Source organism: Mycobacterium sp. NPDC050441 (assembly GCF_040655355.1).
In the GTDB taxonomy this organism is placed as follows: domain Bacteria; phylum Actinomycetota; class Actinomycetes; order Mycobacteriales; family Mycobacteriaceae; genus Mycobacterium.
This window is the reverse complement of the sequence record NZ_JBFAJS010000005.1, coordinates 57672-514130: the sequence shown is the minus strand read 5'-3', so window position 1 is coordinate 514130 and position 456459 is coordinate 57672. Positions and strand designations below refer to the sequence as shown.

420 protein-coding genes, 5 tRNA genes, 1 other RNA gene and 4 pseudogenes (2 of these 430 running past the window's edge) are annotated in these 456459 nt (G+C 67.3%); 247 read left to right on the top strand and 183 right to left on the bottom strand.

All coding sequences use genetic code 11. The features are described from left to right. Window positions 1-313 carry the final stretch of an acyl-CoA dehydrogenase family protein gene (locus AB0I14_RS18060; RefSeq protein WP_358024121.1) on the top strand. 923 nt of this gene lie to the left of the window's left edge, so the window shows 313 of its 1236 coding nt (coding positions 924-1236); its start codon lies off the left edge, out of view; it ends in the stop codon at window positions 311-313. A 10-nt stretch (window positions 314-323) separates the two neighbouring features. On the opposite strand, the gene AB0I14_RS18055 is transcribed toward AB0I14_RS18060, so the two are convergent. Then, complete coding sequence (locus tag AB0I14_RS18055; RefSeq protein ID WP_358024118.1) at window positions 324-1238, bottom strand: zinc-binding dehydrogenase; 915 nt, start codon at window positions 1236-1238, stop codon at window positions 324-326. Window positions 1239-1292: 54 nt separating this feature from the next. Here AB0I14_RS18055 and AB0I14_RS18050 point away from each other — a divergent pair, with 54 nt between their 5' ends. Then, window positions 1293-1847: a class I SAM-dependent methyltransferase gene (locus AB0I14_RS18050; RefSeq protein WP_358024115.1), complete on the top strand. Its 555-nt coding sequence runs from the start codon at window positions 1293-1295 to the stop codon at window positions 1845-1847. Here AB0I14_RS18050 and AB0I14_RS18045 read toward each other — a convergent pair. Then, entirely contained in the window at window positions 1834-2112 is a 279-nt protein-coding gene (locus AB0I14_RS18045) for an ANTAR domain-containing protein (protein WP_358024112.1), read from the bottom strand. The genes AB0I14_RS18050 and AB0I14_RS18045 overlap by 14 nt on opposite strands. A gap of 94 nt (window positions 2113-2206) precedes the next feature. Here AB0I14_RS18045 and AB0I14_RS18040 point away from each other — a divergent pair, with 94 nt between their 5' ends. Further along, window positions 2207-2908, top strand: a complete 702-nt coding sequence (locus tag AB0I14_RS18040; protein WP_358024109.1) for a sensor domain-containing protein — start codon at window positions 2207-2209, stop codon at window positions 2906-2908. 14 nt (window positions 2909-2922) lie between these two features. Here the strand turns inward: AB0I14_RS18040 and AB0I14_RS18035 are convergent, their stop codons facing one another. Both AB0I14_RS18035 and AB0I14_RS18030 read right to left on the bottom strand, forming a co-directional pair. Continuing rightward, a complete protein-coding gene (locus AB0I14_RS18035; protein WP_358024107.1) occupies window positions 2923-4746 on the bottom strand; it encodes a family 2A encapsulin nanocompartment cargo protein cysteine desulfurase in 1824 nt (607 codons plus the stop codon). Further along, window positions 4733-5656: a family 2A encapsulin nanocompartment shell protein gene (locus tag AB0I14_RS18030; RefSeq protein ID WP_358024104.1), complete on the bottom strand. Its 924-nt coding sequence runs from the start codon at window positions 5654-5656 to the stop codon at window positions 4733-4735. The genes AB0I14_RS18035 and AB0I14_RS18030 overlap by 14 nt, the downstream gene beginning before the upstream one ends. 305 nt (window positions 5657-5961) lie before the next feature. On the opposite strand from AB0I14_RS18030, the gene AB0I14_RS18025 reads away from it, so the two are divergent. Continuing rightward, on the top strand, window positions 5962-7266 hold the full coding sequence (locus AB0I14_RS18025; protein ID WP_358024101.1) for a thioester domain-containing protein: 1305 nt from the start codon (window positions 5962-5964) through the stop codon (window positions 7264-7266). A 10-nt stretch (window positions 7267-7276) separates the two neighbouring features. Here the strand turns inward: AB0I14_RS18025 and AB0I14_RS18020 are convergent, their stop codons facing one another. Further along, the gene (locus AB0I14_RS18020) at window positions 7277-9307 is read right to left on the bottom strand and encodes a glycoside hydrolase family 15 protein (protein WP_358024097.1); all 2031 of its coding nucleotides are present in this window, start codon (window positions 9305-9307) and stop codon (window positions 7277-7279) included. 115 nt (window positions 9308-9422) lie between these two features. On the opposite strand from AB0I14_RS18020, the gene AB0I14_RS18015 reads away from it, so the two are divergent. The 6 genes from AB0I14_RS18015 (at window position 9423) to AB0I14_RS17990 (ending at window position 13814) form a co-directional block, all read left to right on the top strand. Further along, the gene (locus AB0I14_RS18015; protein WP_358024094.1) at window positions 9423-9626 is read left to right on the top strand and encodes a hypothetical protein; all 204 of its coding nucleotides are present in this window, start codon (window positions 9423-9425) and stop codon (window positions 9624-9626) included. A gap of 140 nt (window positions 9627-9766) precedes the next feature. Continuing rightward, complete coding sequence (locus AB0I14_RS18010) at window positions 9767-9859, top strand: Ms4533A family Cys-rich leader peptide (protein WP_358024091.1); 93 nt, start codon at window positions 9767-9769, stop codon at window positions 9857-9859. Window positions 9860-9996: 137 nt separating this feature from the next. Continuing rightward, a complete protein-coding gene (locus AB0I14_RS18005) occupies window positions 9997-11028 on the top strand; it encodes a sulfate ABC transporter substrate-binding protein (RefSeq protein WP_358024409.1) in 1032 nt (343 codons plus the stop codon). Beyond that, window positions 11025-11888 (top strand): sulfate ABC transporter permease subunit CysT, encoded by an 864-nt coding sequence (gene cysT / locus AB0I14_RS18000; protein ID WP_358024087.1) that lies wholly within the window; start codon window positions 11025-11027, stop codon window positions 11886-11888. The genes AB0I14_RS18005 and cysT overlap by 4 nt, the downstream gene beginning before the upstream one ends. After that, window positions 11885-12706, top strand: a complete 822-nt coding sequence (gene cysW / locus AB0I14_RS17995; RefSeq protein ID WP_358024084.1) for a sulfate ABC transporter permease subunit CysW — start codon at window positions 11885-11887, stop codon at window positions 12704-12706. The genes cysT and cysW overlap by 4 nt, the downstream gene beginning before the upstream one ends. A gap of 22 nt (window positions 12707-12728) precedes the next feature. Continuing rightward, window positions 12729-13814 (top strand): TOBE-like domain-containing protein, encoded by a 1086-nt coding sequence (locus tag AB0I14_RS17990; RefSeq protein ID WP_358024081.1) that lies wholly within the window; start codon window positions 12729-12731, stop codon window positions 13812-13814. Window positions 13815-13832: 18 nt separating this feature from the next. Here the strand turns inward: AB0I14_RS17990 and AB0I14_RS17985 are convergent, their stop codons facing one another. The 9 genes from AB0I14_RS17985 to AB0I14_RS17945 all read right to left on the bottom strand — a co-directional run bounded on the left by AB0I14_RS17985 (window position 13833) and on the right by AB0I14_RS17945 (window position 21742). Continuing rightward, a complete protein-coding gene (locus AB0I14_RS17985; RefSeq protein ID WP_358024078.1) occupies window positions 13833-14093 on the bottom strand; it encodes a metal-sensitive transcriptional regulator in 261 nt (86 codons plus the stop codon). Window positions 14094-14169: 76 nt separating this feature from the next. Continuing rightward, window positions 14170-15030: a sulfite exporter TauE/SafE family protein gene (locus tag AB0I14_RS17980; RefSeq protein WP_358024074.1), complete on the bottom strand. Its 861-nt coding sequence runs from the start codon at window positions 15028-15030 to the stop codon at window positions 14170-14172. Further along, entirely contained in the window at window positions 15027-15623 is a 597-nt protein-coding gene (locus AB0I14_RS17975) for a rhodanese-like domain-containing protein (protein WP_358024071.1), read from the bottom strand. Before AB0I14_RS17975 ends, AB0I14_RS17980 begins: the two co-directional genes overlap by 4 nt. Then, complete coding sequence (locus AB0I14_RS17970; protein ID WP_358024069.1) at window positions 15623-16834, bottom strand: FAD/NAD(P)-binding oxidoreductase; 1212 nt, start codon at window positions 16832-16834, stop codon at window positions 15623-15625. Before AB0I14_RS17970 ends, AB0I14_RS17975 begins: the two co-directional genes overlap by 1 nt. Before the next feature lie 47 nt (window positions 16835-16881). Next, window positions 16882-18261: an MBL fold metallo-hydrolase gene (locus AB0I14_RS17965; RefSeq protein ID WP_358024066.1), complete on the bottom strand. Its 1380-nt coding sequence runs from the start codon at window positions 18259-18261 to the stop codon at window positions 16882-16884. Between the two features lie 144 nt (window positions 18262-18405). Then, window positions 18406-19119, bottom strand: a complete 714-nt coding sequence (locus AB0I14_RS17960; RefSeq protein WP_358024062.1) for a sirohydrochlorin chelatase — start codon at window positions 19117-19119, stop codon at window positions 18406-18408. Window positions 19120-19126: 7 nt separating this feature from the next. Then, window positions 19127-19828 carry a phosphoadenylyl-sulfate reductase gene (locus AB0I14_RS17955; RefSeq protein WP_358024060.1) on the bottom strand — a complete coding sequence of 234 codons (702 nt, stop codon included), beginning with the start codon at window positions 19826-19828 and terminating at the stop codon, window positions 19127-19129. Beyond that, entirely contained in the window at window positions 19825-21513 is a 1689-nt protein-coding gene (locus AB0I14_RS17950) for a nitrite/sulfite reductase (protein ID WP_358024057.1), read from the bottom strand. The genes AB0I14_RS17955 and AB0I14_RS17950 overlap by 4 nt, the downstream gene beginning before the upstream one ends. Before the next feature lie 124 nt (window positions 21514-21637). Then, the gene (locus AB0I14_RS17945) at window positions 21638-21742 is read right to left on the bottom strand and encodes an Ms4527A family Cys-rich leader peptide (protein ID WP_358024054.1); all 105 of its coding nucleotides are present in this window, start codon (window positions 21740-21742) and stop codon (window positions 21638-21640) included. Between the two features lie 93 nt (window positions 21743-21835). Between AB0I14_RS17945 and hemW the strand changes: the two genes are divergently transcribed. Then, the gene (hemW, locus tag AB0I14_RS17940) at window positions 21836-23008 is read left to right on the top strand and encodes a radical SAM family heme chaperone HemW (protein ID WP_358024051.1); all 1173 of its coding nucleotides are present in this window, start codon (window positions 21836-21838) and stop codon (window positions 23006-23008) included. Window positions 23009-23179: 171 nt separating this feature from the next. After that, on the top strand, window positions 23180-28429 hold the full coding sequence (locus AB0I14_RS17935) for a type I polyketide synthase (RefSeq protein ID WP_358024048.1): 5250 nt from the start codon (window positions 23180-23182) through the stop codon (window positions 28427-28429). Here AB0I14_RS17935 and AB0I14_RS17930 read toward each other — a convergent pair whose 3' ends face one another. The 4 genes from AB0I14_RS17930 to AB0I14_RS17915 form a co-directional block, all read right to left on the bottom strand. Further along, window positions 28430-29116 (bottom strand): maleylpyruvate isomerase family mycothiol-dependent enzyme, encoded by a 687-nt coding sequence (locus AB0I14_RS17930; RefSeq protein ID WP_358024045.1) that lies wholly within the window; start codon window positions 29114-29116, stop codon window positions 28430-28432. Beyond that, window positions 29109-30473, bottom strand: coding sequence for an FAD-dependent oxidoreductase (locus AB0I14_RS17925; RefSeq protein WP_358024042.1), 1365 nt, complete (start codon window positions 30471-30473; stop codon window positions 29109-29111). Before AB0I14_RS17925 ends, AB0I14_RS17930 begins: the two co-directional genes overlap by 8 nt. Window positions 30474-30644: 171 nt before the next feature. Further along, the gene (locus tag AB0I14_RS17920) at window positions 30645-31178 is read right to left on the bottom strand and encodes an ATPase (protein ID WP_358024039.1); all 534 of its coding nucleotides are present in this window, start codon (window positions 31176-31178) and stop codon (window positions 30645-30647) included. Between the two features lie 101 nt (window positions 31179-31279). Then, window positions 31280-32929, bottom strand: coding sequence for an AMP-binding protein (locus AB0I14_RS17915; RefSeq protein WP_358024036.1), 1650 nt, complete (start codon window positions 32927-32929; stop codon window positions 31280-31282). A gap of 94 nt (window positions 32930-33023) precedes the next feature. Here AB0I14_RS17915 and AB0I14_RS17910 point away from each other — a divergent pair, with 94 nt between their 5' ends. From AB0I14_RS17910 to AB0I14_RS17870, 9 genes are read left to right on the top strand one after another with little or no spacing between them, the layout of a single operon-like run. Further along, complete coding sequence (locus tag AB0I14_RS17910) at window positions 33024-36557, top strand: amino acid adenylation domain-containing protein (RefSeq protein WP_358024033.1); 3534 nt, start codon at window positions 33024-33026, stop codon at window positions 36555-36557. A 52-nt stretch (window positions 36558-36609) separates the two neighbouring features. Then, window positions 36610-37377, top strand: a complete 768-nt coding sequence (locus AB0I14_RS17905) for an AMP-binding protein (protein ID WP_358024030.1) — start codon at window positions 36610-36612, stop codon at window positions 37375-37377. Further along, complete coding sequence (locus tag AB0I14_RS17900; protein WP_358024027.1) at window positions 37374-38120, top strand: alpha/beta fold hydrolase; 747 nt, start codon at window positions 37374-37376, stop codon at window positions 38118-38120. Before AB0I14_RS17905 ends, AB0I14_RS17900 begins: the two co-directional genes overlap by 4 nt. Then, window positions 38110-39450, top strand: coding sequence for a polyketide synthase (locus tag AB0I14_RS17895; protein WP_358024023.1), 1341 nt, complete (start codon window positions 38110-38112; stop codon window positions 39448-39450). The genes AB0I14_RS17900 and AB0I14_RS17895 overlap by 11 nt, the downstream gene beginning before the upstream one ends. Further along, window positions 39447-42452 carry a mycobactin polyketide synthase MbtD gene (gene mbtD, locus AB0I14_RS17890; RefSeq protein ID WP_358024020.1) on the top strand — a complete coding sequence of 1002 codons (3006 nt, stop codon included), beginning with the start codon at window positions 39447-39449 and terminating at the stop codon, window positions 42450-42452. Before AB0I14_RS17895 ends, mbtD begins: the two co-directional genes overlap by 4 nt. 1 nt (window position 42453) lies before the next feature. Then, complete coding sequence (locus tag AB0I14_RS17885) at window positions 42454-47928, top strand: amino acid adenylation domain-containing protein (protein ID WP_358024407.1); 5475 nt, start codon at window positions 42454-42456, stop codon at window positions 47926-47928. Continuing rightward, a complete protein-coding gene (locus AB0I14_RS17880; RefSeq protein ID WP_358024017.1) occupies window positions 47925-52334 on the top strand; it encodes an amino acid adenylation domain-containing protein in 4410 nt (1469 codons plus the stop codon). Before AB0I14_RS17885 ends, AB0I14_RS17880 begins: the two co-directional genes overlap by 4 nt. Then, window positions 52331-53650, top strand: coding sequence for an NADPH-dependent L-lysine N(6)-monooxygenase MbtG (gene mbtG / locus AB0I14_RS17875; protein ID WP_358024015.1), 1320 nt, complete (start codon window positions 52331-52333; stop codon window positions 53648-53650). Before AB0I14_RS17880 ends, mbtG begins: the two co-directional genes overlap by 4 nt. Beyond that, entirely contained in the window at window positions 53628-53840 is a 213-nt protein-coding gene (locus tag AB0I14_RS17870) for an MbtH family protein (protein WP_358024012.1), read from the top strand. Before mbtG ends, AB0I14_RS17870 begins: the two co-directional genes overlap by 23 nt. A 21-nt stretch (window positions 53841-53861) precedes the next feature. Here AB0I14_RS17870 and AB0I14_RS17865 read toward each other — a convergent pair whose 3' ends face one another. Beyond that, window positions 53862-54176, bottom strand: coding sequence for a type II toxin-antitoxin system VapB family antitoxin (locus AB0I14_RS17865; RefSeq protein ID WP_358024009.1), 315 nt, complete (start codon window positions 54174-54176; stop codon window positions 53862-53864). A gap of 205 nt (window positions 54177-54381) precedes the next feature. Between AB0I14_RS17865 and hrcA the strand changes: the two genes are divergently transcribed. The 9 genes from hrcA to era all read left to right on the top strand — a co-directional run bounded on the left by hrcA (window position 54382) and on the right by era (window position 62517). After that, the gene (hrcA, locus tag AB0I14_RS17860; protein ID WP_358024005.1) at window positions 54382-55413 is read left to right on the top strand and encodes a heat-inducible transcriptional repressor HrcA; all 1032 of its coding nucleotides are present in this window, start codon (window positions 54382-54384) and stop codon (window positions 55411-55413) included. Between the two features lie 43 nt (window positions 55414-55456). Then, window positions 55457-56599: a molecular chaperone DnaJ gene (gene dnaJ, locus AB0I14_RS17855; protein ID WP_358024002.1), complete on the top strand. Its 1143-nt coding sequence runs from the start codon at window positions 55457-55459 to the stop codon at window positions 56597-56599. 17 nt (window positions 56600-56616) lie between these two features. After that, the gene (locus AB0I14_RS17850; RefSeq protein ID WP_358023999.1) at window positions 56617-57366 is read left to right on the top strand and encodes a 16S rRNA (uracil(1498)-N(3))-methyltransferase; all 750 of its coding nucleotides are present in this window, start codon (window positions 56617-56619) and stop codon (window positions 57364-57366) included. Window positions 57367-57404: 38 nt separating this feature from the next. Then, window positions 57405-58163 (top strand): hypothetical protein, encoded by a 759-nt coding sequence (locus AB0I14_RS17845; protein WP_358023996.1) that lies wholly within the window; start codon window positions 57405-57407, stop codon window positions 58161-58163. Window positions 58164-58343: 180 nt separating this feature from the next. Continuing rightward, a complete protein-coding gene (locus AB0I14_RS17840) occupies window positions 58344-59390 on the top strand; it encodes a PhoH family protein (RefSeq protein WP_358023993.1) in 1047 nt (348 codons plus the stop codon). Then, on the top strand, window positions 59387-59923 hold the full coding sequence (ybeY, locus tag AB0I14_RS17835) for an rRNA maturation RNase YbeY (RefSeq protein WP_166905365.1): 537 nt from the start codon (window positions 59387-59389) through the stop codon (window positions 59921-59923). The genes AB0I14_RS17840 and ybeY overlap by 4 nt, the downstream gene beginning before the upstream one ends. Next, on the top strand, window positions 59920-61221 hold the full coding sequence (locus AB0I14_RS17830) for a hemolysin family protein (protein WP_358023990.1): 1302 nt from the start codon (window positions 59920-59922) through the stop codon (window positions 61219-61221). The genes ybeY and AB0I14_RS17830 overlap by 4 nt, the downstream gene beginning before the upstream one ends. Further along, the gene (locus AB0I14_RS17825) at window positions 61214-61531 is read left to right on the top strand and encodes a cytidine deaminase (RefSeq protein ID WP_358023987.1); all 318 of its coding nucleotides are present in this window, start codon (window positions 61214-61216) and stop codon (window positions 61529-61531) included. The genes AB0I14_RS17830 and AB0I14_RS17825 overlap by 8 nt, the downstream gene beginning before the upstream one ends. 77 nt (window positions 61532-61608) lie before the next feature. Further along, on the top strand, window positions 61609-62517 hold the full coding sequence (gene era, locus AB0I14_RS17820) for a GTPase Era (protein ID WP_358023983.1): 909 nt from the start codon (window positions 61609-61611) through the stop codon (window positions 62515-62517). A 442-nt stretch (window positions 62518-62959) separates the two neighbouring features. On the opposite strand, the gene AB0I14_RS17815 is transcribed toward era, so the two are convergent. Continuing rightward, window positions 62960-64447 carry an amidase gene (locus AB0I14_RS17815; protein WP_358023980.1) on the bottom strand — a complete coding sequence of 496 codons (1488 nt, stop codon included), beginning with the start codon at window positions 64445-64447 and terminating at the stop codon, window positions 62960-62962. Window positions 64448-64510: 63 nt separating this feature from the next. Here AB0I14_RS17815 and recO point away from each other — a divergent pair, with 63 nt between their 5' ends. From recO to AB0I14_RS17790, 5 genes are all read left to right on the top strand, one after another. Then, a complete protein-coding gene (gene recO, locus AB0I14_RS17810) occupies window positions 64511-65362 on the top strand; it encodes a DNA repair protein RecO (RefSeq protein WP_358023977.1) in 852 nt (283 codons plus the stop codon). Further along, complete coding sequence (locus tag AB0I14_RS17805) at window positions 65301-66191, top strand: decaprenyl diphosphate synthase (RefSeq protein ID WP_358023974.1); 891 nt, start codon at window positions 65301-65303, stop codon at window positions 66189-66191. Before recO ends, AB0I14_RS17805 begins: the two co-directional genes overlap by 62 nt. Window position 66192: 1 nt before the next feature. Continuing rightward, window positions 66193-66639 carry a hypothetical protein gene (locus AB0I14_RS17800; protein WP_358023970.1) on the top strand — a complete coding sequence of 149 codons (447 nt, stop codon included), beginning with the start codon at window positions 66193-66195 and terminating at the stop codon, window positions 66637-66639. Then, the gene (locus tag AB0I14_RS17795; RefSeq protein ID WP_358023967.1) at window positions 66636-67034 is read left to right on the top strand and encodes an NUDIX domain-containing protein; all 399 of its coding nucleotides are present in this window, start codon (window positions 66636-66638) and stop codon (window positions 67032-67034) included. The genes AB0I14_RS17800 and AB0I14_RS17795 overlap by 4 nt, the downstream gene beginning before the upstream one ends. A gap of 76 nt (window positions 67035-67110) precedes the next feature. Continuing rightward, a complete protein-coding gene (locus AB0I14_RS17790) occupies window positions 67111-67443 on the top strand; it encodes a hypothetical protein (protein WP_358023964.1) in 333 nt (110 codons plus the stop codon). 95 nt (window positions 67444-67538) lie between these two features. On the opposite strand, the gene AB0I14_RS17785 is transcribed toward AB0I14_RS17790, so the two are convergent. Both AB0I14_RS17785 and AB0I14_RS17780 read right to left on the bottom strand, forming a co-directional pair. Then, on the bottom strand, window positions 67539-67937 hold the full coding sequence (locus AB0I14_RS17785; RefSeq protein ID WP_358023961.1) for a Fur family transcriptional regulator: 399 nt from the start codon (window positions 67935-67937) through the stop codon (window positions 67539-67541). Next, entirely contained in the window at window positions 67934-68302 is a 369-nt protein-coding gene (locus AB0I14_RS17780; RefSeq protein ID WP_358023958.1) for a metalloregulator ArsR/SmtB family transcription factor, read from the bottom strand. Before AB0I14_RS17780 ends, AB0I14_RS17785 begins: the two co-directional genes overlap by 4 nt. 97 nt (window positions 68303-68399) lie before the next feature. Between AB0I14_RS17780 and AB0I14_RS17775 the strand changes: the two genes are divergently transcribed. Next, window positions 68400-69785: a glycine--tRNA ligase gene (locus AB0I14_RS17775; RefSeq protein WP_358023956.1), complete on the top strand. Its 1386-nt coding sequence runs from the start codon at window positions 68400-68402 to the stop codon at window positions 69783-69785. 67 nt (window positions 69786-69852) lie between these two features. Here the strand turns inward: AB0I14_RS17775 and AB0I14_RS17770 are convergent, their stop codons facing one another. From AB0I14_RS17770 to AB0I14_RS17760, 3 genes are read right to left on the bottom strand one after another with little or no spacing between them, the layout of a single operon-like run. After that, window positions 69853-70362: a DUF302 domain-containing protein gene (locus tag AB0I14_RS17770; protein ID WP_358023953.1), complete on the bottom strand. Its 510-nt coding sequence runs from the start codon at window positions 70360-70362 to the stop codon at window positions 69853-69855. Beyond that, the gene (locus tag AB0I14_RS17765; protein ID WP_358023951.1) at window positions 70359-71384 is read right to left on the bottom strand and encodes an alcohol dehydrogenase catalytic domain-containing protein; all 1026 of its coding nucleotides are present in this window, start codon (window positions 71382-71384) and stop codon (window positions 70359-70361) included. Before AB0I14_RS17765 ends, AB0I14_RS17770 begins: the two co-directional genes overlap by 4 nt. A gap of 18 nt (window positions 71385-71402) precedes the next feature. Continuing rightward, window positions 71403-72065 carry an SDR family oxidoreductase gene (locus tag AB0I14_RS17760; protein ID WP_358023948.1) on the bottom strand — a complete coding sequence of 221 codons (663 nt, stop codon included), beginning with the start codon at window positions 72063-72065 and terminating at the stop codon, window positions 71403-71405. Between the two features lie 94 nt (window positions 72066-72159). On the opposite strand from AB0I14_RS17760, the gene AB0I14_RS17755 reads away from it, so the two are divergent. Further along, window positions 72160-72612: a helix-turn-helix domain-containing protein gene (locus AB0I14_RS17755; protein WP_358023945.1), complete on the top strand. Its 453-nt coding sequence runs from the start codon at window positions 72160-72162 to the stop codon at window positions 72610-72612. Between the two features lie 7 nt (window positions 72613-72619). Here the strand turns inward: AB0I14_RS17755 and AB0I14_RS17750 are convergent, their stop codons facing one another. Then, complete coding sequence (locus tag AB0I14_RS17750) at window positions 72620-74653, bottom strand: TPM domain-containing protein (protein ID WP_358023942.1); 2034 nt, start codon at window positions 74651-74653, stop codon at window positions 72620-72622. A gap of 59 nt (window positions 74654-74712) precedes the next feature. On the opposite strand from AB0I14_RS17750, the gene AB0I14_RS17745 reads away from it, so the two are divergent. Then, window positions 74713-75990, top strand: coding sequence for a deoxyguanosinetriphosphate triphosphohydrolase (locus AB0I14_RS17745; protein ID WP_358023939.1), 1278 nt, complete (start codon window positions 74713-74715; stop codon window positions 75988-75990). 4 nt (window positions 75991-75994) lie between these two features. Here the strand turns inward: AB0I14_RS17745 and AB0I14_RS17740 are convergent, their stop codons facing one another. Then, window positions 75995-76987 carry a sensor domain-containing protein gene (locus AB0I14_RS17740; protein ID WP_358023936.1) on the bottom strand — a complete coding sequence of 331 codons (993 nt, stop codon included), beginning with the start codon at window positions 76985-76987 and terminating at the stop codon, window positions 75995-75997. 60 nt (window positions 76988-77047) lie between these two features. Here AB0I14_RS17740 and dnaG point away from each other — a divergent pair, with 60 nt between their 5' ends. Then, complete coding sequence (gene dnaG, locus AB0I14_RS17735) at window positions 77048-78961, top strand: DNA primase (protein WP_358023933.1); 1914 nt, start codon at window positions 77048-77050, stop codon at window positions 78959-78961. A 61-nt stretch (window positions 78962-79022) separates the two neighbouring features. Beyond that, complete coding sequence (locus tag AB0I14_RS17730) at window positions 79023-79328, top strand: hypothetical protein (RefSeq protein WP_358023930.1); 306 nt, start codon at window positions 79023-79025, stop codon at window positions 79326-79328. Window positions 79329-79331: 3 nt separating this feature from the next. Here AB0I14_RS17730 and AB0I14_RS17725 read toward each other — a convergent pair whose 3' ends face one another. After that, window positions 79332-79595 (bottom strand): hypothetical protein, encoded by a 264-nt coding sequence (locus AB0I14_RS17725; RefSeq protein ID WP_358023927.1) that lies wholly within the window; start codon window positions 79593-79595, stop codon window positions 79332-79334. Window positions 79596-79754: 159 nt separating this feature from the next. Between AB0I14_RS17725 and AB0I14_RS17720 the strand changes: the two genes are divergently transcribed. Continuing rightward, a tRNA-Asn gene (locus tag AB0I14_RS17720) sits at window positions 79755-79827 on the top strand. A 22-nt stretch (window positions 79828-79849) separates the two neighbouring features. On the opposite strand, the gene AB0I14_RS17715 is transcribed toward AB0I14_RS17720, so the two are convergent. Continuing rightward, a complete protein-coding gene (locus tag AB0I14_RS17715) occupies window positions 79850-80164 on the bottom strand; it encodes a hypothetical protein (RefSeq protein ID WP_358023924.1) in 315 nt (104 codons plus the stop codon). Window positions 80165-80288: 124 nt separating this feature from the next. Between AB0I14_RS17715 and AB0I14_RS17710 the strand changes: the two genes are divergently transcribed. Then, complete coding sequence (locus tag AB0I14_RS17710; protein WP_358023921.1) at window positions 80289-80780, top strand: LppP/LprE family lipoprotein; 492 nt, start codon at window positions 80289-80291, stop codon at window positions 80778-80780. A 6-nt stretch (window positions 80781-80786) separates the two neighbouring features. On the opposite strand, the gene AB0I14_RS17705 is transcribed toward AB0I14_RS17710, so the two are convergent. Continuing rightward, window positions 80787-82709 (bottom strand): acyl-CoA dehydrogenase, encoded by a 1923-nt coding sequence (locus tag AB0I14_RS17705; RefSeq protein WP_358023918.1) that lies wholly within the window; start codon window positions 82707-82709, stop codon window positions 80787-80789. A gap of 96 nt (window positions 82710-82805) precedes the next feature. On the opposite strand from AB0I14_RS17705, the gene AB0I14_RS17700 reads away from it, so the two are divergent. The 3 genes from AB0I14_RS17700 to AB0I14_RS17690 are packed head-to-tail and all read left to right on the top strand — an operon-like array spanning window position 82806 to window position 85117. Beyond that, window positions 82806-83540 (top strand): VIT1/CCC1 transporter family protein, encoded by a 735-nt coding sequence (locus AB0I14_RS17700; RefSeq protein WP_358023915.1) that lies wholly within the window; start codon window positions 82806-82808, stop codon window positions 83538-83540. Next, on the top strand, window positions 83540-84601 hold the full coding sequence (locus AB0I14_RS17695; RefSeq protein ID WP_358023912.1) for an esterase-like activity of phytase family protein: 1062 nt from the start codon (window positions 83540-83542) through the stop codon (window positions 84599-84601). Before AB0I14_RS17700 ends, AB0I14_RS17695 begins: the two co-directional genes overlap by 1 nt. Before the next feature lie 45 nt (window positions 84602-84646). Further along, window positions 84647-85117, top strand: coding sequence for a hypothetical protein (locus tag AB0I14_RS17690; protein ID WP_358023909.1), 471 nt, complete (start codon window positions 84647-84649; stop codon window positions 85115-85117). 104 nt (window positions 85118-85221) lie between these two features. Here the strand turns inward: AB0I14_RS17690 and AB0I14_RS17685 are convergent, their stop codons facing one another. Genes AB0I14_RS17685 through AB0I14_RS17675 form a run of 3 tightly spaced genes read right to left on the bottom strand, consistent with a single transcriptional unit; the run spans window position 85222 to window position 87669 of the window. Next, window positions 85222-85899, bottom strand: coding sequence for a YoaK family protein (locus AB0I14_RS17685; protein ID WP_358023907.1), 678 nt, complete (start codon window positions 85897-85899; stop codon window positions 85222-85224). A gap of 54 nt (window positions 85900-85953) precedes the next feature. Beyond that, window positions 85954-87174 carry an MFS transporter gene (locus AB0I14_RS17680; RefSeq protein ID WP_358023904.1) on the bottom strand — a complete coding sequence of 407 codons (1221 nt, stop codon included), beginning with the start codon at window positions 87172-87174 and terminating at the stop codon, window positions 85954-85956. A gap of 18 nt (window positions 87175-87192) precedes the next feature. Beyond that, a complete protein-coding gene (locus AB0I14_RS17675) occupies window positions 87193-87669 on the bottom strand; it encodes a MarR family transcriptional regulator (protein ID WP_358023901.1) in 477 nt (158 codons plus the stop codon). A 106-nt stretch (window positions 87670-87775) separates the two neighbouring features. Between AB0I14_RS17675 and AB0I14_RS17670 the strand changes: the two genes are divergently transcribed. Both AB0I14_RS17670 and AB0I14_RS17665 read left to right on the top strand, forming a co-directional pair. Then, a complete protein-coding gene (locus AB0I14_RS17670; RefSeq protein ID WP_358023898.1) occupies window positions 87776-89833 on the top strand; it encodes an ATP-binding cassette domain-containing protein in 2058 nt (685 codons plus the stop codon). Then, on the top strand, window positions 89830-90672 hold the full coding sequence (locus tag AB0I14_RS17665; protein WP_358023894.1) for an energy-coupling factor transporter transmembrane protein EcfT: 843 nt from the start codon (window positions 89830-89832) through the stop codon (window positions 90670-90672). The genes AB0I14_RS17670 and AB0I14_RS17665 overlap by 4 nt, the downstream gene beginning before the upstream one ends. On the opposite strand, the gene AB0I14_RS17660 is transcribed toward AB0I14_RS17665, so the two are convergent. The 4 genes from AB0I14_RS17660 to AB0I14_RS17645 all read right to left on the bottom strand — a co-directional run bounded on the left by AB0I14_RS17660 (window position 90562) and on the right by AB0I14_RS17645 (window position 94610). Next, the gene (locus AB0I14_RS17660) at window positions 90562-91500 is read right to left on the bottom strand and encodes a DUF4349 domain-containing protein (RefSeq protein ID WP_358024404.1); all 939 of its coding nucleotides are present in this window, start codon (window positions 91498-91500) and stop codon (window positions 90562-90564) included. The two genes, AB0I14_RS17665 and AB0I14_RS17660, sit on opposite strands and share 111 nt — an antisense overlap. 116 nt (window positions 91501-91616) lie before the next feature. Then, window positions 91617-92900 (bottom strand): sugar ABC transporter substrate-binding protein, encoded by a 1284-nt coding sequence (locus AB0I14_RS17655; RefSeq protein ID WP_358024401.1) that lies wholly within the window; start codon window positions 92898-92900, stop codon window positions 91617-91619. Window positions 92901-92938: 38 nt separating this feature from the next. Then, entirely contained in the window at window positions 92939-93751 is an 813-nt protein-coding gene (locus AB0I14_RS17650; protein ID WP_358023892.1) for a carbohydrate ABC transporter permease, read from the bottom strand. After that, the gene (locus tag AB0I14_RS17645) at window positions 93738-94610 is read right to left on the bottom strand and encodes a sugar ABC transporter permease (RefSeq protein WP_358023890.1); all 873 of its coding nucleotides are present in this window, start codon (window positions 94608-94610) and stop codon (window positions 93738-93740) included. The genes AB0I14_RS17650 and AB0I14_RS17645 overlap by 14 nt, the downstream gene beginning before the upstream one ends. 225 nt (window positions 94611-94835) lie before the next feature. Between AB0I14_RS17645 and AB0I14_RS17640 the strand changes: the two genes are divergently transcribed. Then, a complete protein-coding gene (locus tag AB0I14_RS17640) occupies window positions 94836-95621 on the top strand; it encodes a cutinase family protein (RefSeq protein WP_358023888.1) in 786 nt (261 codons plus the stop codon). Between the two features lie 49 nt (window positions 95622-95670). On the opposite strand, the gene AB0I14_RS17635 is transcribed toward AB0I14_RS17640, so the two are convergent. Both AB0I14_RS17635 and AB0I14_RS17630 read right to left on the bottom strand, forming a co-directional pair. Next, the gene (locus tag AB0I14_RS17635; RefSeq protein ID WP_358023886.1) at window positions 95671-96657 is read right to left on the bottom strand and encodes an NAD-dependent epimerase/dehydratase family protein; all 987 of its coding nucleotides are present in this window, start codon (window positions 96655-96657) and stop codon (window positions 95671-95673) included. Window positions 96658-96738: 81 nt separating this feature from the next. Beyond that, entirely contained in the window at window positions 96739-98406 is a 1668-nt protein-coding gene (locus AB0I14_RS17630; RefSeq protein WP_358023883.1) for a sulfatase-like hydrolase/transferase, read from the bottom strand. A 50-nt stretch (window positions 98407-98456) separates the two neighbouring features. Here AB0I14_RS17630 and AB0I14_RS17625 point away from each other — a divergent pair, with 50 nt between their 5' ends. Genes AB0I14_RS17625 through AB0I14_RS17615 form a run of 3 tightly spaced genes read left to right on the top strand, consistent with a single transcriptional unit; the run spans window position 98457 to window position 102064 of the window. Next, entirely contained in the window at window positions 98457-99974 is a 1518-nt protein-coding gene (locus AB0I14_RS17625) for a TldD/PmbA family protein (RefSeq protein ID WP_358023881.1), read from the top strand. Further along, entirely contained in the window at window positions 99971-101341 is a 1371-nt protein-coding gene (locus AB0I14_RS17620) for a metallopeptidase TldD-related protein (protein WP_358023878.1), read from the top strand. The genes AB0I14_RS17625 and AB0I14_RS17620 overlap by 4 nt, the downstream gene beginning before the upstream one ends. A 27-nt stretch (window positions 101342-101368) precedes the next feature. Continuing rightward, on the top strand, window positions 101369-102064 hold the full coding sequence (locus tag AB0I14_RS17615; RefSeq protein WP_358023875.1) for a TIGR02206 family membrane protein: 696 nt from the start codon (window positions 101369-101371) through the stop codon (window positions 102062-102064). On the opposite strand, the gene AB0I14_RS17610 is transcribed toward AB0I14_RS17615, so the two are convergent. Genes AB0I14_RS17610 through speB form a run of 3 tightly spaced genes read right to left on the bottom strand, consistent with a single transcriptional unit; the run spans window position 102021 to window position 106063 of the window. After that, the gene (locus AB0I14_RS17610) at window positions 102021-103502 is read right to left on the bottom strand and encodes a sodium:solute symporter (protein WP_358023872.1); all 1482 of its coding nucleotides are present in this window, start codon (window positions 103500-103502) and stop codon (window positions 102021-102023) included. The two genes, AB0I14_RS17615 and AB0I14_RS17610, sit on opposite strands and share 44 nt — an antisense overlap. A gap of 16 nt (window positions 103503-103518) precedes the next feature. Next, window positions 103519-105123 (bottom strand): thiamine pyrophosphate-binding protein, encoded by a 1605-nt coding sequence (locus AB0I14_RS17605; RefSeq protein ID WP_358023869.1) that lies wholly within the window; start codon window positions 105121-105123, stop codon window positions 103519-103521. Then, window positions 105116-106063: an agmatinase gene (gene speB / locus AB0I14_RS17600; protein ID WP_358023867.1), complete on the bottom strand. Its 948-nt coding sequence runs from the start codon at window positions 106061-106063 to the stop codon at window positions 105116-105118. Before speB ends, AB0I14_RS17605 begins: the two co-directional genes overlap by 8 nt. 273 nt (window positions 106064-106336) lie before the next feature. On the opposite strand from speB, the gene AB0I14_RS17595 reads away from it, so the two are divergent. Next, on the top strand, window positions 106337-107242 hold the full coding sequence (locus AB0I14_RS17595) for an Lrp/AsnC family transcriptional regulator (RefSeq protein WP_358023865.1): 906 nt from the start codon (window positions 106337-106339) through the stop codon (window positions 107240-107242). Window positions 107243-107249: 7 nt separating this feature from the next. Beyond that, entirely contained in the window at window positions 107250-108092 is an 843-nt protein-coding gene (locus AB0I14_RS17590) for a carboxymuconolactone decarboxylase family protein (protein ID WP_358023863.1), read from the top strand. Between the two features lie 298 nt (window positions 108093-108390). On the opposite strand, the gene AB0I14_RS17585 is transcribed toward AB0I14_RS17590, so the two are convergent. Both AB0I14_RS17585 and AB0I14_RS17580 read right to left on the bottom strand, forming a co-directional pair. Further along, window positions 108391-109422: a beta-eliminating lyase-related protein gene (locus AB0I14_RS17585; protein WP_358023860.1), complete on the bottom strand. Its 1032-nt coding sequence runs from the start codon at window positions 109420-109422 to the stop codon at window positions 108391-108393. A gap of 17 nt (window positions 109423-109439) precedes the next feature. After that, the gene (locus AB0I14_RS17580; RefSeq protein WP_358023857.1) at window positions 109440-109820 is read right to left on the bottom strand and encodes a phage holin family protein; all 381 of its coding nucleotides are present in this window, start codon (window positions 109818-109820) and stop codon (window positions 109440-109442) included. Between the two features lie 94 nt (window positions 109821-109914). On the opposite strand from AB0I14_RS17580, the gene AB0I14_RS17575 reads away from it, so the two are divergent. The 4 genes from AB0I14_RS17575 to AB0I14_RS17560 all read left to right on the top strand — a co-directional run bounded on the left by AB0I14_RS17575 (window position 109915) and on the right by AB0I14_RS17560 (window position 113072). Beyond that, window positions 109915-109988, top strand: a tRNA-Ile gene (locus AB0I14_RS17575). Between the two features lie 87 nt (window positions 109989-110075). Beyond that, complete coding sequence (locus tag AB0I14_RS17570; protein ID WP_358023854.1) at window positions 110076-110780, top strand: GNAT family N-acetyltransferase; 705 nt, start codon at window positions 110076-110078, stop codon at window positions 110778-110780. Window positions 110781-111090: 310 nt separating this feature from the next. Continuing rightward, window positions 111091-111693 (top strand): sensor domain-containing protein, encoded by a 603-nt coding sequence (locus tag AB0I14_RS17565; protein WP_358023851.1) that lies wholly within the window; start codon window positions 111091-111093, stop codon window positions 111691-111693. Window positions 111694-111791: 98 nt separating this feature from the next. Beyond that, window positions 111792-113072, top strand: a complete 1281-nt coding sequence (locus AB0I14_RS17560; RefSeq protein ID WP_358023848.1) for an acyl-CoA dehydrogenase family protein — start codon at window positions 111792-111794, stop codon at window positions 113070-113072. Between the two features lie 114 nt (window positions 113073-113186). Here the strand turns inward: AB0I14_RS17560 and AB0I14_RS17555 are convergent, their stop codons facing one another. The 3 genes from AB0I14_RS17555 to AB0I14_RS17545 form a co-directional block, all read right to left on the bottom strand. After that, on the bottom strand, window positions 113187-113342 hold the full coding sequence (locus AB0I14_RS17555; RefSeq protein WP_170309375.1) for a hypothetical protein: 156 nt from the start codon (window positions 113340-113342) through the stop codon (window positions 113187-113189). Window positions 113343-113576: 234 nt separating this feature from the next. Beyond that, on the bottom strand, window positions 113577-116042 hold the full coding sequence (gene ponA2, locus AB0I14_RS17550) for a transglycosylase/D,D-transpeptidase PonA2 (RefSeq protein ID WP_358023845.1): 2466 nt from the start codon (window positions 116040-116042) through the stop codon (window positions 113577-113579). 175 nt (window positions 116043-116217) lie between these two features. Beyond that, the gene (locus AB0I14_RS17545) at window positions 116218-116706 is read right to left on the bottom strand and encodes a hypothetical protein (protein ID WP_358023842.1); all 489 of its coding nucleotides are present in this window, start codon (window positions 116704-116706) and stop codon (window positions 116218-116220) included. A 262-nt stretch (window positions 116707-116968) separates the two neighbouring features. Between AB0I14_RS17545 and phoA the strand changes: the two genes are divergently transcribed. The 3 genes from phoA to AB0I14_RS17530 all read left to right on the top strand — a co-directional run bounded on the left by phoA (window position 116969) and on the right by AB0I14_RS17530 (window position 119113). Then, a complete protein-coding gene (gene phoA, locus AB0I14_RS17540) occupies window positions 116969-118471 on the top strand; it encodes an alkaline phosphatase (RefSeq protein WP_358023839.1) in 1503 nt (500 codons plus the stop codon). A gap of 170 nt (window positions 118472-118641) precedes the next feature. Then, window positions 118642-118962, top strand: coding sequence for a hypothetical protein (locus AB0I14_RS17535; protein ID WP_358023836.1), 321 nt, complete (start codon window positions 118642-118644; stop codon window positions 118960-118962). Between the two features lie 10 nt (window positions 118963-118972). Continuing rightward, the gene (locus AB0I14_RS17530; protein ID WP_358023833.1) at window positions 118973-119113 is read left to right on the top strand and encodes a hypothetical protein; all 141 of its coding nucleotides are present in this window, start codon (window positions 118973-118975) and stop codon (window positions 119111-119113) included. 5 nt (window positions 119114-119118) lie between these two features. Here the strand turns inward: AB0I14_RS17530 and AB0I14_RS17525 are convergent, their stop codons facing one another. Both AB0I14_RS17525 and AB0I14_RS17520 read right to left on the bottom strand, forming a co-directional pair. Continuing rightward, window positions 119119-120033, bottom strand: coding sequence for a hypothetical protein (locus AB0I14_RS17525; RefSeq protein WP_358023829.1), 915 nt, complete (start codon window positions 120031-120033; stop codon window positions 119119-119121). Window positions 120034-120112: 79 nt separating this feature from the next. After that, complete coding sequence (locus AB0I14_RS17520) at window positions 120113-121297, bottom strand: FAD-dependent monooxygenase (RefSeq protein WP_358023826.1); 1185 nt, start codon at window positions 121295-121297, stop codon at window positions 120113-120115. 78 nt (window positions 121298-121375) lie between these two features. On the opposite strand from AB0I14_RS17520, the gene AB0I14_RS17515 reads away from it, so the two are divergent. Next, window positions 121376-121948, top strand: coding sequence for a TetR family transcriptional regulator (locus AB0I14_RS17515; protein WP_358023823.1), 573 nt, complete (start codon window positions 121376-121378; stop codon window positions 121946-121948). Here AB0I14_RS17515 and AB0I14_RS17510 read toward each other — a convergent pair. The 3 genes from AB0I14_RS17510 to AB0I14_RS17500 form a co-directional block, all read right to left on the bottom strand. Beyond that, window positions 121941-123122, bottom strand: coding sequence for a N(5)-(carboxyethyl)ornithine synthase (locus tag AB0I14_RS17510; RefSeq protein ID WP_358024397.1), 1182 nt, complete (start codon window positions 123120-123122; stop codon window positions 121941-121943). The two genes, AB0I14_RS17515 and AB0I14_RS17510, sit on opposite strands and share 8 nt — an antisense overlap. Window positions 123123-123256: 134 nt before the next feature. Next, the gene (locus tag AB0I14_RS17505; protein ID WP_358023820.1) at window positions 123257-126109 is read right to left on the bottom strand and encodes an MMPL family transporter; all 2853 of its coding nucleotides are present in this window, start codon (window positions 126107-126109) and stop codon (window positions 123257-123259) included. 141 nt (window positions 126110-126250) lie between these two features. Then, window positions 126251-128185 carry an ABC transporter ATP-binding protein/permease gene (locus AB0I14_RS17500; protein WP_358023817.1) on the bottom strand — a complete coding sequence of 645 codons (1935 nt, stop codon included), beginning with the start codon at window positions 128183-128185 and terminating at the stop codon, window positions 126251-126253. 237 nt (window positions 128186-128422) lie between these two features. Here AB0I14_RS17500 and AB0I14_RS17495 point away from each other — a divergent pair, with 237 nt between their 5' ends. The 3 genes from AB0I14_RS17495 to AB0I14_RS17485 all read left to right on the top strand — a co-directional run bounded on the left by AB0I14_RS17495 (window position 128423) and on the right by AB0I14_RS17485 (window position 131686). Then, entirely contained in the window at window positions 128423-128707 is a 285-nt protein-coding gene (locus AB0I14_RS17495; protein WP_358023814.1) for a zinc ribbon domain-containing protein, read from the top strand. 10 nt (window positions 128708-128717) lie between these two features. Beyond that, on the top strand, window positions 128718-129974 hold the full coding sequence (fmdA, locus tag AB0I14_RS17490) for a formamidase (protein WP_358023811.1): 1257 nt from the start codon (window positions 128718-128720) through the stop codon (window positions 129972-129974). Window positions 129975-130087: 113 nt separating this feature from the next. Further along, entirely contained in the window at window positions 130088-131686 is a 1599-nt protein-coding gene (locus AB0I14_RS17485) for a serine/threonine-protein kinase (RefSeq protein ID WP_358023808.1), read from the top strand. 6 nt (window positions 131687-131692) lie between these two features. Here AB0I14_RS17485 and AB0I14_RS17480 read toward each other — a convergent pair whose 3' ends face one another. Further along, a complete protein-coding gene (locus AB0I14_RS17480) occupies window positions 131693-133291 on the bottom strand; it encodes an adenylate/guanylate cyclase domain-containing protein (RefSeq protein ID WP_358023805.1) in 1599 nt (532 codons plus the stop codon). A gap of 161 nt (window positions 133292-133452) precedes the next feature. Between AB0I14_RS17480 and AB0I14_RS17475 the strand changes: the two genes are divergently transcribed. Then, window positions 133453-134280, top strand: a complete 828-nt coding sequence (locus tag AB0I14_RS17475; RefSeq protein ID WP_358023802.1) for a universal stress protein — start codon at window positions 133453-133455, stop codon at window positions 134278-134280. Here AB0I14_RS17475 and AB0I14_RS17470 read toward each other — a convergent pair. Both AB0I14_RS17470 and AB0I14_RS17465 read right to left on the bottom strand, forming a co-directional pair. Then, window positions 134277-134918, bottom strand: a complete 642-nt coding sequence (locus AB0I14_RS17470; protein ID WP_358023800.1) for a flavodoxin family protein — start codon at window positions 134916-134918, stop codon at window positions 134277-134279. The two genes, AB0I14_RS17475 and AB0I14_RS17470, sit on opposite strands and share 4 nt — an antisense overlap. Next, the gene (locus AB0I14_RS17465; RefSeq protein WP_358023797.1) at window positions 134915-135961 is read right to left on the bottom strand and encodes a LacI family DNA-binding transcriptional regulator; all 1047 of its coding nucleotides are present in this window, start codon (window positions 135959-135961) and stop codon (window positions 134915-134917) included. The genes AB0I14_RS17470 and AB0I14_RS17465 overlap by 4 nt, the downstream gene beginning before the upstream one ends. Window positions 135962-136212: 251 nt before the next feature. Here AB0I14_RS17465 and AB0I14_RS17460 point away from each other — a divergent pair, with 251 nt between their 5' ends. From AB0I14_RS17460 to AB0I14_RS17445, 4 genes are read left to right on the top strand one after another with little or no spacing between them, the layout of a single operon-like run. Then, window positions 136213-137481, top strand: coding sequence for a DUF1116 domain-containing protein (locus AB0I14_RS17460; RefSeq protein ID WP_358023793.1), 1269 nt, complete (start codon window positions 136213-136215; stop codon window positions 137479-137481). After that, window positions 137478-138860: a glutamate--ammonia ligase gene (locus AB0I14_RS17455; protein WP_358023790.1), complete on the top strand. Its 1383-nt coding sequence runs from the start codon at window positions 137478-137480 to the stop codon at window positions 138858-138860. Before AB0I14_RS17460 ends, AB0I14_RS17455 begins: the two co-directional genes overlap by 4 nt. After that, window positions 138857-139534 carry a gamma-glutamyl-gamma-aminobutyrate hydrolase family protein gene (locus tag AB0I14_RS17450; RefSeq protein WP_358023787.1) on the top strand — a complete coding sequence of 226 codons (678 nt, stop codon included), beginning with the start codon at window positions 138857-138859 and terminating at the stop codon, window positions 139532-139534. The genes AB0I14_RS17455 and AB0I14_RS17450 overlap by 4 nt, the downstream gene beginning before the upstream one ends. Window positions 139535-139541: 7 nt before the next feature. After that, complete coding sequence (locus AB0I14_RS17445; protein WP_358023784.1) at window positions 139542-141074, top strand: cytosine permease; 1533 nt, start codon at window positions 139542-139544, stop codon at window positions 141072-141074. Window positions 141075-141172: 98 nt separating this feature from the next. On the opposite strand, the gene AB0I14_RS17440 is transcribed toward AB0I14_RS17445, so the two are convergent. From AB0I14_RS17440 to AB0I14_RS17430, 3 genes are all read right to left on the bottom strand, one after another. Then, window positions 141173-141412: a DUF1918 domain-containing protein gene (locus AB0I14_RS17440; protein ID WP_358023781.1), complete on the bottom strand. Its 240-nt coding sequence runs from the start codon at window positions 141410-141412 to the stop codon at window positions 141173-141175. An 82-nt stretch (window positions 141413-141494) separates the two neighbouring features. Continuing rightward, complete coding sequence (locus AB0I14_RS17435) at window positions 141495-141875, bottom strand: hypothetical protein (protein WP_358023778.1); 381 nt, start codon at window positions 141873-141875, stop codon at window positions 141495-141497. Then, entirely contained in the window at window positions 141872-142612 is a 741-nt protein-coding gene (locus tag AB0I14_RS17430; RefSeq protein WP_358023775.1) for an SDR family oxidoreductase, read from the bottom strand. Before AB0I14_RS17430 ends, AB0I14_RS17435 begins: the two co-directional genes overlap by 4 nt. 91 nt (window positions 142613-142703) lie before the next feature. Between AB0I14_RS17430 and AB0I14_RS17425 the strand changes: the two genes are divergently transcribed. Further along, window positions 142704-143507, top strand: coding sequence for a class I SAM-dependent methyltransferase (locus AB0I14_RS17425; RefSeq protein ID WP_358023772.1), 804 nt, complete (start codon window positions 142704-142706; stop codon window positions 143505-143507). A gap of 14 nt (window positions 143508-143521) precedes the next feature. On the opposite strand, the gene AB0I14_RS17420 is transcribed toward AB0I14_RS17425, so the two are convergent. From AB0I14_RS17420 to AB0I14_RS17405, 4 genes are read right to left on the bottom strand one after another with little or no spacing between them, the layout of a single operon-like run. Next, window positions 143522-145084, bottom strand: a complete 1563-nt coding sequence (locus tag AB0I14_RS17420; RefSeq protein ID WP_358023769.1) for an ABC transporter ATP-binding protein — start codon at window positions 145082-145084, stop codon at window positions 143522-143524. Continuing rightward, window positions 145081-145962 (bottom strand): ABC transporter permease, encoded by an 882-nt coding sequence (locus AB0I14_RS17415; RefSeq protein ID WP_358023766.1) that lies wholly within the window; start codon window positions 145960-145962, stop codon window positions 145081-145083. The genes AB0I14_RS17420 and AB0I14_RS17415 overlap by 4 nt, the downstream gene beginning before the upstream one ends. Then, on the bottom strand, window positions 145959-146921 hold the full coding sequence (locus tag AB0I14_RS17410; RefSeq protein ID WP_358024395.1) for an ABC transporter permease: 963 nt from the start codon (window positions 146919-146921) through the stop codon (window positions 145959-145961). Before AB0I14_RS17410 ends, AB0I14_RS17415 begins: the two co-directional genes overlap by 4 nt. Window positions 146922-146950: 29 nt before the next feature. Continuing rightward, entirely contained in the window at window positions 146951-148465 is a 1515-nt protein-coding gene (locus AB0I14_RS17405) for an ABC transporter substrate-binding protein (protein WP_358024392.1), read from the bottom strand. A 156-nt stretch (window positions 148466-148621) separates the two neighbouring features. Between AB0I14_RS17405 and AB0I14_RS17400 the strand changes: the two genes are divergently transcribed. Next, window positions 148622-149161, top strand: a complete 540-nt coding sequence (locus AB0I14_RS17400; RefSeq protein WP_358023764.1) for a hypothetical protein — start codon at window positions 148622-148624, stop codon at window positions 149159-149161. 19 nt (window positions 149162-149180) lie between these two features. Beyond that, window positions 149181-150251, top strand: coding sequence for a DUF4185 domain-containing protein (locus AB0I14_RS17395; protein ID WP_358023761.1), 1071 nt, complete (start codon window positions 149181-149183; stop codon window positions 150249-150251). Between the two features lie 4 nt (window positions 150252-150255). On the opposite strand, the gene AB0I14_RS17390 is transcribed toward AB0I14_RS17395, so the two are convergent. Next, on the bottom strand, window positions 150256-151002 hold the full coding sequence (locus AB0I14_RS17390) for an SDR family oxidoreductase (RefSeq protein WP_358023758.1): 747 nt from the start codon (window positions 151000-151002) through the stop codon (window positions 150256-150258). Between the two features lie 161 nt (window positions 151003-151163). Between AB0I14_RS17390 and AB0I14_RS17385 the strand changes: the two genes are divergently transcribed. Next, window positions 151164-152246, top strand: coding sequence for a dihydrodipicolinate reductase (locus tag AB0I14_RS17385; protein ID WP_358023755.1), 1083 nt, complete (start codon window positions 151164-151166; stop codon window positions 152244-152246). 63 nt (window positions 152247-152309) lie between these two features. Further along, the gene (locus AB0I14_RS17380; protein WP_358023752.1) at window positions 152310-154118 is read left to right on the top strand and encodes an Hsp70 family protein; all 1809 of its coding nucleotides are present in this window, start codon (window positions 152310-152312) and stop codon (window positions 154116-154118) included. Between the two features lie 3 nt (window positions 154119-154121). Here the strand turns inward: AB0I14_RS17380 and AB0I14_RS17375 are convergent, their stop codons facing one another. The 4 genes from AB0I14_RS17375 to AB0I14_RS17360 all read right to left on the bottom strand — a co-directional run bounded on the left by AB0I14_RS17375 (window position 154122) and on the right by AB0I14_RS17360 (window position 156505). Further along, window positions 154122-154655, bottom strand: coding sequence for a thermonuclease family protein (locus tag AB0I14_RS17375; protein WP_358023749.1), 534 nt, complete (start codon window positions 154653-154655; stop codon window positions 154122-154124). A 5-nt stretch (window positions 154656-154660) separates the two neighbouring features. Next, window positions 154661-154861: an excalibur calcium-binding domain-containing protein gene (locus tag AB0I14_RS17370; protein WP_358023746.1), complete on the bottom strand. Its 201-nt coding sequence runs from the start codon at window positions 154859-154861 to the stop codon at window positions 154661-154663. Window positions 154862-155036: 175 nt separating this feature from the next. Next, on the bottom strand, window positions 155037-155681 hold the full coding sequence (locus AB0I14_RS17365) for a helix-turn-helix domain-containing protein (RefSeq protein WP_358023743.1): 645 nt from the start codon (window positions 155679-155681) through the stop codon (window positions 155037-155039). Continuing rightward, window positions 155678-156505 (bottom strand): SDR family NAD(P)-dependent oxidoreductase, encoded by an 828-nt coding sequence (locus AB0I14_RS17360; protein WP_358023740.1) that lies wholly within the window; start codon window positions 156503-156505, stop codon window positions 155678-155680. Before AB0I14_RS17360 ends, AB0I14_RS17365 begins: the two co-directional genes overlap by 4 nt. Before the next feature lie 180 nt (window positions 156506-156685). Between AB0I14_RS17360 and AB0I14_RS17355 the strand changes: the two genes are divergently transcribed. Then, on the top strand, window positions 156686-158245 hold the full coding sequence (locus AB0I14_RS17355; RefSeq protein WP_358023736.1) for an acetolactate synthase large subunit: 1560 nt from the start codon (window positions 156686-156688) through the stop codon (window positions 158243-158245). On the opposite strand, the gene AB0I14_RS17350 is transcribed toward AB0I14_RS17355, so the two are convergent. Together AB0I14_RS17350 and AB0I14_RS17345 are read right to left on the bottom strand one after the other, a co-directional pair. Further along, window positions 158246-159244 carry an SAM-dependent methyltransferase gene (locus AB0I14_RS17350; RefSeq protein ID WP_358023732.1) on the bottom strand — a complete coding sequence of 333 codons (999 nt, stop codon included), beginning with the start codon at window positions 159242-159244 and terminating at the stop codon, window positions 158246-158248. 47 nt (window positions 159245-159291) lie between these two features. After that, complete coding sequence (locus AB0I14_RS17345) at window positions 159292-159534, bottom strand: LPXTG cell wall anchor domain-containing protein (RefSeq protein ID WP_358023729.1); 243 nt, start codon at window positions 159532-159534, stop codon at window positions 159292-159294. A gap of 46 nt (window positions 159535-159580) precedes the next feature. Between AB0I14_RS17345 and AB0I14_RS17340 the strand changes: the two genes are divergently transcribed. After that, entirely contained in the window at window positions 159581-160312 is a 732-nt protein-coding gene (locus AB0I14_RS17340) for an SHOCT domain-containing protein (protein WP_358023726.1), read from the top strand. Window positions 160313-160314: 2 nt separating this feature from the next. On the opposite strand, the gene AB0I14_RS17335 is transcribed toward AB0I14_RS17340, so the two are convergent. The 3 genes from AB0I14_RS17335 to AB0I14_RS17325 all read right to left on the bottom strand — a co-directional run bounded on the left by AB0I14_RS17335 (window position 160315) and on the right by AB0I14_RS17325 (window position 163485). After that, on the bottom strand, window positions 160315-161688 hold the full coding sequence (locus AB0I14_RS17335) for a styrene monooxygenase/indole monooxygenase family protein (RefSeq protein WP_358023723.1): 1374 nt from the start codon (window positions 161686-161688) through the stop codon (window positions 160315-160317). A 76-nt stretch (window positions 161689-161764) separates the two neighbouring features. Then, window positions 161765-162397 (bottom strand): MBL fold metallo-hydrolase, encoded by a 633-nt coding sequence (locus tag AB0I14_RS17330; RefSeq protein WP_358023720.1) that lies wholly within the window; start codon window positions 162395-162397, stop codon window positions 161765-161767. Then, window positions 162394-163485 carry an S-(hydroxymethyl)mycothiol dehydrogenase gene (locus tag AB0I14_RS17325; protein WP_358023717.1) on the bottom strand — a complete coding sequence of 364 codons (1092 nt, stop codon included), beginning with the start codon at window positions 163483-163485 and terminating at the stop codon, window positions 162394-162396. The genes AB0I14_RS17330 and AB0I14_RS17325 overlap by 4 nt, the downstream gene beginning before the upstream one ends. 102 nt (window positions 163486-163587) lie before the next feature. Between AB0I14_RS17325 and AB0I14_RS17320 the strand changes: the two genes are divergently transcribed. From AB0I14_RS17320 to AB0I14_RS17310, 3 genes are all read left to right on the top strand, one after another. Continuing rightward, window positions 163588-164472, top strand: coding sequence for a chemotaxis protein CheY (locus AB0I14_RS17320; RefSeq protein WP_358023714.1), 885 nt, complete (start codon window positions 163588-163590; stop codon window positions 164470-164472). A gap of 11 nt (window positions 164473-164483) precedes the next feature. Next, on the top strand, window positions 164484-165317 hold the full coding sequence (locus AB0I14_RS17315) for a serine hydrolase domain-containing protein (protein ID WP_358023711.1): 834 nt from the start codon (window positions 164484-164486) through the stop codon (window positions 165315-165317). A 112-nt stretch (window positions 165318-165429) separates the two neighbouring features. Then, on the top strand, window positions 165430-165942 hold the full coding sequence (locus AB0I14_RS17310) for a DUF3145 domain-containing protein (protein WP_358023708.1): 513 nt from the start codon (window positions 165430-165432) through the stop codon (window positions 165940-165942). Window positions 165943-165946: 4 nt separating this feature from the next. Here the strand turns inward: AB0I14_RS17310 and AB0I14_RS17305 are convergent, their stop codons facing one another. The 5 genes from AB0I14_RS17305 to AB0I14_RS17285 all read right to left on the bottom strand — a co-directional run bounded on the left by AB0I14_RS17305 (window position 165947) and on the right by AB0I14_RS17285 (window position 172135). Next, window positions 165947-166471 carry a hypothetical protein gene (locus AB0I14_RS17305; protein WP_358023706.1) on the bottom strand — a complete coding sequence of 175 codons (525 nt, stop codon included), beginning with the start codon at window positions 166469-166471 and terminating at the stop codon, window positions 165947-165949. Window positions 166472-166475: 4 nt separating this feature from the next. Beyond that, window positions 166476-168749 carry a DUF4185 domain-containing protein gene (locus tag AB0I14_RS17300; protein WP_358023703.1) on the bottom strand — a complete coding sequence of 758 codons (2274 nt, stop codon included), beginning with the start codon at window positions 168747-168749 and terminating at the stop codon, window positions 166476-166478. A 124-nt stretch (window positions 168750-168873) separates the two neighbouring features. Continuing rightward, window positions 168874-170328 carry an NAD(P)/FAD-dependent oxidoreductase gene (locus AB0I14_RS17295; RefSeq protein ID WP_358023700.1) on the bottom strand — a complete coding sequence of 485 codons (1455 nt, stop codon included), beginning with the start codon at window positions 170326-170328 and terminating at the stop codon, window positions 168874-168876. Beyond that, complete coding sequence (locus AB0I14_RS17290; protein ID WP_358023697.1) at window positions 170325-171254, bottom strand: patatin-like phospholipase family protein; 930 nt, start codon at window positions 171252-171254, stop codon at window positions 170325-170327. The genes AB0I14_RS17295 and AB0I14_RS17290 overlap by 4 nt, the downstream gene beginning before the upstream one ends. Then, window positions 171251-172135, bottom strand: a complete 885-nt coding sequence (locus tag AB0I14_RS17285; protein WP_358023694.1) for an SDR family oxidoreductase — start codon at window positions 172133-172135, stop codon at window positions 171251-171253. Before AB0I14_RS17285 ends, AB0I14_RS17290 begins: the two co-directional genes overlap by 4 nt. 106 nt (window positions 172136-172241) lie before the next feature. Between AB0I14_RS17285 and AB0I14_RS17280 the strand changes: the two genes are divergently transcribed. Both AB0I14_RS17280 and AB0I14_RS17275 read left to right on the top strand, forming a co-directional pair. Then, window positions 172242-172889 carry a TetR/AcrR family transcriptional regulator gene (locus tag AB0I14_RS17280; RefSeq protein ID WP_358023691.1) on the top strand — a complete coding sequence of 216 codons (648 nt, stop codon included), beginning with the start codon at window positions 172242-172244 and terminating at the stop codon, window positions 172887-172889. Window positions 172890-172919: 30 nt separating this feature from the next. Beyond that, window positions 172920-173954, top strand: a complete 1035-nt coding sequence (locus AB0I14_RS17275; RefSeq protein ID WP_358023688.1) for an alpha/beta hydrolase fold domain-containing protein — start codon at window positions 172920-172922, stop codon at window positions 173952-173954. Here the strand turns inward: AB0I14_RS17275 and AB0I14_RS17270 are convergent. Beyond that, a complete protein-coding gene (locus tag AB0I14_RS17270) occupies window positions 173879-174778 on the bottom strand; it encodes a diacylglycerol kinase (RefSeq protein ID WP_358023684.1) in 900 nt (299 codons plus the stop codon). The two genes, AB0I14_RS17275 and AB0I14_RS17270, sit on opposite strands and share 76 nt — an antisense overlap. Then, the gene (locus AB0I14_RS17265; RefSeq protein WP_358024389.1) at window positions 174775-176355 is read right to left on the bottom strand and encodes an FAD-binding oxidoreductase; all 1581 of its coding nucleotides are present in this window, start codon (window positions 176353-176355) and stop codon (window positions 174775-174777) included. Before AB0I14_RS17265 ends, AB0I14_RS17270 begins: the two co-directional genes overlap by 4 nt. A 50-nt stretch (window positions 176356-176405) precedes the next feature. Here AB0I14_RS17265 and AB0I14_RS17260 point away from each other — a divergent pair, with 50 nt between their 5' ends. From AB0I14_RS17260 to AB0I14_RS17250, 3 genes are all read left to right on the top strand, one after another. Next, on the top strand, window positions 176406-176993 hold the full coding sequence (locus tag AB0I14_RS17260) for a helix-turn-helix domain-containing protein (protein WP_358023681.1): 588 nt from the start codon (window positions 176406-176408) through the stop codon (window positions 176991-176993). After that, entirely contained in the window at window positions 176990-178537 is a 1548-nt protein-coding gene (locus tag AB0I14_RS17255) for a glycerol-3-phosphate dehydrogenase/oxidase (protein ID WP_358023678.1), read from the top strand. The genes AB0I14_RS17260 and AB0I14_RS17255 overlap by 4 nt, the downstream gene beginning before the upstream one ends. A 78-nt stretch (window positions 178538-178615) precedes the next feature. Further along, window positions 178616-179740: a DUF2235 domain-containing protein gene (locus AB0I14_RS17250; RefSeq protein ID WP_358023675.1), complete on the top strand. Its 1125-nt coding sequence runs from the start codon at window positions 178616-178618 to the stop codon at window positions 179738-179740. Here the strand turns inward: AB0I14_RS17250 and AB0I14_RS17245 are convergent. Next, window positions 179737-180615, bottom strand: coding sequence for a LysR family transcriptional regulator (locus AB0I14_RS17245; RefSeq protein ID WP_358023672.1), 879 nt, complete (start codon window positions 180613-180615; stop codon window positions 179737-179739). The genes AB0I14_RS17250 and AB0I14_RS17245 overlap by 4 nt on opposite strands. Before the next feature lie 87 nt (window positions 180616-180702). Between AB0I14_RS17245 and AB0I14_RS17240 the strand changes: the two genes are divergently transcribed. Beyond that, window positions 180703-181452: an SDR family oxidoreductase gene (locus AB0I14_RS17240; RefSeq protein WP_358023669.1), complete on the top strand. Its 750-nt coding sequence runs from the start codon at window positions 180703-180705 to the stop codon at window positions 181450-181452. A 66-nt stretch (window positions 181453-181518) separates the two neighbouring features. Here AB0I14_RS17240 and AB0I14_RS17235 read toward each other — a convergent pair whose 3' ends face one another. From AB0I14_RS17235 to aceE, 7 genes are all read right to left on the bottom strand, one after another. After that, window positions 181519-182940, bottom strand: a complete 1422-nt coding sequence (locus AB0I14_RS17235) for an acyl-CoA carboxylase subunit beta (RefSeq protein ID WP_358023666.1) — start codon at window positions 182938-182940, stop codon at window positions 181519-181521. A 29-nt stretch (window positions 182941-182969) separates the two neighbouring features. Then, window positions 182970-184223 carry a 3-oxoacyl-ACP synthase KasB gene (kasB, locus tag AB0I14_RS17230; protein WP_358023663.1) on the bottom strand — a complete coding sequence of 418 codons (1254 nt, stop codon included), beginning with the start codon at window positions 184221-184223 and terminating at the stop codon, window positions 182970-182972. A gap of 79 nt (window positions 184224-184302) precedes the next feature. Next, entirely contained in the window at window positions 184303-185553 is a 1251-nt protein-coding gene (gene kasA / locus AB0I14_RS17225; RefSeq protein ID WP_358023659.1) for a 3-oxoacyl-ACP synthase KasA, read from the bottom strand. Further along, window positions 185550-185846 (bottom strand): meromycolate extension acyl carrier protein AcpM, encoded by a 297-nt coding sequence (gene acpM, locus AB0I14_RS17220; protein ID WP_003884427.1) that lies wholly within the window; start codon window positions 185844-185846, stop codon window positions 185550-185552. The genes kasA and acpM overlap by 4 nt, the downstream gene beginning before the upstream one ends. 92 nt (window positions 185847-185938) lie before the next feature. Continuing rightward, window positions 185939-186859, bottom strand: coding sequence for an ACP S-malonyltransferase (locus tag AB0I14_RS17215; RefSeq protein ID WP_358024386.1), 921 nt, complete (start codon window positions 186857-186859; stop codon window positions 185939-185941). A 172-nt stretch (window positions 186860-187031) separates the two neighbouring features. Next, entirely contained in the window at window positions 187032-188315 is a 1284-nt protein-coding gene (locus tag AB0I14_RS17210; RefSeq protein ID WP_358023654.1) for a PucR family transcriptional regulator, read from the bottom strand. A 98-nt stretch (window positions 188316-188413) separates the two neighbouring features. Beyond that, window positions 188414-191203: a pyruvate dehydrogenase (acetyl-transferring), homodimeric type gene (gene aceE / locus AB0I14_RS17205; protein WP_358023650.1), complete on the bottom strand. Its 2790-nt coding sequence runs from the start codon at window positions 191201-191203 to the stop codon at window positions 188414-188416. Window positions 191204-191348: 145 nt separating this feature from the next. Between aceE and AB0I14_RS17200 the strand changes: the two genes are divergently transcribed. The 4 genes from AB0I14_RS17200 (at window position 191349) to AB0I14_RS17185 (ending at window position 193123) form a co-directional block, all read left to right on the top strand. After that, window positions 191349-191921 (top strand): hypothetical protein, encoded by a 573-nt coding sequence (locus AB0I14_RS17200; RefSeq protein WP_358023647.1) that lies wholly within the window; start codon window positions 191349-191351, stop codon window positions 191919-191921. Between the two features lie 148 nt (window positions 191922-192069). Then, entirely contained in the window at window positions 192070-192507 is a 438-nt protein-coding gene (locus AB0I14_RS17195) for a DUF3052 domain-containing protein (protein ID WP_358023644.1), read from the top strand. Between the two features lie 28 nt (window positions 192508-192535). Continuing rightward, a complete protein-coding gene (locus tag AB0I14_RS17190) occupies window positions 192536-193006 on the top strand; it encodes a peroxiredoxin (protein WP_358024383.1) in 471 nt (156 codons plus the stop codon). A gap of 42 nt (window positions 193007-193048) precedes the next feature. Beyond that, window positions 193049-193123 (top strand) — tRNA-Val (locus AB0I14_RS17185). A gap of 13 nt (window positions 193124-193136) precedes the next feature. Here the strand turns inward: AB0I14_RS17185 and AB0I14_RS17180 are convergent. From AB0I14_RS17180 to AB0I14_RS17170, 3 genes are all read right to left on the bottom strand, one after another. Then, window positions 193137-193640, bottom strand: a complete 504-nt coding sequence (locus AB0I14_RS17180) for a hypothetical protein (RefSeq protein WP_358023640.1) — start codon at window positions 193638-193640, stop codon at window positions 193137-193139. A 61-nt stretch (window positions 193641-193701) separates the two neighbouring features. After that, window positions 193702-194094 (bottom strand): VOC family protein, encoded by a 393-nt coding sequence (locus AB0I14_RS17175; RefSeq protein WP_358023637.1) that lies wholly within the window; start codon window positions 194092-194094, stop codon window positions 193702-193704. Between the two features lie 14 nt (window positions 194095-194108). Continuing rightward, window positions 194109-194945, bottom strand: coding sequence for an oxygenase MpaB family protein (locus AB0I14_RS17170; protein WP_358023634.1), 837 nt, complete (start codon window positions 194943-194945; stop codon window positions 194109-194111). Window positions 194946-195047: 102 nt separating this feature from the next. Between AB0I14_RS17170 and AB0I14_RS17165 the strand changes: the two genes are divergently transcribed. After that, the gene (locus tag AB0I14_RS17165; protein WP_358024380.1) at window positions 195048-195968 is read left to right on the top strand and encodes a cobalamin biosynthesis protein; all 921 of its coding nucleotides are present in this window, start codon (window positions 195048-195050) and stop codon (window positions 195966-195968) included. Here AB0I14_RS17165 and AB0I14_RS17160 read toward each other — a convergent pair. The 3 genes from AB0I14_RS17160 to AB0I14_RS17150 are packed head-to-tail and all read right to left on the bottom strand — an operon-like array spanning window position 195922 to window position 197937. Continuing rightward, entirely contained in the window at window positions 195922-196752 is an 831-nt protein-coding gene (locus AB0I14_RS17160; RefSeq protein ID WP_358023631.1) for an SURF1 family protein, read from the bottom strand. The genes AB0I14_RS17165 and AB0I14_RS17160 overlap by 47 nt on opposite strands. After that, window positions 196752-197267, bottom strand: a complete 516-nt coding sequence (locus AB0I14_RS17155; protein ID WP_358023628.1) for a low molecular weight protein-tyrosine-phosphatase — start codon at window positions 197265-197267, stop codon at window positions 196752-196754. Before AB0I14_RS17155 ends, AB0I14_RS17160 begins: the two co-directional genes overlap by 1 nt. Next, window positions 197260-197937, bottom strand: coding sequence for an HAD-IA family hydrolase (locus AB0I14_RS17150; RefSeq protein WP_358023626.1), 678 nt, complete (start codon window positions 197935-197937; stop codon window positions 197260-197262). Before AB0I14_RS17150 ends, AB0I14_RS17155 begins: the two co-directional genes overlap by 8 nt. A 53-nt stretch (window positions 197938-197990) precedes the next feature. On the opposite strand from AB0I14_RS17150, the gene cobC reads away from it, so the two are divergent. Genes cobC through AB0I14_RS17130 form a run of 4 tightly spaced genes read left to right on the top strand, consistent with a single transcriptional unit; the run spans window position 197991 to window position 202008 of the window. Further along, window positions 197991-199013, top strand: a complete 1023-nt coding sequence (gene cobC, locus AB0I14_RS17145; protein ID WP_358023623.1) for an Rv2231c family pyridoxal phosphate-dependent protein CobC — start codon at window positions 197991-197993, stop codon at window positions 199011-199013. Continuing rightward, window positions 199010-200143 (top strand): Nif3-like dinuclear metal center hexameric protein, encoded by a 1134-nt coding sequence (locus tag AB0I14_RS17140; RefSeq protein WP_358023620.1) that lies wholly within the window; start codon window positions 199010-199012, stop codon window positions 200141-200143. Before cobC ends, AB0I14_RS17140 begins: the two co-directional genes overlap by 4 nt. Before the next feature lie 54 nt (window positions 200144-200197). Then, a complete protein-coding gene (locus AB0I14_RS17135; RefSeq protein ID WP_358023617.1) occupies window positions 200198-200926 on the top strand; it encodes a C4-type zinc ribbon domain-containing protein in 729 nt (242 codons plus the stop codon). Then, window positions 200923-202008, top strand: coding sequence for a bifunctional RNase H/acid phosphatase (locus tag AB0I14_RS17130; RefSeq protein WP_358023614.1), 1086 nt, complete (start codon window positions 200923-200925; stop codon window positions 202006-202008). The genes AB0I14_RS17135 and AB0I14_RS17130 overlap by 4 nt, the downstream gene beginning before the upstream one ends. A 1-nt stretch (window position 202009) precedes the next feature. On the opposite strand, the gene AB0I14_RS17125 is transcribed toward AB0I14_RS17130, so the two are convergent. Then, window positions 202010-202591 (bottom strand): XRE family transcriptional regulator, encoded by a 582-nt coding sequence (locus AB0I14_RS17125; protein WP_358023611.1) that lies wholly within the window; start codon window positions 202589-202591, stop codon window positions 202010-202012. A gap of 48 nt (window positions 202592-202639) precedes the next feature. Here AB0I14_RS17125 and AB0I14_RS17120 point away from each other — a divergent pair, with 48 nt between their 5' ends. Both AB0I14_RS17120 and AB0I14_RS17115 read left to right on the top strand, forming a co-directional pair. Beyond that, window positions 202640-204193 (top strand): bifunctional NAD(P)/FAD-dependent oxidoreductase/class I SAM-dependent methyltransferase, encoded by a 1554-nt coding sequence (locus tag AB0I14_RS17120; RefSeq protein ID WP_358023608.1) that lies wholly within the window; start codon window positions 202640-202642, stop codon window positions 204191-204193. Between the two features lie 36 nt (window positions 204194-204229). Then, window positions 204230-205519 carry a DUF222 domain-containing protein gene (locus AB0I14_RS17115; protein WP_358023605.1) on the top strand — a complete coding sequence of 430 codons (1290 nt, stop codon included), beginning with the start codon at window positions 204230-204232 and terminating at the stop codon, window positions 205517-205519. Window positions 205520-205529: 10 nt separating this feature from the next. On the opposite strand, the gene AB0I14_RS17110 is transcribed toward AB0I14_RS17115, so the two are convergent. Both AB0I14_RS17110 and AB0I14_RS17105 read right to left on the bottom strand, forming a co-directional pair. Beyond that, a complete protein-coding gene (locus tag AB0I14_RS17110; protein WP_358023602.1) occupies window positions 205530-205949 on the bottom strand; it encodes a VOC family protein in 420 nt (139 codons plus the stop codon). A 9-nt stretch (window positions 205950-205958) separates the two neighbouring features. Continuing rightward, the gene (locus tag AB0I14_RS17105) at window positions 205959-206411 is read right to left on the bottom strand and encodes an AraC family transcriptional regulator (protein ID WP_358023599.1); all 453 of its coding nucleotides are present in this window, start codon (window positions 206409-206411) and stop codon (window positions 205959-205961) included. A gap of 29 nt (window positions 206412-206440) precedes the next feature. On the opposite strand from AB0I14_RS17105, the gene rnpB reads away from it, so the two are divergent. From rnpB to AB0I14_RS17085, 4 genes are all read left to right on the top strand, one after another. Further along, window positions 206441-206820: RNase P RNA component class A (gene rnpB / locus AB0I14_RS17100), an RNA gene on the top strand. 577 nt (window positions 206821-207397) lie between these two features. Beyond that, the gene (locus AB0I14_RS17095; RefSeq protein WP_358023596.1) at window positions 207398-207598 is read left to right on the top strand and encodes a ferredoxin; all 201 of its coding nucleotides are present in this window, start codon (window positions 207398-207400) and stop codon (window positions 207596-207598) included. A gap of 31 nt (window positions 207599-207629) precedes the next feature. Then, a complete protein-coding gene (locus tag AB0I14_RS17090) occupies window positions 207630-208994 on the top strand; it encodes an FAD-dependent oxidoreductase (protein ID WP_358024376.1) in 1365 nt (454 codons plus the stop codon). Between the two features lie 50 nt (window positions 208995-209044). Next, on the top strand, window positions 209045-210313 hold the full coding sequence (locus tag AB0I14_RS17085) for a cytochrome P450 (RefSeq protein WP_358023593.1): 1269 nt from the start codon (window positions 209045-209047) through the stop codon (window positions 210311-210313). A gap of 53 nt (window positions 210314-210366) precedes the next feature. Here the strand turns inward: AB0I14_RS17085 and AB0I14_RS17080 are convergent, their stop codons facing one another. Continuing rightward, a complete protein-coding gene (locus AB0I14_RS17080; protein ID WP_358024373.1) occupies window positions 210367-211863 on the bottom strand; it encodes a CYTH and CHAD domain-containing protein in 1497 nt (498 codons plus the stop codon). A gap of 163 nt (window positions 211864-212026) precedes the next feature. Between AB0I14_RS17080 and AB0I14_RS17075 the strand changes: the two genes are divergently transcribed. Together AB0I14_RS17075 and AB0I14_RS17070 are read left to right on the top strand one after the other, a co-directional pair. Beyond that, the gene (locus tag AB0I14_RS17075) at window positions 212027-212725 is read left to right on the top strand and encodes a TetR/AcrR family transcriptional regulator (RefSeq protein ID WP_358023590.1); all 699 of its coding nucleotides are present in this window, start codon (window positions 212027-212029) and stop codon (window positions 212723-212725) included. Window positions 212726-212735: 10 nt separating this feature from the next. Further along, window positions 212736-213521, top strand: a complete 786-nt coding sequence (locus tag AB0I14_RS17070; protein ID WP_358023587.1) for an enoyl-CoA hydratase-related protein — start codon at window positions 212736-212738, stop codon at window positions 213519-213521. 30 nt (window positions 213522-213551) lie between these two features. Here AB0I14_RS17070 and AB0I14_RS17065 read toward each other — a convergent pair whose 3' ends face one another. Next, a complete protein-coding gene (locus AB0I14_RS17065; RefSeq protein WP_358023584.1) occupies window positions 213552-214415 on the bottom strand; it encodes an oxidoreductase in 864 nt (287 codons plus the stop codon). Between the two features lie 89 nt (window positions 214416-214504). On the opposite strand from AB0I14_RS17065, the gene AB0I14_RS17060 reads away from it, so the two are divergent. Continuing rightward, window positions 214505-214936 carry a MarR family transcriptional regulator gene (locus tag AB0I14_RS17060; protein WP_358023581.1) on the top strand — a complete coding sequence of 144 codons (432 nt, stop codon included), beginning with the start codon at window positions 214505-214507 and terminating at the stop codon, window positions 214934-214936. A gap of 42 nt (window positions 214937-214978) precedes the next feature. On the opposite strand, the gene panB is transcribed toward AB0I14_RS17060, so the two are convergent. Further along, window positions 214979-215824, bottom strand: coding sequence for a 3-methyl-2-oxobutanoate hydroxymethyltransferase (gene panB / locus AB0I14_RS17055; RefSeq protein ID WP_358023578.1), 846 nt, complete (start codon window positions 215822-215824; stop codon window positions 214979-214981). A gap of 158 nt (window positions 215825-215982) precedes the next feature. Between panB and AB0I14_RS17050 the strand changes: the two genes are divergently transcribed. The 7 genes from AB0I14_RS17050 to AB0I14_RS17020 all read left to right on the top strand — a co-directional run bounded on the left by AB0I14_RS17050 (window position 215983) and on the right by AB0I14_RS17020 (window position 226611). Continuing rightward, window positions 215983-217374 (top strand): wax ester/triacylglycerol synthase family O-acyltransferase, encoded by a 1392-nt coding sequence (locus tag AB0I14_RS17050; protein WP_358023576.1) that lies wholly within the window; start codon window positions 215983-215985, stop codon window positions 217372-217374. Between the two features lie 65 nt (window positions 217375-217439). Then, the gene (locus tag AB0I14_RS17045; RefSeq protein ID WP_358023573.1) at window positions 217440-218957 is read left to right on the top strand and encodes an alpha/beta hydrolase; all 1518 of its coding nucleotides are present in this window, start codon (window positions 217440-217442) and stop codon (window positions 218955-218957) included. An 88-nt stretch (window positions 218958-219045) separates the two neighbouring features. Continuing rightward, window positions 219046-220572 carry an alpha/beta hydrolase gene (locus AB0I14_RS17040; RefSeq protein WP_358023570.1) on the top strand — a complete coding sequence of 509 codons (1527 nt, stop codon included), beginning with the start codon at window positions 219046-219048 and terminating at the stop codon, window positions 220570-220572. A gap of 52 nt (window positions 220573-220624) precedes the next feature. After that, window positions 220625-221965 carry a type I glutamate--ammonia ligase gene (gene glnA / locus AB0I14_RS17035; RefSeq protein ID WP_036449413.1) on the top strand — a complete coding sequence of 447 codons (1341 nt, stop codon included), beginning with the start codon at window positions 220625-220627 and terminating at the stop codon, window positions 221963-221965. 51 nt (window positions 221966-222016) lie between these two features. Next, window positions 222017-225031: a bifunctional [glutamine synthetase] adenylyltransferase/[glutamine synthetase]-adenylyl-L-tyrosine phosphorylase gene (locus AB0I14_RS17030; RefSeq protein ID WP_358023567.1), complete on the top strand. Its 3015-nt coding sequence runs from the start codon at window positions 222017-222019 to the stop codon at window positions 225029-225031. Window positions 225032-225127: 96 nt separating this feature from the next. Next, window positions 225128-225757: a PaaI family thioesterase gene (locus AB0I14_RS17025; RefSeq protein ID WP_358023564.1), complete on the top strand. Its 630-nt coding sequence runs from the start codon at window positions 225128-225130 to the stop codon at window positions 225755-225757. Continuing rightward, a complete protein-coding gene (locus AB0I14_RS17020; protein ID WP_358024370.1) occupies window positions 225754-226611 on the top strand; it encodes a TIGR03619 family F420-dependent LLM class oxidoreductase in 858 nt (285 codons plus the stop codon). Before AB0I14_RS17025 ends, AB0I14_RS17020 begins: the two co-directional genes overlap by 4 nt. On the opposite strand, the gene AB0I14_RS17015 is transcribed toward AB0I14_RS17020, so the two are convergent. From AB0I14_RS17015 to glnA (AB0I14_RS17005), 3 genes are all read right to left on the bottom strand, one after another. Continuing rightward, window positions 226608-227048, bottom strand: a complete 441-nt coding sequence (locus tag AB0I14_RS17015) for a DoxX family protein (RefSeq protein WP_358023562.1) — start codon at window positions 227046-227048, stop codon at window positions 226608-226610. The genes AB0I14_RS17020 and AB0I14_RS17015 overlap by 4 nt on opposite strands. A gap of 32 nt (window positions 227049-227080) precedes the next feature. Next, complete coding sequence (dtd, locus tag AB0I14_RS17010) at window positions 227081-227512, bottom strand: D-aminoacyl-tRNA deacylase (protein ID WP_358023560.1); 432 nt, start codon at window positions 227510-227512, stop codon at window positions 227081-227083. Window positions 227513-227723: 211 nt separating this feature from the next. Next, entirely contained in the window at window positions 227724-229160 is a 1437-nt protein-coding gene (gene glnA / locus AB0I14_RS17005; protein WP_358023557.1) for a type I glutamate--ammonia ligase, read from the bottom strand. A 155-nt stretch (window positions 229161-229315) separates the two neighbouring features. Between glnA (AB0I14_RS17005) and AB0I14_RS17000 the strand changes: the two genes are divergently transcribed. Beyond that, entirely contained in the window at window positions 229316-229801 is a 486-nt protein-coding gene (locus AB0I14_RS17000) for an RDD family protein (RefSeq protein WP_358023555.1), read from the top strand. Window positions 229802-229878: 77 nt separating this feature from the next. On the opposite strand, the gene AB0I14_RS16995 is transcribed toward AB0I14_RS17000, so the two are convergent. The 3 genes from AB0I14_RS16995 to lipB are packed head-to-tail and all read right to left on the bottom strand — an operon-like array spanning window position 229879 to window position 232262. After that, window positions 229879-230631, bottom strand: a complete 753-nt coding sequence (locus tag AB0I14_RS16995; RefSeq protein WP_358023552.1) for a DUF4191 domain-containing protein — start codon at window positions 230629-230631, stop codon at window positions 229879-229881. A 4-nt stretch (window positions 230632-230635) separates the two neighbouring features. Further along, the gene (gene lipA, locus AB0I14_RS16990; protein ID WP_358023549.1) at window positions 230636-231580 is read right to left on the bottom strand and encodes a lipoyl synthase; all 945 of its coding nucleotides are present in this window, start codon (window positions 231578-231580) and stop codon (window positions 230636-230638) included. Between the two features lie 4 nt (window positions 231581-231584). Then, entirely contained in the window at window positions 231585-232262 is a 678-nt protein-coding gene (gene lipB / locus AB0I14_RS16985) for a lipoyl(octanoyl) transferase LipB (protein ID WP_358023546.1), read from the bottom strand. Window positions 232263-232370: 108 nt separating this feature from the next. Between lipB and AB0I14_RS16980 the strand changes: the two genes are divergently transcribed. Continuing rightward, window positions 232371-232493, top strand: coding sequence for a hypothetical protein (locus AB0I14_RS16980; RefSeq protein ID WP_358023543.1), 123 nt, complete (start codon window positions 232371-232373; stop codon window positions 232491-232493). Here the strand turns inward: AB0I14_RS16980 and AB0I14_RS16975 are convergent. Then, window positions 232490-233395: a TIGR01777 family oxidoreductase gene (locus AB0I14_RS16975; RefSeq protein ID WP_358023540.1), complete on the bottom strand. Its 906-nt coding sequence runs from the start codon at window positions 233393-233395 to the stop codon at window positions 232490-232492. The two genes, AB0I14_RS16980 and AB0I14_RS16975, sit on opposite strands and share 4 nt — an antisense overlap. A gap of 25 nt (window positions 233396-233420) precedes the next feature. Further along, complete coding sequence (gene sucB, locus AB0I14_RS16970) at window positions 233421-235208, bottom strand: 2-oxoglutarate dehydrogenase, E2 component, dihydrolipoamide succinyltransferase (RefSeq protein WP_358023537.1); 1788 nt, start codon at window positions 235206-235208, stop codon at window positions 233421-233423. 215 nt (window positions 235209-235423) lie between these two features. Between sucB and AB0I14_RS16965 the strand changes: the two genes are divergently transcribed. Both AB0I14_RS16965 and AB0I14_RS16960 read left to right on the top strand, forming a co-directional pair. After that, window positions 235424-235777 (top strand): oxidoreductase, encoded by a 354-nt coding sequence (locus tag AB0I14_RS16965; RefSeq protein ID WP_358024368.1) that lies wholly within the window; start codon window positions 235424-235426, stop codon window positions 235775-235777. Between the two features lie 67 nt (window positions 235778-235844). Beyond that, a complete protein-coding gene (locus AB0I14_RS16960) occupies window positions 235845-237581 on the top strand; it encodes an SDR family oxidoreductase (RefSeq protein WP_358023534.1) in 1737 nt (578 codons plus the stop codon). Window positions 237582-237584: 3 nt separating this feature from the next. On the opposite strand, the gene AB0I14_RS16955 is transcribed toward AB0I14_RS16960, so the two are convergent. Genes AB0I14_RS16955 through AB0I14_RS16945 form a run of 3 tightly spaced genes read right to left on the bottom strand, consistent with a single transcriptional unit; the run spans window position 237585 to window position 241140 of the window. Continuing rightward, on the bottom strand, window positions 237585-238511 hold the full coding sequence (locus AB0I14_RS16955; RefSeq protein ID WP_358023531.1) for a lytic transglycosylase domain-containing protein: 927 nt from the start codon (window positions 238509-238511) through the stop codon (window positions 237585-237587). Between the two features lie 27 nt (window positions 238512-238538). Next, window positions 238539-240047 (bottom strand): leucyl aminopeptidase, encoded by a 1509-nt coding sequence (locus AB0I14_RS16950; protein ID WP_358023528.1) that lies wholly within the window; start codon window positions 240045-240047, stop codon window positions 238539-238541. Window positions 240048-240057: 10 nt separating this feature from the next. After that, a complete protein-coding gene (locus AB0I14_RS16945; protein WP_358023525.1) occupies window positions 240058-241140 on the bottom strand; it encodes an adenylate/guanylate cyclase domain-containing protein in 1083 nt (360 codons plus the stop codon). A gap of 55 nt (window positions 241141-241195) precedes the next feature. Here AB0I14_RS16945 and gcvT point away from each other — a divergent pair, with 55 nt between their 5' ends. The 3 genes from gcvT (at window position 241196) to AB0I14_RS16930 (ending at window position 245286) form a co-directional block, all read left to right on the top strand. Then, the gene (gene gcvT, locus AB0I14_RS16940) at window positions 241196-242302 is read left to right on the top strand and encodes a glycine cleavage system aminomethyltransferase GcvT (RefSeq protein WP_358023522.1); all 1107 of its coding nucleotides are present in this window, start codon (window positions 241196-241198) and stop codon (window positions 242300-242302) included. A gap of 22 nt (window positions 242303-242324) precedes the next feature. Continuing rightward, complete coding sequence (locus AB0I14_RS16935) at window positions 242325-243443, top strand: branched-chain amino acid aminotransferase (RefSeq protein WP_358023519.1); 1119 nt, start codon at window positions 242325-242327, stop codon at window positions 243441-243443. A 73-nt stretch (window positions 243444-243516) separates the two neighbouring features. Further along, complete coding sequence (locus AB0I14_RS16930; protein ID WP_358023516.1) at window positions 243517-245286, top strand: hypothetical protein; 1770 nt, start codon at window positions 243517-243519, stop codon at window positions 245284-245286. On the opposite strand, the gene AB0I14_RS16925 is transcribed toward AB0I14_RS16930, so the two are convergent. From AB0I14_RS16925 to AB0I14_RS16910, 4 genes are read right to left on the bottom strand one after another with little or no spacing between them, the layout of a single operon-like run. After that, window positions 245213-245938, bottom strand: a complete 726-nt coding sequence (locus AB0I14_RS16925; protein ID WP_358023513.1) for an adenosylcobinamide-GDP ribazoletransferase — start codon at window positions 245936-245938, stop codon at window positions 245213-245215. The genes AB0I14_RS16930 and AB0I14_RS16925 overlap by 74 nt on opposite strands. Then, complete coding sequence (cobT, locus tag AB0I14_RS16920) at window positions 245935-246996, bottom strand: nicotinate-nucleotide--dimethylbenzimidazole phosphoribosyltransferase (protein WP_358023510.1); 1062 nt, start codon at window positions 246994-246996, stop codon at window positions 245935-245937. Before cobT ends, AB0I14_RS16925 begins: the two co-directional genes overlap by 4 nt. After that, a complete protein-coding gene (locus AB0I14_RS16915; protein ID WP_358023507.1) occupies window positions 246993-247538 on the bottom strand; it encodes a bifunctional adenosylcobinamide kinase/adenosylcobinamide-phosphate guanylyltransferase in 546 nt (181 codons plus the stop codon). Before AB0I14_RS16915 ends, cobT begins: the two co-directional genes overlap by 4 nt. A 23-nt stretch (window positions 247539-247561) precedes the next feature. Then, complete coding sequence (locus tag AB0I14_RS16910; protein ID WP_358023504.1) at window positions 247562-248248, bottom strand: DUF3043 domain-containing protein; 687 nt, start codon at window positions 248246-248248, stop codon at window positions 247562-247564. 154 nt (window positions 248249-248402) lie between these two features. Between AB0I14_RS16910 and AB0I14_RS16905 the strand changes: the two genes are divergently transcribed. Beyond that, entirely contained in the window at window positions 248403-248759 is a 357-nt protein-coding gene (locus AB0I14_RS16905) for an iron-sulfur cluster assembly accessory protein (protein WP_064884215.1), read from the top strand. Window positions 248760-248780: 21 nt separating this feature from the next. Here the strand turns inward: AB0I14_RS16905 and AB0I14_RS16900 are convergent, their stop codons facing one another. Then, window positions 248781-249407 (bottom strand): hypothetical protein, encoded by a 627-nt coding sequence (locus AB0I14_RS16900; protein WP_358023501.1) that lies wholly within the window; start codon window positions 249405-249407, stop codon window positions 248781-248783. 173 nt (window positions 249408-249580) lie between these two features. Between AB0I14_RS16900 and AB0I14_RS16895 the strand changes: the two genes are divergently transcribed. Further along, the gene (locus AB0I14_RS16895) at window positions 249581-250555 is read left to right on the top strand and encodes a carbohydrate kinase family protein (RefSeq protein ID WP_358023498.1); all 975 of its coding nucleotides are present in this window, start codon (window positions 249581-249583) and stop codon (window positions 250553-250555) included. Between the two features lie 63 nt (window positions 250556-250618). Here the strand turns inward: AB0I14_RS16895 and asnB are convergent, their stop codons facing one another. After that, window positions 250619-252586, bottom strand: coding sequence for an asparagine synthase (glutamine-hydrolyzing) (gene asnB, locus AB0I14_RS16890; protein WP_358023495.1), 1968 nt, complete (start codon window positions 252584-252586; stop codon window positions 250619-250621). Window positions 252587-252776: 190 nt separating this feature from the next. On the opposite strand from asnB, the gene AB0I14_RS16885 reads away from it, so the two are divergent. The 6 genes from AB0I14_RS16885 (at window position 252777) to AB0I14_RS16860 (ending at window position 257003) form a co-directional block, all read left to right on the top strand. Further along, window positions 252777-253814 (top strand): cytochrome c oxidase subunit II, encoded by a 1038-nt coding sequence (locus AB0I14_RS16885; RefSeq protein ID WP_358023492.1) that lies wholly within the window; start codon window positions 252777-252779, stop codon window positions 253812-253814. 12 nt (window positions 253815-253826) lie between these two features. After that, entirely contained in the window at window positions 253827-254246 is a 420-nt protein-coding gene (locus tag AB0I14_RS16880) for a cytochrome c oxidase subunit 4 (RefSeq protein WP_358023489.1), read from the top strand. A gap of 183 nt (window positions 254247-254429) precedes the next feature. After that, entirely contained in the window at window positions 254430-255302 is an 873-nt protein-coding gene (locus AB0I14_RS16875; protein ID WP_358023487.1) for an MmpS family transport accessory protein, read from the top strand. Continuing rightward, window positions 255302-255883 (top strand): DUF2561 family protein, encoded by a 582-nt coding sequence (locus AB0I14_RS16870; RefSeq protein ID WP_358023484.1) that lies wholly within the window; start codon window positions 255302-255304, stop codon window positions 255881-255883. The genes AB0I14_RS16875 and AB0I14_RS16870 overlap by 1 nt, the downstream gene beginning before the upstream one ends. A gap of 114 nt (window positions 255884-255997) precedes the next feature. Next, window positions 255998-256660, top strand: a complete 663-nt coding sequence (locus AB0I14_RS16865; RefSeq protein ID WP_358023481.1) for an LpqN/LpqT family lipoprotein — start codon at window positions 255998-256000, stop codon at window positions 256658-256660. Window positions 256661-256673: 13 nt separating this feature from the next. Continuing rightward, window positions 256674-257003 (top strand): hypothetical protein, encoded by a 330-nt coding sequence (locus tag AB0I14_RS16860; RefSeq protein WP_358023478.1) that lies wholly within the window; start codon window positions 256674-256676, stop codon window positions 257001-257003. 107 nt (window positions 257004-257110) lie between these two features. Here AB0I14_RS16860 and AB0I14_RS16855 read toward each other — a convergent pair whose 3' ends face one another. Genes AB0I14_RS16855 through AB0I14_RS16840 form a run of 4 tightly spaced genes read right to left on the bottom strand, consistent with a single transcriptional unit; the run spans window position 257111 to window position 261364 of the window. Next, on the bottom strand, window positions 257111-258748 hold the full coding sequence (locus tag AB0I14_RS16855; protein WP_358023475.1) for a cytochrome bc complex cytochrome b subunit: 1638 nt from the start codon (window positions 258746-258748) through the stop codon (window positions 257111-257113). After that, a complete protein-coding gene (locus AB0I14_RS16850) occupies window positions 258745-259911 on the bottom strand; it encodes a ubiquinol-cytochrome c reductase iron-sulfur subunit (RefSeq protein ID WP_358023471.1) in 1167 nt (388 codons plus the stop codon). The genes AB0I14_RS16855 and AB0I14_RS16850 overlap by 4 nt, the downstream gene beginning before the upstream one ends. After that, window positions 259908-260741 (bottom strand): cytochrome c, encoded by an 834-nt coding sequence (locus AB0I14_RS16845; RefSeq protein WP_358023468.1) that lies wholly within the window; start codon window positions 260739-260741, stop codon window positions 259908-259910. Before AB0I14_RS16845 ends, AB0I14_RS16850 begins: the two co-directional genes overlap by 4 nt. An 11-nt stretch (window positions 260742-260752) precedes the next feature. Beyond that, entirely contained in the window at window positions 260753-261364 is a 612-nt protein-coding gene (locus AB0I14_RS16840; RefSeq protein ID WP_358024365.1) for a heme-copper oxidase subunit III, read from the bottom strand. Between the two features lie 151 nt (window positions 261365-261515). On the opposite strand from AB0I14_RS16840, the gene trpD reads away from it, so the two are divergent. Further along, window positions 261516-262595, top strand: coding sequence for an anthranilate phosphoribosyltransferase (trpD, locus tag AB0I14_RS16835; protein ID WP_358024361.1), 1080 nt, complete (start codon window positions 261516-261518; stop codon window positions 262593-262595). Here trpD and AB0I14_RS16830 read toward each other — a convergent pair. Next, a pseudogene (locus tag AB0I14_RS16830) lies at window positions 262533-264347 on the bottom strand (DEDD exonuclease domain-containing protein); the annotation flags it as partial. The gene trpD and the pseudogene AB0I14_RS16830 sit on opposite strands and share 63 nt — an antisense overlap. 116 nt (window positions 264348-264463) lie before the next feature. Here AB0I14_RS16830 and AB0I14_RS16825 point away from each other — a divergent pair. The 4 genes from AB0I14_RS16825 to pimB all read left to right on the top strand — a co-directional run bounded on the left by AB0I14_RS16825 (window position 264464) and on the right by pimB (window position 268066). Then, window positions 264464-264730: a hypothetical protein gene (locus tag AB0I14_RS16825; RefSeq protein ID WP_358023466.1), complete on the top strand. Its 267-nt coding sequence runs from the start codon at window positions 264464-264466 to the stop codon at window positions 264728-264730. 152 nt (window positions 264731-264882) lie between these two features. After that, a complete protein-coding gene (ripC, locus tag AB0I14_RS16820) occupies window positions 264883-266019 on the top strand; it encodes a peptidoglycan hydrolase RipC (RefSeq protein WP_358023464.1) in 1137 nt (378 codons plus the stop codon). Beyond that, window positions 265988-266884: a peptidase gene (locus AB0I14_RS16815; RefSeq protein ID WP_358023461.1), complete on the top strand. Its 897-nt coding sequence runs from the start codon at window positions 265988-265990 to the stop codon at window positions 266882-266884. Before ripC ends, AB0I14_RS16815 begins: the two co-directional genes overlap by 32 nt. A 39-nt stretch (window positions 266885-266923) precedes the next feature. Then, on the top strand, window positions 266924-268066 hold the full coding sequence (pimB, locus tag AB0I14_RS16810; protein WP_358023458.1) for a GDP-mannose-dependent alpha-(1-6)-phosphatidylinositol monomannoside mannosyltransferase: 1143 nt from the start codon (window positions 266924-266926) through the stop codon (window positions 268064-268066). Window positions 268067-268076: 10 nt separating this feature from the next. Here the strand turns inward: pimB and AB0I14_RS16805 are convergent, their stop codons facing one another. Next, window positions 268077-269873: a long-chain fatty acid--CoA ligase gene (locus tag AB0I14_RS16805; protein ID WP_358024358.1), complete on the bottom strand. Its 1797-nt coding sequence runs from the start codon at window positions 269871-269873 to the stop codon at window positions 268077-268079. A 106-nt stretch (window positions 269874-269979) separates the two neighbouring features. Between AB0I14_RS16805 and AB0I14_RS16800 the strand changes: the two genes are divergently transcribed. From AB0I14_RS16800 to AB0I14_RS16780, 5 genes are all read left to right on the top strand, one after another. After that, window positions 269980-270369, top strand: a complete 390-nt coding sequence (locus AB0I14_RS16800) for a polyketide cyclase / dehydrase and lipid transport (RefSeq protein ID WP_358023456.1) — start codon at window positions 269980-269982, stop codon at window positions 270367-270369. 121 nt (window positions 270370-270490) lie between these two features. Next, the gene (locus AB0I14_RS16795) at window positions 270491-270928 is read left to right on the top strand and encodes an SRPBCC family protein (RefSeq protein WP_358023453.1); all 438 of its coding nucleotides are present in this window, start codon (window positions 270491-270493) and stop codon (window positions 270926-270928) included. Further along, on the top strand, window positions 270925-272184 hold the full coding sequence (locus tag AB0I14_RS16790; protein ID WP_358023450.1) for an ArsA family ATPase: 1260 nt from the start codon (window positions 270925-270927) through the stop codon (window positions 272182-272184). Before AB0I14_RS16795 ends, AB0I14_RS16790 begins: the two co-directional genes overlap by 4 nt. Further along, window positions 272181-272594, top strand: coding sequence for a hypothetical protein (locus AB0I14_RS16785; protein ID WP_358023447.1), 414 nt, complete (start codon window positions 272181-272183; stop codon window positions 272592-272594). Before AB0I14_RS16790 ends, AB0I14_RS16785 begins: the two co-directional genes overlap by 4 nt. A 126-nt stretch (window positions 272595-272720) precedes the next feature. After that, complete coding sequence (locus tag AB0I14_RS16780; protein ID WP_358023444.1) at window positions 272721-273464, top strand: lysophospholipid acyltransferase family protein; 744 nt, start codon at window positions 272721-272723, stop codon at window positions 273462-273464. Here AB0I14_RS16780 and AB0I14_RS16775 read toward each other — a convergent pair. Continuing rightward, window positions 273461-274774, bottom strand: a complete 1314-nt coding sequence (locus AB0I14_RS16775; protein WP_358023441.1) for a glycosyltransferase 87 family protein — start codon at window positions 274772-274774, stop codon at window positions 273461-273463. The two genes, AB0I14_RS16780 and AB0I14_RS16775, sit on opposite strands and share 4 nt — an antisense overlap. An 83-nt stretch (window positions 274775-274857) precedes the next feature. On the opposite strand from AB0I14_RS16775, the gene AB0I14_RS16770 reads away from it, so the two are divergent. The 3 genes from AB0I14_RS16770 to AB0I14_RS16760 are packed head-to-tail and all read left to right on the top strand — an operon-like array spanning window position 274858 to window position 277688. After that, window positions 274858-275739 (top strand): hypothetical protein, encoded by an 882-nt coding sequence (locus AB0I14_RS16770; protein ID WP_358023438.1) that lies wholly within the window; start codon window positions 274858-274860, stop codon window positions 275737-275739. Then, window positions 275739-276257: a polyadenylate-specific 3'-exoribonuclease AS gene (locus AB0I14_RS16765; RefSeq protein WP_358023435.1), complete on the top strand. Its 519-nt coding sequence runs from the start codon at window positions 275739-275741 to the stop codon at window positions 276255-276257. Before AB0I14_RS16770 ends, AB0I14_RS16765 begins: the two co-directional genes overlap by 1 nt. Window positions 276258-276290: 33 nt before the next feature. Beyond that, complete coding sequence (locus AB0I14_RS16760; protein WP_358023433.1) at window positions 276291-277688, top strand: class II 3-deoxy-7-phosphoheptulonate synthase; 1398 nt, start codon at window positions 276291-276293, stop codon at window positions 277686-277688. Between the two features lie 9 nt (window positions 277689-277697). Here the strand turns inward: AB0I14_RS16760 and AB0I14_RS16755 are convergent, their stop codons facing one another. Then, on the bottom strand, window positions 277698-278969 hold the full coding sequence (locus AB0I14_RS16755) for a protein kinase (RefSeq protein WP_358023430.1): 1272 nt from the start codon (window positions 278967-278969) through the stop codon (window positions 277698-277700). A 36-nt stretch (window positions 278970-279005) separates the two neighbouring features. Between AB0I14_RS16755 and AB0I14_RS16750 the strand changes: the two genes are divergently transcribed. Next, window positions 279006-279410: an Rv2175c family DNA-binding protein gene (locus tag AB0I14_RS16750; RefSeq protein ID WP_358023427.1), complete on the top strand. Its 405-nt coding sequence runs from the start codon at window positions 279006-279008 to the stop codon at window positions 279408-279410. Here AB0I14_RS16750 and AB0I14_RS16745 read toward each other — a convergent pair. The 4 genes from AB0I14_RS16745 to AB0I14_RS16730 all read right to left on the bottom strand — a co-directional run bounded on the left by AB0I14_RS16745 (window position 279399) and on the right by AB0I14_RS16730 (window position 283495). Then, a complete protein-coding gene (locus AB0I14_RS16745; protein ID WP_358023424.1) occupies window positions 279399-280937 on the bottom strand; it encodes an alpha-(1->6)-mannopyranosyltransferase A in 1539 nt (512 codons plus the stop codon). The genes AB0I14_RS16750 and AB0I14_RS16745 overlap by 12 nt on opposite strands. Before the next feature lie 18 nt (window positions 280938-280955). After that, a complete protein-coding gene (gene idsA2 / locus AB0I14_RS16740; RefSeq protein WP_358023420.1) occupies window positions 280956-282044 on the bottom strand; it encodes a bifunctional (2E,6E)-farnesyl/geranyl diphosphate synthase in 1089 nt (362 codons plus the stop codon). Between the two features lie 126 nt (window positions 282045-282170). Next, window positions 282171-282875, bottom strand: a complete 705-nt coding sequence (locus tag AB0I14_RS16735; RefSeq protein ID WP_358023417.1) for a DUF3153 domain-containing protein — start codon at window positions 282873-282875, stop codon at window positions 282171-282173. An 11-nt stretch (window positions 282876-282886) separates the two neighbouring features. Further along, the gene (locus tag AB0I14_RS16730) at window positions 282887-283495 is read right to left on the bottom strand and encodes a GNAT family N-acetyltransferase (protein WP_358023415.1); all 609 of its coding nucleotides are present in this window, start codon (window positions 283493-283495) and stop codon (window positions 282887-282889) included. A 229-nt stretch (window positions 283496-283724) separates the two neighbouring features. Between AB0I14_RS16730 and AB0I14_RS16725 the strand changes: the two genes are divergently transcribed. From AB0I14_RS16725 to AB0I14_RS16630, 20 genes are all read left to right on the top strand, one after another. Beyond that, window positions 283725-284126, top strand: coding sequence for a DUF3040 domain-containing protein (locus AB0I14_RS16725; RefSeq protein ID WP_166905197.1), 402 nt, complete (start codon window positions 283725-283727; stop codon window positions 284124-284126). Window positions 284127-284556: 430 nt separating this feature from the next. Beyond that, entirely contained in the window at window positions 284557-284985 is a 429-nt protein-coding gene (gene mraZ, locus AB0I14_RS16720) for a division/cell wall cluster transcriptional repressor MraZ (protein WP_358023412.1), read from the top strand. Between the two features lie 163 nt (window positions 284986-285148). After that, window positions 285149-286150 carry a 16S rRNA (cytosine(1402)-N(4))-methyltransferase RsmH gene (rsmH, locus tag AB0I14_RS16715; protein ID WP_358023410.1) on the top strand — a complete coding sequence of 334 codons (1002 nt, stop codon included), beginning with the start codon at window positions 285149-285151 and terminating at the stop codon, window positions 286148-286150. Next, window positions 286147-287322, top strand: coding sequence for a hypothetical protein (locus AB0I14_RS16710; protein ID WP_358023407.1), 1176 nt, complete (start codon window positions 286147-286149; stop codon window positions 287320-287322). The genes rsmH and AB0I14_RS16710 overlap by 4 nt, the downstream gene beginning before the upstream one ends. Next, window positions 287319-289247 carry a penicillin-binding protein 2 gene (locus tag AB0I14_RS16705; protein ID WP_358023404.1) on the top strand — a complete coding sequence of 643 codons (1929 nt, stop codon included), beginning with the start codon at window positions 287319-287321 and terminating at the stop codon, window positions 289245-289247. The genes AB0I14_RS16710 and AB0I14_RS16705 overlap by 4 nt, the downstream gene beginning before the upstream one ends. 52 nt (window positions 289248-289299) lie before the next feature. Continuing rightward, window positions 289300-290841 carry a UDP-N-acetylmuramoyl-L-alanyl-D-glutamate--2,6-diaminopimelate ligase gene (locus tag AB0I14_RS16700; protein WP_358023401.1) on the top strand — a complete coding sequence of 514 codons (1542 nt, stop codon included), beginning with the start codon at window positions 289300-289302 and terminating at the stop codon, window positions 290839-290841. After that, on the top strand, window positions 290838-292403 hold the full coding sequence (murF, locus tag AB0I14_RS16695) for a UDP-N-acetylmuramoyl-tripeptide--D-alanyl-D-alanine ligase (RefSeq protein WP_358023398.1): 1566 nt from the start codon (window positions 290838-290840) through the stop codon (window positions 292401-292403). Before AB0I14_RS16700 ends, murF begins: the two co-directional genes overlap by 4 nt. Next, a complete protein-coding gene (gene mraY, locus AB0I14_RS16690; RefSeq protein ID WP_358023394.1) occupies window positions 292400-293479 on the top strand; it encodes a phospho-N-acetylmuramoyl-pentapeptide-transferase in 1080 nt (359 codons plus the stop codon). The genes murF and mraY overlap by 4 nt, the downstream gene beginning before the upstream one ends. Before the next feature lie 2 nt (window positions 293480-293481). Beyond that, window positions 293482-294972: a UDP-N-acetylmuramoyl-L-alanine--D-glutamate ligase gene (gene murD, locus AB0I14_RS16685; RefSeq protein WP_358023391.1), complete on the top strand. Its 1491-nt coding sequence runs from the start codon at window positions 293482-293484 to the stop codon at window positions 294970-294972. Between the two features lie 5 nt (window positions 294973-294977). Beyond that, window positions 294978-296621, top strand: a complete 1644-nt coding sequence (ftsW, locus tag AB0I14_RS16680; RefSeq protein ID WP_358023388.1) for a putative lipid II flippase FtsW — start codon at window positions 294978-294980, stop codon at window positions 296619-296621. Further along, window positions 296618-297769 carry an undecaprenyldiphospho-muramoylpentapeptide beta-N-acetylglucosaminyltransferase gene (gene murG / locus AB0I14_RS16675; RefSeq protein ID WP_358023385.1) on the top strand — a complete coding sequence of 384 codons (1152 nt, stop codon included), beginning with the start codon at window positions 296618-296620 and terminating at the stop codon, window positions 297767-297769. The genes ftsW and murG overlap by 4 nt, the downstream gene beginning before the upstream one ends. After that, window positions 297766-299226: a UDP-N-acetylmuramate--L-alanine ligase gene (gene murC, locus AB0I14_RS16670; RefSeq protein WP_358023382.1), complete on the top strand. Its 1461-nt coding sequence runs from the start codon at window positions 297766-297768 to the stop codon at window positions 299224-299226. Before murG ends, murC begins: the two co-directional genes overlap by 4 nt. Next, window positions 299223-300212, top strand: a complete 990-nt coding sequence (locus tag AB0I14_RS16665; RefSeq protein ID WP_358023378.1) for an FtsQ-type POTRA domain-containing protein — start codon at window positions 299223-299225, stop codon at window positions 300210-300212. The genes murC and AB0I14_RS16665 overlap by 4 nt, the downstream gene beginning before the upstream one ends. A 180-nt stretch (window positions 300213-300392) precedes the next feature. Beyond that, on the top strand, window positions 300393-301553 hold the full coding sequence (gene ftsZ, locus AB0I14_RS16660; RefSeq protein WP_358023374.1) for a cell division protein FtsZ: 1161 nt from the start codon (window positions 300393-300395) through the stop codon (window positions 301551-301553). A 34-nt stretch (window positions 301554-301587) separates the two neighbouring features. Then, a complete protein-coding gene (gene pgeF / locus AB0I14_RS16655) occupies window positions 301588-302301 on the top strand; it encodes a peptidoglycan editing factor PgeF (protein ID WP_358023371.1) in 714 nt (237 codons plus the stop codon). A 41-nt stretch (window positions 302302-302342) separates the two neighbouring features. Beyond that, window positions 302343-303176 carry a YggS family pyridoxal phosphate-dependent enzyme gene (locus AB0I14_RS16650; RefSeq protein WP_358023368.1) on the top strand — a complete coding sequence of 278 codons (834 nt, stop codon included), beginning with the start codon at window positions 302343-302345 and terminating at the stop codon, window positions 303174-303176. Then, complete coding sequence (locus AB0I14_RS16645; RefSeq protein WP_358023365.1) at window positions 303173-303811, top strand: cell division protein SepF; 639 nt, start codon at window positions 303173-303175, stop codon at window positions 303809-303811. The genes AB0I14_RS16650 and AB0I14_RS16645 overlap by 4 nt, the downstream gene beginning before the upstream one ends. Before the next feature lie 178 nt (window positions 303812-303989). Continuing rightward, window positions 303990-304280: a YggT family protein gene (locus tag AB0I14_RS16640; protein ID WP_358024355.1), complete on the top strand. Its 291-nt coding sequence runs from the start codon at window positions 303990-303992 to the stop codon at window positions 304278-304280. 207 nt (window positions 304281-304487) lie between these two features. After that, window positions 304488-305312, top strand: coding sequence for a DivIVA domain-containing protein (locus AB0I14_RS16635; protein ID WP_358023362.1), 825 nt, complete (start codon window positions 304488-304490; stop codon window positions 305310-305312). 71 nt (window positions 305313-305383) lie between these two features. Continuing rightward, window positions 305384-305743, top strand: coding sequence for a hypothetical protein (locus AB0I14_RS16630; protein ID WP_358023359.1), 360 nt, complete (start codon window positions 305384-305386; stop codon window positions 305741-305743). Here AB0I14_RS16630 and AB0I14_RS16625 read toward each other — a convergent pair. From AB0I14_RS16625 to AB0I14_RS16605, 5 genes are all read right to left on the bottom strand, one after another. Then, window positions 305740-306420, bottom strand: coding sequence for a phosphoribosyltransferase family protein (locus AB0I14_RS16625; protein WP_358024352.1), 681 nt, complete (start codon window positions 306418-306420; stop codon window positions 305740-305742). The two genes, AB0I14_RS16630 and AB0I14_RS16625, sit on opposite strands and share 4 nt — an antisense overlap. 47 nt (window positions 306421-306467) lie before the next feature. Further along, window positions 306468-307190: a type 1 glutamine amidotransferase gene (locus AB0I14_RS16620; protein ID WP_358023356.1), complete on the bottom strand. Its 723-nt coding sequence runs from the start codon at window positions 307188-307190 to the stop codon at window positions 306468-306470. A 57-nt stretch (window positions 307191-307247) separates the two neighbouring features. Further along, window positions 307248-308456 (bottom strand): cytochrome P450, encoded by a 1209-nt coding sequence (locus tag AB0I14_RS16615; RefSeq protein ID WP_358023353.1) that lies wholly within the window; start codon window positions 308454-308456, stop codon window positions 307248-307250. A 115-nt stretch (window positions 308457-308571) separates the two neighbouring features. Next, a complete protein-coding gene (locus AB0I14_RS16610; RefSeq protein WP_358023350.1) occupies window positions 308572-309222 on the bottom strand; it encodes a response regulator in 651 nt (216 codons plus the stop codon). Beyond that, window positions 309215-310837 carry an ATP-binding protein gene (locus AB0I14_RS16605; RefSeq protein ID WP_358023347.1) on the bottom strand — a complete coding sequence of 541 codons (1623 nt, stop codon included), beginning with the start codon at window positions 310835-310837 and terminating at the stop codon, window positions 309215-309217. Before AB0I14_RS16605 ends, AB0I14_RS16610 begins: the two co-directional genes overlap by 8 nt. Window positions 310838-310904: 67 nt before the next feature. Between AB0I14_RS16605 and AB0I14_RS16600 the strand changes: the two genes are divergently transcribed. From AB0I14_RS16600 to AB0I14_RS16580, 5 genes are all read left to right on the top strand, one after another. Continuing rightward, the gene (locus AB0I14_RS16600) at window positions 310905-311888 is read left to right on the top strand and encodes a tripartite tricarboxylate transporter substrate-binding protein (protein ID WP_358023344.1); all 984 of its coding nucleotides are present in this window, start codon (window positions 310905-310907) and stop codon (window positions 311886-311888) included. After that, complete coding sequence (locus tag AB0I14_RS16595) at window positions 311885-312370, top strand: tripartite tricarboxylate transporter TctB family protein (RefSeq protein ID WP_358023341.1); 486 nt, start codon at window positions 311885-311887, stop codon at window positions 312368-312370. Before AB0I14_RS16600 ends, AB0I14_RS16595 begins: the two co-directional genes overlap by 4 nt. Beyond that, window positions 312370-313911 carry a tripartite tricarboxylate transporter permease gene (locus AB0I14_RS16590; protein ID WP_358023339.1) on the top strand — a complete coding sequence of 514 codons (1542 nt, stop codon included), beginning with the start codon at window positions 312370-312372 and terminating at the stop codon, window positions 313909-313911. The genes AB0I14_RS16595 and AB0I14_RS16590 overlap by 1 nt, the downstream gene beginning before the upstream one ends. Next, the gene (locus tag AB0I14_RS16585; protein ID WP_358023336.1) at window positions 313908-314300 is read left to right on the top strand and encodes a universal stress protein; all 393 of its coding nucleotides are present in this window, start codon (window positions 313908-313910) and stop codon (window positions 314298-314300) included. Before AB0I14_RS16590 ends, AB0I14_RS16585 begins: the two co-directional genes overlap by 4 nt. A 119-nt stretch (window positions 314301-314419) precedes the next feature. Further along, window positions 314420-318484, top strand: coding sequence for a bifunctional nitrate reductase/sulfite reductase flavoprotein subunit alpha (locus tag AB0I14_RS16580; RefSeq protein WP_358023334.1), 4065 nt, complete (start codon window positions 314420-314422; stop codon window positions 318482-318484). 21 nt (window positions 318485-318505) lie between these two features. Here AB0I14_RS16580 and AB0I14_RS16575 read toward each other — a convergent pair whose 3' ends face one another. From AB0I14_RS16575 to AB0I14_RS16565, 3 genes are all read right to left on the bottom strand, one after another. Then, window positions 318506-321106 carry a LuxR C-terminal-related transcriptional regulator gene (locus AB0I14_RS16575; RefSeq protein WP_358023331.1) on the bottom strand — a complete coding sequence of 867 codons (2601 nt, stop codon included), beginning with the start codon at window positions 321104-321106 and terminating at the stop codon, window positions 318506-318508. 121 nt (window positions 321107-321227) lie between these two features. Then, a complete protein-coding gene (locus tag AB0I14_RS16570) occupies window positions 321228-322358 on the bottom strand; it encodes a catalase family protein (RefSeq protein WP_358023328.1) in 1131 nt (376 codons plus the stop codon). Further along, window positions 322355-324223: a peroxidase family protein gene (locus AB0I14_RS16565; RefSeq protein WP_358023325.1), complete on the bottom strand. Its 1869-nt coding sequence runs from the start codon at window positions 324221-324223 to the stop codon at window positions 322355-322357. Before AB0I14_RS16565 ends, AB0I14_RS16570 begins: the two co-directional genes overlap by 4 nt. 216 nt (window positions 324224-324439) lie before the next feature. Between AB0I14_RS16565 and AB0I14_RS16560 the strand changes: the two genes are divergently transcribed. The 3 genes from AB0I14_RS16560 (at window position 324440) to AB0I14_RS16550 (ending at window position 330926) form a co-directional block, all read left to right on the top strand. Next, window positions 324440-326275 (top strand): S8 family peptidase, encoded by a 1836-nt coding sequence (locus AB0I14_RS16560; RefSeq protein WP_358023322.1) that lies wholly within the window; start codon window positions 324440-324442, stop codon window positions 326273-326275. Window positions 326276-326291: 16 nt separating this feature from the next. Beyond that, a complete protein-coding gene (locus AB0I14_RS16555) occupies window positions 326292-327647 on the top strand; it encodes a serine-threonine protein kinase (RefSeq protein ID WP_358023320.1) in 1356 nt (451 codons plus the stop codon). 114 nt (window positions 327648-327761) lie between these two features. Then, window positions 327762-330926, top strand: a complete 3165-nt coding sequence (locus AB0I14_RS16550; protein ID WP_358024349.1) for an adenylate/guanylate cyclase domain-containing protein — start codon at window positions 327762-327764, stop codon at window positions 330924-330926. Window positions 330927-331003: 77 nt separating this feature from the next. Here AB0I14_RS16550 and AB0I14_RS16545 read toward each other — a convergent pair. Continuing rightward, window positions 331004-331089: transfer RNA gene (locus tag AB0I14_RS16545), tRNA-Leu, on the bottom strand. A gap of 87 nt (window positions 331090-331176) precedes the next feature. On the opposite strand from AB0I14_RS16545, the gene AB0I14_RS16540 reads away from it, so the two are divergent. Genes AB0I14_RS16540 through AB0I14_RS16530 form a run of 3 tightly spaced genes read left to right on the top strand, consistent with a single transcriptional unit; the run spans window position 331177 to window position 334021 of the window. Further along, on the top strand, window positions 331177-332511 hold the full coding sequence (locus tag AB0I14_RS16540) for a M20/M25/M40 family metallo-hydrolase (protein WP_358023317.1): 1335 nt from the start codon (window positions 331177-331179) through the stop codon (window positions 332509-332511). 27 nt (window positions 332512-332538) lie between these two features. Continuing rightward, the gene (locus AB0I14_RS16535) at window positions 332539-333063 is read left to right on the top strand and encodes a YbhB/YbcL family Raf kinase inhibitor-like protein (RefSeq protein WP_358023314.1); all 525 of its coding nucleotides are present in this window, start codon (window positions 332539-332541) and stop codon (window positions 333061-333063) included. 34 nt (window positions 333064-333097) lie between these two features. Further along, entirely contained in the window at window positions 333098-334021 is a 924-nt protein-coding gene (locus AB0I14_RS16530; protein WP_358023311.1) for an NADP-dependent oxidoreductase, read from the top strand. A gap of 23 nt (window positions 334022-334044) precedes the next feature. Here the strand turns inward: AB0I14_RS16530 and AB0I14_RS16525 are convergent, their stop codons facing one another. Genes AB0I14_RS16525 through AB0I14_RS16515 form a run of 3 tightly spaced genes read right to left on the bottom strand, consistent with a single transcriptional unit; the run spans window position 334045 to window position 336400 of the window. Beyond that, window positions 334045-335106: a quinone-dependent dihydroorotate dehydrogenase gene (locus AB0I14_RS16525; protein ID WP_358023308.1), complete on the bottom strand. Its 1062-nt coding sequence runs from the start codon at window positions 335104-335106 to the stop codon at window positions 334045-334047. Next, window positions 335106-335375: a DUF5703 family protein gene (locus AB0I14_RS16520; RefSeq protein WP_003880314.1), complete on the bottom strand. Its 270-nt coding sequence runs from the start codon at window positions 335373-335375 to the stop codon at window positions 335106-335108. The genes AB0I14_RS16525 and AB0I14_RS16520 overlap by 1 nt, the downstream gene beginning before the upstream one ends. After that, complete coding sequence (locus AB0I14_RS16515) at window positions 335372-336400, bottom strand: hypothetical protein (RefSeq protein WP_358023305.1); 1029 nt, start codon at window positions 336398-336400, stop codon at window positions 335372-335374. Before AB0I14_RS16515 ends, AB0I14_RS16520 begins: the two co-directional genes overlap by 4 nt. Before the next feature lie 123 nt (window positions 336401-336523). Between AB0I14_RS16515 and AB0I14_RS16510 the strand changes: the two genes are divergently transcribed. Genes AB0I14_RS16510 through AB0I14_RS16490 form a run of 5 tightly spaced genes read left to right on the top strand, consistent with a single transcriptional unit; the run spans window position 336524 to window position 339890 of the window. Beyond that, the gene (locus AB0I14_RS16510; protein WP_358023302.1) at window positions 336524-336835 is read left to right on the top strand and encodes a hypothetical protein; all 312 of its coding nucleotides are present in this window, start codon (window positions 336524-336526) and stop codon (window positions 336833-336835) included. A gap of 55 nt (window positions 336836-336890) precedes the next feature. Beyond that, complete coding sequence (locus tag AB0I14_RS16505) at window positions 336891-337721, top strand: undecaprenyl-diphosphate phosphatase (protein WP_358024346.1); 831 nt, start codon at window positions 336891-336893, stop codon at window positions 337719-337721. 54 nt (window positions 337722-337775) lie between these two features. Continuing rightward, on the top strand, window positions 337776-338447 hold the full coding sequence (locus AB0I14_RS16500; RefSeq protein WP_358023299.1) for a histidine phosphatase family protein: 672 nt from the start codon (window positions 337776-337778) through the stop codon (window positions 338445-338447). Between the two features lie 35 nt (window positions 338448-338482). Beyond that, window positions 338483-339070 carry a DUF3090 domain-containing protein gene (locus AB0I14_RS16495; RefSeq protein ID WP_358023296.1) on the top strand — a complete coding sequence of 196 codons (588 nt, stop codon included), beginning with the start codon at window positions 338483-338485 and terminating at the stop codon, window positions 339068-339070. Then, on the top strand, window positions 339054-339890 hold the full coding sequence (locus tag AB0I14_RS16490; protein WP_358023293.1) for an SCO1664 family protein: 837 nt from the start codon (window positions 339054-339056) through the stop codon (window positions 339888-339890). Before AB0I14_RS16495 ends, AB0I14_RS16490 begins: the two co-directional genes overlap by 17 nt. 23 nt (window positions 339891-339913) lie before the next feature. On the opposite strand, the gene AB0I14_RS16485 is transcribed toward AB0I14_RS16490, so the two are convergent. Then, entirely contained in the window at window positions 339914-340285 is a 372-nt protein-coding gene (locus AB0I14_RS16485; protein ID WP_358023290.1) for a hypothetical protein, read from the bottom strand. Between the two features lie 199 nt (window positions 340286-340484). On the opposite strand from AB0I14_RS16485, the gene AB0I14_RS16480 reads away from it, so the two are divergent. The 3 genes from AB0I14_RS16480 to AB0I14_RS16470 all read left to right on the top strand — a co-directional run bounded on the left by AB0I14_RS16480 (window position 340485) and on the right by AB0I14_RS16470 (window position 343521). Continuing rightward, a complete protein-coding gene (locus AB0I14_RS16480) occupies window positions 340485-341246 on the top strand; it encodes a 3'(2'),5'-bisphosphate nucleotidase CysQ (RefSeq protein ID WP_358023288.1) in 762 nt (253 codons plus the stop codon). A 116-nt stretch (window positions 341247-341362) separates the two neighbouring features. Then, window positions 341363-342601, top strand: coding sequence for a cysteine--1-D-myo-inosityl 2-amino-2-deoxy-alpha-D-glucopyranoside ligase (gene mshC / locus AB0I14_RS16475; protein WP_358023285.1), 1239 nt, complete (start codon window positions 341363-341365; stop codon window positions 342599-342601). Between the two features lie 38 nt (window positions 342602-342639). Further along, a complete protein-coding gene (locus AB0I14_RS16470) occupies window positions 342640-343521 on the top strand; it encodes an SDR family oxidoreductase (RefSeq protein WP_358023282.1) in 882 nt (293 codons plus the stop codon). Between the two features lie 25 nt (window positions 343522-343546). Here AB0I14_RS16470 and AB0I14_RS16465 read toward each other — a convergent pair whose 3' ends face one another. Beyond that, window positions 343547-344392, bottom strand: coding sequence for a PAC2 family protein (locus AB0I14_RS16465; protein WP_358024343.1), 846 nt, complete (start codon window positions 344390-344392; stop codon window positions 343547-343549). A gap of 487 nt (window positions 344393-344879) precedes the next feature. Here AB0I14_RS16465 and metH point away from each other — a divergent pair, with 487 nt between their 5' ends. After that, window positions 344880-348620, top strand: a complete 3741-nt coding sequence (gene metH / locus AB0I14_RS16460; RefSeq protein ID WP_358023279.1) for a methionine synthase — start codon at window positions 344880-344882, stop codon at window positions 348618-348620. A gap of 58 nt (window positions 348621-348678) precedes the next feature. Here the strand turns inward: metH and AB0I14_RS16455 are convergent, their stop codons facing one another. Then, window positions 348679-349479: an NAD(P)H-binding protein gene (locus AB0I14_RS16455; protein ID WP_358023276.1), complete on the bottom strand. Its 801-nt coding sequence runs from the start codon at window positions 349477-349479 to the stop codon at window positions 348679-348681. Between the two features lie 45 nt (window positions 349480-349524). On the opposite strand from AB0I14_RS16455, the gene AB0I14_RS16450 reads away from it, so the two are divergent. Then, window positions 349525-350208 carry an HAD family phosphatase gene (locus AB0I14_RS16450; protein WP_358024340.1) on the top strand — a complete coding sequence of 228 codons (684 nt, stop codon included), beginning with the start codon at window positions 349525-349527 and terminating at the stop codon, window positions 350206-350208. Window positions 350209-350307: 99 nt separating this feature from the next. After that, window positions 350308-351783 (top strand): sugar porter family MFS transporter, encoded by a 1476-nt coding sequence (locus AB0I14_RS16445; RefSeq protein ID WP_358023273.1) that lies wholly within the window; start codon window positions 350308-350310, stop codon window positions 351781-351783. Here AB0I14_RS16445 and AB0I14_RS16440 read toward each other — a convergent pair. Beyond that, a complete protein-coding gene (locus tag AB0I14_RS16440) occupies window positions 351780-352280 on the bottom strand; it encodes a hypothetical protein (protein WP_358023270.1) in 501 nt (166 codons plus the stop codon). The two genes, AB0I14_RS16445 and AB0I14_RS16440, sit on opposite strands and share 4 nt — an antisense overlap. Window positions 352281-352317: 37 nt before the next feature. Here AB0I14_RS16440 and AB0I14_RS16435 point away from each other — a divergent pair, with 37 nt between their 5' ends. From AB0I14_RS16435 to AB0I14_RS16420, 4 genes are all read left to right on the top strand, one after another. Beyond that, a complete protein-coding gene (locus tag AB0I14_RS16435; protein ID WP_029108834.1) occupies window positions 352318-352599 on the top strand; it encodes a phosphoribosyl-ATP diphosphatase in 282 nt (93 codons plus the stop codon). 15 nt (window positions 352600-352614) lie between these two features. Further along, on the top strand, window positions 352615-353469 hold the full coding sequence (gene hisG / locus AB0I14_RS16430) for an ATP phosphoribosyltransferase (protein WP_358024337.1): 855 nt from the start codon (window positions 352615-352617) through the stop codon (window positions 353467-353469). 66 nt (window positions 353470-353535) lie between these two features. After that, window positions 353536-354018, top strand: coding sequence for a DUF4126 family protein (locus AB0I14_RS16425; RefSeq protein WP_358023266.1), 483 nt, complete (start codon window positions 353536-353538; stop codon window positions 354016-354018). A gap of 3 nt (window positions 354019-354021) precedes the next feature. After that, the gene (locus tag AB0I14_RS16420; protein ID WP_358023263.1) at window positions 354022-355398 is read left to right on the top strand and encodes an FAD-containing oxidoreductase; all 1377 of its coding nucleotides are present in this window, start codon (window positions 354022-354024) and stop codon (window positions 355396-355398) included. Here AB0I14_RS16420 and AB0I14_RS16415 read toward each other — a convergent pair. Genes AB0I14_RS16415 through AB0I14_RS16405 form a run of 3 tightly spaced genes read right to left on the bottom strand, consistent with a single transcriptional unit; the run spans window position 355364 to window position 356838 of the window. After that, the gene (locus AB0I14_RS16415) at window positions 355364-355996 is read right to left on the bottom strand and encodes a flavodoxin family protein (protein WP_358023260.1); all 633 of its coding nucleotides are present in this window, start codon (window positions 355994-355996) and stop codon (window positions 355364-355366) included. The genes AB0I14_RS16420 and AB0I14_RS16415 overlap by 35 nt on opposite strands. Window positions 355997-356008: 12 nt before the next feature. Continuing rightward, window positions 356009-356524: an SRPBCC family protein gene (locus AB0I14_RS16410; protein WP_358023257.1), complete on the bottom strand. Its 516-nt coding sequence runs from the start codon at window positions 356522-356524 to the stop codon at window positions 356009-356011. Continuing rightward, window positions 356521-356838: a metalloregulator ArsR/SmtB family transcription factor gene (locus AB0I14_RS16405; RefSeq protein ID WP_358023255.1), complete on the bottom strand. Its 318-nt coding sequence runs from the start codon at window positions 356836-356838 to the stop codon at window positions 356521-356523. The genes AB0I14_RS16410 and AB0I14_RS16405 overlap by 4 nt, the downstream gene beginning before the upstream one ends. A 302-nt stretch (window positions 356839-357140) precedes the next feature. Here AB0I14_RS16405 and AB0I14_RS16400 point away from each other — a divergent pair, with 302 nt between their 5' ends. After that, window positions 357141-357380 carry a hypothetical protein gene (locus AB0I14_RS16400; RefSeq protein ID WP_358023253.1) on the top strand — a complete coding sequence of 80 codons (240 nt, stop codon included), beginning with the start codon at window positions 357141-357143 and terminating at the stop codon, window positions 357378-357380. Here the strand turns inward: AB0I14_RS16400 and AB0I14_RS16395 are convergent. The 3 genes from AB0I14_RS16395 to AB0I14_RS16385 are packed head-to-tail and all read right to left on the bottom strand — an operon-like array spanning window position 357377 to window position 359513. Further along, window positions 357377-357895: a DinB family protein gene (locus AB0I14_RS16395; protein ID WP_358023249.1), complete on the bottom strand. Its 519-nt coding sequence runs from the start codon at window positions 357893-357895 to the stop codon at window positions 357377-357379. The genes AB0I14_RS16400 and AB0I14_RS16395 overlap by 4 nt on opposite strands. Then, a complete protein-coding gene (locus AB0I14_RS16390; protein WP_358023247.1) occupies window positions 357892-358689 on the bottom strand; it encodes a thioesterase family protein in 798 nt (265 codons plus the stop codon). The genes AB0I14_RS16395 and AB0I14_RS16390 overlap by 4 nt, the downstream gene beginning before the upstream one ends. Continuing rightward, window positions 358686-359513 carry a RecB family exonuclease gene (locus AB0I14_RS16385; RefSeq protein WP_358023244.1) on the bottom strand — a complete coding sequence of 276 codons (828 nt, stop codon included), beginning with the start codon at window positions 359511-359513 and terminating at the stop codon, window positions 358686-358688. The genes AB0I14_RS16390 and AB0I14_RS16385 overlap by 4 nt, the downstream gene beginning before the upstream one ends. An 85-nt stretch (window positions 359514-359598) precedes the next feature. On the opposite strand from AB0I14_RS16385, the gene AB0I14_RS16380 reads away from it, so the two are divergent. After that, complete coding sequence (locus tag AB0I14_RS16380) at window positions 359599-360483, top strand: tRNA (adenine-N1)-methyltransferase (protein ID WP_358023241.1); 885 nt, start codon at window positions 359599-359601, stop codon at window positions 360481-360483. Between the two features lies 1 nt (window position 360484). Here the strand turns inward: AB0I14_RS16380 and AB0I14_RS16375 are convergent, their stop codons facing one another. From AB0I14_RS16375 to AB0I14_RS16365, 3 genes are read right to left on the bottom strand one after another with little or no spacing between them, the layout of a single operon-like run. Next, window positions 360485-360778 carry a DUF503 family protein gene (locus tag AB0I14_RS16375; protein ID WP_358023237.1) on the bottom strand — a complete coding sequence of 98 codons (294 nt, stop codon included), beginning with the start codon at window positions 360776-360778 and terminating at the stop codon, window positions 360485-360487. A 6-nt stretch (window positions 360779-360784) separates the two neighbouring features. Next, window positions 360785-361333 (bottom strand): hypothetical protein, encoded by a 549-nt coding sequence (locus AB0I14_RS16370; protein ID WP_358023234.1) that lies wholly within the window; start codon window positions 361331-361333, stop codon window positions 360785-360787. Window positions 361334-361341: 8 nt separating this feature from the next. Continuing rightward, a complete protein-coding gene (locus AB0I14_RS16365; RefSeq protein ID WP_358023231.1) occupies window positions 361342-361845 on the bottom strand; it encodes a hypothetical protein in 504 nt (167 codons plus the stop codon). A 145-nt stretch (window positions 361846-361990) separates the two neighbouring features. Here AB0I14_RS16365 and arc point away from each other — a divergent pair, with 145 nt between their 5' ends. Together arc and AB0I14_RS16355 are read left to right on the top strand one after the other, a co-directional pair. Continuing rightward, the gene (gene arc / locus AB0I14_RS16360; RefSeq protein WP_358023229.1) at window positions 361991-363832 is read left to right on the top strand and encodes a proteasome ATPase; all 1842 of its coding nucleotides are present in this window, start codon (window positions 361991-361993) and stop codon (window positions 363830-363832) included. 58 nt (window positions 363833-363890) lie between these two features. After that, window positions 363891-364388: an adenosine-specific kinase gene (locus tag AB0I14_RS16355; RefSeq protein ID WP_358023226.1), complete on the top strand. Its 498-nt coding sequence runs from the start codon at window positions 363891-363893 to the stop codon at window positions 364386-364388. On the opposite strand, the gene AB0I14_RS16350 is transcribed toward AB0I14_RS16355, so the two are convergent. Next, complete coding sequence (locus tag AB0I14_RS16350; RefSeq protein ID WP_358023223.1) at window positions 364376-365566, bottom strand: DUF418 domain-containing protein; 1191 nt, start codon at window positions 365564-365566, stop codon at window positions 364376-364378. The genes AB0I14_RS16355 and AB0I14_RS16350 overlap by 13 nt on opposite strands. Before the next feature lie 48 nt (window positions 365567-365614). On the opposite strand from AB0I14_RS16350, the gene AB0I14_RS16345 reads away from it, so the two are divergent. Then, complete coding sequence (locus tag AB0I14_RS16345; RefSeq protein ID WP_358023219.1) at window positions 365615-366175, top strand: TetR/AcrR family transcriptional regulator; 561 nt, start codon at window positions 365615-365617, stop codon at window positions 366173-366175. Here AB0I14_RS16345 and AB0I14_RS16340 read toward each other — a convergent pair. Beyond that, the gene (locus AB0I14_RS16340) at window positions 366117-367058 is read right to left on the bottom strand and encodes a LysR family transcriptional regulator (protein WP_358023216.1); all 942 of its coding nucleotides are present in this window, start codon (window positions 367056-367058) and stop codon (window positions 366117-366119) included. The genes AB0I14_RS16345 and AB0I14_RS16340 overlap by 59 nt on opposite strands. 73 nt (window positions 367059-367131) lie before the next feature. On the opposite strand from AB0I14_RS16340, the pseudogene AB0I14_RS16335 reads away from it, so the two are divergent. Continuing rightward, window positions 367132-367902 (top strand): annotated as a pseudogene (locus AB0I14_RS16335) (DMT family transporter); the annotation flags it as partial. A gap of 93 nt (window positions 367903-367995) precedes the next feature. Here the strand turns inward: AB0I14_RS16335 and AB0I14_RS16330 are convergent. Continuing rightward, entirely contained in the window at window positions 367996-369153 is a 1158-nt protein-coding gene (locus tag AB0I14_RS16330; protein WP_358023212.1) for a hypothetical protein, read from the bottom strand. Window positions 369154-369666: 513 nt separating this feature from the next. Between AB0I14_RS16330 and ectA the strand changes: the two genes are divergently transcribed. The 8 genes from ectA (at window position 369667) to prcA (ending at window position 376320) form a co-directional block, all read left to right on the top strand. Then, entirely contained in the window at window positions 369667-370212 is a 546-nt protein-coding gene (gene ectA, locus AB0I14_RS16325) for a diaminobutyrate acetyltransferase (RefSeq protein WP_358023209.1), read from the top strand. 48 nt (window positions 370213-370260) lie between these two features. Next, window positions 370261-371547 carry a diaminobutyrate--2-oxoglutarate transaminase gene (ectB, locus tag AB0I14_RS16320; protein ID WP_358023207.1) on the top strand — a complete coding sequence of 429 codons (1287 nt, stop codon included), beginning with the start codon at window positions 370261-370263 and terminating at the stop codon, window positions 371545-371547. 14 nt (window positions 371548-371561) lie between these two features. Next, a complete protein-coding gene (locus AB0I14_RS16315; RefSeq protein WP_166904860.1) occupies window positions 371562-371954 on the top strand; it encodes an ectoine synthase in 393 nt (130 codons plus the stop codon). Continuing rightward, window positions 371951-372883 carry an ectoine hydroxylase gene (thpD, locus tag AB0I14_RS16310; RefSeq protein WP_358023204.1) on the top strand — a complete coding sequence of 311 codons (933 nt, stop codon included), beginning with the start codon at window positions 371951-371953 and terminating at the stop codon, window positions 372881-372883. Before AB0I14_RS16315 ends, thpD begins: the two co-directional genes overlap by 4 nt. Window positions 372884-372892: 9 nt before the next feature. After that, window positions 372893-374401 carry a depupylase/deamidase Dop gene (dop, locus tag AB0I14_RS16305; protein WP_358023201.1) on the top strand — a complete coding sequence of 503 codons (1509 nt, stop codon included), beginning with the start codon at window positions 372893-372895 and terminating at the stop codon, window positions 374399-374401. A 105-nt stretch (window positions 374402-374506) separates the two neighbouring features. Then, a complete protein-coding gene (locus AB0I14_RS16300; protein ID WP_003880265.1) occupies window positions 374507-374701 on the top strand; it encodes a ubiquitin-like protein Pup in 195 nt (64 codons plus the stop codon). A gap of 59 nt (window positions 374702-374760) precedes the next feature. Then, window positions 374761-375558, top strand: coding sequence for a proteasome subunit beta (gene prcB, locus AB0I14_RS16295; protein WP_358023197.1), 798 nt, complete (start codon window positions 374761-374763; stop codon window positions 375556-375558). Then, entirely contained in the window at window positions 375559-376320 is a 762-nt protein-coding gene (gene prcA / locus AB0I14_RS16290; protein WP_358023194.1) for a proteasome subunit alpha, read from the top strand. A gap of 174 nt (window positions 376321-376494) precedes the next feature. On the opposite strand, the gene AB0I14_RS16285 is transcribed toward prcA, so the two are convergent. Further along, window positions 376495-376932 carry a hypothetical protein gene (locus AB0I14_RS16285; protein WP_358023191.1) on the bottom strand — a complete coding sequence of 146 codons (438 nt, stop codon included), beginning with the start codon at window positions 376930-376932 and terminating at the stop codon, window positions 376495-376497. 81 nt (window positions 376933-377013) lie between these two features. Between AB0I14_RS16285 and AB0I14_RS16280 the strand changes: the two genes are divergently transcribed. Beyond that, complete coding sequence (locus tag AB0I14_RS16280) at window positions 377014-377697, top strand: TetR/AcrR family transcriptional regulator (protein ID WP_358023188.1); 684 nt, start codon at window positions 377014-377016, stop codon at window positions 377695-377697. On the opposite strand, the gene AB0I14_RS16275 is transcribed toward AB0I14_RS16280, so the two are convergent. After that, window positions 377677-378801: a hypothetical protein gene (locus AB0I14_RS16275; protein ID WP_358023185.1), complete on the bottom strand. Its 1125-nt coding sequence runs from the start codon at window positions 378799-378801 to the stop codon at window positions 377677-377679. The genes AB0I14_RS16280 and AB0I14_RS16275 overlap by 21 nt on opposite strands. 112 nt (window positions 378802-378913) lie before the next feature. Next, complete coding sequence (locus AB0I14_RS16270; RefSeq protein ID WP_358023182.1) at window positions 378914-379537, bottom strand: TetR/AcrR family transcriptional regulator C-terminal domain-containing protein; 624 nt, start codon at window positions 379535-379537, stop codon at window positions 378914-378916. A gap of 81 nt (window positions 379538-379618) precedes the next feature. Between AB0I14_RS16270 and AB0I14_RS16265 the strand changes: the two genes are divergently transcribed. The 10 genes and pseudogenes from AB0I14_RS16265 (at window position 379619) to AB0I14_RS16220 (ending at window position 390494) form a co-directional block, all read left to right on the top strand. Then, the gene (locus AB0I14_RS16265) at window positions 379619-380620 is read left to right on the top strand and encodes a nitrilase-related carbon-nitrogen hydrolase (protein WP_358023178.1); all 1002 of its coding nucleotides are present in this window, start codon (window positions 379619-379621) and stop codon (window positions 380618-380620) included. Continuing rightward, entirely contained in the window at window positions 380617-381648 is a 1032-nt protein-coding gene (locus AB0I14_RS16260; protein WP_358023175.1) for an agmatine deiminase family protein, read from the top strand. The genes AB0I14_RS16265 and AB0I14_RS16260 overlap by 4 nt, the downstream gene beginning before the upstream one ends. Window positions 381649-381715: 67 nt before the next feature. Further along, window positions 381716-382114 (top strand): annotated as a pseudogene (locus AB0I14_RS16255) (helix-turn-helix domain-containing protein); the annotation flags it as partial. Window positions 382115-382217: 103 nt separating this feature from the next. Continuing rightward, the gene (gene pafA, locus AB0I14_RS16250) at window positions 382218-383576 is read left to right on the top strand and encodes a Pup--protein ligase (protein WP_135455556.1); all 1359 of its coding nucleotides are present in this window, start codon (window positions 382218-382220) and stop codon (window positions 383574-383576) included. Between the two features lie 18 nt (window positions 383577-383594). Next, window positions 383595-384584, top strand: coding sequence for a YafY family protein (locus AB0I14_RS16245; RefSeq protein WP_358023172.1), 990 nt, complete (start codon window positions 383595-383597; stop codon window positions 384582-384584). Continuing rightward, window positions 384581-385570 carry a YafY family protein gene (locus AB0I14_RS16240; protein ID WP_358023169.1) on the top strand — a complete coding sequence of 330 codons (990 nt, stop codon included), beginning with the start codon at window positions 384581-384583 and terminating at the stop codon, window positions 385568-385570. The genes AB0I14_RS16245 and AB0I14_RS16240 overlap by 4 nt, the downstream gene beginning before the upstream one ends. Window positions 385571-385600: 30 nt before the next feature. Further along, window positions 385601-385852, top strand: coding sequence for a Sec-independent protein translocase subunit TatA (gene tatA, locus AB0I14_RS16235; RefSeq protein ID WP_166904870.1), 252 nt, complete (start codon window positions 385601-385603; stop codon window positions 385850-385852). 76 nt (window positions 385853-385928) lie between these two features. Further along, a complete protein-coding gene (gene tatC / locus AB0I14_RS16230) occupies window positions 385929-386885 on the top strand; it encodes a twin-arginine translocase subunit TatC (protein WP_358023166.1) in 957 nt (318 codons plus the stop codon). Beyond that, the gene (locus AB0I14_RS16225) at window positions 386875-389625 is read left to right on the top strand and encodes an RNA helicase (protein WP_358023163.1); all 2751 of its coding nucleotides are present in this window, start codon (window positions 386875-386877) and stop codon (window positions 389623-389625) included. The genes tatC and AB0I14_RS16225 overlap by 11 nt, the downstream gene beginning before the upstream one ends. Before the next feature lie 38 nt (window positions 389626-389663). Then, complete coding sequence (locus AB0I14_RS16220; RefSeq protein WP_358023160.1) at window positions 389664-390494, top strand: DUF4333 domain-containing protein; 831 nt, start codon at window positions 389664-389666, stop codon at window positions 390492-390494. Between the two features lie 86 nt (window positions 390495-390580). Here AB0I14_RS16220 and AB0I14_RS16215 read toward each other — a convergent pair whose 3' ends face one another. Together AB0I14_RS16215 and AB0I14_RS16210 are read right to left on the bottom strand one after the other, a co-directional pair. Further along, window positions 390581-391540, bottom strand: coding sequence for a 5'-3' exonuclease (locus AB0I14_RS16215; RefSeq protein ID WP_358023157.1), 960 nt, complete (start codon window positions 391538-391540; stop codon window positions 390581-390583). After that, window positions 391537-392388, bottom strand: a complete 852-nt coding sequence (locus AB0I14_RS16210) for a hypothetical protein (protein WP_358023155.1) — start codon at window positions 392386-392388, stop codon at window positions 391537-391539. Before AB0I14_RS16210 ends, AB0I14_RS16215 begins: the two co-directional genes overlap by 4 nt. Window positions 392389-392410: 22 nt before the next feature. On the opposite strand from AB0I14_RS16210, the gene AB0I14_RS16205 reads away from it, so the two are divergent. Together AB0I14_RS16205 and AB0I14_RS16200 are read left to right on the top strand one after the other, a co-directional pair. Further along, entirely contained in the window at window positions 392411-392806 is a 396-nt protein-coding gene (locus tag AB0I14_RS16205; RefSeq protein WP_358023152.1) for a VOC family protein, read from the top strand. A 10-nt stretch (window positions 392807-392816) separates the two neighbouring features. Further along, a complete protein-coding gene (locus tag AB0I14_RS16200) occupies window positions 392817-393968 on the top strand; it encodes a Xaa-Pro peptidase family protein (protein ID WP_358023149.1) in 1152 nt (383 codons plus the stop codon). 7 nt (window positions 393969-393975) lie between these two features. On the opposite strand, the gene AB0I14_RS16195 is transcribed toward AB0I14_RS16200, so the two are convergent. Next, on the bottom strand, window positions 393976-394401 hold the full coding sequence (locus AB0I14_RS16195; RefSeq protein ID WP_358023146.1) for a F420-dependent biliverdin reductase: 426 nt from the start codon (window positions 394399-394401) through the stop codon (window positions 393976-393978). A gap of 35 nt (window positions 394402-394436) precedes the next feature. On the opposite strand from AB0I14_RS16195, the gene AB0I14_RS16190 reads away from it, so the two are divergent. The 5 genes from AB0I14_RS16190 to AB0I14_RS16170 are packed head-to-tail and all read left to right on the top strand — an operon-like array spanning window position 394437 to window position 399485. Next, complete coding sequence (locus AB0I14_RS16190; protein WP_358023143.1) at window positions 394437-395195, top strand: SDR family NAD(P)-dependent oxidoreductase; 759 nt, start codon at window positions 394437-394439, stop codon at window positions 395193-395195. A gap of 43 nt (window positions 395196-395238) precedes the next feature. Continuing rightward, entirely contained in the window at window positions 395239-396414 is a 1176-nt protein-coding gene (gene cbiE / locus AB0I14_RS16185; RefSeq protein WP_358024334.1) for a precorrin-6y C5,15-methyltransferase (decarboxylating) subunit CbiE, read from the top strand. Beyond that, the gene (gene cobM, locus AB0I14_RS16180; protein ID WP_358024331.1) at window positions 396411-397166 is read left to right on the top strand and encodes a precorrin-4 C(11)-methyltransferase; all 756 of its coding nucleotides are present in this window, start codon (window positions 396411-396413) and stop codon (window positions 397164-397166) included. Before cbiE ends, cobM begins: the two co-directional genes overlap by 4 nt. Next, window positions 397166-397897 carry a cobalt-precorrin-6A reductase gene (locus AB0I14_RS16175; protein ID WP_358023140.1) on the top strand — a complete coding sequence of 244 codons (732 nt, stop codon included), beginning with the start codon at window positions 397166-397168 and terminating at the stop codon, window positions 397895-397897. The genes cobM and AB0I14_RS16175 overlap by 1 nt, the downstream gene beginning before the upstream one ends. A 28-nt stretch (window positions 397898-397925) precedes the next feature. Continuing rightward, window positions 397926-399485 carry an adenylate/guanylate cyclase domain-containing protein gene (locus AB0I14_RS16170; protein WP_358023137.1) on the top strand — a complete coding sequence of 520 codons (1560 nt, stop codon included), beginning with the start codon at window positions 397926-397928 and terminating at the stop codon, window positions 399483-399485. Here the strand turns inward: AB0I14_RS16170 and AB0I14_RS16165 are convergent. The 5 genes from AB0I14_RS16165 to cobG form a co-directional block, all read right to left on the bottom strand. Further along, window positions 399475-400536, bottom strand: coding sequence for an aminoglycoside phosphotransferase family protein (locus AB0I14_RS16165; RefSeq protein WP_358023135.1), 1062 nt, complete (start codon window positions 400534-400536; stop codon window positions 399475-399477). The two genes, AB0I14_RS16170 and AB0I14_RS16165, sit on opposite strands and share 11 nt — an antisense overlap. After that, a complete protein-coding gene (locus AB0I14_RS16160) occupies window positions 400533-401189 on the bottom strand; it encodes a TetR/AcrR family transcriptional regulator (RefSeq protein ID WP_358023132.1) in 657 nt (218 codons plus the stop codon). The genes AB0I14_RS16165 and AB0I14_RS16160 overlap by 4 nt, the downstream gene beginning before the upstream one ends. 96 nt (window positions 401190-401285) lie before the next feature. Next, window positions 401286-402821 (bottom strand): precorrin-2 C(20)-methyltransferase, encoded by a 1536-nt coding sequence (locus AB0I14_RS16155; RefSeq protein WP_358023129.1) that lies wholly within the window; start codon window positions 402819-402821, stop codon window positions 401286-401288. Then, window positions 402818-403444 carry a precorrin-8X methylmutase gene (locus AB0I14_RS16150; RefSeq protein ID WP_358023126.1) on the bottom strand — a complete coding sequence of 209 codons (627 nt, stop codon included), beginning with the start codon at window positions 403442-403444 and terminating at the stop codon, window positions 402818-402820. Before AB0I14_RS16150 ends, AB0I14_RS16155 begins: the two co-directional genes overlap by 4 nt. A gap of 9 nt (window positions 403445-403453) precedes the next feature. Continuing rightward, complete coding sequence (cobG, locus tag AB0I14_RS16145) at window positions 403454-404572, bottom strand: precorrin-3B synthase (RefSeq protein ID WP_358023123.1); 1119 nt, start codon at window positions 404570-404572, stop codon at window positions 403454-403456. A gap of 63 nt (window positions 404573-404635) precedes the next feature. Here cobG and AB0I14_RS16140 point away from each other — a divergent pair, with 63 nt between their 5' ends. From AB0I14_RS16140 to lnt, 10 genes and pseudogenes are all read left to right on the top strand, one after another. Further along, a complete protein-coding gene (locus AB0I14_RS16140; protein ID WP_358023120.1) occupies window positions 404636-405571 on the top strand; it encodes a DUF4129 domain-containing protein in 936 nt (311 codons plus the stop codon). Then, window positions 405568-406059 (top strand): hypothetical protein, encoded by a 492-nt coding sequence (locus AB0I14_RS16135; RefSeq protein ID WP_358023117.1) that lies wholly within the window; start codon window positions 405568-405570, stop codon window positions 406057-406059. The genes AB0I14_RS16140 and AB0I14_RS16135 overlap by 4 nt, the downstream gene beginning before the upstream one ends. Before the next feature lie 14 nt (window positions 406060-406073). Then, window positions 406074-407030, top strand: coding sequence for a MoxR family ATPase (locus AB0I14_RS16130; RefSeq protein ID WP_358024329.1), 957 nt, complete (start codon window positions 406074-406076; stop codon window positions 407028-407030). A gap of 4 nt (window positions 407031-407034) precedes the next feature. Continuing rightward, window positions 407035-408282: a DUF58 domain-containing protein gene (locus AB0I14_RS16125; protein ID WP_358023115.1), complete on the top strand. Its 1248-nt coding sequence runs from the start codon at window positions 407035-407037 to the stop codon at window positions 408280-408282. A 1-nt stretch (window position 408283) separates the two neighbouring features. Further along, window positions 408284-408754: a hypothetical protein gene (locus tag AB0I14_RS16120; protein ID WP_358023112.1), complete on the top strand. Its 471-nt coding sequence runs from the start codon at window positions 408284-408286 to the stop codon at window positions 408752-408754. A gap of 348 nt (window positions 408755-409102) precedes the next feature. After that, window positions 409103-412738, top strand: coding sequence for a cobaltochelatase subunit CobN (cobN, locus tag AB0I14_RS16115; RefSeq protein WP_358024326.1), 3636 nt, complete (start codon window positions 409103-409105; stop codon window positions 412736-412738). A 20-nt stretch (window positions 412739-412758) separates the two neighbouring features. Continuing rightward, window positions 412759-413142: a PPOX class F420-dependent oxidoreductase gene (locus AB0I14_RS16110; protein ID WP_358023109.1), complete on the top strand. Its 384-nt coding sequence runs from the start codon at window positions 412759-412761 to the stop codon at window positions 413140-413142. Between the two features lie 72 nt (window positions 413143-413214). After that, window positions 413215-413709: an FxsA family protein gene (locus AB0I14_RS16105; RefSeq protein ID WP_358023106.1), complete on the top strand. Its 495-nt coding sequence runs from the start codon at window positions 413215-413217 to the stop codon at window positions 413707-413709. A gap of 16 nt (window positions 413710-413725) precedes the next feature. Next, complete coding sequence (locus AB0I14_RS16100) at window positions 413726-415321, top strand: amidohydrolase (RefSeq protein ID WP_358023104.1); 1596 nt, start codon at window positions 413726-413728, stop codon at window positions 415319-415321. A gap of 313 nt (window positions 415322-415634) precedes the next feature. Beyond that, window positions 415635-418064, top strand: a pseudogene (lnt, locus tag AB0I14_RS16095) (apolipoprotein N-acyltransferase); the annotation flags it as partial. Between the two features lie 82 nt (window positions 418065-418146). Here lnt and rbpA read toward each other — a convergent pair. Next, complete coding sequence (gene rbpA, locus AB0I14_RS16090; RefSeq protein ID WP_003880369.1) at window positions 418147-418485, bottom strand: RNA polymerase-binding protein RbpA; 339 nt, start codon at window positions 418483-418485, stop codon at window positions 418147-418149. A 122-nt stretch (window positions 418486-418607) separates the two neighbouring features. On the opposite strand from rbpA, the gene AB0I14_RS16085 reads away from it, so the two are divergent. After that, entirely contained in the window at window positions 418608-418946 is a 339-nt protein-coding gene (locus tag AB0I14_RS16085) for a hypothetical protein (protein WP_358023100.1), read from the top strand. On the opposite strand, the gene AB0I14_RS16080 is transcribed toward AB0I14_RS16085, so the two are convergent. Then, window positions 418943-419656 carry a hypothetical protein gene (locus tag AB0I14_RS16080; protein WP_358023097.1) on the bottom strand — a complete coding sequence of 238 codons (714 nt, stop codon included), beginning with the start codon at window positions 419654-419656 and terminating at the stop codon, window positions 418943-418945. The genes AB0I14_RS16085 and AB0I14_RS16080 overlap by 4 nt on opposite strands. 76 nt (window positions 419657-419732) lie before the next feature. On the opposite strand from AB0I14_RS16080, the gene AB0I14_RS16075 reads away from it, so the two are divergent. From AB0I14_RS16075 to AB0I14_RS16065, 3 genes are all read left to right on the top strand, one after another. After that, entirely contained in the window at window positions 419733-421244 is a 1512-nt protein-coding gene (locus AB0I14_RS16075; protein WP_358023095.1) for a carboxylesterase/lipase family protein, read from the top strand. A 65-nt stretch (window positions 421245-421309) separates the two neighbouring features. After that, window positions 421310-423247 (top strand): primary-amine oxidase, encoded by a 1938-nt coding sequence (locus tag AB0I14_RS16070; RefSeq protein ID WP_358023092.1) that lies wholly within the window; start codon window positions 421310-421312, stop codon window positions 423245-423247. 52 nt (window positions 423248-423299) lie between these two features. After that, window positions 423300-425294 (top strand): phosphotransferase, encoded by a 1995-nt coding sequence (locus AB0I14_RS16065; protein WP_358023089.1) that lies wholly within the window; start codon window positions 423300-423302, stop codon window positions 425292-425294. A 49-nt stretch (window positions 425295-425343) separates the two neighbouring features. On the opposite strand, the gene AB0I14_RS16060 is transcribed toward AB0I14_RS16065, so the two are convergent. From AB0I14_RS16060 to AB0I14_RS16050, 3 genes are all read right to left on the bottom strand, one after another. Beyond that, window positions 425344-425571, bottom strand: a complete 228-nt coding sequence (locus AB0I14_RS16060; protein ID WP_358023086.1) for a DUF167 domain-containing protein — start codon at window positions 425569-425571, stop codon at window positions 425344-425346. A 91-nt stretch (window positions 425572-425662) separates the two neighbouring features. Next, a complete protein-coding gene (locus AB0I14_RS16055) occupies window positions 425663-426865 on the bottom strand; it encodes a lipid-transfer protein (protein ID WP_358023084.1) in 1203 nt (400 codons plus the stop codon). Continuing rightward, window positions 426865-427302, bottom strand: a complete 438-nt coding sequence (locus tag AB0I14_RS16050) for an OB-fold domain-containing protein (protein ID WP_358023081.1) — start codon at window positions 427300-427302, stop codon at window positions 426865-426867. The genes AB0I14_RS16055 and AB0I14_RS16050 overlap by 1 nt, the downstream gene beginning before the upstream one ends. A gap of 121 nt (window positions 427303-427423) precedes the next feature. On the opposite strand from AB0I14_RS16050, the gene AB0I14_RS16045 reads away from it, so the two are divergent. Together AB0I14_RS16045 and AB0I14_RS16040 are read left to right on the top strand one after the other, a co-directional pair. Then, window positions 427424-427981 carry a TetR/AcrR family transcriptional regulator gene (locus AB0I14_RS16045; RefSeq protein WP_358023078.1) on the top strand — a complete coding sequence of 186 codons (558 nt, stop codon included), beginning with the start codon at window positions 427424-427426 and terminating at the stop codon, window positions 427979-427981. Beyond that, entirely contained in the window at window positions 427978-429399 is a 1422-nt protein-coding gene (locus AB0I14_RS16040; RefSeq protein ID WP_358023075.1) for an FAD-dependent monooxygenase, read from the top strand. Before AB0I14_RS16045 ends, AB0I14_RS16040 begins: the two co-directional genes overlap by 4 nt. On the opposite strand, the gene AB0I14_RS16035 is transcribed toward AB0I14_RS16040, so the two are convergent. Beyond that, window positions 429365-430066, bottom strand: coding sequence for an alpha/beta fold hydrolase (locus AB0I14_RS16035; RefSeq protein WP_358023073.1), 702 nt, complete (start codon window positions 430064-430066; stop codon window positions 429365-429367). The two genes, AB0I14_RS16040 and AB0I14_RS16035, sit on opposite strands and share 35 nt — an antisense overlap. Next, entirely contained in the window at window positions 430063-431184 is a 1122-nt protein-coding gene (locus tag AB0I14_RS16030; RefSeq protein WP_358023070.1) for an FAD-dependent monooxygenase, read from the bottom strand. The genes AB0I14_RS16035 and AB0I14_RS16030 overlap by 4 nt, the downstream gene beginning before the upstream one ends. A 71-nt stretch (window positions 431185-431255) precedes the next feature. On the opposite strand from AB0I14_RS16030, the gene AB0I14_RS16025 reads away from it, so the two are divergent. After that, window positions 431256-432140, top strand: a complete 885-nt coding sequence (locus AB0I14_RS16025; RefSeq protein WP_358023067.1) for a LysR substrate-binding domain-containing protein — start codon at window positions 431256-431258, stop codon at window positions 432138-432140. 34 nt (window positions 432141-432174) lie between these two features. Beyond that, entirely contained in the window at window positions 432175-434835 is a 2661-nt protein-coding gene (gene polA / locus AB0I14_RS16020) for a DNA polymerase I (RefSeq protein WP_358024323.1), read from the top strand. Between the two features lie 23 nt (window positions 434836-434858). Here polA and AB0I14_RS16015 read toward each other — a convergent pair whose 3' ends face one another. Together AB0I14_RS16015 and AB0I14_RS16010 are read right to left on the bottom strand one after the other, a co-directional pair. Further along, window positions 434859-435494, bottom strand: a complete 636-nt coding sequence (locus tag AB0I14_RS16015) for a LysE family translocator (protein ID WP_358023064.1) — start codon at window positions 435492-435494, stop codon at window positions 434859-434861. 64 nt (window positions 435495-435558) lie between these two features. Next, window positions 435559-436683, bottom strand: coding sequence for a PrsW family intramembrane metalloprotease (locus AB0I14_RS16010; protein WP_358024320.1), 1125 nt, complete (start codon window positions 436681-436683; stop codon window positions 435559-435561). Window positions 436684-436970: 287 nt separating this feature from the next. On the opposite strand from AB0I14_RS16010, the gene rpsA reads away from it, so the two are divergent. The 3 genes from rpsA (at window position 436971) to AB0I14_RS15995 (ending at window position 440489) form a co-directional block, all read left to right on the top strand. Further along, window positions 436971-438410 (top strand): 30S ribosomal protein S1, encoded by a 1440-nt coding sequence (gene rpsA, locus AB0I14_RS16005; protein ID WP_358023060.1) that lies wholly within the window; start codon window positions 436971-436973, stop codon window positions 438408-438410. Window positions 438411-438486: 76 nt separating this feature from the next. Further along, entirely contained in the window at window positions 438487-439650 is a 1164-nt protein-coding gene (gene coaE, locus AB0I14_RS16000; protein WP_358023057.1) for a dephospho-CoA kinase, read from the top strand. 104 nt (window positions 439651-439754) lie between these two features. Beyond that, entirely contained in the window at window positions 439755-440489 is a 735-nt protein-coding gene (locus tag AB0I14_RS15995; protein ID WP_358023054.1) for an FCD domain-containing protein, read from the top strand. Window positions 440490-440492: 3 nt separating this feature from the next. On the opposite strand, the gene AB0I14_RS15990 is transcribed toward AB0I14_RS15995, so the two are convergent. Together AB0I14_RS15990 and AB0I14_RS15985 are read right to left on the bottom strand one after the other, a co-directional pair. Next, on the bottom strand, window positions 440493-441044 hold the full coding sequence (locus AB0I14_RS15990) for a hypothetical protein (RefSeq protein ID WP_358023051.1): 552 nt from the start codon (window positions 441042-441044) through the stop codon (window positions 440493-440495). An 11-nt stretch (window positions 441045-441055) separates the two neighbouring features. Further along, window positions 441056-441562 (bottom strand): DUF402 domain-containing protein, encoded by a 507-nt coding sequence (locus AB0I14_RS15985; RefSeq protein ID WP_358024317.1) that lies wholly within the window; start codon window positions 441560-441562, stop codon window positions 441056-441058. Between the two features lie 68 nt (window positions 441563-441630). Between AB0I14_RS15985 and uvrB the strand changes: the two genes are divergently transcribed. From uvrB to AB0I14_RS15960, 5 genes are all read left to right on the top strand, one after another. Then, the gene (gene uvrB / locus AB0I14_RS15980) at window positions 441631-443802 is read left to right on the top strand and encodes an excinuclease ABC subunit UvrB (RefSeq protein ID WP_358023048.1); all 2172 of its coding nucleotides are present in this window, start codon (window positions 441631-441633) and stop codon (window positions 443800-443802) included. 45 nt (window positions 443803-443847) lie between these two features. Next, window positions 443848-445239, top strand: coding sequence for an MFS transporter (locus AB0I14_RS15975; protein ID WP_358023045.1), 1392 nt, complete (start codon window positions 443848-443850; stop codon window positions 445237-445239). Window positions 445240-445321: 82 nt separating this feature from the next. After that, window positions 445322-446092, top strand: coding sequence for a DUF899 domain-containing protein (locus AB0I14_RS15970; protein ID WP_358023042.1), 771 nt, complete (start codon window positions 445322-445324; stop codon window positions 446090-446092). Window positions 446093-446153: 61 nt separating this feature from the next. After that, a tRNA-Cys gene (locus AB0I14_RS15965) sits at window positions 446154-446224 on the top strand. A gap of 58 nt (window positions 446225-446282) precedes the next feature. Continuing rightward, the gene (locus AB0I14_RS15960) at window positions 446283-447128 is read left to right on the top strand and encodes an acyl-CoA thioesterase domain-containing protein (RefSeq protein ID WP_358024314.1); all 846 of its coding nucleotides are present in this window, start codon (window positions 446283-446285) and stop codon (window positions 447126-447128) included. 1 nt (window position 447129) lies between these two features. Here the strand turns inward: AB0I14_RS15960 and AB0I14_RS15955 are convergent, their stop codons facing one another. After that, window positions 447130-448668 (bottom strand): glycosyltransferase family 39 protein, encoded by a 1539-nt coding sequence (locus tag AB0I14_RS15955; RefSeq protein ID WP_358023039.1) that lies wholly within the window; start codon window positions 448666-448668, stop codon window positions 447130-447132. A 360-nt stretch (window positions 448669-449028) separates the two neighbouring features. Here AB0I14_RS15955 and AB0I14_RS15950 point away from each other — a divergent pair, with 360 nt between their 5' ends. Beyond that, on the top strand, window positions 449029-449472 hold the full coding sequence (locus tag AB0I14_RS15950) for a universal stress protein (RefSeq protein WP_166904919.1): 444 nt from the start codon (window positions 449029-449031) through the stop codon (window positions 449470-449472). A gap of 17 nt (window positions 449473-449489) precedes the next feature. Here AB0I14_RS15950 and AB0I14_RS15945 read toward each other — a convergent pair whose 3' ends face one another. Further along, window positions 449490-450173, bottom strand: coding sequence for an MBL fold metallo-hydrolase (locus AB0I14_RS15945; RefSeq protein WP_358023035.1), 684 nt, complete (start codon window positions 450171-450173; stop codon window positions 449490-449492). Between the two features lie 73 nt (window positions 450174-450246). Between AB0I14_RS15945 and uvrA the strand changes: the two genes are divergently transcribed. Next, window positions 450247-453141: an excinuclease ABC subunit UvrA gene (gene uvrA, locus AB0I14_RS15940; protein ID WP_358023032.1), complete on the top strand. Its 2895-nt coding sequence runs from the start codon at window positions 450247-450249 to the stop codon at window positions 453139-453141. 3 nt (window positions 453142-453144) lie between these two features. Here uvrA and AB0I14_RS15935 read toward each other — a convergent pair whose 3' ends face one another. The 3 genes from AB0I14_RS15935 to AB0I14_RS15925 are packed head-to-tail and all read right to left on the bottom strand — an operon-like array spanning window position 453145 to window position 455126. After that, on the bottom strand, window positions 453145-453711 hold the full coding sequence (locus AB0I14_RS15935; protein ID WP_358023029.1) for a hypothetical protein: 567 nt from the start codon (window positions 453709-453711) through the stop codon (window positions 453145-453147). Next, entirely contained in the window at window positions 453711-454871 is a 1161-nt protein-coding gene (locus tag AB0I14_RS15930) for a winged helix DNA-binding domain-containing protein (protein ID WP_358023026.1), read from the bottom strand. Before AB0I14_RS15930 ends, AB0I14_RS15935 begins: the two co-directional genes overlap by 1 nt. Before the next feature lie 3 nt (window positions 454872-454874). Then, entirely contained in the window at window positions 454875-455126 is a 252-nt protein-coding gene (locus tag AB0I14_RS15925) for a hypothetical protein (protein ID WP_358024311.1), read from the bottom strand. A gap of 240 nt (window positions 455127-455366) precedes the next feature. On the opposite strand from AB0I14_RS15925, the gene AB0I14_RS15920 reads away from it, so the two are divergent. Both AB0I14_RS15920 and AB0I14_RS15915 read left to right on the top strand, forming a co-directional pair. Further along, window positions 455367-455861 (top strand): lipoprotein LpqH, encoded by a 495-nt coding sequence (locus AB0I14_RS15920; protein WP_358024308.1) that lies wholly within the window; start codon window positions 455367-455369, stop codon window positions 455859-455861. A gap of 71 nt (window positions 455862-455932) precedes the next feature. Beyond that, window positions 455933-456459, top strand: partial view of a hypothetical protein gene (locus tag AB0I14_RS15915; protein WP_358023023.1) — the 5' end (the start) only. Its footprint extends 1219 nt past the window's final position; the window shows 527 of its 1746 coding nt (coding positions 1-527); its start codon is at window positions 455933-455935; its stop codon lies off the right edge, out of view.

Here is a 456459-nt window from a genome sequence, read left to right as displayed (position 1 = left end):
CGTGGCCGGCCGGCTTGCGGGCAGCGACGGCCACGCTCGCCAGTTGCTAGTCGACGCCGAGGTGGCCGTCACCCAGGCGCAATTGGTGATCGTGGCGGCGGCACTGCGGGCCACCACGCGAGTGTTCGATGCACTCGGCGCCTCGGGAGTCTCCGAAGAGCTTGGCCTGGACCGGCATTGGCGCAACGCCCGCACGCTGGCCTCACACAACCCGGTGGTCTACAAGGCACGCATCCTCGGTGATTGGTTCATCAACGGGAAGGACCCGGTGGCTGACCTGGTGTCACGAGGGCGGGGCGGCCAGGGCAACTGAGCTCGCAGAGTCAGGCGACCCGCAGCACTGCTTTGCCCGCGACCTGGCGTCCCAACAACGCCTGGGCGGCGTCGGAGACGTTCTCCCAGGTATCCCGGAATCCGATCTGCGGATCGAGTTCGCCGTCGGCAAGCAGGGTCAGTAGGTAATCCAAATCGGCTTGAAAGGGCGCCCGGACGGTGAACGGCTCCAACCGTTTCCGGTTCCCGGTGCGTCTTTCCTCCTCGAAGTTGATCGTGGTGGGCTCGTTGGAGGCCATCCCGATGGATTGCACCGAGCCGCCGTCGGACACCAGGCTGAAGGCCTGTGCCAGGAGTTTCCCACCGACGTTGTCGAGCACGCCGTACACCGGCTCGGTCACCGCGCCGAGCCCGACCACGACTTCGGCCGCACCCAATTCGTCGAGACCCGCACCGCGCGGGGCGCTGCCGACTGCGGCCACCACATGGGCGCCGGCCCGGGCTGCCAGCTGCACGGCGAACCGGCCGACACCCCCGGACGCGCCGGTGATCAGAACCCGGCGCCCGACGACCGGGCCGAGGGCCCGCAGTGCCTGCAGCGCGGTCACCCCGGCGACCGGAAGCGCGGCAGCCTCCTCGAATTCGACGAACTCGGGAAGCTCGGCCAGATTGTCGGTCGAGACGACGCGTCGTTCGGCCCAGCCGGCCTCGCCGCTGAATCCGACCACCCGGGCGCCCACGGGCGGTCCTGAGCCGTCGGCAGCGGCCTGAGCGACGACACCCGCACTGTCCCAGCCGGGAACTTCGCCGGGGCGGCGCATCTGGTCGATGAAGTGCAGTTCCCCGAAATTCAGCGCAATCGCATGGACATCGATGAGGGCCTGCGATTCGGTGACCGACGGTTCGGCCACCTCGTCGAACCGGAGATTGGCGGGGGCGTGCGGGTCGTAGACGAGGGCTCGCATGAACGGGCTAACCCCGAACGGTGTGCCGCTATTCCCTCCCATAGGGTGGCGCACGTGAGCGAGAAGGACCGCCTCCGCTGGGACGCGGCCTATACCGACCGGGAGCCGGATGCGGAGCCGGCTTTGCCGCAGGTGTTCAGCGGCCAAGCCGACCAGTTTCCCGTGGCCGGTTCGGCACTCGACATCGCGTGCGGCACCGGCCGGGCGGCGGTGTGGTTGGCTCAGCGTGGGTTGCAGGTGTGGGGTCTGGACGTGTCCGCCGCGGCGGTCACCCAGGCCAGGCAGTCGGCCTTACGCCACGGGATGGCAGAGCGCTGCCGCTTCGATATCGCTGATCTCGACGGGGGCCTGCCCCCCGGCCCTCCGGTCGACGTGGTGCTGTGTCACCGCTTCCGCGACCCCGCGTTGTATCCGGCCCTGGCCGCCCGCCTCCGGCCGGGCGGCCTGCTGGCCATCTGCGTTCTCAGTGAGGTCGGCGCCGGGTCTGGCCGATTCCGGGCCGCGGCCGGCGAACTCGAGGATTGTTTTACCGGTCTGGAGACGATCGCCGCACATGAAGGTGGCGGCGAGACCTGGCTGGTGGCCCGGGCACCCGCTACTGCGCGTTGACGGGTACCCGCCGGGCCTGTGCCAGCAGTTCACCCCAGGCGTTGAACGCCTCGGCGTATTCGGCCGAGGTACCGGAACTGCCACCAGCGAGGTCGACCAATGCCCTTGCGATGCTGCCGATTCCGATGCCGGTCCGCTGTACCACCCGCACCAGCTCGGCGAAGGCCTGATCAGGCGCGCAACCGCGCAGGGCGACCAGAACACCGATCGCTACGTCGATCTTGATGCGTGATGTGTCGTCTGCGCGGAGGCGGTTGTAGCTCATGACCCGATGGTGCTCGCTGCGCGTCGTCGGATCCAGAGATCCGCGCACGGTGATTGTGTCCGGAGGGGTGGCGCCGATCGGCGACAATAGCCTTATGTCCTGCCGAACCGTGATGGTTGCTCTGGCCACCGTGTCACTGCTGACGGCAGGATGCGCACAGACGGTCGACGGCCGAGCCATGAGAGCGCAGGACTCTGTCCCGGTGGTCGACGAAACCCTCACCGATTCCGGACTCGAGGATCTCCTGGTGTCGCCCGAGGAGGCCGGCGAGATCATCGGTGTGACGGGATTGGAACCCATGGCAACCCGCGACATCAGCGACACGTTGAACGTCAACCGCAACAAATTGTCTGAGGAAGATTGCCGCGCAGCGGTTTTCGGGGCCCAGGAGGCGGTATACGCGGATACAGGATGGACCGGGGTGCGTGATCAGGTGCTGAGTACGCCGGAATCCAGACAGACCGTGGAACAGACTGTGGTGTTGTATCCGTCGCGCGATGAGGCTCACCGCTTCTTCGACTCGGCGAGGCAATCGTGGCAGGAATGTGCCGGGCGCACCATCTCCATCGGTACCGGAGATGCGGCGACGCACTGGGATATCGCCGATGTCGTCGCCGAGGAATCCCTGTTCACCCAGTTCTCGACCGAACAGCAACAGGCCGAGTGGCCGTGCGATCACGCGCTGGCGGTGGCCTCCAACGTCGTCTTCGAAACGTGGGCGTGTGGAGTGGGTATCGGTGGCAACCAGGCAGCCGCTCTCGCACTGCACATGGCAGACAAGGCGGCTGCCCGGTAGCCGGCTGGGTACAGCTAGGTGCTGCCCTCGGCGATGCGGCGCACCGCGTCGATGAACACGTCGATCTCCTCGAAGGTGTTGTAGAACGCGAATGACGGCCGCACAGTGGCCTCCAGGCCCAGGCGGCGCAGGATCGGCTGGGCGCAATGATGCCCGGCCCGTACTGCGATGCCCTCGGCGTTGAGCGCCTTGCCCACTTCCAGCGGCTCATGCCCGGCCAGCACGAACGACAGCACGCTCGCCTTCTCGTCGGCAGTTCCGACCAGGCGCACACCCGGGATGGCGGCCAACCGCGGGGTGGCGTATTCGAGCAGGGCATGTTCGTAGGCAGCGATGCGTTCGATACCGACGCGCTCGACGTAGCGCAGCGCCTCACCGAGCCCGACCGCATCGGCAATGTTGCCGGTGCCGGCCTCGTATTTGTTCGGCGGTCCCTGATACAAGGACCGGTCCAGGGTGACGTCGGCGATCATGTTGCCGCCGCCCTGCCACGGCGGGGTCTCGGCCAACACGTCCTCGCGGCCGTAAAGGGCACCGATTCCGGTGGGTCCGTAGATCTTGTGGCCGGAGAACACGAAGAAGTCGGCCCCGAGTTCGGCCACGTCGATCGGGATGTGGGGGATGGACTGGGCGCCGTCGATCAGCACCCTGGCCCCGTACCGGTGGCCGAGTTCGACGATGGTCTTGACCGGGGTCACCGTGCCCAGTGCATTGGACACCTGCGTGGCGGCAACGAGTTTCGTCCGGGGTCCGAGCAGATCCTCGAACTCACCGAGCAGCAGATTACCCGCGTCGTCCACCGGCGCCACCTTCAGCACCGCGCCCGTCTGTTGCGAGATGAGCTGCCACGGAACGATATTGGCATGGTGCTCGAGATGGGTGATGACGATCTCGTCGCCCGGACCCAGATGCTTGCCGCCCCACGCGTAGGCCACCAGGTTGATCGCCTCGGTGGTGCCGCGGACGAAGATGACCTCCTCGGCCTTGGAAGCCCCGATGAACCGGCGCACCGATTCGCGGGCGTCCTCGTAGGCGTCAGTGGCCCGGGCGGCCAGTTCGTGTGCGGCCCGGTGGATGTTGGAGTTCTCGTGCGCGTAGAAGTACGACAGCCGGTCGATGACCGACTGCGGTTTCTGGGTGGTGGCCGCATTGTCGAACCAGATCAGCGGTTTGCCGTTGACGGTCTCACGCAGGATCGGGAAGTCCGCCCGGATGGCGTTGACGTCGAAGATCTCGTGGTCGTCATGGATGACCGGAACCGGCTCGGCTGCAACAGGTTCAGCCGAAGGCTGCAGAAAGTAGTAGCCGCCTGCATCCTCGGATGGTGCCGGCGATCCGGACCAGGCCAGATCCGGCACCGTCGGGACCGCGCCCGGCCACGTCGGCGCCGACCCGCGAGGTGCCACCGGCGCCGCCGGGGGAGTGCTCGCCAGCACGCCGGGCACCGTCGGGACCAGGCCCGTGGGAACCGCGAACGCCTCCAGGCCACCGATGGGTGCGATGGGCCTGGCCGCACTACCGCGGGGCGCGACGGGGACGACGCCCGGAATGCCTTCGGGCTCAGGCGTGCTCGGTGCCGGAACGAAAACCCCGGGCACCGAAACGAATTCGGCCGGAGTCGCCGGGTGCGCCAGGCCGGCCGCGGCGGCGCCCGCCGATGACGCCGAGGTGACGTCCGGAGCGACTCCGCGCGGAGCCACCTGCGTGGCCGACGGCGGACTGTCGGGCCCGGGCCGGATGCTCGTCGCGAACAACTGGCTGGCCAGCGCCGACAGTTCGGCTTCGCTTATCGGCAGGTCACTTTCGGCATCCAGCGAGCGGTGCTCACTTGTACTCATGGAAGTGGTCCACTCCGACGTCCTCGAGGACCGCCAGCGCGTCGTCGGTGAGCACGGCCAGCGACGAGTACAGGGTCACCAGGTAGGACGCAATCGCCGACCGGTTGATACCGGTGAACCGCACCGACAGACCCGGTGCCTGCTCGCCGACCAGCCCCGGCTGGAACAGACCCACCACGCCCTGACGCTCCTCACCGGTGCGCACCAGGATGAACTTGGTCTTGCCGTCCTCGACGGGAATCTTGTCCGACGGCACGATCGGGATGCCGCGCCAGGTGATGAACTGGGCGCCGAACAGACTGACCACTGGCGGCGGAACTCCGCGGCGGGTGGCCTCGCGGCCGAATGCCGCCACGCCCAGTGGATGGGTGAGGAAGAACGCCGGGGTCTTCCACACCTTGGTGATCAGCGAATCCAGGTCGTCGGGCGTGGGCGTGCCGCGCAGGGTCTGGATGGTCTGCTCGGGTGTCACCTGCGACAGCAACCCGTACTCCGGGTTGTTGACCAGCTCGAACTCCTGGCGTTCCTTGATCGTCTCGATGGTCAGGCGCAGCTGCTGGGCCACCTGATCGTGCGGGCTGGAGTACAGGTCCGACACCCGGGTGTGCACGTCGAGCAGGGTCGAGATGGAGCGCAGTGTGTATTCGCGCGGGTTGGTCTCGTAGTCGACATAGGTCTCGGGCAGCGGCTCCTCGGTGCCTGCGCCTTCCTCCGAGTGGATCGCGACCTGCTCAGGATTGACCACGCGGTTGACCCGATAGATACCGGCCTCGACCGGCACCCAGCTCAACAGGTGCAGCAGGAATCGGGGCGTGATGGTCGACAGCTGGGGAACGGTCTTCGTCGCGTTCGCCAGCTGGCGCGCGGCGAGATCGCCGAGTGCCTGCGATTCGTTCTGTGCGGACGTCACGTGGTCCTACCTCCAGCCGGTCAATGTGGGTGTGGGCGGCAACGATACGGCCAAAATCTATCCACGACAGTGTTTAGCGCGCGGACGATTCAAACCTGTCACCACGGCGTGAACTGGGCATTGCCACCCACTTGCCGTATGGTGGGCCGCATGCAACACGTCGCATCGCTGCGCTTCGGCACCGTGCGCTGCCTCGACGTGCGTTGTTGTTGTTGATTTTCTGACGCCTTCCTCTGCGTCGTCCGCCCGCTTTCTCGCGGTGCGTTGATGCGCGCGTATCCGGCCTTCAAGAAAGTCAACCCCTCATGTCTGTCCTGTCTCTTGCTGATTCCAGAGTCGGTTCCCCGGCGGATTCGCCGGTCGCTGTGCGTACCCGGATCCGCCCCCGGCGGACCGATCCGGCGCCGCTGACGCGGTACCGCGGTGGCACCTATTCGCACACCGTGGACACTGTGGTGTTCACCGACGGCACGTCGGCGCGCACCGATCTGATCAGGCTGAATCCGAATGTCGAGGCCTACTCGCTGGACTTCGCCGGCATCGCACCGACCCGGCCGTCGCGCTATCGGGCCGCCACCTGGTCAGCGGTGCGCAACCTGCGTGCTCGGTCCTTTGAGGCCGAGGTGGACTGGATCGTCCGCAACTCCTTTCCGACCCTCGGCACGGCCGAACTGAGCCGCCGGGTACGGGCGGCCGGGGTGCCGCTCGGTGCGGCCAACCTGGCCGAACATGAGGCGATCGCGGCCACTCAGGCGGCCATCTGGTTGTTCACCAACGGGCTGGCGCTGGACAACCGGCCGCGTAACGAGCCGGCGAGGGCACACCCCGATGCTGACGGCATCGTGTTCGAGTTCGACGGGGCTCCCCAGTTGGGCGGCTACACAGTCGAATTGGAATCGACGGCCGCGGTGTCATTGGTGTTGCAGAAGTCGCCCGACGGCGTGCGGTGGGAGGACGTGGCGGCCTCGGGGCTCAATGTCGCCGCCGGTCGTGGCACGCATCGCCGGACCCTCGGGGTCGGCAGCACCGTGTCCTCGACCCGGCCCGGCCGCGGCCCGCAGGGCTACCGGTACTACCGGCTGGCCGTCCTGGCGGACAGTGACGCGCTGGTTCGAATCACCGATATCCGGTTCTGGCTCAACGGATCTGGCAACTACGCAAACTCCGACCGGGTGGTGCACCTGTACAACTACCTGACCGCCGGGGCCCGGGCGGCCCGGCGCGCCACGACGCCCCCCGCGTTGTCGGCCGACGACGCAGTGGTCGAGGCCGGGCTGATCGGGCCGTTCAGGTTGCGGGCCACCGACAGCGCGGCGCTCACGGTGTCGCATGGGGCCGTCGTCGATCGCGCCGGCCGGGAACTCGGCGGCGCGGTGCAACCCCGAGACGAGTTCTTCCTGCGGGTGCCGACGGGCGTCGACCAGCTCACGGTCACCGTTCGCGTCCCCGCCACCCCGGACGGATTCGGCGGCCGCGTGATCACCGGAATCGCCCAGGATGGGGCCAGCGGACTCACACCGGTGGTACTGGTGACCTCGGCCCAGTTGGAGGTCGAGTTCGACGTCCGGTTCGACGCAGCATCGGCAGGTCTGCTGACCCGCAGCGCCTGACGCGTAGGAGCTACATCGGCGCGTTGGCGGGCTGGAAGACCCCGGAACTGTCGGACTCCTCCTCGGCGCGGATGACGTGCACCACGGCGTTGATCAGGGCCAGGTGGGTGAACGCCTGGGGGAAGTTGCCCAGGTGCCGGCCGGTGCGCGGCTCGATCTCCTCGGCGTACAGGTGCAGCGGGCTGGCGAACGAGAGCAACCGCTCCAGCAGATGCTTGGCCCGGCTCACCTCGCCGATCTCGACGAGGGCCGAGACCAGCCAGAACGAACAGATGGTGAAGGTGCCCTCTTCGCCGGACAGGCCATCGTCGGTTTCCTCGACGCGGTAGCGCAGCACCAGGCCGTTCTCGGTGAGTTCGTCGGCGATTGCCAGCACCGTGGCCCGCACCCGCGGGTCGTCCGAGGGCAGGAACCGCGTCAACACCGCCAGCAGCAGCGATGCGTCCAGCGCGTCGTCGCCGTAGCGCTGGGTCAGTACACCGCGGGAATCGACGCCGCGGGCCAGGATGTCGGCCTTGATCTCCTCGGCGGTCGCGCGCCACTGCTGCGCATAACTCTTCTCACCCTGCAGTTCGGCCAGCTTCGATCCGCGGTCCAGAGCCACCCAGCACATGATCTTGCTGGAGGTGAAGTGCTGCGGTTCGCCGCGCACCTCCCAGATCCCGCGGTCGGGTTCCTTCCAGTGCTTGATGGCTTCTTCGACCTGGTTCTTCAGCACGGGCCACAGCGCTTCGGGGATCTGCTCGCGCGACTTCGCGTGCAGGTACACCGAATCGAGCATGGTGCCCCAGATGTCGTGCTGCATCTGGTTGTAGGCACCGTTACCGATGCGCACCGGCCGGGCGTTGTCATAGCCCGAGAGGTGGTGCAGTTCTTCTTCGACGAGGCTGCGTTCACCGCCGACGCCGTACATCACCTGCAGCGGGTGGCGTTCACCGTTGTTCGCACCCGACACGTCGGCGATGAACGAGAAGAAATCGTCGGCTTCCCGGTCCAGCCCGAGTGTGTACAGACCCCACAGCGCGAACGTGGAGTCCCGGATCCACGAGTAGCGGTAGTCCCAGTTACGTTCGCCCTGAGGGGTTTCCGGCAGTGACGTGGTGGGGGCGGCCAGCAGGGCGCCGGTCGGCGAGTAGGTCAGGCCCTTGAGCGTCAGCGCGCTGCGCTGTAGGTACGACCGCCACGGGTGATCGGGGAAATCGCCGATGTTGATCCACTGCCGCCACGACTCACTGGTCTTCCACATCTTGTCCGAGGCCTCTTCGAAGGTCTGCGGGGCGGGATGTTTGGACCAGCTCAGTGCGACGAACACGTTGTCGCCCTCGGTGAGCCGGGTGCGGGCGCGCGCCTCGCGGCCCTCGATACCGATCCGCAGGTTCGTGGTGAGCCGCAGCGTGGGGTGCGAGTCCGGGTTGCGGGTGGCGCGTGCGATGGCTTCGCCGTAGGCCGGGCCGGAATACTCCCATGACGCGCTGACGCGGTGGTAGTCGAATGCCGGCTCGCAGTTCATCACCAGTTCGACGGTGCCGCTGACACAGCGGACGGTGCGCAGCAGGATGTGCTCGGCATCCCAGTCCATCGGGGTGCGTCGGTGCGTGCGTGAACGGGCGTCGATGTCATGCCACGGACCCATCACCAGCGCGTCGCGCACGATCAGCCAGCCGGTGTGGGTCTGCCAGGTGGTCTCCAGGATCAGGCTGCCCGGCAAGTAGCGCCGCGCCGACGGAACGGTCACGCCGTAGGGGCCGAGCCGGAAGTGGCCCGCGTTGCGGTCCAGGATCGCGCCGAACACGCTGGGGGAGTCGGGCCGGGGGACACACAGCCACTCCACCGACCCGGCCGAGGAGATCAGGCAGGTGTTCTCGCAGTCGGACAGGAAGCCGTAGTCGGCGATCGGTGGGAACGGGTTCCGCAGCGACGCGCCCGACGAGTAGGGCACCGGGGCGGTCGCCGTCAGCGGCGCCTCCGGTGCCTTCGGAGTATCAGGAGTCTTGTCGAGTGCCGTGACGACATCCGTGGGCTCGGTGTGCTGCAGAACCATGCGGACATCATCATCTGCGGATACAGGTGCCGTCTACCCAAGACACGCGTGTCGGACGTTACGGGTGCGACGGGATGATCACAGGGTGCCGTCGGCGATCGCCTAGGCTTGCCCCATGGCGGCAATCCTGAACTGGTGGGACGGCGTCGAACTGTGGCTGACCGGGCTGCCGTTCGTCGTGCAGACCGCGGTGGTGATGCCGGTGGTGCTGGCGTTGGCATATGGCAGCGCGGTGCTGCTCGACGGCGCGCTGGGCTGGGGAATCACCGGGTTGCACCGGCTGCGCCACGCCCCGGTGGACGAGGTGGAATCGGAGTGAACGGTATGCCGCGCTCACGTGTCACGTTGATCTTGATTCTGCTGGTTGTCCTGGTCATCGTGATGTGGTTGCTGACCCGCTGACTCCGGACACGGATCGCTCGACGGGCGCGATGCCGGGACTCTGCTATTCTTCGCGCCATGTATTCAGCGTCCGGCAAGACCGAGAGCCATGTCTTGGCTCTCATTGCCGTGGGTTCATGCGCTGTTGCTGACGTCGCCTGTTGTCGCTGACTCCAACCCGTCCGCGGTTTGGTGTCGGTGGCGGTTCTGTGCCCGGATGCTCTTTTCTCGAGTCCCTCGCCTCCCTTGCCTTTCCGCATGACGGACCTCGTAATGTCCGCTGTCCGCAAGAAAGGTCCTCAGTGCCCATTTACAAGTCCAACAAGTTCTGGCGAACTGCCACCGTCCTGGCCACCACCGGCGTGCTCGCCGTCGGCTGCGGTGGCGGCGCCAGCGATGTCGCCGGCGGTGACCATGGTGCCGCGGGCGCCGACACCACGCTGACACTCGTCGCCTACGCAGTGCCCGAACCGGGCTGGAGCAAGGTCATCCCGGCATTCGCCGCCAGCGAGGAGGGCAAGGGCGTTGCGGTGACGACGTCGTACGGCGCGTCGGGCGACCAGTCCCGAGCGGTCGCGGACGGCAAACCGGCCGACATCGTGAACTTCTCGGTGGAACCCGACATCACCCGGTTGGTCAAGGCCGACAAGGTGGCCGATGACTGGAGCGCAGGCAATACGAAGGGCGTCCCGTTCGGTTCTGTGGTGTCATTGGTGGTGCGCAAGGGTAACCCCAAGGGCATCAAGGACTGGGATGACCTGCTGCAGCCCGGGCTCGAGGTGGTCACCCCGAGCCCGCTGAGTTCGGGTTCGGCCAAGTGGAACCTGCTGGCCCCGTATGCCGCAAAGAGTAACGGCGGCAAGGATTCTGCGGCCGGCCTCGACTTCGTCAACAAGCTGGTGACCGAGCATGTCAAGACCCGCCCGGGGTCGGGCCGTGAGGCCACCGATGTGTTCCTGCAGGGCACCGGCGACGTGCTGATCAGCTACGAGAACGAGGCGATCAACATCGAGCGGCAGGGCAAGGACGTCGAGCACGTGAATCCGCCGCAGACCTTCAAGATCGAGAACCCGGTGGCCGTCGTCAAGACCAGCGCCCACGCTGACAAGGCAAAGGCCCTGGAGAACTTCCTGTTCACCGCTGAAGGTCAGAAGCTGTGGGCCGAGTCCGGCTTCCGTCCGGTCGACCCGGCGGTGGCGGCGGACTTCGCGAAGGACTTCCCGACGCCGGAGAAGCTGTGGACGATCGCTGACCTCGGCGGATGGAAAGAGACCGACCCGGCGTTGTTCGACAAGGAGAACGGCTCCATCACCAAGATCTACAAGCAGGCGACTGGATGACTTCTGTAGTCCAGACCGATTCGGCTGCGCCCGCGCCGGGGGATCCCACCCCCGGCGCGCGGCGCGGCCGCTACGGCAGCACCTCGCTGCGCGTGGGGGCGGCGTCGATCTGGCTGAGTGTCATCGTGCTGCTGCCGCTGGCGGCGATCCTTTGGCAGGCGGCCGGCGGCGGGTGGAACGCCTTCTGGCTGGCCGTCACCTCCAACGCGGCGCTGGAATCGTTCCGGGTGACGCTGACCATCTCGGCCGGCGTCACAGTGGTGAACATTTTCTTCGGCCTGATCGTGGCCTGGGTGCTGACTCGCGACGACTTCCCCGGCAAGCGGCTGGTCGACTCGGTGATCGACCTGCCATTCGCGCTGCCGACGATCGTGGCGAGCCTGGTGATGCTGGCGCTGTACGGTCCGGCGAGTCCGGTCGGGCTGCACCTGCAGCACACAAAATGGGGCGTCGGTGTCTCCCTGCTGTTCGTCACATTGCCGTTCGTGGTGCGCTCGGTGCAGCCGGTGCTGCTCGAGCTCGACCAGGAGACCGAGGAGGCGGCCGCCTCGCTGGGCGCCAGCAACCGGGTGATCTTCTTGAAGGTGATCCTGCCGGCGTTGCTGCCGTCTCTGTTGTCGGGCGCGGGACTGGCGTTCTCCCGTGCCATCGGTGAGTTCGGCTCGGTCGTGTTGATCGGTGGTGCCGTTCCCGGCGAGACCGAGGTGTCCTCGCAGTGGATCCGGACCTTGATCGAGAACGACGACCGCACCGGTGCCGCGGCGATCTCCATTGTGCTGCTGCTGATCTCGTTCCTGGTGCTGCTGGTGCTGCGCGCGGTGGGTTCGCGGGCAGCCAAACGTGAGGAGCTTTCGGCATGACGCTCTCACCCCGGGTGCGCTACCTACTGCGCTTTCTGGCGCTGGCCTATGTGGCGGTGCTGGTGGTGGTGCCGGTCGGGCTGATCCTGTGGCGTACCTTCGGCTCTGGCGTCGGGGCGTTCTTCACATCGGTGGGTACGCCCGCCGCCATCTCGGCGCTGCAGCTGTCGCTACTGGTGGTGGCGATCGTGGTGCCGCTGAACGTTTTGTTCGGTGTTCCCACGGCTCTGGTGCTGGCGCGCAACCGGTTCCGCGGTAAGAGCGCCCTGCAGGCGGTCGTCGACCTGCCGTTCGCGGTGTCGCCGGTGGTGGTGGGTGTCGCACTGATCCTGCTGTGGGGTTCGGCCGGGCTGCTCGGCTTCGTAGAGAACAACCTCGGATTCAAGATCATCTTCGGGTTCCCCGGCATCGTGTTGGCCAGCATCTTCGTCACGGTGCCGTTCGTGATCCGCGAGGTCGAACCGGTGTTGCACGAGATCGGCACCGACCAGGAGGAAGCCGCCGCCACACTGGGATCGACCTGGTGGCAGACGTTCTGGCGGATCACCCTGCCGTCCATCCGGTGGGGCCTGACGTACGGGATCGTGCTGACCATCGCCCGCACGCTGGGGGAGTTCGGTGCGGTGATCATGGTGTCCTCGAACCTGCCGGGCACCTCCCAGACCCTGACTCTGTTGGTGGCCGACCGCTACAACCGCGGCACCGCCGACTCGGTGTACGGGGCGTACGCCATCTCGACTTTGCTCATGGCGGTGGCCGTGATCGTCCTGGTTGTCCAGGTGATCCTCGACCGACGCCGCATCAAGGCCGCGCAGTAGGCCCGAGAAGGAGACAAGAGCTATGACCGACGCGATCGTGGTTCGGGGCGCCAACAAGCATTACGGCGATTTTGCGGCGCTCGACAACATCGACTTCGAGGTGCCGTCCGGTTCGTTGACCGCACTGCTGGGCCCGAGCGGCTCGGGCAAGTCCACCCTGCTGCGCGCCATCGCGGGCCTGGATCAGCCCGACACCGGGACCATCACCATCAACGGGCGCGACGTCACCGGAATACCGCCGCAGCGCCGCGATATCGGATTCGTGTTCCAGCACTATGCGGCGTTCAAGCACCTGACCGTCCGCGACAACGTGGCATTCGGCCTCAAGATCCGTAAGCGTCCCAAGGCCGAGGTCAAGGAGAAGGTCGACAATCTGCTGGAGGTGGTGGGGCTGGCTGGTTTTCAGACCCGCTATCCCAACCAGCTCTCCGGCGGTCAGCGTCAGCGCATGGCGCTGGCGCGGGCGTTGGCGGTGGACCCGCAGGTGCTGCTGCTCGACGAGCCGTTCGGGGCGCTGGATGCCAAGGTGCGTGACGACCTGCGCACGTGGCTGCGTCGCTTGCACGACGAGGTGCACGTGACCACGGTGCTGGTGACCCACGATCAGGCCGAGGCGCTCGATGTGGCGGACCGGATCGCGGTGCTCAACAAGGGGCGCATCGAGCAAGTGGGTTCGCCGACCGAGGTCTACGACGAGCCGGCGAACGCATTCGTGATGTCGTTCCTCGGTGCGGTCTCGGAGCTGAACGGGATCCTGGTGCGCCCGCACGATATTCGGGTCGGACGCAACCCGGAGCTGGCCGTTGCCGCCGGTGACGGCACGGCCGAGGCCACCGGAGTGCTGCGGGCCACCATCGACCGGATCGTGATGCTCGGCTTCGAGGTGCGGGTCGAACTGACCGGCGCCGCAACCCATGTGCCGTTCACCGCGCAGATCACCCGCGGCGACGCAGAGGCGCTCGGACTGCGCGAGGGTGACACCGTCTATGTGCGCGCGACACGGGTTCCTCAGATCGCCGGGGGACTACAGATTCCGTTGAGCAACAAGGAGTCTGGCGACGATGCTGAGAAGAGCAGTGACGAGGATGAGGCGCTGACCGTCAGCTAGGCGGTCAGCACCATCCCGTCATGCCAGGGTCAGGAACAGCCGCTCCAGCTCGGCGACGTCCATCGGTTCGTCGCTCTCGCCGGTGATGCACTCGCGCAGACTGGTTGCGACGATCTTGAATCCCGCGCGGTCCAACGCGCGGGACACCGCGGCGAGCTGGGTCACGACATCTTTGCAGTCGCGGCCCTGCTCGATCATGGCGATGACGCCGGAAAGCTGTCCTTGTGCACGCCGCAGCCGGTTGAGGATGGCGGCGATCGATTCTTCGTCGCAGATCATGTTGTCCACCTTGAATATTGGGATCGAAGTTGGGTCCGATTAGTTCCATCATACCCTCGGGGGTATGTGCGCATGGTCATGTTGTCGCAGCTGGTGGGCCGAAAAGCCACCGCAATGGGCACCATCCGAGCCGGGCGCAGCTCAGGTTGCCGAGGCCGGCCAGCACGGTCAGGCCGGCTGCCGTGAGCCCGACGGCAGGATGGACTTCCTGGCCGAGGATCAGCGACGCCATGAGCAGCACGAACCAGCCGAAGGCCCGGCGTACCGCGTCGGGGTCGACGTGCGCGATCAGGCGGGTGCCGAGCAGGCTGCCCAGCACCGCCGCGGCGGTGACCGCGCCGGCAATCGTCCAGTCGATCGGCACGGTGCTCAGGTGTCCGGCCAGACCAGCGGCCGAGTTCATCGTGATCACCAGGAGCGAGGTACCCACCGCGACGGGCATGGGCAGCCCGCCGAGCAGTGCCAAGGCGGGTACCACGAGGAATCCGCCGCCGGCTCCGACGGCGCCGGTCACCACCCCGACCCCCAGCCCCATGAGCAGAACCTTGGCGACCGGCATCGGTCGCGTCGTCGGCTCGCAGGCAGTGCGGCCCTTGATCATTGCGATACCCGTGGCAATCATCACCACCGTGAACGCGATCAGCAGTACCGATCCGGCCACGACGTAACTCAGCAGCCCGCCCAGGTACGCGCCGACCATGCCGGCCGCCCCGAACATCAGGCCGCTGCGCCATTGCACCCGGCCGGCGCGCGCGTGCGACAAGGTGCTGACCGCGCTGGTCACCCCGACGACCAGCAGCGAGGTCGCGATCGCCTGCTTGGCCTCCATGCCGGCCACATAGGCCAGCAGCGGAACGGTCAGGATCGAGCCGCCCCCGCCGAGGAGTCCGAGTGACACCCCGACCAGGACGGCCAGCGCGACAGCCAGGGCGATCATGCCAACGCGCCCGAATGTGCTTGTTTGGAGCCGATCAACTGCGCGACGACGCTGTCGGCATCACAGGACGCGCCCCGGTTGTAAGGCAGTTTCGCCAGCATCATCCCCATGGCACAGGTGTTCGTCAGTGCCGCCGTCGTCAATCCGGTGCCGATCGCCGCGGCGACCCATTTCAGCTTGGGGGCCGCGATGCTGCCCAGGACACTGCTCAGCACGATCGAACCCGCTACCAGGCGAACCTGACGTTCCAGGTCCCAGCGCTGCGCGCCACGACGCACCCCGAACCCCTTGTCCTGCCAGGCGGTCATGCCGCCGTCGAGGATCGAGACGTTCGGCAGGCCGGCGTCACGCAGGGTCTCGCCGGCGGTGCCCGCCCGCTGACCGGAGCGACAGATCAGCACGACGTTCTCGTCGAGGTGCTGGGCGATCTCGTCGCGATGTTCCTGCAGCAGATCCAGCGGAACGTTGTAAGCGCCAGGGATATGGGCGGTTTCGAACTCGCCGGGCGTGCGGACGTCGATGAGCCGTGGGCCGGCACCGGCCTGCTTCAGCTCGTTCAGTTCGGCGGCGTCAATGATCGACGAGGAGGACATCAGGCAAGACCTTTCAACATGAGGTTCCAGTACATGGCGGGCAGCCCGTACTTCTTCAGGTACCAGTACGGCCGGTGCGGTTTGACCGGATCGAGTAGGGGGAAGGACGGTTTGAGGGCGAAGTCGTAGTCGAACTCCGCCAGCAGCATGTCGTGCGCGGAGGTGACGATCGGGCAGGACGCATACCCGTCATAGGACCCGGTGAGCGGGCGTCCGCTCAGCACCGCGCCGATGTTCTCGACCACCGCCGGAGCCTGCTTGCGAATGGCCGCACCGGTTTTCGAGTTGGGAGACGATCCCGCGTCGCCGAGTGCGAACACGTTCGGATAACGCACGTGCTGCATGGTGTGCTTGTCGATGTCGACATAACCGTTGGCGTCTCCGCCGACGTGGCTGGTGGACAGCGGGCTGGTCTTGATCCAGTCCGGCGCCGACTGGTGCGGGACCGCGTGCAGTACGTCGTAGGGCAGCGTGGTTTCGATTCCCTCCGCAACGTTGGTCATCGTCACCTTGCGAGCGGCCGAATCGATGGACTGCACTTCACTTCCGGTGTGCAGCGTGATGCCGTAGTCGGCGATGACCTTGTCCAGGTTGTCGGCGATCGCGGGGATGCCGAATATCCGCGGGGTCGGGACCACCAGGTGCACGTCGATGTTGTCGAGTACGCCCTGACGCCGCCAGTGGTCGCAGGCCAGGTAGGCGATCTTCTGGGGTGCGCCGGCGCACTTGATCGGCCCGGACGGCATGGTGAACACCGCGGTCCCGGATCGGGTGTTGCGGATGAATTCCCATGTGCGCGGGGCGAGATCGAAGCGGTAGTTCGACGAGACACCGTCCTTGCCGAGCGTGTCGGTCAGGCCCTCGGTGCGTTCCCAGTCGAGCTGGATACCCGGGGCCACCACCAGGACGTCGTAGGAGTAGGTCACGCCATCGGCACACGTGACCGTGTTGGCGTCCGGGTTGACCGACGTCACCGCACTCTTGATCCAGGTCGCGCCGCGCGGCATCACCGACGCTTCGGCACGCTCGGTTTCGGCGGCCGTCGCCTGCCCACCGCCCACCAGGGTCCACAACGGCTGGTAGTAGTGCTTGTCGGACGGTTCGATGATCGCGACGTCGGTGTAGTGCTTGCGCAGCAACCGGGCCGCGACGGTGACACCGGCGGTGCCGCCGCCGATGATCAGGACCTCGTGCTTGAGTGGGGTGGACATACCTGTGCTGTACTCCTGTCTCTCAGACGGTTTGGGCTTGTGCAGTTTCAGGCGGCGTGGGTGCTGTCCGCCCAGGCTCCGTAGCCGCCCAGGATGTCGCTGACATCGTTGAAGCCGCGCTGGCGCAGCAGGCTGGCCGCCACCGATGAGCGGTAGCCGCCGGCGCAGTAGACCACGGTCGGGCGGGTGGGATCCAATTCGCCGGTCCGGTCCGGCAGTTGGCCCACCGGAATGTTGACTGCGCCCGGGATCATGCCCGCCTCGGTCTCACCGGGATTGCGCACGTCGACGATCTGCACGTCCGCGACCGTTGCGGCCCGCTCACTGAAAGCGGTGGCGGTCAACCGTGAGGCGACCGTCACATCGTCGGAGTGCTCGAACATCGTCCGCTCCGGATTGTCGAGGTAACCCAACACCCGGTCGAATCCGATGCGGGCGAGCCGGTTCTTGCCTTCGCGTTCTTCGCCCGGGTCGGTGACCAGCACGATGTCGGCGTCGGGCTTGACCACCGAGCCGGCGAACTCGGCGTAGCGCCCGGCCAGGCCGATGTTGATCGCGTTGCGCAGATGGCCCAGCGCGAAATCCTCGGGGCTGCGGCCGTCGATCAACATGGCCCCGTTGGCCACGGCCTCGCTGGCCTGACGGAAGTCCAGTGCCTCCGGCGTCGCCTCCTCGTCCAGCAACGCGCGGTCCTTTCGGTTGAGGATTGCGTCGTAGACGAAGTATCCCGGGGCGGGCGGCTGGCCTGCGGTGACCAATTCGAAGAAGGACTGCTTGTCCGGCGCGCGCAGCGCGTAGTTGGTCTGCTTCTGCTCACCCATGGTGGACGACAGCTCGGTGGACAGGTTCTTGCCACAGGCCGAACCTGCGCCGTGTGCCGGGAAGACCCGGGTGGCATCGGGCAGCGGCAACAGCTTCTCGTGCAGCGAGTGGTAGAGCTTGTCGGCCAGTTCCTCGCGGGTGAAGCCGATCGAGGCCAGTAGGTCCGGTCGGCCGACATCACCGATGAACAAGGTGTCGCCGGTCAGAACGCCGTAGGGCACCGCGTCATCGGCGTGCTCGTAGACCACGATGCTCATCGATTCCGGGGTGTGGCCGGGGGTGTGGCGGAACTCCAGCACCACCTCGCCGAGTGAAATACGTTGGCCGTCTTCGACTCCCATGTGATCGAACTCCGGCTTGGCGACCGAGGAGTACACGATCGCGGCACCGGTGGCCTCGGCCAGCTCGAGGTGGCCGGACAGGAAGTCGGCGTGGAAGTGGGTCTCGATCACGTGCGTGATCTGCATGCCGAACTTCTCGGCATCGGCGACGTACTCGGAGACATCGCGCTGCGGGTCGACGACGACGGCGCGCCCGGATGACTCATCGCCGATCAGGTATGACGCGTGCGACAGACAGTCCAGGTAGTACTGGATGAACTTCATTGTTCGACTCCTCGGTGGGCGGTTTGTATACCTAGGGGGGTATACCAATAAAGCCAAATATACCCCTTGGGGTATAGGAGTCAAGCTGACGAAGGCGCCCCCGGTGGACGTCCGGGGGCGCGATCGATCTGGAGGCGGAGGGGGTCAGGCGGCGAAGCCGGCGCTGCGCGCGGCCAGCGCCTCTTCGTAGCGATCCAGCACCGTGGCCGCCACCAAGCGGTGCGGGCCGAGTGGTTCGGCCATCGGAATGCCTGTGGCACAAGCAAATTCAGCGACCCTATCGGTGATGCGACCGTGCGCCAGGAACCAGGGGGCGATGACCAGGCGACGGGCGCCGCGCCGGCGTAACCGCTCGACGGACTCCGGAAGGGACGGAGTCTGACCTGTGGCGAACGCCACCTCTGTGCCGGCCCAGCGGGTGCCCTCGGCGAGAACGTCGGCCAGAGCAGCCGTACGCGCGTTGGCGGTGGGATGCGACGAGCCCACTCCGACGAGGATCACGCCGAGGTCGGCATCGAATCGAGAAACTCCCACCGCGGTCAGCCGCTCCCGCACCACCTGCAGCAGGCGAGGGTCTTCACCGAGCACGTCGGCCTGGGTCACCTCGGCGTCCGAGCGCGCGATGAGCTCGGGAATGTCGATCCGGGCGTGGTAGGCGCTACCCAGCAGCAGCGGCACCACCACGGCGCCCGGCTCGACAGCAGGCAGCACGTCGCTGAGGTTGGGTGCGTTCTGCTCGCAGAACGCGACCCGCACCTCGGTGTCAGGCAGCAGGCGGCGCAGATGGCCGCCGATGGCGTGCGCATTCGCCGACGAACGCGGGTCCGCGCTGCCGTGTGCGGTGAGAACGAGGGTCACAGATACCTCACGAGGCGTGCAGCCCGCACTCCGTCTTGGTCTGGCCGGCCCACCGGCCGCTGCGCGGATCGGCGCCCTCGGCCGGCTTGCTCGTGCACGGTGCGCATCCGATGGACGGGTAGCCCTCGTGGATCAGGGGATTGACCAGGATGTCGTTGGCCTCGATGTAGGCCTGCATCTGGTCGTCGGACCAGGCCGCGATCGGGTTGATCTTCACCAGGCCGAAGGCGGCATCCCAGCTGATCAGCGGGGCGTTGGCGCGAGTCGGCGCCTCCACCCGGCGGATGCCGGTGACCCAGGCGGTGTAGCCCGCCAGAGCCTTGCCCAGCGGCTCGACCTTGCGCATGCGGCAGCAGGCGGCGGCGTCGCGGGCGAACAGGTCCTTGCCGTGCAGCTCGTCCTGCTGGGCCACCGAGTTCTCGGGGTGGACGTTGACCACGTTCACGCCGTACACCTGCTCGACTGCGTCACGGGTGCCGATGGTCTCGGCGAAGTGGTATCCGGTGTCCAGGAACAGCACGTCGACACCGGGGCGCACCTTGGCCGCCATCTCCACCAGAACGGCGTCCTGCATGTTGGACGCCACGACGTAGTTGCCGCCGAAATGCTTGTCGGTCCAGCGCAGCAGCTCGTCCGCGCCGGCGTCGGCCAGCTCGGCCGCACCGCGCTCGGCCAGCTCGATCAGTTCCGCCTCAGTCAATGTGGTCACCTCAAGTCGTCTTCGTCGGCACGTACGGCCCACTGGGCGAAACGCTCGCCGCTCTCGCGTTGTTTCACGAAATTGCGGACGATCCGCTCGATGTAGTCGCCGAGCTCGGTGGCCAGGACCTTGTGCTGACGCAGCTTGCGTCCGAAACCGCTGTCCAGGCCGAGGCTGCCGCCCAGGTGCACCTGGAAGCCCTCCTCGGGGCCGTCGCCGTCGTCGACCATCTGGCCCTTGAAGCCGATGTCGGCGATCTGGATGCGGGCGCAGGAGTTCGGGCAGCCGTTGATGTTGACGGTGACCGGCACGTCCAGCTCGGCGTTGAGGTCACCCAGCCGTGCCTCAAGCTCGGGCACCAGCGTCTGGGCCCGTACACGGGTGTCGGCGAAGCTCAGCTTGCAGTACTCGATGCCGGTGCAGGCCATCAGGTTCTGACGCCAGTGCGACGGCTGCGACTGCAGGCCGAGCGCGTCCAGGCCGGCGCGCAAGGCGTCCAGCTTGTCGTCGGGCACGTCGAGGATGATCAGCTTCTGATAGGCGGTCAGGCGGGCGCGGTCCGCGCCGGCCTCTTCCATCAGATCGGCGACCTTGGTCAGGATCGTGCCCGAAACCCGCCCGGCGATCGCCGAGACGCCAACGGCATTGAGGCCGTTGCGGATCTTCTGCACGCCGACGTGGTCGACGGTGTGCGGCACCTGTTCGGGCGCCGGGCCGTCGTGGAGGGGCCGCTTGAGGTATTCGGTTTCGAGAATTTCGCGAAACTTCTCTACGCCCCAGTCCTTGATCAGGAACTTCAGCCGCGCCTTCGAGCGCAGTCGGCGGTACCCGTAGTCGCGGAAGATCCCGACGACGCCCGCCCACACCTCGGCGACCTCGTCCAGCGGTACCCACACGCCGACGCGCTGGGCCAGCATCGGGTTGGTCGACAGGCCGCCGCCGACCCACAGATCCAGGCCGGGTCCGTGCTCAGGGTGGTTGACCCCGATGAACGAGACGTCGTTGATCTCGTGCGCGACATCCTGCAAGCCGGAGATGGCGGTCTTGAACTTACGGGGCAGGTTGGAGAACTCCGGGCTGCCGATGTAGCGCTGCTCGATCTCCTTCAGCGCCGAAGTCGGGTCCAGCACCTCGACCAGCGAATCGCCGGCCAACGGAGACCCGAGCATGCCGCGCGGGCAGTCGCCGCAGGCCTCCATGGTCTGCAGGCCGACCTCGTCGAGTCGGCGCCAGACCTCGGGGATGTCCTCGATGCGCAGCCAGTGGTACTGCAGGTTCTCCCGGTCGGTGATGTCGGCGCTGTCGCGCGCGAAGTCGATCGAGATCTGTCCGAGGGTGCGGACTGCCTGGGCCGACAGCGCCTTGCCATCGGTGCGCACCCGCATCATGAAGTACTCGGCCTCGAGCAGGTCGGCGTTGTCGTCACCGGTGAAGGTGCCGTCGTAGCCCTCGGTGCGCTGGGTGTACAGGCCCATCCACCGGAACCGGCCGCGCAGGTCGTCCTTGGCGATGCTGGCAAAGCCGTCCCGCGAATAGACATTGAGGATGCGGTCCCGCACGTTGAGTGCGTCGTCTTCCTGCTTGAACTGCTCGTTGTGGTTCAGCGGGTCGCGGCCGCCCAGCGCCCACTGGCCTTCGTCGCGGGGGCGTTTGGCGGGCCGGTCGGCCTTGGCGGGGGCCTCAGGGGTTGTCACTGTTGTGCTCCTTGGCGAAAGGAGCTGGCATATAGACCGCGCACATCACCGGTGGCTGTCCGGCGGCGCAGATCCGGTGCCAGCTGAAACTATGGGGCGGGCGGGTTCCGAAATCAACGCATGATTAGGGCAGACAGCAACAGCTACATACGCGCTTGAAATCGACATGCCGACGAGCCACCAGCGCAATGCGGGTGGTGCTGTTGTGGGCGGCAGTCACGCCCGTCATTCTGCCACGATTGTCGCCACCTGCCCTAACCGGGCCATATTTGCGTTCAGGGTGAGCAAAAGTCGTCGCTGGACAGTCTGGGAAAATAAAACCATGAGCACCCGCACCGCGCCCGCCAGCCAACCCCGGTTGGCCCGCGTGCCCGGGCGCGCATTCGGCATCTACATCCACGTGCCGTTCTGTGCGACCCGGTGCGGATATTGCGACTTCAACACGTATACGCCGGCCGAGCTGGGGGGTGCCAACCCCGACGGCTGGCTGGAAGCGCTGCGCGTCGAGCTGGCCCTCGCCGCCGCCACGGTCGGTTCCGTGCCGGTGCAGACGGTGTTCGTCGGTGGCGGCACGCCCTCGCTCCTCGGCGGCCAAGGCCTGGCCGCGGTGCTGGGTGCCGTTCGGGACAACTTCGAACTGGCCGTCGACGCCGAGGTGACCACCGAGGCCAATCCGGAATCCACCTCTCCGGAGATGTTCACGACGCTGCGTGAGGCCGGCTACACCCGGATCTCTCTCGGCATGCAGTCGGCAGCGCCGCAGGTGCTGGCGGTGCTGGACCGCACGCACTCCCCAGGTCGCGCCCCCGCCGCGGCGTTGGAGGCCAGGGCTGCGGGTTTCGAGCACGTCAACATCGATCTGATCTACGGCACGCCGGGGGAGACCGATGACGATCTGCGGCGCTCGATCGACGTGGCGCTCGGTGGCGGCGTCGACCACGTGTCCGCGTACTCGCTGATCGTCGAGGACGGCACGGCCCTGGCTCGCCGGGTGCGCCGCGGAGAGATCACCCGGCCCGACGACGACGTGCTCGCGCAGCGCTACGAACTGCTCGACGGCCGGCTGTCGGCGGCGGGCCTGCACTGGTACGAGGTGTCGAACTGGAGCACCGACGGCGGGGAGTGCCGGCACAACCTCGGCTACTGGGACGGTGGCGAGTGGTGGGGCGCCGGGCCGGGCGCGCACGGTTTCCTGGGTGCCACCCGGTGGTGGAATATCAAGCACCCCAACGCTTATGCGCAAGCGCTGGCGGATGAGAGGTTGCCGATCGCGGACTTCGAGGTGCTCGGTGCACCCGACCGGCACGTCGAGGACGTGATGCTGCGGCTGCGGCTGCGCAGTGGCCTGGCGCTGAGCGATCTCACCGACGCCGAGCGTTCTCGCGTTCCCGAGGTGGTCGCCGGCGAGTTGGTGGTGGTCCAGGGGGACCGGCTGATGCTCAGTGACCGGGGCAGGTTGCTCGCCGACGGAGTGGTGCGCACCCTGCTCGGATAACCGGCCGGTCGAGCGCGGTGGAGCCGCGCGTGACGTTGCTCACCTGAGGACGACCGGGGCGCGCGGACTTCCCAATGCCTTGCGCCGCTATGCGAGCATGGTGCGCATGTCGCACCAAAACTTAGGCAAGGCTAGCCACTCTTGGTTCGCCAGCGGGGGTGCTCGCTGAGGATGAGTGCGACACAGAACGGCCAGCATCCGACCGCCCGACCGGCCGACACCGGCACCAGGGCTCCGGAACCCGTCGCGGTGATCGGCATCGGTTGCCGCGTCGCAGGCGACGTCGCGACGCCGGCGGACTTCTGGAATTTCCTGCTCGAGGGCCGCAGTCACGTCACCGAGGTTCCCGACGAGCGCTGGGAGCCCTACCTGCGACGCGACCCACGCAACGCGGCCATCCTGCGGGAGGTCACCCGGCTAGGGACCTTCCTCGACGATCTGGCCGGCTTCGACGCTGAGTTCTTCGGTGTCTCGCCGCGCGAAGCCGAGGTGATGGACCCCCAGCAGCGGATGGCGCTCGAGGTCAGCTGGGAGGCGCTCGAACACGCCGGGGTGTCGCCGCGGTCGCTCGCCGGCAGTGACACCGCCGTGCTGATGGGCGTCAACTCCGACGACTACGGCAAGTTGATCATGGAGGACCTGCCCGGGATCGATGCCTGGACCGGGATCGGAACCTCGCTGTGCGGTATCGCCAACCGGGTTTCGCACCTGCTCGATCTCCGCGGCCCGAGCGTGGCGCTGGACGCCGCGTGTGCGGCCTCGCTGGTCGCGGTACACCAGGCGTGCCAGATGCTGCGGGCCGGCGAGACGTCGCTGGCGCTGGCCGGAGGGGTCAGCGCGTTGATCGGTCCGGGCCTCACCCGGGTGCTGGACGAGGCCGGGGCTACCGCCCCCGATGGTCGTTGCAAGACCTTCGACGCTGCCGCCGACGGTTACGGGCGCGGTGAGGGTGCGGGCGTCGTCGTGCTCAAGCGACTTGCGGACGCCCAGCGCGACGGTGACCGCATTCTGGCCGTGGTGCGCGGCGGTGCCACCGCGCAGGACGGCCGCACCGTAGGCATCATGTCTCCCAACGGTGCCGCCCAGGCAGACATGTTCCGGCTCGCGTGCCGGATGTCGGGGGTCGACCCGGCCGGCATCGGGTACATCGAGGCACACGGAACCGGAACTCCCACAGGCGATCCCACCGAGGTCGGCGCTCTCGCCGAGGTGTACGGCGTTGGGCGTGCCGATCAGGACCGGTGCCGCATCGGGTCGGTCAAACCCAACATCGGCCACCTCGAAGGCGGCGCCGGTGTGATGGGCCTGATCAAGACGGTCCTGGCGCTGCACCACGAGGCGATCCCGCCCACGGCGGGGCTGCGCCAACTCACCGGTGCGGTCGACTGGGCCAACAGCGGGCTCCGGGTGCCCACCGAGGTCGAGCCATGGGCTCGCACCGACACCCCACGTCAGGCGGCGGTGTGCAGCTACGGCTACGGCGGCACCATCGCGCACGTCCTGCTCGAAGAGGCCCCGCCTTCGGATCCGTTGGAGCGCAGTCTTTCCGGTCCGTTGACCGTCCCGCTCTCGGCCCGTTCGGGACCCCGGCTGGCCCGCCAGGCCGAAGTGCTGGCCGACCACCTGCGGGCCGGGCACCAGGGCGTGGTGCCGGTGGCTGCCGCCTTGTGGGGCCGGCGTACTCACGAACCGGTCCGGGCCGCGGTCGTCGCCGAGCACCGGCATGAGTTGATCGCCGGCCTCGACGCGTTGGCCCGAGGTGAATCCGGGGGCGGTCTGGTCACCGGGGCGGTGCCGGGCGGTCAGGGCCGGGACGCGGTATGGGTGTTCTCCGGACATGGCTCGCAATGGGCCGGCATGGGCCGTGAGTTGCTCACCACCGAAACAACTTTCGCCCGTGTGATCGACGAGGTCGACGAGGTGTTCGGGCCCGAACTCGGGTTCTCCGCCCGTGCCGCCCTGAGCGGCGAAGACCTCGGCGGCACCGACCGGATCCAGGCATTGACCTTCGCGATGCAGGTGGGACTGGCCGCGGTAATGCGGGAGCGGGGAGTGCGGCCCGCCGCGGTGATCGGGCACTCGGTCGGTGAGGTCGCGGCCTGCGTGGTGTCCGGGGTGTTCGACCTGCGCCAGGGTGCCGCGGTGGCGTGCTATCGGGCCCGCGGCTTCCGGGCCGTGATGGGTTGCGGCGCCATGGCTTTGGTGCGACTGCCGTTCGAGCAGGCTCAGCAGCGGCTGGGCGGCCGCACCGATGTGGTGGCGGCCATCAGTGCATCGGCGGAATCCTGCGTCATCTCGGGCCGCACCGAAGCGGTCGAGGAGGTGTGCGAAGCCTGGGCCGAGCAGGGCGTCGTGGTGCGCCGAGTAAATACCGACGTGGCATTCCACAGCCCCGCCATGGACGACCTGACCGGCGCGCTGGCCGAGAATGTCGCCGGCCTTCGTCCGCCGCGCGATGCGGCGATCCCGCTCTACACCACCGCATTGGCCGATCCGCGTTCGACCGCGCCGCGAGACGCCGCTTACTGGGTGCACAACCTGCGCGGGCAGGTCCGGTTCGCCGAGGCCGTCACGGCGGCAGCCGAGGACGGACACCGGCTGTTCCTCGAAGTGTCCGCACATCCGGTGGTATCGCACTCCATCGTCGAAACCCTGCTGCACCTGGGTATGGACGAGCATGCCGTCATCCCGCTGCTGCGCCGTAACACTCCTGAGTCTTCGGCAGTCACCACTGCGATCGCCACCCTGTACTGCCACGGCGCCGACGTCGAACATGGTGTCGCCGAGTCTGATCCGTGGGACGCCGACCTGCCCGTCACCCAGTGGCAGCACCGCCGATTCTGGCGGGTACCCACCGCAGCGTCCGGCGGGAGCGCGGTGCATGACACCACCAGTCACACGTTGCTGGGCGGACGCACCGAGGTGGCCGGCACCGTCGCCACCCGGATGTGGCAGACCCGGCTGGACTTCGACACCCGGCCCTACCCGGGGGACCACCCGGTGCAGGGCACCGAAATCGTCCCTGCCGCTGTGCTGTTGAACACCTTCCTGGCGGCGGCCGGCGCGGGCGCCGCATCGGCTTCCGGCGCGGGCGCCGCATCGGCTTCCGGCGCCGGGCTGACAGAGGTGCGTCTGCGCACGCCGGTGGCCCCGGCGCGCGCGCGTGATGTTCAGGTGGTGCTGCAGGACCGTGAGTTGACCCTGGCCTCTCGGTTGGCGGATGCCGCCGAGGACCAGGTCGGCGGATGGCTGACGCACAGCAATGCGGTGGTCGCCGTTGACGAGGTTGACGAGAGCGTCGACCTGTCCATCGACCTGGCTGCGGCCCGGGCACGCTGCCCCGAGCAGTTGGAGCCGCGGCACGTGATCGACACTCTCGCCGAACTCGGCGTCGCGGCCATGGGATTCGATTGGGACATCGAGGATCTGCGCCGCGGCGACGGTGAACTGTTGGCACGCGTGAGTTCCGAGTCGGACGGCGCGCAGCCCGGCACGTGGGCGTCGCTGCTGGACGCGGCGACCTCGGCCGCCTCGACGAGCTTCGGCGGGCCGCCGCGACTGCGCATGCCTGCCCGCATCGAACGGGTGCAGGTGCACGCCGCGCCGCCGGCCACCGCGATGCTGTCGGTGCGGCGCAGGCCCGGCACCACCACCACCGATGTGGTGATCGCCGATGAATCCGGATCGGTCCTGTTGTCGATCGGCGGGATGGCCTTCGAGGAACTGGAGAATCCGGGGCGCGAATGGTCGGCCGCGGACGCGCACCGGATTGTGCACCGGGTGGCCTGGCATCCGGTGTCGGCCCGCGACGAACGGGCGCCCAGTGGGGTGGTGTTGGTCGGTGGCGACGTCGACCGGCTGGAATCCGCGGTCGATGACCTGAGCGTCGCCGGGGTGCCCTACCGTGCTGTCGAAGATCCCGCAGAGCTGGAGTCGATCGTTGAATTCGGTTCTTTACCAGCAGAACTCGGAGATTCTGCGGTGGTGCTGGTGTTGCCCCGCGACGATGACTCACCCGAGGGCGCCGTCGAGTTGGTGACCCGGACGCTGACGTTGCAGCAGCAACTCGGTATGACCGCGCGGCTGTGGGCGCTCACTGTCGGCGTCCACGAGGGAGACAACCTGACCCACGCGCCGCTGTGGGGGCTGGGCCGGGTCGCCGCCGCCGAGCATCCGCAGCTGTGGGGTGGTGTCCTGGATGTGGCCGACGGACGCCTGCCGTTGGCAGCGCTGGGATCGCTGGCCGGACACGGTGTTTTGGTGGTCCGCGACGGCGTGACCCTGGCCGCTCGCCTCGCGGCGTCGGGCTCGGCTGCCGCCGCGCAGGCCGCCCCGATGCAGTGCACGCCGGGCGGCACCTACCTGATCACCGGTGGTACCGGCGTGTTGGGCCTGCGGATGGCCCAGCGCCTGGCCGATCTCGGTGCCCGTCGGCTCGTGCTGCTGTCGCGGTCGGGCCTGGGCGAGCGCTCGGCCTGGGCGGACAACGGGCAGTCGGCCGCCGTCCGTGCGGTCACCGCGCTGGAGGAGCGCGGCGTGTCGGTCATTGTCGCGGCAGTCGACATCGGGGCGGCCGGATCGGCCGATGCCCTGCGGGATCTGCTGCGTCCATTGCCGCCGGTGCGCGGAGTGATCCATGCCGCGGGTGTGGAAGCCGGTGCGCTGCTGATGAATACGACGTCCGACGAGTTCGCCGCGGCCATGCATCCCAAGGTGCACGGCACCCTGGTCCTGCATGAGGTTTTCCCGCCGGAACAACTCGACTGGATGGTGCTGTTCTCCTCGTGCGGCTATCTGGCAGGCTTTCCCGGCCAGGGTGCCTACGGCTGCGCCAACGCTTTCCTCGATGTGATGGCCCGGCACCGGCGCGGCCTCGGGGACCGCACCACGGCCGTTGCCTGGACCGCTTGGCGCGGCTTGGGGATGGGCTCGGCATCGGAATTCGTGGCGGCCCAGCTCGATGCGCTCGGCATGGGGATGGTCGGCGCCGACGACGCGATCCGCGCGCTCGATCTGGCGATGCGTGAAGACACCGCCAATGTCGTGGTGCTGCCGGTCCTGCCGGCCGCCGCCGCGGTGCCGATCCTGGTGGATGTGGCGCCCGAGGAGGAACCCGACGACGACTCGTCGTCGTCCACCGCGGGGGAGAACGACCCCGAGCAGCTGGCCGCCCACGTGTTGACCGCGGTGGCAAGCCAATTGGGGCTGGCGGAGGCCGACGTGAACATCGACCTGCCGTTGGTGGAATTGGGCGTCGACTCGATCATGACGGTGCGGCTGCGGCGTCAGCTTGAGAAGCAGACCGGGCTGTCGCTGCCGCCGACCCTGCTGTGGGAGCACCCCACCGCGGCGGCCGTCACGGCCAGGATCATCGAGCTGCTGGCCCCCGCCGTGGAGTGTGAAGTTCGGGCGGGAGGCTAGTCAGAGGCGCGTCTCGGCCGGTGGAATCGGCTGGTCGTCGTTGCGTGGGCCGAAGAATCCGAAGCTTTCGATCATCTGCACGGAGGCGTCCGGTGTCCATTCCCATGCGGCGATCTGGCGCTGGGAGCGGCGGCTGAAGGAGGCGCGAAGCAATTCATAGCCGTCGGTCTGCAATCGCGTGGCCGGTTGCCCTGAACCGCAATTCCATTGCTGTCCCCGCTCGTCGTGAATCAGCACAGTTGTGGAGTGCCGGAGTCGTCTTCCGAGGTACAGCATCATCACCTCCAGGAACGGCTGCCAGTGATCACGGTCCACCTGAGGAAGTCCCAGCGCTTCACGTAGATCTGCCTCGTGACAGATCGCGTCCGCGGCCAGGTTGGGCCCGAAGGCTTGATCGTCTGTCAGGAGGGCGTCAGCTGCTGGGCCGACGCGATCCCATTCGGCGAGAAGTTCGTCAATCGGGTTGTGCCGGCGTTCCTCGACGTGGCGCGCCGTCCACTGGTCGCTTGTCACTCCGTCCAACCGCCCACTGGCTGCGTCGGCAGCACCTCCGACCAGATGCGCCAGCAACTCGTGCACTGTCCAGCGGGGCGTGGCTGGTACGAACATCAGACGCTGTTCGTCGTTCAGCGTGGCGGCCAGTTCGCTTACCCGGCCGCGGGCCGCGCGATATGTCTGCTCAAGCATTGTCGGCGTACGGCTTCGGGTGCGGGTGGCGGAGGTTGGACAGCAGGATCCGCACGAACAGGGCTGGATCCTGCAGGCGTGCGGGTGGATCGATCATGCCGCGGACCCGAAAGATCCGTTCGGCCACCACGATGTCGTTGGTCGCGGCCTTCAGTGCCGCGAATTGGACCCAGCCGCGCAACCGTTTACCAGGGGTCCGCTTTGCGCTCGGGGACGGCGCGCGATCGTTGGCCCGGTTCGCGGTCCACACCGGTTCGATCTGTTCGGCGGCGCGGCGGTAGAAGCGTCGCGGCAGATCGGTGTGGCCGGCGCGCAGGCAGTCTCGGAGCACCAGCGCCTGCAGAGCGGCCATCGTCATGCCTTGTCCGTGCAGCGGATTGAGATTGCACAACGCGTCACCGACCACCACCAAACCGTCCGGCAGGTGCGGCATCCGGTCATAGCGTCGCCAGGCGGCGGCGGTGCTGCGCGAAATCGAGACCTGCCCGACGGGCGTCGCATCGCGTAATCCGGCCATGATCGGGCCGGGCAGCATCTGCTCGGCGGCTTCCAGCATCTCGGCGAAATCAGTTGTGACGGTCCCACACTCATCAGGACAGGTGATCGCCAGCATCCAGGTGTCGTGTTCGTATGCCACCAGCAGTAAACCGGGTGACCTGCTGCCTCGGTTGACGAACGCCATACGCTCGGTGATGCGTCCGGGCGGGATGCGCATCAGCTGGCAGGAGTAGCCGCCGACCGACGGTTCCTGCATCTCCGGTACGGAGCCGAAACCGCAACTGTCCAGGAACTGCGCGGTACGTGCGGCACGCCCCGTCGCGTCGATCACCACGTCCGCAGCTATCGAGGCGGCGACACCGGTGTCGCGGTTGATGATTCGTGCACCGTTGACGGTGTCGTCCGCGATCACCGGTCCGACCACCTCATGGTTGGCGAGGATTGTGACATTGCCCAGCGCGGCAACGCGCCGGCGAATATGAAACTCCATGAAGGGGCGGCTGGCCTGATATGCGGCCAGTGATCCCGGATCGGTCAGCCGTCCGGACGGCTTGACGTCGTAACCCGCGGCGTGCACGTATATCCGCGACAGGTCATCGCCGTCGTCGACAACGGCCCCGGCTGCGGCAAGTTCGGCCAGGATCCCGGGGAACAGCTCCCCGAGCACCTGCGTGCCGCGACTGAGGAAGTTGTGCAGATGGCGTCCCTGTGGCACCCCTTTGCGTTGTTCCGGGCGATCGGGCAGCGCGTCCCGTTCGACCAGAGTCACCGCCCCGTAGAACTCCGACAACACCCGAGTGGTCAACAGGCCTGCGATGCCTGCCCCCAAAACCACGGCGTGTGAACCCGATTCGGCCATCACGGTCCCCTCCGTTCCGAGCGCAGATGCGACATCGGCCCCTCGTACCAGAACCGAGCGTACCCCAACTCTAAGAAAGATAAGGGAAAATTATGAAAACATTAAGATGGCGTCGGTGACGGTGCGGATCCTGGTGGACGTGGCTGCCGGCTCCGGCAGTGGACTGTGAGGTCACGGCGTAGGCAGGATATTCAGCCAGCCTGTCAGGCCGATGATCTCTGTGGCGATGTCGGAGACGGTGCGATGGTCGGTGGGGATGTGGTGTGTCGCGGCCGTGATGCCGGCTCTCAGCTTGATGTCCATACGCGCACTGGATGCGAGGTGGCGGTCGAGCGCCGAGCCGATTTCACGCTCGCCGAGACGTTCTCGGGCCGTGGTGTCTGTGCACGTGAGTAGGACTGTGAAGACCTTGGGATTGTCACCCATCGCGGTAGTGAGATCTTCGACTACGTCGGGTAGCACGCTGGCGGTGTTGGTGTAGATCAACCGGCGATGGCCCAGTGCACGATATCTTGCCCACATTGCTGCGAGGTTTTGCTCGGCGATCTTGTGTTCCCGCGGGGCGGGGTAAGCCATGTCGAGGAAGTCGCCTTCGATCAGGCAGTGAGAGACGTCCGCGTTGCTCAGCATGGCGTGCATCTCAAAACTGGTGCTGGTCTTGCCGGTCCCGGATCGTCCGCCGATGAACACCACTTCGCTCGCCATGTGGGCAGTGTTGTCCATGGCGGTGCGACGGTCGAGGCATTTTCATTCCGGCCCGGTTCACCTCAGGTTCCGGGCTGGTCCAGGGGTCAGGCCGCGAGACCTCACCCGATGATCGCGGCGATGAGCTTCTTCTTGTCGACCTTGCCCACCGCTGTGGTGGGCAAGGTCGGCATCGGGACCAGCACATCGGGCCGGGCATGGGCCGACGCGCCCCGCTGGTCGAGGAACTCGTTGAGCTGAACCAGACTGACCGGTGTGCCCTTGAAAACCACCGCGGCACAGATCTTCTCACCGAGATAGTCGTCGGGCAGTGGCACCGCCGCGGCCGCGTAGACCGCGGGGTGGGTCAGCAGGTGATCCTCGAGATCGGTGGCCGACACCGTTTCGCCACCGCGGTGGATGACGTCCTTGATCCGGCCGGTCACCTCGACGTAGCCGGCCCGCGGGCCGTCGGTGAAGATCCGGACCCGGTCGCCGGTGCGGAAGAAGCCGTCGGGGCTGAAGGAACGCGCGTTGGCCTCCTCGGCGCGGTAGTAGCCGTTGAGTGTGTAGGGACCGCGCACCAGCAGCTCACCCTCCTGCCCGGGCGCAACATCCCGGCCGTCCTCGTCGACCACCCGCATCTCGTCGTACGGCGACATCGGCCGGCCCTGGGTGTTCTCCACCACGTCCGCCGGATCGCCGGGTCGGGTGAAATTCAGCATCCCTTCGGCCATTCCGAAGATCTGTTGCAGTCCGGGGCTCAGGCCCTCGTGGATGAAGTGGGCTTCCTCGGGGGACATCCGCGATCCACCCACCTGAACCACGCGCAACGAGGTGGGCAGCACCGGTTCCCAGTCGCAGGCCTGGGTCCACAGCTTGGCGAGGGCATTGACGAGTCCGGTCACGGTGACACCGTGGGTGTTGATCAGGGCGAAGGCCGATTCGGGACTGGGGTCGTCGGTGTAGACCGTCGTCGCCCCGACCGTCATCGAGCCGAGCAGGCCGGGACAGGCGAACGGGAAGTTGTGGCCGGCGGGCAAGACTGCCAGATAGACGTCGTCGTGCACCATTTCGCAGGCCTGGGCACACGCCGTGGCGTTGTAGAGGTAGTCGTCATGGGTGCGGGGGATGAGCTTGGGCAGTCCGGTGGTCCCGCCGGACACCAGCAGCACGGCGGGACCGCTGGTGTCGACGGTGATGCTCGGTGGTCCCGCATCGTCGAAATCCTTGAGGGCGGGCCAGGATTGGAAGGTGCCGGGGTCGCCGTCGACGAGGATGTGACTCAGCCGCGGGTGCTCGGAGGCGAGCTGCGCCGCCAGCTCGCGGTAGTCGAATCCGGCTATGACGTCGGGGATCACGAGTCCGACGGCGCCGCTGACCTCGGCGAAATGGCCCAGTTCGGCCGATCGGTGCCCGGGCAGGCACAGCACCGGGACCACCCCCGCGCGAAGCAAACCGAAAGTGGCGACCGCGAATTCGCGCGAGTTCGGCAGCTGCACCAGGACGCGGTCGCCTGGGGAGATGCCGCGGTGGGCCAGTGCCGCACCGATCCGGTCGGCGAGTGCGTCCAGCTCGGCGAACGTGTAACTGCCGGTGGAGTCGACGACGGCTGCCTTGTTCGGCCAGTGTTCGGCAGCCTGGCGCAGGATGCTGTCCAGTGCTTTGCCCTGCCAGTACCCGGCTTGCCGGTATACCTCGGCGCGGTGCTCGGGGAACGGCGTGAATCCGTTTGCCAGTTCGTCCTGCTCACGGTCAAAACCGGTGGTCATCGGTGTTGTGGCTCCCGTCGGGTGGGTCTGTCGGCAGATCGAATATAGGGTAACCTCCACTAAGTTAGGGCAGCCTTTACTAATTGTTCGGAGGATGGTGAGCGTGGTGGCGACGAGTTCCCAGACGGTCCGCGACGAGGTCGCCGAACTTCTGGGGGTCAGCTCCGATGCTGTCGATCCCGACGCCGACCTGATCGCCTCCGGGCTCGATTCGATCCGGATGATGTCGTTGTCCGGGCGGTGGCGTAAGCAGGGCATCAATGTCGGATTCGCGGCCCTGGCAGCCAATCCCACTGTCGCCGCCTGGATCGATCTGGTCGCCGAGCATTCCCCGGACGCGCCCGCCGAATTACCCGTCCCGGATACCGCCGGCGTCGGTGAGGAAGACGAACCCTTTCCGCTGGCCCCCATCCAGCACGCCTTCTGGGTGGGCCGCAACCAGGATCAGCAGCTCGGCGGCGTCGGCGCACATCTATATGTCGAATTCGACGGTGTCCGAGTCGATCCGCAGCGGCTGAGCATCGCAGCCGAGAAGCTGGCTGCCCGTCATCCGATGCTGCGGGTCGAGATCCTGCCCGACGGCACTCAGCGGATCGGTGACCGGCCGCTGCCGGTCGCCGTCTACGACCTGCGCGACCTGGATGAGGCTGCGGCACAAGCACAATTGGAGCTCACCAGGGAATCCAAGTCCCATCAGATGCTGCACGACGAGGTGCTCCAGCTCGGCCTGTCGCTGCTTCCGGACGGGCGCACGCGTCTCCATGTTGATATGGACATGCAGGCCGCCGACGCGGTGAGCTATCGCAACTTCATGGCTGATCTGGCCGCGTTCTACCGCGGCGTCGAGTTGCCCGGTCTGGGCTACACCTACCGCGACTACCGCGCCCGGCTGACCGCCTCGGTGCCGCCGCCGTCGCAGCAGGACCAGCAGTGGTGGGCCGAGCGGGTGCCCGATCTACCGGATCCGCCTGCGCTGCCGCTGGTTCCGCTGTCCGATCAGCGCAACCCGCACCGCAGCATCCGGCTGTGGGAAGTCCTCGACGTCCCGACGCGCGACGCATTGTTCGCCGCGGCGCAACGGCGCGGCATCACTCCGGCGATGGCGGTCGGAGCTTCGTATGCCAATGCGCTGGCGCACTGGTCGACGCAGTCGCGGTTCCTGCTTAACCTGCCGATGTTCGGCCGGGAGCCGTACCACCCGGACGTGGAGAAGCTGGTCGGTGACTTCACCTCGTCCCTGTTGCTCGACATCGACCTGACCGGGGCGGATACCGCTGCGGCCCGAGCCAGGGTGGTGCAGGAGACGCTGCACGCCACCGCCGCGCATTCCTCGGTATCCGGCCTTGATGTGCTGCGCGACATGAGCCGCCACCGCGGCAGCCAGACGCTGGCCACCATCGTCTACACCAGTGCGCTGGGCCTGGGTGATCTGTTCGCCGGTGATGTCACCGACCAGTTCGGAGCGCCGGTGTGGACCATCTCGCAGGGCCCGCAGGTGCTCATCGACGCCCAGGCCACGCCGATCGCCGACGGCCTGATGATCAACTGGGATGTCCGGATCGAGGCGTTCCGGCCCGGCGTGGCCGAGGCCATGTTCGCCTACCACCTGGACGAATTGCGCAGGCTCGCCACCGACGACGCGGCCTGGGATGAGCCCGACCAGCCGGCCGCATCTGAGCAACAGCGCCGGGTGCGGGCCGAGTTGAACGCGTCGACCTCGACGCCCAGCGGCGACGTACTGCATTCCGGATTCCTGGCCAACGCGACCGCAACCCCCGACGCACCCGCGGTGTTCTGCAGCGCCGGGGACCTCACCTACGGCGAGTTGCGGGACAGGGTGCTGGCCGTGGCGGCCGGCCTGCAGTCCCGTGGGGTGTGCCACGGCGAGGTAGTCGCGGTGCTGGGCCCCAAGAGCGTCGAACAGGTTGTCGCACTGCTGGCCATCTCGATGGTCGGCGCCGCATACCTGCCGGTCGGGGTGGATCAGCCCGCCGATCGGGCCGCGCGCATCCTGCACACCGGTGGGGTGGACTTCGCCCTGATCTGCGGTTCGGGGTCGGAGCATCCCGACCTGCCGCACCTGACCGTTGCCGACGCCGAGATCATCGGTGACCCGGCACATTTCGAGCCGGCTGAGACCACCCCGGACGATCTGGCCTACGTGTTGTTCACCTCCGGCTCGACCGGTGAGCCCAAGGGCGTCGAGATCACTCATGACGCGGCGATGAACACCATCGAGTTCATCAACGACCACTTCGAGATCGGCCCCGCCGATCGGTGCCTGGCGCTGTCGCACCTGGAGTGCGACCTGTCGGTGATCGATGTCTACGGAACCTTGCGCTCGGGTGGCTCGATGGTGGTCGTCGACGAGGAGCAGCGTCGCGATCCGGATGTCTGGGTCAGGCTGATCGACGAGTACCGGGTGAGCGTCCTGCACTTCCTGACCGGCTGGCTGGAGATGCTCGTCGCCGCCGGCGGATCTGGCACTGCCACGGATGGCGGTTCGCTTTCCTCGCTGCGGGTGGTTCCCACCGGGGGCGACTGGGTGCGTCCGGACCTGGTGCGGGCATTGCGTGCCGCGTCGCCACAGGTGCGTTTCGCGGGGCTGGGCGGGGCCACCGAGACCGCGACCCACAACACCATCTTCGAAGTCGGATTCGACGAGGACGCGCTGCCGCCGCACTGGACCTCGGTGCCGTTCGGCGTGCCGCTGGCCAACAACTGCTGCCGGGTGGTCGACGCGCGGGGCGGGGACTGCCCCGACTGGGTGCCCGGAGAGCTGTGGGTCGGCGGGCGCGGTATCGCCCGCGGCTACCGCGGGCGTCCCGACCTGACCGCCGAACGGTTCGTCGAACACGACGGACGTCGGTGGTACCGCACCGGGGACCTGGTGCGGTTGTGGCCCGACGGCACGCTGGAGTTCGTCGGCCGCGCCGATCACCGGATCAAGGTCAGTGGGTTCCGCATCGAGCTCGGTGAGGTCGAGGGCGCGTTGTGCCGCGTTCCCGGTGTGGACGCGGCGGTCGCCGTGCTGGTGCCGGTCGAGGGCGGTCACGATCTGCTGGGTGCGCTGGTGCGCACGGAGCAGCCCGGTTTGGATACGGAAGCGGTGGCCCAGACCATAGCCAACGCCATGGCCGAGTGGGTGCCGGCGCACATGATCCCGCAGGTTCTACTCGTCGCCGATGAGATTCCCTACGCCCGGGGCAAGACCGACCGCACCGCGGCAGTCCGGATGCTCGCCGCACTCGGCGCTCCAGAGACCAGGGGCTACCGGGCGCCGTCGGGTCCGCTGGAAACGGCCCTGTGCGCGATCGTCGGGGACGTTCTCAAGCAGTCCGGCGTCGGAGTCGACGACGATTTCTTCGCGCTCGGCGGGGACTCGGTGCTGGGTACGCAGCTGGTGGCCCGAATCCGGGACTGGCTGGACACCTCGACCGTCATGGTCGCCGATGTCTTCGCGGCGCGAACGGTCGCGAAGATGGCTGCGCTGCTGGTCGGCCGGGAGGCGGGCTCAGACCGTCTCCAACTGGTGTCCGAGCTGTATCTGGAGGTCACCGGCATGGACAGCGCCGATGTGGCCTCCGAGTTGGCGCGCACGGCCCCAGAACCCGCGTTCGGCAACTAAGGTTAGAGTTACTTCAGTTAGGGCAGGCTTTGCTTATCGTCAGGAGGTCGTTGTGGACGCCGTGAGTCGCACGACTACGCAGACCGGGCACGCAGTGGCGACCGAACCGCTGCACCAGGGGTTCTTCACACACGCGCAGGCCGCGCCCGCCGACATCGCGGTAGTCGGGCCGACCACCCGGTGGACCTACGGCCAACTGCGTGAGCAGGCGCTGGCGGTGTCCGGCGCGCTCGCGGTGGCCGGGGTGCGTGTCGGCGACCGGGTCGCCGTCGTGGGCCGCACCGGTCTGGACACGGTCATCGCCACGCTGGGAATCCTGGCGGCCGGCGGAGTCTGCGTGCCGATCGACACCACCGATCCGGCCGATCCGGTCCTGGACCGGACAGGTGTGCGGATGGCCCTGTTCACCGGAGATGGGCCGCCCAGCTGGCTGCCGGCACTCACCGTCTCCGAGGCGCTGCGGATCGGGGCCCGCGCGAGTGGCGTCACCCCGGTGCGGTCGGCGCCCGGTGACCCGGCGTTCCTGGGCTCGGTCGACGAGTCGGGGTATGCAGTGGTGACCCACGCTGCCGCTCACGACGCCGTCGTGGAACTCAGCACCCGGCTCGACGTCCGCGGCGATGACCGCATCGGCGCGTTCTCAGCTGCGGGCGCTGCGGCTCCGATCCTCATGGTGCTGGTGGCACTGACCGCAGGCGCAGGCATCGTCGTCGCCGACGATGCGCCGCGCCGCAACCCCGAGCGGGGGATGAACGGCTTCGCCCTCGCTGTGCGGCATCGGGATGCGGTGGCCGCTCTCGACACCGCTGTGCCGTCGTGACCGGGCCGGATACCCAGATCACCGTCAAGCCCTGGGTCAAGCGTTATCCAGGGTCCCAAAGTTCAACAGCCACACTCATTTTCCCGCACGCCGGTGGAGCCGCGTTGGCCTACCGTGGATTCGGGACGGCACTTGCCGCTGCCGGGTCCGATGTCTACGTCATGCAGTACCCGCAGCGTGGGGACCGGTTGTCCCATCCGGCGGCACCCACGGTGGGCGACCTCGCCAGAGATCTGTTCGATGCGGCTGATTGGGCCGGCGTCGGATCGATACGGCTGTTCGGACATTGCATGGGCGCAGTGGTGGCCTTCGAATTCGCCCGGATCGCAGAACGCAACGGGGTGGCGATCGATGCCCTGTGGGTGTCGGCCAGCGAGGCGCCGTCGGCCGTGGCCGCCGCGCCCGCACTGCCGATGGCCGAGTCCGAGATCCTCGCCGAGATGGTCGATCTCGGTGGCACCGATGAGGCGCTGCTCGCCGACGACGACTTCGTCGAACTGCTGCTCACGGCGGTGCGGGCCGACTACGCGGCATTCAACCGCTACGCGTGCGACGCCGATGTGACGATCGCCGCGGACATCTATGCCCTGGGCGGAGAAAGCGACCACCGCATCAGCGAGGACATGTTGCGGCGCTGGCAATCTCACACCGCCGGTGCCTTCACGTGCTCGATGTTCGATGGCGGGCATTTCTATCTCAACTCCCAGCTTGAGGATGTGGCGGAGCTGGTGAATGAGCTCTAGCCGCCGGCTTCCCGGGCCCGACAACGCCGACCCGGTCGTGATCGTGGGGATGGCGCTGGAGGCGCCGGGCGGAATCGACACCGCCGACGAGTACTGGTCTCTGCTGACCGAGCAGCGCGAGGCGCTCGGTCGATTTCCCGCCGACCGCGGCTGGTCGGTGCGCGACCTGTTCGACGGCTCGCGCCGCGACGGGTTCAAGCGCATCCACGACCTCGGTGGGTTCCTTTCCAGCGCAGCGACATTCGATCCAGCGTTCTTCGGGATCTCACCGCGTGAGGCGGTGGCGATGGATCCGCAGCAACGCATCGGGCTGCGTATCGCGTGGCGCGCGCTGGAGAACAGCGGCATCAACCCCGATGATCTGGCTGGGCATGACGTGGGCTGCTACATCGGCGCGTCGGGACTGGAGTACGGGCCGGCGCTGTCGGAGTTCTCCCACCACAGCGGACATCTGATCACCGGGACCTCGCTGGGCGTCATCTCTGGACGGATCGCCTACACGCTGGATCTGTGCGGCCCGGCACTGACCATCGACACCTCGTGCTCGTCGGCGCTGACCGCGTTCCACACCGCCGTGGCCGCGGTACGGGCGGGGGACTGCGACATGGCACTGACCGGCGGCGTGTGCGTGATGGGCACACCCGGTTACTTCGTCGAGTTCTCCAAACAGCACGCGCTGTCCGACGATGGGCATTGCCGGCCCTACAGCGCGCACGCCAGTGGCACGGTGTGGGCCGAAGGGGCGGCGATGTTCGTCCTGCAACGCAAATCGGCGGCCGTACGGGACGGTCGGCACATCCTTGCCGAGGTCCGCGCGACCGTGGTGAACCAGGACGGCCGGACCACCGGTCTGACCGCACCCAGTGGCGCGGCGCAACAGCGGTTGTTCGCCAAGGCGATGGAGCAGGCCGCCGTGCGCCCGGAGGACGTCGGAATGATCGAGGGTCACGGCACCGGAACCAGACTCGGTGACCGGACCGAATTGCGTTCGCTGGCACAGACATACGGCGTAACGGAGCCCGGTTCCGGCGCCACGCTGGGGTCGGTGAAATCCAACGTCGGGCACGCCCAGGCAGCCGCGGGCGGGCTCGGCCTGGCGAAGGTCATCCTGGCTGCCGGGCGTGCGGCCATCCCGGCCACCCTGCACGTCGATGAGGTCAGCCGGGAGATCGACTGGGACAGGCAGGGATTGCGGCTGGCCACCAAGCTCACCCATTGGCCGGCCGTCAACGGTCAGCGCATCGGTGCGGTGTCGGCCTTCGGGATGAGCGGCACCAACGCGCACGCGATCGTGGCGGTGCCCGGCGCGGTCGACGAGGCTGCCGCATGAGTGAAGCCGACGCCTTGCCCGACGGGCGCACACCGGTCCTGCTCAGCGCGCATGCCGAAGATCTGATCGGAACCGACGCCGCGGCCATCCTGCGGTATCTCGACACCCGTCCCGAGGTGAGCGCGGCCGACGTCGCCGCCACCCTGCGGTCCACTCGGCGCCTGCGCCGCCATCGCGCCGTGGTCCGGGCCGCCGACCGCGATGAACTCGCCTCAGGCCTGCGTGCGTTGGCCGAGGGCGCCGATCATCCGCTGGTCACCCGCGCGCACGGTGGGGCGCAGCCATCGGGTTCGGGTGCACGCATCGCGTTCGTGTTTCCCGGCCAGGGCAGCCAGTGGCCGTCGATGGGTGTGCAGGCCTACGAGCGGCTGCCGGCCTATCGGGCCGAGGTCGACCGGTGCGCCGCGGAGTTCCGTGGCGCCGGCGCCGCGTCCCCGCTGGATTACCTACTGGCCGACCCGGATTCGGGCGTGGCCACCAATGATTTCTCCCAGGTGCAGATCCAGGGCGCTCAGTTCATCCACGGCGTGGCACTGGCCCGGGTCTGGCGGTCTTGCGGTGTGCTGCCCGATATCACCATCGGTCACAGCCTCGGTGAGATCGGGGCTGCCTATGTGGCGGGCACCATCACCCTGTCCGATGCGGTTGCCGTGGTGATCGCCCGCGCCACCGTGTTGGACCGGTTGACCGGGCCCTACCGCGTCGCGGTGCTCGGGATCACGCCCGACGAAGCGTCGAACGTGATCGCCGAAACCCCGGGTTGGCTGGAACTGTCGGTGGTGAACTCCCGCTCATCGGTCGCGGTGTCGGGGGAGACCGACGCGGTGGCCGCCGCAGTGGCGTCCGTGGCCGGATGCGGGGCGTTCGCCAAGGAGATCGAGATGTGGTTCCCGGCGCACACCACCGCACTGGACGGGTCACGCGGCGAGCTCGAATCGCTTCTTCCCGCAGCGCGATTCAGTGAGTCGCCGGTGCAGTTCATCGGCTCGGCCACCGCAGATGTCGTTGAGGCGGGGACCGCATTCGCCGACTACTGGTACACCAACCTGCGCAGCACCGTGCGCTTCGACCGGGCCGTCGAGATGGCGGCGCGGCGCGGAGCCCGTATCTTCGTCGAACTCTCCGCGCATCCCGCGTTGCTGTTCGCCATGGGTGACCTGCTCGACGACGCGGCCGAACTCACCGGCGGTCCGGCGGTGATGGTGGGATCCGGCCGGCGCGACGAACCGATCATCGAACGGCTGAGTACCAATATCGTCTCGGTCGCGATGGCCGACTCCGGCTACCGCTGGGACGACCTGCCCAACCACACGCCGGCCCAGCTGCGCGACTTCCCGTTCGCGCCGATGCGGGCCGAACACCTCTGGGCCACAGCGCAACCACTACCGCCGGTCGCGGCCCTGACGGTGGGCGTCGAGCATTGGCAGGAGCATGGCTGCCCCACAGCACCTGCCGGGCAGCGCCGGGTCGCGGTGCTCGATCTGGCGGCTGGGCATGGACCCGCCGCGGCGCTGCAACGTGCACTCGAAGCGGTCGCCGGGGCGACGACCGTCGCGCCTGTCGATGCCGACCTGCTGATCGTGGTGGCGCCGGTGTCCGAACACGCCGATGCGGTGGCTGCGGCAGAAAACTTGAGCCGCCGCGTGGACGAGGGTCTGCTCGGCTATGCCCGGGTGATCACGCCGGACACCCGCGACGTGTGGCTGGTTACCGTCGGTGGTGAACAAACCGGCGGCGACCCGCAGGGTCCGCGGCCCGAGGCGGCCGCACTGGCCGCGATGCACCGCAGCCTGGGCTACGAACACCCCGACCAGACCTTCCGCCACCTGGACCTGGCCGAGTCAGCCCCCGACCCCGCCGCCGCGGTGACAGCGGTCACCGCCATGCTGACCGATGCCCATGACATCGCATTGCGGGACAACGGTTCCGGACTCACGGTGTGGCACCGTGGGATGCGCGATGACACCTCCGACGCTCGGTCCTGGACCGCCGAATCGGGGATGTTCGACGAGGTGGTCATCACCGGCGGAGCCGGGGCCGTGGGGCTGCACTTTGCCCGTCACCTGGCCGAGCAGGGGGCCCGGCGCATCGTGCTGCTCAGCCGCAGCGGCCTCGATGGTGCGCAGGTGGCCGCACTGGCCACCCACGGCACCGAGATCGTCTCTCCCCGGTGCGATCTCACCGATCCGGCACAGATCGCCGCGACGGTCGCCGAGCTGGCGATCGGCCCGGCGTCGCTGGTGATCCACACGGCCGCGTCCGCCACCGTCGCCCCGGGAAACGAACTGACCGGTGCGACGGTGCGGGATACGTTCGCCGCCAAGGTGAGCGGGCTGGCCAACCTGACGGCGGCCTGGCCGATACGACCGGATGCCCGAATCGTGTTGTGCTCCTCGGTTTCCGGCCTGTGGGGCGGATACGGTCACGCCGCTTACTCGGCGGCCAACCGGCTGCTCGACTCCCTCGGTGGGCAGTTGCGCGAACAGGGCCGGCACTGCACCTCGGTGCGGTGGGGACTGTGGCCGGGGGACGGCATCATCGATTCCGGTGAGATCAGCCGGGTCGAGCGGTCCGGTCTGCGGGCCATGGCGCCCGACCTTGCGGTGGAGGCCGGGCTGCGTGACTACTCGGCCGATCCGCTGGTGTTCACCGCCGACGCGGAACGGCTGCAGACCTTCCTCGGCGCGGCGGCCCAACCCCGTACGGTCGTCGACACCGCCGAGGCTCCGCCAGACGACGCCGCCGAGGCGGCTGATGCCACCGGCGCGATGCGGATCGCATTGGGGTCGGTGCTGAAACTCGACGACACCACCGGACTGGATCTCGACACGTCGCTGCTGGATCTCGGCGTCGACTCCCTGTTGGCGATCGACCTGCGCAAGAAGCTGAAGAAGGCCACGGGGCGCTCAGTGCCGCTGGCCACCATCCTCGGTGGCGCCACCGCCGCCGAATTGATCGAGCATTTGGAAAGACCTGAAAAGGAAGCATTTTCGCGTGACTGACATGGTTAGTGCCGATCCGGCAGCCCCCCGCACCTCCGACGCGCGTCTGGAGCTGATGCGGCGCAGGCTTGCCGAGCGGGGCCTCGCGTCAGCATCGGGGGAATCCGGGCAATCGGCCGCAGGCACGGAGGGTGCGCCGATCGATCCCACGGTGCTGTCGGACGGGCAGCGGCGGATGTGGTTCGTGCAGGGATTCGATCCGAGTGGGGTACTGCTCAACATCTGCCTGTCCTACCGCCTCGACGGGGTGATCGATGCCGAACGGTTGCACGCCGCCGTGAACGCGGTGGCGGGGCGGCACCCGATCCTGCGTACCACCTATCACGCCGACGAAAACGGCGAGCCGACGGCGACGGTCCACGACGGACTGAGGCCAGGCTGGATGGTGCATGACCTGGCTGACAAGTCCGAGCGGGCGCGCAAGCTGCGCCTTGAGGTGCTGGCCCAGCGCGAGTTCGGCACCGCCTTCGACCTGAACAGTGACTCCCCGTTGCGGATCACGCTGATCAAGACCAGTCCGGGTCAGCACGTGATGTTGCTTGTGGCGCATCACATCGCCTGGGACGACGGTTCATGGCAGGTGTTCTTCACCGACCTCACCCGGGCCTATTCCGGGGCACAGCTCGCCGAGACACCGCGCGTGACGGTGTCCGAGGCTCCAGACGGTGACGCGGATCTGGCGTACTGGCGCGAGGTTCTGGCCGATCCGCCGGAGCCGCTGGAGTTGCCCGGCCCCGCGGGTTCGGTCGTGCCCAGCGGTTTTCGGTCCCAGCGCAGCACGGTCCGGTTGTCCGCCCAGACCGTCCTGCAGGTGTCGGCCCTGGCCCGCGAGACCGGCGCCACCCCGTACATGGTGCTGCTCGCGGCGTTCGGCGCGCTCGTCTACCGCTACACCCACACCGACGATTTCCTGGTCGCCACCCCGGTTCTGAACCGCGACACCGACGAAACCATCGGCTATTACGGCAATACGGTGGCAATGCGCCTGCGGCCACAGGGCACACTCGGGTTCCGCGAACTGGTCGCGGCCACCCGGGACACCGCCATCGGCGCCTTCGCGCATCAGCGCGTCAACCTCGACCGGGTGGTAGCCGAACTCAACCCGGACCGGCGCCACGGTGCCGAGCGCATGACGCGGGTGAGCTTCGGGTTCCGCGAGTCCGACGGCGGCGGGTTCCGCCCGGACGGTGTGACGTGTGAACGTGCCGACCTGCGCGGCCAACACACCCAGCTGCCATTGGGTTTCATGGTCGAACTGGACGCCGCGGGTGCAGTGGTGGAGGCCGAACATCTCACCGAGGTGATGGATGCCGAGCTGGCCGCGCAGATGCTGCGGCACTTCGCCGTGCTGCTCGACAGCGCGCTCGCCGAGCCCGACGTGCCGCTGTCTCGGTTGGACCTGTTCACCGCCGAGGACGCCGAGTGGATGCGCGCAGTGTCGACCGGCGAGCAGTTCGACACACCGGGAACCACATTGGCCGCGCTGGTCACCGACCAGGCCGCCCGTACCCCCGATGCCATCGCGGTGGTCTACGAGGGCAGGCACTACAGCTACCGCGAGATCAATGAGTCGGCGAACCGGGTGGCGCACTGGCTGATCGAGCAGGGCATCGGCACCGAGGACCGCGTCGCCGTGCTGCTGGAGAAATCGCCGGAGCTCGTCATCACCGCCCTCGGCATCGCCAAGGCGGGTGCCGTGTACCTGCCGGTCGACCCGACCTATCCCGAGGACCGGCTCACCTACATCCTCTCCGACTCCGACCCGAAAACCATTCTGCGCGAGCCGATCGACGGTCTGGCGGACTATCCGGCCACCGATCCCACCGATGCCGAGCGGATCCGGCCGCTGCGCCCCGACAACACCGCATATCTGATCTACACCTCCGGATCCACCGGCCTGCCCAAGGGCGTGCCGGTGTCGCACCGGCCGATCGCGGAGTACTTCGTCTGGTTCGGCGGCGACTATCAGGTCACCGAGGCCGAACGTCTGCTTCAGGTGGCCTCGCAGAGCTTCGACGTGTCGATCGGCGAGATCTTCGGCATGCTCGCCGCCGGTGCGCGCCTGGTGATCCCGAAGCCGGGCGGCCTGGGCGACATCGGATATCTCACCGACCTGCTGCGCGACGAGGGAATCACCTCGATGCACTTCGTCCCGTCGTTGCTGGGCCTGTTCCTGTCACTGCCGGGCGTCAACGAGTGGCGCACCCTGCAACGCGTGCCGATCGGTGGTGAGGCGCTGCCGGGGGAGATCGCCGACAAGTTCCTCGCCACGTTCGACTCGCTGCTGCACAACTTCTACGGGCCCACCGAGACGGTGCTCAACTGCACCCGTTACAAGGTCCAGGGCAAGCAGGGCGCCCGGATAGTGCCGATCGGTACACCGAAGATCAACACCACGATCCATCTGCTCGACGGGGGGCTGCAGCCTGTCCCGGTCGGGGTGATCGGTGAGATCTACATCGGCGGAACACATGTCGCGCACGGGTATCACGACCGGCCGGTGCTGACCGCCGAACGGTTCGTCGCCGACCCGTTCAATCCCGGCGGACGCATGTACCGGTCCGGTGATCTGGCCCGGCGCAATGCCGACGGTGACATCGAATTCGTCGGTCGCGCCGACGAGCAGGTCAAGATCCGCGGCTTCCGCATCGAACTCGGCGAGGTCTCGGCAGCGATCTCGGTCGATCCATCGGTGGGCCAGGCCGTGGTGGTGGTGAGCGACCTGCCGTCGCTGGGCAAGAGCCTCGTCGCGTACGTCACGCCGACCGCCGATGCCGCGCAGGTCGAGATCGACCGCATCCGGGCCAGGGTGACGGCCGCGCTGCCCGAATACATGATCCCGGCAGCTTTCGTCGAGTTGGCGGAGATCCCGATCACCGCGCACGGCAAGATCGATCGTCGGGCACTCCCGGAGCCACAGATCCAGTCGGCCACCGAGTTCCGTGCACCCGAGACCGATACCGAACACGAGATCGTCGCGCTGTTCGGTGAACTGCTCGAGCGTGACCGTGTCGGGGCAGACGATTCGTTCTTCGATCTGGGCGGGCACTCGCTGCTGGCCACCAAACTCGTTGCCGCGGTGCGCACCCGATGCGGGGTCGACCTCGGGGTGGCCGATGTGTTCGAGAACGCCACGGTGGCGGGTCTGGCCGCTCGGGTCGACGAATTGCGGGCCTCGGGCGCCGGCGCGGGCCTGCCCGCGATCGTGGCTGCCCAGCACGACGGACCGTCGCAGATGTCGGCGGCCCAGCACCGGCAGTGGTTCCAGTTCCGCATCGACGGACCGAACCCGGTCAACAACGTGCCATTCGCCGCACGACTGACCGGACCCTGCGATGTCGATGCCCTGGCCGCGGCGGTCGGCGATGTGGTTTCTCGGCACGAGATCCTGCGGACCACCTACCGCGAAATCGACGGTGTCCCTTATCAGGTCATCCATCCGACGGGCCCGGTGACGGTCCGCCGTGCCGACGGCTCCGGTGAAGAATGGTTGCAGGACGAACTCGATGCCGAGCGTCGGTACTGCTTCGACCTGGAGAACGAGTGGCCGATCCGAGCGGCGGTGTTGTCCACTCCAGGTGCAAATGTGCTGTCGTTGATCGTGCACCACATCGCCGCCGACCACTGGTCGGGCGCAGTGCTGTTCACCGATCTGATGACCGCCTACCACGCCCGCCGGGCCAACGGGGCGCCCGACTGGGCGCCGCTACCGGTGCAGTACGCCGACTTCGCGGATTGGCAGGCCGAAGTGCTCTCGGGCGCAAGTGAGCGGATCGGTGAGCAACGCGACTACTGGACAAAGCAACTGGCCGGTCTGTCGTCCGACCACGACATCGAGAACGGCCTGCAACCGGACTTCCCCCGCCCGCCGGTGCCGACCGGCGAGGGCAAGGCGCTCGACTTCACCATCGATGCGGCCGTCCGCGGCAAGCTCGTCGAACTCGGCCGTGAACTCGGCGTCACCGAGTTCATGGTGCTGCAGGCCGCCGTTGCGATCGCTCTGCACAAAGCCGGGCAGGGCACAGACATTGCGCTGGGTACGCCGGTGGCCGGCCGCACCGCACCCGAGTTGGACGCCCTGATCGGGTTCTTCATCAACATCGTGGTGCTGCGCAACGACCTGTCCGGCAACCCGACCCTGCGTGAGGTGCTGCGGCGTTCCCGCGACATGGCGCTGGCGGCCTATCAGAACCAGGATCTACCGTTCGACCGGGTGGTCGACGCAGTGAGCCCGGTGCGCTCGCTGTCGCGCAACCCGCTGTTCGGCGTGGTGGTACACGTTCGTGAGGATCTGCCGGCAGGCCAAGTCATCGACACCGGCGCCGACGGTGACACCCATTTCACCGCACTGGAACCCACATTCGACGTGGCGCATGCAGACCTGTCGCTGAATTTCTTCGCCGAAGCCGGTGGCGGGCAGCAGGGCGGATATCGGGGCACCGTCATCCACCGCACCGAGCTCTATGAGGCGGCCACCGCGCAACGCCTTGTCGGCTGGCTGCAGCGCATCGTCGCGGCATTCGCCACCGACGCCGACCAGACCGTGCGCGACATCGCGGTGGTCGATGCGGCCGAGCGAGACCTGCTGATCGGGGACTGGAGTCGCAAGGCGGTCCCGCCGGCCGGACTGCCCCAGACCGAGGGCGCCAGCCGCGTTTATCTGCTCGATGAATGGCGGCAGCCGGTGGGTATCGGTGTCGTGGGCGACGTCTACTACGCCGGTGGTGCGGTGGACGAGACAGCCGGCACGGCCACCGGGGTCGGCGCAGATCGCTTCGCGCCCAATCCGTTCGGGAACGGGCAGCTGTACCGCACCGGGGACCGGGCCCGCTGGACCACCGACGGCAGGCTCGAGCCCATCACCACCGGTGAACCGCGTCTGCAGGCTGCCCTGGAAGCGCTCGACGGGGTCGCCGCCGCGGCGACCCGGCACTGGGTGGGCCGTGGCACCACGACGCTCGCCGGCTACCTGGTGCTGGAGCCGGGAACCGCCGACGCCGAAACCGTCCTGGAGACAGCGCGTGCCGCGCTGCCCGAGGAGTTCACCGGGGCCGTGCTGACGGTGATCGATGCCATCGAACCCGCCAAGCTGACCCGTCCGCGCATCACCACCCCGGCACCCGCCGAACCGCCGGCCACCCCGACCGAGGAGACTCTCGCGGCGATGCTGGTGGCTCTGCTCGGCGTCACCGAGGTGGGACGGTACGACGACTTCTTCACCCTCGGCGGCGACAGCATCCTGGCCGTGCAGCTGGCGGCACGGGCCAGGGATGCCGGCGTGGCGCTGACCGCCCGCATGGTGTTCGAATATCCGGGGCTGGCCGATCTGGCCTCCGCGATCGATAGCGCGGGTGACGACGAAGGCACTGTAGTGACCGACGTCCGCCATGAGCCGATGTCCGCGTCGGGCCTGTCGCCCGACGAGCTGGCCGCGCTGACCGCGGGATGGGGTCAGGACCAGGGGATCTCGACGTGACGACCACCGGAACGCCCCCCGGCGTCGAGGACGTCCTGGCGCTGAGCCCGCTGCAACAGGGGTTGTACTCGCTGGCCGGCCTGACCGAAGGAGACGACGGGGCCGACCCCTATGTCATCGCGATGGCCGCCGACATCGACGGGGCACTGGACGCCGAGCTCCTGCGGGCCTGTGCCGAGGCGATGCTCGTGCGCCATCCCAACCTGCGGGCCAGCTTCTTCCAGGGAAACCTGAGTCGTCCGGTGGCGGTGGTCCCGTCGGCCGTCGAATTGCCGTGGCGACATGTGCAGGCCGGTGACGAGCAGGCGATCACGCTGGAATCCGGGGAACGCGTCCGGCGTTTCGACCTGGGCCGCGGGCCACTGATCCGGTTTCTGCTCATCGAAAAGCCAGGGCAGCGTTGGCGTCTGGTGATTGTTGCCCATCACATCGCGATTGACGGCTGGTCGCTGCCTGTCTTCGTCGGTGAGTTGATCGCGCTCTACGGGGCCAAGGGCGATGCGGCTGCGCTGCCCTCGGCGGTGCGCCCGTATCGCGACTACATCGGCTGGCTGGCCGGGCGCGATCAGGTGGCCAGCCGGGCGCGGTGGCAGGCACATCTGTACGGCATGGACGCCCCCACGTTGTTGTCGCCGGTGCTGTCCGGACAGGCGGCCGAGCCGGACCTGCCCGCACGCACCGAGGTGACCCTCGACGAGCAGCAGTCCGCCGAGATCTTCGAGGCCGCCCGGCGACGCGGCGTCACGGTCAACACGCTGTTCCAGATGGCCTGGGCAACAGTTCTTTCGGTCTTCACCGACCGCACCGATGTGGTGTACGGCGTAACCGTGTCGGGCCGCCCTGACGAGCTGGCCGGAGTGGAATCGATGGTGGGCCTGTTCATCAACACCGTGCCGCTGCGGGTCAGGGTCGATCCCAAGCTGCCCGTTGGGAACCAGTGCCTGGCGTTACAGCGCGAAGCCGCCGAGCTGCGTGAGCACAGCTACCTCAGTCACACCGAGTTGCGTTCGCTCGGCGGGATCGGCGAGCTGTACGACACACTTCTGGTCTACGAGAACTTCCCACCCGGCGGGCTGGTCGGCAGTGACGAGTTCGCTCTCGGTGAGGCGGTGTTGCGGCCTGCGGCCCTGGAGAGTCTGTCGCATTTCCCGGTCACCATTGCCGCGCATCCGACCCACGGTCGACTCACGGTGCTGGTCGAAACCCTTGACGGGGCACTGGGAATGCTCGATCCGCAGGCGTTGGGCCTGCGGGTGCTGAGTGTCGTGCAGCGGTTGTTGCGCTGTTGGGAGCGGCCGCTTCGCGAGGTCGCGGTCACGCTCGATGGTGAGTCACAACCGGTCGGCGCGCCGCAGATTGCTCAGCGGGCCGGTGGTTTTCACGCCGCGTTCAGTGAGACCGCCGCCGAGCGGCTCGGTTCGGTGGCCTTGAGCTGGGACGGGGGAGAGCTCAGCTATCGCGAACTCGACGATGCCTCCGATCGCCTGGCCGCGGAGCTGATCCGGCGCGGTGTGGGCGCCGAGACTCCGGTTCCGATCCGGTTGCGCCGTGGGCCCGACTACGTGGTCGCGATGCTCGCGGTGCTCAAGGCGGGCGCGATGATCGTGCCGCTCGACCCGGCCATGCCCGAGGAGCGGGTGACCGAGATCCTGCGGCAGATCGGCGCGGGCCGGCACTCGCTCGTCGTGGACGAGACCGTGCTGGCGTCCGCCGGTACGGAGCCGGACGCGGAGTACCGGCCCGCACCGGTGCACCCCGGGCAGGGCGCCTACATCGTCTTCACCTCGGGCACGACCGGAAAACCCAAGGGCGTCATCGGAACCCATCAGGCATTGCTGGCCTACTCGGCAGATCACGCCCATCAGGTGCTGCGTCCGGCGGCGCTCCGCCTCGGCCGTCCGTTGCGGGTGGCCCACGCGTGGTCGTTCACGTTCGATGCGGCCTGGCAGCCGCTGGCGGCGCTGCTCGACGGGCACACCGTGCACATAGTCTCCGATGAGGTGCAGCGCGACGCCGAGGCGGTGGTGGAGACCATCGGGCGCTTCGCGATCGACATGATCGACACCACGCCGTCGATGTTCGCCTCCCTGCGGGCCGCGGGCCTGCTCACGCAGGTGCCGCTGGCGGTGCTGGCGCTCGGTGGTGAGGCCATCGACACCGCCACCTGGCGGGGGATCCAGGCCGAATGTGAACGCACGTGGATGTCGGCGCACAACTGTTACGGCCCGACCGAGACCACGGTGGAAGCCGTCGTCGCGGCGATCGCCGATTACGCGCAGCCCGGTATCGGGCGTCCCACGGAGTCGACCGCGGCCTACGTGCTCGACGGCTGGCTGCGCCCGGTTCCTGACGGTGTGTGCGGCGAACTATATTTGGCCGGCGGCCAATTGACCCGCGGCTATCTCGGCCGGCCAGGGGAGACAGCCGGACGGTTCGTCGCCGATCCATTTACCCCGGGTGCCCGCATGTACCGCACCGGTGACGTCGTGCGCCGACGGGTGGACTCGAATGCTCTCGAGTTTCTTGGCCGCAGCGACGACCAGGTCAAGATCCGTGGCTTCCGGGTGGAGCCCGGAGAGGTGGCCGCGACGCTGCATACCCATCCCGGGGTGCGGCATGCCCATGTGGCGGTGCGGCAGCACCGCAGCGGGCCGCGCCTGATCGCGTATGTGGTGACCGATACTCCGATCACCGAGTTGCGCGGGATGCTGACCGACACCCTGCCAAGGCATCTGGTGCCCCACCACATCGTGGCGGTCGACGAGATCCCACTGACCACCAACGGCAAGGTCGACGATGCCGCACTGGCGGCACTGGGTACCGGCGCACGTTCCGAGGGGGTTGAGCACCCTGCCACGGAGACGGAGCGGCTGCTGGCCCAGGTGCTGGCCGAAGTGCTGGGGACTGACGGCGCGGGCGTGGACGTCACCGCGGACTTCCTCGACCTCGGGCTGGACAGCATCGTGGCCCTGTCGGTGGTGCAGGCCGTGCGGCGCCGTGGCGTGGCATTGCGCGCTCGCCTGATGTTGGACTGTGCGACTGTTCGTGAACTCGCGGCCGCGATCGATACCGATGCGGCCGCCGTCGCGCACGCTCACGACGCGGACGACGAAGCCGCACCCGAAACCAGCCCGATCCCGTTGCTGCCCAACGGACGCTGGCTCTACCAGTACGGCGACCCCCGCAGGCTCGCACAGACGGAGGTGTTCCGGCTGCCCGCCGGGATCACCCGATCGCAGCTGGAAGCCCTGCTGCGCAACGTGATCGACGGGCATGAGGTGCTGCGCACCCGATTGGACCGCGAGACCCTGGCCCTCGTCCCCCATGCGTCTGGCGAGGTGCTCTCGGAGGCGACCGGGTCGGGTGTTCTCAATGCCGCGGTGGCCGAGCAGGCTGACCTCTCGGTGCAACGCCTGGATCCGGAGAACGGGTCGATGCTCGACGCGGTGTGGTTGCACCACCCGCAGACGGACGACGGCCTGCTGATCCTCACCGCCCACGTGCTGGCACTGGACCCGGCGTCATGGCGGATCCTGGTTGGTGAGCTCGAAAATTCCTGGCATGCACTGGCATCCGGACGCGCGCCGATGCCGGTGCGCGAGCATACCTCGCTGCGGCAGTGGTCACGGCTGCTGTCCGAGCGGGCGGCGACGCTCGACACCTGCGGCTTCTGGGAGCGCCAGTTCGATGGTGACGATCCGGAAATCGGTGCGCGCCGGGTCGACCCGTCCGCCGACCGGATGGCCGATGTGACGATCAAGATGGCGTTCGCCGAGCCCGACGTGACGGCCCGATTGCTCACCGGCGCGGTGCCGGTGACCGAGGTGCTGGCCGCGGCTACTGCTCGAGCCCTGAGCAATTGGCGTCGCCACCGCGGCCAGCCGACCCCGGCGCCGCTGTTGGCGCTGGAAACCCACGGCCGGGCGGACGCGGTGGTGTCAGATCATGACGAGGTCGATACCGGCGACACCGCCGGGTTGCTCAGCATGATCTACCCGTTGCGGTTGACCGTCGACGACGCCCGTGGTGTCGCCGCGCAGGTGGCCGCGATCCCGGGCGACGGGATCGACTACGGGCTACTGCGGTATCTGCGCGAGGACACTGCCGAACGGCTCGGCGTCCATCGGGATCCGCAGGTGCTGCTCAACTATCTGGGCCGTATCGAACTGGATGCGGCCGACCATGCCCTGCTGCAGGACCGTTCGTTGCAGACCGGGGTGACCCCGGTTCCCGAACCGAATGTCGCTGTGCGCCATGAACTGACGGTCATGGCCGCAGTGATCGACCGCGACGGGTCGGCCGTGCTCGGCACCCAATGGCGGACCCTGCCCGACATTCTGTCCGCCGAGGACATCGCCACCCTGCAGGCGATGTGGCTGGACGCGTTGCGAGAGGTGATCACATGAGTGCCCCATCGGCGCCAACCCTGGCCGTCATCGGTGCCGGGCCCAAGGCCATCGCGGTGGCGGCCAAGGCCGCCGAGCTGCGGGCGATGGGCGTGCCCGCACCCGAGGTCGTCGTCGTCGAACGTGCCGGGGTGGCGGCCAACTGGCAGGCCGTCGGCGGTTGGACCGACGGCAACCACCGCCTCGGTACCGGCCCCGAGAAGGACGTCGGCTTCCCCTACCGGTCGTCGCTGGTATCGCGGCGCAACGCCGAGCTCGACGAGCGGATGACCCGGCACAGTTGGCAGGCCTACCTGATCGCCACCGGCGGATTCGCCGAATGGGTGGATCGCGGCAGGCCCGCGCCCACCCACAAGCGCTGGAGTCAGTATCTGGGCTGGGTGGCCGAGGACATCGGGATGACCGTGGTTTCCGGTGAGGTGGAACGTATCTCGGTGGACGGCGGTGCCGGCAATTCGACAGGCGCCCACCGGTGGATGCTGCACACCGCCGAGGACACCGTGTGCGCCGACGGGTTGATGGTCACCGGACCCGGTCAGGCCGAACGCTCGGTGTTGCCGGGTAATCCCCGGGTGATGTCGATCGCGCAGTTCTGGCATCAGGCCGGTAAGCACGAAATGATCACCGCCGAACGAGTGGCGGTGATCGGGGGCGGCGAGACCGCCGCGTCGATGCTCAACGAGCTGTTCCGCCATCGGGTTTCGACGATCACGGTGATCTCACCGACGGTCACCTTGTTCACCCGCGGCGAGGGGTTCTTCGAGAACACCCTGTTCTCCGATCCGACCGGATGGACCGGGCTGACCATGGCCGAGCGCCGAGATGCCCTGGCCCGCACCGATCGTGGGGTGTTCTCGGCCCGGGTGCAGGACGCGCTGCTGGCCGACGACCGGATTCGTCATCTGCGTGGCCGGGTCGCGCACGCGGTGGCGCGCGACGAACGGATCCGGTTGACGTTGTCGACCAACACCGGCGGTGAGGCGGTCGAGACCGTGCACGGCTTCGACTTGGTGATCGACGGGTCCGGCGCCGATGCGCTGTGGTTCGCCCCGTTGTTCAGCCAGGACGCGCTGGATCTGCTCGAGCTGGGCCTCGGCGGTCCGCTGACCGGTGACACCCTGCAGGAGCACATCGGCCATGACCTGGCGCTGACCGATGTGTTCCCCAAGTTGTTCCTGCCGGGGCTGGCCGGGCTCACCCAGGGGCCCGGTTTCCCGAACCTGAGCTGTCTCGGCCTGTTGTCCGACCGGGTGCTGGGTGCGAACCTGGCCCACCCCTCGATGAGGAGAGTCGATGAGTTCCAATCCGTTCGATGACGAGAACGGCACGTTCTACGTATTGGTCAACGATGAGGACCAGCACAGCCTGTGGCCGGCCTTCGCCGATGTACCCGCCGGTTGGCGGGTGGTCTTCGGTGCGGCAGGCCGGGCCGAGTGCCTGAGCCATGTCGAGCAGGTCTGGTCCGACCTGCGGCCCAGGAGCCTGCGCGAGGCAATGGCGAACTAGCGCGCAACTGACCGACGGCGGTTACGCCATGCTGGGTGCGAGCGCATCCATGTCGAACAGTCGGGCATGCAGGATGGTGCGATTACGCAGGGCTGAACGCACGGCCCGGTGCAGCCCGTCCTCCAGGTAGATGTCGCCGCGCCACTTCACCGCGTGCGGGAACAGGTCGCCGTAGAACGTCGAATCCTCGGACAGCAGTCGGTCCAGCGCGAGCACCGTGGTGGTCGTGACCAGCTCGTCGAGGCGCAGCTGTCGCGGCGGGATGCGGGACCAGTCCCGGTGGGAGAGCCCGTGCTCCGGGTACGGTTTGCCCTCTTGGACGCCCTTGAAGATCATCGCCGGCCCGCCTCCGTCGCAGTAGTGCGCGGTGTTGCCATCGGCATAGTTGCCTAGGTTAATCCCCTCGTGGGCAAGTGCCCGCGCCGGTGTCGCTCGGCGTGATGATCTGGGAGCTGTCACCGCAGAATCGGTAAACCCGCTGCTTGTCAGTAAAATGAACCGAGCGAAATGCACATCGCTGCTGCGAAGGGTAGGTGAACAGGTGGGGAGTGCCGACGAGCGTCGTTTCGAGGTGCTGCGCGCCATCGTCGCCGACTTCGTGGCCACCAAGGAGCCCATCGGCTCCAAGACTCTGGTGGACCGTCACAACCTCGGCGTGTCGAGCGCCACGGTCCGCAATGACATGGCGGTCCTGGAAGCCGAGGGCTACATCACCCAGCCCCACACGAGCTCGGGGCGGGTGCCCACCGAGAAGGGTTACCGCGAGTTCGTCGACCGCATCGACAACGTCAAGCCGCTGTCGTCATCGGAGCGCCGCGCGATCCTGTCCTTCCTGGAGTCCGGGGTCGACCTCGACGACGTGCTGCGGCGCGCGGTGCGGCTGCTGGCGCAGCTGACCCGGCAGGTCGCGATCGTGCAGTACCCGACGCTTTCGACCTCGTCGGTCCGCCACCTTGAGGTGGTGGCGCTGACGCAGGCGCGGCTGCTGCTGGTGGTCATCACCGATTCGGGCCGAGTGGATCAGCGCATCGTGGAGCTCGGCGATGCGATCGACGAGCACGAGTTGGCCAAACTCCGCGAGATGTTGGGGCAGGCGCTGGAAGGCAAGCCGCTGATGGCGGCGTCCATCGCGGTCAGCGATCTGGCCTCGCACCTCAACGGCCACGGCGCGCTTGCCGATGCAGTCGGCCGGTCGGCGACAGTCCTGGTCGAGACCCTCGTCGAGCACACCGAAGAACGACTGCTGCTGGGCGGCACCGCCAACTTGACCCGCAACACCGCCGATTTCGGCGGATCGCTGCGGTCGGTGCTGGAGGCGCTCGAGGAGCAGGTGGTGGTACTACGGCTGTTGGCGGCCCAGCAGGAAGCGGGCAAGGTAACCGTGCGGATCGGTCATGAGACCGAGGCCGAGCAGATGCTGGGAACGTCAGTGGTGAGCACCACGTACGGCAGCTCGGGCAAGGTGTACGGCGGAATGGGTGTGGTAGGTCCCACCCGAATGGACTACCCGGGAACGATCGCCAATGTTGCGGCGGTTGCTCTTTATATCGGCGAAGTCCTAGGTACTCGTTAATGCTGCCGGTCGATCCGGCATAGAAAGGTCAGGCAAGGTCAGCGTGGCACGCGATTATTACGGCTTGCTCGGAGTGAGCAAAGGCGCGAGCGATTCAGAGATCAAACGCGCCTATCGGCGGCTGGCGCGTGAGTTGCATCCCGACGTCAATCCCGACGAGGAAGCCCAGAGCCGGTTCACCGAGATCCAGGTCGCCTACGAGGTGCTGTCGGATCCGGAGAAGCGCCGCATCGTGGACATGGGCGGCGACCCGATGGAGTCGGTCGGTGGAGCGCCCGGTGGTTTCAGCGGGTTCGGTGGTCTCGGCGACGTGTTCGAGGCGTTCTTCGGTGGCGGAACCGGCTCGCGCGGGCCGATCGGCCGGGTGCGTCCCGGCGCGGATTCACTCCTGCGCATGCGGTTGGACCTTGCGGAGTGCGCCACCGGCGTGACCAAGCAGGTGGCCGTGGACACCGCGGTGCTGTGCGATCTGTGTCACGGCAAAGGGACCAACGGCAATTCCACGCCGGTTGCCTGCGACACCTGTGACGGCCGCGGCGAGATCCAGACCGTGCAGCGCTCGTTGCTGGGGCAGGTGATGACGACCCGTCCGTGCCCCGTGTGTGGGGGAATCGGTGAGGTCATCCCCGATCCGTGCAACCGCTGCGGTGGCGACGGTCGGGTGCGCGCCCGCCGTGAGATCAGCGTCAAGATCCCGGCCGGTGTGGGCGACGGCATGCGGGTGCGGCTGGCCGCGCAGGGCGAGGTCGGACCGGGCGGCGGACCGGCGGGCGATCTGTACGTCGAGGTCCATGAGAAGCAGCACGAGATCTTCGTCCGCGACGGCGACGACCTGCACTGCACGATCTCGGTGCCGATGGTCGACGCTGCGCTGGGCACCACGGTCTCCGTCGACGCGATCCTCGACGGGCCCACCGAACTGACCATCCCCGCGGGCACACAGCCCGGGGCGGTGACCTCATTGCGCGGCCACGGCATGCCACACCTGCGCTCCGGGGTTCGCGGTGACCTGCACGCCCACATCGACGTGGTGGTGCCGTCGCGGCTGGACAACGCCGATATCGACCTGCTGCGCAAGCTGAAGGAGAACCGGGCCCGCGACGTGGCGGAAGTGCGCTCGACGCAGGCCTCAGCGAGCTCCGGCGGTCTGTTCAGCCGGCTGCGCGAGACGTTCTCCGGCCGCTGACGCCGCGGGCTGCCACCGTGAGCTCAGCGCTTTTCTACGTCGACGCGCTGCCGGGCGCGGGGGAGCTCGCCGTCGTCGACGGCGACGAGGGCTTCCACGCCTCCAACGTGCGTCGTATCCGGGTCGGCGAGAAGATCGACCTGAGCGACGGCGCCGGGACGCTGGCCCACTGCATCGTCGAGGACACCGCCAAGGGCCGGCTGTCGGCGCGGGTGACCGAGCGGGCCACCATCCCCGCACCACGTCCGACCGTCACCGTGGTGCAGGCGCTGCCCAAGTCCGATCGCTCAGAGCTGGCCGTCGAGCTGGCGACCGAGGCCGGTGCGGACGGGTTTGTCGCCTGGCAGGCGACTCGGTGTGTGGCCCGCTGGGAGGGCCCGAAGGTGGAAAAGGGCCTGCGACGGTGGGAAGCGGTGGTCCGTTCGGCGGCCCGGCAGTCCCGCCGGCCCTACGTCCCGGCCGTCGAGGGTGTGGTCTCCACAGGAGCCCTGACCCAGCGCGTTACCGATGCCGTGGCCGCCGGGGCAGTGGTGCTGGCCTTGCACGAATCGGCCACCGAGCCTCTGGCCGAACTGCCTCTGGCCCAAGTGGATTCACTGATGCTCATCGTCGGGCCCGAAGGCGGCATCGCCGATGAGGAGATCGCCGCTTTCGCCGCGGCCGGAGCGAAGGCCGTACGTCTGGGCCCAACTGTCCTGCGGACGTCGACCGCCGCGGCCGTCGCGCTGGGAGCGATCGGTGCGCTGACGGCGCGCTGGGAGATTTAGCGCCTACGTGTAGCTTGGCCAGGCATTACGCTCCAACCGTGAGCTTTCCGCCCCAGGGCCCGCCGCCCCAAGGTCCTCAGCCCCCCTACGGGCAGCAGCCCCCGCACTGGCCGCCGCCGCAACCCCAACAGTGGCCCGGGGCGCCGGCTGGTCCTCCGCCGTATGGGCAACCTCCGTACGGTCAGCCCCCGAACTGGTCCCCGGCCGGACCGCCGATTCAGCCGAAGAAATCGCGACTCGGCATCGCGATCGTTGCCGTCATCGCGGTTGTCGGCATTTCGATAGTCGGATTTATGGGCTACATGGTCGTCAAAGTGAGTGGTGAGGGGCAAGACCGGGTCGCCCAGTCGGCATCTGATTTCTCTCAGGTGTGCGACAACGATCACATCACCAACGCCGCGGAATACGGCAAGCCGTACAACGCCGTGGCCTACTTCAAGGGTCTTGGATTCGTCGACGAGATTTGGCTCTCGGCCTCCGATTCGGCGCTGTCCAACGAGTTCTCCAAGATCAATGTCGTTGCCTGCCTGGATCGAAAGAGGGGCAGCGAGGTGAAATCCGTCCAGTGCGTCGACGACGACGACGGGAACAACATCAAAGTCGACTACTACTCCGTCGAATACGAGATCACGTTTCGCGAGGCCAAGACCGGCAAGGTGATCAAGAGCGGGGAAACCGTCACCGGCACCGCCGAGCGTTGCCCCCTCATGGCCACCTACGATCGCGGGTCCCGGAAGATGTACGCCAGGCCGGACGCGGACGCCGTGGCGGCCAAGTTGGCGGAATTCAGCGGCTAGTTCACCACTACGTTGACCTGTGCGTTCACCCGGCCGGCAAGCCGGGCCCGCCAACCGCGAGGCACTGATCGGCGTCGGCCCGCTCAACCATTGGGGCGTGTCGTTGACCAGCGGTAAACTGGCAACAGTACGACGGCAGCCGGCCGTCTTGAAAACACGGAAAGCAGGCACAAACTCCACGTGACGCCCCGCGACACGACCGCTGACTCGTCGGCCACCGCATCGGAATCGGTCCGCAGCAGCATCACTGTTCCGCCCGACATAATCGTGGGCCTGCTCGGCTCGGCTGATGAGAATTTACGGGCACTCGAAAGACTTCTGACCGCTGACATCCACGCGCGCGGCAACGAGATCACCTTCACCGGCGAGCCCGCCGATGTAGCGCTGGCCGAACGCGTCGTCGCCGAGCTGATCGCCGTCGCCTCCAGTGGGCAGGCGGTGACCGCCGAGGCGGTACGTCACAGCGTCGCCATTCTCACCGGCACCGAGGACGAGTCCCCGGCCGAGGTGCTCACGCTCGACATCCTGAGCCGCCGCGGCAAGACGATCCGGCCCAAGACGCTGAACCAGAAGCGCTACGTCGACGCCATCGATGCGCACACCATCGTGTTCGGCATCGGTCCGGCCGGTACCGGCAAGACCTACCTGGCGATGGCCAAGGCGGTCAGTGCCCTGCAGGCCAAGCAGGTCAATCGGATCATCTTGACCCGCCCCGCGGTGGAAGCCGGTGAGCGCCTTGGTTTCCTGCCCGGCACGTTGAGCGAGAAGATCGACCCGTATCTGCGGCCGCTGTACGACGCACTGCACGACATGATGGACCCTGAGCTCATTCCAAAGCTGATGAGCGCCGGGGTAATTGAGGTCGCACCCCTGGCATACATGCGGGGTAGGACGCTCAACGATGCGTTCATCATTCTCGACGAGGCGCAGAACACCACCGCCGAGCAGATGAAGATGTTCTTGACCCGGCTCGGTTTCGGCTCGAAAGTCGTTGTCACCGGCGATATTACGCAGGTCGACCTGCCCGGTGGAAACACTTCTGGGCTGCGTGCGGCGATGAACATCCTCGACGGCATCGACGACATCCACTTCGCCGAGCTCACCAGCGCCGACGTGGTCCGCCACCGCTTGGTGTCGGAGATCGTCGACGCCTACGCACGCCACGAGGAGCCGGCCTTGCTCAACCGCTCACAACGCCGTTCATCGAACGGGCGGCCCCGCCGATGAGCATCGAGGTATCCAACGAGTCGGGCATTGACGTCTCCGAGGACGAGCTGATCAGCGTCGCGCGCTTCGTCATCGCGAAGATGGATGTGAACCCGGCGGCCGAGCTGTCGATGGTGCTGCTGGACAGTGCGGCGATGGCCGACCTGCACATGCGGTGGATGGACCTGCCCGGCCCCACCGATGTGATGAGTTTCCCGATGGATGAGCTGGAGCCCGGGGGCCGGCCAGATGCGCCCGAGCCGGGCCCGGCCATGCTCGGTGACATCGTGTTGTGCCCGGAGTTCGCCGAGCAGCAGGCCGCCAAGGCCGGGCACTCGCTCGGTCAGGAGTTGGCGTTGCTGACGGTGCACGGGGTGCTGCATCTGCTCGGTTACGACCACGCCGAGCCGGACGAGGAGAAGGAGATGTTCGCGCTGCAGCGTCAGCTCCTCGAGGAGTGGGTGGCTGATCAGGTCGAGTCGTATCACGCCGACCGGCAGAGCGAGAAAGACCAGCGGCTGCTGGACAAGTCCCGATATTTCGACGAACCGTGACCGGCCTACTTCCGCTGCTCGGCGCCGTGGTGCTGGTCGGGTTCGGTGGCCTGTTCGCAGCTATCGACGCCGCCCTGTCCACCGTCTCGATCGCGCGGATCGAAGAGCTCGTCCGTGAGGAACGTCCGGGTGCGGCCCGGCTCGGCCGGGTCGTCGCCGAACGACCTCGCTACATCAATCTTGTTGTGCTTCTCCGGATTACCTGCGAGATCACTGCCACCGTGCTGCTGGCGTCCTTCCTCGACGGGCATCTCGGCGTCGGGTGGGGCCTGGTGGCTTCCGCCGCGATCATGGTGGTGACGAGCTTCGTGGCCATCGGCGTCGGCCCGCGCACGGTCGGCAGGCAGAACGCCTACTCCATTGCGCTGATCTCAGCCTTGCCGCTGCAGGCTATCTCGGTGCTGCTCACTCCGATCAGCCGCCTGCTGGTGCTCATCGGTAACGCATTGACTCCCGGCCGCGGCTTCCGCAACGGTCCGTTCGCATCCGAGATCGAGTTGCGGGAGGTCGTCGACCTGGCCCAGCAGCGCGGCGTGGTGGCCGACGAGGAACGCCGGATGATTCAGTCGGTGTTCGAGCTCGGCGACACCCCGGCCCGCGAAGTCATGGTGCCGCGCACCGAGATGGTGTGGATCGAATCGGACAAATCGGCCGGTCAGGCCACCTCGCTGGCGGTGCGCAGCGGGCATTCCCGCATCCCGGTGATCGGCGAGAACGTCGACGACGTCGTCGGCGTGGTCTACCTGAAAGACCTTGTCCAGCAGACCTATTACTCGACCAACGGCGGTCGCGACACCAACGTGGCGCAGGTGATGCGTCCGGCGGTGTTCGTCCCGGACTCCAAGCCACTCGACGAACTGCTCAAAGAGATGCAGCTCGACCGCAACCACATGGCGCTGCTCGTCGACGAATACGGCGCGATCGCCGGTCTGGTCACCATCGAGGACGTGCTTGAGGAGATCGTGGGCGAGATCGTCGACGAATACGACGCCGGCGAGGTCGTTCCGGTGGAGGACCTCGGTGAGCGCGAGTACCGCGTGTCGGCGCGGCTGCCGATCGAAGACCTCTGCGAGCTCTACGAGATGGAGCCCGACGAGGATCTCGACGTGGACACTGTCGGTGGCCTGGTCGCTTTCGAATTGGGCCGGGTGCCGCTGCCCGGCGCCGAAGTCACGTGGGATGGGCTGCGGCTGCGCGCCGAGGGCGGTTCCGACCACCGTGGACGGGTCCGGATCGGCACCGTTCTGGTCAGCCCGGCTGAATCCGAGAAACAGGAGACCCGAGATACACATGAGTGAGCTCGACGCAGAAGACAACAAGCTCGTGGTGCTGGCCCGCGGCGCCATGGGCCGCGCCGAGGCTTCCACCGGTGCGGCGGTCCGTGACCAGGACGGCCGCACCTACGCCGGTGCTCCGGTGACCCTGGCGGCGCTCCAGTTGACCGCGTTGCAGGCGGCAGTGGCCGCTGCGGTGTCCAGCGGCGCCACCGGGCTGGAGGCCGCGGTGCTGTTGGGCGGCTCCGCCGACGACCCGGGCGCCGCCGCGGTGCGCGAACTGTCCGCCGACGCCGCACTGATCGTCACCGATCGGGCAGGAAAACCGCTGTGACACACCGAGACTGCGCACAGATCGCATTTCTGGCACAGATTACGATCTCACCGCAGTTTCGGCGATAGGGGAGAACGATGAGTGAATTCCGTTCCGGTTTCGTCTGTTTCGTCGGCAGGCCCAACACCGGCAAGTCGACACTGACCAATGCCCTGGTGGGCCAGAAGGTCGCGATCACCTCGAATCGCCCGCAGACCACGCGGCATACGATCCGCGGGATCGTGCACCGCGAGGACTTCCAGATCATCCTGGTCGACACCCCCGGCCTGCACCGCCCCCGCACCCTGCTCGGGAAGCGGCTCAACGAGCTGGTCAAGGACACCTACTCCGAGGTGGACGTGATCGGTCTGTGCATCCCCGCCGATGAGCGCATCGGCCCCGGCGATCGCTGGATCTACCAACAGATCCGCGCTGTTGCGCCGAAGACCACCCTGATCGCCGTCGTCACCAAGATCGACAAGGTGCCCAAGGATCGCCTCGCCGAACAGCTGATGGCCGTCAGCGAACTCCTGGGGCCGGATGCCGACATCGTGCCGGTCTCGGCCACCGCGGGCGAACAACTCGATGTGCTCACCGATGTCCTCGTCGCCAAACTGCCGCCGGGGCCTGCCTATTACCCCGACGGTGAGCTGACCGACGAGCCGGAAGAAGTCCTGATGGCCGAGCTCATTCGTGAGGCCGCCCTCGAAGGCGTGCGCGATGAGCTGCCGCACTCGCTGGCCGTGGTCATCGAGGAGGTCGAGGAAAGGCAGGGGCGCGAGGCCGACAATCCCCTCATTGATGTCCACGCCATCCTCTACGTCGAGCGTGACAGCCAGAAGGGCATCGTGATCGGGAAGGGCGGCGCCCGCCTGCGTGAGGTTGGCACAGCCGCCCGCACTCAGATCGAAAAGCTGCTCGGCACAAAGGTTTATCTCGACCTGCGGGTCAAGATCGCCAAGAACTGGCAGCGCGATCCGAAGCAGCTGGGGCGGCTAGGGTTCTGACCGGCCCAGCGAGCCACCGCTATTTGCTCATCAACACGGCAATCAGAACCACGATCGCGATCACGACAATCCCGATGCCGAGAATGATCAGCGTGGTCTTGACGCGCTCGCGTGAGCTATTGCCGAGGCCATGTGACGAGGAGCCGCTGGGGATGGTACGGATCCAGATAGCTCATTGCGGCAGCCCCCTCGCCATGTTCGATAGCGTGCAAAATCCGATATGACGGAACAACTTGGGCCGATCAATGTTCGCCTCGCAGGTACGCCGTCGTTGCCTCGGCTCGGGCAGCCTCGGACTGTGCCGGGAATCGTCGGTGCAGGCGCATCAGCGGTTGTGTCGCTCGGGATTTCATCGACGGTGAACGCGTCGCGCGCTGACCGGTCGTAGTGGTCACCATGGCTGTGTCCGTCGTACGTCGCCGAAGTCCAGCGCCCAGTCCGGCTACCCGTCAAGCGCGTTGATCGCGGCGGCCGCCTGTGATGCGTCCGTCTGCGACGGGGTAGTCCACCAGACCTCGGGCTGCTTGGCGGCCCAGCCGGTGATCGCCTCCAACTCGGCGGCCAGCGAGATCAGCAGCGGCTCACTGTCGGCGGGTCCCATCAGTTGGATGCCGATCGGCAGCCCGTCGGAGGTGAAGCCGGCGGGCACGTTGATCGAGGGCCAGCCCAGTAGGTTCCACGGCCAGGTCACCGGGCAGGCGGCGATCGAGGCGCGTTCGGTGGCGGACCACCCGCGGCGGTCGAATTCGTGTGTGAGTGGCGGTGGTTGGGCGGTGGTCGGCGCGATGATGACGTCGACGAGGTTGAAGATCCAGGAGATGCGGCGCTGCGCGGCGGCCTCGTGCGCCCGGGCCTTGCGCAGCACGTCCTGTGACAACAACCGGCCGATCCTCATGTTGCCCACGGTGCGCTCGTCGTAGGCCACGTCGCCGAGTCGGTCGGTCCAGTCCAGCAGGCCGGCGGTGGAGCGGGCCAGGAAGTCCCATGACATGCGCAGGCTGTAGTTGGGGTCCTTTTCCACCACGGTGTGACCCAGGTGCCCGAGTTGATCTGCGATGCTCTGCAGCGCGTCGCGGATCTCGGGGTGCAGCGTGGCCCGGAAACCGGTGAACGGGAACTTCGTCGACATGGCGACCCGCAGCGGCCCGGGGGCGCGGGCGACGTGCTCGGCGGCCTGTATCGGCGCGGGCTTGTGCAGGTCGCCGTCGGCATTACCGGATGCGGCGTCGAGCACCAGGGCCGCGTCAGTGACGGTGCGGGCCAGCACCCCGTTGACCGTGATGCCGTTGAACGCCTCGGGCAGCGGCCAGGTGGAGATGCGACCGCGCTGTGGCTTGATGCCGACCAGGTGCGTCCACGCCGCGGGGATGCGGACACTGCCCGCGCCGTCGGATCCGATGGCCGCGGTCACCAGGCCCGCGGCGACGGCCGCGGCGCTGCCGCCCGAGGATCCGCCCGGGCTGTGCTTGCGCGACCACGGGTTACGGGTATGGCCGAACCCCGGGCCGCCGGTGAACGGCCACTGGCCGAGCTCGCACGTATTGGTCTTCCCGACGATCACCGCGCCGGCGGCCCGGAGGCGGCGCACCACCTCGGCGTCGTCGGTGGCGACGCGCGTGGCCCCGTCGGTGCCGAACCGGGTCGGCACCCCGGCGACGTCGACGTCGTCCTTGACCGCGATGGGGATTCCCAGCAGCGGGAGTTGTTTGCCGGCTGCGCGAGCCGTGTCGGCCCTGGCGGCGTCGGCCAGCGCCTGCTCGGTCAGCACGACGCGGAATGCGTTGAGGGTGGACTGGCTCGCGGTGATGGCGTGCAGCGACTGCTGTACCAGTTCCTCAGAAGTGACCGCGCCGCTGGCAAGTTGATAGAGCTGGTTGGTCAGGGTGGGAAATCGTGGAGAACTTGAGTCGGAAGTCGCAGATTTGGCCATCACTTTCGAGGATATCGGCGGTGCGTAACGGAACCTGTCCGGCCATGGTGCGACACTGTCACGATGCGGCTGTACCGGGACCGGGCGGTGGTGCTGCGCCAGCACAAGCTCGGCGAGGCCGACCGGATTGTCACCCTGCTCACCCGCGACCATGGTTTGGTACGCGCGGTGGCCAAGGGGGTCCGGCGTACCCGCAGCAAGTTCGGTGCGCGGCTGGAGCCGTTTGCCCATATCGACGTGCAGCTGCATCCGGGGCGCAACCTCGACATCGTCACCCAGGTGCAGGCTATCGACGCGTTCGCCGCCGACATCGTCAGTGACTACGGCCGCTACACGAGTGCGTGCGCGATGTTGGAGACCGCCGAGCGGCTGGCCGGGGAGGAGCACGCACCGATGCCCGACCTGCACCGGCTCACGGTGGCTGCCTTGCGGGCGGTCGCCGACGGCCGCCGGGCCCGCGAGCTGGTGCTGGACTCTTATCTGCTGCGGGCGATGACCATCGCCGGATGGGCGCCGGCGCTGACCGAGTGCGCCCGCTGCGCCACGCCGGGCCCGCACCGGGCATTTCACGTCGCCGCCGGCGGCAGTGTGTGCGTGCACTGTCGGCCCAGCGGATCCAGCACACCGCCCCAGCCCGTGCTGGAACTGATGTCGGCGCTGCACGAGGGTGACTGGGAGTACGCCGAGGCATCCTCGTCGGGGCATCGCAGCCAGGCCAGCGGGCTGATCGCGGCGCATCTGCAGTGGCACCTGGAGCGTCAGCTGCGGACATTGCCTCTGGTCGAGCGGGCGTACCGGATCGATCGGACAGTCGCCGAACAGCGCGCGACGCTGGTCAGGCAGGATATGACCCATGGCTTTGAAGCGGGACAAGCAGGGCAAATCAACCTACCCACAGCTGCCCCCGGCGCCTGAGGACTATCCGGTCTTCCCGGATACCTCGACCTGGCCCGTCGTCTTCCCCCAGATCCCGGCCGGCACCAACGGCCACTTCGCCCGCCCGCCCCAACACACGTCCAAGGCAGTCGCGCCCCGGATCCCTGCCGATCAGGTGCCCAATCACGTCGCAGTGGTGATGGACGGCAACGGCCGGTGGGCCACCCAGCGCGGCCTGGGCCGCACTGAAGGCCACAAGATGGGCGAGGCGGTGCTGATCGACATCACCTGCGGTGCCATCGAATTGGGCATCAAACACTTGAGCGTCTACGCGTTCTCTACCGAGAACTGGAAGCGCAGCGCCGAGGAGGTCCGGTTCCTGATGGGGTTCAACCGGGAGGTGGTGCGTCGCCGCCGGGAGAACCTGAACGCCATGGGCGTGAACATGCGCTGGGTCGGATCGCGGCCCAAGATGTGGCGCAGCGTCATCAAGGAGTTCGACATCGCCGAGCAGATGACTGTCGGCAATGACGTCATCACCGTCAACTACTGCGTGAACTACGGCGGGCGCACCGAACTCGTCGAGGCTGCGCAGGCACTGGCCGCCGAGGCCGTCGAAGGCAAGATCAACCCGAGCCGGATCAGTGAGGCGTCCTTCGCCAAGCATCTGCACCGCCCCGACATCCCCGACGTGGACCTGTTCATCCGGACGTCGGGGGAGCAGCGGGCCAGCAACTTCCTGCTGTGGCAGTCGGCCTATGCCGAGTTCGTGTTCCAGGACAAGCTGTGGCCCGATTACGACCGGCGCGACCTGTGGGCGGCGTGCGAGGAGTACGTGAACCGCAACCGTCGCTTCGGGAGGGCCTGACATGCCCAGCCTGCTGCAGCGGTTGTCCGCGGTACTCGGCGAGGTGATGTCCGTCGTCGAGGAAGAGGACGATGCGCTGACCGTGACGGTCGACGGTTCGGTGGCCTCGGTGCGGGTGGTGGCCATCGCCGAGGACTTGGAGATGGTGTCGCTGACCCAGCCGTTGGCGTGGGATCTGCCGCTGGACAACAAGATTCGCGAACGGGTGTCGGACCATGCCAGCAAGACCATGCTGGGCACGGTGGTGCTTGTGGAGAAGTTGGTCGAGACGCCCACCAACGGTGCGACGCCTAAAGGTGCTGCGCGCAAGCGGCCGGCCAAGAAGGTTGCCGACGTGATGCTGCGCTATAACTTCCCGGCCGCCGGGCTCACCGACGACGCGCTGCGCACGCTGATCCTGATGGTGCTGGCCACCGGCGCCGACGTGCGTCGGGACCTGATGTCGTGACCCCTCTGGTCATCCGGATCGTCGCGGCCGTGGTGCTCGGTGAGAACGACCGGTTACTCGTGGTCCGCAAGCGCGGTACGACGGCGTTCATGCAGCCGGGCGGCAAGATCGAGCCGGGGGAGCAGCCGATCGACGCGCTGGCCCGGGAGGTTCGAGAGGAACTCGGGGTCGGTTTTGATGTTTCGGCGGCCGAAGAACTTGGCCGCCACAGCGCACCGGCGGCCAATGAACCCGGCCACTCTGTCGATGCGTGGCTCTACCGGGTGAGCCTGGACGGCGAACCGCGGCCGCAGGCCGAGATAGCCGAGATGACCTGGATCGACCCTCACTCGCCTGGTGACATCGAGCTGGCACCGTTGACCAGTGACATCGTGCTGGAACTGGTCCGGCGTTGAGTTTCGGGTTGCGATGAACTCGGCTGAGAGCAGGGTCAGCGTTGCGGGTGCGGTCGCGGCGGTCGTCGTTCTACTCATGGCTGTCGATGTTGTTCTCTTGGCTCTTCGGCTGCGGCTCGTCCTGTATGTCACTGGCGACTTATTGGGGCAGGGCTGCTCCTACCGCACCTACGACCCAGCGGAGCGAAGTTATCTGATCGCCATCACCGGACTGTCTCTGCTGATTCTGGTGGTGACGTCCATCGGTCTGCTCGCGCTGCGTTCCCACCGCCTGGCCAGGAGATTTCTCATCGCAGCCGGCGTCATGGTGGCAGTGGTTCTCGTCTATGTCGGCCTCGTCTGGAGTGGTGGGTTGGAGTTGGCCAATAAACCTGTCTCCGAGGTCGATCCCTGTTCGAGCACCATTTGACAGGGCTTACGGGGCTCAGCTGACCTCTCCGCACTCCCCGCGCACGCGATCGGGCTTAACGTCCCCACGTGTGAAGCGCTATGGCGGAAATTCGGTCAGTTGACCCCGTCGCCGCAGCCGCGGCACATGCCGAAGATCTCGATCGTGTGGCTCACGTCGGAGAAACCGTGCTCGCGGGCCACGTCGGCGGCCCAGGTCTCGACCTGTCCGCCGGATATCTCGACGGTCGCGCCGCAGGCCCGGCACACCAGATGGTGGTGATGGTCCTCCGAGCAGCGCCGGTAGACCGACTCACCGGTGTCGGTGCGCAGCGTGTCGACGCTTCCGGTGGTGGCCATGGACTGCAGGGTGCGGTACACCGTCGTCAGGCCGATGCCCTGGCCGCGGCGGCGCAGCTCGTCGTGCAGTTCCTGGGCTGAGCGGAATCCGTCGGTCTCGTTGAGCAGGTCGGCGATCGCCGCACGCTGCCTGGTGGACCGGACTGCGCCCGTCACCCGTGCTCCTCACCGGCGTGGGCGACGGCGTCGGCGACGATGTGGGCCAGATGGTGATCGACCAGGCGGTAGAGCACTTCGCGGCCGGCTCGCTCGCTGGCCACGACTCCGGCCTGCTTGAGAATCCGGAGGTGCTGGCTCACCAGCGGCTGCGGCACGGCGAGGGCATCGACCAACTCGTGCACACAGCGCCCCGACTGTTGCAGCTGCAGGACGATCGCAATCCGCAGCGGGGCGGCCAGCGCACGCAGCAGCTCGCCCGCGGTGTCGAGGACTTCGCGCGGTGGCAACTCAGGCGCCGGGGCGGCGCCGTGCTCGCGTCCGTCGTCGTGCGGAGTGACCGTGAAATTGGAAATCGTTTCCATTACGGGCCAGAATACATGCGCGATATTGCATGTCAACCGCTCCGCCGGCCGCGGCGGATTATCGCTGCCGGCGAGCTGGTCGCTACTCTGATGCACCGTGGCATCCATCATCGATACCGTTGCGAACCTGGCGAAACGCCGTGGCCTGGTCTTCCAGTCCGGTGAGATCTACGGCGGCACCAAGTCCGCGTGGGATTACGGCCCGCTCGGTGTCGAGCTCAAAGAGAACATCAAGCGCCAGTGGTGGAAGTCCATCGTCACCGGCCGCGACGATGTCGTCGGCCTGGACAGCGCGATCATCCTGCCCCGCCAGGTGTGGGTGGCCTCCGGTCACGTCGAGGTGTTCAACGATCCGCTGGTGGAGTGCCTCAACTGCCACAAGCGGCACCGGCAGGACCACATGCAGGAGGCTTACGCGCTGAAGAAGGGTCTGGATGACCCCGATTCGGTGTCGATGGACGAGATCGTCTGCCCGGACTGCGGCACCAAGGGCCAGTGGACCGAGCCGCGTGACTTCAACATGATGCTCAAGACCTACCTCGGACCGATCGAGTCGGAGGAGGGTCTGCACTACCTGCGCCCGGAGACCGCTCAGGGCATCTTCGTGAACTTCGCCAACGTGGTCACCACCGCGCGCAAGAAGCCGCCGTTCGGCATCGGCCAGATCGGCAAGAGCTTCCGCAACGAGATCACCCCGGGCAATTTCATCTTCCGCACCCGTGAGTTCGAGCAGATGGAGATGGAGTTCTTCGTCGAGCCGTCCACGGCGGCGGAATGGCACAAGTACTGGATCGAGACACGGCTGCACTGGTACGTCGATCTCGGCATCAACCGGGACAACCTGCGCCTGTACGACCATCCCAAGGAGAAGCTGTCGCACTACTCCGACGGCACGGTCGACATCGAGTACAAGTTCGGTTTCTCCGGCAACCCCTGGGGTGAGCTGGAGGGTATCGCCAACCGCACCAACTTCGACTTGTCCACGCACGCAAAGCATTCCGGTGTCGACCTGTCGTTCTACGACCAGGGCGCGGACACCCGTTACGTGCCGTACGTGATCGAGCCGGCAGCCGGCCTGACCCGCTCGCTGATGGCGTTCCTGGTCGATTCCTACACCGAGGACGAGGCCCCGAACGCCAAGGGCGGGGTGGACAAGCGCACCGTGCTCAAGCTGGACCCGCGCCTGGCCCCGGTCAAGGCCGCGGTGCTGCCGCTGTCGCGCAATGCCGATCTGTCACCCAAGGCCCGCGACCTGGCCGCCGAGCTGCGAAAGAACTGGAACGTCGAGTTCGACGACGCCGGTGCGATCGGCCGGCGCTACCGTCGCCAGGACGAGATCGGCACGCCGTATTGCGTGACAGTCGATTTCGACACCCTGGAGGACAACGCGGTCACCATCCGCGAACGCGACGCCATGACCCAGGAGCGCATCGCGCTGGACAAGGTGTCGGACTACCTGGCCGTGCGCCTCAAGGGCGCCTAGGTTTTCGCGCCGGCTAGGTTCGGGTGACGACCTTGCCGATCGCTGTCGTGGTGGGCGTAGGCTGTTCTCAGGGGAGTAGTTGCGACGGCACGTCGCCGCCGAGCAGGTCGACCAATGTGGCTAGCAGGCCGTCGAGTTCCCTTCCCACGGTCGCGATCTCCGGGTTGCCATAGCTGGCGAACAGCAGGCTCGGCTGGTCGAGGGCGAGCACGGTGCCGTCCGGGCCGGCGTAGAGCAGGGTGCGCAATGGTGCGTGCAGCATGACGCCCGGATCGTGTCGCAACATGCGTTCGGCGATGGTGTGATTGCCCATCAGGTACTCGGTGGCCCGCGACGTCGAGCCGGACAGTGCCATCGTTGGCGCGACGTCGATGCGGAAATACCGCATGAAGCCGTGTGGGGCTTGCTGCTTCGTCACGGCGAGCACGTCGTCCCAGCTCGATGTGCCGTCATATGCGGTGAGATCGACTGCCGGTACCAGTGATTCGTAGCGGCTGCGGGCCCGCTCGTAATCGTCGGGCAGCGCGATCAGCAGCCGCCGGCTCGCGTGGTCGACGGCCGAACTGCGCCGCGTCACCGCAGTGATCCCGCGACGTCGAGGACGACCCGGAAACGAGCTTGCCCGGACATCATGTGCTCGTAGGCTTTCGGCGCGTCCTCGAACGGCATCACCTCGACCATCGGGGCGACGCCGTTGGCCACACTGAACGCGAGATTATCCTCGTTCTCGATCGCCGAACCGGTCAGGCTGCCGACGATGCTGCGACCGCCGAAGATCAGGTCGGCGGTGTTGACCGAGATGGGATCCGGTGCGGCGCCGACGACGACGAGCTGACCGTGTGGCCGCAGCCCGGCCACCAGCGGGCTCATCGACGAGCCGCTGGCTGCGGTGGCGATGACAGCGGCCGCGCCGCCCAGTGCGGTCAACGCGGCGCCGGGGTCCTCCGCGGCACTGTCGATGTAGTGATCAGCTCCCAGAGCCGTTGCCAATTGGGCCTTTTCCGGGCCGCGGGCGATCGCGGCGACCCGGTAGCCCAGTTTGTGGGCGTATTGCACGCCGAGGTGTCCGAGTCCGCCGAGGCCCTGGATCGCGACCAGCGCTGCGGGCGGTGCCCCGGTGGACCGCAGCGCATTGAACACCGTCACGCCGGCACACAGCAGGGGAGCGGCGGTGATGGCCTCGAGTTCGTCGGGCACGCGCACCAGACCGGTGGCACGGGCGTAGACCATCTCGGCGTAGCCACCGTCCTCGGTGGTTCCGGGCTGCGGCTGATCGGTGCAGTTGACGAAATCGCCGCGGCGGCAGTACTCGCATTCGTTGCACTGCCCGCCCAGGAATCCCAGCCCGACCCGGTCACCGATGGTCCACGCGGTGACCCCGTCGCCCACCGCGTCGACGACCCCGGCGATCTCGTGACCGGGTACCACCGGTTGTCGCGGATCGGGTCGCTGGCCCTCGACCGCGAGGAAATCACTGTGGCACACCCCGCAGCTGTCTACTCGCACCCGAACATGCCCGGGTTCGGGTGGCACTACCTCGCGCTCAACGAGTTCGAAATTGCGTTGGCCGGTGACCTGATAGGCCCGATAGGTCGACATGGTTCTTCCTCTCGGGGCTCAGGCGGGGACCGCGGCGCGGGTCTGCCGGGTTAGTTCGTCGGCCAGTACCTCGGTGGCACCGGATTCGATGCCGTCGACGATCTGGCGGGCCACATCGGCGGGATCGTTCTTGGGCACGTCGAGATCGGCGGTCATCGACGTGTCGGTGTAGCCCAGGTACACGCCGATCACGTCGGTGCCCTGGCCGTCCAGCTCCAGGCGCAGCGAGTTGTTCGCCGACCACAGCGCGGCTTTCGAGACTCCGTAGGCGCCAAAGCCGGGCAGCCACGACAGCACCGACGCGATGTTTACGAGGGTGCCCCCGGCCAGCCGGGGAGCGAAGGCCCTGGTTACGCGCAATGCGCCGAACAGGTTGGTTTCGAGTACGGAACGGATGTCGTCGAGGTCGCTGTTCAGCAGTGACTTGCCGCCCGTTACGCCGGCGTTGTTGACGACGATCGTGGCGTCACCGGCGAGTGCTGCCAGCCGGGCGACCGAGTCGTCATCGGTGACCTCGGCTTGGACCACGACGATGCGCGGGTCGGTGCTGGGCTCGGGGCGTCGGCTCGTGGCATAGACCTTGGCGGCGCCGCGGGCGAGGAGTTCGTCCACGATCGCTTTGCCCAGGCCTTGCCGGCCACCGGTTACTACCGCCGTTGCACCCTTGATCTGATGGGACATTCGATTCTCCTTCGAACTCGATTGACTGCGCGAACGTCACCTTCGTCAAGTTTCAGATCTGAGTAGGTATTCCCAACTCAGCTAGAATCTTGGCATGCGCACCGATCCGTTGACCGACAATTCCTGTCCGATCGCCCGCACCATGTCGGTGCTGGGACAGCGGTGGGCCATGCTGATCATCCGTGAGGCGCTGATGGGCAAGTCGCGGTTCTCGGAATTCCGCGAACAACTGGGGGTGGCTCCCGACGTACTCAGCGCTCGGCTGTCCGAACTGGTGGCGGCCGGCATCCTCGAAGTCGTCGACTATCAGCAGCCGGGCGACCGGACCCGCAGTCGGTATGTGCTGACCGACGCGGGACACGACCTGATCCCGGTGCTGGCGGCGATCGGGCAGTGGGGTCACGTCCACCTGGCCCGGCCCGACAGCAGCGATTACCGCTTCATCGAGGCGGACACCGGCGATCCCGTGGGGGTCGGATTCCGTCGTAAGGACGGCAGTACGGTGGCGACGTCGGAGGTCGCGCTCGTCGACACGGCCCGTAGTTAGCGCGCGATCAGAAGCGGCCGCCACCGCCGCTGTAGCTGCGGCCCGACGAATGTGACGAGCCGCCATAGGACGTCGGGCGCCCCATGCCGCGGCCACCGCCGAAGCCGCCTCCGTACCCTCCGCCGAAGCCGCCTCCGAAACCGCCACCGCCGCGCAGGACGTTGCCGATGAGGATGCCGCCGAGCACCGCGCCCATGTCAGAGCCGCCGCCCCCGCCGTACTGGGAGGTGTAGGACCGCTGTGCCGCTCGCACGTCGTCGTTGGCCAGGCCCTGCGCCTGTGCGGCCAGCGTCGATGCCCCGTTGGCATGTGCCACCGCCTCATCGGGATTCTCGCCGCGCTTGGCTTCGGCGGCCTGAAGTTGCCGCTGCGCCTCGGCCAGTCGGGTGCGGGCCTCCGGCCCGATGCTCCCGCGCCGGGTCTCGATGAAGTCCGACACCGCCTTGATCCGTGACTGGGCGGTGAACAGCGCCTGCTCCAGCGCGCGGGCCAGCCGCTCGGCGGCTTCCTGTTGTTCGTGCACGCCGGCCAGCAGCTGATCGAGTTCGGCGTCGGCCTTGGTCAGTCGGGTGAAGGTGCCCAGCGGGTCGGCCTTGCCGTTGGCCGTAGCGTCGTCGGCGGCCTTCTTCGCCGCGTCACGGGCGGCACTCAGTTTGTCGGCCTGCGGCGTACCGGATTGCCCCAGAAGCGAATTCGCCTGGTCGACACCGGCTTGAATATCGGTGATCGCCGCGGGCAGACCGGCCAGGGCCCGGTTGATGTCGGAGGCCGCGCTGTCCACGGCGTCGAGCAGGGTCCGGGTCTGATCGAGGGCGGATTCGGCCGAACGCACCGCATCCACCAGCTCGGTCTGATCGGTGGCCGGCCGGGATACCAGGTTGCGGGCCGTGGTGATGTTGCGGTCGGCGAACGCCAGCCGTTCCTTGGCGGTGTCCACATTGGTCGACACCGAACTCAGTGCGGTGGAATCGAATTGGGTGTGCAGATTGCCCAAGGTCTGGCTGGACGGTTCGATGCGGGCGGTCAGGTCGACCATCTGCTGGGTCATGGCGTCGAGCCGGGTCGGGGCGTTGATCACCAGATCGCGCAGCTGCTCGAAGGCCTGGCTCTGGGCGTCCAGTTCGCGGTCGGCCCTGGCCGCCGATACCACCACCTTGGTCAGCAGTTCCCGCTGTTGCAGCGGTGTCTCGGGGACGTCGTCATCGAGCGTCTGACGCACGTTGAATGCCTGGGCCAGAGCCTTTTTCGCATTCTCCAGGGCCGCGCTGAACGGTTCGGTGCGTTTGGCGCCGAACTCCTCGATGGCCAGTTCCAGCTCAGCGTCACTGGTGCGGACGGCATTGTCGACGTCGACCACGATCGAGCGCGACAGCTCGTCGAGCGCCTCCAGCGGCACCGACGCCAACGCGTTGGCGTCGGTCGGATCGACCCGCTTGGCGGCCTCGAACTCGGCGTGGCGGCGCTTGGCCCGGCGCCGGCGCGACCACCACCACAGCAACCCGACCAGCACCAGCACCACGCCCAGGGCGATCAGCATGGACGGCCACGAGATCCCAGCTCCCGCCGGCGCGGCAGGAGGATTGGCCTTCAGGCCGTTCGCAGCGGCGATGGCCGCGCCGGCCCAGTCCTGGCGACGCAGGGCCGGTTCGACGCTGTTGCGCCGAATGTCGTCGGCGCGGGCATTACCGCCGGGAACCGTGCTCGGCACCTGGAAAGCAAACGCCCGCGCGTTGGTGGCGACCGCCAGCAGTGCGTCGTCGTCACCGAGGTCGCTGAGCTGAATCGTGCTCTGCGCCCAGCCCGACTGGTTCTGGCCGGAGAAGTCCTCGACGAAAACCACCCACAGCTGAATACGTTTGGTGTCGTAGAGCTGGTCGAGGGCGCGCTCCACGCTGGCGCGCTGAGGTGCCGACAACACCCCGGCGTTGTCGGTGAGCTGGGTGGCCAACCGCAATGGCGGCTCGGCGGCGGCGCCGGGGGCAACCAGCAGTCCGGTCATCAGGATCGCGAGCAGCATGGACAGCAGACGGGCGATACGCATGACCGCCAATCTAATGCGCTGCGGGGTTGGTGCGCCGGTTCCTGGCAGACTGTGCGTCGGTGAACGGGGATACGCAGGCCGCCTATGACGACTTCGACCGGCAACGTCTGGTGGTCGAGTCGCCCAAGGGTGCCGCGCTGCCCGGGACCGACACCGAGCACCGCACCGACTTCGCCCGTGATCGGGCCCGCGTGTTGCACAGTGCGGCGCTGCGGCGGCTGGCCGACAAGACCCAGGTCGTCGGGCCACGCCATGGCGACACCCCACGTACCCGGCTCACCCACTCACTCGAGGTGGCCCAGATCGGGCGCGGTATGGCGATCGGGTTGGGCTGTGATCCGGACCTGGTGGACCTGGCAGGCCTGGCCCACGACATCGGGCACCCGCCCTACGGGCACAACGGCGAGCGTGCGCTGGACGAGATCGCGAAACCGTTCGGCGGGTTCGAGGGCAATGCCCAGAACTTCCGGATTCTCACCCGCCTGGAGCCCAAAGTTCTTGATGCAGAGGGGCGTTCGGCTGGGCTCAACCTGACGAGGGCCGCACTGGATGCGGTGGCGAAGTATCCGTGGCCGAGTTTCGGCGGTACCCGTAGGAAGTACGGCTTCTACGACGATGACGCCGATGCCGCCGCCTGGGCACGAGCCGGCGCACCGGCCGAGCGGCCCTGCTTGGAGGCCCAGGTGATGGACTGGGCCGACGACGTCGCCTATTCGGTGCACGACGTCGAGGACGGGGTGATCTCCGGGCGCATCGACCTGCGGGTGCTCGGCGATCCCGACGCGGCCTCCTCGCTGGCGGACCTGGGTGCCAGAAACTTTCCCAGCGTCACCCACGAGGATCTGCTGGCCGCCGCCGAGCGACTGTCGCACGTGCCGGTGGTGGCCGCGGTCGGGAAGTACGACGGAACCTTGGCGTCCTCGGTTGCCCTGAAGACGTTGACCAGTGAGCTCGTCGGGCGGTTTGCCAATGCGGCGATCACCCAGACCCGGGCCGTCGCCGGGGATGGGCCGCTGCGGCGCTTCGATGCCGGGCTGACGGTCCCGCCGTTGGTGCGCGCCGAGGTGGTGCTGCTCAAGATGCTGGCGCTGCAGTTCATCATGTCCGACCACCGGCACCTGCAGATCCAGGCCGATCAGCGCACGCTCGTCCACGAGGTCGCCCTGGCGCTGTGGGCGCAGGCCCCGGGCAGTCTGGACCCGCAGTTCGCACCCGAGTTCGACCTGGCCACTGACGACGGTGCCCGGCTGCGGGTGGTGGTCGATCAGATCGCGTCCTACACCGAGAGCCGGTTGGAGCGCGTACACGAGGCGCGCTCGCCCCGGCCGCTGGGATAGTGGGTCAGCCGATCTTGTCGAGGATGGCGTCCAGTACATCGCTGGTCCGGCCATCCACCGTCTGTTCGGTTTCCTTGTCGCGCCAGCCGCGGATTTCGAGGTCGACGAGGTAGTTGCGGTGCAGGCCGATGGCACGCGTCACACGCTTGTAGCTGTCGACGGCGTGATCGAGATTGTTCTCGTTGTCGATGAACGCCAACAGCGTCTCCGGGGTGGCCCGCACTTCGTTGATGGTGCGGGTCGAGTTCAGCTTCGGGTCGGACACTGACTCGTTCACCGTCTTGCCCTCGCAGCGCTTCCAGATATCGGAGAACTCATCGAACAAGGTTTGCGCCGACGTGACGTCGGGCAGCGCGATGACGTTCTGAATCACGAACATCGCGGGGCCCATCTTGGGTCCCCACCGCCACACCGAGCCGGCGAATGCCTGCTCCTGTGCGGAGTCATAGCTCGACTTCTGTGCGGCGAAGGGCACGCCCGCGCAGTCCGGTGCGTCCGAGGTGACGTTGGCCCGGCGAAGACCACCGTTGCTGTCCGTCAGAGCGCTCATCAGCTGATAGTTCGATTGCATCGCCCGGTCGACCTCGGGTTTGGTCAGCAGGTACTGCTGGACAGACTGCTGGTCGGTCGGTCCGGCCGGCAGTGTCGGCCTCGATGATGTGGCCGTGTCCGAGCGGGGTATGACCAGCCACACGACGAGTGCCGCCACCGCGATCACGATGACGACGTAGGACAGGACCAGCCCGATTATTGCGCGGTCCCGGCCCTTCTGGTGAAGACGTTTGATCTGAGACAGCGCGACGTGACCCAACACCGCTCCGGCGGGAGCGAAGAGGAAGGCGAACACGATCGACAGCGTCGCCAGCTGGTTGGTCTCCTGCGACGGTGGCGGCGGAACCTGAATGGTGGGCGGCCCGGACGGCGGCCCCGACCACCCACCGAAGGGCGCGCCGCCGAACGGATCCGATGGCGGTCCGCCATATCCACCAAAGCTCACCGACGCCTCCCTCAGGCAAACCCGCTTAGCGCGCGTTTCAAGCACGCATAGACTATGTCGGTGGCCGGCCGGATTTCAGATCGCGATATCGCGGCCATCCGTGAAAAGGTTCGCATCGAGGACGTCGTCGGTGACTACGTCCAGTTGAGACGGGCCGGGGCCGACTCCATGAAGGGTCTGTGCCCGTTCCACGACGAGAAGTCGCCGTCGTTCCACGTACGGCCGAACCATGGTCACTTCCACTGCTTCGGCTGCGGCGAGGGCGGCGACGTCTACGCCTTCATCCAGAAGATCGAGCACGTCAGCTTCGTCGAGGCGGTCGAATTGTTGGCCGACCGGGTTGGCTACACCGTCACCTACACCGGCTCGTCGACGACCAATGTGCAGCGCGACCGGGGCAGCCGCAGCCGGTTGCTGGCCGCCAATGCCGCCGCGCAGGAGTTCTACGCCGAGGCGCTGGCCTCGGAGGAGGCCGCTGAGGCGCGCAAGTACCTGACCGAGCGCAACTTCGACGCCGCCGCGGCCGCCCAGTTCGGGTGCGGATTCGCGCCGTCGGGGTGGGACAAGCTGACAAAGCACTTGCAGCGCAACGGTTTCGAGTTCAAGGAGTTGGAGGCGGCCGGGCTGAGCCGGGAGGGTAAGCGTGGGCCGATGGACCGGTTCCATCGGCGGCTGCTGTGGCCGATCCGGGTGTCCTCGGGCGAGACCATCGGCTTCGGCGCGCGCCGGTTGTTCGACGATGATCAAAACCAGGCCAAGTACGTCAACACACCTGAGACGGTGCTCTACAAGAAGTCGCAGGTGCTGTTCGGACTGGACCGCGCCAAGCGGGACATCGCCAAGGGGCATCAGGCCGTCGTCGTCGAGGGCTACACCGATGTGATGGCGATGCATCAGGCCGGGGTGACCACCGCGGTGGCCTCGTGTGGCACCGCGTTCGGTGAGCAACACCTGTCGATGCTGCGCCGGCTGATGATGGACGACAACTTCTTCCGCGGCGAGCTGATCTACGTGTTCGACGGCGATGCCGCGGGCCGGGCCGCTGCGGTCAAGGCGTTCGAAGGCGAGCAGAACCTGTCCGGGCAATCGTTCGTGGCGGTGGCTGCCGACGGAATGGACCCGTGCGATCTGCGGCTGCGCTCCGGCGACAGCGCCCTGCGGGATCTGGTGGCGCGGCGAACCCCGTTGTTCGAGTTCGTGATTCGCAGTGCGCTGGCCGAATACGATCTGGACAGCGCCGAAGGCCGGGTGGCCGCGCTGCGGCACTGCGTACCGGTGGCGGCCCGGATCAAGGACCTGACGCTGCGCGACGAGTACGCCAGGCAGCTGGCCGGCTGGGTCGGCTGGGACAACGTCGCCCAGGTGATCAGCCGCGTGCGGGAGGAAGCCGGCGGTGGCCGCAAGGGCTCGCGGCGTCAGCCCGCGGGGCAGCAGGCAAGACCCAGGCAGACCTCGGTACCGGAACACATCGGCCGCCCCGATCCGACCGATCCGACACTGTGGCCGCAGCGCGAAGCGCTCAAGGCCGGGTTGCAGTATCCGGCGATCGCCGGGCCGGTCTTCGACTCGCTGACCGTGGAGAGCTTCACCCATCCGGGGTACGCCGCGGTGCGCTCGGCGATCGAGGCGGCCGGTGGCATGACGTCGGGCAAATCCGGTGCCCAGTGGATCGAGGCGGTGCGCGAGCAGTCCTCGTCGTCGCCGGCGGCGGCGGGCCTGCTCAACGAGTTGGGCGTGGAGGCCATCAACGTCGAGGACGACGAGCATCTGCCGCGCTACATCAGCAGCGTGCTGGCCCGCCTGCAGGAAGTTTGGGTGGGTCGCCAGATAGCCGAGGTGAAGTCCAAGCTGCAACGCATGTCACCGGTGGAGCAGGGAGACGAATATCACGCCCTGTTCGGTGACCTGGTGGCCATGGAGTCCTACCGGCGCAGCCTGCTCGAACAGGCCAGTGGCGACGACCTGACTGCGTGATCACCCACATCGCGATAGGGTGACGGCAGTCGGGCACCTTCAGGCGAGAGAGGCAGACCTGGTGACATTGTTCAGCACGCGGACGCGGCGGTTCGTCGCAGTGGGCGCATTTGCGCTGGCCACGGGGGCCGCAGCGGCGGCCCCGGCGTTCGTCGCAGCGTCCAACCCGGCATCCACGGGCGGCCCCGAGGTCACGGCGCAGCCGGCCTGCCTGGCCTGGTTCGGCAATAAAGAGGACGGCAAGTGCCTGTCCTACTCCAACGGCACGCCCGCCAACGTGGGAACGCCGTGGGTCGGCGCGGGGCAGGGCGGCGTGGTCACCGGTCCGCTGCTGCCCGGTACCTCGATCAATCGGGGTATCGGCTAGGCCCTACCAGGTACGTTTCGCCGAACCGTCGGTGCTCTCTTTGGTGGAGAACACCGACGTTTCTGCGTCTATGGGGGTCAGCGTGAGGAACTGCGGATCCGGTGACACCCGCTTGGCGATCTTGCGCCGTCCGGCGTCCATCACGGCCTTGGTGGCCGGATTGGCGGTAACCGCGCGGTACGTATTGGCGAGCTGCTCATAGCGGCGTCGCCCGGCCTTGGCGCCCAGCACGTAGCCGACGGCGATCACGGCGGCATAGCGGATCACAGAATTCCTCCCACAGCGACGTGCCTCCCAGGCGACCAATGTGTGTACTCCATCCTGCCTCACCGCGGCCCCGACGCGCCCGTCCGGGAGCGCATTGGCGGCAGTGGCGGTCCGTGCGCTAGAGTCAACGCTCGGCCGCGGAGCTTCCGCGGAAGGTAGTCCCCTGTAGCTCAATTGGCAGAGCTCCCGACTGTTAATCGGGCGGTTATTGGTTCGAGTCCAATCGGGGGAGCAAGTTCTTTCGAATCCCAGTCCTAGGACTGGGGCCGGGCCTGCGCCTGACGCGCCGCCTGGGTCAGCGCCTCCATCAGTGGATTGGACGCGGACGCGAGGGCATTCCGCTCTTCGTCGGTCAGTTGGTAGAACGTCCACACGCCCCACGCCGCCGGCCGCACATACACCGTCACCTGTTGCCTGTTGTTCGCCAGCACGGCGGGGACGGGTACCGCGCGATCGAGGGTGGCCGCGCTGGCCATCTCCTCGGCGATCTGTTGGACGTTGACTGATTCCTGCAGTTGGTACAGGACGGCCTTGTTGGCGGGGCCTTCCATGGCGAGGAACCAAGCCATCAGTGTCTCCTTGGGGGTAAGTGGTGCGAGCGGTGATCCGTCGTCGGATCGCAAACAGTGTCGCCTATCGACGCGCCGTCGTCAGCCCGCTCACTAACCCGGTCTGATTCGCTACGCTCGGGGTGTGTACCCACGGCTGATCGCCATCGTCGCCTTCGTCGGTCTACTCGCGGTTGGTTGCGGCTGGAAGCCGTCATCCGCGCCGCCTCCGAAGCCGGATACCTGCGCACCGACCGACGGCCCCAACGCCGACACGGTCGCCGATCAGATCGCCAAACTGCCGGCACCCGCGGCGGGTAAGGAATGGACCCAGATCGGCACCGGGCACACCACGAACTGCCGCTTGTACTGGGTGCAGGTGGGCCAGTCCCACCCCGAGCCCAACAGCGCCGGGCAGTTGCTTTTCTTCGACCGGCAGACTCCGCTCGGCCCGGCGACACCGGAGCCGCGGCCCTACATCAATGTGATCACCAATGCCGATGACACCGTGGTGGTGAACTACCAGTGGCAGCAGGGCCATGATTCGCCCACAGCGCCAACCGGTATCGCCACCGTGCGGTTCCGGATCGGGGACGACGGCAAACTGGTTGCCGTCGACCCGATTCCGAAGCCCTGATACGCCTCAGCCGTTGACCAGCTCGGCGGGATCGAGCATCGCCGCGTAGCGCAACTGCTCGGGGATGCCGAACCCGTCGACGAGGGTCTCGACGTGCGGGCGCAGTGCGCGGCAGCGTTCGTTGATCCCGCGCGTGACGGCCTTGGCGCGTTCGGTGGACAGGTAGCGGTGCTCGATGAACCAGGCCTTGTCGCCCTCGATCACCGACAGCGCGTACAGATCGCAGACATCGTCGAGGAGCTCGCGGGCCGTGTCGTCCTCGCAGGCGTCGATACCTGCGACGAACGCCTCCAGGATCACCCGGTCGATGTGTGCCTGCGCAGCATGCAGCACGTGGTCCTGTACGGAGTTGAACGCGTCGAAGGCCGACATCTCCTTGGCCTTGCCCTGCAGCCGCCGCGCCACCGAGGCAAGCATGTACTCCTCGCGGTCCTCGAACATCTTGACCTGGGTGCCGCGGTTGAACAGGCTGCCTTCCTCCTCGTTGTCCTGGCGGGTGTCCAGGACGGTCTGGATGATGGTCTCGGCGGCAGTGCGTTTCAGGACCCGTTCACCGGCGTAGTTGGCGGCGAACCGTACCCATTCGACCGGGCTCATGCCCTTGATGTCGTCGGCGTAGGCGGTGAGCAGTTCTTTGGCCACCAGTTGGGTGAGCACGTGGTTGTCGCCCTCGAAGGTGGTGAACACGTCGGTGTCTGCGCGCAGGGCGATCAGCCGGTTCTCGGCGAGATAGCCTGCGCCGCCACAGGCTTCGCGAGCCTCCTGGATGGCGCGGCTGGCATGCCAGGTGTTGGCGGCTTTCAGGCCTGCCGCGCGGGCCTCCAGTTCCCGCTGCTCCTCGGCATCGGGATCGTCGGAGGTCTGCAACTCATGGCATTTGGCCACCAGTTCGTTCTGGGCGAACTGCAGCGCGTAGGACTTGGCGATCAGCGGCAGCAGCCGGCGCTGATGCACCAGGTAGTCCATGATGAGGACTTCCTCGGTGCTCTTGGGGGCCTCGAACTGCCTGCGCTCCAACGCATATCGGGTGGCGATGTCGAGGGCGACCCGGGCTGCGGCGGCTGCGCTGCCGGCGACGGTGACCCGGCCGCGGATCAGCGTGCCCAGCATGGTGAAGAACCGCCGGCCGGGGTTCTCGATCGGCGAGCTGTAGCTGCCGTCGGGGGCGACGTCGGCATAGCGGTTGAGCAGGTTCTCCCGCGGGACACGTACGTGGTCGAAGACGATGCGTCCGTTGTCGACGCCGGGTAGTCCGCCCTTGTAGTGGCAGTCCGACGTCGTCACACCGGGCAGGTCGTTGCCCATGTCGTCACGGATCGGCACCACGAAACAGTGCACACCGTGACCTTCTCCATCCGGCGTGATCAACTGCGCGAAAACGGTTGACACCCGGGCGGTTTCGGCGGCGCCGCCGATGTAATCCTTGCGTGCGGTGGGGGTGGGGGAGTGAATGACGAATTCCTGGGTCGCCGCATCGTAGGTGGCGGTGGTCTCCAGTGACTGCACGTCACTTCCGTGACCGGTCTCGGTCATCGCGAAACAGCCGAGCAGGTCCAGGTCGATGAGCCGACGCACATACGCCTTGTGGTGGCGTTCGGTACCGAGATTCTCGATCGCGCCGCCGAACAGGCCCCACTGCACCCCGGCCTTGACCATCAGTGACAGATCGCTCATGGCCAGCATCTCGATCTGGGTGATGGCGGCACCGACGTCACCGTTGCCGCCGTGCTCTTTACGGAAGCCGTCCTCGGCTGCCCCGGCCGCCGCCATGATCTTGAGTTGCTCGGTTACCTTGGCACGGGCGATGGCGGTGTTGGGGGTGTAATGCGGCCGGAAGATCTCGTCCGACAACGTGGTCCGCATGGCGTTCTTGACGTCGCGCCAGCGACCGTCCAGCGTGTTTCGCAGATGCTCGGCAGTGGAGGTCATACCCGACGGTAACGCGTTCGGCCAGCGGGGTGGGTCCGTTGGAACGAAGGCAAGCCTTCCTGGACAAGCTCGACCTTGCCGCGAAAGACTGGCGACATGCCGGACTCGATCGGTAAGTCACTGTCTCCCACCGGCTTGCCGCATGTGAGCTATCACCGACATGCCGACGTGACCGGGGGCTGGCTTCGCGCCGCGACCTTCGGCGCGATGGACGGTCTGGTCAGCAACACCGCGTTGATCGCCGGTGTCGGGGCCAGCGCCTCAGCTCAGACCGTTGTGCTCAGCGGCGTGGCCGGCCTGCTGGCCGGTGCGTTCTCGATGGCGCTCGGTGAGTACACCTCGGTGACCACCGCGAACGAGCAGGTTGATTCCGAGGTCAAGGTCGAGCGCAAGTCGTTCCGCAAGAACCCGGAGGCCGAGCAGGCCGAGCTCGTGGCCATGCTCCAGGAAATGGGGATGACGCCCGAAACGGCCGCGAAAGCCAGCGAGGAGATCCACCGCGACGAGAGCCGGGCCCTCAACTTTCATCTCGTGCAGGAACTGGGTGTGCACCCTGCGGAGAAGCCGTCACCGTGGGTGGCCGGGGGATCGTCCTTCGTCCTGTTCGCGATCGGTGCGATCGTCCCGCTCATCCCGTACCTGCTGGGCTTCGAATCGTTGTGGGCCGGGCTGGCCTGCGGTGGGGTGGGCCTGTTGATCGCCGGCGGTGTGGCGGCGACGTTCACCCGCAAGCCGGTGGCCATCGCGGGCCTGCGGCAACTGGTGTTCGGCGCCATCGCGATCGCGGCCACCTATGCCGTCGGCATCCTGGTCGGCGCCGTCATCACCTGATGTTGTACCGAATCCTGGCGGTCGGGCTACTGGTCCTCGCCGGTTGTACCCCCGCGCGTGCCGCAGCGGGTTTCGAGTTTCTCGGCCAACGCCAGATCGCCTCTGCTGCGATGCTGGACGGCACGGTGATCGGCGGATTGTCGGGGATCAGTTACGACCCGGCCGCCGATCTGTACTACATCATCAGCGACGACCGCTCCGCCAAGGGTCCGGCACGGTTCTATACCGCACGGATCGCGTTGTCGGACAACGGTATCGGTGATGTCGAGTTCGTCGGCGCCCATCCGTGGCTGGACCGTGACGCGCAAGCGTTCCGCCCGTTGGACATTGATGCGGTGCCACCGGTGGTCCCTCCGGATCCAGAGGCGATCGCCTTTGATGCGGGCAGACAGCGGTTGTACTGGACCAACGAGGGGGAGCGGCGGGTCGACGGGCCCGGCGCGCCGATCCTGCTGGACCCATGGGTACGGTCCGCCGGGCTCGACGGCACCTTCCTCGGCGAGTTCGCGCTGCCCGAGGCCCTGCGGATGTCGGCCGGTGAACACGGCCCACGCCGCAACAGCACGCTGGAGGGGCTCACGCTGACACCGGGCGGACGGTATCTGTGGGCGGCCATGGAGGGACCCGGATACGACGACGGCCCGCCACCCCACGAGCAGCACGGTGCATGGACCCGCGTGATCCGCTTCGACGCGGACTCCGGTGCGGTCGACGGCCAGTACACCTACCCGCTGGAACCGGTCAGTGCCGGGCCGGGCGGGGACAATGGCCTGTCGGATCTGGTGGCGCTCGACGACAAGAACTTTCTGGTGATCGAACGCGGCTTCGGCACACATGTGGCGGTGCGGATCTACCGGGCAAGCCTCGTGGACGGCTCCACCGAGATGAGCAAGACGCTGCTGGCCGATCTGACCACCACCCCTGGCCTGGCGCCGCTGGACAACATCGAGGGAATCACCTTGGGGCCCAAGCTGCCCGACGGCCGGCAGTCGGTGATCGCGGTCAGTGACGACAATTTCTCGCCCACCCAGGTGACCCAGTTCCTGCTCTTCGCGCTCTGAGAATTCGCGCTCTGGAGAGCCTCGGGTGTACTGGATGATTGCTTCGTGAGCGTCGACTGGTATGCGGTTTTCCCGACGGATCCGCGATGGGTTCCCAGCCCGGATCGCGAGGACGCTGCGTGTGCCGTGTTCAAGGTGCTCATGGGAAGCGATGTCGAGATTGCGGTGAACCGGCCCGGTCGGGTGGTGTTGGAAGACGCCGGTGAGTGCATTGAAACGATCGGTTGCCCGGCATGTGGAACCTTGGTGGGTGAGAACCCGAAGAACATGGATTGGTGGGTGGCTCAGCTGAATAGAGTCTGGACCGAGAGCGGCGGGTTCTGGCCGCTGGATGTGACGACGCCGTGTTGTGGTGTTCAGACTTCATTGAACGATCTGGTGTACGACGCGCCCCAGGGCTTCGCGTCGTGGTCGGTCGCGGCGCGAAACCCGGTGTACGCAATAGGCGAGGAAACGCTCGCGCTGGTTAGCGCGGCGCTCGGGCACCCGGTTCGTTGGGCTCATCGGCATACCTGACCGCGCGGATTCGGCGGACTCTCGCCACGCGCGTAGCGCAGTGGCGGTCGTGGGCGAGTTTTTCCGTCACAGCGCGACAAACGTGACGGCCCGCGAGAGAACCGCTACTTCAACAACGCGTGGCGGTCGAAGTAGAAGTAGGTGTAGCTCGCGGTGATGGCACAGACCAGGCTGGCCACCAGCAGCATCTGCGATCCGCTGACCACCACGCTGATGAGGCCACCGATGACGGCGCCGCCGGCGAATCCGGCCCACAGCAGGAAATAACCCAGCCAATCGGTCAGCTGGCCGCCGCTGAGGTGGCGTTCGATTCCCTGGCCCATCTTCACTAGCGTCCCCGTCACGTAGCTCAACGGGATCGAGACCTCGCCGTCCTTGACGAACGACGTGTTGAGGGCGCCGATACCGAAGGCCACGAACAGGATTGGAATGAACGGCACATCGCGGGCCGTCCAGCCCTTCATGACGGTGTCCACCACGGTGGACACCACGAGCGCAAACGTGGTCAGCACGGTGGCGCCATGCGGGTGATTGACCCAGAGGTAGCGACGGCACAAAGATGCGATCACCACTCCACCGACAAAGGCGACAATCAGCAGTGCCGCGCCGATCGCCAGCCACTCCTCACCCTGGAACAACCCGAGGAACGCCCGCTCGGTGTTGCCCGTCATGAAGGTGACGAAGTACCCCGCTGAATGGGTGAACGCCGCTGCTCCGAGTAGTCCTGCCAGGCCGGCCAGAATCCATGACAACCGGGCCTCGCCGTCGAGCTGTTGCGACATTCACCCATTGTGGGGAGCGTCGCTGAGGCTCGGGGCGGGATTCGCCGCCCGGAGTCAGCTGTCGCTGCCGACGGTGACCGCTGTCGCCTCGTCGGTCAGCTCGTCGAGTTCGGCTTCCACTGTGTCTTCCTCGTCGATGTGAACAAGGTGCGGACGCGTCAGGAACAGCACCCCGGCACCGGCCAGCACGGCGCCCGCGCCCACCCAGTACGGCAGGTGCACGCTGACGTGCTCGCCGAGCACCCCGGCCAGCCAGGGTGCGACGGCGGCGCCGCCGAAGCGCAGGAAGCTGTAGGCCGCCGAGGCCACACCGCGTTCGACGGGCGCGGCCTTCATCACGGTCTCGGTGATCAGTGTGTTGTTGATGCCGATGAACAGGCCGGCGACCACGACGCCCGAGGCCAGCACCGCCTTGGAATCCGTCCACACCGCCATCACTGCCAGCACCGTGGTGAAGGCGAGCAGGTTGAGGACCAGCACTCGCACGGTGCCGAAGCGATGTTGCAGCCGTGGTGCCGCCACGACGGAGGTGAACGCCAACGCCAGGCCCCAGCCGAAGAAGATCAGCCCGATCTGGTGGGCGGTCATGTCCAGTGGGAACGGCGTGAAGGCCAGCAGGGTGAAGAAGCCGAAGTTGTAGAGCAGTGCGGTGACCGCGACGCCCAACAGCCCCCGGTGGCGCAGCGCCCGGAACGGATCGGCCAGCGTGGTGGCATGTTCGGCCCGCGGGGTGGCCGGCAGGAGGAACGCGGTGATCACCAGGGCGAAGGCCATCAGCGCCGAGACGCCGAAGAACGGGCCGCGCCACGAGATCGAGCCGAGCACACCGCCGACCAGCGGGCCGATCGCGATGCCCAGGCCGAGTGCCGCCTCATAGAGGATGATGGCTTGTGCCACAGAGCCTTTGGCGGAGTTGACGATGGTGGCCAGCGCGGTCGCGATGAACAGGGCGTTACCCAGGCCCCACAGTGCGCGCCATCCCACGATCTCCATCACGGTGTCGCTCATCCCGGCCAGACCGGCGCCGGCGATGATGATCACCAGGCCGAGTAGCAGCGTGCGCTTGGGGCCGATGCGGCTGGACACCACACCGGTGATCAGCATCGCCACGCCCATCACGGCCATGTAGCTGGTGAACAGCAGCGACACCTGCGACGGCGAGGCGTCGAGGTTGTCGGCGATCGGTTTGAGGATGGGATCGACCAGTCCGATACCCATGAAGGCGACGACGGAGGCGAAAGCGACGGCCCATACGGCCTTGGGTTGGCGCCACATCAGGGCGGTAACTCCTAACTAGTTCTTGTGGGAGAGCGGATGCTCGTCGACGTCGGTGAGCAACCGGCGGATGATGCCGACGGAGGCTGCCAGCGTCCGGCGCTCCTCGGCAGTGAGTCGTTCGAGCCTCGGGTTGATCGCCGCGGCGCGGTCCGCCCTTGCCTGCTCCAGGGTCTGCCGGCCCTGCTCGGTGATCCGGATCAGTACCGCGCGGGCATCACCGGGATCGGTGGTGCGGGACACCAGGCCGGCGTCTTCCAGACGGCGAACCTGGGTGGTCATGGTCGGCTGCGAGCAGTGATCGAGGTAGGCGAGGTCGGAGATCCGGGCCTCGCCCTGATCCTCGATGGTGGACAGCAACCGGGCCTGGGCCCAGGGGAGCGGTAGTCGGGTGCGTTGGGTGGCCAGTCGGTTCAACCGGGCGACGACCGACAGCAGGTCGGCGCCAAGTTCGGATTCGTCGGTTACCGTGACATCCTCGGTCGGGGTCGGCATACCCACCATATTTACATAGATTCACTATGTAGTCTAGTCGCTCTGCGTGCTCTCGCTCACACAACGGGCGGCCGACGGCGGCGATCGCGGCTGGCAGAATCGAACGATGACCGCGATACCCCCGGCGACGACGCCTCGGCGCGGCCTCACCCCAGGCGAGCTCGCGCAGGCCGCGGTGATGGCTGCGCTGTGTGCGGCCACCGCGATCATCGCGGTGGTGGTGCCGTTCGCGGGCGGCCTCTCGGTGTTGGGAACGGTGCCGATGGGCCTGCTCGCTTACCGCTACCGGTTGCGGGTGCTGCTCGCGGCCACCGTCGCCGCGGGCACGATCGCGTTCCTGATCGCCGGCATGGGCGGACTGATGACCGTCGTCGACTGCGCCTACATCGGCGGACTGACCGGTGTGGTCAAGCGCCGCGGTCGCGGCACCGCCACGGCGTTCGGCGCGGCGATCGTGGCCGGCGCACTGTTCGGCGGGGCGATCGTGGTGGCGCTGACCGTGCTGACCCGGCTGCGCAGCCTCATCTTCGACTCGCTGAGCGCGGGCATCGAAGGGATCGCCAAGGTGCTCGAGCGCATCCCGATGCTCGACGTGGCCGCCGAACCGCTGCGGACCATCTTCGCCACGATGCTGGACTACTGGCCGCTGCTGATGTTGTTCCTCGGCATCACCAGCATCACCTCGGTCAGCATGATCGGCTGGTGGGCCCTCTCGCGGATCCTGGCCCGACTGCTCGGGGTCCCGGATGTGCACAAACTCGATGCCGACGTCGACGCGGACAATGCGGACGACTCCGTGATCATCGCTCCCGTTCCGGCGCGGTTGACCGACGTGCGGTTCCGGTACCCGGGGGTCGAGCGCGACGCACTGGGCCCGGTGTCGATGGAATTCCAGCCTGGCGAGCATGTCGCGGTGACCGGACCGAACGGCTCGGGCAAGACCACGCTGATGCTGATGCTGGCCGGGCGCCAACCCACCTCGGGCAGCATCGAGCGGGAGGGTGCCGTGGGGCTGGGTCGCATCGGTGGCACCGCAGTGGTGATGCAGCATCCGGAAAGCCAGGTGCTGGGCACCCGGGTGGCCGACGACGTGGTGTGGGGGTTGCCCGCCGGCGCGACCGCCGACGTTGAGCGCCTCCTCGCCGAAGTGGGGCTCGACGGCCTGGCCGAACGTGACACCGGGGGATTGTCCGGTGGCGAACTTCAGCGACTGGCTGTGGCCGCGGCGCTGGCCCGCGAACCCTCGCTGCTGATCGCCGACGAGGTCACCAGCATGGTGGACCAACAGGGCCGCGACACCTTGATGAACGTCTTGTCCGGGCTGACCGATCATCACCAGATGTCGCTGGTGCACATCACGCACTACAACGACGAGGCCAATTCCGCCGACCGCACGGTGCAGCTCAGCGGCAACGGCGGCACGGCCGACAACACCGACATGGTTCAGACCTCCGCGGTACCCCGGGAAGTGACGCGCGTGGCTCACCGCGCCGTGCCGGTGCTGGAGCTGACGGGCGTCGGACACGAATACGCCAGCGGAACCCCATGGGCGAAAACGGCTTTGCGCGACATCACCTTCACGGTCAACGAGGGTGACGGAGTGCTGGTGCACGGACTGAACGGTTCCGGCAAATCGACCCTCGCCTGGATCATGGCCGGGCTGACCGTCCCCACCTACGGCGCGTGCCTGCTCGACGGTGTGCCGGTGGCACAGCAGGTGGGCTCGGTAGCCATCTCGTTCCAGGCTGCCCGCCTGCAATTGATGCGCAGCACCGTCGGGCGCGAAATCGCCTCGGCCGCAGGCTTCTCGGTGCGTGAGCACGACCGCGTCGCGGGCGCACTGGAGATGGTCGGGCTGGATGCGGCACTGGCCGAGCGCCGAATCGACCAGCTCTCGGGCGGTCAGATGCGTCGTGTGGTGCTGGCCGGGTTGCTGGCCCGGTCGCCACGCGCGCTGATCCTCGACGAGCCCCTGGCCGGCCTGGACGCCTCCAGCCAACGAGGGCTGCTGCGGTTGCTGGAGGATCTGCGGCGCAACAACGGGCTCACCGTCGTCGTCATCTCGCATGACTTCACCGGCCTGGAGAGTCTCTGCCCGCGCACGCTGCACCTGCACCACGGTGAACTCGCTCTTGCCCCGACGACTGCCGGGGGTTCTCGATGACCGCTCCGACTCGAGGACAACGCAAACCGGTCGTGCTGTTGCGCCCGGTCCCCGGCGACACCGTCATCCACCGACTGTGGGCCGGCACCAAACTGCTCGCCGTGGCGGGCATCGGCGTGCTGCTGACCTTCTATCCCGGATGGGTGCCGATCGCCTTCGTCGCGGTGCTGGTTCTGGTGACCGCGAAACTCGCGCACATTCCGCGTGGCGTGCTGCCGTCGATCCCGTTGTTCTTGTGGATCCTGGTGGCATTCGGCGGGGCGCTGGCCGCACTGGCCGGTGGCTCCCCGGTGATCGACATCGGTTCGGTGCAGCTCGGTCTGGGCGGGTTGCTCAACTACCTGCGGATCACCGCGCTGGCGATCGTGTTGCTCGGGCTCGGCGCGCTCGTGTCCTGGACGACGAACGTCGCCGACATCGCCCCGGCGGTGGCCACCTTGGGCCGCCCGCTGCGCCTGCTGCGCATCCCCGTGCACGACTGGGCGGTGACGATTGCGTTGGCGCTGCGGGCTTTTCCGATGCTGATCGACGAGTTCCGCACGTTGTACGCGGCGCACCGGCTGCGCCCCGTCGAACCGGCCGAGACGTTCCGGGCGCGGCGCAGGCAACGGGTGGCCAACCTGGTCGATCTGCTCGCCGCAGCCGTCACCGTGGCGTTGCGCCGTGGCGACGAGATGGGCGACGCCATCACCGCACGCGGTGGTGCTGGCCAGATCTCGGCGGTACCGTCACGGCCCAGGGCGCGCGACTGGATCGCCTTCGCCATCCTCGTTCTGGTCTGCGGCACTGCCCTGGCTCTGGAGCTCACCGTCCTGCCGACCAGCCTGCCGCGGCGGTGACAGCTGCCCGGGCCGCGACCTGGTCAGCCGGATGACGACGTAGACGATCACGGCCGCGATGGCGAAGGCCGCCAGCCACGGCAGCAGCAGGCCGAACAACATCACGAACCCGGACGCCGCTGACACCAAGCCGTGCCAGCCACGCTCGACCTGGCCCCAGAACCCCTGATACTGCGGGGCGGGGCCACCGATCTGCTCGGCTGTGATATCGAGATTGACCGTGCTGTAGTCGATCTGGTCGCCGAGCTGGGTGCGTTGTGCACGCAGGCTGTCGAGGTCGGCCTGGCGCTGCGACAAGGCGTTCTCGGCCGTGATCAACGCCTCGGGGTCCTTGGCGTCGCGCATGATCCCGAGCAGCCTGTCCACCGAAGTCTGCAATGCCTTGATGCGGGCGTCGAGATCCACGCGCTGCGAGGTCACATCGTCGGAGCGGACCTCGACGGTCTGCACCGTGCCGAGTTTCTTGAACTCGTCGAGGGTGCCCTCCAGTTTGGCGGCCGGCACCCGTAGCGCCAGGGAGATGTGTGCGCGGCCGGAGCTGGAGCCGGCGTCCTCGGAGCGGCTGTCCACCCGGCCACCGGCATCGGCGGCCAGTGATATGGCCTTGTCGGCCACCGCAGCCGGATTGCCGGTGCTGATCGACATCGACGCGGTCTTGACGATGTCCCGCTTGACGTCGGCGGGTATCGGGGCTTCCTTGAGGCCCGTACCGCTTTCCGGCGCCGGAGCCGGTGCTGCCGGCGCGAAACCGGCGTCGCTCTGCGTCGCTGCGGGTGCCGAGGAATCGGGAGAGTGCCCGGCCGCGCAGGCCGGAGCGACGGCCAACATGGCCGCGGCGAACAATGCCACCGTCAAGCGGCGGTGGCGGGATCCGCTGGTTTGCTTGCGCATCAGCCCAATGTAAGCGACATGCCGACGATCGGGGGTCGGCAATATTTTCGCCGTCAGCGCGCTGCTGCCGTGTTGGCGGCCCACTGGGCATCGGCCAGCGACTTCTCGACATCGCGGCGGCCCAGGAACATCTCGTCGAAATATGGCTTGAGGGCCTGGTATCCGGCCGGGAAGCCGGCGGCGCCCGGCGCCGGGATCCGCGGCCCCCGCAGCACCCGGAAGAACGGGCTGACGTCCACGCCGCGCGCTTTCCAATAGTCGTGGTAGACGGGCTGAGCTGCGAGCACCGCCGGGATGGCGGCGCCCCCTGCGCCCAGATATTCGTTGCCGCGCTTGCTGCCCATCCAGTTCAGCACCTCGCGTACGGCGGCGGGATGACGGGTGGCCGAGTTGGCCGCTGCGGCAATGCCATTGGTGACGCTGACCCGGCCTTTGGGGCCGGCGGGCAGCATGACCACGCCCCACCGGAACCGCGCCTGGTTCGCAACTGCGGCCAAGTTGTAGGTGCCGGACTGGAACAGTGCCATACGGCCTTGCAGGAAGGTATTGCGGGAGAAGTCGCCGTTGTTGTTGGTGGCCGAGGCAGGCGGGGCGACGTGATCATCGTTGATCATCCGGACCAGATACGTGAAGGCCTCGACGGCCTGCGGGTTGTCGAAGGCGAAACGATCTCCGATATTGAAGATGCCACCCGCCGAGCCGATGTAGTTGAGGTAGATGCCCTGCAGATCATTGGCGGCGTTGTAGCCCCACTGTCGGATCCGGCCGGCGTCGAAACCCTCGGTGCCGGCCGTGCGGCCCTGCTCGTCGACGGTGAGCCTGGCCGCCAACGACCGCAGTGTGTCGTCGGGTCCGTTCGACCACCGCAGCGTGGTCAGTTCGGCGAGGTCCACCCCGGCGGTGTCGAGCAGGTCGGCGTTGAAGTACACCGCGATACCGGCATCGGTCAGCTGCGGAACTGCCCACAGTGTGTCGTTTCGGGTGAACTGGTTGACCACCGAGGGTTCCCAGGCTCGGGCGGCGTCGGCGCCCAAGGTCTGCCCGATGTCCAGCAACCGGCCGTTGTCGGCATAGCCGGCCAGGTAGGCGTTGGACAGCCAGAAGATGTCATCGGCACTGCCGCCGGCCACATCGGTACGCAGGCTGTCGAAGTAGGACGAGTAGGCGACGGTGTTGACCCGCACCTCGATATCGGGGTGCTCCCGCGTGAACTCGGCGAAGGACTCCCGGTAGGCCGCCGCCACCTGCGAGTCCCACAGTCGCACGGTCACCACGGCGCGTCCCTCGGGTTCGGTGGTGCGGCCGAGCAGGACAGCGGCGGTCAGCAGGACGGCCATGGTCAGCGCCAGGCCGGCGGCCAGCAGCGTGGAGCGCCTCACTTGATCCCCGTAACCACGATCGAGCGGACGATGTTGCGCGAGAACGCGACGAACAACACGATCAGCGGGACGATCGCCACCGTGGTGGCGGCCATGACCAGCGTCCACTGCGCGTTGTACTGCGTCTGCAGGCCGGCCGTCGCGACCGTCAGCACCTGCCACTTGCTACCGCTGGTGATCACCAACGGCCACAGGAAGTTGTTCCACTGGCTCACCACGGTGATCAACGCCAGAGTGACCAGGATCGGGCGGCTGGCCGGCACCACCACGTGCGTGATCACGTCCAGGGTGTGGGCGCCGTCGAGGCGGGCCGCGTTGATCAGATCGCCGGGAATCGACCGAAAGTACTCGCGCAGCAGGAAGATCGCGTACGGCGAGCCGAACATGAACGGCAGCACCAGCGCCCAGAAGGTATTGCGTAATCCGGCCTCGGCCATCATCAGATACAGCGGCACCACGGTTACCGTCGCGGGCACCATCAGTGTCGCGATGTAGACCCAGAACAGTGCATCGCGGCCGGGAAACTCCAGCCGGGCAAAGGCATAGGCGGCCAGCACCGAGAACACCAGTTGGCCCAGCAGGATGACCGCCGTCATCAAGGCGGTCACCACGATGGCGCGTCCGAATCCGGCGTCGGACAGCCCGACGTAGTTCTCGAACGTCGGCGGCGCGGGCGGCGTCAGGGGGGGATCGGTCGCGAATTGCTCGGCCGAGGTGAACGAGGTGAGCAACCCGAGGCCGAAGGGCAGCAGCGTGATCACCGCGCCGAGCAGCAGCCCCACGTAGATCAGTGCGTTACGTGAGGTCATAGCTGATCCTGCGGCGGAAGTAGATGTGCTGGAGCAGCGTGATGCCGACCAGGATGACGAACAGCACGATCGCCATCACCGAGGCACGGCCCACCGCGGCCGCACCGAACGCCTCGGCGTAGATGCGGTGTGCCACCAGATCGGTGTGGCCCTGCGGCCCGCCCGCGGTCAGCGCGTACACCGTATCGAATACCTGCGCGGCGCTGACGATTCCGGTGACCAGCACGAAGAACATGGTCGGACGTAGCATCGGCAGGGTGATGTGACGGAACCGCTGCCAGTCTGTCGCGCCGTCGGTGCGGGCGGCGTTGTGCACATCGGCGGGAATGTTGAGGATGCCGGCCAGGAAGAACAGCGTCACGTAGCCGACATTGGTCCACACCACCACCGCCGACACCACCGGCAGGGCCAGTCCGGGGTCGGTGAGCCACTCGATGGGCCGGCCCAGAACGGTGCTCAGCGCCCCGTCGGTGGGGGCCAGGATCCATTTCCACAACACCGCGATGGCCAGCGGTGCGCAGATCCACGGCAGCACGTACACGGTGCGGAAAAATCCGGTACCCGGTAGTCCCCGGGCCAGTAACGACGCGGCGATCAGGCCAAGCACGGTCTGCGTCGGCACCACCAGGAGCACGAACAGCAGCGTCACCCCCAGCGATGTGGCGAACGAAGAATCCGTGAGCACCGACGTCCAATTGTCCAGCCCCACACACTCGATCGGGCCCAGCAGATCCCACCGCTGCAGGCTCAACCAGAGCACCACCAGCATGGGCAGCAACAGGAAGGTGACGACGCCGAACAGGCTGGGGGCGACGAGCGCGTATCCCAGTGCAGTCGTGCGGACACGCGAGGTGGCCATCGAGTCATTAAAGCGGTTCGTGACCTCAGGACGCCACGGTGGGCACCGAAGCAGCCAAGATCAACGCTCAGATGTCTCCCCGTAATCCCGGCGGATGCGATTTGCTCGAATGGCGTACATCACTTGACTGTTCCGGAATCGAACCCGCGGCGGCGCGCTTGTAGCAGGTAATTGCCACTACACACCGAGGACATGGCAAACGAGACTGACGGGTGGGACCAAGTCATGAGTGCAGCGCAGCCGGCCCGAAGGGGCAGCGTGATTTCCATGGTGGCACAGTCCGCGATCTTCACTGCACTCGCGCTGGCCGCGATCGTCTTCGGTTCGCTGGTCGGTCCGATCGCCTCGGCCAACGCCGCGGACGGATGCGCCGACGTCGAGGTCGTGTTCGCCCGCGGCACCAACGAGGCACCCGGGGTGGGCGCCACCGGGCAGGCGTTCGTCGACGCGCTCGCTGCCGATCTGCCCGGCAAGACCGTCGACGTGTACGGGGTGAACTACCCGGCGTCACTGAACTTCGGCCAGGCCGTCGACGGGATCGCCGATGCGAGCAATCGGATCCAGTCGATCGCGGCAACTTGCCCGGCGACGCAGATCGTGCTCGGCGGTTATTCGCAGGGCGCTGCGGTGGCCGGTTACACCACCGCCGGTAGCGTCCCCGCCGGATTCGTCCTGCCCGCGAGCATCAGCGGCCCGATGCCGGCATCGGTCGCCTCACACGTCGCGGCGGTGGCGTTGTTCGGAACTCCCGACGAGTGGGTTCTGGGTCTGGCCGACCGCAGCGCACCACCCATCGCCGTCGGTGCGCCGTACGTGGCCAAGACGATCCAGCTGTGTGCCCCCGGTGACCCGATCTGCTTCCCCGGCGGTCTGAATCGTGCCGCTCACAGCTCCTACAAGGACAACGGAATGGCAATCCAGGCAGCTGATTTCGCGGCCCGCAAGTTGGGTGGCGGCAGTGCCCAGGCGGCGACGGTGGTGCAGACCGCGGGAGAGGTCGCCGGAAACTGACAACAACTGAACCAAGGTCGACGGCCGGAAGCGAGTGAGCTTCCGGCCGTCAGCTGTTGAGGTCTCGGAATCCGGCGACGGTGTCGGCCAAGGTGATTCGCGGATCACGGTAGGTGATGCCGAGGTCGCGTTCGCTCGGTGAGTCGTCGGACGCCGGCATCTGCGTGTAGTACTGCATCCCGGCTTCGGTGAACGGTGTCTGGAACGGCAGGAAGGGACCCATCCGGTCGAGCACCTGGCCGGCGACGCGCAGGACGGTGTCGGGAACCGGCACGGCGAACATGGTCTTCTCGCCGACCTCGGTCAGCAGTTTGGCCAGTTGGTCCACCGGAATGCGATGTCCGCCGGCCATGTAGCGACGGGGCCCGCGGCCGGGCTCCAACAGTGCGACGTGCAATGCGGCCAGGTCACGGCCGTCGACGATGGTCCAGGCCGCACTGCGACCGGGAATCGCCCCGAGTTGCAGTGCGGCGGCCACCCCCTCGCCGGCTTCGCCGAACTGGTTGCCGACCGGCGGACCCATGACCATGCCGGGATAGGTGATGTTCACCGGTGCGCCGGCGTCCTGCATTCCGCGGGCGTAGATCTCGACCTGGGCCTTGGACCGGCCGTAGCCGTCGGTCCCGCCGAACACCGGCAGGTCTGCTTCCAGCGTGTCCACGTCGGGATTGAACAGCGCGGTAATGCTCGAGACATGGATGATCGGATCCAGGCCGAGTTCTGCCGCGCCGCCCAGCACATTTCGCGCACCGTCCATGTTGGTGCTCATCATCTGCGCGGTTTGGCCGGGGTCGGTCGCGACCAGGGCCGCACTGTGCAGGACCGCGTCACAGCCCTCGAGTGCGCGCAGGACCGAGTCGCGGTCGGTGATGTCGCCGACGGCATGGTCAGAGATGTCGACTCCGAGTTTGGCGACACTGGTGTGCAGCCGGTCCGGGTTGCGTACCAGGAAGCGGACGGAATGCCCGGCGTCCGCAATCGCTTTCGCGCTCCACCCGCCGACAAATCCGGTACCGCCGGTGACCAATACGCGCATGACGCCAACCTCCTGACGAGCAAACCATTCGTCGCAGAGACGCTAGCGGGTCGGGTCGCGCAAGGAGGCGAATTGGGAGGCTCAGCCTCCGCGCAGCGTCGCGAGCTCCTTCATATTCGCCAACCCCTCCTCCTGCGCTTCGTTGAGGAATTCCGGCAGCGGGGCCCGCAGTTCGAGGAGCACCTCGTGGTCGAGCAGCGCCTGCAGGTCGGCCTGTTTGGCGTTGTGGCCCGCCTGGTTGTCGAGCTCCTGAACGCCTGAATCGGTTGTGTAGTCGTACAACTCGTGATGGATGGGGCGCGAGGTGTCGATGTCCATGCTGCCGGGCTTCCAGTACGTGTACATGCCGAGTTTGGCCTCGGGGGTGCGCACGGCGACGATGTGGCTGGGTGCGGAGGTGGGGATGTTCGTCGGGGGACCGGAAGCGCCGAATACCTTCTGCGCGAGCGGAGATTTCAGCAAGGCAGCCATCTCCTCGACCGACATGTCGTCGGTGGCGTGCGCGATCCACGGCCGGCCCGGTGCGGCGGCGTCGGCGGCGATACCGGCGATATCGGCACGCCCGGAGAGATAGGAGTAGCGGGAGTCAGAGCGCCAACCGGCCCCGCCGTGCGCGATGGTCAGCAGCAGCGGCGCCAGATCGGCGCTCGAAGTCAGCTGGGTGCGGGTGTCGCCGGACCCAGGTGTCAGATGACCTGACGGGTCACGGATGTAGAGCGGAACCCGGATACTTTCCTCATACACCGCGGCGCCCTTACCGCGCAGGCCGTGCGAACCGGCGTACTCGCCGTGGTCGGAGGTGAAGACGACGACGGTGTTGTCGTCGATGTCCGGTCGGGCGGCGAGGGTGTCGAGCACCCGGCCGATCTGGGTGTCCACCTGCTGATGCAGCCACAGGTACATGTCCAGGCATCGTGCCCACTGTGCGGCCGCCTCGGGGCCGGTGTAGTCCATCGCGCCGGTCATCAACGGCGACATGAAGTTCATGTAGTCGATCTGCAGTTGCGGCTTGCCGCGGCGACGCAGATCGTCAGCAGTCTCGAAATTCACCGGCTTTGCGCTGAACAGGTGCGGAACATCGTCTGGCAGAGGATTTTTCGGCCACCAGCAGATGTCGTGGGGGTTGACCAGAGACACGGTGGTACACCACGGGCCCTCGTTCGCGTGGGCGTCGAACCATCCCGCGAACTGATCGACGATCGACGGGTCCTGCTGCAGGCCCTGATTCGGTGCGCCATTGGGGGACGGGTACGTCCCGCCGGAGAAGCCGTGGACGTCCAGGCCGTCGGGAGTGTTGTCGGCCGCGCTGCCCAGGTGCCATTTACCCCACCACCAGGTGCGGTATCCGGCGTCGCGCAGCATCGTGCCCCAGGTGGGGAAGCGGGCCGCCAGCGTCGACTCGGTGGGGCCTTCGCCGGTGTACAGACACCCGGTCTGGTGTGAGTACAGCCCGGTGGTCAGCACCCCGCGTGAGGGGGTGCACATGTTCGACGCGCTGTAGTGCGAGCCGAACGACGTGCTGCGCGTCCGCAACCGGTCGAGGTTCGGCAGCAACGCGCCCAGTTGCTGCGTATCGGGGAACCACTGGGGCGCCCGCATCTGGTCGACGATGACGACGAGGATGTTGGGCTGGCCGGCCGATTCACGCCCGCGCCGCCCCAGCAGTTCATAGCCGCCGAATCCCACCGCGGCCGCACCGGCGGCCACCGCCGCACCACCCAGAACCGTCCGCCTGCTGAGCTCTGCCATCCAGTCAGGTTAGGAGGTCATCCTGAGAGCACCGTTTAGTGTGGGGAATCATGACAGCTCAACGACGTGTGGACGCCGATTTCCTGCAGCTGCCCCGGTTCGAGTTGGCTGATGCGGCGCTGGCCGCGGCAGCCGCAGCCGGCGCCAGCTATGCCGATCTGCGGATTCACCGCACCACCACCGAGATCATCCAGCTACGTGACGGCGAGCTGGAGATGTCGGTGGTCAACCGCGAGGTCGGGCTGGCGGTGCGGGTGATCGTCGACGGCGCGTGGGGGTTTGCCTCCCATGCCGAACTGCTACCGGAGGTGGCGGCCGAGACAGCCCGCCGCGCCGTGCAGGTGGCCAGGACGCTCGCGCCGCTGAACGCCGAACGCATCGAGTTGGCCGCCGAACCGGTCTATACCGATCTGACCTGGGTGTCCGATTACGGCGTCGACCCGTTCACGGTCCCCGCCTCGGACAAGATCGCGCTGCTCGGCGAATACTCGGGCCGGCTGCTGGCGTCCGACGGTGTGGACCATGTGTCGGCCGGGGTGCATGCCGTCAAGGAACAGACGTTCTACGCCGACACGTTCGGATCGTCGGTCACCCAGCAGCGGGTACGGGTGATGCCGACGATGGAGGCGGTGGCCGTCGACTCCGCCGCCGGGTCGTTCGAGACGATGCGCACCCTGGCTCCGCCGACCGCGCGGGGCTGGGAGGCGCTGGCCGGCGATGACGTGTGGGACTGGACCTCCGAGCTGGCCGAGCTGCCAACGTTGCTGGCCGAGAAGACCAAAGCGCCGTCGGTCATCGCCGGTCCCGCGGATCTGGTGATCGACCCGTCCAACCTGTGGCTCACCATCCACGAATCCATCGGGCACGCCACCGAATACGATCGGGCCATCGGTTACGAGGCGGCCTATGCCGGGACGTCGTTTGCCACGCCGGACAAGCTCGGCACCATGCGTTACGGCTCACCGTTGATGAACGTGACCGCCGACCGCACCGTGGAGTTCGGTTTGGCCACAGTCGGTTTCGACGACGAGGGGGTGCGGGCCCAGAGCTGGGACCTGGTGCGCGACGGCATTTTCGTGGGCTATCAGCTGGACCGGGCATTCGCCCCCCGGCTCGGCCAGACGCGCTCCAATGGCTGCTCATATGCCGACTCGCCCCACCACGTGCCGATTCAGCGGATGGCGAATGTGTCTCTGCAGCCCGGTCCCGAGGATCTCACCACGGCCGACCTGATCTCGCGGGTGTCCGACGGCATCTACGTCGTTGGCGACAAATCCTGGTCAATCGACATGCAGCGGTACAACTTCCAATTCACCGGTCAGCGGTTCTACCGGATCCGGGACGGGCGGTTGGACGGGCAGCTGCGAGATGTGGCGTACCAGGCCACCACCACCGACTTCTGGGGTGCGATGGAAGCCGTCGGAGGGCCGTCCACCTGGCGGCTCGGCGGGGCATTCAATTGCGGCAAGGCCCAACCCGGTCAGGTGGCGCCCGTAAGCCACGGCTGTCCGAGCGCGTTGTTCCGCGGCATCAACGTACTGAACACCCGGACGGAGGGCGGCCGATGATCGGCGCACAGCAGGTCATCGACATCGCCTTGGGCGCTGCGGATCAGCGGGGCGGAGCCCACGAAACTGTAGTGCTGGTGACCGACCGGGCGGATGCGTCACTGCGGTGGGCCGGCAACTCGATGACCACCAACGGCGAGACGGTCAGCCGCACCATCACGGTGATCTCGATCGTGCGCCGCGGCGACAAGGCCCATGTCGGGTCGGTGCGCTCCACCGAAGTGGACCCGGCCGTGATCCCGGAGTTGGTGGCCGCTGCACAGCGCGCCGCGCTGGCCTCACCCGAGGCGCGGGATGCCGCATCGCCGCTGCCGGGCTCCGCGGTGCCGGTCGACTGGGATGCGCCGGTGGTGGGTACCGGTGCGCAGGTGTTCACCGGAATCGCCGATGACCTGGCGAAGGGTTTCGCGGGTTCCGACCAGCTCTACGGCTATGCCCGCCACGTCATGGAGACGACGTTCGTGGCCACCTCGACCGGCCTGCGCCGTCGGTACACCCAGCCGACCGGGTCGGTGGAGATCAATGCCAAGCGTGATGGGGCCAGCGCCTGGGCCGGAGTGAGCACTGCGGATTTCGTTGACGTGCAGGTAGATTCGCTGCTCGATGAATTGTCGCTCAAGCTGGGCTGGGCGGAGCGGACCGTCGAACTTCCGGCCGGCCGGTACGAGACACTGATGCCGCCCTCGACGGTGGCCGACATGATGATCTACCTGACCTGGACCATGGACGGCCGCGGGGCGCAGGAAGGGCGCACCGCACTGTCGGCGCCCGGCGGGACCCGGGTGGGGGAGAAGCTCACCGATCTGGGACTGACGCTGTACTCCGACCCGCTCGCCGAAGCGCTGGCCTGCCAACCGTTCGTCGCGGTACCGACTTCCTCGGAGCGGGTGTCGATCTTCGACAACGGCATGGACATCGGCCGGGTGGACTGGATCCGCGACGGTGCGGTCAATGCGTTGGCCTATCCGCGGGCGGCGGCTGCCGAATACGGCACGCCCGTCGCGGTACCCGCAGACAACCTGCTGATGACCGGTGGCACAACGGAGTTGGCCGACATGATCGCCGGTACCGAACACGGGCTCCTGCTGACCACGCTGTGGTACATCCGCGAGGTCGACCCGACGGTGTTGCTGCTGACCGGGCTGACCCGTGACGGCGTCTACCTGATCGAGGACGGTGAGGTGACTGCCGCGGTGAACAACTTCCGGTTCAACGAGAGCCCACTGGACCTTCTGCGGCGCGCCACCGAGGCCGGTATCAGCGAGGTCACCCTGCCGCGCGAGTGGGGCGACTGGGCAACCCGTGCGGTCATGCCGACGCTACGGATCCCGGATTTCCACATGTCCTCGGTGAGCCAGGCGCAGTGAGTCAGGCGGAGGGCCGATGTTAGACGGATGACCACGGCGCAACGGCAATTCACGGCATACGGCCCGTCACACTGGGCCGTGATCGCCGTGTTCGTTGCCGGTGCGATTCTGCTGGTCTGGCTCGGGCGCCGTCAGACCGAACGTCAATCCCGGGTCTTGGGCCGCGGTCTCGGCGCATTGACGGCCGTGATCTACGCCGCGATGGTCGTCTACACACTGATCCCACCGTTGATCGGACGGTCGGTACCCCTGCAGTTGACCGACCTGGCGACGGTCGCCGGTGCGTACGCGCTGTGGTCGCAACGACAATGGGCCTTTGCGCTCACCTACTACTGGGGTCTGGTGCTGAGTACGCAGGCGCTCATCTCGCCGGTGCTGAAGAGCCCGGACTTCCCGCATTACGAGTTCCTGGCGTTCTGGTCGATCCACCTGCTCGTCATCTGGGCCGCAATCTATTTGACCTGGGGTCGCCGGATGCGTCCGCGGTGGCGTGACTATCGATCGGTGGTGGTGGTGACCGCGGCGTGGGCGGCGGGAACCATGACGTTCAACGGAATTGCAGGCACCAACTACGGCTTCCTCAACGCCAAACCCGCCACCGCGTCGCTGCTCGACCTGATGGGTCCGTGGCCGGTCTACGTCCTGGTCGCCACTGCGTTGGTGCTCGTGGTGTGGGCGCTCATGACGTGGCCATGGGAACGTCGGCCGGCTCTTGACCGCTGAGCCGGTCGTCCCACACCTGGAGCACCTCCGGCGAGGTACGGGGCGTCGCCAGACTGACCACGATATAGGTGATCAGGCTGGACGCCAGACCGTAGTAGATGGGTTCGTTGGCCAGCACGTCGCCGACGACCGCCATGGTGCCCAGCGTGACCACGGTGCCGACCGCCATCGCCGCCAGCGCACCCGCACCCGTGGCCCGCTTCCACAGGAAGCCGCCGAGGATCGACACCAGCAGACCGCCGACGAGGATGTCATAGGCGATGGTCAACGCGCCGACCACGTCGTTGAGCAGCGCGGCGATGATGATCACGATGACGCCGAGCACCGCGACGTAGCGTCGGTCGGAATGCACGTCCACTTCGGGGTTTTCGGCGTGGTCACCGGTATCGGGGCGCTTGCCGAGCAGGCGCAGCAGGAGCGGCTTGATGTCGGTGCGGGCCACCGTGGCGGTGGCGATCAGTGCGCCCGACGCGGTGGACATCATCGCGGCGACGGCCGCGGCCAGCACGATCCCGCTGATACCCACGGGCAGAATGGCTTCCGCGATCTGGGCGTACACGTCGTCCTTGGCCTTGATGTCGGGCATGAAGGTCGACGCGGCCAAGCCGATCAACGCCCCGGCGATTCCGTACAGCACGCAGTAGAGGGCGGCCGTGGTGCCGCCCCACCGGGCGACCTGCGGTGAGCGGGCGGTGAACACCCGTTGCCAGATGTCCTGCCCGATCAGCATTCCGAAGCTGTAGACGACGAAGAACGTGATGATGGTGTCGGTGCCGATCGAGGTCAGGCTGAACACGGCGTCGCCGGCGCGGTCGCGGATACCGTCGAAGCCGCCGGCCCGGTGCCAGGTGAACGGCAGCAACAGGAAGAACACGCCGATGGTCTTGAGGACGAACTGCACCATGTCGGTCAGGGTGATCGACCACATGCCGCCGATCGAGGAGTAGAGCATGACGACCACGCCGCCGATGACCACCGAAAGCGTTCGGCCCGTGCCGAACAGCACGTTGAACACGGTCGCGTAGGCGATGGTGGAGGTGACCGACAGCATCAGGGTGTAGGCCGCCATGACCAGCCCGGACGCCGAGGTCGCGTCGACCCCGTAGCGCAGGCTCAACATCTGCGCGACGGTGTAGACCCGGAGACGCTGAATGGGTCCGGCGAAGCACAGGCTCAGCGCCAGCAGGCCGACGGCGATCGCCACCACCAGCCACATGCCCGAAACTCCCCATTTGTAGCCCAGGCCCACGCCGCCGACGGTCGACGCGCCGCCGAGGACGACGGCCGCCATGGTGCCGGTGTACAACGCCGGCCCGAGGCGTCGGCCCGCGACCAGGAAGTCGGCGGAGTCCTTGGTACGGGACTTGCCCCAGAATCCGAAGGCGAGCATCGACAGGAGATAGATGACGACGATCGCGATATCGACTGGTTTACCCACGATGTCAATCCTTCGGTCAGAGGTGAGTGGGGGCGAACATCTTCAGGTGAGCGGGCAGTACAACCACAGCGGGACCGGCGGTGCCGAACGTGGCGGCCACGATCTCTCCGACGGTGTCGGGCGTGGCGGTGTGCGCGGGAATTCCGAAACTGGCTGCGAGCTGCGCGAAGTCGGGTCGGGCCAGTTCGGTGGCGGTCGCGGTGCCGAACTTCGCCGTCATGTACTCACGCAGGATCCCGTAGCCGCCGTCGTCGACGATCAGCCAGGTGACGTCGGCGTCGTGCTGGCGGGCGGTGGCGAGTTCGGCGATCGAGTACATGCCCCCGCCGTCACCGGACACCGCGAACGTACGTTGTCCGGTGGCGATCGCCGCGGCCAGCGCAGCGGGAAATGCGAAGCCCAAACCGCCTGCGCCCTGGGCGGAATGGAAGGCGCCGTGTTGTGGATCCCACACCGACCAGGCCCAGTACCCGGCAATCGTCATGTCCCAGAACGTGTGGGTGCCCGACGGCACCGCAGACCGCAGGTCGGCCATCAGCTGAAGTTCGCTGGTCACATCCTGCCCGGCGAGCCTGCCCTGCACCGCTTTTCGCAATTCGGCGGCCTGCGTCACGCCGGCGGTGTTGTCGCGGGCGTCGACCCGCTCGGTCAGCGCCTGCATGGCCTGCGCGGCATCGGCGTGGATAGCGAGTGCGGGGTGGTTGGCCTCCAGCACGCGTGCCTCGGCATCGATGTGGATGAGCCGACCCTGCGGGCGGAACGTGAAGTAGTTACTGGTGACCTCACCCATCGCGGTACCGATCGCCACCAGCACGTCGGCGTTTTCTAGGAGCTCGGTGGTGTAGCGATCCTCGATCCACGACGCGGCCGACAGCGGGTGGTCGAAGGAGATGGCACCCTTACCGCCGACCGTGGACACCACTGCAGCGCCGAGCTTTTCGGCCAGCGCCACCAGTGCCTCCGGCCCGCCGGGGGAGCGCCGCACCCCTCCGCCGGCCAGGATGACCGGGCGCTGCGCGGTGTTCAGCAGTGCCGCAGCATCCTGGATCAACTCGGCCCGCGGTGCACGGTGTGTCGGCGTCGCCTCGAGCGCGGCCACCGGCGGTACCGTCGTCGGCTCCAGGAGAACGTCCTGTGGGATCTCCACCCAGGTAGGTCCCGCCGGCGCCGAGCGTGCGAGTGCGTAGGCATCGGCGATCAGGCTGGGGATCTCGGCGGCCTGCCGCACGGTGGCAACGCTTTTGGTGACATTGACCGCGCTCGCCTTCTGGTCGTCGAGCTGGTGCAGCATGCCGCGGCGCAGCCCCATCCCGGATCGTGGTACCTGACTGGCGATCACGAGCACCGGCACCCCGGTGGCATAGGCCTCCTGCAGTGCGCCGAGGGCGGTCAACGCCCCCGGCCCGGTGGACAGGAACAGCACCCCGACCTCGCCGGAGACGCGGCTGTAGCCGTCGGCGCCGAACGCCGAGTTGTTCTCCACCCGTGAGCTGACGAATGTCAGGTCACTGCGCCGGATGGCGTCGAACAGGCCCAGCGCGTTCTGGCCGGGGATGCCGAACACATGTGAGACACCCAGCGCAGTAAGCGTTTCGACGACGAGGTCGCCGCCGTTACGCATCAGGGCCCAAGGCCAGCAGGGACACCAGGTCGTAGGCGACGTGTGACGCGGCGACACCGGTGATCTCGGCGTGGTCATAGGCCGGGGCCACCTCGACCACGTCGGCACCCACCAGGTTGAGCCCACGGAAACCGCGCAGGATCTCCAGCAGTTCGCGGCTGGTCATGCCGCCGGCCTCCGGGGTACCGGTTCCCGGGGCGTGCGCCGGGTCGAGCACGTCGATGTCGATCGAGACGTACACGGGCCGGTTCCCCAGGCGTTGCCGCAGTTTGTCGACGACCTCGCGCACGCCTTGGTGATACACGTCGGACGAGGTGAGGATGCCGAACCCGAAGCGGCGGTCGTCCTCGAGATCCTTCTTGCCGTACAGCGGCCCGCGGGTACCGACGTGCGACAGCGCCTCGGTGTCGAGAATGCCCTCCTCGACGGCGCGGCGGAAGGGCGTGCCGTGGGTGTACTCGGCGCCGAAGTAGGTGTCCCAGGTGTCCAGGTGAGCGTCGAAGTGCACCAGCGCGACGGGGCCGTGCTTGGCCGCGGCGGCGCGCAGCAGGGGTAGCGCAATCGTGTGGTCGCCGCCGATGGTCACGAGTTTGGTGCCGTCGGAGGTGAGGTCACGGGCGGCGCCTTCGATGGTCTCGATCGCCTCGTGGATGTTGAAGGGGTTGACCGCGATATCGCCGGCATCGGCGACCTGGATGAGCTCGAACGGGGACACGTCCATGGCGGGGTTGTACGGACGCAGCAGGCGCGAGGACTCGCGCACGTGGGTAGGGCCGAAGCGCGCACCGGGCCGGTAGGAGACACCGGAATCGAAGGGCACCCCGGCCACGACCACATCCGCCTTGGTCACCTGGTCGAGTCGGGGCAGGCGGGCGAAGGTGGCGGGGCCGGCGAAGCGCGGGATCTTCGATGCATCGACGGGGCCGATCGGGGTGGTCATGCTGTCACTTCCTCTGCGGTGGTGGTGCGTTCAGATCTGTCGTCGCTCGCGGCCGTGACGACCAGTGCGCGAGGCAAATGTGATCTGCGTTACGGTAAACCCGCAGCTCAGGACATGCAATCGATTCGATCGTCAGATGCTTGCGCAAAATGTTGATATGACGGTGGGTGACTACATTTCAATCAGAAGAAGCGGAGAATCGTGAAGATGCCGATCTTTGTGCCGGTAGATTTGCGAGGAAGATTCTTCGGCTGAATTTCGGGCGGTGTAGCGATGGACGAGGTAGACGAGGCGATCATCAGCCTGCTGGAGGGCGATGGGCGGCTGACTCACCGCGACATCGCGCAGCGCGTCGGGCTGTCACGGTCGGCGGCGGCCGCGCGGACACAGCGCCTGATCGACGGCGGGCAGGTGGTGATTCGCGGCGTCGTACACCCCGCGGTGCTCGGCCGTGGCGCCCTGGCTCACGTGAGCGTGATGGTCGACGGGCCGGTGACCCGGATCGCGACAAGCCTGGCGCAGCGCGTCGACATCGCGTTCCTGTCGCTGACCAGCGGTGCGTACGGGTTGATCGCGGAGGTGCGGGTCGGGTCGATCCGCGACGTCGACGGCGTGATCGCCGAGCTGCGGGCGATGGAGGGTGTCGTCGGAGTCGACACGCTGACCTACGTCGAGGTGCTGCGCGACGTCGTCGGCCCGGTCGGGGACGTCAGCGTCGACGTCGATGATCTGGATCGGGCACTGCTGCGGGCGCTGCAGGATGACGGGCGGGCGACCTACGTGGATCTTGCCGAGACGGTGGGACTTTCACCTGCGGGAGCGCGACGGCGCGTGGTGCGGTTGGTCGAATCGCAGGTGGTGCGCATCGGCGCAGTGGTCCGCCATTCCGGGCAGGATCGCCAGAGCGCACTGGGCCTCGGCATCCGGCTGACCGGGGCGGGCGGTGAGGTGGTGGCGGCGCTGTTGGGGATGCGGTCGGTGATCTTCGTGGCGCGCACGCTCGGTCACTTCGACCTGTTGGCGACGGTGCGGGCGTTTTCGGCGGCGCAACTGGTCGAAATCCTCGATGCGGTTCGCGCGTTGCCCGGGGTCGGATTCGTCGACAGTTGGGTACATCTGGACGTGGTCAAGGAGAGCTACGCCTCGGGTCTGGAGATATTGGAATCAGGAACCGGGTAACCGCACGATGCCGGACGCGGTGGTGGATACTGCCGGTGTGTCTGCCGATCTGCTCAGCGAGTTGACGCACCTGGTTGCGCTTTCTCCACCAAAGTTGGCCGATATCAATGCCGACGTGCGTGAGGTGTGTGCGTCGACGCTGGGGCTGCCGGCCTTGCCGGCGGAGACCCGCGGCGGTGCCGTCGACCCCATGGTCACCGAGTTCGCCGAGCAGTTCAGTATCGACGTCACCGGCATCACGACCGCCCAGCGGGCCGCGTTCTCCGATCTGCTCGGGCCCGATGTGTTCACCGTGACGACGTTGATCTATGTGGCCGACTTCGTGCCGCGGATGCGCGCCGGGTTGTCCGCCGTGGGTGTGGACTGGCCGGCCGGACCCGTCGTCTGGGACCACGAAACAAACCCGGCCGACTATGCGCTCGACACCTTCATTCCGGCCGTGGGGCGGATGAGTGCGCTGGACCCGGTGACCTCCGAGATCGTGCGGCTGCGCGGGGCCCGCCAGCACAACTGCCGGCTGTGCAAGTCGCTGCGGGAGGCCGCGGCGTTGGAGGCCGGCGCCACCGAGTCCGACTATGACGGCATCGACGACTTCGAGAACTCCGACCTGTCCGATCGGCACAAGGCCGCGCTGCGGTACGTCGACGCGCTGATCTGGACGCCGGCCCAGGTGTCGGGCGAGGAACTGCGCCTGCATTTTTCGCAAGCCGAGGCCGTCGAGCTGACCCTCGACGTCATGCGTAACGCCTGCAACAAGGTGGCCGTCGCGCTCGGTGCCGATGCGGCGCGTGTCGACGAGGGCACCGAGCAGTACCGGCTTGGCGCCGACGGGCAGCCGATCTACAGCTAGCCCAAATTGGGCGAGCGTGCGTGCCTGCCGCCGGACGCTCCGGGATGAGTCCGGCCGTTTGTTGCCGTCGAGTCGAGGATTGATTGGGATGCGCACCAACGGTTCCGCGTACGTAACGTGGCGGCGGAGATGGGCGCCGATTTCCGCCACCACGTTACGAGCGTGAGCTGTATTGATCTGCGGCACTGCCGCTGCCGCTGACCTTACGCACGGTGGATCGCCGCGAGCGTGCGCGGAATGCCGGTGAAATGCGGCGTGTCGGGCAACAGACACGCACGCTCGCGGGGCTGGACTGCCGTCACGTCGCAAACGGCGCCAGCAGCTCCAGAACGTTGTCGACTTCGGCGTCGGTGGTGGCCCACGAGCAGACGAACCGCACGGTCGGCCGCAGCGTGTCGGGGCGGTGCACGGCGTAGCCGGCCGAGACCGCGGCGTAGCCGGTGGGTTCGAGGTCGACGAATACCTCGTTGGCTTCGGTGGGGGCGGCCAGCGTCAACCCGAGGGCGCGAAAGCCGCTGCTGAGCCGGGCGGCCATCCGGTTGGCGTGGGCCGCGGTCTGCAGCCACAGTCCGTCGTGCAGCATCGCCTCGAACTGGGCCGCGACGAAGCGCTGCTTGCTGGCCAGCTGGCCGATCTGCTTCTGCACGAAGTGAATTCCGTCGAACAACTCGGGGCGGCGCACCAGGATCGCGTCGCCCATCAGCATCCCGTTCTTGGTGCCACCCACGGTGACGATGTCGGCGTCCGCGACGGCCTCTGGGGGAGAGCTATCCAGGGCGGCAATCGCATTGGCGATACGCGAGCCGTCGATGTGGACGAGTAGATCGAGATCGTGGGCGCGGTCGATGAAGTCCTTGATGGCGTGTGGGGCCCAGACCCGGCCGTTCTCGGTGGACTGGGTGATGCTGACGATGCGCGGCTGCGAGTGGTGCACCGGCCCGCGGCGGGCCACCGCAGTGTCGAGCACGGCTGGGTCGATCAGGCCGTCATCGCTGGACAGCTTGGTCAACTGGGCGCCGGAGAGCCGCACCGGCCCGCCGGCCTCATCGACCAGTGAGTGCGCGATATCGCTGGACAGGATCTCCTGCCACGGCCGGACGGCGGAGGCCAGGGCGATGACATTGGCGGCCGTGCCGGTGAGCGCGAACAGCACCTCGGCGTCGGGGGAGGCGAACGTGGCCTTGATGGCCTCGGCGGCGCGCTGCGTGGCGGGGTCATTCCCATAGGAGGCGACGGCGCCGTCGTTGGCCGTGACTATCGCGTCGATGACCTTCGGGTGTGCGGGCGCGGCGTTGTCGGAGGCGAACGCGTGAGAAGGCACGTCCGCCATGATCCCACCGCGGACTGCTACTTCGAGGCGGCCTTCTTCTTGATGAACAGCGCCGGCAACACCACTGTGGCCACGGCCGTCACCAGCCAGACCACCACCGTGGCCGCGATCCAGGAGCCGATTCCGCGGATGTTCAGGCCGTGGGTGAGCACCGAGGCCAGGACCAACGCAACCAGAGTCGAGACCAGCCCGATGCCACCGAGGAACGCCGACGCGTAGCGGTTGGCCATCTTGAGGAAGAACGGCGACAGGATGCCCTGCGCGACGGCGAAGATCACCACCGCCGCGATGAAGCCCCATGCCGACACCGAGACGCCGGGAACCAGCCACGCGGCGACCAACAAGCCGAGGGCAGATGAGCCCAGGAAGATCGCTATACGCAGCAGGAAGCGGACCATGCGGTGAGCGTAACCGTGACGGGCCTGCCTGTGGCCCCTCATTGGCGTCTGCGTCTGCGCTGTGTGCGACCATATTGCGGCGCAGATGCGCCCGGGGGCGGTAGCTCAGTTGGTCAGAGCCGGGGACTCATAATCCCTTGGTCGCGGGTTCGAGCCCCGCCCGCCCCACAAAAGTCCGGTATTACCTCGGGTGATGCGTTCCAACTGGAAGTTAATCCTTGGACAACATGCGGGACCCCTGGATAGGTTGCGGCCGTGTCGAACGACCATTCTGCGTTGGAATCTCTCGCCATCGAGATCGAAGTGATCTGGGGATCCAACAGCGTGGGCGCCGAGTCGATGCCTCCCGTAGTGATCGCGCAGGCCGGTAGCAGCTGGCGTATCCACGTCTCGCCGGCTCTTTCGAAAGATGCCAAACAGCTGGTGTGGGCCGCAGCAGACCTGCCTTTCGGCACCGCATCGTCGCTGCTCGACAGGGTGCATTCCGCGCTGGAGCCGTTGACGGGCCCGCTTTGCCGGGAAGTCACCCTGAGCTATGACTGTGCCCGGCCAGTCGGTCTCGACGCACCGGGTGGGATTCGTCTGATCACCGCGGACGACGCCGATGTGGCCCAGTTGCGCATCGCGCCGGACTGGGGTGCCCAGCAAGAGTGGGAAAGGCTGCTGGGCAACGGGTTCCCCTGGGCAGCGGCGACCGACGGCGATCAGGTGCTGGCTGTCTGCGAAACCGCGCGATGGTCGGTGCATGGCACTGAGGCAGGTGTGTGGACGCTGGCCGGTGTGCGTGGCCGTGGTCTGGCAGCTTCGGTGGTCGGTGCCTGGGCAACGCAATGCGCGAAACGGGTCGAACGCCTGTACTACAGCACCTCTGCGGACAACCTGTCCTCGCAACGCGTTGCCGAGCGCCTAGGTCTACCGCCTATCGGTGAGCTCTGGTTTCTGACACCGGACCGCGGTTGAGCGGTGTGCGCGGCAGGTCGACGCTCGCCCCGGCCCACGTTCGGTGTCGTGGCAGATGGTGATTCGGTTACGGTTTCGAAAAGTCTTCATACGTTGCGAGCGATCTTCTGTGTTGAATACGACCTTGCTGTTTCCCTGGATTTGTCCACTATGGCCGCAATCGCCGCGGAGCAGAGGTGTGAGCGCAGAAATGGGGGAATGACGAATGCGCTTAGCGACAACCGTAATCACCATCGCTGCTACTTGTGTCCTTGCCGCGGGCTGCGGCAAATCACCAGAACCAACAGCCGAAAGCACCCCGAGCAGGCCGATGATCACGTCGTTCGCCCCGGCGCCGGTGCTGAAACGAGCGCTGCCGGGATTGTTGCTCACCCCTGAGCAGATCGGTGCGGTGGCGGGGGCACCGGATATGACCGTGACCGGTACCCAATCCGAACTGGCGGACGACAGCGCAACGATGCAACCGCGGGAGTGCCTGGCTGTCGATGGTGCCGCGCAGGCGCCGGTGTACGCGGACAGCGGTTTTACCGACGTGCGTGATGTGACGCTTCGAAACGGTGACAACTTCACTCATTACGCGCATCAGGCGGTGGTGTTGTTCCCCGACGCCGACAAGGCCAAGGCCTTCTACGACGCGTCGGCGCAACAGTGGTCACAGTGCCACCGCTACAGCCACACACAGTCCGGCACCCAGTGGGAGGTCGGTCCCATCTCGAACAAGGCGGGCATGCTGAGCGTGGTCACCACCCAATTGCAGGCAAAGGAAGGCGGATGGGCGTGCGGGCGGGCATTGACCGCCAACGTCAACGTCGTCGTCGACGTCAACACCTGCAGTGCCAACCCGGCGGACTCGGCCTCCACGATTGCGGGTCAGATCGCCTCGAAGGTGGATCCGCCGACACCTCGCGGGTAGTCACCGGGCCGTCGGGGACTTTCCCCTCGCGGACTGCGCGGCTGGTGCTAGACAGGAGGCCATGCCTGACGATCAGGGCATCACTCGAGGAGGCCTGGATGGCATGGGATTTCAGCACTGAACCGGAGTTCCAGAAGAAGCTCGACTGGGTCAAGCAGTTCTGTGAGGACAAGGTCGAGCCGCTCGACCACGTGTTCCCCTACGCGGTGCGTTCACCCGATCCGGTGGTGAAAGCGTATGTCCGCGAGCTGCAACAGGAGGTCAAGGACCAGGGCCTGTGGGCCATCTTCCTGGACTCCGAGCTCGGCGGCCCCGGCTTCGGACAGCTCAAGCTCGGCTTGCTCAACGAGATCATCGGACGATACGCGGGGGCGCCGCACATGTTCGGAGCGTCCGCTCCCGACACCGGGAACATGGAAATGCTCGCCGCCTATGGCACCGAAGAACAGAAAGAACGTTGGCTGGGGCCACTGCTCAATCAGGACATGTTCTCGGCGTATTCGATGACCGAACCGCAGGGCGGTAGCGATCCCAGCCTGTTCAAGACGCACGCCGTGCGCGACGGCGGTGAGTGGGTGATCAACGGCGAGAAATGGTTCACCTCAGCGGGCCGGGTCGCCGACATTCTGTTCGTGATGTGTACCAACGGCATGTTCGTGGTGCCGCGCATGACGCCGGGTGTGGAGATCATGCCTGAGCCGCGAAACCACAACCACATCGTCTACCGCGACGTTCGGGTACCGCTCGACCACCTGCTCGGCCCGGAGGACGGGGCAAAGGTGTTGGCGCAGCGGCGTCTTGGCGGTGGACGGATTCACCACGCCATGCGCACCATCGCGCAGTGCAACCTGGCGTTCGACATGATGTGCGAGCGGGCACTGAGCCGGCAATCCCACGGCAAGGTCATCTCCGAACATCAGATGGTGCAGGAGAAGATCGCCGAGTCCTACGCGATGATCAAGATGCTGCGGCTGTTCGTTCTCGAGACGGCGTGGAAGATCGACAACACCTCGACCCAGGAAGCGCGCACCGAGATCGCCGCGGTCAAGTTCACCATGGCGAAGGTGCTTCGCGAGGTGTCGTTCAACGCCCTGCACATTCTCGGATCGCTTGGCACCACCGATCTCACGCCCATTCAGGCGATGTACGCCGGCGCCCCGACCATGGGCATCGCCGACGGCGTCGACGAGGTGCACATGGCCACGGTCGCGCGCCGGGTGCTGCGGGACTACGAGCCGCACGAGGGTAATTTCCCGACTGAGTTCATCCCGTACAAGCGCGAAGAGGCCCGCCGAAAGTTGCAGCCCGTGCTGGCCGCCAGACCGGATCTGGCGGCCTCCGCCGAGGCCTACCAGAAGTATTTCGAACGCCACCGTTGAACCGTCAGACCCGAATAGCCGCAAGGATATAGGAGCGATCGGGCCGGCTCCGGCGCTCAGATACCACCGGCCGTGATGGGCGGGAACGCCCATCACGGCCGGTGGTCGGTTGCGCTAGAACCAGACTTTTCGCCCGCCGACCGGACGGCCGACGGCTCCGAGAATCCACAAGATGACCCCGATCACCAGCAGAATCCCACCGATGGTGTACAGGATCGATATGCCGGCGAAATAGCCGATCAACAAGAGGATGATGCCGAGCACGATCATGGTCAATCCGTTCGACGTAGGAAACCTCGCGGTCTGTCGCAGTAAGTAATTGCCAGATCCGTCGATATTCAAACGTGCGGGCATGTTGGCGCCGCTAGCATCCTCGACCATGGCGAATCTGCACCGACGGCCGGTGTTGCTCGGGGCTGGGCGCCGAAGGGATGAACCAAGCCACGGCCCGCTACTCGAAGATGAAGAGGCACAAGCCCATGAGGGCTATTGGCACTAGCGTCGTCACGCGGGGGGTGGCGCCGGTGGTGGTGGCGGCGCCGGCGGCGGTAGCGTGATCGGCGGCAACCCGGGGATCTCGATGACGTTGGGCGGCGGGGGTGGGCCCAGCTGGTTGAGCAGGTCCCCGGGCGGAGGAGGTGGCGCCTCCGGCGGAGGAATGTAGACCGGCGGTGGTACATATCCCGTGCTGGTGTTGATCGTGATGATGGAGCCGGGAATGGTCCTACCGCTCGGGGTTGTCCCGACCACCGAACCCTTCGAAGCATTGCTGTTGACGGCAGTGGGTTTGTCGGCAACTCGGAAACCGGAGTCCAGCAGGCGTTTACGCGCCTCTTCGACCTTCAGGCCGGTCACGCTCGGTACCTCGCCACCGGGACCCCCGTCGACGTAGCGCGGGTCGGTGGGAGGCAGGGCGACGGGGCCGAAGTCGTCGGCGATGGGACTCATTGCCGCATACCAGGTCAGCGCCGGCTCGGTACCGCCGAACAGGGTGCCGTCGCCGCATTTGCGCAACGGGTACGAGCACAGTCCCGACGGTGACGACGAGTCGTCGAAGACGTAGTTCGCGGCGGCGTACCGGTTGGTGAAGCCGAGAAATCCCGATGACCGGTGGGCCTCGGTGGTGCCCGTCTTGCCCGACATCGGCAGCTTCCAACCGACCGAACTCGCTGCGCCGGCGGCGGTTCCGCTCTGGGCATCCTTGCTCAGTGCGTTGGCCAACGTGTTGGCGAGGCCCTCGGGCACCGCCTGATCGCACGGAACGGTCTCCACACCCACTTCATGCCCGTTGCGATCGAAGATCTTGTCGATCGGGCTCGGGGGGCACCAGGTACCGCCCGAGGCCAGGGTGGCTCCGACATTCGCCAACTCCAGCGCGTTGAGCTCGAAGGGGCCGAGCGTGAAGGATCCGATGTTCTGCCGCTTCACGTAATCGGCGATGCTCTCGTCGGAATCGGGGTTGTAATCGCGGGCGCTGCCGGGGTCGGCGTAGGACCTCAGGCCCAGGCGGACCGCCATGTCCACCGCACGCGGTACCCCGATCTGTGAGATGAGTTTGGCGAAAGCGGTATTGGGTGATTGTGACAGGGCGTCGGTGACACTCAGCGGGCTGCGGAAACCGTGCACGTTGCGCACACACCAGGTTTCCTTCGGACACCCGGGGGTGTCGCTGCTGCCCAGCCCCTTGCCCAGAAACGTTCCGGGGACATCGAGTGGGGAGTTGATGCCCATACCCATATCCAGTGCGGCGGCCGTGGTGAAGATTTTGAAGATCGACCCGGCGCCGTCACCGACCAACGAAAAGGGCTGTGGCTGCACGGTCTGCTTGGCATCGAGATCGAGTCCGTAGGTGCGGCTGTCACCCATCGCGACCAATCGATGTGCGTCCTTGCCGGGCGTGATCACGCTCATCACGCTCGCCACCCCGGCGGCGTTGGGGTCTGCGTACTTCTCGATCGCCGACTGGACGCTGTCCTGCACCTTGGGATCCAGCGTGGTGCGGATCAGGTACCCGTTTCGCGCGACGTCCTCCATGGTGAGCCCGGAGCGCGCCAGGTATTGCAGGACGTACTCGCAGAAGAAAGCGCGATTCCCGGCGGCGATGCAGCCCTGCGGAAGCGGATCGGCCTGGGGGAGTATTCCCAGCGGTGCCGCCTTGGCGGCCCGCAACTCCTCGGCACGGTCCGGCAGATAGTCGATCAGCGTGTCGAGCACGAGGTTGCGCCGAGCCAGGGCACCGTCGGGGTTGGTGTACGGGTTCAGTGCGCTGGTGGACCGCACCACACCGGCCAACAACGCGGCTTGCGACCAGTTGAGGTCGGCGGCATCGACGCCGAAGTAGGTGCGTGCCGCGTCCTGGACTCCGAAGGACCCGTTGCCGAACGACACCAGATTCAGATACCGGGCCAGGATCTCGCTTTTGGGGAGGGTCTTGTCCATCGCCAGCGCGATCCGGATCTCGCGCAGTTTGCGTGCGGGGCTGACCTCGACCGCGGATCGGCGCTCGGAGTTGGTGTTCGCCTTGACCAGAAGGTTGTAGTTCTTGACGTACTGCTGCTCGATGGTCGACCCACCGCGGACCTGGTCGATACCCCGCAGATAACCGAAGAGTCCGTTCAGAGTTCCCTGGACATCCACACCGCTGTGTTCGACGAAGCGCTTGTCTTCCACCGAGACGATCGCCAGTTTCATGGTGTCGGCGATCCGATCGGGAGGAACCACCCATCGACGCTGCTCGTACAGCCAGGCGATCGGTTTGCCCGAGGTGTCGACCATGGTGGTGACGATCGGTGCGTCACCTTGGAGCACCTCCGCGGAATCCTGTGCCACCGTGTCGGACAGTCGCGCAGTCATGATGCCGATGCCGCCGACGACGGGGAACATCAATACCGCCGCGAGTAATCCGGCCAGCACACAGTGCATGGCCAACTTGGCAACCGTAGACCGCGACCGCGGTGGCGGGCCGGACATGCCCTCAAGCGTAAGGGGATCAGCGGCCGGTGATGGATATATCGCACGCAACACGTTGGCTACGTTGTGATTTCAGAAGCCCAGAAAGTCGAATCTGATGGGTCGGCCCGCGGCCGACGCCCGCTTCCGGCGGTGCATCGGTGACCGGATGCGCAACTGGCCCGGCGGAGCGTCGCTAACGATCGCCGCGACTGCAGTTGGGATTCGCCGGCTTGGCGGGCCAGGCGCACACGTCGATGTAGGTGTTCTTTTCGTACCCACCGCCGTCGAACACCCCGTAGGCGTCGCCGTGGGTGCCGGTGTAGGTGGCTCCGCCACCTCCGCCACCGCTCGAGGTGATGATCGTGGTGAGGGCCCACCCCTTGCTCTGCAGTGCGTGCTTGTACGCGGTCATCACGTCATTCGGCGATCCGTTGACCTGGTAGTGCAGGTGGATTCCGCCGTCGGCGATATCGTCGGGCCCTCTGCTCTGCTGCACGTCTGCCGGTGCCGGTAACAGTGACGCCACCGATGCGCCGTTCCCGGCCGGGGCGGTCGTCGCACTGGTGGGGGCCGGCGCCGTCGTCGTGGTGGCTTCGGCTTTCTCGGTCACCGGGCTGCACGCCGTGGCGGCCAGGCCGATCGCCATCGCCCCGAGCAGGCAGGTTGTGGCGTGCTTCGTCATGGGCATCCCCGTTCGTCTCGCCGCACCGTACCAATGCAGGCAAAGGCGGTTGGACGATATTGACGCCAGAAATGGCCAGGTAATTCCGTTTGCAACAACGTGTCGTGCCTGGTGCCGCAACCGTCGGCGCCGATAGACCGGCTATCTGTTTGATTGTCGTTACCCGGCTGTCGGCTGTCGGGCAAGCATCGATTCACATGCGGCTTCGACCATATGGGGGCTTGGGGGAGACGACGACGATGACGACGATACGGAGACATGGATGAGGCGCAGGCGGTTCGCGGTGGCGGCAGCGTTGGTGTGTACGGCGAGCTTGGCCGCGGCGTGCGGCGGAAGCAAGGATGACAACGCATCGCTTCCGCTGCTCGATCCCGCCGCCAAGGGCACGCTGTCCGAGCACGGCGGCGCGACCCGCGCCGGTGACGACCGCAGCGCGCTGATCGCGGACTCCATCAAGAACACCGGCGCCAAGAACGTCATCCTGTTGATCGGCGACGGTATGGGTGACTCCGAGATCACGGTTGCCCGCAACTATGCCCAGGGAGCGGGCGGTGCCTTCCCGGGTATCGACGCCTTCCCGCTGACCGGCCAGTACACCCACTACTCCCTGAACAAGGACGGCAAGCCGACGTATGTGACCGATTCGGCCGCCAGCGGATCGGCCTGGGCCACCGGCACAAAGACCTACAACGGCGCCATCTCGGTCGACATCCACGGCAAGGATCAGAAGACGCTGCTGCAGCTTGCCAAGGACGCGGGCAAGGCGACGGGTGACATCTCCACCGCCGAGATCCAGGACGCCACTCCGGCCGTGCAACTCGCGCACGTCACCGGACGCAAGTGCTACGGGCCGGATGAGACGACCGTGAAATGCCCGACCAATGCCCTGGAGAAGGGCGGCAACGGATCGATCACCGAGCAGCTGCTCACCACGCGCGCCGACGTCGTGATGGGTGGCGGCGCCGAAACCTTCCAGCAGGTCGCCAAAGCCGGTGACTACCAGGGCAAGACGCTCGAGGTTCAGGCCAAGGAGCGCGGCTTCACCATCGTGCGCAACGCCGACGAACTGGGTAAGGCCGACAAGGCCGGCCAGGATGCCCCTTTGCTCGGTCTGTTCGCCGAGGGCAACATGCCGACCCGCTGGAGCGGCCCCGTGGCAGGTAAGGGCGGCTACCTGGAGCCGGCCGTCGAGTGCAAGGACAATCCGGACCGCGGCGCCTCGGTGCCCACGCTGGCTGCCATGACCGAGAAGTCCATCGACCTGCTCAAGGGCAATGGGAATGGGTTCTTTCTGCAGGTCGAGGGCGCCTCGATCGATAAACAGGACCATGCCGCCAATCCCTGTGGGCAGATCGGCGAGACCGTCGACCTCGACGAGGCCGCCAAGGTGGCCCTCGACTTCGCCAAGGAGAACAAGGACACCCTGGTGATCGTCACCGCCGACCACGCGCACAGCAGTCAGATCGTCGAGACCATGAGTGTCGACGATGTCCGCGATGCCGCGGCCGAGGCCAAGCTGCCGTTCGAGGTCACCCGCGACGCCATCTACCCGGGTCTGACCCGCGTGCTCCACAGCAAGGACGGCCAGGACCTGACCATCTCTTACGGCACCTCGGACAACCTCGACGCCATGGATCAGGGCCACACCGGATCCCAGTTGCGCATCGCGGCCTACGGCCCGAGCGCGGCCAACGTCGTCGGGCTGACGGATCAGACCGACCTGTTCTTCACGATGACCCGCGCCTTGGGACTGAACGACAACTGACCTCGCGCAGCGCGGCACCATTTCACAGCAGGTTGTGGGCAAAGGTAAAGCCACGCCATAGCGTGCGATTTGTGATGGTGTCGTGGCCCGAATGTGACCATTGCGTACCAGTGTTGCCCGAGTGACACAAGTGCACTGATGCACGACACGTCAGATCGGGGAGGACCACCATGACAGCGCACACCACCTTCGGCCGACTGTTCGGATATACGGCGCTGAGCATCGCCGGCGCGTTGGCGGTCCTCACGGTGAGCAACGGTTTGGCGGCCGCCACGCCGCGGGCGCCGCTGCCCTCCGATGACCAAGCACCCGCGGTGCCGTTCGACCCCGGTGCGTTGGTCAATGCCATCGACGACTACGCGAATCTCCTGTCGATCCTGACCGGTGGCGGCGGTACCTCACCGAGCCTCGGTGGGCCGGGCGGCACCGCTCCGGTTCCGGCGCCGACACAAGCACCGGAAGGCGCCTACCCGATGCTGCCCGGGGTGTAGGGAGCCCGCCATGTCCATCAGCCGAACCGTTGACGCGCGAACCGCACGGATCGCTCTCTCGCTGATCCGTTGCCCCATCAAGAGCCGGCGCTATCCCGCCAAGCAGGAGCGTCTGGTCACCCCGCAGGAAGCGGCGCGGCTCGCGCGGTAGCCGATTCAGGACGACGCCGCGAGTTTGACGACGCGGCGCGCGCCGGCGTCGACGACATAGACATTGGCCCCGGAGTCGACCGCGACGGACACCGGTCGATCGAGCCCGGTGAAGGGAAGCACGCTCGGAACATCGGACCCGGCCGCCAGTTTCAACACCTGCTTCGAGTCGGCATCGACGGCGTAGACGTTGCCCAGGGTGTCGACTGCGACGTCGACGACCCGGGTAACACGATGGAACGGCAGGACTTTTGGCGCATTCGACCCGTTGGTCAACAGCACAATTCGGTCATGGTCGGAATCGCCGACGTACACGTCGTGAGCGGCGTTCACTGCCACACCACCCACCCAATTGAGTTCTCTGAACGGAAGCACGGTCGGTGGCTGCACGCCGGCGGCCGACTTCACCAGGTGCACCGGCAGGCAGCATGCACCGCTGGGATCGGCACCGCCCCCGGCGGTTCCGTAGACGGCGGCGTCGGTGTCGATGGCTTGGATCTCACTGCGCTGCCCGAGGCTGGGTAACGGCAGCACCGTCGACGGCTGTTGTGTCCCGGCCAGCCGGACCAACTGCTCGTGTGCGGAGTCGATGACCCAGACGTTGCCATCGGCGTCGGCGGTCACCTCGCTATGCGTGAACGGCAACGAGATCTGGGGCCCGGACCCGGCGGCGAGTTCAAGTATCACGCTGTCGAAACCTGAAAAACCGTTGCTGTCCTTCGTTTTACGGAGATCGGTCAGGTACACGTCACCGGCTGCGTTCACGGCGATGCCGTGCGGATTCTGCAGGCCGGTGAACGGCAGGTCGGTCTGCCGGAATGCCGATGGTGGCGGGTTCGGTTGCGGCGACACGGGTGTGGCCGCGCACGCGGTGACGAGCGCGACCACGGCGGCGACGGCGCCCGCTCGCAGTGCGGCCATATCGGTGACCTCGGCAGGTTGCTGGGTAGTGAATCCGCGCTGATTGGACCATATGCCCTGGTGGCCGCACGGCGAGATCTCAAAAAGCAGGTAGTGCCATCTCCGCAGTCTCGGCGACCTGCTCGGCGTCGTAGGTGTTGATGGCGACGCTGTCGAGGATCGCGTGCAGTTGGTCAGCTTGTGCCCGCGGGGTGAGCTCGCTGGAGCGGTAGATGCGCCCGGCCTGTCGCGCCTGCCGGCGCACATGGCCGGTGCGGTCCATCCGTAGGTCCTCGTATCGCCGCAGACGCGCGCCGAGCTGATCGGGCCGCGCGCCGCGCAGAAGCACGGCCAGCGCCATCGCGTCTTCGATGGCCTGATTGGCGCCTTGTCCGAGATGCGGTGTGACCGCATGGGCACTGTCGCCCAGCAGGGTGATCCGGGCGGTGGACCACCGGTCCAGCGGTTCGCGGTCGTAGATTCCCCACCGGAAGGTGGAATCCATCGCGTCGATGATCGCCGTTACCCGGGGATCCCAGCCGTGATAGGCGGTGGCGAGTTCGGCGACTTCACCAGGGGCAGTCCAGGATTCGGAGATGTTGAGATTGGTGGGCACGAACGCCACGATGTTGAGGAGTTCGCCTGCCGATACCGGGTAGGCCAGGAAACTCTGGCGGGGGCCCAGCCACATGGAGCTGGCATTCATATCGGCGACGCCGCGCAGCCGGTCGGCGGGAATGAGCCCGCGGTAGGCCATGATTCCCTCGCTCACGGGTTCGGCCGCACCGGTTACCTTGCCCTGAAGGCGCGAGTGGATACCGTCGGCGCCGACGAGCAAGTCCGCGTCGACCGATGTGCCGTCGGCGAACTCGATGTGCACCCCGTCGGCGTGCTCGGTGGCCCCGACGCAGGAGCGGCCCAGTTGCAGGGCGCCGGCGGGTAGTGCATCGGCAAGCACCTTCTGGAACTCGCCGCGGTGCAGGCACCAGGTGCTCGCGGGGTCCCCGAAGCCGAGAGTCGAGGGCTCGCCGGCGATCGGTTCGGCCTGCCAGGTACGGAACTGGTAGTGCGTGACCGGCCCGGCGATCTCTGCCAACGCACCGCCCACTCCCAGGCGCGTGAGGATGCGGGATCCGTTCGTCGCGATGGAGACGCCCGCACCGAGCGCCTTGAGTTCGTGCGCCTGCTCGTACACGGTCGCATCGATTCCGTTGGCGCGCATGGCGATCGCGGCGGTCAATCCGCCAATGCCGGCACCCACCACGGCAACTCGGAGCCCAGTCATGAGTTTCTCCTCAATAACGATAAATGTACCGAGCGGTACGTCTTTGACTATAAATGTACCGCACGGTACAGTCAAGGGGTGGCCAGGACAGCGGATCCCGTAAAGCGCGAAGAGCTGCTGAAGGGCGTCGTGCGCTACCTCGAACAGCACGGGATCGGCGAGATGTCGCTGGCGCCGATGGCCGAGGCTCTGGGCACGAGCAAGCGCATGTTGCTGTACTACTTCGGTGACCGCGCCGAGCTGCTGGCGCAGGCGCTCGATGCAAGCCGTCCGCAGCTGGGGGAGATGTTCGCCCGCGTCACGAGCCCGGACGAATTCGTCGATGCGGCACGGACATTGTGGCGGGAGCTGACCCACGGCGGCGAACGGCGCAATGTACGGCTGCTGCTTCAGGTCCTCAGCCTGGCGATCACCGACCCGCAGACCTATGGCGGATCAGCCCGGAACGCGGTCGAGACGATGATCACCCCGATCGCGCAGGCATTGTCAGCGATCGGCTATGGCGCCGATGACGCGCGTGCGCGGGCCACCCTGGTGGTCTCCGGCTTGCGTGGGCTGTGCCAGGACGGTCTGGTCACCGAGGACAGGTCGCGGGTCGACGCGGCCGCCGAACTGTTGATCATCGCGGCCGTCGCCGCACCCATCAACTGAGGATCTGCCGGGAGACGGGATGCGGGTAGACATCCTGACGATGCTGAAACTTCAGGATGTCGGGGTTCAGTGCGGTGCCGTCACGAATCTCGATGGCCCGCGAGATCGTGTTGTCAGCATCCCAGGCTGCCGGACCGTCGAGCACAGTCTCAATATGCGCCATCAGTGCCTCGCTGATCTCCCACGTCGCCGAGTCCCACAGGTAGGACGGGCTGTGGTCCACGGCGTAGTAGTAGACGTCGTTGGCCACCTTGCAGACCGGGGCGGTGAACGAGCTCGGGCGTGCCCAGCTGAACCCCATGCCTGCGTCGCAGGAGACGTCGACGAGCAGGCTGCCCGGGTTGAACATGGCCAGATCGTCTTCGGTGACGAAGATGAGGGGAGCGTTGGGATCCTGCAGCACGCAGTTGACGACGATGTCGTTCTCGGCCAGGAAGCGAGCCACCGGCACCATGCCGTCCGCTGGTGTGTCGGCCCACGTCCGCTCGGGAGTGTCCTTGTCGCGCCCCATCTGCACGATCTGCGTTGAGTGGATCGGTGATCCGACGGCTGCCACTTCACGATTGGTCAGGACGCGGACATCATCGACGCCGTGGGCGTTGAGTGCGGTGACCGCGCCGCGGGCCGTCGCACCGAATCCGATGACGGCAGCGCGGAGCCGACGACCGTAGCTGCCGGTGATCCCGGCCAGCTGCATCGCATGGAGCACGGAGCAGTAGCCCGCGAGCTCGTTGTTCTTGTGGAAGACGTGCAGACCGAATCCACCGTCGGCCTGCCAGTGGTTCATCGCCTCGAAGGCGATCAGCGTCAGGCGCCGGTCGATGGCGATCTGCGTGAGGGCCGCATCCTGCACGCAGTGCGGCCATCCCCAGACCACCTGTCCGACCCTCAGCTCCGCCAGGTCCTCAGCCCGCACTTTGGGCAGCAGGATGATGTCGCAGTCCGCGATGATCTCGTCGCGTGTCTTGATTCCGCCGACCAGCTCGGCCAGTGCATCATCGGTGGCGCCGAACTCTTCGCCATAGCCGTGCTCAAGGAAGACCCGTTGCCGCATCGGTGGATCGATCCGGCCGAAATGCGCCGGGTGAATGGGCAGCCTACGTTCGTCAGGTTTGCGGGAGTGAGCCAGAACGCCTAGCGAAAGCTGTTGCGCCACCTCAGCGCTTCTGGTCAGGCAATGGCATCTGGATGGCGTGAGCCTTGGATCTTCGAGGAGATTCGTCAGACATCGCTGGGCCCCTTGATTGTGAGGGCCTGAGTGGTCCCGATGTCGTCGACACTACGCGTCGTGGATGGCCACCGGTGCCATCAGCGCCCGGCCCGCTCCATCGCCCGCGCCACCACACCGCGCGCCGGGCGCTGGCGCACCAGCTGCGGCCACCAGAACCAGCGGCCCATCAGCGCCGCGATCGACGGTGTCATGAAGGACCGGATCACGAGGGTGTCGAACAACAGACCAAGGCCGATCGTCGAGCCCACCTGGGCGACCACGATCATCTCGCTGACCACCATCGACATCATGGTGAACGCGAACACCAGGCCGGCCGCGGTCACCACCGATCCGCTACCGCCCATGGCCCGGATGATGCCGGTGTTGATACCCGCGGGCAGTTCCTCTTTGAGCCGTGCCACCAACAACAGGTTGTAATCCGCACCGACGGCCAACAGCACGATCACCGCCATCGCCATCACCATGAAGTGCAGTTCGATCCCGAGCAGGTGCTGCCACACCAGGATCGACAGACCGAAGGACGTTCCCAGAGAGACCAGTACTGTGCCGACGATCACCGCCGCGGCCACCAGGCTGCGCGTGATGATCAGCATGATGATGAAGATCAGGCACATCGCCGAGATCCCGGCGATGATCAGGTCGTAGTTGTTGCCCTCCTGCATATCCTTGAAGGCCGACGCCGTACCGCCCATGTAGATCTTGGAACCCTCGAACGGCGTGTTCTTCATGGCTTCCTTGGCGGCCAGCTTGATCCCGTCGATCAGCTTGATGCCTTCCGGCGTCAGCGGGTCACCCTCGTGAGAGATGATGAAGCGCACCGCTTTTCCGTCGGGGGAGATGAAGCTCTTCATTCCCCGTTTGAAGTCGGCGTTGTTGAAGATCTCCGGCGGCAGATAGAAGGTGTCGTCGTTCTTGGAGTCGTTGAACGCGGTGCCCATGGCGGTCTGGCTGTCCTGCATCGCGGCCATCTGATCCTGCAGACCCTTCTGGGTCTGGTACATGGTCAGCATCATCGTCTTCATCGTCCGCATGGTCTCGATCTGCGGCTGCATCATGGTCGCCATCTGCGGCATCAAGGCGTCGAGCCGGTGCATGTCGGGCATCATCTGCTGGATGCTGTCGGTCATGGTGTCGACACCGTCGAGGCCGTCGAACACCGAGCGCATCGACCAGCAGACCGGGATGTTGTAGCAGTGCGGTTCCCAGTACAGGTAGTTGCGCAGCGGGCGCAGGAAGTCGTCGAAATCGGAGATGTGGTCCCGTAACTCGGCCACGTCGACGACCATCTGATCCATCTTGCCGACCATGTTGTGCGTGATGGAGCTCATCTCCACCATCAGCGTGATCATCTGATCCATCGTGTTGATGGTCTTCTGCATCTCGTCGGCCTGCAGCAACATGTCGTCGGCGCGGTCGGTGAGGTACTTGCGGTTCATGGTCTGCATGACCCCGCCCATGCTCATCTGGGCGGGAATGGTGCTGAACTCCAGCGGTTCACCCTGCGGGCGGGTGATGGCCTGCACGCTCCCGACCCCGGGCACCTCGAAGATCTTCTTGGCGATCTTGTCGATTACCAGGAAGTCCGCGGAATTGCGGATGTCGTGATCGGTTTCGATGAGCACCAACTCGGGGTTCATCTTCGCCGCCGAGAAGTGCCGGTCGGCCGCGGCGTAACCCTCCTGCGCAGGCAGGTCGGTCGGCAGATAGTTGCGGTCGTTGTAGTTGGTCCGGTAGCCCGGCAGGGTCAGTAGACCGACCAACGACAGCAGGATGGTGCCCAGCAGCACCGGCCCCGGCCAGCGGACCACGAAGGCTCCCAGCCGCCGCCAGAAGCGGATGCGCATGGCGCGTTTGGGCTCGAGCACCTTGCCGAACCGGCTGGCCACCGTGATCACCGCGGGCCCCAGCGTCAACGCCGCCAGCACCGTGACGGTCATGCCGACGGCCATCGGAATGCCCAGCGTCTGGAAATAGGGCAGCCGGGTGAAATGCAGACACAATGTCGCCCCGGCGATCGTCATACCGGAGCCGAGCACCACGTGCGCAGTGCCGTGGAACATCGTGTAGTAGGCCTGTTCTCGGTCCTCGCCCACGCTGCGGGCTTCTTGATATCGCCCGATCAGGAAGATCGCGTAATCGGTGGCCGCGGCGATCGCGAGCGTGATCAGAAGCTGCGTCGCGAACGTCGAGAGGCCGATCAGGTTGTGGTATCCCAGGAATGCGACGAAGCCGCGTGCCGCGGATAGTTCGATCACCACCATCGCCAGCACCAGGAGCACCGTGATGATCGACCGGTAGACCAGCAGCAGCATCGTGATGATGACGATGAAGGTGACGCCCTCGATGATCTTGACGCTGCGGTCGCCGGAGATCTGCTGATCGGCGGCCAGCGCGGTGGGACCGGTGACGTACACCTTGAGCCCAGGCGGCGGCGACAGGCCCGCGATGAGGTGCTGGACGGCTTCCACCGATTCGTTGGCCAGCGACTCACCCATGTTGCCGGCCATGTAGACCTGCACGTAGGCGGCCTTGCCGTCATTGCTCTGGGCGCCGGCCTCGGTCAGCGGGTCGCCCCAGAAATCCTGGACATGTTCGACGTGCTTCTTGTCGGCCACGAGCCGGTCGACCATGTCGTTGTAGAACCGATGCGCGTCGTCGCCGAGTTTGTCGTCCCCCTGGGCCTCGAGCACGATCATCGCCGAGCTGTCGGAGTGAAACTCGTCGAACACCTTGCCGACGCGCTTCATCGCGATCACCGACGGCGCCTCTTCGGGGCTCATCGACACCGAGCGCATCTGGCCGACCACCTCGAGCGGGGGAACGGTCACGCTCAGAAACGCGAGGAGGGCGATCCAGCCGACAATCACCGGAATGGCGAGTCGACGGATCCATCGAGCAACCCCCGTGTGGGGAGCTCTGGAATCGGCCATCAGGAACCCTTGGTGGTCGGTGGGGAGAACACGATGCAGCGGTCGCGCATTGTGCGAAGGCTTACCTTACTACCTCGTGTCGTTCCCACCGTCTTACCAGACGAGGGACGTCAACAGGTGGCCAGCTGTTGTCAGCAGGCGCTACACGCCGACCGGCTCGATGTCGTCGACGCGGCCCAGCCGCCACTGTCCGTCGCCGAGCAGTTCCAGGTGGGTGTTGTGATGGCGGTGGACCGTGGAGCGGTGAGTGACGCTGACCAGCACGGTGTCGGGTAGTTCGCGGCGGATCAGGCTGTAGATCATGAACTCCAGCGGTTCGTCGAGCGCCGAGGTCGCCTCGTCGAGGAACGCCACCTTGGGTTTGGTCAGCAGGACCCGGGCGAATGCGACGCGTTGCTGTTCGCCGGGGGAGAGCACCTTGGCCCAGTCGGCGTCCTCGTCGAGCCGGTCGACATAGCGCGGCAGCGCGACGGCGAGCAGGGCGTCCTGTAGCGCCGTGTCGGGCAACGCGCCGGGCTGCTGCGGATAGGACACCACGGTCCGCAGATCGCCCAACGGAATGTAGGGCACCTGAGACAGATACAGCGTTTCGTTGTCGCCTTGCGGGCACCGCACGGAGCCCGAGGCGTACGGCCAGAGCTGGGCGATGCTGCGCAGCAGTGTGGTCTTGCCGGTGCCCGACTTGCCGGTGACGATCATCGCCTCGCCGGCGGCCAGGGACAGGCTGAGATCGTCGATCAACTGCTCGCCGGCCGGGTTGCGTACCTCGACGTCGCCGAGTTCGACCAGGCTGTCGGTATCCGCGGCGAGATCCGAGACGTCCAGCTTGGGCAGCTCGCGGCTCTGCTCGTCGGCGGTGACCAACCCGTACAGGCGGATGATCGAGGCGCGGTAACCCGCGAAGGTGTCATAGGAATTGCGGAAGAACGACAACGCATCCTGAATCGCACCGAACGCGGCCACCGACTGATTGACCGTACCGAGCTGGATCTGGCCGGTGAACAATCTCGGAGCCTGCAACATCCACGGCAGCGGAATGATGATGTGGTTCATCGACAGATTCCAGCCGGTGAACGCCATGGTCCGGTTGACGAAGTGTTTGTAGTTCGTGACGACGGCGGCGAAACGTTCCCGCAGCTGCGACCGTTCGACCTTCTCGCCGCGATAGAGCGCGACCGACTCGGCGGCGTCGCGCAGGCGCACCAACGCGTAACGGAATGCGGCGTTGAACTTTTCGTTGTTGAACGACAACCTGATCAGCGGACGGCCGAGGGCGAACGCGACCACGGTGGCGAATGCGACGTAGACGAACACCGACCAGAACATCGCGCGCGGTATCTCGATGCCGAACAGGTTGAGGTCACCCGAGAGGTTCCACAGGATCGAGGTGAACGAGATGACCGAGACGATCGACGAGATGGCGCCGAAGGGAAGGGTGCCGTTGCTGGTCTGATGCGGGGTATTGGGCTGTGGGCCCGACAGTGCGGTGAACACGTCGATGTCGGACTGGATGCGCTGATCCGGGTTGTCGATGGTCTGGTCGATGAACCGGGATCGGTAGTAGGCGCGACCGTCGAGCCAGTCGCCGGTCAGTCGATCCGTCAGCCAGGCGCGCCAGGCGAGCATGAAACGCTGCGTCATGAACAGGTCGACCAGCACTCGGGTGACGAGGATCGCGGCCAGCACCATGAAGGTCGCCAGCGCGATCCAGAAACCCGTGATCCCTGAAGTTCTCACCTCGTCGTTGCCGGTGGCCAAGCCCTCGACGGCGACCTGGGCGGAGGTGAACAGGTCGTTGCCCTGGTAGCTGAACAACACCGACAGCCGCACGTTGATGATCACCGACAGCAATATCGCCGCCAGTGTCAGCCAGGGCTTGAGGCTGTGGCGCCCGGTGAAATAGGTGCCGGTGACGGCCCAGAACTGTCGGCCCCAGGTGGTGAAACGGGCGATGAGGGTCAGCACGGCCAGGGTGCAGACCGCGGTGATGGTCCAGGCCTGGGCGAGCCACCACAGGGAGTGCAGTAGCTCGTTGCTCCAGTCGATCGAGGGCGTGAACGGCTTCAGATCACTCACCGGGGCCCCTCCTGATCTGCCGACTGGATTACCAGACGTGTCTGCGTGAAGCTACCGCAGCGGATCAGCCAGGTCTCATCGCGACACCGAGATTCGGGGCAAGTTCGCCTCGACGGTAAAAGGTCCAAACTTTGGTCTCTATTGCCAAAGCGGCGCGCCAATACCGGTGTTCGTCGGTAGTGTGGCCTTCGTCGACAGTGCACACCCTCACGATCGTCCGAACAGCAAGGAAACCTGTTGGTTCTCTACGAATTTCGCTGTAAGTCCGGTTGCGGCGTAACGAAAAAGATGTACTCGATGAGCGCGCGTCCGGACGTGATCGACTGCCCGGACTGCCGAGGGCCGGCGCGCAGGTCCATCGCGGCGCCGAACCTCGGCCGCGGCGGCTCGACCGCCATGGCGCTTCAGGACGCGACGCGCGCGTCGGCCGACCGTCCCGCAGTGGTTGCCGGACCGCCACCGGGCGGCCGGCAGCAGATAGTCACCACCAATCCGCTTCACCAAAAATTGCCCCGTCCCTGAAGGAGGATCAATGCCCGAGGTTGTCTTCCCGCTCGACTCGACCAAGAAGTTCACCGATCAGGAGAAGCTCGGCCACAACCGATGGCATCCGGATATCCCGGCCGCTGTGACGGTCAAGCAGGGCGACTCATTCCGGGTGCACTGTCGTGAATGGTTCGACGGCGCGATCGTCAACGACGATTCGGCCGACGACATCCTCAACGCGCCGTTGACGACAGTGCACGTGCTCTCCGGCCCGATCGCCGTCGAGGGCGCCAAGCCCGGAGATCTGCTGATCGTCGACATCCTCGACGTCGGCCCCATCCCGCAAGAGGATTCCGGGCCGCTGGCCGGCCAGGGCTGGGGCTACACCGGCATCTTCCCCAAGCTCAACGGCGGCGGGTTCCTGACCGATCAATTCCCCGACGCCTACAAGGCGATCTGGGACTTCTCCGGTCAGAAGGCCACCTCACGCCACGTCCCGTACGTGGAGTTCACCGGCATCGTGCACCCCGGCCTGATGGGCACCGCGCCGTCGACCGGCCTGCTGGCGAAGTGGAACACCCGTGAGGCCGCGCTGATCGCCACCGACCCCGACCGCGTGCCGCCGTTGGCCCTACCGCCGGAGCCGCGTGACGCGATTCTCGGTGGGCTGACCGGGGACGCCTTCACCAAGGCCGCCGCCGAGGCGGCCCGCACCGCGCCGCCGCGGGAGAACGGTGGCAACCAGGACATCAAGAACCTCACCAAGGGCAGCCGGGTGTTCTATCCGGTGTACGTCGACGGGGCGAACCTCTCGGTCGGCGACCTGCATTTCTCGCAGGGCGACGGCGAGATCACGTTCTGCGGTGCCATCGAGATGGGAGGGTTCATCGACCTGCGCGTCGACATCATCCCGGGCGGCATGGAGACCTACGGTGTGAGCGAGAACGCCATATTCATGCCCGGCAACACCGATCCGCAGTACTCCGAATGGCTCGCCTTCTCCGGCACCTCGGTCACCCTCGACGGTGAGCAGCGGTACCTGGACTCACACCTGTCCTACCAGCGCGCTTGTCTACACGCGATCAACTACCTGACGAAATTCGGCTACAGCCCCGAGCAGGCCTACCTGCTGTTGGGTGCCGCACCCATCGAGGGACGCCTGTCCGGCGTCGTCGATATCCCGAATGCCTGTGCGACGGTGTACATTCCGACTGCGATCTTCGATTTCCCGATCGCGCCGTCGGCCTCGGGACCGACGCAGATCGACCCGGGTATGGGGGCCCCGCACTCGTCGTTCGGCTGACGGGTTCCGGACACCGGCCGCGGCGGGCCGGGGCGCGGTCGAACTATCCTCGTCTTCGAGACGACCGCTGCCCGCCCCGCCCGGGGCTTGGTGCAACCGGAAAGGATCGCGCAATGACTCCGCCCCCTGGTGCCTCGCGCCTCGGCACCCGGTTCGGACCCTACGAGCTGAAATCGCTGATCGGTGTCGGCGGAATGGGCGAGGTGTACCGCGCCTACGACACGGTCAAAGAACGCATGGTGGCGGTCAAACTGCTGCGCACCGAGATCGCCGCGGACGCGAGCTTTCAGGCGCGGTTCCGGCGCGAATCCCGGGTGGCGGCGCGGCTGCAGGAACCCCACGTCATCCCGGTGCACGATTTCGGCGAGATCGACGGCGTCCTGTACATCGACATGCGCCTGGTCGAGGGTGGCAGCGTCAAGGAACTGCTGCGGACCAACGGCCCGCTCACTCCGGGACGCGCCACGGCGATCGTCACGCAGGTGGCCGCGGCGCTGGACGCCGCGCACGCCGACGGCTTGGTGCACCGCGACATCAAGCCGGAGAACGTGCTGCTCACCCCGGACGACTTCGCCTACCTGGTGGATTTCGGTATCGCCCACGTCGGGGGTGAGGCCAGCGTCACGATGACGGGCGTGCTGATCGGATCGAGCGCCTACATGGCGCCCGAGCGGTTCTCCGGTGGCCCGGTCGGACCGGCCGCCGACGTCTATGCGTTGACCTGCCTGCTCTACGAGATGATGATCGGCCGGCCACCGTTCGAGACCGGTGATCTGCGCCAGCTGATGAGTGCGCACATGTTCTCCGCGGCGCCGCGGCCCAGCATCATGCGCCGCGGCATACCGCGCGCATTCGACGAGGTCGTCGCCAAGGGGATGGCCAAGGACGCCGTGGATCGCTATTCGAGTGCCGGTGAACTGGCCAAGGCCGCCCGCGCGGCGGCCGGCTCCGCCACCTCCGTCGCAGCGCCAGCACCATCACCTGAACCGGCATCACCTGTAGTGCCGTCCGTAACGGCGCCCGCGCCGGCCCCGACGCCCCCGCCGCGACCGATACCGCCGGCCCCGACACCGCCGCACACGCCGGGCACCCGCGAGTTCTCCTCGATCTACCCGAACCCGGATCACACCGGCTTCACCCCGTACCCGCCTGCACCGCCCCCGCCGCAGGTACCGCAGGCTCCGGTGCGCAAGCCGCGGTTCAGCCGGACCCAGCTCATCCTGATCGTGGTGTCGGTGGGGCTGTTCGGGATTGCGGCCGTGCTGGCCGCCGTTTTGGCCAGTGGCGGCGATGGCGCCTCCACACGCGAGACGTTGACCGTACCGTCTCCGCCGAGCTCGGCTTCCGAGGCGCCGACGAGCGCCACCAAGACCGGTTCGGCGACGGCCGGCGTCAGCGGCACCGACGAGCAGGGCTTCATCGACCACACCGCACGCTGCGTCGAGGGAACCACGCCCGTCGCCGTGATCCGGACCGCGTCTTCGCTGGCGGTGATCTGCCAGAGCGGTCCCGATTCCTTCTCTTACCGCGGTGAGCGCCTCAGTGACGGTGCCAATCTCCAGATCCCCACCGCCGAGCGTTCCGGCAACGGTTTCGTGGCGACCAATCCCGCCGACGGTGCACGCTATGAGGTCGGGCCCGACGGGCTCACCATCAGCAGCTACGGCAAAGTCGATTCGTCGGAACCGCCTCTGGAGTACGGCGAGCGCTGAGGGGTTTCAGGACGCGGTTTTCACCACGGCGGTCTTTGCCGGAACCGGGGCGTACACGACCACCGGATTTGTCTTGCCCTTGAGGGCAAGCCCCGGGCGGGCCTCGAAATCACCTTGGTCCCTGGTGAGTTGACTCAACGTGGCAGCCGTGAGCAGCACGGTGTCGCCGGTCTGGCGGGTCGCGGTTTCCACCCGGGAGGCGATGTTTACCGCGTCGCCGATCACGGAGAACTCCAAACGGCCTGCGCCACCGACATTTCCGGCCACCACCGGCCCGGAATTCAGTCCGACGCCCACCGACAGCGCGCCGCTGAACTCGTCGTCCACGGCGGTGGCGATCTGCAACGCCGCGCCCAGGGCGTCGTCAGCATGACGGTCCTGGTGCCGGGGCGCGCCGAAGACGGCCATCAGTCCGTCGCCCGCGTACTTGTCGACGTGGCCGCCGTGGTCGTGCACGATCGGGACGATCCGCTCGAAAAGCCGGTTGAGCGTGGTGACCACCTCGATGGGCTGCAACCGCTCGGCGAGAGCGGTGAATCCACGGACGTCGACGAACATGAGCGTGACGTCCACCTCCTGTGCCTCCACCGACCCGGCGGCGCACAGAATATGTTCGGCCACATCGCGATCCACGTAGGTGCCGAAGGTGTCGCGGATGCGCTCCCGTTCGGCCAGGCCCGCCGTCATCGTGTTGAAACCGGCTTGCAGCCGCCCGATCTCGCTGGCATCGTCGACCTCGACCCGCGCATTGAAGTCACCTGCCTGCACCTGTGCCAGGGCCCGGCGCAGCGCCGTGACACGTTCGGTGACCGACCGGATGGCGATCAGGATCGCGAACAGTCCGACCACGATCGCCACCGCCACCAGGATCAGGATGGCCGCGAAGGTGCGTTGAGCCCGGAATCCGACGTCGGCGAGGTAGCCGACCGCCAGTACGGCGACGCCGAACAGCGGAACCCCGGTGGCCAGCAGCCAGGCCATCACCAGCCTGCGCCCGACCGTCGGCCCGAATCGCCGGTCGGCGGCGGCGGCGCCGTCGAGGGCGCGAGCCGACACCGGCCGCATGACCCGCTCGACGATCAGATACCAGACCGCGCTCGTGGAGATGCCGCCCAGCGCCACCACGCTGAAGATGTACACCGCGGTGGACACCTGCTGACTGAGCGCCAGCGAGCCGAAGATCACCGCGCCGAAACCCCACACCGCGGCCGACAACCGCACCGCCTCCCCGGAGGCTCCCAGCGTCATCCGCTGTTCCCGCGGGGTGGGTGGGCGGCCCTGGCTGAGCCAGGCCGTACTGGCGGCGAACCGGTGGCGCCGTACCCGCATCATCACCGGGACCGCGACTGCCAGGAACACGATGAGCACGGTGCCGCCGCGGATCAGCAGGCGCTGGGTGTCCTCCGGGGTCAACACGATGGGGGCCGCGAAGGCCAGGAAGGCGCCGACTATCCCGCCGCCACCGGCGCTCACCACGGCCGCACTGCGCACCCAGCGCTTGAATGTCAGGTCACGAAGTTCGGCCCCGGCGTCGCGGGCGATGACGTCGGGGGCGACAGCGACGGGCTTCCTGAGGTGGGACAAGCCGTTGACGGTGGCGTCCATGAGCTGAGCTTGCGCGCGTAACCCGAACGGCCGATAGGGTAGTCGGCTACCTGTTTCCGGTCGGCGTCCGCAGTCAATCTGAAGTCGATCCGAAGTCGGTGGGCACTACCACCGGCCCTTTAGTCTGGAATCGGACGCACGAACGGAACAAGGGGACGCAAATGAAGGTAGTGCTCGGATATGACGGGTCGCTGGCGGCCAACGCGGCGATCAATAGCGGTGCGAAGCTGTTCCCCGCCGCCGATGCGGTAGTCGTCTATTTGTGCACGCCACCGTTCGGCAGCAAGGGGCTGCGGGCCCGGTTGCGGCACTCTGCGCGCAACGTCGACGAGTTGATCGATCTCGTCGACAGCGAAAGCGAGGGTGAGGCCGCGCGGTTGGTCGACGTCGGCGTGATCCTGGCCCGGGCCGCCGGCTGGAATCCCGAGGCGCTGGTCAAGCGCACTTGGGCGGGGGAGGGCCTGGGGCTGGCACAGGTGGCCGAACACCTCGAACCCGACGTGCTGATCGTCGGCGCCCGCGGCGCAGGCGCGAGCGACTCGAAGCTGGGCAGTGTCTCGGATCTGGTGGTGCACCACGCACCCCGCGCGGTGCTCGTGGTGTCCCAGAACATGATCTCGGCTGAATACGACGCAGTGGCCGACGGTCCGGTCGTGGTCGGTGTCGACGGCTCAAAGGGGTCCGATCGGGCGTTGGCCGCGGCCGGCGCGCTCTTCGGAGACCGCGAGGTGGTCTCGGTCGGGGTGGACGACGGTGGCGCGGTCGACGTGGCCGCCGCCCAGGCTGCGCATCTCGTACCCAGGTTCCGCGGATCTGGCGCCGGAGCCACCGCCGATGCGCTGGTGGCTTTTGCCGAAGACCAACGGGCCAGTGTCGTGGTGGTGGGCTCGCGAGGGCGGTCGGCGCTGAAGAAGGTGCTGTTGGGCAGTGTGGCGGCGGCGACTTTGCAGCGCACGTTCCGGCCGGTCCTGGTGGTGCCGGGCAGCTAGCACCCCACCGGGTCCCACACCTTGTTCGACCGCGGTGTGGTCAGCCGGTAGTCGGTGACCCTGATGTCGAACAACCGTGCGCCCAAATCCCGCGCACGGGCCAGGGGATCGGCTGGGTCGCATTCGATTTCACCGCGGCTGTTGGCATTGCCCACCACCACTCCGGCCAGGCTCTGGTCGAGATACCGGGTCAGTTCCTGGAATTGGGCGATGACACCTGCGGTGGCCCCGACATAGCTTTCCTCGCAGGAGATCAGCACGCCGACGGTCTTGTCGGTGATGCCTCCGACGACCTGTTCCTGTTGTGGCGCACTGTTGGCGGTGTAGCAGAACAGGCGATCGAAGACCGACTTGAGCCGCGCGGGCATGCCATAGAAGTACAGCGGCATCGCGTAGATGATGCCGTCGGCGGGCAACATCTTGTCCAGGAGGAGGGATTCGTAGCGGTCATCGAGAGAGCAGAAGCCGGTTGCCATTCGGCAACTCCTGCAGTTGCCCAGCATGCGGTCGACATATTGGTCGAGAAACACATGCTCCACTTCGTGACCCGCCGATTCCGCGCCGGCGCAGGCCGATTCGGCCAGCAGGTGGGAATTGCCGTCCTCGCGGGGGCTGGCGCTGATCACCAGAACTTTCATCGATTCTCTTTCGTGGCTGTTGACGCGCGCACCACCACACGCGTCGGGATCAGGGTTCGTGTGCTGTCCAACGGTGGCAGTTGGCAGTCGGGATCCTTTCGTGCGATCAGATCGGTCAGGCTTTCCACTGCCTGCGCCCCAATGTCCCTGGGGTGCAGGAAGACTCCGGTCACCGGAGGATTGGTGACCCGTAGGATCGAGCTGTCGACGGCGCTGGCCAGCGCGAGCTGGCCCGGCACCGACACCCGCGCCTCGCGGGCGGCGTCCAGCAGCGCGATGGCGCATTCGTCGGAGCTCGTGTAGATGGCGTCGGCGGGGGAGGGGCCGTTGCGCAGTGAGGCAAGCGCCTTGCCCATCTCGGTCGGTGAGGCCTCGGCCACCGCGACGACCGCCGGCCGAATGTTATTGGCGTTGCACCATTCTCCATAGGCATGCTGAATGTCGCGGATGTAGGACCGTGAGGTGGTGTCGACGATGATGGCCGGTTGCGAACGTCCCTGGGCAGCAAAGTGATCGAAGATCTCACGGGCGGCCGCCTCATGATCGTTGTCGACGACGTAGCAGGGTCGTCCGGCCGCGACGACTGGTTCACCGGTGGTGACCACCGGGTACTGGTCGGCGAAGGACGACTGCAGAAACTGTTCGGAGCCTTTCGGGTCGACGATGATCATGCCGTCAACGCCGAAGCTGCGCATCGACGAGGCGTCGACACCCGGTGAAACCACGATGAGCGCGTACTTCGCGTCGGTGGCCGCCGCGGCGGCCCCGTTGATCAATTCGAGGAAATACTCGGACTCGGACTTGGGCACCAGTGCGGTACCGCGCCCGTTCGTATCGAGGTCGGGCATCTGAATGGCGATGATTCTGCTGCGGCGTGTCACCAGTTGCTGGGCATGGGCACTGGCGGTGTAGCCGAGCCGCTGGGCGACCTCCAGAACCCGGTCCCTGGTCTCCTGTGCCACGCGGCCGCGACCGTTGAGGACATGCGACACCGTCGTCGGTGACACGTTGGCGTAGCGCGCCACGTCCTTGATGTTTGCCACTGCGTTGCTCCATCTCCCGGCCGGTAGACCCTGTGTTGTGCCCGCGATCACATTTGACTCTTGACCCGTCGCGAGTCACTGCGCTACGGTTCCATACCAACACACGCCAAAACGTTTTGTCAAACCGGCTCTCCAGTCACGACGCGCATCTGCCAGTGGAGAAACCGGTTGTGTGTCGCATTCTGCCCAACATATGCCAAAAGGTTTTTGCAAGTCAGTACTTCCGCCGGATTCGAGAAAGGGACGACCGAATGAGCCAAACCGCTCAACCCCCGGTGACCATCACCGACGCGAACGCCGCCGCGTTGGAGAAGCTGTTCACCGCCGAACCGCGGCTGATCGGAGTCCGCCCGGCGATCGACGTGGTCGCCGGAATGCGCCGGGACCTCATCCTCACCTCGGGCCCATCCCTGCCGTTCGCCGACTACGCCGGTGGCCAGCGCGACGGCCTGCTCGGAGCCGCGATCTACGAGGGTTTCGCGGCCGACCGCGCCGGTGCCGAACGGGCCTTCGAGCGTGGCGAGGTCACCGTCGCCGGCTGTCAGACCCTTGGTGTGGTCGGCTCCCTCGCCGGAGTGACCACAGCGTCGATGCCTGTCCTCGTCGTCGAGGATGCGGGCACCGGCAACCGGGCCTACTGCACGCTCTACGAGGGCGACACCGCCGACCGGCTCAACTACGGCACGTACAGCGACGCCACCCGCGTCAACCTGGACTTCCTGCGCGACCGGGTGGGCCCCGCACTGGACCGGGTGGTACGCGCGCACGGTGGTGTCCCGCTCACCCCGATCATCCAGCGGGCGCTGACCATGGGCGACGAACTGCACAGCCGCAACACCGCGGCGACAACGCTGTTCGCACGCGAGCTACTGCCGGCGATCGCCGCCGCGAGTGCGGAGGATGCCCAGGTGCTGGCCGATTACCTCTCCGGCGGCGACTACTTCTTCCTGCGGTTGGCAATGGCCGGATCCAAAGTAACGGCCGATGCCATGCGCGGCGTCGCCGACAGCAGCCTGGTCACATCGATGGCGTTCTCCTGCAAGGAGTTCGGCATACAGGTGGCGGGCCTCGGCGATCGCTGGTTCTGCGGTCCGCTGCCGACCTTCGAGGCCGTGCGGCTGTACCCCGGATTCAGCGAGGACGACATGGAGTTCATGGGCGGTGAGAGCGTCATCACCGAGGTCGTCGGCCTCGGGGGCGTCGCGCAGGCCGCGGCCCTGCCGTTGCAACGTTCCAGCGGAGGCGACGCCGCGACCATGATCGCCCGCACCATGCAGATGTACGACATTTGCGCCGGTGAACATCCCGACCTGCGCATACCTGCGCTGGACTACCGCGGCACCCCCGTCGGATTCGACGTGCGACGCATCGCCGCGACCCGCATCACTCCGTGCCTCGACATCGGTATCGCCGGCGCCGGGGGCGGGCAGATCGGTGGTGGCGTGGCACGCGCGCCACTGCAGCCGTTTCTTCAAGCCTTCGAAGCACTCACCCACATCACAAAGGAGAGAACCGCATGACCGACACCATCTTCGAGCGAAACGACACGCTGTACAGCCTCGATCCCGAGCACACGCGTGTCGCGAAAGAACTAGGCGCCCAGGGCGTCAAGTACGCCATGGCGAACTGGATCGACGTCCTTGGCCGGCCCAAGTCGAAGGTCGTCCCGATGACGCACTTCGCCGACCTGGTCGCAGGTGCCGAGCGGTACACGCCCCGCGGGTTCGGCGGTATCGGCAACATGAACCCCACCGAGGACGAGGTGGTCGGGGTGCCCGACCTGAGCACTCTGAAAATCCTGCCGTGGGATCGCCGGTATGCATGGATGATCGCCGACATGAGTTACGGCGGCCGCGAACCCTTCGCGCTGTGTCCGCGCAACGCACTGCGCACGCAGGTCGAAGCCGCCGCCGCGCAGGGCTATTCCGTGCACCTGGGCGTCGAGCCCGAGTTCTACGTGTTCCGGCCCGAATCCCTCGAGGGCACACGTGACCGCCTGGTTCCGGTCGCGCGCAGCGGATCGCTCAAGCCGTCGCCGGCCTACGACGTCGAGGCCACCCTGGACGCCTCGGAGTTCCTCGACAAACTCGTCGGTTACCTCAGTGAACTCGATTTCGGTGTCTACGCATTCGGCCACGAGGGTGGCGACGGTCAGTACGAGCTCAGCATTGGCCACGCCCCGGTGTTGGAGATGGCCGACCGGATGACGCTGTTCCGTTTCGCGGTCAAGCAGATCGCCAAGGAATGCGGCTTGCTCGCGAGCTTCATGCCCAAGCCCTACGCGAGCATGTGGGGCTCGGGTGCACACCTCAACATGAGTTTGGTGAACCTGGAGACCGGCCGCAATGCGTTCCGGCTCGGAGACACCGCGGGGAAGTGGACCCAGACCACCTACCAGTTCATCGCGGGCGTCCTCAAGCATGCGCCGGCGTTCACCGCACTGGGTAACCCCACCACCAACTCCTACCGCAGGTTGACTCCGCGGTTGGCCGATGGCCAGATCTCCTGGGCCCCAACTCGCGTCAGCTACGGATCGAACAACCGCTCGTGCACGGTGCGGCTGCCGCAGAACCGGGCCTGCATCGAGTACCGGGCCGCGGACAGCGCCGCGAACTACTACTTCGCCTCGGCGCTGATGATCGCCGCGGGACTGGAAGGCATCCGGGAGGATCTGGATCCAGGAAAGCCGCTGGAGCAGGCTTCGCACCACTCCGACGCTCCGGTGCTGCCGCGCACATTGTTGGAGGCGGTCGAGGCCTTCCAGGCAGATCCCTTGGTACACAAGACATTCTCGCCGGCATTCGTCAGCGAGTACACAGAGATGAAGCTCAAGGAGTGGGAGTCCGACCACCTGTTGGTCTCCGACGAAGAACGCAGAAGGTACCTGCTGGAGCTATGACAGTCGTAGGCATTGTGTGCGGCCTGGGTCCCGGCGGCTTTCTCTCGAGCCACCGGAACCACATCGACGCGATCGTGCGGGCCGGAGGTTCACCAGTTCTGATCCCCTCGACGCTCGACCCCGCACGGGCGCTGCGCCTGGCCGATCGGATCGACGCACTGATGCTGCTGAGCGGCGGGGACATCCATCCCCGCCGCTACGGCGAAACCACCCGCGCGACGCTCATGGGTGTTGACGCACAGCGCGACCAGGTGGAACTCGCGATCCTCGAACGGGCGATCCGGCGTGGCATCAAGACGTTCGGGATCTGTCGTGGGGCACAGATGCTCGCGGTGGCCCACGGCGGGCGGTTGCACCAGGATCTACTGGCCTACGGCGTGCGCAAGCACATGGCCGACACCGTCGACGGCGGCTACGCCTCGATCCGGCACGGCGTCGAGATCAAGCCGGGATCACTGGCGGGAGAGTTGTTCCCGAACCTGACCGAAGTGAATTCCCAACACCACCAGGCTGTTTCCGACACGGGATCGCTCACGGCGACCGCGTGGAGCCCCGACGGGGTCGTCGAGGCAATCGAAGGTGAGAACTGCTTCGGGGTGCAATGGCATCCCGAGCTCATCTACACCGAAAACCCAGCACATCTCAAGCCATTCGAATGGCTCGTTCGAAAGTGACAACCGCATGGTAGACAAGGACTTCGACAAGGACCTGGCCACTGCGTCCCGACTTTCGCTCCCGCGTGTGGAGCAACACGGCATTGATTACATCCCCGAGGACGAACGACGCTCGCGGCCGAGCAACCTGTACATCCTGTTGCTCGGTGGCAGCATGACGTTCGGGTTGTTCATCATCGGCTGGTACCCGATCGCGTTCGGTCTGGGGTGGTGGCCGGCGGCGACCTCCATCATGGCCGGATCGGCAGTCGGCGCGGTGTTCCTGGGCTTGTCCGGTCTGATGGGCCCGCATTCGGGCACCAACAATCCGGTGTCCAGTGGCGCCTACTTCGGAGTGGCCGGCCGATTGATCGGATCGATTCTCGAGGGCACGGCCAGCCTGGCCTTCGCGGCAATCTCGATCTGGACCGGAGGCGATGCACTCGCGTCGGCGCTGATCCGTTTCTTCAACATGCCCGACAACGAGATCGTGCGGCTGATCGCCTACGCCGTGCTGAGCATCATCGTCACCGTCATCTCCGTCTACGGACACCACAGCATGATGGCCGCGCTGAAGTTCATCCTGCCGACTGCCGGGCTGTGCATGATCGTCGGATTGTTCGTCTACAGCGGTGATTTCAGTGCGTCCTACGCCGGTACCGGGAACTACGCGTTCGGTTCTGAGCTGAGCACCTGGCTCGTGTCGGCGCTGCTGTGCGCGGCAACGGTGTCGTCGTACGCCGCCTATTCCGGCGACTGGACCCGGCATATCTCCTCGAAGAAATACTCCGACCGTCGCATTGTGCTCACCCTGACACTCGGTGGCATCTTCGGAATGGGCGTGTGCTTCCTCTGGGGTGCGTTCACCTCGGCGGCAGCCTTCAACGCCGGAGTGGCCGACTCGGATACCCCGTTTGTGTTCGGCATCGTCGACGTGGTGCCGTTGTGGTACATCCCCGCGCTGCTCTACCTCGGTCTGGCCTCGGGTACGACGCAGGCCGTCATCAACACCTACGGCACCGGGCTGGACACCAGCGCCATCATCCCGCGGTTCAACCGGGTTCAGGCCACATTGCTGGCCTGCGGGCTCGCAACGGTTCTGGTGTACGTCGGGCATTTCTACGACAAGATCGAAAGCGGGATGTCGATCTACCTGCAGCTGCTGGTCTGCTTCTCCATCCCGTGGGTCGTGATCGTGGTCTACGGCCACGTCAAGCGGCGCGGCTACTACGACGTCGATGACCTGCAGGTGTTCAATCGTCGGCTGCGCGGTGGAATCTACTGGTACAAAGGCGGATTGAATCCGAGCGCGCTGACTCTGTGGTGTGGTGCGGCATTGGCCGGAATGTTGTTCTCGGTCAATGACGCCTACACCGGGCTGCTGGCGCCGATGATCGGCGGTATCGACGGTGGCCTGATCGCCTCAGGTCTCGTCGCACTGATCGGCTGCCCGATCATCCATCAGCTCTGGCCGGACGGCCCGGAAGTCTATGCGCCTGAACCCCTCCATGCGCAGACTCCGGCCGAGGCCGCCCCCGCCGCAGCGCTCGAACACAGCTGAGTGCTGCGGACCCGATCGGGCGGCTACGCAACGGTGCGTGGCCGCCCGATCTCATGCGTGCTCGCGGACGACCGGACGTGGTGGTGCCTGTGCCCCGCCTAGCGTGGCCGCCCGGCCCGCTCGGCGGCGCGCTCGGCCGCGCGGGCGTGGTCGGCAGCCGAGACGATCACCGCGTCGGGGCCGGGATACACCATCGCCTCGTGTCCGGTGACCAGCCACCGGACCACGTACGGCGGCGCTCCGTCCTCGGTACGCACTTCGAGGATCTCCGCGTGCTGTTCATGTTGATCGGTCGTGGTGCCCTTGATAACGAGAAAATCGCCGACGTGGGCTTTCATCGTCCGCTCCCTTCGCCGTACCCGGCGGACACTCCTATCGTGCCCGCGCGGCGGCCTCGTGGGAACCGTCCGAGCAGAAGATTCACATGTGCACGTTGCGCAGACCGCGTGCGTTCCGCAGCCCCGAGCAGTTGTAGCAACCCACGCACCCGACGCAGTCGCGGCAGCGGGCACACCCGAGGCAGCCCACACACCGCAGACAGGCGAAGCAGCCGATACAGGCCAGGCAGCCCAGCATCGCGAAAGACAGCACGGTGAGCGCACTTCCGACCACGGCGGCGCTGCTGGCCGTGGCGGCGGACCCGGCGACGCCGGCACTGGAGGCCGTGGCCGCCGAACCGGCGACCCCGGCGCTCGAGACGGTCGCGGCCGATCCCGCCACCCCGGCGCTGACCGCGGTGGCCGCCGACCCGGCAACGGCCACACTGCGATGCGTCGCGCGGGACAGAACGGCGGTGCTCATCCCGCGGTCTTGCCCGCGTCGACGATGTAGACCGCACCGTGCACGGCGGCCGCGTCGTCACTGGCCAGGAAAGCGATGGTCTTGGCCACGTCTGCCACGTCCATCATCCCGCGGGGCGCGGCGATCCGCAGGATCAGATTCCAGTCCGCGTCCTCGGGGGCGGCGAACTCGGTGGTCTGCGGAGTGAGCATGCCGCCCGGGCACACCGCGTTGACCCGGAGGCGCTCCGAGGTGAACTCGATGGCCAGGGCGCGGGTCAGCCCGACGAGCCCGTGCTTGGCCGCGCAGTACCCCGCCGAGTACACCTCGCCCTCGATGCCCGCGATCGACGCGACGTTGACGATGTTGCCGCCGGCCTCCAACAGATGCGGCAGCGCCGCCCGGCACAGGAAGAACGGACCGTTGAGGTTGACCGCGAGATCCTTGTCCCAGTCCTCGTCGGTCACCGACACGGTGTGGCGCATCTGGTGAAATCCCGCGACGTTGATCAGCGCGTCGAGCCGACCGAACTTCTCGACACACTGCGCCACCGCGTCCCGGCAGGCCTCCGAAGAGGAGATGTCCACCGAGGCGTACGCGCCACCGGGCACGTCCTCGAACACCGTGGCCATCCGTTCGGCGTCGCGAGCCACACCGAACACCTTCGCGCCACGTGCGGCGAACAATTGGGCCACCGCCGCGCCGAGTCCCGATGAGGCACCGGTGACCAGCGCGACCTTTCCATCCAGAGCAGTCATGGCTCACACCTTCTCACGCGGCCTGGCCGCCCACGGTCGGGCGGCCTAAATCATTCGTGGCCGATACCCGACGGCCATTATCGTGAGAACGATGGATCAGCCAGATCTGGACCTGCGAATCCAGGAGTACTACACCAGCCGGTTCACCGAATCCGAGCGCCTGCGAACCCGATCAGCACAGGGGCGGTTGGAATTCGAGCGTGTCCAGGAACTGATCGGCGCTCGGATCGAGCCACGGTCGAGGATCCTGGATGTCGGGGGAGCGACGGGCGTCCATGCGGCGGCCCTCGCCGAGCAGGGGCATGAAGTGGTGCTCATCGACCCGGTACCCGACCATGTGGCCGCCGCTCGCCGTTGTGGCACCTTCGTTGCCGACATCGGTGATGCCCGTGAGCTCGCCTTCCCCGACGACACGTTCGATGTGGTCCTGGTGTTCGGACCGCTGTATCACATTGCCTCTCAACACATGCGGATCAGGTGCATCAGGGAGGCCAGACGGGTCACCCGGTCCGGCGGTTGGTTGTTCGCCGCCGTGATCACTCGTTTCGCCTGCCATGCCGTCAACACCCTGGGGCGTGAGGAGTTGACGGGGACGCCCTATCCCGCGGAGCTGATCGCACTGCTGGAGCGTGGCGACGCACCCGCGTCGGTCCGATTCCCGGGTGGGCATTTCCACACTAGTGAGGAACTGTTGCAGGAGATGGCGACGGCTGGTTTGCCCGATGCCGAGGCCCACGCCATCGAAGGTGCCAATGGGTTTGCCCTGGAAGAGCTTCCGGATGTCGACGAGGAGATCCATCAGGCGGCGCTCAGCCTGGTCCGGCTCAGCGGCCACCTGCCCGGCATCAGGGACATGACCAACCATCTGATGGGTATTGCGCGCATCCGGAAGTGATCAAGCCGGCGGTGTCAGATCCGCTGCCGAGGTCTGGCCGGCGGAACCGCGGCCAGCAGCGTGCGGGTGTACTCGTGCCGGGGGGCGGCGAACAACTCGGCGGCCGGGCCGTACTCGACGATCTCGCCGGCCCGCATCACCAGCACGTCGTGGCACATCCGGTGCACCACCGCCAGGTCGTGCGCGATGAAGACGTAGGTCAAGCCCAACTCGCGCTGCAGATGCGACAGCAGGTCCAGCACCCGCGACTGCACCGACACGTCCAGCGATGCCGTCGACTCGTCGAGGATCAATACGTCGGGTTCGGTGGCCAGCGCCCGGGCGATACTGACGCGCTGACGTTGCCCGCCGGACAGTTCGTGCGGATAGCGAGACGCGAAATCTGTTGGCAGGCCGACGAGCTCGAGCAGCTGAGCCACTCGGTCGGCACGGCCGCGCCGCCCCGTGGCCAAGCGGTGCACGCGCAGCGGCTCACCGATCGCGGAGTTGACCCGGGCCCGCGGATCGAGTGAGGCGAACGGGTCCTGGAACACCAGGCTGATCCGCCGGCGCAGTTCGCGCCCGCCGGCGAATACGTCGTCTCCCGCCAGCGTCGCCGTGCCCGCCGACGGTGTGGCCAGCCCGGTCAGGGCGGCGGCCACCGTTGACTTGCCCGAGCCGGATTCACCGACGATCCCCAGTGTCGTCGCCCGTCGGATCTCGAACGATACGTCCTTGACCGCCTGGACCGCGCCGTAGCGCACCTCAAGCCCGCTGGTCTGCAACAGAATCGGTGGGTCATCGGGGGCGGGGTCGGGTCCGGGGCCGTCTACCGACGGACGGGCCTCGAGCAGCTCCCGGGTGTAGGCGTGTTGTGGATGGTCGAACACTTCGAGGATCGGTGCCTGCTCGACGATCTCGCCGTCGCGCAGCACCGTGACCTCGTCGGCCACCTGGCCGATGACCCCGAGGTCGTGGCTGATCCACACCACTGCGGTACCGAACTCGCGCTGTAGATCGCCGACCAGATCGATGATCTGGGCCTGGGTGGTGACATCGAGTGCGGTGGTCGGCTCGTCGGCGATGAGCAGTTCGGGATCGCAGGCCAGGGCGATCGCGATCATCACGCGCTGGCGTTGCCCACCGGACAGTTGATGCGGGTAGGCAGCGAGCCGCTCCTGGGGGAGCCCGACGGCGTCGAGCAGCTCGGCCGCCCGGCCACGGGCTTGACGACGGGTCATCTTGCGATGTGTCTCAAGGGTTTCGGTGATCTGACGTTCCAGCGTCAGCAGTGGGTTCAGGGATGTCCCCGGATCCTGGAAGACGAATCCGATCCGGCTCCCGTGCACGGCCCGTAGCGCCCGGGCCGACGCCCCGATCAGTTGGGTACCACCGGCCAGCGTGCTGGCACCGGAGGCCACGGCACCCGGTGCGTCCAACAGGCCGGTGGCGGCCAGCACCGTCATCGACTTGCCCGACCCGGACTCGCCGACGATGCCCATCGTCTGCTCCCGGTGCACCTCGAACGACACACGCTGGACGATCTCGCGACGGCCGATCGCCACCCGCAGATCGGCCACACTGAGAACAGGATTCATCGTCGCCCCGCCCTTCTCGCCTCGATGGAGGTGCGTTGCTTGGGATCGAGCACATCGCGCAGCCCGTCACCGAACAGGTTGAACGCCAACACCATCACGAAGATCGCCGCGCCCGGGAACACTGCCATCCACCAGGCCAGCGTGACGAATCCCTGGGCATCGAAGATCATCCGGCCCAGCGATGGCTGCGGCGGCTGGATGCCCAACCCCAGAAACGACAGCGCGGCCTCGGCCAGGATCGCGAACGCCAGTGACAGGGACAGCTGAACGATCAACGGCCCGGCGATGTTCGGCAGGATGTGCCGGATCAGGATGTAGCCGTCGCCGGTGCCCATGCTCCGCGACACCGCGACGAACGGTTCCACCCGTACGCCCAGCGCCGATGCCCGGGCCACCCGCGCGAAGATCGGGATGTAGACGATCCCGATGGCCAGCATGGTGGTGGTGATGCCGGGACCGAGGACCGCGACTATTGCGAGTGCGAGCAGCAACACCGGGAATGCGAACATCACGTCGACGATGCGCATCACCACGGTGTCGATCCAGCCGCCCCGGTAACCGGCCACCACACCGATCATCACGCCGATCGCCGCGGCCAGCGCCACCGAGACCACCGCGACCCGGAGCGATGCGGCGATCGCCACCAGCACCCGCGAGAACACGTCGCGGCCAAGCTCATCGGTGCCGAACCAGTGGGTGGTGCCGGGGCCCTGCAGCGCGCTGGGCACGTCGATGTCGTTGATGCCGTACGGCGCGATCCAGGTCGCGGCGACCGCTACGACCAGTACGGCCAGCAGTACCGCTGCGCTGATCGCCGTCACCGGATTGGACAGCAACAGCCGCCATGACGCGACGCGGGAATCCTGGGAAGTGGTCATGAAAGCCGGATCCTCGGGTCGACGATCGCATACAGCACATCCACCAGCAGGTTGATCAGCAGGAACAGCACGGCGATCAACAGTACCGCGCCCTGGATCACCGGATAATCTCGTGCGGCAACGGAATTGAACACCAGCCGGCCCAAACCCGGCCAGGCGAACACGACTTCGACCACGATCACGCCGCCCAGGATCGTGGCCAGCTGGATTCCGGTGATGGTCAACACCGGAAGCAGAGCGTTGCGCACGATGTGGCGGAAGGTGACCACCGGTGGGGTCAGACCCTTTGACCGTGCAGTTCGGACATAGCCCATGGCGGCGACCTCCAGCACCGCAGAGCGCACATAACGCGTCATGATCGCGCCGGCGACCAGGCCCACCGTCAGGCCGGGCAGGACGATGTGGCGTAGCCAGCCGCCCGGATCCACAAGCAGGGGGCGGTATCCCGAGGTCGGCAACCAGCCCAGTGTCGAGGCGAACAGGCCGATCAGCAGAATGCCCAACCAGAAATCCGGGACCGAGACTCCGAACTGGCTGGCGACCCGCACGATCGCGTCGCTGACCCGTCCTTCCCTCAGCGCCGAGAAGATGCCGGCGGGCAGCGCGATCACCAGGGCGATGAGGATGCCGACCACACCGAGGGACAACGTCGCCGGCAGTCGGTCGAGCAGAGTCAGCGTGACCGGGTCACCGTTGCGGAAACTGACCCCGAGGTCGCCGGTGAGGGCCGAGCCGAGATAGGAGAAGAACTGCTCGACAATGGGTCGGTCCATGCCGCTGGCCGCGCGCAGCGCGTCGTAGGCCTGCGGGGTGTAGCGGGTGCCCAGCGCGATCCGGACCGGATCACCGGGCACCAGGTGCACCAGGGCAAACACCACGATGAGCACCCCGATGAGCACCACCGCCGAGTACAGCAGCCGTCGGGCCAGAAACTCGACGATCGGATGGTTCGCCCGCATCCTGCGCAAGGTGCTCTGGGTCAACGGAGTCACCGGATTTCACCTCGATCCAGGTCGGCGGTGCGGAACCGGACGGCGCCGTCGCGGCGCACCTGATACCCCGGCAGGTTGTTGGCCCAGGCCTGGATCACCGACGGGTTGTACAGGTAGATGTAGCTGGCCTCATCCGCGATCCGGGTTGCGGCCTTGGCGTAGAGGTCTTTTCGCTTGGCGACGTCGGTTTCGGTGCGGCCGGCGTCCAGTAGGCGGTCGACCTCGGGGTCGGAGAACTTCTGGGCGTTGCTGGTCCCATTCGAGTGATGCTGGGCGTAGTAGAAGTCATCCGGGTCGATGTTGCCCAGCCAGCCCATCATCAGCATGTCGAAGTGGCCGGTGTTCTGCTCGTCCAGCCAGGTGGCGAAGTCCACGGTGCGAATGTTCACTGTGATGTCAAGGGGCGCAAGGTTGTCGGCGATGATCTGGGCCGCTGTCACCGTCTCGGGGTACTCGCTGGTCACCAGCATGTCCAGGGTGTGTGGTGCGGCGCCGGCCTGGCTCATGAGCTTTTTCGCTTCATCGAGGTCGTAGCGGTAACGGTGGTAGTTGGTGAACCACGGGCTGCCCCGCGGGATCGCCAATTGATTGACCGCAGCGGTGCGGTAGCTGGTGGCCGCGGCGATCGCGTCGCGGTCGATGCCGTACGCGACGGCCTGGCGCACCCGCGGGTCGTTCCATGGTGGCCTGGCCTCGTTGAGCGCCAGGTACCAGTAGTCATTGCCGGGCGTGACGGCCAACGTCAGTGAATCGTCGTCACGCAACTGGGCCACGCGCTGCGGCGGTACCGAATCCGTCCAGTCGATCTCGCCGGCCTGCAGAGCCGACAACGCCGTCGTCGGCTCGGAGATGAAGCGGAACGTCACCCCCGAAATCGTGGGCGCACCTCCCCAGTAGTGCGGGTTGGCCCTGAGCGTGATCGAGTCGCCGCTACGCCGCGCGGCAAACGCGAACGGGCCGGTGCCGATGGGATGGGTTGCGATCTGCCCGCTCTCGACATTGGCCCGCTGCACCATCGCCATGCCCTTGAACCCGCCGAGATTGGTCAGCAGGTTCGGGGTGGGCCGGCGGACCGTGATCCGCACGGTCGCCGGATCGGGCGCGGTGACACTGCTGACGGCGCTGAACTTGTCGACGTTGGTCAGCTGTTCGTCGATGATGCGGCGATACGAATACACCACGTCGTCGGCGGTGAACGGGGTGCCGTCATGCCAGCGGACGCCGTCGCGCAGGTGAAACGTCCAGGTGAGTTGGTCGTCGCTGACCTCCCACGACCGCGCCAGCGCGGGGCGCATCTGGAGGTTCTCATCGGGTTCGACCAGCGTGTCGAACACGTTCTCCAGCACTTCGAAGGAGAAGTAGGCACTGGTCCGGTGCGGGTCGAGCTGGTCGGGTTCGCCGGCGATGGCTGCGATGAGGTTGCCCGACGACGCGTCGCCCAGGTCCACTCTGCTGCCTGTCGAACAAGCCGCCGAACAGGCGGCCAGCACGAATACCAGGACTGCTGCCAACGCTTTTACCGCTGGTCGTGTGGTCACGATCTCTCCAGGATCACCGCGGGCGATCCGTCCGTGCGCTCACCCGCTGGGGCCGTCACAAGGGCCGGTCTGACACGTCCGGGCCCATACCGGTGACGACGCTGATGAAGACTGCGATACTCACCCATTGTGACCTTCAAGCGCACGGCGGCCGCGACCGCCCTGATGTCGGCCCTGGGAATCGGACTCAGCCTGGGGATTGCCGGCCCGGCACAGGCCGATCCCGTCATGCAGGGCATCTACACCTACACGCAGGACGGCATGGACCCGCAGACCTTCACGGTGTTCCCGTCCTGCGTCCCGGTGGTGGGGGATCTGCGTGAGCCCCTCGAACTGGCGGTGGCGTGCCGACTGCACGTCGCGACGACCAGGGGTCTCAAGGGCGGCGACGCGCGGCTCACCGGCGGACTGTGGACGTATTCGACGACGTCGATGGAAGGGATGAAGTGCCCCGACGGCAGCTGGGCGCCGACCACCGAGACCTACAAGTTCGACGATGTTGCGATGACCGGCACCCGCAGCGTGGCCCACAACCAGGCATGCGGCGGCACCATAGAGCCGGAGATCCTCAACTTCCCGTTCAAGCTCGCGTATAAGGAGCCGTTGTCGCTTCCTGTCGATGCCTATCCACTGGACTGCGAGCCGGGTGGCTTGCGGTGGTGCACCTAGGCCCGAAGGAGCAGGGGGAGTGCTGCCGCTGATCGACGGCAAGGTCGTCGACATCACCGGGCCGGGACGCACCGACCGGTTCGGGGTCACCGCCACCGATCTCGGTGCGTCGATCATCGCTCCCAACGGCAAACTGGTGTCGGTCTTCGGTGACACCTTCTCCGGCAGCCGCGTCGGGCAGGGCGACTGGCGTTCACCGGTGGTGCTGATCGGCACCGGCGACGCCAACCACGAGATCGTTTATGAATACGCCGGCGGACCAGACCCCACCTATGCGCGGCAACTGTGGGATTACATCCACGACGACGGGGCATCCGGATGGCGGCGTGGCGGCATCAGCACCGTGATCCCGTCAGATCTGCTGCGCGTCGGCGACTCGCTGTACCTGCATGCGATCGTCAACCATGGCTTCGGCACGGTCATCTGGACCGAGATCTGGCGCTCCGATGACAGCGGGGTGTCCTGGACCCATCTGGGTGAGCAGGCGAAGTTCCCAGCGGATCTGCACGACGGTTATGCGCAATGCTGGTCGTGGGACTTCGACCCCCACGACGGCTGGGTGTACGTGGTGGCGACCGGATTTCAGCGGGACAAGGGCATCATCCTGATGCGGGTCCGGCCCGATCAGATCGGCCGACGGTCGCAGTACTCCAGCTGGGGGTTCGTCAACGGGCGCTGGCAGTGGGGAACTCAGGCCACCCCGATCACGCCACCCGACGAGCACTGGGGCGAGCTGACCTTCCGTCGCACCGCCCCCGGCCGATGGGTCCTCGGCGGGTTCCTGGCGTCCTCATATGCATTGGGCTACCGGGTCGTATCCTCGCCGGTGGCCAACATGTACACCACCCCGGTCCAGACTCCGATCACCGGATCATCGTGGGACACCGAGGATCAAGCGGACAGCAAGGTCGCCCAGCTGTATGGCGGCTACCTGCTGCCGGGCTCGCGCTTCGGCGTCACCGGCGGTGTCGGGCTGGTGGTCTCACAGTGGCACACCGATACCGGATGGCCTTACCGGGCAATGCAATTCAAGTCCATGCTGAAGGATACGTCCAAGAAGCCGCAGCAGCCGGACCCGATCAACCTGTGAGGGATCAGGCGGTGAAACCGCCGTCGACGTTCCAGTTCGCCCCGGTGACGTAGCCTGACTCCGGACCGGCCAGGAAGCTCACCACGGCCGCGATGTCGCTGGTGTGCCCGTAGCGTCCCAGCGCGACGACTCCCTTTGCCGCCTCGGCGAATTCGCCCTGATCGGGGTTCATGTCGGTATTGATCGGACCGGGCTGCACGTTGTTCACCGTGATCCCGCGCGGGCCGAGCTCACGGGCCAGGCCGCGGGTCAGTGACGCAACCGCGCCCTTGGTCATCGCGTAGGCCGACAGGCCCGGCTCGGGTACCCGGTCCGCGTTGATGCTGCCGATGTTGATGATCCGCGACCCCTCACCAAGGTGGGCCACCGCGCTGCGGATCGCGGCGAACACGCCACCGATGTTGACCGCCACCAGCCGGTCGAACTGTTCTTGCGGGAAATCGTCGATCGGCAGGATCACCGCCACCCCGGCATTGTTGACCAGTACGTCCAATCCGCCGAGCGCGCCCGCCGCCTCCTCGACGGCATTCGACACCTGAGCTGGATCGGCGCTGTCAGCCTGGATTGCGACGACCTTCGCGCCGTCCGCGCTCAACTCGGCGACCAGCTTGTCGGCCTCGGCGGCCGAGGCCCCGTAGGTGAAGGCCACCGCGGCGCCGTCAGCGACGAGCCGTCGCACGATCCCTGCGCCGATTCCGCGGGATCCGCCGGTCACCAGTGCACGTCGTCCGGCCAGTGTGGTTGTGCTCATCGGAGTCCCTCTCTTGCTGGGTTCGAGGCGGTGGCGACCGCTCGATTACTAAGTACATGCGGCCGCGCGATATCGATGCCGGGTGTGACTGGTATCACCGCGCGAACATCTGCCGACGGGCTGGCCGGAACCGCCACGGGGAGGTAGGTAGTACACCTAAGGTGAACGCCGTGACGAAACGAGTTGTGGTCTGGGGCACCGGTTTTGTGGGCAGCATGGTGATCGCCGAGATTATGCGGCATCCACTGTTCGAGCTGGTGGGCGTGGGTGTCAGCAATCCGGAGAAGGTGGGCCGCGACGTCGGCGAGATCTGCGGACTGGGCGCCCCGATCGGCGTCACCGCCACCGACGACATCGACGCACTGATCGCGCTGAAGCCTGATGCGCTGGTCCACTACGGGCCGACAGCCGCCCACGCCGACGTCAACATCGACGTCATCACCCGGTTCCTGCGGGCCGGCATCGATGTCTGTTCCACCGCGATGACCCCCTGGGTGTGGCCCAAGATGCACCTCAACCCGCCCAACTGGATCGAACCCATCACCGAGGCGTGCGAGGCCGGCGGGGCGTCGTGCTTCACCACCGGAATCGACCCGGGCTTCGCCAACGACCTGTTTCCGATGACCCTGATGGGTCTGTGCTCGGAGGTGCGCCAGGTGCGGGCCTCGGAACTGCTCGACTACACCAACTACACCGGCGACTACGAATTCGAGATGGGCATCGGGAAACCGCCTGAGCACCGCGCCCTGCTCGAAACCCCGGACATCCTCATCTTCGCCTGGGGCGCAACGGTTCCGATGATCGCGCACGCCGCGGGGATCGAACTCGACGAGATCACCACCACGTGGGACAAGTGGATCACCCCGGACGAACGTAAGTCGGCCAAGGGCATCATCCCGGCCGGCAACGTGGCCGCGGTGCGGTTCACGATCAACGGTGTGTACCGCGGCGAGACCCGGATCCAGCTTGAGCACGTCAACCGGATCGGCCTGGACGCGGCGCCGGACTGGCCGTCCGGAAACGACAACGACGTCTACCGCGTCGACATCGAAGGCACGCCGAGTATCTCCCAGGAGACCGCGTTCCGGTTCACCGACGGCTCCGGCCGCGATGCCGCCGCTGCGGGCTGCCTGGCCACCGGGCTGCGTGCGCTCAACGCGGTGCCCGCGGTCAACGAACATTTGCCGGGGTGGGTAACACCTCTGGATCTACCACTGATTCCTGGTTTCGGCACCATTCGCTAGGTAACGCCCGCGCCGTCAATCGAGATGGACTACCGGATAGGGTTCTTCTCGAAACGGGGTGCAATGGCTGACGGGATCGGGTTGTCGATCGGATCGACGAACCTCACAGCGGTAGTGGTGGGCCGCGCCGCGGTGACGCGGTCGCCGGTGCTGACGCTCTACCCGCACCGGGCTGCCGAAGTGGGGGTACCCAGCGAGAACCCCAACCTGAACGAGCGCGGTCTGATCCTCACCGACTTCGTCGAACGAGTGGGGGACCCGGTCGGGATACTGGCTCCCGACGGCTCGTCGCACCGGGGTGAGACCCTGCTGGCCGACGCCTTGGCGGCGCTGCTTCACGCGCTGACCGGGGGACGCCCACCCGCCGATCCGATCGCCGTCGCCCATCCCGCGCATTGGCGGCCCAACCAGGTCGAGGCGCTGCGCACCGAACTGGCCGCCATCGGAGGCTTCGGTGATCCGGTGCTGGTGCCCGACGCGGTGGCGGCGCTGGTCGCACTGCAGGACGACCCCGGGGTGCCGACGCGCGGTGTGATCGCCGTGTGCGACTTCGGGGGGAGCGGCACCAGCATCACTTTGGCCGACGCCGACCGCGGCTTTCAGCCGATCGCACCGACGATCCGACATCCCGACCTGTCGGGTGACCTGATCGATCAGGGACTGCTCACCCATGTGGTGAACGACCTGTCCGCGGCCGGAACGATCGATCTGGCCAGCACCTCGGCCATCGGCTCGCTCGGTCGCCTGCGCACCGAATGCCGTCGCGCCAAGGAACGTCTGTCCACCGAATCCGTCACGGCGCTGGTCGCCGAACTTCCGGGGCATCGCAGCGACGTGCGGCTGAACCGCAACGAACTCGATGACGTGATCGCCGAACCGCTGCGCGAGTTCATGTCGGTCCTTCAGGGCGCGATAGAACGCACCGGGTTGCGCCCCGGCGAGCTGGTGGCGGTGGCCTCCACCGGCGGGGGCGCCCGGATCCCCGCGATCACGACGACGCTGTCCGAACACCTCCGCCTGCCGGTGATCACCGCGCCTCGACCCGAGCTGACGCCGGCGATCGGCGGTGGCCTGATCGCGGTGCGCGGAACGGCAGAGGACGGGAGGACGGCTATGGCACCGGCCTCCATGGCCGCAGCCCCGCCGACGCAGGCCGCGGCCCTGGTGGCGCCGGAGCCTCCGGCCGCGCCGCAAGCCCTGGCCTGGTCCGATGCCGAGAACGTGCCCGACGTCGCGCCGGTCGATGATTACCGGGCCGAGAGCTACGGCGACGAATACGGGGCCGACTTCGACACCGGATTGGAGCCCGCAGGCGGACGGACCACGGCGCGACCTCAACTCGAGTTCGGTGAGCGTGAGCTGACCGAACGCGACGAGATCGCAGCCCGGCCCTGGTATCTCCGGCCGCCCGTGATGCTGGGTGCCGGCGCCGCCGTTGTGCTGGTTGCCGTCCTGGCGGCGTTGGTCACTGTCATCGGGAGTGACGAGCCCACCCGTCCGGCGTCCACGTCCAAGGCCGTCACGTCGACGACGGCGGCCCCGGACGAGCAGGCTCCTGCCGCGCCCGTCGACGAACCCGCCACCGACCAGGTGCCGCAGACCGTCACGCACGAGGCACCGGCCCCGCACACCGTGACGCAGACTGTGGAGCAGCCCGCCCCAGAGGCTCCGCCGGTGACGGAGAACCCGCCGCCTGCCGAGACGCCGCCGCCCCCGACGACGACGGACGCGCCGCCTACGACCACGCAGCCGCCGACCACCACGCAGCCGCCGACCACCACGCAGGCGCCATGGAGTCCCACCGCCCCGTATCCGACGATTCCCGGCCTGCCGTGGGTGCCGGCGCCCGGCGGCGGTCATACCGGGGGTTGAGTTTCAGCGCGGAACCGACTCGGTGTTGCCGTTGCACGGCGGACCCCATAACCCGCGATGGGCTTGTCTCGCTTCGTTTTCGGCTGCCGCGATGGCGTCATAACGGGTGACGGGGCGCCCACCGTAGACGTATGCGTGGGCCATCCCGGCTCTCGCTGCTTCCACTGAGTAATCCCAGCCGTCGGCACGGACCAGGTACGCCAGGGTGCGTCCATAGCGATCGGTTCGGTCTTGAGTCGGATCGGTCTGGAGGGCGACCCGTTGACCGACCATGTTCGACCTTGCGAATTCTGTGGCTTCCGGGCCCCAGCAGCCGATGGTGTAGCCGGGCTTCTTCGTCTCGGGGGTGTCGATGCCCAGGAGTCGCACACGAAGGCGGCCCCGCACGTCGTCGCGGATGTCGATGGTGTCGCCATCCACTACTCGCAGTACTTCTGCCGTCGTGGCGATGGGCTCGGCCCGGACCACCGGAGGGGCGATGAAGGCGATCAGAAACACCACGACACCGACAACGCGGATCGCGATTGTCGATGTCACGGTCCTTATCGCTTCTTCTCGCAGGCGATACCGTCTCCGTCGCTGTCCAGGTGGTCGGCATAGCCGGGATCGTCTTTGGTCATGTTGGATTTGCCGTCGGCGTACGCGTCTTTGCAATACCGATAGGGCGGGTCGGCCTGTGCCATGGGGGCCGCACCGATGGCGCCGGCAACCAGGGCTGCCGCGACGATGAAGGCACGAAACATATGCATTCCCTTGTGATCTTGAATTAACGGAGACGTAAGTGAATGCATCGTAGGACGTCGTGAACCGGTAGTGGGTGTATTTGCCGATGAATCTCGCCGGTTGCGCCCGGCAAGGCTTGGTCGGCGCTTCCGTCAGCCCGGTGAATGGACGCTGCGAGGGTGGCCGTCCACGGGCTCAGGCGGCCGCCACCTCTTCCAACGCAGCGACGGCCTCGGGGGTGTAGGTGATCGACGGGTCGAGAGCGGCTGCGGTGCGCAACGTAACGGCCAGTGCTGCGGCGGCGAGGTCGACCAGGACATCGATGTCCACATCGCGGTGGGTGATGCGGTCGATCATCATCTCGTCGAGGAAGCCGATCCAGCCGTGCATGGCGGTGCGGAGGGTGGGGGCAATGGGGTCGACGATCCCTAGTGCCAACAGAATTCGTTGAGCACCCAACCAGCGAAGGTGTTCGACTGCCGACTGGTGTTCGGGATCGGCACCCAGCGCCCCGCGCAATAGCGCGACGAAACTGTCCGAATACGAATCGATGTGGGCGATATGGTTGCGCAGGGCGTGGCGTAACAGATCTGCCAGGCTCGAACCCGGCGGTGCGGCGGCGGTCTGCACAGCGGCGATCTCTTCCGCGATTTCGTTCATCACGGCCAGATACAGGCCACGCTTGTTGGCGAAGTGGTGGGCGATCAACCCGTAGGCCACACCGGCATCCTTGGCGACCTGTGCAGTGGTGACCTGATCGTATGGCCGTGTCGCGAACTGCTTGCGGGCCGCATCGACGATGAGTTGACGCCGATCGGTCAGCTTGGTGCGCGTGCTCATCGGCCCGGCTCGGCCAGCGCGCTGTGGGTGTCGACCCGCCGTCCGCCGGCTGCGGCGATCGCTCGCCCGAGCACCGGAACCTCCAGGGGGAGAAGTGAATAGCGCGGGTGGACGACGCGTCTCGCGCCGCGCTCCAGCGCGCGGACGATGGCCGCCGCGGTGGACGCCGGTGCCACTGGAGGAAATGTCTTTGGTGGCACGGACTTCCACGGCAGCTCGTCGATGTCGCGCAACGCCGTATCCGTCGCACCGGGCACCACCTCCAACACCTGGATGCCGGTTCCGGCCAGCTCCAGCCGTAGTGATTTCGTGGCCTGGGCGAGTGCGGCTTTGGAGGCGGCGTAATAACCGAGCAAGGGGAGTGGTACGGCCTGAACGGTGGAGGTGACATTGACGATCACGCCGGAATCGGCAGCCCGCATGGCCGGCAGCAGTGCTGAGGTGAGCGCCAGCGGGGACCAGACATTGACCTCGAAGACGGCGCGGGCAGCTGTGGAGTCGGCCACGAGCGATTGAGCTCCGGTCAGGTTGGCACCGGCGTTGTTGACCGCGATGTCCACCCCGCCGAGCGCGTCCAGCGCACGGCGGCCGAGCTCGGCCGCAGAACCGGGTACGGCCAGATCGACGGGGAGGACGACAGGTCGGCGCGCCCGAGGGCCGGCTATCTCGTCGGCCAGGTCGTCGAGCAGATCCTTGCGGCGTGCCGCCAGCGCCAGCGTCGCTCCCCGCTGAGCCAGGGCCAGGGCCAGCTCGCGTCCGATCCCGCTGGATGCGCCGGTGATCACCGCTTTCTTGCCGGAGAGGTCGATTCCACGGTGTCGCATGTCTGGCTCCGCTCAGCCCGCTGGGATGTCGACCTACCGTGACAGACTGACTGATAATCAGTCAAGCCCCCGGGTACTGGCGCCGCGGGCAACGGCCGATCAATATGGACGGGTGCACAACGGCTGGCAGAAACGCGACCACGATTCCGTAACCACCAGGCCCGTGACGCGCGGGCGCTCATGAGCACCGGCGCCGAGGTCGTGGTGAACCGCCTTCTCGCCGAGGGCGTCGACGTGTGCTTTGCCAACCCGGGCACCTCGGAGATGCATTTCGTCGCCGCGCTGGATGCTGCCCCGGACATGCGTCCGGTGCTGTGCCTGTTCGAAGGCGTCGCCACCGGAGCCGCCGACGGGTACGCCCGCATCGCCGGCACCCCCGCGGCGACCCTGCTTCACCTCGGCCCCGGAATGGCCAACGGTCTGGCCAACCTGCACAACGCCCGGCGCGCATTCACTCCGGTGGTCAACGTCGTCGGCGATCACGCGACCTACCACCAACCGCTCGACGCGCCGCTGGAATCCGATATCGACGCGCTCGGGCGCTGGACACACGGTTCGGTGCACCGGCCCGAATCGGCCGCCGACCTGGACGCCGCCGTCCACGGCGCGGTGCAGAGCGCGACCGGTACGCCCGGACGGGTCGCCACCGTGATCCTTCCCGCCGACTATTCCTGGGGCAGCGCACCGCAGAACCCATTGTCGGACAACGGTGTTGGGCATCCGGATGCCGACCCGTCGACAGGCAGCTCGATGGATGTCGCGGACGCCGCCGAACTGCTGCGCACCCAGGGGGAGCGTGCCGTGCTGTTGCTCGGCGGTGCCGCCACCCACGCCGACGGTCTGCGGGCGGCAGCGCGAATCAGCGCGGCCACCGGCGCGCGCGTCCTGGTCGAGACCTTCCCGGCCCGGCTGGCTCGCGGGCAGGGGGTGCCTGCCATCGAACGGCTCGGTTACCTGGCCGAGCAGGCCACCCAACAGCTCTCGGGGGCAACGCATCTGGTGTTGATCGGGGCGAAGTCGCCGGTGTCGTTCTTCGCCTACCCGGGCAAGCCGAGCGTCCTGGTGCCCGACGGCGCCGAGGTCTGTGCGCTGGCTGTGGATGAATTGGCCGCGCTGGCAGATGAATTGGGAGGCGCGCTACCCTCCTCACCGCCGCCCGAGCCGGACGGGTTGCCGACGGGCCAGCTCAACCCGCAGAACCTGGCACAGGTGATCGCGGCGCTATTGCCCGATAACGCGATCATCTCCGATGAGGCCAACACCAGCGGAGTGTTCCTGCCGGCCGCCACCGCGTCGGCTCGGCGCCACGATGTCCTCACCCTGACCGGTGGCGCGATCGGACAGGGCCTGCCGGTGGCGGTGGGCGCCGCGATCGCCGCGCCAGACCGCCCAGTCATCGCCCTGCAGTCCGACGGCAGTGCGGCATACACCATTTCGGCCCTGTGGACGATGGCTCGCGAGCGACTCGACGTCACCGTGGTGATCCTGAACAACCACGCCTACGCCATCCTGCAGCTCGAGTTGTTGCGGGTGGGCACCGAAGCCAATGGGGAACGGTCGCGTTCATTGCTCGACCTGAGCCGTCCCGACATCGACTTCGCCTCGATAGCACAGGGATTCGGTGTCCCCGCCACCCGGGCCGCCACCGCGGAGGAACTCGCCGACCAGTTCCGTACAGCGCTGGCCGAGCCGGGGCCGCACCTGATCGACGCCGCGCTGCCGACCTGGTCGCCGGGTTGATCACTGGCTCAGACGGCGCTTCTCCAACACCACCGCTGCGATCGGAATACGCATCTGCTCGGGCTCGGCGGACAGCCGCGCTGCTATGCCCGCATGCAGCCGGTCGTAGAACAGCGGCAACCGGTCCGGGGCACCCTCGATCGCCGCGCCCAGATCGGCGAACGCGGTGAACCGGCAGAAATCGGCCCAGCGGGTGCCGAAAGCGGTTGCGTCCCTGTCACTGCGGTAAGCGTTGAAGATGGGGTCCTCCGCGTCGACCACCTCCACGTGCTGGATCTCCAGCCGCTCGAACCGGCCCGACGGGGCGAACGGTGCGGTGAAATCCGCGGCACGCCGTCCGGCGATCGGAAGCGACATCCGGGTCGCCTCGTCGGCGCTCACCACACCATTGGCGATCAGCTCGGTCAGCGCGCCGACGACGGAGCGGAACAACGGGCGGTAGCCCAAGTCGCCGTCATCGCCCAGTGCGGTCGTCAACACCACCAGGCGGCCGCCCGGATGCAGCTCGCGGCCGCGAAAAGCGATGAACTCGTGCCAATCGTGAGCGGCCTGCCTGGCATAGGCCGTGCGCACCCGCTCGTCGTTGCTGTAGGCCGCGACGACGTGGTCGGCGACCGGCATCGGCACCTTGCTCAGTCTCGCTACCGCCCACGCCGACCAGCCCAGGTGGACACTGTTCGACGGTAGGATCTGGCTGTAGAACGACCGGCCGATCGCCGAACTGAAGGTGGCCGAATCCCGGTGCCGATAGGACTCCGGATCTTCCTCCAGGATGCGGAACATCGTGGAAAAGTCATTCTCGGCGACATCGGTGTGCGTCACCAGAACCGAGTGCTCCGGACGGGTGCGCCCGCGCACGGCCGCGATTGCGGCGTTGATCGGTTGCATCGAATTCTGAGCGGTGCCGGCACCGTAATCGGCGATGACGATGGGCAGTGGCGGTGTCGGGATCGGTACCGTGTGCGCCGCCAGCTCGAGAAGCTTGATCGCCGAACTCATTCCGGCGGTGTGCGGGCGGGGTGTGGTTCGGCGCTGCCTGGCCATGGCTAGGTTCGCCGTCGCCGTCGCAGCAGCAGTCCGATCAGTAGGCCCATGACGAAAATGATGACCAAGATGAACCACATCGGCGACTCGACGGTCACCCACAGCACGTGCACACCCACCCGATCACGGTTCTGCGCGACGAAGATCGCAGCCAGGGCGACCAGGATCAAGGCAACCCAGTAGCGCAGCGCCAACCGGCGTGCCGGTCCGGCGGTCCCGGCGCTCTCCGTCTCGTCGCGAGGCATACCCCGACGGTAACCCGCGATCTACCGGCTATGACACACTTCCGCGATGAGCAGCAGAGGGGGCGCCCCGCGTACCGCGATCATCGGGTCCGTCATCGTCTTGGTCGTCGGTGTTCTCGGCATCATCGGGTCGGTGATGGTGAACGCGTTCGTCATCGCCGATGACGACGCCTATGGCGAGGTGCCGATCCCGGGCTCGGTCAGTCTGGAGCTGCCCGCGGGCGACGTGGACATCGCCTACCGCGCCAACACTCTCACTGTGGGCGGTAAGGGAGTGATGGTCCCTCCGATCCAACTGGACATCACACCGCCGACCGGAGCGGCCAAACCGCTCATCACCGATTCGATGAGCAGTTCATCGAAGACCAACCGGGAAGTCACGGTGCGGGTCTTCACTGCCCACATCACGCAGGCCGGCACCTACCGCGTTGACGCCAAGGCCTCGGTCTTCGCGTCTCAGAATCCCCGGCTGGTATTCGGGCACAGCAGTCCCTACTACTGGGTGATGTGGCCCTTCATCGGGCTGGCGGTCCTGGCCGCTGTCGCGGTCGGCCTGTCCGTCCTGTGGAGTCTCCGCTCGGGTAAGCAGGCGAGTCCGATACCCAGCTACACGCCGACGTACACCCCGACCTATACGCCGGCCGATGCCGGACCTCAGGTTCCCGGTGGCCAGGCGGTCCGGCTCGAACAACTCAAAACTATTGCTGCCCTGCGTGATACCGGCGCACTGACCGAGGCGGAGTTCGAAGCGGAGAAGCGTCGGATCCTGGAGAGCTGAGGCTACGCGGCCTGCGTTGCCAGGCCGGACCGTTGGAATGAGCCGGCCGGCACGAACCGCTCCAGTAACGCGTCGGCAGGCTCGCCGGAGAACTCGGTGATCAGCTGCTTGGCGGCCGCCTCCGAGGTGAGGGCTTCAACAGGCCGTGGATCGTTCAGCAGGCCATAGAGTTTCGACGCGAAGCGGGGACTGCCCTGAGCCGCCGCGAAGAACAGGTTGCCGTACTCGGCCAGCTCCGGATCAGACAGGAACAACCGGGTGACCAGTTGCGCGGCCCGGGCCCGGTCCACGTAGAACTCCTCGAATGCGTTGCGCAGCCAGGCCTCGTCGAACGGTCCTTTGTGCACCGCCGCCTTGCGTATCAGGGCCGCGGCCTGCACCAGCCCACCCTGGGCGCCCTGGCCGGCGATCGGATCGTAGGTGACCGCGGTATCGCCCAGGGCGGCCACTGGATGGCCGCTCGCGGTGCGGCCAACCCCGGCCCGTACCACCTGTGTGACCGCGCCTTTGAGCCATGAGTGCGGATCCGCCTCGATGATCCTGAGCTCACCGACCTCGGGCAGATCCCAGTCGATGTAGTCACGGTGCAACGCGGTGACGATATCGAGCGCGGATTGCGCGTCCTCGGCGCCGGCGAAGCGGCGCTCCCACTCGCTGCCGGGGCGGGCCCAGCCCAGAAATGCCCATGTCGGCCCGGCATCCTTGTGCAGGTACCCACCCCACCACGCCTCGCCCTGATCGGAGACCACCGTCAAGGCGCTGTGGCGTCCACCGGCGCTGCTGCGATGGGCGAAAACCTCAGGCCCGTGGGGCAACCCGGCCAGCGTCACGGTCAACAGGCTGCGCTGGGGCCGATCGTATGCGGAGCGCACGGTATCGACAGGAAAGAGCGAGGACAACCCGCCGCGTCCGGTGGCAACCAACGTCAGGTCGACACTCGCGGCGATCCCGTCCAGTCGCACCGGATCGACGGCCTCGACCACGAACCGCCCACCACGCTGCTGGAACAATGTGAGCCGATCGTCGGCCTTGAGCCGGGTGTCCACCGCGACCCCGACGAACCCGTCGAAGTCGACGTCGAAGGCGATCTCCTCCGACCGATCCGGGCCCGAACCGTCGACCACCCGCACACTCTCACCGGTCGACGTCGGGGCAGTGGCCAGATAGGTGTTCAGTCCGAGGCTCTCCTCAGCCCGCTGGGTTTCCCCGAAGATCAGGGCAGTGCCGGTGGCCGGAACGTCCGCGCGCAAGCTGCGTTGATCCCGGTCGCTGTAGAGGGTGACAGCAAACCCGTTGTCCAACAGCCCGAGAGCGGCCGTCACCCCGGTTTGTCCCGCGCCGATCACTGCTGCGGTACGCCCATCTGAACTCGTCATGGGTGCCACTATCGGCGGGACGGAACCCGTCGGGTAGGAACTGGCTCAGCGTGATCGCAAATCCCGGTGGAGCGGATCAGTGTCCGCGCGCAACCCATTCGTCGTAGTGCACGATCTCGTCACCGATGGTGGTGGTGTCACCGTGGCCGGTGTAGACGACGGTCTCGCCGGGTAGCAGGCCCAGTCGCTTCGAGATCGAGTCCAGGATCGTCGGGAAGTCGGAGAACGACCTTCCGGTGGCGCCCGGCCCGCCCTGGAACAGGGTGTCGCCGGAAACCACCGCGTTCAGCTCGGGGATCGACCAGCAGACCGACCCGGGGGAGTGCCCCGGGGTGTGCAGGGCATGCAGTTCGATGCCGCCGGCCCGCAACACGAGACCGTCCTCGACAGTGTGGAACTCATTGTCGGGGTGGACGACTCGCCACAGCATCTCGTCGGCCGGGTGCAGCAGCACCGGGGCATCCAGCGCCTTGCCCAGTTCGGGCGCGACGGTGATGTGGTCGTTGTGGCCGTGCGTGCAGACCACGGCCACAACGTTGCGGCCGCCCACAGCCTCGATGATCGGGGCGGCGGTGTGGGCCGCGTCGAACACCACGACATCGTTGTCGTCGCCGACGATCCAGATGTTGTTGTCGACGTCCCAGCTGCCGCCGTCGAGTTCGAACTTGCCGCTGGTGACCACCCGCTGGATGTGCGAAGGTGCGCTCATTTCTTCAGCACCACCACGGACCGCAGTACCTCACCGTCATGCATCTTGTGGAACGCATCCTCGATCGCGTCCAGGCCGATGCGCTCGGAGACGAACTTCTCCAACGGCAGCCGGCCCTGCAGGTACAGGGAGATCAGGGTGGGGAAGTCGCGCTCGGGCAGGCAGTCGCCGTACCAGGAGGACTTCAAAGATCCGCCGCGGGAGAAGAAGTCGACCAAGGGCATCTCCAGCGTCATGTCCGGGGTCGGGACGCCCACCAGCACGACGGTGCCGGCCAGGTCGCGCGCGTAGAAGGCCTGCTTCCAGGTTTCGGGGCGGCCGACCGCGTCGATCACGACGTCGGCGCCGAAGCCGTCGGTGAGGTCCTGGATGGTCTTGACCGCGTCGAGCTCACGGGCGTTGATGGTGTGGGTGGCCCCGAAATCGCGGGCCCAGTTCAGCTTCTTGTTGTCGGTGTCGACGGCGATGATCTTCTTCGCTCCGACCAGCGCGGCGCCGGCGATCGCGGCATCGCCCACGCCGCCGCAGCCGATCACGGCGACGGTGTCGTCGCGAGTCACCGCGCCGGTGTTGATAGCCGCGCCGATGCCGGCCATCACGCCGCAGCCCAGCAGGCCGGCCACCGCCGGGTCTGCCGCCGAATCGACCTTGGTGCACTGACCTTCGTGCACCAGGGTCTTGTCGGCGAACGCGCCGATACCCAGCGCCGGGGTCAGCTCGGTGCCGTCGGTCAGCGTCATCTTCTGCGTGGCGTTATGGGTGTCGAAGCACAGATGCGGGCGACCCCGCTTACAGGCGCGGCACTGCCCGCACACCGCGCGCCAGTTCAGGATCACGAAGTCCCCGGGCTCGACATTGGTGACGCCCTCGCCGACCGATTCGACCGTGCCCGCGGCCTCATGCCCCAGCAGGAACGGGTATTCGTCGTTGATGCCGCCCTCGCGGTAGGTCAGGTCGGTGTGGCACACCCCGCAGGCGATGATGTCGACCACCACCTCACCGGGACCCGGATCGGGGATGATGATGTCGACCAGCTCGACCGGCTGACCTTTGGACCGAGAAATCACACCACGCACCGTCTGGCTCATGCCTATAACTTAATGCAAACCGGACAGGTGTCCAATTAGTGACGGGGTCTGATCGTCCGCCGTTTCTCGGCCCGGCCACGCATCCTCGCGTTACGGTGGGTTGTGGTCGACGATCGAACCCAACTGCTGGTGGTCGCACGCTCGGCATATCGGCGAAATGACTGGCGTACCAGCTACGAATCCTTCAGCCGCGTCGACGGGGTGCAGGCCCTCGATACCGACGATCTTGCCGTGTACGCCGCCGCGGCCTGGCGTCAGGGGCATGGCCGAGAATCCGTGCGGATCAACGAACAGGTACACACGCGCCTGCTGCGCACCGACCCGGTGCAGGCGGCGATGAAGGCAGCCGAACTGGGCCTGGCCTGGTTGTCCCGTGGGCACGTGGCGTTGGCCGGCAGTTGGGGGCAACGAGCGCAGGTACTGCTCGACGGCGTCCCGGAGACCACTGCGCACGGCTACCTGGCATACCTGCTCGCGGCGACTGCGGCCGACACCGGATCCGACGATCGATTCGCCACTGCAACAGGACAATTGGCTGCCATCGCCGAGAATCTCGATGACGCCGCCCTGGTCGCGCTGGCGCGGGCGCTGGGCGGCATGGCGGCCGTCGCCGCCGGTGACCCGACCGGATATCAGACCCTCGATGAGGTGCTGGTGCCGGTGCTCGACGAACCGGTGCCGGTGGAATGGGCGGCAGACGTGTACCGCCGAGCGTTGAACCTGGCGCACCGCCGGGGCGCCGGGGAGCGGGTGTCGTCCTGGACGCAGTCGATGCAGCGGTGGTGTGAGGCGACCGAACCGGAATCGACCCAGTCGGCCTACCGCGCGGTCTGCGATGTGCACCGGCTCTCGGCGGTCACCGACGTGGATCCGGGCGAGTTGGTTCGGCGGGTGGTCGGCCTGCGTCGCCTGGTCGCCGACGTGGACGCGGTGGCAGCCGGCATGGTCGAGGAATTGCTTTCACGGAATCTGGGGCGGGCCCGGTAGATTTTGGCCCGATGAGCTCTGCCGATGTTCTCGACGTGATCGATACCTGGCCGGTCGACTCGGCTGCCGCGGCCGTGGTCGGCCCGTCCGGGGTACTGGCCAGCCGTGGCGACACGAGCAAGCCCTTCACGTTGGCCTCGGTGACCAAACCGCTCGTGGCGCGGGCCGCGCAGATTGCGATCGAAGAGGGTGCGGTCGAACTCGACACCCCGGCCGGCCCGCCCGGTTCGACGATCCGGCATCTGTTGGCTCACGCGTCGGGGGTGTCCATGCGTTCGGCCGAGGTACTGGCGCGTCCGGGACAGCGTCGGATCTATTCGAACTACGGATTCGAACTGTTGGCCCGCGCCGTCGAGGGCGCCGCCGACATCGAGTTCGGCCGCTATCTCACCGAGGCGGTGTTCGAGCCGTTGCAGATGTCCGAGTCCACGCTGTTGGGCGGGACGCAGGCGGCCGGGTTCGGCGGCGTGTCGACGGTTGCCGACCTGGCGGCATTCGCCGCCGAGTTGCTTCGGCCGGCACTGGTGTCACAGCAACTGCACGACGACGCGGTGACGGTGCAGTTTCCCGGGCTTGACGGGGTGCTGCCGGGGTTCGGGGTGCAGCGCCCCAATGACTGGGGGCTGGGGTTCGAGCTCCGGGACGGCAAATCTCCGCACTGGACCGGATCGGCAAACTCGCCGCGGACGTTCGGACATTTCGGCCAGTCGGGTACGTTTCTGTGGGTCGATCCGGCCGCTGACCTGGCCTTGGTGGTGCTCACCGACCGTGACTTCGGGGACTGGACCTACCCGCTGTGGCCGGCCATATCTGATGGGGTCCTGAGAGAAAACGGGACAGACTAGCGCAACACTGGCCACACAAGGCACAATAGACACGCGCGACACACACAACTGCATGCTCGATCGGAATACCAGGCCGTTGGGGAAGACGTCCCTCGTATCCGAAGGAGTAGCAATGCGTGCGTCGAACCAGTTCGCCGACGCGGCGACGGGCGTGGTGTATGTCCACGCCTCACCCGCGGCGGTATGCCCGCATGTTGAGTGGGCGTTGTCGTCGACCCTGTCGGCGCGGGCGAACCTCAAGTGGACGCCGCAACCGGCCATGCCCGGCCAGTTGCGCGCGGTCACCAACTGGGTTGGACCCGTCGGCACCGGGGCGCAGTTGGCCAATGCCCTGCGCTCCTGGTCAGTGCTGCGCTTCGAGGTGACCGAGGACCCCAGCGCCGGAGTGGACGGGCACCGTTGGTGCCACACCCCCCAGCTCGGGCTGTGGAGCGGCGCGATGAGTGCCAACGGCGACGTGATGGTCGGCGAGATGCGGTTGCGCTCCCTGATGGCCGGCGGCGCCGACATGCTGGCCGCCGAACTCGACACCGTCCTCGGAACGGCTTGGGACGAGTCCCTGGAGCCCTACCGCAATGGTGGTGACGGCGGCGAGGTGTCCTGGCTGAACCGGGGCGTGGGATAGTTCGTCAGCTACGCGCCCAGAGGCAGTAGCCACTGAGCTTCGCTGTGAACATGTGGTCGCTGATCTCGAAGGTCAGCGACTGCCCGGGAGGGGCCGTAGTGGTCTCGGGTCCCGATGTCCGGCCGGCAGCGACGACGTCGACAACCTCGACACTGCAGTGGGCCTCGGCGGTCTGCGGGGTCGACGACCACGTGCCTGCCTTGGCTTCCGGATTCCGTCGGCCCTGCCCGTGCAGGATGACTTCGGGTCCGGTGGTCAACCAGCGGTCCGACGAGGGATAGGGACCACCGAACTCCCGCCACGCGCCGTCATCGCACTGCAACAGGTGCCGGTTGTTGCCGGTCTGGGCGGGATCGGCCGGAGTCAGTGCCCCGGCGAGGCTGTCGGCACACGACGCGTCCGGCTGCGGTGCTGTCGTGCCGGGCGGACCGGGTGGCGCGGGCTCCGGATCGGCGTGAGCGCACGCACTGGTGCCGAGTGCGGCAGCCACGGTCAGGGCCGCCGCACTCAACGCCAACGCTCGCGACATCCGTCTACACCGAAACCGTCTTCATCGACGACAGGTCGGTGCGCATGAGCCGGACGTTGTAGTCGCCCCAATAGGACAGGTTGTAATACAGGTATTGCGAGTTGTCCTGCACCACATTGCCGTTGGCGTCGACGGTGTTGAAGTAATCGGTACCCGACATCGGGTGGACCATGGGCGCGTACATGCCGGTGTTGGTCGTCAGGTCGTTGTTCACCAGCCTCGTCGTATCCGACCATTCACCCTGCGGTGAATCCGACACCCGCATCACCACGTTGTTTCCGCCGTCGGTGTACAGCACGACGTACTTGCCGAGATACTCGTTGTACTGCACCGACATTTCGCTGACATTACCGTTGGTGGGCAGACCGCCGACCCAGATGCCGTTCGCGATCTTGGTGAACAACCCGAAGGTGAAGAAGTCCGCGACCCGGTACACGGTCGGCAGGAAATCGGTGCTGCTGGAGCCGAACACCGGAGCCGCGGCCGACGGGTCACCGGTCACCCATTGCCCGGCACCACTGGAATCCTCCCCCGAGAAGTACTCGTAGGCATCCAGGTTGGTGATCTGATCCTTCCGCACCCGTGCCACGTACGCCGAACCCTGCCTGCCCGATGGCGTTCCGTACACGTAGACGTACGGATCGGTCGGGTCGTCGGACATGACCAGCGCGTTCTGCTGGAAATGCTCGTCGCCGGGGACGTAGGCCGGACCCGCACGGAACCAGCCCGAGGATCGCACGGTGTCGCGGTCGACGGTCCAGGTCTTGCCGCCGTCGTCGGAGTAGGCGATCGCAGAGTAGTTCGTGGTCCAGCTGCCCGGGTTGTCCCACGTGCGGATCGACATCACGGTGGCGTACTGCCGGTAACCGCCCTCGGCGTCAGAGTTTTCGATCGCTATCGCCGACGTCGGGATCATCGTGTAGGTCTGGCCGAACAGTCCGTTGAGGCCGCCCGGGTCGTAGATGATCTGCGAGGCGCCGGCGGCCGGGCCTCCGGTGCCGTACCACTGATGAACTCCGTTGGGATCGCCGGGGAACTGCGCCCCGGCATTGATCACCGCATCGCTGAACTGCAGACCGTCGTTCAGATTGGTGTCGATGGTGCGGAACAACACGTTGTTGCGCCAGTCGCCGGTCATGCCTGGCCCACTGTAGGTATCGCCGAACAACGTGTAGATGATCGGTTTCCCGGTCGCCGGATCGGTGTAGCCGCTGTTCCACATGATGCCGAGATCAGTGCCCGCGACGTACCAGTGGTCGGTGACACCCGGTCCGGTGACCCACCCGAGCCTGGTGGTGAAGTCCGCCAGTGACGACGGAACCTGGGGCTTGGGCGTCAGGTCATCGGTCTGCGCCGCAGTGTTGGGGGTGGCCGCCATCGGCTGGATCTCACCCTCGGCCACGACCGATGCGGCATCGTTGGCCGACACCACGCGTGACCCGACCGGATTGATCGACCGCTCGGATTCCCTTCGCGTCCACGCCATCATGGCCCACAACGCGGGGGACTGGCCGGGTGCGACGGGGGTGGTACCCGCACCGAACGGTGCCAGCCCGGCGACGCTCAGCAATGCTGAGACCACCGGTGCTGCGGTGACTTTGGGTGCGGTGGTCGGCGCTGCCGGGACCACGGACTTCTCCGGCACGACGTCGGGGACGTCGAACGTGGTGACCTCCGTGCGCAGCGTCGAGACGACGTCGTGACTGCGTTGGGCGATGTCCTCGGCGGCTTCGTTGAGGCGTACCACCACGGTGGTGGGGCGTTGTGCGCGCCGCAGATCGGGCGCAGAGGCCGCCGCGTCCGGGACGATCCGGGCGGTATCGACGTTGTCTGCGGCATCTGCCTTGCCTCGGGAACTGTTGACGTTCTTGCCGGCATCGAGGGCATCGCTGAGCGTGCCCTGGATCTTGGCCCGGGCCTTGGTCGTCCGTGTACGCACCGGGGTGCGAGCGGTGTCCAGTCGACTCTGCGTGCGCTTGATGGCGTCACCGACGGTGTCAAGGCCGGACTCGACGTCCTTGCGGACACGCTCGCCGATCTTCGACACTGCGCCCGACGGTGTGGTGGCGGGTTTCTTGGCGGTCGATGGTTTGCCGGCAGACGGTTTCGCGTCCGGTTTGGAGGCGCCGCTACCGGAGCTGCTGCCGGTGGTGGATTTGCCAGTGCCGCCGGGTCCGTCTTCGGCCCAGGCGATTCCGGTTCCGGAAGTCAAGGCCGTGCCGATGCCGAGAGCAACCGCCAGTGCTCCGACGCGGCCGATGTATTTGGTCGATTCCATGACGCTCCGTACCAGTCCACTCAGCTCAAACCCCGGCCCGAACGAAACGTACCGTGCGCCGTTCACAGTGTCGGGCAAACACGCCGAATCGCCGAAAGTGGGTCTGAACTGCGAAGGCTCGCCGTCACCTGACCCGGTAGTGGGCGGGGTCCGGCGCGGACAACATGCGCGTGAGGGTAGCCCGGTCGAACGGCCACAGGTCGATGGTTCCGGCGTCGGTGAGGTACCACGAATTGCACCCGGTGTTCCACACTGTCGGACCCAGCGCGTCGGCGACCGCGGCGTTGAACTCGTCGGTGGCCTCCTCGGTGACCTCGACCTCGCAGAGTTCGCCGTTCTCAAACCGCTTGAGCCAGCCCACGATGTAGCCGGCGGTTCGCTCGGCCGAGTACTGCAGCGGGATCGACCCGGTGGGTGAGTTCGGGCCCAGCACGGTGAACAGGTTCGGAAACCCGGGGATCGCCGTCATGCGGTATGCCCGCGGACCCTTGACCCACGCATCGTCGAGTGTGATGCCGTCGCGGCCCACGATGTTCATCGGTCGCATGTAGTTGTGAGCCTGGAAACCCGTGGCCAGCACCGCGATATCGACTTCGTGGTGCGTGCCGTCGGCGGTGCGGATGCCCGTCGGGGTGAATTCCTGGATGGGATCGTCGATCAGGCTGGCATTGGGTCGTTTGATGGCACGGTAGTAGGTGCCGGAGACCACCTGCCGCTTACACAGCGGCTCGTAGTCCGGAGTGAGTTTCGCCCGCAGCGCGGGGTCACGGACCTGGGCGGCCAGGCTCCACCGGGCATAGGACTGCACCAGCCTGCGCCGCCACGACGGCGTGGTGACGACGTCGGCGAGGATGTTGGATCCCCACTGCAGACGTCGGAAGAGAGCGCCGTGCCATCCCGGCCACCGGCGCAGCGCCCCGGCGAGCACCGACGACTGCCGCAGCGACATCGGTGCCCACAGGATCCACTGCGGTGATCTGGCGAAGTGCAAGAGCGTGCGGGCCTTCGGCTGCAGCGCCGAAACCACCTGCACACCGGTGGATCCCGTACCGATCACGGCGATGCGCCGGCCGTCGGTCGCCAGCTGCGGATCCCATCGTGCGGTGTGCACGATCTGCCCTGCGAAGGTGTCCATGCCCGGGATCTCGGGTATCGACGGGTGATGCAACACGCCGGTGGCGCAGATGACGAAATCGGCCGTCAGGGTGTCTCCGGCTCTGGTCGTGAGCGTCCACGATGTCGTGGTGCTGTCGTAACGCGCCTCGGTGACTTCGGTGTTGCACCGCAGATGTTCGTCGAGTCCGAATCGTTCGACGACGTCGCGGTGGTAGCGCTGGATATCCTCACCGCTGGCCCAGATGTGGCTCCAGTCCGGTTTGGGCGCGAACGAGAACTGGTAGATCTGCGACGGGACGTCACAGGTGAGTCCCGGGTAGCGGTTCCAGTGCCATACGCCACCGACGTCCGAACCTTTCTCCAGGACGGTGAAGTTCGTGAACCCGGCTTGTTTGAGGGTGTAGGCCGTGGCGATGCCGGCCATTCCCGCGCCGATGATGACGATGCGGACCTCGCGACTCATCGGGCCTCCTCGCTGACGGCGAGCGCCCGCCGGACGGTGCCGGGTGCGGTGCGCATCGATGCCTCGAATGCCGACCCTCTGCGGCCACGGCGCATGAAGTGTGAACCGAGGCCCGCGAGATCTGCCGCGTCGGGCCGGATGACGACGACCTGCGTGCCGCGTGCCCGCACTGCCGCCACTTCGCGGTCCAACCCGACTGACATCGGCCGGCGCAGCAGCCGGTGCTCCAGCCATCCGCCGGATCCGGGTGCACGCGTGCCTGGTTCGGAGGCCATGGGCGTGATCACGTAGATGGTGTCGGCCTCGTCAGCGGCGATCAGATCGACTGAAGCGGTCGATGCGGCGCCGCCGTCGACGAAGTGCCTGCCGCCGATCGTGACCGGAGGCATCCAGCCCGGCACCGCCCAGGATGCGCGTAGCGCTTCCCCCGCGGTGGCCGTGGGGGAACCGGGCGCCCCGAACGCGACACGCTCGCCGCGCCGGTAGTCGAACGCGACCATCCGGACGCCGGGGAGATCCGGCCACCCCGAGGTGCCCGAGAATGCGTCGGCCAGCCGCTGTAACCAGTCAGCGTTGCCGCGCCCCACCGGGGCGATGCCGGTGGCGGCGGCGAGACCCCGCTGGCTGCCGAGCAGCCGCGGGTTGAGCGGGCGGGGCACCGGAATGGGCGGCACGCTGGGTGGTGTGTCCGCGATATGCCGGCGCAGACGCTCGTCGGCGGAGGTACCGCGGTGCATCGCGACGAGATCGCTCACCGTGGCGCCGCCGCCCAGTATCGTGACGAGCTCGGCTCCCGCCGAAGTGCCCTGGAGAACAGCGGTGTCGCGCGGATCCCACCCGGTCTGTTCGGCCAGCGCATGCAGCGCCGCGACCGTCCACGCGCCTCCGATGGTGCCACCGCAGCCGATCACCAATGCCGTGGTCATCGGCTCACCCCGGAATCGGGCTGTGCAGCATGGGCTTTCGACTGCCGGTCGAGGCGCTGCAGGTACGAGGACCGACCCTGCTCGTCGAGGGCGGTCAGCGCGCGGCGGTCGTCGATCCTGCCTCGGACTGCGCTCTGGAGCGCTTCGGGTACCAGTGCGTCGACGAGGGCCCACCCGGGAGCGACCCAACCCGGCACCGACGTGCGGGCGGTGCGGGTGCGGACGGTCTTGAGGATCGCGCGTGCGACGTCGTCGGGATCCACCGTGGGAAGGCCGTTTCCGAGCTGCACGCCGGACGTGAGCTCGGTGCGAACCGCCGACGGCAGCACGGCCGACACGGAGACCCCGGTGCCCGCGTACTCACGACGTGCCGCCAGCGAGGCGCCCAGCGCGGCGAACTTGCTGGCGTTGTAGGTCACCATGCCGGGGATCGGGATCATGCCCGCCATCGACGCCACGTTGACGACGTGACCGCGACCGCGGGCCACCATCGACGGGACCACGGCGCGCATACCGTTCAGGACACCACGCACGTTGACGTCGAGGATCAGGTCAGTGGTGGCCTCGGTTTCGGCATCGAACGCACCGAGTGGCATGACCCCGGCGTTGTTGACCAGGATGTCGATGCGGCCCGATTCTCCGACGGCGTCCGCGACGAAGCGATCCCAGGACGATCTCTGCGTGACGTCGAGGTATGCCGCCCGGCAGCGGGGGATACCGGCCGCGGTCGTTGCAGCCACCTCCGCATCGACATCGCCGATCCATACCGTGGCGCCACGGGCGGAAAACAGCTCCGCCGTCTTGGCGCCGATGCCGCGTGCCCCGCCGGTGACGATGACGACCGCCCCGTCCACCGACGCCTGCCGCTGTGAAAACCGCACGTCATGCCTCCCCTGAAGTTATCCCTCGGCCATTCGCATACTGACGGTATCTGAATACTCTGAGTAAATTCAATACCCAAAGTCCGCTTCGATCTATCATCAGCGAATGCCGCGGCTGACCAGGGCTCAACGCCAGGAACAGACGCGGGCCGAGCTGTTGGAGGCGGCCAAGCAGCGCTTCCTGCGCCACGGTTACGCCGGCACGAGCCTTGAGGACATCGCCGACGACGCGGGCTTCTCAAAAGGTGCGGTGTACTCGAACTTCGGCAGCAAGCCCAATCTGTGTCGCGATGTCCTCGAGCTGATCCACCGTGAGAAGTTCGCCGAGATGGCCGAACTCGCGATATCTGACGCCGAGCTGGACACTCGTGTCGAGGCGTTGAGTGCGTGGTTGGAGCGCACTGCAGGCGACGTCGGCTGGACCATGCTGGAACTCGAATTTGCGGTGCTGTCGCGGAACAATCCCGAGCTTTCGCAGATGATCACGACCCTGCGCGACGAAGCTGCGCAAATGGTCATCGACGTAGTCAGGTCGATGTCTGCCGAACTCGGCCTCACCGAAGCGCAATTGGTGAACAGCGACGTGGCTGCGAGCCTCGAGGATCTCGGGAATCTGCTGCTCAGTGCCGGGATCGGTCTCGGCATCCAGCGGGCCATCGATCCTTCGGTGCCGGCGCGGCCGTTCACCGACGCATTCGGGCACCTGGTGAAACTGCTTGCCGCCCTTGGGGCGCCGACACAATCGGCGAACTGATACCGCTGTATCCACACGAAGGAGTCATGGATGGGTTCACCAGCTGCTGCGCTTTCGATGCGACGCCCGAGTCGCAGATCCCGGGCGTGCTACGGCATCGCCCGCCGAACCCTCCTCGTTCAGGTGCGTAGATCGGTTGCCTACCAAGGGAACCGAGCCGCCGCGGATCGCCTCGCCGCAATCGGTCGTCGCATTAATGCGCTCGCGCGGCTCCAGCGACTGCGTCCGCGGCGGGGGCTGCGGGTCAGCCGGATCACGCTGGGGCGGGTCACCGTGGAGACCATCCGCACAGCCGAAGCTGCTCACCGCCCTCTCTCCGACGGCGCCATCCTCTACCTGCACGGCGGGGGATTCTTTCTCGGCGGCTTCGACACCCACCAGCACGTCGTGGTCGCCCTCGCCCGGCGAACCGAACTTCCCGTGGTGCACGTCGAGTATCGACAGCACCCCGATGTGACGGTCGACGAGTCCATCGCGGACTGCCTGCGCGCCTACCGCTGGATGTTGGATCAGGGCGCGGAGCCCGCCAACACCGTCGTGGCGGGTGACTCGGCAGGTGGATTCCTGGCATTCGCAACCGTTCTCGCTGCCGAGTCGCAGGGGCTGGGTATGCCGGCCGGCGTCATCGGTGTCAGTCCGTTGCTCGAGCTCGACAATGAGCGCCGGGCCGGCCACCCCAACTTCGGCGCCGATCCGATGGGGATCGGACTCGCCCTGCCGATGATCGTCGGATGCGTCGGCCCCAAGAACTCGGACGGTCACGCCCTGTCACCGGTCAACGGAGTGCTCACCGATTTTCCGCCGAGCCTGATCATCGCGGCGGAATCGGAGGCGCTGCGTTGCGATGCCGAACGCATGCATGAAGTGCTGACCGATGCGCGACGGTCGTGCACCCTCAAGGTCTGGCCGGGTCAGTTGCACGCGTTTCCGGCGTTCCTGCCGTTTCTGCCGGAGAGCCGGGAGGCCCGTGACTGCATGGTCGAGTTCATTCAGGATTGTCTGGGTACGAGCAAGCGCAGCGCCCCTGGCACCGCGGATACGGTGACCGGCAACGGGGCTGCGTAATCCCCGTCGGCGTAGGCGTTGATCCCGGGGCATTCAACATGGATTGTCTTGGCGCGCTTGGTCGTCACCTCGTCGAGGTCGACGTGGGTGCCCTTGAAAACAGTCGGGAACAGGCGCACCAACCTGGTGCGGGACGCCGAGGTGATCATCGTGACGTCGAGCAGTCCGTCCGAATGGTCGGCACCCGGGCAGATCAACATTCCGCCGCCATAGCTGCGGGTGTTGCCGAACGCCGCGAGGGTGAGGTCCGTGCAGATCTCCGGTCCGTCATCGAACGTCAGCCGGAACGGCAGCAGCCGTAGCTTCGATATCTCCGCGACCATCGCGACGTTGTAGCGCATCCGGCCGTGGGGCCAGCGCATCCGGTTGGTCCGGTCGCTGACCAGTGAATCGAATCCGGCGGCCATCACGGTGCCGAACCACTTGACCGCACCGGAGGTATCCACGATGCGGCCGAGGTCGACGGTCTCGGTGCGGCCGTCGGCGACAATATCGGCGGCTGCCTCGGGATCGCTTGTCGGCAACCGGTATTCGCGGGCATGGTCGTTGCCCGTGCCGGCGGGCACGATTCCCAACGGGACGTCGCCGGTGGCCAGGGCCTGCAACGCCAGCGAGATCACCCCGTCGCCGCCGACGACCACGAGTGCGTCGGTGCCGCGGTCCAGTGCCTCATCGACCAGCCTGCGGGCGTGCGCGGCGTCGGTCCCGACGATCTGGCACACATCGACGCCGCGGCGCTGGAATTGCGCGACCGCTCGCTCGGCGGCGTGCGGCGCGTTGCCGTGTCCTGACAGGGGATTGGTCAGGACGGTAACCCGATTCACGGAATCAGCTTGCCCGGGTTGAGGATTCCGGCTGGGTCCAGTGTGGCCTTGACGGCGCGCAATACTTCGGCACCGAGGTCGCCGATCTCGTCACGCATCCAGGGGAGGTGATCCGCACCGACCGCGTGGTGGTGGGTGATGGTGCCGCCGCCATGCACCATCGCGTCGGATGCCGCGGCCTTGGCCTTGCGCCACTGCTCGATCGGATTGCCGCGCTGGGCGGCGACGACCGTGAAGTACAGCGAGGCGCCGGTGGGGTACACATGCGAAATGTGACACATCACCAGCGCCGGCGTGCCGGATTCGGCGAGCGCGGCGGTCAGCGCCTCGGTGACTGCGGCTTTCAGTGTGGACAGGTTGGACCACGTGGTGGCGGTCTCCAGCGTTTCGCACAGCGCGCCAGCAGCCAGCAGCGAATCGCGCAGATACGGCGCATTGAACCGGCCGTGTTCCCAGCCCCGTGCCGCGGCCTCGCCCAGCGAGGTGGCGCCGTGGGCTTCGAGGACGGCACGGGTCTCCTCGTGACGGCTCTCGGTATGCGCCGCAGTGCCCTCGAACAGCGTGATCGCCAGGCAACCGCCGGTGATGCTCTGCTCGCCGATGCTTTCCGTGGTGGCCAGGTTCACCCCGGTCTCGGCCTCGTCTGACAATCGGATCACCGTCGGGCCCGTGCCGGTCTGGGTGACGGCACGCAGCGCCTCGGCCCCGGTGGCGAAATCCGGGAAGGACCAGGCCTCGTAGCGGGTGGTCTCGGGCACCGGGTGCACGCGAACCCGGACCCGGGTGATGACGCCGAACACGCCTTCCGAGCCGAGGAGCAGTTGACGCAGATCCGGTCCGGCCGCCGAGGCCGGGGCCCGGCCGAGATCCAGTGTCCCCGCCGGGGTGACGGCGCGCAGGCCGCGGACCATGTCGTCGAATCGCCCGTATCCGGCCGAATCCTGCCCCGAGGACCGGGTGGCGGCGAACCCGCCGATCGTGGCGAACTGGAAGCTCTGCGGAAAGTGGCCCAGTGAAAAGCCTTGCGCGCCGAGCAATGCCTCGGCCTGCGGTCCGGTGACGCCCGCGCCGAGTTCGGCCTCGCCGGTCACCTCGTCGAGACTGTGTAGCGCGTCGAACCGGCGCAGGTCGAGCGCGACCACCGCGGTGAAATCACCGCGCAACGGATCGAGACCGCCCACCACGCTGGTCCCGCCGCCGAACGGGACCAGCGCGATCCGGTGTTCGGTGCAGTAGGTCAGGATCGCGGCGACCTCGTCATCGCTACCCGGGAGCAGCACCGCGTCGGGCGCATCCTGAATACCGGAGTCGTTGCGGCGCAACAGGTCCAACGTGGACTTGCCGCCGGCGTGCAGCAGCCGGGACATGGTGTCGGTACCGCAGTACGGTGCGCCGACGATGGCGGTGAGGGCCTCCCGATCACCGTCGGGCAGTGCCGATGGCCGCAACTGCACCTGCTCGGGCGTCGGCTCTGCCGCCGGCGCGGCGTCGACGCCCAGCGCCTGCTGCAGCAGGGCCCGGATTCCGTCGGAGAGCGGCTTGGCTGCCTGCGGGTCGCCCCAGGCATTCCACTTCATCGGAGGCAGAAACTGTTCGGCCGGCTGAGTCATGCGTTACAGTATTACACATGATGTCAATCAGTAACGAGAGATCGCTGAGCGACCAGATCTTGGATGCCGCCGCGAGCTGCGTGCTGGCCTTCGGCGTGGACCGGGTGACCCTGGCGGAGATCGCCCGCCGGGCCGGGGTCAGCCGCCCGACCGTCTACCGGCGCTTCCCTGACACCCAGTCGATCCTGGCTGCGCTGCTCACCGCGCGGATCGTGGGTGTTCTGGACGAAACCCTGAGTCAGGGGCCGGGCCGGGGCGCCTTGGTGGACCGCATCGTCACCGTGGCCGCGCGGCTCCGTCACGACGAGGTGATCATGGCGGTGCTGCACTCCGCACCCGAGGTGGCGATGGTCTACATCGCCGAGCGGTTGGGTACCAGCCAGCAGATCCTGATCGATGCGCTGGCAGGGGATCTCAAGCTCGCTCAGGAGGCGAGCTCCCAAAATGACCGGGTCCGGGCGGGCGATCCCCGCCAGCTGGCGACCATGTGCATGCTGATCACCCAGTCGGCGATCCAGTCCGCGCAGATGGTCGAGCCCATCCTCGACGCCGACGCTCTGGCGGCCGAGCTCACCCACGCACTGAACGGATACCTGGCATCATGACCGGCCCGACGGCACTCAACCGCACCAGGCGCACAACCGAACTCGCCGCACTCGCCGACGGGCAACCAGTCGATGTGATCGTCATCGGCGGCGGGATCACCGGTGCGGGCATCGCGCTGGATGCCGCCACCCGAGGCCTGAGCGTGGCACTGGTGGAGAAGCACGATCTGGCCTTCGGGACCAGCCGGTGGAGCTCGAAACTCGTGCACGGCGGACTTCGCTACCTGGCCACCGGCAACATCGGGATCGCCCGCCGCAGTGCGATCGAACGCGGAATCCTGATGACCCGCAACGCACCTCATCTCGTCAAGGCCATGCCGCAGCTGGTGCCGCTGTTGCCGTCGATGGGCCGCGGGTCACGGGCGTTGGTACGGACCGGATTCGTGGCCGGAGATGGACTGCGCAGGCTCGCCGGAACCAGCGCGTCGGCCCTGCCACGGTCACGCCGGGTCGACGCGCGTCGTGCCGTCGAACTGGCGCCCACCGTGCGCACCGAGGGTCTCGACGGCGGCTATCTGGCCTACGACGGCCAGCTCATCGACGACGCCCGCTTGGTGGCCGCCGTCGCCCGCACCGCCGCGCAGCACGGGGCCCGCATCCTGACCAGGGTGTCGGCCAGTGCCGCAGGCGCCACCTCGGTACGCCTGACAGACGAACTGACCGGGGATTCCTTCGAGGCGACGGCTCGCGTGATCATCAACGCCGCCGGAGTGTGGGCCGGCGATCTCGATCCGGCGCTCACACTGCGGCCCAGTCGCGGTACGCATCTGGTCTTCGACGCTGCGGCGTTCGGCAATCCCACCGCGGCCCTGACCATTCCGATACCGGGGGAGTTGAACCGGTTCGTCTTCGCCATGCCCGAACAGCTCGGCCGGGTCTACCTCGGGCTGACAGACGAGGACGCGCCGGGCGCCATTCCGGATGTACCACAACCGACTCCGGGGGAGATCAGCTTCCTGTTGGACACCGTCAACACCGCGCTGGCCACCGAGCTGACCACTTCAGATGTGCGGGGGGCCTATGCCGGGCTGCGGCCGCTGATCGACACCGGGGAAGGCAACACGGCCGACGTGTCCCGCGAGCATGCAGTGGTGGAATCGGCGAGCGGGGTGATCAGCATCATCGGCGGGAAGCTCACCGAATACCGGTACATGGCCCAGGATGTGCTCGACCGGGCGCTGTCTATGCGCGGGCTCTCGGCCTCGGACTGCCGCACGGCCAACCTGCCGCTCGTCGGAGCCCCGGCCAATCCGGTGTCCACCCTGCGATCTGAACATGCGTTGCCGTCCTCGCTGGTCGCCCGGTACGGGGCCGAGGCACCGAACGTGATCGCCCGGGCGCGCTGCGCACGCCCCACCGAACCGGTGGCCGACGGACTCGACGTCATCCGTGCGGAGTTCGAGTACGCCGTCACCCACGAAGGTGCCCTGGATGCCGACGACATCCTCGACCGGCGTACACGTATCGGGCTGGTCAGCGCCGACCGGGATCGTGCAGGTCAGGCGGCTGCCGAGATGATCGCGGAATTCGGGGAAGTCGAGTAGTCCACTACGCGTGGCGTGAGCAGTCGCCGCCAGAACACTGGGCCATGAGGCAAACCTGTGCGGCGAGGGAGCTCAATCATGGCGAAGCGACTGGTGGTGTGCTGCGACGGCACATGGAACACACCTGATCAAACAACGGATGGCAAGCCCACGCCGACCAATGTTGCCAAAGTGGCGATGGCGCTGGCTCCGAACGATGACGAGGGGCGAGAGCAGCGCCTGTTCTACCACCGGGGGGTGGGCACCACCCGGTCGGACCGCCTGCTCGGCGGGGCCTTCGGTGCCGGCCTGTTCCGCGATGTCTGCGACACCTACCGATTCGTCGTCCAGAATTACCAACCCGGCGACGAACTGTTCTTCTTCGGATTCAGCCGCGGGGCTTTCACCGCACGCAGCACTGCGGGTCTGATCCGCAACTCGGGAGTGTTGCATCGCGACAATGCGGATCAGATCGAACAGGCGTATGCGTTGTACCGAGGCGGCAACGAGAACACGAATCCGCGCAGTGTTGCGGCGGCGCTGTTCCGGAAGATGTACTCCTACGAAACCGACATCCGGTTCATTGGGGTCTGGGATACCGTTGGCGCCCTGGGGATTCCGTCAGTCGGCGGGTGGCTGGCCCGCCAATTCAATCGGCGGTACGAGTTTCACGACACCACTCTGAGTTCGAGGGTCGGGGAGGCCTACCAGGCACTCGCGATCGACGAGCGGCGCGGTCCGTTCGTGCCGACGATCTGGTCCCAGTCGAATATGGCTCCGCCTACACAACGCCTGGAACAGGTGTGGTTCACCGGCTCGCACTCCGATGTGGGCGGCGGGAACCCCAATCGTGGACTCAGCGACATCGCGTTGTGCTGGATGCTGGACAAGGCCCGCGGCGCGGGGCTGGCATTCGTCGAAAGGTCCTTCCTCCGTGAGCCCCCCGCCGCCGGCGAGCCGGTCTCCGGCGACGAGATCGTCGAGGAGTACACCCGAATCAACCCGAACCCCGCGCAGGAGGTGGAGAAGTCACGGAAGGGTATCTACCGCTTCTTGCCGCCACACTCGCGCGAGGGCGGAACAGGCGGCAACGAGTACATCGCCTCAACCGTCGACCGGCGTCAGCGGTCAGGTGGTTGGTGGAAAGCGCCTGTACCCAACAACGATCCGGAACAACGGATTGTGCCGGTCGAAGTGGGCAACGATCTGAGCCGGATCAGCTAGACGTGCGACAGAAGCACGTCGCGTACCGCGGAACTGGTGTGGCGCTGCCACATTGCCTGGGCGCCCACCAGCAACGGTGGGTCGAGTTCGGTGACCACCACGCGGCCGTCCATGGCCAGTCCCGGGGGAGTGGTGACGAACGTGACGGCGCCGGTGGTGAGCGGGGCGGCGACCGTAGCCGCGCCCTGGACCCGGCTGACCACATAGTCGGGTTCGAAGCCGGCGCGACGGCACGCGCCCATCAGAAAATCGCTGTAGTAGGAGGCTCCCGGGGGCGCCCACAGCGCGATGCGTTCACCGGCGAGTTCATGAATGTCCACGGCCGGCCGGTCGGCCAACCGGTGTTCGCGGGGCACGGCCAGCCGCACCCGGTCGTAACCCACGACGGCCGTGCCCAATTCGTTGGTGGGGACCACTCCGCGGCGTAGGCCGAGGTGCACCGTGCCGTCGAGCACCGCAGCGGCGAGTTGATCGGGGTAGAGCTGGCGGAAGGTGAAGGAGGTCTCGGGGAACGCGGCGATGGCCGGTTCGAGACGGGTATAGGCTTCGCTGCCGCTGAGTGCCGGGGTGTGGCCGACGACAAAGACCTCGGGTGCGCCGCCTGCCGTCCGTTCCACTCGCTCGGCCACGGTATGGGCGGCTGCCAGCAGTGTTCGCCCTTCGGCCAGCAGCAGTTCGCCGGCCCGGGTGAGCGTGAGCCGGCGGCCCTCCCGGTGGAACAGCGTGGCATTGATCTCGCGCTCCAGTTGCTGCATGGAACTGCTGAGAGCTTGCTGGCTAACGTGCAGGGTCGCGGCTGCCGCGGTGACGCTGCCGGCTTCGCCGATCGCGATGAACTGGCGCAAACGTCGCAGATCAGGGATGTTCTGTGGCACGCGGCAATTCTATCTACAACCTGAGATTGTGAATACCTCGGAAACTTGCGTTATCCATCTGTGGATCGCGAAACTACGCTGCCACGTATGAGCAAACTGGACGGAAAGTCGGCAGTCGTTGCTGCCGGTGCGAAGAACCTGGGTGGCCTGATCAGCGCGACGTTGGCTTCGAGGGGTGTCAACGTCGCCGTTCATTACAACAGTGCCTCCAGTGAGGCCGACGCCGACAAGACGGTGGCGGCCGTGCAGGCCGCCGGGGTGAAAGCGGTCAAGGTGCAGGGGGACCTGACCGTGCCGGCCAATGTCGAGAAACTCTTCGACACGGCCGTCGACGCATTCGGCAGCGTCGACATCGCGATCAACACCGTCGGCAAGGTGCTGCGGAAGCCGTTCGCGGAAACCACTGAGGCCGAATACGACTCGATGTTCGACATCAACGCCAAAGCGGCCTACTTCTTCCTGCAGCAGGCAGGCAAGCGACTCAATGACAACGGCTCGGTCGTCACGATCGTGACCGCACTGCTGGCGGCCTACACCGACGGGTACTCCACCTACGCGGGCTCCAAGAGTCCCGTCGAACACTTCACCCGGGCAGCTTCCAAGGAGTTCGGCGTCCGCGGCATCAATGTCAACAACGTCGCCCCCGGTCCGATGGACACGCCGTTCTTCTATCCGCAGGAGACCCCGGAGCGGGTCGAGTTCCACAAGTCGCAGGCGATGGGCAACCGCCTGACCGAGATCACCGATATCGCCCCGCTGGTGGTGTTCCTCGCCGACGAGGGCCACTGGATCAACGGTCAGACCATCTTCGCCAACGGTGGCTACACCACGCGCTAGTCGTGCAAAAAGCGAAAGTCCCCGCACGCCAGAGCGTGTCGGGGACTTTGCGCTCGCGCTGAAGATTTACAGCGGGATGTTCTTGTGGCGGCCGCGCCGGTGCGGGGCCTCGGCCAGTGCCTGCGTCAGCTTGCTGCGGGTATGGGCCGGATCGATCTTCTCGTCGACCACGCCGATCTCGATCGCCGAATCCACACCGCCGGCGATGCGCTCATGCTCGATCGCGAGTTCCTCGTGCAGCGCCTCACGCTCGTGATCCGGGGCGGCGGCCAGCTTGCGCTTGTGCAGGATGCCGACGGCGGCCTTGGCGCCCATCACGGCGACCTCGGCGTCCGGCCAGGCGAACACCTTCGTGGCATTGAGCGAACGCGAGTTCATCGCGATGTAGGCGCCGCCGTAGATCTTGCGGGTCACCAGGGTGACGCGGGGGACCGAGGACTCACCGAATGCGTGCAGCAGCTTGGCGCCGCGACGGACCACGCCGCCCCATTCCTGATCCACGCCCGGCAGGTAGCCCGGAACGTCGACGACGACCACCAGTGGAATGCCGAAGGCGTCGCACAGCCGCACGAAACGTGCTGACTTCTCGGCGCTTTCGGAGTTCAGGCAGCCACCGAGACGCAGTGGGTTGTTGGCGATCACGCCGACCGACCGGCCCGCGAGCCGGCCGAGACCGACCACGATCGACGGGGCCCACTTAGCCTGGAATTCCTCGAACGGCACGCCCTCGTCGAGCAGAGCCTCGATGATCGGGTGCACGTCGTAGGCGCGACGAGCCGATTCGGGCATCAGCGCGGTCAGGTCGGTGTCGCCGGCCTCGGCCTTGGTCCGATCGAAATGGCCCTGCTGGCTGAACAATCCGACCAGACGACGACCGCGCTCGTAAGCGTCGAGCTCGTCGTCGGCCACGATGTGGCACACACCGGACTTCTTGTGGTGGGCGTCGGGGCCGCCGAGCGACACCATGTCGACGTCCTCACCGGTGACGCTGCGAACGACGTCCGGACCGGTGACGAACACCTTGCTGTCCGGGGCCATGATGATGACGTCGGTCAGGGCCGGTCCGTAGGCCGCACCGCCGGCAGCGAAGCCGACGACCACCGAGATCTGCGGGATGTAACCCGACGCCCGGATCATCGCCTCGAAGACCAGACCGACCGCGTGCAGCGCCTTGACGCCCTCGGCCAGCCGCGCGCCGCCGGAGTGCCAGATCCCCACGATCGGGCTCTGCTCCTCGATCGCGTTGTCGTACGCGTTGACGATGTGGGCGCAGCCCTCGATGCCCATGGCGCCGCCCATCACGGTGCCGTCGGTGCAGAACGCCACCGTACGAACGCCGTTGACCGTGCCTGCCGCGGCCAGCACGCCGGAGCGGTCCCGCTCGTGCAGCAGCTGGACGCTGCCGTCATCGAAGAAGGTCTGCAGGCGCAGCAGCGGATCGCGCGGGTCGAGCGATTCAGCAGCAGTTTCGGGGGCCATGATCGTCATAAAGGTCTCCTCTAGTGGAAAGCGCTGGGTCAGTACTTCCCGAAGGCGAGCGCGACGTTGTGCCCACCGAATCCGAACGAATTGTTGATGGCGTACTTGTAGTCGCCTTGTCGCGGCTCACCGGCCACCACGTCCAGATCGATCTCCGGATCGAGGTTGTGCAGGTTGAGCGTCGGGGGAATGACGCCGTCGCGCAGCGCCATCACCGTCAGGATGGACTCGACCGCACCGACCGCGCCGACCGAATGGCCGAGCGCGGACTTGGGCGCGTATACCGCGGGCACATGGCCGCCCATCGCATTGTTGATTGCTTTACCCTCGGCCACATCGCCGACGCTGGTGCCGGTGGCATGCGCGTTGATGTGATCGATGTCAGTGGGCTGCAGGCCCGCCAATTGGATGGCGCGGGTCATGGCGTGACCAGCCTGCTCGCCGTTGGGGTCCGGCGCCACGATGTGGTAGCCGTCAGAGGTGATGCTCGCCCCCATGAGCCGGCCCAGGATATTGGCGCCGCGGGCCTTGGCGTGCTCCTCGGTTTCGATCACCATGAGGGCAGCGCCTTCGCCGAACACAAAGCCGTTGCGATCCTTGTCGAACGGGCGACAAGCGCCTTGGGGATCGTCGTTGCTGTTGGAAAGCACGATGCGCATCTGCGCGAATCCGGCGATCGGCACGGCCTCGATCTTGGTCTCCACGCCACCGCAGATGGCGATATCGGCTTCCCCGAGCACGATGTTGCGCCACGCGTTCGCGATCGCCTCCGAGCCGGACGCACAGGCCGAGATCAGGGTGCTGACGCCGGCCTTGGCCTTGCGTTCGAGACCGACGGCCGCCGCCGCCCCGTTCGGCATGTACATCTGGACCACCAGCGGCGACACGGCGCGTAGGCCCTTGTTCCGCATGGCGTCATAGGCGAACAGGAGTTCCTCAGAAGAACCCATGCCGGTGCCGATGGACACCATGAGGCGGCGGGTATCGACCTCCGGGGAGCCTGCATTGGCCCAAACCCGGCGGCCGATCACCGTCGACATCTTCTGCAAATATGACAGCCGGCGCAGTTCGACCCGCGTCAGCTCATGATCGAAATCCTCTAGGAGGTGCCCGCCGATACGAACCGGCAGGTCGTACTGCTCGACGAACGGGTCGGTGAGTAACCGGATCCCGCTCTGACTGTCGAGCAGCTTCTTCCAGGTGTTCTCAGCATCGGTTGCCAGCGCCGTTGACATGGCTACGCCGGTGACAACCACATTGGGAAGACCATTCCCAGTGGACAATCCCGCCATATTTACGGAGTTCTTCCTTCCGTGCATTCCCTCGGTTGTTTTACCTTCCGGGGGTACCTACCGGGTCGTGTGCCCGGCCTCAGTACTTCCCAAAGGCCAGAGCCACATTGTGGCCACCGAACCCGAACGAGTTGTTGATGGCGTACTTGTAGTCGCCATAACGAGGCTCGCCCGCAACCACATCGAGATCGATCTCGGGATCCGGTGTCTCGTAGTTCAGCGTCGGGGGAATCACGCCGTCCCGCAACGCGAGGACCGTCAACACCGACTCCAGCGCACCGACTGCACCGATCGAGTGACCCAACGCCGACTTCGGCGCGTAGACCGCAGCGTTCTGACATCCGGCAACCCGGATGGCGTTGGCCTCGGCGGTGTCACCGATCGGGGTGGCCGTGCCGTGGGCATTGATGTGTTCAATGTCCTTGGCTTCCAGGCCTGCGGTTTCCATCGCACGCTTCATCGCGGCACCGGCACGCTGACCGTTGTCCGCCGGAGCGACCATATGGAAGGCGTCCGAGGTGATACCGGCACCCATCACGCGGGCCAGCGGCTTGGCGCCACGAGCCAGGGCGTGCTCCTCGGTCTCGATGATCATCATCGCGCCGGCTTCACCGAACACGAAGCCATCGCGATCCTTGTCGAACGGCCTGGACGCACCCGCGGGATCGTCATTGCGGGTCGACATGGCGCGCATCATCGAGAACGCCGCGATCGGCAGTGCCTCGATACCGCCTTCCACGCCGCCGACAACGGCGAAGTCCGCGTCACCCATCACGATCTGACGCCAGCCGTGGGCGATGGCCTCAGAACCCGACGAGCATGCCGACACCGGGGTGATGACCCCGGCGCGGGCACCCAGCTCCAGGCCGGCAACCGCGGCGGCACCATTCGGCATGATCATCTGAACGGCGAGCGGGCTGACCTTTCGGATCCCGCCCTCGTTCATCGCGTCGTAGGTCTCGACGATCTTCTCGCCACCACCGAGACCGGTGCCGATCACGACCGCGAAACGATCCGGATCGACCTCGGGCGCACCCGCGTTCTTCCACAGCCGGCGGGCCAGCACCAAAGACATGCGCTGCACGTAGGAATTACGGCGCAACTCGATGCGGGTCAGGTGACTGTCGATGTCGTCGACCAGGTGACCACCGATACGCACCGGAAGGTCCCACTTGGTGACGAAGTCGTCGGTCAACTCACGGATGCCGCTTTCTCCGGCCAGGAGGCCCTTCCACGTGCTCTCGATGTCAGCAGCGAGCGCCGTGGTGGCCTCCACGGCAGTCACCACGACGTTCGGGAAGCCTCCGTTAGCAGTGGAAGGTCTGGTCATTCCGAGCCAAACTTCTCGCGCAGGGCGGCGGCAGCCTCGGGGTTCTCTTCTTCGAGCTTCTGGATGTAGGAGACGACGTCACCGACGGTGCGCAGGCCGGCCAGATCCTCGTCGGGGATCTTCACGCCGTACTTGTCCTCGGTCTGGACGGCGATCTCAACCATCGACAGCGAGTCGATGTCCAGGTCGTCGACGAACGACTTCTCCGGGGTCACCTCAGACGGCTCGATGCCGGTGACCTCTTCGATGATCTCGGCGAGACCGGCGATGATTTCTTCTTGACTGGCGGCCACAATGGCTCCTTCTTGTTGTTGAAAGCGCCCTCCGGGTGCGGAGGACAATTCGGGACGTTCTGGTCTTACTGCTTATTCAGTTGTCGCTGGACTTACAGCTCGTCCAAGCCATCCAGGTCTGCGGGGGCCTTGACCGCCCGCGTCGGTGTGCCTTTCAGTTCACGCTTGGCGATACCGACCAGGGTGCCCGCCGGCGGGAACTCGACGATCCCGGCGCGCTCGGCGCCCTGGAAGCGGTCCCGGATGGTGGCGGAGCACAGATCCCAGCGCACCGGCTTGGTCAGCTGGGACACCAGCTTCTCCATGGCATCGGCAGCTGAGGTGACCGGCTGGCCGTCCGCGTTCGACAGGAGTGTCGCGGTGGGCTCAGAGGTCGTTACAGATTCGGCGGCGGCGGAGTACCCGTCCAGCGCGGAGGCCATGTACCGGGTGTGGAACGCGCCTGCGGTGGCCAGCTGACGGACGCGGGCCTTGGCCGGCGGATCCTCGGCGAGCTTCTCCAGCGCAGCGATCGCGCCTGCGGCCACGATCTGGCCCGCGGCGTTGCGATTGGCGGCGATCAGGTCGAGCGACTCCAGCCGGGCCAGCACCTCGGCCTCGTCGCCGCCGAGCACCGCGGACATGCCGGTCGGCTCGACCGCGCAGGCCTTGGCCATCTCGGCGCCACGGGTGGCGGCCAGCTTGACCGCATCGTCGGCAGAGATGACGCCGGCGATGGCGTAGGCGGCGATCTCGCCGACGGAATGGCCTGCGACCAGTGTCTCGGCGGTCTCGGGCACACCGCGCTTCGTCAGTTCCTCGTAGGCCAGCAGCGTGGCGGCCACCACCAGCGGCTGCGTCACCGCGGTGTCGGTGATCTCCTCGGCGGTGGCGGTGGTTCCCAGGCGCGCCAGATCCAGGCCGCTGATCTGCGACCACGTGGCGAGGCGGTCGGCCGCACCGGGCAGCTCCAGCCAAGGGGAGAGCATGCCGGGCGTCTGCGATCCCTGTCCGGGAGCGAGCAATGCGAGCACGGGTTGAGGCACGTCTTTAAGAGAACACTGTGAAGACGGTTTTGTGGGGTGTAAGAGATTATGAACCTTGTCTTATGTTTTTGTAGGTTCCCCACAAAAGTGCATGTGATGCGACGTTGCCTTCACCGGAGCGAAATCTGTCACAGCCTCTCCGACGCCGGTTGAGCCCAGTTCAGGCCCGTTGTCTGGCCGAATGTGCCGGGCGAATCGCCGGTATCACGATGGTTCCGGCATTTGGCGTGCTCGGCTGGTATGGCTGTTTGCTCAGTCTGCCGGTTGTCGAAGCCACACGCAGCACGTACGCATCTCGCGGCACCGCTGGATCGCGGCCGGTGAAATCGCCGATCCGTTTCAGCCGGTAGCGGACCGTGTTTGGATGAACGAACAATTTGCGTGCACAAGCTTCTATGGCACCCCCGGAATCCAGGAATGCGTCCAGGGTCTCCGTGAGTGCCGGGCCGGCATCGGCCAGCGGGCGCATGACCTCGCTCTCCAGTGCCGCGATCGCCGTGGCATCGCCCATCAGGGCCCGTTCGGGCAGCAGCTCGCGCGCTGACACCGGCCGGGGCGCGCCGGGCCAGCCGGCCACCGCATTCATCCCGGAGATCGCCTCGGTGGCGCTGCGGTGCGCCGCCGTCAGCGTCGGGGAGGTCGGCCCGGTCACCACCGGGCCGTCGGCGAACACCGACAGCAGGTCGGACAGGAAGCGGTCGGTTGCTGACAGCGCCCCAGACACGATCGTCACCAACCAGGTCCCGTGCACATCGGACAGTGCTGCCCGGTCGTGGCGCTTCACGACGTCATGGATGTCGTCGCGGGCCAGGTCCAACCGGTCCGGTCGCGGCAGGCCGACGATCACCGTGGCCGGCGCGGTCGCATCCCAGTTCAGGGCTGCGGCCTGGGACTGCAGCTCGGGTCCGGTGTCTCCGCGCACCACGGCGTCGACGACGTTGGCCTCCATCCGCAGATCCCAGGCGCCTCGGGCCTCGGCCTGGTCGGCGTAGGCGCTGGCCGCCGCGAACGCCAGGTCCCGGCTGTAGCGCAGGATGCCCGCGGTCAGCGCGTTGAGCTGGGCCTCGGATCGGGCCAGCAGCGGCACCACCTCCTCGAAGAACTCCATCGAGGTCCGCACCATCTCGACCGACTGGCGCAGTGCGATCCGGCGGCGCAGGTCCTGCGGCACCACTTCGAAGGCCTGGGCGGTATAGCTGACGTCGCTGGTCGGGTCTCGCATCCATTCGACGAAGTTGACCACGGCGGTCTGCACCACCAGCTGCACGCTGGCCCGCTGCGATGCGTCGAGATCGGAGAAGAAGTCCAGGCGCTCCGCCATGGCGTGTACCGCCTCGGTGGCCAGCCGGCCGGAATACTGCTTCAACCGGCGCAGCACCGAGTCGGGCACGCTCTCAAGGACCTCGACGGTCGACTTGGGCGGAACGAACCGCTTGTCGGTCATCCCTAAAAGCTACGCCACTTTTCTGGTGGATTCCTCCAAGTAGCCCCGCGCGAGCGGCAGCCCTCCATCCGGAGGGGCCGCCCGCGCGGGGCCACTGGCTAGGCGCTGCCGGTGTCGACGTAGGACACGGCCGCGGCGAACACGTCGTCGATCTTGTACTGCTTGGCCGCCGCGATGGGCACCGACGGATCGATCTCGCCGTCACGCGCCAGCCCCTCCAGCGCCGCCACCACAACCGACTCGGCGTCGGTGTTGAAGAAACGCCGTGCCGCCGGCCGGGTGTCGGAGAAGCCGAAGCCGTCGGTACCCAGCGTGATGTAGGTCCCCGGGACCCACTGCCGGATCTGCTCGGGCACCGCACGCATCCAGTCCGACACCGCCACCACCGGGCCCGCTGCATCGGCCAGGGCGCTGGTGACGTGCGGGGTGCGGGCGGGCTGATCCGGATGGCGCAACCGGTGCCGCTCGATCTCCACGCCTTCGCGGTTGAGCTCGCCCCAGCTGGTCACCGACCACACGTCGGCGGCCACATCCCACTCTGCCGCCAGCATGTCCGCCGCGCGCAGCGCCTCGGGCATCGATACACCCGACGCCAGGATCTGAGCGGTGTTCGTGCGTTGTTCGGGAGCCCGGCGGTAGCGGTACATGCCGCGCAGCAGGGCCTCGGTGTCCAGGTTGGCGGGCTCTGCGGGCTGCACGTAGGGCTCGTTATAGATGGTGATGTAGAAGAACACGTTCTCGGCGTGCTCCCCGTACATCCGCTGCAGACCGCTCTCGATGATGTGGGCGACCTCGTAGGCGAACGCCGGGTCATAGGTCACCGCAGCCGGGTTGGTCGACGCCAGCAGCAGCGAATGGCCGTCGGCGTGCTGCAGGCCCTCGCCGGTCAGCGTGGTGCGCCCGGCCGTCGCCCCCAGCACGAAGCCCTTGGCCATCTGATCGGCCGCCGCCCACAGGCCGTCGCCGGTGCGCTGGAACCCGAACATCGAATAGAAGATGTAGATCGGGATCATCGGCTCGTTGTGGGTGGAGTACGACGTGCCCACCGCGGTGAACGACGATGTCGACCCGGCCTCGTTGATGCCCTCGTGCAGGATCTGGCCGATCTCGGATTCCTTGTAGGCCAGCATCAGTGCCGAGTCCACCGAGGTGTACAGCTGCCCGTTGCGGTTGTAGATCTTCAGGCTGGGGAACCACGAGTCCATGCCGAAGGTGCGGGCCTCGTCGGGGATGATCGGCACCAGGCGCGGACCGATGTTCTTGTCCCGCAACAGTTCCTTGAAGGTGCGCACCGTCGCCATGGTGGTGGCCACGGCCTGGTTACCGGATCCCTTCTTCAGCACCGAGTAGGCGTCGGAGGAGGGCAGCGCCAACGGGGTGGTCTTGTTGCGGCGCGCCGGGACGAACCCGCCCAGGGCGCGGCGACGGTCCAGCAGGTACCGGATCTCAGGTGTCTCGGGCCCCGGGTGGTAGTACGGCGGCAGGTAGGGATCCTGCTCGAGCTGCTCATCGGTGATCGGCACCCGCGTGACGTCACGGAAATCCTTGAGATCTTGCAGCGCAAGCTTTTTCATCTGGTGCGTGGCATTGCGGCCCTCGAAGTGGCTGCCCAGTGTGTAGCCCTTGATGGTCTTGGCCAGGATGATCGTCGGCTGGCCCTTGTGCTCCATCGCGGCACGGTATGCGGCATACACCTTGCGGTAGTCGTGACCGCCGCGCTTGAGGTTCCAGATCTCCTGATCGGTCATCGGCTCGACCAGGGCCTTGGTGCGCGGGTCGCGGCCGAAGAAGTGGTCGCGTACGTAGGCGCCGTCGTTGGCCTTGTAGGTCTGGTAGTCGCCGTCGGGCGTGGTGTTCATCAGGTTGACCAGCGCGCCGTCGCGGTCGGCGTGCAGCAGCGCATCCCACTCGCGGCCCCAGACGACCTTGATGACGTTCCAGCCGGCGCCGCGGAAGAAGGACTCCAGCTCCTGGATGATCTTGCCGTTGCCGCGCACCGGGCCGTCCAGGCGCTGCAGGTTGCAGTTCACCACGAAGGTCAGGTTGTCCAGCGCCTCGTTGGCCGCCACCTGGATCAGGCCGCGGCTCTCCGGCTCATCCATCTCGCCGTCGCCGAGGAATGCCCACACGTGCTGATCGGAGGTGTCCTTGATACCGCGGTCATGCAGGTAGTGGTTGAACCGGGCCTGGTAGATCGCGTTCATCGGGCCCAGGCCCATCGACACCGTCGGGAATTCCCAGAAATCCGGCATCAGGCGCGGGTGCGGGTAGGACGGCAGGCCGCCGCCGGGATGGCTGTGTTCCTGGCGGAAACCATCCAGTTGGTCGGTCGTCAGCCGGCCTTCCAGGAAGGCGCGCGCGTAGATGCCGGGGGAGGCGTGCCCCTGGATGAAGACCTGGTCGCCGCCGCCCGGGTGGGATTTGCCGCGGAAGAAGTGGTTGAACCCGACCTCGTACAGCGACGCCGACGACGCGTACGTCGAAATATGCCCGCCCACACCGACTCCCGGGCGCTGGGCGCGGTGCACCATGATGGCCGCGTTCCACCGGATCCAGGCGCGGTAGCGTCGCTCGACGTCCTCGTCGCCGGGGAACCAGGGCTCCAGGTCGGTCGGGATGGTGTTGACGTAGTCGGTCGACGTCAGCGCCGGGATGGCGACGCGCTTCTCGCGGGAGCGCTCCAGCAGGCGAAGCATCAGGTACCGGGCACGGGCCGGACCGGATCGCTCCAGTAACTCGTCGAATGACTCCAGCCATTCCGCGGTCTCGTCGGTGTCGATATCCGGAAGGTAGGAGGCAACTCCCTCCCGGATGACCCGTACCCGGTCGGGTTCGGCTGCGGTAGAGGAGTTTTGGGCCAGATCCTGGCGCACGAACTCGGTGGTCAACTTCCGCTCCTTGTTAGGCGGTAACAACTAACAGTGCTTGTGGCACCTTCTATCGTCCACCCATCTTGCCGCTTCCGTGCCGCTGGGGGTGGCGGTGCGCAAGTTACTCATCGGTTGCTTTGTGAACCGGTAACGTCTGCAGATCGTGCCGGTTGATGGGCGGTTTGGGACAAAGGCGCGGATCGCCGCGCGCGCACTCGGTGGCGCTGCGGTGATCGCGATGGTCGTGGTGGGTTGTACGTCCGTTACCGGCGGTACCGCACAGGTTGATTCGGCCGCGGCCCCCGATTACCGGGCGTCGGTGAAGGCGTCCATCGAAGAATCCTCGGCAAGCTCGGTGACCCGCGAATCCGAACGCCAGGCCTCATTGACCACGCGCGCCGTGCACACCGTGTGCGAGGACCTCAGCACCTCTGCCGTCGACGCGGTCAACGCCGTCAACGGCTACGTCGAGGCGGTCAACAACGGTGGCGACACCGCGGCCAAGGCCGGCCCCGCGATCGACGGGCTCAACCGGAGCGCCGATCTGGTCAGTTCCGGCCTGTCCGACGCGCTGTCCCCGGATCTGCACGCCGCCCTGACCGAGTGGATCGACTCGGCGAGAGTCCTCGTCAGCGCCATTTCCGGCCATGTCGGCCCGGACCAGTTCAACTCGGCATCGCAGCGCTCGAACACCGCGCGAGAGAACGCACTGACCAGATGCGACAAGGCTTACTGACAGGTGGGCGGACAAACTCGCCTGCCGGACACCCGCACAGATGCCTCGCCGTGCGACGATAGGTCGCAACACGCATCGCGCACGTGAGTGAACGAGTGGTGGTCAAAGTCTTGAGAGAGGCTCGAAGAGAGGTTAAGGAGGACCGAAGGTGGTCGCGGCGGGGACGGACTCAGGCCCGAACTACGCCCACATACTGGGCATCCAGAAGGATCAGATAGTCCAGGAACTGGGTTGGGACGAGGATAGCGACGACGACATCCGGGTCGACATCGAAGAAGCGTGCGGGTCAGAGCTGCTCGACGAAGATTCGGACGAGGTCGTCGACGTGGTTTTGCTTTGGTGGCGGGACGACGACGGGGATCTCGTCGACCGGCTCATGGATGCCATCACTCCACTCGCCGAAGACGGCGTGATCTGGGTGGTGACTCCAAAGACAGGTAAACCCGGGCACGTGCTGCCCGCCGAGATCGCCGAATCGGCGCCGACGGCCGGGTTGATGCAGACTTCGTCGGCCAAGTTGGGGGACTGGACGGCGAGCCGGTTGGTGCAGCCGAAGTCGAAGGCCGCGGGCAAGCGGGGGCCGTGATGAGCGCTTGCGCGAACAACAGACGGTGATGCTCGCTGTCGGTACCCCGGCGCCCGATTTCACGCTCCGGGACCAGAACGGCAGGCCCGTCACACTCAGCGCGTACCGCAGCGCCAAAGACGTGCTGGTGGTGTTCTTTCCGTTGGCGTTCACCGGCGTGTGTGAAGGCGAACTCGGAGAGATCCGCGACAAACTCCCGGTGTACGAGAACGACCACACCGCGACACTGGCCATCTCGGTCGGCCCGCCCCCGACGCACAAGATCTGGTCCATCGAAAGTGGATTCACTTTCCCGGTGCTGTCGGATTTCTGGCCGCACGGCGCGGTCACCCAGGCCTACGGCGTGTTCAACTCCGACGCCGGCTACCCCAACCGCGGCACCTTCGTGGTCGACAAGGCCGGGAAGATCCGCTTCGCCGAGATGATGGAACCGGGCCAGGCGCGAGATCAGGCGGTGTGGCGGGACGCATTGGAGGCATTGCAGTCTGAGCGGGGCTGAATTTCCGGTCACGCCGCTTCGGCGTGTACCGTGCCTGCGACGGGGCGCGTAGCTCAGTGGTAGAGCTCTGGTTTTACACACCAGCGGTCGGCGGTTCGATACCGTCCGCGCCCACCATCAAATCCCGGTCCTAAGACCACACCGGCTTTGCGCGCTGCAGCGCGAGTCGTTGCCCGCGCGTGGCGGTATCGCCCCGGCATGACGGGCTCTCCCGGGAGAACTTCATGTTCACGAATCCCGTGAGATCGGGCCGGATGACGTATTTGAACGGAACCGGGCCCGTCTTGTACTCGGGGCTGCCGGGCCGGCATGGCATGCCGGGGTTGACGCGCTCACCGACCCACGCGCCCTGATGCCGATCGGCGGCGGAGTCCCAGGCCAGGTCCAGCTGCCACGTGCCCTCCGGCGCGGGTGAGAGCACGTGCAGACACTGCGGGCCGCACCCCGACAAAGTCCAGTGGTAGGGCTCAGGCGCACGGTCGGCAGAGGTCTCGGTGACGGTATAGAGGCCCGGACGAGGCAGCGGCGGAGCCGGTGGCTCCGGGGCGGCCGCCGGCGGGCCGGATGACGGGAGGCCACCGATCGCAAAACCGATAGCCAGGGAAGCGGCAACCGGGGCAACGAGCTCTTTCAAGGGTTCCTCCGCGTCGGATCATATCCGCGGAATCGCCGATACCCAGCCGTACCACCCGAGTTCAGGTCCCGGCGAAGAACTCCAGTGCGATGCCGTCGGGATCGCGGAAACTGAGCCCGGAGCCGTACGGCGCGTCGACGATCCCGCCGTGGGCGATGCCCAGCCCGTCGAGCCGGTCCACCCAGGTCTGCAGTTCCGAACGCGACGCACAACCGAAGCCGACGTGGTCCAGGCCCACCCGGAACTCGCTGAATGCTCCATCGGGGGCGGGATTCCGGTGTTGATGGATGCCGAACAGCGTGCCGCCGTCCAGTAGCCAGACCAGGTGGTGGAAGCCGGCATCGGTGTCCTCGTCGAGCACCGGATCGGCGCCGAACAACGTGCGGTACCACGGCCTGCTGACCGCCAGGTCTCGTACGGTGACCGCCACATGAGCGAGTGCGGGGAACGTCATCTTTGCCTCCTGAATCAGACCACCCGCTTGCCGAGTCGGTCACGGATCCGCATGTCCCACAGATAGATCTGATAACCCAACAGCCACACCTCGTGCGGGATCACGCGATCGGCGACCCGCAGTCCGGTCAGCAGCCGCTCGAAGCGCTGCTGCTGACCGGCCGTCCAGCGCAACTGCATGTGGCTGCGGAACTCCGCGGGCAGAAACCCGGTGGTGGTGAACAGGTTGAACCGTCCGGCCAGCAGCCGCAGCGGGGCGGGCAGGAACGCCAAGAACGCAAAAGTGGCCACTCCATACAAATGTTCGCGCACCGGCGGGTCGATCTGCAGGTCCTGCAGCGACTGCTTCCAGTACGTATCGAAGGCGTCCCGGTCTTCCGGCCACATGTCGTCGCGCACCTGCAAGGTGGTGCCCAGCGCGCGGGCGTCGGCATAGATCGCGTCGGCGGATTCCTCGTCGAGCGGGCCGTAGAGGAACTCATGCATGTCGATGTAGTAGCGGTACAGGCAGGCCGCCACCCACAGTTGCAGCCGAGGATCGAAAGCGTTGTAGGACACCGGGCTTGAGGCCCGTGAGCGGACCAGCGCGTGCACCTTGTCGATCTGGGCGCGCAGCAGCGCGCGGTCGGCATCGGTGCCCATGGTGGCCGCGGCCAGATAGGTGCCGGTGGTGCGGGCCCGTTTGAACGGATGTTTGTAGACATTGCCGCTGTCCACCGGGCTCTCCAGGACCCCGTAACCGACACCGGGGGAGGCCAGCTGCATGATGACGTTGGCCGCGGGCAGCAGCGCCGCCGCCGGGTTGAGCAGATCGGTGACCCGTCGCGGGCGTCGTGGCGGACCCAACCTCATGACTTCGAGTAGACCACCTTGTGAGACGCTGCCGGGGTGTTTGCGCGCAGAAGTCCGCGGGAGTGCCCGCCGGTCTGGCACCGTCGGGCCGTCGGTCTCGCCATGGGGTTCCTGGCCGACCTGCTGCTGGGCGATCCACGCCGCGGGCATCCGGTGGCCGGGTTCGGCACTGGCGCAGCACGGTTGGAAAAGCTGACCTATGCCGACAACCGCGCGGCCGGTGCAGTACACACCGGGCTGCTGCTCGGTGGTCTGGCCGGGCTGGGCTGGGCCGCGGGACGCGGCGACCGCGTCTGGGTGACCGCGGTGGCCACCTATGTCGCGCTCGGCGGGACCTCGCTCAACCGGGTCGGTGGGCAGATGTCGACGCTGCTGCAAACCGCTGACCTCGACGGTGCGCGCGCCCTGCTGCCCTCGTTGTGCGGGCGGGATCCGGCCGCGCTGGACGTCTCGGGCCTGACCCGGGCCACGGTGGAATCGCTGGCCGAGAACACGTCTGATGCCCAGGTGGCGCCGCTGTTGTGGGCGGCGATCGGCGGGGTGCCCGGGGTGCTGGTGTACCGGGGCGCCAACACGCTGGACGCGATGATCGGGCACCGCTCACCGCGGTACGCCTACTTCGGTTGGGCGGCAGCCCGATTCGACGATGTGCTGAACTACCTGCCGGCCCGGTTGACCGGGGTGCTGGCCGCGCTGTGCGCACCGGCCGTGGGTGGGTCACCACGGGCGGCGCTGCGGGCGTGGCGGCGCGATGCGGCCCGCCATCCGAGCCCCAACGCCGGGGTGGCCGAGGCGTCCTTCGCCGGCGCGCTGGGGGTGCGCCTGGGCGGCCCGACCCAGTACGCGCATCAACTGGAGATCCGGCCCACCCTGGGCGACGGCCGCATCCCGGAGGTGATGGATGTGGCCCGCGCGGTGCGGCTCTCGCGTGCGGTACAGGCTTCGGCGGCGGCCGTGTCGGTGCTACTTGTGGTGGTCAGCGGCGCTTGCCGTAGCGGTCGGCGATCTTCTCGTCGGCGGTGAGCTCCCGGGCCGGTTCCTTCGAGGCTGCCTGGGCGGCGGCCCGTTCGCGCCTGCGCTGCTGCAACTCGGCGTAGATGAAGTAGCCGAGACCGAGCGGGGCGACGATACCGAACGCGATCCACTGGATGCCGTAGGACAGGAACGGTCCGGCGTCGAGGTGCGGAAGGGAGATCTCCCCGAGACCGCCGGGTTGGTCGCCCACCAGCTGTAGATACGACCCGGTCAGCGCAACGCCGGTCAGCGAGGCGATCTGGTCGGTGTTGATCGAGTACACCTGCTGTGCGCCGTCGTCGCCGCGGAACGGGTCCTTGCCCACGACAAGGGCTTCCGCATCACGCACCCGGGCGGTGATGGTCACCCGGCCGGCCGGCGCGGCCGCGAACTGCGGCACCTTGTTTCCGTCGATCGGGGTGATGAAGCCGCGATCGACCAGCACCACCGGCCCGCCGTCCACGGCGAACGGCGTGAGGACCTCGAAGGCCGGTTCACCGTCGACCACCCGCAGCCGGGCCAGCACCTCCGACTTCGGCAGGTAATGCCCGGTAGCGGTAACCCGCTGCCACTGGGCGTCGGGCGCGACCGAATCCTGGTGTGGCAGAACGGTGGTCACCGGAACCGGATCGGCCTGCAGCGAATGCGAGATCTGGTTGTTCTCACGCGAAGTCTTCGTGTTCTTGCCCAGCTGCCACGGCGCCAGCACCGTGAAACACAAGTAGACGAAGGCGGCCACCACGATGAACAACGCCACCCATTGCGGTCGCAGCAGGAAGGTCAAGCGTCGCATCAGACTGCCGTTCCCTGGATTCCCCGGCCGGCCAGCGCCGCGTCGACCCAGGCGTGCAGACCGGGCAGGGACGCCTCGATCACGGTGAACACATCCTCGAAATCGGTCTTGCCGCCGTAGTACGGATCCTCCACGTCGAGGGCGTGTGCGCCCGACCGCGGGTCGAACGAGCGCAGCATCCGCAGCCGGTCGCCCGTCACGCCCAGATCGGTCAGGATTCGCTGGTGATTGCGGCCCAGCGCGACCACCATGTCGGCACCGAGATGGTCATCGCAGACCTGGGCGGCGACGTGATCGTCGGGATAACCGCGCTCACGCAGCACCAGGCAGGCGCGGCTGTCGGCGCCGTCACCGGCGTGCCAGCCGCCGGTACCGCCGCTGCTCACCCGGACCACATCGGCCAGGCCGCGCTCGCGGATCTGATGGGCGAACATCTTCTCGGCCATCGGGGACCGGCAGATGTTGCCCGAGCACACGAACGTGACGTGCAGCTGCGTCTCCGTCGGCTCAGACACCGAGCACCTCCCGAAGCGCGGCGACGGTGTCGACGTGGGCGTGCGCGGTCACCGCGGCGGGCCCGGTGAAATCGGTGGCGCCGTAGCCCCAGCCGACCACCACGGTGTCGATGCCGTGCTCGGCCGCGCCCTCGACATCGTGCATCCGGTCACCGACCATCAGGACGTGCTGCGGCAGGGGCTGCAACTGGGCCAGTGCATAGGCGACCACGTCGGCCTTGGCCGCCCGGACCCCGTCCGGGCTGGCCCCGGCGATCACCTCGAAGTAGCCGTCCAGGCCGAAATGCTCCAGGATGCGCCGCGCGGTGGGCTCCGCCTTCGAGGTGGCCACCGCCAGCCGTACTCCTGAGGCCTGCAGATCTGCCAACAGTGCCTCGACGCCGTCGAACAGGCTGTTCATCGCCCAGCCGCGGCTCGTGTAATCGGCGCGGTAGGCCGCGATCGCGGCGTCGGCATCGAAGCTGGTCTCGCCCAGACTCAACGCCTGCAACGTCTCGTGCATGGGCGGGCCGACGATGCGTCCGGCCAGGTCGCCGTCCGGGATGCCGGCGCCGACGTGGGTCAGCGCGTGACGGAAACTCGACACGATCCCGGCCGCCGAATCGGTCAGGGTGCCGTCGAGATCGAAGAGCACCAGCTGCGGTCGGGTGAGTTCCAGCGTGTCGGTCACGTGCCCATTCTCCCGTATGCCGCGGGCGGTCCTCCGACCACTAGTGTCGTGCTGTGCCACATCCACCCCGTGCAGGCGCCCGGTACCACGGCGACCAGGCCGCATTGCCGGGAATGCTGGACTTCGCGGTCAACGTCCGCGCCGGTGGTCCGCCGGTCTGGCTGACCGACCGGCTGGCCGCCCGACTGCCCGATCTGGGCAGTTACCCGAGCCAGGCCGATCAGCGCCGTGCCGCCGAAGCGGTCGCGGTGCGCCACGGCCGCAGTGCCGACGAGGTGGCCCTGCTGGCCGGCGGCGCCGAGGGATTCGCCCTGCTGGCCGGGCTACGGCCACGCCTGGCCGCGCTGGTCGCCCCGTCGTTCACCGAACCCGAAGCCGTGCTGGCCGCGGCCGGTGTGCCGATCCAGGACGTGGTGCTGCCGTTCCCGTTCACACTGGCAGGCGTTGTGGTGCCGGACGAGGCGGACCTGGTGGTGATCGGCAACCCGACCAATCCGACCGGGGTGCTGCACCGCGTCGACGACATCCTGGCGCTGCGCCGCCCCGGCAGGCTGGTGGTGGTGGACGAGGCGTTCGCCGACGGCATTCCCGGCGAGGCCCAGACGTTGGCTGGCGAGTCGCTGCCCGACGTGCTGGTGCTGCGCAGCCTGACCAAGACGTGGTCACTGGCCGGGCTGCGGGTGGGATACGCCCTCGGTGCACCCGACGTGCTGGCCCGGCTCACCGCGCCGCGCCCGCACTGGCCGCTGGGCACCCTGCAACTGGAGGCCATCGCCGCGGCCAGCAGTCCCGAAGCGGTGGCCGAGGCCGATGCCGGCGCCCGGCGGCTCGCCGGGCTGAGGGCCTCGATGGTCGCCAGGCTCGATGCGCTCGGGTTGGGCGTGGTGGCCGGCGAGGCGCCATTTGTGCTGTTCACAGTGCCCGACGCCGAGCTGATGCGAAAACATCTGGAAAGCAAAGGCATCGCGGTACGGCGTTGCGATACTTTCGTGGGCCTGCCGGAAAACTACCTGCGTGCAGCAGTGCGGCCGGAATGGCCCGTACTCATCGACGCCATGAGGGAGGTGCTGCAATGAGCGCGCGACCGGCCGGGGTGCCGTTGGCCGACGTGATCGCGGCACTGGACGTGGCGTACCCGCCGCACCTGGCCCACGATTGGGACTCGGTCGGGTTGGTGTGCGGTGACCCCGGCGAAGCCGTCGAATCGGTGACCATCGCCGTCGACGCGACCGCGGCGGTGATCGACGAGGTGCCCGAGCGCGGTCTGCTGCTGGCCCACCATCCGCTGCTGTTGCGGGGTGTGGACACCGTGGCCGCCGACACCGCCAAGGGCGCCCTGATCCACCGGCTGATCCGCACCGGACGAGCCCTGTTCACCGCCCACACGAATGCGGATGCCGCATCGCCCGGGGTCTCCGACGCACTGGCCGAGGCGCTGGGCCTGACCGTCGAGGCGGTCCTGTCGCCGGCGGCGCCGGGCCCCGATCTGGACAAATGGGTGGTGTTCGTGCCGGCCACAGACACCGGCGCGGTGGCCGAAGCACTGTTCGACGCCGGGGCCGGGCGGATCGGCGACTATTCGCACTGCAGTTGGAGCGTGCCCGGCACCGGGCAGTTCCTGCCGCACGACGGGGCCGCCCCGGCCATCGGCGAGGTGGGCACCGTCGAGCAGGTGGCCGAGGACCGGGTGGAGGTGATCGCGCCCTCGCGGCTGCGCGCCACCATCCTGTCCGCCCTGCGGGCCGCCCATCCCTACGAGGAACCGGCCTTCGACATCATCGCGCTGGCGCCGATCCCCGGTAACGTGGGAATCGGCCGGATCGGGCTGTTGGACCGGCCAGAGGCGTTGTCGGCCTTCGCGTCCCGGGTGCGGGCCGCGCTGCCGGCCACCTCGTGGGGGGTGCGGACCTCGGGGGAACCCGACGCCATGGTGTCACGGGTCGCGGTGTGCGGGGGAGCGGGCGACTCACTGCTGGGCACGGTGGCTCGCGCCGACGTACAGGCTTACGTCACATCGGATTTACGGCACCATCCCGCTGATGAGCATCGACGCGCCTCACCGGTCGCGCTTGTCGATGTGGCGCACTGGGCCACCGAGTTTCCCTGGTGCGCCCAGGCCGCCGGAGTGCTGCGCGGGCAGTTCGGTGACGCGCTCCAAGTGCGGGTGTCCTCGGTGCGCACCGATCCGTGGAACGTCGAGTGCTGACCGCAGTAAACGTATGAACGCAGAAAAATCCTATAGCTACATGAAAGTCAGGGCATGAAAGCCGAAGTAAAACAACAACGTTCGCTTCTCGCGCTGACCGAGGTCGATGCCGAACTCGGGCGCATCGAGCACCGCGCCAAGCACCTGGCCGAACAGCAGAAGATGGACGAGGCTCAGGCCGAGCACGCCGCCGCCGGCGACGGGGTGGGCGTTCTGGGTATCGCCCTGGAAGACCTGGAAGCTCAGGTGACCAAGCTCGAAAACGAGATCGACTCGGTCCGTCAGCGTGAGGACCGCGACCGTAAGCTGATCGACGGCGGCACGGTGGGCGCCAAGCAGGTCGCCGAGATCCAGCATGAGCTGGAAACCTTGCAGCGCAGGCAATCCAGCCTGGAGGACTCCCTGCTGGAGCTCATGGAGCGTCGTGAGGAACTGTCGGGGCGGCAGGCCGAGGCGTTGCAGCGCATCGATGACCTGCAGGTCGCGCTGTCGGCGGCACAGGAGGCTCGCGATGCCGCACTGGCGGAGATCGACCAGGCCCGCCGGCAGGCGCGCACCCGCCGTGACGGGTTGGTGAATCTCATCGATGGCGAACTCGTCGATCTCTACGAACGCCAGCGGTCCCGCGGCGGGGCGGGTGCCGGGTTGCTGCAGGGCCGACGCTGCGGTGCCTGCCGGATCGAGATCGACCGCGGGGAGAGCGCCCGGATCGCCGCTGCGGCCGAGGACGACGTGCTGCGCTGCCCCGAGTGCGGGGCGATCCTCTTGAGGTTCAAGCAGTGAGAGTTCTCGTCGAGGCCGACGGCGGGTCCCGGGGAAATCCCGGACCGGCGGGCTACGGCGCGGTGGTGTTCGACTCCGAACACACCGCAATCCTGGCCGAACGCAAGGAGGCGATCGGCCGGGCCACCAACAACGTCGCCGAATACCGCGGCCTGATCGCCGGTTTGGAGGCCGCTACCGAGCTCGGTGCGGTCGAGGTGGCGGTGTCGATGGATTCCAAGCTCGTCGTCGAACAGATGTCAGGGCGCTGGAAGGTGAAGCATCCGGATCTGATTCCTCTGCAGCGCCGAGCGGCCGAACTGGCCGCGGGCTTCGAACGTGTCAGCTACACGTGGATACCACGGGAGCGCAACAGCCATGCCGATGGGCTGGCCAACGAAGCCATGGACGCGGCGGCCGGGATCCTCAGTGAGAAACCCGCTGAGGAGGATAAAGCCGCATTGTCGGCACCCGGCTGGACCGGTGCCACCGGAGCTCCGACCCGGCTGTTGCTGCTGCGCCACGGCCAGACCGAATTGTCCATCGCCCGGCGCTATTCGGGGCGCGGCAATCCGGTGCTGACCGAGGAGGGGCGCCGGCAGGCCGACGCTGCCGCGCGTTATCTGGGCGCACGCGGGGGCGTCGCGGCGGTGGTCAGCTCGCCACTGGAGCGGGCGTATGAGACGGCTGCGGCGGCGGCCAAGGCACTCGGCGTCGACGTTCGTGTCGACGATGACCTGATCGAGACGGACTTCGGTGAGTGGGAAGGACTGACGTTCGCCGAAGCTGCGCAACGGGATCCGGAACTGCACGGGCGCTGGCTACGTGACACCAGCGTCGAGCCGCCCGGTGGCGAGAGTTTCGATGCGGTGGCGCGCCGGGTCCGTCGGGCCCGCGACCGGATCGTCGCCGAGCACGGTGCGGCAACGGTTCTGGTGGTCTCGCACGTGACGCCGATCAAGACGATCCTCCGATTGGCACTCGATGCCGGCGAGGGCATCCTGTACCGGTTGCACCTGGATCTGGCCTCGCTGTCGATCGCCGAGTTCTACGCCGACGGTGGATCCTCGGTGCGGTTGGTGAACCAGACCGCCTACCTCTAGGTCAGGCGTGCAGGTGTAGTTGTTCGCCGTGCGGGCCGAAGATGGTGATCGCCTCGACCGGGCCGTCGACAACCCCGAACCAGTGCGGCGTCCAGGTCGAGAATTCCACGGCCTCACCGGGATTGACGACGAAGTCCTGTTCGCCCAGGATCAGGCGCAGTTGTCCGGACAGCACGTACATCCAGTCGCGTCCCTCGTGGACGGGGAATTCGGCGGGTGGCTTGCGGCGCTTGGCGCTGATCCGGATCTTGTAGGCGTGCAGACCGGCCGCCGGGCCCTGCCGGGTCAACGGCCAGTACGTGATGTCGTGGTGGGTGTGTGAGCTGCCGGTGACCCGGGGGTCCTCGGCCTGCGGCGCGCGCAGTAACTCATCGGTGGTGACGGACAGTGCAGCGGCCAGGCGGGGAAGGTGGTCCAGGGCCAGCCGGCGCTTGCCGGATTCCAGCCGGCTCAGGGTCGAGACGTCGATCTGTGCGCGGCGCGCGACGTCTTCGAGCGTGAGTCCGCGTTGGGCCCGCAACTCGCGAAGCCGGCCGCGGACCACGGCGTCGATGTCGGCGGGTTCGGCTGCGTTTGCCTCCATGGCAAATTAGCTTGGCATTTTGCCATGCGATTGGGCAAGCTCGAAAGCATGGAGAATGTTTGGGACTGCGTAATCGTCGGTGGCGGGGCGGCCGGACTGAGTGCGGCGCTGGTACTGGGCCGGGCCCGGCGACGCGTACTACTGGTCGACGCGGGGAATCAGAGCAACCTGGCCGCACACGGAATCGGTGGCCTGCTGGGCAGCGATGGCCGTCCGCCCGCCGACCTCTATGCGGCGGGCCGCACTGAGTTGGCCGCCTATCCCACGGTGGAGGTGCGCACGGGCGAAGTCGTGCAAGGGGAGCCGGGATTCACCCTCGAGCTGGCCGACGGAACCCGCGAGCAGGCGAGGACGGTGCTGCTCGCCACCGGCATGGAGTACCGCTCGCCGGACATTGCCGGGCTCGAAGGCCTGTGGGGCGGTTCGGTTTTCCACTGCCCGTTCTGTCATGGCTGGGAGATGCGTGATGCGCCGGTCGCCGTGATCGCCCAGGGTGACCGAGCGGTGCACTCCGCGTTGATGATGCGCGGCTGGACCGAGGATCTGGTGGTGCTCACCAATGGGCGCAGCGAGTTGGACGACGCGCAGGTCAAGCAGTTGGATGCGGCCGGAATCGGCGTGGACGAGCGTCCGGTGGCCCGATTCGTCGCTCACGACGGCGAACTGGCGGCCGTGGAGTTCACCGACGGCACCCGGCTGTCCAGGCGCGGTGCGCTCGTCGCCGCCACACTGCATCAGCGCTCACCGCTGGCCGCCCAGCTCGGTGCCGTCTCGGCACCCGGGCCGATCGCAGCGGACGCCCTTGTCGTCGACGGGTTCTCACGGACCTCGGTGCCGGGCTTGTTCGCCGCGGGCGACCTGAGTGCCCAGATGCCGCAGGTGGCCGCGGCGGTGGCGTCGGGCAGCCAGGCCGGCGCCGCCGTCGTGCAGCACCTGCTCGGCGAGGACGTCGGGCTCCCGGTGCCGCCCTGGCCCGCGCAGACGGCCGTCACCGCCCAGTACTGGGAACGCCATTACGGACAACGCGGCCGCATCTGGAGCGGCCGGGTCAACGCCCAGTTGGCCAAGATCGCCGCGGACCTGCCGCCGGGTCGGGCGCTGGACCTCGGCTGCGGCGAGGGCGGGGACTCCGTATGGCTGGCCGAGCAGGGCTGGCAGGTCACGGGCGTCGACGTCTCCGACACCGCGCTCGCCCGGGCCGCCACCGAAGCGCAGGCCCGGGGCGTGGTGGAGCGGATCACGTTCGAACGCCACGACCTTTCCGAGAGCATCCCGGACGGCCGCTTCGACCTGGTTTCGGCTCAGTTCCTGCAGTCGCCGGTCGCGATGGACCGCGCCGGCGTACTGCGTCGCGCCGCCGGCGCCGTGGCGTCCGGAGGTCTACTGGTCATCGTCGACCACGGGGCCGCGCCGCCCTGGGCCCTCGAGCACGTCCGGAGATTCGCGTTCCCCAGCGCCGACGAGGTCGTCGACTCACTGCACCTCGATGAAACGCAATGGGAACGCCTCCGGGTGGGCACCGACGAGCGCGAAGCCACCGGGCCGGACGGCCAGCACGGCACCCTGATCGACAACGTGATGGTGCTGCGTCGTCTGGGCTGAATCAATTTGTCGGTGCGCTTGAGTAGTATCGCACGTATGTTCGAAGTCGTGGTGTTGGCGCAGGTCAACCCGGATGATGACGAGGTGACGCTGCATCGGCGCATCGAGGAACTCGAGCGGGCGAAGGCGGCCGCGGCCGCCGGGCAGGCCCGGTGTGCGGCCCTGTTGGACGCGAAACGCCGGGCCGCCGAGGCGGCCGCGGGAGTACCTCGCATAAAGCGGGGACGTGGCGTGGCCTCGGAGGTGGCGCTGGCACGTCATGACTCGCCGAACCGGGGGAGTCGGCACCTCGGGTTCGCCAAAGCGCTGGTGCACGAGATGCCGCATACGTTGGCGGCGTTGGAATCCGGCGTGTTGTCGGAATGGCGGGCCACGTTGATCGTGCGGGAGTCGGCATGCCTGTCCGTCGATGATCGGCGCGCGTTGGATAGCGAGATGTGCGCCGACGTCACGAAGCTCCACGGCAAGGGCGACAAGCGAATTGAGGCAGACGCCAAGAAGATCGCGTACCGCCTGGATCCGCAGGCTGTCGTCGACCGGGCGGCGAAGGCGGCGGAGGATCGGAATGTCTGGATCCGGCCGGCGCCGGACTGCATGGCGCGGCTGACGGTGTTGTTGCCGGTGCAGAAGGGCGTCGGTGTGTTTGCGGCGCTCAAACGGGGCGCCGATACGACGTTCGACGGCCGGACCCGCGGCCAGGTGATGGCCGACACCCTGGCGGAGCGGGTGACCGGCCGCCCCGCCGAGGTGCCAGAGCCGGTGGCGGTCAACCTGTTGCTCTCCGACCAGACTCTGGTCGGGGACGACGAGAGTCCGGCAGTGGTCGAGGGATACGGGCCGGTGCCGGCGACGGTGGCCCGCAACCTGGTGAGTGACGCGGTGGCCGACGAACGTTCACGGGCCTCGCTGCGGCGGCTCTACCGGCACCCGAAGTCCGGTGCGCTGGTGGCGATGGAGTCACGGTCGCGGCTGTTTCCCAAGGGGCTGGCCGAGTTCATCGGATTGCGGGATCGGACCTGCAGGACTCCGTACTGCGATGCGCCGATCCGCCATCACGACCACGCCCAACCGCATGCCCGCGGTGGTCCGACCAGTGCGCAGAACGGTCTCGGCGAATGTGAACGGTGCAACTACGTCAAGGAATCACCCGGATGGAAGGTGACGGCCGGTGACGAGAACGGTGTGCACACAGCCGAATTCGTGACTCCGACCGGAATTCGTTACCGCTCCACCGCGCCGCCACCACCTGGATCCATCGAAGTATTTGAATGCGTCACCGAACTACGAATGGCCATCGAGTTCGGTCGGTGCGCACTGGCGGCTTAGCCAGAGGAGTTCAGTCGGTGCGCTGGGTCAGCCGGATGCTGTTGCCCGAGGGGTCACGGAAACCCGAGTCGATGCCGTAGGGCATCTGGTTCGGCGGCTCGGTGAACTCGACACCGCGGGCGGTGAGTTCCTCATAGCTCTTCTGGCAGTCGTCGGTGGTCAGAAACACCGTGCCGGCGAAGCCCTTTGCGGTCAGATCCTGGACCTGTTTGCGGGTGGATTCGTCCATCACGGGCTCGCCGGGCACGGCCATCAGCACGATGCCGACGTCGTCCTGTCCGGGCGGGCCGACGGTGACCCACCGGAAGGCACCCATCTCCTCCGGAAACGAAACATCTTCGCGCACTTCCATTCCGACCTTCTCGGTCCAGAACTTCAGCGCGACTTCCTGATCGTGAACCCACAGATGCGTGTAAGCGATTTTCATCATGAGCAGACGCTACGTCGGCACCGGCCCGGGCGTCTTCTCCGTTTGTGCTGTCTTGGTTCGGCCAGTGTGGGGGCGCCGAGTATCCCGCGCCAGAATGCAACTGGGCACCGGGGCGCGGAGCATCGCCGGTGGTAGGGCGGCGCGGTAGGCAGCCGGAGGCTTGCCGTACACCCGGGCGAAGCTGGTGGTGAACGAGCCGACGCTGTGCAGGCCGACCATCACGCAGATGTCGGCGACCGAACGGTCGGTGTTGCGCAACAGCGCCGCGGCCCGCTCGAGACGCCGACTCTGCAGGTAGGCCCGTGGAGACTCACCAAACGTGCGGGTGAACATCCGGCTGAAGTGGGCCCGGGACAATCCGGCGGCCGCCGCGAGGTCATCGACGGTGATCGGATCCGCATAACGGGCGTCCGCGAGATCCTTCGCGCGGAGCAAATATCGTGCCGGTGGTACCTGGACCATGCAATTAACGGTACGGTGATCAGCGCGAACGAGTTGGCTGGGCGGCCGCGGCACCCTCGGGTGTCGAGGAAAGTCCGGACTTCACAGAGCAGGGTGATTGCTAACGGCAATCCGAGGTGACTCGCGGGAAAGTGCCACAGAAAACAGACCGCCAGAAATGGTAAGGGTGAAACGGTGCGGTAAGAGCGCACCAGCACCCCGGGTGACCGGGGTGGCTAGGCAAACCCCACCCGAAGCAAGGCCAAGAAGGCCGCAACCTGGTTGCGGCCGCGCAGGCGTTCGAGGGCTGCTCGCCCGAGCCTGCGGGTAGGCCGCTCGAGGCACCCGGCGACGGTGTGTCCAGATGGATGGTCGCCGCTTCACCCTCCGGGGTGAGGGACAGAATCCGGCTTACAGGCCAACTCGTTCGCCCCGACGAGCTGAACTGCGTGTTCAGCTCGTCGGAATCGGGCCATAGGTGGCTGTAGGGGTCCGAGGTCTCGACCGCGCTGGCGTGCGCCACTTGTGCCCGAACACCGACCGGGTGATTGGCTTGCCGCGAACGTGGACATCAAGCCGTCTGGCTCGGCAGGGAACTCCGCCCCACGAGCCGTGGAACGAGTCGATCATCTGAACGTCCTCAGCCGATCCAGCGAGGAAGTGATCGCGGCCGCTCAGTGCGCGGGGTCGTCGCGGCCTGCCTGTGTTGCCGGGCGATCTTCGATGGCGGCAACCGGTGCTTAATTGCCTTATGCACGTGTCGCATTCGGCTAGGTCGACAGTTTCTGCTTCAACAGGTTTTTGCTGTTGCGTGTGGCCTAGGTGGCGTCGCGCTGTAGCGGCAGTCGGTGACCGGAGGGGAATGTTGTGAAGCTGCTGAAAGCTTTGCCGGAACGAGGCGATCGGGGTTGGTGTGAGGAGTACGCTCCGCGGCAGTGGCGTGCTGAACCGGCGGTCGACACCGGGGCGCAGATGCGTCACGCTGGCGATAAGCGATCGAGGTCCTCATGCGCATTGTCATCGACCTGAACCGCTGTTTGGGCTATGCGCAGTGCGTCCCTCTGGCGCCGGAGGTGCTCAAGCTCAGCGGCGAAGAGGCCCTCACGTATGACCCGAATCCCGATGACACGCAACGACTTCGGGTGTTGCGGGCCGCGACTGCGTGCCCGGTGCAGGCGATCGTCGTGGACCAGTTAGACAGCGAGTAGCGGGTCGGTCGTGCGCGCCCCGTCGAACGGCATCAAGGGCAACGGTCGCATCGTCATCGTCGGTGCCTCGCTGGCTGGGCTTCGGGCCGCTGAGGCGCTGCGGCAAGAGGGCTTCACAGGCCACCTGACGATCATCGGTGATGAGCCGGACGAGCCTTATGATCGGCCTCCGCTGTCCAAGCAGGTGCTCGCGGGGTGGGTGCGGCCAGACCATACGAAGCTACCGCGCATGTGTGACGTCGATGCCGAGTGGCGGCTCGGTGTCGCCGCGATTGGTCTGGACCGGGCGAACAGGCTGGTTCGTCTGGCCGATGGCAGTGAGGTGGAGGGCGATCGAGTGCTGATCGCTACCGGTGTGCGGTCGCGGCGGTGGCCCAACCTCGACGAGGCCGCTTTGAAGGGCGTCTACACCTTGCGCACCAGCGGCGACGCGGCCCGGCTGCAGGCTGCGTTGGCGGCTCGGCCGCGACGGGTTTTGATCATCGGCTCGGGGTTTATCGGGTCGGAGGTGGCCTCGGTGTGCCGCGATCTTGGCCTGGACGTCACCGTCGCCGAGCGCGGCCCGGCCCCGCTGTCGGGCGCGTTGGGTGGGGTGATCGGCGAGATCGCCGCCGAGATGCAGCGCGAGGCCGGCGTGGATCTGCGCACCGGTATCGGGGTGCTGGGCTTCGACGGAGACGAGGCCGGGCAGGTACGGCGCGCACGCCTATCCGACGGCAGCAGCCTCGACGTTGATGTGGTGGTGACCTCGCTGGGCTCCATCCGCAACATTGAGTGGCTCGACGGCGCCGGGCTGGCCGCCGGCTTCTGGGGCGTGGGATGCGACGCGGGGTGTCGCGCGTTCGATATCCATGGCGTGGTGACCGACCACGTTTTTGTGGCCGGGGACATTGCCCGGGCGCCCCACGTGCTCTACGACTACCAGTTCATGGCGATGGAGCACTGGGACAACGCGGTCTTGGGTGCGCAGGTAGCGGCCCACAACATGGTGTGTGATGAGGTCGATCGCCGTGCGCATCTGCTGATACCGCAATTTTGGTCGGGCCAGTTCGGCGTCAACATCAAGTCGGTTGGGGTGCCCTCCTTCGGCGACGAAATCGTCTTCACCCAAGGCTCGGTGAAGGAGCGCCGCTTCGTCGCCGCGTATGGGCGGCGCGGACGCATCGTCGGCGCGGTCACCTTCGACCACGGCAAGTGGATCGACTACTACCGTGCACAAATCGCGCGCTCGGCGCCCTTTCCGCCGCATCCGGCAGGGTCGGACCTTCCCGCCGATATGCGGGTTCGTCCGGCCGATTTCCCGGCTCGGGGCGTGCCCACCGAGGCCCCCGATGTCGTTCTAACGGGTCATGACCCCACTGAACGTCAAGCCGAATTCCGGCCCCGCCAACGCTAGGCGGCACCCAAAGACGCAGACAGGCAAGGTGATTCAGTGAGGACGGCGCCATGACCCCGGAAGAAGCCTACGACGCTGCGATGATGTATGAGCACCGAGCGGACCCGTATCCGTTTTTCGACGAACTGCGCAAAACGCCCGTGGTGCGGGTGACCGGCGGCATCTACGCCGTCACCGGTTACGAAGAGCTCATCGCCTTAGCTCATGACCCCCGAGTGAGCTCCGATAAACGTAACCGGCCCCAAGCCGGCGTTGTGACCGAGAACCTTGATGAGTCGGTGCTCGAATTGATCGAGACCTACGGCAAGGACCGGGCCATGATCGTCAGCGACCCCCCGGATCACGATCGGATGCGCCGCCAGGCCATGCGCCACTTCGGGCCCCCACACGCCCCGGATCTGATCCCCAGCATGGAGGCCTCATGCCAGCAGATCGTCAACGACCTGCTCGACAAAGCGACGGGCAAGACTCGCATCGACGTCGTCGATGACTACGCCTATCCACTGCCCGTCGATGTGATCTGCCGCATAATGGGGATCCCCCTCAAAGACGAGCCCCGCTTTCACGCCTGGGTCGGCGACGTGATGGCCGGCATCTTCGACGTGGGCCCCGAGATCGAAACCGAGGAGGGTCAGCGGCGCAAGGAAAAAGGCCAAGCCAGTGCCCTGGAGCTGGCGAAATACATGATCGAGCTGGTGCAGGAGGCCCAGAGCTCCGGCCCCGGTGCGGGAATGATTTCGCAGATGGTCCACGACGACGGCCCCGACGGGCCGATGTCACCCGGCGAGATTGTGGCGAACGCGATCCTGATATTTATCGCCGGTCACGACTCCACGGTCAACCTGATCTCACACACCGTGCTGACCCTGCTGCGCAACCCCGGCTCTATCGAGCTGCTGCACGGCCGCCCTTTGCTCGTACCCGGCGCTATCGAAGAGGCGCTGCGGCTGCAGTCCTCAGTCCAGTTCTTCCCCAGCCGAACCGCTTTGGCTGACATCGACATTGCCGGCACCACGATCCCCAAGGGGTCGCCGATCTATCTGTTGTATGGCGCCGCCAACCGCGACCCGCGGCGCTTCCACGACCCCAACACATTTGACCCTGAGCGTCCCGACAACGAGCACGTCGGGTGGGGGCGCAGCATCCATGTGTGCTTTGGGGGCGCACTGGCGCGCCTGGAAGTCAACACCGCCATCGAGGCGTTCCTTCGCCGTGTAGACAACCCTCGACTGGTCGAGGATCCGCCGCCCTATCGGATCAGCCAGGTATTCCGCGGCCCACGGCATCTCTTCATCGATTTCGACGGAATCCGAGTCTGAAAAAGGAACCCTCTGAAGGCGTTTCAGTTCGTCGCCCAACCCGCAACCGGTCCCTAGTGGGCCTTGCGCACCGCCTTGGCCAACTTCTTCAGCGCGTCGTCGAGCAACGCCCGGGACTGCTGGGCGGTGTCGTGCTCCTGTTGATAGAGCAGCCCGTACGTGAAGGTGTCCTCACCGGCGGCGTGTGCGGCATCGGCCTGAGTGCTCAGGTGGGCCTTGCTCACCACGCTGTCCTGGTGATCGCCCAGCAAGGTCTGGATGCTCTTCGCCCGATCGGATACCTTGTCTTCCCCGGTGGCCGCCGCGGTGTAACGAAGCCGCTTGGCGCCCTTACGAATCCGGTGTAACGCCTCGTCTTTCTCCTCGGCGCTGACATCGTCGGCCGCCACCGCGGCGGCGGTCTTGGCGGCCTTGCGAACCCGCTTGTACGCGGCGTCGATGGTCACGGAAGGCGCAGCGGCGTCCGCGGATTCCGCCTTTTCGGCGCTGACCAACTCCTCCAGTGAGTCCAGCAGCCGGAAGTAGCGCTGCGACCGCATCGCCAGCAGAGAACGACGCCAGCCCGCGGTGTAGCGGCGGTTGGCGCCCTCGACCAGTCGCTGGCGCACCGGGCCCCGAACCAGCTCGGCGGGCATCTCGTCGAGCGCGCGCTGGTAGCGCTCGCCCAGCACCTCGGCATCGCGGGCCACACCCAGCACCGCGGCCAACGCCCGCAGCTCGTCGAGCACCCAACCGTCGTCGTCGAGTCCGAATGAGTCCTTGGATTCCTGCAGCAGGCTGCGGATCTTGCGCGTTGTCACCCGCAACTGATGTACCGAGTCGTAGGCATCGGCACGTACGGCGCGGTCCCACACCAACAGCTGGTCGATCTGTTCGGCGATGGCCCGGTGCACCGGATCGGCCGGGGGAGTCGGGGCCGGGGCCTGATCGGTGCCAAGTACCTTGGCCAGCTTCGAACCGTGCCCGGCCGGCGCCGCCCCGGCATCCGCCAGCCGATTCGCCAGCCGATCCATCAGATCATCGGGCACATCGGCGGTGAGCAGCTCCAGCTCCCACTCCCGCCAGCTTTGTTGATCGGCTTCCTGCCCGGTGGCCGATGCGGTCACCCGGTCATCGCAGAACTCGGCCAGCGCGACGCCGTCGGCCCCGTGGAGTACCTCGACGTTGCGCTCGGTGCTGATCCGGGCCACCGGGGCCAGCGGACGATCCCGGACGATCGCCAGCACGATGTCGCGCAGATCCTCGGGCACCGTGTCGGTGCCGGCGCCCAGCGGGGTGCGGACCTCGGTGCGGGTGTCGACCCCGGCCGGAAGCTTCAGGTGCCAGCCCGCGTCGCTGCCACCGGTGCGGCGCCGCAACGTGATGCGGTGCGCGGCCAGGTCGCGATCCGGGGTGTCGAAGTACACCGCGTCCAGATGCTGCGTTTGCGCGCGCTCAACCTCGGCAACGGCCGACAATCCCTCGAACGACGGCGAGACGGTGCTCTCGGTGACCGCGAACTTCCGCTCGATTTCGGTGTACCTGGCGGTCTTGGGCTTGCCGGGGGCCATAGTCACCTTCGCTGTGCACCGGAGGCGGGAGATTGGATGGCACCAGCGTGCCACATCCGGGCAGGCGCGACGACCGGTGTCTTGGTCACAGCCGCATCAAGACTTGCCGCTCTCCCCACCGCGCTGTCGGTCACGTCCGAGGACGTCTCCTAGTGTTGCTGACATGGCGGCTGAGACGACACCGGCGAACACCGCCGCAGGGCGCGGGCGCCCACGCCTGACGCGGCCACGTCGCCCGGGCACCACCGCCCGCGAACAGATCCTCGATGCGGCCGCCGAGCTGTTCACCAACCACGGGTATGCCAGCACCTCGACCCGGCGGATCGCCGACGAGGTGGGGGTGCGACAGGCCTCGCTGTATCACCATTTCGCCACCAAGGACGACATCCTCGACGCGTTGCTGGCCGGCACGGTCGACGAGGCCCTGCGCCTGGGCACCGAACTGCTCGACAGCGCCGGCCCGGCGTCCCAGCACGTGCACACCCTCGCCGTCGCCGATGCGCACCAGCTGTGCGCTGGGCGGTGGAACCTGGGCGCCCTCTACCTGCTTCCCGAGCTGCGCACCGACAGGTTCGAGCCGTTCCGGCGCCGGCGCGCCGAGCTTCGCGAGGTCTACCGCAGGCTGTCGGAAGCGGTGATCGCCGAGTGCGATGGTCCGCCCGCTGCTGCCGACCTGCCGTTCCGGTTGGTGGAATCGGTGGTCAACACGCGTTCTGACGATGTCGAGGGCACGCCGGCGCAGCCCTGGGTGATCGCGGAGGGCGCACTTCGGATCCTCGGATTCCACGGCGATTTCGGCCCACTCGTGAGTGCCACCGCGGCCCGGCTGGGCGTGCGACCGCCGCAAACCCCGGCCCGCTAGAGTTCGGGCCGTGACCGAGCCCACCTATGAAGCCATCTCGTTCGAGCAGTCCGGCGCCGTCGCGCGCATCACGCTGAACCGCCCGGACGCCGCGAATGGCATGAACGACACCATGACTCGCGAACTGGCCGACGCCGCCCGGCGCTGCGACACGCCCGCCACCAAGGCCGTGGTGCTGACCGGCGCGGGCCGGTTCTTCTGCGCCGGCGGCGACCTGAAGTCGTTCGCCACCGCTCCCGACCGCGGCCGCTTCATCAAGGGCGTTGCCGACGACCTGCACCAGGCCATCTCGTCCTTCGCTCGGATGGACGCCGTGCTGATCACCGCGGTCAACGGCACCGCGGCCGGCGCCGGCTTCAGCCTCGCTGTCACCGGAGACCTGGTCCTGGCCGCCGAATCCGCCACCTTCACCATGGCCTACACCAAAGTGGGCCTGAGCCCCGACGGCAGCGCGTCCTACCACCTGCCGCGGCTGGTCGGCCTGCGCCGGGCACAGGAACTCATCCTGACCAACCGCACGCTCTCGGCCGCCGAGGCACAGGAGTGGGGACTGGTCACCGAGGTGGTCGCCGGCGACGAGCTGGCTGCCCGGGCCACGAAACTGGCCGAACAGGTGGCGGCCGGTTCCGGCGGATCCAACGGCGCGGTCAAGTCGCTGCTGGTGTCCTCGTTCAAGAACAGCCTCGAAGAGCAGATGGCGGCCGAAGCCCGGTTCATCGCCGAGCGGGCCAACTCCGCTGACGGCCTCGAAGGCGTCGACGCGTTCCTGGCCAAGCGCAAGCCCGAATTCGCCTAGCGGGCCGTTCGGTCGGCGCCATCTCGCCGGCTAGGGCGTGAGATCCGCCGGCAGTTCGATGTCGGCGACAGCCAGGTTCTCCTCCAGGTGAGCCACCGATGATGTACCCGGAATCAGCAGGATGTTCGGCGCCGCGTTCAACGTCCACGCCAACGCAATCTGCGCGGGCGTGCGGTTGAGTTCGGTGGCGACTCGGCGGATGGCCGGATTGCCCAGCACCGGGTTCTCCGGCGCAAATGCCGAGCCCAGCGGAAAGAACGGGACGAAGGCGATGTCGCGTTCGATGCAGAGGTCGAGCACGGGCTGAGAGGTCCGGTCGACGAGGTTGTAAGCGTTCTGCACGCAGACGATCTCGGTACGTTGGAGCGCGATCTCCAAGTGTTCGCGCGAGATGCTGCTCAGCCCGATACCGGCGATCAGACCTTCGTCGCGGGCGGCGATCATGGTCTCCAGTTGCTTCTCGAACAGGTCGCGGTCGACCTCACCGGGGCTCGCGGCGTCGGCTCCGAAGACCCTCAGGTTCACCGCGGCAAGCTGGTCGACGCCCAGGGTGCGCAGGTTCTCTTCGATACTGCGACGCAGCTCGTCTGGCTGTGGTGCCGGCAGCCAGTTGCCCTGGTCATCGCGCTTGCCGCCGACCTTGCTGACCAGGGCCAGGTTCGCCGGGTAGGGATGGAGCGCCTCCCGGATGAGTTCGTTCGCCACAGCCGGCCCGTAGAACTGCGCGGTGTCGATGTGATCGACCCCGAGCTCGACGGCACGCCGCAGGACGGAGATGGCCTCGTCGTGGTCGCGCGGCGGTCCGAACACTCCCGGCCCCGGCAATTGCATCGCGCCGAATCCGATGCGGCGGACGGTGAGCGAGCCGAGGGGGAACGTCTGGGGAAGGGACATGTCCGACCTTTCGTTAGATGTCTAACTATATGAGATCGAACTATATGAGGGCTGATATTCTCTGTCAACGAAACAGAGGAGAACCGGTCGTGGGCGACGATGTGCAGACCTCGGCAGAACTTGCCGATGCTTTCGGCCGTGCCGCCAAATCCGTTGTCCGAGCTTTCGACGAGCGGCTCGGTGATCGTGGCGTGTCGACACCGCGGTCCAAGCTGCTCGCCGAGATCGAGCGGCTGCAGCCGGTCCGGTCAGCGGAGGTCGCGCGAGCGGTCGGCGTCACCCAAGCCACCGCGTCAACCCTGGTCGAAGCGTTGGTACGGGAAGGCCTGGTGGCCCGCGCGCCCGACGAAAATGACCGTCGCGCAGTGCAATTGACCACCACGGAGGCGGGTGGGGAGCAAGCGCGACGCTGGCGGGCCGACTACAACGCCGCCGCACATGAGCTGCTCGCCGCGTTCACCGACGACGACAAGAAATTGCTGACCCAGTTGCTCAACAAACTCGGCGACGCGCTGGCCTGAGATCGAGCACCATGCGCGCCGCCGGTCAAGAGGTGCTCAGGGCTAGTAGCTGTGTTCCTCGGCCGGGAACACCCCGGTCGCCACGTCGTGGGCGTACTGCGCTGCCGCACGGTGCAGCTCGCCGCCCACGTCACCGAAACGCTTGACGAACTTGGCGGTCTTGCCGCTGGTGAGCCCGGCCATGTCCTGCCACACCAGCACCTGGGCATCGCAGTTGGGGCCGGCACCGATGCCCACCGTGGGGATGGTCAGCTTGCCGGTGATCTGGGTGGCCAACTCGGCCGGCACCATCTCCAGCACCACCGCGATCGCGCCAGCTTCCTGCACGGCGATCGCGTCGTGGATCGTCTGGTCGGCGGCGTCGCCACGGCCCTGCACGCGGAATCCGCCCAGCCCGTTGACGCTCTGCGGCGTGAAGCCGATGTGCGCCACCACCGGGATGCCCGCGGCGGACAGCGTCGCGATCTGGTCGGCCATCCGCTCACCGCCCTCGAGTTTCACCGCCTGCGCGCCGGTCTCCTTCATGAAACGGGTGGCGGTGGCCAGGGCCTGGGTGGGGCTGCTCTCGTAGCTGCCGAACGGCAGGTCGGCGATCACCAGGGCGTGCGGGGCGCCCTTGACGACCGCGCGGGCCAACGGGATCAGCTCATCGATGGAGATCGGCACGGTGGTGTCGTAGCCATAGACCACGTTGGCGGCCGAGTCGCCGACCAGCAGTACCGGAATCTCGGCCTCGTCGAACACCCGCGCGCTGGAGTAGTCGTAACAGGTGAGCATCGCCCACTTGTGGCCTTCGGACTTCCACTTCTGGAGTGTGAGTGTGCGGACCTTGGTACGCGGCTTGGCTTCGACAGAATCGGAAGCACCATAAACAGACTGTTCAGACATCGTCGTCCCTTGTGATGGTCGGTTCGATCCTCGAGGCCGCGTCGCGGTCCCCGGGTTCGGCTGACAACCGCAAGTCTGCCACTGCGGGTGATGAAGGCAAAAGCGACGTTCGAGTGGATTTCCTCACAGTTTGCGCGCGGAGCCCTAACATCAGCGGCATGCAACGGCTCAGCGGACTCGACGCCAGCTTCCTGTATCTCGAAACCGCCGCGCAGCCGATGCACGTGTGCTCGGTGCTCGAACTGGACACCGCGACGATGCCGGGCGGCTACACCTTCGACCGGATGCGCGACGAACTCTCGTTGCGCATCAAGGCGATGCCACATTTCCGGGAGAAGCTGGCCGACAGCCGGTTCAACCTCGACCATCCGGTGTGGGTGGAGGACAAGGACTTCGACGTCAACCGGCACCTGCACCGGATCGGGCTACCTGCCCCGGGTGGGCGTGCCGAGCTGGCCGAGATCTGCGGTCACATCGCCTCGCTGCCGTTGGACCGCACCCGGCCGCTGTGGGAGATGTGGGTCATCGAGAACGTGGCCGGCACCGACGCCCACGCGGGCGGCCGGCTGGCGCTGATGACGAAGATCCACCACGCCGGGGTCGACGGCGTGACAGGTGCCAACCTGATGTCGCAGCTGTGCACCACCGAAGCCGACGCACCACCACCGGATCCGGTGGACGGCGTCGGCGGCGCCTCGGGCGCCGAGATCGCCATCAGCGGTGCGCTCAAGTTCGCGGCCCGCCCACTCAAACTGGCCAACGTGCTGCCCACCACGGCGACGACGGTCGTCGACACGGTGCGCCGGGCGATCAGCGGGCAGGCGATGGCGGCCCCGTTCAACGCCCCGAAAACCGCGTTCAACCACAACATCACGGGCCACCGCAGCGTCGCGTTCGCGCAGCTCGACCTCGAAGACATCAAAACGGTGAAGAACCACTTCGGCGTCAAGGTCAACGATGTGGTGATGGCGCTGGTGTCCGGCGTGCTGCGCACATTCCTGCGCGAGCGCGGCGAGCTACCCGAAAGCTCGCTGGTCGCGATGGTTCCGGTGTCGGTGCACGACCGTTCCAACCGGCCCGGCCGCAATCAGGTGTCGGGGATGTTCTCCAAGCTGGAGACCACCATCGACAACCCGGGCGAGCGGCTCCAGGCCATCGCCGCATCGAATTCGGTTGCCAAGCAACACAGTTCTGCGATCGGCGCGACGCTGCTACAAGACTGGACACAGTTCGCGGCACCGGCGGTGTTCGGCGCCGCGATGCGGGTGTACGCGGCCAGCCGGCTGTCCGGGGCCAAGCCCGTCCACAACCTCGTCATCTCCAATGTGCCCGGGCCCCAGGACTCGCTGTACCTGCTGGGCTGCGAGGTCAAGGCCATGTACCCGCTCGGCCCGATCTTCCACGGATCCGGGCTCAACATCACCGTGATGTCGCTGACCGGCATGCTCGACGTCGGCATCATGTCGTGCCCGGAATTGCTCCCTGACCTGTGGGATATGGCCGACGATTTCCACGTCGCGCTCGACGAACTCCTCGCCGCTACCCGATAGTGTCGCGGCGCCTCGTGACCAGGCCCGGCCTGCGGCGATGTCACGTCATGGCAGCATGGTCAGCCATGAAGTTCAGGATGAGGTTCGGCGCGTTGCTGGCGGTGACGGCGGTGGCCGCGGCGGGCTGTACCCAGGTGGTCGAGGGCCAGGCCAGGATCGCGGTCCCGCGGCCCGGAACACCGGTGCAATGGCTGCCGTGCAACGCCGGCTCGGGCGACCACGTGCAGATCCCCGACAACGCCGAATGCGGGATGCTGTCGGTGCCGGTCGACTACTCCAAGCCCGACGGCGACATCGCCCGCCTGGCGATGATCCGATTCCCGGCCGCGGGCCAGAAGATCGGCTCGCTGGTGATCAACCCCGGCGGCCCGGGCGAATCCGGCGTGGAATCGGCCGTCTCCCTGCTGTCAGGTCTGCCGCAGTCGGTCAAGGACCGCTTCGACATCGTCGGGTTCGATCCGCGCGGTGTCGGATCCTCGACGCCCGCGGTGTGGTGCAACTCCGACGAGGACAACGACCGGCTGCGGGCCGATCCGACGGTGGAGTACACCCCCGAAGGCGTTGAGCACCTGGAGAACGAAACCAAGAAATTCGTTCAGCGCTGCGTCGACAAGATGGGCTCCGATTTCCTGGAGAACATCGGCACCGAGAACGTCGCCAAGGATCTGGACGCGATCCGGGTCGCGCTCGGCGACGACAAGCTGACGTACCTGGGGTACTCCTACGGCACCCGCATCGGCGCGACCTACGCCGAGCAGTTCCCGCAGAAGGTCCGCGCGATGATCCTCGACGGTGCCGTCGACCCCAACGCGGATCCGGTGGAGGAAGACATCCGTCAGGCCGCGGCATTCCAGAAGGCCTTCGACGACTACGCCACCGACTGCACCACCAAGAACCCCGACTGCCCGCTGGGCACCGACCCGGCCAAGGCCGTCGAGGTGTACAAGAGCCTGGTCGACCCACTGGTGGAGCACCCGGCCAAGACCCGCGATCAGCGCGGGCTGGGCTACAGCGACGCCACCGTGGGCACCATCCTGCCGCTGTACTCGCCGAATCTGTGGCGGCACCTGACCGAGGGCCTGAGCGGGCTGAAGAACGGCAACGGCGATGTGATGCTGGCGTTGGCCGACCTCTACATGGGTCGAGATGCCCAGGGCCACTACAACAATTCGACCGACGTGCGCGTCGCGGTCAACTGCGTGGACAAGCCCGCCATCACGGACCGGGCCACCGTCGTGGAAGAGGACCGGCGGGCTCGCGAGGTGGCTCCATTCATGAGCTACGGCGAGTTCACCGGGCATGCGCCGATGAGCACCTGCGCGTTCTGGCCGGTGCCGCCCACCAGCAAGCCACACGAGATCTCGGTGAAGGGGCTCCCCCCGACGTTGGTGGTCTCGACCACCAACGACCCGGCGACGCCTTACCAGGCGGGCGTCGACCTGGCCCGCCAACTCGGCGGCACGCTGGTGACCTTCGAGGGCACCCAGCACACCGTGGTGTTCCAGGGCAACAAGTGCATCGACGACATCGCCGCGACGTACCTCGTCGACGTGAAGGTCCCACCGCCCGGGACCCGCTGCTGACCGGACCGGGCGGCCAGGTCACCGGATGGTCTCCGGCTGGTCTCTGCTCGGCCTCAGGCACAGACCAGGCGCCCGCCGCCGTGCGACCATGACTGCCGTGGGGTGGGCGGGCAGACGGGCAGTGCGAGCTCTGGCGGTGACCCTGCTCGGCGCTGCCGCCGTGGTGTGCCCGGTCGCCGTACCGGTCGCGGGCGCCGTGCCGGAATCCGGGCCGGAGTGGGGAAGTTGCGCCCAATGGGTGCAAGACCCGGCACGAATTCCGGCGGCGCAGTGCCGCACCGTCTCGGTACCGCTGGACTGGAGTTCCGCGGATCCCCAAGGCGCACAAGCGCAATTGGCCGTCATCCGGATTCCGGCCACCGGCAACCGGATCGGTGCCCTGTTCATCAACCCCGGGGGCCCCGGTGCCTCGGCGGTGGACACCGTCGCCGGCATGGGGGCGGCGCTGGCAGGCTCCCCGCTCACCGATCATTTCGATCTGATCGGATTCGACCCCCGCGGCGTCGGGCATTCCACCCCGGAGTTGCGCTGCCGCACCGACGCCGAGATCGACGCCTACCGTCGCGAGCCGATGGCCGATTACAGCCCGGCCGGGGTCGCCCACATCGAAGACATCAACCGGCAATTCGCCCAGCAGTGCCTGGACCGCATGGGTGCACCGTTCTTGGCCAACGTCGGCACCGCGTCGGCGGTGCGGGACATGGACGCGGTGCGGGCCGCGCTGGGGGAGGACCAGATCAACTATCTGGGCTTCTCGTACGGCACCGAACTGGGTGGCGCCTACGCCGAACAGTTCGGCGACCGGGTGCGCACCATGGTGCTCGACGGGGCCATCGACCCCAGCCTGGACCCGATCACCAAGAACATCCGCCAGCTCGCCGGCTTCCAGAAGGCCTTCGACACCTACGCCGCGGACTGCGCGAAAGACGCCGACTGCCCGCTGGGCACCGATCCCGCCCAGTTCGTCGGCCGGTACCGACAGCTCGCGGATCCACTGGTGACGACGGCGCACCCCACCGCCGACCCACGCGGACTCGGCTACGCCGACGCGATCACCGGCACCGGCAATGCCCTCTACTCGGCGCGGTACTGGCCCTATCTGACCAGCGGACTGCTCGGGTTGACGCGCGGCACCGACGCCGGTGACCTGCTGTTGCTCGCCGACGACTACTGGCGACGCGATGACACCGGGCACTACCAGAACATGCAGGACGCGTTCACCGCGATCCGTTGCGTCGACACGCCGTTCCCCACCGACCCGGCGGTCTGGGCCGACGCCGATCAGCGGATCCGTGCCGCGGCACCGTTCATGTCCTACGGCGAGTTCACCGGGTACGCGCCGCGCGACATCTGCGCACTGTGGCCGGTGCCCGCGACGTCGGTGCCGCATCCGATCACCGGGCCCGGACCCGGCAAGGTCGTGGTGGTGTCCACCACCGGCGATCCCGCCACGCCCTATCAGGCCGGTGTGGACCTGGCCCGGCAAATGGGCGCGGCACTGATCTCCTTCAACGGCACCCAACACACCGTGGTGTTCAACGGGGACGCCTGCGTCGACACCGCGGTGCTGAATTTCTTCGTCAACCAGGCCTCGCCGGGCAACCTCTCCTGCTAACTCCTTGCAGGCCCGTAACACAGAATTAACAGCCGATGCCTACGCTGCGCTCATGGACCGCCAGAAGGAATTCGTGCTGCGCACCCTGGAGGAACGCGATATCCGGTTTGTTCGGTTGTGGTTCACCGACGTGCTCGGATACCTCAAGTCGGTGGCGATCGCGCCCGCCGAACTCGAAGGTGCCTTCGAGGAGGGCATAGGTTTCGACGGATCCTCCATCGAGGGCTTCGCCCGCGTCTCGGAATCCGACACCGTCGCCCGACCCGACCCGTCGACCTTCCAGGTGCTGCCCTGGACGACGAGCGCCGGCAAGCACTACTCGGCGCGCATGTTCTGCGACATCACCATGCCGGACGGCTCACCGTCGTGGGCGGACTCCCGGCACGTGCTGCGTCGCCAGCTGGCCAAGGCCAGCGACCTGGGTTTCACCTGCTACGTGCACCCGGAGATCGAGTTCTTCCTGCTGCAGCCCGGCCCGGACGACGGCTCGGTGCCGGTTCCGGCGGACAACAGCGGCTATTTCGACCAGGCCGTGCACGATTCGGCCCCCAACTTCCGCCGCCACGCCATCGAAGCCCTGGAGCAGATGGGCATCTCGGTGGAGTTCAGCCACCACGAAGGCGCGCCCGGCCAGCAGGAGATCGACCTGCGCTACGCCGACGCGCTGTCGATGGCCGACAACGTGATGACCTTCCGCTACCTGGTCAAGGAGGTCGCCCTCGCCGACGGGGTGCGTGCCTCGTTCATGCCCAAGCCGTTCGGCGAGCACCCCGGCTCGGCCATGCACACGCACATGAGCCTGTTCGAAGGTGACACCAACGCCTTCCACAGCCCCGACGACCCGCTGCAGCTGTCCGATGTGGCCAAGTCCTTCATCGCGGGCATCTTGGAGCACGCCAGCGAGATCAGCGCCGTCACCAATCAGTGGGTGAACTCCTACAAGCGTCTGGTGCACGGCGGCGAGGCGCCCACTGCGGCCTCGTGGGGTGCGGCCAACCGTTCGGCGCTGGTGCGGGTTCCGATGTACACCCCGCGCAAGGCGTCGTCTCGGCGCGTCGAGGTCCGCAGCCCCGATTCGGCATGCAACCCGTACCTGACGTTCGCGGTCCTGCTGGCCGCCGGTCTGCGCGGTGTGGAGAAGGGTTACGTGCTGGGCCCGCAGGCCGAGGACAACGTCTGGAGCCTGACGCCGGAGGAGCGGCGTGCCATGGGCTACCGCGAGCTGCCGTCCAGCCTGGGCAACGCGCTGGAGGCCATGGAGAACTCCGAGCTGGTCGCGGAAGCGTTGGGGGAGCACGTATTCGACTACTTCCTGCGCAACAAGCGCGCAGAGTGGGAGAACTACCGCAGCCACGTCACCCCCTACGAGCTGAAGAACTACCTGTCGCTGTAGGTCGGAGGCGGTGGCGGTGCCCGTCGCTTCTTGCGGGCGTGCGCTACCGTCGTGAACGTGCCCAAGCCTGCTACCGATCGCCCGAAACTGCCCAGCGTCGGTCGGCTCGGGCTGGTGCATCCGCAGGCGGCAGCCCAACTGGAACAGCTCGGCTGGAACACCGAGGCGCACGTCGAGCTGTTGTGGTCGCTTTCGCGCGCACCTGACGCCGACGTCGCGCTGCTGGCCATGGTCCGGTTGGCCGATGCGCTCGGGGCCGGCGCCGACGATCTCAACCGTCAGCTCCTGACCGACAAGGCACTCCGGGGGCGCCTTTTCGGTGTACTGGGATCCTCTTTGGCTCTCGGTGATCACCTCGTCGCCCATCCGCAATCGTGGCGGTTGATGGCCGGCGCGGTCGGGCTCCCCGGCGCCGACGAGCTGCGCAGCATCTTCACCGCTGCCGCGCACACTGCCGAGATCGACAGGGGCACAAGCAGTGCCGTGCCTGCACTGCGCGATCTCTACCGTGACCGGTTGCTGGTCCTGGCCGCGCTCGACGTGGCCTCGACCGTCGAGAACGAGCCGGTGCTGCCCTTCGTCGAGGTCGCAGCCCACCTGTCGGACCTGGCTGACGCCGCGCTGGGTGCAGCGCTGACGGTGGCCACCCGTGTCGTGTGCGAGGACGGGATAGAGCCCCGGCTGGCGGTCGTGGCCATGGGCAAATGCGGTGCACGCGAACTGAATTACGTCAGCGACGTCGATGTCATCTTCGTCGGGGAGCCCCTGGTAGGCGGAGCGGATGAATCCGACACCGACGACAATCTCGCCACCGCGACCCGGGTGGCAGGCGCGATGATGCAGTTCGCCGCAGATGCGTTCTTCGAAGTCGACGCCGCGTTGCGCCCCGAAGGTAAACGCGGCCAACTGGTCCGGACGCTGGACTCCCATGTCGCCTACTACCAGCGCTGGGCGAAAACGTGGGAATTCCAGGCACTGCTCAAGGCGCGTCCCGCCGCGGGCGATGCCGAACTCGGTAAGGCCTACATCGAGGCATTGATGCCGATGGTGTGGACCGCCTGCGAACGTGAGGATTTCGTTCCCGAGGTACAGGCCATGCGTCGCCGCGTGGAGGAACTCGTCCCGGCCGGAGTGCGGGCCCGCGAGCTCAAGCTGGGCACCGGCGGCCTCCGTGACGTCGAATTCGCCGTCCAGCTCCTGCAATTGGTGCACGGACGCAATGACGACTCACTGCATGTGGCATCCACCATCGATGCGCTGACGGCCCTCGGCGAGGGCGGATACATCGGTCGCGACGACACTGCCAACCTGACTGCCTCCTACGAATTCCTGCGGCTGCTCGAGCACCGGCTGCAGTTGCAGCGGCTCAAACGCACCCACATGCTGCCCGACGACAGCGACGTCGAGGCGTACCGCTGGCTGGCCCGGGCCGCGCACGTGCGCCCCGACGGCAGGCACGACGCCCAGGGTGTGCTGCGCGAGGAACTCAAGCGGCAGAGCATGCGGGTATCGCGACTGCACGCCAAGCTCTTCTACCAGCCTCTGCTGGAATCGGTGGGCCAGCCGGCGCTGGGCATCGGCGCCGGCATGAGCACCGAGGCGGCCGAACGTCAGCTTGCCGCACTGGGTTACGAGGGACCGCAGAGCGCACTGACCCACCTGGCCGCGCTCACCGGCCAGAGCGGACGCCGGGGCACGGTGCAGCAGGTGCTGCTGCCGACCTTGTTGGACTGGCTGTCGGACACTCCCGACCCGGACGCGGGCCTGCTGGCCTACCGACGGATCAGCGAGGAATTGTCCGAGCAGCGCTGGTACCTGTCGACCCTGCGTGACGAGGGGGCGGTGGCCAAGCGGCTGATGCGGGTGCTGGGAACCTCGGCCTACATCCCCGAACTGCTGATGCGCGCCCCCGAGGTGATCCAGCTCTACGCCGACGGCCCCAGCGGGCCCAAACTGCTCGACGGCGATCCCGACAGCATGGCCCGTGCGCTCGTGGCCTCCGCCGGCCGGCACCCGGACCCCGTACGCGGCATCGCGGCCGCACGTACGCTGCGGCGCCGGGAACTGGCTCGCATCGCCTCCGCGGACGTGCTCGGCCTGCTCGACGTGACCGATGTCTGCAAGGCCCTGACCTCGGTGTGGGTCGCGGTGCTACAGGCCGCACTCGATGCAGTGATCCGGGCCAACACACCCGAATCCGGTGCGCCCGCGCGCATCGCCGTGATCGGCATGGGCCGGCTAGGTGGCGGCGAGCTGGGATACGGCTCCGACGCCGACGTGATGTTCGTGTGCGAGCCGAACACCGGCGTCGAGGACTCGGCCGCGGTGCGATGGTCGGTGAGCATCGCCGAACAGGTCAGGGCCCTGCTGGGGACACCGAGCGCGGATCCGCCGTTGGAAGTCGACACCGGGCTGCGCCCGGAGGGCCGTAGCGGGCCGCTGGTGCGCACGCTGGCGTCGTATGCGGCCTATTACGAACAGTGGGCTCAGGCGTGGGAGATCCAGGCCCTGCTGCGCGCCCACCGGGTGGCCGGCGACCTGGAACTCGGCGAACGCTTTCTGCTCATCGCCGACAAGACGCGCTACCCCGCCGGCGGGGTGTCGGCCGAAGCCGTCCAGGAGATCCGCCGGATCAAGGCACGCGTGGACGCCGAACGTCTGCCCCGCGGTGCGGACCCCAACACCCACACCAAGCTGGGCCGTGGCGGGCTGGCCGACATCGAGTGGACCGTGCAGCTGCTGCAGCTGCGGTACGCACACAATCTGCCTGCGCTGCACAACACTTCGACTTTGCAGACCCTCGACGCGATCGGCGCGGCCGAACTGGTCGCCGAGAGTGACGTCGAGCTGTTGCGGGAGGCCTGGCTGACGGCCACGCGGGCGCGCAATGCCCTGGTGCTGGTGCGCGGCAAGCCCACCGATCAGCTTCCCGGTCCGGGCCGTCAGCTCAACGCGGTCGCCCTGGCGGCCGGGTGGGGCAGCGACGACGGCGGAGAATTCCTGGACAACTACCTGCGGGTGACGCGGCGGGCGAAGGGTGTGGTCCGGAAGATTTTCGGCGGCTGAGCCGCCAATGGATGAAGCGGGAGTAGTGCCCCGCGTGCAGGACGTCGCAGTGGGTGATGTTAATAAGGGCATATAACCAATTCACTGGGAGTCCGGATGAAGCACACGTTCGACGTCATCACCGCGGCCGAGCACGATCGGCTCGAAGCACTCTATGAGCCGTTCGCCCGTGCCATGCGCGAACTCGTCGACGCCGGAGTGCGCACCGAGGTGGACACGCCGACTATCGCCGAGGCCACCACGGCCGTCGAGGCGATCACCGCCTCGCTGCGCCGCGAACAGCGCGACGGGCCGCAGGCCATGCTCCATGCCGAGACGAACCGTCCGGTGGTGTGGGCGAATCCGGTCGTCGGCCTGCGCAATGCGCTGGCCCCGCCGCTGGTGATCGAGCACTCCGAGGACGGAAGCTGCTGGAGTGAATTCGTGCTGGGCGCCGCCTATGAGGGGCCGTTGGGCTGGGTTCACGGTGGGATCTGTGCGCTGGTGCTCGACCACATTCTCGGCGAGGTGGCCAGTGGGGGACTGAACGAGCCGCGCTACACCGGCACCATCACCTGTCGGTACCGCCGCGGCACGCCGCTGGGGCCGCTGCGCGCCGAGGCGTACATCGACCGGACCGAAGGTGTCAAAACCTTTGCGAGGGGCCACATCAGAGACGGCGACGGGATCACCGTCGAGGCGGAAGGCGTCTTCATCACTCCGGCATGGGCACGGGACGCCGGATGAAGTTCTACGTGAGCATGGCCTTCATGGACACCCGGGAGGCCGTCGAAGTAGCCAGGGCCGCAGACGATCTCGGATACGACGGGATGGGCATCCCGGATCACGTGGTGAACCTGGAGACACTTTCCACGCCGTATCCCTACACCAAGGACGGCAAGCGGCGCTGGGAGGCGTTCACCGACTGGCCGGATCCGTGGGTGATGATCGGGGCGCTGGCGCTGGTGACCACTCGGCTGAAGTTCGTCACCACGGTCTACCTACCCGCGATGCGCGACCCGTATTCGGCGGCCAAAGCCATTGGCACCGCTGCCTACCTGGCCGGCGGACGGCTGGAACTGGGCATCGGGGTCGGCTGGTGCGAGGAGGAGTTCGAGCTGCTGGGTCAGCAGTTCGCGCGACGCGGAAAGCGCACCGACGAGATGCTCGAGCTGATGAAGAAGCTGTGGGAGCCCGGCTGGACCGAGTTCGACGGCGAGTTCTATTCCACACCGCGACTCGAGATGGAGCCCACTCCGCCGCCGATCCCGATCTACGTCGGCGGTCTGTCCGACATCGCGCTGCGCCGCGCGGCGCGCCACGACGGCTGGATCGGCGATCTGATCTCCACCGAAGCCGCCTTGCAGCGGGTCGACCGGTTACGCGACCTGCGCGCCGAAAAAGGTTTGACGATGGATGATTTCACCATCATCACACCCCTCACCGACGCCTTCACCCCCGAGCACTATGCGCGCGCGGAGGCCGGCGGTATCCAGGGCATCATCACCATGCCGTGGATGTTCTACTCCGGGCCCGACGCCACCCTGGCCGAGAAGATCGACGGGATGAAGCGGTTCCGCAAGGACCTCGCGCTGGACTAGCCCGACAGCCGTTTGCTGCGCGCCGCATCCAACGCGTATGCGCCACCACCGATTGCGGCGAGCAGCAGGAACCCGAAGCAGTAGAGGACAGCGAGTTCACCGCCGTTCTCGATCGGCAGCAGTGCCTTGGGCTGATGCTGGGTGAAGTAGGCGAACGCCATCTCGCCGGAGGCGATGAATGCCGCGATGCGGGTGAACAATCCCGTCAGGATCAACAGGCCCAACACGAATTCGATGAGGCCGCCGTACCAGAACGGCCAGGTGCCCACCGGCACAGCTGAACCGACGAGTTCACCTGCCGCGTCAGGCATGCCGACCGGCCACGCGAACAACTTCTGCGCTCCATGGATGGTGTACAGGAGGCCGAACACAATGCGAAACAAACTGATGACGGCGGGCGACAGTGAGCCGAGCCGGGTGTCCAGATTGGTCGTCATGGGCTGACGATACGCGCCGACGCCAAGGAATCTCACAGCTCCAGCAACACCGTTACCGGTCCGTCATTGATCAGTTGCACCTGCATATCCGCACCGAAAACCCCCGTTTGCACAACGGCGCCCAGCTTTCGGAGCGCGTCGGCGAATTCAATCACCAACGGCTCGGCGACGGGTCCCGGCGCCGCTCTGTTCCAGGACGGCCGCCTGCCCTTGTCGGTGTTGGCGTACAGCGTGAACTGACTGATCGCCAGGATCGGCGCAGCAACGTCGGACGCCGACTTCTCACCATCGAGTATCCGCAACTGCCAAAGCTTTTCGGCCATCCGGTGGGCCTTGGCGGCGTCGTCTTCGTGGGTGACCCCGACCAGGGCGAGCAGCCCCTGCGGGTTCGGATCGATGGCTCCCACGACCGCGCCGTCGACCGTCACGCTCGCCGATGTCACCCGCTGCACCAGAACACGCATCGGTCCATTGTGCGGGGCAGGGCCTCGACTTCTACGCCTGGGCTGCGATTCTCGCGAGGTTCGACGACCCTGGTGTAGAAACCGGCGGCCGCAGACACGAAAAAGCCGGGTGGCCCCGAAGGAAGCCACCCGGCCTTTTCGTGCGCTACGACTTAGCCGACTTAAACGTCGTGTCGGCGAGCCGACTTAAACGTCGTGTCGGCGAGCCGACTTAAACGTCGTAGTAGAGGCTGAACTCGTACGGGTGAGGCCGGATCTGGATCGGCATGATCTCGTTCTCCCGCTTGTAGGAGATCCAGGTCTCGATCAGGTCCTCGGTGAACACGCCACCCTCGGTGAGGTACTCGTGATCCTCTTCGAGGCGGTCGATCACGGCCGACAGCGAGGTGGGTGCCTGCGGGATGTTGGCGGCCTCGTCCGGCGGCAGCTCGTAGAGGTCCTTGTCGACCGGGGCGAGCGGCTCGATCTTCTTCTTGATGCCGTCGATGCCGGCCATCAGCATGGCCGCGAACGCCAGGTACGGGTTACCCGAGCTGTCCGGGCAGCGGAACTCGAGGCGCTTGGCCTTCGGGTTGTTGCCGGTGATCGGGATACGGACACAGGCGGACCGGTTGCGCTGGCTGTACACCAGGTTGATCGGGGCCTCGTAGCCCGGCACCAGACGCTTGTAGGAGTTCACCGTCGGGTTGGTGAACGCCAGTAGCGACGGGGCGTGGTGCAGGATGCCGCCGATGTAGTGGCGGGCGAGGTCGGACAGGCCCGCGTAGCCGGACTCGTCGTGGAACAGCGGCTTGCCGTCCTTCCACAGCGACTGGTGGGCGTGCATGCCCGAACCGTTGTCACCGAACAGCGGCTTGGGCATGAAGGTGACGGTCTTGCCGTTCTGCCACGCGGTGTTCTTGATGATGTATTTGAACAGCTGCACGTCGTCGGCCGCGTGCAGCAGGGTGTTGAACTTGTAGTTGATCTCGGCCTGGCCGGCGGTGCCCACCTCGTGGTGGCCGCGCTCCAGGGTGAACCCGGCGTTGATCAGGTTGGTCGACATCTCGTCGCGCAGGTCGACGTAGTGGTCGTAGGGCGCGACGGGGAAGTAGCCACCCTTGGGGCGGACCTTGTAACCGAGGTTGGGGGAGCCGTCGGCCTCGAAGGGCTCGCCGGTGTTCCACCACGCCGACTCGGAATCCACCTCGTAGAAGGTGCCGTTCATCTTGGAGTCGAAGCTCACCGAGTCGAAGATGTAGAACTCGGCCTCGGCACCGAAGAAACAGGTGTCGGCGATACCGGTGCTGGCCAGGTAGTTCTCCGCCTTGCGGGCCACGTTGCGCGGGTCGCGGGAGTACGCCTCGCGGGTGAACGGGTCGTGCACGAAGAAGTTCAGGTTCAGCGTCTTGGCGGCGCGGAACGGGTCGATGCGGGCGGTGTCGGGGTCCGGCAGCAGCATCATGTCGGATTCGTGGATCGACTGGAAGCCGCGGACCGACGAGCCGTCGAACGCGAGGCCGTCCTCGAAGACGCTCGCATCGAACGCCGACGCCGGGATCGAGAAGTGCTGGACGACGCCGGGCAGATCGCAGAAGCGAATGTCGACGTATTCGACGTTCTCGTCCTTGATCAGCTTGAAGATGTCGTCGGACGTCTTTTCTGCCACTGAGTGTTCTCCTTTACTGGTAACCCGCGGGTTGACGCTAAGGACACCATGTTGCGCAGTCGTCAACCATATGTTGCGCGCAAGTTACGCGATGACCGTTCTGTGTGACGTGAGCTACTGACCGTCACTTCGCCGGCTCCGCCTATTCTGGCCCTATGGCGCGCACGATGGGAACTTGGCTGTCCGGACCCGGACCTTTCGACGCCGGCGACGGCGAAGACGCGCAGGATGGCCGGGGAAAATACCCCGGTGAGCGCCTCGGCCTACCGGAGTCCGGGCCCGGCTCGCTGGCCCGGACGGGCCGGCGGCTCGGCGCGCTCCTGATCGATTGGCTGGTGGCCTACGGGCTGGCCGGCCTGCTGATGGCCCTGGGCCTGATTTCGCTGCCATTGCTGTCCACGGCCGTGCTGGTGATCTGGATGGTGCTGGGCACGGTCGCGGTCCGGCTGTTCTCGTTCACGCCGGGGCAGCTGGCGGTCGGACTGGCCGTGGTGCCGGCCGACGGGCGGGACCGGATCGGCATCGTGCGGGCGTTCCTGCGGGTGGTGTTGATCGCACTGGTGATCCCGCCGCTGGTTTCCGACAGTGATCTGCGCGGCCTGCACGACCGGCTGACGTTCACCGCGGTGGTGCGGCGGTAGCGCTCACCCCAATGTGAAAAAGACCGCGAGATTCTGGAGAATTCTCGCGATCTTGTTCACGCTCGACTGCTGAGAGATCAGCGCCGGCGAACGGTGCGCTGCACACCGCGCATCTTCGCGCCGGCGGGCATCGGGCCCTTGGGCATCCCGGCCGGGCCGGCCTTGGTGCCCAGTGCGGCGAGCCGGGACTCGATCGAGTCCATCTGCTTGACCGTGATGTTCGCCGGCAGCTTGTTGAGGTGGCGCTCCAGCTTGGACAGCGGCACCTCGCCCTCACCGTTGCCGACCACGATGTCGTAGATCGGGATGTCGCCGACCAGGCGCGCGGTGCGCTTCTTCTCCTGCGCCAGTAGGGGCTTGACCCGAGTGGCCGAACCCTCGCCGACGAAGATCACGCCGGGCCGACCGATCACCCGGTGCACTGCGTCGAAATGACCCGTCGCCGCGACGCCGGGGGTGACGCGCCACTTGCCCCGCATGTTGTCCAGCGCCCAGGCCGCGGCACCCGTCTGGCCCTCGGCCTTCGTGTACACCGACTTCTGGGCCCGGCGGCCGAAGATGATGAACGCGACCAGCGCGCCCAGCACCACGCCGAGGGGGACCATCGTGTACATGGTGAACCCGCCGATGAGCAGGCCGGCGACCACCGCGGCGGCCACGATCAGCACGAACGCGCCGATCATGTACGGCAGCAGACGCTTGTCCTCTTTGCGCTGGATCTGGAATGCCTGCCACAGCTGACTGCGCCGCTGTTTGGAGGCCGCCTTACGGGCAGCCTTCGCCTCGGCCTTTGCCGCTTTCGTTTCTGCGGCAGTGCGGGTTTTCGCCATTACATCAGGATACGGGGGGTTGATCCGCGAACCGAACCCGCGCGGCCTGGGCGTAGAGCCGGCCCGCACGGTAGGACGAACGCACCAGCGGTCCGGCCAGCACGCCGGCGAATCCCAGGCCCTCGGCGTAGCTCGACAACTCGACGAACTCGTCGGGGTGCACCCAGCGTTCGACCGGGTGGTGACGCGGTGACGGTCGCAGGTACTGGGTGATGGTGACGATGTCGCAGCCCGCGTCGTGCAGGTCGCGCAGCGCGGTGTGCACCTCGTCGATGGTCTCGCCCATCCCGAGGATCAGGTTCGATTTGGTGACAAGACCGAAGTTGCGGGCGGCGGTGATCACCGCCAGGCTGCGGTCGTAACGGAACGCCGGACGAATGCGCTTGAAGATGCGCGGCACCGTTTCGACGTTGTGCGCGAACACTTCTGGGCGCGACTCGAAAACCTCTTGAAGCTGTGCGGGCTCGCCGTTGAAGTCCGGGGCCAACAACTCCACGCCGGTGTTCGGGTTGAGCTGTTTGATGTAGCGCACGGTTTCGGCGTACAACCATGCCCCGCCGTCGGGCAGGTCGTCGCGGGCCACCCCGGTCACGGTCGAGTAGCGCAGTCCCATGGCCTGCACGCTCTCGGCGACCCGGCGGGGTTCGTCACGGTCCAACTCGGCCGGCTTGCCGGTGTCGATCTGGCAGAAGTCGCACCGACGCGTGCACTGCTCGCCGCCGATCAGGAACGTGGCTTCCCGGTCCTCCCAGCATTCGAAGATGTTGGGGCATCCGGCCTCCTCGCACACCGTGTGCAGGCCCTCGCGGCGCACCAGCCCCTTGAGCTCCGTGTACTCCGGGCCCATCTTGGCCCGGGTCTTGATCCACGGTGGCTTGCGTTCGATGGGCGTCTGCGCGTTCCGCACTTCCAGACGCAGGAGCTTCCGACCTTCAGGCACCACAGTCACAGGTTCATCCTACGTTCAGAGCTACTTCCAACCGTCCGTCCAGCGCGTCGCACACGGCGGCGGCGACGCGGTCGGTGACGTCTTCGACGGTGACTTGCCGGCCGAGCTCGGCCGTCAGCGATGTCACGCCCGCATCGGCGATCCCGCACGGCACGATCGACGAGAACGCGGACAGGTCGCAGTCACAGTTGAGTGCGAACCCGTGCAACGTCGTCGCCCGGGACACCCGGATGCCGATCGCCCCGACCTTGCGGGCGGGCCGCAGCCCTTCACCCGGAACCCACACGCCGGAGCGTCCATCGACCCGACCGGTCTGCAGGCCCAGGTCGGCGCACACGCTGATGAGTGCTTCCTCAAGGCGGCGAACGAAATTCACCACATCGAGCGGCTCCGTCAGCCCGATGATCGGGTAGCCGACCAGCTGTCCGGGACCGTGCCAGGTGATCTTGCCGCCGCGGTCCGTGTCGACGACGGGAGTGCCGTCCACCGGGCGCTCGTGGGGCTCGGTGCGCTTGCCTGCGGTGTAGACGGCAGGGTGCTGAAGCAGCAGCAGGGTGTCGGGCCCACCGGCCACCCTGGCGTCGGCGATCTCCCGCTGTAGTTCCCAGGCGGCTTCGTAATCGAGCGTGCCCAGGCGTCGCACCTCGAGGGGAGTGCCCCCCGAGCGGATGGATGCCGCCATGGCAGCCACGCTACCCGTGCGCAGGATTGCCGTCCGGTGCAGGGGTTGGCGCCGAATAAGGTCGGACGGGACCCGCAGCGGTTCCGGTCGACAACGCTGCTGGGTCGGATGAGCCGGGCCAACCGCCGGCTGACCGGCGGTGACATCGCGATATCGCTGACCCCGATGGACCGCGGGTTCGACGAGGCCCTGACGGTGATCGAGGACTACCGGGCGACGTCGGCTCGCTAATCCTTGGGTGCGGTGGCATAGGCCAGCGACTCGCCGACGGTGTTGTGGTGGAAACCGAAGCCGGCCCGCTCCAGTGCGGCGGGGATGGCGCGCTGACCGATGAGCAATCCCTCGTCGGCGATCTCGCCCAGCAGGGTGCGCAGCGCGAAACCCGGAACCATGACCGGGGTGGGCCGATTGAGGGCCCGGCCCAGCGCAGCGGTGAACTCGGCGTTGGTCACCGGGGCGGGGCCGGTGAGGTTGACCGGGCCCGACAGGCTGTCGTTCGCCATCGCGAACAGCACCGCGCGGACCTCGTCCTCCAGGCTGATCCACGGGATGTACTGCCGACCGTTGCCCAAACGGGCGCCCAGGCCCAGTGAGAACAGCGGTTTGAGCCGGTTCACCATGCCGCCCGACGGGGACATGACCAGTCCGGTGCGCAGCAGCGCCACCCGAGACCCGGCGGCGACGGCCGGCGCGGTCGCCGCCTCCCAATCCGCGCACAGCCCGGCCAGGAACCCGCGTCCCTCGGGTGCGGACTCGTCGGTCACCCGGTCCCGGGTGTCGCCGTAATAACCGACAGCGCTCGCATTGATCAGCACCGGCACCCCGGCATCGGCCACGGCGCCGGCCAGTACCTCGGTGGGACCGATCCGGCTGTCGCGCAGGCTCTGTTTGAACGCGCCCGACCAACGCTTCTCACCGACGCCGACCCCGCACAGGTTCACCACCGCGTCCACGCCCTGGAGCGCGGAAGCGTCGAACTCCCCGGTGTCGGGGTTCCAGAACAGCTCGTCGCCGTTCGATGGTGCCCTGCGTACGATCCGGAGCACCCGGCGATCGGCGGCGCGCAGCGCTGTTACCAGCGCCGAACCGATCAGACCGGATGATCCCGCTATCGCGATGACGGCGTCCGCCACAGTGGGGAGCCCCTCCTAACGGCTTTTACAGCCCGAGGTCGGCCTCGAAAGCACCTTCTTCGAGCCTGCGCTTGATGGTGGTCACGAACCGGCCGGCGTCGGCGCCGTCGATCAGTCGGTGGTCGTAGGTCAGCGGCAGGTAGCACACCGAGCGCACGCCGATCGACTCGTTGCCGTAGGCGTCGGAGATCACCCGCGGCCGCTTGACGATCGCCCCGGTGCCCAGCATCGCCGCCTGCGGCGGAACCAGGATCGGGGTGTCGAACAGCGCGCCCTGGCTGCCGATGTTGGTGATGGTGAACGTGCCGCCGGACAGCTCGTCGGGCTTGAGGTTGCCCGACCGGGCCCGGGCCGCGATGTCGGAGATGGCGCGCGCCAGCCCGCCCAGCGACAGGTCACCGGCGTTGTGGATCACCGGGGAGAGCAGACCCTGGTCGGTGTCGACCGCGAAGCCGAGGTGCTCGGCGTCGTAGTAGGTGATCTCCTTGGTGTCCTCGTTGTAGCTGGCGTTGATGTTCGGGTGGACCTTCAGCGCGTCGATGACGGCGCGGGCGATGAACGGCAGGTAGGTGAGGTTGACACCCTCGCGCTCGGCGAAATCCGCCTTCGCCCGGGCCCGCAACGCCACGATCTTGGTCATGTCGACCTCGTGGGTCTGGGTCAACTGCGCAGTCGCCTGCAACGATTCGCGCGTCTTCTTCGCGGTGATCTGGCGAATCCGGTTGGCCTTCTGCGTGGTTCCGCGCAGGTGTGCCAGGGCCGGGGACGGCGCGGCCGACGCGGCGGCGGGAGCGGCCGCGGCAGGGGCTGCCGGTGCGGCCGGAGCCGGGGGCGCCTTTTTGGCCTCGGCCGCGGCGAGCACGTCCTGCTTGCGGATGCGGCCGCCGACACCGGTGCCCTTCACCGCAGCGAGGTCAACACCGTTCTCCGCGGCCAACTTTCGCACCAGCGGGGTGACATACGGCGAGCCGTCCCCGGCTGCGGGCGCAGGTGCCGCGGGGGCGGCGGGCGCAGGTGCCGCGGGGGCGGCGGCGGGAGCCGGGGGAGCTGCCGGTGCCGGCTCGGGCTTGGGCTCCGGTTTCGGTTCCGGCTTGGATTCGGGTGCGGGTGCCGGGGCGGGCGCTGCCGGGGCAGGAGCGGGTGCAGCCGGAGCGGGGGCAGCGGGCGGCGCGGCGGCGGCGTCGCCGATCTTGGCCAGCTCGCCGCCGATCGCGACGACGTCGTCCTCCTCGGCGGTGATCGACAGCAGGGTGCCGGCCACCGGGGACGGGATCTCGGTGTCGACCTTGTCGGTGGACACCTCGACCAACGGTTCGTCGAGACCCACGGCGTCGCCGACCTTCTTGAGCCACCGCGTGACGGTGCCCTCGGTGACCGATTCGCCCAACTCGGGCATCACGATGGAGGTGGCCGATCCGGACGCGGCAGCAGCCGGGGCGGCGGCCGCGGGTGCAGGTGCGGCAGCGGCGACGGGCTCGGGGGCCGGTGCAGCGGGGGCGGGTTCCGGCTCGGGTTCGGGCTCAGGAGCGGCCTGCGGGGCCGGGGATTCGGCCGGTGCAGCCGAGGCTTGTTCGGAGGCATCCCCGATGACCGCGAGCTCGCCACCGATCTCGACGGTGTCGTCCTCTTGGGCGACGATCTTCGTCAGCACACCCGCGGCGGGTGACGGGATCTCGGTGTCGACCTTGTCTGTGGACACCTCCAGCAGCGGCTCGTCGAGTTCGACGGTGTCGCCCTCCTGTTTAAGCCAGCGGGTGACGGTCCCCTCGGTGACACTCTCACCTAGCGCGGGCATCTGGACGGAGATGGCCATGTGTATTGACTCCTCGGACGGTCACTTGTGACGACTCGAACTCTGGCTTACCACAGCTAGGTGCACCGGGTACGGCACCTAGGTGGATTGTCGGAACCATCCTGTCACTGCAGCACCATTCGCACTCACTCAGGGTTACCGATCCTCTGGCACTATCGGGTGAGGGTTTGCAGGGCGGTTCATCGAACTTCCCCAGAGCTGAGGAGATCCGTCCGTTGGGCCTGTTCGATGCGTTTCGCCGAGGGCGGTCGGCGCGCGGATCCGGCGGTGATCAGGCCGCGGACCTGCAGTATCTGCAACGCTGGGTGGCTGAGCATGTCGGAGTCGAGGCATTCGTCGAGCCCCGCACCACGGTCACCGAGGTGACTGTCGTGCTCGTTGCTGCGGACGGGGAATGGACGCGGCGCCGCACGGGTGGTGAGGCGGGCGCGCGTCGGCTCAGCGACTGGCTGCAGATCCCCGTCTATGACGTGCAGAAGGTGGGGTATCCGCAAAGGATGCGGGACTACGACGCGCGTCGCCGTATCGAGCGTCAGCGCGCCGTGTACCGGGAACTCGACGACCGTTAGAGTCGAGGCAACCGGTACCTCGGGTATTGGATACTGTTCGTCACAGGTACCTCGTGGAGGGTGGACTATGCAGCGCTTCGTCGACAGCTCGGACGGAACCCGCATCGCGGTTTACGAACAAGGGGATCGCGAGCGCCCCACACTCGTGATGGCACACGGGTGGCCGGACTCGCATGTGCTGTGGAACGGCGTCACAGGCGAACTGGGGGACCGCTTCCACATCGTGCGGTACGACAACCGCGGCGCCGGCGCCTCGGATGTCCCCAAACCCGTCGCCGCCTATCGGATGGACCGGTTCGCCGACGACCTGTCCGCCGTGATCGACGCCGTGAGCCCCGGACGCCCCGTGCACGTGTTGGCCCACGACTGGGGGTCGGTCGGGGTCTGGGAGTACCTGAGCCGGCCCGAGGCCTCCGAGCGGGTGGCATCGTTCACGTCGGTATCGGGACCGAGCACCGATCACTACGGGTCATTCGTGCGTGGCCGCCTGGCCCGCCCGTACCGGCCGATCCGGTTCGCCAAGGCCGTGAACCTGGCCTCGCGGTTCAGCTACTGGATCCCGTTCTCGATCCCGGTGATCGCGCCGGCCCTGATGCGGTCCGGGGCGGCCCGCCGGCTGCAGGCCATCGACACCCCCGGCCCCAAATTCCAGTCCGAGACACTCGACACCGATGCTGCGAACGGGCTGAAGATTTACCGCGCCAACGCGATTCGCTCGTTCACGACGCTGCGTCACGATCACTATGTGACCGTGCCGGTGCAGCTGATCTGCAACGACCACGACCCCGTGGTCCGTGGGCACGGCTACGACGAGGAGTCCACCTGGGTGCCGATGCTGTGGCGCCGTGACCTCAAGGCCGGGCACTGGGCGCCGTTCTCGCACTGGCGCGCGATCGCCAACGCGACCGCCGAACTGATCGAGCACATCGAGGGCGCCCCGGCATCCCGCGCGCTGCGACGCGCTCAGGTCGGAGGGTCACGCGAATCCTTCGGAGACACACTGGTTTCGGTGACCGGCGCGGGCAGCGGCATCGGCCGCGCCACGGCACTGGCCTTCGCTGCGCAGGGCGCCGAACTCGTGGTCAGCGACATCGACGAGGCTTCGGCCAAGGCCACCGCCGATGAGATCGTGGCGCGCGGCGGACTGGCCCATGCCTACGGCCTCGACGTGTCCGACGCCGAGGCGGTGGAGAATTTCGTCGAACACGTCTGCAGCACGCACGGGGTACCCGACGTGGTGGTCAACAACGCCGGAATCGGCCACGGCGGCAAGTTCCTGGACACCCCGGCTGATCAGTACGACCGGGTACTGGACGTGAACTTCGGCGGAGTCGTCAACTGCTGCAGGTCATTTGCCCGTCGCCTCGTGGACCGGGGTACCGGCGGCCACATCGTCAACGTGGCGTCGATGGCTGCCTATTCGCCGTCGGCGTCGATGAACGCCTATTCCACGAGCAAGGCTGCGGTGTTCATGTTCTCCGACTGCCTGCGCGCCGAATTGAACTCGGCGGGAGTCGGTTTGACCACGATCTGCCCTGGCATGATCGACACCAACATCATCGACACCACCCGCTTCGACGTACCCGCCGAGAAGCAGGGCCAGGTCGAGCAGTTGCGGGCGGCGACCAAGAAGGCGTTCGCCGCGCGGCGCTACGGGCCGGACAAGGTGGCCAAGGCCATCGTCGCGGCCGTCCGCAAAGACAAGGCGATCCGCCCCGTCACCCCGGAGGCGTATGCGGCCTACGGGGTGGCACGGCTGGTGCCCTCGGCGCTGCGCCGGGTGGCGCGCTCGGGCTCGCTCTGACCGCTACTGCGGGTGCGCGGTGAGGTATTCGCCGACCGGTATCGGTGACTCGGTGGCGTACCCGATGGGCAGCAGAACATCACCGGCGGTTGAGACGTAGTAGACGTCCCAGCGGTAGAACGTGCCGAACGCCGCCGGATCGGCGGCCATCGCGGTGGCATAGTCGGTGACCGCCCGTACGTACTCGTCGGCGTTGTTGTACCGGAACAGGGCATAGTCGGGGTCGTGCGCAAAACCGTTGGCGGCCAGGTAATTCCCGGCTGCCATGATGCTGTCCCGAGGTGAGTGGATATCACCGCCCCGGCCGTACGCCGCGAACGTGGACGGCATGAACTGCATCGGGCCCTGCGCACCGGCCGAGCTGTCACCGGTCACGCTGCCGAAGTGCGTCTCGATCAGGTTGATCGCCGCAAGGTAATTCCAGCCCACGCCGGAGGCCGCCTCGGCGTCGCGGTAAGCCGTGAGCAGGGCATCCGCCGGGGGCGGCGGGTTGATACGCCACGCGGGCAGCGTGTCCTTGGGGTGGGCCAGCAGGGCGAGCTGCCGACGGGCGTCGACATTGCGGTCATAGAACGCGACCAGCTCGGTGGGGATACGGGGCCGGATGATCCCGTCCCATTCGGGATGACGGCCGATCGTCCGGTAGGCCACCTGCTGACGGCGGGCCGCGTGCGTCAGCGCCGGCTCCGGTGTCGCCGGATTGCGCAGGGCACGCTCGTCGGCGACCAGGTCCTCGGCCAGCCGACCCGCGTCTGCCGCCACGCGAGGTTGGGCGCCGGCGGGGGAGGCCGGCGTGGTGGCCGCCGGGCGAGTCGTCGACGTCGTCGTGCTCGGGGAAGCGGGTGGCGGCGGGTTCGATGACCCGGAACAGCCCGCGAGCACGGCACCCAACGTGAAGCAGATAGCGAGATCGTGGAGAGTTCTCGCCATCTTGTTCACGTTGGGCGGCTTCATGCTCTAGCCGTTCGCGGCGATATCCTCCAGCACCGCGAACATCGTGCGCGTCGGCACGCCGGTGCCGCCCTTGGGGGTGTAACCCCAAGGGCCGCCGGTGTTGTAGGCCGGTGCGGCGATGTCGATGTGCGACCACTGGACTCCGTCGGCGACGAACTCGCGCAGGTAGGTGCCCGCCACGAGCATCCCGGCGTAGCGCGACCCGCTGACGTTGGCGAGGTCGGCCACGGAGGACTTCAGGTCGTCCTTGAGTTCCTCGGGTAGTGGCATGGCCCAACCGTTTTCGCCCACGGACTGGGACAGTGTCGCGACCCGGTCGCGGAACTCGTCGCTGCCCATCACGCCCGGTGTGCGGGCACCCAGGGCCACCGTCTGCGCACCGGTGAGTGTGGAGGTCTCGATCAGGTAGTCGGGTTCGTCCTCGCAGGCCCGCACGATCGCGTCGGCCAGGATCAAACGACCTTCGGCGTCGGTGTTGAGCACCTCGACGGTGATCCCGCCGTACTGGGTCAGCACATCGCCCGGACGCTGCGCGGTCGACGACGGCATGTTCTCGGCCATCGGCACAGTGGCGATCACCTCGATCGGCAGATTCTGCCTGGCGGCCAGCACCACGGTCGCGACCACCGCCGCGGCGCCACCCATGTCCGAGGTCATGTGATGCATGTTGGCGGCCGGCTTGATCGAGATGCCGCCCGTGTCGAACGTGATGCCCTTTCCGACCAGAGCGACGCGCTTGCCCTTGCCGCCACGGTGGATCAACCGCACCAGGCGGGGCGGGCGCGAGGACCCCTTGCCGACACCCACGATGCCGCCGTAGCCGGCCTTGGCCAGGGCCTTGTCGTCGAGCACCTCGACCTCGAGCCCGGCGGCTTCGCCCAAAGCCTTTGCCCGCTTGGCGAATTCGCCGGGAAACAGGTGGCTCGGCGGGGTATTGACAAAATCTCGAGCAGTCGCGACCGCCGACGCGATGTCCACCGCCCGCTGCGCTTCTGCCTTGGTTGCCGCCTTGGTATCGGCAGCCAGCGCGGTGATCGCGGTCAACCCGGCATCGGTGGGTGCCGTCTTGGCGCTGCGGAAGTCGCTGAATCGGTAGGCGCCCAGGATCAATCCCTCGACGGCGGCCTCCAGATCGAGGGCCGAAAGCGAGGTCACCACCGTGGCGACCTTGTCCAACGCCCGCGCCGCGGTACCGGCGGCCCGGCGGATCACGTCGGCGGGCCACTCGTCGCGAGGCTTACCCAGGCCGACGGTCAGCACGCTGGCGACCGGAAGTGAGGAGACGACCAGGCGGTGCGTCTGCCCCTCGCCGCCGGTGGCACCCAGTGCCTGCAGGCCGGATTCGACGGCGGCCACCGCATCGTCGTCGAGATAGGGCCCCGTGGCCAGGACCTTCGGGCCCGCGTCGTCGCTGACGACGCCGATGACGAGGACGGCCTCGGCGTCCCCTTCAAGGGGCAACGACGAGCTGACGGTGACGGTGGGGGCCTGGTAGCCGGGTGCGCTGCTCACCCCGTTCACCCTAGAGTCCGGCGAGCGGATACGCCGGGACCGGTGCGTCGAACCCTTTCAGGGTGAGGGCCTGCGCTGCGGCGAACCGCCGGTGTGGCAGGAGATCGTGCAGGGGCGCGGACACCAGGATCTGGCTGGGTTGGGCGATGGCCACCAGTCGCGCCGCGCGGTTGACGGGGTTACCGAAGTAGTCGCCGCCGATCGCCAGCGCGGCGCCGAAGTCCAGACCCGCACGCACCTGCAGGTTCGTCTCACGTACCCGCGGGTGGGTGACCAGGTCGACGGCCACCTGGGCCAGCTGTTCGGGTTCGTACCCCACCCACATGACGGCGTCGCCGATGAACTTGACCACCCGGCAGTCGCGGGCGTGGACGATATCGGAACTCGTCGAGCTGAACTCGTTGAGCAGGGCCGAGAGTTCGGTGGTGGTCAGCATCTGGGTGAGCGCGGTGAACCCGGACAGGTCGGCAAAACCGATGCCGCACACCACGCCTGAAGATCCGTCCTGGATGACGTGCTCGAAATAACGCCTCGTGCTCATCAGGTGGTGACGGTGTACGGCGTCGATCATGGACCCGATGCGGGGGATGAACCTGGCCGCGGCCCGGTAGGCCCTGGCGGTGGTGAGCTCGTCGTGAGAATGCTCGAGGTTGATGTCCGGGGTGCTGGCCCGGCTCATCGACGAGACCGCCTCGGACAACCGGGCCATGCCCGAACCCACCACGCGGAGCAGCCCGGTGGCCTCGACATCACCCACCAGCGAGCGCATCTCGGCCCAGGTGCGGAGTGCGTCCACGTCGGCCTCGCTCAGCGTCTTGACATCGCATCCGGCGACGGTCAGGCCCAGCGCTGCCCACGCGCGTTCCACATCGGTCAGCGGAACCCCGATCATCGCGGCGACATCGGCCAGGCAGTACTGCGGCGGCCCCGACCACTGCAGGACATCGCCGGCCAGACCGAACAACCGGCCGCGCAATTCGGCCTCGATCATCTGCTCGGCGGTGAAACCGAGACCGTCCAGGTACTCGATGAGCGGGGCGCGCCGGCGTGCGTCGGCGATCCCGGCGGATTCCAGTGCATCGAAATCGACCACCAAGTCAGTGTCGCAGTTTGGCGGTCCGAATAGGCCCAGAGATTAGGGTGAACCCGTGAGTGACGACCTGCTGCACGGACCGCTGGAAGAACGCCATCGCGACCTGGGGGCCAGTTTCGCCGAATTCGGCGGATGGCTGATGCCGGTGTCGTACGCCGGGACCGTCTCCGAGCACAACGCCACGCGCGATACCGTCGGCCTCTTCGACGTCAGCCACCTCGGCAAGGCACTGGTCAAAGGACCGGGTGCGGCCGCCTACGTCAACGCGGCCCTCACCAACGACCTGAACCGGATCGGACCGGGCAAGGCGCAGTACACCCTGTGCTGCAAAGACGAAGGAGGCGTGGCGGGAGTTATTGATGACCTCATCGCCTACTACGTGTCCGACGACGAGATCTTCCTGGTGCCCAACGCCGCCAACACCGCGGCCGTCGTCGCCGAATTGCGCAAGAACGCCCCTGATGGGCTGACGATCACCGACGAGCACCGCTCGTACGCGGTGCTGGCGGTGCAGGGCCCGAAGTCCACCGAGGTGCTCGAGGCACTGGGGCTGCCCACCGACATGGACTACATGGGTTATGCCGACGCCGAGTACGACGGCGTATTCGTCCGGGTGTGCCGCACCGGCTACACCGGCGAGCACGGCTACGAGCTGCTGCCGGCCTGGGACCGCGCCGGCGTGGTGTTCGACGCCCTGGTGGCGGCCGTGCGTGCGGCCGGCGGCGAACCTGCGGGCCTCGGCGCCCGCGACACCCTGCGCACCGAGATGGGCTACCCGCTGCACGGCCACGAACTGTCGCTGGACATCTCGCCGCTGCAGGCCCGCTGCGGCTGGGCGATCGGCTGGAAGAAGGACGCATTCTGGGGGCGCGATGCGTTGCTGGCCGAGAAGCAGGCCGGTCCGGCCCGGGTGCTGCGCGGCCTCAAGGCTGTCGGCCGCGGGGTGCTGCGCGCCGATCTCGCGGTGCTCGACGGGGACACCCGCATCGGGACCACGACCTCGGGAACGTTCTCGCCGTCACTGAAAGTCGGCATCGCACTGGCGCTCATCGACACCGCCCACGACATCGCCGACGGGCAGCGGGTGAGTGTGGACGTGCGTGGCCGCGCTGTCGAATGCGAAGTGGTCAAGCCCCCGTTCGTGGCCCCGAAAACACGCTAGCCTCGGGCGATACAATCGCTGCATGACTAGCGGCCATCTCGAGTTCACGGTTTCAGCCAACGCGAATCCGGCGACCGATGCGGTACGCGAATCTGTTCTGGCCAACCCGGGTTTCGGCAAGTACCACACCGACCACATGGTGGCCATCGACTACACCTCCGGGCAGGGCTGGCACGACCCGCGGGTGATCCCGTACGGGCCGATCGAGCTCGATCCCTCGGCCATCGTGCTGCACTACGCGCAGGAAGTGTTCGAAGGGCTCAAGGCATACCGCTGGGCGGACGGCTCGATCGTCTCCTTCCGGCCGGAGTCCAACGCGGCGCGGCTGCGTGCCTCGTCGCGGCGGCTGGCCATCCCCGAACTTCCCGAGGACCTGTTCATCGAATCGCTGCGCCAGCTCATCGCGGTCGACGAGTCGTGGGTGCCCGCGGCCGGTGGTGAGGAATCGCTGTACCTGCGGCCATTCGTGATCGCCACCGAACCGGGCCTGGGCGTGCGTCCGGCCAATGAGTACCGCTACCTGGCGATCGGCTCGCCGGCCGGGGCCTACTTCAAGGGCGGCATCAAGCCGGTCAGCGTGTGGCTGTCCCATGAGTACGTGCGGGCCTCACCCGGCGGCACCGGCGCGGCCAAGTTCGGCGGCAACTACGCGGCCTCGCTGCTCGCGCAGGCGCAGGCGGCCGACAACGGGTGCGATCAGGTGGTGTGGCTGGACGCGATCGAGCGCCGCTACGTCGAAGAGATGGGCGGGATGAACCTGTTCTTCGTCTTCGGCAGCGGCGGATCGGCCCGGCTCGTCACACCGGAGCTGTCCGGCTCGCTGTTACCGGGTATCACGCGAGATTCCTTGCTGCAGTTGGCAACCGATGCCGGGTTTGCAGTCGAGGAACGCAAGATCGACGTCGACGAATGGCAGAAGAAGGCCGCCGCGGGCGAGATCACCGAGGTGTTCGCGTGCGGCACCGCCGCGGTGATCACTCCGGTGTCGAAGGTCAAGTACGGCAGTTCCGACTCGCCGGAGGAGTTCACCATCGCCGACGGGCAACCGGGCGAGATCACCATGGCCCTGCGTGACACCCTGACCGGGATTCAGCGGGGAACCTTCGCCGACACGCACGGCTGGATGGCCCGACTGAACTAGCGGTTTCTCCCCGAACGATTTGAGGCGCGCGCAGAATTGATCTGACCTGCGCCACCAATCGAGGGAGGCCGTCATGGCAGTCGTAGCGGGATTCGATCCGGCCGACAGCGGGCAGCAACCAGTCGACGAGAACGGTGACCCCGTGCCGGTCGGGGTGTGGGGAGATTCCGATATCGGTGGCGGTGTGTTCGGCAGCAGTGGGGTACTGCCGAGCGGCACCACCGTGTTCATCGATCCGCCGGCCGGTGTCGAGGGTCACGGCGCCGACGGCCCGGGGGTGGTGGGGCGCAGCCCCGCCGGTAACGGCGTGGTGGGCGAAAGTTTGCAAGCGCCAGGTGTTTTGGCGCGCAGCTCCAGCTCTTCGGGACTGCTCGGGGTGACCTTCAGCCCCACCGACGACTCACACGGGGTGTTCGGTTCCAGTACCACCGGCGGCAACGGGGTCACCGGCTTCGTGGGTGGCGCGACCGGGGTGATCGGCAGCAGCATCGATGGTTTCGGGGTGCGTGGCACCAGCGGCGACAACGCCGGCGTCATGGGTATCAGCTTCGCCGACGGCGGAAGCGCCCCAGGCGTATTCGGCACCGGCGACAACACCATGGGGGTGCTTGGCACCAGCAGTGCCGGTCCGGGTGTGTACGGCGTCAGCCAGTCGACCGATGCCATCGCCGGTCTCACCTACGGCGTCGGGGTCTCCGGGGTGTCGGGGCAGCACGTCGTCGCGGACTCGACCGGATCTGGTGTCTCCGGACACAGCCGCAGCGGCACCGGGGTCCGGGGCAGCAGCGACGACGAGGTGGGTGTGCGCGGTGTCAGCCTGTCTTCCGACGGCACCGCCGGCCTCACGATCGGTACCGGTCACGGGGTGTCCGGCGTGCACTTCTCCACCGGTTCCGGCGGCGGGGTCTCGGGCCTCAGCGTGATCGGAAACGGAGTCGAGGGCTTCACGTTCGCCGATACCCGGCGAAACCCCGACGTGGCAGCGGTCCGCGGTCAAAGTGCCAACGGCTTCGCCGGGCTGTTCGTGGGACGGGTGCGGGTGACGGGTTTTCTCAGCAAGAGCGGCGGCGGATTCACCGTCGATCACCCGGCCGATCCGGCGAACCGGTATCTGTCGCATTCCTTCGTCGAATCCCCGGACATGCTCAACGTCTACAGCGGCACCGTGACCACGGACCGGTCCGGGCGGGCACGGGTGAAGCTGCCGTCGTACTTCGAGGCGCTCAACCGGGACTTCCGCTACCAGCTCACCGTGATCGGAACATTCGCCCGGGCGATGGTCTCCGAGGAGGTCAAGGACAACGCGTTCACGATCGCCACCGACCCAGGTCGGGTGAAGGTGTGCTGGCAGGTCACCGGGGTGCGCAAAGATGCCTGGGCGGAAGCGAATCGGGTCACCCCCGAGCAGCGCAAGCCCGACGGCGAGCGGGGAAAGTACCTGCATCCCGAACTGTTCGGTCCCAAGGCCGCGGCTCTGCATCCGGTCCCGCCCACCCGCGTGGCCGAGGTGGTCCCGGCGGAACTGCGCGACTGGGCCGAGAGCCTGCCCGCCGATCTGGGCCCGGCGCCCGGCAAGAGACTGGTCGGGTACCTGGCCAAGGCCCAGCGGGTGCTCCGTACGGCGTGGGCCGCCGATCGCAGGCGCGCCGAGAAGCGGTTGGGCGGGGTCCCGGAGCTGCCTCCGCCGGCGGTGGGACGTGCCGAACTGCAAGAGCAGTGGGAGGCCGTGCGTGACGTCATTGCGGCACTGCGCCCACAGGGTCTAGAGGTCAGCGAATCGCCAACCCGAGCGCGACGATCGTCGTCGTCACCTCGACGGCGGCGCCCAGCACGTCGCCGGTGATGCCGCCGAACCGCCGCACGCAGTGGGCGACCAGCAGTGCCGAAGCGCCCACGGCCACCAGCACCATGACCGGGCCCTGCCACATCCGCGGGCCCGCCCATGCGGCCGGCGCGGCGACGGCGATCACCCAGGCCGCCACCACGGCGACCGGCTGAGTGCCCGCCACGGCGCCGCCCAGTGAGCTGCCTGCGGCCGCCGGCACCGAACGCCGGCAGGCGACCACGGCCGCGACGCGGCCTGCGGTGACGGCGACGACGATCGCGACCGCGCTGAGTTGAGCGAATGCCATTGCCTGACAACCGATCACCACGATCACCGCGGCGACGCCGAACGGCCCGGCCGAACCGTCCCGCATGACCGCCAGTGCCCGCTCCGGCGGGCCGTAACACCCGAGACCGTCGACGGTGTCGCAGAAGCCGTCGATGTGCAGCCCGCGGGTGGCCAGCAGAAGTACGGCCACCGCCAGCAGGCCGGGTAGGGCAGTACCCGTGCCGAAGGCCCACTGGCCACCGGCCACCACCGCGGCCGCCAGCGCGCCGAGGGTGAAACCGACCAGCGGCAGGGCGGTGAGCGCCCCGCGGCCGATGCCGGCCGAAGTCCTCACCGGTAGCACCGTGCCGAACGCGAACGCCCCGCCGAGCGCGGAAATCATGGCGTCTCTTCGGAGATTCCGGCCTCGTCGAAGGTGGCCATCGAGGCCAGCGTGGCGATAGCCGCCCGCAGGATCGGCAGCGCCACCGCGGCGCCGGTACCTTCGCCCAGGCGCATGCCGAGGTCGACGATCGGCTCCAGCCCCAGCTGGGACAGCGCCAGACTGTGGGCCGGTTCGGTCGACCGATGGCCGGCCTGCCACCATGCCCGCGCGCCCGGTGCCAGGTTCTCGGCCACCAGGGCCGCGGCCGTCACCACCATGCCGTCCAGCAGAACCGGGGTGCGCCGCACTGCGGCCTGGGCCAGGAACCCGGCCATCGCGGCCAGGTCGGCTCCGCCGCACACCCGCAAGAGGCCCAGCGGATCGCTGGTCACGGTGCGGGCGCGGTACAGCGCGTCGCGTACCGCGCCGGCCTTGCGCATCCAGCCGAGGTCGTCGATGCCGGTGCCGCGGCCCACCACGACAACAGGTTCGGTGCCGGTGAGTGCTGCCACCAGAGTTGTTGCCGCCGTGGTATTTCCGATTCCCATATCACCGGCGATGAGCAGGTCTGCCCCGGCGTCGATCTCCTCGTCGGCGATCTGGCGCCCCGCCGTGACCGCGGCCACCGCTTCTTCCGCGCCGAGCGCGTCCTCGACGGCGATGTTGCCCGAGCCGCGGCGGATCTTGTGGGCGCCGATCGCGGGAGACAGCGGCACATCACAGTCGACGGCGATGTCGAGGACCCGCACGGTGGCTCCGGCCACCTCTGCCAGCACGTTGATCGCGGCCCCGCCCGCATCGAAGTTGGCCACCATCTGGCCGGTCACCGCGGACGGGAACGCCGAAACCCCCGCGGCGGTCACCCCGTGGTCGGCCGCGAAGACCACCACGCGTGCCCGGGTGAGCGCTCGCGGCGGGCACGCGCCCTGGCACGAGGCCGCCCAGACCGCGAGGTCTTCCAGCCGGCCGAGGGAGCCGGGCGGTTTGGTGAGCCGGTCCTGACGGGCCCGCGCCGCTGCGGCCGCCTCGGCATCCGGTGCGGCGACCGGGGCGAAGGCCACATCCAATTCCGTCATGACGGCTCCTTCACCGTGAGCGGTTGGCCGGCCACCACCAGCACCACGCGGTCGCACACCGCGGCCAGGCGCTGGTTGACCGTGCCCAGTTCATCGGCGAACCGGCGCCCCGCCTCCGTGGCGGGGACGACGGTCAGTCCGACCTCGGGACTGACCAGGACCAGGGGAGCGGTGAACGCGTCGACTGCCCGCACGAGTACGTCGACCTCAGGGGCAACAGGCACTCCGGTCCAGGCGCCGATGCGGTCCATGGTCGCGGTCAGCCAGCCACCGACGTCGTCGACAAGCGTTGCGGTGCCCGACGTTCCATGCGGGCCGACCGCGAGATCGGCGGCCAGGTCGGCGGTTTCCACGGTGTGCCAGTGCGCGGGCCGACGCACCTGGTGTGCGCCCACGCGGTCAGCCCAGGCCGGGTCACTGTCGGCGGTGGGGCCAGTGGCCAGGTAACGCACGGGCGCGGTGTGCCCGGCAGCGCGGGCGATCGCCGTTTCGGCCCACTGCGATTTACCCGAGCGGATACCGCCGAGCACCAGCGTGCGCACCGGTCAGACCGCCTGGAATGGCATCAAGAGATCTTGTCGCCGCGGTTGACCACCGGCCGCGGTGCGCGCATGCGGCGCAGCTGTGACGCCCGGCTGGCCGCGTAAAGCCCCAGCTTCCAACCGCTCTCGGTGTTTTCGGGGAACTTCTCGTCCACCATGTGGTTCACCTTGCGGCCGACGATCAACCCGTCGATCACCATGATGACCACCAGGATCAGCATCGCGTAGGACAGGATCTGCTGAAACTTCAGCGACGGCAGCGCGAGCATGAAGAAGATCATCGCCAGGGCCGCGGGCATGAAGAGACCCAGCACATTGCGTCGGGAGTCGACAACGTCGCGGACATAGCGGCGAACCGGACCCTTGTCGCGGGGAAGCAGGTAGGACTCATCGCCGGCCATCATCTTCTCGCGGCGGTCGGCCATATCGGCGCGGCGGGTGAGCCGCTCGATCTTGCGCTCGTCCTTGGACAGCTTCGGCCCCCGCAGCTCCTTACGGCGCTGACGTGCCTCGGCGGAGGTCAGGGGTGCGGGTGCGACCGGACCACGCCGCTTCGCGGCGTCGTTGCGTTTGGGCGTCGGCCTGCCTTTGGGGGCGGTGCCCGCGGCCGTGCCGGCCGTTGATTCGGCGGCGGTTGATCCGGCGCTCGTGACCTGGTCGGTCCCGGCGGGTTCGCCTTCGTTGTCCTTCTTGCGGCCCAGCAGCTTCACGACTGCCAGGTTACTGCCCGCCGCAGGTGGCCCGGCCACATGCCCCGGCCTGTGGATAAGTCGGGAATAGCGTCGGAACAAGGTACCGTTGAGGTAATAGACGCGCGGTACGCCCACGCGTTTCGTTGATGCCCAGGGATGTTTAGGGAGAGCTATGACTGTTCAGGACGCCACCTCCACCGAAACCCACGGTGTGACCCTGTCCGACGCTGCGGCGACGAAGGCGAAGGCGCTGCTGGACCAGGAAGGCCGCGACGACCTCGCGCTGCGTATCGCGGTGCAACCGGGCGGCTGCGCCGGCCTGCGCTACAACCTGTTCTTCGACGACCGCACCCTCGACGGTGACCTCAACGCCGAGTTCGGCGGCGTGCGGCTGGTCGTGGACCGGATGAGCGCGCCGTATGTCCAGGGCGCCACCATCGACTTCGTCGACTCCATCGAGAAGCAGGGCTTCACGATCGACAACCCGAACGCCACCGGCTCCTGCGCCTGCGGCGACTCCTTCAACTGACGTGAGCTGACAGCCCGGCGGTCAGAACTGACCGCTGGTGCGCAGCACATACGAGCACACCAGAACCTGCTCGTTCTTCCCGTCCTTCTTCACCAATAGCTGTGCCACGCCCTGCTGTTCCTCACCGGTGGGGCGTTGTCCGCGTGCCGACCCACTGGCCGGCGCCACGCGCATCGTGAACAGCACCTGCGCCTGCGTGGTGGACCACGGCACGTTCGCGTCGATGTGGGTCACCTCGACATGACTGAACTGCTTGCGGAATGCGTCGCTGGCCAAACCGGCCACCGCGAGATCGGCCCTGCGGTCCTTGACCCCGTCGTACAACCCGCACAGCGTGTGCCGCGCGATCGTTTCGTCATCCCCGTCGATCAGGGCGTCGAGGTATTCCTGGATCGCGGCCTGAGCCCGTGCGTCGGAGACCACCACCGGTGCCGCCGCCCCGCGGCGGCCGGTGACCAGGGCCGCGGTCAGTACACCTCCAAGCGCTGCCACCACCAACAGGGCTGCCAGAATCTTCGGCCAGCGCCGCCGCTTCGGGTAGGGCACCGGCGGTGGCAGTGTCCCGGGGTATGCCGACGGTGCGGTCGGCACCGGCTCGGGATAAGGCTGCGGCGGAATCTGCTCGGGGTACTGGTAGGAACCAGTCATCAAATGACGCTCCCCGCGTGATCTGGAGGTGGGCCAGCCGTCTACGGTGACCGGGAATACGGTTATACGCAGGTTAGCGCAACCCGCGAAGTGCGACCGTGCGCGCAGATCGCCGGAAGGCCCGCGCGGGTACTGTTATGTAGCCGACTTAATGAAATGAGGGGTGACACTACGTGACCATCGCAGTTACCGGATCCATCGCGACCGACCACCTGATGCGGTTCCCGGGCAAATTCTCGGAGCAACTGCTGGCCGACCACCTGCAGAAGGTGTCGCTGAGCTTCCTGGTCGACGATCTGGTGATCCACCGCGGGGGAGTCGCGGGCAACATGGCCTTCGCGATCGGCATCCTCGGCGGTGACGTCGCCCTCGTCGGCGCCGCAGGTCAGGATTTCGGTGAATACCGGGCCTGGCTGGAGGGCGCCAACGTCGACTGCGGCAGCGTGCTGATCTCCGACAGCGCCTACACCGCCCGCTTCGTCTGTACCACCGATGAGGACATGGCCCAGATCGCCTCGTTCTACCCCGGTGCAATGTCGGAGGCCCGCAACATCTCCCTGGCCGATCTGGTGGCCCGCGTCGGGAAACCGGAGCTGGTGATCGTCGGCGCCAACGACCCCGAGGCAATGTTCCTGCACACCGAGGAATGCCGCAAGCTCGGCCTGGCCTTCGCCGCCGACCCGTCCCAGCAGCTGGCCCGGCTCTCCGGAGAGGAGATCCGCAAGCTCATCAACGGCGCCGCCTACCTGTTCACCAACGACTACGAGTGGGACCTGCTGCTGCAGAAGTCGGGGTGGAGCGAGGCCCAGGTGATGAGCCAGATCGGCATGCGCGTCACCACCCTCGGCGCCAAGGGAGTCGACCTGGTCAGCTCGGACGGCACCTTCGTGCACGTCGGCGTGGTGCCCGAGAAGCATCAGGCCGACCCGACCGGTATCGGCGACGCGTTCCGCGCCGGTTTCCTGACCGGACGCAGCGCCGGTTTGAGCCTCGAGCGCTCTGCTCAGCTCGCGTCACTGGTCGCGGTGCTTGTGCTGGAGTCGACGGGTCCGCAGGAATGGACCTGGGACGCGGCCGAAGCGGTGCAGCGACTCACCGACGCCTACGGCGCCGAGGCAGGTGCCGAGATCGGCAAGGCGCTGGCCTGACAGTGCCGGCCTGACACTCCGGGTGCCGGCTCTGGGCCCGATGGGCCCGGAGCCGGTCCGGGTTCAGAGCTGGACCGGGTAGTGCGGTTCCTTGATCTGCGGGGTAACGCTGTGCTCGACGAAGATGGCGTGCCACAGCATGAAGATCAGCACGGTCCACAGCCGGCGGCTGTGATCGCTGACGCCGTTGCGATGCTCGTCGAGCATGGTGCGGACCGCGGCCAGATCGACATAGGCCCCGGCCTGGGATGACGCCGTCATGGCGTACGCCCAGTCCATCAGCTCACCGGCGCGCAGCCAGTGCCGGATCGGCACCGGGAAGCCCAGCTTGGGGCGGTTCAGCACATGGGCCGGAACGATCGGCTCCAGCGCGCGGCGCAACGCGTACTTGGTGGTCGAGCGGGTGATCTTCTGATCGACCGGCAACCGGGAGGCCACCGCGAACACCTCGGGGTCCAGGAACGGCACCCGCAGTTCCAGCGAGTTGGCCATGGTGATCTTGTCGGCCTTGACCAGGATGTCGCCGCGCAGCCAGGTGAACAGGTCGATGTGCTGCATGCGCGCCACCGGATCCCAGCCCTGCGACTCGGCGTACACCGGGGCGGTGACGTCGGTGTGCGTCCATTCCGGCCGGAAGCCCGGCAGCACCGCCCGAAGCTGCTCATCGGAGAAGCTGCGGGCATTGCCGTAGTAGCGCTCCTCCAGCGTCAGCGAACCGCGGTGCAGGAGACTCTTGCCGCGCATACCCTCCGGCAGCGGCTTGGACGCCTTGCCCAGCGACTTGCGCACCGGCCGCGGCAGATAGTCGAAAGGCCGCAGCGACAACGGTTCCCGATAGATCGTGTAACCGCCGAACAACTCATCGGCACCCTCACCGGACAGCACCACCTTCACGTGCTTGCGGGCCTCACGGGCGATGAAGAACAACGGCACCAGGGCCGGGTCGGCCACCGGTTCGTCCAGATACCAGACGATCTCGGGTAGCGCCTCGACGAACTCCGCCTGGCTGACCACCTTGGTGACATGCCGGGCGCCGATGGCTTCCGCGGACGCGACGGCCACGTCCACCTCGGAGAAGCCCTCCCGCTCGAAGCCGGTGGTGAACGTGATCAGCCGGGGATTGTGACGCATCGCCAGCGCCGCGGTAGCCGTCGAGTCGATGCCCCCGGACAGGAAGGCGCCGACCGTCACATCGGCGCGCATGTGCTTGGCGACGGAATCTTCCAGCGCGGCGGTGATCTCGTCGTAGCGGGCCTGCTCGGCACCTTTGACGAACGGCACCGCATCGAATTTCGGGACGAAGTAGCGGGTCACCTCAGGACGGCCACCCGGCTTCAAGCGCGCGTAGCTGCCCGATTCCAGCCGACGGATGCCGCGGTGCAACGTCTCGGGCTCGGGCACGTACTGCAGCACGGTGTAGTGCTGTACGGCTCGATCGTCGATGCCCAGGTCGAGTCCCAGCAGATCGGCCAGGTCCAGCAGGCACTTCTTCTCGCTGCCCACCGCGGTGCCGCCCGGCCCGGTGGCCATGAACAGCGGCTTGATGCCGAACGGGTCCCTGGCGCAGAACAATTCACGCTCGACGGTGTCCCACACCGCGAACGCGAACATGCCGCGCAGTCGCTTCAGTGCGTCGGCGCCCCAGTGGTGATACGCCGCCACGATGGCCTCGCCGTCGCCGTCGGTGTGAAATACCGCACCGAACTCCGAGCGCAACTCCTCACGCAATTCCAGGTAGTTATAGATCTCACCGTTGAAGACGAGCGCGTACCGGTCCGGCGCGTCGGCGGGTCCCCAGCGCAACGGCTGGTGACTGTGCGCGATGTCGATGATCGACAGCCGGTTGAAACCGAGCACCGCGGTGGCGTCGCCGCTCGTATCCGCCCACGTACCGGGCTCGTCGGGGCCCCGGTGACGCATCAGGTGGGAGGCGCCCGCCACCGCGTCGACCAGCTGCGATCCGGCGTCGGGGGAGGCGTTACCCCGGGTGGATTCGGATGGGTCAGTTACCAACGCGAGCAGTCCGCACACCGCGCCAGTATGTCTGATCCGGAGGTTCCCCGAGACCACCACCCGGGCCGTTGTGCCGGTCGCTCCGCTCCCGTCGCGATCCCATTCCCGAGTCGCTTCGCTCGCGTGGACCGGCGTGGTCTACGCTGCGTAGTATTCGCAAAACAACGACCGGTCGCGGTCGCGAAATACCGATCTAGGAGGCGCCAACGTGACACCTCGCGGGCTTAAGAACGTGGCCCGAGCGGCGTTGTTGACAATTGTCCTGGGTGGCTCGGCGCTCTTGCTGAGCGGCTGCAGCTGGCAGGACGCACTCGCGCTCGGTTGGCCGACCGGAATCACCCCAGAGGGCAAACTCAACCGAGAGCTGTGGATCGGCTCCGTGATTGCGTCCTTCGTGGTGGGCGCCATCGTGTGGGCTCTGATCTTCTGGTCGAGTGCATTCCACCGGAAGAAGAAGGGCGACACCGAGCTGCCGCGCCAGTTCGGCTACAACATGCCGCTGGAGCTGGTGCTGACGGTCATCCCGTTCCTCATCATCTCGGTGCTGTTCTACTTCACCGTGGTGGTCCAGGAGCGCATGCTGCACAAGGACCCGAACCCTGAGGTCGTCATCGACGTGACCGCCTTCCAGTGGAACTGGAAGTTCGGCTACCAGAAGATCGACTACACCGACGGCACGTTCGACTACGACGGTGTCGACGAAGCGCGCAAGGCCGCGATGACGTCCAAGCCGGAGGGCAAGGATGAGCACGGCCAGGAGCGGGTCGGCGCGGTGCACGGTCTCAACCCTGAGGACCGCACCTACCTGAACTTCGACAAGATCGAGACCCTGGGTACCTCCGACGAGATCCCGGTGCTGGTGCTCCCGGTGGGTAAGCGCATCGAGTTCCAGCTCAACTCCGCGGACGTGATCCACGGTTTCTGGGTGCCGGAGTTCCTCTTCAAGCGTGACGTGATGCCCGAGCCGGTGGCCAACCACTCGGACCACATCTTCCAGGTCAGCAAGATCGAGCAGACCGGAGCATTCGTCGGGCGCTGCACAGAGATGTGCGGTACCTACCACTCGATGATGAACTTCGAGGTCCGGGTCGTCGAGCCCAATGACTTCAAGGCCTACATCGATCAGCGCAATGCAGGTAAGACCAATGCCGAGGCGTTGGCGGCGATCAATCAGCCGCCACTGGCCACCACCACTCACCCGTTCGATACCCGGCGCGGTGAGCAGGCACCGCAGGCGAGCAAGTAGGGGCTAGACGCAATGCATATTGAAGCTCGACTGTTCGAGATCCTCACGGCGTTCTTCGCCTTGTCGGCGGTGGTGTACGGCGTGTTGACGGCGATGTTCGCCACCGGTGGCGTGGAGTGGGCCGGTACCACCGCGCTCGCCCTCACCACCGGACTGACCCTGATCACCGGCACCTTCTTCCGCTTCGTGGCGCGGCGTCTCGACACCCGCCCCGAAGACTACGAAGATGCCGAGATCAGTGACGGCGCAGGGGAACTGGGCTTCTACTCGCCCCACAGCTGGTGGCCGATCCTGATCGCGCTGTCCTTCTCGGTCGCAGCGGTGGGCGCCGCCCTGTGGCTTCCCTGGCTGATCGTGGCAGGCATCTGCTTCGTGCTGACGGCTGTCAGCGGCCTGGTCTTCGAGTACTACTGGGGTCCTGAGAAGCACTGACCCATCCGGACGTGCCGATTGTGGCCTGGTCAAGGTCACAATCGGGCCGTCACTTCATCCGCCACCGGCAGCGCCGGACTCGCCGGCTTCACCTCGTTCGGTAATGTTGCCGGGGCACTGTCACCAGCGAACGGTTTCGTTCGCTCCGCGTGGCAGTGAAGTTGTCGAGAAGGATAGGCGTAGATGAGCGGGCCGAATCCCCCGGAACCAGGTGCCTCCGGTTCTGATTTGCCGGATCAACCCGGAAAACACTCCGCACCCGAGGATCTGACTCAGGGGGCGGGCCCAGACGCGGATGACGGCGAGACCGAGTTCTACTCGCAGGCGTACTCCGCGCCGGAGTCGGAGCAGTTCACCAGCGGGCCCTACGTGCCTGCCGAAGTGGCGCTCTACGACTACGACGACTACGACCCGGCGACCGAACTCGTCGACACCACCCCGCCGCCGCGCTGGCCGTGGGTGGTCGGCGTCACCGCCATCATCGCCGCAGTCGCCCTGGTGGCTTCGGTGGCCGTCCTGGTCACCCGCGAGGACGACACCACCAACCTGGCAACCCCGCAGCCGAGCACCACCACGTCGGCGCCGCCGGTGCAGGACGAGATCACGACGACGACTCCGCCGCCGCCGCCCCCTCCGACCTCGGAGGAGCTACCGCCTCCGCCGCCTCCGGAGACCGTGACGGTTACCGAGCCGCCACCTCCCGCCCCCGCGCCCACCAGCGAGGCGCCCCCGCCGGCCCCGGGGACGACGGCGCCGCCGACCACCACCACCACGACGCATGCCGGACCGCGTCAGGTCACCTATTCGGTGACGGGTACCAAGGCGCCGGGTGACATCATCACGATCACCTACGTCGACGGGAACGGAAACCGGCGCACCCTGCGCAACGTCTACATCCCGTGGACCTTCACGATGACCCCGATCTCAAACTCGGATGTCGGCTCGGTCGAGGCATCCAGCCTGTTCCTGGTCAGCAGACTGAACTGCTCGATCACGGCCAGCGACGGCACGGTGCTCTCGTCCAACGCCAACAACTCCGCACAGACTGCCTGCTGATGTCCGGGCCCATCAGCGAACTCGACAACACCGACCGGGTTCTGCTGGGCGCATGCGCTGCGGTGTGGCTCGCCGCGCTGGGTTCCGGGGTGGCGGCCGTCGTAGCCCTGGTGGACCTGGGCCGCAGTCATCCACAGGGCTCCGAGAGTGCCGACATCCCCTGGGTGCTGTACACCGTGATCGGCCTGTCCGTGCTGGTGATTGCCGGCGCGGTGCCGCTGCTGCTGCGGGCCCGAGCCCAGTCCGACATTCGTCAGCCCGGCCGGCGACCTCAGCCGCCGGCCCGCTCACCACGCCCGATCGGGGGCAGCTACCGGGCTGCGCCGGTCGCGATGAGCCGTTACACCGCGGGCAACGGTGCGGCCTCCGCCGCGGCCGAGGCGGTGTGGCTCCGGTTCATCCTGGCGACCGTCTGCGCCATCGGGCTGGGGGCAGCGTCCATCGGGCTGGCCACCTATCTGATGGCGACGGGCAGCGACGTGGCGGCCTGGTGCCTCTACGGCCTGGCCGGTGTGGTCACCGCGGGCATCATCGCGCTGCCGATCGTGGCGCTGCGACAGCTCGACACGTTGCCCTCCTGACCCCGCGCCAGGCCCAGAGCATCCCGGGTTTTGCTGCGAAACATGCTGGCCGGTGCGTAGTCTCGGTGTCCAGGTGCGGACAAGGGGCCAACGACACGGAAGGCGAGGCCGCGCATGAGAAAGCTCTTGGCGGGCTTGGTGGCGGCCGGCGTGGGCATTTCGCTTGTCGGTTGTGGGACTGACACCAAGACCGAGCCCACAACCTCGGCCGCGACGACCACCAGCGCGGCTGCGGAGCGGCCGAACATCTCCGGCCCGAACGAGACGATCAACGACTACATCGCCGAGAACAAGATCGCCGAAACGCCGTTCAAACCCGATGAGCCCGGCACACCGGATTTCGATTTCCCGTTCCCGCCGGACTGGAGTCCCGCCGGGGACAAGACGCCCGACTGGGCCTACGGCGCCATCGTCTATGACAAGCCGACGGATCCCGCCGACCCCCCGGCCATCATCGCCATCGCCTCCAAGCTGACCGGAAACGCGGACGCGGCCGAAATCCTGGAGTACGCCCCGGGGATGTTGAAGAACCTGCCGGACTACAAGTCACTCATGGATCCCGAGAAGGCCACATTGGGTGGATTCGAGGCGATCCGGTCGGCCGGCACCTACACCCACAACGGCAAGTTGCGGGTCATCGCCCAGAAAACCGTGGTCATCCCCGGCAACGACGCACTGTTCGTGCTGCAGCTCAACGCCGATGCGCCGGAAGGGCAGAAGGACGTGGTGATCGACGCAGCCAAGGTCATCGACGAGCAGACCAAGATCACCCCGTAGCGGAGACCATGACATGTTGATCCGAACCAGGGCATCCGAGCTCCTGTTGGCGACTCTGTGCAGCACGATGCTGGCCTCCGCGGTTCTGGCGGCGGCACCGACGGCCACGTCGGCTCCCTGTCCGGGAGGAAGCGTCCTGGACCCGACCACCGGTGTCTGCTGGTCACAGAACAGCCCGAACACCAGCCTCGGCGGATCGGCCAACATTCCTTGCCTCCCTGGGCGTCTGGGCCTGTGCCTGGGTGCGCTGCAGAACACCCCGGTTCCGGGGTCGGCACTGCAGACGACGTACCCGCCCGCCGGGCCGGCGCCCCGATCGGGCCCCAAAGGCACCTGGCCGTAGCGTTCGTCGCGACCCTGCCGCGCCCGCCCCGGGAACCTCCACATAAAACAATCGCCGCAACCTCTCCGGAGAGAGAGTTGCGGCGATTGTTTGGGGTAGGGGAGTGGTCAGTGATGACCGTTGGTGTCCCCGTTGCCGTTTCGGTCCTGCTGCTCGCGCAGAGCGGTCAGGGCCTTGTGCTCGGAGGCGTGTGCGGCCTCGGTGAGCGCGTCGTGCTCGACTTCCGGATCGGCGAACAAGAAGCTGCCGGTGCCGGGAGCTCCGGCCGAACCGAGCTTGTTCATCCGCTTCGGCAGGGCAGCACCCTGGTACTCCAGCGGGATCGGGTGACCGTGATCGTCGACCGGTCCCAGCGGCTGGTGCAGTTCCACGTAGGCACCGTGCGGCAGGCGCTTGATGATGCCGGTCTCGATGCCGTGCTCCAGCACCGCGCGGTCGCTGCGCTGCAACGAGATGGCCCACCGGTAGGCAATGAAGTACACGATGCCCGGCAGCACCACCATGCCGATACGGCCGATCCACGTGGTCGCGTTCAGCGAGATGTGGAACTTGAACGCGATGATGTCGTTCATCGCGGCCAGGGTCAACACCATGTAGAAGGCGATCGCCATGGCACCGATCGCGGTACGCACCGGAACGTCGCGCGGACGCTGCAGCAGGTTGTGGTGTGCGTTGTCGCCGGTGACCTTCCTCTCGATGAAGGGGTAGGCGATCAGCAGGCCGAAGACACCGCCCATGATCAACGCGACCCAGACCACCGCGGGGATGGTATGGCCGAACGGGTAGAACTCCCAGGCCGGCCAGATACGCGCCAGGCCTTCGGTCCACATCATGTAGAAGTCGGGCTGGCTGCCCGCCGAGATCTGCGACGGCTTGTACGGGCCCAATTGCCAGATCGGGTTGATCGTCAGCAGCCCGCCCATCAGGCCCAGCACGCCGGTGATCAGAGCGAAGAACGCACCCGACTTCACCGCGAACACCGGCATCACGCGCACGCCGACCACGTTGTGCTCGGTCCGTCCGGGGCCGGGGAACTGGGTGTGCTTCTGGAACCACACCAGCGCCATGTGCGCGCCGATGAGGGCCAGGATGATGCCCGGGATCAGCAGGATGTGCAGCGCGTACAAACGCGGGATCAGGATCTCGCCGGGGAAGTCCCCGCCGAACAGCGCCCAGTGCAGCCACGTTCCGATGATCGGCATGCCCAGGGTGATCGAGGACAGCGCGGCGCGCAGACCGATGCCGGACAGCAGGTCGTCGGGCAGCGAGTAACCGAAGTAACCCTCGAACATCGCGAGGATCAGCAGCAGCGAGCCGATCACCCAGTTGGCCTCACGCGGACGGCGGAACGCGCCCGTGAAGAAGATGCGTGCCATGTGCACCATGATCGACGCGGCGAACATCAGCGCGGCCCAGTGGTGGATCTGGCGGACGAACAGACCGCCGCGCACCTCGAAGCTGATCTGAAGTGCGGACTCGTAGGCCCGCGACATCTGCACACCGCGAAGTGGTTGGTACACACCGTCGTAGGTGACGTGTGCCATCGACGGATCGAAGAACAGCGTCAGCCAGACACCGGTGATCAGCAGCACGATGAAGCTGTACAGCGCGATCTCACCCAGCAGGAAGGACCAGTGGGTGGGGAACACCTTGTTCAGCTGCCGGCGCACCGCTGCCGAGGGGTGATAACGGGAATCGATCGCATCGCCCTGTGCGGCAGCGATCTTGGCAAGGTCAGGGCTCATGATTTGCGCTCCCAGAATGCCGGTCCGACGGGTTCGACGAAGTCGCCGTTGGCGACCAGGTAGCCGTCTTTGTCGATGGTGATGGGCAGCTGCGCCAACGCGCGCGCAGCCGGACCGAATATGGGCTTGGCGAAGTGCAACGCGTCGAACTGCGACTGGTGGCACGGGCAAAGGATGCGGTAGGTCTGCTGCTCGTACAGCGACGAGGGGCAGCCCAGGTGCGAGCAGACCTTGGTGTAAGCGAACAGCTCACCAAAGTTGAAGCTCTCCTGGCCCTTTCGCTTGACCACGCGGGACATGTCGGCCGGCTTGATGCGGATCAACATGACCGGGTTGCGCACACCCATCGAAATCTCGGTGAGGTGATGCTCGGACTCGACGGTGGTGCCGTCGCCGTCCGACTCGCGCCAGGGGAAGACCGTCTCCATGCCACCGGCGTCGAGATCCTCGGGCCGCATCTTGACGAACGGAGAAGAACCGGGGCGCCCGGTCGCGCGAGCCAGGTAGATGGTCTCGCCGTGGAATCGGGGCGTCCACCCCGAGGTCCACAACACGGCCTTCTTGCCATCGGCAGTGGGCACCACGGGCTTCCACGGGTTCTTGATCAACCCGCCGATGAAGGCCACCAGGGTGCCGGCCCCGAATGCGCCGAGGCCGATGCCCAGCGACAAACCGATCAGCTTGCGGCGCTTGACTGTCGAACCCTCCAGGGCATCGGTCAGGTTTGCCGCGATGGTCTTCCGGTGCAACTCGGGGGAGCGCCCGTCGTGGCGGTCCTGGACCGAGATCTCCTCGGGGATGAACTTCTTCTGGAACAGCACCGCGCCGATGCCGATCGCCAGGATCGACAGGCCGAAGGTGAGGCCGTACAGCGGGGTGGCCAGCGAGTAGAGGAACTCACCTTCCGAACCGAACGGCTGGTACTCCCACGGCCAGAACAGGAAGATCACCAACAGCGCCAGACCCGAAAGCCCGCCGAGCAGAAGCCAGTACGCGACGAGGCGCTCGGTGCGCTTCTCGGCCTTGGTCCCGGGGACCGGCCAGCGCGGCTCCTTGAAGATGGTCTCGACGCCGTCGATCTTGCCGCCGAGCTCGACGAGCTCCTCACGCGACATCTCGGTGAGCTCGGCGTCGCTCGGAATCTTCGGAGTGTTGTCGGTCATGCTCGTGCCCCGATCCACATTGCGATGCCGATAGCGGCGACCATTCCGATAATCCACATCGCCATGCCTTCGGGCCCGGGACCGAAGCCGCCGAGTCCGTAGCCGCCGTAGCTGGGGGTCTGGGCCGATTCACGAACGTAGGCGACGATGTCGCGCTTCTCTTCCGGCGACAGCTGGCGGTCGGAGAACTTGGGCATGTTCTGCGGCCCGGTCAGCATCGCGGTGTAGATCTGTGACGGCTCGGTCTCACTGAGGTCGGGAGCGTATTTACCGGAGGACAGCGCGCCACCCTTGCCGGTGAAGTTGTGGCAGGACGCGCAGTTCAGCCGGAACAGGTCGCCACCGCGGGCCACGTTGGACCCGATCAGCGATTCCTGGGCGATGCCGCCGTTCGCATCGCGGATCACCGTCGGGCCGCCGCCGTTGGCCTGCACGAAGGCGCCGAGAGCGTCGATCTGGTTCTCGTCGAAGTGCTCGGGCTTGGCCGGCACCTGCGCTTCGCCGCGCATCGCGGGCATGCGACCGGTCGACACCTGGAAGTACACGGCGGCCTCGCCGGTGCCGATCAGGCTGGGCCCGCGATCGGGCACACCCTGCAGGTTGGCGCCGTGGCAGGAAACGCACGACGTGTCGAACAGTTGCTTACCCGTGCGCAGCAGCGCCGACTGAGATTCGTCGGCGACTGCGACCTGCGGTGTGGGTGTCAGCGTGGCCGCAACACCACCTGCGACTGACAGGCCGACCAGCAGCAGGAGACCTGCTGACAGTCGTCGGCGCAGTCGTCGGCGCGACTTGCTGGTCATCGAACCCCTTCTCATCGAATCGAACATCGGCCGGCCGATCAGCGGACGAAGTAGATGGTGGCGAACAGCGCAATCCAGACGATGTCGACGAAGTGCCAGTAGTACGAGACGACGATCGCCGCGGTGGCCTGTGCAGGCGTGAATTTACTCATCTTGGTGCGGGCCAGCAGCAAGATGAACGCAACCAGTCCGCCGATGACGTGCAGGCCGTGGAAACCGGTCGCGAGATAGAAGACCGATCCGTAGGCGCTGCCCGGAATGGTGGTGCCGTGCTCGACCAGGTGGATGTACTCATATCCCTGGCCCAGTACGAAGAAAAGGCCCATCACGAACGTGAGCACATACCACCGGCGCAGCCCGAACACGTCGCCGCGCTCGGCGGCGAACACGCCCATCTGGCAGGTGAAGGATGACGCGATCAGAACCAGCGTCACCGGAACGGCAAGGGCCAAATTGAGTTCGGTCGGCTCGGGTGGCCAGTTGCCACCGGCTTGCGCGCGCGCCGTGAAGTACATCGCGAAGAGTCCAGCAAAGAACATGAGTTCACTGGAAAGCCACACGATGGTGCCAACACTGACCATATTCGGTCTGTTCAGCGAATGAACGCGCGACGTTATTGCCGTTCCCGAGGTACCTACAGCGCTCGTCACATCCGCAAGTATGACGCTTTGTAGTTGTCGAACTCCACCCGGGTCGAGCAATTGATCTCAAACGTGTCGCCTTTGGGCCGAGAGGGCCCGGGAGCGCAGACCCGCGCAGCGATAGCATTCGGCGGTGGCTCCTGCATCTTCATCTCAGTTCATGCCGGCGGATCGGTCCTCCCCACGCTCCCCGGTGGCGCCGTCGTGGCCGCTCATTCTCGGGCGCCTGACCACTGAGCAGAGCCTGCCGAACGGTTATGCGGGATGGGCCATGGACCAGATCATGACCGGTGTCGCAACCCCGGCTCAGATCGCCGGCTTCGCGGTGGCGATGAAGATGAAGCGACCGACCTCGGCTGAGGTCGGCGAGTTGGCCGACATCATGCTGTCCCATGCCCGTCGGGTGCCGACGGATCAGATCGGTCACGAGACCGTCGACATCGTCGGGACCGGTGGGGACGGGGCCAACACGGTCAACTTGTCGACCATGGCGGCCATCGTGGTGGCGGCCTGCGGCGTTCCGGTGATCAAACACGGCAACCGGGCGGCGTCCTCACTGTCGGGTGGCGCCGACACCCTGGAGGCTCTCGGGGTGCGGATCGACCTGGGTCCCGACGAGGTGGCGCGAAGTGTCGCCGAGGTCGGCATCGGGTTCGCCTTCGCCCCGCAGTTCCACCCGTCGTATCGCCACGCGTCGGTGGTGCGCCGGGAGATCGGGGTTCCCACGGTCTTCAATCTGCTTGGACCACTCACCAATCCGGCCGCGCCGCGGGCCGGTCTGATCGGCTGCGCATTCGACGATCTGGCCGAGGTGATGGCCGGGGTGTACGCCGCCCGCGGATCCAGCGTGCTGGTGGTGCACGGCGACGACGGTCTCGACGAGCTCACCACCACGACCACCAGCACCATCTGGCGCGTGCAGGCCGGAACGGTGGAACGGTTGAAGTTCGACCCCGCGGCCTTCGGCTTCAAGCGCGCCGACATCAGTGAGTTGGTCGGCGGTGACGCCACGGCCAACGCCGCCGAGGCGCGGGCCGTGCTGGGTGGGGCCAAGGGGCCGGTGCGTGACGCAGTGGTGCTCAACGCGGCAGGTGCCATGGTCGCCCATGCCGGGCTAGCCAGCGACGCCAAGTGGGTGCCGGCGTGGGAGGCCGGTCTTGCTCGGGCCGTCGAGGCGATCGACTCGGGTGCGGCCGAACAACTGCTCGCGCGTTGGGTGCGGTTCAGCCTGCAGTTCTGAGTTCTGCTGCTGGGCAGCGGCAAGCCTCGCCGAGCGGGCGGTGGCCGCCCACTCCGAGTAGCGGCCCGCGGCCCCGATGGGCGTCGCGTAGCCGGCCTCGGTGCGCACGATGCGGACCCCGGGTGCGGCCAGCCAGCGGGCGATGAGCGCGGTCTCCTCCACGAGCGCGCCGCCCAAAGGCGTTGCGGTGGGCAGGATCACCTGCGCAGCCGCGCAGATCGCGTCGACCACCGGCATCGGCGGAACCCCGCGCACGGCGGTCCCCGCCCCGGCCAGTTGGCCGTGGCGGATCACCGCGAAATGCCAACCACCATTGCCGTCTGCACGGGCGGCCACGAGTTCGGGGAGATCGGCCAGGGCGCGCAACCGCTGCCCCCGCCACAGCGCTTCGATGGCGACCGCGGCGTGATCGCGCAACCGGGCCGCGGTCTCATACCGCCGGACCGTCGCGACCTCGCCGATGTGGGTCAGTGTGGCCGCCAGCGCACTGTGGTCGGCGCCGTCGATCAGTGCGGTGGCACGTTGCACCGCGGCCGCGTACTGCGCGGGCCCGACATCCTGCGGGGCCGGGCACGGGGACAGTTCGACCTCGGGACAGCGGTGCGTGGCCGCTGCGCCGAAGCGGGCCGTGCAGGTGCGCACCCCGGTGAACCGGGCCAGCAGCGCCGCCGACTGTACGGCGTCGGACCGGGCCGAGAACGGCCCGAAAGCGGTGCGGTGCCCAGGGTTTCGCACCGCCGACAATCTCGGGAAGGCCTCGTCGGTGAGGGCCACCCACCACCACCGCTGCGGGTACTTGGAGCGCCGGTTGTACGGCGGCGCGTGGGCCGCGAGCAGTCGCAGCTCGCGGACCCCGGCCTCCAGATCGTGCGCGCATTCGACATGGTCGACGACGCGCGCCAGTGAGGCCATCTCCTTCATGCGGGCCCGCGGGTCGGCGCCGGTGAAGTACTGGCGGACCCGGCGTCGCAAGTCGACCGCGGTGCCGACATAGAGCACCTCGTCGGAGGGTCCGCGGAACAGGTAGACGCCGGGCCGGTTGGGCAGCCGGTCGGCCAGTGAGCGGTTGCGGCGCTGGGCCGGCGTGACGTCGGGCAGATAGTTCCGGAGGTCGGCGAAGGTGTGGATGCCCTGATTGCCGACCCGCTCGATCAGCCCGTGCAGGACGTCGACGGTGGCGCGGGCGTCATCGAGGGCGCGGTGGGTGGGTGTGGTGGACGCGCCGAACAACTGCGCCAGGGCCGACAGTTTCACACTGGGCGCCTCGTCGCGGGTGAGGACGCGGCGGGCGAGTTTCACCGTGCACAGCACCGGGGGCCGCGGCCAGCCGAGCTCCGCCCGTTGGGCCGCCGCGCGCAGGAAACCGATGTCGAACCCGGCGTTGTGGGCGACCAGCACCGCGCCCCGGGAAAACTCCAGGAATGCGGGAAGTACCGATTCGATGCGCGGTGCGTCGCGCACCATCGCCGTGGTGATCCCGGTGAGCTCGACGATCTGCGGTGGGATGGAACGGCCGGGATCGACGAGGGTGGCCAGCTCACCGAGCACCTCGCCGCCGCGGATCTTGACCGCACCGATCTCGGTGATCGCGTCGTAGCCGTCGCCCGGTGCTTTCGCGGTGGCCCGGCCCCCGGTGGTCTCCAGATCCACCACCACAAAGATGGTGTCGGCGAGTGAAACGGCGTCGAAGCCGGAGCCGGGATCGAATTGCAGGGCCAGCTGCTCGGCGTCGGCGGTGTTGCGCTGGCCCATGCAGATGACGGTAGGTACCGGCACCGACAACCTGGGGTCGCCACGCCCGGGCCCGTCGGGTCTTGTCGGTGCGCGGCGATACCGTGCGCGCAACACCCTTCGAGAGGACGGTCAAGATGAGCGGAGTGCGCCAGGACAACTGGTTCTACGCCGACGAGCCCCACCCCCACGAGCTCGATATCGGCAGCGTGACCATCGACTGCGACGATTGCGCGGTACGCGGGCCCGGATGCCAGGACTGCGTCGTCAGTGTTCTGCTCGGGGTTCCGGAAACTTTGCTGGATGACGAGCGTCAAGCGCTGGAAGTGCTCGCTGACGTGGGCCTTGCGCCGCGGCTGCGGCTCGTTCCAATTCACCGGAACGGCAGATTCGGGGTCGCCTGACGACACGCAGCGCTTCGTGCACAGGAAAATATTCAGGGTGGGCTGTTAAATTTGCACCTTCTGTTGGACAAGCCCGATGCCGTTTCGTAACCTATCTGAGACCTAAGAGCAGTTCGAGGCGGCTCGCTATCGCCAGTTGTGAGGACGAAAACTTGAGGCACGACCGCGCGCACCGGCCCACAAGTCGTGTCAAGCGACCCATTGCAGGTGTCATAGCGGGCTTGATCTTGATACCCGGATTCCTGGCCGCGAGTTCGCAGGCTGACCCTGCCGACGATGCCATGGCAAAGCTCAATGAGCTGTCCCGCCAGGCCGAGCAGACAACCGAGGCCATGCACTCCGCCCAGCTCGACCTCAACAATAAGGTTGCGGCACAAGAGGCTGCGGAGAAGAAGCACACCGACGACACCGCGGCGGTCGATGATGCCAAGTCGCAGCTGGCAACCTTTCAGATTTCGGTCAACAAGGTAGCTGCGGCGCAGTACATGGGGGGCCGCACCTCCGGAGTGGATGCCATCCTGACTGCCAGCTCGCCGCAGCAGCTGATCGAGCAGCTCGCCGTGCAGCGGGTGATGGCGACCGAGATGTCGGCGCAGATGAAGAACTTCCGCTCGGTGGGCGAGAAAGCCGCAGTGGCTGAGCGGGAGTCGGCCTCATCGGCCGCCGAAGCCAAGACCGCCGCCGAGCAGGCTGCCGCAGTGCGCGCCGACCTGCAATCCAAGCAAAGTCAGCTGCAGGTGCAGATCGCCATCGTCAAATCGCAGTACCAGGCGCTGAGCCCGGCGCAGCGGGAAGCGATGACGGCCCTGCCGCCGACCCCGCCGGTGCCTGCGCCCGAGGCGTTGCCGCCGGCGCAGGATCCCGCCGTGTTGGCCGACCCGCCGAACGGCATCCCGCCCGGTGACGTCGCCCCGCCGGAAGGCGCACTCCCGGGTGGGGGCGACGGGCATTCCGGCACCGTCATCCAGGCGGCGTTGAGCCGCATCGGCTCGCCCTACTCCTGGGGCGCAGCCGGTCCCAGCTCGTTCGACTGCTCGGGACTGGTGATGTGGGCGTTCCAGCACGCCGGGATCTCGCTGCCGCATTCGAGCCAGGCCATGGCCCGCGGCGGTCAGGCGGTCTCGTCGGATTCGATGCAGCCGGGTGACGTGGTGACCTATTACTCCGATGCCTCCCATGTGGGCATCTACATCGGCGACGGGATGATGGTGCACGCATCGACCTACGGCACCCCGGTTCGGGTCGCCCCGGTCAACAATGCACCGATCTACAACGTTCGCCGGTACTGAGGGCACTGAGAAGTCCGATAGCGGCGTCGCCCTGAGCGCCCGCAGGCGCCTGCTGGTCGCGCTGTTACTGGTGCAGCTGGCACTGGCAGCGGCGCTGTTGTGGAAATCCGCGCCGCCCCCGCTGCCGGTGCCGGTGCAGTCGGTGCCGTCGGGCGTCACCACCGTGCCCGTTGTCCCAGCGCCCGCCCCGGTCACCGCGACGGTGTTACCCGACGGGCGTACCGCCCGGCTGCTCGCCCTCGGAGGCTCGCAGTCCTCGGCCCTGCTTCAGCGGCTTGCCGACGAACTTCCCGACGCGGCTGCTGCGGTTACCGCGTTCTGGGGTCCGGACTGGCCGCGCGACATCGAGATCGCGGTCGCGGGCTCCGATCAGCAGTTCCGGGTGTTGGCCGGCGGAGCCGCCGACATCGCCGCGACCACCACGGCCCAGCGGATCATGTTTGCCCCCGGCGCCGCCGGTATGAGTCCGGCCGCGTTACGAATTGTGTTGCGCCATGAGCTGTTTCATTACGCGGCCCGGTCGCGGACTGCGGCCGATGCGCCGCGCTGGCTCACCGAGGGAGTGGCCGACTACGTCGGCCGACCGGCTGTCCCGGTACCCGGTCCGGCGCAGGCGGTAGCACTGGCCCAGCTGCCCACCGATGCCGATCTCGACACACCCGGCGCCGCCCGCAGTCTCGCCTACGACCGGGCGTGGTGGTTCAGCCGCTATGTCGCCGACGCCTACGGTGTCCCGAAGCTGCGTGAGCTGTACCTGCGCGCATGTGGACCCGGCCACCCGGATGTGGCCACCGCGGTGCGGGAGACCCTGGGCGCCGACCTCGATGCCGTAGTTGCCGGTTGGCGTCGTTGGCTGACCGGATAGCCTGTCGCCGATGGACGGCAGATGGCAGGGGATAGCGCGATGACGCGGGTTTTGTTGGTCACCAACGACTTTCCACCGCGACGCGGCGGTATCCAGTCATACCTGGAAGCGTTCGTCGGTGAGTTGGTGCGCGACGGCTCGCACCAGCTCACGGTGTACGCGCCGAAGTGGAAGGGCAGCCCGGACTTCGACGGCCGGGCCGCCGCGGCCGGGTACCAGGTGGTGCGGCACCCGACCACCCTGATGGTGCCCGAGCCGATGGTGGCGACCCGCATGCAGCGGTTGATCGCCGAGAACGACATCGAGACGGTGTGGTTCGGGGCGGCCGCGCCGCTGGCACTGCTGGGCCCGCTCGCGCGGCGCGCCGGAGCCACGCGCGTGGTGGCAAGCACTCACGGCCACGAGGTCGGTTGGTCGATGCTGCCGGTGGCGCGGGGCGCGCTGCGCCGCATCGGAGACGACGCCGATGTGGTGACGTTCGTCAGCCACTACACCCGCGGCAGGTTCGCTTCGGCCTTCGGCCCCCATGCGGCGCTGGAGCATCTGCCGCCGGGCGTCGACACCGACCGTTTCGTACCGGACCCGGTGGCCCGCGCGGAGTTGCGTGCCCGGTACGGGCTGGGGCAACGCCCGGTGGTGGTGTGCCTGTCCCGTCTGGTGCCGCGTAAGGGCCAGGACATGCTCATCCGCGCGTGGCCGACCATCCGGCGCCGCATCCCCGACGCGGCGCTGGTGATCGTCGGCGGGGGACCGTACCTCAAGACCCTGCAACAACTCGTGCACACGCATGACGTGGCCGACGACGTCACGTTCACCGGCGCGGTACCGGGTGCGGAACTGCCCATGCACCATGCGATGGCCGACGTGTTCGCCATGCCGTGCCGTACCCGCGGGGCGGGTCTGGATGTCGAAGGGCTCGGCATCGTCTACCTGGAGGCTTCGGCGTGCGGCGTGCCGGTGATCGCCGGAACCTCCGGCGGGGCACCGGAAACCGTTCTGGACGGTCAGACGGGCACCGTCGTGGACGGCACCGACGTCGCGGCCGTTGCCGCGGCAGTGGGTGACCTGTTGGCCGATCCGTCACGCGCCGCCGCGATGGGTGTGGCCGGGCGGCACTGGGCCGTCGACAACTGGCAGTGGCGCTCCCAGGGCGCCCGGCTGACCGGGCTGCTCTCGGGCTGAGCCCGCGGGATCAGCCGTAGAGCGCCGCGATGTCGGTGGCGAACTTCTCGGCCACCACCTTGCGCTTGACCTTCAGTGTCGGGGTGAGTTCACCGGTGTCCTCGGTGAAGTCGACGGGCAGGATCCGGAACTTGCGGATCGACTCGGCATGCGACACCGCCTGATTGGCCTCCTTGACCGCCAGGTCGATCTCGGCCAACAGGTCCGGGTCGTCGGCCAGGTCGCCGACCGAGGCGCCGGCATCCTTCCCGTTGCGCTGCTTCCAACCGGGGAAAGCCTCCGGGTCGATGGTGACGAGCGCGGCGATGAACGGCTGCTGATCGCCCACGGCCATCGCCTGACTGATCAACGGATGGGCCCGCAGCCGATCCTCGAGCAACGCGGGGGCGACGTTCTTGCCGCCCGCGGTGACGATGATCTCCTTCTTGCGACCGACGATGGTCAGGAAGCCGTCGTCGTCGATGGCACCGAGATCGCCGGTGTGGAACCAGCCATCGGTGAAGACCGCATTGGTCTCGGACTCGTTGCCCCAGTAACCGCTGAACACCACGCCGCCCTTGACCAGCAGCTCGCCGTCCTCGGCGATGCGCATGCTGTTGCCGGGCATCAGCTTGCCGACCGAGCCGACCTTGAGGTCGTTGACCCGGTTCACGGTGATGGCCGCGCTGGTCTCGGTGAGGCCGTAGCCCTCGTAGATGCTCAGTCCGACGCCGCGGTAGAAGTGGCCCAGCCGCGCGCCCAGCGGTGCGCCGCCGGAGATCGCCGCCCGGCATTCACCGCCGAGGGCCGCCCGCAGCTTGCCGTAGACCAGCTTGTCGAACAGTGCGTGCTTGGCGCGCAGGATCAAGGACGCACCACCGGTGTCCTGGGCCTTGCTCCACTCGATCGCGGTGTCGGCGGCGATTGCGAAGATCTTGCCCTTGCCGTCGTTGCGGGCGTTCTGCTCGGCGGTGTTGTAGACCTTCTCGAAAACCCGGGGCACGGAGACCACCAGGGTCGGCTTGAACACGCCGAAGGTCGGGACCAGGTTCTTGATGTCGCTGGTGAAACCGAGGGTGACCTTGTTGGCGAAGGCTGCGATGGTGATGGCCCGGGCCAGCACGTGGGCCAGCGGGAGGAACACCAGCATCCGTTCACCCGGGGCGAGCTCGGTGGAGAAGCAGGCCTTGGCTCCCCGGATCTCGTAGAGCAGGTTCGAGTGGGTCAGCTGGCAGCCCTTGGGCTGGCCCGTGGTGCCGGAGGTGTAGATCAGGGTGGCCGGGTCGGCCGAGCGGATTCCGGCCAGTCGCTTGTCGAGTTCGGCGGCGTCGGTCGACTTACCGGCGTCGGCCATGGCCTCCAGAGCGGGCGTGCCGGTGCCGTCGATCCGCAGGACCTTGCGCAGTTCGGGCAGCTGGCCGCGAAGCTGTTCCACTGTCTGCGCGTGTCCGTCGGTCTCGGCGAAGATGATCCGCGCCGCGGAGTTGTCGAGGACGAACCGCACCTGTTCGGCCGAGGAGGTCTCGTAGATCGGCACGGTCACCGCGCCGACCGACAGGATCGCGAAGTCGATGATCGGCCACTCGTAACGGGTGGCCGACAGGATCGCCACGCGGTCGCCGGGCTGGATTCCCTCGGCGATCAGGCCCAGGGCGACCGAACGAATCTGGTCGGCCGCTTCGGCACAGGTCACGTCGGTCCAGGCGCCGTCGACAAGGCGCCGGAAGATGACATGGTCGGGGCTGTCGGCCGCGTGCGCGGATACCGAGCTGACGATGCTGTCGTGCTCGCCGACGGCAAATGACGCGGGCACGCTGTATTCCCGCACGAACTCAGGCACGATCTTGCCCTCCAGGCTTGTGGTACCGGCTTTGCGGGTCAGCCTAGTCGGCCGCGGTAGGCAGACGATCACGCATATGTGAAGCTAGTCCGCGATGAACAGCATTCAGATCGCCGACGAGACCTTCGTCTGCGCCGATCCGGTCGCCGTGGGCGCCGCGGTCGCCGATCCCGCCAGTTGGCGGCGGTGGTGGCCCGACCTGGTGCTCAAGGTCGTCGAGGACCGCGCCGACAAGGGCCACCGCTGGAATGTGACCGGTGCGTTGACCGGCACCATGGAGGTCTGGCTGGAGGCGGTGATGGACGGTGTGGTGCTGCATTACTTCCTGCACGCCGAACCGTCCGGCGCCACGGCAAAGCAGTTGGCCGATATGGACCTGGCGAAGATGAACCACCAACGCCGCGTGGCGGGCAAGGCGATGGCCTTCGGGATCAAGCAGCGACTGGAGTCGGCACGCCCGGTTGGAGTGTCCCGACTGGCCTGACGTCTGGCGAGTTTGACCGGGTCTATCTGCGGGAGGGTAGATTTCTCGGCGAGAGCCAGGGCACCCCCGCGGGGCGGGGGAAGTAGGGGACCCCCGCGTTGCGGGGAGATAGGGCGATGCGGTGGCCGACAAGACGACACAGACCATCTACATCGACGCTGATCCGGTGGCGGTGATGGATGTCATCGCCGATATCGGCTCGTATCCGCAGTGGGTCGCCGAGTACAAGGAAGCCGAGGTCCTGGAGACCGACGCGCAGGGCAATCCCAAGACCGCCAAGCTGGTGCTCGACGCCGCCGTGCTGAAGGACACCATGGTGCTGGCCTACGTGTGGCCTGCCGATCGCACCTCGGTGACCTGGTCGCTGGTGTCCAGTTCGTTGTTGCGGTCACTGGAGGGGGCATACCGCTTGGCGCCCAAGGGTTCCGGCACCGAGGTCACCTATGAGCTGTCGGTCGACCTCATCATCCCGATGATCGGGCTCCTCAAGCGCAAGGCAGAGCGCAGGCTCACCGACACCGCGCTCAAAGACCTCAAGAAACGAGCAGAGGCTGAGTGACATCCTCGACCCCCGCCAGAATCAGCCTGTTCGTCGGCAAGGGCGGGGTAGGTAAGTCGACGCTGGCGACCGCCACCGCGGTCCGGGACGCCGCGTCCGGTCAACGGGTGCTGATCGTTTCCACCGATCAGGCGCATTCCACCGGAGACGTCCTCGGGATCACGCTTGCCCCCACGGGGCAGCGGGCCCCCACTCGCGTGCTCAGCGATCTGGACACCGGCATGACCGACGTGGGCGGCGTCCTGGACGCACTGGCCCTCGACACGCTGGCGCTGCTGGGTGCGCGCTGGGTCGAGACGGCTGGTCCGCTGGCGGCCAGGTTCCCCGAGTCTGATCTGGGAGACGTTGCCCCTGAAGAACTTTCGGCGCTTCCGGGCATCCAGGAAGTCCTCGGGCTGCACGAGGTGGGTGAGCTCGCCGATTCCGGGCGCTGGGATCACGTGGTGGTGGACTGCGCCTCGACTGCCGATGCGCTGCGGATGCTGACGCTGCCGGAGACCTTCGGCCTGTATCTGGAGCGGGCCTGGCCACGGCACCGCCGACTGTCGGGCTCACCCGATGCGGTCAGTGCGGCCATCGTCGCCCTTATCGAACGTGTGGATGCCGGTATCCGCCGGCTCGGCACCCTGCTCACCGATGGCTCACGGGTGAGCGCACATCTGGTGCTCACCCCGGAACGGGTGGTGGCCGCCGAGGCCTCGCGGACCCTGGGATCGCTTGCCCTGATGGGCGTCGAGGTGGCCGAGATCATCGTCAATCAGATTTTGGTGCAGGACGATTCGTTCGAATACCAGAACCTGCCGGCGCACCCCGCATTCGACTGGTACACCGAGCGGATCGCCGAGCAGCAGACCGTCCTCGACGACCTCGGCACCGCGATCGGGGACGTGCAGCTGGTGCTCGTTCCACACGTGCCGGGGGAACCGATCGGTCCCAAGGCGCTGGGAGAGCTGATCGACAGTGCGCGACGGCGCGACGGGTCGCCGCCGCCGGGTCCGCTGCGGCCCATCGTCGACCGCGAGTCGGGGTCTGGACTCGAAGCGGTGTACCGGTTGCGGCTAGAGTTGCCGCAAATCGATTCGGCCGGCCTCACGCTGGGCCGCGTCGATGACGACTTGATCATCGGCGTCGCAGGCATGCGTCGCCGCGTGCGGTTGGCCTCTGTCCTGCGTCGGTGCGTCGTGGCGGATGCCCAATTGCGCGGTGGCGAGCTGACTGTACGTTTTCGTCCGAACCCGGAGGTGTGGCCGGCATGACGGGGTCTCATCCCGAGCTGGGTTCGGAGCTGCGGCAATTGGCGCAGGAAATCCTGGACCGGCTGGATCCGGCGGTGCGGTTGGCGGCGGCCAATTTCGCGGCGTCGGCCGACAGCGCCCCCGGCAAGTGCCAGCAGGTGTGGTGCCCGGTGTGTGCGCTGGCGGCGGTGGCCAACGGCGAGCAGCATCCGCTGCTTTCGATCATCGCCGAGCACAGCGTGGCCTTACTGACGGTGATCCGCGCGGTCCTCGATGACGGAGCCGACGGTTCCGGCAGTGGCGACGGTACCGGCCCCGATGGAGATAGCCCGGACCCAGACGGTGGGCCGGAGGGGCCTCCGCCCGACGATTACCCGCCCCCGCCGCCTCCCGGCCGCTACCAGCACATCCCGGTCACCGTAGAAGACTGAGCAGACTGAGCAATTTGCTGTACCGCTGAGACTCAGCAGGCATCCAGGACTTGATGTGGTAGCCACAACATGGCCTGGGTACAGTTGTCGCAGAGCATTTCGCGGTGCGCACAAGGTGGAGGGTCCATGTGGTATTGGCTGTTCAAGTACATCCTGTTGGGCCCGATGCTGGCTCTCCTCGGCCGCCCCAAAATCAGTGGGCTGGAACATGTTCCGGCCGACGGTCCGGCGATCCTGGCCAGTAATCACCTGGCGGTGATGGACAGCTTCTACCTGCCGTTGGTGGTCAGCCGCCGCATCACGTTCCTGGCCAAGCAGGAGTACTTCACCGGTACCGGGATCAAGGGCCGGATCCTGGCCTGGTTCTACACCGTGGCCGGACAGGTCCCGATCGACCGCACCGATGCGGATTCGGCGCAGGCCGCCCTGGCCACCGCCACCCGTATCCTCAGCGAGGGCAAGCTGCTCGGCATGTACCCCGAGGGCACCCGCTCACCGGATGGCCGCCTGTACAAGGGCAAGACCGGGCTGGCCCGGCTGGCGCTGGAGACCGGGGTGCCGGTGATTCCGGTGGCCATGATCGGCACCGACGTGGTCAATCCGCCGGGGGCGAAGGGGCTGCGGTTCGGCCGGGTCGAGGTCAGGTTCGGCAAGCCCATGGATTTCAGCCGGTTCGACGGTCTGGCCGGTAACCGCTTCATCGAGCGGGCCGTGATCGACGAGGTCATGTACGAGCTGATGGATCTGTCCGATCAGGAGTACGTCGACATCTACGCGGCCACCATCAAGGAGAACGCGCAGCAGACCAACGGTCAGCCGGTCGACACGACCAAGCCCGCGTCCCGCCTGCCGCACGCCGCGGCGGGTTAGGCCGCTTCGCCTCCGCTGAGCTGGACCAAGGGGGCGGCGGGCGCCGCGGTGGTCTGGCCCGCTCTGGATGCGGACACGAGCCCGATGACGGCGATGACCGCGAGCGCCCACCACAGGTAGGCGTCACCGGCCAACTGCCGCACCACTGATGCGGCAGTTTCGTGGTGCGGGGTCAACAACGCGATGGGCGTCCACACCATCAAGGCGAGTCCGATCAGGGTGACCAGGGCCAGCGCCAGCGCGGGCAGACGGACCTGGCGCATCCGGTAGGCGAGCACGCCGGTCACCAACAGGGTGGGCAGTGACCAGACCCAGTGATGCGACCACGACACCGGTGAGACCACCAGGCCGAACATGGCCACGCAGATCAGGGCGACCACCGGGGCCTCGTCGGCGCCGGTGCGCAGGGCACGCCGGGCCGCCCACACCGTCAGCGCCAGCACCGCGAAGCAGGCGACGACCCACAATGCGAACCGCGGCCCCTCGGACAGGCCGAGCCGGGCCAGGGTGCCTGCGATGTTCTGGTTGGTGTTGAGCGTGGCCGTACCGATCCGGTCGGTGTTGCGCACAGTCTCGGTCCAGTACTCGATCGAGTCGGTCCAGGCCAGGACGAACCCGGCCAGCGTGGCCGCCACTGCGGCCGCGGCGGTCCGCACCAGGGTGTGGATGTCGCGGCGCAACAGGAAGTACAGCAGGAACACCGCGGGGGTGAGCTTGAGTGCGATCGCCACACCCAACAGCACACCGCGCGGCCACGGCGTGCGGCGTGGAACGCAGTCGGCGACCACCAGCATCATCAGTACGACATTGATCTGTCCGAACTCGAAGTTCGACCGGATCGGTTCCAGCCAGATGACCGCGGGTGCCACGAGCGCGGTGGCCAGCCAGCAGCGCCGCAGCCAGGCGGGCTCGGAGGTGATCGCGGTGTCCGGCCAGACGTTCAGCCGGGTCAGCACGACGACCATCGAGACGATCAGCAGCACCAGCGTGGTGGCGGTGATCGCCACACTGGCCGCAGGCAACGAGAGCCAGGCGAACGGGGCGAACATGATCGCCGCGAGCGGGGGATAGGTGAACGGCAGGTCCAGGCCGCCCTGGGTGTGGAAGATGGCGCCGTCGGCGTACAGCGGCTGGTTGTCCAGCCACGCCCGCCCGCCCATCCGATACACGTCGATGTCGATGCGATAGGGCACGTGCCCCAGAAGCCTCCAGCACACCAGGATCAACCCGGTTGCTGTGAGCAACTGAAAAAGCCGCCACCCGATCGTCGGTGCCCAACCAGCCCCGCCGGGCGACTGCCGCTTACTCATGTCCTCAACAGACTATCGGGGGCGACCCTCCGACTGCGCATCCGCACTCGCGACGCGCGCAGGTCGGCGTAAGTTCTCTGTGCGTGCATGCGACCGTTCACCTCGATTTCCTCACCCGCGATCGCCTGCCGTTGCTGTGCTGCCTGGTGGCGTTCATTCTCACGTTCTTCGTGACGCGCCTCGTAGTGCGTTACATCCGCCGGAATGCCGGCAGCGAGCGGCCGCCGAAGTGGTGGCAGCCCCGCAACATGGGCCACGGATCCGTGCACATCCACCACATGGTGATCGGCGTGGTGCTGGTGATGGTGTCGGGCGTGACGATGGTGACGCTCGCGGTCAACGGCGGTGTACCGGAGTTCACGGTGGCCGCGGTGTTCTTCGGCATCGGCGCGGCCCTGGTGCTGGACGAGTTCGCACTGATCCTGCATCTGTCGGACGTGTACTGGGCCGAGGACGGCCGCACCTCGGTGGATGCGGTGTTCGCCGCGGTCGCGGTGGCGGGACTGTTGATCCTGGGTTTCAATCCGCTGTCATTCTTTGATATCGGTATCTGGCGCGAGGACCAGTCGCCGGCCATGCGGGCGGTCGTGGTCGTGGTTGCGGTGCTTACCCTGCTCCTGGCGGTGGTGGTGCTGCTCAAAGGCAAGGTGTGGACTGGATTGGTGGGCATGTTCATAACCCCGTTGTTGTTCGTCGGGGCGGTTCGGCTTTCGCGGCCGCATGCACCGTGGGCGCGGTGGCGCTACACGGGCCATCCGCGCAAGATGCACCGCGCACTGGAGCGGGAGCGTTGGCTGCGCCGGCCCGTGGTGCAGGCCAAGCTGTGGTTGCAGGACGCGATCACCGGCATGCCGAAGTTTCCCGACGACGCCACCGTCGACGCGCAATTGGATCGCGAGATCCACGCGGCCCCCGCACCGGCGTCAACTGCGGCCACCAGTGAGCTGACCGGACGGATCGGGTGATGCGCTACTTCTACGACACCGAGTTCATCGACGACGGTCGCACCATCGAGCTGATCTCGATCGGCGTCGCCGCCGAGGACGGCCGCGAGTACTACGCGATCTCGACGGAATTCAATCCGGACCGGGCCGGCCGGTGGGTACGCAAGCACGTGCTGCCCAAGCTGCCGTCCCCGTCGTCGAAGCTGTGGCGGTCACGGCGGCAGATCCGGTCGGAGCTGGAGGATTTCTTCGACGTCGACGGTGACGAGCCGATCGAGCTGTGGGCCTGGGTGGGCGCCTACGACCACGTGGTGCTGTGCCAGCTGTGGGGCCCGATGACCGATCTGCCTCCGGCGATGCCCCGGTTCACCCGCGAGCTGCGCCAGTTCTGGGAGGAGCGTGGATCGCCGCGGATGCCCGCGCGACCGACCGATGCACACGACGCGCTCGTCGATGCCCGGCACAATCTGCACCGGTTCCAGTTGATGACGGGGATCGGGCTCGCGCCGGCGCGGGAATCCGGCACCAGACAACCCTGAAAACGGCCGTTCACCGGCGGCTACCATGAATGGGTGAACTGGACCGTTGACATCCCCATCGAGCAGCTGCCACCACTGCCTCCGCTGACCGACGAGCTGCGTCAGCGGCTCGATGCGGCGCTGGCCAAGCCGGCCGTGCAGCAGCCCAGCTGGGACCCGGATGCGGCGAAGGCCATGCGTACCGTGCTGGAGAGCGTTCCGCCGGTCACCGTGCCGTCCGAGATCGAGAAGCTCAAGGGTCTGTTGGCCGACGTCGCCCGCGGCGAGGCCTTCCTGCTGCAGGGCGGCGACTGCGCCGAGACGTTCGTCGACAACACCGAGCCGCACATCCGGGCCAACATCCGCACACTGCTGCAGATGGCCGTGGTGCTGACCTATGGCGCCAGCATGCCGGTGGTCAAGGTGGCCCGGATCGCCGGCCAGTACGCCAAGCCGCGGTCCTCCGATCTGGACTCGCTGGGCCTGAGGTCCTACCGCGGTGACATGGTCAACGGCTTCGCCCCGGATGCTGCTGTGCGCGAGCATGATCCGTCGCGGTTGGTGCGTGCCTACGCCAATGCCAGCGCCGCGATGAACATGGTGCGCGCGCTGACCTCGTCGGGGCTGGCGTCGCTGCACCTCGTGCACAACTGGAACCGCGAGTTCGTCCGGACCTCACCCGCCGGCGCCCGGTACGAGGCGTTGGCCGGGGAGATCGACCGTGGTCTGAAGTTCATGTCCGCGTGCGGGGTGGCCGACCGTAATCTGCAGACCGCCGATATCTTCGCCAGCCACGAGGCGCTGGTGATCGACTACGAGCGCGCGATGCTGCGGCTGGCTGATCCTGCCGAGAACCCGGACGGGCCGCCCAAGCTGTACAACCAGTCCGCGCACTACCTGTGGATCGGTGAGCGCACGCGTCAGCTCGACGGTGCCCATGTCGCGTTGGCCGAGGTGATCGCCAACCCGATCGGCATCAAGCTGGGGCCGACGACGACGCCGGAGATGGCCGTCGAATACGTCGAGCGCCTGGATCCGAACAACGAGCCCGGCCGGCTGACCCTGGTGACGCGGATGGGCAACAACAAGGTGCGCGATCTGCTGCCGCCGATCATCGAGAAGGTCGAGGCCACGGGCCACCAGGTGATCTGGCAGTGCGATCCGATGCACGGCAACACCCACGAGTCGTCGACGGGCTACAAGACCCGCCACTTCGACCGCATCGTCGACGAGGTGCAGGGGTTCTTCGAGGTGCACCACACCTTGGGTACCCACCCCGGCGGTATCCACGTCGAGATCACCGGGGAGAACGTCACCGAATGTCTCGGTGGGGCACAGGACATCTCGGATTCGGATCTGGCCGGCCGCTACGAGACCGCGTGCGATCCGCGGCTCAACACCCAGCAGAGCCTGGAGTTGGCGTTCCTCGTCGCGGAGATGCTGCGCGGGTAGCGCTCTCGGCTAGAGCAGCGCGCCGATGTTGCTGCCCAGCGTCCACGCTGCGGCAGCCACGAGTCCGGTGAGGGTGAGTACCGCGATCACCCAGAACGCGAGCGCCCGTCTGGCGCGTTGGCGGGCCCAGTGGAACTCGCTCATCTCGATACCGGCGAATTGCCCTGCCCCGAGCGAGTATTCGGCCGCCTCGGGATCGGCCGGGATCGGCGCCCAGTCGTGCTGGTCGCGGGTGATCTCGCGGGTGGGCTGGCGCGGTGCGGGAGCGATCGGGGGTGCCACCGGCGGGGACGGCGGCGCGGCCGTCACGACGGTGGTCGTTTCTGCACGGCGATCGTCAGGGGCGCCGAGGTCATGCACGCGGGTTGCGGCCAGGTGCTGGGCCGACTGCTGCGGTGCGGGCACGCGGAACGCCGGCAGCCCGAGGTCGTCGACGATCTCGGCCAGTTCGGCCCGCATGGCATCGGCGTCGACGAAGCGCTGTCCCGGATCGCGTGCGGTGGCACGGCGCACGAGCTGGTCGAATTGCGTTGGCACTCCCGCGATTACCCCGCTCGGTGCGGGCACATCGTTATCCATGCGCTGATAGGCCACGGTGAGCGCCGAGTCTCCGGTGAACGGCGTGACGCCCGTGAGCAGTTCGTAGGTGAGGATGCCGACGGCGTACACGTCGCTGCGCGGGTCGGCGTCGCCGGTGCTCACCTGCTCGGGGGACAGGTAGGCCGCGGTGCCCAGGATCACGCTGGTCGAGGTGATCTTGGCCTCGGCGACGGCGCGCACCAGGCCGAAGTCGGCGATCTTGACCTCACCGTCGTCGGAGATCAGGACGTTCTCGGGCTTGACGTCGCGGTGCACGAGGCCGGCGCGGTGCGCCACCGCGAGCCCGCCGAGCACCGGAGCCAGCACCGCAGCGACCGCGTGCGGGGGCATCGGGCCGCGTTCGGCCAGCAGTTCGCGGAGTGTGCCGCCCTCGACCAGCTCCATCACCAGGAAAGGCGGCTGATGCGCAGCGCCTCCGCCACCCTGGTCGTAGACAGCGACCAATCCAGGATCCTTCAACCGGGCCACTGCCTTGGCCTCGCGCCCGAACCTGGTCAGGAAGTGGCTGTCGCCGCTGTAGCGGGAGTCCATGACCTTGAGCGCCACAGGGCGGTCCAGGCGGACGTCGAGGCCGCGGTAGACCGTGGACATGCCGCCGGTGGCGATGGCGGTGTCCACGCGATAGCGCCCGTCGAGCATGGTGCCGACGAGTGGATCCGATTGCTGCTCCACCGGACACATGTTACGAGTTGTGGCCGTGGTCCTAGAATCAGTGCGGTGAGCAGCATTCCGGTCGCCGATGACATTCTGGACCCTGACGAGCCCGTCTATGACCTACCCACGGTGTCGGGTTTGCTCGGCATCCCGGTCACCAAGGTCCATCAACAGTTGCGCGACGGGCAGTTGATCGCCGTGCGCCGCGACCGCGTGATGGTGGTGCCGAAGGTCTTCTTCGATGGCAACGGTCATGTGGTCAAGCACCTGCCCGGCCTGCTGGTCGTGCTCCGCGACGGTGGCTACGGCGATACCGACATCGTGCGCTGGTTGTTCACCCCGGACGAGTCCCTGACGATCACCGCCGACGGCCGCACCGAGCAGGTGTCCAATGCCCGCCCGGTCGACGCCCTGCATTCCCACCAGGCACGTGAGGTGCTGCGCCGCGCGCAGGCGCTAGGTTACTGACGGCTGGATCTCGGCCGCCGGCTCAGGCGCGGGCCTCTCGGGTGCGCGGTACAGCGCATACCACGCCACCGCCGCGCATGCCGTGGTCAGCAAGACGTGCGCCCACGAGTACATGCCGTGTGCCCCATCGGGTTTCCACATCACCATGATCCAGGTGGAGAGTCCGGCCACCACCGCGATGGCGGGCCGGGTCTGGATCAGGGCGGCTGCCACCGCCAGCGGCCACGTGTAGTACCAGGGCAGCGCAGCGGGAACGAACAACACGACCACCGCCATGGCCAGGGCGGTGCCGGTGAGGGCTTCGCGGTCGGTGTGCCGGTAGCGCCACCACAACAGCGGCAGGGCGATCACGATGGTGAGGATGCCGATGATGCGGGTGACCTCGAGCACGGCGTAGAAGTTGACCGGGAACATGAGGCCGCCGATGGCGTTGATCAGGTTGGCGGCGGCCGTGGGCACGGTCAGCCAGTTGATGATCTTCACGTTGCCGGCCGCGAGGGCGGACAGCCAGCCCAGGCCGACGCCGGCCAGCCAGGACATCACCGCGAACACCGCGGCGAGGATCGCCATGGAAGCGGCGGTCGCCAGGACGAATGCCCGCACCGGTGGGTGGTCGTGGCGGTCGCGCAGCTGCCGCGTCCATACCCAGACGACGAACGGAAGTGCAAGTCCCGCGGTCGCTTTGACTGCGACGGCCATGGCGATCACGCCGACGCCCCAGACCGGATGTTGTCGGAACGTCAGTGCGATGCCGGCCATCATGAGCCCGACCATCAGCATCTCGTTGTGTACGCCGCCCATCAGGTGGATGATCACCAGCGGGTTGAGCACGCAGACCCACAGGGCAGTCGCCGGACTCGCGCCGATGTGGCGCGCGACGCGCTGCGTCGCCCAGATCAGCAACACCAGGCCGGGCAGCATGCACAGCCGCAACAACATGGTGCCGGCCACGACGTCGTCGCCCACCAGCATCGTGACGAACTTCGCGACCAGGATGAAGGCCGGCCCGTAGGGCGCGGTGGTCGTCGTCCAGATCGGGCTCACGTTGTCCAGCAGGAGGTTCGGATTCTCCACCGGCCCCACCACGTAGGGGTCGAAGCCGTCGCGCAGGAGCGCTCCCTGGGCGAGGTACGAGTAAGTGTCCCGGCTGAACAGCGGCACGCTCAGCAGCAGCGGCGCGAGCCAGAAACCTGTGGTGGCCACCATGGTGTATTCGGTGGCGGTGCGGTCGATCACGCGCCGGCCCAGCCACAGCCAGGCGATCAGCATCACCGCGATGCCGACCCACAGCAGGATCGAGGACAGCACCAGGCCGTGCCCGAATCGCAGCCAGGACAGGTGCAGTGACTCCAGGAGCGGGTCGTGCAATCGCGTGCTGCCCGCGCCGAGCCCGCCGATGGTCAGCAGGGCCGCGCCCAGGAAACCCAGCCGGGCCGGGCGGGCATCGGCGGACACCGCGAATGCAGCCAGGCGTGAGATGTGTTGCGCGACCCCGGTGCTCGGGGTCTCGGTCGGCGTGTGTGTCATGACGTGCTGGCCGTGCTCCTAAGCCGACCGGTTCGCCGCGAACCGGGCGATCTCGGCCAGGCCGGTTTTCGCCTGGGAGTGAATGGGGGCGGCTGCCAGTGTGTCCAGGGCACGGTTGGTCAGCAGCTCGATGTGCGCCTCGACCGCGGCCAGGGCACCCACTGATTCGATGGCCCGGCACAGGTCGCCCACCTGGGCGTCGGACAGCTCGCTGCCCACCGAGGTGCGCAGCAGCTCTGCGGCGGCGGGGTCGGATTTGTCGGCGAGCTCGAGTGCCTCGGCCAGCAGCACCGTGCGCTTGCCGGATCGCAGGTCGTCACCGGAGGGCTTTCCGGTCACCGCCGGGTCGCCGAACACCCCGAGCACGTCATCGCGGAGCTGGAAGGCGACGCCAAGGTCGTTGCCGACCTGATGGAAGATCTGCTGCACGTCGGGCCGGTCGGCGGCCGCGGCCGCACCCAGCTGCAGCGGCCGGGCCACGGTGTAGGACGCGGTCTTGTAGGTGTTGACGTTCATCGCCGAGGCCACCGATTCGGCACCGCTGGATTCCGCGACGATGTCGAGGTACTGGCCGCCGAGCACCTCGGTGCGGATGTGGCGCCAGACCTGCTGGACGCGCTGCTGCGCGTCGGCGGGGATGTCAGCCGAGGCGACGATGTCGTCGGCCCAGGACAACGCCAGGTCGCCGGCCAGGATGGCCGCCGACAAACCGAACTGCCGCGACGAACCGTGCCAGTTGCGGTCGCGGTGCCGGTCGGCGAACACCCGGTGCACGGTGGGCAGGCCACGGCGGGTGGCCGAATCGTCGATGACGTCGTCGTGTACCAGGGCGCAGGCCTGCAGCAATTCCAGCGCGGCGAACAACCTCAGCACATCGGGACCCGCGGGGCGGTCGGCCGGATCGATGACCGCGCGCCAGCCCCAGTAGGCGAAGGCCGGGCGCATCCGCTTGCCGCCGCGCAGCACGAATTCTTCGAGGGCCTCGGTCAGCTCGGCGTAGTCGGTTCCGATGTACTCGCAGTCGTGGCGGCGCTCGCGCAGGTAGTCGCGCAATTGGTCGGTGACGGCCCCGGCCAGCTCGACGGTTGACGGAGCCGATGTTTGCACGCTCAGCGCCCGCCCCTTTCTGTCATCAACGGTGTGTCCCCGAGTGCATCCAGCGTAGAGCGTGCCACGCGTTTTGTACCAAGTGAGGCGGCGTAGCTATGTGCTCGGCGGGGACGGTGCGCGTGGTCAGTCGCTGCCGGCGACCGGGTCACCCGGTTTCCGGGAGGTGTCCCGGCTCATCCAGGCCAGGGCCCCTATCACGCCGGCCACCAGGAATGCGCCGACGACGAGCCAGATGGTCGCGGTGGTGAAGGACCGGGCACTGGGATCGGTGTAGCGGGCCTGGGCGTTCATCGTGCTGACGATGCCCGGCCGCAGTTTCCATTCCACGATCGAGGAACTCACCTGATCGCCGTTGGTCGAGGTCACTTCGCCGGGGAACGACACCGTGAGCAGAACGTCGGCCTGTGGATCGTTGAGCGAGGTGAGGTCCACCCGGCCCTCCAGGATCACCAGGTCACCGGCGCGGCGTAGCGAGATGTCGACTCCAGCGGCATCCCGGCTCATGCCGGCCAGCTGGGGCAGTTCGGCGAACGTGAGGTCGGAGAACACCGCCTGGGAACCGACGAAGTCGTCGCGTCTGTACTCCGAGACGGCGACCTTCGTGGCGAAGGGGAGGTTGTTCAGCAGTTGCGGGCCCCTGTCATCGGCGTCCCGCGGCTTGGCCGCGGCGATGATCTGACCGGACACGCGGTCGTCGGGGGAGACCGTGATCGAGGTGCGGACCCGGACGCAGCCCACTGCCATGGGCAGGATCAGCAACAACATCACCAACGTGAGCAGGCGGGTCCGGCGGCGGCGGCTCGGGGGTCGGACGTGCACGCTGGTCATCGTGCCAGATGTCACAACGGCAGTGGGCGACCGAGGATGGCGAACGGCCGGGGGTCGCCGGCGAAGTGGTAACCGCGGATGACGTCGGTGAAGCCCAGCCGCCGGTACAACCGCCACGCCCGATTGGCCTCGCCGTTGATCTCGGGGGTCGACAACAGCACGTGAGATTCGTCCCGTCCGGCCAATAGTCGCCTGGTCAGAGCCTCGCCGAGGCCCTGTCCCTGGGCGCGGGGCTCGATGTGAAGCTCGGTGAGTTCGAAGTAGCTGGCCATCAGGTCGGCGATGTGCCCCGGGTTGGTGCCCATTCGCTGCAGGCCGGAGATGACCTGTTGCTGCCACCATTGATCCGGCGCGCCGCTGTAGCCGTATGCGATCCCGTTCAGCGGTGCGTCGAGCAGAACTGCCCGGTCCGGGCCTGCGCCGGAATCCGGATCGGCATCGGGGGCCTCGACCGCGGCGACGCATTTCCAGCCTGCGCGCCGGGTGTGTTCGAGCCACAGTGCGGCGCGCTGCTCCTCGGTTCCGCGTGGGTAGTGCATGGCGTCGACGTACACACGCAGTGCCTCGGGAAGCCGGCGCTTCATATCGTCCGGCGACAGATCGATGAGATACGTCGCCAATGCCTTCGCCCTTCGCCCGCCCGGTGTCCTGCCTAACTCATTATCTTCAGCATTATCCGGCTGAGAGACGGTCGGTCCCGTCGACTCGGGCTATCTCACGACGACCTACAATCGACGGCGAACAAGGTGGTACGGCTCGGATCGACCTCGTATCATTAGCGTTAGGTGCCCGTGATTGCGGGCACGTGAAATCTTGAAAAGCGACGGCGGCGTCGGCAAGGAGGGACGAATGCCACTCTCCGATCATGAGCAGCGCATGCTCGACCAGATCGAGAGCGCGCTCTATGCCGAGGACCCCAAGTTCGCCTCGAGCGTTCGTGGTGGGACCTTGCGCGCACCATCGGCTCGGCGCAGGCTTCAGGGCGCGTTGCTGTTCATCGTGGGCCTGGCTCTGCTGGTCATCGGTGTGGCCGTGAAGGCCACCATGCTGGGTGGGTTCCCCATCCTGTCGGTGGTGGGATTCGTGGTCATGTTCGGTGGCGTGGTGTTCGCCATCACGGGTCCGCGCGTGACCGGTGGCCCGGGGCGTGCGGCCCAGGGTTCGGGCAATGCGCCGCGGCAGCGTCGTCAGCGCGGCGGGTCTTTCACCACTCGAATGGAAGACCGGTTCCGACGCCGGTTCGACGACTGAGCCGTCAGACGGATTCAGGGGGCAGCCCGTAACGGGTTGCCCCCTTTTTGTGCCTTGTCGTGTGCCCGGGCCGGGTGCCGGGGGCAGTCCAGCGACACGCCGGGGTAGCTCTCCCGTGTGGGGCCGTGGGGCTTTGTGGGGGAGGGCGGCAGATTCCCAGGGAATTTCGCCCCACAACCCCCCACCTTTTCACCGCAGGTATCTACCTGCGGTTTTTCTGTTTCTACGACCCGGGTTTGGGCGCGGCGACGCGCTGAGTGGGCTGTTCTTGGGGGTTCGGGTGGGGAGAACGCCCAAACTGGGCGGACTAAATGGAGCAAAGTGGGGGATCGTGGGGTAAAGTGGCGGCCAACGGGGAAATCGGAGCCCCGTTCGGAGGGCAGAAGGCGAAGCGACTCGGGATCCGAACCGGGTGGCGGGAGGTGTCCAGATGTTTCTGGGTACCTACACGCCCAAGCTCGACGACAAAGGGCGGCTCACGCTGCCCGCCAAGTTCCGCGACGTACTGGCAGGAGGGTTGATGGTCACGAAGAGCCAAGATCACAGCCTGGCCGTGTACCCGCGGGACGAGTTCGAAGAACGTGCACGCAAAGCGGTGGAAGAGGCCAAGGCCCATCCGGAACGTCGCGCGCAGTTGCGGGTATTCGCCGCAGCCGCAGACGAACAGCGTCCGGACGGTCAGGGTCGGATCACCCTGTCGGCGGATCACCGGCGCTACGCAAACCTGTCCAAGGAATGTGTGGTCATCGGGTCGGTCGACTACCTGGAGATCTGGGACGCCGACGCGTGGCAGTCCTACCAGCAGACCCACGAAGAAAACTTCTCCGCGGCCACCGATGAAACTCGCGACGTTCTCTGATGGTGCCGCTGATACGGCCGGTCAACCGGCGGCCGGCCTGGACTTAGCCCGTGCAGCGAGGCCTCTGCCCGAATTGGCCCTGGCGTACTTCCCCGACGCCAGGTCCGTGAATTCGGACAGAGACCCCGGTGCAGGGGCCATTCCGAGCGGAGGTGTTTCAGCGGTGCCAGATTCCCCAGATCAGTCCGACTCCCAGGGCCACGGTCACATCCCGGTTCTGCTCGACCGCTGCGTCGAGTTGCTGGCCCCCGCGCTCACCCGTCGCCACGAGGACGGTACGGACGCGGTGCTGGTGGACGCCACGCTCGGCGCAGGCGGCCACTCCGAACGCTTTCTGACCGACTTTCCGGGTCTGCACGTGATCGGCCTGGACCGTGACCCCAACGCGCTCGGCATCGCCGGTGCCCGCCTGGCTCCGTTCGGCGACCGGATGCGGCCGGTGCGGACCCGCTATGACGGAATCGCCGGAGCGATAACGGAATCCGGCTTCACCCAGATTGACGGTGTGCTGTTCGACCTCGGGGTCTCCTCCATGCAGCTCGATCAGACCGAACGTGGCTTCTCCTACTCCGCGGACGCGCCGCTGGACATGCGGATGGATCCCGACGCGCCGCTGACGGCCGCGGACATCCTCAACACGTACGACGCCAAGTCGATCGCACGGATTCTGCGCGATTTCGGCGAGGAGCGCTTCGCCGGCCGGATAGCCGACAAGGTCGTCAAACGGCGTGCACAGCAACCATTTTCCACAACCCGAGAACTGGTGGAGCTGCTCTACGAGGCGATCCCGGCACCGGCCCGCCGTACCGGGGGACATCCGGGTAAGCGCACCTTCCAGGCGCTGCGCGTCGCGGTCAACGGCGAACTGGAGTCGCTGCGCGCCGCGCTGCCTGCCGCGCTTGCCGCGCTGACCGACGGTGGACGGATCGTGGTGATGTCCTACCAGTCGCTCGAGGACCGGATCGTCAAGCAGGCGTTCGCCGCGGCGACCGCATCGCGGACCCCGCCCGGCCTGCCCATCGAACTGCCCGGCCATGAACCCGAATTCGTCACGTTGACCCGCGGCGCCGAGAAGGCCCGCCAATTTGAGATCGATCGCAATCCGCGTAGCGCTCCGGTGCGGCTGCGGGCACTGGAAAAGGTTGGGGGAGGGGGCAACTCATGAAGGTCAAGCGACCCGAACAGCTGCGCGAGGCAGACCGCAGGCGTCCGGTGCGTCAACCCGCGCGAGGTGGCGGGCGGCGGACCGATCAGGCCCCGCCGCGCAAGCGCCGGCCGGGTTCCGAACAGCGGCCCGCACGTACGGCACCGAGCGCCGGGCCGGTTCAGCGGCCGGGCACCCGTGCGGCCCGGCCCAAGAGCGCCAGCCAGGCAAAAGCGCGGGCGAAGGCTCGTAAAGCCAAGGCTCCCAAGGTTGTCCGTCCGCCACTGCGGGTCCGGTTGCGGGAACGTCTGCTGGTCCGGCTGGCCTCGATCGAGCTGAACCCGCGCGTCCTGGTCGCCCGTGTCCCGTTCGTCGTGTTGGTGATCGCGGCGCTGGGTATGGGACTCGCGGTCACGTTGTGGCTGTCGACCGGTTCGGCCGAGCGGTCCTACCAGTTGGGCCATGCCCGCCAGATCAATCAGGGTCTGCTGCAACAGAAAGAGGCGCTGGAACGCGATGTGCTCGAGGCGCAGGCCGCACCGGCGCTGGCCGAATCTGCCCGCAATCTGGGAATGATCCCGTCGCGCGACACCGCACACCTGGTGCAAGACGCTGCCGGCAACTGGACCGTCGTCGGCACCCCCAAACCGGCCGAAGGGGTGCCACCGCCCCCGTTGAACACCCCGTTGCCCGAGGAGGCCCCGCCGGCCCCGCCCGCGCCCCCGGCCCCCCGTGTGGTCGATCCGCGGGAGTTGACGGTGCGGGCGCCGCGCCCGGGTTCTCCTGCCGTTCCGGGCATTCCGGTTCCGCAGGCCGACGCACCCCACGGTGTGCCCGGCGCCGTACCGCCGGTGCCCGGGCCGGTCCTGCCGGGACCGACCGCGCCGGCACCGGGCGTGCTCGCAGCTCCGGCGCCGGCCCCCTTGGCTGCGCCCGCGCCGGTTGACCCCGCGCAACTCGCACCGCAACAGGTCACCGACCCGACGCATCTGCCGACCGCCGGTGTGCCCACCGCGCCCGGACCCGTCCTGCCGGAACCGGTCGCACCGGCGCCGGCCGCTCCGGCTCCGCCCGCGCAGGCGCTGGCAGCCGCCCCCGGACCCGTCGTTCCGCTGGAGCAGTTCAGCCCACCGGCGGCCCCCGCCGCACACGTCCCGGCCGCCGGCGTCAACGCCCAGGCGCCGGCCGCATGAGCCGCCGCCCGGGCCGCCAGGGCCAGTCGCCCAAGCCGCAGCGGGCCAAGAAGGCCTCACCGGGTCCCGGGCATGAGGCCCGCGACCGCCGTACCAGGGTGGCTGCCGCCGAAACAGGCTTGCGCAGCTCTTCTTTCGTGTTCCGGCATCGCACCGGGAACCTGGTCATGCTCGCGGTGCTGGTGATCGCGGCAGTGCAGCTGTTCACGCTCCAGGTGCCCAGGGCGGCGGGCCTGCGTGCCGAGGCGGCCAGCCAGCTCAAGGTCACCGACGTGAACCCCGCCATGCGGGGCAGCATCGTCGACCGCAACGGCGACAAGCTGGCGTTCACCATCGAGGCCAAGGCGCTGACGTTCCAGCCGGTCCGGGTCCGTAAGCAGCTCGCCGAGGCCAAGGCAAAGTCCAGTGAGGCGCCGGATCCGGATCGCCGGCTCTCGGACATCGCCAAGGAGATCGCCACCCGGCTGGACAACCGGCCGGACGCCAAGACGGTGCTCAAGAAGCTCAGGAGCAACGAGACTTTCGTCTATCTGGCCCGCGCGGTGGATCCCGCGATCGCCAGCGCCATCATGGACAAGTTCCCCGAAGTCGGTTCCGAGCGCCAGGACCTGCGCCAGTACCCGGGAGGCTCGCTGGCCGCGAACATTGTCGGCGGCATCGACTGGGATGGACACGGTCTACTGGGACTTGAGGATTCGCTCGACGCGGTGCTGGCGGGCTCCGACGGTTCGGTCACCTACGACCGCGGCTCGGACGGTGTGGTCATCCCCGGCAGCTACCGCAACCGGCACGACGCGGTCAACGGCTCCAATGTGGAGCTGACCCTCGATGACGACATCCAGTACTACGTCCAGCAGCAGGTGCAGCAGGCCAAGGACGCCTCGGGCGCCAAGAACGTATCGGCCGTCGTGCTCGACGCGAAATCCGGTGAGGTGCTCGCGATGTCGAACGACAACACGTTCGACCCGAGCCAGGACCTCGGTCGGCAGGACAGCCGGCAGATGGGCAACCTGCCGGTGTCCTCACCGTTCGAGCCCGGCTCGGTGAACAAGATCATCACGGCCTCGGCCGCGATCGAGTACGGTCTCGCCAACCCCGACGAGGTGCTGCAGGTGCCCGGCTCGATCGACATGGGCGGCGTCACCGTCCGCGACGCGTGGAACCACGGTGTGATGCCGTACACGATGACCGGTGTGTTCGGGAAGTCGTCCAACGTCGGCACCCTGATGTTGGCCCAGCGCGTCGGTCCGGATCGGTTCTACGACATGGTCCGCCGGTTCGGGCTCGGTCAGCGTACCGGCGTCGGCCTACCCGGTGAGAGCTCGGGTCTGGTGCCGCCCATCGATCAGTGGTCGGGCAGCTCGTTCTCCAACCTGCCCATCGGACAGGGTCTTTCGATGACGCTGCTGCAGATGACCGGGATGTATCAGACGATCGCCAATGACGGGGTCCGCATGCCGCCGCGGATCATCAAGTCCACGATTGCGTCCGATGGCACCCGGACCGATGAGCCACGGCCGGAAGGTGTTCGGGTGGTGACACCGGAGACCGCCCGCACGGTACGCAACATGTTCCGCTCCATCGTGCAGCGTGATCCCATGGGCTATCAGCAGGGCACGGGCCCGCAGGCAGCGGTCGAGGGCTACCAGATCGCCGGTAAGACCGGTACGGCGCAGCAGATCAATCCGGCGTGCGGCTGCTACTACGACGACGTCTACTGGATCACCTTCGCCGGCCTGGCGCCTGCCGATGATCCTCGCTATGTCGTCGGCATCATGATGGACGCACCGCACCGCGCCGCGGACGGCTCGCCGGGATCCTCGGCGGCGCCGCTGTTCCACAACATCGCCTCGTGGCTGCTGCAACGTCACAACGTCCCGCTGTCGGCCGATCCGGGGCCGCGGTTGACCCTGCAGGCGACCTGACCGCGATAGTCGTGGGTGGTGCGGTCGGGGGCCCGCAGATGGGTACTGTGGCATGGCCATGAAGCTGCGTCCCAGCCGTCCCGCCGGCCAATACCTCGTGCCGCTCGCCGAACAGGTCCAAGCGGTATCCGCCACCGGAAATCCCCTGCCGGAACTTCGGGTGACGGGAGTGACCCTGCGCGGTCAGGATGCCCGGCCCGGGGACCTTTTCGCGGCGCTGCCGGGATCGGCGGTCCACGGTGCGCACTATGCCGCCGACGCGGTTGCCGCCGGTGCGGCGGCGGTACTCACCGACGCTGCCGGCGCCGCCGATCTGAGTGAACTCGACGTCCCGGTCCTGGTCCATCCCGACCCTCGTTCGGTGCTGGGTGAGGTGGCGGCCGAGGTGTACGGGCGTCCGTCGGAGCGCCTGACCGTCATCGGGGTGACCGGAACGTCGGGTAAGACCACCACGACGTATCTGGCCGAGGCCGGGCTCCGGGCCGCCGGCCGGGTGGCCGGACTGATCGGCACGGTGGGCGTGCGCATCTCCGGACGTGATCTGCCGAGCGCGCTGACCACTCCCGAGGCGCCGGATCTGCAGGCGTTGCTGGCCGTGATGGTCGAAAGCGGTGTCGACACCGTGGTGATGGAGGTGTCGAGCCATGCGCTGACACTGGGCCGTGTCGACGGGATCGTTTTCGCGCTCGGCGGGTTCACCAACCTGTCGCGCGACCACCTGGATTTCCATCCGACGATGCAGGACTACTTCGAGGCCAAGGCCGGTCTGTTCGATCCCGGTTCGCGCAACCATGCCGCCGCTGCGGTGATCTGCGTCGACGACGATGCGGGTGTGGCGATGGCCGGCCGGGCAGAGAAGGTGACGACGGTCAGCGCCGCGGGCGCGCCGGCGGACTGGCAGGTGCGCAACGTCTCGGCGGTCGGCGTCGGGTCCCAGGAGTTCACCCTCGTCGACCCGGCCGGAGTGGCTCACGAGATTCGGATCGGGCTGACCGGTGCCTACAACGTCGCCAATGCGGCGCTGGCGCTCGCACTGCTGGACGGGGCCGGGGTGTCGCCCGGGCAGGCGGCGCCGGGAATGCGAACGGCGACCGTGCCGGGGCGGCTGCAGCCGATCGACCGCGGACAGCAGTTCCTGGCACTGGTCGATTACGCGCACAAGCCCGGCGCGCTGCAGGCGGTCCTGGAGACGCTCCGTGCGTCGGGACAGGGCCGCATCGGCGTGGTGTTCGGGGCCGGCGGCAACCGGGATACGGGCAAGCGAGCGCCGATGGGACGGGTCGCGGCCGAACTGGCCGATCTCGTCGTCGTCACCGATGACAATCCACGCGACGAGGACCCCGCACTGATCCGCGCGGCGATCATGGCCGGGGCCGCCGAAGCGCAGGCGGGCGCCGAGGTCGTGGAGGTCGCCGACCGGCGGGCGGCGATCGACCGTGCGGTGGCCTGGGCCGGGCCCGGCGACATCGTGCTGATCGCAGGCAAGGGGCACGAGAGCGGCCAGACCGGCGGCGGCCACACCAGGCCGTTCGATGATCGTGAAGAGCTGGCGGCAGCGTTGGAGGCACTCAAGGAAGGGGAGCCGGGCACGTGATCGAGATGACCGTCGCCAGGATCGCCGAGATCGTCGGCGGTGAGTTGGCCGACATCACCCCCGAAGCGGCGGCCGCCACCACCGTCACCGGCACCGTCGAGTTCGATTCCCGCGCCATCGGCCCCGGTGGACTGTTCCTGGCGCTGCCCGGCGCCCGATCCGACGGCCACGACTTCGCCGCGGCAGCGGTCGCGTCCGGGGCCGCCGTGGTGCTGGCCGCACGCCCGGTCGGGGTGCCCGCGATCATCGTGAAGAAGTCCGGTGGTTCCGGTGGTGGCGTCGACGCCTCTTCGGGCGCTTTGGAATTCGACACCGACGGTTCCGGCGCGGCGGTCCTGGCCGCGCTGGCCGAGCTGGCCGCGGCGGTGGCCGCCGAGCTGGTAGCCGGGGGGCTCACGATCATCGGGGTGACGGGATCCTCTGGCAAGACCTCGACCAAGGACCTGCTGGCCGCGGTGCTGGACCCGCTCGGGCAGGTGATCGCGCCGCCGGGTTCGTTCAACAACGAGCTCGGTCATCCGTGGACGGTGCTGCGCGCGACACCCGAGACCGATTACCTGATCCTGGAGATGTCGGCCCGGCATCCCGGCAATATCGCCGCTCTGGCCGCCATCGCCCCGCCGCAGATCGCGGTCGTGCTCAACGTCGGCACCGCGCACCTCGGCGAGTTCGGTTCGCGTGAGGCCATTGCCAGCACCAAATCCGAGTTGCCGCAAGCTGTTCCGGCCTCCGGAGTGGTGATCCTCAACGTCGACGACACCGCGGTCGCGGCCATGGCAGGTAAGACCGCGGCCCGCGTCGTGCGGGTGTCGCGTGAGCCCGGCTCCGAGGTCGACGTGTGGGCCGGCCCGGTGGCCCTCGATGATCTGGCCCGCCCGCGGTTCACGTTGCACGCGGACGGTGGGGAAGTCGAGGTGGCCCTGGCGGTCCACGGCGATCATCAGGTGGGCAATGCGTTGTGCGCGGCGGCGGTCGCGCTGCAGTGCGGTGCCGGCCTGGAACAGGTCGCGACGGCGTTGGCGGGCGCAGGCCCCGTCTCGCGGCACCGGATGCAGGTGGGTACCCGTGCCGACGGTGTGACGGTGATCAACGATGCCTACAACGCGAACCCGGATTCGATGCGTGCCGGGCTGAAAGCGCTGGCGTGGATGGCCCGGCTGGGCCCCGGTGAACCGGCTGGTGAGCTGGGTGGAAAGCGCCGCAGCTGGGCGGTGTTGGGCGAGATGGCCGAACTCGGTGACGACGCCATAACCGAGCACGACGCGATCGGACGGTTCGCGGTGCGCTTAGATGTGTCTCGGTTAATCGTCGTCGGAACCGGGAGGACTATGAACGCCATGCACCACGGCGCGGTGATGGAGGGTTCGTGGGGGTCTGAGTCCACGATGGTCGACGACGCCGATGCTGCGCTGGCCCTGCTGCAGGCTGAGCTGCAGCCTGGGGACGTGGTGCTGGTGAAGGCATCGAACTCGGTGGGGTTGGGTGCGCTGGCCGAAGCGCTGGTTGCGGAACCCGGATCGCCGTCTCCGACGGCAGAAGAAGTTGGGAACGCCGACCGATGAAGCTCATTCTGATTGCCGTCGGTATCGCGCTGACGGTCTCGATCCTGCTCACCCCGGCACTGATCCGGCTGTTCACCAAGCGCGGGCTGGGGCACGAGATCCGTGAGGACGGCCCGGCCAGCCACGCCAAGAAGCGCGGGACGCCGTCGATGGGCGGCGTGGCGATCGTGGCCGGCATCTGGGCGGGCTACCTGGGCACCCATCTGGTCGGGGTGGCGCTGGGCGGTGACGGTCCGTCGGCCTCGGGGCTGTTGGTGCTGGGGCTGGCCACGATGCTCGGACTGGTGGGCTTCGTCGACGACCTGATCAAGCTGCGTCGTTCACGCAATCTGGGCCTGAACAAGACCGCCAAGACCGTCGGCCAGCTGACCGCCGCGGTGTTGTTCGGCGTGCTGGCCCTGCAGTTCCGCAATGGCGACGGTCTGACCCCCGGCAGCCCCGAGTTGTCCTATGTCCGCGAGATCGCCACGGTGACGCTGGCGTCGTGGGTGTTCGTGTTGTTCTGCGTCGTGATCGTCAGTGCCTGGTCGAACGCGGTGAACTTCACCGACGGTCTGGACGGTTTGGCGGCCGGTGCGATGGCGATGGTGACCGCGGCCTACGTCTTGATCACGTTCTGGCAGTACCGCAATGCCTGCGCCACGGCGCCGGGCCTGGGCTGCTACAACGTGCGCGACCCGCTGGACCTGGCGATCATCGCGGCAGCGACCGCGGGCGCGTGCATCGGCTTCCTGTGGTGGAACGCCGCGCCGGCCAAGATCTTCATGGGTGACACCGGTTCGCTGGCCCTGGGCGGCATCATCGCCGGGCTGTCGGTGACGAGCCGCACCGAGATCCTCGCTGTCGTTCTGGGCGCACTGTTCGTGGCCGAGGTGACCTCGGTGGTGGTGCAGATCCTGGCGTTCCGCACCACGGGCCGCCGGGTGTTCCGGATGGCGCCGTTCCATCACCATTTCGAGCTGGTCGGTTGGGCCGAGACCACGGTCATCATCCGGTTCTGGCTGCTGACGGCGATCGCCTGTGGTCTGGGTGTGGCCCTGTTCTACAGCGAGTGGCTCACCGCAGTCGGAGCCTGACGGTGGCGGGCCCATCCGGCGGGCGCGACGGTGACGACGATCTCGCACTGCTGACCCAAGGTGCCCCCGTGTTGGTGACCGGTGCGGGGGTGACCGGACGGGCCGTGCTGGCGGCGCTGGCACCGCTGAACGTGGCTGCGACGCTGTGCGATGACAATGCCGATGCCCTGCGCGTCCTCGCCGAGCAGGGCACTGCCGTCATCGATCCGGCCGGGGCCATCGCCGCCATCGCCGACTACGCGCTGGTGGTGACCAGCCCGGGATTCCCGCCCACAGCTCCCGTGCTGGCCGCGGCGGCCGGGGCCGGGGTACCGATCTGGGGTGATGTGGAGCTGGCCTGGAGGCTGGACGCCGCCGGTGTATACGGCCCGCCCCGGCGCTGGCTGGTCGTCACCGGCACCAATGGCAAGACCACCACCACGTCGATGCTGCACGAGATGCTGCTGGCCGACGGGCGTCGAAGCCTGTTGTGCGGCAACATCGGTGACCCGGTGCTGGCCGTTCTGGACCAGCCCGCGGAGTTGCTGGCCGTCGAGCTCTCCAGTTTTCAGTTGCACTGGGCGCCCTCGCTGCGCCCGGACGCCGGCGTGGTGCTCAACGTCGCCGAGGACCACCTGGACTGGCACGGTTCGATGGCCGGCTACGCCGCCGACAAGGCCCGGGCGCTGGCCGGCCGGGTAGCCGTGGCGGGTCTCGACGATCCGGTGGCCGCCGGTCTGCTGCCGGCCGCCGGGGCGCCGGTCCGGGTCGGATTCCGGCTGGGCGAACCGGCCGCCGGCGAGCTCGGCGTGCGTGCCGGGAAGCTGGTCGACCGCGCGTTCGCCGACGATGTCGAGTTGGCTGATGCCGCGACGATCGGTGTGGCCGGTCCCGTCGGCGTGCTCGATGCGCTGGCGGCCGCGGCGCTGGCCCGTGCCGTCGGGGTGGCGCCGGGTTCGATCGCGACCGCGTTGGCGTCGTTCCAGGTCGGCAGGCACCGTGCCGAGCTGGTCGGGGAGGCCGACGGGGTGCGGTACGTCGACGATTCCAAGGCCACCAATCCGCACGCCGCGCAGGCCTCGATCACCGCATTCGACCGGGTGATCTGGATCGCCGGGGGCTTGCTGAAGGGCGCTTCGGTCGACGAATTGGTGCGTCACGTGGCGAATCGCCTGGTTGCTGTGGTGCTGATCGGGCGGGATCGGCAGATGGTTGCCGATGCGTTATCGCGACACGCCCCGGATGTCCCCGTTGTCGCGGTTGTGACGGGGGAGGATTCTGGGGTGCTTGAGACGAATGAGTCTATTGGTGATCATGTGACTCGTGTGATCGACGTCGGGGACCGTCCGGTCTCCGACGCGGTCATGGCGGCGGTCGTCGATGTCGCCCGCGGGCTGGCCGGCGCGGGTGACACCGTGTTGCTGGCCCCGGCAGGCGCGTCCTTCGATCAGTTCAGCGGCTACGGCCAGCGTGGCGATGCGTTCGCCGGCGCCGTCCGCGCCGCGATCGGGTAGCCGAGGTGGTCGGCATCCTGGCCCGGCTGCGCCGCCGTGACGGTGCCGCGACCGGCGAAACCTCCGATTCAGCCGCGGGCGGATCTTCCGAGGCCGCACCCAGCTCGAACGCCACGGCTCCGCGGACCCGGTTCGGTGCTTGGCTGAGCCGGCCGATGACCTCGTTCCACCTGATCATCGCGGTCACCGCGCTGCTCACCACCCTCGGCCTGATCATGGTGCTCTCGGCATCGGGCGTGTATTCCTACGACTTCGACGGGTCGCCATGGGCGGTGTTCGGCCGCCAGGTGATGTGGACGGTTGTCGGGCTGGTCGCGTTCTACCTGGCCTTGCGGATATCGGTGCGGACCCTGCGCCGGATGGCGTTCCCCGGGTTCGCCTTCACCATCGTGCTGCTGGTCCTGGTGCTCATCCCTGGAATCGGCAAGGTGGCCAACGGTTCTCGCGGCTGGTTCGTCGTTGCCGGATTCTCGATGCAGCCCTCGGAGCTGGCCAAGATCGCCTTCGCGATCTGGGGCGCGCACCTGTTGGCGGCCCGCCGGCTGGAGCGGGCCTCGCTGCGCGAGATGCTGATCCCGTTGGTGCCCGCCGCAGTGATCGCGCTGGCCCTGATCGTCGCCCAGCCCGACCTGGGACAGACCGTCTCGCTGAGCATCATCCTGCTCGGTCTGCTCTGGTACGCGGGCCTCCCGCTGCGGGTGTTCCTGTCTTCCCTGCTGGCCGCGGTGTTGGCGGCCGCGGTCCTGGCGGTCTCCGCGGGCTACCGGTCCGACCGCGTGCAGTCCTGGCTCGACCCGGCGGCCGATGGTCAGGGGATCGGCTATCAGTCCCGCCAGGCCCGGTTCGCCCTGGCCAACGGCGGAATCTTCGGTGACGGGCTGGGTCAGGGCACCGCCAAGTGGAACTATCTGCCCAACGCGCACAACGACTTCATCTTCGCGATCATCGGCGAGGAGCTGGGATTCATCGGCGCCCTGGGCCTGCTGGCGCTGTTCGGGCTGTTCGCCTACACCGGGATGCGTATCGCCCGGCGTTCGGCCGATCCGTTCCTGCGTCTGCTCACGGCGACCACCACACTGTGGGTCGTCGGCCAGATGTTCATCAACGTCGGCTACGTGGTGGGTCTGTTGCCGGTCACCGGGCTGCAGCTGCCACTGATCTCGGCCGGCGGATCTTCGCAAGCCACAACACTTCTGATGATGGGTCTGATCACCAACGCGGCCCGGCACGAACCGGAGGCCGTGGCGGCGCTGCGCGCCGGCCGCGATGACCGGATGACCCGGCTGCTGCGGCTGCCGTTGCCCGAGCCCTATGTCCCCACCCGCCTTGAGGTCGCCCGCAACCGGCTGCACGATCGTCGGAAGCCGCCCTCGCGCGGTGTGGGCAAGCCCGCAGGCAAGACCGGTGCCAAGCCGACCACCGGCAAGCAATCGGGCAGGCAGGCCAAATCCAGACAGGGTGGGGCCAAGCAGGGGCAAGCGGGAGCCAGGCGCCGCACGCCGCACGGCGCCGACCGGTCGGCACGCCGGTCCGGGCGCGCCGCTGGTCAGCAGGCGGCCGCGGGCGGTAAGTCCGCGGTCCGATATCCTGCAGGCCAGCGGAAACAGGGTCAACGGGCCCGGACTTTGGAAGGTCAGCGTTACGGGTGAGTGAGGGTAGAAGCGACCGGGGGATTTCCGTCGTTCTGGCCGGGGGTGGCACGGCAGGTCACGTCGAACCGGCCATGGCGGTGGCCGATGCGCTGCGGGAACTCGATCCGCAGGTCCGGATCACCGCCCTCGGAACCGCCCGCGGTCTGGAAACCCGGTTGGTGCCCCAGCGCGGATATGACCTCGAGCTGATCACTCCGGTGCCGCTGCCACGCAAGCCATCGGCAGATCTTGTGCGGCTGCCGCTGCGCGTGCGCGCCGCGATCCGCCAGACCCGTTCGGTGCTGGCCGGCGTGGAGGCCGACGTGGTGATCGGGTTCGGCGGCTATGTCGCGCTGCCTGCCTACCTCGCGGCCCGTGGTGGCTTCGGCATGCACGGGCGTCGGCGTGCTGTCCCGGTGGTGGTGCACGAGGCCAACGCCAGTGCCGGCCTGGCCAACCGGGTCGGTGCGGTGTCGGCCCGCCGGGTGCTCTCGGCGGTGCCCGAACCCGGTCTGCGCAAGGTCGAGGTGGTCGGGGTGCCGGTGCGCGCGGCGATCACGTCGTTGGACCGTGCGGCGTTGCGCGCCGAGGCCAGGGCATTTTTCGGATTCGCGCCGGATGCCAGGGTGCTGTTGGTGTTCGGCGGTTCGCAGGGGGCGCAGTCGATCAACCGTGCGGTGTCGTCGGCTGCCGAAGCCCTTGGGGCTGCCGGTGTTTCGGTGCTGCATGCGCACGGGCCGAAGAACACCCTTGATCTGCCGCCTGCTGCGTCGGGGACACCGCCGTATGTCGCGGTGCCATATCTGGACCGGATGGATCTGGCATATGCCGCAGCCGATCTGGCGATCTGCCGGTCCGGGGCGATGACGGTTGCCGAGGTGACCGCTGTCGGACTGCCCGCGGTGTACGTCCCGCTGCCGATCGGCAACGGTGAGCAGCGGCTCAACGCCCTGCCGGTGGTTTCGGCCGGTGGCGGCATCGTCGTCGACGATGCCCGGCTCGACGGCGGATTCGTGGCGGATACGGTCGCCGCCCTGATGACCGACGACGCACGGTTGGCGGCGATGACGGCTGCCGCCTCGTTGTCGGGCCATCCCGACGCCGCTCGGAGGGTGGCGCAGGTCGCCCTGGATGTCGCCCGCGCTCAACGAAAGAGGCTGCAGTGAACGGTAATTCACTTCCGGCTGAACTGCAGCGAGTGCACATGGTCGGTATCGGGGGAGCCGGGATGTCGGGCGTGGCCCGGATCCTGCTGGACCGGGGCGGCCTGGTGTCCGGATCGGACGCCAAGGAGTCACGCGGTGTCGTGGCCCTGCGCGCGCGCGGTGCCGAGGTCAGAATCGGTCATGACGCGTCGTCGCTGGACCTGTTGCCGGGCGGGCCGACCGCGGTGGTGACCACCCACGCCGCGATCCCGAAGACCAATCCGGAACTGGTCGAGGCCCGGCGCCGCGGAATCCCGGTGATCCTGCGCCCAGTGGTGCTGGCCAAGCTCATGGCCGGCTACACCACGTTGATGGTGACGGGCACCCACGGCAAGACCACGACCACGTCGATGCTCATCGTGGCGTTGCAGCACAGCGGTTTCGACCCGTCGTTCGCGGTGGGCGGCGAACTGGGCGAGGCGGGCACCAACGCCCATCACGGCAGCGGGACGTGCTTTGTCGCCGAGGCCGACGAGAGTGACGGCTCGCTGCTGGAGTACACCCCGAATGTCGCGGTGGTCACCAACATCGAGGCCGACCACCTGGATTTCTTCGGCAGTGAGCAGGCCTACACCGCGGTGTTCTCCGCATTCGTCGATCGGATCGCGCCGGGCGGCGCGCTCGTGGTCTGCACCGATGATCCGGGGGCGGCTGCGCTCGCCGAACACACTGACTCACTGGGGATCCGGGTGCTGCGCTACGGCAGCATGCCCGCCGGCGATCTGGCCGGCACCTTGCTGAGCTGGGAACAGCAGGGGACCGGGGCGGTCGCACATATCCAGCTCGCCGGTGAGCCGCATCCACGCGCGATCCGGCTCGCGGTGCCCGGCCGGCACATGGCGCTCAACGCGCTCGGTGCACTGCTGGCCGCCATCGAGGTGGGCGCGCCGGCGGAGGCCGTGCTCGACGGGCTGGCCGGATTCGAGGGGGTGCGGCGTCGTTTCGAGCTGGTCGGCACGACGTCCGGTGTCCGGGTCTTTGACGACTATGCGCACCATCCCACCGAGGTCCGGGCCACCCTCGAGGCCGCCAGGACGGTCGTGGACCAGACCGGTGGCCGCGTGATCGTCGCGTTCCAGCCCCACTTGTACTCGCGCACAGCGACTTTCGCGACAGAGTTCGGTGCGGCCCTCAGTGCCGCCGACGAGGTCTTCGTGCTCGACGTATACGGCGCGCGGGAGCAGCCGCTTCCCGGTATCAGCGGTGCCACGGTCGCCGAGCATGTCAGCGCGCCGGTCACCTATGTTCCCGACTTCTCGGCCGTCGCCGCCGCAGTCGCCGCCTCGACCCGCGCCGGTGACGTGGTGCTCACCATGGGTGCCGGTGACGTCACCATGCTGGGCAAGGAAATCGTGACCGAGCTCGGAATCAAGGCGAATCGCAGTGCGCCGGGCAGTTCAACGACGGATTCGCCGTGACCGAAACGGGTCCCGGCGGTCCCGACGAGGCGGCCGAGGAAACCGCTCCGGTGGAATCCGGCCCGGTTCACGAGGAACCCGGCCCGGCTGAGTCCGGCGAGTCGACCGCGGCAGGACCCGATGTGCCGCCCGCGGCAGAAGCCGATGTGCCGCCCGCGGCAGCCGCCGACTATGAAGGCCCCCGCCGCCGCGCCCGCCGCGAGCGCGAGGAGCGCCGGGTTGCGCGGGACCGGGCCGTGGCGATCGAGCATGCCCGCCGAGAGGCCAAGCGCAAGGTGAACGGGCAGCCCTCGGACACCACGGATCCGGTGGCCCGCAGCACTATTCGCGGTCTGAAGGTGCTGCTCTGGTCCGCATTGGCCAGTGTGGTCGCGGTGGCTTTGGGCCTGGTTCTGTACTTCACGCCGGCGATGGCGGCGCGCAATGTGGTGGTCGACGGCGCGGCCGCAGTGCCGCAGGAGCAGGTGCTGGCGGCCGCCGCGGTGGCACCCGGCACGCCGCTGTTGCAGATCGACACGGACGCGGTGGCCGAGCGGGTGGCCATCATCCGGCGTGTCGCCACCGCCCGGGTGCAGCGCGAATATCCGTCGACCCTGCGGATCACGGTGGTCGAGCGGGTGCCGGTGGTGGTCAAGGACTATCCCGACGGTCCCCATCTGTTCGACCGCGACGGAGTCGATTTCGCAACCGAACCGCCGCCGCCGACGTTGCCGTATCTGGACGCCGACAATCCGGGCCCGACCGATCCGGCCACCAAGGCCGCGCTCGAGGTGATGTTGGCACTGCCGCCGGATGTGGTCGCACAGGTGGGCCGCATCGCGGCCCCGTCGGTGGCCTCGATTGCGCTGACGCTGGCCGACGGTCGGGTGGTGGTGTGGGGGACCAACGATCGGACCGACGAGAAGGCGCTGAAGCTTGCCGCCCTGCTGACCCAGCCGGGGCACACGTACGACGTGTCCAGCCCAGATCTGCCGACTGTCAAGTAGTTCGACGGAAAATTGCCGCGCGGCGCGTCGGCGCGCCTGCCGCGATCACCGGCGTTGGCCCCCTACCGTTCTGTTTGCGCGGAACTACTTGACATAACTCTAAGCCTATGGTTGAGGTTGAGAGTTTGCAGGAGGAGGGTTCGGCGGCCATGAACACCCAACCTGGGAGGAAGACGAACCATGACCCCCCCGCATAACTACCTCGCGGTAATCAAGGTGGTTGGTATCGGCGGCGGCGGTGTCAACGCCGTCAACCGGATGATCGAACAGGGCCTCAAGGGCGTCGAGTTCATCGCCATCAATACCGACGCACAGGCACTGCTGATGAGCGACGCTGACGTCAAGCTCGACGTCGGCCGGGACTCGACCCGTGGGCTCGGCGCAGGTGCGGACCCCGAAGTGGGCCGCAAGGCTGCCGAAGATGCCAAGGACGACATCGAGGAGCTGCTGCGCGGCGCCGACATGGTGTTCGTCACCGCCGGTGAGGGCGGCGGCACCGGAACCGGTGGCGCACCCGTCGTCGCGTCGATCGCACGCAAGCTCGGCGCGCTCACCGTCGGTGTCGTGACGCGGCCGTTCTCATTCGAGGGCAAGCGCCGAAGCAACCAGGCGGAGAACGGCATTCAGACGCTGCGTGAGAGCTGCGACACGCTCATCGTGATCCCGAACGACCGGCTGTTGCAGATGGGCGACGCCGCGGTGTCGTTGATGGACGCGTTCCGCAGCGCTGACGAGGTGCTGCTCAACGGCGTCCAGGGCATCACCGATCTGATCACCACGCCCGGTCTGATCAACGTCGACTTCGCCGACGTCAAGGGCGTGATGAGCGGCGCGGGTACGGCGTTGATGGGCATCGGCTCGGCGCGCGGCGACGGCCGGGCGCTCAAGGCCGCCGAGATCGCGATCAACTCGCCACTGCTGGAAGCCTCGATGGAAGGCGCGCAGGGCGTGCTGCTGTCGGTGGCCGGCGGCAGTGACCTCGGCCTGTTCGAGATCAACGAGGCTGCCTCGCTGGTGCAGGACGCGGCTCATCCCGAGGCCAACATCATCTTCGGCACGGTGATCGACGACTCGCTCGGTGACGAGGTGCGGGTCACCGTCATCGCGGCCGGGTTCGACATGGCCGGGCCGAGTCGCAAGCCGGTGGTCAGCCCGAGCGCGGCGCCGACCCAGCCCATCGCCTCGGCCCGCTCCGGCAAGGTGACCACGTCACTGTTCGAACCGACGGATGCGGTGAGCGTCCCGGCACACACCAATGGAGCCACCGTCAGTGTCGGTGGCGACGGAGACGGCGGGATCGCCGACGACGATGTCGACGTGCCGCCGTTCATGCGGCACTGAGCGGGGCCCGGCGGCGGGTTCGGATACTGGGATTGTGAGTGTTCGTATTCGGCGGGTGACGACAACCCGCGCCGGTGGTGTCTCGGCACCTCCCTTCGATTCGTTCAACCTCGGCGACCATGTCGGCGACAATCCGGGGGCCGTGGCCCAGAACCGGCGTCGCTTGGCGGCCGCCGTCGGGGCCGATGCGCTGGTCTGGATGAATCAGGTGCACAGCGATCATGTCGTCACGGTGGACGGACCGCGCGAGACCGCGGTCGATAATGCCGACGCATTGGTGACGGCGACCCCGCGTTTGGCATTGGTTGTGGTGACCGCCGATTGTGTCCCGGTATTAATGGGCGATGCCAAGGCCGGGGTGATCGCCGCGGTCCATGCCGGACGGGTCGGCGCACAAAAAGGCATCGTCGTGCGGACGTTGGAGGCGATGCTGGCCGCCGGAGCGCATGTCGGGGATATCTCGGTACTGCTCGGCCCCGCGGTCAGCGGCGCCAATTACGAGGTGCCCGAAGCGATGGCGGCCGAGGTGGAGTCCGTCCTGCCGGGTGCTCGCACGACAACCTCGCGCGGCACGCCCGGCTTGGACTTGCGTGCCGGAATCTCCCGGCAGTTAAAGGATTTGGGTGTCACCGCGATCGACGTGGACCCCCGGTGCACGGTCGCCGACCGTGCGCTGTTCAGCCATCGCCGGGAGGCACCGACCGGACGTCTGGCGAGTGTGGTGTGGATGGAGCAGCGTCCCGGATGAAGCCTGGAACGAGCCGCTAGTGAGCCTGGAGTGAGATTGAGATGAGCACCGTGCAGCGCGGGCGTGACGCCGACCGGACGGCCCAGTTGACCGCCGCGCTCGGTGCCGCGCGGGCGCGCCTGGCGCGGGCCGCAGAATCGGTCGGGCGAAATGTCAATGAAATTGAATTACTTCCGATCACGAAATACTTTCCGGCCTCCGATGTCATTATTCTCAACCAATTAGGGTGCCTCGCATTTGGTGAATCCCGCGAACAAGAGGCCGCCGATAAAGTCGATTCTGTTCGCGCGGAATTAACGGACGTTCCGATTCGCTGGCACATGGTGGGGCGCATCCAGCGGAAGAAGGCGCGGGCCGTTGCGGGCTGGGCGCACACCGCGCACTCGGTCGACAACACCCGCCTGCTGACCGCACTGGACCGGGCCGTGGGCGAGGCGCTGGCTGCCGGCACGCGGACCCAGCCGCTGCGCGTCTACATCCAGATCAGTCTCGACGGCGACACCGAACGCGGCGGCGTCGATGTGGATGCCCCCGATCTCGTCGACGAAATCTGTGGGTCAGCGAACTCCGCCGAGGCGTTGGAGTTCGCCGGTCTGATGGGAATCCCGCCGCTGGCATGGGATCCCGACGACGCATTCGCGCGGCTGGCCGCCGAGCGGGAGCGTGTGCAGCGCGACTACCAGCATCGGCTCGAACTGTCGGCGGGGATGTCCGGTGATCTCGAAAGTGCCGTCAAACATGGATCGACGTGTGTGCGTGTCGGAACCGCGCTCATGGGGCAACGCCCGCTAACGTCACCGGAAGTAGTCACACCAGTCACATCTTCATCACAGACACCACCACCCCCATCGTCAGCAGAAGGGTCGCCGAGATGAGCACACTGCACAAGGTCAAGGCCTACTTCGGGATGGCGCCGATGGAGGACTACGACGACGAGTACTACGAGGACGACGATCGAGGTGCGGCCCGCAGCTATGCCCGTCGTCCCCGTGACGAGCGTTTCGAAGAGGACAGCTACGGCTACGAGGGCTCCGAGTACGACGAGGGTCCGGCCTATCGGGGCGGCTATCCGGGCGGTTTCGCCGAGGAGCCGCGGTTCGATGCCCGGATGCGTGCTCCCCGTGAATTCGACCGTCCGTCACCGCGTCTCGGCGCGCTGTCCGGGTCCACCCGGGGTGCGTTGGCGATGGATCCGCGCCGGATGGCAGAGCTGTTCGAGGCGGGCAGCCCGCTGGCGAAGATCACCACGCTGCGGCCCAAGGACTACAGCGAGGCCCGCACCATCGGCGAGCGGTTCCGCGACGGCACCCCGGTGATCATGGACCTGGTGTCGATGGACAACGCCGACGCCAAGCGCCTGGTCGACTTCGCCGCCGGTCTGGCGTTCGCGCTGCGCGGCTCGTTCGACAAGGTGGCCACCAAGGTGTTCCTGCTGTCGCCGGCCGACGTCGACGTCAGTGCCGAGCAGCGGCGCCGGATCGCCGAGGCCGGCTTCTACGCCTACCAGTAGCGCCGCGACGCCCGTCGCAGCTCCGTGGCGCCCCCGCGCATGCCTGATGCCCAGCGGGGGCCCGGGTAGGCTGGCGGCGTCGCACTATCGGTTGACCACGTCTTCTGTGTGAGATGTGTCCGACCTACGGCGACCTGTATCCAATGTCACACATCCTGCTGTAGTGAGGTCGGCTCAGTTGTCGCTGTTCTTCGAAATTCTCGGTTTCGCGCTGTTCGTCTTCTGGCTGCTGCTCATCGCGCGCGTCGTGGTCGAGTTCATCCGGTCCTTCAGCCGCGACTGGCATCCCAAGGGGCTGACCGTCGTGGTCCTCGAGCTCATCATGACCGTGACCGATCCGCCGGTGAAACTTCTGCGGCGGCTCATTCCCCAGCTCACGATAGGCGCCGTGCGCTTCGACCTGTCGATCATGGTGCTGCTTCTCGCGGCGTTCATCGGGATGCAATTGGCGTTCAATGCGGCGATGTAGAACCTTGGTGCGAGTGGGCGGGGGAGACCCGTCCTCGGCGTTTGCCGAATGGTCCACAAATGCGTAAGAAGATTGAAATTCGTTCTTAAAAATAGGCCTCCACTGCAACCGCCGGGTCTGGTGTGACAGGATGGACTCCAGTTGCGATCAGGCAAGGCTTTACACTTTGAGATCGGTTGACGGTCCAAGACTTCAAGGGGGCAGACAATGCCGCTCACACCAGCGGACGTCCATAACGTCGCGTTCAGCAAGCCGCCCATCGGCAAACGTGGCTACAACGAGGACGAGGTCGATGCCTTTCTCGATCTGGTTGAGAACGAGCTGACTCGGCTCATCGAGGAGAACGCCGATCTTCGGCAGCGCGTATCCGAGCTCGATCAGGAGCTGGCATCGGCGCGGTCCGGGGCGGGCGGCGCTCAGTCCACCCAGTCCATCCCGCTCTACGAGCCGGAGCCCGAGCCGACCCCGGCCCCGCAGCCGGTCTACGAGGCCCCCGTGGCGCCGGTCGCCCCTCCCGCTCCGCCGAGCGAGGACACCGCCGTGCGTGCCGCCCGGGTGCTCAGCCTGGCGCAGGACACCGCAGACCGCCTGACCTCCACGGCCAAGGCCGAGTCGGACAAACTGCTGTCGGACGCGCGGGCGCAGGCCGACGCCATGGTCAGCGATGCCCGCAAGACCGCCGAGACCACGGTCTCGGAGGCCCGCACCCGTGCCGACGCGATGCTGGCCGATGCGCAGACCCGTTCGGAGACCCAGCTGCGTCAGGCTCAGGAGAAGGCCGATGCACTGCAGGCCGACGCCGAGCGCAAGCACTCCGAGATCATGGGCACGATCAATCAGCAGCGCACGGTCCTCGAGGGCCGTCTGGAGCAGCTGCGCACGTTCGAGCGTGAGTACCGGACACGTCTGAAGACCTACCTGGAGTCTCAGCTGGAGGAGCTGGGCCAGCGCGGCTCGGCCGCGCCGGTGGATTCCAGTGCCAACAACGACTCGGCGGGTGGTTTCAGCCAGTTCAACCGCGGCAACAACTAACCGGCAAGACCGACTTCCTCGCACTGTCGTGAACCGGCCCGAGCACGGGCCACCACACTTAGGGTTGAACGATGTTGATCATTGCGCTCGTGCTTGCCGTCATCGGCCTGGCCGCGCTGGTGACCGCGGTGGTCACCAGCAATGAGTTGATCGCCTGGGTCTGTATCGGTGCCAGCGTGATCGGCGTGCTGCTGCTGATCGTCGACGCATTGCGGGAACGCTCGCGCGGTGCGAAGGCCGGCGAGGACGCCGCCGCCGCCGACGAGGCCAATGCCACCGAGACGACCGAGACCTTCGACGTGGTCGAGGCGCCGGTGGATTATCCCGACGAGTCGGTCGCCGAACCCGAGTCGGATGTCGCCGTGGAGTCCGACGCCGCGGATGTGGACGTCGAGGCCGACGACTCCGCCGAGAAGTACAACAAGAGCTAACCCTCGCCGGGTTCTGTGGTCGGCTGTGCCAGCAGGCGGCGGACTTCGTCGTCGCTGACCTGGTGGAAGTCTGCGAACGCCTGGCCCACCGCTTCGAACTGGGGTGGGGTGCTGATGCACACCACGTCGTCGGCCTCCTCCATGAGCTGACCGCTCACCGTCGGTGGTCCGACCGGAACCGCCACCACGACCCGTCGGGCTGCCCGCACGGCACGGACCGCGGCCAGCATCGTGGCCCCCGTGGCGATGCCGTCGTCGACCAGGATCACCGTTCGATCGGTGAAGTCCGGCGCCGGGCGTCCGCCTCGGTAGGCCTGCTCCCGCCGCTCGACCTCGGCGGTCTCGTGCCGGATCGTCTCGACGATGGTCTCGTCGTCGATGCCGAGGCGGTTCACCACCCCGTCGTTGATCACCAACCCGCCGCCGGAGGCCACCGCACCCATGGCGAGTTCCTGCCACTGCGGCACGCCCAGCTTGCGGACCACGAACACGTCCAGGGGTGCGTGCAGGTGCGAGGCGACTTCGGCGGCGATCGGCACTCCGCCCCGGGCCAGGCCCAGAACGAGTACCTCGGGTCGATCCCGGTAGGACACCAACTGCTCGGCCAGGACCCGGCCGGCTTCGTGGCGGTCCTGGTAGATGCGTTCTCTGCTCGCTCGCAGATTCCAGGCGTTCATCAGCACTGTGGCCGGCACTGGAGGCAATTCCGCCGACTGTTGTCAGCCTACGTCGATGGTTGCCCCCGGACCACCCGGCTGAGGAAGCCCCGGACCAACGTGCGTAGCCGGGCTGCCGCGTCGTCGATGAACTCCCTTGTTTGCAAGCGTAATTCGTCGGGACTGCGGTCGATTCCGGCCACCGGGCCGTCGCCTTCGTGGGCCAGCCAGACCTCCAACAGCTCGGAGTCGAGCTCGGGGTGAAACTGCAGCGCCAGCGCCGTGCCCAGCACGAAGGCCTGCGAGGCAGCGGGCGTCCGAGCGATCTCGGTGGCGCCCGCGGGCAGTGTCCAGCGGTCGAAATGCCACTGGAACCATCGGCCGCCGGGAACCACCTGCTCGTCGTCGCTGTCGACGTTGTACCAGCCCACCTCGGGAGCCGGCGACCTGGTGACCGATCCGCCGAGGGCCTGGGCGATGAGCTGTCCGCCGAAGCACACGCCGAGCACGCCGACCCCGGCCTCGACGGCCCGGCGCACCATGGCCATCTCGGCTTCGACCCAGCTGTTGCGCAGCGTCTCGTCGTAGACAGCCCAGCGGGCACCCAGTGGAACGATGACGTCATAATCGGTCGGGTCGGGGAAGGCCACCTCGCAAGCGGGATCGGCGTCCCGCTCGGGCGCAACGACGTCGAACGTGTCGATGTCGAATCCGCATTCGGTGAAGACGTCGGCCAGCATGGCCTCGGTGGCCGTGTGGTCGTTGCGCAGGAACAGAACCCTCGATGTCACGCCGTCATTATTTCGCTACCCGGCGCCCGCCGAATTTCAGGTCCAATTATTGGACCTTCAGGCCGCCTCGAAGATCAGCGGCAGTGACGCGGGACCGGTGATCCCGGTCATCGGCTTCCACTGGGCACGTCCCTCGCATCGGGGGTTGTGCAGCTTCCGGGTGAGCACGCGCAATGCCTCGGCGAGCTCGACCCTGGCCAGGTGTACACCCAGGCAGTAGTGCAGCCCGCCGCCGAACGTCATCATGGCCGGGGGTCCGATGCGGTTGACGTCGAATCGCTCGGGCTCGTCGTACACCTGTGGATCCCGGTTGGCCGCAGCGAAGTTCACCGCCACCTGCGTTCCGGCCGGGATGGTGAGGCCGCCCAGTTCGGCATCCTCGCGGGCGATCCGCACGCTGCTCAGTGCAATTGGTGTATGGCGTAGCAGTTCGTCGACGAAAAGTGGTGCCATATCAGGATTTTCGGCCAACATCAGCCACTGGTCGGGGTAGTCGCACAGCACCTGGACGGCTGCTGCGAGTTGATTGCGGGTGGTATCGGTGCCGGCCAGTATGACGCCGCCGGCCAGCATCAGCAGCTCGGAATGGGTGAGGCGGTCACCGTCGACCTCCGCCCGGATCAGATCGGAGAGCAGATCGTCGGTGAGGCTGGAGTTCCGTCGCACCACCATGGCGTCGACGTAATCGTCGAGCTGCAGCCATGCAGCCTCGACCGTGTCGGCGTGGTCACCGAGGTTCCAGCTGAACATCTTGAAGATGTCATCGGCCCACTGGGAGAACAGATGCCAGTCCTGGCGCGGGGCGCCGAGCAGCGCGCAGATCACCGGGATCGGATACTGAACCGCAATGTCGGCCACCATGTCGCAGTGTCCCTCGGACAGGTAGGGGTCCGTGAGTTCGGTGACGATGTCGACGCAGGTTTCCCGGAGCCGGTCGGCGCTGCGGGGTGCGAACGCCTTGGCGACCAGGCGGCGCAACCGCGTGTGTGACTCGGCATCGACACCCAGCAGGCTGCTGTTCGCGCGGTCCCACAGCGGGCCGGACGTGATGCCCTGCGCGGCCAGGAACACGCCTTTGGGGATCTCGAAGCGTGGATCGCGCAGGGTCGCGCGGACCAGGTCGTAGCTCAACAGCTCCGGACCGTGGGGCCCCATCGCGACCGGGGCGTGGGCGCGGGCCTGCGCGATCAGCCGGTGCACCGCCTCGGGGTCGGTCTCGTGCTCGTAGTCGAGCGGGGGAAGGTCGGCATCGGTTACCAGGGTCATGACGGCCTCCGCGTGATCGGGCGAGAACCTGCTGATAGTGATGCTGGTCCGGTTGGCCCTGCGAGTCGTGAGTAGCCGGCTACCTCAGTTCATCTCCGGGCGCCGGCCAGGCCCCTCACCTTGTCCGGTAACGCCGTTCGGGCCTACCGGTGCCGTATTGCAATCGCAGCTCCAACGCTCCGGTGCTCAGGTAGTACTCGAGATAACGCCGTGCGCTGACGCGTGAAATTCCCACCTGCTCAGCACATTCCATGGCCGACACCTCGCCCGCGGCCCGTACCGCGGCCATGACGAGCCGACCGGTTTCGGCGCCGAGCCCTTTGGGCAGGACAACCGCCGAGCCGCCGAACAGCGCGTCGATGGTCGATTGATCGGCGCCCCCGGCCCCCGCCAGCGCCTCGGCACGCGCGGCGAAAGCTGCCAATTTCGTCTTCAACTGATCGAAGTCGAAAGGTTTGACCAGATAATCGGCCGCTCCGCCGTCCAACGCGCCCCGCACCGTGTCGAGTTCACGGGCCGCGGTGACCATGATGACGCCGACGCGGTTGCCCCCGGCGCGCAGCCGCCGGAGCACCTCGAGCCCGGTCATGTCCGGCAGATAGACGTCGAGCAGGATCAGATCGGGACGCAGCTCGGCCGCTGCTGCCAGGGCCTCGGTTCCGTTGCGGGCCACTCCGACCGGGCGATACCCGTCGACGCGTTCGACGAAGCGGCGGTGGATCTCGGCCACCATGAAGTCGTCGTCGACCACCAGTACGTCACGCATGCAGCCTCACCACGAACAGGGCGCCGCCGCCCGGGGCGTCGGTGACCTCGACGTCACCTCCGTGTTGGGCCGTCACCAGGCGCACCAGGGCCAGTCCGATGCCCCTCCCGCCGGGCACCTCGGCCTTGGAGGTGACCCCGCGGGAGAAGATGGTCTCCCGAAGGTGTTCGGGCACACCGGGTCCGGAGTCCGAGACCGCCAGCGTCAGCCCGGCTGAATCGTCGATGCGTACATCCACCCGTGCGGCCGGTGAGCCGACGGACACGTCGACGGCGTTGTCGATCAGGTTGCCCAGCAACGTGATCACGTCGGTGGCCAGGGCCGGGTCGAGTGCGTCGAGGTGGCTGTCGTCGGTCAGGTCGAGGGTGACCCCGCTCTCGGCGGCCAGGGACGTCTTGGCGATCAGCAGCGCGGTCACCGCCGGGTCTGAAACATGTTGGGTCACCGCCTCGTTGATCTCGGCCCGGCGCCGGGTCAAGGTGCCCACCAGAGCGCGGACCGCGTCGAACTCGCCCAACTGGGTCAGCCCGGAGATGGTGTGCAGTTGATTGGAGAACTCGTGGGTCTGGGCTCGCAGCATGTCAGTCACGCTTCGGTGTGAGGACAGTTGAGCCTGGAGCGCGGCGAGCTCGGTGCTGTCGCGCATGGTGGTCACCGTACCGATCCTCCTGCCCTGGCTGCGGGCGGCGCGGCGGTTGAGTGCCAACACCCGGGTGCGCGTGGTGATCACCACGTCGGATTCGTCGGCGCGAGTTCCGTCGCCGGACAACAGGAACGCCACCACCGCCGGTTCCAGGCCGACTGCATCGGCACGGCGGCCCACGGCGTCCGCGCCGATGCCCAGCAGATCGGATGCGCTGTCGTTGATCACCGTGATGACTCCGTCGTTGTTCACCGCGACCACACCTTCACGGATGCTGTGCAGCAGCGCTTCTCGGTGATCGGCCAGGTCGGCGATCTCGGCTATGTCCAGGCCGCGGGTGTGACGGTTGATTCGGCGCGACAAGACCCACGACGCCAGCATCCCGAGCGTCGCACCCAGTCCGAGGTAGATCAGCAGGCGCTCACCGGCCCCGCCCAAGAGCTCCCACAGCGACGGGTAACGCTCGCTGACCGAGACGATCGCCAGCACCGCGCCGTCGGCGGCCAGGATGGGGACCTGTCCGACCAGACGGTGCGTACCGTCGACGTCGCTGTCGCCGGACCAGGCGCGACCCTCGTCGGCCCGGCTGCTGCGAAGGTCGAGTTGTTGGCCGATGCGGTCCGGATCCGACGACACCCGCACATTCCCGGCGGGATCGGTGATCTCGGCCCGCCCGGCACCGGACAGGGCCACCGCGCGCTCCACCTCGGGTGCCAGCACCGAAGCGGCGAACGGATCGTCGTAGCGGTCCCGGACGATCGGCGTCGACGCGACGTTCTCGGCGACCGCGATCATCCGCTGCCCGCGGACATCACGGAACTCCCGGGTGGATTGCGCCACCGACACCGCAGCCACCGCGATCAGCACCACCGCGACCACCAGAAGCTGGAACACCAGGAAGCGCGCGGCCAGGCTGCCATCGGGCAGAAACCGTGTCCGCGCCCGCGGTGAACGTGCGACTGGTGAACTCAACGAACAAAACTTCCTTTGCGTCCGAATGGGTGACCTGCGTCACGTCCTGGGTCCAGTATTGCTGACCATGAGGTTTCGACGACTAGGTGCCGGGCTGATGGTGGCCGTGGTCGCCCTGATGCTGGTGACGGCCTGCGGGGTCACCCGCGGCGACGAATCCCGGGGCCTGCATCGGCTGCGCATGATGGTGCCCAACAGTCCGGGCGGCGGCTACGACCTGACCGCGCGCACCGCGGTGAAGATCATGGAGGACACCGACATCACCGGGCGCATCGAGGTGTTCAACGTCATCGGCGCCGGCGGGACCGTGGCGATGGCCCGGCTGATGAACGAAAAGGGCAACGACGACCTCATGATGATGATGGGGCTCGGCGTGGTGGGCGCCGTCTACACCAACGGTTCTTCGGCGCGTGCCTCGGACGCCACCGCACTGGCCAAGATGGTCGAGGAGCAGGAAGGCATTCTGGTGCCGGGGGATTCGCCGTTCCGCACCATCGGTGACCTGGTCTCGGCATGGAAGGCCGATCCGGCCAAGGTCACCATCGGCGGCGGGTCCTCACCGGGTGGGCCCGATCACCTGTTCCCGATGGAAACCGCACGCGCGGTCGGAGTCGACCCGCGCAAGGTCAACTACATCACCTACGACGGGGGCGGTGATCTGCTGACGGCGCTGCTGGGCAAGAAGATCGCGGCAGGTACCACCGGGCTCGGCGAGTTCGTCGACCAGATCGAGGCCGGGCAGGTCCGGGTGCTGGCGGTATCGGGTGCCAAGCGCGTCGAGGGGATCGATGCGCCGACCCTGACCGAGGCCGGTATCGACCTCACGTTCACCAACTGGCGCGGAATACTCGCACCGCCAGGCATTTCCGGTGAGGCCAAGGATGCGATGGTGCGGGCCCTGACCGACCTGCACGGCACCGAGCAGTGGCGCGACGCGCTGGTCAAGAACGGCTGGACTGACGCGTTCAGCACCGGAGCCGACTTCGAACAGTTCCTGCGTGATCAGGACAACCGCGTCTCGACGACGCTGAGCGAATTGGGGTTGTTGTGAAGGTCGACAAGGCCCAGTATCTGGTCTGCGTGGTTCTGGTGGCCGTCGGAACATTTCTGATCTATGACGCGCTCACGCTGACCGGGGGATTCGCCAAGGTCGATCCCGTCGGGCCGCGCGCCTTTCCGCTGGGGATCGGGATCATCCTGATCGCACTCGCGATCGTCCTGGCGATCGCCATCCCGCGCGGATCGGTCGGCGAGGCGGACGCCGGTGAGGATGTCGACCCGAACATGCCGGGGGACTGGCGCACAGTCGGGTTGCTGGTCGGGCTGTTCGTGTTGGTGATCGTCGGAGTCAAGCCGCTGGGCTGGGCCATCATGGGCGCACTGCTGTTCGCCGGGGCGGCAACGATTCTCGGCAACCGCCACTACATACGCAACCTGGCGATCGGGACGGTGCTGTCGGTCGCGAGCTTCTACGCGTTCTACTCCGGGCTCGGAATCCCGCTGCCCGCAGGCATTCTGGACGGGATTCTGTGATGGGTAACTTCGACTGGCTGCTGCAGGGCTTCGCCGAGGCGGCGACCCCGATGAACCTGATGTACGCGGTGATCGGGGTGCTGTTGGGCACCGCGGTGGGTGTGCTGCCGGGCATCGGCCCGGCGATGACGGTGGCCCTGCTGCTGCCGGTGACCTACAACGTCAGCCCCAGCGCGGCGTTCATCATGTTCGCCGGGATCTTCTACGGCGGGATGTACGGCGGGTCGACCACCTCGATCCTGCTGAACACCCCCGGTGAATCCTCGTCGGTGATCACCGCGATCGAGGGCAACAAGATGGCCAAGGCCGGCCGGGCCGCCCAGGCCCTGGCCACCGCCGCCATCGGCTCGTTCGTCGCCGGCGCCATCGGCACCGCCCTGTTGGCCGCGTTCGCACCGCCCATCTCGCGGTTCGCCGTGACCCTCGGCGCGCCCTCGTACCTGGCGATCATGCTGTTCGCCCTGGTCGCGGTCACCGCCGTGCTCGGCTCCTCCAAGCTGCGCGGAGCGATCTCGCTGTTCCTCGGACTCGCGATCGGTGTCGTCGGCATCGACTTCCTCACCGGCCAGCCACGCGCCACCTTCGGCCTGCCGCAACTGTCCGACGGTATCGACATCGTGGTGATCGCGGTGGCGATCTTCGCCCTCGGCGAGGCGCTCTGGGTGGCGGCGCACCTGCGCCGCCGGCCTGCCGAGGTGATCCCGGTGGGGCGGCCGTGGATGAGCCGCCAGGACTTCGCCCGGTCCTGGAAGCCGTGGCTGCGCGGCACTGCCTACGGGTTCCCGTTCGGCGCGCTGCCGGCCGGTGGCGCCGAGTTGCCGACGTTCCTGTCCTACATCACCGAAAAGCGGCTGTCGAAGCACCCCGAGGAGTTCGGCAAGGGCGCCATCGAGGGTGTCGCCGGGCCGGAGGCCGCCAACAACGCGTCGGCGGCGGGCACCCTGGTGCCGATGCTGTCGCTCGGTCTGCCCACCAACGCCACCGCCGCGGTGATGCTGACGGCATTCGTGTCCTACGGAATTCAGCCCGGACCAACGCTTTTCGAAAAGGAACCGTTGCTGATCTGGACGCTGATCGCCAGCCTGTTCATCGGCAACTTCCTGCTGCTGGTACTCAACCTGCCGCTGGCGCCGCTGTGGGCCAAGCTGCTGCGCACCCCGCGGCCCTACCTGTACGCGGGCATCCTGTTCTTCGCCACGCTGGGGGCGCTCGCAGTCAACGTGCAACCGCTGGATCTGGTCCTGCTGCTGGTGTTCGGGCTGCTGGGCCTGATGATGCGCCGGTTCGGATTGCCGGTGTTGCCGTTGATCATCGGAGTGATCCTCGGCCCGCGCATCGAACGGCAACTGCGCCAGAGCCTGCAACTCGGCGGTGGCGACTGGACAAGTCTGTTCACCGAACCCGTCGCGATCGTCACCTACGTGCTCATGGCGATCCTGCTGTTGATGCCGTTGGTGCTCAAGCTGATGCACCGCAGTGAGGAGACGTTGTTGATCGTCGAGGACGATGCGGATCAGCAGCAGAAGGCGGCCCAACAATGATTGTCATCGGCTACACCGCGGACGTGTTCGGTATTGCCGCCGTCGAGCACGGCATCGCCGAAGCCGCGTTGCGCAACACCAGCGTGTTGGTGATCAACGCGACCTCGGGTGAGGCGTACGTGGATGCCCGGTTTGCCCGTTCGGGCCAGGTTCACGATGTCGAAGAGCGGCTGCGTGAGAGCGGCGTGCCGTTCGAGTTGCGCCAGCCCGTGGGGGTGGAGGCGGCCACCGAATTGCTCGACGCGATGGACGCCCCCGACGCCGAGTTGCTGGTGATCGGCATCCGGCATCGCAGTCCGGTGGGCAAGCTTTTGCTCGGCAGCGTGTCGCAGCAACTGTTGCTGGAGTGCCCGAAGCCGGTGCTGGCGGTCAAGCCTGACCATCATTAATGCACCCTGACCTGTGGTGATCGGTCTCACCGCGGGCATATCCGCGCAGTGAGGATCAGTTTTCGTGGCGATAACGTCGCCGGAAAGATCCGACAACACCGCCACCACACCATGGGGGCATGGCGGATGGCGCGGCTCCGGGCTCGGTCCCGGACACGACGAAGCGCACGGCATGTTCGTACTGTGGTGTCGGCTGCGGTATCGAGGTCACTACCAGGGTCGATGACGACCGCACCGTGATCGCCCGAGTCAGCGGCGACAAGCTTCACCCCAGCAATTTCGGCCGATTGTGCACCAAAGGGGCGATGCATGCCGAGATGATGTCCGCCGTCGACGACCGCCTGGAGTCCGCGTTGCTGCGGCGTGACGACGAACTTCTGCCGACCCCGGTCGATGAGGCGGTGGCCGAGGCCGGACGCAGGCTGCGGGCCATCGTCGACGAGCACGGGCCCGATGCCGTCGCACTCTACGTGTCCGGACAGATGACGCTGGAGGCGCAGTACCTGGCCACCAAGCTGGCCAAAGGCTTCCTGCGTACCATGCACATCGAATCGAATTCTCGGCTGTGCATGGCCAGTGCGGGCACCGGGTTCAAGCAGTCCCTCGGTGCTGATGGGCCTCCGGGTTCCTACACCGACTTCGACCGTGCCGACCTGTTCTTCGTCACCGGCGCCAACATGGCCGACTGTCATCCGATTCTGTTCCTGCGCATGGCCGATCGACTCAAGGCCGGCGCCAAGCTGATCGTGGTGGACCCGCGTCGCACCGCGACCGCCGAACGCGCTGACCTGTTCCTTCAGATCAAACCCGGAACCGACCTGGCGCTGCTCAACGGCCTGCTGCACCTGCTCGTGCAGGGCGGCGACATCGACCGGCAGTTCATTGCCGAACACACCACGGGTTGGGAGGCGATGCCGGAATTCCTGGCGGATTACCCCCCGGCCCGGGTCGCCGAGATCACCGGCCTCCCCGAGGCCGACATCCGCACTGCCGCAGCGATGATCGCCGAGGCCGGCGAGTGGATGAGCTGCTGGACCATGGGGCTCAACCAGAGCACGCACGGTACGTGGAACACCAACGCCATCTGCAACCTGCACCTGGCCACCGGGGCCATCTGCCGTCCGGGCAGCGGCCCGATGTCGCTGACCGGTCAGCCCAACGCCATGGGCGGGCGCGAGATGGGCTACATGGGACCGGGTCTGCCCGGCCAGCGGTCGGTACTCGCAGCCGATGACCGTGCGTTCGTCGAGACCCGGTGGGGCCTCGAGCCGGGCACCATCCGCTCGGAAGTGGGCCCGGGAACCATCGGAATGTTCGAGCAGATGGAGCAGGGCCTGATCAAGGCCTGCTGGATCATCTGCACGAATCCTGTTGCCAGCGTGGCCAACCGGAAGACCGTGATCAACGGTCTGGAAGCCGCTGAGCTGGTCATTGTCCAGGATGCGTACCGTTCAACGGCCACCAACCACTATGCCGACATCCTGTTACCGGCGGCGTTGTGGGCGGAATCCGAAGGTGTGATGGTCAATTCGGAACGCAACCTGACATTGCTGTCGCCCTCGGTCGCCCCGCTGGGCCAGTCGCGGCCGGACTGGCAGTTGATCTGCCAGGTGGCCGCACACCTGGGATTTGCCGAGCACTTCGATTACCGGTCCGCAGAGGAGGTCTTCGCCGAGATCCGCGAGTTCGCCAATGCGAAGACCGGGTACGACCTGCGCGGAGCCGGCTATGAGCGGTTGCGCCAAACCCCGTTGCAGTGGCCGGTCCCGCCGCTCGATGCGCCCGGCGGTGACGACGACCGGCACCCCATCCGCTACCTCAACGACGGCATCAGCCAGGATCTGTTGGTCGACTCCGACGGGCACCGGCCCCGGCTGGCCTTCGCCACGCCCTCGCGGCGCGCGGTGTTCCTGGCCCGTCCGCATATGGACGCCGCGGAGTTGCCCGATGACGACTACCCGTTCGTGCTGAACACCGGCCGGCTGCAACATCAATGGCACACCATGACCAAGACCGGCAAGGTGGACAAGCTCAACAAGCTCAACCCGGCACCCTTCGTCGAGATCCACCCGCTCGACGCCCTGGAACTCGACATCGTCGACGGTCAACCGCTTGAGCTGACCTCGCGGCGCGGCCGCGCGGTGTTGCCCGCAGTGCTGTCGGACCGGGTCCGCCCCGGTAACTGCTTTGCACCGTTTCACTGGAACGACGAACACGGGGAGTACCTCACCGTCAACGCGGTGACCAACGATGCCGTCGACCCGGATTCGCTACAGCCGGAGTTCAAGGTGTGCGCGGTCAGCTTGCGACCGGTCCGGTCGGTCGACGGCACTTCGGCGCTGCATCCGTTGGCCGCCGAGATGGGATTGAGTTCCGCGCACAAGCCGGCCCTGAACCAGGACGAAAAGATCTATCTGGCCGGGTTTTTCACCGGTCTACCAGATGATCCCGCGGGCGTACCGGTACTTCCGGATGCGGCCCCGCTGCGCGCGACGGTGCGGCTGTGGGTGGACGGGGTGCTGGCCGGACGCTATTCACGGGCCGGCAGCGATGACCGGTTCGACCGGTCCGCGGTAACCGGGCCGATGGTGTTGTGGGCCTCGCAGACCGGCACCGCCGAGGAATTCGCGGCAGGCCTGGCGGGCCGCATCGCCGGTGCGTCGTTGGTCAACATGGACGAGCTCGCGCTCGCCGACCTGGCTACCGCGCGTGACATCCTGGTGGTCACAAGCACATTCGGTGACGGTGGGCCACCGGACAACGGGGCCGATTTCTGGAGTCGGCTGCAGTCCCCGGACGCCCCGCAGTTGCACGGGATCCGCTACGCAGTGCTCGGCATCGGTGACAGGTCCTACGACAACTTCTGCGGGCACGCAAAGTCCCTGGACCTCCGGTTGGCTGATCTGGGGGCCACCAAGCTTCTCGACCGTGTCGACTGCGAGGCCTATGACGATGAGCCGTTGCGGCGCTGGGCCGACGCGGTCACCACGGCGCTCGCCGGTGCCACGCCGGCCCCCGCCGTCGTCGGTGGCGGTGGCGGGGGCACCCGCACCGTCATCCCCATCGAACCTGATGAATTCACCAGGGCCAAGCCGATTCTGGCGGCCCTGGCGCGCAACGATCTGCTGACGACGCCGACGTCGGCAAAGGAGGTGCGCCAGTTCGGTTTCGACGTCTCCGAATACGACGTCAGCTATGCCGTCGGCGACTCGTTGGGCGTCTATGCCAGTAACAACCCCGCCGTGGTGGACGCCTGGCTGGCGGCCACCGCACTGAGCCCGGATTCGGTGATCGAGGTCGACGGCGTCGAGCAGTCGTTGCGCGACGCTCTCCTCTCGTCGTACGACATCTGCCGGGTGACCCCGGACCTGTTGCGGTTCGTCGCCGACACGTGCGGTGACCGTTCGGCGACCAAGATCCTGCGCAGTTCCGGTGAGCGGCGCAGCAATTGGCTGCACAACCGCAACGGCCTCGACATCGTCTCCGAGTTCGCGGTGCGCGCTGAACCGGAGGAATGGCAGGAGGTTCTGGTTCGGCTGACACCGCGCAACTACTCGATCTCCTCCAGCCCGCTGGTCAGTCCGCACGAGATCCAGCTGACGGTGTCGGTGGTGCGGTACCGCGGGCCCGGCGGCGCGTCCCGCGGCGGGGTCTGCTCGACCTTCCTGGCCGACCGCGCTGCCGCCGCACCGGTATTCCTGCAGCGTTCTCCACATTTCCGCCCACCCGAGGACGCGGGCACCCGGATGATCATGGTCGGCCCGGGAACCGGGGTCGCCCCCTTCCGTGGATTCCTGCAGGAGCGGCGGGCGTTGGGGCACGCCGGTCGAAACTGGTTGTTCTTCGGCGATCAGCATCGCAATGAGAACTTCTACTATCGCGACGACCTGGAGGACATGGTCCGCGATGGTTTGCTGAACCGGCTGGATCTGGCCTTCTCCCGAGATCAGGCCGAGCGCGTGTACGTGCAGCACCGGATGCTCGACAGCGGGGCCGACCTGTGGCGCTGGTTGGACGACGGTGCCCACTTCTACGTGTGCGGCGATGCCGGGCGGATGGCCAAGGACGTCGATGCGGCGCTGACCACCATCCTGCGGACCCATGGCGGGATGTCAGAGGACACCGCGCACGATTACAAGCGGGAACTGGTCGCCCAGAAGCGATACGTGCGCGACGTGTACTGACCTCGACTCACTGAGCTGGGCTTATTGAGCCAGGTCGTTCCAGACGATCTTGGCGAGCTCATCGCGGTCGGCCACACCGAGCTTGATGCAGGCCCGGTAGATGTGGCCTTCCACGGTGCGGACCGAGACGGTGAGTCGTTCGGCGATGTCGCGGTTCGACAATCCCTGCGCGACCAGACCGGCCACCTCGCGTTCGCGTCCGGTCACCGGCAGGGGGCGGGCGGCCGATCGAATGGCCGGGGTGGCGGCACCGCCGCACTTGGACGCCAATTGCAGTGCGTGCGCGGCGGATTCGGTGCTGTTTCGGCGGTGTCCGGCCTTGTCGTGCAGGGGCACCGCCTGGGCGGCGGAGTCTGCCGCCGACAGCAGCAGGCCGGCCTCCTCGAACGCGCCGGCCACCCTGTCCAGTTCGTTCGGATCGGCGGCGGCCACCGCGGCGGCGTGCCGTGCGTACAGGGCAGGCAGCGGACCGTCCGTCCGGTCGACCAGGTCCTGTAGGCGACGGGTCACACTGCGGTCGCCGAAGCGTGCCGCGCTGTGCAGCGCCTCGGCCTCGACCGCGTACTGGCCGGAGGAATGTGCCGCATCGGCGGCCGCCCGGGCCAGGTCGATCGCCGAGCGGTGCCCGCCCTTGGCGGCGGCCAGCCAGGCCTTCGCGAGCATCCGGAGGGGCTCGTGCAGCGCCATGAATTCGCCCGAGTGCTCCTTGGCGTCCTCCAGTGCCCGTTCGGCCTCGGCGGGGCGTCCGACCCCGGCGTAGGCGCGGGCCAGCAGCAGCCGCCCGGGCAGTTGCCAGGGCAGGGAGCTCTCGGCGTTCAGCGCGGCGAGGGCCTGCTCGATCGCCAGGATGGCATCGCGGAACCGGCCGCTGTGGGTGGCGGCCACGCCGTCCATGATCTTGGCGATGGCCCACCCGGCGAACTGGCCGGCCGAGGAGAACTCCGCGTACTCGGTGGCGCGCTGCTGAGCCAGTTCGAGTTGACCGGTGTAGGCCAGGGCCAGCACCTCGCCGTAGAAGACCATGATCCGGACCATGCCGTCGGTGGTCTTGCGCTGAGCGCGGCACCGCGACGCGATCGGCAGGAAATCGTTGCCCCGGCCCGCCAGCGGCATCGACAGACCGGCGGCGAACGCCGCGAAATCCACGGCCTGCCGCGGCGCCTCGGGGTTCGCCAGGACCCGTTCGGCGATCTCGAGCCCCTCGGGGATCTTGTTCTGGTGCACGGCCATGCCCGCACCGGTCGCGTCGACGATCAGTCGCAGGGTCGGATGGGTGACCCGCTCCCGCAGGAGGGCGAGCACCTGATCGGCCCGCGCCACATCGCCCATGGACCAGAACAGGTTGGACAGCCGCGGGATGCCCCACTGAACGAGCTCCAACTCGTTGAGGTCCGCGGGGGAGAACTGTTCGAGGATGCTGTCGGCCTGTGCCGGATGGCCCTGCCACAGCAACGCGCGGGACAGCAGCGCGGCCGCGCCGAGTCCGCCGCCGTGATCGAAGGCGGCGCGGGCCAGCTTCTCGCCCAGCGGAAGGTTGGACAGGAACACCGCATCCTTGGCAGCGGTGATCAACAGCTCGATATCGGTACCCTGGTCACTCTCGATCGCCAACTCCGCCAACTTGATTCGGCTGGCGGGCGAGTCGAGGTTGCGGTCGTGCAGGATCTTGGCGATGCGGCCCCGCAGCTTCCGGGCCGATGCGGTGCCGACCCGGCGGCGCACCGCCTCGCCGAACAGTGGGTGGCTGAAGCGGACGTTGATCTGGCCGTCGTCGGCGACGATCCGGATCAGGCCGCGCATCTCGGCCGCGTCCACGGCGTCCTCGCCGGCCAGTTCTGCCAGTGCATCGATATCCAGTGGTTCGCACAGCGACAGCAGCTTCAGTGCGTGCAGGACATCGTCGCCGGCATGCGCCAGACGTTCGTCGAGCAGTTCGACGAGCCCGGAGGGAATGACGGTGGGGCCGCGGAACTGCCACACCCCGTTGACCTTGGCCAGCGTGCCGGCGTCGACCGCGCCCTCGACCATGTTGCGCAGGAACAGTGGGTTGCCGCCAGAGGTCTCCCACATCACGTCGGCGCTGAGCCCCTCCAGTGTTCCGCCCAGGACGGTTTCGATGAGTGCGATGCTCTGCTGTTTGGTGAACGGGTTGAGTTCGAAGCGCTGGAGGTAGCCGTCCTTCCACAGTGAGGTGACGGCATCGGGAACCGGCTCACCACTGCGCACGGTGGCCACCACGTGGCCCGAGCGCTCCACGGCGATCTGGTGCAACAGCGTCGCCGACAACTGGTCCAGCAGATGTGCATCGTCGATCCCGACGATGGTGTCGCCGTCGGCCACAAGCGATTCGCGTGCCGATCCGATGAGGGCGATGGGGTCGCGCGACCCCGACGACGACACCCAGTGGGCGAATGCGCCGAGCGGGATGCTGCGAGACGACTCGGTGCACGCGGTCCAGTGCACCTTCTGGCTCAACGATGCGGTGACGGTGCGCGCCAATGTGGTCTTGCCGACGCCTGCGGCCCCGACGAGCACGACTCCGCAGCTGTCCGTCCCGCTGAGGGCGGCTCGAATGGCCTCGTGCTCGGCGGGCCGGTCCAAAAGCTGCCACTGACCAGGCATGAATCCTGAGTCTAGGGCCACCGGGCCCGGAACGCTGCCGAACAGGGGGTCGACGGGGCGTTGTGTGTCGGCTGTAGGGGCGAATGTTCTTCCCATTGCAAGTATTTCCCGTTCGCTGGGGTCAATCCGGAAGTTCGGCGATGTCGGAGGGCTCATGCCGGTCGATGTGATTCATCTTGTGCCGGAAGTCGCTCGATGCTTCGTATACCTTGAGCTTCAGCCGGTTGATGGATCCCAGCGGCCGGTGGGCCTGAAGGCCGCGCCATGAGTTGAAGGACAGCACATCGTCGCCATACGCGCGGCGCAGTGCGCTGTACGGATTCTGCTTGGGGTACACCACCTTCGCCACCGGCAGGTACGGGGATGATTTCCAGGGTTTCGTGGCGTTCTCGATCGGCATCTTCTCCGTGTCGAGACACAGTTGCACGCTGAATGTGTACTCCGCGGAGTGCTTTTCGAAGAATCCCATGATGAGATCGCGGTGCTCGTCCTGGCCGGGATTGCGCGGAAGGGTCTGATCGGCAAGCGCTTTGACCTCCGGCGAGGTCGGTTCGTATTTGAAGCGGGCCACGTAGTCGCCGTACCGGATCGGGGCGGAGGAGTAGAACGTCTCGCCCAGGATGGGACGGTTGGGTGCGGCGAACACGGCCAGATTCTCCGGTATCGGCAGGCCGATCTTCTTGAGCGCGCCGAGCAGTTCACTGACTGCCCACAGCGCGCGGTCGGACAACCGGGCCAGCAGAGTGGCGCTCAGCATCCCCAGCTTGCGGTACGCGTGGGCGTCGGCGAACAGGAATTCCTCGTGCGTGACGAGCACGAAGTCCTGCGTGACGTTCGGTTCGTCCTTCGGGTCCTTCATGGCGCGGTCGCCGTGCACGCCGATGGCTTTGATGCCGAGTCCGCGCACGCCGCGGTTCCTGTCGCTGCGCAGTACCCCCGAAGTGGTTGAGATGCGGGCGATCACCGGGTAGCTGCGCGCTTGGGCGAATATCCCCTGGGCGAGCACCTCCGGCAGATCCGGGTTGACGATCAGTTCGCCGCGCAGGATGGCGTGGCTCTTGGCATGCGCGTCACGCAGCCCGTGCTTGAACTTCTTGTAGGCCCGTTCGTTGTTCTTGTGCAGGGACTTGATGATCTTCTCGATGTCCTTGGCCTCGCCCGCCTTGGGCTGCTCGAGATCCTCGCGGTAGGGAACCGGGCTGAGGCTTTCGGCGATGCGACGTACGTCGGCGGCGGTCATGGCTGCAGTCATGCGGATGCCTTTCTGATTCGGCGGGGTGCTGCGACATTCCAAGGGGCGAACGGGTTGGCCACACCGGACAGAGCGGGGGCCAGTCCGGGGAAGTGGCGCAACAACACCGAGCGCATGTCGTTGTCCCGAACCCACTTCATGCCGGCGACGGTGTACGTCTCGTCACGGAAGTCGGTGGTGAAGAAGCGGTCGCTTTCCAGCCGGCGGGTGGCCATCAGGATGAAGACCCGGAATGCCGTGTCGCTGAAGCCGAATCCGGGTGGTTTGGGCTCGGCGTACAGCCCGATCATCAGGTCGACGAGGTCCACGTCGTCGTCGTAGATCTCGCGCAGCTCGGCCGCCAACGCGGAGTCACCGGTCAGCTCCTCGAACGTCTGCACCGGCTTGAGCCGGAACAGCTTCCGGAACTCGTTGTAGCGCGGCACACCACGTTCCCGGCACCGGATCAGGTCGATCGTGGCCAGGTCGATCAGGGTGCCGTCGACCCGATGCATGTGCTGCAGGTGCCTCGGGAAGTTGTGCAGCGACAACGCCCCGGGATGCGCGCGGCCGAACGAGTACAGCAGGTCGGCCATCGGGCTTTCGCTCAGCCGGGCACGCACATTGAGCACCGAAAGTTCGGGTAGCTCGTGCTGCGCGATGACCCGGTCGTCGGTCAGTGAGCGGAACGTGAACTCGTCGGGGATCAACGGGTGCATCCGGTACACCGCGACGAACTCCTCGGTCAACGAGTACGGAACGCCGTGATGTGTGGTCGGTGAGCCGGGGATGCCGGACAGCAGGGGACTACCGCTGATGAGTCCGCAGCTTCGTCGGAGCCGGGGGCTCAGCTTCTCGCCCAGCAGCCCGAACCAGTTGACGCGCATGGCCGTCACCGTGGTCGGGTGCGCGATGATGGCCGGCGTCCAGTTCACGGTGTGGATCTTGGCCATCAATGCGGAATTGACCAGGCGCGCCTTGTCGTAGAGCTGTTGACCGGTGAGGTACGGGTACGCCTCTGCCAGGTGGTCGCAGATCGCGTTGTGTTCGCGCATGAACAGCGAGTGCAGCAGGGCCAGGCCCACCCAGAAGTTCCCCGCGGTGCCGGTGAGGTCGGCAGTGGCCTCGACCTCGGGTGGCGGCAGGCCGGACTTGTCGATGCGGAGCTTGCCGCCGTCGGGTGCGCGCAGTGCGCTGGCGAATGCCGGTGTGGTCCCGTAGATCTGGGAGGCATCCCACCAGTGCGACTCCTGGGTGACGAAGGTGGGCGGGCCGACCGGGCTGGGGTGCGGGTCGGGCGGGGTGCGCTCGACCCGCATCGGCCGCTGCGGCCACGGATCGTCGTCGCGCAGCGGCACCACCCAGGGTTGGGTGGCGATCGAGCCATGGGCGAACCAGTCGTGCACCTCGAACTGAATCCACGCTGCGGCCAGCAGGTTCAGTGTGGTCGCGGGCTGAAAAATCTCGCGGGTCAGCAGGGTGCGGCTGATCAGCCGGGGGTTGGGGTCGAGAAGTCGCTGGGCGGATTCTGGATAGGAGTGTTCGGGCGGGACGTTGCGGCCGAACCGGCAACCCACCGAACCCATCCTGGGGTCCTTGAGATCGTTGTAGGACCCGTCGCGGGTGCGTGCGCCCAGATAGTTGCCCACACCGACGGGACCGCCGGGCGGGACCGGGGCGGGTTCGGCGGCATACAGATTCGACGTTCGCAGCTGGTGGCGCAGTCCGATCAGGACGATCAGTCCGGCCGCCTTGGGAAGCCGGGCCCAGCCCACCGTCTGATCGATCTGCTGGGCGACCCGGGCCGCGAGGGTGGCGGTCAGCGATCGCGACCGGGACCAGACAGCGGCGATGAACGCTGGTGCCTGTCTCGCCGTGGTCACCATTCGTTGTTTCCCTCCGGCCGCAATGCGGTGCGTGTCTCTCTGGACACGATTGTTGTTCACGGAAGGAGAAATGACATGAGTAGTGGGCTACTCGATCCGATACGGGCGATCCCTCCGAGTTTCGAGTAGTCGAATACGCGTGTGTGTGCGGCTCGGCTGAGCGACGATCAATCGACGCAGGAAAACCTGGGGTGGCTGAGTATGCCGAGGAGCGCCGTGAGTTCAACGGGGGAAGTCTGGGCGGATCGGGTGCTCAGTGCGCTGGGGGATCTGGAGGCGTCCGGCACGACCGCGGACATGGCATTGCTGACCGAGACCGTCGCAGCCAGATTCGCGTCGAGATTCGAAGAGCGCGACCGGCAATACGAGAACGACAAACCGTACTGGCACAACCGTGTTCATGATGCGGTCGCCGCACTGCGCCGGAGGAAGCTCATTGCCCCGAAGGCGCCGAAGAGCACAAGCGTGCAATTGACCGACGCCGGCCGCGGCGCTGTCGGGGGCGCCCGCGAACGGGCCGAGGCCGTGGCCGAGCCGGAGGTGCGGGCCGCGGCTCCCTCGGAGCCGGCACCGGCACCGCAGGTCGGGACTCCCGAACCACCCAAACGCGACCCGGTTCTGGCCGGTGTCGTCACACCGCCGCTACGCACGGCGATGGCGCAGGAGAGCAACGACACGCCCATACCGATCATGATCGAGCTCAACCTCACCTTCCAGCCATCGGTGGGCGCCGCGATAAAGCGGGTCGAGGAGCTGTGGAAACTGGTCCGCGCATCAGGTACTCCCGAGCCGCTGGCCGATCAGTTCATGGCCGGAGATCTCACGTCGGACCAGATCAAATCCCTCGTGTCCGCCGACGCCGTCCCACAGATCTGGGCACAGCGGGCGGTCTACCGGATCTGGCCGGACTTCGAGGTGCACACGCAGATCGACGCCTCTTCGACCACCATCAAGGCCGTCGCGGCCCAGAGGTCGTTCGACAGTTTCGGTGAGGGGATCGTCTGGGCCGTGGTCGATTCCGGTATCGACGAAAAGCACGCGCACTTCGCGGAGTACAAGAACCTGCGCGATCCGTCGGTGGTCGATCTGCACCACGACTTCACCGGAGGTGACGCGCCGCTGACCGACACCGATGGGCACGGCACGCACGTGGCCGGGATCATCGCCGGGGGTTTGGTGGGCCGCAAGCCCGCAGACATCGTGGTGGTGGAAAAGCGGCTCAATGACCCTGAGCACGGCGGCGATCCGATCACCGCCCCGCGCACGGTCTCCGACCCGGACCGGTTGGCGGGCATGGCACCCAAGGCCAAGCTGGTGAGCCTCAAGGTACTCGGGCCCGGGGACCAGACCTCCCGGGTGAGCCGGGTGATGCAGGCGCTGGCCTACGTCCGGAAACTCAACGCCGGAAGTGAGCGGGTGCCGCGCATACACGGTGTGAACCTCAGCCTCGGATACGAATTCGACGCAGAGTGGTACGCCTGCGGGCAGAGCCCGATGTGTATCGAGGTCGACAAGACCGTGCGCTCGGGCGTGGTGGTGGTCGTGGCCGCGGGCAATTCCGGCTATGTGTCACTGAACACGGCATTCAGCAAGGATTCGCTGAAGTTCACCGCGGACATGACGATCAACGATCCCGGCAACACCGAAAGCGCGATCACCGTCGGTTCCACGCATCGCAGTTCGCCGCACACCTTCGGTGTCTCGTACTTCTCCTCACGTGGCCCAACCGGGGACGGGCGACGCAAGCCAGACCTGGTCGCACCGGGTGAGCGCATCACCTCGGCCGCGGCCGGGGAGCGCCGGGAGGCCGTGACCAACCAGATCGACGTCGGGGCCGACGTGCCGGTGTACGTCGAGGAAAGCGGCACCAGCATGGCCGCACCGCACGTGTCCGGCGCGATCGCGGCGTTCCTGTCGGTTCAGCGGGAGTTCGTCAGCGAGCCGGAGGCCGTCAAACGCATCTTCGTCGAATCCGCGACCTCGCTGAACCGCGACCCGGCATTCCAGGGCAGCGGCATGGTCGATCTCATGCGTGCGCTGCAATCCGTCTGACTGGAAAGGGACTCCGATGACCAACGATGTGGCAGAGCGGATCTGGCGGCTGGTGTTCGATGCCGAGGGCGATCCCGATCCAGCGGTGCTGGCCGATCTCAAGAGCCGGATCGGCGCCGCGGGGCTGACCGATCTGATCATCTTCTCCCATGGCTGGAACAACGACGAAGCGGCCGCGGCGTCGTTGTACGAGCGGTGGTTCGGGCTGTTGGCCCCACAACTCGATCCGGCCCGTGCGGTCGGCTTCGTCGGGCTGCGGTGGCCGTCGCAACTGTGGCGTGACGAGCCGATCCCGGACTTTTCCGGGCCGGCGGCACACGACGGCGGGGGCGCGGCCGCGCTGGGTGACGAGGTGGAGGTGGTGCCCGCCGGGCCGGCCACCATCGATCCGGCTCAGCTCGCCGAACTCAAGGAGCTGTTTCCGGACGGCAAGGAGCAGTTGGACACCATCGCGGGCCTGCTGGCGGCCCCGCCGAGCAGCGATCGCCTACCGGAACTGCTCGATGCGCTGCGCGCGTTCAGCGCCGCCACCCAGACCGGGTTCAACGACGGTGAGGTTGCCGCCCTTGAGGCCGGGCCGGGGATGCTGGCCGAACACCAGGATGCGGAGCAGCTGTTCACCACCTTCGCCGACGAATTATCCAATGCCGGTGTGCAATTCGATGACGGTGGGGGCGGGGGAGCGGCCGGCCTCGGTGACATCGCGGGGCGGCTGTGGCACGGCGCCAAGGAGGCGCTGCGGCAGTTGAGCTACTGGAAGATGAAGAACCGCGCCGGGGTGGTGGGCCGGCGCGGGCTGGGCCCCGTCATCGATGCGCTGCATGCCGACTTCCCCGAGCTGCGGATTCACCTGGTCGGGCACAGTTTCGGGGCGCGGGTGGTGTCCTATGCGCTGGCCGGGATGAGCGAGGTCCAACCCTCACCTGTCAAGGCGGTGACCCTGCTGCAGGGCGCGTACTCCCGCTTCACGTTCACCGAGCGGTTGCCGTTCCGCAAAGGTGCCGGTGAGTTGGCGGGTCTGCTCAACAGAATCGACGGCCCGCTGACGGTCTGCTTCTCCAGTCATGACCGGGCGCTCGGTACGTTCTATCCGCTGGCCTCGGCAGCGGCGGGCGAGGACGCGGCCGGGGCCGAGGATCCGTTGTTCCGCTGGCGGGCCATGGGGTCACACGGGGCGTACCAGTCGGTGACCCAGAGTCTGGGCGCCGTGAAGACGAGCTACCCGTTCCAGACCGGTCAGATCCTGAATCTGAATTCGTCGGACGTGGTGGCCAAGGACGATGGCCCGTCGGGTGCGCACAGCGACATATTCCACGAACAGCTGTGCTGGGTTGCCGCGGCTGCCGGGAAGTTGAACCCTGACCGGGCCTGAGACATGCGAGGTCTCGGTACTTCGTGTCGAAGATGGCACCGCGACCCGGCGGACATCGCTGATCAGCGGTGAAACCATGTTGACGTGGACCTCAGCGGGGGTGGTGGCGGTGAAGTGACTGCGACGTCGCTGGTCTGCGTATCCTGCGGCGCGAAGTCCGGTCCGGCTGCCAAGTTCTGCGCCGAGTGCGGTGCGCGACTGACGCCGGCGAGCCAAGCAGCGGAATATAAGCAAGTCACGGTCTTGTTCGCCGATGTGGTCCATTCGATGGAGATCGCGGCTGCGGTTGGTGCCGAGCGGCTGCGCGAGATCATGGCCGAGTTGGCCAACCGATGCGCCGCGGTGGTGCAGCGCTTCGGCGGCACGGTCGACAAGTTCACCGGCGACGGCATCATGGCGGTGTTCGGAGCGCCGGTCGCCTTGGAGGATCACGCCATTCGTGCCTGCCTGGCGGCTTTGGCGATCCAAGAAGAAGCCGACCAACTTGCCGTCCATGTCCACGATCGTGATGGCGTGCAGCTCTCGCTGCGGGTGGGCTTGAATTCTGGCCAGGTGATCGCCGGTGAGATTGGATCTGGGTCGTTCGGCTACACCACGATCGGCGAGCAGGTCGGAATGGCGCAGCGGATGGAATCGGCCGCTTCACCGGGCGGGGTGATGCTCAGCGCATCCACCGCAGGACTGGTCGCAGAGACAGCCGTTCTGGGTGATCCGCAATCGGTTCGGATCAAGGGTGCCGATGATCCCGTGCCTGCTCGTCGACTCCTGGGCATGGCAGAACCGCATCGCGCCGTCAGGCGCACCGAACCACATCTGGTCGGGCGCCGGTCGGAGATGTCAGCGGTTGAGCGCTTGGACCGCGCGGTCGCGGGCCACGGTGCTGTCGTCGGCGTGGTCGGGTCACCTGGGGTTGGCAAGAGCCGCCTCGTACGTGACATTTCCGCGACGGCCGCCGCCCGTCGCATCGGCGTATTCACCGCTTTCTGCGAGTCGCACGCCAGCAATATCCCTTTCCTCGTCGTCGCCCGGCTGTTGCGCGCAGCCACACTTGTCGACGATCTCCGTGGCGAGGCGGCCCGTTCCCGCATCAGGGCTCAACTCCCGGACGCAGACCCCGAAGATCTGCTGCTCCTCGATGACCTGCTCGGGATCGCTGACCCTGGCGCGGCGCTACCTGTAATCGACCCCGATGCTCGTCGTCGCCGGTTGACGTCATTGATCAACAACACTGCTCTGGCCCGCGCGGCTCCAGTCGTATACGTGGTTGAGGATGTCCATTGGATCGACAACGTCAGCGAGTCGATGCTCGCCGACTTCTTCACGGTGATTCCCCGGACATCGGCTCTGGTCCTCGTCACTTATCGCCCGGAATATCAGGGACCGTTGCCCGGAGTCGTCGGCGAACAATCCATAGCGCTTGCGCCGCTGAGTGATTCAGAGATCGCGGCTCTGGTTTCGGAGATGGTTGGGGCGGACGCCTCGGTTGGTGAAGTGGGCAGCGCCGTCACGGATCGGGCAGCCGGCAATCCGTTCTTTGCCGGGGAGATGGTGCGCGAACTAGCAGAACGTGGCGTGCTTGTCGGTAGGCCGGGAGCGTACGTCTCCACCGCAGAGATCACCGACGTAGGAGTTCCCGCCACATTGCAGGCCACGATCGCTGCGCGTATCGATCGGCTCGGCGCGGAGGCGAAGCGCACACTGAACGCCGCGGCGGTCATCGGATCGCGGTTCACCGCAGAATTACTCACCGCCCTGGGGATTGACCCGCGTTTCGATGACCTTGTGACCGCCGAGCTCATCGACCAGCCAGTGCAAGAAGGCGCACCGGAGTACGTATTCCACCACCCACTCATCCGAACGGTGGCATACGAATCCCAACTCAAGTCCGCCCGTTGCGAAATGCACCGACGCCTCGCCGTCGCGATCGAATCGCGCGATCCGACAAGGGCAGACGAGAACGCTGCGCTGATCGCCGAACACTTCGAGGCCGCGGGCGATCTTCGCGCGGCGTTCGACTGGCATATGCGCGCGGGCTCCTGGTCGACGAACCGCGACATCGCCGCAGCGCGATTGAATTGGCAGCGAGCCCGGCAAGTCGCCGACCAGTTGCACGCAGATGACCCCGAACGCGCGCCGATGCGTATCGCTCCGCGAACACTGCTGTGCGCGACCGCATGGCGAGTAGGCGGCAGCGTCGAAGACGCGGGGTTCGACGAACTCCGCGCACTCGCCACGGCCGCCGGCGACAAACGATCACATGCAGTCGGCATGTCGGGACTGCTCCTGACCCTGGCGTTCCACGGCCAATTTCGCCGGTCGGCGCGGCTGGCTTCTGAATACGCCGAACTGCTCGACGCGATCGACGACCCGGAGCTGACAGTCGGGCTGCTGTTCGGCGCAGTGGTGGCCAAATGGGAGGCGGGTGAGGCCACCACCTCGCTGCAGCTGGTACAGCGCGAAATCGATTCGGCACACGGTGATCCCGCGATGGGAGATCTGATCGTGGGATCACCGTTGGCGTTGGCCTTGGCGATGCGGGGCTCGGTGAAGTCGTGCCTGGGGCGCCCCGGTTGGAAGGATGATCTAGATGAGGCCGTAGCGATGGCGCGTGATTACGATCCGTTCTCGCGGGCGCTCACCATCATGTTTCGAGCGCTACCCATCGGATACGGCGCGCTTCTGCCCGACAGCGCGGCTCTGCGTGACACCGCCGAAGCGCTCGACGTCGCAGAGCGATCGGGTGACGATTTCGCGCTGGCCAACGCACAGTTGGCCAGAGGCGCGCTGCTCGTGCAGCAACCTGGCGGCGACCGGGGGCGCGGATTCGACCTGCTCATGACAGTGCGTCGAGCTGCCCTGCAGCAGAGGTTCACCGTATCGGCGGTGTGGTTTGTGGACACCATGGTCGCCAAGGAGAAGGGTCGAACCGGCGACATAGACGGCGCAATTGAACTGTCGCGCACCGTCGTTGACGACCTTTTGGATGCCGGAAACATGATCTGGAGCGGGCTGGCGAGCTCCACGCTGGTCGAATTGCTGCTACAACGCTCAGCTCAAGGCGACCACGATCAAGCGCGGGCGGCAATCGACCGACTCGCCGCCGTGCCGACCGAGCCAGGCTTCGTATTGCATGCCCTGCCGATCCTGCGACTTCGCGCATTGCTTGCGCAGGCAATCAGCGACCGGGAAACCTACCGCGACTATCGGGATCGCTACCGCGCGGCGGCGGCATCGGTCGGCTTCGAGGGGCACATGAAGTGGGCCGAGGAGATGCCATGAACACGGCTTCGCCGCTCAACACACTCCATCGATTCGAAAATGAACGCGAGCGTTCAGTTTCGCTCGCCTCAGTTGGGTGTCCGAGGGGGGACTTGAACCCCCACGCCCGTTAATAGGGCACTAGCACCTCAAGCTAGCGCGTCTGCCATTCCGCCACTCGGACTTGCCAACCACTCGGGGTTGGGCGCCTAAGGCTATCGGATTGAGTGGCCTAGACCCAAACCGGTGTTCCAGTGGTACGAATGTGACTGTGACTGTCCCCGCCTCCAGCGCGGACGAGGTAGTCGATCTCGTCAGTGCGCTCATCCGTTTCGACACCTCCAATACCGGTGACCCGGCCACCACGAAGCCTGAAGCGGACTGTGCGGAATGGGTGGCCGACCGGCTCCGTGAGGTCGGCTACACGACCGAATACGTCGAGGCCGGGGCGCCGGGCCGCGGCAATGTCTTCGCCCGGTTACCCGGCGCGGATCCCACCCGTGGCGCGCTGATGATCCACGGGCATCTCGACGTCGTCCCGGCCGAGCCCGCCGACTGGAGCGTGCACCCGTTCTCGGGTGCTGTGAAGGACGGCTACGTCTGGGGCCGCGGCGCGGTGGACATGAAGGACATGGTCGGGATGACCATGGCGGTCGCCCGACATTTCAAGCGGTCCGGCATCGTCCCGCCCCGCGACCTGGTGTTCGCGTTCGTCTCCGATGAGGAGCACGGCGGCACCTACGGCGCCAACTGGCTGGTGGACAACCGGCCCGACCTGTTCGAGGGCGTGACCGAGGCGATCGGTGAGGTGGGCGGGTTCTCCCTGACCGTGCCCCGCAAGGACGGCGGGGAGCGTCGGCTGTACCTGATCGAGACCGCCGAAAAAGGATTGGCCTGGATGCGGCTGACCGCGCGCGGCCGGGCCGGGCACGGCTCGATGGTGCACGACGACAACGCCGTGACGGCCATCGCCGGTGCGGTGGACCGGCTGGGTCGCCACCAGTTCCCGCTGGTGCTCAACCCGGCGGTGGAGGAATTCCTCACCGCGGTGGCCGAGGAGACCGGCTACACCTTCGACGTGAACTCGCCGGACCTGGACGGCACCATCGCCAAACTCGGCGGCGTGGCCCGGATCGTGTCGGCCACCCTGCGCGACACCGCGAACCCGACCATGCTCAAAGCCGGCTACAAGGCCAACGTCATCCCCGCATCGGCGGAGGCCGTGATCGACTGCCGCGTGCTGCCGGGTCGCAAGGAGGCCTTCGAGCGCGAGGTCGACGCGTTGATCGGCCCCGATGTCACCCGCAGCTGGGAACGGGACCTGCCGTCGTACGAGACCACATTCGACGGTGACCTGGTGGACGCGATGAACGCGGCGATTCTGGCGCTCGATCCCGAGGCCCGCACAGTGCCCTACATGATGTCGGGTGGAACCGACGCGAAGTCGTTCCAGCGGTTGGGGATTCGCTGTTTCGGATTCGCTCCGCTGCGGCTGCCGCCGGAACTGGACTTCGCAGCGCTGTTCCACGGTGTCGACGAGCGGGTGCCGGTGGACGCGCTGCAGTTCGGCGCGGGCGTTCTGGAACACTTTCTGCGGAACTGCTGACCGCACGAATCACGACGAGAGGGAACCATGAGCACATCTCCGTACGACAGCCTGCCGAAGCTGCCGACGTTCACCCTGACCTCCGAATCGGTCAGCGATGGCCGGCCACTGGCCAATGATCAGGTCAGCGGGATCATGGGGGCCGGCGGTTCGGACACCTCGCCGCAGCTGAGCTGGTCGGGCTTCCCGGCGGAGACCAAGAGCTTCGCGGTCACGGTGTACGACCCCGACGCGCCGACCGCATCGGGCTTCTGGCACTGGGCGGTGGCCGATCTGCCCGCCACGGTGACCGAGCTGCCCGCCGGTGCCGGCGACGGCGGCGACCTGCCCGGTGGGGCCGTCACGCTCACCAACGACGCGAGCCTGCGGCGCTATCTCGGTGCGGCCCCGCCCGCCGGCCACGGTCCGCATCGGTACTACATCGCCGTGCACGCACTGCCGGTCGAGTCACTGGGTCTACCCGACGGCGCCACCCCCGCCTACCTGGGCTTCAACCTGTTCGGGCAGGCCATCGCCCGCGCCGTCATCCACGGCACCTACGAACAGAAGTAGCCCCCGCGCCGCTGGGTTTCCTTACTCTCGGCTCATGAAGGCAATAAGTCAGGATGAGCTCGGCGGTCCCGATGTGCTTCGCCTCGTCGACATCCAGCGCCCCGAGCCGGGCATGGGACAGGTCCTGGTGCGCGTCCATGCCGCCGGGGTGAACCCTGTCGACGTGATGAACCGGGAGACCGGGGTGTTCGTGGGTCCGCCGCCGTTTGTGCTGGGCTGGGACGTTTCCGGCACGGTGGAAGCCGTCGGGATGGGTGTGACAGTGCACCGGCCCGGCGATGAGGTGTTCGGGTTACTGCCGTTCCCGCATGGGCACGGGGCATACGCCGAATACGCCGTCGGGCCCGCCAGGGTGTTCGTACCCAAACCGGCCAACCTCGACCACGTTCAGGCCGCTGCGCTGCCGTTGGCGGGGCTGACCGCCTTTCAAGCGCTGGTGGACACCGCGCGCATCACCGAAGGTAGCCGTGTTCTGATCACCGGTCCGGCCGGCGGGGTGGGGCACCTGGCGGTACAGATCGCCAAGGCCTACGGTGCGCATGTCATCGGGCTGGCCACCGCGGCGGATTCCGATTATGTGTCGTCGTTGGGTGTCGACCAGGTGATCGATTACACCACAACAGATTTCAGTGAGCGTGTCACCGATTTGGACGTTGTGTTCGACGTCATCGGGCACGACTACCCCCAGATGGCACTGCGGGTCCTCAAATCCGGCGGCACGTTGGTCTCGACTCAGCCGCAGACGTTGTCGCCTTTGGCTGCCGTAGCGGCCGAGCGCGGTGTCCGATTGGCCGAGCTGGCTGTCGAGGCGGACCGGTTGGGTATGACGGTTTTGGCAGACCTGGCGGCCCGCGGGGCACTGGTCCCGACCGTGGCGGGGACGTTTCCGCTGGCAGCGGCCGGTGAGGCCCAGTCGTTCCGGACCGGACGGGGCAAGACGGCCCTCGTGGTCGAGTGATGCGCTGACCGAGTCGTTCCGGCTCAGCGCATTCCCGACCCGACCGCCTCGCTCAGCGATGCGAACCCGCCGGCGTGCAGCCGCTCGGCGATGCCGTCGTGAATGTGTTTGGCCCACAATCCGCCGCCGTAGATGAACCCCGTGTAGCCCTGCAACAGGGTCGCCCCGGAGGTGATCCGCTCCCACGCGTCATCGGGGGTTTCGATGCCGCCGACGCTGATCAGCACGAGCTTGTCGCCCACCCGGCGGTACAACTGCCGCAGCACTTCCAGGGACCGGTGTGCCACGGGGCGTCCCGAGATGCCGCCGGTGCCCAGATCGGCGACACCGGGTGTGGCCAGTCCGTCACGGGACACCGAGGTATTGGTGGCGACAATGCCGGCCAACCCCAATTCGACTGCCAGGTCCGCGATTTCGTCGATATCGGCATCGGTGAGGTCGGGGGCGATCTTGACCAGCACGGGCTTGTCCGTCTCCGCCTTGACCGCGGCCAGGATCGGCCGCAGCGATTCCACCGCCTGCAGATCCCGCAGTCCCGGGGTGTTGGGGGAGCTGACGTTGACGACGACGTATGCCGCAAGTGCGCTCACCAACCGGGTGCTCTCGGCGTAGTCGGCCACCGCGTCCTCGGCCGGGGTCAGTTTGGTCTTGCCGATGTTCACCCCGATCGGCACATCGGGGGTGTGCCGGGCCAGTCGGATCGCCAATGCCCCGGCGCCCTCGTTGTTGAACCCCATCCGGTTGAGCAGCGCGCGGTCGTCGGGCAGCCGGAAGAGCCGCGGCTCGGGGTTGCCCGGTTGCGGTTGCGCCGTGACGGTGCCGACCTCGGCATACCCGAAGCCGAGCGCACCCCAGGTCTCCAGGCCGCGGCCGTCCTTGTCGAAACCGGCGGCCAGGCCCATCGGACCCGGGAACCGCACCCCGAAGACCGTGCTGGCCAGGGCCGGGTCGGTGGGCGCCAACCGGCGCGCCAACGCCCGACGCAGGATCGCCGGGCCGGTGACGGCGCGCAGCAGTGCGAACACCCACACGTGTATGCGTTCGGGCGGCACCAGGAAAAGTGCCCGCCGCAGAGCCGCGTACATCACAGCGAAGGCGCCTGGGGTGTGCCCGGCATGGATGACGCGGATTTCTTGCGGCGCAACAGCACCCGCCGGCTCCCATCTGTATAGGCCCGCACGCGGGTCAGTTCCCAGCCGCGGTACTCGGCCTCGATCGACAAGCGGATCGAGGCGCTGATCCTGGTGACATCGGGCGGTAGCCGCAACGGTATCCAGTCGTATTCCTCGGAACGGTCTTCGGCGACGACCTTGTCCCACCCTGGCGGCATGCGGCCCTGCTGGATGGTGGTCATCGGCGACCTGACGCGCTGCCGATCACCTGAACACCCGCTCCCGACCCCGACACCACGTAGAGGGTGTCGGTCTTGTCGTCGAAGGCCAGGGAGTTCGGTTGCTGCACGGTTCGATAACGCACCTTTTCCACCGGTATGCCGGTGGAGAGATCGTAACCAATCACGGTATTGGTCGCGGTCTGCGACACCCAGGCCAACTCGGAGGATCCGGCCAGGCCGTAGGGGGCGGCGGGCACGGGGTAGCGCTGCCGCATGATCAACGGGTCGGCGCCGAACACCAGTAGCTCGTCACCGCGGGTGTCGGCGACCAGCACCCGGCCGCGCGCGTCAGCGGCCAACGTGGTGGCGCCCTCACCGGCCCGTAGTGCCTGTGCGGCTTTGGTGCCGCTGGGGTTGACGGCAGTCACCGAGGTTTGCCCGCGGTCCAGAACCACCGCGGTGTTTCCTTGCGTGACAAGCGAATCGACTCGGGCGAAGATCTTGAGCTGGGCAGCCACGGTGTGGTCGCTGCCCAATGTGTAGACCGCTCCGTCGGCGCTGCCCAGCACCGGATTGCCGTCGGCGCGCAGTGCGATCGCGGTGAAGTCGACGCCCTGGGTGCCGTCCACATCGATTTTGCTGGCCTTGGCGTCGGCCAGGTCGACCCGGAAGTATCCGCCCCGGGTGGACGCCAGGACATCACCCTTGCCGTCGACGCTGAGCGCGGTGGCCGCGGGCATCAGCGTCACCTCGCGCGGCGGTCGGTTGCCCGTCAGCAGGCTCAGGGTCGACTGGCCTTCGGACGCGGGGGTCAGAACGGCCAGTGTGCCGGTTGCTGGATCGAAAACCGCACTCACAACGTGCCCGCGTAACTGCCGGATCTCGCCGTCCGGCGGGGCAGTGACCGGAGGTGAAACTGCGGCCTGAGCGGGCTCGATGGTGGGCGGCGGGGCGTCGGCGGGGTTGGACGTGCAGCCCGCGGTGAGCAGCAGGGCCAGCGCAACGAGGCCGGCGCGAACTGGCTGACCTGCAAGGATTGGGCGCAACGGACGGCTCTCGGTAGGAAACGGATGGTCGGTGACGTGCAGGAATCCAGTCTAGGCATGCCTCTCGATCGGAAATGGTCGCGTCTGCAACCACCGCGGCATAAGTAGAGGTATGGTTCGACCATGACCCTCGCCGCAGACCGGGAACTGGGTAACCGAGAGTTTGCTATGGAGGATATTTCCACTGGTGTACACGCCAGTGGGTTTGGCCAAGTCGGCGACGGCCGGAGTTTTTCTTTCCACATCGAACGTCAGCAGCTCGTGATCGAGGTCTACCGCCCGCGGCTGTCCGGCCCGGTTCCGGTCGACGACGATGTGGTGGCCATGGCCACCCGCAAACTGACCGATATCGACCTGTCTGATGAACGCAGCCTGTCGGCAACGGTCCGGGACGCGGTCGCCGACGCGCAACCGGTTTCGCGCGCCGCTCGCTGACGCATCTCACTGCCGGAGCCACGGTACGGTCGTCGTCGTGACTGACGTCGGTGCCATGTCCTGGCTGCAAGTGGTTGTGTTGTCGATTGTCCAGGGGCTCACCGAGTTTCTGCCGGTCTCGTCCTCGGGACACCTCGCAATCACCTCCCGGGTGTTCTTCGACGCCGACGCGGGCGCCTCGTTCACAGCGGTCACCCAGCTGGGAACCGAGCTCGCGGTGCTGGTGTATTTCGCCAGGGATATCGGCCGGATCATCAAGGCGTGGTTTTCCGGGCTGTTCAATGCGGCCCATCGGTCCGCCGACTACTGGCTGGGCTGGTGGGTGATCATCGGCAGCATTCCGATCGGTGTGTTCGGCCTGCTGTTCAAAGACGAAATCCGCACCGGCGCACGCAATCTGTGGCTGGTGGCCACTGCGCTGATCGTGTTCTCGGCGGTGATCGCCGCGGCCGAGTACTACGGCAGGCAGATCCGCCGCGTCGAGCAGCTGACCTGGCGCGACAGCATCATCGTCGGCCTGGCCCAGTGTCTGGCCCTCGTACCGGGGGTGTCCCGCTCGGGTGCGACCATCAGCGCTGGACTTTTCCTGGGCATGGAACGTGAGCTGGCGGCCCGGTTCGGTTTCCTGCTGGCAATCCCGGCGGTATTCGCCTCCGGCATCTTCTCCCTGCCGGATGCCTTCCACCCCGTCGGGGAGGGAATGAGCGCCAGCGGAGCCCAGCTGCTGGTGGCCACGGTGATCGCGTTCATCGTCGGCCTCGCGGCGATCGCCTGGTTCCTGAAATTCCTGGTGTCGCACAGCATGTACTGGTTTGTCGGCTACCGGGTGGTGCTGGGCGCGGTGGTGCTCGCCCTGCTGGGAACCGGGGTGGTTGCCGCGCAATGATGCAGACAGTGAAAGCTGACCTATGACCGACGACCGCCGGCGCGAGGAGCCCATATGACCGTGATCCTGCTGAGGCACGGCCGCTCGACCTCGAACACCGCACACACCCTGGCGGGCCGGAGTGAGGGCGTCGATCTCGATGAGCGCGGTGCCGAGCAGGCCGCCGGCCTCGTCGCACGCGTCGGGGAGTTACCGGTGACCGCGATCGTGCACTCGCCGCTGTTGCGCTGCGTGCGCACGGTGGAACCGCTGGCCGAGGCGCTGGCATTGCAGCCGATCGTCGACGAACGGCTCACCGAGGTGGATTACGGCCGCTGGACCGGCCGCGCCATCGGCGAACTGGTGAAGGAACCGCTGTGGTCAGTGGTCCAGCAGCAGCCCAGTGCGGCGGTGTTCCCCGAGGGTGAGGGCCTGGCCCAGGTTCAGGCCCGGGCGGTCGCTGCGGTGCGGGAACGCGACCGCGCGTTGGCCGATGAGCACGGCGCCGACGTGTTGTGGCTGGCCTGCACGCACGGCGACGTGATCAAGGCGGTGCTCGCCGACGCGTTGGGTGTGCACCTGGACGGGTTCCAGCGCATCACTGCCGACCCGGCATCGATGAGCGTGATCCGCTACACCGAACTGCGCCCATTCGTGATGCACATCAACCACACCGGTACGCAATTGAGCGCCGGGCTGGCCGCCAAACCGGTCACCGACGCCGTGGTGGGTGGGTCCACCAACTGACCCGCGGTACCGATACCGGTATTTTGGAAGGTGCCATGGCCCGCGCAATTCACGTCTTCCGCACACCCGACCGTTTCGTGGCCGGGACCGTCGGCCAACCCGGTAACCGGACTTTCTATCTGCAGGCTGTCCACGACAAGCGGGTGATCTCGGTGATCTTGGAGAAGCAGCAGGTCGCGGTGCTGGCTGAACGCATCGCCGCCCTGTTGACCGAGATCAATCGCCGCTTCGGCACGCCGATCCCGCCGGACACCGGTGAAATCAGTGATCTGTTGCCGCTTGTCACCCCGGTCGACGCCGAGTTCCGGGTGGGGACGATGGGGCTGGGCTGGGATTCGGAAGCGCAGACCGTCGTGGTGGAGCTGCTGGCGGTGTCCGAGGGCGAGTTCGACGCCTCGGTGGTGCTGGACGACGCCGAGGACGGCCCCGACGCCGTGCGCGTGTTTCTCACCCCGGAGTCGGCCAGGGAGTTCGCCACCCGCTCAAGCCGGGTGATCTCGGCCGGCCGCCCGCCCTGCCCGCTGTGCGATGAGCCGCTGGATCCCGATGGGCACATCTGCGTGCGCACCAACGGTTATCGGCGCGGTGAGGTGGCCGGATCCGAAGATGACGCAGATTCCTAGCCCCGATCCGGATCCCGACCCCGACGATGGCGCGGTTCTGGCCGACGGCGAATTGACGGTGATCGGCCGCATCCGGTCGGCGAGCAACGCCACTTTCCTGTGCGAGGCCAACCTGGATGCGCGGCAGGTGCACTGCGTGTACAAGCCGATCCGGGGTGAAGCTCCGCTGTGGGATTTTCCCGACGGCACGCTGGCCGGCCGCGAGCTGGCCGCCTACCTGGTCTCGGCCGCATTGGGCTGGAATATCGTTCCCCACACCATTATTCGTGACGGACCTGCGGGGCCGGGCATGCTGCAGCTGTGGGTGGACCAACCCGGTGACCAGGTGGGGGACGAGCCGGATTCAGGCCCCGATCTGGTGGACCTGCTGCCGGCCGGACACCTCCCGCCCGGTTTCCTGCCGATCCTGCAGGCTTACGACTACGCCGGCGACGAGGTGACGCTGGTGCACGCCGACGATCCCCGGCTGTTCCGGATGGCGGTGTTCGACGTGTTGATAAACAACGCCGACCGCAAGGGCGGGCACATCCTGTCCGGCCTCGACGGAGCGGTGTACGGCGTGGACCACGGGGTGAGCCTGCACGTCGAGGACAAGTTGCGGACCGTGCTGTGGGGCTGGGCCGGCAAGCCTGTCGACGACGAAAACCTGGCCGACGTCGCGGCACTGCGCGACGGGTTCAGCGGTGTCGCCGAGCAGTTGTGCGCACACATCACCGACGCCGAGATCGCCGCGTTGCGGTCCAGAATTGTTGGGCTACTGAACAATCCGGTGATGCCGACACCTGATCGGCACCGGCCGATCCCGTGGCCGGCGTTCTAGCGGACGAATCCGAGCCTGAGCCACTAGCCCTTCGAGACTGTGTATCCGAGTTCGTAATTCGGCCCGCCGATGATCCCGTTCACGAAGATGTCGATCGTCAGTCGATCTCTGTCGCTATTGCCGTCGCTGGAGTCGATGATGGTTTCGCCGAGGTCCCGTCCGTCATCGTCAGCCAGGACGATCCTGAATTGCTCCGGGTTTTCAAATGGTTCGGAGGATGTTTGTTCGTCGAACACAAACAGATTCCGCCCGAGTTCGTCGTTGAAGGTCATCGGTATGCGGCCGAGGCGGCGTCGGCCACCTCCATGTGCTTGTTGGACCTGGAGTAGGACCACGTTCGCCGGAAAGTTCTTCGGCCCGGTCAGGTCAAGCAGGTTCAGCTGCGGAAGTGCCATTTCAAAACCCCCTGTCACACACTGCTGTGGTTGGAATGCCACTCGGAAGTCTGGTGTGAGGGCTGTGGTACCGGCACGGGTAATCGACTACTCGAAAACCTCGTGAAGCTCAGCGACGTACGGCCGGCATTGTGGCGTGCCACCGCCGGCAATCGGACCCGACAGCACACCAATTCGGCGTGGCACTGATACTTGTCGGGTGCACTCGACCGACGCCGACCTGGCTGCCGCAGTGGCCAAGGAGGCCGGCGAGCTGTTGCTGGCCGTACGCGAGGAGATCGGTTTCTACGACCCCTACTACCTCGGCGACGAGGGGGACCGGCGGTCCAACGCACTGATCCTGGACCGGCTGGCCCAAGCGCGCCCCGGGGATTCCGTGCTCAGCGAGGAGGCGGTCGACGACCTGTCCCGAGTCGACGCCGACCGGGTGTGGATCGTCGATCCCGTCGACGGCACGCATGAGTTCTCGCTGCCCGGGCGTGAGGACTGGGCCGTGCACATCGCCCTGTGGCAGCGCTCGGTCGGCGTCGACGGCGGTCTGTCGGATGCCGTGGTGGGTCTGCCCGCCCGCGGTGAGGTGTACCGCAGCGACACCGTCAGTCCGCCCCCGCCGCGCCGCGAGGGTCCGCTGTTGATCACCGCGAGTTCGAATCGACCCCCGGCGGTGCTGTGGCGGATGCGCGAGCAGCTCGATTTCCGGATGGTGCGCATCGGTTCGGCCGGCGCCAAGGCGATGGCCGTGGTGCGCGGTGACGTCGACGCCTACATCCACGCCGGCGGGCAGTGGGAATGGGATTCGGCGGCGCCTGCGGGTGTGGTGCTGGCAGCGGGCCTGCATGCCTCACGCCTCGACGGCTCGGAGCTGCGCTACAACCGGGCTGACCCGTACCTGCCGGATTTCGTGATGTGCCGCAAAGAGCTGGCTCCGATCCTGCTGGAGGCGATCGGGGTGGCCCGGTGAGCGATCTCCGCAGCGATCCGGGAATGGAATCGTCGGCGGCGTTGTCTGACTTGGGAGAACTGTGCGGGACCGACCGGCGGGAGGCCGTCCTGAGCGAGCACCTTAGAGTCGAAGCCATGCAATCGTGGTCGGCACCGTCAATTCCGGTGCTGGAAGGGCGTGGTCCGCAACTGCGGCTGTATGACAGCGCCGACCGGCAGGTACGTCCGGTCACTCCGGGACCGACGGCCACCATGTACGTGTGCGGCATCACCCCCTATGACGCCACCCATCTGGGCCACGCGGCGACCTACCTGACCTTCGACCTGGTGCACCGGCTGTGGCTGGATGCCGGGCACACCGTGCACTACGTGCAGAACGTCACCGATGTGGATGATCCGCTGTTCGAGCGGGCGGACCGCGACGGCATCGACTGGCGTGATCTCGGTGACCGCGAGACCCAGCTCTTCCGCGAGGACATGACCGCGCTGCGCGTGTTGCCTCCGCATGACTACGTGGCCGCCACCGAGACCATCTCCGAGGTGGTCGAGCTGGTCGAGAAGATGCTGGCCTCGGGTGCGGCCTACGTCGTCGACGACGCCCAGTACCCCGACGTGTACTACCGCGCCGATGCCACCGTGCAGTTCGGCTACGAGTCGGGCTACGACCGCGAGACCATGCTGCGGCTGTTCGGCGAGCGGGGCGGCGATCCCGACCGCGCGGGCAAGAGCGACGAGCTCGACGCCCTGCTGTGGCGCGCCGAGCGTCCCGGTGAGCCCAGCTGGCCGTCACCCTTCGGGGCGGGCCGGCCGGGCTGGCACGTGGAGTGCTCGGCGATCGCGCTCACCCGTATCGGCTCCGGACTGGACATCCAGGGCGGCGGCAGCGATCTGATCTTCCCGCACCACGAGTTCTCCGCCGCACATGCCGAATCCGTCACGGGGGAGCGGCGTTTCGCCCGCCACTACGTGCACGCCGGCATGATCGGCTGGGACGGGCACAAGATGAGCAAGAGCCGCGGCAACCTGGTGTTGGTGTCCCGGCTGCGCGCGCAGGGTGTCGACCCTTCGGCCGTCCGGCTCGGGCTGTTCGCCGGGCACTACCGCAGTGATCGGTTCTGGAGCGACGCGGTGCTGGACGAGGCCAACGCCCGCCTGAAGCATTGGCGTACCGCCGCGGCGCTGCCCGCCGGACCGGATGCCGCCGATGTGGTGGCCCGGGTGCGTCACTACCTCGCCGACGATCTGGACACCCCGAAAGCACTTGCCGCACTGGATGGTTGGTGTACCGATGCGCTGGCCTACGGCGGCCATGACACCGCTGCGCCACGGCAGGTGGCCGCAACGGTGGATGCGCTGCTGGGCGTCGAGCTCTAGGCCTCGTCGGGCGCGCCCCGGTGGGGTACGTTTCGGCCATGGGTTCTGTGAACGGAAAAGTCGTCTTCATCACCGGCGGTGCGCGCGGTATCGGTGCCGAGGTGGCCCGCCGGCTGCGCCTGCGGGGCGCCAAGCTGGTGCTCACCGACCTCGATGAGGCGCCGCTGAGCGCGCTGGCCGCCGAACTCGGCGAGGAGCATGTGCTGACGGCGCTGGCCGACGTGCGCGATCTGGCCGCCATGCAGAAGGCCGCCGATGCCGCCGTCGAGCGTTTCGGCGGCATCGATATCGTGATGGCCAACGCCGGCATCGCCAGCTTCGGTTCGGTCCTGCAGGTGGACCCCGAGGCGTTCAAGCGGGTCATCGACATCAACGTGACGGGTGTGTTCAACACGGTCCGGGCCACCCTCCCGTCCGTCGTCAAGCGCCGCGGGTACGTGCTGGTGGTGTCCTCGCTCGCCGCGTTCACCTCGGCGCCCGGGCTGGCCGCCTATCACGCCTCCAAGGCCGGTGCCGAGTACTTCGCCAACACGCTGCGTCTCGAGGTGGCCCACCTCGGCGTCGACGTCGGCTCGGCGCACATGAGCTGGATCGACACCCCGCTGGTCCAGGACGCCAAGTCGGACCTGTCGGCCTTCCAGGAGATGCTGTCCAAGCTGCCGCCGCCCCTGAATCGGACCACCACCGTCGACGCCTGTGGCGCCGCCTTCGTCAAGGGCATCGAGGGCCGCAAGAAGCGCATCTACAGCCCGGACTGGGTCGGGGCGTTCCGGTGGATCCGACCGTTCGTCACCACGCCGCTGGCCGAACGCGACATCCGCAAGTTCACTCCGACGCTGCTGCCCAAGCTCGACGCCGAGGCGGCCGCACTCGGCCGCTCGACCAGCGCCCGCATCGAGGCCTTGGAAGAGAAGAAGTAACTCTGCAGGTTCAGTGGCCGGCGGTTCAGCGGCCGCGGCGCCGCAGGTAGCGCTCGAACTCAGCCGCCAGCGCGTCGCCGTCGATCTTGCCGAGCGCCTCGGTCATGTCGACCTCGGCGTCGCCGCGCTGCTCCAAGGAGGCGACGTATTCGGCGATCTCCTCGTCCTCGGCGGTCATCTCGGTGACGGCCTGCTCCCACTCCTCGGCGGCGACGGGCAGATCGGCCAATGGCACCTCGACGTCCAGCACGTCCTCCACCCGGCGCAGCAGGGCCACCGTGGCCTTGGGACTGGGCGGCTGCGACACGTAGTGCGGAACCGCGGCCCAGAAGGTCACAGCCGGGATGCCGGCCTGCACGCAGGCGTCCTGGAACACCCCGGCGATCCCGGTCGGGCCTTCGTAGCGGGTCTCTTCCAGGCCGAATAATTTCGCCGACTCGGCCGAGTACGCCGAGCCCGACACCGGCACCGGCCGGGTGTGCGGGGTGTCGGCCAGCAGGGCGCCCAGGATCACCACGGTCTGCACGTTGAGTTTGTCGGCGATGGCCAGCAATTCGGCGCAGAAGGTGCGCCAGCGCATGTTGGGCTCGACCCCGTGCATGAGCACCACGTCGCGGTTGCTGCCCGGGGGACGGCAGTGCGAGATCCGCATAGAGGGCCACACGAGTTCGCGCGTGACGCCGTCGACCTGGCGGATCACCGGTCGGTTCACCTGATAGTCGTAGTACGACTCGTCGTCGATCTCGACGATCGGTTGCGCTTCCCAGATCGCATCCAGGTGGTCCAGCGCGTCACTGGCCGCGTCGCCGGCGTCATTCCACCCCTCGAAAGCCGCCACGACGGTGGCGTCCTTCAACTCGGGCAGGTTCATACGCCGGCCGGCGTTCGGATACGACGGTGTCACACCCTCAGCGTAAGCCTTGGATGGTGCCGATGAGCCCGTTGTGCCCGCGGGTCGCCGCCACGACGATCAGCTAGTTTGATAGGCCGACTATCCTGTTGATGTGACTGCCGTTGACAGATCCGTCCACGACACCGACCGGCTCGACACCTTGTCGCAGCGCCCGGTGATGGGCGACGGCGCGGTCGAGATGAAACACGTTCGGCTGCAATCTGGTTAGCGTTGGTGACTACGACATTTCCGACAAGATCCGCCGGCACTCGCTCAAATACGCGTATCGCCAAGCGGGTCGGGTCGATCGCAGCCGCTGGTTGGGCGTCCGAACGTCGATCACGTGACGACGTAGACTCTTCTGGTCGAGAGGCGTTGCAACGGTTACCCGGGGGATCGGTTTCCCGCTCGGTATCCGCCACGCTCGGCAGAGTCAAGGACGCCTTCCGTTACGGAAGGAGTGCACGTGAACGCTGTTGAGTCGAACACCCTTGCGCCGAACATCCGCCCAGACTGCACCGACGCGCTGACGGCGGCTCTGCGCCAGCGGATCTTGGTGATCGACGGCGCCATGGGCACGGCGATCCAGCGGGATCGGCCGGACGAGGCCGGCTACCGCGGCGAGCGGTTCAAGGACTGGCCGAGCGATCTTCAGGGCAACAACGATCTGCTGAACCTGACACAACCGCAGATCATCGAGGCGATCCACCGCGAGTACCTCGAGGCGGGCGCCGACATCCTGGAGACCAACACGTTCAACGCGACCGCGGTCTCTCTTTCCGACTACGGCATGGCGGACCTGAGCTATGAGCTGAACTACGCCGGCGCCGCCCTGGCCCGTACGGCCTGCGACGAGTTCAGCACAGCGTCCAAGCCCCGCTACGTCGCCGGGGCGCTGGGCCCGACGACGCGGACCGCGTCGATCTCACCGGACGTCAACGACCCCGGAGCCCGCAACGTCTCCTACGACCAGCTGGTTACTGCCTACCTCGAAGCTGCGAACGGCCTGGTCGACGGTGGCGCAGACATCATCATCATCGAGACGATCTTCGACACACTGAACGCCAAGGCTGCGGTGTTCGCCCTCGAGACGCTGTTCGAGGACCGCGGACGCCGCTGGCCGGTGATCATCTCGGGCACCATCACCGATGCTTCCGGGCGGACGCTGTCCGGTCAGGTCACCGAGGCGTTCTGGAACTCGATCAGGCATGCCAACCCGATCGCGGTGGGGCTCAACTGCGCCCTCGGCGCGCCCGAGATGAGGCCCTACATCGCCGAGATGTCGCGGATCGCGGACACCTTCGTCTCCTGCTACCCGAATGCCGGCCTGCCCAACGCCTTCGCCGAGTACGACGAGTCCCCGGAGAGTCAGGCCTCCTACATCGCCGAGTTCGCCGAGGCCGGCCTGATCAATCTGGCCGGTGGTTGCTGCGGAACGACGCCGGCGCACATCGCGCAGATCGCCGAGGTCGTCGAGGGCAAGGCGCCGCGTGAGGTGCCGGAGGTCGAGGTCGCCACCCGGCTTGCGGGCCTGGAGCCACTCAACATCACGAAGGACTCCCTGTTCGTCAACATCGGTGAGCGCACCAACATCACCGGCTCCGCCCGGTTCCGCAACCTGATCAAGGCCGAGGACTACGACACCGCCTTGTCGGTGGCCTTGCAGCAGGTGGAGGTCGGTGCGCAGGTCATCGACATCAACATGGACGAGGGCATGATCGACGGCGTCGCCGCGATGGACCGGTTCACCAAGCTGATCGCGGCCGAGCCGGATATCAGCCGCGTCCCGGTGATGATCGACTCCTCCAAGTGGGAGGTCATCGAGACTGGCCTGAAGAACGTGCAAGGCAAGCCGATCGTCAACTCGATCTCCATGAAGGAGGGCGAGGAGAAGTTCGTCCGCGAGGCGCGGCTGTGCCGCAAGTACGGCGCCGCCGTCGTCGTGATGGCCTTCGACGAACAGGGGCAGGCGGACAACCTGGAGCGCCGCAAGGAGATCTGCGGGCGCGCCTACCGGATCCTGACCGAAGAGGTCGGCTTCCCTGCCGAGGACATCATCTTCGACCCGAACTGCTTCGCGCTGGCGACAGGTATCGAGGAGCACGCGACGTACGGGATCGACTTCATCGAGGCCTGCGCCTGGATCAAGGAGAACCTTCCCGAGGTGCACATCTCCGGCGGTATCTCGAACGTGTCGTTCTCGTTCCGGGGCAACAACCCCGTCCGCGAGGCGATCCACGCGGTGTTCCTGTTCCATGCCATCAAGGCCGGCCTGGACATGGGCATCGTCAACGCCGGTGCGCTGGTGCCGTACGACTCGATCGATCCCGAACTGCGGGACCGCATCGAGGACGTCGTCCTGAACCGTCGCGAGGACGCTGCCGAGCGGCTCCTGGAGATCGCCGAACGGTTCAACAAGTCGGAAGGACCTGCCGACGCGGGGGTTGCGGAGTGGCGCAGCCTGCCGGTCCGCGAGCGGATCACCCACGCGTTGGTCAAGGGCATCGACGCCGACGTCGAGACCGACACGGAGGAACTGCGGGCCGAGATCGCCGCTGCCGGCGGGCGGCCGATCGAGGTCATCGAGGGCCCGCTGATGGACGGCATGAACGTCGTCGGTGACCTCTTCGGCGCCGGCAAGATGTTCCTGCCGCAGGTCGTGAAGTCGGCCCGGGTGATGAAGAAGGCCGTTGCGTACCTGCTGCCGTACATCGAGGCGGAGAAGCAGCCGGGTGACGCCGACACCACCAACGGCACCATCGTGATGGCGACGGTGAAGGGCGACGTCCACGACATCGGCAAGAACATCGTCGGGGTTGTCCTGCAGTGCAACAACTACACCGTGATCGACCTCGGTGTGATGGTGCCTGCCCAGAAGATCCTGGACGCGGCGAAGGAACACAACGCCGACATCATCGGGCTGTCCGGCCTAATCACCCCGTCCCTGGACGAGATGGTCAACTTCGCCGTCGAGATGGAACGCCAGGGGCTGGAGATCCCGCTGCTGATCGGTGGCGCGACCACCTCGCGCGCCCACACGGCCGTGAAGATATCGCCGCGTCGCAGCGGTCCGGTGGTCTGGGTCAAGGACGCTTCCCGCTCGGTGCCGGTCGCTGCCGCCCTGCTCGACGACAAGCAACGGCCCGCCCTGCTGGAAGCCACGGAGGCCGACTATGCGGCCCTTCGCGAACGGCACGCCCAGAAGAACGAGCGGCCGATGCTGACGCTGGAGAAGGCCCGTGCCAACCGGACGCCGATCGAGTGGGACGGCTACACGCCGCCGGTGCCCGCCCAGGGCCTCGGCGTGCGGGAGTTCGCCTCCTATGACCTCGAAGAGCTGCGCGAGTACATCGACTGGCAGCCGTTCTTCAACGCCTGGGAGATGAAGGGCCGCTTCCCCGACATTCTCAACAACCCGGTCTCGGGCGAGACTGCCCGCAAGCTCTACGACGACGCCCAGGAGATGCTCGACACCCTGATCAAGGAGAAGTGGCTGACGGCCAACGGGGTGATCGGGTTCTTCCCGGCCAACGCGGTCGGCGACGACGTCGAGGTCTACACCGACGAGACCCGTAGCCAGGTGCTGACCACGTTGCACAACCTGCGCCAGCAGGGCGAGCACCGCGCCGGTATCCCGAACCGGTCGTTGGGCGACTTCATCGCGCCCAAGGACACTGGTCTGGCTGACTACGTGGGCGCCTTCGCCGTCACGGCGGGCCTCGGCAGCCAGGACAAGATCGTCGAGTTCAAGGCGGCCAACGACGACTACAGCGCGATCCTGCTGGAGTCGATCGCCGACCGGCTGGCAGAGGCGTTCGCCGAACGGATGCACGAACGGGTCCGCAAGGAGTTCTGGGGATACCAGCCTGACGAGCAACTGGACAACGAGGCCCTCATCGGTGAGAAGTACGTGGGGATCCGGCCCGCCCCCGGCTACCCGGCCTGCCCGGAGCACACCGAGAAGGCGACGCTCTGGGAGTTGATGGACGTCCAGGAGCGGACCGGCATCGAGTTGACCGACTCGATGGCGATGTGGCCCGGTGCTGCCGTCAGCGGCTGGTACTTCTCGCACCCGCAGTCGCAGTACTTCGTGGTCGGCCGGATGGCCCAGGACCAGGTCGCCGATTACGCGAAGCGCAAGGGCTGGACGTTGCAGGAGGCCGAGCGCTGGCTCGGCTCCAACCTCGCCTACAACCCGGAGGACTGACCGAATCGAAACCGCTTGAGCCGGAACAGTTCCCGTTCCGGCTCAAGCTGGTGGACGGCTAGGTGAACAGGCCCCGGTTGCCGGCTGCCCACTGCGCGATCGATTCGGCCGGTGTGCCCGTCAGCCGCTCGACGTTGTCGTTGGCGGCCTGGTGCTCCAGATTGCCCTCGAAAAGGTCGAGATACCAGTGCGCGCCGTCGCCCATGACGGGGCGCAGCAGCTCTTCGGCCTCGGCGCGGCCGCATCGCTGCATCTCGACGGGCGTGCCGATGCCCGCACCGATCTGGCGGGCGATGTCGGCGCGTGACAACGCAACCGGGCCGGTGAGGTCGTACATCGCGCCGAGGTGGGCATCATCCGTCGGTGCGGCCAGCAGGTGAGCCGCCACCCGGGCGATGTCACCCATCGACACTGGCGATTCGACGTACTCCGGATTGACGTCACGGACGGTGCCGGTCTTGATCTGCGGGGCCCACATCGCGAAGTTCTCACAGAACTCGCCAGGTCCCAGTTGAGTGTGCGCCAGTCCGGATGCGGTGACCGCATCGGCGTGCTCCGCCCAGTGCGCGCCGCCGGACAGCGCCACCACGTACTGCACACCGGCCTGCACCATCAGCTCGAGCGTGGGTTCGACGGTCGTGGGGAACGGGGCCAGATATACGCGTTCGACGCCGTCCAACGCGGCACGCAACGTCTCCGGTTTTCCCAGGTAACCGGTGATTGCTGTCACAGATTCCGGCAGCGCAGCCTTTGCCGGGTTCGTGGTCAATGCGCGGATGTCGTGGGCGCCCAACGTGATCAGATGATCCACGACGCGCCTGCCGATGTTTCCTGTGGCTCCCGTCACCAAAACCGTCATGCTCCCAGGCTATCGACGGAGTCGGACAATGCGAGAATGGCTGCCATGCGGGCTGTGCTGTGGGATATGGACGGCACGCTCGTCGATTCCGAAAAGCTGTGGGATATCGCCATGCACGCGCTGTATGCGCGGATGGGCGGGGTGCTCACGGCCGAGGTTCGGGAATCGACCGTCGGCGGCTCGGCCGAGAGCGTGATGCGCATCGTCTACGACGATCTGGGACTGGAGCCCGACCCTGCGGCCATGGCCGAATCGGCGGACTGGCTGCACGACTACACCGGTGAGCTGTTCGAGCAGGGGCTGCCGTGGCGGCCCGGCGCCAAAGAGATGCTCGACGGACTCACCGCCGCCGGGATTCCGATGGCGTTGGTGACCAACACCCGCCGCGGGCTCACCGAGCAGGCCCTGAAAAGCATTGGCAGCCATTACTTCACCGTGAGCGTCTGCGGTGACGAGGTCGACCGGGCCAAACCGGCGCCGGATCCCTACCTGCGGGCCGCGTACCTGCTCGGGGTGCCCGCAGAACACTGCCTGGCCGTAGAGGATTCGGTCACCGGAACGGCGTCGGCCGAAGCCGCGGGTTGCCCGGTGTTGGTGGTACCCAACGATGTCGAGGTTCCCGCGGGGACGCGGCGCAGGCACGTCGAAACGCTCGGTGCTCTCGATGTCTCCGACCTGCGGGAGATCCACGCCGAGCTGGCGGCGGATACGGACGTGCGCAGCGCCTGACACGCGTTGAATCCAGCTGCCGGATATGGCCCTAGCTGCGGGTCCGCTGTGCCAAGGTGAGGGTGACCAGTCACGCCAATGGTGCGGAGGGGACACGGTATGTCACACGGTCCGGTAGGTGACGGCACTCCTGCGGTTCACGACGACGACTATTACTCCTCCGGACGTAGTGCCGTGCGCATCGCGGGAGTGGCAGCCTTGGGCGGGTTGTTGTTCGGCTACGACAGCGCAGTGATCAACGGTGCGGTGGACGCGATCCAGAAGCACTTCGTCATCGACAACAAGCTCCTGGGTTTCGCGGTCGCCTCGGCGTTGCTCGGGGCGGCCGTCGGTGCGCTGACGGCGGGTCGGATAGCCGACCGGATCGGTCGGATCGCGGTGATGAAGATCGCCGCGGTGCTGTTCTTCGTCAGCGCAATCGGCACCGGGCTGGCCCCCGGTGTGTGGGTGGTGGTGTTGTTCCGCATCGTCGGCGGTGTCGGCGTCGGGATCGCCTCGGTGATCGCCCCGGCGTACATCGCCGAAACGTCGCCACCGAGGATCCGTGGCCGGTTGGGATCTCTGCAGCAGCTGGCGATTGTCTCGGGCATCTTCCTGGCCCTGAGTATCGACGCGCTGCTGGCCCATATCGCCGGGGACGCCACCCAGGAACTGTGGCTGAACATGGAGGCTTGGCGGTGGATGTTCCTGTTGATGACGATTCCTGCCGTCGTGTACGGCCTGCTGACCTTCACGATTCCCGAATCGCCGCGGTATCTGGTTGCCACACACCGGATTCCCGAGGCCCGCAAGGTGCTGTCGCGCCTGCTGGGGGAGAAGAACCTGGAGATCACCCTCGGCCGGATCCAGGACACGCTGCAGCAGGAGAAACCGGCGGCCTGGCGCGATCTGCGTAAACCCACCGGTGGTGTCTACGGCATTGTCTGGGTGGGCCTGGGCCTGTCGGTGTTTCAGCAGTTCGTCGGCATCAACGTGATCTTCTACTACTCGAATGTGTTGTGGCAGGCCGTCGGATTCGACGAGACCTCGTCGTTCATCATCACCGTGATCACCTCGGTGACCAACATCGTGACCACGCTGATCGCGATCGCGTTGATCGACAAGATCGGCCGCAAGCCGCTACTGCTGATCGGCTCGGTCGGGATGGCGGTGACACTGGGCACAATGGCCGTCCTCTTCGGGACAGCCCAGACGCATGAGGTGCTCAACAAGTCGACGGGTCTGATGGAACAGCAACCGTTCCTCGGCGGGATCACCGGGCCGATCGCACTGGTCGCGGCCAATCTGTTCGTGGTGGCCTTCGGCATGTCCTGGGGCCCGGTGGTGTGGGTGCTGCTCGGTGAGATGTTCCCCAACCGCATCCGGGCGGCAGCCCTCGGCCTGGCCGCCGCCGGGCAGTGGGCAGCGAACTGGCTGATCACCGTGTCGTTCCCGGAACTGCGCAACTTCCTGGGTGCGGCCTACGGCTTCTATGCCATCTGCGCGGTGCTGTCGTTCCTGTTCGTGTGGCGCTGGGTAGAGGAGACCAAGGGCAAGAACCTCGAGGACATGCACGCCAACGCGTTGAGCGCCTAGCGGTAAGCCGGCGGGTCCCAGCCCGGCGGCAACGGCGGAGGTTCGTAGTCGTCGACATACGGCGCGCAACCGATGGTGTGGGCGATCTCGACTGCGGCCTCGATCAGCTTCTCGGGCGAGGAGTCCCGGTGGGCCGCATAGACCTCGCAGTGCCCGGCGACGACCCAGACGCTGGACAGGTGCTCCTGCACCAGGGCGAATTCGTCGGGCTCGACACGGGGTGCCTCGTAGGTCCCCTGCTCGGGGGCCGCGCCGTAGCGCAGCTGCTCGACCTCGGCGGCGAAATCCGGTGCGGGATGGATCGACAGCGTGAGAGTCGCGGGGGAGGCCAGGTCGGCGCCCCAGGATGCCGACAGGCAATCCAGGGGGAGGATGGGGTTGGCGACTCGGTTGTTCTGCACCAGGCCCTCGACCGGCAGGTGTTTGGCCAGGATCTCGAGGATCGCCGTGACCCGGGCAGTGTAAGTCGACAGCTGGTCGCCGACGGATTCGCTCACCCTTCTATGGAACCCCACAAATGGACCCCCTCCGAGCATGAAACAATTCATGCCTGTGAAGACCTTCGAGGCCCTGTTTGCCGAACTCAGCGACAAAGCGCGCACCAGACCCGCCGGTAGCGGCACGGTCGCTGCCCTTGACGCCGGCGTCCATGGGCTCGGCAAGAAGATCCTGGAGGAAGCCGGCGAGGTGTGGCTGGCCGCCGAGCACGAGAGCGACGAGTCGCTCGCCGAGGAAGTCAGCCAGTTGCTGTACTGGACGCAGGTGCTGATGATCTCCCGGGGCCTGACCCTCGACGACATCTACCGGAAGTTGTGAGCCGTGGCCGATCAGATGTTGCGCGTCGCGGTGCCCAACAAGGGCTCCCTCAGCGAAGCGGCCGGCGAGATTCTCGCCGAGGCCGGATACCGGCGCCGGCGTGACCCCAAGGACTTGACCGTTGTCGACCCGGTCAACAACGTCGAGTTCTTCTTTCTGCGTCCCAAGGACATCGCGATCTACGTGGGTTCGGGTCAGCTCGATCTGGGTATCACCGGACGGGACCTGGCCGCCGACTCCGACGCCCCGGTGCGTGAGCGCCTGGCGCTGGGCTTCGGCAACTCCACCTTCCGCTACGCCGGGCCTGCCGGCCGGGAATGGAGCCCGCAGGACCTGGCAGGCAAGCGGATCGCGACCTCGTTTCCCAACCTGGTTCGCAAGGACCTTGCGGCGCAGGGTATCGAGGCCTCGGTCATCCGGTTGGACGGCGCCGTGGAGATCTCGATTCAGCTCGGGGTCGCCGACGTGATCGCCGACGTGGTCGGTTCGGGTCGCACCCTGGGACTGCACGATCTGGTGGCATTCGGTGCGCCGCTGTGCGAGTCGGAGGCCGTACTGATCGAACGTGACGGTGCCGAGGGCGATGGCAGCGCGACTGCGCGTGACCAGTTGACGGCACGCGTGCAGGGCGTGGTGTTCGGTCAGCAGTACCTGATGCTGGATTACGACTGCCCGCGTGCGGTTTTGGAGCAGGCCACCGCGGTGACGCCGGGGCTGGAGTCACCCACCATCGCGCCGCTGGCGGATCCGGACTGGGTGGCTGTACGGGCTTTGGTACCTCGCCGCGACGTCAACGCCATCATGGATGAGATCGCCGCGATCGGCGCCAAAGCGATACTCGCGTCAGATATTCGGTTCTGCCGTTTCTGATCACCAGGTGCCACGCCGTAGAGCGTGTTAGCGTCCGGGGGACAATTTCAGGCCTCGGAGGTCGCCGTGACGCATTTTCTGGTTCTGTTGTTGGCTCTTTTCATCGGCGTGGTGGCCGGCCTGCGGGCATTCACCGCTCCGGCGGCGGTGGCGTGGGCCGCTGCATTGAATTGGATCAACCTCGACGGCACCTGGGCCCAGTGGTTGGCGCACCCGGTCACGGTCACGGTGCTGACCATTCTTGCTGTGGTGGAGTTGGTTACCGATCAGCTGCCGCGCACGCCAAGCCGTAAGACCCCGGTGCAGTTCGTCGCCCGCCTCATCACCGGCGCGTTCGCCGGTGCGGTGATCGGTACCGCGTGGGGCTACACGTACACCGCGCTCGGTGCGGCGCTCGTCGGTGCGGTGATCGGTACTCTCGGCGGTTACGAGGCGCGAAAGCGCTTGGTCGGCCGCAATGATGGCCATGACCTGCCGGTCGCGTTGTTCGAGGACGCGGTCGCCGTGCTCGGCGGTTTCGCGATCGCGGCCCTGACCTCGATTCTCTAGCTCATGGCGCCTGCGCGCAGTTTCGACGCAATAGTCATCGGCGCGGGTCAGGCCGGGCCACCGCTCGCGGGCCGGTTGACCGCGGCGGGGCAGACCGTCGCAGTGATCGAACGCAAGCTCGTCGGCGGCACCTGCGTCAACTACGGTTGCATCCCCACCAAAACCCTGGTGGCCAGTGCGCATGCTGCTCATCTCGCGCGCCGCGGCGCTGATTTCGGTGTTGGCACAGGCGAAATCGGCGTCGACATGGGCAAGGTCAAGGCCCGCAAGGATGCGATCATGCTGTCGGACCGCCACGGGGTCGAGGACTGGCTTGAGGCGATGGACGGTGCGACCCTGATCCGCGGCCATGCCCGATTCGTCGACCCGCACACCATCGACGTCGACGGGGAATTACTGCGGGCCGATCGGATCTTTCTCAATGTCGGTGGCCGCGCGGTGGTTCCGGAGTTTCCCGGTCTGGACGGTATCGACTACCTGACCAATGTCGGCATCCTGGACCTGGACCAGGTACCCGAGCACCTGGTGATCGTGGGCGGCAGTTACATCGCGTTGGAGTTCGCGCAGATGTACCGCCGGTTCGGTGCCCGGGTCACGGTCATCGAAAAGGGGCCGCGGCTGACCTCGCGTGAGGACGAGGACGTCTCAGCCACCATCGCCGAGATTCTTCGGGCCGAGGGGATCGACGTGGTGCTGAACGCGACCGGTATCCGGTTCACCACGCGGGACGGCGGTTTCGAGGTGACGCCCCGCGACGGCGCAGATCCGATCGTGGGAACGCACCTGCTGCTCGCGGTGGGACGCGTCCCGAACACCGACGATCTCGGATTGGAGAACGCCGGCGTGGACCTCGACGGACGTGGCTATGTCGTGGTCGACGATCAGCTACGCACGACGGCCGATCACATCTGGGCGATGGGGGACTGCAACGGTAAGGGCGCGTTCACCCACACGTCCTACAACGACTTCGAGATCGTCGCTGCCAATCTGCTCGACGATGATCCGCGTCGCGTGAGCGACCGGATCACCACCTATGCGCTCTACATCGATCCGCCGCTGGGGCGGGCCGGGTTGACCGTCGATCAGGTGCGCAGATCCGGTCGAAAAGCGTTGGTGGGTAAGCGTCCGATGACCAGGGTCGGTCGTGCCGTGGAGAAGGGCGAGACCCAGGGCTTCATGAAGGTGGTGGTGGATGCCGAGACCGAGGAGATCCTGGGGGTGGCGATCCTCGGTGTCGGCGGCGACGAGGTGGTGCATTCCGTCCTCGACGTCATGACGGCGAAACTGCCCTACACCGCGATTTCACGCACGATGCACATCCACCCCACCGTCAGCGAGCTGGTGCCTACGATGCTGCAGGAGCTGGAACCGCTGGACTGAACGTGCGGCCGATGTTGAGCTGGCGTGTCACCAGCGCGACACGCTGCCCGAGGTGGCGGCAGGTCTGCACATCGGAGGGATGCACCTGATCGGGGTTGGCGTCCACGTTGGTCTGAGCGCCGGCACCTAGGAAGAAGCCCAGCCGGTTGAGATCGTCCTCGCTACTGAACGAGGTGGTCCAGCCGGGTCCCAAACCCAGGTTCACCCAATGCATGTGGTGCTGGGCGGCGAAGACCACCAGTGAACTGAGCGTGTTGAGCTTGTCGCCGCTCTTGCCTCCGGAGTTGGTGAATCCGGCTGCGATCTTGTCGCGCCAGGTGCCCTCTATGCACCGCCTGCCGGTCTTCTCGGCGAACGTCTGAAAACCCGCCGAGACGTTGCCCATGTAGGTGGGGCTGCCGAAGATCATGGCGTCGATGCTGTCCAGGACGTCCCAGTCCTCGTCGGTCATGGTCTCGACGTGCATGACCGTGACATCGGCGCCACCGTCACGAGCGCCCGCCGCGACGGCATCGGCCAGGGTTGAAGTGTGGCCGAATCCGGAGTGGTAGACCACTGCGATGGTGGGTGCGGCAATGTCAGTTCCGTTGTGAGGCATGGTTGTTTCCTTCTATCGGGTCCACTGGGTGCCGAGCATCTGGGCGACTTCCTGGTAACGCTGGGTCCAGTCGGGCAGCGGCTGCCCGCCGAGATGCGCCTCGAGCCGGTCCAGATAGGCATGGGTGCCGGGATGGAAACCCTGGCCGTCGGAGGCCGTCAGGCCGCGGTGGCTGAACCGCAGCAGGGTCCCGTCGCCGTCCGGGGTGAGTTCGTAGCGCACGACGCCGGGCTCGGGAGCGGACAGGACGGCCTGGCTCCATTCGTGCTCGAAAACCCTTGGCGGGTCCCACACCCGGATCCGCCCGGTCATCTTCTTCTGCTGCGGCGGAATCGGCGGTGAATGCGGAATCATCTCGATCGCGCCGCCCTCACGGGCGTCGATGGTCGTTTCGCCCATCCACTGATTGCGTTGTTCGGGATCGGTGATGGCGGCCCATACCGCGTCGACGGGATAGGGCAGCCGCCGCTCGAAGTTCAGGGCGGCCTGGTCGCCATCGACCGTGAGTTTGCCTTCGCGGCTGGTCATTTCGTCTCCTTGTGGGTCGCTTTGAGATGACGTTCCAGGGCGTCGAGGTGATCGGTCCAGTAGCGTCGGTACCGTTCGATCCACTCGTCGATCTGCACGAGGCCATCGGCGCGCAACGCGTAGATGCGGCGCTGTGCGTCGGGCCGTACCTCTACCAGGCCGACTTCCCGGAGTACCCGGAGATGCCGCGACACGGTCGGCTGGGCCAGCTCGGGCAGGGTGGCCACCAGCTCACCCGCGGTGCGCTCACCCTCGACGAGGGCGTCGAGCAATGCGCGTCGGCTGGGTTCGGCGATTGCCTCGAACACGTCCATGGTTTCTAGTATTGCACTAGGTCTATATAGACACAAGTGAATATATCTCGGTTGAAGTGCCATCCGCCAAGACCTGTGCTGTAGAGATCTCAATCTCGATGGTCAGCCTGTGGCTCAAGTGGCAGCCATCAGCTACAACGAATACTGGTTCACCAAGGCCCAGCGGCTCTTTGGCGCATCGCCATCTGAAATCGGAACACGCAGCATGCGGCGGACCCGGAGCGAGCCTTGCGGCCATGCCCGGCCGGACTACAGTGGGTGTGGTCGGGGTGCTCTCTCGAGGCGATGGCCGGAGGTGCGATGTGAACCGATTGAAGAATCTCGGAATTATTGCCGCCGCACTCGGCGCGGTGGCGGTGCCGATCGGTGCCTCGGTTGCGGGGGCGGGGTCGGCATCGGCCGACCCGGGGTGGTGCGTGAGCGGTCCGTATGGCTACGCGCAGGCCTGTGTGAACGTCCCTGGCTGGTACAACGGCTGGTACGACGGTCCGCGGTGGCGCGGCGGCTGGCATGGCGGCGATGGCTGGGGCGAGGACGACTAGTCGCTGGTTCGGGTGGCGGCGCGCAGCAGGCGCAGTTGGCCGATCTCGGCGGCGTTCTTCGTCAGCTCGACGTTCAGCCACAACACCATGTCGGCCAGAGACCGGCCGGAATCCGGGCCCCACGGAAACGTCGCGGGGCCAAGGAGATCGGTGTCGGTCAACGAGTCCAGTAGGCCGCTCCAACGTGCGCTGAGCACCCTGATCCGCTGCACCGCGGCCGCCGGGCCGGGCCAGCCGATCTCGGAGCGCGGTGGCGGCGGCCGGCCGTCAACGTGCGCCAGCGCGCTCGTCCACCAGAAGATCATGTGCCAGGTCAGCCAGCCGATGGTCGGAACGGGAATCGGATCGGGCTCGGTGTCCGTCCAATCCGGCCACCACCGGCCCGACGGATCCTCGTGCACGGTCCACACCAACGGACCCGGTTCCCACAGGTGATCCTCGTCGGAAAGCGCCGACAGGTGCAGGTCGGTGAGCGCCCAGGCCAGGTCGAACTGCCGGCGCAGCTCGGCGATCACGGTGCCCGCATCACCAGCAGTGTCTGCGCCGAGGTTCCGATAAACCCGTTACGGTCGAAGATTTCCGCGGTCGTCGTACCGACACCGTCGGGCCCGATGGAGCCGCGGGCCCGCACCGCGAAGTCCGAGCCTTCTGGAAGCCGGTGCAGATGGACCGAGGTGTCGGTGTTCATGAAGATGAACTTCTGCGGATCCAGCGCTGCGCCAATGCCATTCGCCGAATCCACCACGAGTGCCAGGCGCTGCACGGCCGTCGTCTCCTCGTCGTCGACCACCGGCGTCAACGGGCTCATCCAGGCCACCGCGGCCTCACCGTCGGCGGTACGTTGCCGGCGCCAGGACACACTCTCCAGGTAGCCCGGTGCACCCTCCCAGTCGTGCGCCACACCGGCGGCCTCGCCCTCCACCAGCGGCGCGAAGCGGTCGGTGACCACATCGGCCGTGTCACTGGGTGCCAATAGCCAGGCCGTCACCCGGGCCACCGCACGCCAGGCGCCGTCGGGCCGTTGCGCCTCCATCTCGGAGACGACCATTGAGATGCGAGACCCGGGACGGTCCACCCAGGCCCGAACCCGCACCGGCGCAACGGGAATGGCGCCGAGGATGTCGAGGGTCAACCGTCCGACCCGCAGACCGGAGTCCGCAGTCAACTCCTCGATGGCCTTGGTCAACAGCGCGAGAGGCGGAGAGCCGTGCTGAATGGCCGGATCCCAGTTACTGCGGGTGTCGGCGGTGGATTCGAACAGCTGGTACTCACCATCGGTACCGAGCCGATGGTAGTGACACCCGATCATGCAGCTCCTGATTCTGGCCACCCGGGATACGGCGGCGGGGTGCCGCCGAACGCCGGACACAAACTCTGATGTGCGCACCACGAGCACAACCGCGAGGGGTTGGGCCGGAAGTCGCCGGTGGCGCCGGCCACCTGGATGGCCTTCCAGATCGCCATCAGCGTGCGCTCGAACCGCAGCAGCTCGTCGTGTGCGGGGGAGTAGTCGAGCACCTGGCCGTCGGCCAGATACAGAAGCCGCAGCCGCGACGGCATCACCCCACGTGAACGCAGCAGCGCCACGGCATAGAACTTCATCTGGAACATCGCCTTGAACTCGGCCTGTGCCCGCGCCTCGGGCGGGGCCTTGCCGGTCTTGTAATCGACGACGCGCATCTCGCCGGTGGGGGCGACATCGATCCGGTCGACGAATCCGCGTAGCAGCGTGCCGTCGGCCAGCTCGACCTCGAGGCGGTGCTCGCAGGACTGCGGATCGAACCGGGTCGGATCCTCCAGGCGGTAGTACCCCGACAGGAGCGCCCTGGCCTCGGCCAGCAATGTGGCCGGGTATTCGGTGTCCGCCAGCTCGGGCTCGGCCGCGACGACCTGCTCCCACGCCGGCTCGACCAGCGTCAGCGCGGTGTCATGCACCCGTTCGGCTGCGGGCAGCCCGTAGAGCTGCTCCAACGCGGCGTGCACCAGCGATCCACGCAGCTGCGCGGTGGACCGGGGCTCGGGAAGCCGATCGATGGCGCGGAACCGGTACAGCAACGGGCACTGCTTGAAATCGCCGGCCCGCGACGGTGACAGCGCCGGGCGGCGCGGCGTCGGGGCCGGTTCTTCACTCATGTCCGTAAGCCTAGGACGGTGCTCCGACAAAGTTGCGCAACCCCGGGCACCTGGCTCGGTGGGTGTACTGGCAGGCTGGACGTCCGTGGCAGCGAAGAGACCGACCGGACCGTTCGCCGTTGGCGACCGGGTGCAACTCACCGACGCCAAGGGCCGGCGCTACACGATGGTGCTCAACCCCGGCGGCGAGTTCCACACCCATCGCGGCATCATCGCCTTCGACAACGTGATCGGGCTGCCGGAAGGCAGCGTGGTCAAATCCACCAACGGCGACCAGTTCCTGGTGTTGCGGCCGCTCCTCGTCGACTACGTGATGTCGATGCCGCGCGGTGCGCAGGTGATCTATCCCAAAGACGCCGCGCAGATCGTCCACGAGGGCGACATCTTCCCGGGTGCCCGGGTGCTGGAGGCAGGTGCCGGATCCGGCGCACTGACCTGCTCGCTGCTGCGGGCGGTCGGCCCCGAGGGCCGGGTGACGTCGTACGAGATCCGTGACGATCACGCCCCGACCGCCGAGAAGAACGTCATCACGTTCTTCGGTGAGCGCCCGGAGAATTGGGACCTAGTGGTGGCCGACCTCGCCGACTACGACGGTCCGGAGATGGACCGCGTGGTACTGGACATGCTGGCGCCCTGGGAGGTGCTGCCTGCGGTGTCCAAGGCTCTGGTCGCCGGTGGGGTACTGGTGGTCTATGTCGCCACCGTCACCCAGCTGTCGCGGGTCGTGGAGGCGCTTCGCGAGCAGCAGTGCTGGACCGAGCCGCGGTCCTGGGAAAGCATGCAGCGCGGCTGGCATGTGGTGGGTCTGGCGGTACGCCCGGAACACAACATGCGCGGCCACACTGCCTTTCTGGTCAGTGCGCGCAAACTGGCGCCGGGTGCGGTGGCGCCGGTGCCGCTGCGCAAGAAGCGTCAGCTCGCTGTCCAGGCCGCTGTCGACGCCGCGCTCGAGTCTGAGTCGGGCGCCTGACTCAATCGTCGCTGTGGTGCAAGCCCCGCCGGGTGGCGAGCAGTTCGAGTTCGGGGCGGCCCGCGACCATCCGTTCGGCGGCGTCGAGCACGTCGACCACGTGGGCACGGTCGGCGGCGACCAAGGCGACTCCGATGCCGGCGCGGCGATGCAGATCCTGGGTACCGGTTTCGGCCGCCGACACCGCGAGCTTGCGGTGCAGCTCGGTGATCACCGGCCGGATGACCGAACGTTTCTGTTTGAGCGAGTGCACGTCACCGAGCAATAGGTCGAACTCCAGCCAGCCGATCCACATGACGGCTCAGCGGGGCGGTGTCGGGGCGGGCGGCGTCGACGCTTCGGCACCGGCGCCCATCACCAGCAACAGGTCAGCGGTGTGCCGGGTCAGCTGCCAGCCGTCGCCGTGCGGGGTGAACTCCATCGGGAAACTGAAATCGCGCGCCGAATCATCACCGCCTGCGGTGACCTTGACGGTTGCCACCACGTTCTTCGGCTCGGTTTGCGACCAGGCCAGATCGGTGGCCTCGAAGGTCAGCGGGGTGAAGCCGTTGTCGGCCAGTGCGCGGCCGAACTTGTCCAGCGCCGCGGCGTCATCGGCAGTGCCCTGTTCTACCAGGACGACCTTGTCGGCGCCGGGGACGTTGATGTCGGCCAGCCGGTCCAGCACGCCGGTCAGCGCTTCGGGGGCAGGCAGCGGTGCGGCGGGCGGTGCCTCCGGCACGGTCGCGGATTGCACGCTGGTCGTCGGGTGCGAAGTCTTGGCCGGGTGGTTGCCACTACTGCACCCACAGAGCCCAAGTGCCGCCACGATCGTGGCGGCACTCAGGACTGCGATACGGCTGCGGTTCAATTACCCACTCAGCCGACAGAGGACAGCAGGTTCAAGGCCGATCCCTTGGAGATCTGCCAGCCGGTGGGGCTCGGGCCCGCCACGAACTGGATGTTCTGGGTGGCAGTGCCGCCGGTGGCCGAGGTGGCGGTCACGTCGGCGTACGCCACGCCACCCTGGTCATCGATGTTGGCGATGTTGAAGGTGAGCGGGAACTTTCCTTCGGCAGCGGCCTTGCTGTACGCGCGGTCTGCGGCGATGCTCTCGATACGACCGATGCCACCCTGGATGTAGGGGGCCTTGCCGCTGAACGAGCCGCCACTGGAGAGCGCCTGCAAGGTCTGCACCAGTGGCGATGCCAGGTCCGGTGCCGGGGTGGCCGGCAGGGGCGCGTCGAACACGACCGGCTGGATCGCCGGGGCGGCCGACATGCCGCTGGATGCAATAGAAGTCACACCCGCCGCAGCTCCGCCCACCACGGCGGCGGCAGCAGCTGCGGTGATAAAGCCGGTAACGAGGGTTTTCAAGGCCACGATTGTCCTTTCGATCGGACCAACTGAATTAAGAGGCTAACAGTGGTGCTGGTGTGTCTCGTTCCTAGAGCGCACACAATGGCTGAATCGCCGGTAGCGTTGAAGTTGTTACTGCACCAACTTACGGTGCGGGAGGGAGCGCAATATGAGTGAGTCAGAGCGTTCGGACGGCCATGCCGAGAGTTTCTCGGCCGGCCACTCGCAACCCATGTCCAGCGATGAGGCCGCCGAGCTGGAATCGCTGCGTCGTGAGGCTGCGGTTCTGCGTGAGCAGCTGGAGAATGCGGTAGGGCCCCAGAGCGGCCTGCGCAGTGCCCGTGACGTGCACCAGCTTGAGGCGCGGATCGACTCGCTCGCGTCGCGCAACGCCAAGCTCATGGACACCCTCAAAGAAGCCCGCCAGCAACTGCTCGCCCTGCGCGAGGAGGTGGACCGGCTTGGCCAGCCGCCCAGCGGCTACGGCGTGCTGCTGGGCACCCATGAGGACGACACCGTCGACGTGTTCACGTCCGGGCGCAAGATGCGACTCACCTGCTCGCCGAACATCGAGACCGCCTCGCTCAAGCAGGGCCAGACGGTCCGGCTCAACGAGGCGCTCACCGTGGTCGAGGCCGGCAACTTCGAGGCCGTCGGCGAGATCAGCACGTTGCGCGAAATCCTGGCCGACGGCCACCGGGCACTGGTGGTCGGACACGCCGACGAGGAGCGCATAGTGTGGCTGGCCGAGCCCCTGGTCGCTGCCGAGGACCTGCCCGACCTTCCTGACGCCAGGCAAGACGATGACCGGCCCCGCAAACTGCGTCCCGGCGATTCCCTGCTGGTGGACACCAAGGCCGGATACGCCTTCGAGCGCATTCCGAAGGCCGAGGTCGAGGACCTGGTGCTCGAAGAGGTGCCCGACGTCAGCTACAACGACATCGGCGGCCTGGGCCGGCAGATCGAGCAGATCCGCGACGCCGTGGAGCTGCCGTTCCTGCACAAGGAGCTCTACCGCGAGTACTCGCTGCGTCCGCCCAAGGGTGTGCTCCTCTATGGTCCGCCCGGGTGCGGTAAGACGCTGATCGCCAAGGCCGTGGCGAACTCGCTGGCCAAGAAGATGGCAGAGGTTCGTGGCGACGACGCGCGCGAGGCGAAGAGCTACTTCCTCAACATCAAGGGCCCCGAGCTGCTGAACAAGTTCGTCGGTGAGACGGAACGTCACATCCGGCTGATCTTCCAGCGTGCCCGTGAGAAGGCTTCCGAGGGCACCCCGGTGATCGTGTTCTTCGACGAGATGGACTCGATCTTCCGCACCCGCGGTACCGGTGTGAGCTCCGATGTCGAGACAACCGTTGTGCCGCAGCTACTCTCGGAGATCGACGGCGTGGAGGGGCTGGAGAACGTCATCGTCATCGGCGCCTCCAACCGCGAGGACATGATCGACCCGGCGATCCTGCGGCCCGGCCGCCTGGACGTCAAGATCAAGATCGAGCGGCCCGACGCCGAGTCGGCGCAGGACATCTTCTCGAAGTATCTGACCGAGGCCCTGCCGGTGCACGCCGACGATCTTTCCGAATTCGGCGGTGACCGGACGCTGACGATCAAGACGATGATCGAGAAGGTCGTGGACCGGATGTATGCCGAGATCGACGACAACCGGTTCCTGGAGGTCACCTACGCCAACGGTGACAAGGAAGTCATGTACTTCAAGGACTTCAACTCCGGCGCCATGATCCAGAATGTCGTCGACCGGGCGAAGAAGAACGCGATCAAGGCCGTGCTGGAGACCGGTCAGCCCGGCCTGCGCATCCAGCACCTGCTGGATTCGATCGTCGACGAGTTCGCCGAGAACGAGGACCTGCCGAACACCACCAATCCCGATGACTGGGCCCGCATCTCGGGCAAGAAGGGCGAGCGGATCGTCTACATCCGCACGCTCGTCACCGGCAAGAGCTCGAGTGCGAGCCGCGCTATTGATACCGAGTCGAACCTGGGCCAGTACCTGTAAGCCAGTACCTGCAGGCGAATCGGCCCCGGCCGGGCGGTGACGGTGGCAGCATGAAGATGTGACCACACCGTCGCTGTCCTGGGACGTGGTGTCCGTCGACAAGCCCGACGACCTCAACGTCGTCATCGGGCAGGCGCACTTCATCAAAACGGTGGAGGACCTGCACGAGGCCCTGGTGGGGGTCAGCCCGACATTGCGTTTCGGGCTGGCCTTCTGCGAGGCGTCCGGTCCACGATTGGTGCGCCGCAGCGGCAACGATCCCGACCTGGTCGAGTTGGCGGTACGCAATGCGCTGGCGATCGCCGCTGGGCACACGTTCGTGATCTTCCTGCGCGAAGGATTCCCGGTGAACGTCCTCAACCCGATCAAAGGGGTCCCCGAGGTCTGCTCGATCTTCTGCGCCACGGCCAATCCGGTCGACGTACTGGTCGTCGTCACTCCACTGGGCCGCGGCATCGCGGGCGTGATCGACGGACAGTCTCCGCTGGGCGTCGAATCCGATGATGACATCGCGGCCCGGCGGGATCTGTTGCGCGCGATCGGCTACAAGCTCTGAGCGCTCAGGTTTCCGTCACGCGGGTGCGATACAGGTTGCGGGCCACGGGTGCGGTCGGCCAACGCCCGGTAGCTGGTGTTCCACAGCCACTCAACCGGGCCCCGGCGGAACCGGCGCAACCACAGGTGTGCGAAGCACATCACGACCGCGACCACGACCAGGTAGACCGCCACGGTGGCCGGTACCCGTTCTGCCGTCGGCGTGTGGGCCGCCAGCCCGAAACCCCAGCCGTAGCAGATCGCCGACGCCAGCACGTTCTGTAACACGTAGCTGGACAACGCCATCCGGCCGACCTCGGCCAGCCGGCGTCCGGTCCATCCGGGTGTGGGGCGCCGGGTATAGAACTCGGCGACCACCGCCAAGATGCCCATCGAGACGAACGGCGCGACGCCGTAGCGGGCCAGGATCAATCCCGGGCCGCCACCGGCGACCTCCAGCGCGATGTCGAGGGGTGCGGCCACCGCAAACCCCAGCCAGATCAGCCGTTGCCGCAGCACGGCGCCACGCGCTTCCAATACGCCGGCGTGAAACAGTCTGGCTCCCAGCAGGAACAAGGCGATCGACATCGGGAAGATCAGCAGTGTCTCCAGCCGGAACAGTAGGACATGGTCGAGCCGGAATGCCACCAGGTCCCAGAACGAGCCGTCCGCATAGGGATTGGGGTCGAGCGGCCGCGACGAACCGGTGTCACCGGCCGCGCTGAGCAGGGCGACGGTGATGGCGGTCAGCATCGCAATGTGCACGACCGCGGCGCACGCGATGATCCGGCGCTGCGCGCGCGGGCTGGTCACCAGCAGGTAGGACACGATCCAGCCGGTGATGGCATAGCCCGTCAGAACGTCGAACTCGGTGAACAGCACGAAATGCGCGATGCCGTCGACGAGTAGCAACAGCGCCCGCCACGGGTAACTGCCGGGCCACCGCAGACCGGCGCGCAGCGCCGAACGTTGTTGCAGGGCAAGGCCGATGCCGAACATCACGGTGAGCAGGCCGAGGAACTTGCCCTGGGCGACTACCTGGAGCGCGATCTCGACGGGCCGCCACGGTGAGTCCGGCGGGCCGTTGAGGTAGCCGATCAGCCCCTCGGGATTGGTGAAGATCCAGATGTTGGTGCCCAGCGTGCCGAGGATCGCGATGCCGCGCAGGACGTCCAGAGACTGCAGCCGGGTCGAGGACATGCTCGCGGACGCTACCATACGAACGTATTGGTCGCCTATGCTGAAGCCGTGAGCACGCCCTATGACCGGATGGCCGATGCGGTGCTGCGCGTCCTGGTGGCCGAGGGCTTCGAAGGTGTCTCGGTACGCAAAGTCGCCGCCCTGGCCGAGGTTTCGATCGGTGCGGTGCAACACCACTTTCCGACCAAGGACGCGATGCTGGCCGGTGCGATGGATCGCGCCTCGGCCCGGTTCCTGGCCCGGTTGGGGGAGTGCCTGACCGCGGAGATGTCAGCGGCGCAGCGGCTCGAGACATTGGCCGTGGCCCTGGTGTGCCCGGAACCCGGCGATCGCGACATCAGTGTGGCGTGGCTCTTGCGGCTGGCCCGCGCCGCGGTCGACGAGCAGACCGCGATCCGGCACCGCCAGGACTGGATCAGGATGTCGCAATGGCTGGCCGATCTGATCGCGGCCGCGGCCTCCTCTGGTGTGGATGCCGGGCCGGCCGCCGTCGAACTGCTGGCTCTGTTGGACGGGCTGGCCTGCTCGGTGGCCGTCGAACCGGAGCGGGTCAGTCCCGCACTGGCCGAGCGGATCGCCCGGGAGCATGTCCGGCGGTTGCTGAACTGATGCCCGCGGCGATCGCGCGCAACTGCTCCAGTACGGCAGCCACCGCGGGCCGGGTGCTCGCGCCCGCGCGGGTGACCGCTTCCACGCGCCGGGCCACCGATATGTCGGTGATCGGCAACCGCACCAACTCGCGTGTCAGCCTCACGTAGCGAGGCATCAGGGCGATACCGGTGCCCGCGTGGACCAGCTCCTCGACCACACGGAAGTCGTTGATCCGTTGGACGATTCGTGGCCGAATGCCGGACAGGACGGTGATCGAATTCAGCACGTCGTCGACCATCAGCCCGCCTTCGACGCCGATCCAGCGCTCTTCGGCCAGATCGGTCAGCCGGACCTGATCGCGGTCCGCGAGATGATGCCCTGGCGGTAGGACGACGTCCAGGGGTTCCCGCAAAAGCTCGGTCGCCTCGAAGCGCGGACCCCACGGCGATGCGTCGCGTTCGTCGCGGTGCACCACCACGACATCGAAGTCGGCGAGTTGTGCCGGAGCGCGGGCGGCCGGAACGTCGATATCGCGCCCGAGAACTTGGACCCCGTGTTCGGCTGCCCGGATGATCAACGGGGCCAACAACATTGCTGCACCGGAGGGAAAGAACGACACGCTGACCGTGCCGCGGGGCGTGCTGCGGTAGGCGTCCATCTCGGCCCGCGCTCGGTCCAGCGCCGCCAACACGGCGTCGGCGTGCCCTACGAGCACCTGCCCGGCGTCGGTCAAGCGCACCCGCCTGCCGTCGGGTTCGATCAATGTCACGCCGGCCTCGCGTTGCAGGATCTTCAGCTGCTGGGAGACGGCCGAGGGCGTCATGGACAGCACCTGGGCCACCGCGGCGACCGTGCCGTGGTCGGCGAGCTCGCGCAACATCCGCAGGCGGCCAGCATCCATGAAGCGATGCTACATATAATGTGAAAAAAGATTAGCTTGACTGAAGTATTGGGTGGATTACACGCTGATCCGTATGGCCCAACGTTCCATCGACGTCTGTCTGCTTGCCGTCGCTGTGGTGTGGGGATCGAGCTATCTGGCCACCAAGGAGATCGCCGCGCCCGACACGGTTTTCGCGCTGCTGGTGGTGCGGTTCGCCCTCGCCGCAGCGGTGCTGGCCGCCGTCCTGAGCCGGCGGCTGAGGGGATTGACCCGCGGCGAGGTGGCTTCGGGTGCGGTCGGTGGAATCCTTCTGGCCGCGGTCTGCGTTGCTGAAACCTACGGCGTGACCATGACATCGGCGTCCAATGCGGGACTGATCATGGCGTTGACCATCGTGGCCACACCCATGATTCAGCGCCATCGGGTCGCGCACCGCTTCTACCTCGCGGCAGCGCTCACGGTGATCGGCTGCGCGATGCTGACCCAATCCGGCGGCCTGACCGTCCCGCGGGCGGGGGACCTGGTGATCGTGATCGCCGCTCTGTTGCGCGCGGTGCATGTCACCGTCATGGCGCGGATGTCGGGAGCGAATGAAATCGACTCGGCCCGAACCACTCTGGTGCAGCTGATCACAGTCGCCGCGGTGGCGTTCGCCCTGTGCGCGGTGTCCGGGCAGTCCGTACCGGCGATGACCGCGGCTTACGGCCCGGCCGATTGGGCCCTCATCGGGTATCTGGTGTTGGCCTGCACGGTGTTCGCGTTCCTGGTGCAATTGCGGGCATTGAGCACGACCAGCCCGGCCCGGGTCAGTCTCCTGGTGGGCACCGAACCACTGTGGGCCGCCGTCATCGGTGTGGCAGTGGCAGGCGACCCCGTCACCGGCGCCGGAATCGCCGGAGCCGCACTGGTGATCGTCGGCACCGGTTGGGGGCGGATGGTGCTGGCACCGCCGGCATCAGCGTCGCTCCAACTGCAGGTAGGCATCACGCCCGGCCAGGCTGACCGCGACGTCGGCGATCAGCGGTTCGAAGAACCGCTCGCGATAGAGCGGGTCAACGCTCGTGCTCACCGTGAAGTACAGCCCGGAGAGCACCGCCACGAACAACGACATGTGCACGACGGTCTGGGGGATGGGAATCGCGACGCCGAACCAGGTTCCGGCACAGGGCGGTGCGCCGGTCTGGCAGGCCGTCTCTGCCGACCACAGCACGATGACGTCGTAGGGGATGGCGATGATGCCCAGCGCCAGGAAGAAGGCGAACAGGCCCGTGGTGAACAGCACCACCTGAATGGCCTGGGATACCACCATCACCGCCACCACGTTGAACTGTTCGGCGCGTGAGAGTGGGGTGCGGCGAGGATGGTGGCCGCCATCCACCGACAGCGGGGTGCCGGCCAATAGCGCGGCCGGATCGGTGGGACCGGCGCGATCGTCGCGCAATGCGCGCACCTCATCACGAATCGTGGTGACCACGAAGGCGATTGCGACAAGCGCCAGGAAGCCGATTGTCTGCCACAGCCGTTGTCGGGGCATCCGGGCAGAGAGCTGCCACAGCTCACCGGTGAAATACACCACGACCGTCAGCATCAACAGGGGCAGGGCACGGCTCATCAACGTGCCAAGCGCTCCCAGTTGAAGCCAGGCGAACCGGAACGCCCACAACGCGATCGACCCGAATCCCAGGTAGGTCAACCAGACCACGAGCAACGCGACGAGCGCGAATGCGGCGGCCTCGGCGGCAGCGACACCGGAGAAGCCGCTGTCGGCGAACGGCAGGCCGAAGACGAACAGGGCCATCACGAGCAGTCCGGCCGAGCGCCGGCCGGACTCGCTACCCGTCGTTCCCGCCCGATGCAGCAGTTCCAGCACGAACGGTGCGGCGAACAACAGCAGGGCCAGCACGCCGAGGCTGACCGCGGTGCCGATGCGGACGGCGGGTGCGGTGAGCTCGGCCAACAGCATCGTCAGTGCGACGAGCCCGCCGGCCGCGGCGACCATCGGCGCCGAGCGTTGCATCAGCGCGCGGGATCGCACCCTGCGGGTCAATACCAGCGGAAGCCCGCGCTGCAGGAACCAATCGTGCACACGCCGCATGTCGGCCACGGCGGTCATTGTGCTCGATCCCGGGGTTGCTGCGGTGATTTCGGAGTAGCCGGTGCGCCGCTACGGATCGCGTGGTGTTGCCCGTTCGGCGATACGGCGACCGACGCATAGGCAACGATTTCGGGAAACCCTCCGAGCGTATTCGATGGGTTATCGAAGTTGGGCCGCGCCCGGCGATTATTAAATTTCGATTTGAATTTCGGAGCTGAAATGCGCGGAGAAATCGTCGGGGATGCGTTCGGGTCCGCCTGTTGAGCCGGCGTGGCCGCGGGCCGGAGGCGAGTACGCCGAGGGTGGTACCCCTGCACCAATGTAACGATTTGATAACTCTGCTAACACTTTTCTGGAATTGACGAATGCCGCAGTTGTTGCAGGTCAAAGGCTGTGGCCGTAGACGGATCGCCGCTTCCCGGACGGTGTCGGAGCTTGATCCATGTTGAGGGGTGTGCTTACGTCGAGGGCACCGATGACTTGAAACTGACGATGATCGCTGAGAAGTTCGGTGGTGACTTTTAACTCGATATGCGTGTTTTAGAAAGCGTTCCCGGGCGCCATTCCCGGGAAGAATTCCTGCGCCCTCCACGGGGTACCGATGCGATTGGCATCCGCGACCTCGTGGAAGCCACCGGGGTGCTCGATCTGAATTCCACCTATGCCTATCTGTTGCTGGCAACTGATTTTGCTGCCACGTCAATAGTGGCCGAACGCGACGGTGACCTGCACGGATTCATCACGGGCTACCACCCGCCGCCGCGGCCGGACGTCCTGTTCGTGTGGCAGGTTGCCGTGGCGCCGTCGGCGCAGGGCGGGGGACTGGCCAGCACGATGCTCGACGCACTCGTGCATCGGGTGCGGTCACAGCGCGACGGGCGCCCGGTCACCGTGGAAGCCACGGTCTCGCCCGGCAATGCCGCCTCACGCGCATTCTTCGGTGCCTTCGCGCGCCGTCACGGTGTCCCGCTCGTCGAAGATCCGCATTTCGGGTGCGACCTGCTGGATGCAGGCGGGGCGCACGAAGATGAGCCGATCCTGCGGATGGGGCCGATCGCCACACCGCTTTCTCGCTGAAATCAGTTATCTGATAACCATTTTGATCCAAATTGGAAGGATTTTCCCTTGCTGCTGGCTACGACAGCGCCCCTGACCGAGTCTGACCTGCCCGATGTCTTCAGTTCGGTGGAATCCGAGGTCCGCAGTTATTGCCGCGGTTGGCCCACCGTGATGAACAGCGCCGCGGGCTCCTGGGTGACCGACACCTCGGGACGCACCTACATCGACTTCTTCGCCGGGGCGGGTGCGCTGAACTACGGTCACAACAACGCCGCCCTCAAGGAGCCGTTGCTCCAGTACCTCGCGTCCGACGGAATCGTGCACTCTCTGGACATGGCGACCGCGGCCAAGCAGCGGTTCCTCGAGACCTTCGAACGGCTCATCCTGCGGCCGCGCGGGCTCGATTACAAGGTGCAATTCCCCGGGCCGACGGGAGCCAACTCGGTGGAGTCGGCACTCAAGCTGGCCAGGAAGGTGACCGGTCGCGAGTCGGTTATCAGCTTCACCAACGCATTTCACGGCATGACGCTGGGCGCGTTGTCGGTCACCGGCAACTCGATGAAGCGGGCCGGCGCAGGCATCCCGCTGGTGCACGCCACCCCGATGCCCTACGACAACTACTTCGGCGGGGTCACCGAGGACTTCCACTGGTTCGAGCGTGTGCTCGACGATTCGGGCAGTGGGCTCAACCGGCCCGCCGCGGTGATCGTCGAAACCGTCCAGGGCGAAGGCGGTCTCAACGTAGCCCGGATCGAATGGCTGCGTGCCCTGGCTGAATTGTGCCGCAAGCGCGACATCCTGCTGATCGTCGATGACGTCCAGATGGGGTGTGGGCGCACCGGGCCGTTCTTCAGCTTCGAGGCCGCAGGCATCGTGCCCGATATCGTCACGATATCGAAGTCGGTCAGCGGCTACGGGCTGCCGATGGCACTCACGTTGTTCCGCCGCGATCTCGACGTGTGGACACCGGGGGAGCACAACGGCACGTTCCGTGGCCACAACCCCGCCTTCATCACCGCCACGGCCGCAATCGAGACATATTGGGAGAACGACGAATTCAGCGCCGAAACGGTCGCCAAGGGTGAGCTGACCCGGGCCCGGCTGGAGGAGATCGCCGCGGCCCACGACGGAGTCACCGCCCGCGGCCGCGGGATGGCGCAGGGCATCAAGTTCGAGCAGACCGACCTGGCCGGACAGGTGTGCCGGGCCGCGTTCGACCGCGGCGCTCTGATGGAGACCAGCGGTCCGTCCGACGAGGTGGTCAAACTGCTGCCGCCGCTGACCACTTCGGCCGCCGAACTGTCCGAGGGGCTCGACATCCTCGCCGAGTCCGTCGCCGTCACCCTGGCCTGAAGGAGGCTTCGAACATGATTGTCCGCACCACCGCTGAGATCACCGGCACCGACCGCGACGTGGCCGACGCCACCTGGCGATCCAAGCGGATCATCCTCGCCGGCGACGGTGTCGGTTTCTCATTCCACGAGACCACCATCGAGGCCGGGTCGGTCAACGAATTCCACTACCAGCATCACGTCGAGGCGGTCTGGGTGATCGAAGGCACCGGCACGCTGACGGATCTGGAGACGGGGCAGCAGTATCCGCTCGCCGACGGAACCATGTACCTGCTCAACAACAATGACCGCCACCGGGTGACCTGCGACGAGCAACTGCGCATGCTGTGCGTGTTCAACCCTCCGGTGACCGGGCGGGAAGTGCACGACGAGAACGGCGTGTACCCCGCGCCGCAGTCGGTGGCATGACGGCAGTCCGGCGAGAAGCCGAAGGCGGATCGCGCATCGGCCTGCCCGGCGAGGAACGGACGGACCACTACCCGACACGGCTCGACCACGCCATCGAGCCGATACCGCGCCACGAGCCCGCGGTGTGGGGTGGTGCAGCCGACGGCCCGCTCAGTCAGCATCACCTGGACGGTTTCTCCGAATACGGGTACCTGGTGGCGCCGGAGACCGTGTCGGATGACTGGCTGCCGCTGTTGCGGCACGAAATCGACCGGATCGCAGTGGATCTGGAGTCGGATGACCCACGGGTGATCCGTGAGCCGGGTGGCACGATCCGGTCGATCTTCGAACCGCACCTGCTGAGCGACCTGGTCGCACAGCTGGTGCGGCTCGACACGGTCCTACCGATCGCGCGGCAACTGCTGGGCGGCGACGTCTACATCCACCAGGCCAGGATCAACCTCATGCCGGGATTCACCGGGACCGGGTTCTACTGGCATTCGGACTTCGAGACCTGGCATGCCGAGGACGGGATGCCAGGGATCCGCGCGGTGTCGTGCTCGATAGCCCTGACCGACAACTACCCGTACAACGGGTCGCTCATGGTGATCCCCGGATCACACCGGACGTTCTATCCGTGCGTCGGCGCGACGCCCGAGGACAACCACGACACCTCACTGGTGGTCCAGAACATCGGTGTGCCCGATCAGACGACGTTGACCAAGGCCGTCGACGAGCACGACATCCACCAGTTCACCGGTCCGCCCGGCACCGCCCTGTGGTTCGACGCGAACCTGTTGCACGGTTCGGGGTCCAATATCACCCCGCTGCCGAGGTCGAATGTCTTCCTGGTGTTCAACTCGGTGGACAACGCGCTGACCGACCCGTTCGCCGCCGAGCGGCCACGGCCCGAATACCTGGCGGCTCGGGACGCACAGGCCGTCACCTAGGCTGGCCCCATGCAACGGATCATCGGAACAGAGGTCGAATACGGCATCTCCTCGCCGTCCGATCCGACCGCCAATCCGATCCTGACCTCGACGCAGGCAGTGCTGGCGTACGCGGCAGCCGCCGGGATTCAGCGCGGCAAGCGCACCCGGTGGGACTACGAAGTCGAATCCCCGTTGCGCGACGCTCGCGGATTCGACCTGTCCCGGGCCTCCGGGCCGGCTCCGATCGTCGATGCCGACGAGGTCGGCGCGGCCAACATGATCCTCACCAACGGTGCCCGGCTGTATGTGGACCATGCCCACCCGGAGTACTCGGCGCCCGAGTGCACCGATCCGATGGACGCGGTGATCTGGGACAAGGCCGGTGAGCGCGTGATGGAGGCCGCGGCCCGCCACGTCGCCAGCGTGCCCGGGGCGGTCAAGCTGCAGCTGTACAAGAACAACGTGGACGGCAAGGGTGCCTCGTACGGGTCGCACGAGAACTACCTGATGAGCCGCCAGACCCCGTTTTCCGCGGTGATCGCCGGCTTCACCCCGTTCCTGGTGTCCCGGCAGGTGGTGACCGGCTCGGGCCGCGTCGGCATCGGGCCCTCAGGCGATGATCCCGGTTTCCAGCTGTCTCAGCGGGCCGACTACATCGAGGTCGAGGTCGGCCTGGAGACCACGCTCAAGCGCGGCATCATCAACACCCGCGACGAGCCGCACGCCGACGCCGACAAGTACCGCCGTCTGCACGTCATCATCGGTGACGCCAACCTGGCCGAGACGTCGACGTACCTCAAGGTCGGCACCAGCTCCCTGGTGCTGGACCTGATCGAGGAGGGCCCGCAGTTCGGGCTCGACCTGTCCGATCTCGCGCTGGCCCGGCCGGTGCACGCGGTGCATGTGATCAGTCGCGACCCGTCGCTACGGGCCACCGTCGCGCTGGCCGACGGCCGTGAGATGACCGCCCTGGCACTGCAACGGGTCTACCTGGACCGGGTGGCCAAACTGGTCGACAGCCGGGACAAGGACCCACGGGCCGCGCACGTCGTCGAAACCTGGGCTCATGTGCTGGACCTGCTCGAACGCGACCCGATGGAATGCGCCGAGATCCTGGACTGGCCGGCCAAGCTGCGGTTGCTGGAGGGGTTCCGCCAGCGCGAGAACCTCAGTTGGCAGGCGCCCCGGCTGCACCTTGTCGATCTGCAGTACTCCGACGTCCGGCTGGACAAGGGCCTGTACAACCGGTTGGTGGCGCGCGGTTCGATGAAGCGCCTGGTCACCGAACAGCAGGTGATCGACGCCGTCGACAACCCGCCGACCGACACCCGGGCTTACTTCCGCGGCGAATGCCTACGCCGTTTCGGCGCCGACATCGCCGCGGCCAGCTGGGACTCGGTGATCTTCGACCTCGGCGGCGATTCGCTCGTCCGGATTCCGACGCTCGAGCCGTTGCGTGGAAGCAAGGCGCATGTCGGCGCCCTGCTGGACTCCGTGAACAGCGCCGCGGAACTCGTCGAGCAACTCACGAACTGACGATCTCGACCGGTGAGCTATCCCGGGCAATCCGGGTGCCGACCGGTACTGTGGAAGAACCGGTTGGGCGGTTAGCCCGACCGATCACAATTGCAGGAGGCAGCGATGGCTCAAGAGCAGACCAAGCGTGGCGGTGGCGGCGGCGAGGATGACGACCTCCCGGGTGCATCGGCCGCCGGCCAGGAGCGTCGCGAGAAGCTGGCCGAGGAGACCGACGATCTGCTCGATGAGATCGACGATGTGCTGGAAGAGAACGCAGAAGACTTCGTGCGCGCGTACGTCCAAAAGGGCGGCCAGTGACCTGGCGCGAAAATCTGTCTCTGTCCCAACCAACCCTCTCCGGTACGCCCTCTGTAGCCATGGATCTGTCGTCTTTCTCTGAACTGCTGCGTCGGCAGGCCCCTGAACTGTTGCCGGTCAACCGTGTCGCCGACGGCGCGATCAACCCGACCAACGCAGTGCCGCACGGGACGACCATCGTCGCTATCAGGTACCCCGGCGGGGTGCTGATCGCCGGTGACCGCCGCTCCACCCAGGGCAACATGATCGCCGGCCGCGATGTGCAGAAGGTGTACATCACCGACGACTACACCGCGACGGGCATCGCGGGTACCGCGGCCATCGCCGTGGAGTTTGCCCGGCTCTATGCGGTGGAACTGGAGCACTACGAAAAGCTCGAAGGTGTTGCCCTGACCTTCCGTGGGAAGGTCAACCGGCTCGCCATCATGGTGCGCGGCAATCTCGGTGCGGCACTGCAGGGTTTCGTGGCACTCCCGCTGCTGGTCGGTTACGACATCGACGCCTCCGATGCCGAGAACGCGGGCCGCATCGTGTCTTTCGACGCCGCCGGCGGCTGGAACATCGAGGAAGAGGGTTACCAGTCGGTGGGCTCGGGCTCGATCTTCGCCAAGTCGTCGATCAAGAAGCTCTATCCCGGTGTGGTGGACGCGGATACGGCTCTGCAGGTGGCCATCGAGTCGCTCTACGACGCCGCCGACGACGACTCCGCCACCGGTGGACCCGATCTGGTGCGCGGTATCTATCCGACCGCGGTGACCATCGGCGCCGAAGGGGCCCTTGAGATCGCCGAGGAACGCATCGCCGAGCTGGCTCGCGAGGTCATCGCGCGCCGGACCCGGACGGGCGGTGAGGGGTAAATGAGCTTCCCGTACTTCATCTCGCCCGAGCAGGCGATGCGTGAGCGCTCCGAACTGGCGCGCAAGGGCATCTCACGCGGGCGCAGCGTGATCGCACTGGCCTACGACAGCGGTGTGCTGTTCGTCGCGGAGAACCCGTCGCGCTCCCTGCAGAAGGTCAGCGAGCTCTACGACCGGGTCGGCTTCGCCGCCGTCGGCCGGTTCAACGAGTTCGACAACCTGCGGCGCGGCGGCATCCAGTTCGCTGACACCCGCGGCTACGCCTACGACCGTCGGGACGTGACCGGTCGCCAGCTGGCCAACGTCTACGCGCAGACGCTCGGCACGATCTTCACGGAGCAGGCCAAGCCCTACGAGGTCGAGCTGTGCGTGGCCGAGGTCGCGCACTACGGCGAGACGAAGGCCCCGGAGCTGTACCGGATCACCTATGACGGGTCGATCGCCGACGAGCCGCATTTCGTCGTGATGGGCGGCACCACGGAGCCGATCGCCACCGCCCTGGGGGAGTCCTACACCGAGAACGCCGATCTGGCCGCCGCGGTCAAGATCGCGGTGGAGGCACTGGGCGCGAGCAGTAACGGCTCCGAGGCGCGCACTCTGGGTCCGTCGACACTCGAAATCGCGGTGCTGGACGCCACCCGACCGCGCCGGTGTTTCCGTCGGATCACCGGCTCCGCGCTGGAAGCGCTTCTGCCTGAAGCGGTTTCGGACAAGCCGGCAGATAAAGAAGCGTCGGAGAAGCCGAAGAAGTCAGGAAAATAGGTTGACCACCGCTTCGGCCTCGGTGCCGTCGCGGTAGTGCCGCCACGTGAGGTCTGCCAACTCGTCGGGTCAATTGTCGGCACGTCACCGTTGCCTGCCATCGCGCGGTGGGACGACGCCGTATGGCGGCGTCACCTTGGTTTCGTGCTGGACGGGTTGAAGAGCCCGGTCGGCTCACTGCCCGTCGGCGTTCTCGGGCCGCCAGCCGACGTAGGTGAACCACAGTCCCATCGCGGTCAGCAGTAGGAAGAAGCAACGGGCGGCGATGAGCAGTCCGCCGCTGGTCACGGTCGCGTCGGCGCCGGATTCGATGACCGACGGGATGGCCATCATCGCGGCCCCGCGCAGTGCGACGAACCAGCCGAACAGCGAGATCAGCACCGCGGTCACGCTGTACCAGTACTGGTGGAAGGCGATCACGATCAGCCCCATCAGCAACATGGCCGCGCCCAGAATCCAGGGCAGGGTTCCGCTGGTGAACAGGTCACTCAGCAGGTCGCTGAGGCCGGGCAGGCGGATCGCGATGATCACGGTGGCGATGGCGACGAAGGGTCCGAGGACCCGGGCGAACGCGCGGGTGCGCTGCCGGGCCTGCGGTGTGGGTTGCGGCATGTGCGTCTCCTGATTAATAAACCGACTGACGGTCTATTTTTAGGCTAGACTCGGACCGCGCCCAACGTCAATGGAGGATTCGTGGCACGTCAGGTGAACCCCGCCGAATACGCCGCCCGGCGACGGGAGATCCTCGATGCCGCCCTGCAGTTGATGCACGACAAGGGCTACGAGGCCATGACGATCGAGGATCTGCTCGGTGAGCTGCGGATCTCGAAAGGGGCGCTCTACCACTATTTCCGTTCCAAGCGGGCACTGCTCGAGGGCGTCATCGAGCAGATGGGCGAGAGTGCCACCGCCCGGTTGGCCGGCATCGTCGAAGACCCGCACCGCGGCGCGCTCGACAAGATGCACGCCTACTTCGACGCGTCGAGGGCATGGAAATCGGAGAGCGTCACCGAGGTGACCACGCTGATCCGGTTGTGGCACGACGAGAACAATGCGCTTCTGCGGCAGAAGATGACCCAGGGTTCGATGCGCACCACGGCGCCCATGCTGGAGTCGATCATCCGCCAGGGTTGCGCCGAAGGCGTCTTCGACACCGATTACCCGCACGAGGCCGCAGGCATCATCACCGGGATGGGGCTGCACCTGGCCGATGCCTTCATCGACGCGATCGAGGCCGACGGCGCCGCAGGTTCCGACATCAGCGGGCCGAATGCCCAGAAGGTGGTGGGCGCCTACGTGCAGGCGTTCGAACGAATCCTCGGCGCACCCGCCGGGTCACTGCACGAGCCGGCGGCGTCAGGTCAAGGGGAAACGTAGCTTCGCGACGGCGGTCTGGTTCCAGATGCCGGCGCTGATCTCGTCGGGCCGCACGGCGTAGGCGGCACCGCCGTTGTCGAGGACCGTCACCGCGACGCGGGACAGGACGTCATAGCCGGAATCGTCGTAGTGCAGCGCTCCGGTCGCTGCCTCGATCCGGCCCACCACATCGACGGTGAAGTTGTACACCAGCGTGTCCACCGCCCCGGCCGTTGCGGCCCGGGTGATGTCGCCGAGATCGGTGGCCACCAGCCCCTTGCTGATGTCGTTGCCCAACTCGTCGACCCAGGCGCTGGCCTGCTCGGCGTTCAGGGCAGGCAGCGACTCACGGATCGCGCCGTCGATCTGATCGGGCCGCAGCTGGTCTGCCGCGCCGGGTACCGCCACGATCCGGCGTTTGTGATCGAGGCCGCGGTACATGTCGAGCAGCGGGTCCGTCGCGAACAGGTACAGCGGCCGCGTCGACGACGGATCGAGCTGTCCCAGTTCGCCGTCCACCGCATCGGCGACCCGCTTGGCGTACTGCTCGAGCAACACCTTCTTGCCCTCGTCGCCGACCAGGCGCCGCACATGGCCCCGGTCGCGCACCGTGGCGCGGTTGGTCGCATCGGCCACGTCGACCGCGTACTCGCCGGTGAGCTCCAACTCCTCGGCCCGCCTACTCGCGGTCGCCTGCCACAGGTTCCAGCCGTCGGCGGACAACGTCAGCGCGTAGGCCTCCTGCGGCGTGGTGACCGCCCGCACCAGCTGGCCGATGTCGAAGTAGCTGCCCACCTGCAGCTGGCTGTCCAGGGCATTGGGCAGCACGTAGACCTCGTGGACGTCATCGGCGATGAAGATGGCCACCGAACGGGACAGGCTCAGCCACAGTTCGGATTCGGCGATCTCATTCCAGCGGGATCGCAGCTGTTCTTCCACGGCATGCCGCGCCCCCGTTTCTCGGATCGTGCGCAGTGCGCGGTCCATCGCGCTCTTCGCCGTCAGCACGCTTTTCTCCCGCTCGTCCGGTCCCGGTGCGGTCTCCGCGTATACCGTGATGGCGTTCTCGTGGGGCTCGCCAAGGCGGATCAGGTCGGCAACATCAGGCAGTTCGTAGCGGGTCATCACCACTCCTTTGTGTGGACTATTCTCCAACCCTATGCCTGAGGGGGCCGCTGACCAGGGTAAAAAGTCCTAGAAGGTGGCGCCACGTAGCGAATCGGGGCGGTCGCCGCGCTCAATGCCGCTCGGCGTCCGATCTCAGAGCCGCCAGTCCGCGAAGCAGTACCGCGATGCCGAATTCGAACGCATCGTCGGCGCGGGCCGGCTTGGCGCTGCCTGTGGCCAGCGCCGCGGTCAATTCCGGGCCCACCTCGGCGCCGGTGCTCCAGGGCTCGTCTGGAGCAGCGACGTCGAGTGCCGAGCCCAGCACAAAGGAGTCGACCAGGGTGATGCCGCGAAGCGTGTCGGCCGGGTCGAACCCGGCGCGGCCGAACGTGACGGCCAGGGCGTTGTACATCGTGAGTGCGTGGTCGCTGTTCACCGCGTGCGCGGTGAGCAGCGGGATGAGTCGCGGGTAGCGCGCGTAGCTCTGTCGGTAGGACCGCATGATGTCGGCGACCACCTCGGTCCAGGGGCGGGCCGGGTCATCGGCGGGCAGGGTGACTTCGGACATGGCGCGTTCGCGTAGCAGCTCGATGATCTGTTCGCGTCCGGCGACGTGGTTGTAGAGCGATGACGGCCGGACCTTGAGCACCCGGGCCAGCTCGGGGACGGTGAATCCGCCGGTTGCGTTGACCAAATCCATTGCCGCGCCGGTTATGCGGTCGGTGGACAGCAGCGGTACCGGAGGGCGTCCCATCGCACATTTCTACTACCTCTTTACAACGGGTGTTGATGCGGTCAAAATAAAACGAACTTGATTCGTTTTAGGAGACGACCGATGATCACCCTGACCGCCACCGCACCCGAGTCGCTGTCTCGCAGCGCCGAGTCGACGCGCCCTCCACTGCGGGTCGGGTTGGTGCAGCACCGGTGGCGGCCGGATGCGGCCGAACTGGCCAGGGTGCTGCGAGATGGTGTCGATCGGGCGGCCGGTGCCGGGGCCGCGCTGGTCTGCCTGCCGGAGATCACCCTGCTGCGCTACCCCGCGGACACCCCGGCCGGACCGAACCCGGGCGCGTCCGCCGAGGATCTCACCGGAGGCCCCACCTTTGCCCTGGCCGCCGAAGCCGCCCGGGCCAACGGCATATTCGTGCACGCCTCGCTGTACGAAAATGCGCCGGCGGCAGACGGATTGGGCTTCAACACGGCAATCCTGGTGGACCCGTCGGGGGAGTTGGCCGGTTACACCCGCAAGCTGCACATCCCGATTTCGGCGGGCTACTACGAAGACACTTATTTCCGTCCGGGTCCGGGTCCGGGTCCGTCCACCGCAGACGGCGACCCGTATCCCGTGTACAACCCGGAAGGGCTGGGGGCTCGCGTCGGCCTGCCGACGTGCTGGGACGAATGGTTCCCCGAAGTGGCGCGCAGCTACTCACTCGGTGGCGCCGAGCTCGTGATCTACCCGACGGCGATCGGATCGGAGCCGGTGTTCCCGGCCTTCGACACCCAACCGCTCTGGCAGCAGGTGATCGTGGCCAACGGCATCAACAGCGGGCTGTTCATGGTGGTGCCCAACCGGATCGGCGACGAGGGCAAGGTCACCTTCTACGGTTCGTCGTTCATCTCCGACCCGTTCGGCCGGGTGCTGGTGCAGGCACCTCGCGACGAGGAGGCCGTGCTGGTCGCCGACCTTGATCTGGACCAGCGCCGGGACTGGCTGGAGCTGTTCCCGTTCCTGCTCACCCGGCGACCGGATACCTACGGCGCGCTGACCGCGCCCGTCGATGTGGAGCATCCGTACGGGGCCGGGCACAAAGCTACGGCGGTGGTGAAATGACCACCTATCGGATGCCGGCCGAGAGCGCGCCTCAGGATCGCGTGTGGATGGCCTTTCCGTCCGCCGGCTATTCGCTGGGCGACACTGAACAGGAACACCACGAAGCACGCACCACCTGGGCGGCGGTGGCGCACGCGGTGTTGGAGTTCGAACCCGTCACGATGGTGGTGGACCCCGCGGAGTTGCCCGCGGCCCGCCGGTATCTGTCCGCCGACGTCGACATCGTCGAGGCACCGTTGAACGACGCCTGGATGCGCGATATCGGCCCCACCTTCGTGCACGCCGAGGACGGTTCGGTGGCCGCGGTGGACTGGGTGTTCAACGGCTGGGGCGCCCAGGATTGGGCGCGCTGGGATCACGACTCGAAAATCGGTGCGGCCGTGGCTGATTGGTCCGGGGTGCCCGTGGTCAACTCGAACCTGGTGAACGAAGGCGGTGGTATCCAGGGCGACGGGCTGGGTACCGTTCTGATCACCGAGACCGTGCAACTGGACCCCGGTCGCAACCCCGGCGCCACCAAGGCCGACGTCGAGGCCGAGCTGGCTCGCACCATCGGTGCCGATCACGCGGTCTGGTTGCCGCGCGGGCTGACCCGTGACTCGCAGCGCTTCGGCACTCGCGGGCATGTGGACATCGTGGCGGCGATACCGGCGCCGGGCCGTCTGCTGCTGCATGCGCAGGCTGCCGAGGGGCATCCGGATCACGTGGTGTGCAAGGAGATCCGAGCAGCGATCGAGCAGACCCACGATGTCACCGGACGGTCGTGGGAGATCGTGGAGCTACCCGCGCCGGACCAGTTGACCGACGCCGAAGGCTTCGTCGACTACAGCTACATCAATCACCTGGTGGTCAACGGCGGGGTGATCGCCTGCGCATTCGGCGATCCACGGGACGCGGACGCGGCGGCGATCCTGGCCGAGCAGTATCCGGGCCGCCGTGTCCTCAGCGTCGACGCCCGCCCGCTGTTCGAGCGTGGCGGCGGCATCCACTGCATCACCCAGCATCAGCCGTCGGCTCGCCGGCGGTGATCAGCCGGCCGATCGCCGCGCTCACCCGGGCGCGGTTGCCGGCCCCGTTGCGCAGCACCCATGACGTAGCGGTACGCAGCCGCTGGCTCGGTTGATGCAGGCCGTCGACGATGCCCGGCTGGCCGCGTCGGTGGCAGAGCGCGGCTGTTACCCGCTGGAATTCGCCGCGTTGGCGGGCAGTGCGCTGTTGTCCTCCGGGCCCAGCCGTGAGGTGCTGATTGCGCTCGGGGCGTCAGTGTTGACTCCGGTGGCCGATTACGACGCGCAGCACGGATCCGGGCTGATGGCGGCGCTGCGGGCGTTCCTGGAGGCCAACGGCCAGTGGGAGGCCGCCGCGGCGGCCATCGGCGTGCACCGGCACACGATGCGCAAGCGGATCGAAATCGCCGAGGGGTTGCTGGGTTGTGATCTCGGGGTCGCCCGGGTGCGGGCCGAGCTGTTCTTGGCGATCTTGGCGCGCGGCTGATCGCACGAGCGGCCACGTTCGGAGTCGCGATATCCAGATTTTGCCGCACCGTCACCGCGAGCTTCTCCACCGTTGCGGTGAACCACCCCGTAAGCTCGTTAGCGTGCAGCGACGAATCATGGGCATCGAGACGGAATTCGGTGTGACCTGCACCTTCCATGGCCATCGCCGGCTCAGCCCCGACGAGGTTGCCCGTTACCTGTTCCGGCGGGTCGTGTCGTGGGGCCGCAGTTCCAACGTGTTCCTCCGCAACGGCGCCCGGTTGTATCTGGACGTGGGCAGCCACCCGGAGTATGCGACCGCCGAGTGCGACAACCTGACCCAGCTCGTCACCCACGACCGCGCCGGCGAGCGCGTCCTGGAGGACCTGCTGATCGATGCCGAGCAGCGGCTCGCCGACGAGGGCATCGGCGGCGACATCTACCTGTTCAAGAACAACACCGATTCGGCGGGCAACTCCTACGGCTGCCACGAGAACTACCTGATCGTGCGGGCCGGTGAGTTCTCCCGGATCTCCGACGTGCTGCTGCCGTTCCTGGTCACCCGCCAGCTCATCTGCGGAGCGGGCAAGGTGTTGCAGACGCCGAAGGCCGCGACCTTCTGCCTGAGCCAGCGGGCCGAGCACATCTGGGAGGGCGTCTCCAGCGCCACCACCCGCTCGCGGCCGATCATCAACACCCGCGACGAGCCGCACGCCGACGCCGAGAAGTACCGCCGGCTGCACGTCATCGTCGGCGACTCCAACATGTGCGAGGCCACCACCATGCTCAAGGTGGGCACCGCCTCGCTGGTGCTGGAGATGATCGAGGCCGGCGTCCCGTTCCGGGATTTCTCCCTGGACAACCCGATCCGGGCCATCCGTGAGGTCAGCCACGACCTGACCGGGCGCCGTCCGGTGCGCCTGGCCGGCGGCCGGCAGGCCAGTGCCCTGGACATCCAGCGCGAGTACTACAGCCGGGCCGTCGAATACCTGCAGACGCGCGAGCCGAGCACCCAGATCGAGCAGGTGGTCGATCTGTGGGGCCGCCAGCTCGACGCGGTCGAGAGCCAGGATTTCGCCAAGGTCGACACCGAGATCGACTGGGTGATCAAGCGCAAGCTGTTCCAGCGTTACCAGGATCGCTACAGCATGGAGCTGTCCGATCCGAAGATCAGCCAGCTCGACCTCGCCTACCACGACATCAAGCGCGGTCGTGGGGTGTTCGACCTGTTGCAGCGCAAAGGCCTGGCCGCCCGGATCACCACCGACGAGGAGATCGACGCCGCGGTCAACACCCCGCCGCAGACCACGCGGGCCAAACTGCGCGGCGAGTTCATCAGTGCGGCACAGGAAGCCGGGCGGGACTTCACCGTGGACTGGGTGCACCTCAAGCTCAACGACCAGGCTCAGCGCACCGTGCTGTGCAAGGATCCGTTCCGATCGGTCGACGAGCGGGTCAAGCGCCTGATCGCCAGCATGTGAGCTTTAAGCTTTCATCTCGTGGCGGTATCCAAAGTCGAGCGGTTGATAAATCTTGTCATCGCGTTGTTGTCCAGCGATCGGTTCCTGCCGGCCGACAAGATCCGCAACATCGTCCAGGGCTATGAGGACAGTCCCACCGATGAGGCGTTCTCCCGGATGTTCGAGCGCGACAAGAACGAACTGCGCGACCTCGGAATCCCGTTGGAGACCGGGCGGGTTTCCAAGTTCGACCCGACCGAGGGCTACCGCATCAACCGTGAGGCGTATGCGCTGCCCGCGGTCCAGTTGACGGGCGATGAGGCGGCGGCGGTCGCGGTGGCCACTCAGTTGTGGCAGTCGCCCGAGTTGATCACTGCCACGCAGGGGGCACTCCTGAAGCTGCGTGCCGCGGGCGTGGACGTCGATGCCGACGGGGCCGGTGTCGCCATCGCGTCGACTGCGACGCTGCCCGGGTTGCGCGGTTCTGAAGAGGTGTTGCGAATCCTGTTGTCGGCGATCGATTCCGGGCATGTGGTGCGGTTCCGGCACCGCGCCTCGCGCAATGCCGAGCACACCAGCCGCAACGTCGAGCCCTGGGGCGTCGTCACCCATCGTGGCCGGTGGTATCTGGTCGGACATGACCTTGACCGCGACGACACCCGGACCTTTCGTCTTTCACGCATCGATCCCGACGTGAGCACGGTTGGGCCGGCCGGCGCGGTGGCCAAGCCCGAAGAGGTTAATCTGCGTGACATCGTGGCCCGTGCGGTGGCCGAACTACCGACCGGTGAACAGGCCAGGGTGTGGATCGCCGGCGGGCGCGCCACCGCGCTGCGCCGCCAGGCGATCGAGACCGTGCCGCGCACGCTGGGCGGGCGCGCCGGGGAGGAGATCACCGTCGACATCGGAATGTTGGACCGGCTGGCCCGTGAGATCGCCGGCTACGGTGTCGACGCCGTAGCGCTGGAACCACAGTCATTGCGCGACGACGTGGTGAGCCGGTTGCGGGCACAGGCAGAGCGGTCATGAGTCAGGTTTCCACCCGGTTGGTCCGGATGCTCAACATGGTGCCGTATTTCCAGGCCAACCCGAAGGTCACGCGTTCGGCGGCTGCGGCCGCCCTGGGGGTGACGGCCAAGCAGCTCGACGACGATCTGCGGCAGCTGTGGATGTGCGGGCTTCCGGGGTACAGTCCCGGCGATCTCATCGACTTCGACTTCGAAGGGGACACAGTCGAAGTCACCTTCAGCGCCGGTGTCGATCGCCCGTTGCGCCTGACGTCGACGGAGGCCACCGGCATCCTGGTGGCCCTGCGTTCGCTCGTCGACGTGCCCGGGATGGTCGATCCCGAGGCCGCTCGCAGCGCCATCGCCAAGATCGAATCGGCAGCGGGCAGCCAACGCGCCGGTGTCGAGGACAGCGTGCCCCAGGAAACCGGGGCGGCCGCGGCGGTACGGGCTGCCGTGCGTGACGCTCGTGCACTGACCTTGGAGTACTACTCGGCGTCACGTGATTCGCTGACCACGCGCACCGTGGACCCGATCCGCGTCGTGCTGATCGGCGACAACAGCTATCTGGAGGCGTGGTGTCGCAGCGCCGAGGCGGTCCGGATGTTCCGGTTCGACCGGATCGTCGCGGCAGAGCGTCTTGCCGATGCCGCTGCACCGCCGTCGCCGGCGGTGCAGGCCGGCATCGATACCTCGCTGTTCGATCCCGACACCGCGGATCCGTCATTGCCGTCGGCAACCCTGCTGATCGACCCCTCCGCGTCGTGGATGTTCGACTACTACCCGTTGCGGGTGGTCAATGAACTGCCCGACGGGGCGTGCGAGGCCGTGATGACGTACGCCTCGCTCGAGTGGATGGCGCGCTTCCTGCTCGGATTCGGTTCGGCGGTGCGCGTGTTGGCGCCACAGGATCTTGCGCAACGGGTGCAGGAATCGGCCGGAGAGGCGCTGCGTGTCTACGACGCGGTGGCGCCGCATGCTTACGACGCCGACGACGCACGCGGGTAGACTCGGCACCGACGTCTGGAGGTAACCAAATTGGGTGGTCTACAACCCTGGCACTGGATCATTGTTATCGCGGTGTTCGTGCTGCTGTTCGGTGCCAAGAAGCTGCCGGACGCCGCCCGGTCGCTCGGTAAATCGATGCGGATCTTCAAGTCGGAGATCAAGGAGATGCAGTCGGATTCTTCCGGGTCTTCGGCCGACGCGCCGCAGCCGGCGAAGCCGATCGCTTCCGAGCGGGTCGAGGCTCCCGCCCCGGAGCAGTCCCCGGACCGCCACACGGCCTGACCGGTCCGGCAATCAATCGCGGTCATCGCCCCGCGATGCCGTGTCGCGTCTACGACCAGGCCTCTAGAACACGCCCGTGACCTCCGGATTCATCAAGAAACTCGATCCCCGCCGCCGCCGTTCTCGGGTCAACCCCGACGGCACGATGTCGTTGGTCGACCACCTGCACGAGTTGCGCAACCGTCTGTTGATTGCCGTGGCCGCCGTCCTGCTGACGACGATCTTCGGCTTCCTGTGGTACACCCACGGTTTCTTCGGCCTGCACAGCCTGGGGGAATGGCTGCGCGGTCCCTACTGCGCGCTGCCCGCCTCGGCGCGCGCGACCATCGCACCGGACGGCGAGTGCCGCCTGTTGGCCACCGGCCCGTTCGACCAGTTCATGCTGCGCCTCAAGGTGGCGCTGGCGGCCGGGCTGGTGCTGGCCTGCCCGGTGTGGCTCTACCAGCTGTGGGCGTTCATCACCCCGGGCCTGTACAAGAAAGAACGCCGCTTCGCGATGGCGTTCGTCGGAGTCGGCGCCGCGTTGTTCATCACCGGCGCGATCCTGGCCTACGTGGTGCTGGCCACCGCGCTGGGCTTCCTGCTCACCGTCGGCAGCGACGTCCAGGTCACCGCGCTGTCGGGCGACCAGTACTTCGGGTTCCTGATCAACCTGCTGCTCGTGTTCGGCATCAGCTTCGAGTTCCCACTGTTGATCATCATGCTCAACCTGGTCGGCATGCTCAGCTACGAGCGGCTCAAGGCCTGGCGACGCGGACTGATCTTCGGGTTGTTCGTGTTCGCGGCGTTCGCCACCCCCGGGTCGGACCCGTTCACGATGCTGGCGCTGGCCTGCGCGCTCAGCCTGCTGCTGGAGTTCGCCATCCAGGTGGCGCGGGTCAACGACAGGCGCAAGGCCCGGCGCGAGGCACTGGAGGTGCCCGAGGACCAAGCCGCGCCGATCCCGACGGTCGAACCCGTCGAGCGGCCAGAACCCGTGACAGAACCGGTTTCGGGGCCGTCGCGGATCGGCATCGACGACGATGCCACCTGAATCAGGTGGGGAGATCGGCGGTGAGCTGACCAAGTTCACCGCCGAGTATCCGTTCGCGCTCGACGATTTCCAGCTGCGTTCCTGCCGCGCCCTGGAAGGCGGGCACGGCGTGTTGGTCTGTGCGCCCACCGGGGCGGGCAAGACCGTGGTCGGCGAGTTCGCCGTCCACCTGGCGCTGGCAGCCGGCGGAAAATGCTTCTACACCACGCCGATCAAGGCGCTGAGCAACCAGAAACACAACGATCTGGTGGCCCGCTACGGTGCGGACAAGATCGGGTTGCTGACCGGCGACCAGTCCATCAACGGCGACGCCGACATCGTGGTGATGACCACCGAAGTGCTGCGCAACATGCTGTATGCGAATTCACCTGCACTGCACGGGCTTTCCTACGTTGTGATGGACGAGGTGCACTTCCTGGCCGACCGGATGCGCGGTGCGGTGTGGGAGGAGGTGATCCTGCACCTGCCCGAGGAAGTGCTGCTGGTCAGCCTGTCCGCCACAGTCAGCAATGCCGAGGAGTTCGGTGGCTGGATCCAGACCGTCCGCGGCGACACCACCGTCGTCGTCGACGAACACCGGCCAGTGCCGCTGTCGCAGCACATGCTGGTCGGGCGGCGGTTGTTCGACCTGTTCGAGGGCACCAACAGCACCCTCGTGGACCCGGAGCTGTTGCGCCACATCAGCCATCGGCGTGAGGCCGACCGGCTGAATGACTGGCAACCACGCGGCCGGGGCCGGGGCGGCGGACGCCCGCAGCTGTACCGGCCGCCCAGCCGGCCCGACGTCATCGCGACCCTGGATGCCGCTGGGCTGCTGCCCGCGATCACCTTCGTGTTCTCGCGGGCCGGATGCGACGCTGCGGTCCAGCAGTGCCTGCGTGCGCCACTGCGGCTGACCACCGACGAGGAACGCGGCCGGATCGCGGAGATCGTCGACCGGCGCTGCGCCGACCTGGCCGAGTCCGACCTGATCGTGCTCGATTACCACCAATGGCGGGAAGGCCTGCTGCGTGGGCTCGCCGCCCACCACGCCGGCATGCTGCCGGTGTTCCGGCACACCGTGGAGGAACTGTTCACCGCGGGCCTGGTCAAAGCGGTGTTCGCCACCGAAACCCTGGCGCTGGGCATCAACATGCCCGCCCGCACCGTGGTGCTCGAGCGTCTGGTGAAGTTCAACGGCGAACAGCACGTTCCGTTGACGCCGGGGGAGTACACCCAGCTGACCGGGCGGGCCGGGCGCCGCGGCATCGACGTCGAGGGTCATGCCGTGGTGCTGTGGCGGCCCGACGACAGTAACGCCGAACCGGCCGAGGTCGCCGGCCTGGCTTCGACCCGAACGTTCCCGTTACGCAGCTCATTCGCGCCGAGCTACAACATGACGATCAACCTCGTGCAGCAGATGGGGCCTGAGCAGGCCCACAAACTGCTCGAGCGTTCCTTCGCCCAGTACCAGGCGGACCGGTCGGTGGTCGGGCTGGTGCGCGGGATCGCCCGCGGTGAGCGGATGATGGGCGAGCTGGCGGCCGAACTCGGCGGTACAGACGCGCCGATCCTCGACTACGTCCGGTTGCGGGCCAAGATCGGTGAACGCGAGCGTGCGCAGTCGCGGGCATCGCGCCTGCAGCGACGCAAGGCTGCCACCGATGCGTTGTCCGCGTTGCGCCGCGGCGACATCATCACGATCACGCAGGGGCGCCGCGGCGGACTGGCGGTTGTGCTGGAGCCTGCCCTACGCGACAGCGACGACCCGAGACCGCTCGTGTTGACCGAACATCGTTGGGCCGGCCGGATTTCGTCCGCCGACTACTCGGGTGCCTCGGCGCCGCTGGGAGCGATGACGCTACCCAAGCGGGTGGAGCACCGGCAGCCGCGCGTACGCCGGGACCTGGCGTCGGCGTTGCTTTCAGCCGCGGCCGAACTGTCGTTGCCCTCGGTGCGGTCGGGCCGGCGCACCGGCGCCCCGGAACGTGACGTCGACCCCGAACTCGCCGGCCTGCGTGACGAAGTGCGTGATCATCCGGCACATCAACTGCCGGATCGTGACTCGCAGGCCCGGATCGCCGAACGCTATCTGCGCATCGAACGTGACAATGCCCAGATCCAGCAGAAGGTGAACGCGGCGACGAACTCACTGGCCCGCACCTTCGACCGGATCGTGTCGCTGCTCAGCGAACGTGGGTTCATCGAGGCCGACTCGGGAGAACCACGCGTCACCGATGCCGGCCGACTCCTGGCCCGCATCTACAGCGAGAGCGATCTGCTGGTGGCCGAATGCCTGCGTGCCGGTCTGTGGCAAGGCCTGCAGGCGGCCGAACTGGCCGCGGTGGTCTCGGCCGTGTTGTTCGAGTCGCGCGGGGACTCTGCAGGCGGTGTGCTGGGAGTCGACGTTCCCACCGCGGGCCTGCGCCGCGCGCTGGCCCAGACCCGGCGGATGTCGGTGGACCTGCGCGGCGACGAGCAGCGGCACCGGCTGGCCCCGAGTCGCGAACCCGACGAAGGTTTCGTCACCGCCGTCTACCGCTGGGCCACCGCCGGTGACCTGGCCGCCGCCCTGGCCGCCTCTGATGTGACCGGGTCGGGTTCGGCGCTCTCGGCGGGCGATTTCGTGCGGTGGTGCCGCCAGGTGCTCGATCTGCTCGACCAAGTCCGTAATGCCGCGCCGCAATCCGCCCTGCGCAATACCGCGAAACGCGCTGTCAACGATGTTCGGCGCGGCGTTGTTGCTGTTGATGCGGGGTAGGGTGTCTGAGGCGACACCGAACAGGATCAAGGAGAACCATGAGCGGACCGCAGGGATCTGACCAGGGACAACAGTGGCCCGGTCAGCAGCCCGAGCCCGGGGCGGACCAGGCGTCGGGCGCCGAGGCATGGCAGCCGCCGACCCCCGCTTCCGAGGACGCCACGACCAACACTCCGGCCTGGCAGCCTCCGGCGTACACGCCGCAGCAGTACCCCTCGTACCAGCCGCAGCCGCAGGGAGTTCAGCAGCCGGATTATTCGCAGCCGCAGCAGCCCCAGCAACCGCCGCAACCGCAGTACCCCGGGCCTGAGCAGTACGGCCAGCAGGCGTACCCGCAGCCCGGCCAGCAGCCCCAGTACGGCCAGGTGCCCGGTTACGGGCAGCAGCCCCAGTACGGCCAGCCGGGTCAGCCCGGACAACCGGGCCAGCCGGGTCAGTACGGTCAGCCGGGGCAATTCGGTCAACCGGGCCAGTACGGCGCTCCCGGCCAGTTCGGTCAGTACGGCATTCCGGGCGCCGACCAGGGCTCCAAGGCTTCACTCGGGGTGATCGGCGCCGTTGTCGGCGGCGTGGTGGCGCTGTTGCTGATCATCCTCGCGGTGACCGCATTCTGGCTGCCCGGCTGGGCGGTCACGACCAAGCTCGACATCAACAAGGCCCAGAGCGGCGTCGAGCAGATCCTGACCGACAAGACCAACGGCTACGGCGCCACCAAGGTCACCGGCGTCAAGTGCAACGACGGCGAAAACCCGAAGGTCGAGAAGGATGCGACCTTCGACTGCGAGGTCACCATCGACGGCACCAAGCGCAAGGTGACCGTGACGTTCAAGGACGACAAGGGCACCTACGAGGTCGGTCGGCCCAAGTAGCCCGTACCGGTTGCCGCTGTCTACGCCAGGGTCGCTGCACTACGCCGCGGACGACCCAGGTGTAGAAAGCGCGGAGTGGGCGCGAACTAGCCGGGCAGTCGGTCCAGGGCCGTCTGCAATCGACCGATCGACGAGGTCACCCCGTATGCCGCGGCCAGTTCGGCGACCCGCACCGGGTCGTTGGCGGCCAGCGGCAGCTCATCGGTTGTGTTGGACAGGCGCACCGGGGCGTCGACGGCCACCCGCACCACCGGTTCGGCCGCGGCCATGTAGTCGACGGCGGCAAGCAGTTTGGCCCGATGTGCTTTGGACAGTGAAGATTTCGGGTCCAGGGCGGCTTCCTGGATACCCTCCAGCGAGCCGTGGCGGGCCAACAGCGTCGCGGCCGTCTTCTCGCCGATCCCGGCAACGCCGGGCAGACCGTCGGACGGATCGCCCCGCAGTAGGGCCAGCTCCGCGTACGCCGGTCCGGCCCGGTCGATCGGAACCCCGTACTGCTCGGCGACTTCCTGCGGGCCGAACTTCGTCGCCTTGGCCAGCCCGCGGCCGATGTAGAGCACCCGCACGGCAGGCGCCGGCTCGTCACGCACGAGTTGCAGCAGGTCACGATCGCCGCTGACCACCACCACCGGATCATGCTGCTCGCGCGTGGCCAGCGTGCCGAGCACGTCGTCGGCTTCGAACCCGGGCGCCCCGGCGGTCGCGATGCCGAACGCGTCGAGCAGATCCATGATCATGTCGACCTGCGGGGTGAGATCGTCGGGAACCTCTTCGACGTCAGGGGTTCCAACGGGCTGGGGCTCATCTACCCGGTGCGCCTTGTACGACGGCACCAGATCGACGCGCCATTGCGGCCGCCAGTCGTCGTCGCGGCAGACCACCAGCCGGCGTGGTCGCTCCCGGGTGACCAGGGTGGCGATGGAGTCGAAGAACCCGCGTACCGCGTTCACCGGCCGGCCATCGGGCGCCTTGATCGACGATGGCACACCGAAATACGACCGGAACCACATGCTGGCGCCGTCGAGCAGCAGAACAGGGTCGCTCATTGGATCCTCCCGAAGACATATGACGCGGCGGTGACAGCCTTGCCGTCGGCACCCTCGTCGTGCAGGGTGGCCCTGACCGCAATGGTGCCGCCCGCGCCGGACAGTACCTGGGTGTCGACCCGGAACGGGCCGGCCTTGCCGCGCGCCAGGAACATCACGTGCGACGAAAGGCCTTGTAGCGCATCGGTACCTGCAGCCTCCGCTGCGCTCGCTGAGGCGGCCGTCTCCAGGATCACGAACTGCGGACCGATGTGCAGTGCGGCGTCCCGTGAGGCCACCTCGACCGCGAGTTCCGGCAACGCCCAGTGTCCGTCGGGCCGCTCGCTCCCACCGAACACCTGCCACAGCGGCGGCAGATCCGGACCGTCGACGATGCCGATCGGGTCGACCGGCATCCTCTCCAGGCCCTGCGGTGGCGTGCCGATCGAGATGCCCTGTCCCTCGGTGAGCGCGATGACGCGGTCCGGATGGTCGGCGTCGACGATCACCGACCGGCTGTAGGCCAGTTGCCTGCCCTGTTTGAGCACCTCGGTGTCCACCCGGATGCGCTTCACATCGCGCGCCGGGTCCAGGACCTGACAGGAATGGATCACCGGGTTGGGTACAGCCTCCCGATCGCTCACCCCGCCGCTGTCGGGTGAGGAGATGCCCAGCACCGCGAGCAACAGGCCGCCCGTCGAATTGCGCATGTCGCGGCGCAAGGTCACCGTGTCGTCGACCGGACCCAGGTCCATCGAGGAATAGGAGCGCCCGAGGTACCGGTAACTCAGCAGGCCGCCCCAGCGCCTGCGCAGCTCGGCGGCATACGCCTCGGGGTCGTCGGTGAGATCGCGGATATCACGCAACATTCCAGCGACAGTAGCGTGAGGTATGACCTTCACCGTCAACCGTATTGACCATGTCGTGGTGAACTGCCGGGACAGCGACGCCACCGTCGCGTTTTACGTGCGGGTGCTGGGCATGCGCAGGGAGGTGTTCGGCGATGGCCGTATCGCGTTGGTGTTCGGTGATCAGAAGCTCAACGTGCGGCCGACCGGTTCGGCCAACTGGGTGACCGGCGCCGTCGACGCACCAGGTTCACTGGATCTGTGCTTCATCGCAGACGTCGGACCGGGGGCCGTTGGTGAGCATCTGAGAGCGTGTGGGGTCGAGATCACCGAGGGCCCGGTTCCCAAGACCGGCGCATTGGGGCCGATGACCTCACACTATTGCCGCGACCCCGACGGCAACCTGATCGAGATCGCCAGTTATCTGCCGCACCACTAGCCTCGATGCCATGACGGTCAGCCGATTCAGCACCGATGTCTACGCCCAGCGCCTTTCGGCGGCCGCCTCAGCTGCAGCAGACGCCGGTCTGGCCGGCCTGGTCATCACCCCCGGCTATGACCTGCGGTACCTGGTCGGCTCACGGGCACAGACCTTCGAGCGGCTGACGGCGCTGGTGCTGCCGGCCACGGGGGACCCGACCATCATGGTGCCACGCCTGGAGCTGGCCGCGTTGCGCGAGTCGGCGGTCACCGAACTCGGTGTGACGGTGCGTGATTGGGTTGACGGTCAGAACCCGTACCAGATGGTCGCCGACGCGATCGGTGGGCCGGGCGCTGGGCAATCTGGACGGCCCGCCGTCGCCGTGGCGGTCACCGACTCCATGCCCGCCCTGCACCTGCTGCCGCTGGCCGACCTGCTCGGCGTGGTCCCGGTGTTGGCCACCGACGTGTTGCGGCGGCTACGGATGATCAAGGATCCCGCCGAGATCGACGCGTTGCGCAAGGCCGGTGCGGCCATCGACCGGGTGCACGCGCGGGTTCCGGAGTTCCTGGTGCCCGGCCGCACCGAGGCCGACGTGGCCGCCGACATTGCCGAAGCGATTGTCGCCGAAGGACATTCAGAGGCGGCGTTCATCATCGTCGGATCCGGCCCCAACGGCGCCGACCCGCACCACGAATGCTCGGAGCGTGAGCTGAGCGCCGGTGACATCGTCGTCGTCGACATCGGCGGCCCGTACGACCCCGGCTACAACTCCGACTCCACCCGCACCTACTCCATCGGTGAGCCGGATCCGGAGGTGGCGCGCCGCTACGCGGTACTGCAGCGGGCTCAGGCCGCGGCCGTCGCGGTGGTGCGTCCCGGGGTGACCGCCGAACAGGTCGACGCGGCCGCCCGCGACGTGCTGGCCGCCGAGGGGCTGGCCGAGGCGTTCGTACACCGCACGGGACACGGCATCGGGCTGTCGGTGCACGAGGAGCCTTACATCGTGGCCGGAAACGACCTGCCGTTGGAAGCCGGGATGGCGTTCAGCGTGGAGCCCGGGGTGTACTTCCCGGGGCAGTGGGGTGCCCGGATCGAGGACATCGTCGTGGTCACCGAGGACGGCGCAGAGTCGGTCAACAACCAACCGCACGACCTTGTGGTGGTCCCGGTGAGCTAGACCGGGCCTAGCCCTGACTGCGGTCCAGCAGCTCGGACGAGCCCAGCACGCGCTCGATCCGTACCTCGATCACCACGCGACGGGGGTTCACCCGCGGGGTGCGGTAGCGCTGGGCGTACCGCAGCTCGGCGTCGCGGACCGCGTCGGCCTCGCTGCTCACCGTGGACTTGCCCTCCAACGACAACCAGCGGGCGCCGTCGACCTGGCTGAGCACCGCGATACCACGCTCGTGCGCGTTCACCGCTTTCTGCGAGCCGCCGTTGGTGATGACCCGCGCGATGTGCGTCTTCGGATCGAAGGTGAAACCGACCGCCACGACGTGCGGGGAATTGTCCGAGCGCAACGTGGTGAGCATCGCCAGGTGACGTTCGGTGAGAAACGCGAGCGCCTCGCTGGTGAGCTTGGTGGTTGCCTTGCCACGAGGTGTAGCCATCGGGGTCCACGCTAGCGCAGGACATAATCGCTGCCATGGATGACACGGCTGGCACGGATCCCCGTGTCGTGGTGATTTTCGGCGGCCGCAGCGAGATCGGTGTCGAACTCGCGGCACGGCTCGCCGCCGGCGCGGTCGTGGTGCTGGTCGCACGCCGTGCCGATCAACTCGACGAGCAGGTCGCCGCAGTGCGGGCGGCCGGTGCCGCTGCGGTGCACACCCTGGAGTTCGACGCCGACGACGTCGCTGGGCATGCCCGTCTGGTCGAGGCGATCGAAGCGGGCCACGGACCGATCGACACGGCGGTGCTGGCCTTTGGGGTGCTGGGGGATCAGGACCGCGCCGAGGCCGACCCGGCTCACGCTGTGGCCGTCGTGCACACCGACTACGTGGCCCAGGTCAGCCTGCTGACCGTGCTGGCGCAGCGCATGCGCGCCGCCGGCCGGGGCCGGCTGGTGGTGTTCTCCTCGATCGCCGGAGCACGGGCCCGGCGCGCCAACTACGTCTACGGTTCGGCCAAAGCCGGGCTCGACTCGTTCGCCTCCGGCCTGACCGATGCCCTGCACGGAACCGACGTGCAGCTGCTGATCGTCAGGCCCGGTTTTGTGATCGGCCGCATGACCGAGGGCATGGAGCCGGCGCCGTTCTCCAGCACGCCGGCGCAGGTGGCCGACGCCACGGCCAAGGCGCTGAGCCGAGGTAAACGTGCGGTGTGGGTGCCGTGGGTGATCCGGCCGATGATCAACGCGGCGCGGTTTGTGCCGCGGCCGATCTGGCGCAGGTTGCCCCGATGAGCGCTTGCGCGAAGAGAAAGAGGCACCGCTGGTGACGAGCGCGATGATCACCGTGGTCGGCATCGGGGCCGACGGAATGGCCGGTTTGTCGCGCACCTCGCGTGACGAGTTGGCGTGCGCCACCGTGGTGTACGGCTCACCGAGGCAACTCGAACTGCTCGACGACAGCGTGACGTCGGACCGTCGGGAATGGCCGTCACCGATGCTGCCGGCCCTGCCGGCTCTGTTCGATGAGGCGGGCGATGTGCACGTGGTGGCGAGCGGCGATCCGCTGCTGCACGGCATCGGCGCGACGCTGATCCGGTTGTTCGGCACGCAGCGGGTCCGGGTGCTGCCGCACGTGTCGAGCGTGACGCTGGCCTGCGCCCGGATGGGGTGGACGGTGCCCGACACCGAGGTGATCAGTCTCGTCACCGCCGCACCGCACACCGCGGTGCGCCGCGGCGGGCGGGCGATCGTATTGTCCCGCGACGCGCAGACCCCGGCCACGCTGGCGCGTTTGTTGAGCGAATCCGGCCGGGGTGATTCGGAATTGACCGTCCTGGAGCAATTGGGCGGTCCGGGGGAGCGCCGTCACGACGGCAGCGCCCAGGAGTGGGCGACGGCACCGCCGGCCGGAATCGACGACCTCAACGTGCTGGCAGTGGCCTACCGACCCGACGAGCGCCGGGCCCAGGCGCTGCCCGACGACGTGTTCGCCCACGACGGGCAGCTCACCAAGCAGTCCATCCGGGCGGTCACCCTGGCGGCCCTGGGGCCGCGGCCCGGGGAACTGCTGTGGGATGTCGGCTCGGGTTCGGGCAGCGTCGCGATCGAATGGTCACGCAGCGCACCGGGTTGCGCGGCGGTGGCATTCGAACGCGACGAGCAGCGCCGTGAGCGGATCTTGAGCAACGTCGCGGCCTTCGGGGTTTCGGTGGACGTGCGCGGCGGCGCCCCCGAGGCTCTCGACGGCGCGCCCGATCCGGCGGTGATCTTCGTCGGCGGCGGCGTCACCCAACCCGGATTGCTGCAGGCCTGTTTCGATCGCCTGCCCGCGGGTGGGAGGCTGGTGGTCAACGCGGTCACGCTGGAATCAGAAGCAGTTGTGGCGCAATGGTATTCGGAGGAAGGCGGCGAGGTGCGGCGTTATCAGCACTACCAGGGCGGTGCGATCGGCGGTTTCACCGGCTGGCGCCCCTCGCTGCCGGTGACCCAATGGACGGTGGTCAAGCGATGACGGTGTACTTCATCGGTGCCGGCCCGGGTGCCGCGGACCTCATCACCGTGCGCGGCGCCAAACTGCTCGGCAGCTGCCCGGTGTGCCTGTATGCCGGGTCGATCATGCCCGAAGACCTGCTGGCGTTGTGTCCGCCAGAGGCCAAGGTGGTCGACACCGGACCGCTGAACCTGGACCAGATCATCGATGAGTTGGTCGCCGCGGATCGGGCGGGTGTGGACGTGGCACGGCTGCATTCCGGCGATCCGTCGATCTACAGCGCGCTGGCCGAACAGTGCCGCAGACTCGATGAGCTGGAGGTCGGGTACGAGATCGTGCCGGGCGTACCGGCATTCGCCGCAGTGGCCGCCGCTCTGGGCCGCGAGCTCACCGTCCCCGGCGTCGCCCAGACCGTCACCTTGAGCCGGGTGGCCACCCTGTCCACGGCGATGCCCGAGGGTGAGGACCTCCGCACCCTGTCGGCCCCGGGAGCGACGTTGGTGCTGCACCTGGCCGCCGCCCAGATCGACCACATCGTCCCGCAGCTCGTCGACGGTGGTTACCGGCCCGAAACCCCCTGCGCCGTCGTCGCATTCGCCAGCTGGCCGCAGGAGATCGTGTTGCGCGGCACGCTCACCGACATCGCCGAGAAGATGCATGCCGCCGCGGTAACCAAGACCGCGGTGATCGTCGTCGGCGATGTCCTTGCCGCCGAGGGGTTTTCCGACAGCTACCTGTACTCGTCGGATCGGCGTCGCGGAGCCACCCACTGATGAAGGTCCTGCTGCTCGGCGGCACCGGTGAGGCGCGCGCCCTGGCCGCCGCTCTGCATCCCGAGGTCGAGGTGATCAGCTCACTGGCCGGGCGGGTACCGGACCCCGCCCTTCCGGTCGGCCCGGTACGCATCGGCGGGTTCGGCGGGGTGGACGGTATGCGCCAGTGGCTGCAGGATGCCGTCGTTGACTCGGTTGTTGATGCCACCCACCCCTTCGCCGCGACCATCACCGCCCACGCGGCGCAGGTGTGCGCCGAGCTCGGGGTGCCACACCTGGTGCTGGCTCGGCCGGCCTGGGCGCCGGGCGCCGCGATCGTGGTGGGATCGGACACCGAGGCCGCCGAAACCGTGACGGACAACGGCTATTCGCGGGTCTTTTTGACCACCGGCCGATCCGGCACCTGGGCGTTCAAGGGTGTCGACGCCTGGTTCCTGATCCGCGCGGTCACCGCGCCGGATCCAGACACCCTGCCTACCGATCACGAACTGCTGTTGTCACGCGGCCCGTATGACTACGACGGGGAGTTGGCCCTGCTGCGCGAGCACCGCATCGACGCGCTGGTGACCAAGAACAGTGGTGGCGCGATGACCGAGCCGAAGCTGCGTGCCGCCGAGACGGCGGGTGTGCCGGTGGTGATGGTCGACCGTCCGCCGCTGCCGCCAGGAGTGCGGACGGTTGCCACGGTCGAGGAGGCTGCGGCCTGGGTTAAGGCCAAAACCGCAGGCTGAGGCGCCCGGCAGCAGTAGGCTCCACAGCGTGGCGGAGACGTCATACGCACCGTGCGGCGGTCTGAGTCTCGCCTACCAGGTATTCGGCGACGGACCCGTCGAGCTTGTCTACGCCGGTTCGTTCGTCAGCCACCTCGAAGTGTTCTGGACCATGCCAGAGTTCGAGGCGTTCATGGAGCGGCTCTCGACGTTCTGCCGCGTCCTGCTGTTCGACAAGGCCGGTGTGGGTCTGTCGGACCCCGTGCCACAGGTGCGCACGCTCGATGAGCGGGCGGCCGAGATCGAGGCCGTGATGGATGCCGCGGGCTTCGGACGTGCCGTTCTGTTCGGGTTGAGCGAGGGCGGACCCGCTGCGATGTTGTTCGCGGCGACCCGGCCCGAACGTACGAGGGCATTGATCCTGAGCGGCACGTTCGCGTACTTCGGCCTTAACGAGTGGGCTGACTTCGACCGTGACCCGGCCGAGCTGCACGCGCGGATTCTGGCCGAGATCGGCCAGCGATACACACCGTCGACCCAGCAGCTCGCCCAGTTCCAGGAGTTCGGCCGGGCCAGTGGCTCGGTGTGGGGCACCGGTGCCGCACTCAAGCGCCTCTTCCCGGCCGCCGGGTCGGTGCGCCAACTCGGCATGTTCGAGCGCATGAGCGCCAGTCCGGGAATGGCCCGGGCCACGCTGGAGGCGTTGTTCCGGATCGACGTCCGGTCGATCCTGCCGACGATCACGGCGCCGACCCTCGTCATCCATGCCGCCGGCGATCTCGTTCCGATCCAGGGCGGGCGGTATCTCGCCAACTGCATCCCGGGTGCGCAGATGCTCGAGGTCGACGGTACCGACCATGCACCCTGGATCGCCCATCCCGACGAGATCACCACCGAGATCGAAGAATTCCTCACCGGCAGCCATGCCGCGCCGTCGCAGTCGCACCGGGCGCTGCGCACGGTGCTGTTCACCGACATGGTCGCCTCCACCCAGCACGCCGCGGCGACCGGGGACGAGCGGTGGCGGGCGGTGCTGCATCGGATGGGAGAGATCACCGCCGACCTGACCGGTCGTTTCGGCGGCATTGTGGTGAAGAGCACCGGAGACGGACACCTCGCCACATTCGACGGCCCGACGCAGGCCATTCGCTGTGCGGAGGCCCTACGGGACCAGACCGAGTCCATGGGCATCGAGATCCGCGCCGGCATCCACACCGGCGAATGCGAGCTGCTGGACCGTGACATCGGGGGAATCGCGGTCCATATCGCTGCGCGCATCCTCGGGCTGGCCGGCGCGGGGGAGATCCTGGTGTCCAGCACCGTCCGCGATCTGGTCGTGGGCTCGGGAACCGGGTTCGAGGACCGCGGCGACGTCGAGCTGCGTGGGGTGCCGGGCACTTGGCGACTCTTGGCGGTCGATCGCCACGGTGCGCGGGCTGGAACGCCCGAGGGGGAACTGGCATCGGTGCCGACGCCTGGTCCCAGGCCCACGATGCGCCGGTCGGATTACGCCATGGCGGTGATGGCAAGGCGGATGCCTCGGATCGTCCGGGGGATCGCCCGGGTCACCCCTGGCACCCGGGTCACGGGACCGCCCGTCAGGCCTTGATCAGATCGAGCGTGCCGAGCTCGCGGATGGCCTGACAGCCGCGTTGGGCCATCACCACCATCATGTCGTCGCCGCGCTCGGTGGAGTTGGCGAAAGCGGTGCCGAGCACGGTGATCAGCGGTGCCTGCAGCATGCCCAAACGATAATCCTGCCAACATGTTTCGCGGTCGTAACCGGTGACGCCGTGCGTCAGCAGCCGGTCGTGGTAGGCGTCGACAAGGTCGGCCTCGGCGGCGGCCCGGACAGCGGGGTCCAGGCTGGTCGCGGTGAAATACGACAGGTCGCGGGCCGGAAGGCCTGAGCCGAGGGTCTGCCAATCCACCACGGTCATCCGGGTGCGATCGGGGTCGAACAGCATGTTGTCCAGACGGTAATCACCGTGCAGGATGGCGAACCGGTCCGGTTCGGCCAGCAGCCACGGGGTGACCACCGACATCGCCGCGCGCATGGTGTCCTGATCCTCGGCGCTGAGGCGGCCGCCGATCTTGTCCAGCGTGATGTCGGCCGCCATCTTGGCGACATCCCCGAATCCCTTGGCCGAGTCGGGTTCCGGCTTGGGCATGGCGATACCGGGGAAGTTGGCCCACTGCGGGTCGGCCCAGGTCGGCCCGTGCAGATCGGCGAGTGCCGACACGGCCAGCCTGGCCTCGGCCGGTGTGCATCCGGCGATCTGATCACCCTGCTCGGCCGGCGCCATATCTGCCAGGAGCAGGACGAAATCGGCTCCCTCACCGGCGATCTCGCAATGGTGACAGCGCGGGACCGGGATCTGCACGTGGTCGGCCACGTTGGTGTAGAAGGCGTGCTCGGAGCGGTAGCCGATGGTGACGCGGTCACGCACGGTCTCGTCCTGAGACGGCAGCTTCACCGCGAAGGTGCCGGGCAGGCCGGAGTCGTCGCGGTAGGTGACCGACACCCGGTAGGTGGCGCCGGTCTGGCCCGTCCCGATCGGTGCGGTCTGCACCGAATCGACCTCGGCGCCCAAGATGTGCGACAGCCATCCGGCGGTGACCTCGGCCGGCTTGCTCGGGATCGACACCGCGGCCGTCATCGAGCTTCTCCGGTTTCGCGGATCGTGCCGTAGATCGTGCCCATCCACATAGCTTCTGCACCTTCCAGTAATTGTTGACGGGTCAGCGGCCCGCCGAAGATGACCCGCTCCACCAGTCGATCGTTGAGTTCCATCAGCAGGCTGGCCAGCACCCGGGGCTCTGGGCCGTCGGGGGCGCGGCCGGCGGCCCGGTCGGCGGCGATCACGGCGGCGACGGTGGGGACGAACGACTCTCGGGCCTCGTTCCACATGTCCCGGACGGCGCTGTTGGCCGCGCGGGCCTCCCACATCGCCTGGAACAGATAGCGGTGTTCCTCGGCGGTCCGGGCCACTGCCTCAAGCGTGTCGCGGACCCGGGAACGCGGTGGCTCAGCGGTGTTGGCCAGGATGGTGTTGGCTGCCAAGAGGGCTTCGTGCATCGGCTCGAGCAGTGCCGCGACCGCGGCGGCCTTGTTCTCGAAATAGAAGTAGAAGGCCGAGCGGCCGACCCCGGCCGCCCGCGCCACCTCGGCGATGTTGAGCGCGTCGAACCCGGTCTGGCTCAGGTGTTCGTCGAGTGCCGCCAGGATCGCGGTGCGGCGCTGATCGCTGCGTTGCGGTTGCCGACGGTCAACCGGTGACCGCGCGGGTGCGCCCTGTGGTGCCGTCGGCATGCTGGCCGGCCCTCCCATTTTCAACGGGTGTGACGCCGGACACTATCGGTCATTCTGACAGCAGTCAATAAAACTCGACGCGAGTCAGCTGTGAGGTCAGCCGGGGTACTGACGCGGGGTGAACACCCGGTCCTCGGTGCTGTCGTCGGCCGCCGAACCGGTGTACCACTGCGTCTGCGACGAACCGATGATCAGCATGGTGCGCATGTCCACCTGAGCCGGATCCAGATCGGCCAGTCGCACCACGGACACCCGCTCGCCGGGACCGGGCTGGGCGCCGGAGACGGCACGTGCGACGACCACCGGGGTGCTCGGGTCGCGGTATTCCAGCAGCAACTCGCGCATGGCGCCCACCTGCCAGGTCCGCGTCTTCGATGCCGGGTTGTAGATCGCCAGTGCCAGATCGGCCTTGGCCGCGGCGGTGAGACGCTCGGCGATGACGTCCCACGGCTTGAGCCGGTCGGACAGGGAGATCACCGCGTAGTCGTGCCCGAGGGGGGCACCCACCCGGCTGGCGACCGCCTGCGCAGCGGTCATCGCGGGGATCACCCGGACCTCGACGCCGGGCCACTGCCTGGCCTCTTCGAGCACTGCGGTCGCCATCGCGAACACGCCAGGATCGCCCGACGAGACCACTGCCACCGTCCGGCCTTCCTGGGCCAGCTTGCAGGCCAGCTGGGCGCGGGCGGGCTCGTCGGTGTTGTCGCTGGGGTGGTGATGCTGCCCGGCGCGGGCACCCACGCGATCGAGATACGGGCCGTAGCCGATCAAATCCGTGGCGGCGGAAAGCTCCCGGCGGCTCTGCGGGGTCATCCAGTCGGAGTCGCCCGGCCCGAGGCCGACGACCACCACGCTGCCCTGCGGTGAGGTGGACCTCGATCGGCCGGGAACCATGGCCAGCGAGAAGTACGGCACTTTGGCATCCGCGTCGCCGTCGCCGCCCACCTCGCCGGCCGGCGACACCCGCTGCCGGTCCGTGCTGGCCCGTTCGACGTAGTACGCCTCATCCAGCCGTCCGGTCGACTCGAGGGCTTCACGCACCCGGGTGTAGGACCGGCCCAGCTTGAGCACGACGGCTGCATCGGTATCGGCCAGGCGGCGCTCCAGCTCGGCCGTGGGCAGAGTGCCCGGCAGGATCGTCAGCACGTCATCGCCCTGCACCAGCGGGGTGCCGGTGGCGGCCGAGGCTGCGCTCACCGAGGTGACGCCGGGAACGATGACGGCGTCGAACCGCTCGGTCAGCCGGGTGTGCATGTGCATGTAGGAGCTGTAGAACAGCGGATCGCCCTCGGCCAGCAGTGCCACATCACGGCCGGCCTCCAAATGGGCGGCGATGCGGTCGGCGGCGGCGGCATAGAAGTCTTCCATTGCGCCGACGTACCCGCCGGGATGCGCGGTGGTCTCGGTGGTGACGGGATAGACGAGGTGTTCCTCGAGCTGGCCTTCCCGTAGGTAGGGCTCGGCGATACCTCGGGCGATGCTCCGGCCGTGCCGTGCGCTGTGGTAGGCCACCACGTCCGCGGCACCGATCAGCCGGGCCGCCTTGACTGTCACGAGCTCCGGATCGCCCGGGCCCAGCCCGACGCCATACAGAGTTCCGCGGGTTCCACGTTCTGTCGTATCAGTAGTCACTCGCGTTCACTCGCAATCGCATTGACGGCGGCTGCGGCCATGGCGCTGCCACCGCGCCGGCCGGTCACCACCAGGTAGGACATGCCCCGCGGACGCTCGACCAGTTCTTCCTTCGACTGTGCAGATCCGACGAAACCGACCGGACCGCCCAGGACGGCCGCCGGGACGGGCGCGCCCTCGTCGAGCAGTTCCAGCAGCCGGAACAGTGCGGTAGGCGCGTTGCCGATCGCGACCACTGCGCCGCCGAGGTGGTCGGCCCACAGATCGACCGCGGCGGCCGAGCGGGTGAATCCCAACTTCGCGGCCAATTCCGGGGCGCGCGGATCGGCCACCAGCGAGACGACCTCGTTGTCGGCGGGCAGCCGGGACCGGGTGATGCCCGCCGCCACCATCGACGAATCGCAGAGCACCGGGGCGCCCGCGGCGAGTGCGGCATGCGTCCGGGCCACGACATCGTCGGTATAGGACACGTGGTCGGCGACATCCACCTGACCGCAGGTGTGGATCAGCCGGACCACCACCCGCGACACATCGTCGGGGAAGCGCGACAGGTTCGCCTCAGCGCGGATCGTCGCGAAGGACTGCCGGTAGATCTCGGCTGCGTCGCGGATGTAGTCGAGCACGCGAACACCCTACGGGGGTGTGATACGCAGCCGGTATCCGTCCTCGCTGGCGACCAGGACCTCGCCGACGGGCGGGCTTCCGCAGGCCCGCCCGCAGCCCACGAAATGGCGGTGGGCCTCGGCGGGGGTGTTGACCGCCTCGGCCGCGTCGGCGCGCACATCTGCAACCGACTTGGCGCATCCGGGGCTACCGGTGCAGGCGCTGACCCGCAGCCAGGGCGAGTTCTCGTCGAACACGAGCCCCAGCGGGGCCAAGACACGTAACGCCACGTCCGCTGGGCCTTCCGAGACGTCGCACACCAGCACCGAACGCCATGGGGTGATCACCAGCGGGGCCTCGATCGCGGCCAGGAAGTGGGCGGTCCGGGCCTGCAACACGCCCAGCGGCAGTCCGGCGCCCAGGGCGACGCGGTCGTCACGTTGCTGAATCCAGCCGACGGGCGGTTGAACTGTCGGCGGCCAGGTCGCGCCCGCCGGGGCGCTGACGGCCAATCCGTCCAGCAGGGCCGAATGGTCGTCGAGTTCGGTTATCCGCCAGGAGTTTCCACGGATGCCGACGAACCTCCTGGCCACCTCGATGAGGGTGGTCACGGCGTCGCCGGTGTCCAGTCGCACTCCGGTGTCGCGCCCGGCCAGCAGCAACGCGCAGGTGCCGTCGTCGCGGGCGTGCACCCCGGCGTCGGCATCGATCCCGGACACGTCGCCGCGGCCGTCGTCGAGGCTGAACCAGAACCTGCCCGGCAGCCCGGCCAGGGCCGGCTCGGCCTGGATGGCGTCGTCGAGTTCGGTGATCAGGGGGCGGATGTCGATGATGCCGCCCGAGCGCCCGGACAGGGGCGAGGCCACGATGTTGCGGGCCCGCTCGTGTGTCGGCGACGGCAGCAGGCCGGCGTCGGCCAGCGCGGTGGCGGGCCCGCCGGTATCGGTCAATGCCCGGATCTGGATGTTGCCACGAGACGTGAGTTCCATTGCGGGAGAACCGAATTTCTCAGCGATCTCGGCCAGTGCGGTCATTTGGGCGGGGGTGATCATCCCGCCGGGGAGACGAATCCGCACCAGGGCACCGTCGGCGGCCTGGTGCACAGTCAGCGCACCGGGGCAGGCGTCTTGATCGCGGGTTCGGGTCATGTCCGCGTCCATTGTAGGAACTTCCTGGCCGCGGCCTGAATTCGTGCGACGATTGTGCAGGCGATGCCCGGTATCGACAAGAAGACGCAGCGCGTGGCCACAGTGCTCGTGCTCCTGGTGCTCGCTGCGATCGCCGTGCGGGGTTACCTGCCCGGCGGGGCGCGCGCGTCGGCTCCGGCCCGGTCCGATTCGCCGGCCAGTTTCATCGCCTTCGTCGCGCTGATGACGGTCGGGCTGGCCGTGTTCGCCTTCGCGGTCATCACCGCGCCGCGCACGCCGACCGACCCCGGCGCGGCCGACGGCATCGGCCGGCTGGAATTGCGCGGCCTGCGCGTTCGTCTGCGCTGGCGCTGGGTGCTGCTCGCGGTTGCCGCGGTGCTGGCCTGGCTGCTCGTCCTCATGCTGATCACCCGGCTGACCGCGACACCGGGGTTGCCAGTACCCAGACCTTCGGCGACACCGGCTCCGGCGCCGCCGGATGCGGCCCCCACCCGGCCCCCGGACCCCACCGGGTCCGCACCCAGCGCATTCGGCTACCTCGCCGCGACGACGGTGACCCTGCTGCTGGTCGTGGCGTTCGGCATCGTCAGGCAGGCCCGTCGGGCCGGTCAATCCCCGATGCTGCCGCAGCACGGAATCCGGACAACGGCACGGCAAGCACCGCGCGGACCCGAAAGGCTCGCTCGGGCAGCGGAACTGGGCCTGGTGGAGATCGGGGATCTTAGCCGCGATCCACGCGCTGCGATCATCGCCTGCTACATCGCGATGGAGCGTGGGCTGGCGCACGCCCCCGGCGCCGTGCCGCTTTCCTCCGACACGCCATCGGAGGTACTCGACCGTGCCGTGCAGCACCACGCGTTATCCGTCGACAGTGCGACCGGACTCGTAGAGCTGTTCAGCGAGGCCAGGTTCAGCCCGCACGTGATGAACGAGGCCCACCGCGACGCCGCCGTCCAGGCGCTGCACGAGGTGCTGGCGGAACTGCGGAGCCTGGCATGAAGAAGACCGTGATTGCCGGGCTGCTGCTGGTGGTTCTGGTCGAGGCCGTAGCGGTGCTGATGCCCGACCGCCGCGTGGTGGCCTGGGGCGCCGGAGCCGCGGTGGCGGTGCTGATGCTCACCGTGCGCTGGGCGTTGCGCGACGACATGACCTCCGACGAATCCGATCACGCCGCCAACGATGCCGCGGAACTGTTGGTGCAGTGGAGAACTCAAACCGACACGCTGATCCAGCGGGCGGAAACCACCCGCTTGCAGTGGGACCGGCATCTGCGACCGCGACTGGCCCGGGAGTTCGCCGCAGCCACCGGACACCGGCAGGCTGCCGATCGTGCGGCGTTCGTCACGACGGGCCGCATGCTGTTCGGATCCGAGCTGTGGCAGTGGGTGGATCCCGACAACGTCATCGGTACGGGTGCGGCTGCCGAGCAGCCCGGGCCGGGGCGGGATGTGCTCGACGAGATCCTGCGACGATTGGAGCGGTTGTGACCGGAGTATCCGCGCTGACGTCGGCGGCGACCACCGCGCACAGCGTGCTCGACGAGATCGAGCGGGTGGTGGTCGGCAAGCGGGGCGCCCTCGCTCTCATCCTCACGACGTTGTTGGCTCGGGGACATGTCCTCATCGAGGACCTGCCGGGGCTGGGCAAGACGTTGATCGCCCGGTCCTTCGCTGCGGCGCTCGGGTTGAAGTTCACGCGGGTGCAGTTCACCCCCGATCTGCTGCCCGCCGACCTGCTGGGCTCGACGGTGTACGACATGCAGTCGGGCAGTTTCGAATTCCGGCCCGGCCCGATCTTCACCAATCTGCTGCTGGCCGACGAGATCAACCGCACCCCACCCAAGACCCAGGCCGCGTTGCTGGAGGCGATGGCGGAGGGGCAGGTGAGCATCGACGGCCACACCCACCGATTGCCGGCGCCGTTCATCGTGTTGGCGACCGACAATCCGATCGAGTACGAGGGCACCTATCCGTTGCCGGAGGCGCAACTCGACCGGTTCGCTGTGCGACTGGAACTCAAGTACCTCACCGAGCAGGACGAGCTGCAGATGCTGCGGCGTCGCCTGGACCGCGGTTCAGCCGAGCCTGTCGTGCGCCAGATCATCGACGGGCCACAGTTTCTCGAGATGCGCGAGGCGGTGGAGCAGGTCACCGTCCACGACGATGTGCTGCATTACGTCGTCGCGCTGGCCGCCGCCACCCGGCATCACCCACAGGTCGCGGTCGGCGCCAGCCCGCGCGCCGAGTTGGATCTGGTCCAGCTGGCCCGCGCCAGGTCACTGTTGCTCAGCCGCGACTACGTGATCCCCGAGGACGTCAAAACCCTTGCAGTCGCTGCCATGTCGCACCGAATCAGCCTGCGGCCGGAGATGTGGGTGCGCAGCATCCACGGTTCGGACGTGATGGCCGAGCTGCTGCGCCGGCTGCCGGTGCCTCGCGCGGGCCAGGAGCCGGGCTGATCCGATGTCCGATACCACGACCGTCGATGTGCAGCTCCCGTGGCGGGCTACGCCACTGGCCAAGGCGCTGATCACCGTGGTGGCGGCCGCGTTGGCCGTCGCCGTCATCGGATCTCGTTGGCAGTTGCTGGTTTTCGCGGCGCCGATGATCGGGGTGTTGTGTTCGGTGTTCTGGCAGCGGCCGACGGCCGGGATCCAGGTATCCGGGCAACCCGCCGTGGTGCGGTGCTTCGAGTCCGAGCCGGCGCAGGTCTCGATGGGGGTGACTGGGGCGTCTGCTGCGCTGACGGTCGCACCGACTGCCGGGATGGAGCTGACCGTGGCCGCAGGGGCCACGCGTGATCGCCGGACAGTGTCGGGCAGCGCGCCCCGCTGGGGTCGTTATCCGGTGCGAGCCACCGTCGAGGCGACTGCTCCGGGCGGCCTCCTGGTCGGTGTCGGCACCGTCGACGCCGCGGAGATCTACGTGTTTCCCCGGGCTGCGCCGCAATCGACGCCGATACCCCGCACCGAGTTGCCGGACCGGCTCGGTACCCACTTGACGCGGCACACGGGTCCCGGCGTCGAGTATGCCGACGTGCGGCCCTACGTTCCCGGCGATCACCTGCGCACCGTGAACTGGCCGGTGAGTGCCCGTCGCGGCCGGTTGCATGTCACCGAACGGCTGACCGACCGCGGCGCCGACGTCGTGGTGCTGATCGACACGCACGATCAGGCGCCCGGGCCGGCCACCCAGGCCACCGAACGCACCGCGCGCGGCGTGGCCCAGGTGGTGCAGACCGCGCTGCGGAATGGTGATCGCGCGGGGATCGTGGCGTTGGGCGGGCAGCGGCCGCGTTGGCTCGGCGTCGATATCGGCAGGCGGCAGTTCTACCGCGTGCTCGATGCCGTGCTGGGCTCCGGCGACGGATTCGAGACACTCACCGGCACGCTGGCCCCACGGGCGGCGGTGCCGCCGGGTGCCATCGTCGTCGCCTTCTCCACATTGCTGAGTACCGAGTTCGCGCTCGCGCTGATCGAACTGTGCAAGCGCAGGCACACCGTCGTCGCGGTCGACGTCCTCGACGGCGCACCGTTCGAGGATGACCTGGATCCGCTGACCGGCCGGATGTGGGCGCTGCAGCGGTCGGCGATGTACCGGGACATGAGCACCATCGGCATCGACGTCGTGCACTGGGCGGGCGACGGTGCACTGGCCGACGCGATGCGGCTGGTTCCCGACCGGCACCGACACCACCTCCGGCGGTCGTGACATGTCCGCACAACCGGCGCCGCGCATTTTCTCGACCGTCTTCGGGCTGCTGATGGCCGCGGCGGTGGCGGTACCGGCCGATGGTCCGGCGTTGGTGGCCGCGGCCCTGACCGCGTGCGGGGTGCTGGCCGGGCTGTTCTTCAGGCCCGCGAGCAGCGCCGCGGTGCTGGCCGCCGCAGCCGCACTGACGCTGAGTGACCCGGCACCGGCGTACGCGGCACTGGCGGGGCTCTCGGCGACCGCCTATCTGGTGATCCGGCATGCCGCGGACATTCCGGGAGTGGTCACGACGACCGGGCCGAGCATGATTGCCGCGGTCGGGTTCAGCATGGCCGCCCTGGCCGCGGCGCTGGTGCCGGTGTCCGTGCGCTGGCTGCCGCTCCTGGTTCCGCTCGCGGTGGCCGTGCTGTTCGTACTGGTGACGAACCCCTTCATCGACCGGTCGAGATGGGCCGGACCGCATCGAAAGTGACCTGCGTCACCGATTCGGAAGGCTGTTCGCTCCCTTACAAATAGGCGATTTTCGCCGCGGCGGCCCGTAGCGTCACTCAAGTACCCGAGACCGCCGGTATCGGGATCAATGCCAGATACACGAGAGGAGCAATCCATGCTTGCCTTCGGTGCATTCGCCGCAGTTGTCCTGGTGCTCGTTTTCGCGGCCGGCCAGCCGTACAAGCAGTCGTGGCACGACCGCTTCGGCGAGACCCAGCCCTGACCCCTGTCCATCGGCGCCGCACCGGCTGCCCCGATCGGGTAGCCGGTGCGGTACGAATGGGGGGTGTCTCACCCTTCTGATGTCGCGGCCGCCGCGAACGACACGGTGGCTCCCACCGTCCTATTGCTGTCGACCTCGGACACCGATCTGATCACTGCCCGCGCCAGCGGGGGCCGGTATCGCTGGGCCAATCCGTCGCGGCTGGTCAGCGGTGAGCTCGAGGAGCTTCTCGACGGCGCCGACATCGCGGTGATCCGGATCCTCGGTGGGTACCGGGCCTGGCAGGACGGCATCGACACCGTGGTGGCCAGTGGCCTGCCGACCGTCGTGGTGAGCGGCGAGCAGTCGCCCGACGCCGAGCTGATGGGGCATTCGACCGCCCCGCAGGGCGCCGCCCTGCAAACCCACATCTACCTGGCCCAGGGTGGTCTGGAAAACCTGGCGAACCTGCACTCCTTCCTGTCCGACACCCTGTTGATGACCGGATTCGGTTTCGCGGCACCGGTGAGCACTCCGAGTTGGGGTGTCCTCGAACGCGTCTCGACCGAACCCGCTGCCGGTGGGCCGACCGTGGCCGTGCTCTATTACCGAGCCCAGCAACTCGCCGGAAACACCGGCTACGTTGAGGCGCTGTGCGGCGCCATCGAGCAGGCCGGCGGGCGCGCGTTGCCGGTGTTCTGCGCCTCCCTGCGCACCGCCGAACCCGACCTCCTCGCGCTGCTCGGCACCGCCGATGCGTTGATCACGACGGTGCTCGCGGCCGGCGGTGCCACCCCGGCGGCAGTCGGTGCGGGCGGTACCGACGACTCCTGGAACGTCGCTCACCTTGCCGCACTGGACATTCCGATCCTGCAGGGCCTGTGCCTGACGAGTTCACGGGAACAGTGGTCGGATAACGACGACGGCATGTCGCCGCTGGATGTCGCCACCCAGGTCGCCGTTCCCGAGTTCGACGGCCGGATCATCACGGTGCCGTTCTCCTTCAAGGAGATCGACGCCGAAGGGCTCATCTCCTACGTCGCCGACCCCGAACGTTGCGCGCGGGTGGCGGGTCTGACCGTGCGCCACGCGCGGTTGCGTGCCATCCCTGCGGCTGAAAAACGGGTGGCCCTGGTGTTTTCGGCCTATCCCACCAAGCATGCCCGGATCGGCAACGCCGTCGGCTTGGACACCCCGGCCAGCGCAGTCGCGGTGCTGCGCGCGATGCGCGACGCCGGTTACGACATCGGTGCGGGCGGTGCTCCCGGCGACCTCGCCAGAATCGGCGGATCCGGCGACCTCGCCACCATTGTCGCCTCCGGCGACGGGGACGCCCTGATCCACTCGCTGATCGAGCGCGGTGGGCAGGACCCGGACTGGCTGACCGACGAGGCGTTGGCCGCCAATCCGATTCGGGTCCCGGCCGAGGATTACCGGGCCTGGTTCGCGACGCTGCCCGCCGGACTCGCCGATGCTGTCGTCGAACACTGGGGCCCGCCGCCGGGCGAACTGTTCATCGACCGCAGCCGCGACCCGGACGGTGAGATCGTGATCGCGGCCATCCAGGCCGGCAACGTGGTGCTGATCGTGCAGCCGCCGCGCGGCTTCGGTGAGAACCCCGTGGCCATCTACCACGACCCCGACCTGCCGCCGAGTCACCACTATCTGGCCGCCTACCGCTGGTTGGACTCGTCGTTCCCCGGCTCATTCAAGGCTGACGCCGTCGTGCACCTGGGCAAGCACGGCAACCTGGAATGGCTGCCCGGCAAGACGCTCGGCATGAGCGCGGCCTGCGGCACCGACGCCGCCCTTGGAGATCTGCCGCTGATCTACCCGTTCCTGGTCAACGATCCGGGGGAGGGCACCCAGGCCAAGCGCCGCGCGCACGCCACCCTGATCGATCACCTCATCCCGCCGATGGCGCGCGCCGAAACCTACGGTGACATCGCCAAACTCGAGCAGCTGCTCGACGAACACGCCAACGTCTCGGCCCTCGATCCTGGCAAGCTACCGGCCATCCGCCAGCAGATCTGGACGCTGATGCGGGCGGCCAAGATGGATCACGATCTCGGGCTGGAGGATCGTCCCGACGAGGAGTCCTTCGACGACATGCTGCTGCACGTCGACGGGTGGCTGTGCGAGATCAAGGATGTCCAGATCCGCGACGGCCTGCACGTGCTGGGCCAGAAGCCCACCGGCGCAGGCGAACTCGACCTGGTGCTGGCCATCCTGCGCGCCCGGCAGCTGTTCGGCGGTGAGCAGACCGTGCCCGGGTTGCGGCAGGCCCTTGGATTGGCAGAGGACGGCAGCGACGACCGCGCGGCCGTCGACGCCGCCGAGGCCGGCGCCCGCGAGCTGGTGGCCGCACTGCAGGAGTCCGGTTGGGATGCAGGCGCAGTCGAGAAGATCACCGACAATCCCGAGGTGGCCCGCATCCTGCGCTTCGCCGCGACCGAGGTGGTGCCCCGGCTGGCGGGCACTGACGGCGAGATCGACCAGGTGCTGCGCGCCCTGGCCGGCGGCTTCATCGCCTCCGGGCCGTCCGGCTCGCCGTTGCGGGGCCTGGTCAACGTGCTGCCCACCGGCCGCAACTTCTACTCGGTGGACCCCAAAGCGGTGCCGTCCCGGCTGGCCTGGGAAACCGGTGTGGCGATGGCGGATTCACTGTTGGACCGTTACCGCACCGATTACGGCCGCTGGCCCCAGTCGGTCGGCCTCTCGGTGTGGGGCACCTCGGCCATGCGCACTTCCGGCGACGACATCGCCGAAGTGCTCGCCCTGCTGGGCGTGCGGCCGGTGTGGGACGACGCGTCACGCCGCGTGGTCAACCTGGAACCGATCGGCCTGGCCGAACTCGGCCGGCCGCGCATCGACGTCACGGTGCGTATCTCCGGGTTCTTCCGCGACGCCTTCCCGCACGTGGTCACGATGCTCGACGATGCGGTGGCATTGGTGGCGGCCCTCGACGAGTCGGCCGAGGACAACTACGTGCGCGCCCACTCCCAGGCCGACCTGTCCGAGCATGGCGATCAAAGGCGATCCACCACAAGGATTTTCGGTTCCAAGCCGGGAACCTACGGGGCCGGCCTGTTGCAGCTGATCGACAGCCGCAACTGGCGCGATGACGCCGACCTGGCCGAGGTGTACACCGCCTGGGGCGGATTCGCCTATGGTCGCGGGCTCGACGGCGCACCCGCCGCCGATGACATGAACCGGGCCTACCGGCGAATCGCGGTGGCGGCCAAGAACACCGACACCCGTGAACACGACATCGCCGATTCCGACGACTACTTCCAGTACCACGGCGGCATGGTCGCCACGGTGCGGGCGCTGACCGGGCAGGCCCCGGCGGCTTACATCGGCGACAACACGCGGCCCGACGCGGTCCGCACCCGCACCTTGTCCGAGGAAACCAATCGCGTCTTCCGGGCCCGCGTGGTCAACCCGCGCTGGATCACCGCCATGCGCCGGCACGGCTACAAGGGCGCCTTCGAGATGGCGGCCACGGTCGACTATCTGTTCGGCTACGACGCCACCGCCCACGTGATGGCCGACTGGATGTACGAACGGCTCTCGGCCGAATACGTGCTCGACGACGAGAACCGCAAGTTCATGTCCGAATCCAATCCGTGGGCGCTGCACGGCATGGCCGAACGCCTGCTGGAGGCAGCGGGCCGCGGAATGTGGGCCGAGCCCGAGCAGGCCACCCTGGACGGGTTGCGCCAGGTGCTGCTGGAAACCGAGGGCGAGCTGGAAGGCTGAGCACCGGCTAGATTCGCTCTATGGCTCTCACCTTCGCCGATGTCGCCAAGGCCAACTACGTTCTGCTGACCACGTTCACCAAGGACGGCAGGCCCAAGCCGACCGCGATCTGGGCGGTGCCCTCCGGCGACCGCCTGCTTGTCATCACCGAGGCCGATTCGTGGAAGGTCAAGCGGATTCGCAACACCCCGCGTGTGACTGTCGCGGTGTGCGACGTGCGGGGCAACCCGAAGAGCGAGCCGGTCGAGGCGCAAGCGGTGGTGCTGGATCAGGCCCGCAACGGTGAGATCTACGACGGCATCGGCAAGCGCTATGGGCTGATGGGCAAGGGCTTCAATTTCTTCAGCAAGCTGCGCGGCGGCATGCACCGCAACGTCGGCCTGGAGTTGCGGGCCGCGGACTGACCGCACTGAGGCTGATCGCGCTGATGATGACCGCACCGGAACCTGACGGGCGTCGGCCACGTTGTACAGAACATGGCAAAGCGGCTGTTTCTGATCTATCTCCTGGTAGAGATGGCGGTGATGGTCGCCCTGGTGGCGACCATCGGGTTCGGCTACACCGTGCTGTTGCTGCTGGCGTCGTTCGTGGTCGGGCTGGTGCTGGCGGGTTCACAGCTCAACCGGCACATCCGCCGGTTGCGCACGGGCCTGTCGGGTGGCCTGTCCGATCCTCAGGGCGCGGTGTCCGACAGTGTGCTGGTGGCGCTGGGCACGGTCCTGGTGGTGATTCCCGGACTGGCCAGCTCGGCCGTCGGTGCGCTGTTGCTGCTGCCGCCTACGCGGGCGGCCGCACGGCCGGTGCTCACGGGCCTGGTCGCCCGGCGGATGCCGCTCATCGTCGCCGCGCCCGCCGGTTTCGGCGCAGCGACCGGTGCCGCCGGTTATCCACAGGGGACAGGCGACTACATTGACGGCGAAGTAATCGACGTCAATGACATCGATCCGTACCGCCTGCCTCCCAAGGCCTAACCGCCAGCCGAACAGCTTGACCACACTTCTGATCAACGGGCGCATCCACAGCCCCAGCTATCCCGACGCGACGGCACTCGCCGTGCGCGGCGGGGTAGTGGCGTGGGTGGGTACCGACGACGTCGGCCGGTCACAGTTTCCCGACGCGGAGATCGTCGACCTCGACGGCGGGTTCGTCGCCCCGGCATTCGTCGACAGCCATGTGCATCTGACCGCCACCGGGCTGAATCTGCACGGCCTGGATCTGCGGGGGGCCACCTCGCTGCCGCACTGTCTGCGGCTGGTGGACGAATACGCCCGCCGGAATCCGGACGGGCCGGTGTGGGGGCACGGATGGGACGATTCGGGTTGGCCGGAGCGCACCGGCCCGAGCACCGAGGATCTCGACGGTGTGCTGGGGGACCGGCCCGCCTATCTGGCCCGGGTGGACGTGCATTCGGCCGCCGCCACCACCGCGCTGCGCCGGTTGGTGCCCGCGCTGGCCGAGGCTGCCGGGTTCGATCCGCAGCGCCCGCTGAGCGCCGAGGCGCATCATCTGGTCCGGGCGGCCGCGCGTGAGCAGCTGACCCCGCAGCAACGACATGACGCCCGCGTTGCGGCGCTCGATCACGCGGCGGCGATGGGGATCGTCGCGGTCCACGAGTGCGCTGGGCCGCAGATCGGCGGCCTCCTGGACTGGCAGGAGCTGCGGGCTCTGGAGCACGGTGTCGAAGTCGTCGGTTACTGGGGCGAACCGGCCCATGACGCCGAGCATGCTCGTCACCTGATCGCCGAGACCGGAGCGCATGGCCTGGCCGGCGACCTGTTCGTCGATGGTGCACTCGGCTCGCGCACCGCGTGGCTGCACGAGCCCTACCACGACGCTCCCGACACCTGCGGCAACCGTTACCTCGACGTCGGCGCCGTCACCACGCATGTACAGGCCTGTACAGAGGCCGGAATCCCGGCCGGATTCCACGTGATCGGCGATGCCGCCGTCGCCGCGGTCGTCGAGGGATTCGAGGCCGTGGTGCAGCGGCTGGGCGGCCCGGCCGTGGCCCGCTGCGGTCACCGTCTGGAGCATCTGGAGATGGTCAACGCCGAGCAGGCCGCCCGATTGGGGGCCTGGGGTGTGATGGCGAGCATGCAACCCAACTTCGATGCCCTCTGGGGCGGCGAAGACGGCATGTACGCCCAGCGTCTCGGGCTTGGCCGAGTTCACCAGCTCAACCCGTTTGCGCTGTTAGCATCCGAAGGCGTGCCACTCGCCTTCGGCTCAGACACTCCGGTTACCAGCATGAATCCCTGGCAGACCGTGCGTGCCGCGGTGTCACACCGCAGCACAGGCAGCGCCATTTCGGCTCGTGCGGCGTTCGCTGCGGCCACCCGCGGGGGCTGGCGGGCCGGTGGGGTACGCGACGGCATCACCGGCACACTGACTCCCGGAGCCGCTGCCAGTTACGCGGTGTGGGACACCCACGACCTGGAGGTCAGCGCGCCGGCCAACGCCGTCCAGCGGTGGTCCACCGATCCGCGATCACGGGTGCCCGCACTGCCGCGGCTGGCACCTGATGCTGAACTGCCGCGCTGCCGTCAGACCGTTCACCGGGGTGTCGTCATCCATGGGCAGTGACCGTCCCAGAGACCGATCCGAGCGCTCCCGGCCGCGGCCGGACGGTTTGGGCCGCCCGCGGTCCGACGGTTTGGGCCGCCCGCGGTCTGACGGTTTGGGCCGCCCGCGGCCGAAGCCGACCGAGATCACCGACGTGATCCCGGCCATCGAGGACGACGAACTCGCCGAACTCGACGCACTCGACGACGAGTCCTTCGACGAACTGGACGAGGACGTCACCGGCGATCCGGTGGCCGACATCGATCCTGACGACGAGCCCGAGGAGCGTGGGTATCGCCTGACCGCGGCGGGCACGCCGGACCGCTGGTCCGTGGTGGCCGCCTGGGCGTCGCGGTTCGGCCGGGCCGCCGCCGTGCGGTGGGCACAGTTGAGTGCGGCGGTCGGCGGCGGACTCGCCTTGTGCCTGAGCTACCCACCGACCGGCTGGTGGTGGGCGGCCTTTGTCGGGCTGGCGTTGATCGGCTGGGTGCTGACCCTGCGCTCCACTACTCGCTCCGGCGGCTTCGGCTACGGGTTCCTGTTCGGCCTCGCCTTCTATATCCCGCTACTGCCGTGGATCAGCGGTCTGGTCGGCGCGATGCCGTGGCTGGTCCTGGCCGCCATGGAGGCGCTGTTCTGCGGGCTCTTCGGCCTGTCGGCGGTCGTGGTCAGGCGATTGCCCGGGTGGCCGCTGTGGTTCGCCGCGCTGTGGGTCACCCAGGAGTGGCTCAAATCGACGGTCCCGTTCGGCGGATTTCCTTGGGGCGTAGCCGGATTCGGTCAGACCAACGGGCCACTGCTGGCCATCGCACGTTGGGGCGGCGCGCCGCTGGTGTCGTTCGCGGTGGCGCTCGTCGGCTTCAGTGCGACGCTGCTGGCCCTGGAGATCGCCCAGTGGTGGCGTCACGGACACAAGCCGGGCTTTCCGGCGCCCGCGGTCATGCTGCCCGGTCTGAGCATCACGGTGGTGCTGCTGGCCACCGCACTGCTGTGGCCGCAGGTCCGTCATTCCGGAACCGGCGCGGGCGATGAGCAGACCGTCACCGTTGCCGCCGTGCAGGGCAACGTGCCCCGGCTCGGACTGGAGTTCAACGCCCAGCGCCGTGCGGTGCTCGACAACCACGTGAAAGAGACGCAGCGCCTGGCCGACGACGTGCGTGCGGGCAGGGCACCACAGCCGATGTTCGTGGTCTGGCCCGAGAACGCCTCCGACATCGACCCATTGGCCAATGCCGACGCCGCGGCACAGATCACCGCGGCGGCCGACGCCATCGGCGCGCCGATCCTGGTGGGAGCCGTCACCAAGGCCGACGGCTATACCGCGGACAACCCGGTGGCCACCAACACCGTGATCGTCTGGGATCCCGAACACGGGCCCGGTGAGCGGCACGACAAGAAGATCGTGCAGCCCTTCGGCGAGTACCTGCCGTGGCGCAGTTTCTTCCGGCACCTGTCGTCGTACGCGGACCGGGCCGGCTACTTCGTGCCGGGTGAGGGCAACGGCGTCGTGCACGCCGCCGGCGTACCGATCGGGGTGACCACCTGCTGGGAGGTGATCTTCGACCGGGCCGCGCGCGAGTCGGTGCTCAGCGGCGCCCAGGTGCTGACGGTGCCCACCAACAACGCGACGTTCGACGAGAACATGAGCGCACAGCAGTTGGCGTTCGGCAAACTGCGGGCCGTCGAGCACGACCGCTACGTCGTGGTCGCGGGGACGACTGGGATCAGTGCGGTGATCGCCCCGGACGGACGTGAGCTGGCTCGCACCGACTTCTTCCAGCCCGCCTATCTGGACAGCCAGATCAGGCTGAAATCAGAGCTGACACCCGCCACCGAGTGGGGGCCGACTTTGCAGGTGGTGCTGGTCACGATTGGAATTGGGGCGTTGCTCGCCGCGATACTGCACAATGGAGGGTTCGTGCAAAGAATGTTGAGGCGTCGCACCGGCGAAGGCCCGCGACGATGAAGGAGCCACATGACAGTCCCTGGTGACGGAGCGCAGCGGCCGGGGGAATCCAGCCCTCGCCGGGACGGTGAACGCCCGAGTCAGCGCACCCTGGTGATCATTCCCACCTACAACGAGCGGGAGAATCTGCCGCTGATCGTCGGGCGTGTGCACCACGCCAGCCCCGAGGTGCACATCCTGGTGGTCGACGACGGCAGCCCCGACGGCACCGGCCAGCTGGCCGATGAGCTGGCCCTGGCCGACCCGGATCGCGTGCACGTGATGCACCGGACCAGCAAAGCGGGTCTGGGTGCGGCGTATCTGGCCGGTTTTGCCTGGGGCCTGGGCCGCGGGTACTCGGTCCTGGTCGAGATGGACGCCGACGGCAGTCACGCTCCCGAGGAATTGAACCGGCTGCTGGATGCCGTTGACGCGGGTGCGGACCTGGCGATCGGTTCGCGCTATGTCTCCGGCGGCACGGTGCGCAACTGGCCGGTCCGGCGGCTGGTGCTGTCGAAGACCGCCAATACGTACTCCCGGCTCCTGCTGGGCGTCGGTATCCACGACATCACCGCCGGGTACCGCGCGTACCGGCGCGAGGTGCTGGAGAAGATCGACCTGTCCGCGGTGGACTCCAAGGGTTACTGCTTCCAGATCGATCTGACCTGGCGTGCGATCAACAACGGGTTCAAGGTCGTCGAGGTGCCCATCACGTTCACCGAACGTGAACTCGGGGTCTCCAAGATGAGCGGTTCCAACATCCGCGAGGCGATGTTCAAGGTCGCGGAGTGGGGTATCCGCGGGCGCCTGGACCGCGCCAGGGGCGTGGTGCGCAGCTAGCCGGTGACGCAAAAAAACCGCGGCCATGCCCTCAGGGCATGGCCGCGGTTTTTATTTCGGTTCAGCTGCCGCGACGCTTGGTCTTGATCAGGTCGAGGCGCTCCTTGAGCAGCTCCTCGAGCTCCTCGACCGAGCGACGCTCCAGCAGCATGTCCCAGTGGGTACGCGGTGGCTTGACCTTCTTGGGCTCCGGCACGTCACCCTCGATCAGGGTGCCCTCGAGCCCGTTCCGGCAAAGCCAGGTGCCGGGAATCTCGGCATCGTCGGCGAACGGAACGTCGAACTCTTCACCGTTCTCGGTGCGGTAGCGCGCGACCTGACGCGGCGCCAGGTCATGGTTGCGGTCGGTCTCGTAGCTCACGGCTCCGAGGCGACTGCCTCTCAGGACGCGATCAGCCATCGTCAACACTCCTTGTTCGGCGTTTGTCCGGATGTATCAACGCAGCACGGCGTTGCGTAGTTCCCGACTCGACCATCGATGATACGCGGGTCGCAGCGTCGGGCAGTCTACAGTCGGGACCCATGGCGCACCACCACAGAAAGAACCGCCCGCAACCGTGTCGGTGGTGCGGCCGCGAGGTCGCCGATGCGCAGATGGGCCGCCGTCGCCAGTACTGCAGGCAATCCTGCCGGCAGCGGGCGTACGAACAACGCGCCATGGTGAAGGGCACCTCACTGGCGCCGGATTCGGTGGTGCTCACCGCCGACGAGGCGGCCCAACTCTCCGACCGGGTGTATCAGGTCAGGTGTGCGGCCGAGGATGTCGCGATCGCAGTCGACGAGGGCGCCGGGTCCGACGAGTTGAAGCAGTTGTGTGACGCGCTCCTACAGGCCGCGAAGGCCGCCGACGGCTGGCGTTAGTCGGGCGGGCAGCTGAGTTGGCGCCCGACGCCCACCGGCGGGGGGACCGGCTTGAGGCAGCCCAGTGGTTCGACGCCCGACGAGTTCAGCAGCACCGCGGACTGGTGCGCGTAGTTGACGCACACCAACGTGGTGTCATCGGCCCGGCACCGGTAGTCACCGAAGGCCAGCGACTTGCCCGCGGCCAGTTGCGCGCCGTCGCCGTAGTTGAATCGGCCCGGATCTCCGTGCAGCGAACCGATATCCACCGTCTCCCCGGCGAAATCCACCCAGCCGGGAATCCACTGACCCTCGACGTCCGACGGCTTGGAGGGGAGACCGTCGGCCTTGATCAGGCATGCCAGTTGGCCTTCGGCGTTCTTGTCGGTGGCGCAGCGCGCGGTGCCCGAGGGCACGACGAAGGCGACATCCTCGCCGAGATTGGTGGACTGGCCTTCGCGGGTTGCGGTGTGGAAGCCGGACGCATCGGCAGGGGTGCCCGCCTCGACCCACTTGATCACCCGGTTCATCGGGGTGCCGGGGGCCGGTGCCGTGGTGGGCAGTGGCGAGGTCGTCGTCGGGGTGGATGTGGTGGTCTTGGTGTGCGGGGCCCCGGCCGGCATCGACATCCGGGGCTGTGAGTTCGGCTGCGTCTCGTGCCCCCCTCCCGGTGAGCAGGCCGCCACGGCCGCCAAAAGCGCAGCAGCCCCAACAGTCACAGCGATTCGCATACCCGCAAGGCTAGCGGTCGCGTGCCACGCCCACCGCCTGTCCGCCCCCAGTGGTGTTGTTCGATACGGTCGTTCTATGCACGAGCGGACTGTCCGGGCAAAGATTAGTACCGGCATCGTCGAGGGGTTCACGCGCGACGGCGTACATCGTTGGCGTTCCATCCCTTACGCCAAACCGCCGGTCGGGCGGCTGCGTCTGAGGGCACCCGAGCCAGCCGAGCCATGGCCGGGTGTGCGTTACTGCCACGGGTTCGGTTACTGCGCGCCCCAGCAACGCCGGTACACGCTCGTCGGTGTGGGCAAGCACCAGCCGATGAGCGAGGACTGCCTGACCCTCAACGTGGTGGCGCCGGAAAAACCGGATTCCGATGGTCCACTGCCGGTGATGTTCTTCGTGCACGGCGGTGGCTACATCATGGGCAGCTCGGCCACGCCGGTCTATGACGGTGCCGCGCTGGCCCGTCGCGGTTGTGTGTTCGTCTCGGTCAACTATCGGCTCGGGATGCTCGGATGTGTCGAGCTGTCGTCGCTGTCGACGCCGGAACATCCGATCGAGGACAACCTGTTCCTGCGTGATCTGGTGCTGGCATTGCGCTGGGTCCGGGACAACGCGGAAGTGTTCGGCGGGGATCCGGACAACGTCACGATCTTCGGGGAGAGTGCGGGTGCCCACGCGGTCGCGACGTTGCTCGCGGTGCCCGAGGCCGAGGGACTGTTCGCCCGGGTGATCTCGGAGAGCCCGGCCGCCGGGATGGTCAGCTCTGCGGACGCCGCGGCCAAGCTCGCGGGTCAGCTCGCTGAATTGGTCAGTCCCGGTGGGGGATCGGCGGCCGCGGCGCTCATGTCCGCCCGCCCGGCCGACCTCGGCCGGGCCCTGGAAGCTCTGATCGTGCGCGGGCAGACGGACATGCCTGGCGCGTTTCCGGTCGGCCCGACCTTCGACACCGAGTACCTGCCCACCGATCCGGTGACGGCGATGGCCGAGGGCGGCGCACACCGGGTGCCGTTGATCGTCGGCAACAACGCCGACGAGGGGCGCTTGTTCACCCGCTTCATGCAGCTGCTGCCGACCAATGAGCCGATGATCGAAAAGTTGTTCGCGCGTAGCGATCCCGAGGAGCGTCGGCGGATCGTCGCGGCCTATCCGGACTATCCGAGCAGCGCGGCCTGCGTGCGGCTCGGTGGCGATTTCGCGTTCGGCTCGGCCACCTGGCAGATCGCGGAGGCCCACAGCCTGCACGCGCCCACCTACGTGTACCGCTACGACTATGCGCCGCGCACCTTGCACTGGGCGGGGCTGGGGGCGACGCACGCGATGGAACTGCTGGCGGTGTTCGACACGTACCACACGAGTTACGGCGCACTGCTGACCGCCGTGGGCGACCGCACGTCGGCCCGGCGGGTCAGCCGTGAGGTGCAGCGGCGTTGGCGTGAATTCAGCCGGACCGGCGAGCCGGGCCCGGGCTGGCCGGCCTATGACAGCGACGACCGCGCGGTGTTCGTGTTCGACCGCCGGCCACGCGTCGAATACGACCCCCGGGCGGTGCGGCGGCAGGCCTGGGAAGGGTTCACCCTCGCCGAGCGCTGAGTTCGCCGGATTCACTCTGAGCGATTTGCTGCAGGGAATCGCTCGGATGTGGTTGCGTATTTGACGTGGACTACCCCCTGGATCCGCTGTCCGCCGACGAGTTTCGCGCGGTGGCAGCGATATTGCGGCGTGAGCACGGGGTCGGGGAGGGCTGGCGGGTTGCCTCGGTGGAACTCGTCGAGCCGTCCAAGGCCGAACTGGCTGCCTTTGACGGCAGCGGTGCGACACCGCCCAGGCGGGCCGCCGTGATCTGCCTGGAGAGGGCAGCGAACGCCACCTACAAGGGCGTGGTGTCGCTGACCGAGGATCGGGTCGAGAACTTCGACCACATTCCGGGTGTCCAGGCCAACTTCACCGTCGACGAGTTCGTCGAATGCGACGAGGTGCTGCGCCGGCACCCCGACGTGATCGCCGCGCTGGCCCGACGCGGGATCACGGACCTGGACAACGTGTTCATGGACACCTGGACCTACGGTGACGCCGTCGCACCGCCCGAATACCGCGACCGGCGGATCGGCTGGTCGGACACCTGGTACAAGCAGGCCGCCGGTGCCAATCCGTACGCCCACCCGGTCAGCGGTCTGCATTGCGTGATCGACATCAACAGCATGGAGGTGCTGCGCGTCGAAGATGACGGCAGCTCCGAAAAGCCTGATGTGATGGGCGAATACGTACCGCATCACATCCCGGAACGGATCCGGGCGGCGTCCCACCGGGAGCCGCTCAAGCCGCTGGACATCACCCAGCCCGAGGGGCCGTCGTTCACCTTGGACGGCAACCTGCTGCAGTGGCAGAACTGGTCGCTGCGGGTCGGGTTCAACCATCGCGAGGGGATGACGCTGCACACCGTGCGCTATCGCGATGGCGACGTGAATCGTTCGGTGGCCCATCGGATGTCGTTCGCCGAAATGGTGGTGCCGTATCGGGACTCCTCGGTCGATCACTACCGGCGCACCGCGTTCGACATCGGCGAGTGGGGTCTGGGATTCATGACCACCTCGCTGGAGCTCGGCTGCGACTGTCTCGGTGAGATCCGTTATCTGGACGCGGTTCTGCACAACAGCACCGGCGAGCCGTACACGATCACCAATGCGATCTGCATCCACGAGGAAGACAACGCCGTGCTGTGGAAGCACGTCGACCACGACGCGGGTGCCGAGGTGCGCCGGATGCGCAGGCTCACCCTGTCATTCCACGTCACCGTTGCCAACTACGAGTATCTGGTGTACTGGCGGCTCTACCAGGACGGCAACATCGAGTGCGAGGTCCGCGCCACCGGGATCATGGTCACCACACCGTTCCCGGCCGGGGCGACGCCGAAGAACGGCACGCTCGTCGACGAGCGCACGTACGCACCGTTCCATCAGCACTTCCTGATCGCCCGGTTGGACCTGGACGTCGACGGCACCGACAACACGGTCTACATGACCGAGTCGTACGCGGAACCGATCAGTCCGGACAATCCGTACGGCCTGTCGTTGGTGGTGCGCAATCAGGCGCTGCGCACCGAGCAGGAGGGCAGGCAGGACGTCAACTTCGCCACTCAGCGGGCCTGGAAGGTGGTCAACACCAACGTCGTCAACGGCCTGGGGACGCATCCGTCCTACAAGCTGGTGCCCACCGGGGCGATCCCGGCGATGTTCGACCCGTCCTCGCCGGTGCTGCAACGCGCCAATGTCATCGCCCATACCTTGTGGGTGACCCCGAACCGACCGGACGAACGCTGGCCGGCGGGGGAGTTCGTCAACCAGTCGGCGGCCGACACCGGGTTGGGCGAGTGGACGAAGGCCGACCGGTCGATCGACAACACCGACGTGGTGCTGTGGTACGTGTTCGGTATCCACCACATCACCCGACCGGAGGACTGGCCGGTGATGCCGGTCGACGTGGTGTCGTTCTGGCTCAAGCCTTTCGGGTTCTTCGACCGCAACCCGGCGCTGGACGTGGCGGCCACCCCGCCGGATTCCTGTGCACACGGTCATGCCAAAGCGGCACACCACTAGCTATTAGTTGACACCTGTCATATGTGATGCGGAACACTGCTACGTTGCCTGTGTGCAACCGACTCAGACCGCTGTCCTGGACCGCCCCGAAGACCTGACGTGTGACTGGCTGACCGCCGCCCTGGGCGCCGGTCCGGTCAGCGGATTCAGCTTCGAGCGGATCGGCACCGGGCAGATGAGCGAGTGCTACCGGGTCTCGCTGAACTATGCCGGGGAGGCGGACGGGCCGGCCTCGGTGGTGCTCAAGGTGGCCGCCACCGATCCCAACAGCCGCCAGACCGGACTGGCGCTGGGACTCTACGAGCGCGAGGTGCGGTTCTACGCCGACATCGCGCCCGCCTTGGTCCCGGGGCCGGTGGCGCCGTGCTATCACGCCGCCTTCGACCCACGGACCGGGGCCTTCGACCTGTTGCTCGGCGACGCCATCCCGGCTGTCGTCGGTGACGAGATCCGTGGCGCGACAGCCGAACAGGCCTCGGCGGCGCTCACCGAGCTGGGTCGTGTGCACGGATCGGTGGCCGGCGTCGAGGCCTTGAACCAGGCCGAGTGGCTCAACCGCGAGGCGCCGGTCAACCAGGCCCTGATCGCAGGCTTGTATGCGGCATTTGTCGACCGCTACGCCGGCCTGATCACGCCGGAGCAGCGCCACGTGTGTGACCGGCTCGTCGAGAGTTTCGACGCGTACCTGGCCGACGAGGGCGCGTCCGAGCGGCCGCAGGGTCTGGTGCACGGTGACTATCGGCTCGACAACATGCTGTTCGGCGACGCGGGTGCCGACCGGGTCCTGACCGTGGTGGACTGGCAGACCGTCACGAAGGGGCCGGCGTTCACCGACGTCGCGTACTTCATCGGCTGCGCCCTGCCCGTTGAGCAGCGCCGCGCGCACTACGACGAGCTGTTGACGGCGTATCACCAGGCGCTCGGCACGGACTCGGCACTGACGCTCGATCAGGTGCGCGACGGCGTGCGCCGGCAGAGCTTCTTCGGGGTGATGATGGCGATCATCTCCTCGATGCTGGTGGAACGTACCGAACGCGGTGACCAGATGTTCATGACGATGCTCGACCGGCACTGCAGTCACGTTCTGGACACCCAAGCACTGGATGTCCTTGCACCCCCGGCAATTCCGGAACCGCTGGTGCCTGACGCCGAGGACGACTATCCGCACACCCCTACCGGTGAAGAGCTGTGGAACGAGAGCTGGTACTTCGACTTCACCGATGCGGCGGCGGGCTTCGGCGGCTGGGTCCGCCTGGGCCTGATCCCCAACCAGGACACCGCATGGGTCAATGTCCTGTTCTGCGGTCCGGGTATGCCGACCGTGGCGCTCAACGACTTTCATGCCGCACCGGCCGAACCCGCATCGATCACGGGTGAGGGCGTCGAGTTGAGCCTGCAACCGCTCGAACCGCTCAAGGCCTACCGTGTTACCGCATCGGGTACCGGGCAGGCCCACGACGATCCGGCGGCCCTGCTGCGCGGAGAGACGGGCCGACCGGTTGCGGTGACCATGGACCTGACCTGGACCACGGTGGGAACTCCGTACCAGTACCGGATCACGCCCCGCTATGAGATTCCGTGCACGGTCTCGGGCACGGTGACCATCGGCGAGCAGACCTTCGGCATCAACGGTGTGGCGGGCCAACGTGACCACTCGTGGGGCGTGCGGGACTGGTGGTCGATGAACTGGGTGTGGAGTGCCCTCCATCTCGACGACGGCACCCATCTGCACGGCGTCGACATCCGGATTCCGGGGATACCGCCGGTCGGTATCGGCTATTCGCAGCGCGCGGGTGAACCGCTTGTCGAATTGCAGGCGGTGACTGCGGATTACACGCTCGGTGCCGACGATCTGCCGGTGTCGACGACGCTGACGCTGCAACCCGGCGATCTCGAAGTGACTGTTGACATCGTGGGCCACGCTCCCGTGCTGCTGGTAGCTGCGGACGGGAGGGTGAGTCAGTTCCCGCGGGCCTGGGCGAAGGTCCGCACCGCCGACGGGCGTAGCGGCATCGGCTGGCTGGAGTGGAACCGCAATCTGGGTTAGCGGACTGGGCCGCCGCCATCGGGCGACATTCTGCGCACGCTCGGTGCTGTCAGTTGATACGAAAACGCTTGAGCCGCGCGGTCGCACCGGAGATCAACTTCACGCGGCTGCGCGGCACACCGAGATGTTCGGCAAGCAGTTTGGTGACGGCGTCGTTGGCCTTGCCATCGACGGCGCGCTCTTGCACATAGATGGTGAGCGCGCCATCATCCGCAACTTCGACCAAGGGGCCTTTGCGGCTGCCGGGCTTGACGCGGACGACGACGCTCTCGCTCATACCGTCATCGTGGCGCGACCGTGCGCGGAATGCCGGTGCGCGGCGGCGTGTCGCGGAGCAGACACGCACGCCCGCGCAGCGGCAATGGTGACTAGCGGGCGACGATCACCGACGAGCCGTGGCCGAACAGGCCCTGGTTCGCCGTGACGCCGACCTTCGCACCCTCGACCTGACGGCCGGTGGCCTGGCCCTTGAGCTGCCAGGTGAGCTCGCACACCTGCGCGATGGCCTGCGCCGGAATGGCCTCACCGAAGCTGGCCAGGCCGCCCGAGGCGTTGACCGGGACCCGCCCGCCGATGGTGGTGGCACCCGAACGCAGCAGTTGCTCGCCCTCGCCCTTGGCGCACAGGCCCAGGTGCTCGTACCAGTCCAGCTCGAGTGCGGTGGACAGGTCGTACACCTCGGCCAGGCTGACGTCCTCGGGGCCGATCCCGGCCTCGGCGTAGGCCGCGTCGAGGATCTGGTCCTTGAACACGCGCTCCGGGGCGGCCACCACGGCGGTGGAATCCGTTGCGATGTCCGGCAATTCGGGCAGGTGCTGCGGGTAGCGCGGCGTGACGGTCGAGATCGCACGGACCGACGGCACACCGTCCAGCGAACCCAGGTGCTTGCGGGCGAAATCCGCGCTCGCGACGATCAGCGCGGCGGCGCCGTCGGAGGTGGCGCAGATGTCGAGCTGGCGCAGCGGGTCGGAGACCACCGGGCTGGCCAGCACGTCCTCGACCGAGGATTCCTTGTGGTAACGGGCATTCGGGTTCTGCAGACCGTGCCGGGAGTTCTTCACCTTCACCTGGGCGAAGTCCTCGGCGGTGGCGCCGTAGAGGTCCATCCGGCGCCGGGCCAGCAGGGCGAAGTACACCGGGTTCATCGCGCCGAGCAGGTGGAAGCGCTGCCAGTCGGGATCGTTCTTGCGCTCGCCGCCGACGGGCGCGAAGGCACCCTTGGGGGTGGTGTCGGCACCGATCACCAGCGCGACATCGCAGAACCCGGCCAGGATCTGGGCGCGGGCGCTCTGCAGTGCCTGCGAGCCCGACGCGCAGGCCGCGTAGCTCGACGACACCGGCACGCCGTTCCAGCCCAGCTTCTGGGCGAACGTCGACCCGGCGATGAAGCCGGGGTAGCCGTTGCGGATCGTGTCGGCTCCCGCGACCAGCTGGATCTGGCGCCAGTCCAGGCCGGCCTCGGCCAGGGCCGCGCGGGCGGCGACGACGCCGTACTCGGTGAAGTCGCGTCCCCACTTGCCCCACGGGTGCATGCCCGCGCCGAGGATGTACAGCGGTTCGGGTGCGCTCATCAGGCGATCCTCCAGGCGTGGGTGGTGCGCTCGACGCCCTCGTCGTCGGTGTAGAGCGTCATGGTGGTCAGCTCCATCTCCATGCCGACCTTGAGATCGGCCGCGAGGGTGCCCGTGACGACCTTGCCGAGCACGATCAGGCCTTCGTCGGCCAGTTCCACCGCGGCGATCGCGAACGGCTCGAACGGGTCGGTCTTGGGATAAGGCGAGGGCGGGAGGTACCGGTTCTCGGTGTAGCTCCACACCTTCCCGCGGCGGGACAGCGGCACCAGATCAAGGGTGTCGCTGTCGCAGGCCGGGTTGGGGCAGTTGTTCTCGCGCGGCGGGAAAACGTAGGTGGCGCACTGGGTGCACTTGCCGCCGATCAGGTGAGTGGCACCGGCGTCGTCGGTGGCGAACCACCCTTCGATCGCGGGTTGCGAAGATGCTGCTGGCACGCGGCCAGCCTAAACGATCAAGACCACAGAACTGAAACGTGTTGCAGTTTTGTCCCGCGGGCCAAGATATTCGGTTGAAGAGTACGAAACCGTTTCGTACGCTTCGAGCATGGTGCGAGGCATGGAGCGTGAACAGGCGGTGTTGGCCGCCACGGCCGAACTGCTGGCAGAACGGGGATATCAGGCGCTGACGATCGATGCGGTCGCCGCACGAGCGGGTGCCAGCAAGGCCACGATCTACCGCCGGTGGCCGAACAAGGCTCAGCTCGTCCGCGCCACCCTGGACGCTGCCGACGCCGCCCGGAACGCCTCCGTGCCCGATACCGGGCAGCTGCGCAGTGACCTGTTCGCTGTGATGGACATGATCTCCGCGGAGGTGGCCGATCCGCTCACGCGGGTGACCGCCGAACTCGCGGCGCTCATGCGGCACGATGCCCAGCTCGCCGAAGCCATCCGCGAACATCTCGACAAGGCGGAGCTCTCGCCCTTCCATGAGGCGCTGCAACGGGCCATGGCCCGGGGCGACATCGCCGCGGACACCGACGTCGACCTGATCCACGACGTGGCCGAGGCGATGATCCTGCGGCAGCTTCACGTGGACCTGCCGGTCGACGAGGCGTTCAGTACGCGGCTGGTCGATGACGTCCTTCTGGTCCTGCTGGGCGGTGGTCGGCGATGACCGTCGTGATTGCCGGAGCCGGGCCGACCGGACTCACCCTGGCCATCGAGCTGGCTCGTCGAGGTGTGCCCTGCCGGGTGCTGGACAAGGCCGCGACGTTGTTCCCCGGGTCGCGCGGCAAAGGGCTGCAGCCGCGCACGCTGGAGGTGTTCGACGACCTCGGGGTCATCGGTGCCGTGCTGGCCGCCGGGGAGTCGTTTCCGCCGATGCGGCTGTACCGCGGCGCCGACGTGGTCTGGGAGAAACCGATCTACGAGCTGCTCGGACTGCCCGAGCTGGAACCCACACCGGCGGTGCCGTACCCCTACACCTGGCTGATCCCGCAATGGCGCACCGACCAGATCCTGGCCGCGCGATTCGCCGAACTCGGCGGGACGATCGAATTCTGCACCGAGGTAACGGGTTTCACGCAAGACGGCGACGGCGTCACGGTGCGCACGAACCGCGGGCCGATCCGGGCCGACTACCTGGTCGGCGCCGACGGCGGTCGCAGCACGGTACGCAAGGTGTCCGGGGTCGAGTTTCTCGGCGGGGCGCTCACCGAGGAACGCATCATCGTGGGCGACGTGCGGGCCGGCGGACTCGACGGCCGGTGCTGTCACCTGCTGACCCGTGACGGCGACCAGTCCCGGCGGTTCTCGTTGTGGAATCTGCCCGGCACCGACCATTACCAATTGGTGGTCACCATGGCACCGGGCGACGACCCGCCCCCGCTGACCCTCGACGGCATGCAGGCGGTGCTGGAACACCGGTCGGGCCGAGGAGACGTGACGCTGTCGGACCTGCGGTGGATTTCGTTGTACCGGGTGAATCTGCTGATGGCGCAACACTTCCGGATCGGCCGGGTGTTGCTGGCCGGGGACGCCGCCCACGTGCATTCGCCCGCCGGGGGACTGGGCGTCAACACCGGGGTTCAGGATGCCTACAACGTGGGCTGGAAGCTGGCCGCGGTGTTGGCCGGCGCGCCCGACGCCCTGCTGGACAGCTATGAGGCCGAACGCCTGCCCGTCGCTGCCGAGGTACTGCAACTCAGCGGCGCGCTGCACCGCCAGGGCTTCGGCGCAACCGAGCGGGCGCCGGCCGCGATCCACCAGCTGGACATCGGCTACCGGGGCGGCCCGTTGGCCGCCGGAGACGCGCACCTGGCCGGCGCACTGCAACCCGGCGACCGCGCACCGGACGGTCTGCTGCCCGACGGCCGACGGCTGTTCGACGTGTTCCGCGGCCCGCACTGGACGGTGCTGCAATTCGTGGACGGGACAGTCGATTTCGGGGTGCCGCAGGTGCACCTCGAGCCCGGCGGGGATTACGACGTACCCGTCGGAACTTTCGTCCTGGTCCGGCCCGACGGTTACATCGGTGCGATCAGCGCCCGACCCGAGGTCATCCGCGACCAGCTGCGCCGGACGGGAGGCTGACGGAGCCGGCAGCGTCCCGCAGGATGCGCACCAGATCACTGTGGTTGTCCCGCATGAGGTTGTGTGCCCCGTCGAGGGAGTGCGTCGTCCACCCGGGGTCGGTACGCAACCGGTCGTAGGTCGGCGCGAACGGCGACTCAGTCGGCCAGCGCTGGGCGTAGACGAAGATCCGCCGGATCCCCGCCGGCTCGTCGCCGAGCCGCACCGGCTGCAGCAGTGACGCCAGTGGGTGCGCGGTTGCGCGCTCGTCGAAGAACGGCAGTGGGGGCACGCCGTAGCCGGTGGCGTCGACCCCGATGTACCACTGGCGCTGCTCGTCGTTGGTCAGGGTCCAGCAGGACTCGCCGTCGCGCGGCACGAGCGCATCCAGATAGACCAGCGTTCGTACCCGATCCGGGATGCGGTCGGCGACGGCGGTGATCACCATGCCGCCGTAGCTGTGCCCGACCAGCACCGCGTCGGTGACGCGGTGGGCTTCGAATTCGGCCAGCACATCGGCGATGTGGGTGTCCAGGTTGACCCCGGCGTGGGCCAGGTGGGCGCGCTCGGCCACCCCGGTCAGGGTCGGCGTCAACACCCGGTGTCCGTCGTCGCGCAGCGCGGCGGCCAGGTCGTCGTAGCACCAGCCGCCGTGGCACGCGCCGGGTACGAGCACGAAAGTGGTCATCGGGAACTCCTGTCGGCCAGAGTGTTTCGGCGGTAGGTGGCGGTGACGCGGTTCAGGTCGTCCGGGTCGCCGGCATGCATCTCACGGTTGGCGTGCACCACTGCCGTCGTCTCGGGCACCCGGCGCGCCTCGTAACCGGCGACGCCACGGCCGGCGGCCAGTTCGTCGGCCAGGACGCGGGCGTCGAGAATGGCCTGGGAGCCGCCGTTGGCGCCGACGGGGTACATCGGATGCGCGGCGTCACCGAGCAATGTGACACGCTGAGTTCCCCAGTGGGGCAGCGGTTCCCGATCGACCATCGGATACTCGAACACCGTTTCGGATCGGGCCACCAGTTCGGCGGTGTCCAGCCAGCTCAGGTGCCAGCCGGACATATGGGCGGCCACCGCCGCGGGATCGGTCGGGGTGTTCCAGTTCGCGTCACCGGGAAGCGGGCCCGGGCCGGCCTCGGGCACCTGCAGCACCCAGTTCACCAGATCACCACCGATCGGGTAGGTGACCAGCTCCACCCCGTGGGGGCCCTTGACGATGGCCATGGTGCGGCCGTCGAGAAACGGCCGAATCCGGCTGGCGCCGCGAAACATCCGCACACCCGACCAGAGCAGTGGGTCGGGGCCCGGATGCAGCCTGCGCCGGACCATCGACTGGACCCCGTCGGCGCCGACGAATACGTCAGCGGTGAAATCCCCGGCCCCGGTCTCCACGCGCACACCGGCTGAGGACTCGGTGAAGCCCACCACGCCGGCGCCGGTTCGCACCGCCTCGGATCCGAGCCGGGCCCGGACCGCGTCGAGCAACAACATCTGCAACCGGCCGCGGTGCACTGAGCACTGCGGGTAGCCGTAGCCGCCTTCGATTCCGCGGGGCTCGCGGAACAGCAGTGTCCCGTCCGAGGCGTAGAAATCGATGACCGCCGGCGTGGCCGCCATGGTGCGGAGGGCATCGCCCAGGCCGAGCTCGGTCAGCTCACGCACGGCGTGCGGAAGCAGGTTGATGCCGACACCCAGCGCGGTGAGTTCGCGCGCCGATTCCACGACGGTGACGCCCATGCCCCGGGCGTGCAGGCTCAATGCTGTGGTGAGGCCGCCGATACCGGCCCCGGAGATGACGATGTCCATGACTCAAGCCTGCGTCGAACAGCAGTTATAAGTCCAATACCGTTTGAGTACACAAACTATAATCAAAAGTTATGGAATTGCGGCAGCTCGAGTACTTCGTCGCGGTCACCGAGGAGGCCAACTTCACCCGGGCCGCGCAGCGGGTGCACGTGGCGCAGCCCGCGGTCAGTGCCCAGATCGCCCGGCTGGAGCGAGAATTGGGGCAGCCACTGCTGGACCGGTCCCGGCGCGAGGTCCGGCTCACCGCCGCCGGCGCGGCGGTGTTGCCCTACGCCCGAGCCGCCCTCGACGCCGTGCGGCTCGCCAAGACCGCAGTCGACGAACTCACCCAGCTGGTCCGCGGTTCGGTGACGGTGGGCACCGTGACGGCCCACAACGTCGACCTGCCGCAGCTGCTGGCCGATTACCACCGGGCCCACCCCGCGGTGGAGATCACGCTGTCCACCGACACCTCCGATGCGCTGATCGACGGCGTCCGCAGCGGCAGATTCGATGTCGCGATCACGTCGGTCGGCTCCGACGAGGTGCCCGACGGATTGGCGGTCGCCACGACGACCGACGAACCGATCGAGGCGGTGGTGAGTCGCGCCGACGCGTGGGCGGCGCGCCGGACGGTCACGCTCGCCGCGCTGGTGCAGCGTCCGCTCATCTCCCTGCCCGCCGGTGGCGGTATCCGTCGGCAGTTCGACCGGGCCTGCGCGGCGGCCGGCGTGGCGCCGCACGTGGTGTTCGAGGCCGCGACGCCCGACGCGCTCGCCGATCTCGCCGCCCGCGGGCTGGGCGTAGCGATCGTGCCCGGTTCGGTGGCGCGCCAGCGCGCCGACGTCCACGCCATTTCGATCCGACCCGAACTGCGCGGTCGGCTGGTGCTGGCCTGGCGTGCAAGCGGGCCGATCAGCCCGGCCGCGCGGGCGCTCATCGAGATGGCCGCCGAACTCGTCGGCGGCGGTGCATAGAGTTAGGGCCGTGACGGACGCGAAGCCCACACTGATGCTGCTCGACGGTAATTCCCTGGCATTCCGAGCGTTTTATGCGCTGCCTGCGGAGAACTTCAAGACGCAGGGCGGGCTGACCACCAACGCGGTGTACGGCTTCACCGCAATGCTGATCAACCTGTTGCGTGACGAGCAGCCCAGCCACGTCGCCGCGGCGTTCGATGTGTCGCGGCAGACGTTCCGCAAGGAGAAGTACCCCGAGTACAAGGAAGGCCGGTCCGCGACGCCCGACGAGTTCCGCGGCCAGATCGACATCACCAAGGAGGTGCTCGGCGCGCTGGGCATCACGGTGCTGGCCGAGCCCGGCTTCGAGGCCGACGACATCATCGCCACCCTGGCCACCCAGGGCGAGGACGCCGGCTACCGCGTGCTGGTGGTCACCGGCGACCGTGACTCGTTGCAGCTGGTCAGCGATGACGTGACCGTGCTCTACCCGCGCAAGGGGGTCAGCGAGCTGACCCGGTTCACGCCGGACGCTGTGGTGGAGAAGTACGGCCTGACGCCGACGCAGTATCCGGATTTCGCCGCGCTCCGGGGCGACCCGAGCGACAACCTGCCCGGAATCCCGGGCGTGGGGGAGAAGACCGCCACCAAGTGGATCGTCGAATACGGCTCGTTGCAATCCCTGGTCGACAACGTCGACAAGGTGAAGGGCAAGGTCGGCGAGTCGCTGCGGACCAATCTGTCGAGCGTGGTGCTCAACCGCGAGCTGACCGAACTGGTCAAGGACGTGCCGCTGGCCCAGACCCCGGACACGTTGCGCGTGCAGACGTGGGACCGTGACCAGATCCACCGGCTGTTCGACGACCTCGAGTTCCGGGTGCTGCGGGACCGGTTGTTCGACACGCTGGTATCCGCCGAACCGGAGGTCGAGCACGGGTTCGACGTGCGTGGGCGCGCACTGGAGCCCGGTGAGCTGGCCGCATGGCTCTCCGAACACAGCCTGGGCAACCGGTTCGGGATGGCGGTGGTCGGCACGCACCTGGCTTACGACGCCGATGCCACCGCGCTGGCCATCGTCTCGGCCGACGGCGACGGCCGCTACATCGACACCGCCACGCTGACCGCTGAGGACGAGGCGGCGCTGTCGTCCTGGCTCGCCGATCCCGGCCCGCCCAAGGCCCTGCACGAGGCCAAGCTGGCGATGCACGATCTGGCCGGCCGGGGCTGGACGCTGCGCGGGGTCACCTCCGACACCGCCCTGGCGGCCTACCTGGTTCGGCCGGGCCAGCGCAGCTTTGCCCTCGATGACTTGTCGGTGCGCTACCTGCACCGTGAACTTCGGGCCGAAAGTCCAGAGCAGCAACAGCTTTCACTTCTCGATGATTCGGACGGGGTGGACGAGCAGGCGGTGCAGACCGGGATCCTGCGCGCCTGCGCGGTGCTGGATCTCGCCGATGCGCTCGACCAGGAGCTGGCCAAGATCGACTCGTCGTCACTGCTGGGCCGCATGGAGCTGCCGGTGCAGCGGGTGCTCGCCCAGATGGAGCACACCGGCATCGCCGTCGACAGCGACTACCTCAAGGAGTTGCAGAGCGAGTTCGCCGATCAGATCCGCGACGCCGCCGAGGCCGCGTACTCCGTGATCGGTAAGCAGATCAATCTCGGCTCACCCAAGCAGCTGCAGGTCGTGCTGTTCGACGAGCTGGAGATGCCCAAGACCAAGCGCACCAAGACCGGCTACACCACCGACGCCGATGCGCTGCAGTCACTGTTCGACAAGACCGGCCACCCGTTCCTGCAGCACCTGCTCACACACCGGGACGCCACCCGGCTGAAGGTGACCGTCGACGGGCTCCTGGCGGCGGTGGCCACCGATGGCCGGATCCACACCACGTTCAACCAGACCATCGCGGCCACTGGCCGGCTTTCGTCCACCGAGCCCAACCTGCAGAACATCCCGATCCGCACCGAGGCGGGCCGGCGCATCCGGGACGCCTTCGTCGTCGGCGATGGTTACACCGAGCTGATGACGGCCGACTACAGCCAGATCGAGATGCGGATCATGGCGCATCTGTCCCGCGACGAAGGCCTCATCGAAGCATTCAACACCGGCGAGGACCTGCATTCGTTCGTCGCGTCGCGGGCCTTCGACGTGCCGATCGACGAGGTCACCCCGGAGCTGCGCCGGCGGGTCAAGGCGATGTCCTATGGCTTGGCCTACGGCTTGAGTGCCTATGGGCTGGCGAGCCAGCTCAAGATTTCCACCGAGGAAGCCAAGATCCAGATGGAGCAGTACTTCGCGCGGTTCGGTGGTATCCGCGACTATCTGCGCGACGTCGTCGACCAGGCCCGCAAGGACGGCTACACGTCGACAGTGTTCGGGCGCAGGCGCTACCTGCCCGAGTTGGACAGCAGCAACCGTAACGTCCGCGAGGCCGCCGAGCGGGCCGCACTCAACGCACCCATCCAGGGCAGTGCCGCCGACATCATCAAGGTGGCGATGATCAACGTCGACGAGGCGATCAAGGCCGCCGGGCTCAAGTCACGCATGCTGCTGCAGGTTCACGACGAACTGCTCTTCGAGGTCGTCGAGGGGGAGCGGGACGCACTGGAGGCGTTGGTGCGCGAGCACATGGGCAATGCGTATCCACTGGATGTGCCGCTGGAGGTGTCGGTGGGATACGGCCGCAGTTGGGATGCCGCGGCTCACTAGGGCGGCAGCGGCTCAGCCGCGTGCTAGCGCGCGTCGGCGCCCAGGCCCACGCCCAGCGCCACCAGTGCGGCCCCCATCACGCGTTCGATACGGCGACGGATATGGGTGCGGTTCAGGATGTTTCGTGCGCGGTGGGCGGCCAGCACGACGCCGACACACCACGTGGTGTCCACTACCAGCTGGATGACCGCGAGCACCAGCAATGTCGGCAGCACGGGTCCGTTCGTGGGCAGAAACTGCGGGAGCACGACGATGCCGAAGGCCGCCGCCTTCGGATTGGCGGCGATGGACATCAGTGCTGCGCGAAACGCTGCTGCGGGGGTCCGCCCGCGCAGTGGCAGCGCCACCTCGACGTCGCCGTCGCCCTTGGCGCTGCGCCAGGCGCTGATTCCGAGCCAGACCAGGACGGCGGCTCCGACGACGTGCAGCGCCAACGACAACATCCGGTTGGCCGTCAGGAGCATCGACAGTCCGCCGCCACCGGCCAGCGTCCATCCGCAGATGCCGATCTCATTGCCGACGACCGCCGCCAGCCCCGCCGTCCGGCCGTCCCGCACCGAACGGTGTAGGAACAGCACCGTCGCCGGACCGGGTAGCGCAGCCAGAATCACCGCTGCGACCAGGAACGCCGGCAGGACGTCGAGAATGTGGGCGAGCATGTATGAAGTATCACTGACCAGTGCAAATCGGTACATTCGCCTGCTCGGCGGGCGGGCCGGTGGCTCAGTACCGGACGGGCGCCTGGTAGTTGGCGAGCCACTGCAGGATCGGTGCGGCCGACCGGGCGGCGGTCACCGAGTACACCTCTTCCTGCTGCAGCGCGTACACCTGCGTATCTCCGAAACCGCGGTCGATGCGGTCGCGCACGAACGCCAGTTCGACGACGGCGGCGGCGAACGCTGCGACGGCCTTGCCGGCGGGCCGGCCGCCGGCCATCGTCGCCTGCTGGATGGCACCGTGGCGGGTTTTCAACGATCCGAGCCAGGTGGCCTCGTTGGGGGTGATGAGTCCGGCGGCGACCATGCCGGGCAGCTTGGCGGCCACCACGCGCTGTTCGCGGCGACGGCTGGTAACGCCGACCACGATCATCGTGATGAAGATCGGCACCATCCAGACGATGTAGACGATGAAGTAGGTTCCGGCGCCGAGCAGCGACGAGCCGTTCCACAACCCGTGCATGAGCACGGCACCGAGGTAGCCGGCCAGGATGCACAGCGCCTTGGCGATGCCACTGCGCCGCTGCAGCGCGAAGTACACCCCGATCGCGGTCATCGTGGTGAACAGTGAGTGGGCGAACGGCGCCATGATCAGTCGCATCGCCGCGGTGAGCAGGGATCCCCCCAACGAATCCGCGCTGGAGATGTACATGATGTCTTCCAGCCAGGCGAACCCCAGACCGACCAGGCCGGCGTAGACGAGGCAGTCGGTCAGCGAGTTGAGCTCGTTGCGGCGCTTGCCGGTCATCATGACCAGCAGGAACAAGCCCTTGGCGGCCTCTTCGATGAACGGCGCCCGGATCGCCACGGAGGCGAAACTGTGGGACGAGTCGACACCGGGTGTCGCCAGCAGCGCATCGGCGAACAGGCTCAATATCAGGGAGAGCACGACGGCAACCGCGGCACCCCAGCCGAACGCCAACAGCAACAATCGGGGCGGCTCCGGCTCCCAGCGGTCCAGCCACAGGTAGGCGAATACCGCCCCGGTCATCACGATGCTGGACAGCGTGAACCCGATGATCGCGCCGGCCGGGTTGAGCGCGGTGAACAGCAGTACCAGCGCACCGATGACGACGCCGCAGGCGATGATCGCGGCCAGCGGGGCCCCGACTTTTCGCACCGGCCTGGGCATAGGTGCGGTGATCGGAAACCACGGCCTATGGACGGGGCCGGGGGTCGGGGAGTACGCCACGTGCGAAGCGTAGCGGTGGGTAGGCTGCAATCCCGGCACTACTTCGGCCCACGGTCCGATGAGCCCCACGAGCCGCCGTCAGGGTAGGTGGTTTGTCCTGCGTGTGCCTGGTCTAGTACCCTCGTTACGTATCTGTGCACGCAGTTAGACCCGTCACGGATCAGCACGAACGCAATACCGCAACACTACTGTCCCTACGAGTAAACCTGTCCGGAGCAACCCACCACATGCCAAGTCCCTCCATCACCTCGCCGCAAGTAGCCATCAACGACATTGGCTCGGCCGAGGACTTTCTCGCCGCGATCGACAAGACCATCAAGTACTTCAACGATGGCGACATCGTCGAAGGGACCATCGTCAAGGTTGACCGTGACGAGGTTCTGCTCGACATCGGTTACAAGACCGAAGGTGTCATTCCTTCCCGTGAACTCTCCATCAAGCACGACGTCGACCCCAATGAGGTCGTTTCCGTGGGCGATGAGGTCGAGGCCCTCGTTCTCACCAAGGAGGACAAGGAAGGCCGCTTGATCCTGTCCAAGAAGCGTGCTCAGTACGAGCGCGCCTGGGGCACGATCGAGGAGCTCAAGGAGAAGGACGAGGCCGTCAAGGGCACCGTCATCGAGGTCGTCAAGGGCGGCCTGATCCTCGACATCGGTCTGCGCGGCTTCCTGCCCGCATCGCTGGTCGAGATGCGTCGTGTCCGCGATCTGCAGCCGTACATCGGCAAGGAGATCGAGGCCAAGATCATCGAGCTGGACAAGAACCGCAACAACGTGGTGCTGAGCCGCCGCGCCTGGCTGGAGCAGACCCAGTCCGAGGTGCGCAGCGAGTTCCTCAACCAGCTGCAGAAGGGTGCCATCCGCAAGGGTGTCGTCTCCTCGATCGTCAACTTCGGCGCCTTCGTCGATCTCGGCGGTGTCGACGGCCTGGTCCACGTCTCCGAGCTGTCCTGGAAGCACATCGATCACCCGTCCGAGGTGGTTCAGGTGGGCGACGAGGTCACCGTCGAGGTGCTCGACGTCGACATGGATCGCGAGCGGGTTTCGCTGTCGCTCAAGGCGACTCAGGAAGATCCGTGGCGCCACTTCGCCCGTACCCACGCGATCGGTCAGATCGTGCCGGGCAAGGTCACCAAGCTGGTGCCGTTCGGTGCGTTCGTCCGCGTCGAAGAGGGCATCGAGGGTCTGGTGCACATCTCGGAGCTGTCCGAGCGCCACGTCGAGGTCCCGGACCAGGTGGTCCAGGTCGGCGACGACGCGATGGTCAAGGTCATCGACATCGACCTGGAGCGTCGCCGGATCTCGCTGAGCCTCAAGCAGGCCAACGAGGACTACACGGAGGAGTTCGACCCGTCGAAGTACGGCATGGCCGACAGCTACGACGAGCAGGGCAACTACATCTTCCCCGAGGGCTTCGACGCCGAGACCAACGAATGGCTCGAAGGCTTCGACAAGCAGCGGGAAGAGTGGGAGGCCCGCTACGCCGAGGCCGAGCGCCGGCACAAGATGCACACCACGCAGATGGAGAAGTTCGCCGCGGCCGAGGCCGAGGAAGCTGCTCGTCCGGTGTCCAACGGTTCCTCGCGGTCTGAGGAGTCCACCGGTGGCACGCTGGCCAGCGATGCACAGCTGGCCGCTCTGCGCGAGAAGCTCGCAGGCAACGCCTAAGTAACTCTGGCAACGAACGCCCCGGCCCATTGGGTCGGGGCGTTCGTCGTTCCGGAGGCCTGACACACTGTTGGGCGTGCTTCGCATCGGGTTAACCGGCGGTATCGGCGCCGGAAAGTCAACAGTGTCGGCCACATTCAGCGATCTCGGCGGCATCATCGTCGATGGCGACGTCATCGCCCGCGAGGTGGTCGAGCCGGGGACCGAGGGGTTGGCCAGGCTGGTCGAGGCGTTCGGCGACGGGATCCTGCTGCCCGAGGGCGCACTGAACCGTCCTGCGCTGGCGGCGGTCGCGTTCAGCGACGACGAGAAGCGCGCCACCCTGAACGGGATCGTGCATCCGCTGGTGGCGCACCGCCGGTCGGAGCTCATCGCGGCGGCCCATGAAGATGCGGTCATCGTCGAGGACATTCCACTGTTGGTGGAATCTCAGATGGCGCCGATGTTCCCGTTGGTCATCATCGTCAACGCCGACGCGGAACTGCGCGTCAAGCGGCTCATCGAGTATCGCGGATTCAGCGAGGAGGACGCCCGCGCCCGCATCGCCGCGCAGGCCACCGAGGAGCAGCGCCGCGCGGTCGCCGATGTGTGGCTGGACAACTCGGGCAGCCCCGGCGCCGTCGTCGAGCAGGCTCGCGCCCTCTGGCACGAGCGGATCCTGCCCTTCGCGCACAACCTGCAGGTCCGGCAGCCGGCACGTCGCGACCCCGTCGTGGTGCCTTACGACGCGACCTGGCCGGATCAGGCGCGCCGCATCATCGCCCGGCTCAACACGGCCTGCGGCCACCGTGCGGTGCGCATCGACCACATCGGTTCGACCGCCGTGCCCGGGATGGACGCCAAGGATGTCATCGATGTGCAGGTGACCGTCGGGTCGCTGGAAGTCGCCGACGAACTCGCCGACGCGTTGCTGATCGCAGGCTATCCCGTGGTGCCGGGCATCACCACCGACACACCGCACGATGACGATCCGGCGTTGTGGCAGAAGCGTTTCCACGCGTCGGCTGATCCGGGCCGGCCGACCAATATCCACATCCGGGTGGACGGTCGGCCGAATCAGCGGTTCGCGCTGATGTTCGTCGACTGGCTGCGGGCCAACCCGGGCGTGCAGGCCGATTACCTGGCGGCCAAGCGCGCCGCGCTGGCGACTCCTGACTACGCCGTGGCCAAGGAGCCGTGGTTCCTCGATGCCTACCGACGCGCCTGGGCGTGGGCGGATACGGCTGGCTGGCGACCCTAGATCCCTGAGCCGCACCAGATTTCGCACTTTCCCGTGCAGTGGTCAGGTGTATGGGCCGCTTTTCTGCGGTGCGGTAGCGTCTGAAGCGTCCGAAGGGGGGACGCATGGCACCAGCCAAACCGGCCTTGGTTCCGGTTCGTCAGATCGCCGCGCATGAGCTGGTCGTCGACCAGATGCGTAGGGCACTGGAGCTCGGTCAGTTCCGGCCGGGTGACCGGTTGCCCACCGAACGTGAACTCTCCGACATGCTCGACGTGTCTCGCACCACGGTGCGTGCGGCCGTGGCGGTCCTCGAAAAGGAGGGTCTGATCACTGTGCGGCGCGGCCGCGGCGGTGGGTTCACCGTCCAGGCGCCGCACTACGACCCGGCCCAGATGCGCGGGGAGCTGCGCCGCAACAAGCGGGCGATCCGCGATGCCTTCGACTACCGCATCATCGTCGAAACCGGGGCCACCCGACTGGCGGCCGAGCGACGCCGGGCCACCGATGTGACCGGGCTGCGCAAGCTGCTCAAGGGCATGGAAGTCGCGCTGCAGACCGGGATGAACGACCAGTCGGCTCAGCACACCACGGATTTCCAGACCCTCGACTCCGCATTTCACCTCGGCATCGCCCAGGCCACGCAGAACGACCGGCTGCTGGAGGCGGTGGCCGACGCCCGCCGGAGGATGTGGCTACCGGTCGGTGCCATCTTCGGACGCCTGGAGCCCAACGCCAACGACTACCACGAGTCGATCCTCGAAGCGATCGCGAACCGTGATCCGGAGCTGGCCGCCGCACAGATGACGGCGCATATCAACGACACCCGGCACACGGTCGAGTCCTGGTTGAAGCGCTGACGGCTAGGTGGCCGGTGGCTCAGGTTCCGCGGGCGCCGGGACTGCGGGTTCGACGGGCGGCGGCGTGGTGTCGACGGCATTGCCCGGCATTGGGGTGCTCAGCGGGGCGCCACAGGGCAGGCTGCCGTAGCTCGGATCATCCTTGGGTCTGGTCAATCGCGGGCCGACGAAGGTGTCGGCCTGGGCGATGACCTGGTCGTCCACCAGGATCTCGCAGTGCAGGTTCGCCGAGTACGGCCAGTCGATGCGGACGGCCATTCCGGCGGTCTCCGGGTTGGACACCACACCGGTGGCTTCGAAGATCCGCCCCGGCAGCATGGACGGATCGGCGGTGTTGATGTTGTCGTCGTCGATCTTGTAGGCGATGGTTGCGTTGCGCGACACGCCGTCGATCCTGGCGCGGTAGGTGACGTTGTGCAGCTGCTGGTCGGGCAGCGGTTCGACCTGAGGCGGCGCCTCCGGGTCGGCTTGTGCCGCAGCGGGAATCAACAGCGCGCCGGTGAGCAGTCCGGCCAGCGCGGGGAGGACTCCCCAGGCGTACTTAGCTGAGCTCATGAATCCCGACCTTACGCTCCCCGCCACGTGAGGGCCATTCCGTTGCCGGACAGCCACTGATCCAGGTGGTATCCGCAGCTCGCCAGGCCCTCGATCGCGGTAGCCGCGGTTTGCACCGCCTGCTCGCCGACCTCCGGACTCAGCAGCCCGTGGCGGACCGCGGTGAGCAGCTCGTCGACGTCGCACAGCTCGATGCCGCGCCCGGTGCGGATCACCAGGTCCAGGTAGTGGTCCTCGGAATACCAGGCTGCCGGGCCGGCGGTATAGCTGCCGATGTCGAGGTAGAAGTCCTGGTCACGCTCGTGGCCGGGGTTGAAATGGAACACGCTGGCCCGCAGTCCGAGCGACGGCAGCAGCCATGACTCCAGGTAGTGGAACTGGTCCCGGCCGGGTGTCGGCCGCGCCATGTACAGCCCCCAGGGCTCGACGGTGTAGACGTCGACGGCCCGCACGATGCCTTTCGGATCGGTGTTCGTGCGGGCCACCAGGTCGAATGTCTCGTGCTTGGGTGGGTGGATGCGCCCAACACTACGCGGGGAGTGAACGCAGGCGGAAGTTGTCGGTGCACGGCTCTACGCTGGTGAGCATGGCCTTCGCGACCGAACACCCTGTGCTCGCGCATTCGGAGTACCGATCTGCTGTCGACGCCGTAGAGGGCCTCGTCCGGACCGGTGCTCAGTTCGAGGTGGTCAGTGAGTACGACCCGGCGGGTGACCAGCCGGCGGCGATCGACGAACTCGAGCGCCGGATCAGGGCCGGTGAGCGCGATGTCGTGCTGCTCGGTGCCACCGGTACCGGAAAGTCGGCCACCACGGCCTGGTTGATCGAGCGGCTGCAGCGGCCCACCCTGGTGATGGCGCCGAACAAGACGCTGGCCGCGCAGCTTGCCAACGAACTGCGGGAGATGTTGCCGCACAATGCCGTTGAGTATTTCGTCTCGTACTACGACTACTACCAGCCCGAGGCGTACATCGCCCAGACCGACACCTACATCGAGAAGGACAGCTCGATCAACGACGATGTCGAGCGGTTGCGGCACTCGGCGACCTCGAGCCTGCTGTCGCGGCGCGATGTCGTCGTGGTGGCCTCGGTGTCGTGCATCTACGGCCTGGGCACGCCGCAGTCCTACCTTGACCGCTCGGTGGAGCTGGAGGTCGGCCAGGAGGTGCCGCGCGACGGGCTGCTGCGATTGCTGGTGGATGTCCAGTACAACCGCAACGACATGGCATTCACCCGGGGCAGCTTTCGGGTGCGTGGCGACACCGTCGAGATCATCCCGTCCTACGAGGAACTCGCGATACGGATCGAGTTCTTCGGCGACGAGATCGAGGCGCTGTATTACCTGCACCCGCTGACCGGCGACATCGTTCGCCAGGTCGACTCACTGCGGATCTTCCCGGCCACTCACTACGTGGCCGGGCCGGAGCGGATGGAGCATGCGATCTCGACCATCGAGGCCGAGCTCGAGGCACGGCTGGCCGAGCTGGAGGGGCAGGGCAAACTGCTGGAGGCCCAGCGGCTGCGGATGCGCACCAACTACGACGTCGAGATGATGAAGCAGGTCGGATTCTGCTCAGGCATCGAGAACTACTCGCGCCACATCGACGGCCGCCCGGCGGGTTCGGCACCCGCGACGCTGCTCGACTACTTCCCCGAGGACTTCCTGCTCGTCATCGACGAGTCCCACGTCACGGTGCCCCAGATCGGCGGCATGTACGAGGGGGACATGTCGCGCAAGCGCAACCTGGTGGATTTCGGTTTCCGGCTGCCCTCGGCCGTCGACAACCGGCCGCTGACGTGGGAGGAATTCGCCGACCGGATCGGACAGACGGTGTATCTGTCGGCCACCCCGGGCGCGTATGAGATCAGTCAGGCCGGCGGTGAGTTCGTCGAGCAGGTGATCCGCCCGACCGGTCTGGTCGATCCGCAGGTGGTGGTGAAACCCACCAAGGGTCAGATCGACGATCTGATCGGCGAGATCCGCGCCCGCACCGAGCGCGACGAGCGTGTGCTGGTCACCACGCTGACCAAGAAGATGGCCGAGGACCTCACCGACTACCTGTTGGAGCTCGGCATCAAGGTCCGCTATCTGCATTCCGAGGTCGACACGCTGCGGCGCGTCGAACTGCTGCGCCAGCTGCGTCTCGGCGAGTACGACGTGCTGGTCGGTATCAACCTGCTGCGTGAGGGTCTGGATCTTCCCGAGGTGTCGCTGGTAGCGATCCTCGACGCCGACAAGGAGGGCTTCCTGCGCTCGACGCGCAGCCTGATCCAGACCATCGGCCGTGCGGCACGCAATGTGTCCGGCGAAGTGCACATGTACGCGGACAAGATCACCGACTCGATGCGCCAGGCGATCGACGAGACCGAACGCCGCCGCGCCAAGCAGGTCGCCTACAACGAGGCGAACGGGATCGACCCGCAGCCACTACGCAAGAAGATCGCCGACATCCTCGACCAGGTGTACCGCGAGGCGGACGACACCGAGTCGGTCGAAGTCGGCGGCTCGGGGCGCAATGCGTCGCGTGGCCGGCGCGCCCAAGGCGAGCCGGGGCGTTCGGTCAGCGCCGGCATCGTGGAGGGCCGGGACACCACGAACATGCCGCGTGCCGAATTGGCCGATCTGATCAAGGATCTGACCGAGCAGATGATGACGGCCGCCCGCGATCTGCAGTTCGAATTGGCGGCGCGGATCCGGGACGAGATCCAGGACCTGAAGAAGGAGTTGCGGGGGATGGACGCGGCCGGCCTGAAGTGAGCCGGTGTTGACCTCAACGGCGGTTCAGCTTCTAGCGTCATCGGTGTGACCGAAACCGTGACACCCGACACCGGGACCTGGCGGCAGTTGTTGGGCGCCCGGTACCTGGGCGCGTCCACCGTGTTGGCCGGCGGCGTGCTGCTGTACGCCACCAACGAATTCCTGACGATCAGCCTGCTGCCCAGTGCAGTGGCCGAGATCGGGGGCCAGCGGTTCTACGCCTGGGTAACGACGGTGTACCTGGTTGCGTCGGTGATCGCTGCCACCACCGTCCACTCGATGCTGATGCGGATGGGCCCGCGGCACGCATATCTGTTGGGGCTCACGGTGTTCGGCGCCGGAAGCTTGGGCTGTGCGCTGGCCCCGAGCATGGAGGTGCTGCTCGTCGGGCGCACCGTGCAGGGCTTCGCCGGCGGATTGCTGGCCGGCCTGGGTTATGCGGTGATCAACACGGCGTTGCCGAATACGTTGTGGACCAAGGCATCTGCGTTGGTGTCGGCGATGTGGGGTGTCGGCACACTGATCGGACCGGCGGCGGGTGGGCTGTTCGCGCAGTTCGGGCACTGGCGGTGGGCCTTCGGCGTGTTGGTGATCCTGACGGCTGCGATGTCCGCCCTGGTGCCCGTCGTACTGCCGGCCAGGGGTGCGGCATCGGCTCCGGCGCCCGGCATCCCGGTGTGGTCGCTGGCCTTGTTGGGTGCCGCGGCCATGGCGGTCAGTGTGGCGGGTATTCCGCACGACTGGCGGGGGACCGCAGCTCTGCTCGGTGTCGGGGTGGCGCTGGTGGCCGGGTTCCTGTTCGTGGACCGTCGCGCTCGGGCATCGGTGTTGCCGCCCAGCACATTCGGCCAGGGCCCACTCAAGTGGATCTACCTGAGCCTCGGGGTGCTGATGGCCGCCACCATGGTCGACATGTATGTACCGCTGTTCGGTCAACGCCTGGGACACCTCACGCCCGTGATGGCGGGATTCTTCGGCGCGGTGCTGTCGGTCGGTTGGACGGCGGGGGAGATCGTCAGCGCGTCGCTGCAGAACCGGCGGGTGATCGTGCGGACGGTGGCGTTCGCACCCATCGTGATGGCGGTCGGATTGGCGGGCGGCGCGTTGTTGATCCGGGACGGCATGACGCCGTGGCTGGTGGTGGCGTGGGCGGTGGCGCTGATGGTCACCGGAGCCGGTATCGGTATCGCGTGGCCGCATCTGTCGGCCTGGGCGATGGGCAGCGTCGACGATCCCGCCGAGGGCCCGGCCGCGGCGGCGGCGATCAACACCGTGCAATTGATCTGCGGTGCGTTCGGTGCGGGATTGGCCGGAGTCGTAGTCAATCTCCGTGATACCGGAGACGCCGCGGTGGCGGGGTGGCTTTTCGCGGCATTCGCGGTGCTGGCGGCGGTCGGTGCTGTCGCCTCGTTCCGGTCGGGTGGCCGCCCCTCCTGACTGCCGTGCCCCGCTCGCGCGCGATGAGTTTCGGCGCCGGCCCGAGTCTCACCCGTATAGGACCGACACGAGGAGCGATTCGATGCCATTGACACTCAACGCCTACCCAGAGGTTGTCACCCGGGACGAGTGGCGACAGGCGCGTACGAAACTGCTGGCCGCCGAACGTGAGGTGACGCACCTGCGCGACGCCGTCAACGCCCAACGGCGCCGGCTGCCGATGGTGAAGGTGGAGAAGGACTACACGTTCGAAGGGCCCGACGGTGAGGTGAAGCTGCGAGACCTCTTCGAGGGCCGTAGCCAGCTCTACGTCCACCACTTCATGTGGATCGACGCGATCGACGCAGGCTGTCCAAGCTGCACGGCCGCGGCCGATCTGACCTTCACCGAAGGGGATCGAGACCTGTTGCACGGCAAGGACGTCGCGTTCGCCTGCATCTCCCGGGCGCCCTACGCCAGCATCGAGGCCTACCGGGACGCCCACGGCTGGACGTTCCCGTGGTATTCGTCGCGCGACGGTGACTTCACCTACGACTTCCACGTGACGCTCGATCCGGCCCGTGCGCCAATCGAATACAACTACAAGTCCGTCGACGAGCTCCACGATGCGGGCTTCAACGACGAAGACCTCCGCGGTGACTGGCCGGGAGCCAGTGTCTTTCTGCGCCGCGGTGACGAGGTCTTCCATACTTACTCGACCTTCGCCCGCGGACTCGATCACAGCGCCGTGGGTTATCCCTTCCTCGACCTGACCCCGTATGGACGGCAGGAGCCGTGGGAGGACTCGCCGGCCGGGTGGCCTCAGGGCGGGCCGGTGGTCGGCAGGCCGGTGGGGGAGACCGACGCCGGTTAGTGATCATTGCGATCGAAACTATGGGCGCGCACCGGCGTGGCTGGCAGAGTAACCAACTGACGCGGGTGTGTCTGAGTGGCTAGGAACCGGCCTGCAAAGCCGTTTACACGGGTTCGAATCCCGTCACTCGCTCGGCTGAGGTCCCCCGCCCGCTAGCGGGCGGGGGACCGCGGATAATGCTGCGGTGCCCATGTTGCCCCTTGCCGACGTCCTGTCCACGCTTGACCTGTTCGAGTCGGGTGACGGCATGTTCGTCGCCGAACAGCGGGACAACCCCAGCCATCACATCGTCGGTGGCCACATCGCCGCCCAGGCGCTGATGGCGGCCAGCCGCACCGTGCCCGGCCGATTGCCGCACAGCCTGCACGTTTATCTGCTGCGGGCCGGTGATGCCCGGTATCCGGTGCAGATGGAGGTGAGCAGCTTGCGCGACGGCGGATCGTTGTCCACCCGCCGGGTCATCGGCCGCCAGGGCGATGAGGTGTTGCTGGAAGCGCTCGTCTCGTTCAGCGTCGATATGGACGCCGCGGACTACCAGCAACGCGCGCCCGAGGTACCCGCTCCCGAGACCCTGCCCCCGGTCGAGGAGCAGTTGCAGGCGTTCGCCGATGAGGCCGGCGGGTACTGGGTGCGTCCGCAGTGGATCGAGCGGCGTTACATCGACGCGCCGCCGCGCTTGGCGATCGATCTGCCGGAACCACCGGAGCGCACCCGGATGTGGTGGCGCCCGGCCGAACCGGTCACCGATGATCCGATCGTCAACAGCTGTCTGCTGACGTACTTTTCGGGCACGGCATTGCTCGATACGACGGTGACGATGCGGCGCGCCACCCAGGTGAGTGTCTTCTCGGCGTTGATCGACCTGGCCATCTGGTTCCACCGTCCGGCCGATCTGACGGATTGGGTGTTGTCCGACGAGGTTTCACCCAGCGGCATCAACGGGAGGGGCCTGGCCAGTGCCACGCTGTACAACCGCGCCGGGCAACTCGTCTGCTCGACGGCGCAGGAGATGTACTTCGGCCGCCGCCGCGACTGACTCACCGGGTGGACTTGACCACCTGGGCGAAGTTGAACTGCCAGCGTTCGACGATGTGGAAACCCATACTTTCGGGTACCTGATAGGCCGGGGCGCGGTCCAGTCGGGGTCCGGGCTTCAGCCCTGTTCCGCTCTGTCGGCTCGGTACCGCGGGATCGCGCTCGGACACCGTCCACAAGACCGTGCACCGACGCACTTCGTCAGCGACGCCCCAGATCCCGAGATGCGCATCCCACAACCGATTTCGTTTCCAGGCCGGGGCACCGCGACCGGGGTCGACAAGGGCCGCGTACGCGGCCGGCCGGGCGGCGGTGAGGGGGCGGATGGGACCCGGCTTCCACGCGGTGGTGTTGTCGAGGATCAGGCAGTCGCCGGGGGATGACTGTGCCGAGATGACGTCGGCGACCTGACTGAAGTCCATGCCCTCCTTGGCGTACGGGCCGCGCTGCACCATCAGGTAGTTCGGCGTCGCCGCTACGGCGAACACCGCCAATATCGCAGTGACCCACTCCCTGCTGCGCGCAACCGCGACCACACACACGGCGAGCAGCAACGCCATCGCCGGTGCGGTGAAACAGAGGTAGCGAGGGTAGTAAAGCGGTTGGGCAACAGCCGAATACGCCAGCAACACCACCGTCGGGGCGAGAACCCACACCACGGCCACGACCACCAGCCGCCGGGTGCCGTCATCGGTGGGCCGCAGCCGCCTGGCGACCAGGGGTGCGCTCAGCACCGCGGCCGCCAGTACCGCGAACGCCACACTGTGATCGAAGTACTGCCTGACCAGGACTTCGGCCACCGAATGCAGGCCAAGTGGTGAGATCCACCCGACCTGGAAGCTCTGCGAACGACACCACAAGACGAACGGAACCACGACGACCATCGCGGCCGCCGTCACGGACACCCACCTGGTGCGGGTGCGACGACGGCTACAGAGAATCGCGACGGCCACGGCGTGCGGAACCACCATCAGCACGGCGAAGATGTTCAGCACGGTGGAAACCGCCAGCAGCGCACCATATGACAGCCACAGCGCGGCGCGGTCGCGCCGGATGGCGGAGATGAGCAGAACTGTCAGCCACACCGCGGCCAGCGTCGACCAGGAGTAGGAGCGGGCCTCGATACCTGCCCACGTGATCCTGGGCAGCATCGCGAAAAGAACTCCCGCACAGACCGATACCGTGCGGGTGCTGAACTGCCGCCCGAGAACCACCACCCCGCCCGCGGCACCACCGATGGCCAGGCAGCTGGAGAACCTGGACCAGAACTCCGTTGCCGGAAGGACGGCGAACCAACCCTGCATGCCGAGGTAATACAGCCCGTGCACCGCGTCGATATGGCCGATCAGGTCCCACAGCTGGGGCACCGATCGGGTAGCCGCCGAGATGGTGGCCGCCTCGTCGAACCACAGCGACGGCCGGGCGGCTCCGGCCGCGCACAGCACGACGGCAAATGCCGCCACCGCCAGGGCGTCGAATCGGGCTTCCCGAACGACGCGCCGGTCCGCGCCCTCGGCGCGCTCATTCAGCGACAGATCCACGTCAGCGACGGTGTCACCCCCTCAAGTGATGGCAAACAATAACCTGAGGCGCTCCGACTCGCTTTCTCCGACAGCGCTATTGCCGACCGGTCGCGGGTACCGACGGGTACAGATGAGCTGGATCACTCCGGTGGCGAATCGTCCTGGCGACAACCCGGATTCGACCGGCGTCGACTACGTCACGGTCAGCACCGATTTTGGGGTTCCGAGGGTTAACATCAGTGCCGATTCGCCGTTCTGGGACCGAATACTGGGTCCAGTTGTCGGCTGTCCGTGCGGGTGTCGTGATTTGCACCCCTGGTCAGCGGGCGACGGGTTACTGTCTCGGGTGGCGTTGCAACTGACAGTGGGAGGGTATTGATGAGCGCGTATCGAACCGTGGTGGTCGGCACGGACGGATCTGATTCGTCGTTGCGTGCAGTCGACCGCGCGGGTCTGATTGCCGCCGGGTCGAATGCCAAGCTGATCGTGGCAACCGCGTACTTCCCCCAGAGCGAAGACCAGCGTGCCGCCGATGTACTCAAGGAAGAGGGCTACAAGATGGCGGGCAATGCGCCGATCTACGCCATCCTCCGCGAGGCGACCGATCGTGCGAAGGCCGCCGGCGCCACCGACATCGAAGAGCGGCCGGTAGTCGGCGCTCCCGTCGATGCCCTCGTCGAGTTGGCCGAGGACGTCCAGGCGGATCTGCTGGTGGTCGGCAACGTCGGCCTGAGCACGATTGCCGGCCGTCTCCTGGGCTCGGTGCCCGCGAACGTGGCACGACGGTCCAAGACCGACGTGCTCATCGTCCACACCAGCTGAGCCACACCGGCTGCCGACTACCAACCGCGCTCGCGCCACTCCCCGAGATGGGGACGTTCGGCGCCGAGCGTGGTGTCGTCTCCGTGGCCGGGGTACACCACTGTGCCGTCGTCGTAGACGTCGAACACCTTGGCGCTCACATCACCCAGTAGCCGCTCGAAGTCACCGGGCTGCCAGGTCTTGCCGACTCCGCCGGGAAACAGGCAGTCGCCGGTGAACAGGTGGGTCACCCCGTCGGCCCCGCGCAGGGCCAGGGCGACCGACCCCTCGGTGTGACCCTGGAGGTGGATCACGTCGAACGTCAGGTCGCCGATCGTGATGGTGTCGCCGTCGGCCAGGATCCGGTCCGGGGTCACCGGCAGAGGTTCGGCGTCAAGGGAGTGTGCGGCCGTCGGCGCCCCGGTGACCTCTGCCACAGCTTCCAGCGCCTGCCAGTGGTCGAAGTGCTGGTGGCTGGTGACGATCAGGGACAACTTGGGTGCCTGCTGCTTGATCACGTCCAGCAGCACCTCGGCGTCGTTTGCGGCGTCGATCAGCAGTGTTTCACCGGTGGAATTGCAGGTCACCAGGTAGGCGTTGTTGTCCATCGGGCCCACCGACACCTTGATGATCGAGGCGTTCGGCAGGGTGCGCCGGGCGGCGGTGCCTGGCTCCTGGTGACCGGTGTAGGTGTCGTCAACCGCGATGTGAGGGCTGGTCATAGCGCCACCGTATCCGGCTTGTCGGTGGGCGCACATAGCATGGGCGTGAAGTCTGTCGTGGGAAAGGAAACGCGTGGCTGACCGCCTGATCGTGAAGGGTGCCCGCGAGCACAATCTGCGAGGAGTCGACCTCGATCTGCCGCGTGATGCGCTGATCGTGTTCACCGGCCTGTCCGGGTCCGGCAAATCCTCATTGGCGTTCGACACCATCTTCGCCGAGGGGCAGCGCCGCTATGTCGAGTCGCTGTCGGCCTACGCCCGGCAGTTCCTCGGCCAGATGGACAAGCCGGATGTCGATTTCATCGAGGGCCTCTCGCCTGCGGTGTCCATCGATCAGAAGTCGACCAACCGCAACCCGCGCTCGACCGTGGGCACCATCACCGAGGTCTACGACTACCTGCGGCTGCTGTACGCCCGCGCGGGCACCCCGCACTGCCCGGTGTGTGGTGAGCGCATCGCCCGGCAGACCCCGCAGCAGATCGTCGACCAGGTCCTGGCCATGGATGAGGGCCTGCGTTTCCAGGTGCTGGCCCCGGTGGTCCGCACCCGCAAGGGTGAGTTCGTCGACCTGTTCGAGAAGCTCAACACCCAGGGCTACAGCCGGGTGCGGGTGGACGGCGTGGTGCATTCGCTGACCGATCCGCCGAAGCTCAAGAAGCAGGAAAAGCACGACATCGAGGTGGTCGTTGACCGGTTGACGGTCAAGGCCAGCTCCAAGCAGCGGCTCACCGACTCGGTGGAGACCGCGCTGAGCCTGGCCGACGGCATCGTCGTACTCGAGTTCGTCGACCGTGAGGACGACCATCCGCACCGGGAGCAACGCTTCTCCGAGAAGCTGGCCTGCCCCAACGGGCACCCGCTGGCCGTCGACGATCTGGAACCCCGGTCGTTCTCGTTCAACTCGCCGTACGGCGCGTGCCCGGAGTGCACGGGCCTCGGTATCCGCAAAGAGGTCGACCCCGAACTGGTCGTGCCCGACCCGGAGCTGACCCTGGCCGGCGGCGCCATCGCGCCATGGGCCGTGGGACAGAGCGCCGAGTACTTCACCCGGATGTTGTCCGGGCTCGGTGATCAGCTCGGATTCGACATCGACACTCCGTGGAAGAAACTGCCGGCCAAGGCGCGCAAGGCGATCCTGGAAGGTTCGGATCACCAGGTCCACGTCCGGTACAAGAACCGCTACGGCCGCACCCGGTCCTATTACGCGGACTTCGAAGGCGTGATGGCCTTCCTGGCGCGGCGCATGGAGCAGACCGACTCGGAGCAGATGAAGGAACGCTACGAGGGCTTCATGCGCGACATCCCCTGTCCGGAGTGCAACGGCACGCGACTCAAGCCCGAGATTCTCGCGGTGACGATGGCCGCGGGGGAGCTCGGCGCCAAGTCGATCGCCCAGGTGGCCGAGCTATCGATCGCCGACTGCGCGGAATTCTTGAATGCCCTCACGCTGGGGACGCGCGAGCAGGCCATCGCGGGTCAGGTGCTCAAGGAGATCCAGTCGCGCCTCGGGTTCCTCCTCGACGTCGGGCTCGATTACCTGTCGCTGTCGCGGGCCGCGGCGACGCTGTCGGGCGGGGAGGCGCAGCGCATCCGGCTGGCCACCCAGATCGGCTCCGGGCTGGTCGGCGTGCTCTACGTGCTCGACGAGCCGTCCATCGGCCTGCACCAGCGCGACAACCGCAGGCTCATCGACACCCTGGTCCGGTTGCGCGAACTGGGTAACACGCTGATTGTCGTCGAACACGACCTTGACACCATCGCGCACGCCGACTGGGTGGTGGACATCGGCCCGGCGGCCGGTGAGCACGGCGGCCGGATCGTGCACAGCGGAACGTATGCGGATCTGCTGACCAACCCCGAATCCCTCACCGGTGCTTATCTTTCCGGTAAGGAGAGCATCGAGGTCCCGGCCATCCGGCGGCCCACCGACAAGCGTCGCCAGGTCACAGTTGTGGGGGCGCGGGAGAACAACCTCAGGGAGATCGACGTCGCGTTCCCGCTCGGCGTGCTCACCTCCGTCACCGGCGTCTCCGGCTCAGGCAAGTCGACTCTGGTCAACGACATCCTGGCCTCGGTGATGGCGAACAAGCTCAACGGTGCCCGGCAGGTGCCGGGCCGGCACACCCGGGTGAACGGGCTCGACCAGCTCGACAAGCTGGTCCGCGTCGACCAGTCACCCATCGGCCGCACGCCGCGCTCCAACGCGGCCACCTACACCGGCGTGTTCGACAAGATCCGGTCACTGTTCGCCGCCACCACCGAGGCCAAGGTCCGCGGCTATCAGCCCGGGCGGTTCTCGTTCAACGTCAAGGGCGGTCGGTGCGAGGCCTGCTCGGGCGACGGCACCATCAAGATCGAGATGAACTTCCTGCCCGACGTGTATGTGCCGTGCGAGGTGTGCCAGGGCGCGCGATACAACCGGGAAACCCTCGAGGTGCACTACAAGCACAAGACCATCGCCGAGGTGCTGGACATGTCGATCGAGGATGCCACCGAGTTCTTCGAGCCAATCTCCTCCATCCACCGCTATCTCAAGACCCTCGTCGACGTCGGCCTGGGTTATGTGCGGCTGGGGCAGCCGGCGCCCACGCTGTCCGGTGGCGAGGCGCAACGCGTCAAGCTTGCCGCCGAACTACAGAAGCGCTCCACCGGGCGCACCGTCTACATCCTCGACGAGCCGACCACCGGCCTGCACTTCGAGGACATCAGAAAGTTGCTCAAGGTGATCAACGGCCTTGTCGACAAAGGTAATACGGTGATCGTCATCGAGCACAACCTCGACGTGATCAAGACTTCGGACTGGATCGTGGACATGGGACCCGAGGGCGGGGCCGGGGGCGGCACGGTCGTCGCGCAGGGCACACCCGAGGATGTCGCAGCGAATCCGGACAGCTACACCGGCAAGTTCCTCGCCGAGCTGATCGATGTACCGGCGCCGAAACCCAAGCGGCGTAAGGCCAGCGCCTGACGGTCAGTGCATGGTGTGGTAGCTCTGGAACGCGAACCAGTGTGCGCCAAGCCGTTTCGCCGAGGCGATGACATAGTCGCCCGACGACTTGTGTTCGGTCTGCGGCGCGTTGCCATCGACGCTGTAGGCGAAGCCGTTCCAGCCGTTCTGATCGTCGCGGTAGGTGAAGTCGACGAAGTTGTCGGTCCGGCGTGCGATGTACTCGATGGGGTAGCCGGCGATGTGGCCGGGGTGTCTGCCGAAGGCGGCGTCACCGGTGAATGTCTGCAGGGCCCGGTCGAACGACGGTTGCGCCATTCGCCAATGCAGGTGCAGCGGCACGCTTGTGCAGACCAGCACGATGCCTGTGATGACCAGCGCCGGACTTGCCACCATCAGCACCCGGTCCCACCGTCCGGCCTTGCGTCGCAGTGCGATACCCACGACGCACCAGCTGACGAACAGCGGAACCAGGGCCAGTGCAGCGAAATAGAAGGCGTCAGACGGTTCGCCGGGAAAACTCGACCCGTAGAGCAGGCCGAGTACAGCGCATCCGGTCAGCGCCAGCAGTACCCAACTCGCGCCGCGCATCAGCGCTTCGACAGCGGGGAAGGGAACCGGGGATTGGCGCGCACCCCGGCCAGCCAGTCGGTCAGCGCATCCGCGCGCTGCTCCAGCGCGCGGATGCCGTCCCGGCCGATCTCCTCGAGCAGGTGCAGCCCGACGCGGCCGTCGGCGTCCTGACCCCAGCCGCCCACGATCCGGCCGTTCCACCATGCGGTGGGCCCGCCGTTGCCGTTGGTGTCGAACACCTGCGAGCGATGACCGCCGAGGTACCAGTCGCGGTCGAACCATCCCATTGTGGTGACGTCCAGGCCCGGGAGCAGAGCTGCCCACGGCTCGGGTTCCGGCTCGCTGTCGAGGTCGTCGGGCAGGACGTAACCGGGTGTTCCGTCCAGATCCACCTCGACCGCGCCGATATCGCGCAACGCGTGACGCGCCCAGGTCAGGGTGTTGCCGAACCACCATTTGATGTCGGTGACCGTGGCCGGGCCGAATGTCTGCAACCAGGTGCGCACCAGCTCGGCGCGGGCATGGTCGGGGTCGGCTGCCGGTTCGGGTGTTCCGAGCCAGTCGGAGATCATCGTCCATCGCGGCCGTGAGGTGGTCCAGGCGCCGTCGTTGGGACCGCGCACAATCTCCCCACGCACCCCGAGAACCGTCAAAACCCTTGGAGAAAGCGGAGTTTCACCGCCCCAGCGCTTTCCCGGTGCCGGGTTGAAACTGCCGGCCAGTTCGGGCAGCGCGGTGCGCAGTTGCGCGGCGGCGGTCGGCCCGTGCTCGCGCAGATGGGCCAGGACGGCCTGGCACGCGGTGGCGACCCACTGGGCTCCGTCGGCGGCGACCCCGGCCTTCTCCACATCGCCGACGAGTTTGCGGTGCTCGTTGCCGGCCACCCGGTCACTGGCCCCGGCCTGCACCAGCGGCAGGTCCCCGGCGCGGACGATCCAGAGCGTGCGGCGCATCGCAAGGTGTTTGAGCACCGTGCGCCGCTCGTACAGTTCCTGGTCCAGATTGTCGGTGGTGAAACCGGGCCGCCGCGCCCACAGGGACAGGTAGGGCGTTGAGGGGTCAGTCGCGTGCAGTCCGACGAAGGCACCAACGGTGGCGGCGACGGAAGATGCCGGACGGCTCAGGAAGTGACGCCGCGCCAGCCGGGCGCGGCGCTCGGCGACGGTGAAGGTGCGCACGAATCAGGCGTCATCCGGCTTGTGCATGGACTCACGGATCTGCTGTAGGCGCTCGGCCGCTGCCTGCTGGCGCTTCTCGTACTGCTCCTCGATGGAGCGGCCCTCGGGCGTCTCGGATGCCAGCTCCGCCGACCCGATCGCGGTGCCGTAGCGGGTTTCGATCTTCTCCCGCACTGCATCGAACGTCGGAACCCCGGCGGCGGTGTAGCCGGTGTCGGCCGGCTCAGAGACGGACCCGGTGACCGGTCCGGCCAGCGGGGTGGTCGGCGGGGTGGTCGGAGCCGCGGGAACGATCTCGCCCTCCACCACCTCGGGAGCCTCGGCTGTCCCGGTTTCTTCGGGTTGATCCGGCTGCGCTGGGTCCTTCGTCACGAAATCCACGTTACCTGCGGCGACCGACATTTCTTGGGATCGGTAGCACTTGGGCCCGCCAAGACTTCGGGACACGACGGAGCCATCGGGGCAACGTGAAACGAAGGGGAATACGCAATGACCATGAATCGAGTGATCGCCGGAGCCATGGGACTGCTCGCGACCGGTGCGGTGCTGGTGGGGTGCTCGAACGACAAGCCTGCCGACAAGCCCGCTGCGTCGGCGAACCAGCCCGCCGGCGAATCCAAGGTCAGCACCGGGGGCAACACCCAGGTCAAGGTCGACGGTTCGGACCTGGCGGGCCTCGACCTGAACTCGGTCACGTGTGTGAAGCAGGGCGGCAAGATCAACGTGGCCAGCGGCGCGGTCGGGGGCCAGCAGGGCCTCGGTTTGGTGATGACCGACGAAGCCACTCCGAAGGTCGAGTCGTTGGGCCTGGTCTACGACGGCAGCGCGTTGGCGGTCAGCGAGGCCATGGGCGTCAAGGTCGGCTCGGCCGAGGTCAAGGTCGACGGCGACACCTACACCATCACCGGTGAAGCATCGGGCGCCGACATGAAGAACCCGATGGCCGGGATGATCAACAAGCCGTTCACCATCACGGTGTCCTGCAGCTGATCTCCCGACATGGCGGGCGTGCCTGGCGGACCTCGTGCCGGGCACGCCCGCCCCTTTTATATGGTGCAGGGGTGACCATCGTCGGCGATCTCGAACGCGCCCGTCACCTGGCGCTGGCCGCCGACGAGGGTGCTGCCCACGATCTCCTGGTCCCGCTGCTGCCCCGGATCGAGCAGGCCGACCGCGACGACTACGCACTCGAGGTGTTCGCCCAACTCGGTGAGAATTACCTGGTGCGCACCGCGTATGAGGGTGTGGTGGAAAGTATTTCCCGGATCCGGGACTGCCTGGCGATCTACCTCTCGATCCGGGCGGGGCAACGGCCCGACCTCGCGGCAGAGGTCACCATGTCCGACTCCGAGATCGATCACATGATCTGCCGCTACACCCGCCGGGTGGAGTTCCTCGACGCCGGACTGGCTGCCGCCCGCGGCGATCATGAGGGTGCCGCAGCGCATCTGGAGACTCTGATCGACACCGGTGGGGATTTCGACGATCTGCAGCCAGAACATCGGAACCTGACCTGCCACACCAGGATTCTGATCGCGAGCAGCTTGTGCGACGACGACCTGTATGCGGCGTCGGTGCCGGTGTGGGC

Bases quoted from the DNA above. Each gene is read 5' to 3' on its own strand.
- AB0I14_RS16260 (WP_358023175.1), top strand. From the start codon at position 380,617: ATGACCACCTATCGGATGCCGGCCGAGAGCGCGCCTCAGGATCGCGTG.
- AB0I14_RS17260 (WP_358023681.1), top strand. From the start codon at position 176,406: ATGATGTCAATCAGTAACGAGAGATCGCTGAGCGACCAGATCTTGGAT.
- AB0I14_RS16285 (WP_358023191.1), bottom strand. From the start codon at position 376,932: ATGCCGCAACCCACACCGCAGGCCCGGCAGCGCACCCGCGCGTTCGCC.
- AB0I14_RS17470 (WP_358023800.1), bottom strand. From the start codon at position 134,918: ATGAAAGTTCTGGTGATCAGCGCCAGCCCCCGCGAGGACGGCAATTCC.
- AB0I14_RS16010 (WP_358024320.1), bottom strand. From the start codon at position 436,683: ATGCCCAGGCCGGTGCGAAAAGTCGGGGCCCCGCTGGCCGCGATCATC.
- AB0I14_RS16705 (WP_358023404.1), top strand. From the start codon at position 287,319: ATGAGCCGCCGCCCGGGCCGCCAGGGCCAGTCGCCCAAGCCGCAGCGG.
- AB0I14_RS18035 (WP_358024107.1), bottom strand. From the start codon at position 4,746: ATGAGTACAAGTGAGCACCGCTCGCTGGATGCCGAAAGTGACCTGCCG.
- AB0I14_RS16625 (WP_358024352.1), bottom strand. From the start codon at position 306,420: ATGAACGCCTGGAATCTGCGAGCGAGCAGAGAACGCATCTACCAGGAC.
- AB0I14_RS16275 (WP_358023185.1), bottom strand. From the start codon at position 378,801: ATGACCCGCTACGAACTGCCTGATGTTGCCGACCTGATCCGCCTTGGC.
- AB0I14_RS17590 (WP_358023863.1), top strand. From the start codon at position 107,250: ATGCCGGACGCGGTGGTGGATACTGCCGGTGTGTCTGCCGATCTGCTC.
- AB0I14_RS16575 (WP_358023331.1), bottom strand. From the start codon at position 321,106: ATGCCTGGTCAGTGGCAGCTTTTGGACCGGCCCGCCGAGCACGAGGCC.
- AB0I14_RS16040 (WP_358023075.1), top strand. From the start codon at position 427,978: ATGACCGTCGTGATTGCCGGAGCCGGGCCGACCGGACTCACCCTGGCC.
- AB0I14_RS16955 (WP_358023531.1), bottom strand. From the start codon at position 238,511: ATGGCGAGAACTCTCCACGATCTCGCTATCTGCTTCACGTTGGGTGCC.
- AB0I14_RS17140 (WP_358023620.1), top strand. From the start codon at position 199,010: ATGAGCGCGCGACCGGCCGGGGTGCCGTTGGCCGACGTGATCGCGGCA.
- prcB (WP_358023197.1), top strand. From the start codon at position 374,761: ATGGATCTGTCGTCTTTCTCTGAACTGCTGCGTCGGCAGGCCCCTGAA.
- AB0I14_RS17445 (WP_358023784.1), top strand. From the start codon at position 139,542: ATGGTAGACAAGGACTTCGACAAGGACCTGGCCACTGCGTCCCGACTT.
- AB0I14_RS16410 (WP_358023257.1), bottom strand. From the start codon at position 356,524: ATGACCAGCCGCGAAGGCAAACTCACGGTCGATGGCGACCAGGCCGCC.
- AB0I14_RS17765 (WP_358023951.1), bottom strand. From the start codon at position 71,384: ATGTCGACCTATCGGGCCTATCAGGTCACCGGCCAACGCAATTTCGAA.
- AB0I14_RS16465 (WP_358024343.1), bottom strand. From the start codon at position 344,392: ATGAACCTGCCCGAGTTGAAGGACGCCACCGTCGTGGCGGCTTTCGAG.
- AB0I14_RS17105 (WP_358023599.1), bottom strand. From the start codon at position 206,411: ATGGTCCAGGTACCACCGGCACGATATTTGCTCCGCGCGAAGGATCTC.
- rbpA (WP_003880369.1), bottom strand. From the start codon at position 418,485: ATGGCTGATCGCGTCCTGAGAGGCAGTCGCCTCGGAGCCGTGAGCTAC.
- AB0I14_RS17685 (WP_358023907.1), bottom strand. From the start codon at position 85,899: ATGTCGCAACAGCTCGACGGCGAGGCCCGGTTGTCATGGATTCTGGCC.
- AB0I14_RS17275 (WP_358023688.1), top strand. From the start codon at position 172,920: ATGGGTTCACCAGCTGCTGCGCTTTCGATGCGACGCCCGAGTCGCAGA.
- AB0I14_RS16995 (WP_358023552.1), bottom strand. From the start codon at position 230,631: ATGGCGAAAACCCGCACTGCCGCAGAAACGAAAGCGGCAAAGGCCGAG.
- AB0I14_RS16270 (WP_358023182.1), bottom strand. From the start codon at position 379,537: ATGGGACGCCCTCCGGTACCGCTGCTGTCCACCGACCGCATAACCGGC.
- cbiE (WP_358024334.1), top strand. From the start codon at position 395,239: ATGATCACCGTGGTCGGCATCGGGGCCGACGGAATGGCCGGTTTGTCG.
- AB0I14_RS17335 (WP_358023723.1), bottom strand. From the start codon at position 161,688: ATGACGAGTTCAGATGGGCGTACCGCAGCAGTGATCGGCGCGGGACAA.
- AB0I14_RS17410 (WP_358024395.1), bottom strand. From the start codon at position 146,921: ATGCGGGCGAACCATCCGATCGTCGAGTTTCTGGCCCGACGGCTGCTG.
- AB0I14_RS17125 (WP_358023611.1), bottom strand. From the start codon at position 202,591: ATGGAGGCAAACGCAGCCGAACCCGCCGACATCGACGCCGTGGTCCGC.
- AB0I14_RS16815 (WP_358023461.1), top strand. From the start codon at position 265,988: ATGCACCGATCTACAACGTTCGCCGGTACTGAGGGCACTGAGAAGTCC.
- AB0I14_RS17865 (WP_358024009.1), bottom strand. From the start codon at position 54,176: ATGATCTTCAAGGGCGTCCAAGAGGGCAAACCGTACCCGGAGCACGGG.
- AB0I14_RS16485 (WP_358023290.1), bottom strand. From the start codon at position 340,285: ATGGCACTTCCGCAGCTGAACCTGCTTGACCTGACCGGGCCGAAGAAC.
- mshC (WP_358023285.1), top strand. From the start codon at position 341,363: ATGCAATCGTGGTCGGCACCGTCAATTCCGGTGCTGGAAGGGCGTGGT.
- AB0I14_RS16210 (WP_358023155.1), bottom strand. From the start codon at position 392,388: ATGTTGCGTGATATCCGCGATCTCACCGACGACCCCGAGGCGTATGCC.
- ftsZ (WP_358023374.1), top strand. From the start codon at position 300,393: ATGACCCCCCCGCATAACTACCTCGCGGTAATCAAGGTGGTTGGTATC.
- AB0I14_RS16745 (WP_358023424.1), bottom strand. From the start codon at position 280,937: ATGACACACACGCCGACCGAGACCCCGAGCACCGGGGTCGCGCAACAC.
- AB0I14_RS17065 (WP_358023584.1), bottom strand. From the start codon at position 214,415: ATGTCCCTTCCCCAGACGTTCCCCCTCGGCTCGCTCACCGTCCGCCGC.
- AB0I14_RS17480 (WP_358023805.1), bottom strand. From the start codon at position 133,291: ATGGACGCCACCGTCAACGGCTTGTCCCACCTCAGGAAGCCCGTCGCT.
- AB0I14_RS17930 (WP_358024045.1), bottom strand. From the start codon at position 29,116: ATGCTTGAGCAGACATATCGCGCGGCCCGCGGCCGGGTAAGCGAACTG.
- AB0I14_RS16615 (WP_358023353.1), bottom strand. From the start codon at position 308,456: ATGACCCTGGTAACCGATGCCGACCTTCCCCCGCTCGACTACGAGCAC.
- AB0I14_RS16525 (WP_358023308.1), bottom strand. From the start codon at position 335,106: ATGTACGCGGCTCTGCGGCGGGCACTTTTCCTGGTGCCGCCCGAACGC.
- AB0I14_RS17290 (WP_358023697.1), bottom strand. From the start codon at position 171,254: ATGACCACGGCATTGGTGATCGGCTGCGGTGGCACCATCGGAGGCGCG.
- AB0I14_RS17305 (WP_358023706.1), bottom strand. From the start codon at position 166,471: ATGTCGCGAGCGTTGGCGTTGAGTGCGGCGGCCCTGACCGTGGCTGCC.
- AB0I14_RS17025 (WP_358023564.1), top strand. From the start codon at position 225,128: ATGAAGCACACGTTCGACGTCATCACCGCGGCCGAGCACGATCGGCTC.
- AB0I14_RS17635 (WP_358023886.1), bottom strand. From the start codon at position 96,657: ATGCGCGTATTGGTCACCGGCGGTACCGGATTTGTCGGCGGGTGGAGC.
- AB0I14_RS17000 (WP_358023555.1), top strand. From the start codon at position 229,316: ATGGCGCGCACGATGGGAACTTGGCTGTCCGGACCCGGACCTTTCGAC.
- AB0I14_RS17965 (WP_358024066.1), bottom strand. From the start codon at position 18,261: ATGAAGTTCATCCAGTACTACCTGGACTGTCTGTCGCACGCGTCATAC.
- AB0I14_RS16505 (WP_358024346.1), top strand. From the start codon at position 336,891: ATGTCCTGGCTGCAAGTGGTTGTGTTGTCGATTGTCCAGGGGCTCACC.
- AB0I14_RS17870 (WP_358024012.1), top strand. From the start codon at position 53,628: ATGAGTTCCAATCCGTTCGATGACGAGAACGGCACGTTCTACGTATTG.
- AB0I14_RS16520 (WP_003880314.1), bottom strand. From the start codon at position 335,375: ATGACCACCATCCAGCAGGGCCGCATGCCGCCAGGGTGGGACAAGGTC.
- AB0I14_RS17750 (WP_358023942.1), bottom strand. From the start codon at position 74,653: ATGCGTATCGCCCGTCTGCTGTCCATGCTGCTCGCGATCCTGATGACC.
- AB0I14_RS16055 (WP_358023084.1), bottom strand. From the start codon at position 426,865: ATGAGCGCACCCGAACCGCTGTACATCCTCGGCGCGGGCATGCACCCG.
- AB0I14_RS17280 (WP_358023691.1), top strand. From the start codon at position 172,242: ATGCCGCGGCTGACCAGGGCTCAACGCCAGGAACAGACGCGGGCCGAG.
- AB0I14_RS16075 (WP_358023095.1), top strand. From the start codon at position 419,733: ATGCACGAGCGGACTGTCCGGGCAAAGATTAGTACCGGCATCGTCGAG.
- AB0I14_RS17040 (WP_358023570.1), top strand. From the start codon at position 219,046: ATGACTGCCGTGGGGTGGGCGGGCAGACGGGCAGTGCGAGCTCTGGCG.
- AB0I14_RS17675 (WP_358023901.1), bottom strand. From the start codon at position 87,669: ATGCCGACCCCGACCGAGGATGTCACGGTAACCGACGAATCCGAACTT.
- mbtG (WP_358024015.1), top strand. From the start codon at position 52,331: ATGAGTGCCCCATCGGCGCCAACCCTGGCCGTCATCGGTGCCGGGCCC.
- AB0I14_RS16340 (WP_358023216.1), bottom strand. From the start codon at position 367,058: ATGGATGCTGGCCGCCTGCGGATGTTGCGCGAGCTCGCCGACCACGGC.
- AB0I14_RS16240 (WP_358023169.1), top strand. From the start codon at position 384,581: ATGAGTCAGGTTTCCACCCGGTTGGTCCGGATGCTCAACATGGTGCCG.
- AB0I14_RS16120 (WP_358023112.1), top strand. From the start codon at position 408,284: ATGTCCGCACAACCGGCGCCGCGCATTTTCTCGACCGTCTTCGGGCTG.
- AB0I14_RS17460 (WP_358023793.1), top strand. From the start codon at position 136,213: ATGAGCCAAACCGCTCAACCCCCGGTGACCATCACCGACGCGAACGCC.
- AB0I14_RS17160 (WP_358023631.1), bottom strand. From the start codon at position 196,752: ATGCGACGCTTGACCTTCCTGCTGCGACCGCAATGGGTGGCGTTGTTC.
- AB0I14_RS17535 (WP_358023836.1), top strand. From the start codon at position 118,642: ATGACAGCGCACACCACCTTCGGCCGACTGTTCGGATATACGGCGCTG.
- AB0I14_RS17700 (WP_358023915.1), top strand. From the start codon at position 82,806: ATGCCGGACTCGATCGGTAAGTCACTGTCTCCCACCGGCTTGCCGCAT.
- AB0I14_RS15990 (WP_358023051.1), bottom strand. From the start codon at position 441,044: ATGAGCTCAGCTAAGTACGCCTGGGGAGTCCTCCCCGCGCTGGCCGGA.
- cysW (WP_358024084.1), top strand. From the start codon at position 11,885: ATGACGCTCTCACCCCGGGTGCGCTACCTACTGCGCTTTCTGGCGCTG.
- AB0I14_RS16015 (WP_358023064.1), bottom strand. From the start codon at position 435,494: ATGCTCGCCCACATTCTCGACGTCCTGCCGGCGTTCCTGGTCGCAGCG.
- AB0I14_RS17190 (WP_358024383.1), top strand. From the start codon at position 192,536: ATGCTCGCTGTCGGTACCCCGGCGCCCGATTTCACGCTCCGGGACCAG.
- AB0I14_RS16125 (WP_358023115.1), top strand. From the start codon at position 407,035: ATGTCCGATACCACGACCGTCGATGTGCAGCTCCCGTGGCGGGCTACG.
- AB0I14_RS16510 (WP_358023302.1), top strand. From the start codon at position 336,524: ATGACCCTCGCCGCAGACCGGGAACTGGGTAACCGAGAGTTTGCTATG.
- AB0I14_RS16735 (WP_358023417.1), bottom strand. From the start codon at position 282,875: ATGACCAGCGTGCACGTCCGACCCCCGAGCCGCCGCCGCCGGACCCGC.
- AB0I14_RS16855 (WP_358023475.1), bottom strand. From the start codon at position 258,748: ATGAGCCCTGACCTTGCCAAGATCGCTGCCGCACAGGGCGATGCGATC.
- AB0I14_RS17650 (WP_358023892.1), bottom strand. From the start codon at position 93,751: ATGACCTCACGTAACGCACTGATCTACGTGGGGCTGCTGCTCGGCGCG.
- ectA (WP_358023209.1), top strand. From the start codon at position 369,667: ATGCGTGTTTTAGAAAGCGTTCCCGGGCGCCATTCCCGGGAAGAATTC.
- AB0I14_RS15935 (WP_358023029.1), bottom strand. From the start codon at position 453,711: ATGCGCGGCGCGAGTTGGGTACTGCTGGCGCTGACCGGATGCGCTGTA.
- AB0I14_RS16105 (WP_358023106.1), top strand. From the start codon at position 413,215: ATGGCAAAGCGGCTGTTTCTGATCTATCTCCTGGTAGAGATGGCGGTG.
- AB0I14_RS17640 (WP_358023888.1), top strand. From the start codon at position 94,836: ATGAGTGCAGCGCAGCCGGCCCGAAGGGGCAGCGTGATTTCCATGGTG.
- AB0I14_RS17790 (WP_358023964.1), top strand. From the start codon at position 67,111: ATGGCTGTCGATGTTGTTCTCTTGGCTCTTCGGCTGCGGCTCGTCCTG.
- AB0I14_RS17310 (WP_358023708.1), top strand. From the start codon at position 165,430: ATGCGTGCGTCGAACCAGTTCGCCGACGCGGCGACGGGCGTGGTGTAT.
- AB0I14_RS17075 (WP_358023590.1), top strand. From the start codon at position 212,027: ATGGCGGCTGAGACGACACCGGCGAACACCGCCGCAGGGCGCGGGCGC.
- AB0I14_RS16405 (WP_358023255.1), bottom strand. From the start codon at position 356,838: ATGGACGTGTTCGAGGCAATCGCCGAACCCAGCCGACGCGCATTGCTC.
- cobM (WP_358024331.1), top strand. From the start codon at position 396,411: ATGACGGTGTACTTCATCGGTGCCGGCCCGGGTGCCGCGGACCTCATC.
- AB0I14_RS16445 (WP_358023273.1), top strand. From the start codon at position 350,308: ATGTCACACGGTCCGGTAGGTGACGGCACTCCTGCGGTTCACGACGAC.
- thpD (WP_358023204.1), top strand. From the start codon at position 371,951: ATGACGGCAGTCCGGCGAGAAGCCGAAGGCGGATCGCGCATCGGCCTG.
- AB0I14_RS18045 (WP_358024112.1), bottom strand. From the start codon at position 2,112: ATGAGCTACAACCGCCTCCGCGCAGACGACACATCACGCATCAAGATC.
- AB0I14_RS16200 (WP_358023149.1), top strand. From the start codon at position 392,817: ATGACGGTCAGCCGATTCAGCACCGATGTCTACGCCCAGCGCCTTTCG.
- AB0I14_RS17780 (WP_358023958.1), bottom strand. From the start codon at position 68,302: ATGGAAACGATTTCCAATTTCACGGTCACTCCGCACGACGACGGACGC.
- AB0I14_RS16570 (WP_358023328.1), bottom strand. From the start codon at position 322,358: ATGACTGCAGCCATGACCGCCGCCGACGTACGTCGCATCGCCGAAAGC.
- AB0I14_RS17485 (WP_358023808.1), top strand. From the start codon at position 130,088: ATGACTCCGCCCCCTGGTGCCTCGCGCCTCGGCACCCGGTTCGGACCC.
- AB0I14_RS17330 (WP_358023720.1), bottom strand. From the start codon at position 162,397: ATGAGCGCACCTTCGCACATCCAGCGGGTGGTCACCAGCGGCAAGTTC.
- AB0I14_RS17670 (WP_358023898.1), top strand. From the start codon at position 87,776: ATGACCGCGATACCCCCGGCGACGACGCCTCGGCGCGGCCTCACCCCA.
- AB0I14_RS16800 (WP_358023456.1), top strand. From the start codon at position 269,980: ATGAACAGCATTCAGATCGCCGACGAGACCTTCGTCTGCGCCGATCCG.
- AB0I14_RS17420 (WP_358023769.1), bottom strand. From the start codon at position 145,084: ATGAATCCTGTTCTCAGTGTGGCCGATCTGCGGGTGGCGATCGGCCGT.
- AB0I14_RS17630 (WP_358023883.1), bottom strand. From the start codon at position 98,406: ATGGCAGAGCTCAGCAGGCGGACGGTTCTGGGTGGTGCGGCGGTGGCC.
- AB0I14_RS17805 (WP_358023974.1), top strand. From the start codon at position 65,301: ATGGCTTTGAAGCGGGACAAGCAGGGCAAATCAACCTACCCACAGCTG.
- AB0I14_RS18040 (WP_358024109.1), top strand. From the start codon at position 2,207: ATGTCCTGCCGAACCGTGATGGTTGCTCTGGCCACCGTGTCACTGCTG.
- AB0I14_RS17175 (WP_358023637.1), bottom strand. From the start codon at position 194,094: ATGACGTTCCCCGCACTCGCTCATGTGGCGGTCACCGTACGAGACCTG.
- AB0I14_RS17925 (WP_358024042.1), bottom strand. From the start codon at position 30,473: ATGGCCGAATCGGGTTCACACGCCGTGGTTTTGGGGGCAGGCATCGCA.
- AB0I14_RS17605 (WP_358023869.1), bottom strand. From the start codon at position 105,123: ATGCGTAACGGCGGCGACCTCGTCGTCGAAACGCTTACTGCGCTGGGT.
- AB0I14_RS17210 (WP_358023654.1), bottom strand. From the start codon at position 188,315: ATGACCGACAAGCGGTTCGTTCCGCCCAAGTCGACCGTCGAGGTCCTT.
- AB0I14_RS17970 (WP_358024069.1), bottom strand. From the start codon at position 16,834: ATGTCCACCCCACTCAAGCACGAGGTCCTGATCATCGGCGGCGGCACC.
- AB0I14_RS16025 (WP_358023067.1), top strand. From the start codon at position 431,256: ATGGAATTGCGGCAGCTCGAGTACTTCGTCGCGGTCACCGAGGAGGCC.
- sucB (WP_358023537.1), bottom strand. From the start codon at position 235,208: ATGGCCATCTCCGTCCAGATGCCCGCGCTAGGTGAGAGTGTCACCGAG.
- AB0I14_RS17365 (WP_358023743.1), bottom strand. From the start codon at position 155,681: ATGAGCACGCGCACCAAGCTGACCGATCGGCGTCAACTCATCGTCGAT.
- AB0I14_RS16045 (WP_358023078.1), top strand. From the start codon at position 427,424: ATGGAGCGTGAACAGGCGGTGTTGGCCGCCACGGCCGAACTGCTGGCA.
- AB0I14_RS16375 (WP_358023237.1), bottom strand. From the start codon at position 360,778: ATGTGGATCGGCTGGCTGGAGTTCGACCTATTGCTCGGTGACGTGCAC.
- AB0I14_RS17235 (WP_358023666.1), bottom strand. From the start codon at position 182,940: ATGACGATCATGGCCCCCGAAACTGCTGCTGAATCGCTCGACCCGCGC.
- AB0I14_RS17295 (WP_358023700.1), bottom strand. From the start codon at position 170,328: ATGAGTCGCGAGGTCCGCATCGTCATCATCGGCGCGGGAATGGCCGGC.
- AB0I14_RS16085 (WP_358023100.1), top strand. From the start codon at position 418,608: ATGGCGCACCACCACAGAAAGAACCGCCCGCAACCGTGTCGGTGGTGC.
- AB0I14_RS17505 (WP_358023820.1), bottom strand. From the start codon at position 126,109: ATGGCCGATTCCAGAGCTCCCCACACGGGGGTTGCTCGATGGATCCGT.
- AB0I14_RS16030 (WP_358023070.1), bottom strand. From the start codon at position 431,184: ATGGACATCGTCATCTCCGGGGCCGGTATCGGCGGCCTCACCACAGCA.
- AB0I14_RS17660 (WP_358024404.1), bottom strand. From the start codon at position 91,500: ATGTTGGCCGTCGCTCCGGCCTGCGCGGCCGGGCACTCTCCCGATTCC.
- mraZ (WP_358023412.1), top strand. From the start codon at position 284,557: ATGTTTCTGGGTACCTACACGCCCAAGCTCGACGACAAAGGGCGGCTC.
- AB0I14_RS17355 (WP_358023736.1), top strand. From the start codon at position 156,686: ATGAGCACCGGCGCCGAGGTCGTGGTGAACCGCCTTCTCGCCGAGGGC.
- AB0I14_RS17080 (WP_358024373.1), bottom strand. From the start codon at position 211,863: ATGGCCCCCGGCAAGCCCAAGACCGCCAGGTACACCGAAATCGAGCGG.
- AB0I14_RS16960 (WP_358023534.1), top strand. From the start codon at position 235,845: ATGCAGCGCTTCGTCGACAGCTCGGACGGAACCCGCATCGCGGTTTAC.
- AB0I14_RS18020 (WP_358024097.1), bottom strand. From the start codon at position 9,307: ATGGTTCTGCAGCACACCGAGCCCACGGATGTCGTCACGGCACTCGAC.
- cysT (WP_358024087.1), top strand. From the start codon at position 11,025: ATGACTTCTGTAGTCCAGACCGATTCGGCTGCGCCCGCGCCGGGGGAT.
- AB0I14_RS16590 (WP_358023339.1), top strand. From the start codon at position 312,370: ATGGGTAACTTCGACTGGCTGCTGCAGGGCTTCGCCGAGGCGGCGACC.
- AB0I14_RS17475 (WP_358023802.1), top strand. From the start codon at position 133,453: ATGAAGGTAGTGCTCGGATATGACGGGTCGCTGGCGGCCAACGCGGCG.
- AB0I14_RS17045 (WP_358023573.1), top strand. From the start codon at position 217,440: ATGAAGTTCAGGATGAGGTTCGGCGCGTTGCTGGCGGTGACGGCGGTG.
- AB0I14_RS17350 (WP_358023732.1), bottom strand. From the start codon at position 159,244: ATGAGTTCGGCGATCAAGCTTCTCGAGCTGGCGGCGCACACGGTACCG.
- AB0I14_RS16565 (WP_358023325.1), bottom strand. From the start codon at position 324,223: ATGGTGACCACGGCGAGACAGGCACCAGCGTTCATCGCCGCTGTCTGG.
- AB0I14_RS17935 (WP_358024048.1), top strand. From the start codon at position 23,180: ATGAGTGCGACACAGAACGGCCAGCATCCGACCGCCCGACCGGCCGAC.
- AB0I14_RS16205 (WP_358023152.1), top strand. From the start codon at position 392,411: ATGACCTTCACCGTCAACCGTATTGACCATGTCGTGGTGAACTGCCGG.
- AB0I14_RS16455 (WP_358023276.1), bottom strand. From the start codon at position 349,479: ATGACGGTTTTGGTGACGGGAGCCACAGGAAACATCGGCAGGCGCGTC.
- AB0I14_RS17545 (WP_358023842.1), bottom strand. From the start codon at position 116,706: ATGACGAAGCACGCCACAACCTGCCTGCTCGGGGCGATGGCGATCGGC.
- AB0I14_RS17315 (WP_358023711.1), top strand. From the start codon at position 164,484: ATGAGCTCTGCCGATGTTCTCGACGTGATCGATACCTGGCCGGTCGAC.
- AB0I14_RS16190 (WP_358023143.1), top strand. From the start codon at position 394,437: ATGGATGACACGGCTGGCACGGATCCCCGTGTCGTGGTGATTTTCGGC.
- AB0I14_RS15995 (WP_358023054.1), top strand. From the start codon at position 439,755: ATGGCACCAGCCAAACCGGCCTTGGTTCCGGTTCGTCAGATCGCCGCG.
- AB0I14_RS17815 (WP_358023980.1), bottom strand. From the start codon at position 64,447: ATGGCCAAATCTGCGACTTCCGACTCAAGTTCTCCACGATTTCCCACC.
- AB0I14_RS16650 (WP_358023368.1), top strand. From the start codon at position 302,343: ATGAGCACCGTGCAGCGCGGGCGTGACGCCGACCGGACGGCCCAGTTG.
- AB0I14_RS16265 (WP_358023178.1), top strand. From the start codon at position 379,619: ATGATCACCCTGACCGCCACCGCACCCGAGTCGCTGTCTCGCAGCGCC.
- AB0I14_RS17800 (WP_358023970.1), top strand. From the start codon at position 66,193: ATGCCCAGCCTGCTGCAGCGGTTGTCCGCGGTACTCGGCGAGGTGATG.
- AB0I14_RS17595 (WP_358023865.1), top strand. From the start codon at position 106,337: ATGGACGAGGTAGACGAGGCGATCATCAGCCTGCTGGAGGGCGATGGG.
- AB0I14_RS16080 (WP_358023097.1), bottom strand. From the start codon at position 419,656: ATGCGAATCGCTGTGACTGTTGGGGCTGCTGCGCTTTTGGCGGCCGTG.
- AB0I14_RS17530 (WP_358023833.1), top strand. From the start codon at position 118,973: ATGTCCATCAGCCGAACCGTTGACGCGCGAACCGCACGGATCGCTCTC.
- AB0I14_RS16755 (WP_358023430.1), bottom strand. From the start codon at position 278,969: ATGTGTCCGGTGGAGCAGCAATCGGATCCACTCGTCGGCACCATGCTC.
- AB0I14_RS17170 (WP_358023634.1), bottom strand. From the start codon at position 194,945: ATGAGGTTGGGTCCGCCACGACGCCCGCGACGGGTCACCGATCTGCTC.
- AB0I14_RS17255 (WP_358023678.1), top strand. From the start codon at position 176,990: ATGACCGGCCCGACGGCACTCAACCGCACCAGGCGCACAACCGAACTC.
- AB0I14_RS16875 (WP_358023487.1), top strand. From the start codon at position 254,430: ATGAGCGGGCCGAATCCCCCGGAACCAGGTGCCTCCGGTTCTGATTTG.
- AB0I14_RS17050 (WP_358023576.1), top strand. From the start codon at position 215,983: ATGCAACGGCTCAGCGGACTCGACGCCAGCTTCCTGTATCTCGAAACC.
- AB0I14_RS16925 (WP_358023513.1), bottom strand. From the start codon at position 245,938: ATGATTTCCGCGCTCGGCGGGGCGTTCGCGTTCGGCACGGTGCTACCG.
- AB0I14_RS15945 (WP_358023035.1), bottom strand. From the start codon at position 450,173: ATGACCAGCCCTCACATCGCGGTTGACGACACCTACACCGGTCACCAG.
- AB0I14_RS16645 (WP_358023365.1), top strand. From the start codon at position 303,173: ATGAGCACACTGCACAAGGTCAAGGCCTACTTCGGGATGGCGCCGATG.
- fmdA (WP_358023811.1), top strand. From the start codon at position 128,718: ATGCCCGAGGTTGTCTTCCCGCTCGACTCGACCAAGAAGTTCACCGAT.
- AB0I14_RS16850 (WP_358023471.1), bottom strand. From the start codon at position 259,911: ATGACCGACAACACTCCGAAGATTCCGAGCGACGCCGAGCTCACCGAG.
- AB0I14_RS16385 (WP_358023244.1), bottom strand. From the start codon at position 359,513: ATGAGTGAAGAACCGGCCCCGACGCCGCGCCGCCCGGCGCTGTCACCG.
- AB0I14_RS16450 (WP_358024340.1), top strand. From the start codon at position 349,525: ATGCGGGCTGTGCTGTGGGATATGGACGGCACGCTCGTCGATTCCGAA.
- AB0I14_RS16160 (WP_358023132.1), bottom strand. From the start codon at position 401,189: ATGCCGACGGCACCACAGGGCGCACCCGCGCGGTCACCGGTTGACCGT.
- AB0I14_RS17980 (WP_358024074.1), bottom strand. From the start codon at position 15,030: ATGATCGCCCTGGCTGTCGCGCTGGCCGTCCTGGTCGGGGTGTCACTC.
- AB0I14_RS16175 (WP_358023140.1), top strand. From the start codon at position 397,166: ATGAAGGTCCTGCTGCTCGGCGGCACCGGTGAGGCGCGCGCCCTGGCC.
- AB0I14_RS15950 (WP_166904919.1), top strand. From the start codon at position 449,029: ATGAGCGCGTATCGAACCGTGGTGGTCGGCACGGACGGATCTGATTCG.
- AB0I14_RS17135 (WP_358023617.1), top strand. From the start codon at position 200,198: ATGAAAGCCGAAGTAAAACAACAACGTTCGCTTCTCGCGCTGACCGAG.
- era (WP_358023983.1), top strand. From the start codon at position 61,609: ATGAGTGAATTCCGTTCCGGTTTCGTCTGTTTCGTCGGCAGGCCCAAC.
- AB0I14_RS17380 (WP_358023752.1), top strand. From the start codon at position 152,310: ATGGCTGACGGGATCGGGTTGTCGATCGGATCGACGAACCTCACAGCG.
- AB0I14_RS17990 (WP_358024081.1), top strand. From the start codon at position 12,729: ATGACCGACGCGATCGTGGTTCGGGGCGCCAACAAGCATTACGGCGAT.
- AB0I14_RS16350 (WP_358023223.1), bottom strand. From the start codon at position 365,566: ATGTCCTCGACCCGGCTGCAGTCTCTGGACGTCCTGCGCGGCATCGCG.
- AB0I14_RS15920 (WP_358024308.1), top strand. From the start codon at position 455,367: ATGAATCGAGTGATCGCCGGAGCCATGGGACTGCTCGCGACCGGTGCG.
- AB0I14_RS17110 (WP_358023602.1), bottom strand. From the start codon at position 205,949: ATGATGAAAATCGCTTACACGCATCTGTGGGTTCACGATCAGGAAGTC.
- AB0I14_RS17695 (WP_358023912.1), top strand. From the start codon at position 83,540: ATGTTGTACCGAATCCTGGCGGTCGGGCTACTGGTCCTCGCCGGTTGT.
- AB0I14_RS17625 (WP_358023881.1), top strand. From the start codon at position 98,457: ATGACAGCTCAACGACGTGTGGACGCCGATTTCCTGCAGCTGCCCCGG.
- AB0I14_RS17265 (WP_358024389.1), bottom strand. From the start codon at position 176,355: ATGAAGTGGAATGCCTGGGGCGACCCGCAGGCAGCCAAGCCGCTCTCC.
- mraY (WP_358023394.1), top strand. From the start codon at position 292,400: ATGAAGCTCATTCTGATTGCCGTCGGTATCGCGCTGACGGTCTCGATC.
- AB0I14_RS17580 (WP_358023857.1), bottom strand. From the start codon at position 109,820: ATGGTCCGCTTCCTGCTGCGTATAGCGATCTTCCTGGGCTCATCTGCC.
- AB0I14_RS16535 (WP_358023314.1), top strand. From the start codon at position 332,539: ATGAGCACATCTCCGTACGACAGCCTGCCGAAGCTGCCGACGTTCACC.
- AB0I14_RS16215 (WP_358023157.1), bottom strand. From the start codon at position 391,540: ATGAGCGACCCTGTTCTGCTGCTCGACGGCGCCAGCATGTGGTTCCGG.
- AB0I14_RS17340 (WP_358023726.1), top strand. From the start codon at position 159,581: ATGAGCAGCAGAGGGGGCGCCCCGCGTACCGCGATCATCGGGTCCGTC.
- AB0I14_RS17440 (WP_358023781.1), bottom strand. From the start codon at position 141,412: ATGAAAGCCCACGTCGGCGATTTTCTCGTTATCAAGGGCACCACGACC.
- AB0I14_RS17520 (WP_358023826.1), bottom strand. From the start codon at position 121,297: ATGACTGGGCTCCGAGTTGCCGTGGTGGGTGCCGGCATTGGCGGATTG.
- pimB (WP_358023458.1), top strand. From the start codon at position 266,924: ATGACGCGGGTTTTGTTGGTCACCAACGACTTTCCACCGCGACGCGGC.
- prcA (WP_358023194.1), top strand. From the start codon at position 375,559: ATGAGCTTCCCGTACTTCATCTCGCCCGAGCAGGCGATGCGTGAGCGC.
- AB0I14_RS16390 (WP_358023247.1), bottom strand. From the start codon at position 358,689: ATGATCGGGTGTCACTACCATCGGCTCGGTACCGATGGTGAGTACCAG.
- AB0I14_RS17680 (WP_358023904.1), bottom strand. From the start codon at position 87,174: ATGTGGCGCCAACCCAAGGCCGTATGGGCCGTCGCTTTCGCCTCCGTC.
- mbtD (WP_358024020.1), top strand. From the start codon at position 39,447: ATGAGTGAAGCCGACGCCTTGCCCGACGGGCGCACACCGGTCCTGCTC.
- AB0I14_RS17240 (WP_358023669.1), top strand. From the start codon at position 180,703: ATGAGCAAACTGGACGGAAAGTCGGCAGTCGTTGCTGCCGGTGCGAAG.
- AB0I14_RS17975 (WP_358024071.1), bottom strand. From the start codon at position 15,623: ATGTCCTCCTCGTCGATCATTGACGCCGCCGAACTGAACGAGCTGAAG.
- AB0I14_RS17715 (WP_358023924.1), bottom strand. From the start codon at position 80,164: ATGGCTTGGTTCCTCGCCATGGAAGGCCCCGCCAACAAGGCCGTCCTG.
- AB0I14_RS18010 (WP_358024091.1), top strand. From the start codon at position 9,767: ATGTATTCAGCGTCCGGCAAGACCGAGAGCCATGTCTTGGCTCTCATT.
- AB0I14_RS17915 (WP_358024036.1), bottom strand. From the start codon at position 32,929: ATGACCACCGGTTTTGACCGTGAGCAGGACGAACTGGCAAACGGATTC.
- AB0I14_RS16140 (WP_358023120.1), top strand. From the start codon at position 404,636: ATGCCCGGTATCGACAAGAAGACGCAGCGCGTGGCCACAGTGCTCGTG.
- AB0I14_RS17920 (WP_358024039.1), bottom strand. From the start codon at position 31,178: ATGGCGAGCGAAGTGGTGTTCATCGGCGGACGATCCGGGACCGGCAAG.
- AB0I14_RS16905 (WP_064884215.1), top strand. From the start codon at position 248,403: ATGACTGTTCAGGACGCCACCTCCACCGAAACCCACGGTGTGACCCTG.
- AB0I14_RS17450 (WP_358023787.1), top strand. From the start codon at position 138,857: ATGACAGTCGTAGGCATTGTGTGCGGCCTGGGTCCCGGCGGCTTTCTC.
- AB0I14_RS15960 (WP_358024314.1), top strand. From the start codon at position 446,283: ATGTTGCCCCTTGCCGACGTCCTGTCCACGCTTGACCTGTTCGAGTCG.
- AB0I14_RS17345 (WP_358023729.1), bottom strand. From the start codon at position 159,534: ATGCCTCGCGACGAGACGGAGAGCGCCGGGACCGCCGGACCGGCACGC.
- AB0I14_RS18025 (WP_358024101.1), top strand. From the start codon at position 5,962: ATGTCTGTCCTGTCTCTTGCTGATTCCAGAGTCGGTTCCCCGGCGGAT.
- AB0I14_RS16585 (WP_358023336.1), top strand. From the start codon at position 313,908: ATGATTGTCATCGGCTACACCGCGGACGTGTTCGGTATTGCCGCCGTC.
- AB0I14_RS17425 (WP_358023772.1), top strand. From the start codon at position 142,704: ATGGATCAGCCAGATCTGGACCTGCGAATCCAGGAGTACTACACCAGC.
- AB0I14_RS17455 (WP_358023790.1), top strand. From the start codon at position 137,478: ATGACCGACACCATCTTCGAGCGAAACGACACGCTGTACAGCCTCGAT.
- AB0I14_RS17415 (WP_358023766.1), bottom strand. From the start codon at position 145,962: ATGACCACTTCCCAGGATTCCCGCGTCGCGTCATGGCGGCTGTTGCTG.
- hemW (WP_358024051.1), top strand. From the start codon at position 21,836: ATGAGCACCCGCACCGCGCCCGCCAGCCAACCCCGGTTGGCCCGCGTG.
- AB0I14_RS17165 (WP_358024380.1), top strand. From the start codon at position 195,048: ATGGGGTTCCTGGCCGACCTGCTGCTGGGCGATCCACGCCGCGGGCAT.
- AB0I14_RS16635 (WP_358023362.1), top strand. From the start codon at position 304,488: ATGCCGCTCACACCAGCGGACGTCCATAACGTCGCGTTCAGCAAGCCG.
- AB0I14_RS16860 (WP_358023478.1), top strand. From the start codon at position 256,674: ATGTTGATCCGAACCAGGGCATCCGAGCTCCTGTTGGCGACTCTGTGC.
- AB0I14_RS16495 (WP_358023296.1), top strand. From the start codon at position 338,483: ATGGCCCGCGCAATTCACGTCTTCCGCACACCCGACCGTTTCGTGGCC.
- AB0I14_RS16880 (WP_358023489.1), top strand. From the start codon at position 253,827: ATGCATATTGAAGCTCGACTGTTCGAGATCCTCACGGCGTTCTTCGCC.
- AB0I14_RS18055 (WP_358024118.1), bottom strand. From the start codon at position 1,238: ATGCGAGCCCTCGTCTACGACCCGCACGCCCCCGCCAATCTCCGGTTC.
- AB0I14_RS16490 (WP_358023293.1), top strand. From the start codon at position 339,054: ATGACGCAGATTCCTAGCCCCGATCCGGATCCCGACCCCGACGATGGC.
- AB0I14_RS16980 (WP_358023543.1), top strand. From the start codon at position 232,371: ATGAGCCGGGCCAACCGCCGGCTGACCGGCGGTGACATCGCGATATCG.
- AB0I14_RS17665 (WP_358023894.1), top strand. From the start codon at position 89,830: ATGACCGCTCCGACTCGAGGACAACGCAAACCGGTCGTGCTGTTGCGC.
- dop (WP_358023201.1), top strand. From the start codon at position 372,893: ATGCAACGGATCATCGGAACAGAGGTCGAATACGGCATCTCCTCGCCG.
- cobT (WP_358023510.1), bottom strand. From the start codon at position 246,996: ATGACGGAATTGGATGTGGCCTTCGCCCCGGTCGCCGCACCGGATGCC.
- AB0I14_RS16035 (WP_358023073.1), bottom strand. From the start codon at position 430,066: ATGACCACTTTCGTGCTCGTACCCGGCGCGTGCCACGGCGGCTGGTGC.
- AB0I14_RS18015 (WP_358024094.1), top strand. From the start codon at position 9,423: ATGGCGGCAATCCTGAACTGGTGGGACGGCGTCGAACTGTGGCTGACC.
- AB0I14_RS16725 (WP_166905197.1), top strand. From the start codon at position 283,725: ATGCCACTCTCCGATCATGAGCAGCGCATGCTCGACCAGATCGAGAGC.
- AB0I14_RS17760 (WP_358023948.1), bottom strand. From the start codon at position 72,065: ATGTCCCATCAGATCAAGGGTGCAACGGCGGTAGTAACCGGTGGCCGG.
- AB0I14_RS16435 (WP_029108834.1), top strand. From the start codon at position 352,318: ATGAAACAATTCATGCCTGTGAAGACCTTCGAGGCCCTGTTTGCCGAA.
- AB0I14_RS17555 (WP_170309375.1), bottom strand. From the start codon at position 113,342: ATGATCGTGCTCGGCATCATCCTCTTGTTGATCGGCTATTTCGCCGGC.
- AB0I14_RS17015 (WP_358023562.1), bottom strand. From the start codon at position 227,048: ATGACGACCAATCTGGACACCCGGCTCGGCTCACTGTCGCCCGCCGTC.
- AB0I14_RS16930 (WP_358023516.1), top strand. From the start codon at position 243,517: ATGGCAGTCGTAGCGGGATTCGATCCGGCCGACAGCGGGCAGCAACCA.
- AB0I14_RS16825 (WP_358023466.1), top strand. From the start codon at position 264,464: ATGAGCGGAGTGCGCCAGGACAACTGGTTCTACGCCGACGAGCCCCAC.
- kasB (WP_358023663.1), bottom strand. From the start codon at position 184,223: ATGGCGGGATTGTCCACTGGGAATGGTCTTCCCAATGTGGTTGTCACC.
- AB0I14_RS17525 (WP_358023829.1), bottom strand. From the start codon at position 120,033: ATGGCCGCACTGCGAGCGGGCGCCGTCGCCGCCGTGGTCGCGCTCGTC.
- AB0I14_RS17325 (WP_358023717.1), bottom strand. From the start codon at position 163,485: ATGAGCCAGACGGTGCGTGGTGTGATTTCTCGGTCCAAAGGTCAGCCG.
- AB0I14_RS16195 (WP_358023146.1), bottom strand. From the start codon at position 394,401: ATGGCTACACCTCGTGGCAAGGCAACCACCAAGCTCACCAGCGAGGCG.
- AB0I14_RS16135 (WP_358023117.1), top strand. From the start codon at position 405,568: ATGAAGAAGACCGTGATTGCCGGGCTGCTGCTGGTGGTTCTGGTCGAG.
- AB0I14_RS16935 (WP_358023519.1), top strand. From the start codon at position 242,325: ATGACTAGCGGCCATCTCGAGTTCACGGTTTCAGCCAACGCGAATCCG.
- AB0I14_RS16700 (WP_358023401.1), top strand. From the start codon at position 289,300: ATGGCCATGAAGCTGCGTCCCAGCCGTCCCGCCGGCCAATACCTCGTG.
- AB0I14_RS16900 (WP_358023501.1), bottom strand. From the start codon at position 249,407: ATGACTGGTTCCTACCAGTACCCCGAGCAGATTCCGCCGCAGCCTTAT.
- AB0I14_RS16870 (WP_358023484.1), top strand. From the start codon at position 255,302: ATGTCCGGGCCCATCAGCGAACTCGACAACACCGACCGGGTTCTGCTG.
- AB0I14_RS17585 (WP_358023860.1), bottom strand. From the start codon at position 109,422: ATGGCGGACGTGCCTTCTCACGCGTTCGCCTCCGACAACGCCGCGCCC.
- AB0I14_RS15970 (WP_358023042.1), top strand. From the start codon at position 445,322: ATGCCATTGACACTCAACGCCTACCCAGAGGTTGTCACCCGGGACGAG.
- AB0I14_RS16330 (WP_358023212.1), bottom strand. From the start codon at position 369,153: ATGACCGCCGTGGCCGACATGCGGCGTGTGCACGATTGGTTCCTGCAG.
- AB0I14_RS17615 (WP_358023875.1), top strand. From the start codon at position 101,369: ATGACCACGGCGCAACGGCAATTCACGGCATACGGCCCGTCACACTGG.
- lipB (WP_358023546.1), bottom strand. From the start codon at position 232,262: ATGGCGGCATCCATCCGCTCGGGGGGCACTCCCCTCGAGGTGCGACGC.
- AB0I14_RS17985 (WP_358024078.1), bottom strand. From the start codon at position 14,093: ATGATCTGCGACGAAGAATCGATCGCCGCCATCCTCAACCGGCTGCGG.
- AB0I14_RS16225 (WP_358023163.1), top strand. From the start codon at position 386,875: ATGCCACCTGAATCAGGTGGGGAGATCGGCGGTGAGCTGACCAAGTTC.
- phoA (WP_358023839.1), top strand. From the start codon at position 116,969: ATGAGGCGCAGGCGGTTCGCGGTGGCGGCAGCGTTGGTGTGTACGGCG.
- glnA (WP_036449413.1), top strand. From the start codon at position 220,625: ATGGACCGCCAGAAGGAATTCGTGCTGCGCACCCTGGAGGAACGCGAT.
- AB0I14_RS16530 (WP_358023311.1), top strand. From the start codon at position 333,098: ATGAAGGCAATAAGTCAGGATGAGCTCGGCGGTCCCGATGTGCTTCGC.
- AB0I14_RS17755 (WP_358023945.1), top strand. From the start codon at position 72,160: ATGCGCACCGATCCGTTGACCGACAATTCCTGTCCGATCGCCCGCACC.
- trpD (WP_358024361.1), top strand. From the start codon at position 261,516: ATGCCGGCGGATCGGTCCTCCCCACGCTCCCCGGTGGCGCCGTCGTGG.
- AB0I14_RS16845 (WP_358023468.1), bottom strand. From the start codon at position 260,741: ATGTTCGATTCGATGAGAAGGGGTTCGATGACCAGCAAGTCGCGCCGA.
- AB0I14_RS17620 (WP_358023878.1), top strand. From the start codon at position 99,971: ATGATCGGCGCACAGCAGGTCATCGACATCGCCTTGGGCGCTGCGGAT.
- AB0I14_RS16415 (WP_358023260.1), bottom strand. From the start codon at position 355,996: ATGCCTCACAACGGAACTGACATTGCCGCACCCACCATCGCAGTGGTC.
- AB0I14_RS17390 (WP_358023758.1), bottom strand. From the start codon at position 151,002: ATGAGCACAACCACACTGGCCGGACGACGTGCACTGGTGACCGGCGGA.
- AB0I14_RS17705 (WP_358023918.1), bottom strand. From the start codon at position 82,709: ATGACCTCCACTGCCGAGCATCTGCGAAACACGCTGGACGGTCGCTGG.
- AB0I14_RS16610 (WP_358023350.1), bottom strand. From the start codon at position 309,222: ATGCGTGACGTACTGGTGGTCGACGACGACTTCATGGTGGCCGAGATC.
- panB (WP_358023578.1), bottom strand. From the start codon at position 215,824: ATGTCTGAACAGTCTGTTTATGGTGCTTCCGATTCTGTCGAAGCCAAG.
- AB0I14_RS16865 (WP_358023481.1), top strand. From the start codon at position 255,998: ATGAGAAAGCTCTTGGCGGGCTTGGTGGCGGCCGGCGTGGGCATTTCG.
- AB0I14_RS17370 (WP_358023746.1), bottom strand. From the start codon at position 154,861: ATGTTTCGTGCCTTCATCGTCGCGGCAGCCCTGGTTGCCGGCGCCATC.
- kasA (WP_358023659.1), bottom strand. From the start codon at position 185,553: ATGACCAGACCTTCCACTGCTAACGGAGGCTTCCCGAACGTCGTGGTG.
- polA (WP_358024323.1), top strand. From the start codon at position 432,175: ATGCTGCTCGACGGTAATTCCCTGGCATTCCGAGCGTTTTATGCGCTG.
- ybeY (WP_166905365.1), top strand. From the start codon at position 59,387: ATGAGCATCGAGGTATCCAACGAGTCGGGCATTGACGTCTCCGAGGAC.
- AB0I14_RS17430 (WP_358023775.1), bottom strand. From the start codon at position 142,612: ATGACTGCTCTGGATGGAAAGGTCGCGCTGGTCACCGGTGCCTCATCG.
- AB0I14_RS16470 (WP_358023282.1), top strand. From the start codon at position 342,640: ATGGGTTCTGTGAACGGAAAAGTCGTCTTCATCACCGGCGGTGCGCGC.
- ponA2 (WP_358023845.1), bottom strand. From the start codon at position 116,042: ATGTCCGGCCCGCCACCGCGGTCGCGGTCTACGGTTGCCAAGTTGGCC.
- AB0I14_RS16775 (WP_358023441.1), bottom strand. From the start codon at position 274,774: ATGAGTAAGCGGCAGTCGCCCGGCGGGGCTGGTTGGGCACCGACGATC.
- AB0I14_RS17085 (WP_358023593.1), top strand. From the start codon at position 209,045: ATGACCCCGGAAGAAGCCTACGACGCTGCGATGATGTATGAGCACCGA.
- AB0I14_RS17360 (WP_358023740.1), bottom strand. From the start codon at position 156,505: ATGCGACACCGTGGAATCGACCTCTCCGGCAAGAAAGCGGTGATCACC.
- AB0I14_RS16315 (WP_166904860.1), top strand. From the start codon at position 371,562: ATGATTGTCCGCACCACCGCTGAGATCACCGGCACCGACCGCGACGTG.
- AB0I14_RS16220 (WP_358023160.1), top strand. From the start codon at position 389,664: ATGAGCGGACCGCAGGGATCTGACCAGGGACAACAGTGGCCCGGTCAG.
- hisG (WP_358024337.1), top strand. From the start codon at position 352,615: ATGTTGCGCGTCGCGGTGCCCAACAAGGGCTCCCTCAGCGAAGCGGCC.
- AB0I14_RS16165 (WP_358023135.1), bottom strand. From the start codon at position 400,536: ATGACGGCCGCGGTGTCGATCCCGAGCAAGCCGGCCGAGGTCACCGCC.
- AB0I14_RS17250 (WP_358023675.1), top strand. From the start codon at position 178,616: ATGGCGAAGCGACTGGTGGTGTGCTGCGACGGCACATGGAACACACCT.
- AB0I14_RS17885 (WP_358024407.1), top strand. From the start codon at position 42,454: ATGGTTAGTGCCGATCCGGCAGCCCCCCGCACCTCCGACGCGCGTCTG.
- AB0I14_RS16780 (WP_358023444.1), top strand. From the start codon at position 272,721: ATGTGGTATTGGCTGTTCAAGTACATCCTGTTGGGCCCGATGCTGGCT.
- AB0I14_RS17895 (WP_358024023.1), top strand. From the start codon at position 38,110: ATGAGCTCTAGCCGCCGGCTTCCCGGGCCCGACAACGCCGACCCGGTC.
- arc (WP_358023229.1), top strand. From the start codon at position 361,991: ATGAGTGAGTCAGAGCGTTCGGACGGCCATGCCGAGAGTTTCTCGGCC.
- AB0I14_RS17655 (WP_358024401.1), bottom strand. From the start codon at position 92,900: ATGGCCGTCCTGCTGACCGCCGCTGTCCTGCTCGGCCGCACCACCGAA.
- AB0I14_RS16785 (WP_358023447.1), top strand. From the start codon at position 272,181: ATGACGGGGTCTCATCCCGAGCTGGGTTCGGAGCTGCGGCAATTGGCG.
- AB0I14_RS17095 (WP_358023596.1), top strand. From the start codon at position 207,398: ATGCGCATTGTCATCGACCTGAACCGCTGTTTGGGCTATGCGCAGTGC.
- AB0I14_RS16500 (WP_358023299.1), top strand. From the start codon at position 337,776: ATGACCGTGATCCTGCTGAGGCACGGCCGCTCGACCTCGAACACCGCA.
- AB0I14_RS16765 (WP_358023435.1), top strand. From the start codon at position 275,739: ATGCGCTACTTCTACGACACCGAGTTCATCGACGACGGTCGCACCATC.
- AB0I14_RS16420 (WP_358023263.1), top strand. From the start codon at position 354,022: ATGGCGCCTGCGCGCAGTTTCGACGCAATAGTCATCGGCGCGGGTCAG.
- AB0I14_RS16580 (WP_358023334.1), top strand. From the start codon at position 314,420: ATGGCGGATGGCGCGGCTCCGGGCTCGGTCCCGGACACGACGAAGCGC.
- AB0I14_RS16300 (WP_003880265.1), top strand. From the start codon at position 374,507: ATGGCTCAAGAGCAGACCAAGCGTGGCGGTGGCGGCGGCGAGGATGAC.
- AB0I14_RS17020 (WP_358024370.1), top strand. From the start codon at position 225,754: ATGAAGTTCTACGTGAGCATGGCCTTCATGGACACCCGGGAGGCCGTC.
- AB0I14_RS17560 (WP_358023848.1), top strand. From the start codon at position 111,792: ATGGCATGGGATTTCAGCACTGAACCGGAGTTCCAGAAGAAGCTCGAC.
- AB0I14_RS17910 (WP_358024033.1), top strand. From the start codon at position 33,024: ATGGTGAGCGTGGTGGCGACGAGTTCCCAGACGGTCCGCGACGAGGTC.
- AB0I14_RS16060 (WP_358023086.1), bottom strand. From the start codon at position 425,571: ATGAGCGAGAGCGTCGTCGTCCGCGTCAAGCCCGGCAGCCGCAAAGGC.
- AB0I14_RS16710 (WP_358023407.1), top strand. From the start codon at position 286,147: ATGAAGGTCAAGCGACCCGAACAGCTGCGCGAGGCAGACCGCAGGCGT.
- recO (WP_358023977.1), top strand. From the start codon at position 64,511: ATGCGGCTGTACCGGGACCGGGCGGTGGTGCTGCGCCAGCACAAGCTC.
- rpsA (WP_358023060.1), top strand. From the start codon at position 436,971: ATGCCAAGTCCCTCCATCACCTCGCCGCAAGTAGCCATCAACGACATT.
- AB0I14_RS16555 (WP_358023320.1), top strand. From the start codon at position 326,292: ATGACCAACGATGTGGCAGAGCGGATCTGGCGGCTGGTGTTCGATGCC.
- AB0I14_RS17645 (WP_358023890.1), bottom strand. From the start codon at position 94,610: ATGGCCACCTCGCGTGTCCGCACGACTGCACTGGGATACGCGCTCGTC.
- AB0I14_RS17115 (WP_358023605.1), top strand. From the start codon at position 204,230: ATGTTCGAAGTCGTGGTGTTGGCGCAGGTCAACCCGGATGATGACGAG.
- AB0I14_RS17825 (WP_358023987.1), top strand. From the start codon at position 61,214: ATGAGTGAGCTCGACGCAGAAGACAACAAGCTCGTGGTGCTGGCCCGC.
- AB0I14_RS17565 (WP_358023851.1), top strand. From the start codon at position 111,091: ATGATCACGTCGTTCGCCCCGGCGCCGGTGCTGAAACGAGCGCTGCCG.
- AB0I14_RS16600 (WP_358023344.1), top strand. From the start codon at position 310,905: ATGAGGTTTCGACGACTAGGTGCCGGGCTGATGGTGGCCGTGGTCGCC.
- AB0I14_RS16110 (WP_358023109.1), top strand. From the start codon at position 412,759: ATGGCTCTCACCTTCGCCGATGTCGCCAAGGCCAACTACGTTCTGCTG.
- AB0I14_RS17300 (WP_358023703.1), bottom strand. From the start codon at position 168,749: ATGGAATCGACCAAATACATCGGCCGCGTCGGAGCACTGGCGGTTGCT.
- AB0I14_RS17120 (WP_358023608.1), top strand. From the start codon at position 202,640: ATGGAGAATGTTTGGGACTGCGTAATCGTCGGTGGCGGGGCGGCCGGA.
- AB0I14_RS17945 (WP_358024054.1), bottom strand. From the start codon at position 21,742: ATGACGGGCGTGACTGCCGCCCACAACAGCACCACCCGCATTGCGCTG.
- speB (WP_358023867.1), bottom strand. From the start codon at position 106,063: ATGACCACCCCGATCGGCCCCGTCGATGCATCGAAGATCCCGCGCTTC.
- AB0I14_RS17435 (WP_358023778.1), bottom strand. From the start codon at position 141,875: ATGAGCACCGCCGTTCTGTCCCGCGCGACGCATCGCAGTGTGGCCGTT.
- uvrB (WP_358023048.1), top strand. From the start codon at position 441,631: ATGGCCTTCGCGACCGAACACCCTGTGCTCGCGCATTCGGAGTACCGA.
- AB0I14_RS16630 (WP_358023359.1), top strand. From the start codon at position 305,384: ATGTTGATCATTGCGCTCGTGCTTGCCGTCATCGGCCTGGCCGCGCTG.
- cobG (WP_358023123.1), bottom strand. From the start codon at position 404,572: ATGACCCGAACCCGCGATCAAGACGCCTGCCCCGGTGCGCTGACTGTG.
- dtd (WP_358023560.1), bottom strand. From the start codon at position 227,512: ATGCGTGTTCTGGTGCAGCGGGTGACATCGGCGAGCGTGACGGTCGAC.